383 protein-coding genes, 2 tRNA genes and 1 pseudogene (2 of these 386 cut by a window edge) are annotated in these 461373 nt (G+C 59.1%); 199 read left to right on the plus strand and 187 right to left on the minus strand.

Annotated features, from left to right (window positions below; translation table 11 throughout):
- Window positions 1-797, plus strand: the 3' end of a protein-coding gene (aceE, locus tag M9Q49_RS01120; protein ID WP_254506755.1) for a pyruvate dehydrogenase (acetyl-transferring), homodimeric type. The gene continues 1933 nt to the left of window position 1, outside the view; the window shows 797 of its 2730 coding nt (coding positions 1934-2730); its start codon lies off the left edge, out of view; its stop codon occupies window positions 795-797.
- Between the two features lie 150 nt (window positions 798-947).
- On the plus strand, window positions 948-2312 hold the full coding sequence (locus M9Q49_RS01125; protein ID WP_254506756.1) for a 2-oxo acid dehydrogenase subunit E2: 1365 nt from the start codon (window positions 948-950) through the stop codon (window positions 2310-2312).
- A gap of 3 nt (window positions 2313-2315) precedes the next feature.
- Here M9Q49_RS01125 and M9Q49_RS01130 read toward each other — a convergent pair whose 3' ends face one another.
- From M9Q49_RS01130 to M9Q49_RS01160, 7 genes are all read right to left on the minus strand, one after another.
- Complete coding sequence (locus tag M9Q49_RS01130; protein ID WP_254506757.1) at window positions 2316-2696, minus strand: CPBP family intramembrane glutamic endopeptidase; 381 nt, start codon at window positions 2694-2696, stop codon at window positions 2316-2318.
- Complete coding sequence (locus M9Q49_RS01135) at window positions 2675-2929, minus strand: hypothetical protein (protein WP_254506758.1); 255 nt, start codon at window positions 2927-2929, stop codon at window positions 2675-2677. Before M9Q49_RS01135 ends, M9Q49_RS01130 begins: the two co-directional genes overlap by 22 nt.
- A 57-nt stretch (window positions 2930-2986) precedes the next feature.
- Window positions 2987-3790: an RING finger protein gene (locus M9Q49_RS01140; protein WP_254506760.1), complete on the minus strand. Its 804-nt coding sequence runs from the start codon at window positions 3788-3790 to the stop codon at window positions 2987-2989.
- A gap of 1 nt (window position 3791) precedes the next feature.
- On the minus strand, window positions 3792-4601 hold the full coding sequence (locus tag M9Q49_RS35690) for an RING finger protein (RefSeq protein ID WP_254506761.1): 810 nt from the start codon (window positions 4599-4601) through the stop codon (window positions 3792-3794).
- Between the two features lie 92 nt (window positions 4602-4693).
- Window positions 4694-5563 (minus strand): RING finger protein, encoded by an 870-nt coding sequence (locus M9Q49_RS01150; RefSeq protein WP_254506763.1) that lies wholly within the window; start codon window positions 5561-5563, stop codon window positions 4694-4696.
- 90 nt (window positions 5564-5653) lie between these two features.
- Window positions 5654-6538, minus strand: a complete 885-nt coding sequence (locus tag M9Q49_RS01155; protein WP_254506764.1) for a DUF1559 family PulG-like putative transporter — start codon at window positions 6536-6538, stop codon at window positions 5654-5656.
- 3 nt (window positions 6539-6541) lie between these two features.
- Entirely contained in the window at window positions 6542-7411 is an 870-nt protein-coding gene (locus M9Q49_RS01160) for a DUF1559 family PulG-like putative transporter (protein ID WP_254506765.1), read from the minus strand.
- A gap of 114 nt (window positions 7412-7525) precedes the next feature.
- On the opposite strand from M9Q49_RS01160, the gene M9Q49_RS01165 reads away from it, so the two are divergent.
- Window positions 7526-8383, plus strand: coding sequence for an endonuclease/exonuclease/phosphatase family protein (locus tag M9Q49_RS01165; RefSeq protein WP_254506766.1), 858 nt, complete (start codon window positions 7526-7528; stop codon window positions 8381-8383).
- Window positions 8384-8637: 254 nt separating this feature from the next.
- Here M9Q49_RS01165 and M9Q49_RS01170 read toward each other — a convergent pair whose 3' ends face one another.
- The gene (locus tag M9Q49_RS01170) at window positions 8638-9234 is read right to left on the minus strand and encodes a thioredoxin family protein (protein ID WP_254506767.1); all 597 of its coding nucleotides are present in this window, start codon (window positions 9232-9234) and stop codon (window positions 8638-8640) included.
- Between the two features lie 266 nt (window positions 9235-9500).
- Between M9Q49_RS01170 and M9Q49_RS01175 the strand changes: the two genes are divergently transcribed.
- Window positions 9501-11450, plus strand: a complete 1950-nt coding sequence (locus M9Q49_RS01175) for an ArnT family glycosyltransferase (RefSeq protein WP_254506769.1) — start codon at window positions 9501-9503, stop codon at window positions 11448-11450.
- 29 nt (window positions 11451-11479) lie between these two features.
- Window positions 11480-11779 (plus strand): outer membrane protein assembly factor BamE, encoded by a 300-nt coding sequence (locus M9Q49_RS01180; protein ID WP_254506770.1) that lies wholly within the window; start codon window positions 11480-11482, stop codon window positions 11777-11779.
- A 36-nt stretch (window positions 11780-11815) separates the two neighbouring features.
- On the opposite strand, the gene M9Q49_RS01185 is transcribed toward M9Q49_RS01180, so the two are convergent.
- The gene (locus M9Q49_RS01185; RefSeq protein WP_254506772.1) at window positions 11816-12316 is read right to left on the minus strand and encodes a hypothetical protein; all 501 of its coding nucleotides are present in this window, start codon (window positions 12314-12316) and stop codon (window positions 11816-11818) included.
- A gap of 371 nt (window positions 12317-12687) precedes the next feature.
- Between M9Q49_RS01185 and M9Q49_RS01190 the strand changes: the two genes are divergently transcribed.
- Window positions 12688-13131, plus strand: coding sequence for a hypothetical protein (locus tag M9Q49_RS01190; protein ID WP_254506774.1), 444 nt, complete (start codon window positions 12688-12690; stop codon window positions 13129-13131).
- Between the two features lie 252 nt (window positions 13132-13383).
- Window positions 13384-13614, plus strand: coding sequence for a hypothetical protein (locus M9Q49_RS01195; RefSeq protein ID WP_254506775.1), 231 nt, complete (start codon window positions 13384-13386; stop codon window positions 13612-13614).
- Here M9Q49_RS01195 and dps read toward each other — a convergent pair.
- The 3 genes from dps to M9Q49_RS36280 all read right to left on the minus strand — a co-directional run bounded on the left by dps (window position 13611) and on the right by M9Q49_RS36280 (window position 15374).
- Complete coding sequence (gene dps / locus M9Q49_RS01200) at window positions 13611-14144, minus strand: DNA starvation/stationary phase protection protein Dps (protein WP_254506776.1); 534 nt, start codon at window positions 14142-14144, stop codon at window positions 13611-13613. The two genes, M9Q49_RS01195 and dps, sit on opposite strands and share 4 nt — an antisense overlap.
- Window positions 14145-14453: 309 nt before the next feature.
- Window positions 14454-14966 carry a PRC-barrel domain-containing protein gene (locus tag M9Q49_RS01205; protein ID WP_254506777.1) on the minus strand — a complete coding sequence of 171 codons (513 nt, stop codon included), beginning with the start codon at window positions 14964-14966 and terminating at the stop codon, window positions 14454-14456.
- 48 nt (window positions 14967-15014) lie between these two features.
- The gene (locus tag M9Q49_RS36280; RefSeq protein WP_449224113.1) at window positions 15015-15374 is read right to left on the minus strand and encodes a DUF1328 domain-containing protein; all 360 of its coding nucleotides are present in this window, start codon (window positions 15372-15374) and stop codon (window positions 15015-15017) included.
- 209 nt (window positions 15375-15583) lie between these two features.
- Here M9Q49_RS36280 and M9Q49_RS01215 point away from each other — a divergent pair, with 209 nt between their 5' ends.
- Window positions 15584-17044, plus strand: a complete 1461-nt coding sequence (locus tag M9Q49_RS01215) for a sigma-54-dependent transcriptional regulator (protein ID WP_254506778.1) — start codon at window positions 15584-15586, stop codon at window positions 17042-17044.
- Window positions 17045-17096: 52 nt separating this feature from the next.
- On the opposite strand, the gene M9Q49_RS01220 is transcribed toward M9Q49_RS01215, so the two are convergent.
- Window positions 17097-17339, minus strand: a complete 243-nt coding sequence (locus M9Q49_RS01220) for a DUF3309 domain-containing protein (RefSeq protein WP_315861194.1) — start codon at window positions 17337-17339, stop codon at window positions 17097-17099.
- 431 nt (window positions 17340-17770) lie between these two features.
- Here M9Q49_RS01220 and infB point away from each other — a divergent pair, with 431 nt between their 5' ends.
- The 7 genes from infB (at window position 17771) to M9Q49_RS01255 (ending at window position 24921) form a co-directional block, all read left to right on the plus strand.
- Window positions 17771-20848 carry a translation initiation factor IF-2 gene (gene infB, locus M9Q49_RS01225; RefSeq protein WP_254506779.1) on the plus strand — a complete coding sequence of 1026 codons (3078 nt, stop codon included), beginning with the start codon at window positions 17771-17773 and terminating at the stop codon, window positions 20846-20848.
- Window positions 20849-20927: 79 nt separating this feature from the next.
- Window positions 20928-21335 carry a 30S ribosome-binding factor RbfA gene (rbfA, locus tag M9Q49_RS01230; RefSeq protein WP_254506780.1) on the plus strand — a complete coding sequence of 136 codons (408 nt, stop codon included), beginning with the start codon at window positions 20928-20930 and terminating at the stop codon, window positions 21333-21335.
- Window positions 21336-21482: 147 nt separating this feature from the next.
- Entirely contained in the window at window positions 21483-22496 is a 1014-nt protein-coding gene (locus M9Q49_RS01235; RefSeq protein WP_254506781.1) for a hypothetical protein, read from the plus strand.
- Window positions 22497-22554: 58 nt separating this feature from the next.
- Window positions 22555-22917, plus strand: coding sequence for an STAS domain-containing protein (locus tag M9Q49_RS01240; protein ID WP_254506782.1), 363 nt, complete (start codon window positions 22555-22557; stop codon window positions 22915-22917).
- A gap of 200 nt (window positions 22918-23117) precedes the next feature.
- Window positions 23118-23483 carry an STAS domain-containing protein gene (locus tag M9Q49_RS01245; protein WP_254506784.1) on the plus strand — a complete coding sequence of 122 codons (366 nt, stop codon included), beginning with the start codon at window positions 23118-23120 and terminating at the stop codon, window positions 23481-23483.
- Between the two features lie 142 nt (window positions 23484-23625).
- Window positions 23626-24054: an ATP-binding protein gene (locus tag M9Q49_RS01250; RefSeq protein WP_254506786.1), complete on the plus strand. Its 429-nt coding sequence runs from the start codon at window positions 23626-23628 to the stop codon at window positions 24052-24054.
- 81 nt (window positions 24055-24135) lie between these two features.
- Window positions 24136-24921, plus strand: a complete 786-nt coding sequence (locus tag M9Q49_RS01255; protein WP_254506788.1) for a hypothetical protein — start codon at window positions 24136-24138, stop codon at window positions 24919-24921.
- A gap of 15 nt (window positions 24922-24936) precedes the next feature.
- On the opposite strand, the gene M9Q49_RS01260 is transcribed toward M9Q49_RS01255, so the two are convergent.
- From M9Q49_RS01260 to M9Q49_RS01280, 5 genes are all read right to left on the minus strand, one after another.
- Window positions 24937-29460, minus strand: a complete 4524-nt coding sequence (locus tag M9Q49_RS01260) for an SdrD B-like domain-containing protein (protein WP_254506789.1) — start codon at window positions 29458-29460, stop codon at window positions 24937-24939.
- A 99-nt stretch (window positions 29461-29559) separates the two neighbouring features.
- On the minus strand, window positions 29560-30663 hold the full coding sequence (locus M9Q49_RS01265) for a WD40 repeat domain-containing protein (RefSeq protein WP_254506790.1): 1104 nt from the start codon (window positions 30661-30663) through the stop codon (window positions 29560-29562).
- 247 nt (window positions 30664-30910) lie between these two features.
- Window positions 30911-31819 carry a squalene synthase HpnC gene (gene hpnC, locus M9Q49_RS01270; protein WP_254506791.1) on the minus strand — a complete coding sequence of 303 codons (909 nt, stop codon included), beginning with the start codon at window positions 31817-31819 and terminating at the stop codon, window positions 30911-30913.
- Complete coding sequence (locus tag M9Q49_RS01275; RefSeq protein ID WP_254506792.1) at window positions 31819-32205, minus strand: VOC family protein; 387 nt, start codon at window positions 32203-32205, stop codon at window positions 31819-31821. The genes hpnC and M9Q49_RS01275 overlap by 1 nt, the downstream gene beginning before the upstream one ends.
- Before the next feature lie 394 nt (window positions 32206-32599).
- Window positions 32600-33520, minus strand: a complete 921-nt coding sequence (locus M9Q49_RS01280) for a DMT family transporter (RefSeq protein WP_254506794.1) — start codon at window positions 33518-33520, stop codon at window positions 32600-32602.
- A gap of 162 nt (window positions 33521-33682) precedes the next feature.
- Between M9Q49_RS01280 and phnX the strand changes: the two genes are divergently transcribed.
- From phnX to hrpB, 5 genes are all read left to right on the plus strand, one after another.
- Complete coding sequence (gene phnX / locus M9Q49_RS01285) at window positions 33683-34495, plus strand: phosphonoacetaldehyde hydrolase (RefSeq protein ID WP_254506795.1); 813 nt, start codon at window positions 33683-33685, stop codon at window positions 34493-34495.
- Window positions 34496-34886: 391 nt separating this feature from the next.
- Entirely contained in the window at window positions 34887-35966 is a 1080-nt protein-coding gene (locus M9Q49_RS01290) for a Rieske 2Fe-2S domain-containing protein (protein WP_254506797.1), read from the plus strand.
- A gap of 9 nt (window positions 35967-35975) precedes the next feature.
- A complete protein-coding gene (locus tag M9Q49_RS01295; RefSeq protein ID WP_254506799.1) occupies window positions 35976-36872 on the plus strand; it encodes a hypothetical protein in 897 nt (298 codons plus the stop codon).
- Between the two features lie 232 nt (window positions 36873-37104).
- Window positions 37105-37965, plus strand: coding sequence for a hypothetical protein (locus M9Q49_RS01300; protein ID WP_254506800.1), 861 nt, complete (start codon window positions 37105-37107; stop codon window positions 37963-37965).
- 3 nt (window positions 37966-37968) lie between these two features.
- On the plus strand, window positions 37969-40509 hold the full coding sequence (hrpB, locus tag M9Q49_RS01305) for an ATP-dependent helicase HrpB (protein ID WP_254506801.1): 2541 nt from the start codon (window positions 37969-37971) through the stop codon (window positions 40507-40509).
- An 8-nt stretch (window positions 40510-40517) separates the two neighbouring features.
- Here the strand turns inward: hrpB and M9Q49_RS01310 are convergent, their stop codons facing one another.
- On the minus strand, window positions 40518-42617 hold the full coding sequence (locus tag M9Q49_RS01310; RefSeq protein WP_254506803.1) for a CotH kinase family protein: 2100 nt from the start codon (window positions 42615-42617) through the stop codon (window positions 40518-40520).
- A 58-nt stretch (window positions 42618-42675) separates the two neighbouring features.
- On the opposite strand from M9Q49_RS01310, the gene M9Q49_RS01315 reads away from it, so the two are divergent.
- From M9Q49_RS01315 to M9Q49_RS01345, 7 genes are all read left to right on the plus strand, one after another.
- The gene (locus tag M9Q49_RS01315) at window positions 42676-43161 is read left to right on the plus strand and encodes a GNAT family N-acetyltransferase (RefSeq protein ID WP_254506805.1); all 486 of its coding nucleotides are present in this window, start codon (window positions 42676-42678) and stop codon (window positions 43159-43161) included.
- A 201-nt stretch (window positions 43162-43362) separates the two neighbouring features.
- Window positions 43363-44223 carry a DUF1559 domain-containing protein gene (locus M9Q49_RS01320; protein WP_254506806.1) on the plus strand — a complete coding sequence of 287 codons (861 nt, stop codon included), beginning with the start codon at window positions 43363-43365 and terminating at the stop codon, window positions 44221-44223.
- A 3-nt stretch (window positions 44224-44226) separates the two neighbouring features.
- Complete coding sequence (locus M9Q49_RS01325) at window positions 44227-45258, plus strand: NAD(P)-dependent oxidoreductase (protein WP_254506808.1); 1032 nt, start codon at window positions 44227-44229, stop codon at window positions 45256-45258.
- Between the two features lie 125 nt (window positions 45259-45383).
- Window positions 45384-46061 carry a hypothetical protein gene (locus M9Q49_RS01330; RefSeq protein ID WP_254506810.1) on the plus strand — a complete coding sequence of 226 codons (678 nt, stop codon included), beginning with the start codon at window positions 45384-45386 and terminating at the stop codon, window positions 46059-46061.
- Window positions 46062-46244: 183 nt separating this feature from the next.
- The gene (locus tag M9Q49_RS01335; protein ID WP_254506812.1) at window positions 46245-46847 is read left to right on the plus strand and encodes a HupE/UreJ family protein; all 603 of its coding nucleotides are present in this window, start codon (window positions 46245-46247) and stop codon (window positions 46845-46847) included.
- 92 nt (window positions 46848-46939) lie between these two features.
- The gene (locus M9Q49_RS01340; protein WP_254506813.1) at window positions 46940-49981 is read left to right on the plus strand and encodes a PSD1 and planctomycete cytochrome C domain-containing protein; all 3042 of its coding nucleotides are present in this window, start codon (window positions 46940-46942) and stop codon (window positions 49979-49981) included.
- Between the two features lie 53 nt (window positions 49982-50034).
- Window positions 50035-51468, plus strand: a complete 1434-nt coding sequence (locus tag M9Q49_RS01345) for a DUF1501 domain-containing protein (RefSeq protein ID WP_254506814.1) — start codon at window positions 50035-50037, stop codon at window positions 51466-51468.
- Here the strand turns inward: M9Q49_RS01345 and M9Q49_RS01350 are convergent.
- A complete protein-coding gene (locus tag M9Q49_RS01350) occupies window positions 51458-52033 on the minus strand; it encodes a hypothetical protein (RefSeq protein WP_254506816.1) in 576 nt (191 codons plus the stop codon). The genes M9Q49_RS01345 and M9Q49_RS01350 overlap by 11 nt on opposite strands.
- Window positions 52034-52148: 115 nt before the next feature.
- Between M9Q49_RS01350 and M9Q49_RS01355 the strand changes: the two genes are divergently transcribed.
- From M9Q49_RS01355 to M9Q49_RS01380, 6 genes are read left to right on the plus strand one after another with little or no spacing between them, the layout of a single operon-like run.
- Complete coding sequence (locus tag M9Q49_RS01355; protein ID WP_254506817.1) at window positions 52149-53948, plus strand: redoxin family protein; 1800 nt, start codon at window positions 52149-52151, stop codon at window positions 53946-53948.
- The gene (locus tag M9Q49_RS01360) at window positions 53945-55033 is read left to right on the plus strand and encodes a DUF1559 domain-containing protein (RefSeq protein ID WP_254506819.1); all 1089 of its coding nucleotides are present in this window, start codon (window positions 53945-53947) and stop codon (window positions 55031-55033) included. The genes M9Q49_RS01355 and M9Q49_RS01360 overlap by 4 nt, the downstream gene beginning before the upstream one ends.
- A gap of 9 nt (window positions 55034-55042) precedes the next feature.
- Window positions 55043-56161 carry an RluA family pseudouridine synthase gene (locus M9Q49_RS01365; RefSeq protein WP_254506820.1) on the plus strand — a complete coding sequence of 373 codons (1119 nt, stop codon included), beginning with the start codon at window positions 55043-55045 and terminating at the stop codon, window positions 56159-56161.
- A 48-nt stretch (window positions 56162-56209) separates the two neighbouring features.
- Window positions 56210-56914 (plus strand): DUF433 domain-containing protein, encoded by a 705-nt coding sequence (locus tag M9Q49_RS01370; protein WP_254506822.1) that lies wholly within the window; start codon window positions 56210-56212, stop codon window positions 56912-56914.
- Window positions 56915-56968: 54 nt separating this feature from the next.
- The gene (locus tag M9Q49_RS01375; protein ID WP_254506823.1) at window positions 56969-57292 is read left to right on the plus strand and encodes an antibiotic biosynthesis monooxygenase family protein; all 324 of its coding nucleotides are present in this window, start codon (window positions 56969-56971) and stop codon (window positions 57290-57292) included.
- A 47-nt stretch (window positions 57293-57339) separates the two neighbouring features.
- A complete protein-coding gene (locus M9Q49_RS01380; RefSeq protein WP_254506825.1) occupies window positions 57340-58095 on the plus strand; it encodes a basic secretory protein-like protein in 756 nt (251 codons plus the stop codon).
- Between the two features lie 2 nt (window positions 58096-58097).
- Here the strand turns inward: M9Q49_RS01380 and M9Q49_RS01385 are convergent, their stop codons facing one another.
- The 6 genes from M9Q49_RS01385 to M9Q49_RS01410 all read right to left on the minus strand — a co-directional run bounded on the left by M9Q49_RS01385 (window position 58098) and on the right by M9Q49_RS01410 (window position 65570).
- A complete protein-coding gene (locus M9Q49_RS01385) occupies window positions 58098-58724 on the minus strand; it encodes an SGNH/GDSL hydrolase family protein (RefSeq protein ID WP_254506827.1) in 627 nt (208 codons plus the stop codon).
- A 75-nt stretch (window positions 58725-58799) separates the two neighbouring features.
- On the minus strand, window positions 58800-60560 hold the full coding sequence (locus M9Q49_RS01390; protein ID WP_254511887.1) for a protocadherin: 1761 nt from the start codon (window positions 60558-60560) through the stop codon (window positions 58800-58802).
- Window positions 60561-60726: 166 nt separating this feature from the next.
- Window positions 60727-61656: a YybH family protein gene (locus M9Q49_RS01395; RefSeq protein ID WP_254506828.1), complete on the minus strand. Its 930-nt coding sequence runs from the start codon at window positions 61654-61656 to the stop codon at window positions 60727-60729.
- Window positions 61657-61793: 137 nt separating this feature from the next.
- On the minus strand, window positions 61794-63398 hold the full coding sequence (locus M9Q49_RS01400; RefSeq protein WP_254506829.1) for an ATP-binding response regulator: 1605 nt from the start codon (window positions 63396-63398) through the stop codon (window positions 61794-61796).
- On the minus strand, window positions 63398-64906 hold the full coding sequence (locus M9Q49_RS01405) for an ATPase domain-containing protein (protein ID WP_254506830.1): 1509 nt from the start codon (window positions 64904-64906) through the stop codon (window positions 63398-63400). Before M9Q49_RS01405 ends, M9Q49_RS01400 begins: the two co-directional genes overlap by 1 nt.
- Window positions 64907-65108: 202 nt before the next feature.
- Window positions 65109-65570 (minus strand): hypothetical protein, encoded by a 462-nt coding sequence (locus tag M9Q49_RS01410; RefSeq protein ID WP_254506831.1) that lies wholly within the window; start codon window positions 65568-65570, stop codon window positions 65109-65111.
- A 132-nt stretch (window positions 65571-65702) separates the two neighbouring features.
- Between M9Q49_RS01410 and M9Q49_RS01415 the strand changes: the two genes are divergently transcribed.
- From M9Q49_RS01415 to M9Q49_RS01425, 3 genes are read left to right on the plus strand one after another with little or no spacing between them, the layout of a single operon-like run.
- A complete protein-coding gene (locus M9Q49_RS01415) occupies window positions 65703-66827 on the plus strand; it encodes a KpsF/GutQ family sugar-phosphate isomerase (RefSeq protein ID WP_254506833.1) in 1125 nt (374 codons plus the stop codon).
- Between the two features lie 51 nt (window positions 66828-66878).
- Window positions 66879-67403, plus strand: coding sequence for a KdsC family phosphatase (locus M9Q49_RS01420; RefSeq protein ID WP_254506834.1), 525 nt, complete (start codon window positions 66879-66881; stop codon window positions 67401-67403).
- A 21-nt stretch (window positions 67404-67424) separates the two neighbouring features.
- Entirely contained in the window at window positions 67425-70478 is a 3054-nt protein-coding gene (locus M9Q49_RS01425; protein ID WP_254506835.1) for a hypothetical protein, read from the plus strand.
- 440 nt (window positions 70479-70918) lie between these two features.
- On the opposite strand, the gene M9Q49_RS01430 is transcribed toward M9Q49_RS01425, so the two are convergent.
- From M9Q49_RS01430 to M9Q49_RS01465, 8 genes are all read right to left on the minus strand, one after another.
- Complete coding sequence (locus tag M9Q49_RS01430) at window positions 70919-71449, minus strand: hypothetical protein (RefSeq protein WP_254506836.1); 531 nt, start codon at window positions 71447-71449, stop codon at window positions 70919-70921.
- A 241-nt stretch (window positions 71450-71690) separates the two neighbouring features.
- Entirely contained in the window at window positions 71691-71852 is a 162-nt protein-coding gene (locus M9Q49_RS01435) for a hypothetical protein (protein ID WP_254506838.1), read from the minus strand.
- Between the two features lie 106 nt (window positions 71853-71958).
- Window positions 71959-72696, minus strand: a complete 738-nt coding sequence (locus M9Q49_RS01440) for a putative 2OG-Fe(II) oxygenase (protein ID WP_254506839.1) — start codon at window positions 72694-72696, stop codon at window positions 71959-71961.
- A 90-nt stretch (window positions 72697-72786) separates the two neighbouring features.
- A complete protein-coding gene (locus M9Q49_RS01445) occupies window positions 72787-73434 on the minus strand; it encodes a hypothetical protein (protein ID WP_254506841.1) in 648 nt (215 codons plus the stop codon).
- Between the two features lie 122 nt (window positions 73435-73556).
- Complete coding sequence (locus tag M9Q49_RS01450) at window positions 73557-74780, minus strand: TMEM43 family protein (RefSeq protein ID WP_254506843.1); 1224 nt, start codon at window positions 74778-74780, stop codon at window positions 73557-73559.
- A gap of 133 nt (window positions 74781-74913) precedes the next feature.
- A complete protein-coding gene (locus M9Q49_RS01455; protein WP_254506845.1) occupies window positions 74914-76134 on the minus strand; it encodes a TMEM43 family protein in 1221 nt (406 codons plus the stop codon).
- 2 nt (window positions 76135-76136) lie between these two features.
- Window positions 76137-77654, minus strand: a complete 1518-nt coding sequence (locus M9Q49_RS01460; RefSeq protein ID WP_254506846.1) for a sodium:proton antiporter — start codon at window positions 77652-77654, stop codon at window positions 76137-76139.
- Between the two features lie 573 nt (window positions 77655-78227).
- Complete coding sequence (locus tag M9Q49_RS01465; RefSeq protein ID WP_254506848.1) at window positions 78228-78881, minus strand: 3-keto-disaccharide hydrolase; 654 nt, start codon at window positions 78879-78881, stop codon at window positions 78228-78230.
- Between the two features lie 272 nt (window positions 78882-79153).
- Between M9Q49_RS01465 and M9Q49_RS01470 the strand changes: the two genes are divergently transcribed.
- Complete coding sequence (locus tag M9Q49_RS01470) at window positions 79154-81295, plus strand: hypothetical protein (RefSeq protein WP_254506850.1); 2142 nt, start codon at window positions 79154-79156, stop codon at window positions 81293-81295.
- A 187-nt stretch (window positions 81296-81482) separates the two neighbouring features.
- On the opposite strand, the gene M9Q49_RS01475 is transcribed toward M9Q49_RS01470, so the two are convergent.
- Complete coding sequence (locus M9Q49_RS01475) at window positions 81483-82070, minus strand: TetR/AcrR family transcriptional regulator (RefSeq protein WP_254506852.1); 588 nt, start codon at window positions 82068-82070, stop codon at window positions 81483-81485.
- 12 nt (window positions 82071-82082) lie between these two features.
- Entirely contained in the window at window positions 82083-82205 is a 123-nt protein-coding gene (locus M9Q49_RS35315; RefSeq protein WP_261365013.1) for a hypothetical protein, read from the minus strand.
- Window positions 82206-82305: 100 nt separating this feature from the next.
- On the opposite strand from M9Q49_RS35315, the gene M9Q49_RS01480 reads away from it, so the two are divergent.
- Window positions 82306-83064, plus strand: coding sequence for an isocitrate lyase/PEP mutase family protein (locus M9Q49_RS01480; RefSeq protein ID WP_254506854.1), 759 nt, complete (start codon window positions 82306-82308; stop codon window positions 83062-83064).
- A gap of 48 nt (window positions 83065-83112) precedes the next feature.
- Here M9Q49_RS01480 and M9Q49_RS01485 read toward each other — a convergent pair whose 3' ends face one another.
- Window positions 83113-83787, minus strand: coding sequence for an ATP-grasp domain-containing protein (locus tag M9Q49_RS01485; protein WP_254506856.1), 675 nt, complete (start codon window positions 83785-83787; stop codon window positions 83113-83115).
- Between the two features lie 473 nt (window positions 83788-84260).
- Here M9Q49_RS01485 and M9Q49_RS01490 point away from each other — a divergent pair, with 473 nt between their 5' ends.
- Window positions 84261-84893 carry an LITAF-like zinc ribbon domain-containing protein gene (locus M9Q49_RS01490; protein ID WP_254506858.1) on the plus strand — a complete coding sequence of 211 codons (633 nt, stop codon included), beginning with the start codon at window positions 84261-84263 and terminating at the stop codon, window positions 84891-84893.
- A 135-nt stretch (window positions 84894-85028) separates the two neighbouring features.
- Here the strand turns inward: M9Q49_RS01490 and mutL are convergent, their stop codons facing one another.
- Together mutL and M9Q49_RS01500 are read right to left on the minus strand one after the other, a co-directional pair.
- Window positions 85029-86990: a DNA mismatch repair endonuclease MutL gene (gene mutL, locus M9Q49_RS01495; protein ID WP_254506860.1), complete on the minus strand. Its 1962-nt coding sequence runs from the start codon at window positions 86988-86990 to the stop codon at window positions 85029-85031.
- 200 nt (window positions 86991-87190) lie between these two features.
- Window positions 87191-88654 (minus strand): sigma-54-dependent transcriptional regulator, encoded by a 1464-nt coding sequence (locus tag M9Q49_RS01500; RefSeq protein ID WP_254506862.1) that lies wholly within the window; start codon window positions 88652-88654, stop codon window positions 87191-87193.
- A gap of 162 nt (window positions 88655-88816) precedes the next feature.
- Here M9Q49_RS01500 and M9Q49_RS01505 point away from each other — a divergent pair, with 162 nt between their 5' ends.
- Together M9Q49_RS01505 and M9Q49_RS01510 are read left to right on the plus strand one after the other, a co-directional pair.
- Complete coding sequence (locus M9Q49_RS01505) at window positions 88817-90292, plus strand: caspase family protein (protein WP_254506864.1); 1476 nt, start codon at window positions 88817-88819, stop codon at window positions 90290-90292.
- A gap of 171 nt (window positions 90293-90463) precedes the next feature.
- Complete coding sequence (locus M9Q49_RS01510) at window positions 90464-91570, plus strand: hypothetical protein (protein ID WP_254506866.1); 1107 nt, start codon at window positions 90464-90466, stop codon at window positions 91568-91570.
- A gap of 6 nt (window positions 91571-91576) precedes the next feature.
- Here M9Q49_RS01510 and M9Q49_RS01515 read toward each other — a convergent pair whose 3' ends face one another.
- Entirely contained in the window at window positions 91577-92653 is a 1077-nt protein-coding gene (locus tag M9Q49_RS01515) for a mannose-1-phosphate guanylyltransferase (RefSeq protein ID WP_254506868.1), read from the minus strand.
- 163 nt (window positions 92654-92816) lie between these two features.
- Complete coding sequence (locus M9Q49_RS01520; RefSeq protein ID WP_254506870.1) at window positions 92817-94271, minus strand: UTP--glucose-1-phosphate uridylyltransferase; 1455 nt, start codon at window positions 94269-94271, stop codon at window positions 92817-92819.
- 209 nt (window positions 94272-94480) lie between these two features.
- Between M9Q49_RS01520 and M9Q49_RS01525 the strand changes: the two genes are divergently transcribed.
- From M9Q49_RS01525 to M9Q49_RS01535, 3 genes are all read left to right on the plus strand, one after another.
- Window positions 94481-95488, plus strand: coding sequence for a hypothetical protein (locus tag M9Q49_RS01525; protein ID WP_254506872.1), 1008 nt, complete (start codon window positions 94481-94483; stop codon window positions 95486-95488).
- Window positions 95489-95591: 103 nt separating this feature from the next.
- Complete coding sequence (locus M9Q49_RS01530; RefSeq protein WP_254506874.1) at window positions 95592-96290, plus strand: pirin family protein; 699 nt, start codon at window positions 95592-95594, stop codon at window positions 96288-96290.
- Window positions 96291-96630: 340 nt separating this feature from the next.
- The gene (locus tag M9Q49_RS01535; protein WP_254506876.1) at window positions 96631-97818 is read left to right on the plus strand and encodes a tetratricopeptide repeat protein; all 1188 of its coding nucleotides are present in this window, start codon (window positions 96631-96633) and stop codon (window positions 97816-97818) included.
- Window positions 97819-97828: 10 nt separating this feature from the next.
- Here M9Q49_RS01535 and M9Q49_RS01540 read toward each other — a convergent pair whose 3' ends face one another.
- Window positions 97829-99112 (minus strand): hypothetical protein, encoded by a 1284-nt coding sequence (locus M9Q49_RS01540; RefSeq protein WP_254506878.1) that lies wholly within the window; start codon window positions 99110-99112, stop codon window positions 97829-97831.
- Between the two features lie 257 nt (window positions 99113-99369).
- On the opposite strand from M9Q49_RS01540, the gene M9Q49_RS35695 reads away from it, so the two are divergent.
- The gene (locus M9Q49_RS35695) at window positions 99370-101031 is read left to right on the plus strand and encodes a serine/threonine protein kinase (RefSeq protein ID WP_254506880.1); all 1662 of its coding nucleotides are present in this window, start codon (window positions 99370-99372) and stop codon (window positions 101029-101031) included.
- Window positions 101032-101049: 18 nt separating this feature from the next.
- Window positions 101050-102096 carry a signal peptidase I gene (gene lepB, locus M9Q49_RS01550; protein ID WP_254506882.1) on the plus strand — a complete coding sequence of 349 codons (1047 nt, stop codon included), beginning with the start codon at window positions 101050-101052 and terminating at the stop codon, window positions 102094-102096.
- A 14-nt stretch (window positions 102097-102110) separates the two neighbouring features.
- On the opposite strand, the gene M9Q49_RS01555 is transcribed toward lepB, so the two are convergent.
- Window positions 102111-102464 (minus strand): VOC family protein, encoded by a 354-nt coding sequence (locus tag M9Q49_RS01555; protein WP_254506884.1) that lies wholly within the window; start codon window positions 102462-102464, stop codon window positions 102111-102113.
- Window positions 102465-102467: 3 nt separating this feature from the next.
- Window positions 102468-102902 (minus strand): secondary thiamine-phosphate synthase enzyme YjbQ, encoded by a 435-nt coding sequence (locus M9Q49_RS01560; RefSeq protein WP_254506886.1) that lies wholly within the window; start codon window positions 102900-102902, stop codon window positions 102468-102470.
- Window positions 102903-103043: 141 nt separating this feature from the next.
- Between M9Q49_RS01560 and M9Q49_RS01565 the strand changes: the two genes are divergently transcribed.
- Both M9Q49_RS01565 and M9Q49_RS01570 read left to right on the plus strand, forming a co-directional pair.
- Window positions 103044-106133 (plus strand): PVC-type heme-binding CxxCH protein, encoded by a 3090-nt coding sequence (locus M9Q49_RS01565; RefSeq protein ID WP_254506887.1) that lies wholly within the window; start codon window positions 103044-103046, stop codon window positions 106131-106133.
- Between the two features lie 229 nt (window positions 106134-106362).
- A complete protein-coding gene (locus M9Q49_RS01570) occupies window positions 106363-108042 on the plus strand; it encodes a hypothetical protein (protein WP_254506888.1) in 1680 nt (559 codons plus the stop codon).
- A 71-nt stretch (window positions 108043-108113) separates the two neighbouring features.
- Here M9Q49_RS01570 and M9Q49_RS01575 read toward each other — a convergent pair whose 3' ends face one another.
- Window positions 108114-109244: an AAA family ATPase gene (locus tag M9Q49_RS01575; RefSeq protein WP_254506889.1), complete on the minus strand. Its 1131-nt coding sequence runs from the start codon at window positions 109242-109244 to the stop codon at window positions 108114-108116.
- A 180-nt stretch (window positions 109245-109424) separates the two neighbouring features.
- Between M9Q49_RS01575 and M9Q49_RS01580 the strand changes: the two genes are divergently transcribed.
- From M9Q49_RS01580 to M9Q49_RS01590, 3 genes are all read left to right on the plus strand, one after another.
- Window positions 109425-110129 carry a 3-keto-disaccharide hydrolase gene (locus tag M9Q49_RS01580; RefSeq protein WP_254506890.1) on the plus strand — a complete coding sequence of 235 codons (705 nt, stop codon included), beginning with the start codon at window positions 109425-109427 and terminating at the stop codon, window positions 110127-110129.
- Window positions 110130-110326: 197 nt separating this feature from the next.
- On the plus strand, window positions 110327-111745 hold the full coding sequence (locus M9Q49_RS01585; RefSeq protein ID WP_254506891.1) for a YfaP family protein: 1419 nt from the start codon (window positions 110327-110329) through the stop codon (window positions 111743-111745).
- A 259-nt stretch (window positions 111746-112004) separates the two neighbouring features.
- A complete protein-coding gene (locus M9Q49_RS01590) occupies window positions 112005-112430 on the plus strand; it encodes a CBS domain-containing protein (protein WP_254506892.1) in 426 nt (141 codons plus the stop codon).
- An 18-nt stretch (window positions 112431-112448) separates the two neighbouring features.
- Here the strand turns inward: M9Q49_RS01590 and hemP are convergent, their stop codons facing one another.
- Window positions 112449-112637 carry a hemin uptake protein HemP gene (gene hemP / locus M9Q49_RS01595; protein ID WP_254506893.1) on the minus strand — a complete coding sequence of 63 codons (189 nt, stop codon included), beginning with the start codon at window positions 112635-112637 and terminating at the stop codon, window positions 112449-112451.
- Between the two features lie 91 nt (window positions 112638-112728).
- Between hemP and M9Q49_RS01600 the strand changes: the two genes are divergently transcribed.
- Window positions 112729-113553 carry an SDR family oxidoreductase gene (locus tag M9Q49_RS01600; RefSeq protein WP_254506894.1) on the plus strand — a complete coding sequence of 275 codons (825 nt, stop codon included), beginning with the start codon at window positions 112729-112731 and terminating at the stop codon, window positions 113551-113553.
- A gap of 19 nt (window positions 113554-113572) precedes the next feature.
- Here the strand turns inward: M9Q49_RS01600 and M9Q49_RS01605 are convergent, their stop codons facing one another.
- Entirely contained in the window at window positions 113573-114451 is an 879-nt protein-coding gene (locus tag M9Q49_RS01605; protein ID WP_254506895.1) for a serine/threonine protein kinase, read from the minus strand.
- Between the two features lie 171 nt (window positions 114452-114622).
- Here M9Q49_RS01605 and M9Q49_RS01610 point away from each other — a divergent pair, with 171 nt between their 5' ends.
- Together M9Q49_RS01610 and M9Q49_RS01615 are read left to right on the plus strand one after the other, a co-directional pair.
- Window positions 114623-115999, plus strand: coding sequence for a ComEC/Rec2 family competence protein (locus M9Q49_RS01610; protein WP_254506896.1), 1377 nt, complete (start codon window positions 114623-114625; stop codon window positions 115997-115999).
- A complete protein-coding gene (locus M9Q49_RS01615; protein ID WP_254506897.1) occupies window positions 115969-116118 on the plus strand; it encodes a hypothetical protein in 150 nt (49 codons plus the stop codon). The genes M9Q49_RS01610 and M9Q49_RS01615 overlap by 31 nt, the downstream gene beginning before the upstream one ends.
- A 110-nt stretch (window positions 116119-116228) precedes the next feature.
- Here M9Q49_RS01615 and M9Q49_RS01620 read toward each other — a convergent pair whose 3' ends face one another.
- The 3 genes from M9Q49_RS01620 to M9Q49_RS01630 all read right to left on the minus strand — a co-directional run bounded on the left by M9Q49_RS01620 (window position 116229) and on the right by M9Q49_RS01630 (window position 119765).
- Window positions 116229-116903 carry a hypothetical protein gene (locus M9Q49_RS01620; RefSeq protein WP_254506898.1) on the minus strand — a complete coding sequence of 225 codons (675 nt, stop codon included), beginning with the start codon at window positions 116901-116903 and terminating at the stop codon, window positions 116229-116231.
- Between the two features lie 70 nt (window positions 116904-116973).
- Window positions 116974-117306, minus strand: a complete 333-nt coding sequence (locus tag M9Q49_RS01625) for a hypothetical protein (protein WP_254506899.1) — start codon at window positions 117304-117306, stop codon at window positions 116974-116976.
- A gap of 731 nt (window positions 117307-118037) precedes the next feature.
- On the minus strand, window positions 118038-119765 hold the full coding sequence (locus M9Q49_RS01630) for a recombinase family protein (protein ID WP_254506900.1): 1728 nt from the start codon (window positions 119763-119765) through the stop codon (window positions 118038-118040).
- Window positions 119766-119822: 57 nt separating this feature from the next.
- Here M9Q49_RS01630 and M9Q49_RS01635 point away from each other — a divergent pair, with 57 nt between their 5' ends.
- The 10 genes from M9Q49_RS01635 to nadC all read left to right on the plus strand — a co-directional run bounded on the left by M9Q49_RS01635 (window position 119823) and on the right by nadC (window position 132608).
- A complete protein-coding gene (locus M9Q49_RS01635; protein WP_261365014.1) occupies window positions 119823-120611 on the plus strand; it encodes a ComEC/Rec2 family competence protein in 789 nt (262 codons plus the stop codon).
- A 158-nt stretch (window positions 120612-120769) separates the two neighbouring features.
- The gene (locus tag M9Q49_RS01640; protein ID WP_254506902.1) at window positions 120770-123679 is read left to right on the plus strand and encodes a serine/threonine-protein kinase; all 2910 of its coding nucleotides are present in this window, start codon (window positions 120770-120772) and stop codon (window positions 123677-123679) included.
- Between the two features lie 369 nt (window positions 123680-124048).
- The gene (locus M9Q49_RS01645; protein ID WP_254506903.1) at window positions 124049-124393 is read left to right on the plus strand and encodes a Flp family type IVb pilin; all 345 of its coding nucleotides are present in this window, start codon (window positions 124049-124051) and stop codon (window positions 124391-124393) included.
- Window positions 124394-124978: 585 nt separating this feature from the next.
- Window positions 124979-125323 (plus strand): Flp family type IVb pilin, encoded by a 345-nt coding sequence (locus M9Q49_RS01650; RefSeq protein ID WP_254506904.1) that lies wholly within the window; start codon window positions 124979-124981, stop codon window positions 125321-125323.
- A 623-nt stretch (window positions 125324-125946) separates the two neighbouring features.
- Window positions 125947-126282 carry a Flp family type IVb pilin gene (locus M9Q49_RS01655; protein ID WP_254506905.1) on the plus strand — a complete coding sequence of 112 codons (336 nt, stop codon included), beginning with the start codon at window positions 125947-125949 and terminating at the stop codon, window positions 126280-126282.
- Window positions 126283-126583: 301 nt separating this feature from the next.
- Window positions 126584-128761 (plus strand): DUF1549 domain-containing protein, encoded by a 2178-nt coding sequence (locus tag M9Q49_RS01660; RefSeq protein WP_254506906.1) that lies wholly within the window; start codon window positions 126584-126586, stop codon window positions 128759-128761.
- A gap of 94 nt (window positions 128762-128855) precedes the next feature.
- Window positions 128856-130172: a DUF1501 domain-containing protein gene (locus M9Q49_RS01665; RefSeq protein WP_254506907.1), complete on the plus strand. Its 1317-nt coding sequence runs from the start codon at window positions 128856-128858 to the stop codon at window positions 130170-130172.
- 10 nt (window positions 130173-130182) lie between these two features.
- Entirely contained in the window at window positions 130183-130464 is a 282-nt protein-coding gene (locus M9Q49_RS01670) for a hypothetical protein (RefSeq protein WP_254506908.1), read from the plus strand.
- Window positions 130465-130520: 56 nt separating this feature from the next.
- Window positions 130521-131531, plus strand: coding sequence for a porphobilinogen synthase (gene hemB, locus M9Q49_RS01675; protein ID WP_254506909.1), 1011 nt, complete (start codon window positions 130521-130523; stop codon window positions 131529-131531).
- A gap of 147 nt (window positions 131532-131678) precedes the next feature.
- Window positions 131679-132608 carry a carboxylating nicotinate-nucleotide diphosphorylase gene (gene nadC, locus M9Q49_RS01680; protein WP_254506910.1) on the plus strand — a complete coding sequence of 310 codons (930 nt, stop codon included), beginning with the start codon at window positions 131679-131681 and terminating at the stop codon, window positions 132606-132608.
- A 212-nt stretch (window positions 132609-132820) separates the two neighbouring features.
- Here the strand turns inward: nadC and M9Q49_RS01685 are convergent, their stop codons facing one another.
- Window positions 132821-133465 carry a sigma-70 family RNA polymerase sigma factor gene (locus tag M9Q49_RS01685; RefSeq protein WP_254506911.1) on the minus strand — a complete coding sequence of 215 codons (645 nt, stop codon included), beginning with the start codon at window positions 133463-133465 and terminating at the stop codon, window positions 132821-132823.
- A gap of 151 nt (window positions 133466-133616) precedes the next feature.
- On the opposite strand from M9Q49_RS01685, the gene M9Q49_RS01690 reads away from it, so the two are divergent.
- On the plus strand, window positions 133617-135959 hold the full coding sequence (locus M9Q49_RS01690) for a serine/threonine-protein kinase (RefSeq protein WP_254506912.1): 2343 nt from the start codon (window positions 133617-133619) through the stop codon (window positions 135957-135959).
- Window positions 135960-136207: 248 nt separating this feature from the next.
- Window positions 136208-136501 carry a hypothetical protein gene (locus M9Q49_RS01695; RefSeq protein ID WP_254506913.1) on the plus strand — a complete coding sequence of 98 codons (294 nt, stop codon included), beginning with the start codon at window positions 136208-136210 and terminating at the stop codon, window positions 136499-136501.
- Between the two features lie 122 nt (window positions 136502-136623).
- Here M9Q49_RS01695 and M9Q49_RS01700 read toward each other — a convergent pair whose 3' ends face one another.
- The 11 genes from M9Q49_RS01700 to M9Q49_RS01750 form a co-directional block, all read right to left on the minus strand.
- On the minus strand, window positions 136624-137049 hold the full coding sequence (locus M9Q49_RS01700; RefSeq protein WP_315861195.1) for an AIM24 family protein: 426 nt from the start codon (window positions 137047-137049) through the stop codon (window positions 136624-136626).
- 95 nt (window positions 137050-137144) lie between these two features.
- Entirely contained in the window at window positions 137145-141542 is a 4398-nt protein-coding gene (locus M9Q49_RS01705) for a DEAD/DEAH box helicase (RefSeq protein ID WP_254506915.1), read from the minus strand.
- Window positions 141543-141641: 99 nt separating this feature from the next.
- Entirely contained in the window at window positions 141642-144335 is a 2694-nt protein-coding gene (gene flgL, locus M9Q49_RS01710; protein ID WP_254506916.1) for a flagellar hook-associated protein FlgL, read from the minus strand.
- A gap of 115 nt (window positions 144336-144450) precedes the next feature.
- The gene (flgK, locus tag M9Q49_RS01715; protein WP_254506917.1) at window positions 144451-146148 is read right to left on the minus strand and encodes a flagellar hook-associated protein FlgK; all 1698 of its coding nucleotides are present in this window, start codon (window positions 146146-146148) and stop codon (window positions 144451-144453) included.
- A 77-nt stretch (window positions 146149-146225) separates the two neighbouring features.
- Window positions 146226-146795 carry a flagellar protein FlgN gene (locus tag M9Q49_RS01720; RefSeq protein ID WP_254506918.1) on the minus strand — a complete coding sequence of 190 codons (570 nt, stop codon included), beginning with the start codon at window positions 146793-146795 and terminating at the stop codon, window positions 146226-146228.
- A gap of 71 nt (window positions 146796-146866) precedes the next feature.
- Complete coding sequence (locus M9Q49_RS01725; RefSeq protein WP_254506919.1) at window positions 146867-147181, minus strand: rod-binding protein; 315 nt, start codon at window positions 147179-147181, stop codon at window positions 146867-146869.
- Between the two features lie 56 nt (window positions 147182-147237).
- Window positions 147238-148302 carry a flagellar basal body P-ring protein FlgI gene (locus tag M9Q49_RS01730; RefSeq protein ID WP_254506920.1) on the minus strand — a complete coding sequence of 355 codons (1065 nt, stop codon included), beginning with the start codon at window positions 148300-148302 and terminating at the stop codon, window positions 147238-147240.
- A 40-nt stretch (window positions 148303-148342) separates the two neighbouring features.
- Entirely contained in the window at window positions 148343-149158 is an 816-nt protein-coding gene (locus M9Q49_RS01735; RefSeq protein WP_254506921.1) for a flagellar basal body L-ring protein FlgH, read from the minus strand.
- Between the two features lie 15 nt (window positions 149159-149173).
- A complete protein-coding gene (gene flgA / locus M9Q49_RS01740; RefSeq protein ID WP_254506922.1) occupies window positions 149174-150271 on the minus strand; it encodes a flagellar basal body P-ring formation chaperone FlgA in 1098 nt (365 codons plus the stop codon).
- Between the two features lie 49 nt (window positions 150272-150320).
- Window positions 150321-151124: a flagellar basal-body rod protein FlgG gene (flgG, locus tag M9Q49_RS01745; protein WP_254506923.1), complete on the minus strand. Its 804-nt coding sequence runs from the start codon at window positions 151122-151124 to the stop codon at window positions 150321-150323.
- A 36-nt stretch (window positions 151125-151160) separates the two neighbouring features.
- The gene (locus M9Q49_RS01750) at window positions 151161-151916 is read right to left on the minus strand and encodes a flagellar hook-basal body protein (RefSeq protein WP_254506924.1); all 756 of its coding nucleotides are present in this window, start codon (window positions 151914-151916) and stop codon (window positions 151161-151163) included.
- 343 nt (window positions 151917-152259) lie between these two features.
- Here M9Q49_RS01750 and M9Q49_RS01755 point away from each other — a divergent pair, with 343 nt between their 5' ends.
- Window positions 152260-153075 (plus strand): TrmH family RNA methyltransferase, encoded by an 816-nt coding sequence (locus tag M9Q49_RS01755; protein ID WP_254506925.1) that lies wholly within the window; start codon window positions 152260-152262, stop codon window positions 153073-153075.
- Here the strand turns inward: M9Q49_RS01755 and M9Q49_RS01760 are convergent.
- The 3 genes from M9Q49_RS01760 to M9Q49_RS01770 form a co-directional block, all read right to left on the minus strand.
- Window positions 153072-154427, minus strand: coding sequence for a 3-deoxy-D-manno-octulosonic acid transferase (locus tag M9Q49_RS01760; RefSeq protein WP_254506926.1), 1356 nt, complete (start codon window positions 154425-154427; stop codon window positions 153072-153074). The genes M9Q49_RS01755 and M9Q49_RS01760 overlap by 4 nt on opposite strands.
- Window positions 154428-154629: 202 nt before the next feature.
- Window positions 154630-158307 (minus strand): preprotein translocase subunit SecA, encoded by a 3678-nt coding sequence (gene secA, locus M9Q49_RS01765; protein WP_254506927.1) that lies wholly within the window; start codon window positions 158305-158307, stop codon window positions 154630-154632.
- Window positions 158308-159118: 811 nt separating this feature from the next.
- The gene (locus tag M9Q49_RS01770) at window positions 159119-159646 is read right to left on the minus strand and encodes a hypothetical protein (RefSeq protein ID WP_254506928.1); all 528 of its coding nucleotides are present in this window, start codon (window positions 159644-159646) and stop codon (window positions 159119-159121) included.
- Between the two features lie 173 nt (window positions 159647-159819).
- Between M9Q49_RS01770 and M9Q49_RS01775 the strand changes: the two genes are divergently transcribed.
- The 4 genes from M9Q49_RS01775 to M9Q49_RS01790 all read left to right on the plus strand — a co-directional run bounded on the left by M9Q49_RS01775 (window position 159820) and on the right by M9Q49_RS01790 (window position 163827).
- Window positions 159820-161508: an FtsX-like permease family protein gene (locus M9Q49_RS01775; protein ID WP_254506929.1), complete on the plus strand. Its 1689-nt coding sequence runs from the start codon at window positions 159820-159822 to the stop codon at window positions 161506-161508.
- A gap of 134 nt (window positions 161509-161642) precedes the next feature.
- On the plus strand, window positions 161643-162401 hold the full coding sequence (locus tag M9Q49_RS01780; protein ID WP_254506930.1) for an ABC transporter ATP-binding protein: 759 nt from the start codon (window positions 161643-161645) through the stop codon (window positions 162399-162401).
- A gap of 197 nt (window positions 162402-162598) precedes the next feature.
- Window positions 162599-162808 carry a hypothetical protein gene (locus M9Q49_RS01785; RefSeq protein ID WP_254506931.1) on the plus strand — a complete coding sequence of 70 codons (210 nt, stop codon included), beginning with the start codon at window positions 162599-162601 and terminating at the stop codon, window positions 162806-162808.
- A 308-nt stretch (window positions 162809-163116) separates the two neighbouring features.
- Complete coding sequence (locus tag M9Q49_RS01790; RefSeq protein WP_254506932.1) at window positions 163117-163827, plus strand: hypothetical protein; 711 nt, start codon at window positions 163117-163119, stop codon at window positions 163825-163827.
- Between the two features lie 70 nt (window positions 163828-163897).
- On the opposite strand, the gene M9Q49_RS01795 is transcribed toward M9Q49_RS01790, so the two are convergent.
- The 3 genes from M9Q49_RS01795 to M9Q49_RS01805 all read right to left on the minus strand — a co-directional run bounded on the left by M9Q49_RS01795 (window position 163898) and on the right by M9Q49_RS01805 (window position 172768).
- The gene (locus M9Q49_RS01795) at window positions 163898-167113 is read right to left on the minus strand and encodes a c-type cytochrome domain-containing protein (protein WP_254506933.1); all 3216 of its coding nucleotides are present in this window, start codon (window positions 167111-167113) and stop codon (window positions 163898-163900) included.
- Window positions 167114-167206: 93 nt separating this feature from the next.
- Window positions 167207-170047: a COG1470 family protein gene (locus M9Q49_RS01800; protein ID WP_254506934.1), complete on the minus strand. Its 2841-nt coding sequence runs from the start codon at window positions 170045-170047 to the stop codon at window positions 167207-167209.
- Between the two features lie 216 nt (window positions 170048-170263).
- Window positions 170264-172768, minus strand: coding sequence for a DUF1549 domain-containing protein (locus tag M9Q49_RS01805; RefSeq protein ID WP_254506935.1), 2505 nt, complete (start codon window positions 172766-172768; stop codon window positions 170264-170266).
- A 248-nt stretch (window positions 172769-173016) separates the two neighbouring features.
- Here M9Q49_RS01805 and M9Q49_RS01810 point away from each other — a divergent pair, with 248 nt between their 5' ends.
- Window positions 173017-173277, plus strand: a complete 261-nt coding sequence (locus M9Q49_RS01810) for a hypothetical protein (RefSeq protein WP_254506936.1) — start codon at window positions 173017-173019, stop codon at window positions 173275-173277.
- Between the two features lie 10 nt (window positions 173278-173287).
- On the opposite strand, the gene M9Q49_RS01815 is transcribed toward M9Q49_RS01810, so the two are convergent.
- Entirely contained in the window at window positions 173288-174856 is a 1569-nt protein-coding gene (locus M9Q49_RS01815; RefSeq protein WP_254506937.1) for a hypothetical protein, read from the minus strand.
- Window positions 174857-175052: 196 nt separating this feature from the next.
- Here M9Q49_RS01815 and M9Q49_RS01820 point away from each other — a divergent pair, with 196 nt between their 5' ends.
- Both M9Q49_RS01820 and M9Q49_RS01825 read left to right on the plus strand, forming a co-directional pair.
- Window positions 175053-176099 carry a DUF362 domain-containing protein gene (locus M9Q49_RS01820; RefSeq protein ID WP_254506938.1) on the plus strand — a complete coding sequence of 349 codons (1047 nt, stop codon included), beginning with the start codon at window positions 175053-175055 and terminating at the stop codon, window positions 176097-176099.
- 126 nt (window positions 176100-176225) lie between these two features.
- Window positions 176226-177317 carry a WD40 repeat domain-containing protein gene (locus tag M9Q49_RS01825; protein WP_254506939.1) on the plus strand — a complete coding sequence of 364 codons (1092 nt, stop codon included), beginning with the start codon at window positions 176226-176228 and terminating at the stop codon, window positions 177315-177317.
- A 14-nt stretch (window positions 177318-177331) separates the two neighbouring features.
- On the opposite strand, the gene M9Q49_RS01830 is transcribed toward M9Q49_RS01825, so the two are convergent.
- The 4 genes from M9Q49_RS01830 to M9Q49_RS01845 form a co-directional block, all read right to left on the minus strand.
- Window positions 177332-179710, minus strand: a complete 2379-nt coding sequence (locus tag M9Q49_RS01830) for a hypothetical protein (protein WP_254506940.1) — start codon at window positions 179708-179710, stop codon at window positions 177332-177334.
- Window positions 179711-180153: 443 nt separating this feature from the next.
- Window positions 180154-181191 (minus strand): DUF3500 domain-containing protein, encoded by a 1038-nt coding sequence (locus M9Q49_RS01835; RefSeq protein ID WP_254506941.1) that lies wholly within the window; start codon window positions 181189-181191, stop codon window positions 180154-180156.
- Window positions 181192-181282: 91 nt separating this feature from the next.
- Window positions 181283-182035 carry a hypothetical protein gene (locus M9Q49_RS01840; protein WP_254506942.1) on the minus strand — a complete coding sequence of 251 codons (753 nt, stop codon included), beginning with the start codon at window positions 182033-182035 and terminating at the stop codon, window positions 181283-181285.
- 72 nt (window positions 182036-182107) lie between these two features.
- A complete protein-coding gene (locus M9Q49_RS01845; protein WP_254506943.1) occupies window positions 182108-182611 on the minus strand; it encodes a DinB family protein in 504 nt (167 codons plus the stop codon).
- 371 nt (window positions 182612-182982) lie between these two features.
- Here M9Q49_RS01845 and M9Q49_RS01850 point away from each other — a divergent pair, with 371 nt between their 5' ends.
- Window positions 182983-183780: an HpcH/HpaI aldolase family protein gene (locus M9Q49_RS01850; protein WP_254506944.1), complete on the plus strand. Its 798-nt coding sequence runs from the start codon at window positions 182983-182985 to the stop codon at window positions 183778-183780.
- 143 nt (window positions 183781-183923) lie between these two features.
- On the opposite strand, the gene M9Q49_RS01855 is transcribed toward M9Q49_RS01850, so the two are convergent.
- The 3 genes from M9Q49_RS01855 to M9Q49_RS01865 form a co-directional block, all read right to left on the minus strand.
- Window positions 183924-187832 (minus strand): hypothetical protein, encoded by a 3909-nt coding sequence (locus M9Q49_RS01855; protein ID WP_254506945.1) that lies wholly within the window; start codon window positions 187830-187832, stop codon window positions 183924-183926.
- Window positions 187833-188067: 235 nt separating this feature from the next.
- Window positions 188068-189276 carry a DUF1444 family protein gene (locus M9Q49_RS01860; RefSeq protein ID WP_254506946.1) on the minus strand — a complete coding sequence of 403 codons (1209 nt, stop codon included), beginning with the start codon at window positions 189274-189276 and terminating at the stop codon, window positions 188068-188070.
- A gap of 35 nt (window positions 189277-189311) precedes the next feature.
- Window positions 189312-189629: an FmdB family zinc ribbon protein gene (locus tag M9Q49_RS01865; RefSeq protein WP_254506947.1), complete on the minus strand. Its 318-nt coding sequence runs from the start codon at window positions 189627-189629 to the stop codon at window positions 189312-189314.
- A gap of 204 nt (window positions 189630-189833) precedes the next feature.
- Here M9Q49_RS01865 and M9Q49_RS01870 point away from each other — a divergent pair, with 204 nt between their 5' ends.
- A complete protein-coding gene (locus tag M9Q49_RS01870; protein WP_254506948.1) occupies window positions 189834-190871 on the plus strand; it encodes a M48 family metallopeptidase in 1038 nt (345 codons plus the stop codon).
- Between the two features lie 17 nt (window positions 190872-190888).
- Here M9Q49_RS01870 and M9Q49_RS01875 read toward each other — a convergent pair whose 3' ends face one another.
- Window positions 190889-191692, minus strand: coding sequence for a tetratricopeptide repeat protein (locus M9Q49_RS01875; RefSeq protein WP_254506949.1), 804 nt, complete (start codon window positions 191690-191692; stop codon window positions 190889-190891).
- A gap of 205 nt (window positions 191693-191897) precedes the next feature.
- On the opposite strand from M9Q49_RS01875, the gene M9Q49_RS01880 reads away from it, so the two are divergent.
- Complete coding sequence (locus M9Q49_RS01880; RefSeq protein WP_254506950.1) at window positions 191898-192923, plus strand: alpha/beta hydrolase family protein; 1026 nt, start codon at window positions 191898-191900, stop codon at window positions 192921-192923.
- A 74-nt stretch (window positions 192924-192997) separates the two neighbouring features.
- Here M9Q49_RS01880 and M9Q49_RS01885 read toward each other — a convergent pair whose 3' ends face one another.
- A complete protein-coding gene (locus M9Q49_RS01885) occupies window positions 192998-196792 on the minus strand; it encodes a GEVED domain-containing protein (RefSeq protein ID WP_254506951.1) in 3795 nt (1264 codons plus the stop codon).
- 345 nt (window positions 196793-197137) lie between these two features.
- Here M9Q49_RS01885 and M9Q49_RS01890 point away from each other — a divergent pair, with 345 nt between their 5' ends.
- The 7 genes and pseudogenes from M9Q49_RS01890 (at window position 197138) to M9Q49_RS01920 (ending at window position 204193) form a co-directional block, all read left to right on the plus strand.
- Window positions 197138-197458 (plus strand): hypothetical protein, encoded by a 321-nt coding sequence (locus tag M9Q49_RS01890; RefSeq protein WP_254506952.1) that lies wholly within the window; start codon window positions 197138-197140, stop codon window positions 197456-197458.
- 18 nt (window positions 197459-197476) lie between these two features.
- The gene (hisN, locus tag M9Q49_RS01895) at window positions 197477-198313 is read left to right on the plus strand and encodes a histidinol-phosphatase (protein WP_254506953.1); all 837 of its coding nucleotides are present in this window, start codon (window positions 197477-197479) and stop codon (window positions 198311-198313) included.
- Between the two features lie 592 nt (window positions 198314-198905).
- Window positions 198906-198979 (plus strand) — tRNA-Thr (locus M9Q49_RS01900).
- A gap of 41 nt (window positions 198980-199020) precedes the next feature.
- Window positions 199021-200346, plus strand: coding sequence for a DNA-directed RNA polymerase subunit alpha C-terminal domain-containing protein (locus M9Q49_RS01905; protein WP_254506954.1), 1326 nt, complete (start codon window positions 199021-199023; stop codon window positions 200344-200346).
- Between the two features lie 85 nt (window positions 200347-200431).
- Window positions 200432-202162 (plus strand): annotated as a pseudogene (locus M9Q49_RS01910) (hypothetical protein); the annotation flags it as partial.
- Between the two features lie 737 nt (window positions 202163-202899).
- The gene (locus M9Q49_RS01915) at window positions 202900-203430 is read left to right on the plus strand and encodes a DUF1963 domain-containing protein (protein WP_254506955.1); all 531 of its coding nucleotides are present in this window, start codon (window positions 202900-202902) and stop codon (window positions 203428-203430) included.
- 301 nt (window positions 203431-203731) lie between these two features.
- Complete coding sequence (locus tag M9Q49_RS01920; protein ID WP_254506956.1) at window positions 203732-204193, plus strand: thioredoxin family protein; 462 nt, start codon at window positions 203732-203734, stop codon at window positions 204191-204193.
- Between the two features lie 71 nt (window positions 204194-204264).
- On the opposite strand, the gene M9Q49_RS01925 is transcribed toward M9Q49_RS01920, so the two are convergent.
- Both M9Q49_RS01925 and M9Q49_RS01930 read right to left on the minus strand, forming a co-directional pair.
- Window positions 204265-207618 carry a PVC-type heme-binding CxxCH protein gene (locus M9Q49_RS01925; RefSeq protein WP_254506957.1) on the minus strand — a complete coding sequence of 1118 codons (3354 nt, stop codon included), beginning with the start codon at window positions 207616-207618 and terminating at the stop codon, window positions 204265-204267.
- Between the two features lie 109 nt (window positions 207619-207727).
- Window positions 207728-210478, minus strand: a complete 2751-nt coding sequence (locus tag M9Q49_RS01930) for a serine/threonine-protein kinase (RefSeq protein ID WP_254506958.1) — start codon at window positions 210476-210478, stop codon at window positions 207728-207730.
- A gap of 171 nt (window positions 210479-210649) precedes the next feature.
- Here M9Q49_RS01930 and M9Q49_RS01935 point away from each other — a divergent pair, with 171 nt between their 5' ends.
- From M9Q49_RS01935 to M9Q49_RS01970, 8 genes are all read left to right on the plus strand, one after another.
- Window positions 210650-211546, plus strand: a complete 897-nt coding sequence (locus M9Q49_RS01935) for a hypothetical protein (protein ID WP_254506959.1) — start codon at window positions 210650-210652, stop codon at window positions 211544-211546.
- 53 nt (window positions 211547-211599) lie between these two features.
- Window positions 211600-212385, plus strand: a complete 786-nt coding sequence (locus M9Q49_RS01940) for a YkgJ family cysteine cluster protein (RefSeq protein ID WP_254506960.1) — start codon at window positions 211600-211602, stop codon at window positions 212383-212385.
- Window positions 212386-212491: 106 nt separating this feature from the next.
- Window positions 212492-214195 (plus strand): ABC1 kinase family protein, encoded by a 1704-nt coding sequence (locus tag M9Q49_RS01945; protein WP_254506961.1) that lies wholly within the window; start codon window positions 212492-212494, stop codon window positions 214193-214195.
- A 108-nt stretch (window positions 214196-214303) separates the two neighbouring features.
- Window positions 214304-215542 (plus strand): alpha/beta hydrolase family protein, encoded by a 1239-nt coding sequence (locus tag M9Q49_RS01950; RefSeq protein ID WP_254506962.1) that lies wholly within the window; start codon window positions 214304-214306, stop codon window positions 215540-215542.
- Between the two features lie 211 nt (window positions 215543-215753).
- Window positions 215754-216671, plus strand: a complete 918-nt coding sequence (locus M9Q49_RS01955; RefSeq protein ID WP_254506963.1) for an amidohydrolase family protein — start codon at window positions 215754-215756, stop codon at window positions 216669-216671.
- A gap of 86 nt (window positions 216672-216757) precedes the next feature.
- Window positions 216758-218446 carry a hypothetical protein gene (locus M9Q49_RS01960; RefSeq protein ID WP_254506964.1) on the plus strand — a complete coding sequence of 563 codons (1689 nt, stop codon included), beginning with the start codon at window positions 216758-216760 and terminating at the stop codon, window positions 218444-218446.
- Window positions 218447-218448: 2 nt separating this feature from the next.
- Entirely contained in the window at window positions 218449-218859 is a 411-nt protein-coding gene (locus M9Q49_RS01965; protein WP_254506965.1) for an SUKH-4 family immunity protein, read from the plus strand.
- An 89-nt stretch (window positions 218860-218948) separates the two neighbouring features.
- Window positions 218949-219770: a DMT family transporter gene (locus tag M9Q49_RS01970; RefSeq protein WP_390844788.1), complete on the plus strand. Its 822-nt coding sequence runs from the start codon at window positions 218949-218951 to the stop codon at window positions 219768-219770.
- A 7-nt stretch (window positions 219771-219777) separates the two neighbouring features.
- Here M9Q49_RS01970 and M9Q49_RS01975 read toward each other — a convergent pair whose 3' ends face one another.
- The 3 genes from M9Q49_RS01975 to M9Q49_RS01985 all read right to left on the minus strand — a co-directional run bounded on the left by M9Q49_RS01975 (window position 219778) and on the right by M9Q49_RS01985 (window position 222109).
- On the minus strand, window positions 219778-220014 hold the full coding sequence (locus tag M9Q49_RS01975; RefSeq protein ID WP_254506967.1) for a hypothetical protein: 237 nt from the start codon (window positions 220012-220014) through the stop codon (window positions 219778-219780).
- 126 nt (window positions 220015-220140) lie between these two features.
- Complete coding sequence (gene proC, locus M9Q49_RS01980; protein WP_254506968.1) at window positions 220141-220944, minus strand: pyrroline-5-carboxylate reductase; 804 nt, start codon at window positions 220942-220944, stop codon at window positions 220141-220143.
- Window positions 220945-221029: 85 nt separating this feature from the next.
- The gene (locus tag M9Q49_RS01985) at window positions 221030-222109 is read right to left on the minus strand and encodes a threonine aldolase family protein (protein ID WP_254506969.1); all 1080 of its coding nucleotides are present in this window, start codon (window positions 222107-222109) and stop codon (window positions 221030-221032) included.
- 327 nt (window positions 222110-222436) lie between these two features.
- On the opposite strand from M9Q49_RS01985, the gene M9Q49_RS01990 reads away from it, so the two are divergent.
- The 12 genes from M9Q49_RS01990 (at window position 222437) to M9Q49_RS02045 (ending at window position 233860) form a co-directional block, all read left to right on the plus strand.
- On the plus strand, window positions 222437-222952 hold the full coding sequence (locus tag M9Q49_RS01990; RefSeq protein WP_254506970.1) for an RNA polymerase sigma factor: 516 nt from the start codon (window positions 222437-222439) through the stop codon (window positions 222950-222952).
- Window positions 222953-223126: 174 nt separating this feature from the next.
- On the plus strand, window positions 223127-225859 hold the full coding sequence (locus M9Q49_RS01995) for a VWA domain-containing protein (protein WP_254506971.1): 2733 nt from the start codon (window positions 223127-223129) through the stop codon (window positions 225857-225859).
- A gap of 90 nt (window positions 225860-225949) precedes the next feature.
- Window positions 225950-226249: a hypothetical protein gene (locus M9Q49_RS02000; RefSeq protein WP_254506972.1), complete on the plus strand. Its 300-nt coding sequence runs from the start codon at window positions 225950-225952 to the stop codon at window positions 226247-226249.
- Window positions 226250-226498: 249 nt separating this feature from the next.
- Window positions 226499-226837 (plus strand): P-II family nitrogen regulator, encoded by a 339-nt coding sequence (locus tag M9Q49_RS02005; RefSeq protein ID WP_254511807.1) that lies wholly within the window; start codon window positions 226499-226501, stop codon window positions 226835-226837.
- Window positions 226838-226888: 51 nt separating this feature from the next.
- On the plus strand, window positions 226889-227146 hold the full coding sequence (locus tag M9Q49_RS02010; protein ID WP_254506973.1) for a BON domain-containing protein: 258 nt from the start codon (window positions 226889-226891) through the stop codon (window positions 227144-227146).
- Between the two features lie 163 nt (window positions 227147-227309).
- On the plus strand, window positions 227310-227669 hold the full coding sequence (locus tag M9Q49_RS02015) for a hypothetical protein (protein ID WP_254506974.1): 360 nt from the start codon (window positions 227310-227312) through the stop codon (window positions 227667-227669).
- A gap of 55 nt (window positions 227670-227724) precedes the next feature.
- Complete coding sequence (locus M9Q49_RS02020) at window positions 227725-228102, plus strand: VOC family protein (protein ID WP_254506975.1); 378 nt, start codon at window positions 227725-227727, stop codon at window positions 228100-228102.
- 246 nt (window positions 228103-228348) lie between these two features.
- A complete protein-coding gene (locus M9Q49_RS02025; protein ID WP_254506976.1) occupies window positions 228349-228912 on the plus strand; it encodes a TPR end-of-group domain-containing protein in 564 nt (187 codons plus the stop codon).
- A gap of 348 nt (window positions 228913-229260) precedes the next feature.
- Entirely contained in the window at window positions 229261-230277 is a 1017-nt protein-coding gene (locus M9Q49_RS02030) for a DUF1559 domain-containing protein (protein WP_254506977.1), read from the plus strand.
- 76 nt (window positions 230278-230353) lie between these two features.
- The gene (locus M9Q49_RS02035; protein ID WP_254506978.1) at window positions 230354-230788 is read left to right on the plus strand and encodes a hypothetical protein; all 435 of its coding nucleotides are present in this window, start codon (window positions 230354-230356) and stop codon (window positions 230786-230788) included.
- 122 nt (window positions 230789-230910) lie between these two features.
- Window positions 230911-232749, plus strand: coding sequence for a sigma 54-interacting transcriptional regulator (locus M9Q49_RS02040; protein ID WP_254506979.1), 1839 nt, complete (start codon window positions 230911-230913; stop codon window positions 232747-232749).
- Window positions 232750-232801: 52 nt separating this feature from the next.
- The gene (locus tag M9Q49_RS02045) at window positions 232802-233860 is read left to right on the plus strand and encodes a YheT family hydrolase (RefSeq protein ID WP_254506980.1); all 1059 of its coding nucleotides are present in this window, start codon (window positions 232802-232804) and stop codon (window positions 233858-233860) included.
- On the opposite strand, the gene M9Q49_RS02050 is transcribed toward M9Q49_RS02045, so the two are convergent.
- Window positions 233857-235446 carry an N-acyl-D-amino-acid deacylase family protein gene (locus tag M9Q49_RS02050; protein ID WP_254506981.1) on the minus strand — a complete coding sequence of 530 codons (1590 nt, stop codon included), beginning with the start codon at window positions 235444-235446 and terminating at the stop codon, window positions 233857-233859. The two genes, M9Q49_RS02045 and M9Q49_RS02050, sit on opposite strands and share 4 nt — an antisense overlap.
- Before the next feature lie 83 nt (window positions 235447-235529).
- Here M9Q49_RS02050 and M9Q49_RS02055 point away from each other — a divergent pair, with 83 nt between their 5' ends.
- On the plus strand, window positions 235530-235754 hold the full coding sequence (locus tag M9Q49_RS02055; protein ID WP_254506982.1) for a glutaredoxin family protein: 225 nt from the start codon (window positions 235530-235532) through the stop codon (window positions 235752-235754).
- Window positions 235755-235780: 26 nt separating this feature from the next.
- A complete protein-coding gene (locus M9Q49_RS02060; RefSeq protein ID WP_254506983.1) occupies window positions 235781-236014 on the plus strand; it encodes a FeoB-associated Cys-rich membrane protein in 234 nt (77 codons plus the stop codon).
- A 3-nt stretch (window positions 236015-236017) separates the two neighbouring features.
- Here M9Q49_RS02060 and M9Q49_RS02065 read toward each other — a convergent pair whose 3' ends face one another.
- Window positions 236018-236980 carry a DUF1559 family PulG-like putative transporter gene (locus M9Q49_RS02065; protein WP_254506984.1) on the minus strand — a complete coding sequence of 321 codons (963 nt, stop codon included), beginning with the start codon at window positions 236978-236980 and terminating at the stop codon, window positions 236018-236020.
- A 170-nt stretch (window positions 236981-237150) separates the two neighbouring features.
- Here M9Q49_RS02065 and M9Q49_RS02070 point away from each other — a divergent pair, with 170 nt between their 5' ends.
- The 4 genes from M9Q49_RS02070 to M9Q49_RS02085 all read left to right on the plus strand — a co-directional run bounded on the left by M9Q49_RS02070 (window position 237151) and on the right by M9Q49_RS02085 (window position 242986).
- Window positions 237151-240204, plus strand: a complete 3054-nt coding sequence (locus M9Q49_RS02070; RefSeq protein WP_254506985.1) for a [protein-PII] uridylyltransferase family protein — start codon at window positions 237151-237153, stop codon at window positions 240202-240204.
- A 97-nt stretch (window positions 240205-240301) separates the two neighbouring features.
- Window positions 240302-241243, plus strand: a complete 942-nt coding sequence (ispH, locus tag M9Q49_RS02075; protein ID WP_254506986.1) for a 4-hydroxy-3-methylbut-2-enyl diphosphate reductase — start codon at window positions 240302-240304, stop codon at window positions 241241-241243.
- Window positions 241244-241254: 11 nt separating this feature from the next.
- Window positions 241255-241635 (plus strand): hypothetical protein, encoded by a 381-nt coding sequence (locus tag M9Q49_RS02080; protein WP_254506987.1) that lies wholly within the window; start codon window positions 241255-241257, stop codon window positions 241633-241635.
- Window positions 241636-241759: 124 nt separating this feature from the next.
- Window positions 241760-242986: a hypothetical protein gene (locus tag M9Q49_RS02085; RefSeq protein WP_254506988.1), complete on the plus strand. Its 1227-nt coding sequence runs from the start codon at window positions 241760-241762 to the stop codon at window positions 242984-242986.
- Window positions 242987-242998: 12 nt separating this feature from the next.
- Here M9Q49_RS02085 and M9Q49_RS02090 read toward each other — a convergent pair whose 3' ends face one another.
- Complete coding sequence (locus M9Q49_RS02090; protein ID WP_254506989.1) at window positions 242999-244450, minus strand: DUF1501 domain-containing protein; 1452 nt, start codon at window positions 244448-244450, stop codon at window positions 242999-243001.
- Window positions 244451-244710: 260 nt separating this feature from the next.
- Window positions 244711-245370 (minus strand): metal-dependent transcriptional regulator, encoded by a 660-nt coding sequence (locus tag M9Q49_RS02095; protein ID WP_254506990.1) that lies wholly within the window; start codon window positions 245368-245370, stop codon window positions 244711-244713.
- Between the two features lie 90 nt (window positions 245371-245460).
- Here M9Q49_RS02095 and M9Q49_RS02100 point away from each other — a divergent pair, with 90 nt between their 5' ends.
- From M9Q49_RS02100 to M9Q49_RS02115, 4 genes are all read left to right on the plus strand, one after another.
- The gene (locus tag M9Q49_RS02100; protein ID WP_254506991.1) at window positions 245461-246798 is read left to right on the plus strand and encodes a dihydroorotase; all 1338 of its coding nucleotides are present in this window, start codon (window positions 245461-245463) and stop codon (window positions 246796-246798) included.
- A 170-nt stretch (window positions 246799-246968) separates the two neighbouring features.
- Complete coding sequence (locus tag M9Q49_RS02105) at window positions 246969-248720, plus strand: hypothetical protein (RefSeq protein WP_254506992.1); 1752 nt, start codon at window positions 246969-246971, stop codon at window positions 248718-248720.
- 104 nt (window positions 248721-248824) lie between these two features.
- Window positions 248825-250177, plus strand: coding sequence for a DUF1800 domain-containing protein (locus tag M9Q49_RS02110; RefSeq protein ID WP_254506993.1), 1353 nt, complete (start codon window positions 248825-248827; stop codon window positions 250175-250177).
- Window positions 250178-250184: 7 nt separating this feature from the next.
- Complete coding sequence (locus M9Q49_RS02115) at window positions 250185-251438, plus strand: DUF1501 domain-containing protein (RefSeq protein WP_254506994.1); 1254 nt, start codon at window positions 250185-250187, stop codon at window positions 251436-251438.
- Window positions 251439-251519: 81 nt separating this feature from the next.
- On the opposite strand, the gene M9Q49_RS02120 is transcribed toward M9Q49_RS02115, so the two are convergent.
- Together M9Q49_RS02120 and M9Q49_RS02125 are read right to left on the minus strand one after the other, a co-directional pair.
- Window positions 251520-251912, minus strand: a complete 393-nt coding sequence (locus tag M9Q49_RS02120) for an endonuclease domain-containing protein (protein WP_261365015.1) — start codon at window positions 251910-251912, stop codon at window positions 251520-251522.
- A gap of 111 nt (window positions 251913-252023) precedes the next feature.
- Window positions 252024-252575 (minus strand): peroxiredoxin, encoded by a 552-nt coding sequence (locus tag M9Q49_RS02125; protein ID WP_254506996.1) that lies wholly within the window; start codon window positions 252573-252575, stop codon window positions 252024-252026.
- Between the two features lie 993 nt (window positions 252576-253568).
- Between M9Q49_RS02125 and M9Q49_RS02130 the strand changes: the two genes are divergently transcribed.
- Window positions 253569-255308 carry a BamA/OMP85 family outer membrane protein gene (locus M9Q49_RS02130; protein WP_254506997.1) on the plus strand — a complete coding sequence of 580 codons (1740 nt, stop codon included), beginning with the start codon at window positions 253569-253571 and terminating at the stop codon, window positions 255306-255308.
- Between the two features lie 95 nt (window positions 255309-255403).
- Window positions 255404-256954, plus strand: a complete 1551-nt coding sequence (locus tag M9Q49_RS02135) for a BamA/OMP85 family outer membrane protein (RefSeq protein ID WP_254506998.1) — start codon at window positions 255404-255406, stop codon at window positions 256952-256954.
- A gap of 18 nt (window positions 256955-256972) precedes the next feature.
- On the opposite strand, the gene M9Q49_RS02140 is transcribed toward M9Q49_RS02135, so the two are convergent.
- The 11 genes from M9Q49_RS02140 to M9Q49_RS02190 all read right to left on the minus strand — a co-directional run bounded on the left by M9Q49_RS02140 (window position 256973) and on the right by M9Q49_RS02190 (window position 266587).
- Entirely contained in the window at window positions 256973-257359 is a 387-nt protein-coding gene (locus tag M9Q49_RS02140; protein WP_254506999.1) for a hypothetical protein, read from the minus strand.
- The gene (locus M9Q49_RS02145; protein ID WP_254507000.1) at window positions 257356-258429 is read right to left on the minus strand and encodes a DUF1559 family PulG-like putative transporter; all 1074 of its coding nucleotides are present in this window, start codon (window positions 258427-258429) and stop codon (window positions 257356-257358) included. The genes M9Q49_RS02140 and M9Q49_RS02145 overlap by 4 nt, the downstream gene beginning before the upstream one ends.
- 15 nt (window positions 258430-258444) lie before the next feature.
- Entirely contained in the window at window positions 258445-258852 is a 408-nt protein-coding gene (locus M9Q49_RS02150) for a hypothetical protein (RefSeq protein WP_254507001.1), read from the minus strand.
- Window positions 258849-259373, minus strand: a complete 525-nt coding sequence (locus tag M9Q49_RS02155) for a hypothetical protein (protein WP_254507002.1) — start codon at window positions 259371-259373, stop codon at window positions 258849-258851. Before M9Q49_RS02155 ends, M9Q49_RS02150 begins: the two co-directional genes overlap by 4 nt.
- Window positions 259370-259807, minus strand: a complete 438-nt coding sequence (locus M9Q49_RS02160; protein WP_254507003.1) for a hypothetical protein — start codon at window positions 259805-259807, stop codon at window positions 259370-259372. Before M9Q49_RS02160 ends, M9Q49_RS02155 begins: the two co-directional genes overlap by 4 nt.
- A complete protein-coding gene (locus M9Q49_RS02165; protein ID WP_254507004.1) occupies window positions 259807-262209 on the minus strand; it encodes a type II secretion system F family protein in 2403 nt (800 codons plus the stop codon). The genes M9Q49_RS02160 and M9Q49_RS02165 overlap by 1 nt, the downstream gene beginning before the upstream one ends.
- Entirely contained in the window at window positions 262210-263274 is a 1065-nt protein-coding gene (locus M9Q49_RS02170) for a type II secretion system F family protein (RefSeq protein ID WP_254507005.1), read from the minus strand.
- 151 nt (window positions 263275-263425) lie between these two features.
- Complete coding sequence (locus M9Q49_RS02175; RefSeq protein ID WP_254507006.1) at window positions 263426-264445, minus strand: bifunctional heptose 7-phosphate kinase/heptose 1-phosphate adenyltransferase; 1020 nt, start codon at window positions 264443-264445, stop codon at window positions 263426-263428.
- 33 nt (window positions 264446-264478) lie between these two features.
- Window positions 264479-265312 carry an HAD family hydrolase gene (locus tag M9Q49_RS02180; protein WP_254507007.1) on the minus strand — a complete coding sequence of 278 codons (834 nt, stop codon included), beginning with the start codon at window positions 265310-265312 and terminating at the stop codon, window positions 264479-264481.
- 114 nt (window positions 265313-265426) lie between these two features.
- Window positions 265427-265879, minus strand: coding sequence for a hypothetical protein (locus tag M9Q49_RS02185; protein WP_254507008.1), 453 nt, complete (start codon window positions 265877-265879; stop codon window positions 265427-265429).
- A 300-nt stretch (window positions 265880-266179) separates the two neighbouring features.
- Complete coding sequence (locus M9Q49_RS02190) at window positions 266180-266587, minus strand: hypothetical protein (RefSeq protein ID WP_254507009.1); 408 nt, start codon at window positions 266585-266587, stop codon at window positions 266180-266182.
- Window positions 266588-266666: 79 nt separating this feature from the next.
- Between M9Q49_RS02190 and def the strand changes: the two genes are divergently transcribed.
- Entirely contained in the window at window positions 266667-267254 is a 588-nt protein-coding gene (gene def, locus M9Q49_RS02195) for a peptide deformylase (protein ID WP_254511808.1), read from the plus strand.
- A gap of 7 nt (window positions 267255-267261) precedes the next feature.
- Here the strand turns inward: def and M9Q49_RS02200 are convergent, their stop codons facing one another.
- From M9Q49_RS02200 to M9Q49_RS02215, 4 genes are all read right to left on the minus strand, one after another.
- The gene (locus M9Q49_RS02200) at window positions 267262-267435 is read right to left on the minus strand and encodes a hypothetical protein (RefSeq protein WP_254507010.1); all 174 of its coding nucleotides are present in this window, start codon (window positions 267433-267435) and stop codon (window positions 267262-267264) included.
- Window positions 267436-267494: 59 nt separating this feature from the next.
- A complete protein-coding gene (locus tag M9Q49_RS02205; RefSeq protein WP_254507011.1) occupies window positions 267495-268550 on the minus strand; it encodes a DUF1559 domain-containing protein in 1056 nt (351 codons plus the stop codon).
- Between the two features lie 196 nt (window positions 268551-268746).
- Window positions 268747-269412 carry a hypothetical protein gene (locus M9Q49_RS02210; protein ID WP_254507012.1) on the minus strand — a complete coding sequence of 222 codons (666 nt, stop codon included), beginning with the start codon at window positions 269410-269412 and terminating at the stop codon, window positions 268747-268749.
- 140 nt (window positions 269413-269552) lie between these two features.
- Window positions 269553-271187: an acyl-CoA carboxylase subunit beta gene (locus M9Q49_RS02215; RefSeq protein ID WP_254507013.1), complete on the minus strand. Its 1635-nt coding sequence runs from the start codon at window positions 271185-271187 to the stop codon at window positions 269553-269555.
- 287 nt (window positions 271188-271474) lie between these two features.
- On the opposite strand from M9Q49_RS02215, the gene M9Q49_RS02220 reads away from it, so the two are divergent.
- Complete coding sequence (locus M9Q49_RS02220; protein ID WP_254507014.1) at window positions 271475-272215, plus strand: hypothetical protein; 741 nt, start codon at window positions 271475-271477, stop codon at window positions 272213-272215.
- A gap of 84 nt (window positions 272216-272299) precedes the next feature.
- On the opposite strand, the gene M9Q49_RS02225 is transcribed toward M9Q49_RS02220, so the two are convergent.
- Complete coding sequence (locus M9Q49_RS02225) at window positions 272300-272695, minus strand: PTS sugar transporter subunit IIA (RefSeq protein WP_254507015.1); 396 nt, start codon at window positions 272693-272695, stop codon at window positions 272300-272302.
- A 133-nt stretch (window positions 272696-272828) separates the two neighbouring features.
- On the opposite strand from M9Q49_RS02225, the gene M9Q49_RS02230 reads away from it, so the two are divergent.
- On the plus strand, window positions 272829-273935 hold the full coding sequence (locus M9Q49_RS02230) for a Gfo/Idh/MocA family protein (protein WP_254507016.1): 1107 nt from the start codon (window positions 272829-272831) through the stop codon (window positions 273933-273935).
- A gap of 93 nt (window positions 273936-274028) precedes the next feature.
- Window positions 274029-274799, plus strand: coding sequence for a hypothetical protein (locus M9Q49_RS02235; protein ID WP_254507017.1), 771 nt, complete (start codon window positions 274029-274031; stop codon window positions 274797-274799).
- On the opposite strand, the gene M9Q49_RS02240 is transcribed toward M9Q49_RS02235, so the two are convergent.
- Window positions 274796-276430 carry a sulfatase family protein gene (locus M9Q49_RS02240; protein ID WP_254507018.1) on the minus strand — a complete coding sequence of 545 codons (1635 nt, stop codon included), beginning with the start codon at window positions 276428-276430 and terminating at the stop codon, window positions 274796-274798. The genes M9Q49_RS02235 and M9Q49_RS02240 overlap by 4 nt on opposite strands.
- 229 nt (window positions 276431-276659) lie before the next feature.
- On the opposite strand from M9Q49_RS02240, the gene lpxD reads away from it, so the two are divergent.
- The 4 genes from lpxD to M9Q49_RS02260 all read left to right on the plus strand — a co-directional run bounded on the left by lpxD (window position 276660) and on the right by M9Q49_RS02260 (window position 281595).
- Window positions 276660-277730, plus strand: a complete 1071-nt coding sequence (lpxD, locus tag M9Q49_RS02245) for a UDP-3-O-(3-hydroxymyristoyl)glucosamine N-acyltransferase (protein ID WP_254507019.1) — start codon at window positions 276660-276662, stop codon at window positions 277728-277730.
- Between the two features lie 91 nt (window positions 277731-277821).
- Entirely contained in the window at window positions 277822-278727 is a 906-nt protein-coding gene (locus M9Q49_RS02250) for an LpxI family protein (RefSeq protein ID WP_254507020.1), read from the plus strand.
- Complete coding sequence (locus M9Q49_RS02255; RefSeq protein WP_254507021.1) at window positions 278724-279872, plus strand: LptF/LptG family permease; 1149 nt, start codon at window positions 278724-278726, stop codon at window positions 279870-279872. The genes M9Q49_RS02250 and M9Q49_RS02255 overlap by 4 nt, the downstream gene beginning before the upstream one ends.
- Window positions 279873-279888: 16 nt before the next feature.
- Window positions 279889-281595, plus strand: a complete 1707-nt coding sequence (locus M9Q49_RS02260; RefSeq protein WP_254507022.1) for an AMP-binding protein — start codon at window positions 279889-279891, stop codon at window positions 281593-281595.
- Between the two features lie 11 nt (window positions 281596-281606).
- Here M9Q49_RS02260 and M9Q49_RS02265 read toward each other — a convergent pair whose 3' ends face one another.
- Window positions 281607-282023, minus strand: coding sequence for a hypothetical protein (locus M9Q49_RS02265; protein ID WP_254507023.1), 417 nt, complete (start codon window positions 282021-282023; stop codon window positions 281607-281609).
- Window positions 282024-282298: 275 nt separating this feature from the next.
- Between M9Q49_RS02265 and M9Q49_RS02270 the strand changes: the two genes are divergently transcribed.
- The 4 genes from M9Q49_RS02270 (at window position 282299) to M9Q49_RS02285 (ending at window position 289701) form a co-directional block, all read left to right on the plus strand.
- Window positions 282299-285640 (plus strand): MMPL family transporter, encoded by a 3342-nt coding sequence (locus tag M9Q49_RS02270; RefSeq protein ID WP_254507024.1) that lies wholly within the window; start codon window positions 282299-282301, stop codon window positions 285638-285640.
- A 32-nt stretch (window positions 285641-285672) separates the two neighbouring features.
- Window positions 285673-285876 (plus strand): hypothetical protein, encoded by a 204-nt coding sequence (locus M9Q49_RS02275; protein WP_254507025.1) that lies wholly within the window; start codon window positions 285673-285675, stop codon window positions 285874-285876.
- Window positions 285877-285965: 89 nt separating this feature from the next.
- Window positions 285966-287402 (plus strand): tRNA (N6-isopentenyl adenosine(37)-C2)-methylthiotransferase MiaB, encoded by a 1437-nt coding sequence (gene miaB / locus M9Q49_RS02280; protein ID WP_254507026.1) that lies wholly within the window; start codon window positions 285966-285968, stop codon window positions 287400-287402.
- 4 nt (window positions 287403-287406) lie between these two features.
- The gene (locus M9Q49_RS02285) at window positions 287407-289701 is read left to right on the plus strand and encodes a type ISP restriction/modification enzyme (protein ID WP_254507027.1); all 2295 of its coding nucleotides are present in this window, start codon (window positions 287407-287409) and stop codon (window positions 289699-289701) included.
- A gap of 51 nt (window positions 289702-289752) precedes the next feature.
- Here M9Q49_RS02285 and M9Q49_RS02290 read toward each other — a convergent pair whose 3' ends face one another.
- Window positions 289753-290472: an RluA family pseudouridine synthase gene (locus M9Q49_RS02290; RefSeq protein WP_254507028.1), complete on the minus strand. Its 720-nt coding sequence runs from the start codon at window positions 290470-290472 to the stop codon at window positions 289753-289755.
- A gap of 34 nt (window positions 290473-290506) precedes the next feature.
- Window positions 290507-291652: a hypothetical protein gene (locus M9Q49_RS02295; protein ID WP_254507029.1), complete on the minus strand. Its 1146-nt coding sequence runs from the start codon at window positions 291650-291652 to the stop codon at window positions 290507-290509.
- A gap of 122 nt (window positions 291653-291774) precedes the next feature.
- Between M9Q49_RS02295 and M9Q49_RS02300 the strand changes: the two genes are divergently transcribed.
- The gene (locus M9Q49_RS02300; RefSeq protein WP_254507030.1) at window positions 291775-292707 is read left to right on the plus strand and encodes a formylglycine-generating enzyme family protein; all 933 of its coding nucleotides are present in this window, start codon (window positions 291775-291777) and stop codon (window positions 292705-292707) included.
- A gap of 13 nt (window positions 292708-292720) precedes the next feature.
- On the opposite strand, the gene M9Q49_RS02305 is transcribed toward M9Q49_RS02300, so the two are convergent.
- From M9Q49_RS02305 to M9Q49_RS02330, 6 genes are all read right to left on the minus strand, one after another.
- Complete coding sequence (locus tag M9Q49_RS02305; protein ID WP_254507031.1) at window positions 292721-293212, minus strand: DUF2752 domain-containing protein; 492 nt, start codon at window positions 293210-293212, stop codon at window positions 292721-292723.
- A 71-nt stretch (window positions 293213-293283) separates the two neighbouring features.
- Complete coding sequence (gene tsf, locus M9Q49_RS02310) at window positions 293284-294117, minus strand: translation elongation factor Ts (protein ID WP_254507032.1); 834 nt, start codon at window positions 294115-294117, stop codon at window positions 293284-293286.
- Window positions 294118-294389: 272 nt separating this feature from the next.
- Window positions 294390-295166: a 30S ribosomal protein S2 gene (gene rpsB / locus M9Q49_RS02315; protein ID WP_254507033.1), complete on the minus strand. Its 777-nt coding sequence runs from the start codon at window positions 295164-295166 to the stop codon at window positions 294390-294392.
- Between the two features lie 231 nt (window positions 295167-295397).
- Window positions 295398-296372 (minus strand): hypothetical protein, encoded by a 975-nt coding sequence (locus M9Q49_RS02320; protein ID WP_254507034.1) that lies wholly within the window; start codon window positions 296370-296372, stop codon window positions 295398-295400.
- A 36-nt stretch (window positions 296373-296408) separates the two neighbouring features.
- Entirely contained in the window at window positions 296409-297896 is a 1488-nt protein-coding gene (locus M9Q49_RS02325) for a hypothetical protein (protein ID WP_254507035.1), read from the minus strand.
- A 1076-nt stretch (window positions 297897-298972) separates the two neighbouring features.
- A complete protein-coding gene (locus M9Q49_RS02330) occupies window positions 298973-299482 on the minus strand; it encodes a hypothetical protein (protein WP_254507036.1) in 510 nt (169 codons plus the stop codon).
- 213 nt (window positions 299483-299695) lie between these two features.
- Between M9Q49_RS02330 and M9Q49_RS02335 the strand changes: the two genes are divergently transcribed.
- From M9Q49_RS02335 to M9Q49_RS02350, 4 genes are all read left to right on the plus strand, one after another.
- Window positions 299696-301993, plus strand: coding sequence for an NfeD family protein (locus M9Q49_RS02335; protein ID WP_254507037.1), 2298 nt, complete (start codon window positions 299696-299698; stop codon window positions 301991-301993).
- A gap of 98 nt (window positions 301994-302091) precedes the next feature.
- A complete protein-coding gene (locus tag M9Q49_RS02340) occupies window positions 302092-303012 on the plus strand; it encodes a hypothetical protein (RefSeq protein WP_254507038.1) in 921 nt (306 codons plus the stop codon).
- Window positions 303009-303947, plus strand: a complete 939-nt coding sequence (locus M9Q49_RS02345; RefSeq protein ID WP_254507039.1) for a hypothetical protein — start codon at window positions 303009-303011, stop codon at window positions 303945-303947. The genes M9Q49_RS02340 and M9Q49_RS02345 overlap by 4 nt, the downstream gene beginning before the upstream one ends.
- A 40-nt stretch (window positions 303948-303987) precedes the next feature.
- Window positions 303988-304641: an NfeD family protein gene (locus M9Q49_RS02350; RefSeq protein WP_254507040.1), complete on the plus strand. Its 654-nt coding sequence runs from the start codon at window positions 303988-303990 to the stop codon at window positions 304639-304641.
- Window positions 304642-305053: 412 nt separating this feature from the next.
- Here the strand turns inward: M9Q49_RS02350 and panB are convergent, their stop codons facing one another.
- Window positions 305054-305851 (minus strand): 3-methyl-2-oxobutanoate hydroxymethyltransferase, encoded by a 798-nt coding sequence (gene panB / locus M9Q49_RS02355; protein WP_254507041.1) that lies wholly within the window; start codon window positions 305849-305851, stop codon window positions 305054-305056.
- Between the two features lie 150 nt (window positions 305852-306001).
- Between panB and M9Q49_RS02360 the strand changes: the two genes are divergently transcribed.
- Window positions 306002-306673, plus strand: a complete 672-nt coding sequence (locus M9Q49_RS02360) for an RluA family pseudouridine synthase (RefSeq protein ID WP_254507042.1) — start codon at window positions 306002-306004, stop codon at window positions 306671-306673.
- Between the two features lie 16 nt (window positions 306674-306689).
- On the opposite strand, the gene M9Q49_RS02365 is transcribed toward M9Q49_RS02360, so the two are convergent.
- Both M9Q49_RS02365 and M9Q49_RS02370 read right to left on the minus strand, forming a co-directional pair.
- Window positions 306690-306911, minus strand: a complete 222-nt coding sequence (locus M9Q49_RS02365; RefSeq protein ID WP_254507043.1) for a prepilin-type N-terminal cleavage/methylation domain-containing protein — start codon at window positions 306909-306911, stop codon at window positions 306690-306692.
- Between the two features lie 20 nt (window positions 306912-306931).
- On the minus strand, window positions 306932-308146 hold the full coding sequence (locus M9Q49_RS02370; RefSeq protein ID WP_254507044.1) for a trans-sulfuration enzyme family protein: 1215 nt from the start codon (window positions 308144-308146) through the stop codon (window positions 306932-306934).
- A 32-nt stretch (window positions 308147-308178) separates the two neighbouring features.
- Between M9Q49_RS02370 and M9Q49_RS35325 the strand changes: the two genes are divergently transcribed.
- The 5 genes from M9Q49_RS35325 (at window position 308179) to M9Q49_RS02390 (ending at window position 314789) form a co-directional block, all read left to right on the plus strand.
- The gene (locus M9Q49_RS35325; RefSeq protein ID WP_261365016.1) at window positions 308179-308307 is read left to right on the plus strand and encodes a hypothetical protein; all 129 of its coding nucleotides are present in this window, start codon (window positions 308179-308181) and stop codon (window positions 308305-308307) included.
- A 350-nt stretch (window positions 308308-308657) separates the two neighbouring features.
- Window positions 308658-310049 (plus strand): hypothetical protein, encoded by a 1392-nt coding sequence (locus tag M9Q49_RS02375; RefSeq protein ID WP_254507045.1) that lies wholly within the window; start codon window positions 308658-308660, stop codon window positions 310047-310049.
- Between the two features lie 4 nt (window positions 310050-310053).
- Window positions 310054-312495, plus strand: coding sequence for a PSD1 and planctomycete cytochrome C domain-containing protein (locus M9Q49_RS02380; protein ID WP_254507046.1), 2442 nt, complete (start codon window positions 310054-310056; stop codon window positions 312493-312495).
- A gap of 83 nt (window positions 312496-312578) precedes the next feature.
- Window positions 312579-314045, plus strand: a complete 1467-nt coding sequence (locus M9Q49_RS02385; protein ID WP_254507047.1) for a DUF1501 domain-containing protein — start codon at window positions 312579-312581, stop codon at window positions 314043-314045.
- A gap of 15 nt (window positions 314046-314060) precedes the next feature.
- Window positions 314061-314789, plus strand: coding sequence for a hypothetical protein (locus M9Q49_RS02390; RefSeq protein ID WP_254507048.1), 729 nt, complete (start codon window positions 314061-314063; stop codon window positions 314787-314789).
- Window positions 314790-314799: 10 nt separating this feature from the next.
- Here the strand turns inward: M9Q49_RS02390 and M9Q49_RS02395 are convergent, their stop codons facing one another.
- Window positions 314800-316497, minus strand: coding sequence for an MFS transporter (locus M9Q49_RS02395; RefSeq protein WP_254507049.1), 1698 nt, complete (start codon window positions 316495-316497; stop codon window positions 314800-314802).
- Window positions 316498-316766: 269 nt separating this feature from the next.
- On the opposite strand from M9Q49_RS02395, the gene M9Q49_RS02400 reads away from it, so the two are divergent.
- Both M9Q49_RS02400 and M9Q49_RS02405 read left to right on the plus strand, forming a co-directional pair.
- Complete coding sequence (locus tag M9Q49_RS02400; RefSeq protein WP_254507050.1) at window positions 316767-318434, plus strand: sensor histidine kinase; 1668 nt, start codon at window positions 316767-316769, stop codon at window positions 318432-318434.
- The gene (locus M9Q49_RS02405) at window positions 318382-319800 is read left to right on the plus strand and encodes a sigma-54-dependent transcriptional regulator (protein ID WP_254507051.1); all 1419 of its coding nucleotides are present in this window, start codon (window positions 318382-318384) and stop codon (window positions 319798-319800) included. Before M9Q49_RS02400 ends, M9Q49_RS02405 begins: the two co-directional genes overlap by 53 nt.
- Before the next feature lie 18 nt (window positions 319801-319818).
- Here the strand turns inward: M9Q49_RS02405 and M9Q49_RS02410 are convergent, their stop codons facing one another.
- Complete coding sequence (locus M9Q49_RS02410; protein ID WP_254507052.1) at window positions 319819-320211, minus strand: carboxypeptidase-like regulatory domain-containing protein; 393 nt, start codon at window positions 320209-320211, stop codon at window positions 319819-319821.
- 31 nt (window positions 320212-320242) lie between these two features.
- Window positions 320243-321181, minus strand: a complete 939-nt coding sequence (locus tag M9Q49_RS02415) for a DUF1559 family PulG-like putative transporter (RefSeq protein WP_254507053.1) — start codon at window positions 321179-321181, stop codon at window positions 320243-320245.
- Window positions 321182-321399: 218 nt separating this feature from the next.
- Here M9Q49_RS02415 and M9Q49_RS02420 point away from each other — a divergent pair, with 218 nt between their 5' ends.
- Together M9Q49_RS02420 and lpxK are read left to right on the plus strand one after the other, a co-directional pair.
- Window positions 321400-322152, plus strand: coding sequence for an FKBP-type peptidyl-prolyl cis-trans isomerase N-terminal domain-containing protein (locus tag M9Q49_RS02420; protein ID WP_254507054.1), 753 nt, complete (start codon window positions 321400-321402; stop codon window positions 322150-322152).
- Between the two features lie 2 nt (window positions 322153-322154).
- On the plus strand, window positions 322155-323222 hold the full coding sequence (gene lpxK, locus M9Q49_RS02425; protein ID WP_254507055.1) for a tetraacyldisaccharide 4'-kinase: 1068 nt from the start codon (window positions 322155-322157) through the stop codon (window positions 323220-323222).
- Here the strand turns inward: lpxK and M9Q49_RS02430 are convergent.
- The 4 genes from M9Q49_RS02430 to M9Q49_RS02445 form a co-directional block, all read right to left on the minus strand.
- Window positions 323188-323757 carry an HXXEE domain-containing protein gene (locus tag M9Q49_RS02430; RefSeq protein ID WP_254507056.1) on the minus strand — a complete coding sequence of 190 codons (570 nt, stop codon included), beginning with the start codon at window positions 323755-323757 and terminating at the stop codon, window positions 323188-323190. The two genes, lpxK and M9Q49_RS02430, sit on opposite strands and share 35 nt — an antisense overlap.
- Before the next feature lie 35 nt (window positions 323758-323792).
- Entirely contained in the window at window positions 323793-324068 is a 276-nt protein-coding gene (locus M9Q49_RS02435) for a BON domain-containing protein (RefSeq protein WP_254507057.1), read from the minus strand.
- 147 nt (window positions 324069-324215) lie between these two features.
- A complete protein-coding gene (gene cysC / locus M9Q49_RS02440) occupies window positions 324216-324890 on the minus strand; it encodes an adenylyl-sulfate kinase (protein ID WP_254507058.1) in 675 nt (224 codons plus the stop codon).
- A 44-nt stretch (window positions 324891-324934) separates the two neighbouring features.
- Window positions 324935-326002: an acyl-CoA dehydrogenase family protein gene (locus tag M9Q49_RS02445; protein ID WP_254507059.1), complete on the minus strand. Its 1068-nt coding sequence runs from the start codon at window positions 326000-326002 to the stop codon at window positions 324935-324937.
- Between the two features lie 62 nt (window positions 326003-326064).
- On the opposite strand from M9Q49_RS02445, the gene M9Q49_RS02450 reads away from it, so the two are divergent.
- Window positions 326065-327753, plus strand: a complete 1689-nt coding sequence (locus M9Q49_RS02450) for a M3 family oligoendopeptidase (protein ID WP_254507060.1) — start codon at window positions 326065-326067, stop codon at window positions 327751-327753.
- Window positions 327754-327756: 3 nt separating this feature from the next.
- Here M9Q49_RS02450 and M9Q49_RS02455 read toward each other — a convergent pair whose 3' ends face one another.
- From M9Q49_RS02455 to M9Q49_RS02470, 4 genes are all read right to left on the minus strand, one after another.
- Window positions 327757-328689 carry a dienelactone hydrolase family protein gene (locus M9Q49_RS02455; RefSeq protein ID WP_254507061.1) on the minus strand — a complete coding sequence of 311 codons (933 nt, stop codon included), beginning with the start codon at window positions 328687-328689 and terminating at the stop codon, window positions 327757-327759.
- A gap of 109 nt (window positions 328690-328798) precedes the next feature.
- Window positions 328799-330196, minus strand: a complete 1398-nt coding sequence (locus M9Q49_RS02460) for a twin-arginine translocation signal domain-containing protein (protein WP_254511810.1) — start codon at window positions 330194-330196, stop codon at window positions 328799-328801.
- A gap of 72 nt (window positions 330197-330268) precedes the next feature.
- Window positions 330269-330832 (minus strand): hypothetical protein, encoded by a 564-nt coding sequence (locus M9Q49_RS02465; RefSeq protein ID WP_254507062.1) that lies wholly within the window; start codon window positions 330830-330832, stop codon window positions 330269-330271.
- A gap of 95 nt (window positions 330833-330927) precedes the next feature.
- Window positions 330928-331659 (minus strand): hypothetical protein, encoded by a 732-nt coding sequence (locus M9Q49_RS02470; protein WP_254507063.1) that lies wholly within the window; start codon window positions 331657-331659, stop codon window positions 330928-330930.
- 249 nt (window positions 331660-331908) lie between these two features.
- Between M9Q49_RS02470 and M9Q49_RS02475 the strand changes: the two genes are divergently transcribed.
- The 5 genes from M9Q49_RS02475 (at window position 331909) to aroE (ending at window position 339102) form a co-directional block, all read left to right on the plus strand.
- Complete coding sequence (locus M9Q49_RS02475) at window positions 331909-335028, plus strand: PSD1 and planctomycete cytochrome C domain-containing protein (RefSeq protein ID WP_254507064.1); 3120 nt, start codon at window positions 331909-331911, stop codon at window positions 335026-335028.
- Between the two features lie 207 nt (window positions 335029-335235).
- On the plus strand, window positions 335236-335499 hold the full coding sequence (locus M9Q49_RS02480) for a DUF559 domain-containing protein (protein WP_254507065.1): 264 nt from the start codon (window positions 335236-335238) through the stop codon (window positions 335497-335499).
- 324 nt (window positions 335500-335823) lie between these two features.
- Window positions 335824-337296, plus strand: coding sequence for a DUF1501 domain-containing protein (locus M9Q49_RS02485; protein WP_254507066.1), 1473 nt, complete (start codon window positions 335824-335826; stop codon window positions 337294-337296).
- A 199-nt stretch (window positions 337297-337495) separates the two neighbouring features.
- Window positions 337496-338206: a pyridoxine 5'-phosphate synthase gene (locus M9Q49_RS02490; RefSeq protein ID WP_254507067.1), complete on the plus strand. Its 711-nt coding sequence runs from the start codon at window positions 337496-337498 to the stop codon at window positions 338204-338206.
- Window positions 338207-338241: 35 nt separating this feature from the next.
- Window positions 338242-339102: a shikimate dehydrogenase gene (aroE, locus tag M9Q49_RS02495; RefSeq protein WP_254507068.1), complete on the plus strand. Its 861-nt coding sequence runs from the start codon at window positions 338242-338244 to the stop codon at window positions 339100-339102.
- A gap of 24 nt (window positions 339103-339126) precedes the next feature.
- Here the strand turns inward: aroE and M9Q49_RS02500 are convergent, their stop codons facing one another.
- Window positions 339127-339660: a GNAT family N-acetyltransferase gene (locus M9Q49_RS02500; RefSeq protein WP_254507069.1), complete on the minus strand. Its 534-nt coding sequence runs from the start codon at window positions 339658-339660 to the stop codon at window positions 339127-339129.
- Window positions 339661-339671: 11 nt separating this feature from the next.
- On the opposite strand from M9Q49_RS02500, the gene M9Q49_RS02505 reads away from it, so the two are divergent.
- The 5 genes from M9Q49_RS02505 to M9Q49_RS02525 all read left to right on the plus strand — a co-directional run bounded on the left by M9Q49_RS02505 (window position 339672) and on the right by M9Q49_RS02525 (window position 344488).
- Window positions 339672-341195, plus strand: a complete 1524-nt coding sequence (locus tag M9Q49_RS02505; protein ID WP_254507070.1) for a pectate lyase — start codon at window positions 339672-339674, stop codon at window positions 341193-341195.
- 55 nt (window positions 341196-341250) lie between these two features.
- Window positions 341251-342465, plus strand: a complete 1215-nt coding sequence (locus M9Q49_RS02510; RefSeq protein WP_254507071.1) for a hypothetical protein — start codon at window positions 341251-341253, stop codon at window positions 342463-342465.
- Window positions 342466-342903: a RipA family octameric membrane protein gene (locus M9Q49_RS02515; protein WP_254507072.1), complete on the plus strand. Its 438-nt coding sequence runs from the start codon at window positions 342466-342468 to the stop codon at window positions 342901-342903.
- A 94-nt stretch (window positions 342904-342997) separates the two neighbouring features.
- Entirely contained in the window at window positions 342998-343489 is a 492-nt protein-coding gene (locus M9Q49_RS02520; protein ID WP_254507073.1) for a hypothetical protein, read from the plus strand.
- 192 nt (window positions 343490-343681) lie between these two features.
- Window positions 343682-344488 (plus strand): hypothetical protein, encoded by an 807-nt coding sequence (locus tag M9Q49_RS02525; protein ID WP_254507074.1) that lies wholly within the window; start codon window positions 343682-343684, stop codon window positions 344486-344488.
- A 31-nt stretch (window positions 344489-344519) separates the two neighbouring features.
- Here M9Q49_RS02525 and M9Q49_RS02530 read toward each other — a convergent pair whose 3' ends face one another.
- The 3 genes from M9Q49_RS02530 to M9Q49_RS02540 form a co-directional block, all read right to left on the minus strand.
- Window positions 344520-346655, minus strand: coding sequence for a prolyl oligopeptidase family serine peptidase (locus M9Q49_RS02530; RefSeq protein ID WP_254507075.1), 2136 nt, complete (start codon window positions 346653-346655; stop codon window positions 344520-344522).
- Window positions 346656-346726: 71 nt separating this feature from the next.
- Window positions 346727-347602 carry an SMP-30/gluconolactonase/LRE family protein gene (locus tag M9Q49_RS02535; RefSeq protein WP_254507076.1) on the minus strand — a complete coding sequence of 292 codons (876 nt, stop codon included), beginning with the start codon at window positions 347600-347602 and terminating at the stop codon, window positions 346727-346729.
- 12 nt (window positions 347603-347614) lie between these two features.
- Complete coding sequence (locus M9Q49_RS02540) at window positions 347615-349000, minus strand: CCA tRNA nucleotidyltransferase (protein ID WP_254507077.1); 1386 nt, start codon at window positions 348998-349000, stop codon at window positions 347615-347617.
- 22 nt (window positions 349001-349022) lie between these two features.
- On the opposite strand from M9Q49_RS02540, the gene M9Q49_RS02545 reads away from it, so the two are divergent.
- The 7 genes from M9Q49_RS02545 (at window position 349023) to scpB (ending at window position 357312) form a co-directional block, all read left to right on the plus strand.
- Window positions 349023-349358: a rhodanese-like domain-containing protein gene (locus tag M9Q49_RS02545; protein ID WP_254507078.1), complete on the plus strand. Its 336-nt coding sequence runs from the start codon at window positions 349023-349025 to the stop codon at window positions 349356-349358.
- Window positions 349359-349404: 46 nt separating this feature from the next.
- The gene (locus M9Q49_RS02550) at window positions 349405-349866 is read left to right on the plus strand and encodes a RidA family protein (RefSeq protein ID WP_254507079.1); all 462 of its coding nucleotides are present in this window, start codon (window positions 349405-349407) and stop codon (window positions 349864-349866) included.
- 102 nt (window positions 349867-349968) lie between these two features.
- Window positions 349969-351114, plus strand: a complete 1146-nt coding sequence (locus M9Q49_RS02555; protein ID WP_254507080.1) for an MraY family glycosyltransferase — start codon at window positions 349969-349971, stop codon at window positions 351112-351114.
- On the plus strand, window positions 351111-353504 hold the full coding sequence (locus M9Q49_RS02560) for an O-antigen ligase family protein (protein WP_254507081.1): 2394 nt from the start codon (window positions 351111-351113) through the stop codon (window positions 353502-353504). The genes M9Q49_RS02555 and M9Q49_RS02560 overlap by 4 nt, the downstream gene beginning before the upstream one ends.
- Before the next feature lie 17 nt (window positions 353505-353521).
- The gene (locus M9Q49_RS02565) at window positions 353522-354682 is read left to right on the plus strand and encodes a DUF1573 domain-containing protein (RefSeq protein WP_254507082.1); all 1161 of its coding nucleotides are present in this window, start codon (window positions 353522-353524) and stop codon (window positions 354680-354682) included.
- Between the two features lie 48 nt (window positions 354683-354730).
- Entirely contained in the window at window positions 354731-356404 is a 1674-nt protein-coding gene (locus M9Q49_RS02570; RefSeq protein ID WP_254507083.1) for a multiheme c-type cytochrome, read from the plus strand.
- The gene (gene scpB / locus M9Q49_RS02575; protein WP_254507084.1) at window positions 356404-357312 is read left to right on the plus strand and encodes an SMC-Scp complex subunit ScpB; all 909 of its coding nucleotides are present in this window, start codon (window positions 356404-356406) and stop codon (window positions 357310-357312) included. The genes M9Q49_RS02570 and scpB overlap by 1 nt, the downstream gene beginning before the upstream one ends.
- Window positions 357313-357322: 10 nt before the next feature.
- Here the strand turns inward: scpB and M9Q49_RS02580 are convergent, their stop codons facing one another.
- From M9Q49_RS02580 to infA, 6 genes are all read right to left on the minus strand, one after another.
- Window positions 357323-359251, minus strand: coding sequence for an AAA domain-containing protein (locus M9Q49_RS02580; RefSeq protein ID WP_254507085.1), 1929 nt, complete (start codon window positions 359249-359251; stop codon window positions 357323-357325).
- A gap of 12 nt (window positions 359252-359263) precedes the next feature.
- Window positions 359264-359485 carry a hypothetical protein gene (locus M9Q49_RS02585; RefSeq protein WP_254507086.1) on the minus strand — a complete coding sequence of 74 codons (222 nt, stop codon included), beginning with the start codon at window positions 359483-359485 and terminating at the stop codon, window positions 359264-359266.
- Window positions 359463-359996, minus strand: a complete 534-nt coding sequence (locus tag M9Q49_RS02590) for a type II toxin-antitoxin system VapC family toxin (protein WP_254507087.1) — start codon at window positions 359994-359996, stop codon at window positions 359463-359465. Before M9Q49_RS02590 ends, M9Q49_RS02585 begins: the two co-directional genes overlap by 23 nt.
- Window positions 359978-361270 (minus strand): outer membrane protein assembly factor BamB family protein, encoded by a 1293-nt coding sequence (locus tag M9Q49_RS02595; protein WP_254507088.1) that lies wholly within the window; start codon window positions 361268-361270, stop codon window positions 359978-359980. Before M9Q49_RS02595 ends, M9Q49_RS02590 begins: the two co-directional genes overlap by 19 nt.
- A gap of 128 nt (window positions 361271-361398) precedes the next feature.
- Window positions 361399-362025 carry a pyroglutamyl-peptidase I gene (locus tag M9Q49_RS02600; RefSeq protein ID WP_254507089.1) on the minus strand — a complete coding sequence of 209 codons (627 nt, stop codon included), beginning with the start codon at window positions 362023-362025 and terminating at the stop codon, window positions 361399-361401.
- A 128-nt stretch (window positions 362026-362153) separates the two neighbouring features.
- On the minus strand, window positions 362154-362375 hold the full coding sequence (gene infA / locus M9Q49_RS02605) for a translation initiation factor IF-1 (protein WP_254507090.1): 222 nt from the start codon (window positions 362373-362375) through the stop codon (window positions 362154-362156).
- Window positions 362376-362612: 237 nt separating this feature from the next.
- On the opposite strand from infA, the gene M9Q49_RS02610 reads away from it, so the two are divergent.
- The 6 genes from M9Q49_RS02610 to M9Q49_RS02635 all read left to right on the plus strand — a co-directional run bounded on the left by M9Q49_RS02610 (window position 362613) and on the right by M9Q49_RS02635 (window position 369102).
- Window positions 362613-363623 carry a hypothetical protein gene (locus M9Q49_RS02610; protein WP_254507091.1) on the plus strand — a complete coding sequence of 337 codons (1011 nt, stop codon included), beginning with the start codon at window positions 362613-362615 and terminating at the stop codon, window positions 363621-363623.
- Window positions 363624-363792: 169 nt separating this feature from the next.
- A complete protein-coding gene (locus M9Q49_RS02615; protein WP_254507092.1) occupies window positions 363793-366120 on the plus strand; it encodes a DUF1592 domain-containing protein in 2328 nt (775 codons plus the stop codon).
- 171 nt (window positions 366121-366291) lie between these two features.
- Window positions 366292-367569 (plus strand): DUF1501 domain-containing protein, encoded by a 1278-nt coding sequence (locus M9Q49_RS02620; RefSeq protein WP_254507093.1) that lies wholly within the window; start codon window positions 366292-366294, stop codon window positions 367567-367569.
- The gene (locus M9Q49_RS02625) at window positions 367566-368024 is read left to right on the plus strand and encodes a macro domain-containing protein (protein ID WP_254507094.1); all 459 of its coding nucleotides are present in this window, start codon (window positions 367566-367568) and stop codon (window positions 368022-368024) included. Before M9Q49_RS02620 ends, M9Q49_RS02625 begins: the two co-directional genes overlap by 4 nt.
- A 2-nt stretch (window positions 368025-368026) precedes the next feature.
- The gene (locus M9Q49_RS02630) at window positions 368027-368734 is read left to right on the plus strand and encodes an alpha/beta hydrolase (RefSeq protein WP_254507095.1); all 708 of its coding nucleotides are present in this window, start codon (window positions 368027-368029) and stop codon (window positions 368732-368734) included.
- A complete protein-coding gene (locus M9Q49_RS02635) occupies window positions 368725-369102 on the plus strand; it encodes a glyoxalase superfamily protein (RefSeq protein WP_254507096.1) in 378 nt (125 codons plus the stop codon). Before M9Q49_RS02630 ends, M9Q49_RS02635 begins: the two co-directional genes overlap by 10 nt.
- A gap of 47 nt (window positions 369103-369149) precedes the next feature.
- On the opposite strand, the gene M9Q49_RS02640 is transcribed toward M9Q49_RS02635, so the two are convergent.
- The 4 genes from M9Q49_RS02640 to M9Q49_RS02655 all read right to left on the minus strand — a co-directional run bounded on the left by M9Q49_RS02640 (window position 369150) and on the right by M9Q49_RS02655 (window position 373918).
- Window positions 369150-369998, minus strand: coding sequence for a sugar phosphate isomerase/epimerase family protein (locus M9Q49_RS02640; RefSeq protein WP_254507097.1), 849 nt, complete (start codon window positions 369996-369998; stop codon window positions 369150-369152).
- 137 nt (window positions 369999-370135) lie between these two features.
- A complete protein-coding gene (locus M9Q49_RS02645; RefSeq protein ID WP_254507098.1) occupies window positions 370136-371068 on the minus strand; it encodes an ABC transporter ATP-binding protein in 933 nt (310 codons plus the stop codon).
- Window positions 371065-373284, minus strand: coding sequence for a hypothetical protein (locus M9Q49_RS02650; protein WP_254507099.1), 2220 nt, complete (start codon window positions 373282-373284; stop codon window positions 371065-371067). The genes M9Q49_RS02645 and M9Q49_RS02650 overlap by 4 nt, the downstream gene beginning before the upstream one ends.
- A 103-nt stretch (window positions 373285-373387) precedes the next feature.
- On the minus strand, window positions 373388-373918 hold the full coding sequence (locus tag M9Q49_RS02655) for a hypothetical protein (protein ID WP_254507100.1): 531 nt from the start codon (window positions 373916-373918) through the stop codon (window positions 373388-373390).
- A gap of 105 nt (window positions 373919-374023) precedes the next feature.
- On the opposite strand from M9Q49_RS02655, the gene M9Q49_RS02660 reads away from it, so the two are divergent.
- The 6 genes from M9Q49_RS02660 (at window position 374024) to M9Q49_RS02685 (ending at window position 381227) form a co-directional block, all read left to right on the plus strand.
- Window positions 374024-375280, plus strand: a complete 1257-nt coding sequence (locus M9Q49_RS02660; RefSeq protein WP_254507101.1) for a polysaccharide pyruvyl transferase family protein — start codon at window positions 374024-374026, stop codon at window positions 375278-375280.
- 206 nt (window positions 375281-375486) lie between these two features.
- Window positions 375487-376482, plus strand: a complete 996-nt coding sequence (locus M9Q49_RS02665) for a hypothetical protein (protein ID WP_254507102.1) — start codon at window positions 375487-375489, stop codon at window positions 376480-376482.
- Window positions 376479-376712, plus strand: a complete 234-nt coding sequence (locus tag M9Q49_RS02670; RefSeq protein WP_254507103.1) for a hypothetical protein — start codon at window positions 376479-376481, stop codon at window positions 376710-376712. Before M9Q49_RS02665 ends, M9Q49_RS02670 begins: the two co-directional genes overlap by 4 nt.
- A 375-nt stretch (window positions 376713-377087) precedes the next feature.
- A complete protein-coding gene (asnB, locus tag M9Q49_RS02675; RefSeq protein ID WP_254507104.1) occupies window positions 377088-379046 on the plus strand; it encodes an asparagine synthase (glutamine-hydrolyzing) in 1959 nt (652 codons plus the stop codon).
- A gap of 379 nt (window positions 379047-379425) precedes the next feature.
- A complete protein-coding gene (gene glgC, locus M9Q49_RS02680) occupies window positions 379426-380715 on the plus strand; it encodes a glucose-1-phosphate adenylyltransferase (RefSeq protein WP_261365116.1) in 1290 nt (429 codons plus the stop codon).
- Window positions 380716-380720: 5 nt separating this feature from the next.
- Window positions 380721-381227: a DUF6368 family protein gene (locus M9Q49_RS02685; RefSeq protein ID WP_254507106.1), complete on the plus strand. Its 507-nt coding sequence runs from the start codon at window positions 380721-380723 to the stop codon at window positions 381225-381227.
- 121 nt (window positions 381228-381348) lie between these two features.
- Here M9Q49_RS02685 and M9Q49_RS02690 read toward each other — a convergent pair whose 3' ends face one another.
- Window positions 381349-382275: a hypothetical protein gene (locus M9Q49_RS02690; protein ID WP_254507107.1), complete on the minus strand. Its 927-nt coding sequence runs from the start codon at window positions 382273-382275 to the stop codon at window positions 381349-381351.
- A 251-nt stretch (window positions 382276-382526) separates the two neighbouring features.
- Here M9Q49_RS02690 and M9Q49_RS02695 point away from each other — a divergent pair, with 251 nt between their 5' ends.
- The 5 genes from M9Q49_RS02695 to M9Q49_RS02720 all read left to right on the plus strand — a co-directional run bounded on the left by M9Q49_RS02695 (window position 382527) and on the right by M9Q49_RS02720 (window position 389539).
- The gene (locus M9Q49_RS02695) at window positions 382527-384062 is read left to right on the plus strand and encodes a right-handed parallel beta-helix repeat-containing protein (protein ID WP_254507108.1); all 1536 of its coding nucleotides are present in this window, start codon (window positions 382527-382529) and stop codon (window positions 384060-384062) included.
- On the plus strand, window positions 384059-384427 hold the full coding sequence (locus M9Q49_RS02700) for a methylglyoxal synthase (protein WP_254507109.1): 369 nt from the start codon (window positions 384059-384061) through the stop codon (window positions 384425-384427). Before M9Q49_RS02695 ends, M9Q49_RS02700 begins: the two co-directional genes overlap by 4 nt.
- 60 nt (window positions 384428-384487) lie before the next feature.
- Window positions 384488-385492 (plus strand): J domain-containing protein, encoded by a 1005-nt coding sequence (locus M9Q49_RS35330; RefSeq protein WP_261365019.1) that lies wholly within the window; start codon window positions 384488-384490, stop codon window positions 385490-385492.
- A 12-nt stretch (window positions 385493-385504) separates the two neighbouring features.
- On the plus strand, window positions 385505-388255 hold the full coding sequence (locus tag M9Q49_RS02715) for a DUF1553 domain-containing protein (protein ID WP_254507110.1): 2751 nt from the start codon (window positions 385505-385507) through the stop codon (window positions 388253-388255).
- Window positions 388256-388405: 150 nt separating this feature from the next.
- Window positions 388406-389539 carry an AIR synthase related protein gene (locus M9Q49_RS02720; protein WP_254507111.1) on the plus strand — a complete coding sequence of 378 codons (1134 nt, stop codon included), beginning with the start codon at window positions 388406-388408 and terminating at the stop codon, window positions 389537-389539.
- An 11-nt stretch (window positions 389540-389550) separates the two neighbouring features.
- Here the strand turns inward: M9Q49_RS02720 and M9Q49_RS02725 are convergent, their stop codons facing one another.
- The 14 genes from M9Q49_RS02725 to M9Q49_RS02790 all read right to left on the minus strand — a co-directional run bounded on the left by M9Q49_RS02725 (window position 389551) and on the right by M9Q49_RS02790 (window position 405247).
- Window positions 389551-391983, minus strand: a complete 2433-nt coding sequence (locus M9Q49_RS02725; RefSeq protein ID WP_254507112.1) for a M48 family metallopeptidase — start codon at window positions 391981-391983, stop codon at window positions 389551-389553.
- A gap of 160 nt (window positions 391984-392143) precedes the next feature.
- Window positions 392144-392998, minus strand: coding sequence for a DUF6998 domain-containing protein (locus M9Q49_RS02730; RefSeq protein ID WP_254507113.1), 855 nt, complete (start codon window positions 392996-392998; stop codon window positions 392144-392146).
- Window positions 392922-394958 carry a hypothetical protein gene (locus M9Q49_RS02735; RefSeq protein ID WP_254507114.1) on the minus strand — a complete coding sequence of 679 codons (2037 nt, stop codon included), beginning with the start codon at window positions 394956-394958 and terminating at the stop codon, window positions 392922-392924. The genes M9Q49_RS02730 and M9Q49_RS02735 overlap by 77 nt, the downstream gene beginning before the upstream one ends.
- A 106-nt stretch (window positions 394959-395064) precedes the next feature.
- A complete protein-coding gene (locus M9Q49_RS02740; protein WP_254507115.1) occupies window positions 395065-396114 on the minus strand; it encodes a DNA ligase in 1050 nt (349 codons plus the stop codon).
- Between the two features lie 259 nt (window positions 396115-396373).
- Window positions 396374-396739, minus strand: a complete 366-nt coding sequence (locus M9Q49_RS02745) for a hypothetical protein (protein WP_254507116.1) — start codon at window positions 396737-396739, stop codon at window positions 396374-396376.
- Window positions 396740-396743: 4 nt separating this feature from the next.
- Window positions 396744-396968, minus strand: coding sequence for an RNA-binding S4 domain-containing protein (locus tag M9Q49_RS02750; protein WP_390843214.1), 225 nt, complete (start codon window positions 396966-396968; stop codon window positions 396744-396746).
- Window positions 396958-397134, minus strand: coding sequence for a hypothetical protein (locus M9Q49_RS02755; RefSeq protein ID WP_254507117.1), 177 nt, complete (start codon window positions 397132-397134; stop codon window positions 396958-396960). The genes M9Q49_RS02750 and M9Q49_RS02755 overlap by 11 nt, the downstream gene beginning before the upstream one ends.
- Before the next feature lie 7 nt (window positions 397135-397141).
- The gene (locus M9Q49_RS02760; RefSeq protein ID WP_254507118.1) at window positions 397142-399373 is read right to left on the minus strand and encodes a glycoside hydrolase family 5 protein; all 2232 of its coding nucleotides are present in this window, start codon (window positions 399371-399373) and stop codon (window positions 397142-397144) included.
- Window positions 399370-399753, minus strand: coding sequence for a hypothetical protein (locus tag M9Q49_RS02765; RefSeq protein ID WP_254507119.1), 384 nt, complete (start codon window positions 399751-399753; stop codon window positions 399370-399372). Before M9Q49_RS02765 ends, M9Q49_RS02760 begins: the two co-directional genes overlap by 4 nt.
- Window positions 399754-399885: 132 nt before the next feature.
- Window positions 399886-400494 (minus strand): hypothetical protein, encoded by a 609-nt coding sequence (locus M9Q49_RS02770; RefSeq protein WP_254507120.1) that lies wholly within the window; start codon window positions 400492-400494, stop codon window positions 399886-399888.
- A gap of 19 nt (window positions 400495-400513) precedes the next feature.
- On the minus strand, window positions 400514-401098 hold the full coding sequence (locus M9Q49_RS02775; protein ID WP_254507121.1) for a helix-turn-helix domain-containing protein: 585 nt from the start codon (window positions 401096-401098) through the stop codon (window positions 400514-400516).
- 271 nt (window positions 401099-401369) lie between these two features.
- Complete coding sequence (locus tag M9Q49_RS02780; protein ID WP_254507122.1) at window positions 401370-402659, minus strand: M20 metallopeptidase family protein; 1290 nt, start codon at window positions 402657-402659, stop codon at window positions 401370-401372.
- A gap of 427 nt (window positions 402660-403086) precedes the next feature.
- Complete coding sequence (locus tag M9Q49_RS02785; RefSeq protein ID WP_254507123.1) at window positions 403087-404394, minus strand: alkaline phosphatase D family protein; 1308 nt, start codon at window positions 404392-404394, stop codon at window positions 403087-403089.
- Between the two features lie 508 nt (window positions 404395-404902).
- The gene (locus M9Q49_RS02790; RefSeq protein ID WP_254507124.1) at window positions 404903-405247 is read right to left on the minus strand and encodes an amidohydrolase; all 345 of its coding nucleotides are present in this window, start codon (window positions 405245-405247) and stop codon (window positions 404903-404905) included.
- Between the two features lie 146 nt (window positions 405248-405393).
- Between M9Q49_RS02790 and M9Q49_RS02795 the strand changes: the two genes are divergently transcribed.
- Complete coding sequence (locus M9Q49_RS02795; protein ID WP_254507125.1) at window positions 405394-408876, plus strand: PVC-type heme-binding CxxCH protein; 3483 nt, start codon at window positions 405394-405396, stop codon at window positions 408874-408876.
- Between the two features lie 6 nt (window positions 408877-408882).
- Here the strand turns inward: M9Q49_RS02795 and M9Q49_RS02800 are convergent.
- Window positions 408883-408956: transfer RNA gene (locus M9Q49_RS02800), tRNA-Arg, on the minus strand.
- Window positions 408957-409152: 196 nt separating this feature from the next.
- Here M9Q49_RS02800 and M9Q49_RS02805 point away from each other — a divergent pair.
- The 4 genes from M9Q49_RS02805 (at window position 409153) to M9Q49_RS02820 (ending at window position 411884) form a co-directional block, all read left to right on the plus strand.
- A complete protein-coding gene (locus M9Q49_RS02805; RefSeq protein WP_254507126.1) occupies window positions 409153-410079 on the plus strand; it encodes an Lnb N-terminal periplasmic domain-containing protein in 927 nt (308 codons plus the stop codon).
- A 109-nt stretch (window positions 410080-410188) separates the two neighbouring features.
- A complete protein-coding gene (locus M9Q49_RS02810) occupies window positions 410189-410554 on the plus strand; it encodes a hypothetical protein (protein WP_254507127.1) in 366 nt (121 codons plus the stop codon).
- Between the two features lie 72 nt (window positions 410555-410626).
- Window positions 410627-411562: a histone deacetylase family protein gene (locus M9Q49_RS02815; RefSeq protein ID WP_254507128.1), complete on the plus strand. Its 936-nt coding sequence runs from the start codon at window positions 410627-410629 to the stop codon at window positions 411560-411562.
- A 7-nt stretch (window positions 411563-411569) separates the two neighbouring features.
- Window positions 411570-411884: a hypothetical protein gene (locus M9Q49_RS02820; RefSeq protein ID WP_254507129.1), complete on the plus strand. Its 315-nt coding sequence runs from the start codon at window positions 411570-411572 to the stop codon at window positions 411882-411884.
- A 5-nt stretch (window positions 411885-411889) separates the two neighbouring features.
- On the opposite strand, the gene M9Q49_RS02825 is transcribed toward M9Q49_RS02820, so the two are convergent.
- From M9Q49_RS02825 to M9Q49_RS02875, 11 genes are all read right to left on the minus strand, one after another.
- Window positions 411890-412141 (minus strand): hypothetical protein, encoded by a 252-nt coding sequence (locus M9Q49_RS02825; protein WP_254507130.1) that lies wholly within the window; start codon window positions 412139-412141, stop codon window positions 411890-411892.
- A gap of 517 nt (window positions 412142-412658) precedes the next feature.
- Complete coding sequence (locus M9Q49_RS02830) at window positions 412659-413717, minus strand: TIGR03000 domain-containing protein (protein WP_254507131.1); 1059 nt, start codon at window positions 413715-413717, stop codon at window positions 412659-412661.
- A gap of 186 nt (window positions 413718-413903) precedes the next feature.
- Window positions 413904-415058, minus strand: a complete 1155-nt coding sequence (locus M9Q49_RS02835; protein ID WP_254507132.1) for a hypothetical protein — start codon at window positions 415056-415058, stop codon at window positions 413904-413906.
- A gap of 10 nt (window positions 415059-415068) precedes the next feature.
- Window positions 415069-415548 (minus strand): glycine cleavage system protein H, encoded by a 480-nt coding sequence (locus M9Q49_RS02840; RefSeq protein WP_254507133.1) that lies wholly within the window; start codon window positions 415546-415548, stop codon window positions 415069-415071.
- Window positions 415545-416855 carry a coproporphyrinogen-III oxidase family protein gene (locus M9Q49_RS02845; RefSeq protein WP_254507134.1) on the minus strand — a complete coding sequence of 437 codons (1311 nt, stop codon included), beginning with the start codon at window positions 416853-416855 and terminating at the stop codon, window positions 415545-415547. The genes M9Q49_RS02840 and M9Q49_RS02845 overlap by 4 nt, the downstream gene beginning before the upstream one ends.
- Before the next feature lie 33 nt (window positions 416856-416888).
- The gene (locus M9Q49_RS02850; RefSeq protein ID WP_254507135.1) at window positions 416889-417491 is read right to left on the minus strand and encodes a Uma2 family endonuclease; all 603 of its coding nucleotides are present in this window, start codon (window positions 417489-417491) and stop codon (window positions 416889-416891) included.
- Window positions 417492-417500: 9 nt separating this feature from the next.
- Entirely contained in the window at window positions 417501-418682 is a 1182-nt protein-coding gene (locus M9Q49_RS02855) for an outer membrane protein assembly factor BamB family protein (protein WP_254507136.1), read from the minus strand.
- Window positions 418683-418757: 75 nt separating this feature from the next.
- Entirely contained in the window at window positions 418758-419906 is a 1149-nt protein-coding gene (locus M9Q49_RS02860) for an iron-containing alcohol dehydrogenase (protein ID WP_254507137.1), read from the minus strand.
- Window positions 419907-419957: 51 nt separating this feature from the next.
- Window positions 419958-421379 carry an aldehyde dehydrogenase family protein gene (locus M9Q49_RS02865; protein ID WP_254507138.1) on the minus strand — a complete coding sequence of 474 codons (1422 nt, stop codon included), beginning with the start codon at window positions 421377-421379 and terminating at the stop codon, window positions 419958-419960.
- A 102-nt stretch (window positions 421380-421481) separates the two neighbouring features.
- The gene (locus tag M9Q49_RS02870; protein ID WP_261365020.1) at window positions 421482-422252 is read right to left on the minus strand and encodes a DUF4058 family protein; all 771 of its coding nucleotides are present in this window, start codon (window positions 422250-422252) and stop codon (window positions 421482-421484) included.
- Window positions 422253-422439: 187 nt separating this feature from the next.
- The gene (locus tag M9Q49_RS02875; RefSeq protein WP_390844792.1) at window positions 422440-423540 is read right to left on the minus strand and encodes a hypothetical protein; all 1101 of its coding nucleotides are present in this window, start codon (window positions 423538-423540) and stop codon (window positions 422440-422442) included.
- A gap of 604 nt (window positions 423541-424144) precedes the next feature.
- Here M9Q49_RS02875 and M9Q49_RS02880 point away from each other — a divergent pair.
- Together M9Q49_RS02880 and M9Q49_RS02885 are read left to right on the plus strand one after the other, a co-directional pair.
- A complete protein-coding gene (locus M9Q49_RS02880) occupies window positions 424145-425302 on the plus strand; it encodes a trans-sulfuration enzyme family protein (RefSeq protein ID WP_254507141.1) in 1158 nt (385 codons plus the stop codon).
- 14 nt (window positions 425303-425316) lie between these two features.
- Complete coding sequence (locus tag M9Q49_RS02885; RefSeq protein WP_254507142.1) at window positions 425317-426750, plus strand: PQQ-binding-like beta-propeller repeat protein; 1434 nt, start codon at window positions 425317-425319, stop codon at window positions 426748-426750.
- A gap of 87 nt (window positions 426751-426837) precedes the next feature.
- On the opposite strand, the gene M9Q49_RS02890 is transcribed toward M9Q49_RS02885, so the two are convergent.
- On the minus strand, window positions 426838-427206 hold the full coding sequence (locus M9Q49_RS02890; RefSeq protein WP_254507143.1) for a hypothetical protein: 369 nt from the start codon (window positions 427204-427206) through the stop codon (window positions 426838-426840).
- Here M9Q49_RS02890 and M9Q49_RS02895 point away from each other — a divergent pair.
- Complete coding sequence (locus M9Q49_RS02895; protein WP_254507144.1) at window positions 427205-427876, plus strand: metallophosphoesterase; 672 nt, start codon at window positions 427205-427207, stop codon at window positions 427874-427876. The two genes, M9Q49_RS02890 and M9Q49_RS02895, sit on opposite strands and share 2 nt — an antisense overlap.
- 711 nt (window positions 427877-428587) lie before the next feature.
- Window positions 428588-429610 carry a hypothetical protein gene (locus tag M9Q49_RS02900; RefSeq protein ID WP_254507145.1) on the plus strand — a complete coding sequence of 341 codons (1023 nt, stop codon included), beginning with the start codon at window positions 428588-428590 and terminating at the stop codon, window positions 429608-429610.
- Window positions 429611-429867: 257 nt separating this feature from the next.
- On the opposite strand, the gene M9Q49_RS02905 is transcribed toward M9Q49_RS02900, so the two are convergent.
- Window positions 429868-431061 (minus strand): 6-phosphofructokinase, encoded by a 1194-nt coding sequence (locus M9Q49_RS02905; protein ID WP_254507146.1) that lies wholly within the window; start codon window positions 431059-431061, stop codon window positions 429868-429870.
- Between the two features lie 309 nt (window positions 431062-431370).
- Here M9Q49_RS02905 and ribD point away from each other — a divergent pair, with 309 nt between their 5' ends.
- The 3 genes from ribD to M9Q49_RS02920 are packed head-to-tail and all read left to right on the plus strand — an operon-like array spanning window position 431371 to window position 433446.
- On the plus strand, window positions 431371-432507 hold the full coding sequence (ribD, locus tag M9Q49_RS02910) for a bifunctional diaminohydroxyphosphoribosylaminopyrimidine deaminase/5-amino-6-(5-phosphoribosylamino)uracil reductase RibD (protein ID WP_254507147.1): 1137 nt from the start codon (window positions 431371-431373) through the stop codon (window positions 432505-432507).
- A 3-nt stretch (window positions 432508-432510) separates the two neighbouring features.
- Window positions 432511-433086, plus strand: coding sequence for a hypothetical protein (locus M9Q49_RS02915; RefSeq protein ID WP_254507148.1), 576 nt, complete (start codon window positions 432511-432513; stop codon window positions 433084-433086).
- A gap of 9 nt (window positions 433087-433095) precedes the next feature.
- Entirely contained in the window at window positions 433096-433446 is a 351-nt protein-coding gene (locus M9Q49_RS02920; protein WP_254507149.1) for a VOC family protein, read from the plus strand.
- 17 nt (window positions 433447-433463) lie between these two features.
- On the opposite strand, the gene alaS is transcribed toward M9Q49_RS02920, so the two are convergent.
- The 3 genes from alaS to M9Q49_RS02935 all read right to left on the minus strand — a co-directional run bounded on the left by alaS (window position 433464) and on the right by M9Q49_RS02935 (window position 439834).
- Entirely contained in the window at window positions 433464-436274 is a 2811-nt protein-coding gene (gene alaS, locus M9Q49_RS02925) for an alanine--tRNA ligase (RefSeq protein ID WP_254507150.1), read from the minus strand.
- A 203-nt stretch (window positions 436275-436477) separates the two neighbouring features.
- Window positions 436478-438541, minus strand: coding sequence for a CehA/McbA family metallohydrolase (locus M9Q49_RS02930; protein ID WP_254507151.1), 2064 nt, complete (start codon window positions 438539-438541; stop codon window positions 436478-436480).
- Window positions 438542-438640: 99 nt separating this feature from the next.
- Window positions 438641-439834: an amino acid aminotransferase gene (locus M9Q49_RS02935; RefSeq protein WP_254507152.1), complete on the minus strand. Its 1194-nt coding sequence runs from the start codon at window positions 439832-439834 to the stop codon at window positions 438641-438643.
- 251 nt (window positions 439835-440085) lie between these two features.
- Here M9Q49_RS02935 and M9Q49_RS02940 point away from each other — a divergent pair, with 251 nt between their 5' ends.
- Window positions 440086-441306, plus strand: a complete 1221-nt coding sequence (locus M9Q49_RS02940) for an inositol-3-phosphate synthase (RefSeq protein ID WP_254507153.1) — start codon at window positions 440086-440088, stop codon at window positions 441304-441306.
- A gap of 180 nt (window positions 441307-441486) precedes the next feature.
- Here the strand turns inward: M9Q49_RS02940 and holA are convergent, their stop codons facing one another.
- The 8 genes from holA to M9Q49_RS02980 all read right to left on the minus strand — a co-directional run bounded on the left by holA (window position 441487) and on the right by M9Q49_RS02980 (window position 447936).
- Window positions 441487-442587 (minus strand): DNA polymerase III subunit delta, encoded by a 1101-nt coding sequence (gene holA, locus M9Q49_RS02945; RefSeq protein WP_254507154.1) that lies wholly within the window; start codon window positions 442585-442587, stop codon window positions 441487-441489.
- A gap of 9 nt (window positions 442588-442596) precedes the next feature.
- Complete coding sequence (locus M9Q49_RS02950; RefSeq protein ID WP_254507155.1) at window positions 442597-443658, minus strand: hypothetical protein; 1062 nt, start codon at window positions 443656-443658, stop codon at window positions 442597-442599.
- A gap of 21 nt (window positions 443659-443679) precedes the next feature.
- Window positions 443680-444438, minus strand: coding sequence for an LssY C-terminal domain-containing protein (locus M9Q49_RS02955; protein ID WP_254507156.1), 759 nt, complete (start codon window positions 444436-444438; stop codon window positions 443680-443682).
- 225 nt (window positions 444439-444663) lie between these two features.
- Entirely contained in the window at window positions 444664-445974 is a 1311-nt protein-coding gene (locus M9Q49_RS02960; RefSeq protein WP_254507157.1) for a hypothetical protein, read from the minus strand.
- Between the two features lie 231 nt (window positions 445975-446205).
- Window positions 446206-446802 (minus strand): hypothetical protein, encoded by a 597-nt coding sequence (locus M9Q49_RS02965; RefSeq protein ID WP_254507158.1) that lies wholly within the window; start codon window positions 446800-446802, stop codon window positions 446206-446208.
- The gene (locus M9Q49_RS02970) at window positions 446768-446977 is read right to left on the minus strand and encodes a hypothetical protein (protein ID WP_254507159.1); all 210 of its coding nucleotides are present in this window, start codon (window positions 446975-446977) and stop codon (window positions 446768-446770) included. Before M9Q49_RS02970 ends, M9Q49_RS02965 begins: the two co-directional genes overlap by 35 nt.
- A gap of 59 nt (window positions 446978-447036) precedes the next feature.
- On the minus strand, window positions 447037-447234 hold the full coding sequence (locus M9Q49_RS02975) for a hypothetical protein (protein WP_254507160.1): 198 nt from the start codon (window positions 447232-447234) through the stop codon (window positions 447037-447039).
- 126 nt (window positions 447235-447360) lie between these two features.
- Window positions 447361-447936 (minus strand): sigma-70 family RNA polymerase sigma factor, encoded by a 576-nt coding sequence (locus tag M9Q49_RS02980; protein ID WP_254507161.1) that lies wholly within the window; start codon window positions 447934-447936, stop codon window positions 447361-447363.
- Window positions 447937-448356: 420 nt separating this feature from the next.
- Here M9Q49_RS02980 and cbiE point away from each other — a divergent pair, with 420 nt between their 5' ends.
- The 3 genes from cbiE to M9Q49_RS02995 all read left to right on the plus strand — a co-directional run bounded on the left by cbiE (window position 448357) and on the right by M9Q49_RS02995 (window position 451325).
- Complete coding sequence (cbiE, locus tag M9Q49_RS02985; protein ID WP_254507162.1) at window positions 448357-449619, plus strand: precorrin-6y C5,15-methyltransferase (decarboxylating) subunit CbiE; 1263 nt, start codon at window positions 448357-448359, stop codon at window positions 449617-449619.
- Between the two features lie 109 nt (window positions 449620-449728).
- On the plus strand, window positions 449729-450391 hold the full coding sequence (gene trmB / locus M9Q49_RS02990) for a tRNA (guanine(46)-N(7))-methyltransferase TrmB (protein ID WP_254507163.1): 663 nt from the start codon (window positions 449729-449731) through the stop codon (window positions 450389-450391).
- Window positions 450392-450455: 64 nt separating this feature from the next.
- Window positions 450456-451325, plus strand: coding sequence for a hypothetical protein (locus M9Q49_RS02995; RefSeq protein WP_254507164.1), 870 nt, complete (start codon window positions 450456-450458; stop codon window positions 451323-451325).
- Here M9Q49_RS02995 and M9Q49_RS03000 read toward each other — a convergent pair.
- Window positions 451297-454065, minus strand: a complete 2769-nt coding sequence (locus M9Q49_RS03000) for a hypothetical protein (RefSeq protein WP_254507165.1) — start codon at window positions 454063-454065, stop codon at window positions 451297-451299. The genes M9Q49_RS02995 and M9Q49_RS03000 overlap by 29 nt on opposite strands.
- A gap of 24 nt (window positions 454066-454089) precedes the next feature.
- On the opposite strand from M9Q49_RS03000, the gene M9Q49_RS03005 reads away from it, so the two are divergent.
- From M9Q49_RS03005 to M9Q49_RS03025, 5 genes are all read left to right on the plus strand, one after another.
- Complete coding sequence (locus M9Q49_RS03005) at window positions 454090-454893, plus strand: sugar phosphate isomerase/epimerase family protein (RefSeq protein WP_254507166.1); 804 nt, start codon at window positions 454090-454092, stop codon at window positions 454891-454893.
- 76 nt (window positions 454894-454969) lie between these two features.
- Window positions 454970-455263, plus strand: a complete 294-nt coding sequence (locus tag M9Q49_RS03010) for a hypothetical protein (RefSeq protein ID WP_254507167.1) — start codon at window positions 454970-454972, stop codon at window positions 455261-455263.
- A complete protein-coding gene (locus M9Q49_RS03015; protein WP_254507168.1) occupies window positions 455260-455721 on the plus strand; it encodes a hypothetical protein in 462 nt (153 codons plus the stop codon). The genes M9Q49_RS03010 and M9Q49_RS03015 overlap by 4 nt, the downstream gene beginning before the upstream one ends.
- 37 nt (window positions 455722-455758) lie before the next feature.
- The gene (locus M9Q49_RS03020) at window positions 455759-456325 is read left to right on the plus strand and encodes a DUF4256 domain-containing protein (RefSeq protein WP_254507169.1); all 567 of its coding nucleotides are present in this window, start codon (window positions 455759-455761) and stop codon (window positions 456323-456325) included.
- Between the two features lie 20 nt (window positions 456326-456345).
- A complete protein-coding gene (locus M9Q49_RS03025) occupies window positions 456346-456792 on the plus strand; it encodes an SRPBCC family protein (RefSeq protein ID WP_254507170.1) in 447 nt (148 codons plus the stop codon).
- A gap of 141 nt (window positions 456793-456933) precedes the next feature.
- On the opposite strand, the gene M9Q49_RS03030 is transcribed toward M9Q49_RS03025, so the two are convergent.
- The 3 genes from M9Q49_RS03030 to M9Q49_RS03040 all read right to left on the minus strand — a co-directional run.
- The gene (locus M9Q49_RS03030) at window positions 456934-458319 is read right to left on the minus strand and encodes a DUF1501 domain-containing protein (RefSeq protein WP_254507171.1); all 1386 of its coding nucleotides are present in this window, start codon (window positions 458317-458319) and stop codon (window positions 456934-456936) included.
- Window positions 458320-458489: 170 nt separating this feature from the next.
- Window positions 458490-460976: a DUF1553 domain-containing protein gene (locus M9Q49_RS03035; protein ID WP_254507172.1), complete on the minus strand. Its 2487-nt coding sequence runs from the start codon at window positions 460974-460976 to the stop codon at window positions 458490-458492.
- 273 nt (window positions 460977-461249) lie between these two features.
- A protein-coding gene (locus M9Q49_RS03040; RefSeq protein WP_254507173.1) for an alpha/beta hydrolase crosses the window boundary here: on the minus strand, window positions 461250-461373 show its final stretch. The gene runs 740 nt beyond the window's last position; only the last 124 of its 864 coding nucleotides appear in the window; its start codon lies off the right edge, out of view — the gene reads right to left on this strand; its stop codon occupies window positions 461250-461252.

A 461373-nucleotide genomic window follows, 5' to 3' on the forward strand; every position in this document is an offset into this window, starting at 1 on the left:
GCGGCACTGCGGGTCGCACGACGCTCAATGGCGAAGGCCTGCAGCATCAAGATGGTCACAGCTTGCTGAACGCGATCGCATTCCCGAACGTGCGGGCCTACGACCCGGCGTACAACTACGAGATCGCGGCGATCATTCTCGACGGCATGCGGCGGATGTATCAGGACGGCGAGACGGCCATCTATTACCTGATGGTCGGCAACGAGAACTACGCGCATCCGCCGATGCCGGAAGGTGTCGAAGACGGCATCATTCGCGGCATGTACAAGTTCAAGACCAAGGAAGTGCCGGGCGCCAAGCTTAAGGTGAACCTCTTCGGCGGTGGCGCTATCCTTCGTCATGTGCTGAAGGCGCAGGACCTCCTCGCCGAGAAGTACGGCATTAGCAGCAACGTGTGGAGCGTCACCAGCTACACGCAGTTGCGGCGCGATGCTCACTCCTGCGAGCATTGGAACATGCTGCATCCCGATCAGCCGCGGCGGACTTCGTATGTCGAAGAAGTTCTCGCGCCGGAAAAGGGAAGCCTGTTCGTCGCTGCGTCGGATTATGTCCGGGCAGTGCAAGAACAGATCGCCGCTTGGATTCCTGGCGATTACTACGCCCTCGGCACCGACGGCATGGGCCGCAGCGAAACCCGAGAAGCCCTGCGTCGGCACTTCGAGGTCGATGCCGAATGCGTCACCCTCGCCACGCTGTATCGCTTGGGCCTCCGCGGCGACCTCGACAAGAGCGTGGCGGCTCAAGCCATTAAGGACCTCGGGATCAACCCCGAGAAGATCGATCCGTACTTTGCGTAAGTAGGGATGAAGGGTTGAAGCGAGGAAGGGATGAAACTCCTCGCATTACTCCCTCGCCCCGGTACGCCGGGGAGAGGGTTGGGGTGAGGGGCCTGAGCCGCACCAAGACTTAGCTAATCAATCGAATCGAAGAATAGAAGCGAAACAATCATGGCCATCGAAGTCAAACTCCCCAATCTCGGCGAAGGTGTGGAATCGGGAGATATCGTTGACATCCTCGTCAGCGAGGGAGACACCATCGCCAAGGATCAGGCGATCATCGATATCGAAACCGGCAAAGCGACCATGCAAGTGCCGAGTGATTTCGCCGGCAAGGTCGTGAAGGTACACATCAAGAAGGGCCAAACCGTGAAGAACGGTGCGGTCCTGCTCACGCTCGAAGGCGCCGCCGCTGGTGCCTCAGCCGCGCCAGCCAAGCCGGCTCCTGCTGCTGAAGCGCCGAAGGCTGCTCCGGCGCCAGCCAAGCCAGCGCCGCAACCTGCCGCTCCGGCTCCCCAGCCAGCCGCGGCGAAACCAGCGCCCGTTGCTCCTGCTCCCGTGAAGGCCGTTCCAGCGCCGCAGCCGGTTGCTCAAGCGCCGGTCGCCACCATCGCTCCCGCCGAAGAAGCAGCTGAGTATGGCGATGTCGCCGCGGGGCCGGCTGTTCGTCGCTTTGCTCGCGAAGTGGGCGTCGATCTGTCGCGCGTCACCGGCAGTGGTCCGGGCGGTCGCATTTCGCGCGAAGATGTTCTCGCCGTGGTCCGCGCTCAAAGCCAAGGCGTGGGTGTGAACAGTAGCAAGACTGACGCCGGCTCGAGCGCTCGCGACAACTACGGGCCGATCCATGTCGAGAAGATGACCAAGATCCGCAAGGTCATCGCGGCCCAGATGCACAAGTCGTGGACGACTTGCCCGCGGGTTACCAATTTCGACGATGCCGACGTGACCGAGCTGGAAAAGATCCGCGTCAGCAGCAAGGACGACTACGCTCGCAAGGGAATCAAGCTCACGAGCCTGCCGTTCGTGGTGAAGGCCGTCGCCATGGCCCTCAAGTCGCATCCCACGATCAACGCTTCGATCGACGAAGATGGCGAGCACATCATCTTCAAGGACTACGTCAACGTCGGCATCGCGGTCGACACTGACCGGGGCCTGATGGTCCCCAGCCTGCGTCATCCCGACACCATGTCGATTCCCGATGTCGCGCGGGCCCTGGGAACAATCAGCGAGAACGTCCGCGACGGCAAGATTACGGCTGCCGACATGCAGGGGAGCACGTTCACCATCAGCAACCTCGGCGCGATCGGCGGTACTTACAGCACGCCGATCATCAACGTGCCGGAAGTAGCCATCCTGCTGGTTGGTCGGGCTCGCAAGATGCCGGTCGTCGTCAACGACGAAATCGTCATCCGCTTGATGATGCCGCTGAGCATTTCGTACGATCATCGCCTCGTCGACGGCGGCGCTGCGGCGCGGTTCCTCAACGACGTGATCGATTATCTGAAGAGCCCCAGCCGGTTGCTGCTCGCTCCGTAGCGTTTACGCTTCGCCATCGTGCAGCAAGTACGCCAGCGCGATGAAGTCGTACAGCGCGTGCGCGATGATCGCCGGCAGCAAACTGCCGCTGACGAGCATCAGCAGCCCAAAGTAAGCGCCGGCGAGTGTCGCCAGCGCGAAGTAAGTGTTGCTCAGATAGTGGCACAATCCGAACAAGACCGACGCGATCAATAAGCTGCCGACCAGTGCGAACGAGTTCGGCAGCAGCGCGGCCAGGCCCGCTTGAATCAAGCCGCGGAAGAGCACCTCTTCGCCAATTCCCGCCGCGAGCGCAACGATGAGGAGTTGCCACAGGGCGGCGCCTCGCAATAACTTCTGTAGCAGCTCACGGACCTGATCTTTCAGATCAGCGAGTGCCTCCATTGCTCGAAATCGACCAGCAGAATGGCCACGGCTGGTCCGGTGGCGGCAACTCCCCAAAGTACGTCGCGGCAGAGCGCGCTCGCGTCGTAATCGGTCCGCCACAGACCGTGCCACGGATCAAAACCTACCAGCCAACCAATGACCATCGCCACAGCAGCGAGTCCACCCTCGAGCACTAGCGCAAGGCTCACAAAGCGAGCCGGCGACGGATTGGCATCTTCAGCAGGGAGCACGTTGGACTCAGGCGTTCAAAAAGACGCGTGCTTTCGCGGAGCGAAAGCCGACAGTGGTTACTTGCGGAGCACGATACACCGCTTGTGGCCGCAGCCATAGACCGAGCACGAGCCGAAGTACTGCCAGCAATCGAGATGGTGCGGCGTTTTACATTTCTGGCACTGCACCACGTTTTCAGTAAGTGGATCGCCGCAGACCTGGCATTCTGTATCGTGCAAGGAAATCGTAGGCCGCACTTGCCCTTCGACGAACTCAATGCCGTCGCTCAGCGGTTTTTGAATGAGCCGGATCAGCTTGAAGCAACAGCGGGCAAATTCCGACAGCTGCAGCTCGCTGGTGAAGTGCTCGTGCTTGGTGACTCGCAGTGTGCCGCCACCTAACTGCAAGTGCAGATCGTGGTGGGGCTGCGTGCCGCAGCAGACCAGCGCCATGATCGCGTAACGAACGTCTTGACGCAGAAACTCGCGGATCTCGCGCTCGTTACTCCCTTGAATGATGAACGCCGCATCGAACTCCGGCACGCCGATCTCGATGTCCTGCATGCCGAAGTATTTGCCGATGTTCTGGGCAATTCCCTGCGGCCGCAGTTCCATCCGCAGCCGAATGTCGAACAGCGACATGGTGAGATGCGTGTAAACATCGTCGCCGTCGTTCGAATAGCTGAGAGTCGTGGGCGTGTCGCCCAGCTGAAACGTCACCTGCGGGAAATCCCAGGCCCCGCCGCGCTTGATGCGGCCCCGCCAGATTGAGGCAAAACGATTCAGGTCGCTGTTATGCGATGAATACGCGATGCCGGCGATGATCACCATGATCACGCCGATAGCGAACAGCACGACTGCAAATTCAACACCGCTCTCCATGCTATGCTCGCCTGGCTTCGGTGTAACGATGCTGCCCACAACCGTAGACCGCGCACGATTCGAAATAATTCCAGCAATCGAGATGGTGCGGCGTTTTGCAGCTCAAACAAAAGACGATCTTTCCCTCGAGCGGATGGCCACAGACCTGGCATTCGGTCTCTTGCACCCGCGGCAGCGGCGAAGACGAGACGAACTCGATCCCGGTGTTGCGCGAATAGGCGAGCGCTTCGAACACTTCGGAGAACAGGGTGATGAACTCGTTCAGCTCACCCACGCTCTGAAAACCACGATGCTTTGTCACCCGCAGCACGCCGCCGGAAATCGTCAGGTGCAGATCGTTTGAGACCAGCGTGGAAAAACGAGCGAGCTTCAGGATCGCCACTTGCGACTGCGGATTCAGATACTCGATGATCCGCTCCGGTTGATTGCCGTTGATGATGAAGGCATCGTCGAACTCGCGCGCGCCGATTTCCAGGTCATACATGCCCAGCAATTTCTTCAACTGCTGAATCACGTCCTGCACATACAGCTCAAGTCGCAGTTGCTTGTCGGGAAAATGAACCGACAAGTGTGTATTGCGGCTGTTTTTGCCGCGCTTCGAATAACTGAGCCGAGCATAGGCGTCGCCGATTTGCATCACGAGACCGTCGTAACCAAAGAAGCCGCCCAGCTCGACGTAGCCCTTCCAACGCTTGGCGACTTGCTCGAGCACGCCTTTATTGACGGCGCTCGAAATCGACGCGATGGCGACGAAGATGCCAATAATCACCAGGAAGGCGATGAAGCATAAAGGAAACGCATCACGGGCCACGGCAAGCTCCCAAATCTCCCTTCAGCAGCGAAAGGACGTTTTATGGTATTCGATTTTCGCCAGATGTTCTTTTGCGAAAACCGAAATCCCCCTTAACGCGGCTTGCTGGGCCGACCAGGCGGCAGTTCTTGCGATGGCTCGGGGGGCGCGTGATTTCCTGCCGTAGGAAAAGCCCGGCGGGGGAGCAGATAGATCGTCTCGCGACAGCCATACGTCGCGCAGCCGCCGGCATATTCCCAGCAATCACGATGGTGCGGCGTCTGACAGCGACGGCAGATGACAATCTCGGCCGACATTTCTTCGCCGCAGATCCGGCAGTTGGCGTGATCGATGATCTGCGGCTGATCACCGTTTACGAAGTCGATTCCCTCAGTCTTCGTCAGCTGCAGCTGATCGTACAGACCGAGCGTCGTTTCGACGAACTGCTCCAGATCATTGGCCCGCGACGATTCCCACACCTTACGCACCACCAGCCAGCCGGGATAAATCAGCACCAGCGTCTCGGCCGGTTCCGGCGAGCGGCTGATGCGCTCGAGTTGCACGCGCACGCCCGAGCTGAGGAGCAGGCGCGACTCTTCTCCTTCGTCGGCCCACACATTCCAGCGCAGGCGGAAATCGTCCCAATCGAATTCGAGTTCGTGCAGTCCGCGCAGATCGATGGCAATCTGCCGTCGTGAGACGCGCGGCACGAGGGCCATGTGCAGCGAAACGTCGGACCACTGCACGATCATCTCGAGGCACTTGCGACCCGACGTCCCCGGCAAGCTGTAAACCGACAGCCGCGAATAAGTCGTGCCGTAAGGAAGACGTAGCGAGGGATTGCTGAACCAACCGCCGCGACTCAGCACGCCGCCGAACCGCTGAGCGACCGCGGCCAGCGCGCTATTCCAGCGCTCGAATCGGGCCGCCGTTTGACTGAAGACGCCAAACAGTGCCAGCACGACGATAGCAGCAAACAGCATGAAAACGCCAACACATTCCATGCATCCATTGTTGGCGTCGGCGCGGAAACTTGCCAGTGCAGTAACCCGGCGAGTTCTGCGCCTTGCTGGCTAGGGAAGATTCACGATCTCACCGCCGCCTTTCGTGGTGATTGCCCTCATGTTCTGTTGAAAGTCTTGCAGCGCCATGAAGCGCACGCTGCCGTCGGCAAACAGAATTTGAACTTCGTTGGGCTCAGCCGTCGGCGGTGGCATGCCCAGGTCGACATTCCATTCGACGGGCTCCGCCCAGTTGGAGGGACCACGACTCGTGCCGACCATGATGATCGTGTTGCTCAAGCCGTCAGTCACACTCGAAAACTTGACTGCTTTGCTCCCTTCAAACATCGTGCCGACCCCCGTCACGAAGACATAATCGCTCCGTTGCAGCGAACCCGATTTGTTGTTGGGGTCTTGAAAGGTCTTGATGATCGTATCGGTGACGGCCAGATTCTCCGGCGCATCCCAAGCCTTCGATTTGTCGAATTGTTGAAAGAGCGCCGCTTGGTCCATGTAAGGCAACAGCAGCACGCGACCGCTGTAAAGTGGCTTGCCATCGGCATCGGTGACTACGGCCGGCGGAAAGCTGCCGTGCACATCGTGATAGTTGTGCAGCGCCAAGCCGAGTTGCTTCATATTATTCTGCGAAATCATTTGATCTCGTCTGCCTCCCATCTGCGACCGGCCAATAAAGAGAACAGAGGCCACGCCGCCACAGCAGAGGAGAATACAGCCCATCACGATCGCCAGAATGACGAGGAGCGTGGAGCCGCCGCCGGACTTGCTCCCGCCAGTCGGCGCGTACATTGGCGTCTGCATGGTCGCGGGCGCTGCAAAACTCGCTTTGGGAATGGTGATCTGCTGGCCGCAGCCGGCGCACGCGCCGCTCTGGCCCGCGAACTGATCGGCAACAACCGTCTGTTTGCCACAATGAGGACAGCGAAATTCGATCGTCATGGTTTAATATCCTAAGTCAGGCATACTTCGGTCGTCAGCTCGTTGCATCAGTTGTTGCAGCGCCATTTGCATTAAGTGCGTGCGAATCGCGCGCACGCTGCCATCGGCAAAGGCAGTGAGCACTACCTGCGGATGATTACCCGGCGGCAGCACGCCGCTGTCGGCATTCCAGTCGACGGGCTCTGCCCAATTCTGCGGGCCCGTCGCGGTTTGAATCACCATGATCGTGTTGCTCGTGCCATCGGTGATGCTGGCAAAGTTGGTTGTTTTGCTACCCTCAAAAATCGTCCCCGTTCCGGTCACGAAGACATAGTCGCTCCGAGGTGCAGCCGGTCCGCCCGGATGGGCCGGATCTTGAAACGTCTTGATGATGGTCGCGGTGATCGCTTGATTCTCAGGGCTGTCCCAAGCTTTGTTTTTGTCGAAGGCTTGGTACACCGCGTTTTGATCGAGGAACGGCAGCAGCAGGACTCGGCCGCTATATAGCGGTTGGCCATCGGTATCGGTGACGACGGCCGGCGGGAGGGAGTTATACGTATCGTGGTAGTTATGCAGCGCAAGAGCGATTTGCTTGAGGTTATTCAGCGACTTCGTTTGCTGTGCAGAAATACGAGACTGGGAAATCACAGGAAAAAACAACAGGCCGGCGCCACCGAGGCAAATCACACCGAGCACCGCAACCGTGGCGAGAATAACAAGCAGCGCTGCGGTTCCTGAACTGCTCTTGGTCGACGGTCCCGCCGGGTAGCTGCTCGCGGTGAGTGGAATGGTCACCGATTTTCCACAGGCTGAGCACGGACCGGTTTGCCCTGCGAATTGATCGGCAACGACGGTTTGCTTGCCGCAATGCGGGCAGGAAAAATTGATCGGCACGGTTCATTCCTTGCAGCAAAGCATCAGGTCTGGCGGTGGATTATAAAAGGTGCAACGCCACGTTGCACGCTCCACCCGCACCCTCCGCGATACGTCATGTCACGATTCTTACTTATGTTCGCCGCTCTCGCTTTGGCCGCTACTTCACCACTGGCTGCTCAGCCCGCCGCCGAGAACACATCGCTGCAGGTGATGACTTGGAACATTCGTTACGACAACGCCAATGACGGCGTCGATCGCTGGCGCAATCGCCGCGACTGGGTGGCGGAAATCATTCTGCGCGAGAAAGTGGATCTCGCCGGCTTTCAAGAGGTGCTGGCCGGGCAATTTCACGATCTGCAAGAACGGCTGCCGGAATTTGCTTCCTACGGCGCGGGCCGCAACGACGGCAAACAGCAGGGAGAAATGTCGCCGATCTTTTATCGTAAGGAACGCTTCGAACTCCTCGATAAAGGAACATTCTGGCTGTCGACGACTCCGGAAGAAATCGGCAGCAAAGGTTGGGATGCAGCGCTGCCGCGAATCGCCAGCTGGCTGAAGTTGCAGGACCGGCAAACCAAGGAATCGCTGACCGTGCTCAACACGCACTTCGATCATCAGGGAACGAAAGCCCGCCGTGCCAGCGCTGAGTTGATCGTCAAACAAGTCCGCGAAAAATTTGCGACGCTGCCGCTAATTTTCATCGGCGATCTCAACAGCTTGCCCGATTCGGCCGCTTATGAAACGCTCGCCGCGAAAGGGACCGATGATCTGCCGCTGCTGCGCGATGCCTACGTCGCGGCCAAGAGCAAAGAAGGTCCCGACTCGACTTGGAACGGTTTCAAGAAGATCGTGCCGGGAAGCCGAATCGATTATTTGTTTGCGACTCGGCAATGGGACATCGAAAAACTTAGCACGCTCACCGATCAGCGCGACGGCAGGTTCCCGTCGGATCACCTGCCGATTGTTTGTCGCCTGTCGTTGCGGAAGTGAATAGTGCGTTTTGTGTAGATCGAATTTTCAGCTGACTCCACCGAGCTTGCTCGGTGGTGAAACGATTCTGCACCAGCCACGCACTTTTTGTTTACGTTGCCCCCACCGAGCTTGCTCGGTGGAGCATGTGATTGCCGCCGCCGCGAAATCATCCGCTCTACCGACCGAGGTCGGCCGGGGCGAAAGGCGCACGCAAGCTACGCTCTAGTGCAAAGTCATTAGCTCCACCGAGCAAGCTCGGTGGGGACCGCATACTAACCAGATACGCCGGTAGAACTGAAATAGGCTGGTTCGCTGCCGGCCTTCCATTTGATGTTGCAGCCGATGCTCGGGATCTGCTTCTCTGGTGCGGGTTTACCGGCCAACAGTGCATCGAGCGCGGCGCGCAGGTCGCGACCGTCAGCAACATCGCCCGCCTTGGGACGCGAAGGATCGAGTTGGCCGCGGTAGTACAACTTTTGTTCTTTGTCGAAGAGGAAAAAGTCGGGCGTGCAAGCGGCGTGATATTCCTTGGCCACGTCTTGGTCTTCGTCGAACAAGTACGGAAACGGATAGCCCCGCTGCTCGGCTTCATGCACCATCTGCTCGGGCGAATCCTCCGGGTGTTTCGACGTATCGTTCGAATTGATGCCAACCACGGCGATGCCGCGCGGCATGTAATCCATGGCCAGGCGGGCAAGTTCTGGCGCAACGTGCTTCACGAAGGGGCAGTGATTGCACATGAAAATTACGAGCAAACCCGGCTGACCTTTAAAATCGGCGAGCGACACCGTCTGACCATCGACATTGATGAGCGAAAAATCCGGAGCCGGTGTGCCGAGCTCCCGCATCGTGCTAGCAGTTTTAACCATTGGTAAATCTCCTTGGTGTTGTTCGTATATGAATTACTCCCTCTCCTCGGTACTCCGGGGAGAGGGCCGGGGTGAGGGGCCAGATCTGCAAAGGCTGCAACCGCCTCGATCTCAGTCTGTTTTAGCAAATTCCCCAGCCCACCTGTTTCGGCTCCGTGCTAGCAACCCACCCGAGCGAATCAGCAGAAAGTTCACCTTCTTGATGTGAGCCCGTTTGCTTAATATCTGGCTCTGAAACCAAAATCTGCTCGATCAAGGAGGATCGATTGAAGGCCCCTTCGACTATCACCGCGCATTTGTTTCAGGTCGTCGCGCTGGCGGCGATCGTGATGCTAACCAATCTCGGCGGGCCGCGGCTGTGGGATGACGATGAACCGCGCAATAGCGGCTGCGCGCGCGAAATGTTCCTCCGCAACGACTGGATCGTGCCGACCTTCAATGCTGAGCTGCGCACGCACAAGCCGATTCTGCTGTATTGGTGCATGCTCGTTTCGTATCACATCGGCGGCGCGAATGAATTCACCGCGCGCCTCCCTTCGGCGCTCGCGGCGATCGGCACCGTGGTGCTGACCTATGCGATGGGCCGACGCTTGTTCAATCCGCGGGCTGGTTTCTGGGCTGCGACGGCGCTGGCTTGCAGCGTTTCGTTTGCAATGGTCAGCCGGGCCGCGACTCCCGACGGCGTGTTGATTTTCACGAGCACACTGGCCGTCGCGCTCTTCGTCTTCGGCACATTCGCGCGGCGAAAGTCCGTGACGGGCGATGTACTCGATGCCGATCAACCGGCGCCGCTGCAGCGGGCTGCTGGGCATTGGTTTCCGCAGCGACCGACGCTCGTGTTGATGATGTACGCCGCCATGGGCCTCGCCGTGTTGGCAAAGGGGCCCGTTGGTCTTGTGCTGCCGACGGCGGTGATCGGGATGTTCTTGCTCATTCAACGTTTGCCCGCGCTGCAGACCGATCTCGATTCGAATGATTCGTCGGGTGAGTTGCGGCAGATGGTGCTGCCCGCCTGGCTGCACAATGCAGCTCGGCCACTCAATCCGTTGCATTTTCTCGGCACCTGTTGGTACATGTGGCCGCTGGCGGCGATCGTTACGGTGGTGCTCATCGCCGGTCCCTGGTACGCAGCCGTCGGCGTGCAGACCGACGGCGAATGGCTGCGGGGCTTTTTCTTTGAACACAACGTTGAGCGGGCGCTGTCGGCGAAAGAAAATCATCACGGCTTCATCGGGTTCTATCCGGTGATGCTGATCGCGGGGTTCTTTCCGTTTTCAATTTTCGCGCTGCCGGTCATCATCGAAACGACGCGGCGATTGATGGGCAAAGACGCCTGGCAGCCTGGCTACTTGCTGGCTGTATGTTGGATCGGCGTGTACCTGTGTTTGTTCAGTGTGGCTCGCACGAAGCTGCTCAATTACATCCTGCCGTGCTTTCCAGCCGCGGCGCTGCTCGTCGGCGCGTTCCTCGATCGCTGGCTGGCGGGCAAGTTGTTGATCGCGCGCTGGTGGCCTGCCGTTTCATTCGCGGTGCTGATGCTCATCGGCGGGTTTCTCGCGGTGGGTGTGTATGCGGTGGCGAATGAATTTTTGCCAGGCGATGAATTTCTCGCGCTGATTGGACTGTTGCCTGCCGTGGCGGGCCTCATCGCGCTCGGGCGGCAGATGTTCAATTTCGATCGGCGCTGGACGGCTGGCATCATGGCGACCTGCTTCGCCGCGATGACCACGCTCATCTTCGCCGTCGGCGCGCAGCGGGTTGACGCTCATCGTGAAGATCAAAAAATCGTCAGCGCGATTCTGGCCCGCGAAGCCAACCCGAAGCTCGCGACGTTCCACATCTTGGAACCGAGTTGGGTTTATTACGGCAAGCAATCGATCACCGAGTTGCCCAAGCCTGAGAAGCGGATCAAAACGTCGAACGTGCCCGTGGTGATGGCCAAGATGTTCGATAACAAACAGGCCCTCACGTTCCTCAGCAAGGATCCGACTGCTTACTTGATCACCACGCGCACGCAGTACGAGAAACTGCAGCCGCATCTGCCCGCCGATCTGAAGATCATTACCGAACAGCCGCTGTTCGAATCACAATTCAAGATGGACCTGAGCAAACTCTTCAGCGGCAACTTCAAAAAGGCGCCGCAGCAACTCGTCGTCATCGGGCGAGAGAAGGCGAATGTGATTGCGAACACGCCGGCAGTGGAAACAAAGAGGTAGCGAGTCAAAAGATCGCGCGGAGAGAGGAAATGAAAATCTCACTGCGCTGGTTCTTGATTCTCATCGCCCTCACTGGGCCTGCGATTGCGGTTTTTCATTCGTGCAATCGCGGGACGATTACTGAACAGCAAGACCGGCAAATTCAGATTGGGATGAAGCAAGCCGAAGTGCTCGCGGCTTGCGGACCACCAGCAACAACTTGGAACCCCGGTCGTGGCGGTGTTGTGTGGGAATACCATCTGAGTAAATGGAGGCCCACTGCGTTTCTGAACCCCATTTGTGTTGAATTCAATGCCGAAGGCGTTGTTGTGAACACCTGGGTTCAGTGAGAGTATGCACGGAGAAAGAACTAATCCCGCGTGCCTCTATTCCACGTGCTCGAGTTCCTGACCAAAACGTTCGATCGCTTGTTCAGGATTGAGATTGAAGAGCGCCCGGCCGGTGGTGCTCCAGGCTTCGCCATCGAGATGAAAGATGGCCGTGGCTGCGCGGAGGTTACTGACGTTCGGGTTGTCTTCCATCCCGCCGCCGATAACGGCTTCGAAACTGATGGTCACGCCGACCAGAGCGCGGAGGCGGCCGGTGTTGCGATCGCGGGCGAAGGAGACTTCGTCATCGAAATCGCAATCGACCCACTGCAAGCCGCGCGGGCTGCCGCTTTGTCCGGCGAGCGTGAGGAAGTGCGCCTCGAGCCATTCGCGTCGCAAATGAAATTGCTTGCGCGCGTGCTCGAGGTTGACCTCAGGTTTGCGCTTCGGCTGCCAGGGCGAAATCCGGCTGCCAGCAAAGCGCCAGACGAGCAGTCCGACGACCACGATTGTGCCAGTAGCGATTACGCCCAGATCGAGCCAGAAATTTCCGAACATATCCCACGTGCCCCGTCGGCGTCGCACGCCGCAACCAACCCGCTCTCAAACCCGCGACCGCATTTTACAGCAACTCGGCAGTCGACGGCAAATTAATTGAGAGGAAGAGGAGAGGCGGGGCTGGGGACTAGGAACTGGGGGCTGGGGAAAAGACACGGAAACGTTTCCGCCTCGAGCTGGATCAGCACCATTCGGTTCTTCTTCGTTCTGCCTTCTGCCTTACCCAGTCCCTAGCCCCCGCTCCCCCATCAACTTTTCTGGATGGATTCCATTGACTTCGCCCATTTTCTCTCAGACAATGTGCGTCCTGTGCCGATAATACCGGTTGAATGAACTTTGCCTTCCAACTTCCCCCTCTGGAGTGCTCTCAAATGAAGTCTCGCATGTTGATTGGTTTGGGTCTCGCGTTCGTGGCCGTGGCTTCGCTGATCGCCGCTGAAGGTGTGAAGCTCGAAGGCGTGAAGTGCGTCGTGGCCGGCTCGAAGGCCGCCAGCGAAAAGAACGCCGTCGATTACAAGGGTGGCAAGGTTTACTTCTGCTGCCAGAACTGCCCGAAGGAATTTGAGAAGAATACCGCCAAATACGCCGCCAAGGCCAATGCTCAGCTGGTTGCCACCGGCCAAGCCAAGCAAGAGAAGTGCCCGCTGAGCGGCGGCCCGCTCGATGCGGCGACCAAGATCAGCGTCGATGGCGCTGACGTTTGCTTCTGCTGCGAAAAATGCCAGGGCAAGGCCAAGGAATCGAAGGATCAAGTTGAACTCCTGTTCAACGACAAGGCCTTTGAAAAGGCCGGCTTCAAGGTCAGCAGCAAGTAGTCTGAAGATTTGCCAGCACTGCTGGCGAGCCGAAAAATAACGAGAGGTCGCTTCGCAAGAGGCGACCTTTTTCGTCTCTGGACCGACCTGTTCCGTTCAGGTATGGTCCGGCGGATTCAATCAATCCGGCAGGCGGCGGAAACCGAAGCGAAGTGAATGCCCGTCAAGGATGACTGGCGCGTCCCCTGTTGCGAACCGTCGAATGCGACGCGAGCAACCATTCAGAACATCAGAGGCAAGGAGGCCTGTCCGATGCAACTCAATCTGTTTTCGTGGATTCGTGAAGGCGTGCGTCAGAGTGTGCTGCTGGGCGTTTCCGACGCCGTTGAAGCCCTTGGCGAACCGACCCACGATCCGCACTTCCACCAGAACCTCGGTAAGCTCATCGAGCAAGCGCCCGCCGAAGAACGCGCCCCGCTCGCCGATGGCAAGCGCAAGCGCCTGGGGCGCTCGCTGAAAGATTTTGACGGCGCGACGAGCTAGTCCTGCACGTGCGCTTCGACGAACCACAGGTATTGGTCGACTTTGCGGCTGATGCCGGTGAAGAGATCGGCCGTCCCTTTGTCTTCGAGTTCGTCGGCCTCATCAATGCCCTGTCGAACGAGCTTGCCGTAGGCGGCGAGCTCGTCGGCGAGGGAGTTGACGTGGGTCTTCCAATCGACGGCCTTCGTCGGGTGGTCGCCAATTTCACTCTTACCAAGGGCCGACACACTGCCGTCGGCCAAGCCGCCGAGGGCGGTTACTCGTTCGGCGATTTCGTCGACGAATTCTTCCGTCGCGGCGTGTACTTCGTCGAATAGCTTGTGCAGGGCGATGAAGTTCAGCCCCTTCACATTCCAGTGAGCTTGCTTGGCGTTCAGCCCCAGCTTGATGCTGTCTCGCAGCCGTTCGTTGAGGAGCGTGCAGAGCTTGGTGCGTTTGGCTTTGGGAATGTCGTTGCGGCTTTCGATCATCGACGTGTCTCCGTTGGCAGATTGTTTCGCCGGCGCAGCGGCGCGAGTTGCGGTGGCCATGATTTGATTCCTGGAAGGTGGGAACTAGGGGAGTGAGTGCGAGCTTATTGTAGCGCGCGCAAAGAAAAAGACGACCTCCCGCGAAATTGCTCTCGCTGGGAAACCGTCTTCTTCATTTTCAGTGAGGTTCGTAGCTGGAGTTGGGGCGGTTGCACCGTGGCGATGCTGTGTTCGAGAGGCCTGCGGGGGTCGGTCGGCGTCTCAATTCACTTACCCGAAGGTTTACCGCGCTTTCATGTGGAGTGACCTGGCCGCAACGGATACGAATTCACTGGTTGTGTTCGATCGACTGACTGGTAAAGCCACAGACTACTGACGCGGCAACGTGGTCGGTGTCTTGACTTCAGTTTGCCAGTACGCGTCGATCTTCTTGTTCATCTCCGGATCGGCGAAGTCGGGCCACTTGTCCGATGCAAAGCCGTTGGCATTGTCCAAGTATTCCTTGGTGACGTTCAGCTCGACGTAGTGCGAACTCGAGCCGGCGTCGTGCTTCACCTTCAGCGAGCGCCACGGCACGGCGAAGTACTTGTTGTTGAAGCCGAGGAAACCGCCGAACGAGATCGCGGCATAGCGGACGTGGCCACGTTCGTCGATCACCAGATCTTCGATCTTGCCGAGGTCCTGATTCTTCGAATTCTTGACACTCATCCCGACCAGCTTGCTGCTGCGGAAGGTGGCACCTGAGTAGTCGGCGGCGCCAACGACGCGGCCGGCGGGGGTATCAACCTTCACGCCACCTTCGTTCACATCGACGCGAACTTGGGCGGAGGCGGTGAGTGCCAGAGCCGGCACCAAAGCGACTGCAATCCATAAACTGCGCATTTCAAACTCCTAACGTTGAACGATGCATAGACAAAGTGTGCGATGTGGTTAGGCGATGGGTCGGCGTACGCCGCCAGTGATCGCACCAACCAAAAACAGCACGAGGAAGACGACGAAGAGAACCTTGCCAATCCAGGCGAGATCGCCTGCGATGCCAAAGAAACCAAATGCCGCGGCGACAAGCGCCAAAATCAAAAAGGTCAAAGCCCATTGCAACATGACAAGTCTCCTCTGTTCAAAAATGTGTTTCGCGAGCCGCTCGCGGTGTTGTTTTCGATCCGTCAGATGCAGTCCGTACAAAGCAAACAAGGTGCCAGAGGCGCAAAATGATTTGGCGATTAACCGCAAGTGAACCGGAGCCAACGGTTTGCGAATAAGAACGAAGTCCAGTAAAACAGAAGCAACCAAAAGCTGCCCATTTGGTTACCTCCGTTCTGTCCGCGCACCACTCCCAGTGGACGAAAAACTGCCAAGTGCTTGATTTTCTGCGAATCAAGCACGCCAATGATCTGTCAGGTTGGCGCATCGTTACACTGGCAAAGTTTTTGCAATACTGCTGCCCGAAACTCACTTGTCTGCCACTTTGAAGCCCTTTACCGGTCAGGAACCTGTCCGCCATGCCCAGTCTGCTTGTCATCGATGACGATCGCGCGGTTGTCCACTTCATCAAAGCCGCCTTTAAGAATGCGGAAATCGAAGTGCTCGCTGCAGCCACCGCCGATGAAGGCTTGAAGCTGCTCCGCTCCGGAAAACCGGACGCGGTTTTGCTCGATATTCTGCTGCCACAGACAACGGGCCTGAAACTGTTCGAGACGATCCGCGAGATCGACGCCAGCGTGCCGGTGATCTTCATTACCGCCTCGGGTGAGAGCGACACCGCCATCGAAGCCGTGAAGCTCGGCGCCTTCGACTTTCTGCTCAAGCCGCTCGACGTCGCCAAGGTGAAGCACCTGATCGACCAGGCCTTGGAAATTCGCCGGCTGACCTCGACCCCGGTCGAAGTGCCGGAAATGTCGACCGCCGCCAAGGGCGACCAGGCCCTGATTGGGCGCAGCCCGCAGATGCTCGAGGTCTATAAAGCCATCGGCCGCGTGGCCCCGCAAACCGTCACGGTGCTGATCCGCGGCGAAAGCGGCACGGGCAAGGAACTCATCGCCCGGGCCATTTACCAGCACAGCCTACGAAAAGGAAAGCCGTTCCTCGCGGTCAACTGCGCCGCTTTGCCCGATGCGCTGCTGGAGAGCGAACTTTTCGGCCATGAAAAGGGTTCGTTCACCGGCGCCGATCATCGCCGCATCGGCAAATTCGAACAATGCAACGGCGGCACCATTTTTCTCGACGAAGTGGGCGATATGGCGCCGCTGGTGCAGGCCAAACTGCTTCGTTTGCTGCAGGAACAGCGCTTTGAGCGCGTCGGCGGCAACGAGACGATTCAGACCGACGTGCGGATCATCACCGCGACCAACCGCAACCTGGAAGCGATGACCGAAGCGGGGACGTTTCGCCCCGACCTTTATTACCGCTTGAACGGTTTCGCCATTAAGTTGCCGCCGCTGCGTGATCGGGGCGACGACCTGTTGTTGCTGATCGAGTCGTTTTTGTTCCGCTTCTCGCGTGAACTCAACAAGCCGTTGCAGCGAGTCTCGCCCGATGCGTTGAAGATTCTCCTCGAACACAATTGGCCGGGTAATATCCGCGAGTTGCAGAGCGTCATTCGCAAAGCGCTGCTGAACCTCACGGGGCCGATTTTGGTTCCCGATTTTCTGCCGGAAGAAGTTCGCGAGCCGAGGCGCGACGAATCCGCTGCTGGTGGCGGCGATGTCGGTGAAGGCCGCGATCTCGGCCGCTTCCTCGATGGTCGCTTAGCGGCCAATTCGGAGGATATTTATGCCGAAGCGATCGACTTTATGAATCGCTATGTGGTAACTCGCGTGCTGAAGACGGCCGGCGGCAATCAGTCGCGTGCGGCCAAGATGCTGGGAATTACCCGCGGCAGCCTGCGTAGTAAAACGCAGACGATTGGCTTGAAGATCGACCAAGTGGTCTCACAAGATGAATCGGGCGACGAGGACGAATAAGACGTAGCCCATCGGCCGGAACAGCTCACCGTTCCGGCCTGAACTGCTGCGGTTATATCCTGCCTAGCAGTAGCAAGATCACGAGAATGACCAAAATCAGGCCAATGCCACCGCTTGGGCCGTATCCCCAATTGCGGCTGTGCGGCCATGCTGGCGCAGAGCCGAGCAGCATCATGATCACGAGGATCAACAGAATTAGTCCAAGAATCGACATGGTATCGCCCTCATCGTTTCGATCGTCAGAGATGTGAATCAGCGAAGCGGCGTTCGCAACTGGAGTGCCAGAGAAGCACATTGCATGCCAGAGCACATTCACGCAGCTTGAGAGCGAGCTTGGCCGATAACGAAATGGCAGTTGCGTGAACTCAGTGACTTGTGGATGGGTCGACTGTGATCCTCCTATGAATAATGCGAAAAAACCAGTTTTACCAACTGGTCAACCTGTGCGGATTCGGATACATTAACGGATCACTCCCAAATCTGCGGATAGCCCGAGGTGCGGCTTTAGGCTGGCGTCGTGTGCTGTTTTGCTGGCGGTGAAAGGGTATCTGTAACGGCCAATCACGGGCTATCGCTTGCAGTTCCCGTTTCATTGCTTGGACTTAGGCAGTCCCGCTGCGAGAGTGGCGAGGTTGTCGAGGAGATGCGTTCTATGATTTGACCTGCGGAACCGCCGACTTGGCGTGTACGAATGACACACGCGCCAATTGGCCTGAGGAGGGCAATGTGCCCACACGGATTTACGCCTTAGCTAAAGATTTGAAGCTGGACAGTAAAGAACTGGTGGATCTCTGTACCAAAGCAGGGATTCCTGGCAAAGGTTCGGCGCTGGCCAGTCTGGAAGACGACGAAGTTATCAAGCTCAAGGCCTATCTGGACGGCCCGTCGGCCAAACGAGCGGCCCCGGCCTCAGCAGCACCCGCAGTCAATGTGAAGGCGATGTTGTCGGCTCCTGTGGCTGCGACTGCCCTCACGCCGCCGCCGCCAACGCGGCCTGGCGTCAATCGCCCTCGCCCGGCTGCTCCAGCCGAGGCTCCCGATTTCTCGGATACTGCGGTCGCCGTTGCCGAGCCGCCCGTCGTGGTGGCCGAAGCCAAGCCGACAGCCCCTCCTGCGCCCGCTCCGGTTGCAAAAGCACCGGCCCCGGCCAAGACAAAGGCCGCCGAACCCGTGCCGGTGGAGGTTGCCGAACCGGTTGTCGTGCAGCCTGCTGCTCCGGCTCCCGTCGCGCATGTTCCGGCCGTTGAAGCTCCAGTCGTTCCTCCTGCCCCGGTTGCTCCCGTAGCTCCGGTCAGCAAGGCGCCTGCCGCTCCGGCTGCACCCGAAGTTCCGCCAGTTGTTCCTCCGGCGGCTCCGGCTCCGTCGCCGTCGAGTCCCCACGGCAAGACTTTTTCCACGCCCGCTCCTACGACTCCTTCGACTGCTCCCCACGCGCCCGTTCGTGGCGACTTGCTCGCACCGGGTCGGCGCACTGCCATTCGAGTGCTTGGTGGCGGCGGCAAAAAGAAAGAAGGAGCCGAAGGGGAAGGTTCCAAGCCTCTCGCCAAGCCCGGCGAAAAACGAGGTCCCGCGATTCGCGTGGCCTCCATGCCTGAGGTCAAGCAACCGGTGGCTCCGGTCAAGTCGGCGGAACCGGCGGCTCAAAAGCCGATCATGCGGATTCCGACCGAAGCCCTCAAGGGAAGCGACGCCAACAAGAAGGGTGCCGCTCCTCTCAAGGATGCCGCCAAGCGTGCTCACGATGAACGCACGAAGCGCGAACAACTAGATACCCGCGCTAAGGGCAGCGCCCTGCCGATGCCTGCCGATACGTCTGGTCCGGGCAAGGGTGGCAAGGGCAAGGGGAAGTTTGGCGAAGGCGAAGGTTTGGGCGATATCGCCGCCGTTCGTGCCAAGCGTCAACAAGACCGTTCGAAGGGGAAGGTGCGTGTCGGTGGCGATGACGATGATTCGCCACGCTTCCGCCGTACCCTGGTCCGCAACAAAAAGCATGGGCCAACTGCTCCTCGCAAGGAAAAGATCGAATTGGTCCTGCCCTGCACCGTTCGCGAGTTCTGCGAACAAACGGGCGTGGGCGCTGGTTCCGTGCTCAAGGTGCTCCTCAGCAACAAGATTCCCGCCAATATCAACGGCGTGATTCCGGAGCAGTTCGTCGAACTGCTCGCCGCCGAGTTGAATCTCGATATCACCGTCAAGCAGCCGCCAACTCCCGAAGAATTGCTCGAGCAAGAGTTTGCCACCGAGGACGATGCGGACAGCCTGCAACCGCGGCCGCCGATCGTCACCGTGCTTGGTCACGTCGACCATGGTAAGACGTCGCTGCTCGATCGGATCATTGGCATCAACGTGGTCTCGGGCGAAGCCGGTGGTATTACGCAGCACATTCGCGCGTATTCCATTCCTACGCCCGATGGTCGTCGCGTGGCCTTCGTCGATACGCCTGGTCACGAAGCATTCACCGAAATGCGTGCTCGTGGAGCCAACGTCACCGATATTGCGGTGCTCGTGGTAGCCGCCGACGACGGTGTCATGCCGCAAACCGAAGAAGCCATCAGCCACGTCAAGGCTGCCAATGTGCCAATCGTCGTGGCGATGAATAAGATTGATCTCCCTGGCGCCAATCCTGAGCGCGTGTTGCAACAGCTGGCTACGGCGGGCTTGTTGCCGAGCGAATGGGGTGGCGATGTCGAAGTCATTCGCACCAGCGCCATCACCGGCGAAGGTATCGATGACCTGCTGCAAACGCTGCTCGTCACGGCAGAACTGCACGAATACAAAGCCAATCCCACGCGCGCCGCGATGGGTATGTGCATGGAAGCCGAACAAGAACCAGGGCGCGGCGTAATTGCCAAGCTGATGGTGCAGAACGGCACGCTGCGTGACGGCGACGTCATTGTCTGCGGCGCCGCTCATGGCCGCGTCAAGGCGATGTACGACACCCTCAAGCCGCGCGAACAAGTCGAAGAAGCCGGCCCGAGTACGCCAGTGAACGTCACCGGTCTCGATATTGCTCCTGCCGCTGGCGACAAGTTCTATGTCCTCTCCGACATTGCTCAAGCTCGTGAATTGGCCGAACGGAGCGCTGCTTCGGCTCGCAAGTTCTCGCTGGGCGATGGCGCCACGGTGAAGATCACGTTCGAAGAGTTCTCGAAGCGGCTCGCCGAAGGTAAGTTGCACGACTCGGCCGATGTGGCCACGCTCAACCTCATTATTCGCGCCGACGTTCGCGGCTCGATCGAAGCCATTCTCAAGGAACTCGGCAAGTTCGAGCATCCTGAGGTGAAGATCAAGGTGCTGCAGGCTTCGGTAGGCGGCGTTACCGTCGCCGACGTCACCTTGGCTCACGCCTCCGATGCCGTCATCGTCGGTTTCAATGTCATTCCCGATGAAACGGCCCGCGTTCTGGCTGATGACCGTGGCGTGCAGATTCGCCGGTACGACATCATTTACAAGCTCACCGACGATATCAAGGCGATCCTCGAAGGGAAGCTCAAGCCCGAAGAACGCGTCGTCGAACTCGGTCGAGCACTCGTCAAGCAAGCCTTTTCGATCAGCCGCGTCGGCACGGTCGCTGGTTGCCAGGTCATTCAAGGGACCATCGAACGTGGTGCCCGCGTCCGCGTGAACCGCGAGAATCGGACCATTGGCGATTACGGCATCGACACGCTGAAGCGAGAAAAGGACGACGTCAAGGAAGTCAGCCGCGGCATGGAATGCGGTATCAAGTTGCAGAACTTCAACGACATCAAGGAAGGGGACGTCCTCGAAGCTTATCGCATCGAAGAAGTCGCCCGCACGTTGTAGTTATCCGCTTGTGTTTCGCGAAAAATGACACCGGCAAAGCGCTACGTCCGCGATGCCGGTGCACACTGAAGAACGTTCCATGACTTCTCGCCGATTACTCAAAGCCGCCGAAGCCTTTCGTAGCGTGGTCAGCATGGCCATTCTCACCGAAGTGCGCGATCCTCGTGTCAAACACGTCACCGTGATTGGTGTCGAGGTGGCGCCCGATATGAAATCGGCCAAGGTCCACGTCTCGATCATGGGGGACGAAAAGCAGCAGGGCCTGGCGCTGCGCGGCTTGCAGAACAGCGCTGGCTTTCTGCAGAGCGTGATCGCCGAAAAGGTCGATGCCCGCTACACGCCCAAATTGACCTTTGTCATGGACAAAGGGGTCAAGCACTCGCTGGAAGTCGCACGCATTCTCAAGGAAGTGCTGCCGTCCGACGAAACGGCAGAGGACATTTCCGCCGAACCGCCCCCTGTTGATGCAGCCGAGGAAGGTAACTGAATTCGCCAGAATTCAGACGTTCGCTCGGCATCCCTGAATTCTGGCGAATTCAGCTACAGCCCACCTAAATAATCTGCGTTTCCGCAGCAACCTGTACCCACAGTAACAACGAACCAACCACTTTTGATTGATATGGCTGAGGCAGGCATGACAGGTTCCAATCGCGCCGCGATTTTGAGCAAAGTCCACAAGGTTCTCAAGAAGTACTACAAGCCCACCGTGCCGCCAGCCGAGCGCGGCGTGCTGGAACATCTGCTCTACGCCTGCTGTCTCGAAAATGCCCGCGTCGAAGCAGCCGACGAAGCCTTTGCCAAACTGAAAGAACTCTTCTTCGATTGGAACGAGGTCCGTGTCACCACGACCACCGAGTTGGCCGAAGTGATGACCAGCATTCCCGATGCTTCGGCCGCGGCCACACGCATCAAGAAGTCGCTGCAGTCGGTCTTCGAAGCGAGCTACACGTTCGACCTCGACCCGCTGCAAAAGCAGAACCTCGGCAAAGCCGAAAAAGATCTCGAAAAGGTCACCGGTTCCTCGGCGTTTGTTCGCGCGTACGTCGTGCAGCATGCTCTTGGCGGCCATTCGATTCCGGTCAACAACGGCGCGATCGATGCCCTCTACGCCGTCGGCGTGATCAGCGACGGCGAAGCCGAAAAGGGGCTTGTCCCCGGTGCTGAGCGAGCCATTCCCAAGAACAAGGGAGTTGAGTTCGGCTCGCTGCTGCAGCAGTTCGGCGCCGACCTGGCCGCTTCGCCCGGTTCGAGCAAGCTCCGCGCGATCCTCGGCGAAATTGACAGCCACTACAAGGAAAAGCTCGAAAAGCGAATCGCCATCCGCGAAGCGTTCGCCAAGCTGCCGGTCGTGCGCGAGAAGAAGCCGTTCGAACTGCCTGTTCCCACTCCCAAGCCCAATCCCGCTGCCGAAGCCAAGGCCAAGGAAGCAGCTGCCAAAGCTGAGAAGGCCAAAGCCGCTGAAAAGGCCGGCGACAAAAGCAAGGATAAATCGTCTGCCAAACCTGCTGGCGGCAAAGCCGAAGCCCCCAAGCCGGTCAGCAAGGACAAGCCGAAAGACAAGCCCAGCGACAAGCCGAAGTCCGACGCGAGCAAGCCCGCCGGCAAGAAGCCGGAACCCAAAGGCCTCGCCAAGAAGAAGCCTCGCTAAGCGCGCGCGCTGAACATGGTCCGCACCGCGGTCCCTCCACCTGTCATCGAGAGCAGCCATGCCCGAATACAAACACCTGCAACTGTCGCCAGCTCAAGGCACGAGTGGCCCGGCCGTAGTAGTTCGCCTGATCGACAGCAAGCTCCTCAAGCCGGAGTTGATCTTCGCCTTGCGTGACGAGCTGCTCAGCGTCGTGGACGAGGGAAACAAGAAGCTGGTGCTCGACTTCGCTGCGGTCGAAAGCTTCTCCTCGGAAACGCTTAACTCGCTGCTGCTCTTGAGCGACAAGGTCACCAAGGCCGGCGGCCAACTGCGGCTGTGCAATATTCGGCCGCTCGTGCAGAGCGTCTTCGAGATCACGCGCTTGACGGCCAAGTTCACCATCAAGCCGACCGAAGCCGAAGCTCTGGCCGATCTGTAAGCTTCCGCTGCCAGCCCTTGCATTGCATTCACTCAGGGGCTGGAGTAATTTGACGCTTAGTTGCCGTGCCCAGGTGCTGGCAATCATTTTTGCAACCTTTTTCGGCCGTCTCATCCCGGCCTCTGTTTTTTGAACCATCGTCGCCCATCTGCCCCGTCCTCCTTCGTGGGGCGGCACTGGCGACCTGGGGAGCAGTCAGCATGGCGGTTTATCGGCGAATTGAGTTGGCAAGTTTCAGCGGCACCACCGGCGAAGTGACTCTGGTCCGCTTCGTCGATCGCAAGATCATCGACGCCACCAACATCCAAGAGCTCGGCGACGAGCTCTTCAGCCTCGTCGAAAAAGACGCCAAGAAGCTGCTGGTGCTCAACTTTGCCAACGTCGAATTTCTCTCGTCGGCCGCGCTCAACAAGCTGATCATCCTCGAGAAGAAGGTCAAAGCTCACAGCGGCAAAATGCGTCTGTGCAATCTGCGGCCGGAGATTTATGAAGTCTTCGCCATCACCCGCTTGAATCAATTGTTCGACATCAAGGGAACCGAAGGCGAAGCCTTGACCGGGTTGTAGTTTTTCACACTGCCGCCGAGCGCCGCTCCGGGCACCTGCTTTGCCGGTCGCGGTCGATCGCCCGGCAATCGTGGCGTTGCATTTGTCGTTCTGGGGCGGACGGGATGCCCGCCGTGCTTCTCTCCTCGCATACGGACGAGACATGCCACCGGACTGGAATTGGAAACTGGAGCGCAAGTTCCCCAGCGATGCAGCGCCGGGCCATGAGGCCATCGCCGCGCTCCTGACCGAACTGGAAAACGCTGGCTGGGCCACGCGCGACGTCTACGGCATTCATCTCGCCCTGGAAGAAGCCCTCGTCAACGCCATCCGCCACGGCAACAAGAGCGACCTGAACAAACAGGTCGGCTTGCGTTTCTATCTGAACGACGACCGCCTGCTGATGGAGATCGAAGACGAAGGCGCCGGCTTCGATCCCGCTAAGCTTCCCGACCCCACGGACGACGCCTTTCTCGATCGGCCCAACGGCCGCGGCGTGTTGCTGATCCGTACCTTCATGACCCGCGTCGAATACCTTGGCCGCGGCAACCTGTGCGTGATGGAAAAAACGAAGTCGCTGCCAGCCAAGTAATCGAGGCGTCTTTTTGCTTGGTGGGTCTGCCTTCGCTTGGGCTATGATGACGTGCAATCACCTGCACGGAGCAAGACTACGATGGGCTCGTTCACTCTACGCGCACTCTTCGCAATTCTCATTCTCACGGCGACCAACTCACTCTGGGCAGAAGAATCGTGGGGCGATCTCACGGCCTCCTTCGTCTTCGACGGCGAAACGCCGGAGCCACGGAAGTTGAAGATCGACAAAGACACTTATCTCTACAAAGATCCGATCTACGATCCCGCGTTGCTCGTCGATCGCGAGACAAAAGGGATTGCCAACGTGGTTGTCTGGCTCGTTGTCGCGCCCGAGGACAAGCCGCCGGCCATTCATGCCTCGTATGAGAAGCTTGCGAAGCAAGACGTCGAGGTCGATACGATCAAGGGATTAATCGAACCGCACGTAGCTCTCGTGTGGCTGCCGCAAACCTTGCTACTGAAGAACAGTGAACCGATCGGACATCACATTCGCTTGAACGGACTCGTGCCAACAGAAGTCAGTGCCCTGGTACCCGCACACGGCACGACAAAGCGGAAATTCACCAAGCAACAGAACGTTCCTTGGCCCATCGATTGTAGTATCCATCCTTGGGAAAGCGGCTACCTCGTCATCCGCGACAACCCCTACATGGCCGTCTCCGATGCGCAGGGAAAGCTGCGAATCAAGAATCTCCCCACCGGGAAGCACACGTTCGTCTTCTGGCACGAACAGGGCGGCTACTTGAAGGACATCAAGCGCGACGGCAAAGCCGAAGTGCTGAAACTCGGCCGACTGACGGTCGACGTCAAGTCGGGTGATAACGACCTGGGCGAGTTTTCGATCAAACCCGCCCGGCAGCCTTGAACCGCCTACCATCGCTTACTGCGGCGGCAATTCAAAACTCGTTTCGACCTGCACCGCGCCGTCGCGGTAGAGACCCGCTTCGTCGACGCCGTCGCCGTTGAAGTCGCCGACCACCGGCAGATCGTTAGCGCCACCCAGTTCAAAGACCAAGTCGGCGGCGTCGATCTCGCGGTTACCATTGACGTCGATGATCCACTTGCCGGCGCGGTAGATGCCGATCTCTTCGATGCCGTCGCCGTTGAAGTCGCCGACGACGGGCAGATCGCCCTTCTGACCAAAGACCGCGATCTTGTCGCGCTTCGACCATTTGCCGTCGCCATCCATATCGAAGTGCCAGCGGCCTTCGCGGAAGACGCCGATCGAGCGAATGCCGTCGCCGTTCCAGTCGCCGGCGATCGGAATATCGGTCGGCACACCGAACTGGAAGACGTGATCGATGAGATCGCCGCGCTCGTTGCCGTGCTGGGATAGTTGCAACAAGCGTTCGCCTTCGGTCGCTTCTTCCGGCCGCGGCGGCACGTTCTTCTGCCGCAGGTCTTTCGGAATGTTGTCCGGATCAGGCAAGCCTGGTTCGTGAGCCAGATGCCGTTGATCGAGCGGCCATTCGGGGCCAAAGATGCCAATGTCATCCTTGCCGTCGCCGTCCCAATCACCCACGACCGGCCGATCGGCGGGGCCGCCGAGTTGGGCCCACAGATCCCCTTCGTCCCATTGGCCGTTGCCGTTGAGATCGAGGAACCATTCACCCTTATAGAAGATGCCCATCTCGCTCTTGCCATCGCCGTTCCAGTCGCCCGTGACTGGAATCGCGCCAGCAATGCCGAAGGAAAATTGCGCCGACTGTGCGTCGTCGGCGCCGGTGTGAATCGTCCACACGCCTTGGCGCAGACGATCGGCTTTCCATTGCGTCATTTCGACGAAGGCCGCGGGGCGCATCGTCTTGGCGCTGGCAATGCGCGTGCTGCGTTGCGAGACGCGCGGCGTACCGGCATCGATCACGCTTAAGTGCCACGTCCAGCCCGCATCGCCGCCAGTGATGATCTCTTGCGCTTGCGGCGGCGGAATGAAGAGCAGAATTGGTGGCTCGATCGGCGGCGGCGGAATCAATTCCGGCGGTGGCGGCGGCGTGAGTGGTGGCCGCGGCGGCACCGGCGGAATGATCGTCGGCGTGATCACCACTTCGCTGAAGTTATTCAGCTGCGAGTGCTGACCGATGGCGAGCGGAATTTGTAGCAGCGTATCGAACTTGAAATCGACGCCTTGCGCGGCAAATCGTTCGATCACCAGCGGACTGATGAACGTACCGACATTCACGGCCAGGCCGGTCGTCGTTCCGGGCGTGTCCTTGCTGTCGAAGTAACCGTGCGGTTGAACTTCGATGACGGTGTAGTTGTTATTACCCATCAAACCGTCGAAGAGGTAGTAGCCGTTGGCGTCGGTTGTCACGCGATAAGCGCCACTGCCCCCCTTGAGCGTGTCGGCCAGATCGACGACTTCACCACTCAGTGTGTAGCGGAGTTCGAGCAACACACCGCCGATCGGTTTGTCATCGGGCGTCAGCACGCCGTCGCGAATGTCATATAGATTCGCCGGCGGTGTGGTGCCGCTGGTGGCGATCGGCGCACCGTCTTGAAAGACGTAACCCGAGAGGGCAGCCGGCGGCACTTCGGCGAAGTCGTAGTGCACACCCTTGTCGCCGCTCTCGAGCGTGATGTCGGTGATGTTATCATCCACCGAGTCATCGCCACCTTCCGAACCGGCATGCGTGCAGCCTTGGAAGTAGCCAACTGGCTGCGTTTCCTTCAGCGAATATTCGCCCGGCTTGAGACCAGTGAATTGGTAGTAGCCAGCCGAGTTCGTCGTCGTCTGCGCGACGAACGTGCCGAACTCGTCGTAGAGCGTGATCGTCACGCCGGCGATCGGCAGTTCACCGTCATCCCACGTGCAGTTCTTCGTCGAATCGACCCACACATAACCGCTGATCTCGGCGGGGAGCAACTCGCAGAAGTTGTAATCGAGACCGTTCTGGCCGTACGGAATGATGATGTTGCTCAACTCATCGCGAGCTTCATTGCCGCCGAAGTTGCCAGGCTCCTGACCGCCGTGAATGTACCCAGCCGGCTGCGTTTCGCGCACCGTGTAGGCCTTGCCGGGCGAGAGCATGTCGAAGCGGTAGTAACCGTTGGCATCGGTCACCGTGGTGCCGAGCACCGCGTTGTTTTCGTCGTAGAGCGTGATGGTCACGCCCGCGATCGGCTTTTCGCCCGGATCGAAGATGCAGTTGCGAATCGGGTCTTCGTGCACATAACCCGAAATGCTGACCGGCAGGATTTCGCAGAAGTTGTAATCGGTGGCATTCTGGCCCGAAGGAATGCTGATGTTGCTCAGTTCATCCTTCGATTCATTACCGCCGAGGTTACCCGGTTCCTGACCGCCGTGAATGTAGTTGCTCGGCTGGGTCTCGCGCACCATGTAAGTGCCGGGCGCGAGATTCTCGAACTTGTAGAAGCCATTGGCGTCGGTGACGGTCTGCGCGAGTTGCACGCCGTTGTTGTCGTAGAGCGTGATTGTTACGCCGGCGATCGGGTTTTCGCCCGGATCGAAGATGCAGTTGCGAATCGGATCTTCGTGCACATAACCTGACAAGGTGACGGTCTTGAGTTCGCCGAAGTTGTACTCGATGCCGCTGTCGCCAAAGTACAGCTGCACGCCGTTTTGCTTGTCGTTGGTCAGGGCGTTGCCGCGCGTCACGCCATCGACTGTTCCGGGCGTATCCTTACCGTCGGCCCAGCCGTTTGGCTGAGTTTCGACGATCATGTACGTGTCGGCTTTGAGGCCCGTGAATTTATAAAAACCGTTGACGTCGGTCACTGTCGTGGCGATCTGCGTGCCGTTGGCATCGAAGAGCACGATCGTGGTACCGGGGATCGGCTCTTCGCCCTGATCGCGTTGGCCGTCGTTATCACGATCGTGATAGACGTAACCCGAAACCATCGCGGGTTCTTTTTCGCAGAAGTCGTAGTTTATCCCCTGATCGCCGCCGCGGAGCGAAACATCGATCGTGTCGTTGGCGACCACGGCGCCCGTCAGCACGCCTTTGACCGTGCCGACGTGGTCACCGCCGTCGATCAAACCGGGCGGCGTGATTTCGACAATCGTGTACTCGCCCGGCCGCAGCCCGGTGAACTCATACTTGCCAGCCGCGTTCGTCACGGTCTGCTTGATGATGTTGCCTTGCTTGTCCTTGAGCAGAACCGTCGCGCCCTCGATCGGCCGCGTCGCCACGCCGGCTGCTTCGCAGTTGCCATACTTGTCGGTCAACCGCACCAAACCACTGATCGACGCCGGCAGCGTTTCGGCAAAGTTGTAATGCACGCCGTGCGTATCGCCGAGCGGCATCGCGATTTCGGTGAGCTGATCGGGATCGTTGTTCACCAGGCTGCCGGTGGTGGCGCCTTCGACCTGACCGACGATCGCGCCCACGCTGTAGTATTCGGTGGGCTGCGTTTCGCGCACCTGATACGTGGCCGGTTCGAGCTTTAGATCTTCGCCGAACTCGTAATCGCCGAGTGAATTCGTCTTCGTCGTCAAACCGGTGAAGACGTAGTTGTTGCCGACTTTCTTCCACAACGACAGCGTGACGTTGTTGATGCCGGTGTCGCCTGGATCTTGAATCAGGTCGGCGTCGTAATCGAGAAACACACGCCCCGCGATGGTGATCGGCTTGGGCAACTGCTGCAGCGGCAGCATCACACCGGTCGAGCGGTCGCGCTTGCCGAGGTAATCGTCCTGAGCCAAGCCGTTGGGATTTCCCTGCGAGATGAGCAGCGTCGAGCCTACGAACTGCGGATCGTACAAGTTGCGGAACTCACGCGTTCCTTCCACGTCATAGTAGTGATCGGCCTTGAACGTACCGGTGGCCATCGAGCCTTGGAACTCGACACCGGAAGCGATCGGATCGATCCCTTCGTTGATCAGTTCCATGTCGGTGATCGCCGGATCGTAATCCTGCACTTCGTCGACATCGATCGTGAACCGCAGTTTCTCGCCGGCGTTAAAGCCTTTGAAATTCAGCACCAGTTTCGTGCCGCCGTCCTCGACGGTCCAGGTCACTTCGTCGATGCCCGATTGCGAAACAATCTGCATGGGGAACGCCAAGTCAGCGCCCCAGCCACCTTTCACGGTGTCGAAAATCATATCGCCGACGCTGCGACCCTTCGGGCCGTGGTCGGTATCGATCACAACGCGCGTCAGTTCCGTTCCCGGAGCACCGCCTTCGAACATGATTTCGAAAGTATCGCCGTGCTGATCCGAACCGCCGTCCTCTTCGAGATAGGTGACACCGAGCTTGATGGGAGCGGCGTCCATCATCTGCCGCTCTTCCATCGTCTCGAACCGGCAGCGGCGCGAGGGCTCGTCGAAGCGCACGTTCTTGCCGCCACTTTTGCGGATCGGCTTTTCGCGATTTTGCGCAGCTTCCTGTAGATCAGCCGACCAGAGCGAGCGACGCCAGATCGAAAGCAGATTCCACAATCCCACAAGTCACCTCCCTGTAACTGTCGTTCGCTCTCTGTCCTCTTTGCCTCGCGGCTTGCAGTCGCAAGGCAAAGACGCGTCCTTTCACGGAGTGAAAGGCGACTACTTCAACGGCAACGTCTGCAAAGGCATCGTGCCAATGCGGGGCGTTGTCGGTTTCGGTCCACCAGCAATGTTTTCCGTGATCGTCCACAACCGCACGGTGGTGTCGTAACCCGCCGAAGCGAGCACGCTCCCCTGCGCGCCGAGGGCGGCCACGCTGCCGCTGTGTCCGGTCAGCAGACCAATCTCTTCCTGCTTCACCACGTCCCACAGTCGAACCTTGTTGTCACTTCCCGCCGCGGCCAGCTTGCCGGGGGCATAGAAGTACGCAGCCAAGACCTTCGCCGGGCGCTTGGGCAAATTCTTGCCAACTGCGCCGTCGCTGAGGGGTTGAATGTGAATTGTGCGATCTTCGCCGACCGAAGCCAGGAAGCTGCCGTCGGGAGAAAACTCGAGGGCTCGCACGCGCTGTTTGTGCGCGACAAATTCGCGGAGCAGTTTGCCATCAGCCGTGCTCAGCAGTCGCACACTCCCGCAACGGCCCGCGACGGCTAGCGAACGTTGGTCGGGAGAAAACGCGACGGTCCGCAGATCGTCGCAAGGACCGTCGGCCTTCCACAGCACTTCGCCATCGCTCACGCGATACAGTCGCACGGTCCGCTCAAAGCCAGCCACGGCCAATGTCGCGCCGTCGTCGCTAAACTTCGCCGCCGCGATCGCGTTCTCGTGGATGGCCAACTGCCGCGGCGTGATTTCGCCGGTCATCTCTGCCGTGATCGGCCAGAGGAAAATACGGCGGTCATTTCCCGCCGTGGCGAGCAACGTCCCATCGCGGTTGTAGTCGATCGTTCGGACCCAGTCGTCGTGCTTGATCAATCGCTGCACTTGGCTCCCATCGGCCAGACTGTAGATCCGCACAACGTGATCGTCACCCGCGGTCGCGATGACCTTGCCATCGCGATGAATCTCGAGGGCCGTGATGACCGGCGGCGTGAGCTCATCGGGATCGGCCTTCAGTTGAATGACCCGGGCGGGCCAATCGAGCACCGCCGTTTGCACGATGTCGTCTGCCAGCACGGGCGACGGCAGCGCGGAAAGACACCACGGAGCCGCCAGCGTCGCGGCGGCAGAAAGCAGGAATCGGCGGCGATGGATGGTTGTCATAGCGGGCTACTTGGCTCGGTGCGCAGGGACACGGGCGCGGGACTGCTGTTCGTTTTGTATCGGTTGCGGAAGCGTGTCCGTGCAACAGAAAGAATCGCGTCGGCAAGTCCGCGCGTTAAGCTTTGCGGCCTGGGGAAGAGATGCGGGGCCGAGAGCTGGGAACTGGGGGCTGGGGAAGCAGTCGATGGCTCAAAAGTATGGATCGATGGGTGCTGCTGAGTTTGAGTTTCTCAGCCCAGGTGATCCCCTAGCCCCGCCACCAAGCGCTCGCCAGCAACAGTAATTTTCTCAATTTGCTGACCACAGGCCGGCGGGACCAGACGTCATAGCGCTGCTGGCGAATGGCCCCCGCGATCGCCAAACCGCCGCCGATGAAGAGCCGCACGGGTAACCGCAGATCGCGGTGAACTTTTTTGAGCAGCGGTTCGCCAGCATGAAGCATTTGCTCGGCGCGCTCGACTTGGACCTTCAACAGCTGCCGAAAGGAATCAGGCGCCGGCTGCCGCGGCTTGAGCGCGGCGAATTGATAGCAGCGCTCGTCATCCCAGCCAAACGACTCTCGCTCGTCGCGAGGCAGATAGATCCGATGCTTCTCCAGATCTCGCCGCACATCCTGACAGAAATTGATGAGTTGAAGCCCCGTGCAGATCGAATCCGAGAACGCCTCGTTTTCTGCCGTCGCACTCGCTCCCAAGTGCAACACAATCCGCCCCACGGGATCAGCCGACTTGCGGCAGTAACCGCGCAGCTCTTCCCAATTGCCGTAGCGCTGCTGCTGCTGATCCTGCCGAAATGCGATCAGCAGATTGCGCAGCGGCTGCAACGGCAGTTGCTTCTGCCGGATCGTCTCTTGCAGCGCTACGAACACCGGATGCCGCGACTCGGGTTCATCGAGTTGCGTTTCCCACCAATCGAGCAGGCACAGCGCGTGCGCCGGCGAGTCGATTTCATCGGCCAGATCATCGGCCCAACGGCAATACGCGTACACATTGCACAAGTGCTGATGCAAGTGTCGCGGAAAGAGCCAGCTGACGACCGAAAAATTTTCGTAATGCGTCGTCGCCAGCCGTCGGCAATACGCTTCGGCATCGGCGAGCGACGGCCGCGACGCGTTGCCACTCGGCCCCCACTGCGCCAGTTTAGCGGCCAGATCCATTACTGATCCGTCTGCGAGTGAATCGCGATGCGATTCCCTTCGCAATCGAGAAAGACCGCGCGAAAACCATGCGGGCCGATCGACGTAACCGGCTCCAGCAACTTCCCGCCGTTCTTTTCTACTTCGGCCGCTGCCGCCCGAATCCTGCCAGTGGCGTTGAGATAAACGAGCACACCACCGGTCGAAGAAACCTGATTCTCATTCGGAACCAGGCAGCCGCCGTTGCCATCCTTGTGATCGAGTACGGCAAACGACATCCCGGGCAGTTCGACTTTGCTCACATCGTTCGCTAGCACGGCTTTATAAAAAGCAATCGAGCGGTCGAGGTCCTTCACGGGAATATCGACCCACACGATACGGTTGTTTTGGGAGTTGAAGTCACTCATCGGTTATTCCTTGGGAGCGCCAGGAATGTCCGCAGTGGACGCACATCTGGGCCCGCGGCGTTCTGGCGAGTCGTTGACACTGTGGACAAGTTACCAGAATGATGTCGTTGCCGTGCTCGCGAAGCAACCGGTCACGAATAGTGCGTCGGCAAACAGACGCATCTTGCGACACAAGGTCCGTCACGGCTGGCGATTTCAAGTTTTCCGCGACTTTTTCGAGCATGTGTCTCGTATTCGGTGAATTCGTGTTGTCGGATTTCAACTCGAGATTCAACACTCGCAATGTCGTGCGTTCAGTTTCTGTGAGAAGGTGCGCGTAGTTGTCTAGAACGTATCGCGTCAACGCGTCGTCATCTGCGGGATGAACTTCCATCATAAACCTTCTCTACGAATCTCATTCCGCCTTGCTCGGTTGGACTACGTGAGTCTTCGTATCCGCCGGCATCCGCTTGCCAATAAACACCACCGCAATCACCGCCAGCGAAAACAATACGGTCACCGGCTCCAATCTCTCGCCGAGCACGGGCACACAAAACAGCAGCGCCAAGAACGGCTGCACCAACTGCACCTGGCTGACGCGCACCGTGCCGCCAAGCGCCAGCCCGCGATACCAGGCGAAGAAACCAATCCACATTGAGAAGAGCGTGACGTAAGTGAACCCAATCCACGCGCTGTAATGCACCTCAGCCTGCGGCCAAGAGGCGATCGTCACCGGCAATGTCAGCGGCAAGCTGATGACGAGCACCCAGCAGATTACTTGCTCGGCGGAGATGAACCTCGCCACATTCGCGCCGCCAACGTAACCGATCGAGGCGCTCATCATGGCTAGAAACAGCAAGCCATCGGCGATCGTCAAGCCGCTGTGACTCATGAGCGCTGCATAGGCGATCACCAGCGCGCATCCAAGCACTGCACAAAACCAAAAGCTGAAGGCAGGCCGTTGGCGAAAATAAATCGCGCCGACAATCGCAGTTCCCAGTGGCAGCAAACCACTCACCACGGCAGCATGCATCGCATCGACCTGCCGCAGGGCCAAGCCGAGAAACAAAGGAAAGCCGACGACCGATCCCATGGCTGCCACCAGCAAACCGGGAACGTATTGCCGCTTGAGTCGCGGCGCGCCAGTGAGCCAGAGATAGATAATGCTCAGCAATCCCGAAAACGCTGCTCGTCCTGCCGTGACAAACAGCGGCGGCAACTGTGGCGCGCTGCCGGGACCGACTGCCAACCGCGTCATCGGCAGCGTCATCGCAAAAATGGCCACGCCGATTAGTCCCAACCACAAGCCGAGCGTTTCATCCGATTTTTTCGTCATAGAAGCAAATACCACCGAGAATACGTAAACCTTACGAAGATTCTTCGCAGGTGAGGAGTACTCTACTCGCGCGCAGGTTCATCGGATAAGTTGACTAAGTCCGCTACAGGCGAAAACGGCGGGCAATTCTTCGGGATATCCCCTCATCTCGGCCGAAACAAAATGTCCGGCAGTCTCAAAGTGCAGTTGGTCGTCTTCGACTGGTCGGGGACACTCGTCGATTACGGCTGTCTCGCGCCGGCCCGCGCGTTTCTCGAAGCCTTTGCCAAGTCGCGACTGATGCTGACGATTCAGCAGGTTCGTTGGTCGATGGGTTTGCACAACTACGAACACATCTTGTCGCTGCTGCAAATTCCGCAAGTCAGCGAACAATTTCAAATGGTGCACGGTCGGCCGTGGAACGATGCCGACGTGCTGAACATTTACGATGACCTCGGCCCGCTGCTGCTCGATGCCACGCGACAATACAGTCGACTCACGCCCGGTGCGCTCGAAGTCATCGCGCAGCTCCGCGAGCGCGGGCTGAAGATCGCGACCACGTCCGATTACGCCCGCAATGTCGCCGAGTGCGTCTACGACGCTGCGCGACTCGAAGGTTTCGAAGCCGATGCCAACGTCGCCGCCGACGACACGCCCAGCGCTCGCCCCGCGCCGTGGATGCTCTTTCGACTGATGACTGAACTCAACGTTTATCCGCCGGCGAGCGTCGTCAAAGTGGGCGACACGATGCCCGATATCGAAGAAGGAGTGAACGCCGGTTGCTGGAGCATCGGTTGCACGGCCACTGGCAGCGAGGTCGGCATCCCGCTTGCCGAATGGCAAACGCTACCCGATGTCGATCGCGCCGCCCACCTCGATCGTGCCAGTCGCAAACTCAACGGCGCGGGCGCTCACTTCGCCATTCCCACCTTGGCCGAACTGCCGCGCATCATCGATCGCATCAATCAACGCTTAGAAACCGGTGAGAAGCCCTAGCGCTGCGGTTGCGGAAAGTACTTGATTTGCGAAGTGGACAAACGTACAATAGCCTGCGGCCAGTGCTGCGCAAGTGCGAGCGTCGCACACTTACTATCGGCTGGGCGATTGTGGAGACGATTGTTAGCAACGGTAGTGCGGACTGTTGTGCGAGGAATGCTGAAAACAACGGCTTGTGAGCTGCGCGTAAGTTGCAAGTGATGAGCGAGACAGTAGTTTGGGTCAGGGAGTAGTTTGTAAGATAAGAAAAACACTCTCTGCCAAAGTGTTGTGTAGAAAATGCGGTGTTTGTTCGTAAGTGATGACTACTAAAGACAATAGGCAGGTTCAGAAAACTCGCACAAGTGTTGTATATTCGCAGGCAAAAGTTCTTTAAGGGCGGAGTAACTTCATGACGACACAACCGACCTGGCACCGCCTGGGAATCGCTGCAGAACTTCAAAAAACTCCGCTGCAACAAATTCGCATCGGTGAGCTCGTCATCGCGCTCTCGTTTCGCGACGGCCAATTCGGCGCGATCAGCGGCGTGTGTAACCACGTCGGCGGTCCGCTCGGTGAAGGAACGCTCAGCAAGGAGGACTATGTCGTCTGTCCGTGGCACAGCTGGCATTTTCATCGGCTGACCGGCCTCGCCCGGCCCGGCATTCCCTCGGCCGTTCCAGTTTACGAAACGAAGATCGAAAACGGCGATCTGTTTCTGAATCTCGCAGCCGTCACCGAGCGCAAACACGCGCCGCATCCGCATCATCCGCTCACGCGCGAAGTCAAACGCGAGCCGGGGCCGCTGCGGATAGTTGGGATCTCGACCACGGCGATGAATCAGGCTTTTCCTCGCTATTCCACCTCGCAAGATCTGCTGCAAGTCGCGCTCGCAGGGGCCGCTGAATCCGGCGCAGAGTCGAAATACATCGATCTCAACGCTCTGAATTTCAAACACTGCGAGGGGTACTATTCGAAAAGTGCCGGCGCTTGCACCTGGCCCTGCACCATTACGCAGATGGATGCCACCGATCAACTCGATCAGGTTTACGAAGCCATCGTTTTCTGGGCCGATGTGGTGTTGATCAGCACGTCGATTCGTTGGGGTGCGCCGAGCTCGCTCTATTTCAAAATGATCGAGCGAATGAACTGCATTCAAAATCAAATCACGATTGCCGATCGCGTGCTGATTCAAAACAAGGTGGCCGGCTTTGTGATTACCGGCGGCCAGGACAATATCCAAGCCGTGGCCGGTCAGATGATGATGTTCTTCGGCGAGCTTGGTTTTCACCTGCCGCAGTTTCCGTTCATCGCTCATAGTCGTGGCTGGTCGGCAGAGGACATGGAGAATAACATCGCGTATGTGAAAACCAACGACGATCTGCGGGCCGGCGCGGTAGCCCTCACCGAACGCTGCCTGCAACTTGCCGGCGGCCTGGTCGCATGCGAAGCGGCGGGCAGCATCGAACGGGGCGGCCGCAAAGCTCATTAGGCAACCATCATGCGAAACCTGCTGACGATTTTTTTCTGCGTTCTTACATCGGCTGCGTTCGCCGCGTCGCCAGAAATCACCGCGCCACCCGCCGAGCTGAAAGCGCCGGAGTTCTACAAAAAGTTCATTTCTGCCGACGGCTATCCGATTGTCGCTTCCGAAAAAGTAAACGACTACGCCCTTCGCGAAGCGGCGTTTCTCATCAACAAGATGCTCGCCAATCGGCCTGACGTGCGGAAGGCGATGATCGACAGTGGTTCGCGGCTGTGCATCATCGGCGCTGCCGAATTCACCACCGATCTGCCGGAGTTCTCCAAGCTGCGCGCACCGCGCGAGTTCGCCGAAATCGGCAACAAGAATTTCTGGGACGCTCGCGCTCGCGGCACCGGTGGCAGTCAGACGGATCCTTACTGCTCCTGCGGCGAAGAAAATCTGCTCGGCTATCCCGGCGATCCTTATTCGACCGAGAACATCCTCATTCACGAGTTCGCCCACAACATTCATTTGCGTGGCCTGGTGCGCGTCGATCCTTCCTTCGACAAGCGATTGATTGAATGTTACGACGCCGCGATGAAGGCCGGCCTGTGGAAGACTAAGTACGCCTCGGTGAATCATCACGAGTATTTTGCCGAGGGAGTGCAGTCGTGGTTCAGCAACAATCGTGAGAACGACCACGATCACAACCACGTCAACACGCGGACCGAGCTCGAGGAATATGATCCGGGCCTCGCCAAGCTGTGCAAGGAAGTCTTCGGCGACACGGAACTTGTCTACACTAAGCCGACGACGCGGTTGTCCGATCACATGGAAGGCTACGATGCCAAGGATGCGCCGAAATTCGTCTGGCCCGAGCGGCTAAAAAAAGCCAAGGAAGAAATTCATCGGCAGGCAACGAGTCGGAAGTAGCGAGCCATAAGCGCAACCGAAGGAGTCGCGATAATCCTTCGCTGGCGCTTCAGGCTTGTTCGCGGCTTCCGCGTGCCGGGAATCACCGCTAAACTGGCGACAACTGTTTCTCCCCCTCCGCTCGCGCAGTTTTTGGCTCGTGATTCGTTACCGCCCTTTTCAGAACTGGGACCCACCCGCGCTGGCGGAAATCTGGCGGGCGCAGCCACCGTTGCGGGGCCGAATGTCGCCAATGACTCCCCTGCTGTGGGAGAACATCGTCCTGGCCAAGCCGTACTTCGATCGCGCGGGGCTGATCGTGGCCTGCGAAGGAGCCCGGCCGATCGGTTTCGTCCACGCCGGCTTTGGCACCACCGACGACAACAGTGCACTTGACTTCACCAGCGGCACGATTTGCCAGCTCCTCACGCTGCCGCATCCGCAACAGCCGACGACCGCGCTCGAGTTGCTCTCGGCCGGCGAGGATTATCTTCGCAAACGCGGCGCGAAGACCATTCACGCCGGCTGTGCTTACCCGCTCAATCCGTTTTATCTCGGCCTGTATGGCAGCTGCGATGTGCCGGGCGTACTGGCCAGCGATCTTGCCGCTCGCGAACTTTTTTCGGCCGGAGGTTATGTCGAAGGACCGCAGCGATTGCTGCTGCATCGCACGATCAGCAATTTCAAACCGCCGATCACCGGGCAACTGCTGCAGGTGAAGCGAAAGTTTCAAGCGACGCACGTCGGCGAAGTCATGCCACAGAACTGGTGGGATAACTGCGTCTGGTCAAATGCCGTCTGGCAGCGATTTCATCTCGCCGCGCGGGAATCGGTCGAGCCGGTGATCTCGGCGACGTTCTGGGAGATTCAGCCGTTGTCGCAAGGTTGGGGTGTGCGGACCGTCGGCCTCGTGAGCATTGACGATACGCCCGAAGCCCGCGAAGCCGGCCTGACGACATTTCTGCTGAGCGAATCGCTAAGGATGCTCGCCGAGGATCACGTCGCTCAGTTCGAAGTGCAATGCGCTCCTGACGACACTTCGCTGCTGGCCATCTTGAAGCAGCTTGGATTGGCCGAATACGACCGCGGCGCACTTCTGGTGAAGCGGGCGTAGTTCATGACTCGCCAACTTCCTTCGCTGCCGATCGACGATTGCCTGGCCGAGCTGATCGACTCGCTGCGGAAGAACTCATGCGCGGTGCTGCAAGCGCCGCCTGGCGCTGGCAAGACCACGCGCGTGCCGCCAGCTCTATTGCAGCATGGCTTGGCCGGTGACGGCAAGATTCTGGTCCTGCAACCGCGCCGCGTGGCGGCCCGCGCAACGGCAGCACGCATCGCCGCCGAACAAGGTTGGCGACTCGGCGAGGAAGTTGGTTTTCAGGTTCGCTTCGAGTCGCGCATTGGCCCGCGAACGCGAATTGAACTGATCACCGAAGGAATCCTGCTGCAGCGTTTGCAGCGAGATCCATTTCTCGACGGCGTGAGCTTTGTCGTCTTCGATGAATTTCACGAGCGCTCGCTGACGAGCGATCTGTCGCTCGCCATGACTCGGCAAGTTCAGCAGGCCGTGCGAAACGATTTGAAACTGCTGGTGATGTCGGCCACGCTCGCCGCGGAACCGATTGCGACCTATCTTGATCGCTGTCCGATCGTGCGGAGCGAAGGGCGGATCTTTCCTGTCGATGTTCAATACGCGCCGACGCTCGATCGCCAGCCGTTGCCCGAGGCGGTACAAGGCGCGGTCACTCGGCTGAAAGACGATCGCGGCGACATTCTGGTCTTTTTGCCGGGGCTCGGCGAAATTCGTCAGGTTGCCAAGCGACTGCAATTCTGGGCCGAGGAACATGGGCTGCGGCTACTCGAACTCTACGGCGATTTGCCCGGCGCGCAGCAGGACGAAGTGCTCCAGCCGTCGAACCAGCGGAAGCTCATCCTCTCGACGAACGTCGCCGAAACATCGCTGACGATTCCCGGTGTAACGACCGTCATCGATAGCGGCCTGGCGCGAGTCGCGCGCTACGACGAAGCCACGGGGCTCGACAAACTAGAACTGGGACAGATCTCCAAGGCCTCGTCGAATCAGCGGGCGGGTCGCGCGGGACGAACGGGCCCCGGCACTTGCATTCGCCTTTGGCCCGAAGCAGCGCATCGCTTGCGACCCGAGTTCGACGAGCCGGAACTGAAACGCGTCGATCTGGCCGGCGCGGTGCTCACCATTTTCAACTGGATCGAACCCGATCTGGCCACGTTCCCGTGGTTCGAGCCGCCGTCGCCTCTCACGCTGCAGCGAGCGATTCATTTGCTGGAGCGAATCGAAGCCGTCACCGATGGCAGCATTACTCCACTCGGCAAAAAGCTCGCGGCGCTGCCGGTCCATCCGCGACTCGGCAGGCTGTTGTTGGCCGGCGCTGAATTAGGAATCGCCGAGCAAGCGGCAACCGCGGCGGCGCTGCTAAGCGAGCGAGATGTGTTTCTGCGGGCCAATTACCGGCCCGGTGAGCGTCGTACGCCGGCGCACCGCAGTCACAACGACCTGGCCGATCGGATTGCCGCGCTCGATGCTTTTGATGAACGAGGCACGGCCGATTCTGACGTCGGCACGATCAACCGCAGTGCTGCGAAGCAGGCTCTCAAAGCTCGCGAACAATTGCTGCGACACGTGGCCGGTGCAAATCGGCCGCTGCGAATGAGCGGCGACGAAGCGCTCGGCCGCGCACTGCTCGCAGCCTTTCCCGATCGCCTCGCGCGCCTGCGCGAGCCCGGCAGCCGTCGCGCGGTGCTGGTCGGTGGCCGCGGCGTGAAGCTGGCCGACCAATCGGCAGTCACGGGTGAAGAGCTATTTCTCGCCATCGACGTCGAAGCCAGCACGGGCGAAGCAACGGTCCGTCTCGCGGCCGGCGTGGAGAGGGATTGGCTACCGCGAGAACTGTTGAGCGACGAAACGGTGCTGACCTACGATGAAATGCAAGAGCGAGTCGTCAGTCAGCGAATGATCCGTTGGGATGATTTGATTCTTGACTCCCGCCAGGCGGCTTATCCGGCGGCTGAAAAAGTTGCCGCCGTTCTGGCCTTGGCTGCCGAAGCGAACTGGGAGAATGCGTATCCAGCCGACAACGAAAACCTGACCGACTTCGTCACGCGTGTCCGCTGTTTGCAAACCTGGATGCCGAATCTTGAGTTGCCGGTCGTCGACGATGCAGCACTCAAAAAGCTGCTCCCCGAGTTGTGCCTTGGCTGCAAATCGCTGGCCGATGTCCGCCGCGCGCCGTGGCTGCAAGTGATCAAGAATTTGTTCGATTGGCAACAGCTGCAGCAAGTCGATCGCGAAGCGCCGGAGCGCGTCGGCGTTCCCACCGGCAGTCAGATCACGCTGCAGTATCGCGTCGGTGAACCGCCGATTCTCGCGGTGCGCATCCAAGAAGTCTTCGGCCTCATGGAAACGCCGCGCATCGCCGGTGGCCGCGTTCCCGTGCTGATGCATCTGCTGGCGCCGAACATGCGAGTCGCACAGGTTACGGCTGATCTCAAGAGCTTCTGGGCCAATTCCTACGCGCTCGCGCGCAAAGATCTTCGCAATCGCTATCCCAAGCACTCCTGGCCCGAGAATCCTTACGAAGCCGAGCCGCAGAAACGGCCGACACGCAGGCCACCGTCTTAGCGACGGCTTTACTTCACGATCTCAATCGCCGGCTCGCTCCAATTTCCCGCGCGACCTTCGGCATCATGATAGCGAGCTCGCACGCGATAGGTCCCGCGCTGGGCGAAGAGTTTCTGCGAGAGGATCATGCGATCTTCAAGCCGCCGATCGTTGGCGCGCGATCGCCATAGATCAGTTAGCTCGTACAGATACGGATCACCCTTCGTCCAGCCTTCCACGCCGGGCGCAGCCACGCGGGCCACGCGCCATTCGAGCGCCGGCCTCTTTCCCTCGGGCCAGGTTCGCTTGTCAACCTCGAACGTCCGAAACTGCGAGTCGCTGTCGGTGCGTTTGACAACTGGCTTTGGTGGAATGTCTTTGTCCATCGCTTCGTAGGCCACGTAGCCCCAGCCGTAGCCCTGCGGATTGCCATCGTTGGGCGCGTAGTTCTTTACCGGTCGCGAGTCGGTGCAGAAGTCGAGCAGGTACTTCTCAAAACCCTTGATGTCGTTCGTCGCGAGTTTGCGTTCCCAACCGCCGCCGAAGTGATTTCCCTGAGCAGGATTTACGAAGTAACTTCCCTTTTGATTGAACTGCGGCCGCCAGTTCCAAGCCGCTTCGTCGAGTTGAGCCCAGTTGGTTTCGAAGCCGGCCGGTGAAATCACGCGGGCCAGTTCGCTGATGAGTTGCCCGATCTGGCCGCCGCTCGGCGAAGCATCGGCGACGAAGAGATCGAGAATTTCGCGAGCGCGGTTTTGATACTCGCGCTTGATACGCGGAACGTCGAGGCAACGAATCGCATCGATGTGCCCCGGCTGATGATGCCGCGGCACGAAGCACATATCGTTGTCCCACGGAATCGGACTCCACTGACCGTTGGGCGCACGGTAATAGCCGTGGTTGCCGTCGGGGCGAATGTCGACATTGCCGATCAAACGATTCAGCGCGTGAAAACTGTAGTACTTCGGCAGGTCGAGATTCGTCCGCCACCAATCCTCTTTCTGGCCGGGCTGCATGCCGCTGCGGAACGTATCCCATTCCTTCTGGCCGGCGCTCTTGTCATCGGGCAGATGTTTGATGCCGCTTTGAATGCTCACGATCAGGCCGTCAGGAAGGTTCTGCTGCTTGAGCAAATGTTGATCGAGATCGGTGACCGCCAGGTACAGCCCCCACAAGTCGCCGTCGTATTGATCTTTGGGATTGCTCTCGGTCGCGCTATCGATCACGCGAAAGTGAACCCAATGCGTCGAAGAGCTCGGCACGCCGGCCAACTGAAAGGCGCGAAAGGTCAGCGCCTCGTCGAGCCCGGCCACGCCGCGCAGCACCGGCAAGTAGGGTGTGCTTTGGCCCGGATTTAAATCGATATCGTTGCGCGACGGCAGCGCAGTGGGTAGATCCTTCCACTCCGCTCGCTGCGGCTCGGCTTTGGGAAATTTCAGCGCCCATTTGTTTTTGCCGCTAATGTAGGCACTCCCCTGGCCGCGGTTGCTGAACTCCATGTGGTCATAAACTTGGCCCTCGTAGACAAACGTTGCTGGGAACCGCTTCTTGTAAGCGCCGCCATCCCACTGACTGGTCGCAATGTCTTGGCCGCGGGCGATGAGGTGATAGGGCTTGATGGTGTTCAGGAATTCGCTCGTGAACTTTCGTTCGGGCGATTTGCCCGGCTCGCGCGAGCCGCTCCAAGCCGGCACGCCGTCGTAACAGAAGAAGGCGTAGTTTCCTTCCTCGCTTGGCAGCACGAGCTTTTCATCGTTGCTTTTCGTAACGACGACGCGGTAGCGATAGAGCCAGCGATGTTTGATTTGCTCAGCGGGGATTTGGAAGCCGAAAGAAGACGCCGTCGCAGATGGCAATGCGAGGCCACCCTTCATCGGCAACTCGACCCATTTCTTTTTGAAATCGGGATCGGTCTTGCGGATGTATTCACCAGGAGGGACGGCTTGCAGTTGCAGAACGGCGCTCTTGAACACGACGAAGGGAGCGTCAAAGCTGATCTGCACGCTCTCGCCACCTTTTGGCTGCTGGGGCCGATGAGTCGGCGGAGAATACGGTGGCGGTGTGCCCGCCGTTGCCGACGAAGCAAAAACCAAACCGGCGGAGATGGCGAGCACGAGGGAACGTATCATGAGCAGTCCGCACTGGGCGTTAGAAAACTTGGACGTCTGATTCTACCGAGTAATGCTGATGACAGCTGCCGCGATCCACATCCGTCCCTACCAGCCTACCGACTACGTGGCCATCAAGGAGCTGACCGTTACGGCCTTTGCTGGCGTGACGCTGGAGCAAAATGTCGAGCAAGCGCTCGGCGGTCCGCTGCACGGCCACGACTGGCAATGGCGGAAGGCCCGGCATGTGGATGAGGACGTCGCGACCAATGCGGCGGGGATTTTTGTGGCCGACGACGACGGCAAAGTAGTGGGTTACATCTCGACTGCCATCGATCGTGCTGCCGGCAAGGGCCGAATTCCCAATCTCGCCGTTGCTGCCGAGCTGCGTGGCCGGGGGCTCGGCCGACTGTTGATCGAACACGCGCTGGCCTACTTCCGCGCCGAGGGTTTGTCGTACGCCGTGATTGAAACGATGGCCCAGAATGCGATTGGCCAGCAGCTCTACACGTCTTGCGGCTTCGTTGAAGTCGCGCGGCAGGTCCATTTTGCCCAGCGGCTGTAAATCTGATCGTATCTTCCTGAAGCCGGCCGGATTACCTTTTCGCACGACAACGAAATTAACTTGACCGAGGATTTCGTCACTGTTAATTTCTTTAGCGAGCGAACCTCTCGGAACAGAGGAGGCATTCACGCCGCTCACCGCAGGGGAGTTGTCATGCCCGACTTCCGTATCCCACCTGTTCGTCCCACCCGGCGATCTCTCATGTCGCGCGTTCGTAAGGCCTTCACCTTGGTGGAGCTGCTGGTGGTGATTGCCATTATTGGCGTGCTTGTCGCATTGCTGTTGCCAGCGGTGCAGTTTGCCCGCGAATCGGCACGGCGGACCAAGTGCGAGAACAATCTGCGCCAGGTCGTGCTGGCATTGCACAACTTCGAAGGAACCTACGGCTATTTTCCGTCGGCGTATGTGGGGCCGAATACAGATCCTGGTTGGGGCTGGGGCACGGCGATTTTGCCGTATTGTGAGCAGAAGAATATTTATGATGCGGCGCAGATCGAAACCACCGTTTTTGGCGGCGGCGCGATTCCAGCATTGCCGACCGTGCAAACCGAAACCAAGCTCTCCCTTTATCGCTGCCCGTCTGATCCGTCGCCCGACAAGAATCCGATCCGCTTGTATCACGGCACCTCGAATTACCGCGCGGTGGCGGGGCCCATCGAAATGTATACCTTTTATGTCGACTACGATTACGGCGGCGTGCTCTATCAGAACAGTCGGACGCGCATGTCGACCATCACCGACGGCACTGCGAACACGCTGCTCATCGGCGAATGCATGTTCGATGAAAAAATTGGCAAGCGGGCCGCCATCTGGGCCGGCATGTCCGGCATGCGGCCACTCCCTGGCGATCCAGGGCCATCTCTCTGGGTCAGTGATGTGATGTGGTCGGTCGATAATCTCAGCGCCAATGTCAACGGCCCGGCGCCGCAAGCTTTCAGCAGTCGCCATCCCGGTGGAGCGTTCTTTGCCTATAGCGACGGCAGCGTCCGGTTCTTCTTCGAACATGGCGACAAAAACATTGTGATGTGGGCGGCTGGCCGCGACGACGGAAATCAGCAATAGCCCATGAGTCAGTTTCGGGTCGCGCTGACGGCAGATTTTTACGAGGCGGGACAGCTCCGCTATCGCGACATCGGCCTCGATCTGTTGCGGGACTCGCCGGCGCATGAGTTGATTTCGCTAGCCGCGCATCGCAGCCCAATCGAAGCGGATCAATTGGCCGGCGTGAATGGCGTCATCGTTCTCTCTCCACGCATCACCGCACACAGCCTTTCGGCCGCTCACGATCTGCTCGCTATCGGTCGGTTCGGTGTGGGGTTCGATAGCGTCGATGTCGCGGCGTGCACCGCAGCCGATGTGCTGCTCTATATCACCGTGGGCGCGGTCGATCATTCGGTGGCCGAAGCAACGGTTGGTTGGCTGCTGGCGATGACGCATCATGTGCGTACCAAGGACCAGCTAGTGCGCAGCGGCGAATGGGATGCGCGTAGCCGATACATGGGGAGCGAGCTGCGCGACCGCACGCTGGGGATCGTTGGTTTTGGCGGAATCGGCCGGGCCGTGCTGCAGATGCTGGGTGGGTTTCGCATGCAACCGCCGCTCGTCTTTGATCCGTTCGTTTCGGCCGAGGCGATTGCAGCCGTGGGCGGCAGGCAGGTTTCGCTGGAGGAACTGCTAGCAAAATCCGATTTCGTCTCGCTCCATTGTCCGCTGAACGATCAGACGCGAAACCTCATCGGCGCACGGGAACTGGCACTGCTCAAGCCGACGGCGTATCTGATCAACACGGCTCGCGGCGGCATCGTCAACGAAGATGCTCTGTTCGCCGCACTCCAGGAGAACCATTTGGCCGGCGCGGCGCTCGATTGCTTTGAGCAAGAGCCGCTGATGGGTCCAACTCGTTGGGCAGAGTTCGACAACGTGCTGCTGGCGCCGCATTCGATTGCCTGGACCAACGAGCTATTTCGCGACATCGGCCGGGCGGCCTGCCAGGGGATGCTCGATCTGGCCGGTGGCATACGGCCGCGCGGTATCGTCAATCCAGAAGTTCTCGAGCGGCCTGGGTTTCTCGCCAAGTGGCAGCGCCTACGGCAGTAATCCCCACAAAATTGCAATCTTGCTTCAAGAAATTGCTCTGGCAGCATTTGCCGCTTTCCGGCATCATCCCGCCCGAGATCACCGTTTCTTGCGGCCGGTCCGCTTTCATCTGCAAGGGATTGCCGATGCTTCCGTCTACGCCTGTCACTTCCCCATTTCGAACCACTCGCCGGCAACTGCTGCTGGGCGGCTTGGTCGCGCTCCTCGGTTCGCAATCGGGGTGTGGCGCTATGGCCCAAATGATGTATTGGGCCAGGGGAAACCCGGTCGACGCCAAATTTCCCGGCCTGAAAAAGAAGACTGTCGCCGTCGTTTGCTTCGACGGCAACCTGGCTGGCCAAGGCAGCGAAGCCGACATGATCGCCAAGCGCGTGACCACGATGCTCGACATGAACGTCGAGAAGATCAAGATCGTGTCGCAGCAAAAAGTGCTCGACTGGATGGATGGACAGACGGAAAACGTCAACGACTTCAAGGAAGTGGGCCGCGGCGTGAAAGCCGAAATGGTCGTCGGCATCGATATCGATAAATTTAGCACCCACGAAGGTCCTGGTTTGTTGCGCGGCCGTTCGCGCTATTCGGTCAAAGTTTTCGACATGACCGAAGGTGGCAAGCTGGTGTACTCGGTGCAAACCACCCCGGTCATCTTTCCCGAAATGGGACCGCGGGCTGTCACCGAAGGCGAAGAGATGTTCAAGATGCAATTCATCGATATCGTCGCCAAGAAGATCGCCAAGGACTTCTATCCCTACGACAAGATGGAAGACTTTGGCAACGACGCGGCCGACTTTGCCCGCCAGTAGCAGTTGATATCTCTTCGCTGTAGCGATTGTTGGCTGCGCCTTGTTCATCGCGGTGCTCAGCAGCGTGCGCTGGTACTAAGGGCCAAACGGCCGGATGTCCAGTTCGGCCCGCTGACGCATTCGCCAAAAAACGCTATCCTGGCGAGAACCAATCTCCATCCTTCCACTCGCTTTGAGGCGGATATGAAGTTTCGCATTGCTTTGTCGGTTCTGGCCCTGTGCGCGGTTTCGGCGGTTCCGGCTTGGGCTCATCCGCATCACGTTCACGCGCCAGGCGCCGAACATGGCCTGACTGCGGGTTTCTTTCATCCCCTCTTCGGTCTCGATCACTTGCTGGCGATGTTTGCCGTTGGCTTGCTGGCCGCACAACTCGGTGGGCGAGCGATTTGGGCGTTGCCAATGGCATTTCTCAGCTTGATGCTCGCCGGTGGTGCGGCAGGCATGGCGGGAATTGGTTTGCCGGCGATGGAAATCGGCATCGCCTTGTCGGTTGTCGTTCTCGGCGCTGCCCTGCTGATTGGTAGCAAATACCCGCTCGCCGCGGCCACGCTCGTTGTTGGCTGTTTTGGCATTATGCACGGACACGCCCACGGTACCGAATTGCCGGCGATGTCCTCGGCAGCGCTTTACAGCGTGGGCTTTTTGCTGGCGACGGCAGCGTTGCATCTCGCGGGAATCGCCGCGGGCCTGCTGCTCGTGCGCGGCGAACGCTCGGTCACGTTGCTGCGTGCCTCGGGTGCAGCGATTTCCGTCGTTGGTATCGTGCTGCTGATGCGTGCGATTTAGCTCGAGTTGCCGCCGAAACATTCGCGTCGGCTAGAGCCTTTCGCTTAGAATGGGGGTTCCCTCCTGCCCGCTGGCAACCGCCGAGGCCCCCGATGCGTTTTCCCGCCTTGCTGCTTTTGATCTTTGCGCTCCCGTGTCTGGTAGCAGCGCAAACGCCCGACGACGGGACGAAGTTCTTTGTCGAGAAGATCGAGCCGGTTCTCATCAAGCATTGCTACAGTTGCCATTCGCACGATGCGCTGAAGTCCAAAAAGCTGCAGGCCGGGCTGTTCCTCGATTCGGAAGCAGGCCTGCTGACGGGCGGCGAGAGTGGCCCCGCGATCGTCAAAGGCAAATCGGCCGAGAGCCTGCTGATCAAAGCCCTGAAGTTCGACGGTGTCGAAATGCCGCCGACGGGCAAGTTGCCCGCCGAAGTGATCGCCGATTTTGTGAAGTGGGTCGACATGGGCGCGCCCGATTTGCGCATCGGCGGCAACGTCGTGAAGACGCGGCGCGAGATCAGTCTCGACGAGGGAAAGAAATGGTGGTCGTTTCAGCCGCTGCAAACCGTCACTCCGCCGATCGCTCCCTTTGGCGCTGGTGCGACGACGGCCATCGATCAGTTCATTATTGTTGAACAAGCGAAGCAAGGACTCGCGCTGAGTTCGCCGGCTCGCAAGTCGACCCTGATTCGCCGCGCGTACTTCGATCTGATCGGTCTGCCGCCGACGCCCGAACAGATCGCTGCGTTCCAAAACGACAACTCGCCGCAAGCCTTTGAAAAAGTCATCGACGAGCTCCTCGCCCGGCCACAATACGGCGAGAAGTGGGCCCGCCATTGGCTCGACGTCGCCCGCTATGCGGAGAGCGGCGGCTATGAATTCGATGGCTTTCGCAACGGCGCGTTTCACTATCGCGACTGGGTGATTCGGGCCCTCAACGACGACGTGCCGTTCAACGAGTTCGTCCGTCTGCAACTCGCGGGCGACAAACTGCGGCCCGATGACTACGCAGCCGCGTCGGCCACCGGCTTTCTCGTGGCGGGACCTTATCCGGGACAGATCACGGCGAAAACGGTCGAGCGGATTCGTTACGACCAACTCGACGACATGCTGATGACCGTCGGTGGCTCGATGCTCGGCCTCACGCTCGGCTGCGTGCGTTGCCATGATCACAAATACGATCCGCTGCCGCAGCAGGACTACTACGCGCTCGCGGCTTCGCTGGCCAAGACGGTGCAAGGGACACGGCAACTCGATCCCGATCCTGCCGCCACGGAGAAAGCAGTCGCCGCTCATCGCGCAGCGGAAGAGCCGTTCGCTACAGCGTTGAAGAAATTCGCCGCAGAAGAACTGCCACAGAAGTTCGATGCCTGGCAGAAGGCAGAACTCGCGAAGCAGCCCGAGACGCCGCGCTGGCAAATCCTCGAGCCGATCGCGTGGGATGCGGAGCGGTCGTATTTAAAGAGCGTCGTTGGCGGCCTGCTCGCGCACGATGGCTTGATGGTGCCCGGCACCACCGTGCCGGCGCGCGGACGACGACAGGGAAAGGTGGCGAGCGAAGAGCAGTATGAGCTGACGTATCACACGCATCAGAAAACGATTCCAGCTCTGCGGCTCGATGCCTTCACCGACAAATCGTTACCGCAGAAGGGGCCCGGCCTGAATCCCGATGGCAGCTTTCAACTGGCTGAGTTGAAGATCACCGCGCGGCCGCTCGATGCGAATTCCAAAGAGTCACCCAAGGAACTGAAGCTGAAAGCCGTCTTCGCCGCCGGTGAGGACAAAGATCAGCCGATCGCGAATGCGGTTGATGGCAAGCCGAACACCGCGTGGATCGTGAAGACCACCGCGAAAAAAGACAACGCAGCCGTCTTCGAACTCGATCCACCGCTCGCTGGTTTTGCCGGCGGGACGGTGCTCGCTGTCGAACTGAAGTTCAAAGATCTAGGCATTGGCCGGCTGCGGTTGTCGCTTAGTACCGAAGCAAACCCCGCGACGTGGGCTGGCGATTTTGTGTCGCAGCACGTGGGTGAAATCCGAGCAATTCTCGCGGAAGGAAAGAACAAACTCCCCGACTCGCTCCGCGAAGCAATGGTCCGCTGGTTCGCGCCGTTCGAACCAGAATCGGCCAAGGTCCTCGCTGCATTAACGAAGCACATCGCTGCCGAACCACGGCCCAAGATGGCCGAGGTCTACACCACGGTTGGCGGCGGCCAGGATGTGTTTTTACTCCGTCGCGGCGAAGTCGACAACAAAAACGGGAAAGCCGAACCGGGGCAACTGCAGGTGCTCACGCGTGGCAAATCCGATTCGCCGCCGGCCAGCGATCCGCGCATCGCCCTCGGCGATTGGTTGACCGATGTCGAGCATGGCGCCGGGCCGCTCCTCGCTCGCGTGCAGGTCAATCGCCTCTGGCAACATCACTTCGGCCAGGGCTTGGTCGGCACGCCGAACGATTTCGGCGCTCAGGGTGAGCGGCCTTCGCATCCCGAGTTGCTCGAATGGCTCGCCAGCGAACTCGTGAAACAGAACTGGCAACTCAAGCCGCTCCACAAACTGATCATGCTCAGCGCCGTCTATCAACAAGGAAACGACTTCACGCCGGAGCAACAAAAGATCGATCCCGCCAATCGCTATCTCTGGCACGCTCAGCCGCGCCGACTCGATGCAGAGCTGATCCGCGATTCGCTCCTCGCTGTCGGCGGCAATCTCGACAGCACACTGTATGGCCCGAGCATCATGGATAACACGCAGCGGCGAAGCATCTACCTGCGCGTGAAACGGAGCGAGCTGATTCCGTTGATGACGATGTTCGATGCGCCCGAACCGACTCAAAGCGTCGGCGAACGCATCAGCACCACCGTGCCGACCCAATCGCTGGTCATGATGAATAGCCCATTCGTCCGCCAACAAGCCGAGAAACTCGCCCAGCGAATCAAACCGCAAATCGACATGTCACTCGCGGCAGGAATCGATCAGGCCTATCTCGTTTTGTTCGCTCGTAAACCAACAGAGCAGGAACGATCACGGCTGGTGGCTTTCATCGAACAACAGCAAGCGGCGCTCGGGACGGATGCGGCAGCGAAAGATAAAGCGATGGTAGAAGTTTGTCAGTTATTGCTGTGCCTAAATGAGTTTGTGTACGTGGACTAGTTTCTTTGCCTTCAATCTGCAATCTGCGATCTAAAATCTGCAATCGAATTGCCATGTTCAACCAACCTCTCCCTCACCGCCGCCAGTTTCTCCAAACCGCCGGCCTCGGCTTCGGTTCACTCGCGCTGGCGAACATGCTCCACAGCGAAGCCCGTGCTGATGCGACTCCTGTCGGGCCGTTGTCAACGAAGGAGCCACATTTTCCGCCGAAGGTGAAGTCGATCATTTGGTTGTTCATGACCGGTGCGCCGTCGCAGGTCGATACGTGGGACTACAAACCAGAGCTGCAAAAGCGCGACGGCCAGGAACTCGCTGGTTCGGATCCAAAGACCGGCTTCTTCACGACGAGCGGCAAATGCCTGAAATCCCCCTTTGATTGGAAGCAGTACGGCGAATCCGGCAGTTGGGTCTCGAGCATCTTTCCGCATCTGTCGCAGCACGTCGACAAGATGTGCTTTTTGCATTCGATGTACTTGCGGCAGAACAATCACGCGCCGGCGTCGATCGAGCTGATGTGCGGCACGAACCGGCCCGGCCTGCCCGCGCTCGGGGCCTGGATGACGTATGGCCTCGGTTCGCTCAATCAGGATTTGCCGTCGTATGTGGTGATGCACGACACGCGGCCGCGCGGCGACGATCAGATTTGGTCGGCTGGTTTTTTGCCGAAGACGTATCAAGCCCTCGCGCTCGACGCGCGGCGGAAGGAAGCGATCGACAATCTGCTGCGCGACAACAAGCACACCGACGAGCAGCAGCGGGCTCAGCTCGGACTGATGAAGCAACTGAATCAAGAGCACGCCGCGACGCGCCCGACACAGGCCGATCTGGCCGCGCGGATCAACTCGTATGAGCTGGCCTATCGCATGCAAATGGCGGCGCCGGAAGCGATGGACCTGAGCAAAGAAACAGCAATGACGCACGCGGCGTACGGCATGGACAAGCCGGAGTGTGCGACGTTCGCTCGGCAGTGCTTGCTCGCGCGGCGACTCGTCGAGCGCGGCGTGCGGTTCGTGCAGATCTTCGCCGGCAAAGGCGTAGGCGGTGATGGCAGCGTGAACGACGTGCCGTGGGACTGCCACACTGACGTCGAATCGAATCACAAGTCGTGCGCCATGCACACCGATCAACCGGCGGCCGCGCTCCTCGCCGACTTGGCCGCTCGAGGCTTGCTCGAATCGACGCTCGTTATCTGGGGCGGTGAGTTCGGCCGCACCAGCGATTCGCAAGGCAGCAAGGGCCGCGACCATAATCCCAACGGCTTCACCATCTGGATGGCCGGTGCCGGCGTGAAAGCTGGTCTGCACTACGGCGCGACGGATGAATTCGGCTACAAAGCGGTTGAAAAGAAAGTCCACGTCAACGACCTGCACGCGACGCTTTTGAAACTCCTCGGCCTCGAACACACGAAGTTGACGTATCGCTTCAACGGGCGGGATTTTCGGTTAACGGATGTCGCGGGCGAGGTGCTGACGGAGATTATCGCTTAGGCTGTTTACCCCGGGCAACGCTTTTTTGTGATTTGTTATCTACTGGCCTCGGCTCATGCCGTACAACCGGCCAGTCGCCCGCCTGGTCCTGCTTTTGCAGGTCAGCAACCATCGCTCTCACGTCAAAATTGTGCCGCTGAGCAAATGCCTCGCGGGCCTTGCGCACTTCTTGCAAAACTTCATCAGTCATTGCTGTTCTCCTCGCCGGGCAGTTCCTCGGGTGTGCAAATGAGTGGGGCTTCGTAGTAGCAATGTGCAGTGCGTCGGCGGCAGCTTTCGCAGGTAAGGGAGCCTCTCTGAGCAGTGATTCGGCCAAGTCTGCCATCTCATCGAGTTGCTCCAGCACAGGGATCCCCGCCAGTGCGGCAATATGTTCGGCGGCCGCCTGTGTGTCACCAGCCTGACACTCTTGAAGCACCAGTCGCGAAGTAAACAACTCAAAATGCTCGCGACGCGCCCACCATTCTCGGGTAATTTGCTGATGAGCAGCGCGAACGAGATCACGACTAGCCCAAGCAGTCAGATAACTGGGAATTGTGGTTTCAACGTAAACAGTTGGCTTCATAATTCGATCCTAGCCGGGCCTTGACCTTGCAGCAAATATGCCAGAATCGATCACGTCAGGAAACGGTGAAATCGTTTATACTGATGCCAAAGATCATCGCTTCGAGGAGCCGTACATGTCGTTATACCGTTTGCAGGCCTGCTTTCTGCTCCTCGCGCTGGTTTGCCAGACTGCTCTGGCCGAAGACCGTCCCAAAATCGGCAGCGAAGTCCCTAATCTCAAATTCAAAGACATTCGCTACCTGCAGCGGTCGCTCAGCGACTTCGGCGAGCCGAAGGCAGTGGTGCTCGTCTTCAGCAACACCACGTGCCCGCTCGTGCAGAAGTACTGGCCGAAGTTGAAGCGGCTTGACGCTGCCTATCGCGACAAGGGCGTGCAGTTCGTCAGCGTAAACGTAAGCGTGGATGACGAGATTGCCGAGATTGCGCAACGGGCGATCGACTTCGGCGTCGAGTTTCCGTTTGTGAAGGATGTCGACGGCTCGTGCGTCCGCGCGGTGGGTGTGGAACGAACGCCGGAGGTGGTGATCATTGATGCGGCGAAAAAGTTGCGCTATCGCGGCCGAATCGACGATCAGCAGCGCGTCGGCGGCGCTCGGCCCACGGCGAACAGCGACGATTTGACGGCCGCACTTGATGCGCTGTTGGCAGGCCAAGAGATCAAGCTGGCGGAAACAACCGTCGACGGCTGTTTGATCACGCTGCCGGAACCGGTAGAAGTAAAAACGAAGGTGACGTTTTTTCAAGATGTGTTGCCGATCATGCAGGAGAACTGCCAGGAGTGTCATCGCACCGGCGGTGGTGCGCCGTTCTCGCTGATGACGCGCGAGGAAGTGACATCGCATGCGAAGATGATTGCCGAAGTGGTCGCCGATCGTCGCATGCCGCCGTGGTACGCCAATCGGCAGCAACATTTTTTGAATGAACGCAAGCTGACGACGGCGGAGCGCGAGACGATTGTCGCGTGGACGAAGACGGGCTTTGCTGCCGGCGACGAAGCGAAAGCGCCGCCACCAGCGACCTTTGCCGATCCCGCTTGGGAAATCGGCGAGCCGGATATCATCACCACCGCGCTCGAAACGCACAAACTTCCCGCCGAGGGTTTTGTCGAATACAAGCACATCATTCTGCCATACGTTTTTCTGCAGGATACGTGGATCAGCGGCGCCGAGATCAAGCCCAGCAACTCGGCCGTCGTGCATCATTGCAACATGGCGTACGTGCCGCTGGGTGCAAAATTCAGCGATGAGAATTTCATTACGGGGCGCGTTCCAGGCGGCACCGCGTTCACGCTGGGCGAAGGGCTGGGCTTTAAGATTCCCGCCGGCTCGGTGATCGGTTTGCAGATTCACTACACGACCACCGGCAAGGAAGAGACCAACCGGATGCAGGTCGGCTTTCGCTTTCCGCGTTATGTGGTGCGACAAGAATTGAAGCACGTGCAAGTGACGACGCGCAAATTTGAAATACCGCCAGGCGCCGCGGCTCATCCAGTGCAATCGGTACGCACGCTGCCTGTCGACGCCACCGGCCTGGCTATGTTTTCGCACATGCATCTCCGTGGCAAGGACATGACCTTCAAAGCTCTCTTCCCGAATGGCGATGAAGAGACGCTGCTGAGCGTGCCGAACTATCATTTCGATTGGCAGCAGAACTTTCGCTGGCAACCGAACACGAAGAAGTTTCCTAAGGGAACGAAGATTGAAGTGACGGCCCACTTCGATAACTCGAAGTTCAATCCGTACAATCCCGACGCCACGCAAGCGGTTCGCTTCGGCCCGCAGACGGTGAATGAAATGATGTACGGGTTTTTCTTTTACACGGCGGATGGCGAGGATTTGAACCTGACCATCGATCCGAAAACGGGTGTGCCTGTGAAGCCCGCGACGCCGGCGAAAGATGCGGCCAGCGAATGAAGAAGCGGGGTTTTACGCTGGTGGAGTTGCTCGTCGTGATTGCGATCATCGGCGTGCTCGTTGCGTTGCTGTTGCCCGCCGTGCAAGCGGCCCGCGAAGCCGCCCGGCGAATGCAATGCGGCAACAATGTGAAGCAGATCGCGCTCGGCTTGCACAATTATCACGATACGTTTCTCGCGTTGCCGTACGGCGCGCGGGCGCGCTATGTAAACAACGTGCCGACGAATAATAGTGGCCAATTCGGGCCGAGCTTTTTCGTCGGCGTGCTGCCGTTTTGCGAGCAGAAGAACCTGTACGACAAGATCGCGCAGCTGGAACAAACCGGCCAAACGTTTTCCACCGTCAGTGCCGACGATACAACCATCGGCGGCGTGGTCGGCAACGCTCAGATCAATTGGATGCTCTGCCCCAGCAGTCCGCTGCCGAAAATGGAAACGCCGACGGGCGGCAGACCTCTCGTGGTCCCTTCGTACGTCGGCATTCAAGGGGCGACGAATGGTGGGACGCGCGGGACGGAAGTCGATTTCACCGAGGACCGCACTTCGCCGGGGCCGTGCAGCGGCACGCTCTCGCAGGGTGGTTTGCTGACGATCAACATCGCGGTGAAGCTGAGCGAAGCAACCGATGGCACGTCGAATTGTTTGATCGTCGGCGAAGAGTCGGATTTCTTTTACGACTCGACCGGCGCTCGCCTGCGTATCGACGGCAGCACCGCGAGCACCGCCACGACGAACGCTGGCGGTTGGTGGTTTCGCGGTTGCAATCCGCAGCAACCGATGTTTCCGGCTTCGCTCGGCAATCCAAATATCTACAACATTCGCACCGTTGGTTTTGCAAACACGGCTGCCAACAATAACAATGGCTGGCCCGGCGTGGGCTTCAACGGGCGAAACATGAACGTGACGGTTCCCGGCAATGGCATTGGCGCGTTCGGGCCGAACAATCCGCTGAATGCCGCGCATCCGGCTGGCGTGATGACGGGTTTTGCCGATGGGCATGTGCAGTTGCTAACGACGCAAACGCACTTCGTGATTGTGAAACGACTCTCCACCCGCGACGACGGCGCGGTCGTGTCGCTCGATTAGAATGGTTGCATGTCTCGGCCTAAGAATTACGTCAATCATCACGTGCAACCCGCTCAGCAAGGAAAAGCTCTCGCCGCCGTGCTGCGCGAATTCATGCCCGATAAATCGTGGAATCAGGTGAAAAAGCTGATCACCGCGCGGCAGATTCAGGTGAACGGCAACCTCTGCCTGGAAGAGGCTCGCAAGGTAAAATCCGGCGACGTCATTCAGGTCTGGCAGCATCCGCTGGCTCCGCCGGCCGATGAGCGGAGCGTGAAGATTCGCTTTGCCGATCAGCATCTGGTGATTATCGAAAAGCCGGCCGGCATCACCACGCTGCGGCATGCCGAAGAACGCAACTGGTCGGCCGATCGGAAACGCCGCCAGCCGACGCTCGATGAACTCGTGCCGCGAGCGCTGGCCAGGCACTTGGGGTGGAATCTGGATGAACAGCCGCGACCGAAAACGCCGCAGCGAGGCCGTCGCGAGCATCGGCATCAACAGCGCTCGGGCCCGCAGTTGCCACCGATCCGCGCGGTCCATCGGCTCGATCGCGATACGAGCGGCTTGATGGTCTTCGCGCGCACGCAGCAAGCCGAGACCGCACTGATTCGTCTCTTCAGCAAGCATCGTATCGAACGGGCTTATCTGGCCGTAGTCTATGGCCGGCCTGAAGCGGGAAAGATCGAGACGATGCTCGTGAGGGATCGCGGAGATGGGTTGCGCGGGAGTGTGATCGAGCGCGCTCGAGAGGACAGTGCAGTTGCAGATGTGCCCCTCTCCCCAGAGTACCGAGGAGAGGGAGAGGATCAAGAACAAGAAGCTCAACAGGCAATTACGCACATCAAGCCTCTCGAAGTTATCGGCGATTATTCGCTGATCGAATGCAAGCTCGAGACCGGCCGGACGCATCAGATTCGCATTCATCTTTCCGAACGCGGCCACATGCTCTGCGGCGAGAAGACCTACACCCATCCGCTTGGTGAAAAGCCTCAGCACGACACCAGCGGCGCGCCTCGGCAAGCACTGCACGCTGCCGTGCTCGGGTTCATTCATCCATCGACGGGAGAAACGTTGAGTTTCAAATCGACACTGCCGGCCGATTTGCAGCAATGGCTGCAGCGGTTGAAGCAACAACCTCGCCCTTAGCTGTCTCAGGAGTTTTGGGGCGCGAGAAAAGTGAAATAGAATACTTTCATGCCTTTACTCCATCGCATAGCTATCGATCCGGACGTCTGCGGCGGCAAGCCGAGCGTACTGCATTACTCTGTCGACGATTTGCTGCATCTGTTGAAGCTACGTACTCACGCCGAAGTCCTGTCCCATTACGAAGATCTCTGGGAAGAGGACCTGCTCGCCGTTGAACACTTCGCGCAAGCGATTCAGTACACGAGTTCGACCACGCTCGGCGAAATTGCTCAGCAGGCCGCTCCGTCTTATGAGCCAGAGTTCGTGAATGTGGTTCGGAGTCAAATTTGCCGTGATATCCAATCGAATGGGCCCCAGAATCCGCAACTGACCACGCCTTACTCTCAAAGTCGGATCAAATTGCCGCACTATCGCAAACGGCGAGCGGAACCGCTGGCACCAAGCACACCCGTGTTCGGTCAGTATCTAACGTTGAGCTGGCTCCACCACGATGGCGTGTATGTCCTGGCTGAGTACGTCGATCGCCAGGAGATGGCCGATGAAATCGTTAGCGGAGGTGGCATCACCAATGGATATGTTGCCTGGCTGGCTGCGTTCGAGAGTGGCGTGCTGCTGCCGTATCAGATTCGCTACACCAATCTGCAGGGTGAGCGAAAATTACTAGACAAGCGTCAGCCGGAACATGCTCCTGAAGATTGGGATTGGGTCACCGAGCCTTACCGCGATGTGGCAATCGAATGGTGTGCAGGTTAGTGGGCCAGCGAAATTACAACGCGACATTTGCAGGATGAGGAGTTTCACGAAACGATGTTCGCCGCGACACCACCTCCGCCGTACTACGCGGTGATTTTCACCTCTGAGTTGTCACCTTCGGCCAGCGGTTATGCGGAACTCGCCCAACGAATGCTGAAGCTCGCTGCGGAGCAGCCGGGCTTTCTGGGCGTCGAAAGCGTACGCGATGCGAGTGGCGTGGGGATCACGGTTTCATACTGGCGGTCGCTTCCTGATATCGCGGCCTGGAAGCGACACAGCGAGCATGCCGTGGCTCAGCAGCTCGGGCGGTCGCAGTTTTATTCCAATTACCGCTTGCGAATTGCGTTCATCGAAAGTGAGTCGCAGCGCATTTTGTAGGTACACTAAGAACTGGTTTTTCTCTCCCTCGATTCGAACGAACTCCCATGCCACACTCTCGTCGTCAGGCTCTTGCTGCGTTGCTCCTGAGCGTTCCTGCTCTCACCGTTCCTCTGCTCGCTCAAGAGGAGCCGAAGGCAGAACCCAAGCCGGAACTAAAAACAGAGACCAAGCCCGAATCGAAAACCGAGGATAAACCAGAACGGCCGCGCACGCCGCCGCCGTTGCGTTTGACCATCGAAGGGGACGTGAGCGGCGACATGGGAAAGGTCGCCGGCAACCTGACGACGCTCTTTTACGATTGCTATCCGAAGTTGCTCAAGCGATTTGAGAATGAAGAGAAGTTCGCCGCGCGGAGCATCAAGATCGAATTCAAAAAGGGAATCAAAGTTCCCGCGTACGCTCATCGCGACACGATCACGGTCAGCACCGAGTGGCTGGAAAAGCATCCGGAAGACATCGGCTTGCTGACGCACGAACTGACGCATCTCGTGCAAGCCTATCCCAATTCCGATCCCGGTTGGCTGACCGAAGGAATCGCCGATTACGCCCGGCACGTCTATGGTCCGCCACAACAGCGCTGGGCGATTCCTCGCAGGCTGCGGCCCGAACAGAGCTACAAAAACAGTTACGGCGTGACTGCGAAGTTCCTCGTCTGGGTCGACGAAAAATTTCCGGGCACGGTCGACAAGATTCACCGCCGCATGCAAGCCAATAAATTCGAGCTAGAAGACTTCACCGACTTCACCGGCAAAGACGTCGACACACTCTGGCGCGAGTGTGTGATGGAATTGAATAAGTAAAACTAGCCAATCACATGGCAGCCCGCTGTGGGCTCGAAGAGTGCGTCGAGAATGCCGCGGGCGATCTTGCCGCCCCCGGCGGCGGAGGGTTCGATGGGCGACAGGCTGGAGAAGTCGCTCGCTTCATTGCAGATCGTGCGGAGGTCGATGAGCGTCAGCTTTGCCGCAATCGCGGTGCGCGTAATGACGTCGTTGAACAAGCACAGCCCGGCGATCTCTGCTGGCGTGATTCCGGGAATCGCGTCGTAAACGGTGCAGATTGCGAGTCCCTTGCGCAGACCGCGTAGCTGTTTCACCAAGCCGCGGTATTCACTCTGAAACTCTTCGCGGGCCGCGGCCAAGGTTGTCATGGCATCGCGCACCGTGCTGGCCTCAACGGGGAAGAAGTTGCCGGCCGACCAGAGCGCGTTGTTGCCGCCGATGCTCAGCACCAAGTGCGTAGCAGTCTCCGGCAACTGTTCAAGTTGACGAGCGACATCGGCAACCTTCGCACCGTCGACCGCCAGCAGCGAGGCCTGCCAGTCTTTGGGTAGCAGCCGGCGCACGTGCTCGTTGACCGCTGGGCCGCCGGGCACGTAATAGGCGTTGTCGAAAATTGAGTCGCCGAGAAGAACGAGATGGCCGGGCATAATACACCTTGCGCGCGAATGGCTTGCTCAGTTTAGTGACAAGCCAGTCGCCTGGAGGTTCGCCCTGCGAATCACTTACCGCGAAACGCCAGCGTCGTCGCTCCCGCCCTTATTCATCCGCACCAGCAGCCATTGTTCGGTGCGGTCGGCGTCGAGATGCACGAGAACCGGCGACTGATCCTTGGTGAGGTTATACAGGCCGGTTTCCATAACGGCCGTTTTGTTGTCGCCGACTTGGAAGGCGACTCGCTGCGTTTGCTTGTCGATGCTGCCGTTGATGGCTTGGGTTTTGTTCGTCACCGTGTCGGTGTAGTTGCCGCGGACGACGCCCGCTTTGTTCACGGCGAGTTGAATCACCACGTCCGAGGTCGCGCTCGCATTCTTGCTGAGGGCAAAGACGCCCAGCGGCAGCCAATCGCCGTCGGCGGGAGCGTCGGCTTCGGCCCCTTGCGTGGCGAGCGTCGTGGCCTGGTTGTAGTAATCGGTCGATGTGCCGACCTGGTCGCCATTCACATACACGCTGTTGTCTTCGTAAGTCACGTTGTTGCCATAGTCGTAGTAGACCGGCTGCGCAGCATAGCCGAGCCAATCGCTGGCCATGGCCCAGTTGGCAGTGTTCCAGGCAGCGCCCGTCGCCCAGCCAGCCGCGAACCACGCACCGGGATGATTGCCGTACCAACCCGAGCCGTAGACGCCCCAGTGATTGAAGTTCGTCCGCACGCCAGCGGCCGTCACATATCGGCCGGAAGGAGAAACGCGAGCGAAGCCAGCGGCCACGCCATTCGGACCTGCGGCAAAACCGCGGGCCGCAGCGCCACCATTCGGACCCACCACCGCGCCGCCACCAGCGACTCGACCATTGGGACCAACCGCAATGCCTTGACCGGCCTTGCCGCCGTTGGGCCCTTCGACGCCGCGGCCTGCGACCACGCCGCCGTTCGGACCAACAGCTGCGCCGCGTCCAGCAGCACCGCCATTGGGACCAACGACTCCGCCACCCGCAGCCACACCGCCGTTCGGGCCGACCGCGATTCCTTGTCCTGCCTTGCCGCCATCAGCGCCTTCGACGCCACGGCCTGCCACGGTGCCGCCGTTCGCACCTTCGTAAGCGCCGCGGCCCGCAGTGTTACCACGCGGCCCCGTCACCGTGGTGTAGCTCCCTTCGCCGCCGCGCGGGCCATTCACCGTGCCGTGATTGACGTCGACGTTATCGAAGGCGTGATTTTGAGTTTGATTGAGCGAGTGCATTCCTTCATCGGAAGGCAGGCCGAGGAAGTTGTTCAGCTGTGAACGGCTCGGCTGATTGAAATTGCTCCGATTTTCAAAATTGCCGCCGCCAAAGTTATTGGTGCGATTCTCAAATCCACCCTGACCTAGCCCGGCGCCACCCAATCCGCGATCGTTCAAACCGCCGCCACCAAAGCGTTCCAGCCCACCTTGATTCAAACCGCCCAAGTCACGATTCAAACCACCGCCACCGCCGAAGTTTCCACCGCCAAAATTGCCGCCACCGATGTTCCCGCGGTCGAATCCACCGCCACCGAAATTCCCACCACCGCCAAAGTTTCCGCCGCCACCACCAATCGGATGACCGCCGCTGAAACCGCCACCGCCACCACCTAATCCACCCCCACCGCCGAAGCCGCCAGGACGTGCGCCTCCACCGATTCCGCCGCCTCCTCCACCAAAGCCACCACCGCCGCCGCCCATCCGAGCGCCGCCTCCTCCTCCACCAAAGCCGCCACCTCCACCACCCACGCCACGAGCGGCGCAGTAATGCGGAATCGAGGACACGGTAAACAGAGCAACGGCGGTGAAGAGAATGTGATGGCGCATAGGAGACTTCGTTTGGTTGAGATGACTTGTGGTGTGGAGCTCGATCGAGAAGAGCGAATTAGCTTCGTAGGCCGGACCATTGGTCCGGCCAGAACTGTCACTGCCATGGTTTGGCTGTTACCCGCTGCCGGACGAACCACTGGTTCGTCCTACCGGGCGACAATCGTTACTTCGTGCGCTTCAGCACGATTTCTTCCGTGTCGGGCAACTTGCGGCCGCCAACGGTGCGCGACAGCGATTGCCAGGCAAAGGCTTCTTCATCCAGCTTGACGAACGTGGTCACTGCCGTGGTCGGCGTGCCGTCGGCGAGAATCCCTTGCGACTCGATCTGCCAGCCGTTTTCACGCGCAGTCCATTTTCCCATAGTTTGGCCGCCATCGGAAGCAAATAGCCACGATTGCGGCGCGCTGGCGACTGGGTTCCAACCGATGATCTGCACGCCAGCGGCGGTCACCTGACCATCTTTGGTCACTTTGAACGACCGTTCGACAAAGCTCTTGTTGGCGATCCAGCGGCAGGTGACTTCCGTCTTCGCGCCGTGTTCTTCGGCCGACCAATTGCCGATCAGCCATTCGAAATCTTCCAAGTGGCGATAAGCCGATGGCGTCGGCACGTGCGTGTCGCGCACCGAGCTCATCAGCCACTGGCCATCGATCTTCACATGCACGACGGTGTACTTACTGATGGCCGGCGCACCGGCGGGGGCTGGGTCGAGAATGGCCCGGCCATCTTCGATGGCGGCTGAGTCACTCAGCAACTTCAGTGAATCGATCGCCAGTGTGATCTTGTGGCCGGGGTTCTCCGTAAAGAACCGGTCGTATTCTTTTTCAATAGCCTTCCGGCCCGTGAACGTGCTGCCGGTGTCATCAACGTACTCGCCCGACTCGGTCCAGAGCGCAGCAACCGCTTTGGCATCGGCTTTGTCGAACGCAGCAACGAACAGCTTTGACGATTGCCGAATCGATTGCAGTTCGGTCTGCGTATTGGCAGCCGCCGTCGGCTCGGCAGACTTCTTTTTGGCCTTGGTCTCTTGAGCGAACGCGCTCGAGCAGAAGAGTGCCAGGCAACAACTCAAAGACAAGAAACGAACGAGCATGAGGACCTCACTTGGCAGCGTGAAAACCGTGGTCCTTTCAGCATAGGTCGCAAAACAGGGCGCGGATATAGATGAGGGAGCAACGTCCCCTGTCTGGTCCATAGATGTCGATTTATCCATCAAACGTGGATAAACCACTACTTTCGCGAGGTCAGCGCTGCCACTGTCGCGACGAGTTCGGCCGGCTCGACGGGTTTTGAAAGGTGCGCCGAGAAACCAGCGCGCAACGAACGGGTGCGATCTTCGCTCCGGGCGAAAGCCGTCAAGGCGATGGCGGGAAGCTGATGCGAGGTCGCACGCAACATCCGGATTAGTTCACAGCCGTCGACCTCAGGCATGCCGATGTCGCTGATGAGCAGATCGGGATGAAAATTGTCACACAGTGTGATGGCTTCGGCGGCTGAGGTGCCGGTGCGAACATCGGCGCCGCACATCGTGAGGACACGGGCCAGCACACCGAGCGCGTCGCGCTCGTCGTCGACCGCGAGAATTTTTATGCCCTGCAGCGATTGGAACTCCGGCGCGCGAGTCTCATTGAATCGCGAAGGAGATCTTCGTTCGCGCGGTTGCATGGCGAGCAACGAAGAATTCACCGGCAACGAAACGACGAACGAGCTGCCCAAACCTTCGCCCTCGCTTTGGGCTTCAATCTGGCCGCCATGGAGTTCGATCAGTTGCTTGACGATCGCCAGACCGAGCCCCAAGCCGCCGACGCGGCGCGTGGTCGAGCCGTCGGCCTGGCGGAAACGATCAAAGACATACGGCAGGAACTCGGCCGAAATGCCTTGGCCTGAATCGCGGATGGCGATTTCCAAATGTGAATTGAGCCGACGCACAGTGATCCGGACCTCACCGTGCATCGGCGTAAATTTGATGGCGTTCGAAAGCAGATTCCAAATGACTTGTTGCAGCCGGCTGGGATCGCCCAGCACGGTTCCCACCTTGGCATCGAACTGCGTGTTGAGCCGAATCTCTTTCGCCGCGGCAGCAGGCCGCACGGTAGCGATGGCTGCTTCGATGAACATGTTGGGCTCGATGATTTGCACATCGAGCCGCATCTTGCCGCTGATGATCCGGCTCATGTCGAGCAGGTCTTCGATCAATTGGGTCTGTGCGCGAGCGTTGCGTTCGATACTGGCGACCGCTTCTTGACTTTCATTTTCATCCAGCAGACCACGGCCGAGGAGTTGCGACCAACCGAGAATGGCACTCAGCGGTGTCCGCAATTCGTGCGACAGCGTGGCAATGAACTCATCTTTCAGCCGACTGGTTCGTTCGGCTTCCTCGCGAGCCAGACGCTCCTTCTCTAGCAAGTCGCGATTTTGATATTGGCGATGGCGGGCCCACAGGGCTGTTTGGATCGCGGACAAGAACGTGCGCAGCAAGACAGGGCGTTCGACCAGCGTCACATGGCCGAGCAGCTTCAGTTGCTTGCTGATCGCGCCGTCGGTTGAATTGCGCACCAGCGCGATGATCGGCAACTCCGACCACGTCGGCTGATCGTGCAAAGCAGCGTACAGTGGACTCTGAAAGTTGCGTGTTAGGCTATCTTCGGTGATTACTAGTGCCCCAGCCCCGATCCTCAGTTCGTCGATCAGACTAGAGAGTGCCGCGCAGGCTAGTGCGGGAATGCCCGCCTGCGCGAGCAGCGAGACGGAAACCTCTCCATCTTTTTTGGTTGGCGCAAGAATCAGCACGCGCTTTTCTTCGGCCGTCAGCGACATCTGCGGGGCACTCGACATTAATTGCCTCGTGCTTTCGAATCTTCGATGGGCCGACGCTCGGGCACGCCCGTGAGCACGCCGCGAAAATCGGTCAGTGGTTCACCGACGTGCAATCCACGACTATCGATCGACATCTCGCGGATCGTATCTTCGTGATAGCCCGTCCGCTTTTTGACCACCGAAATGGCTTTGCGAACACGGCCCCTGTCTTCGAAGTAACGCATCATGATCACGCAATCGGCCAAGTAGGTAGCATCGACGGGCGAACGCATCGCCGGGCCGATCATCCCTTGTTGGGTTGTCACCAGGATAGTAGTCACGCCGCGATGACCGAAGTAGCTCGTCAGTTCATGCAACTGCACGGTGAGGAAGTTTTCGCCCGGCATCGAATGCATGTAGCCATTCAAGCTATCGAGCACGATCATCTTCACGCCGCGCTCTTCGACTTGCTCGCGCAACAGGTGCACGAGTTGGCCCGGCGAGAACTCGGCAGGATCGATTTGATGAACCGCGATTTGTCCATTATCGATGTATTTTTCGATCGATCGTCCCATGCCATGCATGCGGTCGACCAATGTGGCCACGCTTTCATCAAAGAGCGCGATCGCGACATTTTCGCCTCGTTCGCAGGCAGCCACGACGTACTGCATGGCGAGGCTCGATTTGCCGGAACCAGCCGGGCCGGTGATCAGCGTGCTCGTGCCCGACGTCAGTCCGCCGCCAAGCAAATCGTCGAGTGTCTGCAAACTGCTGGGAACCACGACGCGATTCATACGAATCGGATACTCGCCGGCGACTAATCGCGGAAAAACATCAATGCCGCCCTGGCGAATCACAAAGTCGTGAAAGCCGCCGCGAAAGGAAGAGCCGCGATACTTCGAAATATTCAACCGCCGCCTCTCCGAGCCGTACTCGGGCGTCAACTGCTCGAGCGTGATCACACCGTGCGCGATGGAATAAGGTTGCCGATCAGCGGCGTCGGCCGTGCGATCGTCGAGCAGCATGACCGTGCATTCTCGCCCCATGAAAAATCGCTTGAGCGCGAGAATCTGCCGCCGATAGCGAAGCGAATGTTGCGACAACAGCCGCAACTCCGAGAGCGAATCAATCACAACTCGCTTCGGCTTGAGCTTCTCCACGGCTGCCAGGATTTTTTCGGTGGCTTCACCCAGTTCCACTTCGGACGGATGAAACATGGTGATCTGATCGTCGGTCGAAAGCGCATCGCCACCGGGAATGATCTCGAGCAATTCAATGCCTTCGAGATTCCAGCCGTGACTGTCGGCAACCGCTTTCAGTTCTTGAATTGTTTCGGCGAGCGTCACATAAAGCGTCGTCTCGCCCTTGAGCACGCCTTGCATCAGAAACTGCAAGGCGATGGTGGTTTTTCCCGAACCCGGGTCACCATCGAGCAGGTACAACCGATTGGGCGTCAGACCGCCCGCCAAGACATCGTCGAGGCCGCGGATGCCGATCCGGGCTAAATTCTCCGCTTCGTTTTTGGGACTTTTGATCTTCGTTTCCATGGCAGTACTCGCTTCCTCAGCGTTATCGGTTCCTTGTTGTGTTGAATGGATGACTTGCTCGTGGCGAGCCCTCGGTGCAACTTGCGCGCCAAACGCAAAAACGCCATAAATTGCAGCCAATTAAGTATTTGGAGTGTTCAACGATCGACCGCTCTGGCTATCTGTTCGTCAGCGAGATTTTCAACCCCCGTGCCGCTATAGCTCACTTGCAGGCCATTCCCTTTTTCCGCATGTCATAGGGTTGAATTCCTGGCAGCGGTGAAGGCCGCAGTACGAGCGCGAGTAACGCACCGGCGACGGTTGCCAGCGGCACCGTGAGCAAGCTGAACCAGACGAGAAGCGGGCTGGGAATCTTCAGTAGCCAGTAGAGCGTGCTGCCCCAAATGAGCGCGCCGATCAGTGCGGGAAAAACCAAGCGGCCGCTGCGACAGATCAGACCTGCCACGAGCGCGCCGCCGAAAGAGCCGACCGTGTAAGCGGCGATCAACATCACAAAGGCGATCGTCGGCAACTTTGCGACGGCGGCTTGCATCACTTGGGGATCGGGCGACTGCAAGTCCTCGGGCAACTCGCCCAGCAGTGCGAAGCCACCCAACTCGATTCCGGCGATCAGCGCCATCGCCACGAACAGTCCGGCAAAAAATCCAGCGATGTTTGGCAGCATGATAGTTGGCTCACGATCGGATTGGATTTTTGCGTGCTAGCAGAGCGCCACTTCGCATTGTTCGATTCTGGCGACTTTCTTACAATTCCCCACGGACTCTTTCTATAAAACCAGCGGTCAAGGATGACGGCGATGAGTGCTTTACCGGCGGGCGGCCATGGATTGCTGTCGAGTCTGGAACAATTGCGCCAGGGTCGCGAAGTCATTCGCGCCGAAGCCAACACGTTGCAGGCGCTCGCCGAGCATTTGAATGACGATTTTTGCGCCGCCGTGCAATTGCTCCACTCCTGCCGCGGCAGCGTGCTGGTCGCGGGCATGGGCAAGGCCGGCCTGATCGGGCAGAAGATTGTTGCCACGCTCGCGTCGACCGGCACGCGGAGCCACTTCGTTCATCCCAGCGAAGCCATTCACGGTGACCTCGGCCGGATTCATCGCGACGATGTGCTGCTGGTCCTTTCGTATAGCGGTGAGACCGAAGAAGTCGTCCGCCTGTTGCCGACCGTGAAGCAACTCGGCGCGACCGTGATCGCCATCACCGGTCAGCCGACGAGCACGCTCGGAAAATTCGCGGCCGTCACGCTCGATCTCGGCGCCATTCGTGAAGCTTGCCCGCTCGGTCTCGCGCCGAGCGCGAGCACCACGGCGATGCTCGCGCTGGGCGATGCGCTCGCGCTTGTGCTCAGCCAGATGCGGCACTTCAGCGAGGAAGATTTCGCCCGCTTTCATCCTGGCGGCAGCCTCGGTCGAAAACTGGCCAAAGTCGAAGAAGCCATGCGGCCGCTCGAGCAGTGCCGCATCGCAAGTTCTGAACAAACCGTTCGCGAAGCGCTGCTGCTGCAAAGTCGCCCCGGCCGCCGAACCGGCGCGGTGATGATCGTCGATGAAACCGGTCATCTCGCCGGCATCTTCACCGACAGCGACCTGGCCAAGCTGCTGGAAGCTCGCCGCGAGTCGTGCATCGACGGCCCGCTCGCTGACGTCATGACCCAACGGCCCACTAGAGTCGAACTCGGCACGCGGTTGGTCGTGGCCTGCCAGCTGCTTGCCGATCGGAAGATCAGCGAACTGCCGGTGGTCAACGCACAGGGTCAACCCGTGGGTTTGATCGATATTACCGATGTATGGAATGTGCCGGTGGAGCACAGCGTGGAAGCAAACGAGCGCACGAAAATTCTCAAGCTCCACGCGCCCGGAGAATCGCCGTCGCCGAATTCGAAATCAAATGCCTCACGCAACATCGATACTTATTGGGACTAACCTCCCCAACCCCTAATCTCTAACCTCTAATCCCTTCCTCGCCGCCGCCCCATGAAACTTTCTGACCGCTGCCGACGTATCGAACTACTGCTCTCCGATGTCGACGGCGTGCTGACGGATGGCGGCATTACGTACGACAACCAGGGGATCGAGCACAAAAAGTTTCACATCCGCGACGGCCTGGGCATCAAGCTCTGGCAGCGAGCCGGTTTCAAGTTCGGCGTGCTTACCGCGCGGACGTCGCACATTGTGAAGCTGCGGGCCAGCGAGCTCGGCATCGAGATCGTGCGACAAGGCTTCGAACAAAAGTTGCCTGTGCTCCGCGAAGTGCTGAAACAGTTGAACCTCAAGCCCGAGCAATGTGCCTACATCGGCGATGACTTGACCGACCTGCCGTGCATTCGCAATGTCGGTCTGGGCGTCGCAGTAGCCGATGCTGCCGACGACGTGCAATCGGCGGCGGGCTTCATCACGCGGCTCGCCGGCGGCCAAGGGGCCGTGCGCGAGCTGGTCGAACTGTTGTTGAAAGCCAAGGGGCGTTGGGACGAAACGATTCACCCTTACTTAGCTGATTAACTCTGGCAGACTAACGGACTAATGATTCACCTGCGGCGTTGGATATTCGCGACCTGCGTTCTCATCGTGGCCTATGGCGGCTACGCGTGGGGCATCGCGCCAATGCTGGAACCGCCGCCGGTCGCACGCGGTGTGAACCAAGTCGTCACGCAAGACCCGCGTCCCACTCCGCCGCCCGATGACATTCTCACGCTCTTTCCCGAAGATGCCTGGGAACGCCAAGGGGCCAAGAAAATCGAAACCGAGCAGTTCACGCTGCTGCTCAAGGACTATCAGACCAACACCGACGGCCAGCTGGAAATCAAACCCGCGACGCTCATCTTCTTTGCGACTCCCGAGAAAGATGCGAACGGAAAACCCAAGAGCAAAGGCCGGCCGATTGTCCTCCGCGCGCCGCAAGGAGCGGTGCTGAAGTTCGATAAGCCGCTCGATTTCGCCCGCGCCGAGTTTGGCCGATTGGAAGGTGGCCGGCTGCCAGGCGAGCTCACCATTTTCAGTCCTCCCAGCAAGCCGGGCGCGAACGATGCGTTGCAGATCAACACGCGCAACTTGCAACTTGATCAGCAGCGGGCTTACACGCCACACGACGTCGACTTTCAGTATGGCGAGAGCTACGGCCGCGGCCGCGATCTGACGATCTTCCTCAAGCCGAGCGAAAAAGGTGGCGCCGATACGGCCTTCGGCGGCGTGAGCACGCTGCAGCTATCGCGCATCGAACGGATCCATCTCGACCTGCCCGGCGATTCGCTCGTGCCGAATATGTCTGCGCAACCAGCGGCTGGACCAACCAAGAAAAAAGCCCCGATCGAAATCACTTGTCGCGGCATGTTTGTCTTCGATTTCGATCAACACCTGGCCGCGTTCGACGATCAGGTCGAGATCACGCGGATTCTCGCCGGCGGTTTGCCCGACAAGTTGACCTGCAATCGTCTGCGGATCTACATGGGCGACGATGCTACGAAAAAAGCCATGAACGACAAACTCTCGGCCGCCGCAGCTGCGGGAGTCGAGGTTCCCAATGATCCGCTCCGCGGCGTGGCCGTTTCCAAGATCGTCGCCACCGGCAATCCGGTGATTCTCGAAGGACCGAGCACGGGCTTGTATGTGAAAGCGGCCCGCATGGAACTCATGCCGCCTCTGCGCCGCATCGCGCTCGAGAGTGGCCAGGGTTTGAAGCAAGTCACGCTCAAGCAAGGCCCGCACGTCTTCGATGCTGTGGAGCTGCAGTACGAAATGTCGCCGACCGGCGGCCTCGGCCGGTTGTGGGCCGCGGGACCGGGACACTTACAAACGATTCAACTCCTGAGTGGTCAGCCGCGCACGCTCGACGCCAAGTGGAACAAAGAACTCCGCATTCAACCGCAAGACGGCGCGCAGGTGGTCTCGCTCGTTTCGCAAGCGGCTGTCTCGTTGCAGGCTCTCGGCACGTTTGTCGCCGACGAGTTGCACTTCTGGCTGCAAGAGGTGCCCGCCGACAAAAACACGATGGTTCCCGCGCAGAACGACATGCTCGGCTCGACCGCTTACGGCGCTCAACCGGGCGCGACGGCGGGTCAGCCGAAAGTGCAGATCGTTCCCGATCGCTTGCTCGCGCTTCGCGGCGTGGAAGTGGAATCGCCCAAGTTGCACGCCAAGACCGAACGCCTCGAAGCCTGGTTCTTCAAACCCGATCCCGCGGCAGTCGCTGCTGCCGCAACCAAGCCGCAGCCTCTGCCGCTCAAGCCCGGCACTTCCATGGGGCCAAAGAACGAGCCGCAGGGACCGCCGCAGAAATTCGATGTCACCGGCCAACTCGTGCAGATGCGCGTCGCCAACGGCGAAGGAGTCAACGGCGTCGAAGATCTGACGATTCAAGGAAATGCGTCGATCGATGAAATTCAAACGACGATGCCCGGCGTGGCTCCCCTGAAACTGCGCGGCGAAGCCGTCGAACTCCGCGGCGGCACCACGCCCGACGCCATCGTGCATGTCGTCGGTCAACCGGCCAAGATCTCGGCCCGCGGACTGTCGCTGCAAGGCGATGCGATTCACTTGCACCGCGGCGAAAACCGCGTCTGGATCGACGGCCCCGGCGATGCCACGTTCCCCTTGCCGCAAAAAATTCCGCCGCCGGGCAGGCCCGTCGAGCCGCCGGAGTACATGCGCGTCACCTGGCAGCGGCGGATGAATTTCGACGGCCAAACCGTGCATCTGGAAGAAGACGTGCAGGCCCGCACGGCGACGCAACTGGTGCTGTGCGGAATGCTCGATGCCTCGATCACCGAACGGATCGATTTCTCACAGCCGCAAATCGGCAGCAAAGTCGGCCTGGCCGAAATGAAGCTCGATGGCGGCGTGTATCTCGAAAACAAAACGCTCGACCTCGCTGGGCAGCAGACTTCGTTCGACACGCTCGAAACGCCGAACCTCTACATCAATCAATTGACCGGCGCGATTCGCGCGATCGGCAAAGGCAAGCTCCTCACGCTCCGCAAAGGTGCGATCGCCGTTCCCGGCGCTCCCATGCCCGCCGCACCTGCCGCTGGCGGCGGCGCCGAGTTGCCGCTCACGCACCTGCTGGTTTCCTTCCAGCGCGGCATGGCCGGCGACATGAACAAGCGGACGGTGCAGTTCGAGCAGAACGTCGAAACCGTTTACACGCGCGTCGCCGATTGGCGCGATCGGCTGACCATCGAGATGATCGATCAGCGTGGCTTGCCCGCGCTGGGCGAGCAAGGCATTTTGATGACGAGCGACACGATGCAAGTCGCACAGGTCGTCCCTCCCGCCGGCGGCGAGCCGACTTACGAACTGATCTCCGAAGGAAACACGCGCGTCGACGGCAAAGAGTTCACCGCGCGGGCCCATCGCATTACCTATGCGTCGCTCAAGGACATGCTCGTCGTCAAAGGGGACGGCCGGGCCGATGCCGAACTGTGGTACGCCCAAAAGGGTTCGACCACCCACGCCTATCAGGCCGCACGTGAATTCCGTTATTGGCCGAAGACCGGCGCACTCGAAATTCAAGACGGCGGCCGCGGCGTGATCGAGCTGCAACAACTGGGCAACAAGCCGCGACCGAATCGGCAACGCTGATTGTCGCCGAATTCTCCCAGAGCGAAGGCTGACTTCTATTTGCCACCGCCGGAACTTCGCGGGGCTCGTTCCTAAGCGCGCTTCAGGTTGACCTCAGCCCATCGTTTTCGGAGAAAACGACGACAAACGACAAAGCGCGCTCGGACCAAAGTTGTCCGACCTCGGCGAATAATGAGAGACGTTGCTCTTTCTCAAGCTGGTGGATTTTTTTGCGCTTCGTTGGCGAACGCTGAGTTCCCTACTCGGAGCTGATCGTTGTGAGGTGATGCAATCTGTTGTGAACAACAACAGAAAGTAGTTGTAAAAAGCTGAGAAGTGTTGAGCGAATTTGTGTGGTGTTTTTTGTAAGGTTGGACGGCGAAACGGTTTGCGAGGATCAAGAAGTCGCCACAACTGTTGTGAACCAGCAGCGGTCAGCTGGGAATTCGCGGATTGTTGATTTATCGATAAAAATCGATCCATTGCAGTTTGATCCGCGCTGGATTCTCGGCGAGGTGCTTCGCGGCGATCGGCACTTGGAAGTAGCTGGTTTCTTTTTCGCCTTTGATAAACTTCGCCTCGCTGAAGAGTGGATCGCCGGCCTTCAATTCGCCGACTCGTTTGCCGCTGTGGTAGCTTGACCGCGCGGTATGATCGGCGGAACTGGCGACGGACCACTCGATGGCGGAGTTGCCGTGCGAAACCTTGAGCGACTCCAAGCCGCGGAGGTGCAACTTCAGCGTGATCTCTTTCGGCCAGGCTTCGCCCGAGCGCACCAGGTAGCAGGTATCGATGCCTCGCTCGCAGCGGATTTCGACGATGGCGTGTTTATCGTCGCCGGTGATCGCGACGGTGGTTCCTTCGCGGAACTCTTTAGCTTCAATTCCCGTTGCCTGCTGCGGCGGCTTTTCATCCGCGGCCTGGCTCACTTCTGCGCAAGTCATCAGTATTGTGCTAAGCAAGCCAATCAACAGCCAACCGTTGCGTGCCATCGCCAGTCCTCCTGCTTCCGGGCCCAGTAGATCATTTCAACCTACTGCCAGACTGCAGGGCCGCACAACGGGACGGCTGTATGGCGAGAGATTTTCGTCGGAAGAGTGCGCGTTCGGGCTCAGCGCGAGTTACGACTCTGATTGGTCGTAACTGGTCAGGGAAGGCGTCCGCGAGTATCACTTCTCAAGCGGACGCCGCATGGTGGCTGTTCAGCGATGCGGACTGCTGTTGCCAGCCGGACTACGAAGCCGGGACCAAAGCCTTGGCTTGCCAGGCGAACTTCTTCATCTTGTTGACGGCCTTGCGGCGGGCTTCTTTGCTCTTCAGCGTCTTCAATTTGCCGGCGTACTTCTGGCTGAGGGCAAGCTTGCGGGCGGCGGCGTTTTCAACGGACTTCGACATGGGAAACTCGCGAATCAGAACTGAGTTTTAACGGGCAAACCGAAATAGGAAGCCCCATAGTGTAACCGATGGGGTGGCCCCCTGGCGAGAGGAGCTGGGACGAACTTTAGGTCCGAAAGGTCCCGCGGGCGATATTCGAGGCCTGGTTGGCTTCTTCGGGGACGGCTGGTGGCGGGCCGGGGCTGATATTCCAGGCCAGCGTGATGCGGGGGCGTTGGCCGCGGTAGGGATGCACGAAGTGGACAAACTCGCTGGGAAACATCAGCAAGGTGCCCGTGCGGATATCGGGCAGCAGGCCGCGGGTGGGCCGCTCGGGGTGGGTCGAGCAGCAGTAGGGGATCCGTGGGTCGCTGAAATGGAACCGGCCGGCCAGCTTTTCCTTGGGATCGGCTTCGCCCGGGTCGAGGTAGTACACCAGACTGGCCTGCGAATCGTAATGGCAGTGCGGGTACGAATAATCGCCCGGATCCATCACGTTGGCCCATTGATCGGTCGTGTGGGCCGACGTCTGGTTATATGCCTTGCAGAAAAATAGCAGCGCGCGGCGAGTAAGGAGCCTGGCGGCCGGCAGATCCCAGATCCCGGGATCACGGATCTTTTTGCCGCCAAAACCGAGCATCCCCTGCGGTTGGCGGGCGGCTTGCTGGAGCAGGATGGCGGCAAACTCGGGATGAACCAGATTGCCATCGGCAAAGTTCACGCCAAAGATCCGGAGATCGTCGCGGGTGGTGACCGCCGTGCCGCGCGGCCAATGCACGGTGGTGCCCGCCGCAAAGGCGACGGGTTCGGCATCGACCCGCTCATCGTTGACGGCGGTCAGTTGGAGAGATTCAAAACGTGGCATGAAGACTCCTGGTTTTCATACCAGTGTAGTCACCACGCTCTGCATGGTGAATGTGGTGCGCAAGGATGAAACGCCAGGCAAGGATGGCAATTACTGCACCTTCGCCGTCGCGTCTTCCAGGATGTAGAGCGACCAGGTGTTGCCGTCGTCGCCAGTCTCGGGAACGATCTTCAGCTTCCCTTCGACGACCACGGTCGCGGTGGTGAAGTCGATGGCCTGGCCGGGCTTCATTTCGACCATGGCCAGGTGATCGGCTTGGCCGCCCGGGCCGTATTTGCATTCCTTGTTGCGGAGCAGGATGAACTTTTTGTTGGCCTTGGGCTTGTCGACATTGCCGTGCATCACACCGGTAATGCTGATGCGTTGACCCTCGAGATCCTTCACTTCGTCCTTCAGCATCCACGGCCGAAACGGAATATCGGCTTGCATGCCGAGGATGATATTGTCGAAGGTAATCTTGATCGGATCGCCTGGCTTCCGCGGCGTGCGGTCGGCCTTGGGCCGACGGTTGGCGTCGGGATTGGCGTCGCTGTTTTTCTTCGGCTCTTCCTTGGCTGCAGGCTTTTCCGGAACCGCTTGCGCGAGCACTTGGGCCGCGGGAGGAGCGACGCCGCCCACGCCAGCGCTGGAAGTTTCCGTCGCCAGCGGGCAGCCAGTTTGGGTCAGCAGCGCGGATCCAATCAAACTGGCAATCAAGACGCGCGATCCCTGCCGGATCAAATTGTTGTCATGAGTCATCGTGCGATCCTCATCCAAAACTGCAGCCCCGCGGCTTCCCTTTAAGGATTAGGAACCGCGCGGCTGGCTATCGACTCGTATTTGCGCAGGCATTCCGCCCTGAGTCAACATCACCAGCGCTGCTAGCTGACGATCTCGAGCCCACTGCTGTGCAGTTCCGGCTGTTTCTTTTTGCGGAGCATTCGCCAGCACAAGTAGGCCAGCAGGAACGCGCCGATGAGGACGGCGGTGGCAATCAGCGGTCGATAAAAGAGCCAAGCCACCGAAATGGCAACCGAGCCAACAACCAGCGTGCCAGCGATGGCGATCAGAAACACGCCGCCACTCACGAGGCTGCCCAGGCCAGGAATCCAGTCGGTGAGCGCGGTGAGCGGGCCCATCAGAAACAGGAAGCTGACGAAGATTACGCCCAGCCCAGCGCCGCGGAGCACCCAGGCCCAGAACGCGTTGTCCTTGCGGGCGAGCTCGAACATCTCTTTCGAGGTCAACTTCGCCGGCCGGATTTCGCTGATCGATACGCCCGCCTTGGTGCTGAACGGCTGAAAGCTCGATGCCGTTTGTTCGGCGACGATCGAGGTCGGGCCCGGTTTGACGACATACAACTTCACGCGCACATCGCCGACTTGGGGATGCTCTTCGCTGCCGTTGGCGGCTGCGTCGAACCCGCCGTTGCGCTCGCTGGCGGGCAACTGCGAGAACCATTTGTCGGCCGGCAAATACAACCCGCTGTTGGTTTGCACGGCAGCGTTGCGAATCTCTTCCGGCACAGCGGCAAATTCTTCCGGCGTGAGAGGCCGCGACTCTTCGTTGTCGATGCGGGCGACTTGCAAATCGTTGAGCGTGAACGCGCCGAAGGTCACCTTGTTGGCGACGAACTCCTGGCTTTGGATCGGCATCACGTTGGGATTGTCATAGCCGCTTTTATAAAAATTCCGGCTGCTCTGGATTTTGCTTCGCCAGCTTTTGTCGTACTTGTAAGTAGTCTTGCTGTCCTTCGTCCGCTTTTCTTCTTCCCATTGATACATCTCGACGACGCGCTTCAGCTTGATCGCCGGCGCGGTGAGGCCGATTTTTTCGTCACGCAGTTCGCCTTCGACGGCGGTCTCCCCCGTCACATACACCAGCTTGCCGACGTTGGCCGAGTCGATCTTGTCGGCGGCGACTTCGATGACTTGCTTCTCGCCTTCGTCGAGACTCTGCGCGGTATGCACCGTGCGGCCTTCGTTCCAAAAGAGAAAGCAGCTGCCGCCGAGCAGCAGGACCGGTGCAATCAGCATCCCCATGATCGCGCCGCCGATCCGCGAGCCGAAGGAACTGTTGTTGTTCACGGTGTACGAATCACTCATGCTCGCAGGCTCCAAGGTGGAGATTCAACCAAGATCACTTTTGAGGTATTCGCGAGTATATCGACGATCTTGCGGTTTGCCGTGTAGCGGCCGCTCAACATTGCCGGATGGCGCGAATCTGCCGCCAGTAGGTTCATGCTGTTCGCCGGCGGCTCACACTCCACACGATGCACAGCGTGCCGAACAGCAACACACCGGCAATCACGAACAAGGTGATCGCCAGCGCCGGCCGGTAGTACAACCAAGCCGCGCCGATCAGCGCCGCCGCAATCGCGAGTGTCAAACCGGCCCGGATATAAAACGCACCAGCTGCCACAATGGGTTGCAACCACGTGATCGACGCGGCATACATCGTGAGCGGCGCCATCGTCAGAAACACGCCGACATATATGATGGCGAGCGAGATCACGCGGAAGATCCACGTGCCGTTGGAACTCCAAGCCTTATCGCGCGAGAAGAGTTGCTCAGGTGACTCCCGGCCGCTAAGAAACTTGTCAATGAATCCGCCGGCCTTTGCTTCATAGGGGACGATCGTGTTGCCGACTTGTTTGCCGATGGCAGTCATTTCCTTCGGCAGGCTGGCGTAATACTTCACGCGGATGTCGCCGATCTGCGGATCGTTCAAGATCTGTTCGGTGAGCACTTCGGGCGGCCGATCGCTGAGCTCCAGTTTAGCTTTCGGCCCATCGGCAGCAGCGTAATTCGGCCGCAACAGGAGTTGATCTTCGCTGCGGTACGACTTCCCTCGAGTACCTGGCAGCGAGACGTTGGCTTGTTTTTCGGTGAGTGCGACCGGCGTGTTGGCCGAGAGCTTTCCCTTTTGCGCGCCGGTTAATTCAAACGCGCCGAGCGTAACTCGTTCAGCCTTCCATTCGTCGCCACTGAGTAGGATCGGCGGATTGCTGTGTCCCATCGGCTCTTTGAAGTCGGCCGATTTGATGGGATCGCTGCTCCAGACTTTGTTGTATTCATAGGTGATCGTCGGCGGCACGGCTTTGCCGTCGGGTTCGTTCGGATTTTCGCGGCGCTGCTCCGTTTCTTGCCACTGATAGACCTGCACGTCGCGCTTCAGGCGGATCGCGGGCAACGAAACCATCAGCTCGGGATCGCGGAGCGACTCGTCGGTCTTCACCTCGCCGACGACATGCACCAGCTTGCCTTCGTTCGCCGGATCGGCTTTATCGGCTGCAACCGAAACAACCGCACCAGCGCCTTCGGCCAGGCGAGCCTGCGTCTTCGCCTCGCCACCTTCATTCCAAAAGATGATCCACGCCGCGCCGGCGATGATGGCCGGGCCCAGTCCGAAGCGAAATAGGCCGCCGGAACTGGCGGCATTTCCTGAAGCGCTGCTCATGCTTATCCCCTGAAGAACACGAACGTCACGAGCACGAAAATCGGAATCAACACGCCGCAGCTGTACAGCATATAGCCGAAGAAGCTCGGCATCCGCACGTTGTTTTCCTCGGCAATCGCTTTCACCATAAAGTTCGGGCCGTTGCCGATGTAGGTGTTGGCGCCCATGAAGACCGCTCCGCAGGAAATCGCCTTGAGCAGGCGAACCGCGGTGGGACCTTGGGCGAGGAAGGTCTTCAGGTAGTCGCTCCCTTCAGCGGCAACACCGTTCAAGCCGCACGCGGTGGCAGCCATCGTCATGTAGGTTGGCGCGTTATCGAGAAAGCTCGACAGAGCGCCGCTGACCCAAAAGAACTGCCACGGCTCGCGCATGCCGAACTTCACGCCGAGAATTTCACGGCCACCCTCAGGCTGGCCCCAAGCATTCAGAATCAGCAAAGCCGGGGCCATCGTGATGAAGATGCCGATGAAGAGGACGGCCACTTCGATGATCGGCCCGAACGTGAATTTGTTCTGCGCGCGGTTTTCGTTCGCCGTCGTCAGATAAGCCGCGATCGCCAGGCCTGCCATAATGCCTTGCTGCATTCCCCATGGCCAAGGTTGGTTGCCCGGAAGCTTTACATTTCCCGAGCAATAGATCGTCGCCACGACGCCGAGCAGAAATAGAAAGTTCAAGCCGCCAGAAACGCCGATCGGCTCGTGCTTCATCACTTCTTCGAGCTGCGAACCAGGGCGTTCTTTTTCTTCCCGTGCGAAGACAATCTGATCCCAGACATTAAAAATGACGAGCAACAGCACGTTCACCAGCAACCATTGCTGCCAGAGGTTAACGATCGTCCATTCGAACGGCACGCCTTTGAGAAAACCCATGAACAGCGGCGGATCGCCCAGCGGCGTGAGCAAGCCGCCGCAGTTCGATACCACGAAAATAAAGAACACCACAATATGCGCCACGTTTTGCCGCGTCTTGTTTGCTCGCAGCAGCGGCCTGATGAGGAGCACCGACGCGCCGGTCGTGCCAATGAAACTGGCGACGATCGCCCCGAGACCCAGCAGCGCAGTATTCGCCAGCGGCGTGCCGTTGAGCGAACCTCGCACATAAATGCCGCCGCTGATCACATACAGCGCGGCCAGCAAGATCATGAACGAAATGTATTCCCTCAACTGCTCGACCAGCACATGCCCGCCCGCCCAGTGCATGGCAACCAAGTACGCCATCAACGGCGCCGACAGCCCCACCACGACATAGGCCTTATGGACATTGCTCTCCCACCAGTGCGCTGCATACAGCGGCAAAACAGCAATGCAGAGCAGCAGCAAAACGAACGGCAGCACCGTGATTAGCGGCAGCGTCGGCCCCATCTCGGCAATCTTTTGCTGCAACTCGGCGTGAGCGGCCCCGTCCTGGGCTGCGATTGGCTGCGACATCGCCAGTAAAAAAACAAACGCGAGCAGCGCGGACCAAAAAGCAGGCGACTTCATCATGGGAGCGTAGCCAAGTTGAAAAAACGAAACGCCCATCGTAGCCTCCGCACCAACCGACCAACAGGGTTTTTGCCACCTGCCTTTGCACCTGCGAATCGTCGGGCACTCTTCCCTTAGCTTTCCTTTGCGTCAGAATCTACAACACTTGTGCGGATGGATCGCATTCGCTGAAAGCGATTGCCCAGCCACCACTTACGCTCCAAATCGTCGATTTTTCACAATATTTTCACAACACCTGATGACGATGTTGTTGTTAAGTGTTGCGCACATCACGCTCGCCACAAGCCACTCGCCTGCAGCGACTTGCCGTCGCCCACTAACTCACAACCCTTATTTTTCCACCTTTTGCGGCCACAACAATTCGTTGTTGCTCCACAACTTCGCTTCCCATTACCACAACAACTGCCATGCTGAAGCCCTTCCTCAAGACTATGGGCTTGGCAGTGCAGGGTGGTTTCCGACAACCAAATTGTGAATGAGCAAAACACCAATCGCGCCAATGTGTGTTATACACTTGTCCACTAATTGGGCAAGTCTATTTTTCTCAGCAGATGCCAGAATACGCGCTATGCCAACTGCGACGCTTGAGGGGCTATTTTCCGTCGCCAACTACGGCAACCGTCGCACGCGGATCTCTTTGAAGTACCAAACGCTCTTCGCATCGTGGGCTTGCAGCGCGATGCCGTTGCCATCGGCGGCGAAGCGCCGGCCTGCCCGTTCCTTGGGGCGTTCAACATCGGCGGGCTCGGTGTAGTCGACCAGTTCCTTGCCGTTGACGGCGATGGTGATTCGCTTGTCGCGCACGACCACCTTCGTCGTGAACCACTCCGTTTCGTCCACTGGCGACTCGTCGCGATCGACGATGGCATACAGGCTGCCGGTCTTCCGCTTCTCTTTCGCCGAGCTATTGAGCTGCACTTCATATCCCTGGGCCAGGTGCAGCTGAGCATCGCGTGTGCTCATATCGGTATGCACAAAAATCCCGCCGTTCGAGTCCGGCTCGGCCCGCGCGACCACTTCGAGTTCAAAATTCTTAAACCGCTCGAGTTCTTTCTTCTCGGCATCGACCACAAACAGGTGCGCGCTCGTCTTGCCACTGGCCTGCACCCGCAACACACCATCGACCACCTTAAACGACTCCGGATCATTGTTGGCCCGCCACCCGGTCAAATCCTTGCCATTGAACAGGGCCCGCCACTCCTCGGCCCCGCACGGCAAGCCCATCGCGAGCAGCATGAAAAACGCCAGCATCAACTTCTGCATTGCAGTGTCTCCGAGAAATGAGTCGCCGGCTCTGGGGAGGTGCACGGCGTGTACTCACCCGTGTCTGTGTAAGCCATTTTCGCGCGCCGTGGGCGCCGCGCACGGCCGCATCCAGTTGATCCCTCACTACCCTGGCAAAGGCAAGCAGAACTCAACTCAAGGCTGCCACACGCGGCGCAGCGACGTTACCTCAGAAGGGCACGAGTTCTAGCTGCACTCCCTCAACTGCATCTCGCGAGAATAGCCGACGAAGACACGGGTGAGTACACGCCGTGCCACCCAAAGCTGTAATGGCGTACCATAATTGGGTTCCAGAACCCGTCGAGCGTAAACAGGATGTAACCGGCAATCCCTATCAGGAGCCAGGTATGCGCCAGTCTTCAGTCCTTGCGATGCTGATCTTTGTCTTTGCATGGCAACCATTTGTGCGAGGCGATGAAGAGGATGCGCGGCAAGCCAGCCTGCAAAGCATCCAGCATAAGTTTATGTCGCGCGAAGATGAAAGCGCGCTCCAAGAAGGCGAGAAACTATTGAAGCAAGGAGGCGATGTGAAGGCCCTCGTTGCTGATCTGAAGCGTCGCCAGGCAGCAGGGACGCTCGGAAAGAAGCCGACAAAGTCGCTCCCTAAGGGCTTTCAAACCTGGGAACTCGAGAAGCGAATCCAATACTTGATCGACAGCTTGGATGAAGTCGATGTGGTGCAGTTTTCTTTTCCGGGGCATGTGGAGTTGACGGAGGATTATCGCGTAGCCGAGTTGGTACGCATTGGTGATCCAGCCGTGGAGGCCCTGATCACGGTTCTGGAAAGGGATCAGCGCCTCACGCGGTCCATTCACTTCTGGCGGCCGTGGGTCTCGGGCACAGTGCTGAGCACACGCGAAGCCGCCGTGCACGCGCTGCAACGGATTCTGCAGATGAGGCTTTTCGAAACGCATTCCACTGGAGACAACTTTACCGCCCAAGGAGATGGCGCCAGTAGCCGCGTGGCTAAACGGTTGCGAGCCTATTGGCAGGAAAATGGGAAGCGAGCGATTGACGAGCGGATGATGCTGGTGCTGACCGACAAGAAAGCGTCCACCAGTTTACGCAGAGAAGCCGCGTATAATCTCGCTTACTTTGACTCTGGCTTAGAGTTCGGCTGGCGTTATCTAAATCCGTACGAAAAGGAACGCGAAGCGAAAAATCCCGTCCTGACCAAGTTTCGCGATCCGACAGTCGCTGAAGCAATCGTAGCGGCAATGGATGACGAAATTGCAGACAACGGCGACGCCGCAGAAGAGTACGTTGGCGACCTGCTCGTATTGAACGACCGCCGGATTGCCCCGCAATTAGCAGAGCGGGCCACGGCTGCGAAGTCGGCGCGGATGCGGCGGAACTGGGCGTTTACGGCACATCGATTGGGTGAGTCGGCGCCCCTGCGAGAATACGCGGCCGAATTTCGTCTCGGCAAGATCCCGCTTCCGCCAGATGAACCCAATCTCAATCCGCAGCCAGCAGTGCGGGAACTGGATACGATCGTGCACTTCCTGTCGCTCGCCGAAATCCCGGAGACAGAGGCGGCGCTCCAGTCGCTTTGTGACGTGAACCACCCGTACCACGCCCTGGTGAAGCGTGCGGTGATTGAGACCAGCCCTAGTATGTGGAGCGACTCTCCGCGCTGGTTCGAACGACCTTATTTTCTGTCAATCTTGCGCCAAGAGCTGAACAATGAACTGCTTACGGAAGGATCGTTCTCGATCAGCGGCGACGATTTGCACTGGAAAAAGAAAGGGAGTTCCAGCTCCGAACCTGTCCCCGTTTTTCTCCAAAAAGCAGGCTATCTCTACCATGCTCCCGAGCGTCACTTGGATTTGGCAGCCAAAAAATTGAATGAGCTAGTGCTCGGCTTGCCCCTCTGCCACCCCTTATTGAAAGACAACGATGCAAGGCTCGCTGGCATGAAAGAAGTCTTGGATAGATTCGCGGGGCGATATCGGCGGTTGAATAATCATGAGGCAAGAATTCTTGGTGCCCGTCGCGCGCGACCCTTCGCACCGAATATCAAACCCCTCGATCATGCAGCCTCTGCCGACGATGTGAAGCGCGGCCTCGCTCTGTTTGAGTTGGACGGGAAAGGGTCGACCATTAAAACGGAACTTCCGTTGTTCGGGGAATTCAAAGCGGAGTTTTTGGAAACCGAGTTGGGAGCCAAAGAATCTGAGTTCGGCGATCCGCTTCGCGTCCTCATCCTCCAAGCTGAAAAGAATGGGAAGGGCGAAGTGGTGTACGGCGTGATCCTGCCGCACGCAATTCGAGAGATCCCTGCCGCAAAGTTCTCGAGTGTGAAAACACTGGCCACCATCACCAAGGAAGAAGAACTAGAACGAGAAAAATGGCGATTGGAAAGGGAACGCTTGAAAGCCGAGGAGGAATAGTCGACGGCAATCTCGAGTTCGCCTCCTACGACAATTACCTCGAACTCAACTCAATGCTGCCGCGCGCGGCGCAGCGACGTTACCTCAGAAGGGCACGAGTTCCAACTGCACTCTCTCAACTGCATCTCGCGAGAATAGCCGACGACGACACGGGTGAGTACACGCCGTGCCACCCAAGCAGAAAGCTTTAGCTCTGCGACTGCGCTACGATCAACGCGTTTGAGGCGTGCTGCAGGAGCGAGCGCGTTTCGCCCGGTTCATACATGGGGGTGCTGACGAAGGCGCCGTTGAGGAGGACTGCCAATTGGCCAGCGACTTCGTTCGGCTCGGCGCAACCGAGTCGTTCGGCCAGCGCTTTCAAACGCCGGCGCAGTTCTCGTTTGTGCGCTTGCGCGACCAGGCGGGCGGGGTGATCGATCTGCGGAAACTCAGCCGCGATGTTGAGCTGAGGACAGCCGCGGTAATCCAACTTTTCGACGCGGTCGGCAATCCAATCGACGTGGGCCTGCAGTTCGCCGCGGGCGTCGTCTGGGTGCTGGGCCGCGACCGTGTCCCACGTCTTCCAAAACTCGCGATCCATGTGCTCGAGGAACGCGACCACCAAATCGTCCTTGGTCCGAAAGTGCCGATACAAACTCGTCTTGGCCACGCCCGCTTGCTGCACGACCAGATCGACACCGACGGCCCGGATGCCCTGCTGATAAAACAGTTCCGTCGCTGTGGCGAGGATTCGCTCGCGAACTTCATTGGTGGTAGGCGGATTGTCTTTCGGCATGGCTCGTCAATCTCAGGCTTTACGCAGCACGGATTTAGGGAGGACGAGGCTCACGCCGAGCCGCACCGGTGGATCGTTCGCCGCCCGGCAACCGCTGACTCGTGACCACGGCTCGGCGGGAGTCTCGTCTCCCATTGAGAGATTCTACCGCGCTGCCACTTGTCTGGATACAGACAAGTCTGTATCGTTAAAAACAGACAGGTCTGTATCGATCTTTAAGGCCGGAGGCTTTACGATGAATCAGCACGAAAAAGCAGCTCATTTCGCCACTCTGCACGCTCGCGGCAATCCCGTGATCCTCTTCAACGCCTGGGATGCCGGCTCGGCGAAAGCGGTCGCTGCGGCGGGTGCCCAAGCGATCGCCACGAGCAGTTGGGCGGTGGCTGAAGCTCAGGGCTATCGCGACGGTGAGTCGATTCCGTTCGCACTCTTGTCGCAGATTGTGGCCCGCATCACGGCGACGACCGAGCTGCCGGTCACGGTTGATTTCGAGGGAGGCTACAGCGACAACGACGAAACGCTGGCCGGCCATATTTCGCAGCTGCTCGAAATGGGGATCGTCGGCATCAACTTCGAAGACCGCGTGGTGCAAGGGAAGGGGCTGGTGTCGCTCGAGCGTCAGTCGCAACGCATCGCCGTCATCCGGGCAGCCGCCGACAAGCGAAACGTCCCCCTCTTCATCAACGCCCGCTCCGACGTCTTCTTCGGCGAGCAAGGCGAAGCCGGCGGCACGGTCGCCGCGGCCCTGCAGCGCGCCAAATCCTACGCCGCAGCCGGTGCCTCAGGACTATTCCTTCCCGGCTTGAAAACCGAATCGTCCATCGCCGAAATCTGCACCGCTGCGCCGTTGCCGATCAACATCCTCATGACCGATGCCACGCCGACGAGTACCACTCTCGCGAAGCTTGGCGTTGCACGCATCAGCTATGGAGCGTCGCCATACGTCCAGCAACTCGCTGCGTTGCAAACTGCGGCGCGTACGGTGTATGCGTGAGCGACACGCCGCGCCACCCAGCAGACGCAGTGTGTTCGCCCGAAGGGCTCACGATTCGCGTTCCTGAAACTCCGAAATCGCTTCTACCAAGCGTTGTACATCGGAGAGGTAAAAGCGGCTGCCGTTAAAGCAGTTGGCTTCGACGATTTTCCATTCACCTTGGCAGCGGCAAATGTCCAGAGCAAAGACGGGTGCTGGCGAGAAGCAGGCTACGGCATTTTCGACGATTTCAATGGCCTCTCTAGGCACATCGCGTGTAGCCGACGGGCGATACATGCTGCCGGTGATAACACGACCCTCAACCACAAACAGACGCCATTCCGCATCAATCTCACTGGGCCTTGCGACCACGACTTCGGTTCCAACAACTGGCCATCCACGCTGCTGCCAGTGTTGAAAAAGAGCCAGGGCCTGACCAAAAGTCTGCACGCCGCCAGTGAATTGCTTGAGATCATCGTTGGGTTTGAGAAAGAACAGTTCTGCCTCGGTATGAGCCTCCGCAATAAACTTTTCCCAAGTGGTGATGCGGGCGGCAGCATTCAACACACGATCGCCCCAACCCTCAACATAAGCGCGGTGGCAAAAGTGCGCTGGCTCGAAAAAAATGCGGCGCCGCCAAACAGGACTTTCCAGCGCTCGCAAGATTAGCGTCGTCCTGCCATGCAACACCAGTGGTCCGCTCACTGGCGGCATTGCCGGCAACTCCTTCGCTCCGGCGATCACGGCGATTTCGTAAAACGGATAACCACCCGTCGCGCAAGCCTGTCGCAACAACCCCGGCGACGGCGAATCATCGACGACATTGGTCTGCACGATCCAAGACGTCCGCATGTGCAATGTCTTTCTCGCTTCCGTCGCGACTGCTCGTCCCCGCAGCTTTGGGTGGCATGGCCAAGTTAGCCGCAACTCAACTCAAATTCACCTGCCCGCGCAGCTCAGCCTTACCTCAGAACGGCGCGCACACCACCAAACGTTGCACTTTACCCACGCCCGAAAATGTCGACCAGACATGGGTAGAACCCATGCCACCCCGCCAATTAACAACACCAGCTACGGAGGCCTTTATTTTGAGAGTGACTAAAGCAGCAGTGAGTAGTGGCCGACGTGACTTGCCAAAACTATGTGATTTGATGAGCGGCTTAGCGTATACTCTCAAGGCTTGAGCCGGAGTCGAGAAGTGTACGTCGAGAGTTTTCATGCCAACTATTGCCTGCCCCAACTGCTCGAAATCATTACAATCGGACAAATTAACTCATGGCAAGAAGGCAAAGTGCCCTTATTGCCAAGATATCTTCGTGGTGATGCTAACGCAGGAGGCCGGCCTGCCGTCATATCCATCCTCGATGCCGCCGCCATTACCTCCAGCACTGCCTGCTCCACCTCCCCCGCAGAGGCCGCAGGCCATTGAGACCTTTGCCTGCCCGCACTGCGCGACGCCGATTACTGGCGCCGGAATCGCGCCCGGCACGCTCGCACAATGCCCGAGTTGCCACGGGCAATTCACAATGCCGGGACAGGCCGGATTTTCCGCACAAGGATTTGCCGCGCAGAGCTATCCTGCACCGAGCTACGCAGCACAGGTTTTTCCGGAACAGAGTTATCCGGCTTCAGGTTTTCCCGCCCCTACCATGACATTGACGACGCGGGGGAAATTCTCGTGTCCGTTCTGTCACACGACCGTGCCGCCACGGGTTAACAAAAGAATCTCAACCGCAGGCTGGGTGGTATTCGTTGTTTTGCTGCTCTTCTGTCTTATCCTAGCGCCGATCGCACTATTTATTACAGAAGACTATCGATCGTGCAGTTCATGCGGCATTAAGCTCGGATAACGCCGGTGTGTTTAGCTAAAGCAAGTCCGCAACCTGCGAGCCAACCTTGTTTTCGCTCTGCCCGAAGCATGGCTTCAGGCTACGCGGATCCTGCTTTCCTCTCGCCTCGCGCACCCCGCACCTCGCCTCTCCGACTTACGTCCTCTTAAATCGCCGATCGAGTTCCTCGCGCGTAAAGACCAGCGCGGTCGGTCGGCCGTGCGGGCAGTGGTGGGTGTCGGCGTAGTGCTCGCGCTGTTCGAGGAGGGCGGTGATTTCTTCCGGGGCGAGGCGGTCGCCGGCTTTGATGGCCGCTTTGCAGGCGATCATGTTGAGGAGGTCGTTCAGCAGGTCGCGGCGGTCGGGGCTTTTGCCGCCGCTGACGATTTGGTCGACGACCTGGCGGAGCATTTCGGCAGGGCCCAGGTTGGCGAGCATCGCGGGATAGCTGCTGAGGAGGACCGTGTCGCCGCCGAAGGGTTCCACTTCCATGCCGAGCTGGGAGAGGATGGCTTTGTTTTCGAGGGCGGCGGCGACCTCGTTGGGAGGGAGCGTGACCGGCTCGGGAACGAGCAGCCGTTGGCATTCGAGCTTGCCGCTCATCACCTTGGCCCGGACTTGTTCGTACAAGATCCGCTCGTGCAGGGCGTGCTGATCGATGACACACATCCCCTCGTCGGTTTGGGTGACGAGGTAGCGATTGTGGATTTGAAAACCGAGATGGCTGATGCTGGGTGCAGCGACAAAGGCCGGCGCGGGGCGCTGTGGCGAGTGGCCCAACGGTTGCGGCAGCGTCGTTGGTTCGTTGCCGGCGGCGGGCCAACTCCGATCGAGGGCATTGAGCTGCAACTCGGGCGAAGTTCGTTCGTACTGCAGATCGAGCGAGCCTTGGGCTTCGTCGTCGAGCACGGCGGTGCTCGTGGTAGTCGGCTGCAGGTTCGCGGCGCTGGCATCGAGAGCGCCTTTGGCCCAGTCGACCAGTTCGCGGCGATGTTGATCGAGGGCCGCTGGATTGAGGCCGACCGCGAGGGCGTCTTGATCTTCGCTGCTGCCGCTGCGGACCTTGGCAGTGAGGTCGGTGGCGAGGAAGCGTTTGCGGATCGAGCCCAGGACGAGCGAGTAAATGCGGCCGCTGTCTTGAAAGCGGACCTCGAGTTTCGTTGGATGAACGTTCACATCGACGCTATCGGCCGGCATGTTCAGGCGGAGAAAGCCGATGGGGAACCGGCCATGCAGGAGCAGGCCGCGAAAGGATTCGCCGAGGGCGTGCTGCAGCGAACGATCGCGAATGTGCCGACCGTTGAGAAAGATGTACTGCATCCGGTTGTTCGACCGGCTGAACTGCGGATCGCAGACGAAGCCGTCGAGCTGCACCGCCCCATCGGTGCTGCTGACCGCGATCAAACCCCGTTCGAGATCTCGGCCACAGAGGGCGGCGATCCGCTCGCGCCAATCAGCCACCGGCGGCAAATCGAACAGCGTGCGGTCGTTGTGCCGCAGCGTGAAGTGAACCCGCTCGTGCGCGAGCGCGATGCGAGTGAAGGCTTCGCTGCAATGACCGATTTCGGTTTGCGAAGCCCGCATGAACTTGCGGCGGACCGGCGTATTGAAAAACAAATTGCGAATTTCCAGCATCGTGCCCGGCGCCGCGCCGCAGGGAGTCAGCGGCGAACTTTTGCCGCCGATGACTTCGAGCTCGTGCGCTTGCTCGCTGTCGTGCGGCCGACTGCGGAGGCGAAGATGACTGACCTCCGCAATCGAGGCCAACGCTTCACCACGGAAACCGAACGTGCCGACGCTGAACAGATCATCGGCGTCGTGAATCTTGCTCGTCGCATGACTGGCGAGAGCCAGCGGCATTTGTTCCGGCGACAGGCCGCAGCCGTTGTCGGTGACGCGAATCAGATCGAGGCCGCCTTGGCCCAGCGAGACATCGATCCGTGTGCTGCCGGCATCGAGGGCGTTTTCGAGAAGCTCTTTGACGACGCTGGCCGGTCGCTCGATGACTTCGCCCGCGGCGATCTTGTTGATGACGCTTTGGGGAAGTTGGCGGATGATGCGAGGGGAGGCAGGTCGCGGATCAGAGGTCGGGAGTCGAGTGTCGAATAGTTGCGTCATATGCTTCTTCCTGAAATCCGACTCCTGAATCTCGAATGCGAAGTAGCCGCGACTTCTGCCGCTTCGACCCCTCACCCCAACCCTCTCCCCGCAGCGGGGCGAGGGAGCATTACCAATGCAATTTCCTTCTGCCTCTACCCCAGCCCCCAGTTCCTAGCCCCCAGTTCCTAGCCCCCAGTTCCTAGCCCCCAGCCCCCGCCTCACTCTTCCGTCGCCAACTCCTGCTTGCCGCCGTCGTCGCCCGACTGGTATTTCTCTAGCTTGCGATAGAGCGTGCGGGCGCCGATATCGAGGATGCGGGCGGCTTCTTCGCGGTTGCCGCTGGTGAGGGTCAGCGTTTGCTCGATGGCCCAGCGTTCGATGTCGTCCATCGTTTTGCCGACCAGCTCGAGTGGGCCGCCACCGGCGATGTTCGCCGTGGCTGCCGGCGTGAACGATTCATCCATCAGCTCGGGTGGCAGGTCATCGACATCGAGAATGCCGTCCTGATCGAGCACGACCATCGCGTCGATGGCATTGCGGAGCTGACGGACGTTGCCGGGCCAGTCGTAGGCGTAGAGACGTTTGGTCGCAGCCGGCGAAACGCTTTTGATCGTCTTGTGATGGCGGCGAGCAAACTGCCGGCGGAAGTGATCGGTGAGCGGCACGATGTCTTCGCGGCGCTCGCGCAGTGGCGGCAAGTGGATCGTGACGACCTTGAGGCGGAAGTAAAGATCGTTGCGGAACGTGCCGGCTTTGATGGCATCTTCCAGGCTGCGATTGGTGGCGGAAACCATCCGCACGTTGACCTTGGTCGTCTTGTTATCGCCGACGCGCGTGATCAAACCATCTTCCAGCACGCGGAGCAATTTGATCTGCGTCGGCAACGGCATGTCGCCGATTTCATCGAGGAACAGGGTTCCGCCGTTGGCGTATTCGAATGCGCCCTGGCGATCGGCAACGGCGTCGGTGTAAGCACCTTTCACATGGCCGAAGAGTTCACTCTCGACCAGGTTCTCGGCCACGGCGGCGCAGTTGAGGGCGACGATCCGTTTCCCTTTGCGCGGGCTGTTTTGATGCAAGGCTTGGGCGATGACTTCCTTGCCCGTGCCGCTTTCGCCGGTGATCAGGACGCTGGCGTCGGTCGGGGCGATCCGCTTCAGGCGGTCGATGACCTGCTTCATCTTGTCGCTGGCGTAGATGATCCCCTCGAAGCCGAACTTTTCGTCGAGGCGGCCCTGCAGCTCGGTGTTCTGCTGCTTGAGGCGGACGGACTCGACGGCCTTCTCGACCACGGCTCGCAGTTTGTTCGGCGTGATCGGCTTTTCGAGAAAATTGAACGCGCCGTGCTGCATCGCTTCCACGGCCCGGCTGATGGTCGCATGGCCAGTGACCATGATGACCTGCGCGTCGGGCAAGGCTTGGCGGGCGCGGTTCAGAATTTCCATGCCGTCGACGTCGTTCATCATCAGGTCGGTGACGATGATGTCGAAATTATCGGTCTCGATCTTGCGCGCCCCTTCCTGGCCGGAAGTGGCGACGGTGCAGGGATGCCCAACCTTGGTCAGGCTCTCTTCCATCGTGTAGGCGAGGGCTTGATCGTTGTCGACAATCAGCACGCGCAGCGGCGGCCCAGCCGGCTCGGCGGCATCAGAAATTCGGTCGGGATTTTTCTCATCCTTCATCTGTTCGATGATAGCGAAAAGGGACCACGGTCGCGAGGAGGCAGAGTCGCCTTTCACTCCGTAAAAGGATGCGTCTTTCTGCTGTCGCTGCTTGTGGAACGTCGTTCGGCAATTTCACCGCCATAAGACGCGCCCTTTCGCGGAGCGAAAGGCGACTATGGTATGCTGAGCCGCGTGAATATCGCCATCCTCATCGCCGTTGAACAACACGCCGAACCGCAGTTCCCTGCGCGGCAATTTGCTGCTGCCGATGTGCGTGGAATGAGCGCAGTGCTCGTCGCGCTCGGTTATGTGGAGCTCGATCAGGTCGTGCTGATCGACGGCCAAGCCACGAAGACGATCATCGAATCGAAAATTCGCCGGACGATTCGTTCGCTGAGCGCGGAAGATACGCTGCTGGTTTATGTTGCGGCGCATGGTTTTGCCGAACGCGGAAAGAATTACCTGATCGGCCACGATACGCAAGCTGCCGACGCGACAGCCACGAGCATCGCGTGGTCGACGGTCCTCACGCAACTCCGCGATGCCGACTGCGAACGCGTGTTGCTCTTCGTCGATTCTTGCAGCCAGCGCGTGCGCGAAGCCTTGCCGGATTACGACTCGCTGAATCACGAAGAGTTCGAACAATTTGTCGAAGATGACACCCGGCGAGTTTGTTTTCTCTCATGCGGCCCGGATGAAACTTCCTGGACCGCGCTGAAGCTGCAGCACGGCGCGTGGGCGAGCCAGATTCTCGCGGCTTGCTCGGGAACCGCCAGCAGCGCGCTCGTGAATAAAGAACTGTTGACGGCAAGTTCGCTGCAGAAGTTTTTAGAAACTTCACTGCCGCGCGTGCTGCAGAAATCGTCAAGCGAAAAACGAACCCAAACGCCGATTTGTTTTGCGCCGTCGCAGGAGATTTTGCTGGCCGATCTGTCCGATGTCTTGGCCGAGCGAAAATCGGCAGGCAAGCCGCGGCCTGAAGATGTGTTGCAGGTCACGCTGCTGCGCGAGCAGGTCGAGAGCATCCGCAGTCTGGCCGGTTTCAAGAAGACCGACAAAGTGCCGACCGCGGTCAATAGCTACGCCAGGTCGCTCGTCGCCGATCTTGGCTCCGGGCCGATCGCTGCCGATGTGGAAGAGGTCCGCGAAGCCCTCCGCAAGCATTTTTCGTTCAAGCGAAAGGATCTCGACTCGGCAGCGCCGGGCGACGGCACGGGGAGCATTCTCACGCCGTACTTCGTTTACTCTGTCACCGTCACACTCAACCCAGCCAACCCTGCCGAGATCATCTGGCGGCGAACGATCAGCGACATTCGCGAGCCCGACCAGGTCCTGTCGCCAGCGTTTGAAAACGTCTTTCCGAAAACCTTCAGCACCGTCGAATTCCAACCGCCGCAGCCAATCGACCTCGCCACGTTCATCGACGAACTCGAAGACTCTGACGACGATCGCGTGAAACTCAACTACGATCCAGCCACCACCTGGTGCCGCCTGAGCATGCCGGGATTGATCGGCCAGGTGGAAGTCACGCAGAACCGCTTCGCACTGTTGCAACTCAGCCCCACTTCGCCCGGCAAGCTGCTGGAATCGTTTTTCAAGATCCAAGCGATGCTGGTGCAGGAGCTGGAGATTAAAGCGATTGGATTTGGGAAGTGAGACGCGACAGCAAGTAATGGATTTGAGCGTCACAGATCATCGGCGGTAACTGGCTGCTGTGTTTTTTTCTCAAATCTCGAAAAAATCTTCTCCTCGCGCGCAAAACCACTCACCGAACGGGCTCCAAACTCCTGGAAGCGACATTTCGCCGCTGTTTTTGGGAGAGTCGTCATGCCCGCCGTACGTCCGCGTGGTCCCTGGTTTCATCGATTCCTGGTCTGGTTCTTCACGATCGTCCTGGTCGTGTTGACCTATTGGACGCTCAGTTTTCTGCTCGATGACATCGGCGAATTTGCTCCGCCTGATTACCAGACCATTCGCCTGAAGCACGTGCCCGCCGAGGTGAACTTAGAGATCACCAATCTCACTTCGCGGCAGACCACGCTCGAGCGAAAGGCCCGGCGGCTGCGGGAGCAGCAATCGCTGCTGCGCGAAGGGACCGAAAATTATCAGCGGACAATGCGACAGATGGCCGAGCTCGAGTCGCTGCGGCTGCAGAAGGGAGAGAAGCCGACGGAGGAACAAACGGCTGCCGTGGCCCAGGCCGAGCAGCAGTTCTTGAAGAATCAACGCGAGTACCAGCAAAAGACCGAGGAACTCGCACTGCTGGCCGAGCAGGAGGAAGTGGTGCGAGTGGAGCTTGAGCCGGTACAGCGACGCCTGGCCGCGGCGGAAACCGCGGCCCAGAATGCGTATGCTGCCGCCTTCGAGATGTGGCAATGGCAAACGGCAGCCGTAAAGGTCGGCATGCTGGTGCCCCTGATGGTGATCGCGGGCTGGCTGTTCCGGCGGTTCCGCAACAGCGTTTATGCGCCGCTGGTCTACGCCTTCGGCATCGCTGTGGGTGGTAAAGTACTGGTCACGGTACACGCTTATTTTCCGGAGATTTATTTCAAGTACCTGATCATCGGCACTTCGCTCGCGCTCACCATTTGGCTGCTGGCGAAGTTGCTGCGGATGATCGCTCGGCCTCAAACGGCATGGCTGCTGAAGCAATATCGCGAAGCCTACGAATCGTTCCTCTGCCCGGTCTGCGATTTTCCGATTCGCCGCGGCCCGATGAAATTTTTGTCGTGGACGAAGAACACGATCAAGCGCCTGCCGCTGCCGAATATGACGGTGACGAACGAGCCGGAAACGGCGTACACCTGCCCGATGTGCGCGACGCAGTTGTACGAAGAATGTGGGCATTGCCACGGCATTCGCACGTCGCTGCTGCCGGCCTGTTCGCACTGCGGCGATACGCGGCCGGTGGGAGAATCGCCAGCCAATGCTTAAGTCGGGCTATAAAAACTCTCGCCAACCGCGCGTTTCGAGTTCCTTGACGACTTCGCGAATGGCTTCCTCTTCGCTCTTTTGCGCGACCAGGGTGGCATCGGGAGTGTGAACGACGACGCAGTCCTTCAAGCCGAGTGTGACGACGAGATGATCGTCACTGCCGCGGACGATGGTTCCCGTCGTACGAATGCCGACGTGCTTCGCCGCTTGTACGGTGTTGCCGCTGGCATCGACACCCGCCGTGCGCGAGATCGCTTGCCAACTGCCGACGTCATCCCAAGTAAACGGCGCTTTGACGACGGCGATGTTGGCGTAGTGTTCCATCACCGCGAAGTCGATGCTCTTGCCGCGGATCTCGCTGAACTCGCGATCGAAGACTTCGTTGAAATTCGGCTGCCCCCAAGCCGCGGCGATTTTTTGCAGATGCTCCATCATCGTCGGTTCGTACTTCGTCAGCGCATCGACGATCGTCTTTGCCTTCCACACAAAGATGCCGCTGTTCCACAGAAAATTGCCGGCTTGCACGTATTCTTCGGCGACACTCCGCGCCGGTTTCTCGCGAAAGCGCGTCGCTTTGAAAGCGCCGCTGTTACCGGCAATCGCCTGGCCGCATTCGATGTAACCGAATACTTCGGCAGGATAGGTCGGCTTGATGCCAAAGGTCACGATGCGAGTCGGATCGCTTTCGACGAGCGCGACCGCTTCTTGCAGCGCGCCGCGAAACGCTTCTGGCGGCGAGATTAAATGGTCGGCCGGCATGACGGCCATCGTGGCATCGGGATCGTTCAAACCAACGAGGAGTGCAGCCAAGCCGACGCAAGGCGCGGTGTCGCGCTTGCAAGGTTCGCCGAGGATGCGAGCGACGTCGAGTTGCGGCAATTGTGTCGCCATTGGTTCGACGAGACGGCGATTGGTGACGATGAGCAGTCGCTCGGCGGGAACGAGGCCCTCGAGGCGCGCGACGGTTTGCTGGATCATCGTCTGTCCGCCGACGAGATCGAGCAACTGCTTCGGACTCGCGGCCCGGCTGAGAGGCCAAAAACGGGTGCCGGCGCCGCCGGCCATAATCACTGCATGCAGCATGAGAAGTCTTTCTGTGCCTGATTGGGGACGGCGAGGCTCCCGCCGAGCCGCGCCGGTCGAAGGCAGCGCCAACGGCCAGTGCCTGCCACCGCGGCGGCTCGGCGGGAGCCTCGCCCTCCCAGTAACGGGGTTGCCCGCGCCCGGAGTTATCGTAGCGAATCTGTTACGATGCGGGTCCGTTGGGAGTGAAATACGTCGCTTGAGTAACGCTGGTTCCCGGTGGCAACTTCGCGGCGAGTTCATCCGCCGAGGTGGCGAACAGCGGATTAATCTCCACCGGCACGTCGTCCGCAATCTGCACACCAGCGGCCCGCAGCCAACGGCGATGGAGCGCCTGAATCGCTTGTTTGGCAAGGCGCGGATTGTCGGTCGCTTCGGCATCGGAGTTTTTCACCGGCGCGAAAGCGAGCGCCGGATCGGCTTCGACGACGAGGGCCCGCTCGGCGACTTGCAGCAGATCGAAAATGAAACGCTCGAAGCGAAACGCATTTGGCTTGTAGGCTTCGATTCGCTCACCGCGCTCGTTGAGGTGCGGCGTCTTTTTGTGAGCAATGTGAAACGGCAACGCATCGGCCTGGCTGGCGGCTCGTTCGAGCAACTCGCGGTCGAAGACATGCACGGCCAGGCTGCCGGCCCAGAATTTCAACGAACCATCCGGCAATGTTTCCTGAGCATTCGCTTCCGGCAGATCGCTGTATTCGATCATCTGCACTTTGTTGTCAGCCGATACGAGCACGCCGACACGTTCGGATGGCCGGCGTTTCTTCACAACCTGCGTGGTCAGCTCCGACCGCGAAAGCATGTGGCTGCCGAGCAGGAGCGGATCGCAGACTTGCAGCAGCGGATTATCGATTTGGCCGTAGAACAACAAGTCGATGCCGCGCTCGCGGCAATCGGCCAGGCAACCGCTCTTTTCAAACGCTCGTAGCATTCCGCCGTGGCCATCGGGCGCGAGAACGAGTTCTCCCTTCGACGCCAACAGAATTTTGTTCCAACCATCATCCACGGCGAACATCGACGACTGGCTGAAAAACTTCACGTCTTCCTTCGGCAGCCCGAAGTAATTGTGAGCAGTGAGAAACTCGCGAGTCTGCACATCAGTGGCCGAACTCGTCATCACATATAGCGGAATCGCCGTTTGATACTTCTTTCGCACCGCGAGGAGCGATTCGATCAGCACTTGAAAGAGCGGCCGCTGCGACAAGGGCCCGATCGGGAACATTCCCTTCGGCCCATCACAGCCGAGTCGCGTTCCCAAGCCACCGGCAACCAGGATCATGCCGACTTTGTGTTCACGCAGTAGTTGCTCACCGCGCTGCACGGCAGCTTCGGTCGAAAAATCAACGCCGCTGCCATCGAGTCGCAGCGCCGGCGGCGAACTGGCTCGCGCCGCGAGCGCCGCCCAGTGAGCGCGATGATCGGCGACTCTGCCGGGCTCGGTGGCGCCGAATTGTTTCTTCAACGCGGCAAACAATTCGAGATCGAGATTCTCGATCTGGGCCGCGAGTCGCTCGCGCTCGGCAGGCGTCAGTTCGTCCCAGTGTTGCAGCAGGTGCTGCTGACCGGCGGATTCCAATTTGCGTGAAAGTTGCTCGTGAGTTGCGTGCCGATCGACCATCATTGCCTCAAAAAAACCAGCCCTGGACCCAGGCGTATGCCAGCCAGCTAAGGAGCGGAAACAGCACGAAGATGGCCCCGTACGTGAAAATCGTCGTCCAAATGTGTCGCGGCCAGCGTGCCATGCTGCAAAACTCCGAACCTGCGTCGCAAATCTCTTGCCATAATAGAGAGTACTCGAAAAATGAGAAACCGGGTCAGGAGACAGCTATGTCGCTCCGCACGCTCTTCGGAATGTTTACGCTTCTGCTCGCGACAGCCATTGTCGTTACGCGATCTGCTCGCAGTGAGGAGGACAAACCGCAAATCGCGGAGCTCGAACTCACCGCGAACTCGAAGCTGATTTTCGCCGACGAAAAGGCAGGTCGTGAAATACTGACAGCCGACGACGATTTTTCGCGGCGGCTGAGTCGCTTCGATCTGCAATCGCGATTGAAATCCGATCGCGAAGTGACGCGCGACGATTGGCGCAAACAAATCGCCGAGCAAGTCACGGCTTGGCCGGCGGAAGAAAAGGAACGAATCAAAAAAGCGGTCGACTCGCTGCGGCCGAAGCTCGCTGCCTTTCGGTTGCCGTTGCCGAAAGCGGTGCTGCTGATCCGCACGACCGGTCAGGAAGAAGCGGAAGCGGCTTACACGCGGGCCAACGCAATCGCGCTCCCCGCCGCGAAGTTGCGGCATCCTCAGGGAGCGCTCGAAGCACTCCTAGCGCACGAACTCTTTCACGTGATGAGCCGTCACGACGCCACCGTGCGGGCCGCGCTTTACAAGATCGTCGGCTTTTCGCTCGGCGACGAAGTTCAACTGCCGAAGTCGCTCGATGATCGGCGCATCACCAACCCCGACGCGCCGAAAGTCGATTGCTACATCACGCTGAAGAACGACAATCAAGAAGTGACCGCCGTGCCGCTGCTCTACGCGACGCCCGAGCAGTACGTCGCCAAAACGGGCCGGCAGTTTTTCGATTACATCACGTTTCGCCTGCTCGTGGTCGACAAGGTGAACGGCAAATGGCAGCCGCGGATGAAAGATCAACAGCCTGTGGTGCTCGATCCGAAGAAGGTCGAGCATTTTTACGATCAGGTCGGGAAGAATACGACTTACATCTGGCATCCCGATGAGATTCTCGCCGACAACTTTGTGCACCTCGTCAACAAGCGGCAAAAGCTCGAGACGCCGCGAGTGACCGAAGCGATGGCAGAAGTGTTGAAACCGTAAAGTTGAAGAGCACGCACGTATTAAGTGGCTCTTGCTGTAAGAATACCGCCCCGCGCCGGTATATCCTCCGTCCAGTTTTCTTTGTTGTTTGGGAGGAAAGATCATGTTGCGAATTCGCCATGCTGCCGATCGGGGGCACTTCAATCACGGTTGGCTCGATACTTTTCACACGTTTTCGTTCAGCGAATATTACGATCCTGCCCACACGCAGTTTCGTTCGCTGCGGGTGATGAATGAGGATCGCGTTGCGGCTGGCCAGGGCTTTGGCATGCATGGCCATCGCGACATGGAGATCCTCACGTTTGTCCTCCGCGGTGCGCTGCAGCACAAAGACAGTCTGGGGAACGGCGAAGTTCTTCGGCCTGGCGAAGTGCAACAGATGACTGCCGGTTCGGGCATTCGGCATAGCGAGTTCAATCCGTCCGATTCGGAAGAGGTTCACCTGTATCAGGTGTGGCTGCTGCCGGAAAAGAACGGGCTGCCACCAGGCTATGCTCAGAAGAAGTTCGACGAGGCAGGGCGCGACAATCAGTGGCAAACCTCGGCGTCGCACGACGGCCGCGATGGTTCGCTCGTTATCCACCAGGATGCGACGATCTCGCGGGCTTCGCTGGCGACGGGCAAGTCACTTGATTACGCGCTCGATCCGCGCCGGCATGCCTGGCTGCAGATCCTGGCGGGCGATGTGACGGTCGCAGGTAATCACCTGCATGCAGGTGACGGCCTTGCGGTGAGCGACGAAGCGGCGCTGACGGTGCAAGCCGACAGCAATGCGGATCTGTTGCTGTTCGACATGGCGTGAGTCGAAGGGTTGCGTCGGTCGTAGGCCGGACGATTGGTCCGGCCTGGGGCTTTAGAACGACTCGCTAGTAATTGCCGATTGCAATTTGAATCGCCTTGGTACCCGATTCTTGGACGGACCAATGGTCCGATCTTACTAGTTGCGAGTTAGAACCCGCATTTTCGCTAGCAATGCAGGTGATTCACCCCGGCACGTTGCACAAAGTCGGAACGTTCGACTTTAGCGAATGAACTCGCCGCGACGATGACACGTATGGAACGCGCGGTCCGCTGCGCACTCTTCGTATCCGCAGCATTCCGACATGCTTGCACGCCGGAACGCACGCACAAGGAGGTGCCCCATGAAGGTTCATCTGATCAACGTTCATTCCCTGCGGTTTGCTGCCGTGGCGGTGCTGGCGTGTTCCTTGATGACCGGCTGCAAATCCCCTTGGGGTTGGTGGGGCAGCGGCAGCAGCAACTCGATGTACGGCAGCGCGACGCCGGACGTGAGCAAGCAAAAATACGACGGCTTGTCGCAAGACTTCTCGGGTGGCGGCGGCAGCGCTTATAAGGCGCCCGGCGCGGCCAGCGAGAACGCCGTGACTTCGACCTGGAAGAAATCAACGGCTGCCGTTGGCTCCGCCTTCGCCTGGCAGAGCAAAACGGAAAAGCCCGACGATCCCACGTCGCTCGATAGCAAACCAAAGACGATGGGCCCCGATGTCTTTATCGCGGCCGGTCGGATGTACGAAACTCAAGGCAAGTTCCCTGAAGCGCTCGGCCAGTACGAAAAGGCCCTCAAAGCCAAGCCGAACGATCTGGCTTCGCTGGTGAGCATCGCCCGCTTGCACGATCGCCAGGGAAATTTCCCGAAGGCCATCGAAGCCTATAACAAGGCCGCTGCGGCTCATCCGACCAGCGCGCTCGTGCAGAACGACATCGGCCTGTGCTACGCTCGCAACAAAGACAACAAGCAAGCGGCCACCGCGCTGCTGCACGCCTGCAATCTCGCGCCGAAGAATCCCAAGTATCGCAACAACCTGGCCACGATCCTGGTGGAAAACGGCCAAACCGAAGAAGCGTTGCGTCACCTGCAAGCTCTCAATTCGCCCGGCCGCGCGCACTACAACCTGGCCTTCATGTTGACCGCTCGCGGCAAGCAAGCCGAAGCGGCGCAGCAGCTGCAACTCGCGCTGCAAGCCGAACCTCAGCTGGGTGAAGCTCGCGAGCTCCTCGCACAAGTGACCGGCCAGCAACGGCAAATGCAGCAACCGCAATATCCACAGATGGCTGCCGTGCCGCAACACGGCCCGGTGTCGACGTTCCAAGCCAGCCCGCCGCAACGTACCAACGTGCCGCAGGGCAATGTGTTCCAACCGGTTTCGCAAACGTCGACGGGCCCGGTAGAAATCGTCTTTCCAACGGCACCAGCCAATGGTCAGCAGCCGGCCGCGCCACAAGTAACCATTCCGGCGAGCACAGAAGAGACGACCTTCAAGATCGGCGACGATGAATCGCCGCAGTTGCTGCCGCCCGTTCGCGAATAGTTGGCAGCACTTAGAAGAGTTGCGGACCGAATGTCGATCCGGTGCGGAAGTACGATTCTTCGAGAGTCATGCCCGGTTGCGGGTCGGTGATCCGCGCCGGCCCAAACACGGGACCATTCGATGTTGGCAGTTGCACGCTGACCACATCTTCGTCGATCGGGCCCAGAAAAACGGTGCCGTTGTCGTACACGCCTTGCGGCGCGAGATAATTCAGCCCGGGTAGATTGGCCAATCGATTGAGATCGCTCATGCCGATCCAAGCCCTGCCGCCGCCATACTTCACCGAAGACCAGGTGACTTCGACGCCGCGCCGGATCAACCGGTCGATTACTTGGCCCATGCCAGGCTTATAGCTGAGCGCCACTTCGACTCGCCCTTGGGCATCGACGCGCCGCCTGACCGAGTCGCCAGGCACTCGAAATTCCAACGCTTGACCCGGCTGCGCTTCGCCGCGATCGAGTAGCTCTTGGTAGTAATTCAGAATAGGCAAAACTTCGAGCACGCGCGTGGTCATCGCAGGATCGCTGCGCCAATCGGCGGGAATATTGTCGACATCTTGATCAGTGCCTAGATCAATTGTCAGTTTGCCCGCCACGGCCAATCGGCCGATCTCGAAGGAGTTTTTCGAGCGGTAGGGCACTTCGATGTAGCTGTCGTCACCAGCGCCCATCTGCACGTGGGCATCGCCGCTCACTTTGGCATAGGGCGAGACTTGGTCGTCGCCATCGCCGGTATCGATGAAGAGATCGCCGCGCACCGGAAGCGGCCGGAGGGGAATTTCTTGTATAGAAAAACCGACCGCCACAGATGATTCTTCGTTACCTAAGAGCACGATCTCGTCGTTGCCCCCACCGGTGCGGATCGACAGCCCAGCCTTCAGGCCTCCCTCGACCCTCACGACGTCGTCTCCATCACCGAGGTCGATGTCGATGGCCGTGTAATCGTCGAAGTAGTAAACCCTGTTATTATCGATGCCTGCCCTGACCTGCAGGGTTGTCGGCATCGCTCCTAGGGAGTTGATGAAATAATTCACGGAGCTACCGTAGATCGAAACCCAGTGATTCCCGGATCCGCCGCGAATGGTGATCACGCCGTTGATGTTCTCAACCGTGGCGTCTGCATAGGGGAACTGGACAGCGGCAGCGGTTGCCACGACCTCCTCTGCAGCGGCATCGACACGGCCCACGCGCTCGGGGCCGATGTCCTGAGGCAGCAGGCAATCGGCCAGAGTGGCCATCTGCTCGCGGCGTTCCAGTTGTTCTAAATGGCAACGAACAGTTTGCCGGGGTAACATCACGCGACTCGGGAGAAGAGGCTGCGAGGCGAAAATTTCACAGGAGCATCCGGACAGTATTGTAATCTTGCAGTGCGACGCCTCAAGCAATTTGAATGACGCCCTACCACGATTCAGCGAAAAATCACGCCGAAAAATCATTGACGAGTTAGTTCCTGAGGCGGGATTGCGGCAGCGCTGCCCGTAACCGCGCGTCATCGGGTATGATGAGTGGACCCCTTTACCACTCTGGTATTCGCATCCGTGAGTCCGAATCCGTGAGTTCCGCGGCCCAGCCCGATCCTCGCCTGGCCATTAGCCCCGCCGACGTCACACTCGACGCGCCGTCGGACCCTAGTTCCGTCAGCCAACTGGTTTGCCGCCTGCACCTGCGCGATGGCAATAGCACGGCCGTTCGCAGCGAAGTTTCGCACCTGCTCCGCTCGCGGCTGCGGTCGGCTTCGCTCATTATTTTTGCCGGGTTAGGACTCTTTTTGGTCTGGCACATTTTCTCGCTTGATCGGTTCGATCGGGCGATCTACGTGCTGAACTTTGCAGCGCACGTCGCCGCGACCTTCGTCATCGGAGGTATCGCTTATTTGCTCTGCTCGCACCGCGACTACTCGCTGTCGGAACTGCGCTGGATCGAGATCCTGACGTTCTTCGTGCCGGCGTGCTTCTTCATGACGTTGCATTACAGCAAGACGACGTACTTGATCGAGAGCTACGGCCAGCATCCCGATGTGGCGGCCGCCTGGCTGTTGCCGATCTATATCTACGCGCTATTCATTCCCAATACGTGGCAGCGAGCCACGGTGTTCATCGGCATCCTAGCAGCCATTCCTGTCGCCCTGATTCTGCTCAGCGCAGCGACTCATCCGCTGAGCGCCGAGCTTCTCGTCGAGCAGTGGGACGTGATCGTCACGACCGTGTTAGTGATGTTCATCGCCGCGACGAGTGCGATTTGGGGTGTGCATACGATCAACACGCTCCGCACCGAGGTCTACCAAGCCAAGCAACTGGGGCAGTATCAACTGAAACAACTGATCGGCAGCGGCGGCATGGGCGAGGTTTATCTCGCCGAGCATCAGCTGATGAAACGGCCGTGCGCAATCAAAGTCATTCGCCCCGAGAAGGCCGGCGATCCCAAAGTCCTCGCCCGGTTCGAGCGCGAAGTGCAAGCCACCGCGCGACTGTCGCACTGGAACACGGTCGACATCTTCGACTACGGCCGGGCCGACGACGGCACGTTTTATTATGTGATGGAATACCTACCCGGCATGAACTTAAGCGAGTTGGTGCGGAAGTACGGTCCGCTACCGGCTGGTCGCGCGATATACCTCGTGCGACAAGCCTGCGATGCGTTGCAGGAAGCGCATGATTTGGGGCTGGTACATCGCGATATCAAACCGGCGAACATCTTTGCCGCCTCGCGCGGCGGTGTGTGCGATGTAGTGAAGCTGCTCGACTTCGGCTTGGCCAAACCATTGACCGAGATCGACACGGCGCATCTCACAGCCGAAGGAACGATCACCGGTTCGCCGTTGTTCATGTCGCCGGAACAAGCGACCGGCGATGTCGAGCCCGATTCGCGCAGCGATGTCTACTCGCTGGGCGCGGTGCTGTTTTATCTCATCACCGGCAAGCCGCCGTTTGAAGACGACAAGCCCTTGAAGATCATGATCAAGCACGCGCACGATGCGCCGCCGCGGCCTACCGAGCTGCGGCCCGATCTCCCTGTCGATCTGGAAAATGTAGTACTGAAGTGCCTGGAAAAGGCCTCGCATCGTCGTTATCAATCGGCCACCGAGTTGGCCGAGGCGCTGGAACAGTGTCTCGACGCAGCGAACTGGACGCGCGAAAGCGCCCGCCACTGGTGGCAAGGAATCGGCCAGCCGTTTGATGTGCCCGAGTTGAATCCCCGGGCGATGGCAGGTTGATTTTTCTCTAAAGAGCACATGACTACTATTCTGCTCGTGATCGCGTTTCTGATCGCTTCCCATTTCATTCAGTGGGTGGCGTGGGGCATTTGCCTGGCTATCGGTTTGAAGTGGGCCCGCACGGCGGAGATCAGCGGCGCAAAGATCGCCCGCGTCACAGTCGTGACCCACGTTATCCAAAACACGATGCTCGCCGTGATGGGGCTGATGGCTTACTTCGGCGGGCAGTGGCCGCCGGCGCTCCTCGTGATTCCGGTCGCCACCATCGCCATCGCCATGCCCTTCGTCCCGATCTGGCTGGTCTATCGCACGTTTCAGCTGCCAGTCTGGCGCTCGATTCAAGCGCTCATTCCCACGCTGCTCGTGCTCGCCCTCGGCTATTCGATTGCGGCTGGCTTGATGAAACCGTTCTTGTGGGAAGGATACCCTGTCACTGACAACTCGATGGCGTCGACGCTACGCAGCAAGCATTGGCGCGGAACCTGCCCGGAGTGCGGCAAAGTCACGATCGGCACACCGGTCGATCCTGTCTTCGACGGCGTGGCTGGATCGGTTTCCCGGGCGCTCATGATTTGCGAGCACAACTTTCATACTTCCAGCCGAGAAACGAGTGCCCACACGCCGACCTATGGCCCCGACCATGTCGCGGTGGCGAAGTACAAAACGCCCCAGCGCTGGGATCTGATTGCCTATCGCTCGCCCTCCGATCCCGAGCAGGTGAATTTCAAACGCCTCATCGGATTGCCTGGCGAAACAATCGTGATCAAAGGTGGCGCGATCTGGGCCAATGACAAACAACTCACGCCACCGGACGAACTAAAGCACTTGGTCTATCTCGACCACGATCCCAATTGGCCGCACGACTTCTGGGGATCCGCAGATCGGCCCGCGGTCCTCGGCGCCGATGAGTTCTTCGTCCTCGGCGATTTCTCCAAAAATTCGCACGACTCGCGAATGTGGCACGAACAGCATGGCAAGCATCCCGCCTACGCCTTGCCGCGAGAAAACATCATCGGCGTCGCCGTGCTCATCTACTGGCCACCGCCGCGCTGGCGAGAGCTGTAAGACTCCTGCGCGAGTCACTCGCCACTTTGATACAACTCGACCGACCTGCCGTCAGGATCCTTTACCACAAGACGTCTTCCCCATTCTGTTTGCTTCGGCTGCTTCAACGGAACTGACTGAAGACGCTGCAAGCGTTCGCTGATGTCATCCAAATCGTCGACGACAAACCCTAAGCGAGTTGTGGCATCGGCTTCTCCTGAGGCGAGCGGATAGATTTCGAACACCGCGTCGCCAAGCTTCCCCGCGAAGTGCAGCGGGCCGTCGCCGTGCTTCTCCTCCACGAACTCGATGCCGAGGTTCTCGTAAAAATCTTTCAGTCGTTCGAGTTGTCTGGTCTTCAGCACCAGCAACGAAAGCATGACCGCCATCGGCTAATCCCCAATGATCTTCACCAGCACCCGCTTCGCCCGATCGCCGTCGAACTCGTAATAGAAAATGTGCTCCCACGGACCAAGGTGCAGCTTCCCTTTGGTAATCGCGACCACCACTTCCCGCCCCATGATCTGCCGCTTGTGATGCGCGTCGGCGTTGTCTTCGCCGGTCCGGTTATGCAGGTAGCCACCTTTGGCAGGATCGCCGCCCGCATTGAACGGCGCTAGCTGTTCCAGCCAACGCTCGTAGTCAGCATGCAACCCTTGTTCGTTGTCATTGATAAACACGCTGGCCGTGATGTGCATGGCGTTGATCAGCACCAGCCCTTCTTGCACGCCGCTTTCGTCGACGTAGCGTTCGATCTCGCGCTGCAGCGATACGATGCCGCGCCGGCCTGGCACGTTCATCCAGAGTTCTTTGGTGAATGCGAGCATTTGTCTTTCCTCGATCCGTGTTACGGGCAGGCCATATTCTACTGAATGCCCGCGCGCTCCTTCGTTGCCTGGCGCGATTCCGTAGGTGATAATCGCGACTCGGATTTTCGCTTGTGAAAACCACCTCTCCAGGATCTTGCGATGCGTTGGTTCGTTCTGGCTCTCTTTGTCGCTCTGCCGATGCCCCTGATCGCCGAGGACTTTATTCCGCGCCGGCAAGATAAGCTGCCCGGTCCCGCCGTCACGCCGGCCGAAGCCGCGAAGAAGATGACCGTGCCGGAGGGGTTTAGCGTTGAGGTTGTGGCGAGCGAGCCGGATATCGTGAATCCAGTCGGCATGGCCATCGATGAGCGCGGCCGGTTTTGGATTACCGAGAGCTTTGAATATCCTCGCCGCGAGCTGGGTCCGGGTCGCGATCGTGTGAAGGTGCTCGAAGACACCGATGGCGACGGCAAGTGCGACAAGTTCACCGTGTTCGCCGAGGGGCTGAACATTCCCAGCGGCATCGCGGTTGGACACGGCGGTGTGTGGGTCGCGAATGCGCCGGACATTCTCTTTCTGCAAGATACCGACGGCGACGGAAAAGCCGACAAGCAAGAAGTGATCGTCACCGGCTTTGGCCGCGACGATACGCACGAACTGCCGAACTCGCTGACCTGGGGCCCGGACGGTTATCTATACGGCCTTAACGGCGTGTTCAATTACTCGCACATCAAATATCCGAAGGGCTCGCCGCACTACGACGAGAAGCATCCCGGCTGGAAGTTCACCTGCGCGCTGTTTCGTATTCATCCCGTTACGAAAAAGTTCGACGTCTTCTGCGAGGGAACGAGCAACCCGTGGGGCGTGGCCTTCGACAACGACGGCAGTGCGTTCATCAGCGCGTGCGTGATCGATCACCTGTGGCATCTCACGCGCACCGGTTACTACAACCGCCAGGGCGGCCCATATCCGCCGTTCACTTGGAAGATCGAGAGCATCGTCAAGCACAAGCATCAAGCAGCCGCGTATTGCGGCATTCATTATTTCGACAGCGACAGCTACCCGGAGCAATACCGTGAAAAGCTCTACATGGGCAACATCCACGGCGGCTGCATCAACGTCGACAAGCTGAAACGGGACGGCAGCAGCTACTTCGCGACCGGCGAAAACGATTTCCTCACGGCCAACGACGTCTGGTTCATGCCCGTCGTGCAAAAGACGGGCCCCGATGGCTCGCTCTACATTCTCGATTGGTACGACCGGTATCACTGCTACCAGGATGCGAACCGCGACCCGAAAGGAATCGATCGACTTAACGGCCGGTTGTATCGCGTGCGGTACAAAGACACGCCACACAGCAAGCCGTTCGATCTGGCGAAGCTGAAAGACGCGGAGTTGATTGAACTGCTGTCGAAGAATAACGACTACATGCGTTCGACAGCGCAGCGATTGTTGACCGAGCGATTGGCGCAGCTGGAACCGACGGTTCGGCCGGCTGCGACGCCGAAGACGGACGACGTGCCGCTCATCAAGCCGGCCGCGGAGTTGCCGGAACTGCTCCTCAAGCTGCAGCAACTGGCGCTCAACGAAGAGGCTCCGCGAAAAGCTCGCATGCATGCGCTCTTTACGGCGCTCTCACTCAAAAACCAAGACAATGCGTTTCTGAATACGCTGCTCGGTCACAAAGATCCGGTTCTGCGCTCCTGGGCCGTTCGCACTGTTGGCAACTTCGATGCGAACGCCGACGTGTGGACCAAAACCCGCTCGCTGGCTACCGATGTCTCGGCAGACGTGCAGTTGCAGGTCGCGATCGCGGCCGGCACGAATGTGAACGAGAAGTCGATTGCCACGCTGCTGCAGGTGCTAGAAAACTGCGGCGATGACAAACTCATTCCGCAGATCGTGTGGCAGAATTTGCATCCGCTGCTCGAAAATCAAAACGTTTCGTTTGCCTTGGCTTATCAGCAGCCAAATGTGGCCTCGTCGAAGAACGTGACGGCACTTCTGCCGCGCATCATCGATCGAGTACTAGCCAGCAAAGAGCCCGGGCTGCAAGCGCTCCTGCCCAACCTGCTGGTCACGATTTTGGAAAAAGACACTCCCGGGAATGTCGCAGCTGCCAAAGCAACGCTGCAGATTTTCATTCAACGGATTCAGTCTCGTGAGATTCAGGGTGAGCAACTAGCAAACTTGCGCAAGGTACTCGAACCAAAACTGGAAGATGCCGTCTTGCGAACGAGCCATCGACTTCATTCGGAAGCAGTTGTTGTCGCTGCTTCCTGGGGAGATGAGTTCGCTCTCAAGCGGCTTTACGATCGGGCTCGTAACGATGCCGAGGACGAGGCCGGCCGAGAGCAAGCCGTCAACGTGCTGGCGGCCGCGGGCGACAAGCGGTTGTTGCAGCTTGCCAACGTTTCGCTGGAGGTTTCGCCGAAGGCTTCCGATCGAGTTCCCAGCGCCATTCTCGCCGGATTGGCCAAGCTTGATTCGGACGAGGTCGCCGCGACGGTGATCGACAAATATCCGAACTTGCGCGAGAGCGTACGTCCGCGCGCGATCGAACTGCTCACGCAGCGAGCCAGTTGGGGCAAGGAACTTCTCAAAGCAGTCGGCGACAAGAAGATTCCAGCGAACATGATCAACGTCAACCAGGCCCAGAAGCTCAATTCGCTCGGCGATAAAGATCTCGCCGCGCTCCTCGTGAAGAACTGGGGCACCGTCCGCACAGGTCGTGATCCAGGCCGCCAAAAAGTGATCGATGAAATGCGTACACTGCTCGAGAAGACGCCCGGTGATCCGGAACGCGGCCAACTGGTGTTCAACAAGGTCTGTGGCCAGTGTCACAAACTGCACGGCAACGGCCAGGAAGTCGGGCCGGATATCACCCTCAACGGCCGGTCGAATTTCGATCAACTCCTCTCCAATGTCTTTGATCCGAGCCTCGTCATCGGCGCTTCGTACCAAGCGCGAACGGTGCTGACGACGGACGGCCGCGTGATCACCGGTCTACTCGCCGAAGATACGCCGCAGCGGATCGTGCTGAAGGTGCAAGGTGGCAAGCTCGAGACCATCGCCCGCGGCGACATCGAAGAGCTAAAGGTGAGCGAGCTCTCGCTCATGCCGGAGCAACTCGAGAAGCAACTCAAGCCAGAAGAGCTGGCCGATTTGTTCTCGCTGATCACGCTCGACAAGCCCCATACCGATCCGGCCGCCAAGCGGATTCCGGGGGCTCCTTCGCCCAAGAAATAGGGCCGCAAACCGTGCCGGGCGGACTCTTTTCGGCGAGTTCGCACTGGTTTGCCAAGTTTTATTGACACTGCCGCGCGCCAGCGACTACCTTATGACTAGGGGCATGAGTGCGCGCAAGCAACGATTGTGGCAACTCTTCCGGCGGTCTCATCTGTTCGCCGGACAGACGTTGCATTGAGGACGCAATCACCTTTCTCTTGCGTGGCCTCGCTTTTTCAGGAACAGAATCATGCAGGTTTTTCCCAGGCTGTCGTTACACAGTGTGGCGCTCTTTGTCGCCGGACTTGCCGGCGCGTTTTGTTCGCTCTCTTTCCTCGCGATCGCGCAGCAGCCCGATGCCGCCGCGGGCAAGGCCCTAATCAAGTCAGCCGAGCGCGATAGCAATAACTTCTTGGTCTTGCCGCTCCCCAAACCGGGCATTGTTGACGGCAAGCAGGAAACTCCGAGTCAGTTTGAATTGCGGAAGCAAAGGTTTCGCAATGAAGTGATCAAAAACCTCCGCAACGAGTTGCCGCTCGGCCAGGCCGAGCAGCTAATGGTGGACAACTACTTCAACGGTTTTGAGTTTCGCATCTTCACGCAAACCAACCCGGAAGATCTCGAACTACTCCCCAAGCGGCGGTTCGAACTTTTCAAACTCTACATCCTTCAGGTGAAGAACGGCGAGAACCATCAACATCTGATTGACGTGACGTTGGCCATGATGCAGCAAATCGTGATGGACGAGTTCCATCCGATCGTGCGTTACAACGCGATGCTGATCATCGGTGAATTGAACGAACAAGAAGTGCTGCGCGTGGGAGCGACACCGCTGCCGCAAGAACCTTACGCAGCCGCGCTGCCGTTCATGCTGGAACGGATCGAAGATAAGAACACCCCCGACTCGATCCGCGTGGCCGCGCTGATTGGGCTCGTGCGTCATCTCGAATGGGAGCCCTTCCGCTCGCCGTCGAAGGCGATTCCGCCCGGCACGCGCACGGCCATGATCAACTCGCTGGTGAAGCTCGCCGAAATGAAAGATCCGCCCGGCAAACGCACAGCCGAAGGTCAGCAATGGCTTCGCCGCCGCGCGATCGAATGCCTGGGCCTGGCCGGCGCTGTGACCGCGACGCCGCAAATCATCACGCCGGTGGAAAAGATTCTCAAGGACCACAACGAGCCGTTGCAACTTCGCTGCATCGCCGCGAAAGCCCTCGGCACGATGAATATTCCGCAGGGACAAAACCTGGACGTTCCCGCTCTCACTCGCACCCTCGGCAACCTGGCCGCGGCCACCGTGAAGACCGAGTTCGAGCGCCTCGAAAACATCGATAAGAAAGCCGAAGAACACCACGCGATTTACGCCGGTGTGGCCGGCGCTCCTGGTGCTGCTCCTGGCATGCCACCCGGCATGCCCCCGGGAATGATGCGTCCGCCGGGTTTCGGTGGCGGTGAAGGCATGGGTGGTGCTGCTGGCGGTCTGGCCGGTCAGTTCGAAGACCCCAAGGAGTATCGCCTCGATCCAGTGCGCAAGCGGATCCGTTATCAGCTGTACTGCGTGCAGACCGCGCTCGGTTATCCGCTCGACAAGGCGACCGGTACGCCGTCGGCTAAACGCCGCGGCGCGCAACGAATTGCCGCCAATCCGGCTGACAAGAAAGCTGCCGAAGACGTCCTTACCGCGGTCAACAAGTTGGTCGAAGCTATCGAAAAGAACAAGACCGACCTGACCGATCTCAAGACGCAGCTGAAGAATGACGCCAAGGTGTTGGAAAGCGTCGTTGCCAAAGCCATGCCTGCCCCAGCTGCGGCCGAACCGGCTGCTGATCCTGCCAAACCAGGAGCACCTGCCAAGCCCGGCGCACCGGCCAAGCCAGCCGCCGGCGACGACGATCTGCTCGGCGGAGCAGCGGCCACGCCGAAGAAATAACCTCGCTCCCGCGAGTTCACACCGTTCAGCCTCTCCGGAACCCCGGTCAACTTTGACCGGGGTTTTCTTTTTTAGTCATCATCGTCGGCCTCGCGCCTGGTTTCGCCGTTCTCCAGTTTCAGGCGAATTGCTTTCAGGCCGGCGGCAGCGCTGATCTTTTCGACGAGCGGCTGTGAGTGCGTGCAGACCAGCACCTGAGAAGCGCGCGAGGCATCGACAATGAGCGTGGCTAATGCGGGAATCAAATCGGGATGCAGGCTTGCCTCCGGTTCATTCAGCGCGATGAGCGCCGGCGGCTGCGGACTAAGGAGCGCTGCTGCCAGGCAGAGAAATTTCAGCGTGCCATCGGAGAGTTCGCCAGCCAGAAGTGGTCGCGTGCAACCGGCTGTTTCCAAAGCGACACACAGTTCTGCCAAGCGCGGCGACTTCATGCCGAGTTCCACCGTTACGCTATCGAGGATCTCGAGCTTTCGCCCCGGAAACGCCAGTTCGACCGCGGCGTGCAATCGCTCAGCCTGGCCGCCGTGACCTTCTTGGATCGTTTGCAGTGTAGCCGCCAGATCGCTGCCGTCATGGCTCCGCACAGGATTTCGGACGCTTACTTGCGGACGGCGACAGGGGGCAGCATCGTCGGTGGGAAAGTGATGATAAAACCGCCAGCGGCGAACTTCGTCGCGCACCACAAACAACTCGGGGAAGGGCTCCGGCTCGCGCAATTGCGAGAGGATCGATTCGTTCTCGGTCAACTCGTACTGATAGTCGATGCGATCTCCGTTGACGTCGCGCAGCCAGGTTCGTCCATTCAGACGCTCGAGCAACGTTGATTTTGGAGTGGCCCGCGCGCCATGCCAGACCGTCTCGGCTTTGATGTGCGGATCGAAACCAAACCTCGTCGGCGGACCAGGCACCGGATAACCGATGGCGATCTCAAAGCCGACATCCTCCGTCCGAAAGCCCAAAGATAAGCGGGGAGACCTATCGCCGATTCGTGGGCCAGCCCACACGGCCGAGACCAGTCCTCCCTCGCGGCCGAGTGCGCGGGCAAAGCCACCCTCGGCCATCTGGGCGAGGAGCCGCAATGAACGATAGAGATTCGATTTGCCCGAGCCGTTCGGGCCGGTGACGACGTTGAGCGGCCCGAGCTTCAAAAAGAAGTTCCGCAGGGACCGGTAGCCGGCGATGCGTAACTCAGTGAGAGCCATGGCGAAGATTGCTGGAAGAAAACGTGGAACTAAAGGAACGGGCTCAAGCTACTTCCTGCGACTAGCAAGAGCTAGAGCCGGTTCGCATCGGCGCGCTCCGTCGTCTAGAATCAGCCAACGCACGGGCTTCGTCCTACCTCGTTTTTTCTCGCCTCGTTTTTCAGCTGGAGAATTCTCGCCATGAAAGTTTCGCTCATCATCGGTGCGGCGATTGCATCGCTGCTGCTCGTTTCGCTGACATCGTTTGCGCAAGAGACCAAGCCGCAGAACACGCCGCCGGAAGGTTTCACCGCACTCTTCAACGGCAAGGACCTGACGAACTGGCAGGGCCTGGTGAAGGACATCAAGCAGCGGAAGAAGATGACAACGGAAGAAATCGCCAAGGCTCAGGTCGAAGCCGACAAGATCGCGCACGCTCACTGGGCTGCGAAGGACGGCGTGCTGGAGTTCGATGGCAAGGGGCAGAGCCTGTGCACCGTGAAGGATTACAAAGACTTCGAACTTTATTGCGATTGGAAGATCAAGCCGAAGGGTGACAGCGGCATTTATCTCCGCGGCACGCCGCAGGTGCAGATCTGGGATCCCGCCGACGAAGCCCAGCTAAAAAACGGCGCCGATAAGGGCTCGGGCAGCTTGTGGAACAATCAGAAGAACGATCGCTTCCCCAAGGTGAAAGCCGACAACCCGATTGGCGAGTGGAACACGTTCCACATCAAGATGGTCGGCGACAAAGTAGTCATTCATCTCAATGGACAGTTGGTGACCGACACCGTCCTCGAGAACTACTGGGACCGTAGCATTCCCTGCTACGAGACCGGCCCGATCGAGCTGCAGAACCACGGTAACACGCTCTACTTCCGCAATATCTTCATCAAAGAGCTGTAGGAATTGCGGTTGGCGGTTCGAAGACTTACGGTGCATGCATCCCATCCATCTTTGCAGGTGGATGGGATTTTTCGGCATGTGGTTTGAACTGTTGGCGTTTTGTGGAGAAGACTCGTAGAATCAAGGGAGCCCACCTGCCGGAACAGACGTGGGCTCATTGCGTCTTTCTGGGCTAGAGAGACGACAGGAGGCGAGCGATGCTGAAACATGGCGATAACTCGTTGCCGGAGGTGGAACCACCGCCGATCGCCGCTCATTGGCTCGCCGACCTTGAGGATGTTGTGTTTGAGGATCTTGAGGTCGAGGCGCCGCCGATCGCTGAGTCGCCCGTGGAAGAGCCTCCGATCGCGGAGCCGCCGGTTGCTCAACCACCGCTCGTTGAGCTCGCTACAGCAGTCGATGATTTGCCGATTGAGGAGCCGCCGATCGCGGCCGATGTGATCTCGCTGGAACTGCCCGCTGCCGAGTTGCCAGTCACCGAGACTGCAGACTCTGAACAGGACGAAACTACGGCAGATGCTGAAGATGCCTCGTTGATCGACGAATCGCCTGCTGAAGGCGATGAGCCTTTGGACTTGCCCGAAATCCAGGCCGAAAACCGCAGGCTCTATTACGAAGACGTTCCAGAAACTTCCGAATCCTGGTTTCGTCGCCATATCAGTTTCGTTGGCAGCCTAGCCGTGCATCTCACCTTGATGCTCTGTCTGGCAGCTTACCTGCGGGACCATCTTCCCGCGAAGGCGCAGCCCAGCGACTTCGTATTTGCCGACGACTATGAGCAGCCGGTGCCGGTCGTCGAGATGGCTCCGCTGGTGAGCGATGCGTCGGCCTCTTCGGATTCGGAAGATCCCAGCGAAGCTGTTTCTGACGCGCTCGAGGTTGCCAACACGGCTGATCTGAATCCCACGCCAGAGGAAGCCGTCAGCGTCGAATTCACGCCCGACGTTTCCCTCGGCAGCCTGAACACTCCGCTGAATCTACCCAACGTGGTGCAGGGATTTGGATTGAGCGCGGATTCGAAAACGCAAATGCTCGCTCCCTTACGCGGCGCGGGCCCAACCGGCGCTGGTGGTGGCGGCGGTGGCAACGGCTTCGGGGCCGATTCCGGTTTGCTCCGACAATTCACGCAGCGACTCGACAAGGCCGGCGCCAAGAGTGGCGATGTGCAGATTTCGCTTATCTGGGACAATTACAACGACCTCGATCTGCATGTCTTCACTCCTCGCGGCGAGAACATCTTTTTCGGCCATCGGCGCTCGCGCTGCCGCGGCGAGCTCGACGTCGATATGAACGCGGGTGGCGCGATGACTCGCGAACCGGTCGAGAATATCTACTGGGGCAATGGAAAAGCGCCGCTCGGCAAGTACAAGGTCGCTGTGCACCATTTCCGCAATCACGGCGATCCCGATCCCACCAAGTATGAGTTGCGGGTGGTCGTCGATGGCGAGACCAAGGTGATTAAAGGCGAGACAAGCTCTGGCAATCCGCGGCTGATCGTGTACGAGTTCGAGCGCGGCGCTAACAAGAATCCGCCTACGCCCAGAGGACCGAGCCGCAATTCACCGGCCACGCCCGATGACTCGGCCATTCTGAGTTCGACCCTTTCGGCGCCTTAGCCAGCGTCTGCAAACGGCTAGGACATTCTGTCGTGCTGAAAAGCGTGCGCATTTCGGTCAAGGATTTTATTGCCACAAATGGTTGACCGTGGCTAGCAGCAGCTACTAGATTGACGCGCTGCAGGGTCATTCGCCGCGCGGCTTGCGGGGGCAAGCGACGAGAGTCGGCATCGAAGAGTCAGTGCGCGGCGAAGCAACCACTTATCTACGCGTGTTCACGCAGGGAGTCTCATCACAGCACTGAGTGAGGGCTACGGTTATGCTCGTCCGTGAAATTCTTGGTCAAAAAGGGCATGCGGTTTTTTCCTGTCATCCCGACGACACACTGGCCGATGTCGTCGCAAGTTTGATGCAGCGAAATTGTGGTTCACTCGTGGTGCTCGACGGCGATGAACTCGCCGGGATCATTACCGAGCGCGATATTCTGCGAAGCTGTGCCGAAACGCGCGGCCCGCTCGACTTTGTGCAAGTCAGCGAACGAATGACTTGCGACCCAATCACCGCCCGTCTCGACGACGAGGTCGAAGGGGTGATGGGCGTCATGACCGAACGCCGCATCCGCCATCTGCCGGTTATCGAAAACGGCCGGTTGTGCGGCATGATTTCAATCGGCGATGTGGTGAAGGCACAGCACAACGAGTTGTGCCAAGAGAACCACTATCTCAAGACATACATCCTGAGTTAGCGAAGTTTCGGCAGGTTCTCACTTCGTGAGAATCAGTTTTCCCGCCGCCGTGATTCGTAAGCGATAGCGCTGGTCGCCGTGTTGAATCCAGATTTCACGGCGGCCGGCGAAGAGTTCTTCGGCAGGGATAATCCGCACCGGCTCATTAGTCGTGGCGGCCGCGGCAGGAAGCTCTCGATCGTTATTAGGGGCAGGCGGGGTTTGCATTCGGCATGCCACGGCAATTCATGCGCCCGAAAACTGCCGTGGCTGCGGATTGGCAGCCAGCAGGCAAAAAAAGGCGATTCTGCCAGCAGCGTTGAAACCATCGGCTGCGAGTTATGTCGATTGCGCGAACATCGGCGTCGCTTACGTCGACGGCACTGGCGTCCGGTCAATTCTGGCCATGCTTGACCGTCCGATGGTCAGCGATCAAAACGGGGAGATGGCAAAAACCACTTCCCAATCGCGGCGAATTCTCCTCACCGGCGTTACCCGCGGCCTCGGTCGCGCGCTACTCACGAAATTTGCTGAGGCCGGACATATCGTGCTCGGTTGTGGACGATCAGAGCAGCTCGTCGCCCAATTGCGAAAAGACTTTCCCGCGCCGCACCACTTCACTGCGCTTGATGTTGCTAATGAAGCCGCCGTTGGTCGCTGGGCGACAGATTTACTGAGCCAAGGTGAGCCGCCCGACCTGCTGATCAATAACGCTGCCATCATCAACCCGAATGCGCCGCTGTGGGAAGTTTCGCCGGCAGACTTCGACGATATCATGCGCGTGAACGTCAATGGCGTGTTTTATGTGCTGCGGCACTTTGTGCCCGCCATGATTGAGCGCGGCCGCGGTGTGATCGTGAATCTTAGTTCCGGCTGGGGACGCTCGACCTCTCCCGATGTCGCTCCGTATTGCGCGACGAAGTATGCCATCGAAGGATTGACGCACGCGCTCGCTCAAGAGTTGCCGTCGGGGATGGCAGCGATTCCGCTCAACCCAGGCGTGATCAATACCGAACTACTGCAAAGCTGTTTTGCCGAACACGCTGGCAGTTATCCATCGCCAGAGCGGTGGTCAGAGCGAGCGGCGCCCTACATTCTCAATCTGTCGGCCCGCGATAATGGTCAGTCACGCAGCGTGCAATAGTTGCCTAAGGGCGGCGACGTCAGTTCGTATCCGAATTGACATTCTTCAGCGCTTTGACGACCGCTTCCGCCGTTTGCAGACGATTGTTGGGCTCCGCCGCAATGCACTGCATGATGACACGGGCGAGCGTCTTATTGAGGTTCGGCACGAGTTCCAAAATTTCCTGGGGCGGGCGGGCATCGTGTTGCAGCGCGCCTTTGCCTGTGGTGTCGCCCGAAGGCCAGGGGAATTCGTTGCTGCAGAGTTGATACGACGTCACGCCGAAGGAAAAAATGTCGACGCGCTGATCGGTCGGTTTGCGGCGGACGATCTCGGGCGCCATGTACAGCGGCGTGCCGGTGCGATTGCCGGGCAGAAAGTATTCTTTCTTCGCCGGCACCGTCAGACCAAAATCGATCAGCTTCAGCGAGTCGCACTCCGGGCTGACGATAAAGTTGCGTGGGCAAATATCGCGATGAATGAAACCAGCCCGGTGAACGGCATCGATCGATTCGGCCATCTCGCGAACCAGTTCATGATGATGCCCAGCCAGTTTGGGCTCGACCTGCTTGAGTAGCACGTTCATGCCCGTGCCGGGGACGAATTCCATCAGGATGTAATGCCTGCCGTCCTTGGCTACACCGAATTCAAACGTATCGACGATCCGCGGATGCTTCAGCTGCGCCGCGATGGCCCCTTCGCTGGGCTTGTTGAGCCCCTTGAATCGGGCTTCAAACGCAACCATCTTTTCCGTATCGAGAATTTTCAGCCCGATGATTTTGCCGGATCGATGATCGCGGGCCATGTGAAAGTTCGACATCGTGCCGTTGATCGCTTCGCGCAAGATCTCGAAGCGCTCGCCGATGTCGGTGCGTGAATCCGTGAACAGATCACGCAAAGAATTGAAAAAACTCGCCATAAGAAAAGAAGCAACCTGGCGCCTGAATCTCTCCTGTTTGTCCCTGCTCTCACTCTAGGCTGACCGAGCCGCCGCAACAAGCCGTTGCCACCCTTCCCCGATTTCTTTTGGCAAGGCGGCTGCCGTTTAGGTAAAAAGTTGTTGATACTTTTTCCGCTGGTTTGCCTGCCCATGCCAACCGAACTTGCCGCGTTTCAGTCTGCCTCAGCCCGGGCCGATACTACGCGCCAATCGTTGTATCAGCCTTGCGTGCTGTTGCTCGCTGCCGTCGCGGCAGGCATGGTTTGCGATCGCTACTTTCCACTCGGGCCGCGGTTGTGGTTCTGCTGTTCGCTGGCCACGGCTGCGCTGTGGTGCCTGGCTTGGTGGAAACGCCGCGAACTGATCGCCGCCGGACTGCTGCTGTCGGCTGCCTTTCTAGCCGGTGGCGCGTGGCATCATGATCAATGGCGACTGGTGCGCGACGACGAAGTGGGGCTACGCATCACCGAGGAAATCCGTCCGCTCGTCTGCGAAGCCGTCGCACTCACCTCGCCGCGCTGGTCTCCCGCGCCGCCGTTGTCGCCGCTCCGGACGATTCCGAAAGGTGACGAAACGGAACTCCTTGTCGAGTTGCGGAGCATTCGAGACGGAGGCACCTGGCGCTCGGCTAGTGGCTACGCCCAGCTCGACGTCGAAGGCCATCTGCTGAATGTGCGGGCCGGCGATCGAATCCGTTTGATGGTCCTCGCCAGCCAACCGATGAAACCGCTCAACCCGGGCGAGTTCGATTACAACGCCCACGAGCGGAGCCGGCGTGTCTTCTGCCGCATGCGCGGATTATTTCCCGAGAGTGTCAGCCTGGTTGAGCGCGGCTCGTGGTGGTCGTGGCGACTTTGGCTGTCGCGGCTGCGCGAAGCGGGCAACAGTACGCTTCGTGAGCACATCCATCCTCGCCGCTCGACGCTGGCGGCGGCCATTCTCATCGGTGCGCGAGAGCAGCTTGATCCGGAGCGAAATGAAGGGTTCCTAGTTACTGGAACGATCCATGTCCTGTCCATCTCTGGGCTTCATGTCGGCATCCTCGCGTATGGTTTTTGGACTCTGTTTCGCACCGGCTTGTTTCCCCGCCGGCCAATGTTATGGGCCGCAATTGGGTTGACGATTTTGTATTGCCTGCTGACCGACTCGCAACCGCCGATCGTGCGCGCGACGATCCTGATCGTGGCCGTCTGTATTTCGCTTTTCTGGGGACGTCCCGCGCTCGGCATGAATACGCTGGCGTTCGCGGGACTGGTGGTGCTGGTGCTGACACCGGCTGCGCTCTTTCAAGCGGGACCGCAACTCTCGTTTCTCTCCGTAGCCGCGATGATTCTCTTCGCTCCCTGGCTCACGAAGCGCGTCGAATACGATCCGCTCGATTTGCTCATCGCTCGCTCGCGTCCTTGGTACCAGCGCGCGGTCGCCGCTGTTGTTGGCGAATTCTATCGCGTGTGGCTGTCAATCTGCATGGAGAGCGTCATAATCGCAGCCTTGCTGTGGCTCTGGAACGTGAGGCCGAACAGCTGACCGTGGCCGCTGCCGTGATCGAAGACTTTCCCTTTGCCCGTCGGTTCGCCGAACCGCTCATTGATCCTGAAACGGTCAATGCGGCGGCAGAATATTTTCGCTTGTCGCCGGTCGCTTGAATTGATGCAGAGCCTACGAGGGCTGCTGCTCCCTTGCCGTGCAAGGAAGCAGCAGCCGCAATCGTCACTGATGATGTGAGCGCTGCTTGTCCCTTTGCGACTCGATGACCTCAAACTGATGTTGATCCTGAAACGGAAATTGAAGCGGCTGCGTGTTGGACTCGATGGGCCAACTGGGTCATTGTCCCAGTTGTGGACATCGCAGCGGCTGCTGGCTTTGTGGCTGTTGGTTCTGCTTCGACACTTGCCGCACAGGCCAAGATCGCCTGACCATGAACGACCGAAGTACAAGCCGCCGAGAGAGTCGCAGCGCCGGTTATGGCGGCGGCAGCAACCTTTCCTCTGATCGCTTCCACACTGCACGAAGCGCTGACCACGATTGCAGATGAAGCAGCCTTCACATTAAGTGAATTAGCCGTCAATGAAGCGACTGCCGTGAGCGATGCCGCTCCCTTGGCGGTCACCGTTGCTTTTGCGGTAGTCGTCGCAGTTACCGTCAGCGAAGCAACACCGAATTTCCCTTGCGATCCTGCGGCGGTTAAGGCCGCTGATGCGGTGAGGGCTGACGAACCTTTGCCCGACAAGTGAGCTGCACTTGAGACTGTGGCACTTGTCGTAAGCGAAATTGCTCCCTTAGAGGTCTCCAAGTCTTGTTCCCGCACAACGAAGTAATCGCTGTTCAGGATATAGACGTGGAACTTGGTGGCATCCTCGCTCACCGCTGCACCCTTGTACTGCCCGTCGTCGCTATCCTGCAACGACTTCCAATTGATGTCTTTCGACATAACACAACTCCTATAACTAGGAACACAAAATCGAAAGCGACAGCAACGTGCCGACGCATCAAACCCACAGTTACTCGCCGTCGCCCTCGACGTACTCAACGCCCAACAGGGTTTCTTCGCCGAGTTCGTCGATCATTTCTTGTACGGTGCTGAGTCCGTCTTCCAGACGTTCCATCAAGTGCTGGAGAGTGTCCTGCCGCCAACCGTTGCGGCTAGGACAGTCTTTCTGCCAGCCGATCAGCGTGTCAGCGACAGCGGCGATTTCCGAGCCGCAGCGGTCGGCGATTTCGTCCGCCACTGAGTGAACTCTTGTCGCAGGAGCGACCTTCGCCACCGGCTTGCTAGCCTTTGTCTTGCGAGTCTTCTTACCAGTCATCACCGCAACCGATTGAGCCTTACCCATAACCACAACCCTCCCTCGAATGCCTCGTGCGACTCGGCCCAACCACTTGGTTGAGAACACCGATTCGCACCATTTCCACGCCCGTCGTTCGGTCGGGCGTGGCGTGGCGCTAACGCCCGTCGCTGTTTCTCTAAAACCGCCTGAACGGGGGAAAGTGGGCGAGTTTTCGTCTCTCACACGCCACGCACGTAGACACCCGTCGCCAACGCCCGAAAACCACTCGTTGGGTGGGGTTGCTGTAAGGTTTGGCGGAAAAATGTCACCCAAAATTTTGGGTTAGAGGGGTCAGATTGACCCCTTGCCCCAGCGCATGAAGAAACCCTCGCCGACCTCTCGGCGAGGGTTTTAATTACGACATCTTGTATGGCTGATCGAACCCAAAATTTTGGGTTACTCGCTGCCCTGCTTCGCCCGTTCGGCTTCTCGCTGTGCCTATTCTCGGCGCTCGGCTGATTCAGAGGCGCAGCCACAAAGCCAACCAGCAAACAACCGCCGCAACCGCAAATTGGAATCATGCCGAGCAGAGACAGCGCCAACACGACGCCGAGAGTCGCACCAAAGCCTTTGCCCACTGAATTGTCAGTCATCGTTCTGCCTCCCTTTCGAGTTTGAAAAATCGAAACGGGAAACAGCTTGGCGGGAGAGGGAGAAGAAGTCTGGTGGCAGCGCAAAAGAAAACCCGCTCGGATCGCTCCGAGCGGGTTGAGGAAACCCAAAATTTTGGGTTTTGGTTAGCGGGGTTTCCTCGGCAATCGAAGCGTTCGTGTAGATTCGCCCTTGTTCAAGCCTGCGGCCTTTAAGGCGTGTTCCGGCGGATCGCCGACTACAATCACCCGGTAACCGCCGCCTCGGAAGTTGACGCCGAGGATCGCTGCCTTGTCTTTGCCTTTACCGTACAGGAAGCAAATGATTTCTCTGACGAGTTCCGAAATCAGCATCCGCAGTTTGCTCCGAAGTTGATACCTCGTTGAATCGTCGGCCTGTGCAAGGAGGTCGATAATCTCGTGGGTGTCAGCAAGGCTTCGCTGTGCAGGCGCAACATTACTTTGCCGCCTCGCCGCCTCTGCCTCGGCTTCGGCGGCTTTCCTTTGCGATTCAAGCCTAACCATCATCTTTGCGAGAATGCCGGTGTCGCCGTCCGAGTCCAGCATGGCGGATTCAAGGTCAAAGAGCTTTTTCTCGCACTGCGCCAACTTCGCTTCTGCTGCGATCATCGTGTCGTGAGCGGTGCATGTTTCGCCTTGCAAATCGGCCGCTTTGATTTCCCGCATGTGCTTGAGAAACGCCTGCTCTACTCGGTCGTAGTTGATGCAGCCCGTCTCTTTGCCATCAAAGCGGCGCTCAATCAGATACTTGAACCGATGCATCTCGCCGCTTGTCGATTTGCGGCTTTTGTCCATGACGATCATCGGATTGCCACGATGCCGAATCAATGTGCGGAATAAACTCGTGACACAATTCTGCCTGCTCGCTGGGGTTCGCTTTAGCCGCTTAACCCGTGGAACAGTGTCTTTCGGGCGATTAGTGTTTCGTCCAATCTGATTGTGGCAGTCACGCCGCTTCAATTCTGCCTGCACCCGATAGAAGGACTCATCGCTGATTACTCGGGGGTAATAGGTCAGCAGCGGTTCGCCCTCAGGCTTCCGTCCGCCGTCTTCATCAACAACGTGTGGTTGATATTCTCCGATTACCGCACGGCTTGTGAGAATCGTCTGAATCATTGGCTGCGACCACGCAGGCGAATGTCCTTTCCGCCTCTGGAAGGTTGGTGTTTTCAATCGGTTGAGTTCAACCGCAATCTTTGTTTGGGAAAGTCCGCTTAGCGATAACTCGAAAACACGCTTCACAACTTCCGAACGCTCGGCATTGATTAGCCACCGCTGTCTATCCTCGGAAGGCTCTAGCCAGAATGGGCCTATGCCTGCAATTCGCTTCTCGGTCGCTTTCTTCCTGCGGCTTACCCATGAGTGCTTGAGCATCTCAGACTTGCGGGCGCTTTCCGCATGCGCTCGATAGAACTCCATCGCCATAAGCATTTTTTCCATCGGGCTTGCGTTCGGATGCACGATGGTTTCACGGAAGGCAATCGAAACGCCCTCCTTCAAGATCGCATTCACGAGCGGCAGCGCTTCATCGAATGACAGGCGAGAAAATCGGTCAAAGTTTTCACAGAGGAGCCAACTGCCTTTCGGAATCCTTCCCTTCTTGCACGCTTCGATGAAGACGCCCAACTTGCCTTTCGTGGCATTCTTGCCACGAAAGGCGCTGACTCCCATATCTCGTAAATCGAGCGAGTCGTCTAACTCGATGTTGTATCGCTCGCACAGGCGGTCTCGTCGATCATTCTGCCTCGCAAGTGAGTCACCTAAAATTTGGTCAGGCGTACTCCAGCGAATGTATTCGTAGCCTCTAATCTTGGGCGTGGACTCGGCGGCGGAACTAGCAGAAATTTTGCGCATAAATAGGAACTCCTACAGGGTGAGGGGCTAGCCTAGCGAAAGCGCATCCGAAATCTGATGCCAGAATTTCCGCTCGGCCCTGTAGGGCTTTCCGATTCCACTAGAGTTTTAATTGAATTTCCCGATGGGCAGAACATGCTCTACGACGCTGGCAAGCTCGGTTCGCCGACAGGAGCGGCCAGGCCGATCTCAGCAGTGCTCTGGTCACGCGGCATCACACGGATCGATGCGCTGATGATCTCGCATGCCGACTCGGATCACTTCAACGCGATCCCCGAATTGCTGCAGAAGTACACGGTGAGCAAGATTTTTGTCTCGCCGTTCATGCTCGAAGAACTCGATCAGCCCGCCGTGAAGGTGCTGAAAACCGCGATCGATAAGTGGGACGTGAAGGTCGATACGCTCTCGGCGAGCGACAAGTTGCACGTTGGCGACGTATCGATGGAGATTCTTCACCCACCACCGCTCGGCGTGATCGGCAGTGATAACGCCAATAGTCTCGTGCTGCTCATTGAATATCAAGGACGCAAAGTGCTGCTCCCCGGCGATCTGGAATCGCCCGGTCTTGAAGATGTTCTCGCTGAGTTGCCGATCGACACTGATTTGCTAATGGCTCCGCATCATGGCTCGACACGCTCGAATCCACGCGGCTTTGGTAATTGGTGTCGTCCGGAGCACGTCGTTCTTTCGGGCAGTCACGATGTCGAAGAAATTCCCGCCATCGACTCGGTGAAGCAAGCCTACGGCCAGATCGGCAGCCAGGTTTATCACACCGCCGAAACCGGCTGCATTCGGTTCAACATCACAGCAGCTGGCGTGAAGGTGGAAACGTTTCGGCAACCGTAGGTGAGTCAAGCGGCCGGTTCTACGGGCTGTGCCGATTGTGACGGTTATCTCTCCCCAGCACGACATCTCTTACGCACGCTGGAAAAACCTACATTTGCGAATCATTTCGCGTTGTACTAACGGCCGTTACCGCCTTTTCGGGTGCGACCAGGTGTTTCATGTCTGCTGCCGCTGATCGCAATTTGCTGTTTGGCATTCTGGCTCTCCAGCTCGATTTCATTACGCGCGAGCAGTTGATTGCGGGAATGCAGAACTGGGTGCTGCATAAAGAACAACCGTTGGCCGATTTGCTCGCGACTGCCGGCGCGCTCTCGGTGCAGGATCGCACGACACTCGAAGCCGTGGTCGAACGCCACTTGGAAAAGCACGGCAACTGCCCACAACAGAGCCTGGCCGCGGTGAATTGCGATGGCACGGTCAAGCAAGAGTTGACGCTCTTCTCAGATCCGCATATTGATGCCAGCCTGCCGCATATCGGAACGGCGAAACCAGTGGCGAGCGACCGCTTTGCCACGATTGCGCCGGCCCAAGCGAACGAAGCTCGTTTTCAAATCCTGCGACCCCATGCCGAAGGTGGTCTCGGCAAGGTCTTCGTCGCGCGTGATGGTGAACTCAATCGCGAGGTGGCGCTGAAGGAAATCCAGCCGCACTACGCCAACGATCAATACGCCCGCGCGCGATTCACTGTTGAAGCCGAAATCACCGGTCGGCTGGAGCATCCGGGGATTGTTCCGGTGTATGGTCTCGGAACGTATGCCGACGGCCGACCTTATTACGCGATGCGTTTCATCCGTGGCGAGAGCCTGAAGGAAGCCATTGCCCGCTATCACGAACCGCAGTCTGGCAAGACGCCTCGCAGCGAACGCGCTGTCGAGCTACGGCAGTTGCTCGGGCGGTTCATCGACGTGTGCCAGGCCGTCCAATATGCCCATGACCGTGGCGTGCTTCATCGCGATCTAAAGCCCGCGAACGTGATGCTTGGCAAGTATGGCGAAACGCTGGTGGTCGACTGGGGCCTGGCCAAGGCCGAGGGGAAAAACATCGAGCCGTGCGAATGGCATGGCGAGTCGCAGCTCGTGCCGGCTTCGGGGAGCGAAGTCGAACCGACGCAAATGGGAACGATGGTTGGCACGCTGCAGTACATGAGCCCGGAGCAAGCGATTGGCCGTATGGATCTGCTTGGGCCAGCGACAGATGTCTTTGCTCTCGGCGCGACGCTCTATCATCTGCTCACCGGTCAGGCGCCTTATCAAGGGACGCAGCGCGACGAAGTGATTGCAGCCGTCCGTGAGGCAACCTTTCCCTTGCCGCGGCAAATCAACAAGCAAGTCCCGCCGCCGCTCGAATCGATCTGCTTGAAAGCCCTCGAAGCCGACCCCACGCGGCGGTACGCCTCGGCCGGCGATCTGATGAAAGATATCGAGCGCTGGATGGCCGAAGAATCGGTCGACGCGCACCATGAATCGTTTTGGGAACGCCTGGATCGTTGGAAGCGAAAGCGCCCGAATGTTGTGGCCGGCATTCGCGCCGCTTTGATCATTGCCATTCTCGGCTCGTGCTTCGGCGCGCTGGTGATGCAAGGAATGAACGATCGATTGGCCACGGCCAACGCTGATCTCGAAGAAGCTTGCCGCCGTGCGTACGAAGGAATGAAAGAGGCCAACCTCGAGCGCGAGCGGAGCCACAGCACGACTCACTTCTTTGCCGCGACCCTCGGCAAACTGCAAGCGGGCGAAGATGGCAGGCAGATTCCGGCCGGTACGCTACTCGCGCGAGCGGCCGAACAGGCCGATGTCGAATTTCACACCGATCCCGTGTTAAAGGGGCGTGTGCTGGAAATGCTCACCACCGCGCTGCAAGGACTCGGCCTCGCCGATACGACCGTGGCCCTTCACGAGCGTGAATTGCTGGAAACTAAAAAGCATTGTCAGGCCCACGATCCGCGGATTCGCGATTGTGTGAACGATCTGGCCAATGCATATCTCGCGGCGGGCCGCGACTCGGATGCCATCGCGATCTTGGAGAAACACTGCGAAACGCCACCGGCCCCCAAGTCGCGCGAGCAACTCGCTACTCCCGTTAAATACTCTGCCGACAAGGCAGCCGCTCAACCAGGCGGCCAGCATCTGGCGGCATTGCACGCAGAAATCGAACGGCATGATTCGCATCCCGAAGAACTGTTGCTCGATCTCAGCGATCCATTGACCACGCTCGACCGCCATGCCCAAACACATCTCGCCAAGGGGCAATGGGACCAGGCGTTGCCGTTGAAAGAAGCCGCCCTGAGGATGTGTACGACGCAATCGACGCGCACCAGTTCGGCCACTTGCGCTCGCCTGGATGAACTCGCTCGGCTTTGCATTCATGCCGGTCGCGCCTCGCGGGCTGTTGAACTAGCCGATGAAGAAGTGCAGATTCTATCGGCAAAAAAGAAAGCCAATCCAATTGTGGTCTGTCAGGCAAAACTGACGGACGCAAACGCTTATTGCGCTGCCGGTCGCGCGGCGGAAGCGATCGCGCTGCTGGAAGCGATCATTCCCACGCTCGAAGCCCGCAAGAGTGAGTGTGGACTTGCGTTGCTCGAGAGCCGCGACGCCCTGGCGACGGCCTTTCGCAGTGTCGGCCGGCTAACTGAGGCCCGTACGCTGGCGACACAGGTTTATCACAATGCTTCGCAGCAACTGGGCGGCGACCATGAACTCACGCTCGCGGCCGCCTATCACCTGACCGTCGTCCAAGTCCTCTGCGGCGATCTAGAAGCGGCAACGCTGCTTGGCGAACAAACGCGCGACCGCCAAACCCGCAAATTCGGTGCAGACCATCCAGACGTCCTCGCGACGCAACTCTGGCTGGGGGCGGCCAAGACTAAGGCCGGAGAGTATCACGCTGCCGAAGCTTTGCTGCTGCAAACGCATGACATGATCGAAACGTCTTCGCTGGGTGCGAAGTGGCAATGCGAGGCCGACTGCCTGCGATTTCTGACAGAGCTCTACAAGGCCTGGGAACAGCCCGCCGTGGCCCGCCAGTGGCGAGCCAAACTCTACGCTTGGCAACAAGAGAATCCGTAATCGCGCCTCGCGCCGAATGACGCGAGTTCGACAGCCAGGCAGACGTTGCCATTTGGCATCAAACCGTCGCCACGGCAACAAGCTGCTGTCGCAAATGGGCAACACTGTCCGTTAAATCGGAATTGCGTAGAAACTCATTCGCTAGTTTTTTGCTTGTACTGCTGGCCTTTTTGCGAATCTCGCGAATAGGGATGCGGTTTTCTCCCGACACTTTGTCAGATTGGCACGGACTTCGCGATAGGGTCCCGCTGTACCAGAAGTCAGCGGAGACGGTGTGCCCCGCCCCCGCTGGGCTCGTTGATGGTTCAACGAGCCAACACGGAAATACTGTTAGATATTTGTTTTCACTTTCGATTCGAGGAGATTGGAATGAAGAAGGTTCTTGCTCGCGTTTGGTCGGAACAAGATGGCGTTCTGTCGTTTGAATGGGTGCTGCTCGTGACTCTGCTCACGTTCGGCGTGGTTTCGGGCATCGCCGCGGCTCGCGACGCCATCATCGACGAACTGGGCGACGTCGCTCAGGCGATGCTGGCTCTCGATCAGTCGTACACGGTCGACTTCCCGCTGTTGATCCAAGTGCATACCACCACCACCAGCTCGGCCAGCGACACTTTGTTCACCGACGCTTTGATTTACAGCGATTGCACTCGCGGTGCGACTGTGCAAGGCATCAACGGCAACGGTGCTGGCGGTTCGACCGACGACAATTCGTAGTCGCTGGTTCCATCTGTCGGCCTGACCCGGGTCTTATCACTACCAGGTCAGCGTCTGATTTGCTTCGTCGAGGTCTGCTGGTCGCCCTGGCCAGCAGGCCTCGCGTGCATTCTTGAGCCCGCAATCACGAACTGATCCTGACAAGCGGGTAGTGAACGGTCGTAACGACTGCTCTGTAATCGCAAAACAACTCAGTACGTCACTTATAAACAATTGACATAGGTTTCTTATTTCTTAACGCCTAACTGTTCATTCCGACTTGCGCAATAGCCAGACGCATGTTTCAGGAGCTGAATGTTCTGTTTCAGTGTTTCAGCGGTGGGTAGAGCGTCGGCGGTAACCTTTCTGATTCTCGTTTTGCTATTGAATTTGCTATCTATAGACGGCTTCGATACTTAGCACATCTTAAAATACTTTTCTGCCGTAGGCAGCGACGCTTGGCACGGCCTGTGCATTTATCGCATGTCAACCAGTTGGCGAAATCGGATGTGCCCCCGCTTCCGCCAGGTCCGCCGAAGGATGGCGAGCCATCATGGAAAAACGTGTATTGAGAATACATCCCCTATCTGTTCGAGGAGTTTTGGAATGAAGAAAGTTTTGTCTCGTATGTGGAAGGAACAGGACGGCGTCCTGTCCTTCGAATGGGTGCTGCTCGTGACTTTGCTCACCTTCGGCGTGGTTTCTGGTATCGCGGCCGCCCGCGACGCCATCATCGATGAACTGGGCGACGTCGCTCAGGCGATGCAGGCTATCGATCAGTCGTATACGGTCGACTTCCCGCTGCTGGTGCAGGTGCATGCTTCCACCACCAGCTCGGCTAGCGACACTTCGTTCACTGATGCTTTGATCTATACCGACTGCACTCGCGCCGTCAATCCGCAAGGCATCAACGGCAACGGCGTTGGCGGTTCGCTCGATGAAGACTCCTAATCGCCACCTTCATCTACAGGCCTGACTTGGGTCTTTTCATCACCAGGTCAATTCCTGATTTGCTTCGTCGAGGTCTGCTGGTCGCCCTGGCCAGCAGACCTCGCGTGCTTTCTTGAGCCTCAATCGAGCGCGCTGCGACTTCCAGGCCTGTCGGCTGTAACCGTTGTGACGGCGATGCCGCAAGTTGCAATTAAACTAATAAGTCGCGTAGAGTTTTTTGTTGTTTTATTGTTGCGCCATAATTGATTTTATTGTTATCAATAAAACGATATTAACAGTTGTAGCGTAAATCTCTATTTGCGCCATATTTGGGCTGATGTTTAAAGGCGTGCATTTTCTGTTTCAGAGATGAAAGTAGTAGGCCGAGCGGGCGGCAAGCAGCAGCCCGCTCGATTTCGTTCCGACAACTGCTATCTCTCGACGGCATATCCACTTAGCTCTTTAGCAATACTCATTCTTGGCAATTGGCCAAAAGTTCGGCACGGCTTCTGCTTAGGAATCACACCAACCAGTTGGCGAAATCGGATGTGCCCCGCTTCCGCCAGGTCCGCCGAAGGATGGCGAGCCATCATGGAAAACGTGTATTTAGAATTGCATCCCCCTATCTGTTCGAGGAGTTCGGAATGAAGAAAGTTTTGTCTCGCATGTGGAAGGAGGAGGACGGCGTCCTCTCCTTCGAATGGGTGCTGTTGGTGACACTGCTCACCTTCGGCGTGGTCTCCGGTGTCGCGGCCGCTCGCGACGCCATCATCGACGAACTGGGCGACGTTGCTCAGGCGATGCTGGCTCTCGATCAGTCGTTCACGATTGACTTCCCGCTGCTGATCCAGGTGCACGCTGCCACCACCAGCTCGGCCAGTGACTCGTCGTTCACCGACGCTCTGACCTACACAGACTGCACCCGTCCGACTAGTCCGACCGGTCAATCGCCGCAGAACGTTGCGGACACCGATTCCTAATCGGTTGGCCAGACTAGCCCTCTGCCGGGCAACCTTGCGTTGCCCGGTGGTAGCTACATAAATCACCGAAGCCCGGGCGTCATGAAGATGCACGGGCTTCGGTGGTTTCTTGGGAGGGAGAAGTTCTGAGTTTTGAGTTCTGGGTTCTGAGACAAGAAGAGACGGCGTTGTCCTGTCTCAGAACTCAAAACTCCGCCCCGATTTGATTGACCTCGACTCATTTTTCCGCGTAAACTCAGAGATCCCCATCTGCCAGCCGTGCTCTCTCCCTCGCCAGCCGATTTTTTCGGAGACGATTGTCGTGAATCGACTTCTCTCGTACTGCTGTTTGGTTCTTCTATTCGGTTTGCCCACGATTAGCTGGGCTGCCGAAGGGGTTGCCATCGACCCCGCCAAAATTCCCGGCAAAGTCCTCGATGACGGCCAGGCCAAGTTCGTCGGCACCTGGACCGCCTCGGTGAACACGAAGCCTTTCGTCGGCGAAGGCTATATGTACAGCCCAGCCGTGGCTGGCAATACGGCGACGTACTCATGGGATATGGACGCCGCGGCCACGCGACACGTGCTGTTTTCCTACGCGCCGGGCGTCAACCGCACGACGGCTGCCAAGCTTGCCATCCGCAGCGGCGACACCGACAAGGAATACACGGTCAATCAGCAGCGTGTCCCCGAAGGGGCCTGGAGCTTTCATTACCTGGGCGAGTTTGCCTTTGAGGAAGGGCCGGCTCAGCTGGTTGTCTCTGCGAACGACGTCAAGAAGGGCGTCATCATTGTCGACGCCATCGCCATTTTGACGGACGAAGAATGGACCAAGCTGAAAGCAGAAGCCGAAAAGAATCAGCCGCCGAAATTCCTCGCCGCATTGCCCGTTGATCCTCAGAAGCCCGATCCCAAGAAGCCCGTCAAACCGGCGACACCGAAAAAGGAAACTCCCAAGGAAGTCGCCGAGAAGGCTCCCGACTTTCAGCGGCAACCATCGGCCAAGCCGGCGAACAAACTGACCACGGCTGCCCTTGATGCCGCCATGGAAAAATACGTCGGCGGAATCAGCAATGCGCCGCAAACCACCGATGAAGCTTTTCTTCGCCGCCTGTCGCTCGATCTCATCGGGCGCCAGCCAACGACGGAAGAAATGACTGCGTTCCTTAAGGACGACGCTGCTGACAAACGAGCGAACGTCATCGACCGCCTGTTGGCTTCGCCCGAATTCGGCGTGAACTGGGCCGATTACTTTAGCGACGTGATCAGCTACCGCACGCCGCAGCCCGAGCTGACATTCCTTAACTACCGCCCCTTCAAAGCCTGGCTGGCCGAAGAGTTCAATAAGAACACCGGCTGGGACGAAGTCACTTACAAGATCATCACCGCCAGCGGCACCGTCGGCGAAAACCCAGCAGCGACCTACGTTGGTTTCCATCAAGGTGACAAGTCGCGGCTGGCGTCGGAGACGACCCGCGTCTTCCTCAGCACGCAGATTCAGTGCGCCGAGTGCCACGATCACAAGTTCATCGACATGCCGCAGGAGACGTTTCATCACGTCGCCGCGTTCTTCGTCCGCGTGCAGACCAAGTTGCCTTGGAACGACAGCAATCTGATCGTCGTCTCGAGCAAGACGGCCGGCGAGCACAAGATGCCGGAGACCAACAAGGAAATGCAGCCGGCTGCGTTCTCGTCGAAGATGCTCGACCCGGGCGTGAGCGACATCGTTCGCCGCACCGAACTGGCCCGTTGGGTCGTCGGCGCCGAGAACCCGTGGTTTGCCAAGGCGATCACCAATCGTGTGTGGGCCCGCCTGATGGGCCGTGGTTTTTGCGAACCGGTCGATGAGATCGGCGACCTCGCCGACAGTGTGTTGCCGGAAGTGCATGTCGCGCTGGCCGAGAACTTCGTCGCCACGCAGTTCGACGTGAAGGACATCTTCCGCGTCATCGCCAACAGCAAGTCGTATCAACGGCCGATCCGCGATCCATCGCCCGCTGAAAAAGAAAAGCCGTTCGCGGTCATTCCCGCCGGCCGGCTTCGCGGCGACGAGGTATTTGCCTCGCTGAAGGCCGGCATTGAGTTGCCAAACTTCACGCCGCCACCAGCGCCCGTTGGCGAAGGGGTTCGCTTCCCACCGCCGCCCAAGAGCACGCAGGACCTCGTGAACGAAGCCTTTGGTTTCGATCCGTCATCCGAGGCCCACAACGTTGCCCGCACCATGCAGCAGGCGATGTTCCTGATGAACAACGACCAGATTCAAAAGCAAATCGACGCCTCGCCCGGCAGCGGCACCGTGCTGGCTCGCATCGTCTCCGAAGAAACCGACGACGCGAAAGCAATCGGTCGGCTATATCAAGCCGTCCTCGCTCGCAAACCAAACGACAAGGAAATCGAAATCGGCCGCAAGCACCTGGCGAAGGTCGGCGAACGAAAGACGGCTTACGAAGATCTGCTTTGGAGCATGATTAACTCGGCGGAGTTTCTCTCAAGAAGGTAGCCCGACGCGTCAGCGAGAGAGAAGCGGAGTAGAAGCCTCCACCCGCGTCAGCCCCTCACCCTCTTAAAACAAGAAATCCGAATAGGAAATTCCCATGCTCCGCTCATTCGCCAATATCCAAACCGACCGTCACGGCATCACCTCTCGCCGAGGATTTCTCGGTCAAATGGCCGCCGGAATCGGCGCGGGAGCAATGACTCTCTCTTGGCGCGACATGCTCCTCGCCAAGGCCAAGGAGATTCAAAAGAACGGCAAGAGCATGATCTTGCTTTGGATGGATGGCGGGCCGAGTCAGTTCGAGACATTTAACCCCAAGATCGGATCGGCGAATCAAGGGCCAGCCACGGCGATTAAGACGAAGCTGCCTGGCGTCGAGTTTGCCGAGTACTGGCCGAAGACTGCCGAGGTGATGGATAAGATCGCCCTGATCCGGAGTATGCAGAGCACCGAGCGCGATCACTTCCGCGCGATCAAGCTCGTCCGCACCGGGTATCCGATCAAGCCGACGATCAACTATCCGACCTGGGGCTCGGTCGTGGCCCGCGATCGTTACAACCCCGATTTCGATTTGCCTGCCTTCGTCCGCATCGGCAAGCCGCGAATCAAGACTCGCGACGTCAACAGCGGCGTTCTCGGGCCGCGGTATGAATCGTTCAAGATCGACGAAGCCGGCACGCTCCCCGAAGATGTTCTGCCCCGCGTTTCGCCCGAGGTCCTTGCGCGCCGGCTCTCGCTGGCCTCGGAACTCGATCAGCAATTTGCCGCGGCAGGTTCGGCAAAGGCCGCGCTCGAACAACAAGAGATCTACAAGCGGACGAGTCGTTTCGTGCTCAGCCCGCTCTTGAAATCGTTCAAGCTCGACAATGAACCTGAAAAACTGCGTGATGCCTATGGCCGGAATTATTTTGGCCAGGCCTGCTTACTTGCGCGGCGGTTGGTCGAGACCGGCGTGAGCTTTATTGAGGTGATCAACGGCGGTAGCTTTGGCGATCAAGGTTGGGACACGCACAAGCGGGGCTTCAAAGAGAACCCACTCCTCGCCGGCGAAACGGATTCGGCCTACGCGACGCTGCTCAATGATCTCGCCGATCGCGGCATGCTCGAGAAGACGGTCGTCGTTTGGATGGGCGAGTTCTGCCGCACGCCGAAGTTCGACGCCGACGGCGGCCGCGACCATTACAGCGATGGCTGGCTGTGCGGCTTCAGCGGCGGCGGTGTGAAGACGGGCCAAGTGATTGGCGCCACCGACAAGGACGGCGTGAAAGTGAGCGACCGGCCGGTCGGCGTGCAGGATTTGTTCGTGACCTTCTGCCATCTGCTGGGAATGAATCCGCACGACGAATACATCACCGACCAGCAGCAACCGCTAAAACTGGTTGAAGGCGGTAAGCTGATAACCGAGTTGTTTTAGGATCGGGCCATTGATCGATCGGACTTTGCTCCAGGTTTTGGGAAAGTACCTCGCCTTCTTCGCGGCCACACTCTTCGTTGTCACCCTGGCCTATCTTTGCATTGGTTGGTTTACGATTCCCACGACCGATCGCTTGCGTGCTCCGGTCCTGACCTATTACGCCATGCTGACAGCGGTGGCTTCTTTCCTGCTGTTGTCCGGGCTGGCTCTCCGCTTTCGCCGCCCCTTGCTGGGAATCGGTTTTATTCTGGTTTCGATTGCTGTTTTCGCCTGGGGAATGCCGGATCGATAATTGCGAGCCGATTGAACCGCTGGTGAGACCGCGATCTCGCAGCTACAGTGAATTGCATGCTGCATTCACCCTCCGAATCGGGTTTTCCCAACACGCGTCTCCGCCGTCTGCGTTACCACGCCGGCCTGCGGGCGCTTGTGCGCGAAACTACTCTCTCGCCGGCCAATCTCATTCTGCCGCTGTTTGTTCGGCCCGGCAAAAACATCCGCCAGCCGATCGCTTCGATGCCGGGGCAGTTTCAGCTGTCGCTCGATCAACTTGCCATCGAAGCCAAAGAGGCTCAGTCGCTCGGGATCGCCGGCGTGATTCTCTTCGGAATTCCGGCTGAGAAAGATGTTGCCGGCAGCGACTCGTATTGCGACACGGGCATCGTGCAACAAGCAGTGAAGGTAGTGAAAGAGGCCGCGCCGGGCCTGCTCGTTGTTACCGACGTTTGTTTTTGCGAGTACACGAGTCATGGCCACTGCGGCGTGCTCGAAGAGCGCAACGGCGTGCAAGATGTTGCCAACGATCCCACGCTCGAGATGCTTGGCAAGCAAGCGGTCAGCCATGCTCGCGCCGGCGCCGATCTAGTTGCTCCGAGCGGCATGATGGACGGCATGGTCGGCGCCATTCGCTACGCCCTCGATCACGCTGGCTTCACGCATCTGCCGCTGATGAGTTACGCAGCGAAGTACTCTTCGGCGTTCTACGGGCCATTTCGCGATGCCGCCGAAAGCGCGCCGCAGTTCGGCGATCGGCGAACTTATCAAATGGATCCCGCCGCCGCCGCGGGCCAGGCCTTGCGTGAGGTCGAGCTCGATCTCCGCGAAGGGGCCGACCTGATCATGGTCAAACCGGCGCTGGCTTATCTCGATATTATTCGCGACGTTCGGGAAAACTTTCCCGGCGTGCCGCTCGCCGCGTACAACGTCTCGGGCGAATACAGCCTGGTGAAAGCCGCCGCTGCCAACGGTTGGGTTGATGAACGGACGCTCGCGCTCGAAATGCTCACTGCCATCCGCCGTGCTGGCGCGAGCATCATTCTCACCTACTGGGCGAAAGACGTTGCTCGTTGGCTGCAGTAACAATCGCCTCCCCACAGTCGCCTTTCACTCCGTGAAAGGACGCGTCTTTTGCACGAAAGTCACACACAAACGAACTCTACACCGCGTCCACGTTCGAAGACGCGTTCTTTCGCGGGAGCGAAAGGCGACTGACCGACAGAGGAACCAATGCCTAAGGAATATCGTCAACAAATCTGGGACGCCGATGTCGAGCACGACTGCCGGCAGATCGTCCGCCTCGCCATTCTCGAAGATCTCGAACGAGGTCACGACTGGACGACCGTCTCGCTCGCCGCCGAAGAAGCTACCGCGGCCGCGGATCTCGTCGCTCGCAAACCGGGCGTGATCGCCGGCATCGAAGCGGCCCGCATCGCGCTCGAAGAAATGGAAATTAGCGCGGCCTGGGAACCCCAAATCGCCGACGGCACGCGAGTCGAGCGCGGCACGCTCGTCGCCAAGCTGCGTGGTTCTGCCCGCGGCTTGCTGACTGCCGAGCGCACGCTGCTGAATCTCATCGGCCGCATGTCCGGTATCGCGACGCTCACGTCGCAGTACGTCACTGCCATCGCTGGCACAGGCGCGAAGATCTATGACACTCGCAAGACGACGCCCGGTTGGCGACGACTCGAAAAGTATTCGGTCCGCTGCGGCGGCGGTCAGAACCACCGCATGGGTTTGTACGATGGCGTGCTGATCAAGGACAACCATCTCGCTCTCGGTCAGCAAGGGCCGCAAGCTGCGCGCTATTCACCCGCAGAAGCGGTGCTGAAAGCCAAAGCGTTTTTGAAAGAGCACGGCGCTGGCCAGGAGCGCTTCACCGAAATGATGGTGGAAGTCGAAGTCGATTCGCTCGAACAACTGCGGCAAGTCTTGCCCGCCGCGCCCGACATTGTGCTGCTCGACAACATGCCGCCCGACGTTCTCCGCCAGGCCGTGGCCATCCGCGCGGAGCTTGCTCCTGCGGTTCAGCTCGAAGCCTCCGGCGGAATTACGCTCGAGTCGATCCGCAGCGTGGCCGAAACTGGTGTCGAACGGATCAGCAGCGGCGCTCTCACCCACTCCGCGATTGTGCTCGATGTGGCCCTTGATTGGGCCTAGAGTCGAAGTGGATAGCACCGATTGCTTCAGCAATCGGTGTCGCGCAGCGACCAGAGGCATTGCGTTGGAGCCGATCGTTTGCGAGATGGCGACCTTGGAGTCGATTTCAAGGGCCGCATGCCGCTGTGGGGTCACGTGTGATCGATTTGCCTCTTGCCGCTGCGCGGACTCGATTGCTGAAGCAATCGAGCCTATCGAAACTCCCCCAGCCCCTATTTGAGATCCTTCGGCGCAATCTCTTCCCCCAGCAACTGCTGCAACTTCTTCAGCGATCGAGTCAGCATCACGCGGATGGCAGCATCCGTCTTGCCGAGTTTTTCGGCGATTTCTTTCGATGGCATGTCGAACTGGTAGCGCAGGCGAAGAGCTTCGCGCTGATCATCAGGCAGAGCGTGCAGCGCGCTTTCGAGTCGCTGTTCGCGCACTTGCCGGGAGAACGCAGCGCTTGGCGAAGTGATGCTCGCCGCGAGCATTTGGGCCAAGTTCGGCGCGCTCGTATCGGCGCCACCGGCAGCCAGCGGCACTTCGCGGCCGGCGTCTCGTTTTTGAGCATCGAAGTAACGGCGATGCAGATCGACAATCCGCCGTTCGGCGATCTGGCACAGCCAAGAGAACGGGTCACGATCGCCCAGTTCGACGCCCGGCAGCGCTCGTACGGCTTCGGCCGACGCCTCTTGAAACACATCGTCGGGCTCGACCTTCCGTCGCAGGGCCTGCCCCAGTTGGCGTTCAATAAAAGCCATCAGCGGAGCGCGCCGTTGCTGCAAAAAATCGGCCAGGGCGGTCGTATCGCGTTTGCGAATGCGCGCGAGGATCGCCTCGAGTTGCGGATCGGCGGGTTCGTCGGAATTTGTCATAAGCGGATTGTCCAGTGGCCGGAGAGGATCACCGCCCCAGCGATTCACCGATAGTGTAACATCATGTGTAGGGACTCACTATGGAGAGGTTTCCCTTGCTGTTGGGCCCTTCGCACCTGGTTTATCGCCGGGAATACCTTTTCGCTCGACCATGGAACTGACGATCAATGCCGGCACCGAGGCCTGGGGAGAAATCGAGCAGTGGGTTACGCGCTTCCTCGCTGCTTGGGAAGCGTCCCCGTGTCCGCCGCTACGTGATTATCTCCCCGCTCAGCCGGCCAACCTCCGCAAGCTGGCTCTCGTCGAGCTGATCAAAGCCGATCTAGAGCAGCGGTCGCAGGTCAAGGATTTCAAAGCGCTCGAAGATTATGCGAGCGAATATCCCGAGGTCTACGAAGAAGATTCGCAGCTCCCTCTCGAACTGATCTGCGAGGAGTTTCACGTTCGCCGAGCAGCCGGCCAATCGGTGTCGCTCGACAAGTATTGCACGCGGTTTCCGAAATCGGCAGCAGCACTGAAGCGAGTCATCGGCGACGACAATACGATGACCACATCGACCAAGATGTGTCAGACGCAGATGTTCAACTCGCTCCATCCGGGGCAACGGCTCGATGATTTTGAACTGCTGTTTGAACTCGGTCGCGGCGCATTCGGCAGGGTGTATCTCGCGCGGCAGATTTCGATGCAGCGACAAGTGGCTCTCAAGATTTCTGCCGATAAAGGGAACGAGCCGCAGACGCTGGCCCAGCTCGATCACCCCTGCATCGTGCGTGTCTTTGATCAACGGCAGGTCGCTGCTCAGCGGTTGCGTTTGCTGTACATGGAGTTCGCCCCGAGCGGCACGCTGCAGGAAGTGGTGAAGCTCGTTCAGCAAAATCCGGCGTCCGCGCGCTCGGGACAAATTCTCGTTCTCGCTGCGACGCAGGCGATGATGAAAGCCGGCGTGCCGCCGCTATCGATCGCCGGTTGGCCGAAGGAAATTGCTGCGGCTCCGTGGAGCCAAGTGGTATGCCGGATCGGCGCCAAGTTGGCCGAGGCGCTCGACTATGCGCATGGTCGTGGCATTTTGCATCGCGACATCAAACCCGCCAACGTGCTGATCGGCGCCGACGGCTGGCCGAAGCTCGCTGATTTCAACATTAGCTTTTGCAGCAAGATCGAAGGGGCGTCGCCGGCCGCGTATTTCGGCGGCAGCCTCGCCTACATGTCGCCCGAGCAGCTCGAGGCCTGCAGCCCGCAGCATCAACGCTTGCCCGAATCGCTCGATGCCCGCAGCGATCTGTTTTCGCTCGGAGTGTTGCTGTGGGAACTCTACTTCGGCGAACGACCCTTCGACGACGGCTCGCTCGATAGCGAATGGAACACCAAGCTGCAGGAAATGATCAGCCGCCGCTACGACGAAAAACCGTACCGCAGCGTGGCCGCCAGTGACGGCGTGGGTCAGCGGCTCGAAAAAGTGTTGCGGCGATTGCTGTCGTCAAACCCCGCCGATCGCCAGGCCAACGGAATCGAACTCGCGCGTGAGTTGCGGCTGTGTCTCATTCCTGGCGCGACGACATTTCTCGAGCGCGCTCAGCACGGTTGGCGCGGGTTGACGCTGAAGTTTCCGCTGTTGTCGCTGATCCCCATCAACATGCCGGCGCTCGTCGTTTGGGGAGCAATCAACTACCTGTACAACCAAGATGAGTTGATTCACCAATTTCACCGGGGCTTGCCGGACTATGATGCCGCCCAGCAAGCACTGGCCAAGGTGTTTGAAAACACTGCGATGGTGGTGAATTCAATTTTTTATCCGCTCGGCGTGATCCTCGTTCTACTTTACATGATGCCGGTCAGCCGGGCGATTCGGCAATATCGAGAGTCGCGCGGCAAGATGGATCCGGAAGTGGTCAATGTCGCCCGGCGTCGCGTGCTGTGGTGGGGTTCGTGCCTGTGCTGGGTGGCAGGCTTCGAGTGGGTGATCGCCGGCATTATTTTTCCGACGTCGATCCACATGTTTCTGCCGGCTGAATTTGGGCCGGTTCCCGCGCGGTTCTATATCCACTTCATCACCTCGCAAACGATGTGCGGATTTCTGTCGCTCGCCTTGCCGTGGTTGGCAACAACGGCAGTCGTTTTGAAAGCGCACTATCCAGCGTTGCTCGGCGCCGGCACGCCCGACGAGTGGGAACAACAGCAGCTTGGTCGATTGCGCCGGCAATCAGCGCGTTTCACCTTCTTGAGCATCGGCTTTGTGCTCGTGGTACTAGGAATTTTGTATTTCATCCCGGAAACAAAGGGAGTCGAGCATCTCAATCCGATCTCGCAGCAGATGGAGTCGTACTGGTACGACAACATCTTCTGGACACCGCTGGCGATTGTTTCGGCGGCCATCACCTGCGGCTGCGCCTATTTCCTCTACCAACAGATCCAAGACGACCTGAAGGTGCTCCTCGCCGTGATCCGCGCCTCCGATCCTTCGGTGACCGTCAGCACGACGGTCGACTCGATTTGAAACGAGTCATGGCCTGCCGCTCCACCGTCAAATTAGCCCTTCCGCTCCCACCGCACCCTTCACCAATGCGGAAGTGCAAACCTGCGAATTTCGGCAAATGATTCGCCCTTGAACAATCCGATTCTTTGACCTAACATTCAAAGTAGCGGGGTTGCGCCTCTCCTAAAGGAGGGCAATGGTTCGCCACCACTCCTGGCAGGCAGGGACGGCCAGTGGTTTTGTGCTGGATTGGATTGAGGATTGGTTCGATGTACAAACCCGGTGATCGTGTTGTTTATTACGCTACCAAACACAGCAGCCACCCCACTCCGCGTGCGGAAGAACTAGAGCCGGAGCTTTATGGCGAGGGCTATCGTTACGCCGTTCGCAAGTACTGGGTTGTCGCCGACGTTCGCCAGGACGGCACGCTGACCCTCAAGACCCGCCGCGGCAAAGAACGCGTTCTTAGCTCGAGCGACAACCGCCTCCGTCCCGCCAGCTGGTGGGAACGCTGGTTCCTCGCGGGCCGTTTTCCGAGCGGTCAAGAGCTGGTTGCCGGTTAGTCTCGTTGATCGCAGATCGTAGGCCGGAACAAGCGGCACTCCGCGCAGTTCCAGCAAGACCTGCAGCGCGTCTCTCCGCCGGAATTGCGCTAAATACCGGCCTACTCGCCTGAGCCGAAGCACTAGGCCTTCCCACGTGGTATCGCCGCGCGAACGCTGTCGATCAGGTTCTGATAAATATTCGGCACCGGCGCAATGAGCACCGTGCCGGTTCCCTCGAATGTGCTCAGCAAGCCTTCGCCCGAAGTGACGCTTCCCATCAGCGACCGCGAAGCCCGCTGCACTTCAAACTTCAGTCCCGACGTGCGGGCCAGGGCAAACTTGCCATCGACCGACAGTTTCTCGCCGTTCAGTTCCAAGCGTTCGACATAGCCTGGCGCTTGCATCACGACCTTGCCGGTTCCTTTCACGAGCGTTTGAAACCAACCTTCGCCGCCGAAGATCGCCGTGAGGGCTTTGTTTCGCCACACGCCGATCTCGATGCTCATGTCGCTGCAAACGTACGAGCCCTGTTCGAGAATCCACTCCTCGTTCTTCAGATCGAGAATGTGATACTCGCCAAAACTTCAAACGTGGCCATGGTGAACTTTCCAAGGTGAAAGGAGAAATGCTCCCCAGGTATTCGCTCGTGAGCGCCGCATATTCACTTCGCCAGCGCAGCGATCTTTGCATCCTGTACTTTGTGGCCTAATTGCAGGCTGCGGCGCATCGTGAGTTGTTGCAAGGCTGGGACTTCGATGAAGAACTCGATTCGGCCAGAGATCTTGGCGGCAACGCAGCGGCCTCGCTGCAGAATCAGACAGTTCTTGTGCATCGCTGGGACCTTGGGGCCCGCCGTGATGTGGCCGCAGAGATTCAGCGGGTCAACCGCACTGATCAGCGACCACTGCTCGTCGTCGGGTGCATCGCGCAGCTCGCGCAATCGCGTGACGGCTGACTCGAGTGCGTATTGCTCACCAATGCCGGCGATGAATCGCCCGCCGCGGATTTCGCCGCGAAGTTCCAACCGCCGGAGCACGCGTACGAGTTCCCACCACGCCGGCGCGCTCACTTCGCGCGTCAGCAGATCGCGAAACACCACGCCATAGCGGGCTAGCAGCAGCCGGCACCACTTTTCGAGTCGCGCTTCTCGTTCGACGTTTTCCACGACCGCTGGAAATTGTGACCAGCGGCCTGTCGCTCCTGGACGGACCGGAATCGTCATGCCGCGCGTGCGTGCTCGCATGAATGCAGACGTTTTTCGCTTGGCGGCCTCGCTCTTGCCGACAATCGCCCGCACCGCGCCAAACGTATCCGCCGAAACGAAACCCGCGGCGGCACATTCTCTTAAGGCGTCGTCGAGCTCTGTCGGCAGCAAGCCGGTGAGCGCTTTCAGATCATTTTGAAACAGCGCGCCGCGATTTCGCAGGGCAGCGAGCACATCGCGAGCCTTGCTGCCGAGGTGGCCTTCATTCGGCGCGCGGTCGGGTGGCAACAGCCAGGCGAGATCCTCGCGCAGGGCCAGCGAAATGGGCATCACGCGGGTCATGCCGCTGATCGCGCCCTCGTCCTCGCTCCGCCGCGGCGGTTGAAAGCGGCCCCAGCAAAGTTCTCCGCATAAAAACAGATGATCGAGGCCGCTCGGATCCCAATCGCTCACGCGGGCCGAAAGAACCTTGTCTTCCCAAATGCCCGCCGCGAGTTCAAAGCCCTGCAACTGCGTGACCGCCTGCCGGATGCCCGCTTCACCTTGTCGCTGAGAGTCCGGCGTCAGCCCATGCAACCGCGTCAGATAGTCGACAAACACTTCGGCAGCGACTGGCTGAATCCGCCGCCGCAAACCATCGAGCGTGAGGCGATGAATCCGCGCGAGGAGCCGACGATCGCACCACTCGAGCGTGGCAGGATCTTTCGAACTGAAGGCAAGTTCGCTGAACCGGCCGCGCATCACCGAACCTTGACCTTCGATGGCTTCGAGGCAAGGGAACACTTGCGATGGTTCAAAGTGCAACTTCTCCGCGAGCGCTGTTGAAGTGATTGGGCCGCTGCACGCGATGCGCCCGCGAACGACTTCCACTCGGCCGTCGCTTCCTTCCACGGTGACATCGAGCGCTGTGGGCAATTGCGGCGTGGGCGAAACCGTCGCCGTGGGATACGCAGCGCGAATCAGCGGCCAGCGTTCTGTCGCAAACCAAAATTTACTGCCATCGGCCCAGCTGCCGACGCAAGCACGACCGGCTGCCGATAGCTGCTTGAGCCACGATTGCCACGGCCCGACTTCGTCCTCGCGCAGCACGACCATGTTCAGCAGAATGTCGTGCACTTCATCCGGATCACGGGCAAACGGCCAAGCTTCTTCGGTGACTTGCGTAATGGCCGTTGGATCGAGCTTCGCCAGATCACGCATCTGCTCGATGGCCAGGCCTCGGCGAGTCGTCACGGCTCGAGTGCGGCGCTCTTCGAGCGGCGCGTCGTCCAAAAACGCGTAAGGCCGAGCATTGAGCAGCTGGTGAGCAAACGGCGAGGGCTCGCGAGTGTCGACCGGCGTGAACTTGATCGTCCCGGCCTTCACTTCCTTCAGCGCGTCGATCCACCGCGGCAGGTCCATGGCTTCGTGCAGGCAGTCGTACATCGTCTGGCGGACGAGCGGATGGTCGGGCATCTCGATGTCGCCGTGGTGATTCTCGAGACAACCGACCGTTTCCGGAAATGTCGCCGCGAGGAGATCTTCGGCGCGAAACTTTTGCAGGAACGGCGGCACTCGTTTGCCGCCGGAGTTGCGGAGCACGGCGAGGGCTCGCGTCGCATTCCACCGCCACCGAATGCCGAACATCGGCACGGCAAACACGGCTTGCTCGAGCAGCTCCTGAGCATTCCCCGCGTGCAACATGCCGAACAGACTCTCGATGGCAAAGCTGTGCTGCGGCCCGATCGAGAGGAGCACGCCGTTGTCGTCGGCTGCGGCTTGCAGTTCGAAATCGAAACTGCGGCAGAACCGCTTCCGCATGGCGAGGCCCCAGGCGCGGTTGATTCGTGCACCGAGCGGCGCGTGAATGATCAGCTGCATGCCGCCCGATTCGTCGAAGAAGCGTTCGAAGACCACCTCATTGCACGTCGGTACCACACCGAGCGCGGCTCGCTGCGCGGCGACGTAACGAATCCCTTGTTCCGCAGCCCACGCACAAGCGCCACACTGATCCATCAGCCAGGTCATGAGATCGCGATTTTGCGGCGCGACGAGTTTGCCAGGCCCGGCGACGCCTTCTTCATCGGGCTCCCATGCTTCTTCGACCAGATTGCTCGCAAGTTCACGCCGCAGGTGCGACAACTCTTGCGAGAGCTCGACCGTTCGGCCTGGCGCTTCGCCGAACCAGAAGGGAATATTCGGCGGCGCTCCGTGAGCGTCGGCGACGATCACTTCGTCGCGGGTGATATCGACAATTCGCCAGCTGGTGTTGCCGAGGAGAAAGATGTTGCCGACCGTGCTGTCGATGGCAAAGTCTTCGTCGACCGTGCCGACTTGCTTGCGCTCCCCTTCGACGATGACCTTGTATTCGCCCAGTTCGGGAATTGCGCCGCCGCAAGTGATTGCGGCGATGCGGGCATGACGCCGCGCTTTCAGTTTGCCGTTGATCTGATCGCGATGCAGATACGCGCCGGCTTTGCTCCCCGGCTTCAGGCCATCGGAAAGCATCTTGATGATGGCATCGAATTCGGCCCGCGGCAGATTGCGATACGGCCAAGCGCCGCGGCAGAGATTGAAGAGCGGCTCCTCTTCCCATTCGTCGCAAGCAACCGTCGCGACAATCTGCTGCGCGAGAATATCGAGTGGCTGCTGCGGGATTTCGATTTGATCGAGCTGACCAGTGCGAACCGCGCGGACGAGAGCGAGCGATTCGAGCAATTCGTCGCGCGTGAGCGGAAACAATCGCCCCTTGGGAGTCGCGCCGATAGAGTGACCCGACCGGCCGACGCGTTGCAGGAAGGTGGCGATGCTTCGCGGCGAACCGAGTTGGCATACAAGATCGATATAGCCGATGTCGATGCCCATTTCGAGCGACGCCGTGGCAACGATCGCTTTCAGCTCCCCGGCTTTGAGTTTTTGTTCGGCATCGAGACGGAGTTCCTTCGCCAGGCTGCCGTGATGACTGGCGATCGCTTCTTCGCCGAGGAGTTGCGTCAAGCTGTGCGCGACGCGTTCGGCCATGCGGCGCGTATTGACGAAAATGAGCGTGCTGCGATGCGACTGTACGAGCTGCACGAGGCGATCGTAGACTTCACCCCATTGTTCGCCAGAACAAACGGCTTGCAGTTCACTCGGCGGAACTTCGAGCGCGAGATCGAGATTCCGCACGTGCCCGCCGTCGATAATGACGGGAGTATTCGCCGGTTGGCTACCTACCGCATGGCCGCCGACGAGGAACTGACCGATTTGATCGAGCGGCTTTTGTGTGGCCGATAGGCCGATGCGTGTCGGCGGTACTTCGCAGATGGCAGTGAGTCGTTCGAGCGACAGCGACAGATGCGAGCCGCGCTTGTCGCGAGCCAGGGCATGAATTTCGTCGACGATGACGGTGCTCACCGTGCGCAGCAAATCGCGACTCTTGGGCGAAGTGAGCAATAAGTAGAGCGACTCTGGCGTGGTCACCAGAATGTGCGGTGGTGTGCGGAGCATCGCTTGACGCTGAGCAGCGGGCGTATCGCCGGTTCGCACTGCCACCCGCACCGGCCACGGGCCGAGCCCCTGCGCAATGGCGAGCTCTTGGATCTCCGCCAGCGGCACTTGCAGGTTGCGCTGAATGTCGTTGCTGAGCGCTTTCAACGGCGAGATATAAACGACATCGATCCCCTCCGGCAGGTCGCCAGCCAACCAACGGCGGAAGAGGCGATCGAGACAAACCAGAAACGCCGCGAGCGTTTTGCCCGAGCCGGTCGGCGCAGCGATCAGCGTGTGCGTGCCCGCTGCGATGTGCGGCCAACCGTTCGCCTGCGGCGGTGTCGGTGTGCCGAAGCGGTCGCCAAACCAGCGTTCGACGAGGGGATGAAAATGATATCCAGCCATGGATCGACCCCGCCAGCAATCGATTCGAACAACTGTCCAATTGTCGACGATCTGGTCGAGTTCAGCCAGGGGCCATTTGTAGATTCGGCCCAGCGACGACTACAGATAATTGAGCAGCGATAGCTGAAATGCCTGCGCTGTGAGCTGCAGCGAGGCCTGCAAACTGGCCTGCCGAGCCGCAAGCGAAGAAACGGCAGAAGTGAAATCGGTTTCGATTTCACCAGACACAGCTGCCTTCAGCTCGACGTCTTCGTCTTCGAGGCGGGCGTTCAAGGTATCGAGTCCTTGCGAACGCGCGCCAAGCTCGGAACGGGCGAAGAGGATACGATCCATGTCGTCGTCGAGCAGATTCATCGCACGCTCGAGCTTATTGACGTCGTTGTTCTTCAGGGCGTCTTGAATTCGCAACAGCGAGTTGAACACGCTGGAGACTTCCGAAGGATTTACGTCACGGCCCGTGAGAGTTGTTTGTCCGCCCACTCCCACCGTTGCCGGCGCCGAGCTTGTCGCACCGAGAGCAACGAAGCCCAGTTGATAAGCCACGTTGCTGTTCGGCGCCGCGAGCACATGCAGCGAATCACTCCCCGCAGTCGCATCGTAAAGTTCGATGCCGTTGCCGTTGGTGGCCAATCGCGCGGTCACCACATTGCCGGGCAACTGATTGGAAGGGTGGTTGTTGATTAGGTTGATCACGTCCTGCACGGTGTGTGCGCTGGCGACATCAATGTCGAGCGCCGTGCCGTCGTTGCGGACGATCGTGAAATCGGTGCCGTCGCCGTTCTCTACGCCCAAGCCGTGATTCAAATCGGCCAGCTGCGTGGTACCGGTCAATGAGCGAACACCAAATTGTGCCGCCGTGTTGCCGCCGTTTTCGCCGATGGAAAAATCGTAGCCGGCCACGCGCGAACGAATCACAATGCCGTCGCCCGTCGCGTTGATTTCAGCAAGCACGCCAGCATCAGAACCGTTGAGGGTATTCAGCACATCCTGAATTGTCTGTGCCCCGGCAAAGGAAATATTGTGCGTGGCGTTGCCGTTGATGATCTGCAGACCCGAGGTCAGATCGGGCTCGATGCCGCTGCCACCGCTGGTGGTGGCTTGTGAATTGAGATTGATCGCGCCGCTGCCCGCAGCGCCGGCCCCGCTGGAGTCTTGCGCTTCGAGCGAAGTCGCAAACATCGCGTTGATCGTGGCGTTCCCCTGCAGCGCGGTGAGGACTTGCTTGGCCGTCGTCGCGTCGCGCTGCACGTGCACGAAGATGGTGTTCGCGTTGCCACCGGTATTCCCAGTATTGCCCGTCACTAGGCCCGCATCGCCGATCGGAATTGTGCTGGTTGGGTTGTAAGCGCCGTCGGTGGCGTTCGATGTATCGTGCGCAGCCGTAAAGGTTCCTTCGCCATTGATGGCGGCGATCACGTTCTGGATTTCCGTGCCGCCGGCGGTATCGATGCCGATGGTCAGCGTCTTGGTGCTCGAGTTGTAACTGGCCGTTGCTGCCGATCCTAGCGCGCCGGCGTCGACCACTTCGATGCGCACGTTATTCAGCGATGTACCCGCCGATGCGCCGGTCAAAACCAGATTATTACCAAAGCCGTTGAACGAAAGGCCCGCTTGGGCGGGAGTGGCGGTGGCGGAATACGTTGCGTATTCCTGGCCGGCCAAGATTCCGGGCGTGGCGTCGACGAACGAATCGTCAACATATTGTACCGTGACGCCGTTGCCGGCCGTGCCGCGCTGACGGGCTTCGATGACGATGTCGTTGTTCTGCCCCGGCGACTCCAGCACGGTCCGGCCCCGCGTGCCGAACAAATCGGCCAGGCTCGTAGTTTGCCGCAGCTTGGGGTTGATGTCGTTGCCAACGAGTGGAGAAGTACCGACGCCCAGCGTGTTGAAAATTCCCAGTTCGGCCGCTGTGGTGCCACCACCTACTTCGCGCACGCTCAGGTTGCCGCCGCCAGCATCATCCAGATCCAGCACCAAGCCATTATTCGACACGCGGGCGGTCACGGTTCGCCCGGCTGGCGGATTGGCGTTGATCAAATCGGCAACGTCACCCAGCGTTTCTGCCTTCGAGAGATCGATGATCCGCGTCGTGTTGCCGTCGGAGACCGCGATGCTCCCTTTCGTGATTCCCGCGCCGCCGTGCAAATCCGACAGCAGCGTACTGCGGGTCGCGGTTGGATTCAGATCGACCGTCCCCTGCACCGCGGACGAATAGCCGCCGAAAATCTGGCTGCCGGGCAAGTTGGTGTTGAATAGCAAATCGACATCGGAGTAGCTCTGCAACGACGCTTCATTGCCGTTGTACGAGATCTGACTGCCGTTCTGCACGAATGGTTTTTCAGTGGTGCGGGCTCCAGCGAACAAGTACCGCCCGCGAAAAACCTGGTTGCCAACATTGGCCAATTGCTCGATCGCGCGCGAGACTTCTTCAATCGCGGCTTGGCGTTGTTCATCGCTGCTCACGGTATCGGTTACACCGAGTACGGTCGAGCGAATTGAATTGAGCGTATTGCTCACACCCTGAACCGCGGTATCAGTCGCCGAGAGATAAGACTGGCTGGTGCTGAGATTGGTGCGAGCTTGCTTCTTTTGTTCGAGCAACCGCTGCAAACTAATCGCCCGCTGGGCGGCGGGAGCGTCTTCGCTAGGAACGCCAATGCGCCGCCCGGTGGCGATCTGCTGCTGCAACTGCAAGATCGAAACCTGATCGGACTGCAATTGCGAAAGGAGCCGTTGCTGAACCAGCAGGCTGCTCACGCGGTTGGTCGGAATGGGATAGATGGCGGGCATGGGTCGATCTTAGAAAGCCCGGAGCGTAAGCGAGGGAGTACGGCAATTGAGCTGTTTCCAGTTGCGGGCTGGAAGATCAGCGAATGTACTCGTGCGCGACGTTCTAGGGTTTTACTTATAAATTCATTAGCACATCGAGCATTTGGTTGATCGTGGTAATCACTTTGGCGGACGCTTGAAAGGCTCGCTGATAGCCGATCATACGAATCGCTTCTTCATCGATATTTACACCTTGGATGGCGAGCAGCTGACTATCGAGCGTACTGTGAAACGTCTCAAAACCATCGGCGACACTCTTCGTTACTGCGGCGCCTTGCGTCACTTCGCCGATCATTTTGTCGTATTGCACGCTGAGCTTCGATCCACCGAGGCCGGGAATCGGCGTATCGAGCAGATTGGCCAGCTTCACGGCGGTCGCGGTGTCTTCGCCAATGCCGCCGGCACTCGCTGCGAACTTGGCCGGGTCGCTCGAGATCAACTGATTGACGCCAATGCTCGAAGAGCCGGTGCCGCTGAAGAACGTATTCACGCCCAGCGCAGCCAACACGCCGCTGGTGTCGTTGGCAAAGCCGAAGGTCACGAGTGACGAATCGCCGTTGATCTGCAACTTACGATTGGGTGTCACTACGGCCGAGATACCGTCGATGTTGTTCAGCGCCGTGGCCAGGTCGTCGAGCGACATGTCCTTATCGAGGCCGTTCAGATCGACTTTGATTTGCGTGGTGGTTGTCAGGCCGGTCTGCTGGTTTCGTACCTGCACGTCGAACGAACCATTCACCGGTGTGAAGGTCAGGCCGGCGTGGTCCAAGGCAGCGGTGGTGCTATCGACGGCAAATTCGCCCGTCACGTTGCTCAGGCCCACCAACCCTTGGCCGCTCGCGTGCAGCTTGTTGAACTCGTACATCAAGTTCTTAGTAAAGGTATCGAGCTGCGTGAGAAAGCCCGAGAGAATCGTATCGCGCGAGGCAATCAGTCCGGCGACTTTGCCGCTGGTGGTCGAGATCGGTGAATCGGTCGCGGCCAGACGGATTTCTTTGGCGTTGAGATCCCCCTGCGGATTAGTGACCGTTTTGACTTCGCGATAAGTCCCCTGAAACACCAGGTAATCGCCACCGGAGAAAACCGAGACATCACCGGTTTCCTGCTCGACAGCTTGAATATCGATGAGCCCGGCCAGATCGCTGAGGGCAGCCGAGCGTTGATCGCGGAGCCCCACGGCATCGCTGGCAATGGTGTTGCCACCTTCGGCGATGGAGATTTGCAGATTGAGATTCGCAACTTTGCTTAGCAGTCCATTGATCTGATCGGCCGACGCGCCGATTTGATCGTTCACGTCGCTGCGAATTTGCCGGACGCGCTTATCGAGTCGACTAATGTCTTCGGTCAGCGTTTTGCCTTGCAGCACGGCGAGATTGCGCACGCTCGCGCTATCGGGCTGATTGAGAATGTCGTTGACGCTGTTGAAGAAATTACTGAGCGACGTGCTCAGGTCGGTGTCGCTCAATTCGCCGATCAGCGATTCGAGCTGCACGTAAGTGTTGTCTTGCGCTTGGCTGTTGGCCAGGTCGCTCGAAGCATTGCGGACTCGCTCTTCGAGAAAGCGATCGGTTTGCTGCACCACAGCCGAAGCCGTGACACCGAGACCCAAGAGCAGGCCGCCGTAGCGCTGCGTCGGTCCGGGCGTGAGGACCAGTTTCTGGCGGATGTACCCAGGCGTGTTGGCATTGGATACGTTGTTGCTCGTCACCTGCAGCCCGAGTTGGGCTGCAATGAGCGCGTTGTTCGCGATCTGCATCGAGCTGAAAAGTGTCATGCCAAAATCTTCGCAGCGAGTACGCCGAGCCTTGTTGTTGCAGCGAGTGCGCTAAGTTGTTTTCTTTCGTCGTCGAATTATGCGTCGTGGTCGACCAGTCCACCGCGGGCGTGCAGCCCTCCTTCTCCTACTCCATACGTCGGCTGTAAACGGCCTCCGGTAGCGATAATCTCTAGCAATTGCGACACATGCAGCAGCGAACGCTGGGCCACAACCCAATTTGTCAGGCTTTGGGTTTGCAACAGACGCATGCGACTCGCTGTAGTCGCCAGTTCCTTGCGCAGCTTCTCGCCGCTCGAGCCCTTCGTGGCGGGCACGGTGCGGTTCGCTAGCGACGTCATGCTGTCCCCTGGCAGCCCTTCGCGCTGGGCGGCAGCGAGCAATTCTTCGCGCCGAGCGTGGCAAACCTGCAGACGTTCGAGCAGAGATTGTTCGCGTGTTTGCAATTCGCCCATGCCGGAGACATCGACGCTCGCCAGGCGGGCCCGCTTTTCGGCGAGCACTTCAAATAGCTCTTCCTGTGTGCCGCTGAGCTCGGCGAGCAACTGCGTGATCGCTTGTTCCCAATCGATCTTGGCCGGTGGATTCACTGCCGGCACGACAACCGAAGTTGAAGCAGAGGCGGAAGTGGCAAGAGTGGTCGTCATAGGAATCGATTTATCGAGAGAGAGTTATTGTGCTGAGTTGAGGGGGAGCCCCTCGGGCGATCTTCAATCAATTACGAGCGTTGCAGCATGAACATGTCGTACATGGGCCCGGCGAAGGACTCGGCCGAAGCATCGGTCAGCTTCTCTGACAGGATCTGATCGAGCTGCCCTTGGAAAACTTCTTCGGCGCGACCGCCGTGAAAGTAGGCCGGCTTTTCGACCGTCTTCCGCATCGAAGCCAGAGTTTGACCGAACATCGTTTGTCCCACAAAGTCGGTGAAGGCCTTCTTCGTCTCGCCGGGCGAGTGCTTGGCTTGCGACTTCAACGGCGCGCCCGCGGCAGGATCGCGTGTGGGCATCGTCAGGTTGGCGGCGTTGATTTGCATGATGGAAGACTTCGGTTGAGCGGAGCGTTGATTGAGCGAGCGAGGAGCGACGGCGACTATTCGATGATTAGTTCGCCATACAGGGCCCGTTTGTGCTTCAGCATCTTGACGATGTCGATCACGTCTTCGGCGGGAACCTTGAGCGTATTGAGAGCGTCGACCAGAGCGGCCAGCTTCGGCTTTTGCGTATCAGCCGAAGGATTCACTTCGACAAATTGATTCACTTGTTCGCCGCCGACTTGAATCAGGCGATTCTTGTGCATGACGGCAACCGGCCCGATTTCGACGTCAGCTCCGACGATGACGGCGAGCTTCCGTTCGTTGATGATCACGGTCGTATCGGTCTGCGGCCGACCGACGCGAGTTTCCATGAGCACCGAGGCGAACAACGCCGGGTTGTCGGCATAGGTCGGAGGAATGGTGACTTGCACACGCACCTGATCGATGGCTCGGGCAACACCCTCGTTGCTGCTGCCGAGCGAGAAATCGCGTTCGCGATTGATGTTTTGTTCGACCAGGTTAGTCATTTGGAACGTGGCGTGATCCTTGTTCATCACCAGCAACAGCTTGCCGTCCTTGACGAACTCGTTCTGGAACTTCTTTTCGACCTGGCAACCGCCCGAAATCGTGCCGGTTTGCGAGCGGACGATGTCGTCGATCGAGATCTGACCCTTGGCCAGACCATACACGGTCGAGTCACCCGGTACGGGACCATGGAGTTCGGTAAGCATCAGGTAGCCACCTTCGAGGCTCTTGGCGCTCATCGCGCTGACTTTGCAGTCGAGCAAGTCGCCTTGCTGAGCGCCGCCGGCGGGAACCGTGACGGTGAGAAAAACCATCGCGACGTTCTTCACGCCCTTCAGTTCGTCCAGCATCGTTTGACCCTTGGGGTCGTTGCCGATGCGATGACCCATCAGTTCCATGTAGCGAGCGAGGGCCCGCATGGTGGTCTTCGAGTCGCCATCGCCGGTCCCTTTCAAACCCACCACCAGGCCCATGCCGTGCAGCGTGTTCTCTTCCTGACCCTTGATGCGGCAGACATCGCTGAGCTTGATCTCGGCGCGGGCGGTGCTGGCGAAGAGGCCCAGCAGGCAAGCGGTGGTGAGAAGGATGTTTTTCATGATGAAGCCAAGGTCAAAAAGGCGGCGAATAAAACTGCGTTTAAAACGGGCTGAAGACATCGAGCAGGCGAGTGACCCAGCCGCGTTTGTAAGCATCGCGGACGTGGCCGATTTCCTGCTTGCCGATGTGCAGATCGGCGACATCTTCGCCCAGCACCAGGTTGCCGGGGCCGATGTTTTCACGAGCCACAATGCCGCTCAGCGAGCGAACCCACTGTTCATCGTTGCTGTTGATCTTCCAGTGAGCTTCGAGCACCACGTTGCCATTCGGCAGGATGTCGGCGACGGTGGCAGTGATGTTGAACTTGATCGATTCGGTCGTATCGAGCTCACCGGTCGCCCGGTACAACTGCGTGTGAGTGCCGCGAATCCGCTGATCGCCATCGGCTTGCGGATCGGGCTTCACATTGCGAAGACCATTGAGCAACACCCAGTCATTGAGCAGTGCATCCCACTGCGAAGCCTTGCGGCGTTGAATCTGGCCATCCGATGACAGCTTCGAACCAAGGTCGACGCGGATCTTAATGAGATCCCCTTTGCGAACTTCCTTCGGCGGCGGGATCGGTGTTTCGTACCAGCTGCTTCCCAGCATCGGGGCGCCTGGCTGACGTTGGTTCATCGATGCCGATTGCATGGCTTTGCGAGCAGCATAGAGGCTCGAGCTCGGGCCATCGATCACTTCGGGCTGCTGCGGTTGCGGGAAGGGATTCGACTGCTGTTGTTGCGGCTGCGGAAAGGGATTCGATTGTTGCTGCTGTGGTTGGGGAAAAGGATTCGGCTGTTGGGCAGCAATCGTCGCAGCCATGGTGAACACCACGACGAGCGGCAGGCAGGAATGGCGAATCGAATGTTTCATGGCTTGATTCCTGCGTTAGCGGCGATTGAGGGGCGACGTGGCAGAAGCAGCTTGCACTTGCGACCGGCTGGTTTGCATGGCGTAGACTTCGCCACGACGCAGGCCGGTGACGCGGACCGACATTTTGCGGCGATCGACAAACTCGACTTGAATCGTGTCGCCGTCGCTGCCGTCGGTGAGGGCTTTACCCGGTTCGCTGATCTGCAGGCCAGCGGCGATCGAGAAGACTTGGATTTCTTCGCCACGCTTCACCAGGCGGACCGTGCGAATCATGTCGCTGGTCACCAGTTGGCCGGCGTTGAGCGTGCGGGCTGTTTCGCGACCAACAACCTGTTGCGGATCGATCATGATGGCTACGCCCCGTTGCAGCGAAACGGTTTGCAATTGCAAGTCGCTCTCGGCGATCGAGTTGCCTCGTTCGATGGTGCGAATGACGGTCACCGCGCGGGCCGTGCCGGAAACTTCGGCTTCGACGGGCAAGCGAATTGGAGCCGCTTCATTGCCGACGAGCAGCATGAACTGTTGGCGGCCCAGCCACGGCGACACACCGCCTTCGACCCGCACAATCGGTTGATCGGCGAGGGCTTGCACCACGCGGGGCGACATGGCCACTTCGGCTTGCCACTCGGCGGGAATTTCCGAAACGCCTTGCAGATGAGCGACAATCGCCTGACCAACACGGCCTTCGGCAGTCGCAGCAACTTCCGTTGCCTTGGACTTCTTCGGCGAGACCGGCACGATTTGAATGGCAACCACTTCTTGAATCGGCTTCTGGGCGACGGTCGCCGTGCCGATGCGAATCTGCGTGACTTCCGAGCCGCTGAAGCGATGTTCGCGAAGCGACACGCCGCTCAGTTGCAGCAGCTGTTGCACTTCTTGTCGCTTGAGCAACTTCGGCACATCCGGCGAAGGAGCCGGAACCAATGCAATCCCTTCGAGCAACCGAGCTTCGGTGGCATCGCTCGTAGTGACTTCGGCAACATCCCCAAGGCGCACAATGCCACGAGCCACGACCGCTTCGCTGCGGAATTGAATGTCCGCCGCATCGGCAGCCGCCTGGCTGGCGAGCAGCAGCAGCGTGTAAAGGCAAGTTTGGGAAATGTGACGTTTCATGGTTCGTTTCAGTGTTCGAAGACGTGTTCTTTCGCAGAGCGAAACAACATTAGCGACGCAGGTTCGAGATGAGTTGCAGAATCTGGTCACCGGCTTGAATGGCCTGGCTGTTGAGTTCGAACGACCGTTGCGTCGTGATCAGATCGATCAGTTCCGACACCGGTTCGACGTTCGAGGCTTCCAAGAATCCCTGACGCAACACGCCGAGGCCTTGCAGACCAGGCGTGCTCGGCAGAGCTTGTCCCGAAGAATCGGTGATCGAGTACAGATTTTCGCCCAGCTTGAGCAAACCTTCCGGGTTCGGGAACGAAGCGAGTTCGAGCTGACCTTGCTGGGCGAGTTGTTGTTGACCGGCTTGCTGAGCCAGCACGCGACCATCGGCGGTGATCGAGACAGCCGTGGTATCAACTGGCAAAGTGATGTTCGGCACGAGCAAGCGGCCGGTCGCGGCGCTGCCGATGACCAGCTGATTGTTGGCGTTGATCGAGAAGTTGCCGGCCCGCGTGTAAACCGATTGGCCGGTGAACGGGTCCTGCACTTGGAAGAAGCCTTGGCCTTCGATGGCGACATCGAGTGGGCTGCCGGTGTCTTGAAAGGCGCCCTGAGCAAACTTAGTTTGAATGCTCTGGATCTTCGTACCGAGACCCACCGATGTGCCGGTCGCGGTCGGGTTCTGCTGCGAGTCTTGGGCACCGGGAAACTTGTAGTGGCGATAGAACAAGTCTTCGGTGTTGGCCCGGCCCTTCTTGAAGCCGGTCGTGTTCACGTTCGCCAAGTTATTGGCGATGACGTCGAGCTTGGTTTGCATCGCCTCCATGCCCGTGGCGGCGGTGTATAAGGTTTGCACGCTCATGTTGTCGTCCCTGACAAGTCGAGTGAATGTTGTTCGTTAGACTTTGAGCATTCGCGAAATAAGCGAAGCCGTGATCTGATCGTGAGTCTGCATCAAGCGGATGTTCGTTTCGTAGGCTCGCGAAGCGGTGATGAGCTCGGTCATCTCTTGCAGCGAGTTCACACCCGAAACTTCCGTAAAGCCGCTACGCACGCGGCGATCTTCGGGCTGAACGGGATCCCAGCGATCGGTCGTGTTTTGAAAGTAGTTCTGGCCGACCTTTTGCAAATCGGCGACGTTCTGCGGCCGACGCAAACCGATCTCGCGAACATCGCCGGCCTGGCGAATGCGGCCGCCACTGAGCAGTTCCCAGGGCAGGCGAGCGTCGAGTTGAATCGTCGCGCCATCGCTGCTGAGAACCGGATCGCCATCGGCGGTTTGCAGTTGGCCTTCGTGATTGGTTTGGAAGTTGCCGGCCCGGGTGAGCAGCTGCTGATCGCCGCGCTGAACCATGAAGAACAGCTGCGGCATCTCGATGGCCATGTCCGTCGGCACGCCGGTCGGCTTGAACGTTCCCAGGCGAAACTCCGTCGCCGTCGAAGCCAGTTCTACACCGCCACCGATATCGTTGCGGCCGCGCGAGCCACGCATTTCCATGCCCCGCTCAATCGCTTCGCTGTCGCGCGATTCGAGCAGAGCCAGCTCACGCTTGAACCCGACCGTATCCACGTTGGCCAGATTGTTGCTGATGATCTCAACCTTCTGGCTGAGAGCATTGGCTCCGGCGGCGGCGGTATAGAGTCCGTAGAACATGCTGAAGAGCGACCGACAAGTGTTTGGAAAAGACCGCAGCGACCAAAGTGCTCGCCACGGCAGTTGGCCCTCTAAGGCAAGCTCCATGCCAGATGCGGCAGAATGCATTTCGCGAGCTGTTGCTAGCGGAACTAAAATGAAACGCCGCAGAACTTTGCGCGAGCTCTTTGCAATACAATTACGACCTTCCAATCAACTCGCTAGCAATCGGCAAAGCGCAGAATGTGCCGATGTGCAAAGGCGAAACTTGCCGAATCCGAAGTAGCTGAATTCGCCAGAATTCAGATGTTCGCTCACTCGAAGCTCTCTGAATTCTGGCGGATTCAGCTACAGCAACTTTTCCATGCTCCCACCCATCTCCAGCCTGCAAAACCCCCGCATCAAGCAAGCCATCAAGCTGCGCGACCGCCACGGCCGCGACGATCAACGGCGAATCATCCTTGATGGACGGCGAGAAATCGAACGGGCTCTCGCTGCCGGCGTGCAGTTGACGGAACTCTTCATCGAAGCGGATGTGCTGTCGCCGGAGGATGAAAAGAAACTCGTCCGCAACGCGAGAAACTGCGGCGCTGACGTGCTGGATGTTTCTGCGCTGGTGATGCAGAAGCTCGCCTTTGGAGAACGTCACGAAGGGATCGTCGCGACCGCCAAGGTTCCCGATTCAAGCCTTACTGCTTTCGCCGCGGTACTGGCAAAGCGATCAACTCCGCCGCTGATAGCAATCGTCGAAGGCTTGGAAAAACCCGGCAATCTCGGCGCGATCCTGCGCACCGCCGATGCTGCAGGAGTGAGTGGGCTGATCGTCTGCGCCGGGCGGACCGATCTCTATAACCCCAACGCCATTCGCGCCAGCCTCGGCGCAATCTTCACCGTGCCTGTTGCTGCCGCCAATCGTGCTGAGACGTTGAACTTCGTGAAGCAGCAGCAGCTGAAAGTTTTCGCGGCCCGCGTCGACGGCGCTGTCGACTATGCTGCCGTCGATTACCGAGTTCCGTGCGCCATCGTCCTCGGTAGCGAAGCCGAAGGATTGACGCGCGAGTGGCACACCAGCGATGTGCAAGCCATCCGCCTGCCGATGCAAGGCAAGGTTGATAGCCTCAACGTCAGCGTTACGGCTGGTGTGATCTTCTACGAAGCGCTGCGGCAACGAGGAAACTAACCCGCTTGCCGTCGCGGCTGTTTCCGCTGTTGCTTCACGGCAGCTGGAGTGGGAATCGTTCGCGTCAGGGAACTAGCAGCGAGTCCCTGAAGGAACACCATCGTCCGATCGGCAGCCCCTTGTTGGGCAACAACGAGCTCCTGAGCTCGCTTGCCGAGGTCATAAGCAAACTGCGGTTCGCTCAGACAGCGTTCCACAAAGGCTTGCAGTTCCGCCCCGTTCTTCACGACGTGGGCTGCGTTGCTGTGCAGCAGAAGTTGCACCACGTCTTTGAAATTCCAAGTGTTCGGCCCAAAGCAAACTGCGCTGCCATACGCAGCCGGTTCGATCATGTTCTGGCCGCCGCGACGACTAAGGCTGCCGCCGACATAGGCGATAGTCGAAGTTCCCCACCAGGCGCCGAGCTCACCAACGACGTCGATCAACAGGACACGGGCGGCAGGATTGTGGTTCGCCGTTTCGAGGCGAGAGCGACGCTCCCACGGCAGGCCGCTGCGATCGAGCAGCTTGGCAACTTCATCAAAGCGCTCGGGATGCCGCGGCGTGATGAGGAGCCGCAAATTGGGATGGTGCGGCGACAACTGCTGAAATGTCTCGATGGCGAGTTGCTCTTCGGGCGCTTGTGTGCTGCCGACGAGCAGCACAACGTCGCTCTTCTCAATGCCGGCGAGAGTAGCGAGTCGCTTCGTCGTTCCGTTATTGCGGTCCGTTTGCGCACCGTCGAATTTGATCGAGCCGGTGACATGCACCCGCTTCTCATTCGCGCCGAGGGCAATGAACCGCTGGGCGTATTCGGGGTTCTGCACGAGGACCAGGTCGAGCGACTCGAGCGTGCTGCGAATCCAGCGGGCGATGCGACTGTAGCCCTGAAAACTCTTTGAGCTCAGTCGGCCGTTGATCACGGCGACCTGAGCGCCATTCTGATGCGCGGCAGCGATCCAATTCGGCCACAGCTCAAGCTCGGCCATCACCAGCAGCGTCGGCTTGATGATGGTCATCGCGGTGGCCGTCGACCAAGTGAAATCGAGCGGGGCATAGAAGACCGTCCGCGGCGCATAGCGTTTTTGCGCGAGGGCGAAACCCGTTTGCGTCGTCGTGCTGATGACAATTTCCCAATCGGGATGAGCCTGCTCCCAGCGCGCGATGAGCGGCTGCAGCAAATTCACTTCGCCGACGCTGACCGCATGCAGCCAGAGACAGGGAACCTTGCGGTTGCGACGACGAGGAACATCGCCCCAGAACTTTTGCCGCCAACCATCGCGATATTTGCCGTGGCGAAGTCGGCTGTAAAGAAGATACGGCGAGGCTGCGAGGATCAGCAGCAGGTAGACGATGTTGAGTAGGTATGGCATGCGCGAATCCTTTCGCGGCGATGTTTTGTTTTGTCCCCTCTCCTCGGTACTCCGGGGAGAGGGTTAGGGTGAGGGGCCGAATTGCAAAGGGAGCATTCTCTCCGCCTCGGCCCCTCACCCCGGCCCTCTCCCCGTGAGTACACGAGGAGAGGGAGTGGATCTGTTTAGTAGGGTTACGTTTTAAGTACGCGGAGCCGACGCCCTACACGGTGGCTCCGCCGCCCATGCGCATGTGGCAGTTCTTGTACTTCTTGCCGCTGCCGCAAGGACACGGATCGTTGCGACCGACGCGTGCGCCGCGGTTACGGATCGGCTCCGGCTTGTTGTCGCCCTGACCACCTTGGCTGGTTTGCTGCATCGATTCGTTGAGCGAGTCATCGGCGCCGGTCACCGAGTCGTGACGCGAAACCATTTGATCTTCGGGAAATGTGCTGCGGACGAAATCTTCGTTCAGCTGTTCCACCTTGAAGACGAGTTCCGTCACGCGGTCGTCGAGCGAGACCCACATCTGCTCGAACATCTTCATGCCTTCGCGCTTGTACTCGACCTTCGGATCGACCTGGGCATAACCCATCAGGCCGACCGAGCTGCGGAGGCGATCCATCATCAAGAGATGGTCCTTCCACATCGTGTCGACAACTTGCAGCAGCACCGAGCGTTCCATCCGGCGAATTTCCAGACGGTAACGATCTTCGACATCGATCAGCAGCTTGTGTTCGAGTTCTTCGGCATCCATGTCGCCGAGTTCTTCGGCAGTCAGCTTCGAGCGGAGCTCGGTTTGTGCCCACTGCGCGAGCTTCTCGACCTTGCCGCTGGCGTCGCCGTTGTTCGAGTTGAAAATCTCGGCAACGCGAGTGCGAACTTCTTGCGTGGCCTTCTCGGCTTGTTGCTGAACGCGTTGGCTCATCGGCAACATGAACTGCAGCATTTCGGGCTGCGTCTTGTTACGCAGATCTTCGATATCGATCGGCGTCGAAAAGCGTTCGCTGGCCCAGCGGACCAGTTGTTCGCGATCGAGCGCGCCGCGTTCGCCACCGCCGGCAGAGTAAATGCCCGCCATGATCGGATACTCTGCTTCCTTGCGGTCGTAGAGCGCGATGGCCTGGTCGGTGACGTACTTCTTGACCGCGTTGGTGTCGAGATTTTTGATCTCGTCGTAGTTCAGATCGAGGCCAAACTTGCTGCGAGCCCAAGCGATGACCGTGCGATAACCAAAGTCGTCTTCGAGGAACGGCTTCCCTTCGGAGAGATCGACCTTCTTGATTTCCTGATGCGAATGTTCGATCAGGTGCTCAGCAATGTGATCGCGGCCGACCTTCTTCAGGTGCTTGTCGTTGAAGTTTAGGCCCCAACGAGTGTTCGCCATCTTGGCCATGGCTTCCCAATTCCATTCTTCCTCGTCGGTTCCCTCCGGCAGATTTTCATCGAGGCCGTCTTGAATGTGCGTCTCGGCGGCGCGGCAGGCTTCCTTGATTGCGAAGTCTTCGGCAGCGCTGTAATCCGAACCGAGGAAATCGCGAGCTTCGAATTGAGCGGCCAGGCGGGTACCGGCGAAAGCGGCGAAGACGCTCGGGCCGTAATCACGCTTGAGGAACGTCTCGACGTTTTGGTTCACCTGCTTGCGAACCATTTCCAAGATCAGGTTGCGGCAATTCTCGCCATCGAGAATGTTCTGGCGGAAGCGGTAGATCCGCTTCCGTTGCTCGTCCATCACTTCGTCGTAGTCGAGCAGGTTTTTGCGGGTTTCGAAGTTCCGCTCTTCCATCTTCTTCTGCACAGCCGAGATGCGGCGGCTGACCATCGGATGTTCGATCCGTTCGCCTTCCTTCATCCCCAACCAATCGAGCACTTGCGTAACCCAAGCGCCGGCGAAGATCCGCATCAAGTCGTCTTCGAGCGAGAGGAAGAAGCGGCTGCTGCCGGGATCGCCTTGACGACCGCAACGGCCGCGAAGCTGAAGATCGATACGGCGGGCTTCGTGGCGTTCGGTGCCCACGACATACAAGCCGCCGAGTTCCTTGACTTTCACGCCCTCGGCCTTCATCTGTTCGCGTTCATCGATCTCACGGACGAGCGCATCCCACTCGGCATGCGGCACATCGAGACGCGTGGCGTAGCGATCTTGCAGCTGAGCCCAAGCCATCGTTTCGGGATTGCCGCCGAGAATGATGTCGGTACCGCGGCCGGCCATGTTGGTGGCGATGGTCACCGCGCCCATGCGGCCGGCCTGCGCGACGATGTCGGCTTCGCGCTTGTGATGCTTAGCGTTGAGCACTTCGTGCTTCACGCCGCGCTTCTCGAGCATCGCGGCGATTCGTTCGCTCTTCTCGATCGAGACCGTGCCGATCAGCACGGGGCGGCCGCGATATTCCAGGTGATCGATCTTCGAACGTTCGATCGTTTCGGTCTCGCGCGTTTCCTTCGGCTGATATTGAACGTTGTCGTCGGTTTCCTTGAGGATCAAACCGACCAGCTCTTCGCCGCTCTTGAGCACGACGGTGTCGTACTTGTGAACCCGTTCGATATCGTCAGCGACGGCGATGAACTTTTCCTTCTCGGTGCGATAGATCGCATCGGGGAACTCGATCCGCTGCAGACCGCGGTTCGTGGGAATCGCGATGACGTCGAGCTTGTAGATCTTCCAGAATTCGCCCGCTTCGGTCATGGCCGTACCGGTCATGCCGCAGAGCTTGTTGTAGAGCTTGAAGAAGTTCTGCAGCGTGATGGTGGCCAGCGTCTGCGTTTCTTCCTTGATCTTTACCCCTTCTTTGGCTTCGACGGCTTGATGCAAACCATCGCTCCATTGACGGCCATCCATCAAGCGGCCGGTGAATTCATCGACGATGATGACCTTGCCGTCCTTCACCACGTAACGCACGTCGCGCTGATACAGGTAGTTGGCCTTCAGCGCGTTGTCCATCAAGTGGGGCCATTCCATGTTCCCCGCGGTGTAGAAACTCTCGACGCCGGCGAGCCGTTCGGCTTCACGCACGCCGTCGTCGGTCAAGTTGACCGTGTGGTCCTTCTCGTTGACCGTGAAGTGCGTTTCCTTCTTCAGCTGCAGCGCGATGCGATTGGCTTCGGCATACTTGGCCACGTTGTCGAAAGCCGGACCGCTGATGATGAGCGGCGTACGAGCTTCGTCGACGAGAATGTTGTCGACTTCGTCGATGATGGCGAAGTTCAATCGGCCCTGCGATTGCTGCAGCGATTTTGGATAGCGATCGTCACCGCGCGAGGCGGGACGCATGTTGTCGCGCAGATAGTCGAAGCCGAATTCGTTGTTCGTGCCGTAGGTGATGTCGCAGTCATAGGCTTTCTGCCGATCGTCGACATCCATATCACTTTGAATGGCACCGACCGTCAGACCCAGGCCCATGTACAGCGGGGCCATCCATTCCATATCGCGGCGGGCGAGGTAATCGTTCACCGTGATGACGTGCACGCCCTTACCTTCGATGGCGTTGAGGTAGGCGGGCAATGTGGCGACCAGCGTCTTACCTTCACCGGTCACCATTTCGCCGATGGCGCCGCTGTGCAGCACCATGCCACCGATCATTTGCACGTCGTAATGACGCAGACCGAGGAACCGCCGGCCACCTTCGCGGCACACGGCAAATGCTTCGACCAGAATGTCGTCGAGCGACTCGCCGGCCTTGAGGCGCGCGCGGAACTTGCTCGTTTGTTCCTTGAGCTCGGCATCGCTCAAAGCTTGATACCGCGGCTCGAGCTCGTTGATCGACTCCACCTTGCCGGCCATCTTGCGAACGAGGCGGGCGTTTGATGTGCCGAACAGGGACGTCACCCCGCGCTCGAACCCCGAGAGCAGGCCGCCAAAAAACTGGCCAAACGATTCCCAAGTACGCTCAAGTAAGTCCATACATCACATCAGTTGTGCGAGTTATTGCTGCGAGCACGCAGAGTAGTGACTGCGTGCGTTGCTGCGCTCGGTTAAAACGAACACAGCTAGCGCAGGGTGACATCCTGCCAGCCCTGGCGATACTTTCAGACGGTAGTGCAAACGCTTTGCCCAAGTGCGGTTCCGGTCATTCAGATTGGCGCAACTTGCACAGCCCCAAAAGTTTATTGAGAGGGGCGAATTTGGTCAATTGCGGTTCGGCTGCCGGAATGGCAGGGCTCGCACCCCTACCGCTTTTAGCAATTCGTGGCGGGCCAGCAGATCTTTGCTGGCGAACTAATCCGCACCTGCCTTGTGGACGATTGCCAGCCGACGTCTAACAACATCCATCAGGACAAGTCGATTTGTACAACAGTTGTTCGAGCTTTTTGGATCGGCCGTAAGTCTGTTCGGTATAATTGGTTGAGACAGAAAACGAGCGTTTCGAGCCCTGTTTTTCACAACACTTAGGCGGGTAAATACAACACTTTCGCCGCTAGTCCACAACGGTTTGCTCCCAGCTTTCGCCCGCAACCGGGCCGTGGGCGTTGTCGTGCCGCCGGCGCCTTGCCAAAAAGTGAACCGCCTCAGCGGTCAAAGATGAATTGCCAAAGATCGAGAACTTACCGCAACCATTGAACACCGAGCGCTGGACATCTTAGGTCTGACGCATTCCGGCAAAAAAGAATTGCCCACGCCACCGCGACCATCTGGGCTTACCCCAGTGGAGCGATCACTGGCGAGCTACAACGTGATCGCCCCGCCGGCACAAGGCCGAGCGGTCGCGAGCCTCTCACCAAATCGCGTACGTATCCACCGCCGTTTGCAACTTCCCGGTCCACACCGCGTTTTTCGTGGCTTGCTCGTCGGGGTTGATTTGATAGACAGCCCGCAGCTTTACCTGCGTCGGCGATTTGCCAGGTGTGGCCGCAACGGCGTTTTCCCAAACGGTTTTGTCGAGCAGATCGACGCTCAGTACATAGGTGTCGCCGGGCTTCAGTTCGAGCCAATCGGGAAAGTTCTTCGACCACTCGCGAGGCTTTTTGCTGATTTTCGTCACGCTGCCATCGTCGCCGACGAGCTCAAACGACAGGTTGCGATAGCCCCACGAATATTTGTCGGTCCATAGTCGCAGCGGCGCATCGGAGACATTCTTCACCAGCACATGCATGGGGCCGGACGTATTCAGCGAGCGGTGGTTGTGGTGAATCGGAATCGCAATCTTCAGCTCCAGCAACGGATTGGCTTCCGGTTTTTCCTCTTCGGCGAAAGCGGGAAGTGATAGCGTGCAAAGACAAACACAGGCTAGGAGTTTTTGCATGGGATCGACCAGAATAAGTGATAGCGTGGCTCACGCCCATTAAGACGACGCCCGCCAAGCTTTCGTTTTGCTCACGCGGTTCCACTTCAAACTGCTATTGGCCATTCCGACCCCCACGGATGACAATGCCCGGTTAGTTGGAAGCTAGGATTCACTTCGCCAAAGGATTGGCCATGTACAAGCTGCTGCTCGCGTGGCGGTATTTGCGAACGCGGTATATCGCGCTCGCCTCCATTATCAGCGTCACGCTCGGCGTGGGCACCCTCATTGTCGTCAACAGCGTGATGGCGGGCTTTGCCAACGAGATGCACATCCGTCTGCACAGCATCCTGGCCGATATCGTCTTCGAAGCCCACGGCATGGATGGCTTCAACGATCCGCAGTGGCACGTCGAAGAGATTCGCAAAATCGTCGGCGCCGATCTAAAGGGAATCACCTACGCGGTGCATGTGCCCGCGATGGTCAATGTGCCGGTGCGTGGCCAGTGGATCACGCGGCAAGTCAGCCTGGTCGGCGTCGATGAAGCGACCTACGCCGACGTCAGCGACTTCCGCGAATACCTCGTTCATCCCGAGAATCGGCAGAAGCTCAGCTTTCGTCTGCACGAATCCGACTACGACAAGGACGGCAAGCGCGGCATGCCGCCATCCGGCTGGAACTATCGTCGCCTGAAGGCGCAGTACGAACGCGAAATGGCCATGGAGCAGGAACAACTCCGCCGTTCGCAAGAAGTTCCGCGGGCCATTCAGCCGCAAGACCTCAAGCCCAAAGATTCGCAGCAGCTGCAACCGGGACAACTCCCCACACTCAAGCCACCGATGATGCCGGAAGAGAAGAGCGCGGAAAATTTGCCGCCGGAAACGGCCACTGCACAAGCAGACCCGGTCGCACCAACCACCGCTCCGCAAACCACCGTTGCTCCGCCGCCGGATCCGTTTGCTTCGCAAGCTTCGACGCATCCCGCCGATGCTTTTGATCCCGCCAAGGAACAATTCACCGGCGTGATTCTGGGCATCGCCATCGGCAGCGTGCGGCAGCGCGATGTCAAGGGGAACGTTGTCGACTATTACATGTGCCGCCCCGGCGATGATGTGCGGATAACGTTTCCCTCGGCAGGTCAGCCGCCGAAGGCGATGAGCGATATGTTCACCGTCGTCGACTTTTACGAAAGCAAGATGAGCGAGTACGACAGCAGCTTCGCCTTCATGCCGATCAAGCGTCTGCAAGAAATGCGCGGCATGATCGATCCGGCCACCGGCCGCGAAGCCGTCACCACGATTCAAATGCGACTGAAGCCCGGCGCCGATCTGAACGCGATTCGCGATCGACTGCGTGAGCGCTTCCCCGCCGAAGCCTTTCCCTATCGCATTCAAACCTGGAAGGACATGCAAGGCCCGCTCCTGGCCGCCGTGCAGATGGAAACAACGCTCCTTAACTTGCTGTTGTTCCTCATCATCGCGGTCGCCGGCTTCGGCATTCTCGCGACGTTCTTCATGATCGTCGTCGAAAAGACCAAGGACATCGGCATCCTCAAAGCCCTCGGCGCACCGAGCCGCGGCGTGATGAGCATCTTCATCAGTTACGGTTTTTCGCTCGGCCTGGTCGGCGCGACGGTCGGCATGATCGGCGGCGTGTTGTTTGTGATCTACATCAACCACATCGCCAAGCTGATCGAATACATCACCGGCCACGAGGTCTTCGATCCGACGATTTACTACTTCTCCAAAATCCCCACGATCCTGCAAACGCAAACCATCATCGGCGTGATGTTCGGCGCTGTGGCGATCGCGGTGTTGGCGAGCGTCCTTCCTGCGCTCCGCGCTGCGAGGCTGCATCCGGTGCAGGCGCTGCGCTACGAGTGACGGGGTGTGGGAGATGGGGAGTATCGGAGATGGGGTGAATATTTGTATTCACTCCCTCTCCTCGGTACTCCGGGGAGAGGGATGGGGTGAGGGGCTAAAGCTAAGTCGACTAACCATTGCAAAGTGATATGAATATGAGCACCGCAACTGAACCCAAATCGCGCAATAAACCCGCGGTAAAACCACCCGCCACCGCGAAAACCGCCGTGCTGGCGGCGCGCAACGTCAAAAAAAGCTACTTCAAAGCCAAGCTCGAAGTCCCCGTGCTGCGAGGCGTCGACTTCGCCGTACAGCCCGGCGAGTTCGTCGCCATCATCGGCCAAAGCGGCAGCGGCAAAAGCACACTGCTCCACCTGCTCGGCACGCTCGACGCGCCGACCAGCGGCGAGATCTTCTTTGACGGCAACCGCATCGACAACCTGCCGACGGCGGGCCGCGACGTGCTGCGGAACAAACACTTCGGCATGATCTTTCAGTTCTATCACCTGCTGCCCGAGCTCTCGATGCTCGAAAACGTCCTCACGCCGCTGATGATCGCCGACGGCGTGTGGCGATACCTGCTCAACCGCGGCAAGTACATGCAGCGGGCCAAAGAACTGCTCGACCTCGTCGGCTTGTCGCACCGTCTGTCGCACAAACCCAAGGAACTCTCCGGCGGCGAAATGCAACGGACCGCGATCGCCCGCGCCCTGATGGTCCAACCGCGCGTCCTCCTCGCCGATGAACCGACCGGCAACCTCGACCAACAAACCGGTCAGGAAATCATGAACCTGCTGAAGAAGCTCAACCAAGAGCAAGGCCTCTCGATCGTGATGGTCACCCACGACCAGGCCATCGCGCGGCAGGCGCATCGCATCGTGCGTTTGGTCGAAGGGCGAGTGGAGAAGGAGTGACGGTGGTGGGGTGATGGGGCGGTGGAGTGATAGGGCGAGGAGCTGGTGGGGAGTCGTTTTGTCTTTTACTCCCTCGCCTCGGTACTCCGGGGAGAGGGCTGGGGTGAGGGGCCGAGCCGCGAAAAGACGCAGCCATCTTTTGAGTCCCCGCACCCAACAAGGTACAATGCACCTAGGCCAGTCAAAGGAGGCCTCTGATGAACCGCATTGTCATCCAAAAAGACGTCGCTGAACAAATCCGTCAAGCAGACGGTCAAATCGAATTAGTCGATGACCAAGGCCATCGCGTTGGAGTTGTGCGTCGCCCGCCCACTCAGCAAGAGATTCAGTTCGCCAAGAGTCGCGTCGGTAGCCAATCGCCAAAGTTCACCATGGCTGAGCTAATTGCCAAGATCGAAGCTCTGTAGGTCGAGACGCCGTGAACTACGAAGTCAAATTCTCACTGGAAGCTGTTGAGGATGTCCTCCGCATTACGATGACGAGCCAGCCGTCATCAGCGCTTCCACGCAACTGCAAGAGCAGCTGAAGGATAGCCCAGCTGAGGCGGGTGAGCACTTGAGCGAGGGGCCTGTACTACATCGATTGCGAACCTCTGCGGGCGTTCTACACGATTGACGACGAAGATCGCGAGGTTGGAATCGTGAACGTGAAGTCGCTGTAGCCAAATCCAGTTGCACTTTCTCCCTCGCTGCCCGTATGCTGAACCCCAGCGGGCATGGGGCGCTCGCTGCTGGAGACTAACGACATGCTGTCGTTCTTTGTATTGTGCCTGGCCGCGCTGGGCGCTGAGGATTCGGGATCTCGCCATCAAGCAGTTCCTCCGACAACACAGGCTGCGACAACGCAAGCCGCGGCGGAAGTTCGCCGGCCGTTCCACGAGATTCAAAACGAGCTGAGCGATCTGCTCAAGCGTGAGGCGCTGACCAAAGATGCCGCCGAGCGCTCGGAACTCGTTCGCCGCATGTGCGTGCTGCATGGCGAGATCTTGCACGATCCCCGCCACGAATATGCCGAAGCGATGAAGGGTTATCGCACGCAAGTTTGGGCGCGACTCAAGCGGATTCAAACCGATCTGAAGAACAAGATCGCCCGCGATCGCAAAACAAAGGCCCCGGACATCGGCACCGATCCCGCAATTCTCGCCGCGAGCGACAGCCTAGCCGCGAGCCTGAGTCTCCTCGATTCCTCGCTCAACGGGCCAAGTGCTTTGCTGGCCCGCGGCGGTCGCGCTGGCCCGGCCGACTATGGCCCGGAACTTGTCGATCTGATCGAACGCACGATCAATCCCGATTTTTGGGATACCAACGGCGGGCCGGGAACAATCGTTTATTTCGCGCCGCTCCGCTGCCTGGTGATCACCGCGACGGGTGAAATGCATCAGAACGTCGGCGGGCTGGTTGGCGGCTTGCGAGCCGCGGGACCGTAAGATTTCTCGGCTTTGTCGCCACGCGGAGCGCACTCCGCGTGGTGATTCTACTCGTGTTGCGAATCGATCCCTACTTCGCGGCCGTCTTGTCCCCTTCGGGCTTCGGCGCTTCGAAGGTCGCATAGACCTGGCCGTTTTCGCTCCAGACGCGAAGCGTGCTGTCGGCCCCACCGGCAATGATCGTCTTGCCATCGGCACTCGCGGCTGACGAGTACATGTAATCGGCCGAGCCGGGGAAGTCGCGAACATTGCCGCCGTTGGCAGCGTTGATGAGCTTCACCTTGGCGTCGCCGCTGCTGGCGATGACGTTGTCAGTCTCGCCCACGAAGCTCAGGTTTGTCACTTCCTTGCTGAACTGATTTTGCACGGTGCGAGCCTGATCGCCGGTGCGGGTGTCCCAAACCTTGATAACGTTGTCGGCGCCGCTGCTCGCCATCAGGCGACCATCGGCCCGCCACGAAACGCCCAGCACGTGATGGGTGTGACCTTCGAACGAGCGGACGAACTTGCCATCGGCCACGTTGAAGAGCTTCACGAATCGATCGGCGCCGCAGCTGGCGATTTGCTTGCCATCGGGGCTGAAGTCGATCGAGAAAACCGTGTCGCTGTGGGGTTCCTTGAGAGCGAGCACCAGGTTGCCGTTTGAGACATCCCAGAATTTGATCTCGCCGCTTCGCGATGGTTCGCCGCCGCCGGTGGCGAGCACTTTGCCATCGGGGCTGAAGTCGAGGGCGGTCACGCGATCGACGAGCTTGTCGGCCATGTCAGCCGAGCCGATCGTTCGTTCTAGTTTCCATTCGCTGGCGATGTCCCAAGCCTGCGCGGTGTTGGCAGCCGCGGTCGCGATGAGTCGCGAGTTGCTGGCAAAGGCCACGCCGGCCAGCGGAGCACCACCGCCGAAGACTTCGACGGCTGCGCCGGTTTCGGCCGAGTAAGTGTGAATGGCCTGGTCGTCGCCGACGACGGCAAAGATCGCGCCATCGGTCGAGAATGCGGCTCCCTTGCCAGGCTTTTCGCTATCGGTGACGGCCTTGTTGGCGACGACGAGATCGGCGTCGTTTTTCTTGGCGGCTTCTTCGCGATCCTTCACGGCTTGTTCGAAACCGGGCACGGCTTCGGTGGCCTTCTTCACGGCTTCGTCGGCCCGTTCGACCGAGCGCTGGGCCGCTTTGAAGGTGCGGTCGGCGGCGCTTCGTTCGTCGATGGCCTTGGTGTAGACCGGCATGACCTGCTTCACTTTTTGATCGGCTTTGGTGAATTCCGCCATCGCGTCGGTGGCTGCTTTATCGGTGTTTTTCTTCGCTTCGTCGGCAGCCTTCTTAGCTGCTTCGGCATCGTCGCGAACTTTCGTGGCAGCGACTTTGCCTTCGGCGGCTGCTTTGCTCTTCGCTTCGGCAGCGGTGAAGGCTGCATCAGCGGCAGCGAGGGCCTTCTTCAGATCTTCGTTGGCGGCGTCTTTGTCCGAAGCTTCCTTGGCCTTGGCTTGGGCGTCCTTGGCTTTGGTCATTTCGTCGGTGGCGTCCTTGTCGGCTTTGCTGGCCGCGTCGCGATCGGCCATGGCCTTCTTCAGAGCTTCGTCGGCTTTGACGACTGCTTCATCGGCGGGCTTCTTAGCTTCGTCGGCCTTGGTTTTCTTTTCGGTGGCTTCGGCGAGCGTCTTGTCGGCGTCTTCCTTGTCCTTGGTCGGCGCCTTGGCAGCTTCTTCCTTTTTCTTGAAATCATCTTCAGCCGTTTTCACGGCTTCCTTCGATTTCTTTTGATTCTCTTCTTCAGCCGTCTTACGCTTCGTGGCTTCAGTGAGATCGGCTTTGGCGAGCTCGACATGCTTCTTAGCGAGCGCGACCGCGCGAGTCACTTCGGCAGCCTTCAGCGAAGCGCGGAGATCACCTTTCACTTCGGCGATTTGCTTGTTGTCTTCGCCGTTCCAGAGGCGCGAGGTGTTGTTGGCACTGACCGAGACAAACCGCTTGCCATCGGGACGAACCGCGATGCCGTCGATCGGCGCGCCGTGGGCCATCGTTTTGCCGGCCTTGCCAGTGGCGACATCCCAGGTCTTGAGATTGCCGTCCTTGCTGCCGGAGAGAAGCGTTTCGCCCTTGCCGATGGCGGCGAGAGCGGTGATCGGGCCGCCGCTGCCGGTCAGTTCGAAGAGAGGTTTCGGCGCTTCGGCCGGTTGAGCGTCGACGAGAGCGTAGAGGCGGATGATGTTGTCGCCGCCGCCCGTGGCGACCGTCTTGCCATCGGCGACGATGGCGACGGCGTTGACGGGCGCGGGCGTTTCGATCTTGGCGAGTTCTTTCTGGTCGGCGATGTTCCAGACGCGGAAGGTTTTGTCTTGTGAGCCGGAGACGAGCTTCGTGGCATCGGCATTGAAAGCCACGCCGGTCGCAGGACCACCGTGACCTTCGAGAGTCTTCGCGACTTTGCCGGTGGCGACTTCGAAGATGCGGATCTTGCCGTTCTCTTCGCCGATCGCAGCCCACTTGCCGTCGGCCGACGTGGCCAGCGAACGGGCTGCTGTTTCGAGACCGGCCAGGTCGAGAGCCTTGGTCGGCTGCGGCTTACGCCACAGCTTCACCGTGCGGAAACCACCGCTGGCGAGGAGCGTGTTATCGGGCGAGAACTTCAGCGATTGAATGAGATCCAGATCGGCGACGCCGGCGTTCTTGTAGAGACCTTTTTCGAGCAAGCTGGGATCCGTTAGCCGGCCGAGTTCGCGCTTGCTGGGAATGTGATAGAGGAAAATCTGATTGGCCCGGGCGACCGCGGCATACTGACCGTCGCTGGTCAGAGCGACTGCGTAGATCGGATTCACACCAGCCGGCAGCGGCTGCCAAACGATGTTGGCCGAAGCCGCTTTCACTTCTCCCTTGGCACCCTCATCGATCCACTTCTTGATCAAGCCGAGCTCTTGCGGTGTGAGAGGCTTGGCCTTCACGTCGTTGTCGGGCGGCGGCATGACGGGTTCTTTTTGCCGCGCGGCGAGCTTGATCAGCAGGCTCTCGGCACCTTTGCCGGCGACGACGGCGGGGCCTTCGCTGCCGCCCTTGAGAATGGTCTGCGGCGTTTCGAGCGTCAGGTCGCTTTGAGCTTCCGTCGCACTGTGGCAGGCCAGGCAATTGCGGCGGAAGATCGGCAGGATTTCCTTTTCGAAATCGATCGGGCCTTCATGCTTCACCTCGGCGATTTCGATCGGCTTGAGGGCGACCTTGGGCTTGGCCTGGCCGAGTGCGAGCGCCGGAGTCAGGCCGAGAGCGAGGAAGAAGAAATTGCGAGCAACGTTCATGATTCACCGAAGAGGTGGGTAGTAGGCGGGCGTTTTCGATTCGTAGGACGGACCATTGGTCCGTCCCACTGGACTCGGACTTTTTAGCAGGACTTACTTAGCAACAGCTTCAACCTTGATCACAACTGGGATCGAAGTTTCGACATTCATATTGTTGAACTTCCCCTTGGCCCGGATCGTGCCGGTGTGTTCGCCAGGAGTGGCGTTCTTGTCGGCAGTGACTTCGAGCTTGGCTTCGCCGTCTTCCTTTTTGAGCGTGACCTTCTCGACCTTCAGGCCGCTGACGCCGGCTGGCGCTTCGAAAGAGAAGTCGACAGCATCGGCAAAGCCGTAGAGGCGTTCGACCTTCACGCTGATCGGGGCCTTTTCACCTTGCTTGACATTGGCTGGATCGGCGCCAGAGAGCTTGTAGGGAGCCGCGTCGATCTTAAGTTTGATCGGCGTGCTGACGAGAGCGAAGGTGACGTCCTTCGGCGCGTTGGCCTTCTTGGCGTCGTCCAATCGTTTGTCGATGGCCTTCTTCAGGTCGTCGGCTTGCTTGACTTTGTCTTGGCCGGCTTTGAGTTCCGCTTCGGCTTTCGTCTTGGCTTCTTCGGCGGCCTTCTTCGCGTTGTCGTCGGTTCCCTTGGCAGCTTCGGCGGCGGCTTTCACGGCGGCATCGCGAGCGGCGGTCAAGGTTTTGACCTGTTCGCCGAGTTGCTTGGCCATTTCTTCCATCTGCTTCTTCTCTTCGGCGGCGCGAGTTTCGGCTTCCGGATTGCGGATGTACTTCCGCTTCGTCTCGCCCTTCATATAGAAGGTGTAGATACCGGGCTTGGTGTTCTGCTGATTGACTTGCAGCTCGAACTTGCCATCCTTCGCATCGGCGGCGACATTGACTTCCTTGGGCTTGAGCTCGGTCGGCAAGCCGACGGCGGTGAGCTTGATGGCTTCTTTGAAATCGCCGCGACGAACGACGCTGAGCGGAATCTCGACGTTGCCGCCGAGAGCCGTTTCGTAAACCTTGTCTTCGCCGATCGAGACGAAGGCCGGCTCGGTTTCCTTGTCGCCGACGCTCAGCTGAAACGAGCGCGAGAGGCGGAACTCAGGCAGGGCTTGCTGGCGGTTGGCCGAGCCCCAGACCATGCTGGCGTAACGTGATTCGCGGGCGGCGTCTTTGTCACCGATTTTTGCTTTGCCGACGATCTTCACGCTGCCAGTCCAAGGGGCCGCGTCTTCCTTGGCGACGAAAATCAGGCTGGCGGAATTCACTTCGCCGCCGATCGTTGCGCCGCGGCAAGAGATGCCATCGGGTAAACCTTCGGCTGTGATCGTAATATCGCCCTTGAAATCATCGACACGATTGACCGTAACGCTCATCAACACGCTACCGCCGCGACGAAGCGTGATACCAGTCAGCGGCGAGCCCTGGTTGTTGTCGTTGTTCCCGGCCTTTGGTTGCGAGCTGACCGAGAGGAGTTGAAAATCGGGCGCGAGCGGACGAATGGCCAGGCGATAGACATAGCTGGGATCCTTCCGGCCGTCGCCAAACTGATCGCGAATCATCACGCGGTAAGTGCCATCGTCGGGCGCGGTGAAGCGATACGAAGGATCGTCGGTCGAGGTGTCGTAGTCGGTGCCGATCTTGTTGTTGCGGTCTTGCGGGTCGTCAACCTGAGCGATGTCGCTCATCGTCTCTTCACCCTTGTCGTTCTTGGTGACCTTCATGATGGCGAAGTAAGGATCGCTGCCGAGACCGAGCTGATGCGAGATCGCTTCGATCATCAACACTTGTCCTTTCTTGGCGTCGAACTGCAGCCAATCGGTATCACGGGCCGGATAAAACTGGCCGACGTATTCGCAAGGAATCGTCACGACCTGAGCTTTGGCTGGTTCGTTGTTTGGTTCCACTTCGGCGATGACCGGCGCCTTGGCGAAATAGATGATCGCCGGGTTGCTCTTATCGAGGCTGTATTCAAAGCCGGTCTGCCAGGCCTGCCGCGGTTTGGCCGCGCGAGCCAAAGGCAATTGCGAGAGGGCCGCTTCGTCGCCAGGCACGGCGATGTTGACTTGCAACTTTTGCAGTGGTGACGCACCCATCGTCAGGCCGTCGACATTCTGACCGCCGGGCAAATTGCGGCCGTAGATCGTGAACGGGCCGTTCGTGCCGGGAACGGCCGACGGCGGGAAAATGAAATCGATGTAAGCGGTCGACTTGGCGCTGAGGCGATAGAAGTGATCGTTGCTGCCGCCGTAAATCGCGTCGAACAAGCGGACGGTGTAATCGCCATCGGCGGGCGCGGTGAAATCGAGAACACAGTCTTCGCCCACCGTATCACGCACGCGCGACAACTCGCGGCCATTGGCAGCGAGGACGGCAATGGTGGGATCAAGCTTCGAATCGATCCGCTGGGCCATGCAATCGAGAATGATTCGCTCGCCCTTCTTCAGCGAGACCTTGAAGTAATCGAACTGCCCCGCTTCGATCCGACCGTTCACCACGGTGCCGGCGGGGAGCGCGACGGCTTTTTCGGGGCTGTTGTTACCGGCGGCGTCGGTCACTTCTTCTTGATTGCTAACCACGAACGAGCGCGGATTGGAAATGCCAAAGCGGCTGACCACGCGGGCTTCGTAGATTCCCGGCGGCACGTCGCCGGCGATGTTCACGGTGAACAGGTTCGCCATCGGCCGGGGAGTTTTTTCGAGCTCCGTGGCCGTCGACATCTTCGGTTGCGCGGTAACGCCCGGGTGATTGAAGACGAGCTTGTCAGCATCATCCAGATCGGTGCCGGCGACCGTCACCTCAACCGTCGTGCCAACCTTACCGCCGGGCGGAAAGACGCTGGTCAGCTGGGCCGTGGGAAGCTGCGCCCAAGCCAATGCCGGCAGGAGCAAGCAACTCAAAAAAGTTGCCGTGCGCGCAACAACAAGCGATTTCGAAACGTCGTGCTTCACGGGAGCCACTCCCTGGGGTCAAAAAGGAGAGGGAAGGATTTAGGGAAGGGGCGAGGCGGGAACGAAAGGCAGCGGGAATGCCTCTCGTTTAGTTTGCTTGATCGGCGGGTGGGAATCAAGGAAAGAGGTGCGGGATGGGGGATGCGAGGTGCGGGAAAGGCAATTTCATTCCCTCATCCCGCCTCTCTCATCCCGCATCCCTGCCGCAACGCGGCATTAGTGGTTGAACAAGAACTCTTTGGTATTCACGAGCGCCCACACGATGTCTTCGTAGGCACGCTTTTGATCCGCTTCGTTCTTTTGAATATGCGACAAAGCCACGGTCAGTTCTTCCGGCAACGGCGGACGGCCGAAGGCCAGGATGTAGAGTTCGCGAACTTTCACATCGTTCGGGCGAGCCTTGTCATTGGCGAGCACGGCAGCTTTGCCGCTCCCCGAGGTCAGCTTGCCTTGAATTTCACCCGAGTTGAGCAGGTGGAGGCTTTGCGCGAGGTTGGCTTCGCTTGAGCGTTCGCATTCGCAAGCGCTGCTCGATTCCGGCCGGCCGAAGACCGTCAGGAAGTACGAGTTGAAACCGTTGTCGGGCAGCTGCACCGCGCGAGTCCCTGCCGGCACGCCGCCGAACGACGATTGATTGCCAGTCACCTGGTCGATCGAGTCGAGCAGCACTTCGGCGTTCAAACGCTTGGGATAGTAGCGCGAGAAGTTCTGCTTGTCGTCCTGATTCCATTCGTTCGGCTCAGCCGACAGCTGATAGGTCGTCGAACTGACAATCGTCCGGCAGAGCGCCTTCAGGTCGAAACCACTATCGGTAAAGTTCTTGGCGAGGGCTTCGAGGAGTTCCGGATTGCTGGCCGGGTTCGTCACCCGCATGTCATCTTCCGGATCAACCAAGCCGCGGCCGAAGAAGTGCTTCCAATAACGATTGACCAGCGACTTGCTGAAGAACGGGTTGTCCTTTTGGCTCAACCAGTCGGCCAGGAAGTGCCGTGGGTCTTGGTCGGCAGTCAGTTCGAGCGTCTTGTCACCGAGGCCGGTCGGCTTCACGGCCTGGCCGGTCTTGGGATTGGTCGCTTGGGCCATGCCGCGGCGATGGAAGATCCGTTCTTCGTTTTGAACCATCCCCTTCTTGCGACCGACTTGCGAGAAGAACGCCGCAAAGCCGTAGTAGTCCTGTTGGCTCCACTTCTCGAAAGGATGGTGATGGCAACGGGCACATTGAATGCGGAGGCCGAGGAACAGCTGGGCTGTGTCTTCGACCTGAGCCGACGAATCTTTCACTTCGCGATACCAGCCCACCGGCGGATTCCTGCCGGCTTCGCCTGAAGCCGTGAGGACCTCGCGGACGAACTGATCGTAGGGCTTGTTCTCGTTCAGGCTGGTGCGAATCCAATCGTGGAAGGCGAACGTCGCGGGCTTTTCGACATCCATCCGCCGCTTGTTGCGGAGAATGGCGCCCCACTTATTCGCGAAGTAATCAGCGTAGTCGGTGCTGTCGAGCAAGCGATTGACGAGGTTGTCGCGCTTGTTCGGATCTTGATCGATGAGGAACTGCTCGACTTCTTCAATCGTTGGCAGACGACCGGTGAGATCGACCGTCACGCGGCGGAGGAACGTAGAATCGTCGCAAACCTTGCTCGAGGGCAAGCCGAGGGCTTTCAGTTTCTTTTGCACCGCTTCATCGATGAAGTTGCGCCCCTTCGGCAAGTCAGTCACTGGCACACCCAGCGGCACCGTGGCGCGAAATACGCCGACGTGGCCTTGATAACGGGCCATCACCGCGACGCTGCCGGTCAACTGGCCGGTGGTCACGAGACCGGTGACGCTGACTTCGCCCATTTCGGTGTCGTTCGAGTCGAACTGCGTCGTGCGCGTGACGTCTTCGGTCGCGCCATTGCTGTAGTGAGCGATGACGACAATCTGTTGCGTGCTTTCGCGTTCCATCAAGCGTTCGGCAGGTTGCACTTCGATGTGGGTGACGTGCGGATCGGTTTCCTTGCCGTAAGGCATCCCTTGTTCGATCCAACGCTTCATCACGCGATAGGCCGGGGCATCGAACTCAATACGTTGACCACCGCCGTGCGGCAGACGAGCGGTCGCCTTCAGCAGCAACAAGCTTTGATCGGGCGAAGCCGGAAAGAGCCGACGGCCACGACCTTCTTTCACGAGGTATTCAAAGTCTTCCTTGGGCTCGAAGCCGAGCAGCGAAAGGCGGAAGCCGTTCTGGCCGCCACTCTTGCCGTGGCAACCACCGCCGTTGCAGCTGTACTTGGTGAAGACCGGTGTAATCTGATTGGCAAAGTTGATCGGCAGGTCGCTGACGAGGTTCGTCACCTTGAATTTGAGAAGCGATTCGATCCCCGGGCCAGCCGTGATCTTGATCGTCGCTTCTCCTTCAGAGACCGGGGAAACATAGCCCGTCGCATCGACCACGATGATGCCCTGCGGGGCTGCTTCATAGGTTGCCTTGCCCGACAAATCGCGGGTTTGTCCTGAAGAATAGACGCCGGTCACGATGATCTGCTGCGCGGCATCGCGACCAGATAGCTGAACCACGCCATCCTGCAGCCGGCCGGTTTCGACCTGAACCGAGGTCAGTTTACCGGGGTCGCCCAGGCCGGGAGCTTTGGGTTTGGCGGGAGCGTCGGCGGCCATCAGCAAACTGAGTGGCGCGAGCAGTGTGGCCAACAAGAAAGCCACGGTGGCGGGTGCTCTAGACATGTCCGTCTTCCTTACAAGATCGACGTCCGAACGGGCGGGAGGAATGCCATAGCCAGGCATTGGTGGGACCTACAACGCGATTATCTCACCTTAGAAAACGAAATGCAAGCAAACGTCAAACTTCGTTGATGGATTTCGCACGAAGTGGACCGAACCAATTTTCGCCGGGCCGCGTATTGACACTTGTACACTCATGCGTACACTTGCCAATGTTCACTTGTTCAGCAATGACACGGAGGGTGAAACCCATGGTTACTCTGGCAAATCGTAACGACGAATTGGCTCGGGCTAGCTACCTGGAATTGACTGGCTCGCGCGAGCCGCAAGCGATCGGTCTGCTGATGCAGCAGGTGCTGGCGCGGTATGCGTTGCCAGCCGTTCAAGCAGGCCATATTTCGCTCGAAGCCGACGAACGGCATTACGACGACTCCGAAGACATGCACACGTTGGCGGCGACGGCGAAGAAAACTTCGATTCGCGCCCATGAAAGCGTGCGCATGGCTGGCTGAGTCACGCTGATTAGCTCACACCAAGCAGCTCGCAGGCTTGTTGGTATCCCGGCGCTGCATAGCCATATTCGCTGGCAGTGACGCGAGCGAGGGCGATCATTTGTCGCCAACGGAAAGCAGGTCGCGTGGCGGCATATTCTTCGTTCGCCGTGCGGTAGAACTTTTCGGCATGCAGCGCGCCATCTTCGCTGATGGCAAAACGAAGCAGCAGCTCCTTGAGCGGAGTGACCGCGTGCTGTTGTTCGCCGTATTTGTGGACGATCGCACAAGCGCGGGCCTGATCCTTGCCGCGAATCGCTTCGTCGGCGGCAGTGAGTAAATTTTCTGCCGAGGTTTCGGTGACGCCGGCCAATTGCTCAGTGTAGGGAAACGGCGTTTTTGTGTTGTAGGCCGTTTGTCCCGCGGTGTGAAATGCGCCGACGATGAGGGCCGCGGCCGCGTTCTTGGCGGCGCTCGCTCGCGCGATATTCCGCCAGGCGTTGGCCGAGTCGGAGGCATGCACGCCCACCGAATCGCCATGCACGGTGCCGGCCGGCTTGCCCGCCGAGGCGTGTTCGGGTTTGCGACCCGGATCGTGCAGCACCAGTTGATTCGCCGCCAGCGAGATCGCTTCGCCGACGACCTCCGGATCGATTCCTTCGGCGAGCGCCGTGGCTGCTGCTTCAGCCGCTTGCTGTCGACTGCCGGCGTAGATGGCTTGCACCAGTTTTTCGAACGCCGCATCGTCGAGCGGTTTCTTGCCGAGCGAAGTGTCCAGTAGTTTGTGCTCTTCCAGCAACTTTGGCAGCAGCGTGCGAATATCGGAGCGTGGGCGATTGCGACTGGCGAGATATTCTTCCGATTGCACGCAATATCGAACGCTCTGCCGTAGCAGCGTGTGAGCATGTTCCTGTCCCGCGAGCGACAGCATCGACCAGGCCCGCCAGGCGAGCACAACGCGATGGACATCGACCTCTTCCATCACCGCCCATTGCAGATGCTGAAAGGCTTCGCCCGTTGTGCCGGTGGCGATGGCAGCGAACACGGCTTCGGCGTCGGGATAGCTGACCTGATGAATGGCATCGCGGAGTTGCTGGTCGGGATTGTTTGTCGGCTTTGCGACGACGACCGTTTGCAACGTGTCGCTCGTCGCATGGCTGGTCGCTTGAATGCGACTGGCGTTGCGGAAGACGACTTTCAAAACGGGCAGTGCGCGCTTCTCGACTGGCGACTCGAGCGCCATTTGATAAGCAGGGCCGAGCGCCATGAAGGTGTGATAGCCCGTGTAGTCGTTACCGCCGAAGGCCCGCGCATTGGCAAAGGCCGCCGCGCAGGTCAGCGTTTTCAAATCGGTTCCGGCTTTCAGTTTGTCCACGAGTGTTGGCAGTAGTTTTTCTGGCTCGGTCGCTTGCATCAGGTCGACGAGCGGTTCGAGTTCGCCGAACGTGACGCGGTTCTTCACATCCTCATTGGCCCATGCAGGCGACAAACCGAGGTCACCGGCGAGCGTGCCTCCCAAACTGGCGGCAAGCATGCCGCGGCCCACATCGGCAAGAAACTCACGGCGGCTGTTGCGAGCACGCAGGTTCGGCGATTGCATGGCGAATCTCCGGGGAGAAAGAGTTGCCTGGCTGTTCTGCTGGGACTCGCGCGCATTATAGCGCTCGCCGCTCAGCGACTACAAATCAATTCGCTAGCGTGCGACCGCTGCAAACCTCCATATACATAGCTGGCTAACTTCGCTAACTTCCCCAGCAGCGCTGTTGCCGCGGAGCCCTTGCCGGGGAAGCACACTCATGAACCAACCCGATCAGCCCTTTTCGCCCGTGCCGATGCGGCAGTTGCCGAATGTCAGCCGGCGCACATTGATCGTGGGTGGCGGTCTCGCGGCGGCGGGAATCGTGCTGAGCTATCAGCTGCGCGAAATGCTCAAGGGCCGCGGCAGCGTTTTTGTCGCGAAGAATCAGCGCTATGATGGTCCGCTCGAGCAGACCATTCGTGATGGCTTTGTGGCCTGCGGCCTCGATCCGCTGCAAATCAAAGGAAAGCGGATTCTACTCAAGCCGAACCTGGTCGAGCCTTCGCGCGATTGCCCGCACATGACGACGCACCCAGCCATGGTGCTCGCGGCGGCCGAAGTCTTTCGCAGCTGGGGCGGCATCGTCAATGTTGGCGAAGGGCCCGGCCATGTGCGCGATACCGAAATGGCGCTCGTCGAATCGGGCGTGGCCGACGCGCTCGATTCGCTGAAGTTGCCCTTCAGCGATCTCAACTACGAAGAAGTCGTCTGGACGCCCAATCGCGGCAAGGCCAGCAAGCTCGAGGGCTTCTTCTTTCCGCGGAGCGTGGCCGAAGCCGATCTGGTGGTTTCGCTGCCGAAGCTGAAAACGCATCACTGGGTGGGCGTGACGCTGGCGATGAAGAATCTTTACGGCACGATCCCCGGCATCAAATACGGCTGGCCGAAAAACGTACTTCATCACAACGGCATTCCCGAGACGGTCTTCGATATCAACGCCTCGCTGCCGAAGACCATCGCCCTGGTCGACGGCATCGACTGCATGGAAGGTGACGGCCCCATCATGGGGACGAAGAAGCAGATGGGGCTCGTAGTCATCGGCACGAACCCGACGGCCGTCGATGCCACGATCTGCCGAATTATGGATGTGAATCCGGCGCAAGTGCCATATCTCCGCCTCGCAGCCGATCGACTGGGGCCATTGAGCAGTCAGCGGATCGATCAGCGCGGCGAAGATTGGAAGGGGCTGGTCTCGCCATTTCAGGTGCTCGACAAGCCACATCTGCGAGCGCTCGTGCGTCATCGCGGCTTGCTCGTGACTTAGCGCAAAGACTCCCGAACCGTTGCTGGCTGGGTTATCCTAGTTGTGGGTTCGGCCAAAGTCGCCTTTCGCCACACCGTTCGAAGACGCGTGCTTTCGCGGGAGCGAAAGCCGACAGTCGAGGCTCTCATGATCCGCAGCAATTCCTTCATCATCGCGCTTGTCGTGACATTCAGTTGTGCGGCTCTCCATGCCGCGCCGTTCGTTCCCGCGCGCGATCCCAATGTCGTGGCCATCGCGCCCAGCGGCAATGTGGTGGCCACGGGTTGCTCAGGAATGTCCGACGGCAGCTTTCCGCCGCGACCTCATCCCGACGTGCGGAAGTGCGCGGTGGTCGCCATTTGGGATGTCGCCACTGGCAAGCGGCTCGCACGGATGGAGACCTTCGGCGATTTCACGCAGCTGGCGTTTTCGCCCGATGGCACGTTGCTCGCGGCCGCGCGACTATTTGCCACGGCGGACGGCGTGCCGATGAATGAAGTTCGCATTTGGGATGCGACGACGGGGCGCGTGGTGAAAGTGCTCGATCGCTGCCATGCGTTTTGTTTTGCTCCGGCTGGCAACCGACTGGCCGTGGTCAGCCGCAGCAAGTGCGTTGTCTACGACAAAACCGATTGGTCGAAGGAGCATCTCATTCCACCGCTGGGCGGCTGTGTGAGCGTGAGCTTTTTGAATGACGGCAGTGCGCTCCTCGGCGTGGTCCGCGAAACCAAGGCCGAGCAGCCCGATCAATATTTCATTCGCAAGTGCGATCTTGAAACCGGCAAGCAGTTGCAGCAATCACAGCCGCTGGCGAATGCTTTTTATCGACTCGCGCTCGCTCCCGACAATGCCTCGCTGGCCACCGGTCACGATGGGGGCAATGTGCTGGTGTGGGATCTCGCCACGCTCGCACCGCAACTGCGGCTGCAGACCAGCATCAAGGGCTGGGCTCATCCCTTCTTTTCACCCGATGGCAAGTATCTCGCCGGCGGCTGCCAGGACAACGGCGACGTGGTGCTGTGGGATCTCAACACTACGAAAGAAGCCGGCCGGTTCTCGTTCGACAAATGGAACGCCCGCACGTTTTACACGCGGACCGCCGAAGAAACCTTCCGCCCGGAAAAAGATCCGCAGCGGTTCGTGTTTCATCCCGACAGCAGCGCCTACCTCGTCGGCGGCTCGGGTGGCGTGCTGCGATTGATCGATGGTGGTCGGGAACTGAAGCGCTTCGGCGATTAAGACGGCCGCAGCGTCTATTCCTTGAAGTCGTACTTGTCGGTCATCACCAGCGGCAAGTCGCTGATTTCAAACAACCCTTCTTGCGCTGCTTCGGTGAAGAACTGCTTGGCTTTTTCCTGATTCTCGGGCGTGTCGGCCTTTGAGGTGGCGAGCCAGGCGCCCTTGATGACTTTCGTCACGCGATCGGTCGGCGGCAGACGCACGTCGACCAGCGCCATGGCCAAACCATCGGGCAAGCTGCTGGGGGTGTAGGTCTTGTTCGTTGCGTTGAGGCGAATGGTGAGCATTTGCGGAGTCTTCGCAACGACGATCACGCGCGTGCTCGCGCCGAGCGTCAATTCGGCGCCGGTGGTGAAGGCATCGTCGGCAAACAGGGCTTTGATTTCCTTGTCGAACTGCTTGACGTATTCATTCATCAGGTTCAATCGCTCAAACTTGGTGAACGGATCTTGCCCCTTGGCGAGCGGCTTGGCTGCGGCGAGTTGCGCGTCGGCTTCGGAGAAGTTACGATCCTTCAGCGCCTGGCGGGCCTTGGTGAGGGCGAACGTTAGCGCCTTGGCATCACCGGCCGACATCTTCTCCATCGGCGGCTCGGCCGGTTTCATCGGCATCGGAGTCATCATCTCCGGCTTCGGATCGGCGTTCTTATCTGGTGGCTTGAACTCGATCTCCGGTTTTGGTTTTGGCTCCATTACCTCGGGCTTCATTTCCGGCCGAGGGTCGGTGGGCATGACTTCCGGCTTCGGCATGGGCGGCGTGACCATCGGGTTGAGGTCGATAGGCTTCGGCACCTCCACCGGCAACTTGGGCTTTGCTGGTTCTGGCGGCTTGGGCGGTGTGGGGGTCAGCTTGGGCTTGGTATCGGTCGGCGGAGTCGGTTGAACGACGGGAGTCTGGTTCTGCGCGAGCTCGTCTGGGTCTTGCTTGGAATTGGCCAGGGCGAAAATCAGGCCGCCGACCACGAGCAAGGCAGCGCCGGCGCAGATGATGATCAGCGTCGGATCTTTTTTCTTGGGAGCCGATTCGTACCGCACGGGCGAGACCGACGCACCGCTCATCGGCGCCATCGACAACGCGTTTCCTAGTGGAGCATCGAAAGCCGAGTTGCCGGGAGCCGCAGCTTTGCCGCGCGGGATGTCGCCCACCGGTTGGCCGGCAGCAAAACCCATGATGCGCGGCTGCTTCTCTTCGCCGGACATCGCTAAGGGAGACATCGGCGACATTGGGCCGAGAGGAGCCATCGGATCGGCGCCGGGCATCGGCATGGGGGCCATTGGATTCATTCCCATTCCCGCATTGGGATCGCCGTAGCCTGCGTGAGCCGTCGGGGCATAGCTGGGTTGGGGCGATGAACCAAGGCCGAGCGCATCGAGTGGCGATGGTTTGCGCTTGGCAGGACCAAACAGTGCATCAAGCCCTTCCGCGGCTGGCGGCGGAGGTGGCGGCGCCGAAGGCATGCCATACGAAGGCTGCGGATATTGCGGCGCCCCATAAGGCATCGGTTGCGGCTGACCATACGGCTGTGGATAGCCAGGTTGCTGCGGATAGCCGGGAACTCCGCCGTATTGCTGCGGGGCGTAACCGGGCTGAGCATAGCCGGGTTGCGGCTGGCCATATTGTGGTTGCTGGGGGTAGGCCGGCTGAGGCTGCGGATAGCCGGGCTGCTGATAACCCGGCTGCGGTTGATAACCGTACATGGGCTGCGCCAGCGGCGCGGCTTGTTGCGGGTAAGCCGGCTGCGCCATCATGGGCTGCGCGGGCATGGGCTGTGCAACGATTGGTTGCGCGGCCATCGGTTGCGCGGGCTGTGTAGGCCAGGCTGCTGCGGGACTTGCTTCCGGAGCAGACGGCGCAATTGGCGTGGGCGCAGCGAGCGAGGCTTGGATCGGCGCAGGTTCTGGCGTGCGAACTTTTTCGGGTGCGCGTGTCGGCTCGGAGCGAGTTGGTTCGGGAACTGGTGCTGCCGGCGGAGCTTCTTTTTTCGGCGTCGACTTTCCGCCGTTCGGACCCATGCCGGGTGGAAAGCGAGGATCCCAAGCAGCCGTTGCGCCCGACGCTGCGGATGATGCGGGAGCAATCGGAGCAGCTTCGGCCTTCGGAGCGCTACCAGAAGCGCCGGCCGTCTCGCGCAGATCGGTGTCGTATTCCTGCTTCCGCTCGGGATCGAGCAAGCGGCCCTTCGCCAGCAGCAGTTCATCGAGCAGCTTCGACCAGGCCTTGGCGTTCGGCCCCGGGCGGAAACCACGGACGCGGCTCATCGCCTTATCGGCAGCCACCGTAATTCGCCCCGCGTCGGCCTCAAAGTTCGGCAGCCCCAGCACTTGGTAATGGTTGGGATCGGCCAGATCGGCGGGCAAACCCAGCCATTCGACGTATGGATTGAAATCAGACATTAGCACTCTTTCACAGCCTCGGCCGCAGCAGCAACGAGCAGGGCAGGTTCCGCGGACACAACTCTCCCACCATCTACGGTAAACCTCAGCCCTCGCCGCTGCAATGCTTTAAACCCCGCAGCTGCGCCGGTGAGGCGTCCTATCAAAGGGAAACGCGTAGAAGCGGCGAAGTACTCTGGCCCCAGTGATTTGCCGTAGCCAAATCACAAGGCCCCCACCAAAAGACGTAGTCTCCGACTCGCGTCGATACGACATCCCCTTGATTTGACGTCAGTCACAGCCGTTTGGATCCCGAAAAACCCATGCGGTTACCGCGAATGCGTCGCATAACTGCGCTAGACCGATTTCGGCTGCGTTTTCGCACGCGCGCAAGAAAATCCCGGGGCACTCTCAGGGAGCGCACCGGGAAAGGGATTCAAAATCAGCGTAGCGTCGTGAGAAAGTTACTTCACTGGAATCGCAAAATCGCCTCGCAGGTCACGCCACAAGCAGTGAATGTGGTTGGCAGGGTTGCCGGCGGCGTCGGGCTGCGTGTTGACGAATTCGATCAGGAAAGTCTCGCCCTGAATGCGGTAGTAGTGACCGATGCCCGGCTTGTCGGCACCGGCCCAAGCGAATTTCACCTTTTCAAAGCCGTTCTTTTCGATTTCGGCCAGGCGTTCCTTGGCGACATCATCGGGAACGTTCTTAGCATAGGTGTCGATGAGCGAGGTGAGCGTTTTCTTCTGGGAGTCATTGAGTTTGCTCGCTGCGATGCCGACGGCGGCATCGGTCGGGGGCTGTGGCTTGCCGGCATTGCGAACTTCTTCGAGCGCCTTTTCGGCGATGACGGCTTCCTTCTTTTGATCGGCCGACAGCGAGGCGAGCAGTTCGAAGGCGAGATCTTCTTCAGGAGCCAGCACGCGCAGGCCCTTGGCGAAGCCGGCCAGGTGTTCTTCCTTCATGGTCGCCGGGTTCGTGCCGAACATGATCGGCGACGACGAGATGACTCGGCCCTTTTCGACGACCCAGTTCATCGAGGTGTGGTGACCTTCGATGCTTAGCCCCCACTTGCTGTCATCGCTGGGGGTGCCGAAGACGGTGAAGTAGTAGCGCTGCGGATCGCGGATATTGCCGCCGACCTTGCTCTTTTCCAGCTCGGCGAGCACGTTTTCGAGCGACATGATCTTCGTCGCCTTGGCATAGCCGGTTTGGCTCAGCGCGCTTTGCAGCAGTGCGAGGGCGGCTTTCTTTTGCGGCTCGGTCATTTCCTTGACCTGCAGCCCCTTGCGCGAAGCCTTGGGAATGAAGTGCCAGTCGAGACGCTCGGGGGCGTCGTAGCTCATCAGGACTTTGGTTTTTTGTTCCGGCGTGAGTGTTTCGAGCCACTTTTCAGCCGAGACAATCATTTCGCCGCCCGTACCAGTGACGCGCAACAGCGCACCCCAGGCAACGGCGGAAACAGCAACAAGCAGAGCAACAGCAAGGACCAGACGTTTCATGGCGGGAGGATCTCCAGGAGGGTGATGGAGACAATATACTCGGCCGCGAGGCGCAGTTCAAAGAGGCCACGCGCTGTAGCTGAATTCGCCACTAATGCGAATGGCCATGCGGGTCGCGATCGTGATGCTTTTGATCGACGTGCACGTGCAAACCGGGTTTGGCTTTAAAGAACTCGTCCCAGGCCGCGTCGCTGAACTTGCCGCCGTCGATGTAGAGCGATTCCAAGTGCGGAAAATGCGTACCGATGGTTCGCAGCGATTCATCCCGCAGCGGCAGATCGATGAAATGCAACCAGCGAATCGTTTCGAGCTCCGAGATGTGCTTCACTCCGTCATCGGTCACGCGCGGACTGCCGAAGCGGAGCGACTCGAGTTGCTTTGTCTGGGCAATCGCTGACAGCCCATCGTTCGTCAGATCGGCTTGCGGCAAATTGATTCGTTTCAGCGACGGAATCGCGCAGAGCGCGCGAAAGCCTTCGTCATCGATCCGCGCGCCGCGAATGCGCACGTGTTCTAGCTTCGGCAACTTCGCCAGCGGCGCGAGGCCCGCCGAAGTCATTGTTCCTTTATCGAGCAGCAGTTCGCGCAGCGAGTCCAAGCCGGCGAGTTGTTGCAACTCTTCATCACCGATCGGTTGCTTGGTGATTTCGATTTGATCCGACTTGCCATTCTTTACGGCGGCGAGTTGCGCTTCCCAGGAGAGTTCTGGCGCCGATTGCTGCGCAGCCTTCGGCGGTGACTCTGAACGCGTCGCAACATAGACGCAGGCCGCAATCGCCACGAGGCCGGCCATCACGAAAGGTGCGACTGCGGCTAGGCTGGGTTGGGAGGGATGCTTGGACATAACCTTCGAGTCGCAATTTCAGCGAGTAGTGCAAAAGCCGGTGCACCCCTGCCACAGGGGCAGGGGCGGTTGTTACCGCACTGGCGATTTGCCCAGCAACCGCCGCAACAGGCCGATTTGCCCGGCGTGCAGCAGTTCGTGATGCGAGGCCAGGAGGAGGGAGCCGAAATTGGTTGGATAGCCGGCGTAAGGAAAATCGCACGGCGCATCGAGCGTCGCCGCGGTGAATGTCGGCAGTTCGGTCAGGGCTTGCTGATGCACGGCATCGAAGGTTTTGCGGATCTCTTCGATCGGTGGATTCTTTGCCGGGTCAGGCTCGGGAGTCGAACCACGGCTGAACTGCTTGCGGAAGCTCGACGACATCAGCTGCAAATCTTCAGGTGTGCGGCCGCGCTGGCGAAACAGGCACAGGCCATATTCGGCCATCGCAATGTGCCCCATCTGCCAAGCGAGATGGGTCGACACTCCGCCGGGCATGGCAAACCAATCGCCCTCGCCGACATCGGCGAGCAGCGACAACGTATAGCCGCGGGCAAATTCCAATTGCTTGAGCACGATCTCGATTCGCGTATCCATTTTACAGCCGATCCTTTGAAATCGTGGTTGATTAATACCGCATTGGTTGTTGGGGCATGGGTTGGCGCTGCTGCGACGAAAATGCCGGGATTTGTCCCGACATCATCAAGTAGGCGGTGGTCCACATGGTGAAAACTAACGGAGCCGCGAACAAAAGCCCGATACACAACGCCAGCAAACCCAGATCATCACACCCGCGCCAATTTCTGAGAATCCAGGTGTGCAAAGTCGCTGACTGGGTGTTCGCATGATAATCACTTTTCTTACGCACCCGTAGTTGGATTCGCCAAGTTGACCGCCGCCGTCCCATCAACAACCGCATCCGTCAGCGATATGATGTGGACTTCCCTCCACCCATCAGAGAGCACGTCATGCGCAAGAACACGGTTAAGGAAAAGCTGCATCGGGGCGAAGTGAGCTACGGAACTTGGCTGTCGCTCGGCGATTTGTACGCGACCCGCGTGCTCGCGCGGATGGGCTTCGATTGGCTCACGCTCGATATCGAGCACTCGGCCATCGATTGGTCGCAAGCCGCGATGATCTTTGCCGCTGTGGCCGATGCCGGCTGCGTGCCGCTGGCCCGCGTTCCGGAGGGAAATCACCATTTGATCAAGCGCGTACTCGATGCCGGCGCGTGGGGCATTGTCGTGCCGATGGTTGACACTGTTGAGCAAGCAAAGGCTGCCATCGCAGCCGCTTATTATCCGCCGGTCGGTAATCGGAGCGTGGGTGGCGGCATGCACTCGATGAACTTCGGTGCCACGGCTGGCGATTATTATGCCCAAGCCAACGACAACATCCTGGTCGTGCTCCAAACCGAGAGCCCGACCGGCGTGAAGAACGCTGAAGCGATTTACAGCCTGCCGGGCGTCGATGCCATTTTCATCGGCCCGAATGATCTCCGCTTTCAAATGCGGGCCAAGGACGGGACCTTTCCCACGGCAGAAGAACACGAAGCGGCCATTCAGGAAGTGATCCGCGTCGGCAAAAAGGTGAAGTGCGCCACCGGCATTCACGCGATGGATCCCGACAGCGCGCTGCAGCGAGCTCAGCAAGGAATGCAATTTCTCGCCGTCGGCAGCGACCTGCGGATGATGACCCTCAAAGCCGAGGAAACCATCACCAAGCTGCATCCGAATCAAGGGAAGAAAGATTTGGCGCGCTATTAAGCGTCGCATCAAAATGTGCGTTGCGGATCGTCCCATCAGCCGCCAGGCGCTAGCCTCCGGCTTCAAGCATCTGTGAGTGAAGAAGCCGGGGGCTAGCGCCCGGCGGCTGATTTCGAAACGCCACGCGGAGCGTGGCGACTACACTACTTTCCACCCGAGCTCTTGCGGAACTGCTCGAACTGTTCGCGGTACTTGCTCGGCGCTTGGGTCCGACCGCCGGCATCGCGGAGGTCGCGTTGCTTATCGGTGGTCGATTCGCTGCGGCGGCGATTCTTGGGATCACGCATGCCGAGCGAACGGAGGGCTTCGTCGAGCTCGCGGGCCTTGGCCGGATCGGCTTCGGCATCCTTCTTTAGCTGATTCCAGCGGCGGGCAAATTCCTGCAACTCCTGCGGCGTGAGGCCGGTCCGCTTGGCGAGTTCCGGATCGGGGTTGTGTTCCTGGTCGCGGAGCGACTGCAGCACGAGATCGGTCACACGCTTGGTGTAATTCAAGTTGGCTTCGTCGGCGACGTCGTCGCTCTTGTTTGTGATTCCCTGGCCGCTCCGATCGCCGCCGCTGCCATCGCCGGTCGGCTTGCCAGCCGGTCCCGCGCGATCGCCACCGCCACTGCTGCCGCCGGGTTCGCCCTTTCCTTTTTCGCCCGGCTTCTTGCTCGACTCGCCACCTTTACCGGTTTCGTTTCCTTTTTCGCCGGGCTTCGTGCTCGATCCTTCGCCTGGATTCTTGCCGCCGGATTGACCGGTCTTGCCGGCCGCTTCGGGACCCTTGCCCGCTTTGTTGCCGGTTTCGCCTTTGCCTTGTTCGTTGGCCTTGCCGGCCCCTTCCTCGCCGGGGGTGCTGCCGCCGGCTGAGTCGTTGCCAGGAGCACCGCCGCTGGTGCCGGCTCCTTGTTTGCCTTGGCCTTTTTGATCGCCCGATGAACCGCCCTTGGTGTTTGAGTTATTGGGCTTCTGACCGGGAGCACTGGCTTCGTTAGTTTTGGAATTGCCTTCGTTACTGCCAGACGATTCCTTCGGCTTGCCTTGCTTCTGATCGTTCTGCTGAGCCGAACCAGTTGGATCCTTCGACTGCTCACCACCGTTCCCTGGGTTACTGTTTTGAGCTGCGCCGGGATTCTTCTGCTCGCCCGACTTGGGCATGGGCTGCTGCGGTTCGCCTTCGTTGCGCGGTGGGCCTTGCGGCGAACCACCTTCGTTCGGCTTGGGATTCTGTTGGTTCTGCGCGCCACCGTTTTGCGGATTGGCTTCGGGCTTGCCTTGCTCGGGCTTCGCTTGATTGCCTTGCCCCATCGGATTCATCGGCTGACCAGTCCCTTGATTCGGTTCGCCGTTCGCGCCGGGCATCGGTTGGCCATTCGGCTGACCCGGTTGTTGCTGCGACGAGCCAGCAGGCTGGCCGTTCGGCGGAGCCTTTTGCTCTTGGCTGTTTGGACCCTGGTTGTCGCCGTTCTCCTTGGCTTGGTGATCCTTCACCATCTTCTCGAGCTCTTTGAGCTGCTGCTCGGTCGGTCCTTGATCGGGTGAGTTCTGACCGGTCCCCGAGCCGTTGTTTTGATCGCCCGGTTTGCCGCTCTGACTATCGGGCTTGAGTTGATTGGGCTGTGGGTTCGGCGCTTGCTGGCCGCCGCTGCCGTTCTTCTTCTCTTGGTCGTGCTGCTTTTTCAATTCTTCGAGAAACTTTTCGAACTTATCGCCGTCGTGCTGCGGCTTGCCCGATTGCCCGCTGTTGTTGCCGGGACGAACGTTCGAGTTACCGCCAAATTCACCTTCGGAATTGTTCTGATTGTTCTCTTGGCCGTTGTTGCTCTGGTCACCGCCGGCGTTGTTGCCACCGGGCTGGCTCTGACCGCCAGCCTGATTTGGTCCGCCCGGTTGGTTCTGGCCACTGTTTTCGCCGCCGTTGTTTTGCTGCGCGCCGCCCATCGGCGATTGGTCGTTCGGCTGCCGATTGTTGTTCGGCTGGCCGCCGCCACTGCCAGGCTGCGCGTTGTTGCCCGAACCATCGCTCGACGAATTTCCTTTGCCTTCTCCGCTGCCGCCCTTTTGCTGCTGACTGCTGTTGTTGTTCGGCGGCTGTTTGTCGTCAGGTTTTTTTGGTTGGGGCTTGTTCGGCTGCGGTTGTTGATCGTTGCCGTTGGGTTGCTGATTTTTATTACCGCCGTTCTGTTCCTGCTGGGCGGGGTTCTCACCTGGCATCGGCGGCGGATTATTTTCGCCCGGCATTGGCTTGGATTGATCATTTGACCGCTGATCGTTGGGCTGTTGTGGATTCGCCTTATTTTCGTTCGGTTTGGGTTGCTGTGGATTCTCGCCCGGCTTGGGTTGATCGGGATTGTTCTGCGGCGCGTTGTTAGGATTCTGCTTGTCAGGGTTCTGCGCGTCGTTCGGATTCTGTTTCCGTGACGGAATGATGTTGATCGTGTATTCCGGAGTTTGCGCTCGGCCCGGCTGTGGCTGACCAGAGACAGGGTCGCGTCGATTGTCGATGGCGACGGCTTGATAAGTGACAACCGTGCCGGCCTTGAGGTTGTAGTCGGCGGGGATGAATTCAAACTTGCCGCTGGCCTGCGATTGCGGCGCACCGACCGGCAGCAGCGACTTGCGGAAGAGTTCGCCCGCATGCGACTTTGCCGCAATGTGCAAATCGAAGAGAGCAAAATCGGGGTCCACGCCGCGGGCTTCGATCGTCAGCCGGCCGTCTTCGGGCAGATCGAGCTTCTGCAATCGCGGCTGGAGAATCTCAACTTCCGGCGGCAGATCGGCGACGACTTCCAGCTTGTGCAGCACGGGCTGCTCACTGATTTCGCCTTGCTCGTTGGCGAAGCGGACTTGATAACTCTCACGCCAGGGAGTGGTGCGATCGGCTTTTAATTGCAGCGTGAAACCGCCGCTGGCGGTGTCGCCGTTGGCTTGCAGCGGAACGGTTTCGCTCGCGCGGCCGGGCTTGGGATCGAACTCAAGATAAGCCGACTTGATCGGTTGATTGGCCCGCGCGTGAATCGTGACGCGAGTCCCTTCGAGCGCTTTGATTTCACCACTGGGCTGCGACTGCGGGGCCTTCAGCGTGTAGGCGGGAAAATTCAGATCGGCCTTCTCCACGGCAATCGTCGGAGCCTGGCGAACTCGAATTTCGTAGATCGACGAAATCGCATCGCCGGCCTCGACTCGATACTGCACGCCTTGTTGCAAACCACTGCGGCCCATCGGCTGCGGGCTATCCGCCGCCGGCAACTTGCCGACGTAGTGATTGCCGCCGCTGGTGTTCTTCATCACGACGACGCGTTCCGACACTTGGCCGTCAGCCGTCGAATAAATCAGTCGCACCGCATCGGCGCCGCGAGCACCTTGCACGTCGGCAGTCACCTCAACCGTCGAGCCGAGATAGACCGAAGCATGGCCCGGTTGCACTTCGCGAATCAACACGCGCGAAGGCCGAGCGAGATCGGCCCAGGGAGCAACGACGCGGGCCGCGGTTTGAAACGGATCCTTCGGCGAGGCGATCTTGTAGAGCGCGACCACGGCCATCACTCCGCAGAGGATGTAGCCGATGCGAATCAGCGGAGCACGGTCGATGGTCGTTTCGACTTCCACACCGCTGATATCACTGGCGGCTTGCACCTGAATGGCGTGCATCACGGAGTCTTTGACCCCGGCGTGATCATCCTTGAGCAGAATGAAATTCAGCAGGCTGTTCTTCAGCGACGGCGTGGCTTCTTCGATGGCGCGGGCCGAGTAAGCAGGATTCACCGCGCGAATCATCAACGGCAAGATCCGGGTGATCACAAACCAACCGCTGCCACCCATAAACGTCAAGCAGAGCATCCAACGGCCGAACCAACCGAGCGACAGAATCCAGTGATCGATGAAGGCGGCGACGAGAAAGAAAACGAGGGTGCCGACGAGCAGCGTGAGGAGTTGGCTGCCGGCTTCGACCCAGCGCACGAACTGGCCGGCGCGACGGAGCTGCGACTGAATCACCCGGTCGGATTCGCCGATGGGAGGTGGAGTCGGATTCGCCAGCACCGGTGGTTTTACGAAGCCAGTTGCCATTGCCGTTCTTCCGCTGCGTTGTCGCCCCTGCCGGCCTCGGAGCGCTAAGCGCAGACCGCAGGCCATGCCTAGTAGTATAGACGGTGAATACGATGCGGGCGATTTATCCGGCCCGCCGATTTTCGAGAAACCGGCGACAAAATCGGCTTTTTTCGCCGAAAATGACGGCTGGTTCGGCGAGTTCACGGGATTGCCAAAAAACGATTTCCGAGAAATCGGCGACTATGGGTTGCGGTTATCCCTTGCCTAGCAAACTCAGCTCGTGCTCGCCCGGAAATTTCTCCACGCGCCAGCGCGGTGGATAGGCTTCTTCCTCGTGCATCAGCTCCCCGACGATTTGTTGCACGCGTTCCCACGGCGCGCGGGCGAGGAGTTCTGGCGATTGGGCATCGCCCCCCATGAAGAAGACTTCCTCGGCAACCGGCAGTAGCAGGCGAAGGCCGCGCTGCCAGACGCAGTAACTGGTCATTCGGCCTGAGGGGTTTTCTTGCATCGCGTTGAATGCTGGGACCACGAGATCCTGGTTGCGGGAAGCATGCAACTGATCGAGCAGTTCTTTTTGACCGGCATATTCCACGCTGTGGCTGCGCAGCAGGAGTTCGTGCAGCCGTTTGTAAGCAGGCGAGTCGGTCTCCGGCAGCCACGATTGCCATTCATCATCGGTGAGCTTGACCAGTGCACCCGAGATCGGCTTCGGTTTTTGAAAAGCTTCGGCGGCCAGGTTGGCGAGCAGTTGCAGTCCCTCGGCGTCGTCGTGGCCGGTGATCAACACCGTGTCGGCATTGGGGACCATCGCCACGGGCTGGCCGCGGACGGGAAACGTGCGAATGACATCGGTCAGCAACATGCGCGAGGCATCGTAGTTGTCGCCGGTCGCCGTGACGAAGACGCGGTCGTCGAGCGAAGCCACGGCAAAGTTGTTCATCGCGGCCAGATTGTGGCGAGCGGCTTCGATTGCTTCGTAAAACGAAACATTCCAGGTATCGAGTTCCTCCTGACCGATTGAACGCATCGTGTGGGGCAGGTCATAAACGAGCGACAGGGCCAGATGATCGCCGACGAGTTGCTGCGGAATATCGTACTGCGGCGTGCCGCGGAGCTCGGCTTGCAGGCGGACCGACTCGAGCGTGTATCGTGAGCGCACGATCGGCAACAAGTCGGGCTGCACGTCGTCAAAATCGGCGGGAATCTCAAAGCCGCGCGTGGCGAGCGAACCTTTGATGAACTGCTGCAGCACGGTGGCCCGCTTTTTGCGCGGCGCTTCGCAATACTCACGATAGATGTGGGCCAGGTTCACAAACCCGCCCTCCTGACGATGCAGATAAAACTGCTCGGCGTCGTAGGTGAGTTGCCCTTCGATCTTGGCCTTGGCGATTTCGGCCAGCACGAGCTGCGCGAACGCATCTTTGCCCGGCGGTCCGAAGAAATAATCCAGCCAGCCCACGCGGTGCTCCTTCCAGGTTGCTCACTGCGGGCTGTTTACAAATCGCCGGGCGAAATCGGCGCATCGCGCGAGATGACATCCGGCCCTTTGCCGGCCGTCTTCTCGTACGTTCCATCACCCGACTTCACATATTTGGTGAAACCCAGGCGGTCGAGCTTCTTGTCATCCTTCACCGATTTTCCCATCGCCGAATCGGACCACTTGCCGCCGATGGCCGGGGCCTGAAAGACACGCCGAATCGGCTGACCGGTCTCGGGGTGTTTCTTCAGCGGCTCTTCGGCCATGCTTTGAAAAATCTCGAACTGCTCGCCCGAGTCGTCGTCAGTGATGACTTCGTAAACGTAAATGGGCATGGGGAACTGGGAGACTTAGGATTTTGGGATGAGGGTTTCAACTCTCATTATATCCGCTGGCGGCTGTTGAAAAGCTCAGATTGCGCCAGCAGTGCTGGCGCAGCAGCGGTTGCTCTTCCGCAAAACTGAACTTCTGCGATCATCCCGGCCGAAATTGATCTATCTAGTCGTGCCGGAAGGATACTGGCCCAGGATGATACGGCGATGAAGTTGCAGATTGGTTCACTGCTGTTGCTTGGATGCATGTCGCTCAGTTGCGTGGTGCTCGCTGGCTGCCAGAGTGCGCCGGTGACTGGTCGCAAGCAAATGCTGCTCATGCCCGAATCGCAGGAAGTGAGCATGGGGCTGACCGCGTTTAACGACGTGGCGGCCAAAGAGACGCCGTCGCAGAACGCGCAGTACAACGAACTGGTGCAGCGCGTCGGTCAACGGATCGCTGCCGTCGCCGGCAAGCCCGACTATCAATGGGAATTCAAAGTCATCGCCTCCCAAGAGCAGAACGCCTTCTGTCTCCCTGGCGGCAAGGTGGCTGTCTATGAAGGGATCATTCCGATCTGCGCCACCGAGGCCGGACTGGCCGTGGTGATGTCGCACGAAATCGGTCACGCAATTGCCCGCCACGGCGGCGAACGGATGAGCCAGAACATGGCCGTCGATGGCGCTAAGCAAGCCGTGTCGTGGGTCATGCAAAACCAGGAGCAGACTCGCAAAGACATCGTGATGCAGGCTTACGGCTTGGGTTCGCAGTACGGCGTGCTCTTGCCATACAGCCGCGCTCACGAATCGGAAGCCGATCACATCGGTTTGATGATGATGGCCCGCGCGGGTTACGACCCGCGCGAAGCGCCCCGCTTCTGGCAACGCTTCGGCTCGCTCAAGCAGGGTGAAAAGACAATGGAGTTCATGTCGACACATCCGAGCGACGCCCGCCGCGCTGCCGACCTGGCCACGCTCGTGCCCGAAGCCATGAAGCTGTACGAAAAAGCCCCAGAGATGTTCGCCCTCGGCGCCAACATCGACCCCGCGCCGCCGACGCCAGTCGCCGTCGCCAGCAAACCGGCCGACACAACAACGGCCGCGACACAACCCGCCACCACGCCGCCCGGCGAAGCTCCGGCAAGCACGCCCACGCCGGCTGCTGCCGCAGCGACGGTTGGTCCCGCGCCTGCCGCCGCAGCATCGCCGTTCAGCAATTGGAAACTGCCGATGATGCCCTCGATCTTCCCGAAGGCAGGGCAGTAATCCATTGTCGCCGCACGCTACTTCCGTCCGCGGATCATGAGCAGGATGGTGGCCGTGAGTTGGGCGATGATCAGCGCGAAGACGTTGTACTTGATCCACTGCACGCGCAAGTCATCCGGCCAGTTAGCGGCCAGCGCGCCTGCGATCAGCGGCGCGATCGTTGCCAGAACCGCAACGTTCACAGCAATCATCAGCCACCGCGGCCAACCCGGCACGCAGCGATAGATGGCCGAGGCAGGCAAGGCGGCGAACTGCAAAAAGCAGCACGCGACGATTCCCAGGCCATTGCGCGTGATGGCAAACCAGAGGAGCAGCGGCACGGGCGCAACCAGGCTCCAGAGGAGCAAGTTTGCGCCGCGGCGTTGATCGTCGTCGAGCGATTTTTCGCCGACCGGATCGATCCGCAGCAACAGATCGAACAGCGGCGACGCCAGCCCCAACAGGATGCAAGATAAGAAGAGCCCGAGTGACAGTGGCGCGAGGGCGGGGGCCCAGGTGGGGTTTTCGCCAACGATCACTTTCAGCAATCGCAACAGCAGAAACGCAATCAGCATGATGGCGGTTTGCACCGCGGGCGAAAGACGGGCCAGCCAGAAGGTCGTGGTGAGCAACCGCCGATAGAGCGGACTGCGGGCCTTGAGCGCTTCGACAATTCCCGAACGGGCCCGAGCATAATCGGGCCGCAGTCGCAGCGCCCGGCGAAAGTGCTGCACGGCCTGCTGCGGCTCGCCGAGTTCCAAGGCGCGCCACCCCAGATTGGTCAGGGCGACGGCAGATTCCGTCGCCGGAGGACGCCTGGTGAGCGGTTCCACTGAAGTCATGCCGGCGCTTGCTTTCTGGGGTAGCCGCAATCGCACTACAAAGGCAACACAAGTTCAACTGAAGCACCGAGTTTGGCCGGCGCGGAACTGAGTGTCAAGGAATGCGCTGGGGAGTATTCATCATATTGGATATTGGCGAAACCCTGTTCGTACTTCGCCGGGTAGAATATTCACCAATCTCAAGGCTTTCTGGAATGGCGTGTCTATGAAGAGTTCGACTAGTCTCACGCTCGGCCTGTTGATCTGCCTCATCGTTGGCTTGACCACAACCAGGGCAGCCGACCCCGTGCTGGCTAACTATGTCCCTGCCGACGGCGAAAATCATGTCGGCTTTCGTAAGACATCGATCAGTTATGAGGCAGCCGATAAGTCGCAGCGCACCCGTTCAGTACTGATCTGGTATCCCACCAGCACTGTCGCGGCGCAACACAACTATCGCGGCCAGATCGGTTTTGTCGCCGCGGACAGTCCGGTCAGCGACGGAGTGCATCCGGTAATCTTGTTTTCGCACGGCTTCCTGGGCATGCCCGATCAATCGATCTTTCTCACCGAAGGGCTCGCGCGTCGCGGCTACATTGTCGCTGCCATCGGCCACGCCGATGGCTTGCTGGCCAAACGCGAGAAGCCGATCCCCGCGCCGAATTTTGGTGATGCCAAGAGTTGGACAGAAGACAAGTTCCGCGACCGCCGCGAAGATGTAGTCGCGCTGCTCGATTACTTGCAGAAGGAAAGTCAGCAAGCCGGTTCGGCCTGGAACCAGCACGTCGACAAAACGGCCATCGGTATCGCGGGTCATTCACTGGGTGGTTACACCGCGCTTGGTTTGATTGGCGGTTGGGAGAAAGCGAAGGACAAGCGAATCAAAGCCGCGCTCGCCCTTTCGCCGTTTGCCGCCCCTTATCTCACGCAAGGCAACCTGGCCGATGTGAGAACGCCCGTGATGTTTCAGGGCGGCACACTCGACTGGGGCATCACGCCGTTGGTCCCCGGTGTTTATCAGAAACTTACCGGCCCGAAGTACAACCTGGTCCTCAAGAACGAAACGCACTTCGGCTGGACCAATCTGATCGCGCTCGGCAAAACGACGACCGATGCCGTGAGCAGTGGCAACGCCCAACTCATGCTCGATTACAGCGTTGCCTTCTTCGATCGCCATGTCCGCGGTCAGCCGAACGAAAAGCTGCTCGACGAGAAGAATGCCAAGCTCAGCAGCTATGAGTTTGCGAAATAAACCAACCGCGGCTGCGCTGCGGCTTCGCCTCTCCTCGCTGGACCGAGGAGAGGCTGTTTGGCGAGATGCGTTCCTTAGAACGTTTCATCACCTGGCGGAGTGAAGTCGACCAGGATGTCGGTGCCGAGGACGAGGCTGAAGTCATCGTCGCCAGCGCCGCCGCCGAGCGTGTCGATGTCGGTTCCTTGCGTGATCGCACCGAGGCCGGTACGGTTCGAGCCGCTGCCGCCCCAAGTGCTCAGCAAGGCGATAAGAGCCGTGTCGTTGGCATCGTTCACCGTGCTGCTCAGTTCGTTCGAAACCGAGCCGGCAACGAGCAGATCATTGCCATCGCTGCCGCTGAGATTGTCAGCGCCAGCGCCGCCGAAGATCACGTCGTTGCCGCTGTCGCCATACAGGGCGTCGGCGTTGCCGCCGCCACTGATCAGGTCATTGCCAGCGCCGCCACCGATCACATCGTTGCCGTTGCCGCCGTACAGGCGATCGTCGCCGTCGTTTCCTTGCAGCGTGTCGTTGCCTTCACCGCCATAGGCGTAGTCATTTCCGCCGCCGGCGCTGATCAGGTCGTCGCCGCCGCCACCGTAGAAGATGTCGTTGCCACCCAGGCCGCTGAGCGTGTCGTTGCCGCCGACCACTAGGTCCTGCTCACCGACGTTATCGCCCCAGATGATGTTGTCGCCAATCGAGCCGTTGATGCGGTCGTTCCCCGCTCCACCAACCAGCAGGTCGTTCCCCGCAGCGCCGCTGATATAGTCGTCGCCACCCTGACCGAGAATTTCGACAGGCAACGTCATGTTCGAGGCATTGATCGTGTCGTTGCCGTCGCCCGCATGGACAATCACCTTGCCCGTCGGCTGCAACGGCGGCGTGACCATCGAACCGATCCGCACGCGCACGTCGTTCGCACCAGGACCGCGCGATAGCGTGATTGGATCCGAGCCGTTGGTAGCGAGTGCATAAACGTCGCCGAGGTTAATGTTTGGAATGTTCGGCACGCCGCTGATATCGATATCTTCGATGCACAGCCACGACACCGGCGCCCGGCCGCTGACCGCCAGCGAGCCATTCGCGGTTGCGCTCACCACCAACGGCGGCGCGATCGAGGCGAGATTGAGATTGAGTACGTCGCCGATCGTCGGCGACACCGGGCTGCCAGCCGAGACATTCACCGCGGTGTTTTCATCGGGAGCAACCGTGATGCTGTCGGAAACATCGGCAGCCGTTTGGAACGTGAAGATATTGACGGTTCCAATCGAACCAGCCGTGAAGGCCACGCTGTTCAGCTTGTTGGTGCTAAAAGTGCCGCCAGCCCCCACGCCGTTGAAGTTCACCGTGTCGGCGCCGTCGGTCGTGGTGAGGTTGATCGTCCCCACCGTTCCGGCGATGCTGTTGCCCGTGCCGCCGCCAATGTCGAACAGGTTGAGCACGCCAACACCAGCGCCGCCTGGCACGCTGAGCGCGCCACCGCTGATGCTGAACTCACGCAACGTGACACCCATCAGAGCGCCAGTCGTCGAGACATTGCCTTGAATGATCGATACGCCGGTTCCGGCGCCATCGATGGTCAAGCTGCGCGGAATCGTGACGTTCTCAACCACGGTGCCGGCATTGGCGATGATCGTGCCGCCGGCTTGCAGCACCGCGATGGCGGGCGTGTAAGCGGGAAACGCATCGAAGCCCACCGAAGTGGCCGGGCCAGCGCCATCGGGATCAACGCCATAGGTCGTGTAGGTCGGATCGACGTACACGCCCGTCCGCGCCGGATTGAGCGTGACTGCATAATCTTCGACTTCGCCATCGAGGGCGAGGCCCGTCGAACCAGTGCCACTCACCGAGGTCAAACGGAAGCGAGCATAGGTCGTCGTTGCAGCACCCACGGCAGCCGCAGCGGGAACCGGCACATTGATGCTGTTCGCGCCGGTAATGACGGCTTGGTTGATGACAACTTGTTCGCCCGCATCGCCGAAGTCGCCGTCGTGATTCCAGTCGATCCAAGCATTGAGGAAGCCCGAACCGCCGGTCACATTCGCCACAATCGTCGTCGTGCCATTGGCCACGATCGGCGAAATCGTCACGCCGTCTTCATCAGCGCCATCGCCGATCGCGCCAACGCTTGGCGCGCCGTCGGTTTCCCCGTCGACGGTCGCGCCCAAGCGCAGCGCAGTAGAAACAGCATGCCGCGGCCCATTGCTGGCCAGCAGCGTTCCATAGGAATCGGGAGCATCGCCAAAGTCAGGCTGGCTGGCGAGCGACAGTTGAATGTTATCGATGAACGTGGTTTCATCGCCGGGCTGATCGGCCGAATCGAACGTCATGACGTACGAATCCTTAGTCGCGACGAACGTAGTCGACTTGGCGACCCAGGCCTGATTCGTGCCGCCGGCATTCGACCAGGTTTCGGTGTAGATCGGCGAGCCGTCGAGCAGCACCGAGTAGGTATCGGAGGTGTTCGCATCCGTCGTGCGCCGCGCTGCCATGAAGTTCAGCGAATAGGTGTTACCTGGCACGAAGCCAGAAACCGTTTGGCTGAAGCTGGCCGCATGTTGCAGGATGGCGAATTGCTGGCCATCGAAGGCAGCGATCGCGCCATTTTGGAAGGCGCTCACATTGCGCGAGATGCCGCCGCCGACCGAGAAGGTCCACGGCGAACCGCTGAGCGTTCCCGTGCCCGTGCCATTGGCTTGCTTGAAGGCGTTGCCAGGATTGACCGGAGTTTCGAAGCTGCCGTCATACAGCGTGGCCGTCGTCGCATTCGGTACGGCGCGAATCACGATGCGGTCGAGCAGCACAGTGTTGTCGCCTGTCGAGTCGCCGGCTTGCAGCGGATCGTTGTTGCCCAGTTCCAGCAACATCGTTGCAGACGTCGCCACGAACGGCTTGCTGACCACGCGAATAAACTGTTGTGGGGTCGAACGCAGGTCATGCTCGGCAACCACAATTTGTCCACCGACGCGAGCATACGGGCGAGCAATCACAGCGCCGCTGCCGCGTTCGGCTTCGTAGTAATCCAGCACATAGGTCTGACCAACGGCGAACCCGCTGACATTCTGGCTGATATTCACGCTGGCCGTGCCGGTGAAGTTTTGCAGCAGCGCAGTGGCAGTGCCGTCGAGCGGAGTCTTGCCGTTGAGAAACACCCCGTTGTTGTCGTTCGACGGTGTGATGCCCGTTCGGGCGAGATTCGACGAGTTCCAGCCAGTGATCGGGCCGTAGCCAGGATATGGATTGTCCGACCGATCTTCCGGCGGCGACTCGAACGAGAAGTTCGCAACCGGCACGACTTCATTGATTTGAATATTGTCGATCAGCAACGTGTTGTCGCCGGTGGTGCTGCCGGCCTGCAGCAGATCATCGTTGCCGATCACGATCGGCATGGTGGTGCTGGTCGCCACGAAGGTCGTCTTCAATGTCACGAAGTTGGCGACGCGAGTTTGGTCGAACTCGGGGATCGCGATATTGCCATTGACTCGCACGTACGGCCGAGCGATGACGGCGCCCGAACCACGCTCATTGATTTGCAGTGTCAGCTCGTAGGTTCGGCCGACATCGAAGCCGCTCACATTTTGCGAGATCGAATTGCCGCCACCTTGAATAAAGGCGACGCGCGAGCCAGCGGGCGCTGCCAGGCCATTCAGGAACGGCGCGCTATTATCGGCAGCCGGATTAATGCCATGCCCCGAGCCATTCAGCGTCCAACCCGCAATCGTTCCTTGGTACCCCGGAAAGCCGGCCGGAATCGGCGGCAGTTCGAAGCTGGGATTGGCCACCAACGGCGCCATCAGGTCACGCGTTTCAAGACCTTCCAAAAACATCTGACGATTCTTGCGAGCTTGCATTCGCGTGGCGGCGCGGCGGGCGGACTTGGTCATGGATGGTTTCTCACTAGAGGCATTTAGGGATTGCAACCCGCTGCCGTGCGGGCCGGCGCATGCGTCATCGCTGCGACCAAATCCAATGCTAGAAGCGGCCCATTCGATTCCGCGCTCGCTTTCCAACTCCCCCGACTGGATTGAACAAAATGCCAAGAGAATTTTGTGCCGTTCAGCCGCTGAATCAGATCGTTTCGCGACGATGCTGCAGCGCAAAAAATTGTTCAGCCCGCTGAATGCTCGTTCAGCCAGCCGAACAGATTGGCCTTGCTGGCGCTGAAATATTCGGGTATTTACCGCAGCCGTTGACCGAATTATGGGATCACGTTGCGCGCAGGGTGACACATGCACCGCAGAAACTGGTTAGCACAATTTTTCGGCGCAATTGCCGCCGTCGGCTGCGTCGTTGGGGTGGCCGAGACGCACGCGCAAGAGCAACAGCAGATCACGCTGCACGACCGACTGCGGGCTGGCTTGAAATGCCGCCGGCCTGAAGAGTTTGAGTTCGTAGCGCACGTTGCCGAACTCGTCGAAAACAATACGCTTAGCCCCGAACTGGTCCTCAGCACCTATCGCTGGGCCGTGAAGCAACGCCCTAATTTTCCGTTTTTCTACTTTCAATATGCGCTCAAGCAACGCGCCGCCGCCCTGGGCGTGGATCTGTAATCGCGGTACGCTGGCGGCATGAGTAATTCAGCTAATTCGCCGTCCGACACACCGTCTGCAGATGAACTTGCCGATAAGCTCGCCGCCGCCGTTACCTGGGCGCGCGAAGCCGGCCAACTCACGCTCGGCTACTTTCAGCAAGCCAATTACGAAGTCGAGCGCAAAGGCGATTCGTCGCCGGTCACCATCGCCGACCGCAGCGCCGAGATTCTGATTCGCGACCGCATCGGCAAGTACTTCCCGAATGACGGCATCATCGGCGAAGAGTTCGGCACGACCGAAGGAACCACCGGCTGGCGATGGATTCTCGATCCGATCGACGGCACGAAGTCGTTCATCAGCGGTGTGCCCATGTATGGCACGATGATTGGCCTCGAACGCGCAGGCCGCAGTTGGGTCGGTGTCGTTTATATCCCTGGTCTCGACGAAGGTGTGTACGCGGCCCACGGCGGCGGTTGCTTTCATTTCCGCGGCAACAGCCAGCCGACGCAGGTCCATGTCTCGAAGCGGGCCAAGCTCGACACCGGTTGCTTCGTTACTTCGCAGGTCGACACTTTCCGCAAACGGAACGCCTGGGAAGCCTTTGAAAAACTGCAAGCCGCGTCGTACATCACCCGCACCTGGGGCGATTGCTACGGCTATCTGCTTGTTGCCACTGGCCGAGCCGAAATCATGGTCGATCCCATGCTGAATGTCTGGGACGCCGCTGCCGTGCAGCCCATCATCGAAGAAGCCGGCGGCACGTTCACCGACTGGCAAGGCAATCCCACCATCACCGCCGGCGAAGCCATCGCCACCAACGGCCTGGTGCTCGAAGAAGTGCTCGCCATCACACGCCCGATGCCGCGTCTCTAGGCGTTCGAACGTTTTGGGTGAATAGTTCGCCTTCTCGTCAAAGTGCCGAAATCGAGGCCGAGCGGCTTACGTTTGTGGAAGGTAATGTGATTCGCGAGATTTGGGGATCGCGTCGTTGAGAAGACGGTCGCCGAATACGCCCGGCGCTGTTCGCCCAAATCGGAACTTCGCGGGGCTCGTTCCTTGGCGCGCGGTGATTTGACCTCTATTCATCTTTCGCAGAGCGAAAGATGACAATGGGGCTGATCGTTGCTGGATAGTGCAGGCCACTCCACCCGAATTAGCGGGCAATAAGGTGCAATATTCCGGCCGCAATATATTGCTTGTTTTATTTTTTAAGTCGTTTCTAGAAAACGGCTTGCGCTGCGAACGGCAGTTTTGATTGCCTGTTATATTCCGGGGGTATGGCAGAGGGGGTACTTCTGTGTGCTCGCACAGCTGCAGTGCCGAGTGATCCTGGCTGCCATGTTTGCGGAATGGCAGCCCCGCAACCCCGAACCTACCCTTGACGATCGGTGTCCGGCTGTTTAGCTTTAAATGTTTCCTCAGTCGGCACTTTGCGCGCCGACCTGCTCCGGAAAAAGAAATCAAAGCCAGCGTAGCTTCAATTGGCAGAGCACCGCATTCGTAATGCGGGGGTTGCGGGTTCGACTCCCGCCGCTGGCCCTTTCGTTTAGCAGTCAGTTTTGGTGTGAGGGCCCGGGCAGATGTCGACAGTGGTCGCCGTAGATTTTCGCGAGATTGTCCTTTCCAACAGCTCGTTTGGCCCGCGCGAAATCGCGCAGATTCAGCAAGCGATTGCTGAAGACTACTCGCAGTACAATGTCCTGCGCGATGCAGTCGCCGAACTCGAGAGCCGTGAAGAACGGACCCCCGCTTCGAAGGTTCGCCTTGGAGCCTGCTACTTCCTGCTCGGCCGTTATCGCTTGGCCGTCGAAACGCTGAGCAACGCCGATGGTGGCGCTGCCGCCTACTTCTATCTCGGCAAGAGCCAGTTCGCCCTCGGCAACTATGCCGACGCGATCAAGGCTTATGACAAAGCCAAGACCGCCGGTTACAACACCGACGACTGTGCGCTGGCTTCGGCTGAAGCCTATCGCTATCAAAAGAATCCGCAGAAGGCCCTCGATACACTCGACCATCTGTCGGGTGCTGTCGAACAGACCGCCGAATATCTGTATCAGCGTGGTGCGACGGTTTCGGCCATGTGCGGAAACCCGGTCGAAGTCTGCCGCTTGTTCGAACGAGCTGTCGAAGCCGACGGCCGTCACCCTGGTGCACTGTTCGGTCTGGCTGCCGAAAACGATCGCCGCGGCAACGACGAAACGGCCCTCGGTTTGTATCAGCGGGCTGTCTCGGTTTTCCCGCCGAGCATGGGCGCTCTGCTGAACCTCGGCATTCTGTATGAAGACCGGGCTCAGTACGATCGCGCTCAAATGTGCTACCAGCGCGTGCTCGACGCGTATCCCGATCATCAGCGGGCCCGGTTGTATTTGAAGGATGCTTCGGCTTCGGGCAACGTGATGCTCGACGAAGAAGCCCAACGCCGCCAGGACCGTTTGGCCGCCATACTGAATGTGCCGGTCACCGATTTCGAACTGTCGGTCCGCAGCCGCAACTGCCTGCAAAAGATGGGCATCCGCACGCTGGGCGATCTCACTCGCACCTCGGAAGCGGAATTGCTCGCCAGCAAGAACTTCGGCGAAACCTCGCTCGTCGAGATTCGCGACATGCTGCACAGCAAGGGTCTCGAACTCGGCCAATTTGCCGCCGAGAAGGCCGCTCCCGAGCCGGCCATGGACACTTCGAACATGTCCCCCGACGAAGCCGCTCTGCTCGAACGGCCGATCTCGGAACTCAACCTGTCGGTGCGTGCCCGCAAGTGCATGGCCCGCCTTGGTCTGACCTTGATCGCCGAACTCGTCCGCAAGACGGCCGACGATCTGCTGGAATGCAAGAACTTCGGCGTGACCAGCTTGAACGAAGTCCGTGAAAAGCTGACGGCGATGAACCTCAAGCTCCGCGGAGACTAGTCCTTTTTCGCCCGCGATTTAGTTAAAACACGGAGGACGGATCATTCGATCCGTCCTCTTTTTTTGCTAGCCGCGGATTCCTGCCATGCAACCTGCGACGCTCTTGCCGAACGAACAGTCTGCTTGTTCGTTGCTCGTGTGTTCCGACGATCGGCCCCTCGCTCGCGGCGTGAGTGTGCGGCGCGGTTTGCTCGCTGAAGGTCGGCTGACGTCGGTGCACATCGGCCGCATCCAGCAGGAGCTGCGCGAGGTGCCCAAAGGCTTGCTGCGGCTAGCGCCCGACAATCCATTTCTCACTGCCGAGCAGATCGGCAAACTCGATCCGCGCGGCATCGTGCTGGCAGAGACGCGGCTGGGGCCCGACGATGTGCTGATCAGCGTAGTGAGAGTGCATCACGACACGCAGGCCGTGCCAGGGCTGCAGGCCGTGGCCGATGAATCGGTTCGCACACCGGCGAGTTGGAGCGGCGCTGTCGTCGCCAGTGTCGAGCACCGCACACGCAAGCAGCTCGGCCGCGGCGCTCCGCCCGGAGTGCTGGAGCTTGTCGAAGTGCAGTTGCGACTCGAGCAGCCCCTTGCCGGTGGCGACCGGCTGTTTGTGCGTGACGCGAATGCGGGCGAGCAGCTGCTCGGAATCGTCGCTGAGTTTCTTCCTGACGAGCAGATGCCCCGCGACGGTGAGCGAGTCGCCGACCTGGTGATTTCGTCGCAGCAGATGCCACACCTTGGACCGGGCATCCAGGAGTTGAATGTCGGCAAGGACAACGACGTCGCGGCGTTTCAGACATTCGCTTCGGCAGGTTCTGAACGTTCGTTGATTTCCCGGCAACCGTTTGCCGATCGGGAGGCTGACGGAATCAAAACTCCTCATCCGCGGCAGCCGGCGGTGCTCACGGTTGGTCACATTGGCTGGTTGCGCGAGCGCGGCTTGAATGCTCTCGCCGCGGAATTTGTTGCCACGAAGTCCGACGATCTCAACGTTCAGCTTGCGCAGCGCAAGCCGAATTTCGAACTAGCCGCGCTCCCCGCACCGTCGACGCCGGCATCTCTCTATGTGCTGGCCAGTGAGCTGTGGGCGCTGGGGTTCGTCCCCGAGTTTTCGAGCGGAGAGCCTACGTCGCTGACGATACGCCCCGCGTCGCGCGCGGAACTGCTGGCCCGTTCGTCGGGCGAAATCAACAAGCCAGAGACGATCCATTATCGGAGCCTAAAGCCCGAGCGCCATGGCATTATGTGCCCGCTGGTTTACGGCGAAGATTGGGAGCTTCATCGCTTTGCTCATTTCGAGCTGGGCTGCGGCGTGATTCCGTATTGGTGGCGCATCGGCAAGCCGTCGCTGCTGGAAGAACTGCTGCAGATCAAAGCCCGGCAACTCGAAAAGCTTGTCGATTACCAACTCCACATTCGGAAAACGGCCGACGGGTATGAATGGCGAGAGTTCAAGGACCAGGAATCGATCAGCGAGGATTGGTTGACGGGTGCGCCAGCCGTTGTCGAATTGCTGAGCGCGATTCCACCCGAGCGTTTGCCCGCCGGTTTGCGCGGCCAGCCGCAAAACATCGTGCAGGATGTAGTTCTGCTGCCGCCAGTTTGGACCAGGCCGCTGGTGCAACTCGACGATGGGAACTTTGCGACCTCGGATCTGAACGACCATTACCGCCGCATCGTCAATCGCGCAAATCGGTTACGCAAGCTCGTCGACCTCAAAGCGCCACCAGTCATCATTCGCAACGAACGGCGAGAATTGCAGGAAGGAATCGACGCGCTGCAGGCCAATCAGATGTTGCCGCGCAGAAGGGCGATCATGGGAGACGGCAACCGGCCGTTGGTCGACGTCGCCACCATGTGCGTTGGCAGTCTGCTGATGGACTCGAAGAAAGTCGATTGGAGCGGCCAGGCTCGCGGCGTGATTGATTCGTCGCTGAGTGATGAATCGGTCGAGGTCCCTCAATCGATTTTCACAGCGCTCGGCTTGCGAGCTGATGAGCCGGTACTGCTGACCACTGCAGCCGGGCCTGCCTTCTATGCTGCGCGACCCCACGCCGGTGAAGGGCACGTCATTCGCTTGTCGCCGCTGGCTTGGGAGAGACTCGCCGCTCGCGCGACGGATGATGGGCTGATCCAAGTTCATCGCCCCTTGAGGGCAGCGGCGCGCCAGGAAGCATCGCAGCTAAATCTCGCCGAACCCAAGAAGACCTTCGCCATCGATCCGTTGTTCCAAGTTGCGGATGCCGCCGCCGGTCTGGCTGAACTCGCACGCGCCGCGATCCAGCAACGAACCATCGCTTTCGATAGTGCTGCGGGAGTGCTGCTGGCCGGCGTTGGGCCAGTCGAATTCTTGGTGGAATCGCTAGCCGGGCCGCCGCCGAAACCGCCGACGCAGGCAGTTCCCATTCCGCCACCGCGGGACGTGCGCGAAGTGACTCCTGAAGCGATCGATCAGGCGATTCAATCGCTCCGGCGACCGGTCTGGTTGATCAAAACTACGGAGACGAACGAAAATCTACCTCCGCAGGCCGGCGCATTGGTGGGCGACCCTGTTTGCCGCCCGACATGCCTTGGCCTACGAATGGTGACGAGCCGTTGCAGTTCCTGGCGCAATTGCCGCTCGATTGCCTCGGGAGCTTTCCGCCTGGTTCGCTTCTCACCCTCTTTCGCACCGATCGGTTGGCCTCCGAAGGGCGCGACAACGGCAGCCATTGTGTATTCATCTTGCGGGGCGACAACCTTGCCGAGCGCGAACCTCCTGCGCCCGATATGGACTTTGCACAGTCGGCAATCGTGCTCGAAGAAAGTAGCGAGATTCCCGATTGGCCAATTGTGGTCGAGGCTTTGAAATACGAATTCGAGAAGACCGACGTCAAGCCATTCCAAAAATTCCGACGCGAAGAATTCCCCAAGTACGCTACGGCGCCCAACGTGAGCCGACTCGGCGGCTGGCCCGGCTGGACTCAGTCTCCCGAAGCCGAAGACCCGTTGATCGCGCAGATTTCCTTCAGCGATTATCCGCCTGGCGATGGCGGTTGTTTATATGTTTGCCAGAATGGAACGGGCGGGCTCGATATGTATTTGCAATACGATTAATAGCCGTTTCGCCCTATCTTCAGACTGCTCGTGCTAGCGGTACTTATCGACAGGTTTTCCTAGCCTGTTTGGCAACGGCTGAAATTTGTAACTCGCTCGCTAGTGCCGCGTTTTCTGCAATCGATTGCAGCTGCCTTGCGCGAAGATGCGCAATCTACGCAAAGGGTAATGACAAGCCGGCAAAATTTACCTATGCTGCCCCCGCAATTTATTCTTCCTGAACAAACGCCAGTCGTCATGTGATCATTCAGTGTGGTCTTTCGGGCATGGATTTGTTCATCGCTAAACAAGGAATGCAACAATGAGTGGGCTAGCGATGGGTTTGGTTCTGCAGGCGGCACTTCTGGTCGGCGGGGCTGACAGCTACGAAGTCGCCATGAAGAAGGCTCAGGAAAACGGCCAGCCGCTGGTGGTGCTCGTCGGCGCCGATTGGTGCCCTGGCTGCGTGACGATGAAGAACAGCACGATGCCGGCCATGGCGAAGGCTGGTCAGCTGAAGAACGCTCAGTACGTCACTGTTAATTACGATCAAAACCCCGCTCTCGCCCGCCAGCTGATGCGCGGCAACTCGATTCCTCAGCTGATCGTCTTCAGCAAGAATGAGAAGGGCTGGCACCGCGAACAGATCACCGGCGCGACCAGCTCCGGTGCTGTGGCTGGTCTCATCAAGAAGGCCGCGGAAGTGGCCGTCGCCGAACCGGCTGCGAAGGCCGAAACCAAGGTTGCCGCCGATGCCTCGCTCGATAAGAGCTCGGGCAACTAACCGCCCGGGAACAGCTGCTCGTGTCGCTGGTCGCAAAGTGCGATCAGCGCTCAGCCAAAGCCGTGACGATCTCACTTGAGCGTCGATAAATATTCCACCACGTCGCGAATCTCACGCAGCGTCAGCACCTTATCCATCGGCGGCATGGCCGAAGTCGGCTGTGAGCGCTCCTCAACATCGGCCGCCTTGAGCTTCAGCGTGGATCCTTGCGGCGTCAGAAGTTCGATCACGCCATCCTTCTCAAATTTGATCTGCCCAGCGACACTCGTGCCGTCATTCATCTGAAGGGTCACGCTGCCATAGCCCGGCGCGATCTGCAAATTCGGCAAGATCAGCGAAGCGAGCAAGTGTGGCCGTTCGGCTGTGGCTGACAGACGCGTGAGATTCGGCCCGGCATCGCCGCCCGTTTCGCCGACGCGATGACAGCGGCTGCACTGGGCCTGACGATGGCCGGTGAATACCAGTCGGCCACGTTCGGCGTCGCCACCCGCCAGCGCGATGCGGAATGGTGAGAGGGCATCCCCTTCGGCCAGCCTCTTTTCGAATGGTTCGAGCAATTGCTTGAACTCTGCCGAGTCGCGCGAGCGGGCCGCTTCGAGCACGTCGAGTTGCAGTTCGGCCGGCACGGTGCCACGTGCGAGTCGGCCGGTCCATTGCAGCAGCAGATCATCGGCGGCGGCATTCTTCACCTGCGCGAGCGAAGCCAGCGCTTGCTGCTTGTCGCCCAGCGTCGGAGAGTTGCTTAAGACTTGCGTGATCGCCTCGGTCGCTTGCTCAGGGTAATGTGCCGCGAGCAGACGAATGGCAGCCGTTCGCAGCAGCGGGTTTTTATCTCCGAAAGCGGCGGTCAGCAGTTCGCGGGTCTGCGCGTTCTTGCGGGCCGCGAGGAGTTCGAGGGCGGCGATACGCAGCGGCGGTTCGCGCGAATCGCGAGCCCAGGCGAGAAACGTTTCGTCGTCGACTTTCACTTCCAGCTTGGCGATGACATTGGTTGCGAGCACCTGCAGCTCGGCATTGCTGCTCGCCAGAATCGTCACCAGCGGCAAGCTTGTCTCTGCTCGGGCCTCGGTCGGATTGCGGGGAGCCAGAGGTCGCCAACTGCCCGTCACGCGATCGCGTTGCGAAGGTGTTGTCCAGTCAGAAAGGGCCAGCAGCGCTTCGCGCCGAACGGCGAGTGAGAATTTTTCATGCGCCGCGATCCTGGCAACGGCTGCGGCGTTGCTGGATCCACCAGCGCGGAAGTGTGCGTGAATGACGCGCCGCAGGAGTGCCTCGGGAATTTCTTCCTTGCTCGACAGCAGTGGTTCGGTGAGCGCCGCCAACGGCCGCAATGCGGCTTCGTTCATTGGCAAGTCATTCACAGCGCGGGCCGCCTCGGTGACAACTTGCAAATCGCTGTCAGCGAGAAACCTCGCAACGTCGACGTCGTTCCATCGTCGCAACACGAGCACGGCTGCCAGACGCACTGCGGCATCTTTGTCTTGCTCGAGCGCGAGGATCGCTTTCTTGTCGGCCGCTTCGCCGAGGGCGTAGACGCAGGCATGACGCAGGAATTTGTCATTCGTTTTGCGGAGAAGTGCGACGAGCTGCGGTTGCGCATCAGCTTTGATCCTGCCGAGGGCGATGATCGCATGCAGTAGCGTGCGAGGATTTTCGAGCGCAGCAGATTCGCGCTCGACGAGTTGCAAGAGTTCTTTCCCTGCGGCTTTGTGCTTCACATCGCCGAGCGTCCGCGCCGCCTGGGTGCGAACTTCCGGATGATCGTCGCTTAGCAATTTCATCACCGGCACGAGCGCCGAAGAATCCTTGCGGCCGATCATTCCCAGGGCCCAAATCGCATGCAGTCGCGCGAGGAGCGAATCGTGCTTCGCGGCAATCACGGGAAGCTCGGGAGTCAGACTCAGTTCTCGATTGGCGAGTTCAAACTGAGCTCGCTGCCGAACTCGCATGTCGACGTGGGCGAGCAATTTTAGAAGTTCATCGCTGCTCCGTTGCTGGAAACCGGCAGCGAATAGGTCTTTGACTGCCTTCACTTCGGCAGAGGCGACCCGTTCGGGATCGAAGGCAGTGTAAACGCGCCCGCCGCGGGTTTTGCCGCTCCAATCGAGTCCCACGAAGTCCGACAGATAAAGCTTGCCGTCGTAGCCGAAGTCGCAATCGGTGATCGACAGTGGCTTGAGGAAGTCTTCGTACTTCTCGATTTCGAACGCGGCTCCTTTCGGTTTCAACTTGATCGATTCGATGCCGCCATTGCCGGTGTAGTTGCAATGAAAGAACCGGCCGCGCAGGTTATTGCCGGGGGTACCCGGGTCATCGCTCCAGCCCACCGCGCCGCAATAAGCAAAGCCGCTCGGCCCTGCGCCGAGCTTGCCGATGGGCGGCAAGACCCAGGCCGGCTTGATCTTTTCCGTTTGTGGATCGCCGTCGAGATGCCAGATTCGTTCGGCGTGCCACGGGCCGGTTTCGTACGGCTGAGGCATGGTTTGATACGCCATGTTCCAACCACTGTCGGCTCCTTCGAGCACATACACTAGGCGAGCGTGGTCACCCTTGTCGCAGTTGTTGTCGTCGGCAAACAAGTTGCCGAACTCATCGAAGGCCAGCTCTTGCGGATTGCGCAAGCCGATGTGCACAACTTCCAACTCACTGCCGTCGGCGTTGCAACGAAAAACGGCACCTCGCCGCGGCTGAGCCAGTGTCGTGCCTTCCTTTGTCTGCACATGAAAACCGCGATCGCCGACGCTGAAATACAACTTGCCATCCGGCCCCCACACGAGGCCGTGCAAGTCGTGTCCGAGAAACGCCGCGTTCACGCCAAAGCCATGCAACAGCCCTTCGCGCTTCTCGGCGACGCCATCGCCATCTTCATCGCGGAGCTTCCAGAGTTTGGGAATGCAGGTGAGATAAATGTCGCCGTCGCGGGCGATCACGCCAGCCGCGAGACCATCGAGCGGGCCGTTAAAACCCGTCGCAAAAACTGTCGAAACATCAGCCCGACCGTCGCCGTCGCGATCTTCGAGGCGCCGTACCTGGTCGGTATAACGGCTGAACCACTCCATGCCGCCGTCGAACTTGTTTTCGAACTTGCGAAACATGGCGAGACGATCGTCGGTAGTCTTCAATTGCAGATCGTCATCGAGCAAAAACGGCCGCGAGCGATTTTCCTCGGTGCCGCGATTGAAACGAAACTCTTCCGCGACGTAGACACGATTCTTTTCATCAAGACAGAGCGCCACCGGGCTCGCCAGTTGCGGCTCGGCGGCGAAGAGCTCGACTTTGATTCCCTTCGGCACTCGCAATGTGCTGATCTTGGCTACCGCATCGCGCGAGCCATCGGGCAACGGCGGATCGACCTGTCCCTCGCCGGCGATGAGAGATGCAGCAAGAAACAGAAACGCAACGAGAGCAGCGGGAGAGAACTTCATCCGAGGGAGCTCGCAAACAGGCCAAAAGCATCGGCTGGAAATCGGCTCACATACTCCCTGCTGCGAGACGGATTGTCAAACACGGCCTGCCGATTGTGCAGCGACGCGTTCAATGTTCTCTCGTAGTCTCCATTTTTCGCGTTGGCTCCGGGGCATGTTCGTGACCCATGTCCTCGGGAGTAATAATCACGGCAGGCGGCGTCTGCCGTGGTTTCGACGGCAACGAACTCAGGAAGTAAACTGCGCCGATGCCGCAAAGCAGCCCGAGCGGCAAGAGCAGGACGACCGCAACGGCGCTCAGCACCGCGGCGACGTTGGAAGTCTGCCGGTTGTTCGTCGCTCGAAACGGCGGCGGTCCTTTCGCCAGCATTTCTTTTTGGGGCGGGTCTGAATGCAGTCCTCGATTGGCTGCTTCCCACGCGAGTCGTACCAACCAAAGATCGATGAGAATGATCGGTGGCAGGCACATCAAGGTCATCAGCAGCAACGGCCCTATCAGCGTGATCATGCCGGGCCCCGTCGCCAGAAAACGAAAGGCTGCGATGAAGAGTACAAACGCCACACCGAGCAGCAGCACATCGAGCAGCAATAGAGGAAAGAGCATCGCATCGAAGAGCGCCAGCGGCATGCCGTAGAGTTTGCCTGCCGAGCGGCGGATGTTGCCGATCGCGAGCACGCCGAGCAGCGTGGTGGCAAACGGCGCGATCAGGCCCGGCAAGCCGACACAGGCAATGGGTAGCATGATCCATTTCACCAGAACCGGCCCCTGCGCCATCGGTCCATGCTCCATGGCAGAGACATGCTCCATGGCAGAGACATGCTCCATGGCAGGGGCGTGATCCATCGGCTGTTTGAAACCAAACCAGCTGACAATCATCAGCCCAAACGGCAACAGCACGAGCGGAATGAGAATCGCTCCCCACACCGCGGCTTGCGATATGCGTGGTTCCGTTGATTCACCAGCCCGCGGCAGCAGTGGTTGAACCGACCGAACTGTCGGCTGTTCGTATTCGGCCAGGCCGCGCACCGCAGCTCGCCAGGCGAGTCGCACCAGCCAGGCATCGAGCGCGAGTACCAGCGGCAACACAATTAGTCCGGTCAGCAGCAGCGCCGCCATGTTATTGGCATCGGTTGATCGCGAGATCTGTAGTCCGACGGTGACCAACGCCGCGAACAGTCCGTAACCAACAACCAATAACAGCAGATCGAGAATGAGCAGCGGGAACGCGAGGGCATCGAACAACGCCAGCGGCATGCCAAAGAGCTTCCCTTTAGCCGCGCGGATTTGTCCGATCGCCACAATGCCGAGGATAGTGGTCACCAGCGGCGAAAAGAGGCCGACGATGCCCGGAATAACCAACAGCAGCGCCATCAGGCGTAGTCCTACAGGCGGCCTGCCGTCCTCGCCACTTTGCACCGTGATCGTACTGCCGACCAGCATCAGCACGGTGATGAGAAACAGCGGCGCAAAGATCGCTCCCCAGAGGGCTGCCGGCGAAAGCCGCGGCCCGTCATCGCTCTGATTCGCCGGGCGATTTGCTTCGTGCAGTTGTTCCAATCCCGCGCGATACTTCCACCAACCAAACGCGGTTCCGGCGAGCAGGGCGACAAAGATCACCATGATCGTACTGAAGATCGTCTGCACATTGCGGCCGAACTTCCAGGCTTGGCCGATGCGGATCAAATCAGTATCGGGGCCATCGATCATCGTGGCCACGGGCGGCCCGAAGTACAGCACAAACCAAAGTGTAAAGAGCGACAGCGCGAAGCAGTGGATCAGATTCCAGGTCGATCCTAAGTAAGGATCTTTCTCGTCCTCAGGCGTTTCCACGCTCGCGGGCGTCATCGGCAGCGGAGCTGGCTTCGCTACGGCAGCAGGTGAATGCATCACAGCGTCGACACCCGACTTCATCTCGCTCACCTGCTGATAGCGCTCGGCAGGTTCGTTCTCAAGCGCACGCAACACCACATCGTCGAGGCGGGCATCGACACTCGCCTTCTTCGACGGCGGTGCAAAGCGGCCGATCGGCAGTTCGCCGGTGAGGAGCTCATAAAAGACCACGCCGAGCGAAAAGATATCGGCGCGATGATCGACTTCTTTCGTGCCGAGCATTTGCTCCGGCGCCATGTAGCGGAGCGTGCCCATTACTTGCTGCGTGCCGGTCAGCGAGCCCTCGACACTGTGCACACCGAGCAACTTGGCCAGTCCAAAGTCGGCGATTTTCACGCGGCCGCGCGTATCGATGAGGATGTTTTCCGGCTTGATGTCGCGATGCACGACACCCACATCGTGAGCGTACTGCAACGCCTCGCAAATTTGCGGCACGATGGCGAGGGCCTCGGCGGGATTCATCTTGCCGGCTTGAATGGCCTGCCGCAGATTCACGCCATCGACGTATTCCATCACGAAGTAACACAAGCCGTCGGACTGACCAAAGTCGTGCACCGCGACGATGTGCGGATGACTGAGGAGTGCCAGCGCGCGGGCTTCGCGAGAAAAGCGTTCCGTGAAAGCCGCGTTCTGCTGCGGCGTGTGCCCGGGGCCAATTTCGAACGGGAGAATCTTGAGTGCGACGAGTCGCTCGAGGCCACGTTGCCGAGCCTTATAAACGGCCCCCATGCCACCCTGGCCGATCAGCTCCAGGATTTCGTACTGCGGAATCCTCGGTTGCAATTCAGCGACCGTCGGCGGCACGAAATGGCCACTCCCCGAAGTCGTCCGTGTCGCTCCCATCGAACCGCTGGCGAGCGGCGGCTGACTTTCCATCGCCGCCCGCAGCAGGCAGCGCGGGCATTCCCCCTGCGGCGCATCGGGCGGCAGCGGCGATCCACAGTCGAGGCAATAAATGACATCGGACATGGCGTGTAAATCCTGAGAGAGGTGAGGCTACCACGCTCTACAGCAGTTTCTCCACTTGGTTACCGATCTGGCGAAGATTTTTTGCGAATTCTGTGATTTGGCCCTTCGCCGCCCTACAATGCGGCCAAATCTCACAGAGTTCCACCTCTCCCACCTTCCCGGAGCCCGCCGATGTCACTGCGTTCGCTGCAGTTCTGTTTTCTCTCGCTGCTCATCACATCTGCGGCTTGGTCGCAAGAAGCGAAACCAGCCGCCGCCCCTGCGACCGGCGCAATCACGACCGGCCAGAAGGTCTTTTCGATGGGGCACAGCTTTCATTACTTCATGCCGCCGATTTTGGCCGACATCGCCAAGGCTGCCGAGATCAAAGATCATAAGCAAGTCGGCATGTCGGCCATCGGCGGCTCGCGGATCATTCAACACTGGGACGTGAAGGACGACAAATTCAAAGCCAAGGAAACGCTGAAGGCCGGCGGCGCCGATGTTTTCACCATGGCGCCGATTTATTTGCCCGATGATGGCATCGAGAACTTTGTGGCTCTCGCTTTCGAGGGCAATCCGAACGTGCGGATCACCATTCAAGAATTCTGGCTGCCGTACGATGCCTACACGCCGCCGGTTCACAAGAGCCCCGGCCCGGTCGATCACAACGCGCAGAAAATTCCCGAGCTGCGCGAGAAACATAATCAGTATTTCGCCGCTATGGATGAACACGTGCAACTGCTGCGCAAAAAGCACGGCAAGGAGACGATCTTCGTCGCGCCGGTCGGCCAAGCCGTGCTCGCGCTGCGGGAACAAATCGTCGATGGCAAAGTCGCCGGGCTCAGCAAGCAGAGCGACCTGTTCACCGATGACATCGGCCACGCCACGCCGCCGTTGCAAGCGCTCGTGGCGTATGTCCATTACTCGGTCACTTATCGTAAGAGCCCCGTCGGTCTGCCGGTTCCTGCGGTGCTGGGCGCTGGCAAAAACGAAAAGTATTCGCCGGAACTCGTAAAGCAGTTGCAAGAGATCGCCTGGCAAGCGGCGACCACGCATCCGCTGAGCGGCGTGAAAGAAAGTAAATGAATCGCACCGGCCACCACCGAGTAAGCTCGGTGGGTCTCGTGGAAAGAGTTTCAATGACAGACAACACTAGCTCCGCCATCGAAACCGCCAACATCCATTTGGAGGTCGATGGCCGAGAACATTTGCTGCCGATCCAATTTCGCCTCGGCGAACAACCGATCGCCGGGCTCTTGTCGTTTGCTCAGCAGCTGACCAACGAACTCACGACCCTCTCGATTCAAAAGGTCGAAAGCGAAGGTAAGAAAATCAGCTGCCAGATGGGCTGCGGCGCCTGCTGCCGCCAGCTCGTCGCCATTTCGCTGGTCGAAGCCCAAGATCTGGCCCGCGTCGTCCGCGAAATGCCTCCCGAACGGCAAGCCGTCATTCGCGAACGTTTTGCTCGCGGCATCGCCAAGCTCGAAGCCGCCGGCTTGCTCGATGCTCAAGAGAAAAAAGGGAATCGCGACTTGATCGATACCGAACCCGGCAGCACGGAGTCGTCGATCCCCCGCATCGCGAAGAACTATTTCAACCAAGGTGTCGCCTGTCCGTTTCTCGAAAACGAAAGTTGCGGCATCTATCCCGACCGTCCCCTCGTCTGCCGCGAATACCACGTCACCTCACCGGCTGATCGCTGCGCCAAGATCTATCAAATCGGCGTCGACCCCGTCCCTGTCAGCCGCCACATCGGCGAACACCTGGCTCGCACTGCCCACGCGGTGTCCGGCTTGCCGAAGCAAATGATCCCACTGCTGATGTCGCTGGAATGGGACCAAGCAAATCCGAACGCGGCGCGGGAAAAGCATGACGGCGTTGAACTGGTGCGAGCGCTGGTGCAAGAAATAGGGACTGGGGGCTAAGAACTGGGATCTGGGGAAAAGGCGGAGGGGAAGTACAATAAAAATCTGGGTGAATCGAATTGCATTCCCCAGCCCCAAGCTCCTAGCCCCCAGTCCCCTCCGCCCCATGCGCATCACCTCCATCCCGCAGATGTTTCGCAATGTGCGCCGCGGGACGGAGATTGTTTCGGTTCTCAGCAAGTACGGCCTCGCCGATTGGCTGAGCGGCACGAATATCGATTTTGCCAAAGATCAGCTGCGACATCGTGATGGCGAAATTCTCGCGCGGCTCACACGCGAAGCTCGCATCCGATTGACGCTCACCGAGCTCGGACCGACGTTCATCAAGCTCGGCCAACTGCTGAGCACTCGGCCCGATCTGGTCGGCAAGGATCTGGCCACCGAATTGCAACAACTGCAATCGTCGACGCCCGCTGATTCGCCGGAACAGGTGCGACAGACGGTCGAAGCCGAACTCGGTCAGCCGATCGAGCAGCTCTTCGCCGAGTTCGATCTCACACCAATCGCCTCGGCGTCGATCGGCCAGGTGCATCAAGCGCGACTGCTCACCGGCGAACGGGTCGTCGTGAAAGTGCAGCACGCGGGGATCGAACAAAAGGTCAACGAAGATCTCGAGGTCCTCGCTGGCATGGCGCAGCTTTCGGAGAACCTCAGCGAGTTCAAGCCGTATCGGCCGATCGCGAATCTCGCCGAGATGGGCCGTACTTTGCGGCGCGAACTTGACTTCGGCCGTGAAGAGCGGAACTTGCTGCAGTTCGCTTCGCTCTTTGGCGACGACGAAACCGTTTGCATTCCGCGGCCGTTCACCGATCTCTGCACGCAGCGTGTGCTGACGATGACGATGGTCGACGGCTTGCCGATGAGTCACACGGCCGCCGTCGATGCAGCCGGCATCGATCGCGAGCAAGTGGCTCGCCGCGGCGCCGAACTTTATCTGCAGATGATTTTCACGCACGGCTTTTATCACGCCGATCCGCATCCGGGAAACATTCTGCTGCTGCCGGGCAACGTCATCGCGCTCATCGACTTCGGCATGGTCGGCCGCATCGACGAACGGCTGCGCGAAGACATCGAAGAGATGCTGCTGGCCATCGTCAACCACGATGTGCCGATGCTCACGCGGCTGATCAAACGGATCGGCGCGATTCCGCCCAACCTCGATGAAGCGGGCCTCGCCAACGACGTCGCCGATTTCGTCGGTCACTACTCGACGCAGGCCCTCGATCAGTTCGATCTCAGCGGCTCGCTGACCGACATGGTCGAAATCATTCGCCGCTATCAAATCACGCTGCCGACGCAAGTCGCGATGCTCATCAAAGTGCTGGTCACGCTTGAAGGAACCACGCGGCTCCTCTCGGCCAAATTCAGCCTGATGGAACTCATTCAGCCGATGCATCGCCAGATGGTTTTGCGCCGCCTCTCACCGGCCCGCGCGGCGAAAAAACTGCGCCGGCTGTTCGTCGAGCTCGAGCATCTCAGCGAAGTGCTGCCGCAGCGGGTGATGCAAATCCTCGAGCAAGTGCAGAGCGGCAAGTTCGATGTCCATCTCGATCATCGCGGCCTGGGCCCGAGCGTAAACCGCCTCGTTCTCGGTATGTTAGCGAGCGCACTCTTCATGGGGAGCAGCTTGATGCTCGCCCATCAGGTGCCGCCGCACGTGATGCACATTCCTTATCTAACCGAGTTCCTCGGCCTCGAGAAAATCTCGCTGCTCGGCCTCAGCGGATGCACGCTTAGTTTGCTTGTCGGCCTGCGTCTGCTGCGGGCCATCGGCAAGAGCGGGCATCTGGATCAGAAGGTTTCCAAGTAGATCTCGTCGCGCCAATGCTGATTGCAAACCCGCCACGCGCCGTTGATAATCCGGCGCGTGGTCTTTTGCTTTCTTGATTGTGCGTTTTCGTCGGCAGGAAATTCTGACATGCTCTTCACTCTCCGTTGCGGCGTGATTCTCTCGTTGTTGGTGGGCGGCCTGACCTGCGCTGCCGAACCGGCGAAGTTGCCCGCCACCACGCCGTGGAAACTTGAGGAACTCAACAAACCGCCGAAGCACGAGTGGCTCAACAAGGACGAGCCGGTGCATTCGCTCTTCTACGAAGGAGAGAAATACAACGGCCAGCCGACGCAGGTCTTTGCTTACTATGCCTCGCCGCGGACGCTCGGCATTGCGATGCAAAACGTCAAGCATCCTGCCGTGGTGCTCGTGCACGGCGGTGGCGGCACGGCGTTTCGTGAATGGGCCGAGGTATGGGCTCGCAAGGGTTACGTGGCGATTGCCATGGACCTCGCCGGCCATCGGCCGCTGGAAGGGAAGAACGCCCACGATCAGAAGAACCGCACGCGTCTCGAGAACGGCGGGCCGAACCAGGGCGACGACGAAAAGTTCGGCAGCATTCTAAAAGAGCCTGGCGAACAATGGCCCTACCACGCGGTGGCCGCAGTCATTCGTGCCCACTCGCTGATCCGCAGTTTCGAAGAAGTCGATGCCGACCGCACGGCAGTCACTGGCATTAGTTGGGGCGGTTACCTCACCTGCATCGTGGCCGGCGTCGATTCGCGCTTCAAAGCCGCCGTGCCCGTTTACGGCTGCGGACATCTGCAAGAGAACAGTGCGTGGACCGATCGCCTCAACAAGATGCCCGCCGACCAACGCGACCGCTGGACGCAGCTGTGGGACCCCAAACAATACCTGCCGTCGGTCAGCATGCCGATCCTCTTCGTCAACGGCACGAACGACTTTGCCTATCCGCTCGATAGCTACATGAAAAGCTTCGACGATGTCCGCGGCGACAAGCAACTCTGCGTGACCGTCAACATGCCGCACGGCCATCCGCCGGGCTGGAAGCCGGAAGAGATCGCCCTCTTTGTGCAGCAGTGTTTGCAGAAAGAAGACATCCTGACGAAGCCCGGAGAACCTAAGTTGTCCGACAAGGAGATAACATGCACTTGCACGGGCGGCTTGAAAAAGCTGATCGAAGCCAAGCTGCACTACACGACCGACACGGGCCCGATCAACAAGCGGAGTTGGAAGAGCGTCGACGCGAAGATCAACGAGCGCACCATCACGGCAGTCGCGCCGCCTGGCGATGCGACGGTATGGTTCTTGACGGTGACGGATGAGTTGGGAGCGACGGTGAGTACGCGAGTGATGATTAAGTGAGGCGGTAGGGTGATGAGGAGATAGGGTACGAGGGTGATGGGGTGTGGGAGTGAAGTTGTTCAAAGATTGTCGCGCTGTTGTAAAACACCCCGCATGAGGGATGGAAGTGTTGTGAGGATTTGTAGTCAGTAATCAGCAAGTCATTTGCAGGATTTGGTTTGCGAGTTTTGAAAAACCACAACAACTGTTGTGAAGGTGTGAAGCCAAAAACATGATGCCAGCAACCAATCGTCGATGCTTCCTCCGGGCCGCAGCCACGCTGGCGAGCGCGAGCCTATTATCGTCGACTTCGCACGCTGCCTTCCTCAAACCACCCGTCATCGACACTCACGTTCATTGCTTCGCCGGAATCAAGGACGAACGCTTCCCCTATCACGCGAACGGTCCGTATCAACCCGCCGAAGCCGCGACGCCGGAAAAGTTGCTCGCCGATATGGATCGGGCTGGCGTTGAAGGCGCGGTGATCGTTCATCCGGAACCGTATCAGGATGATCATCGCTATCTGGAGCACTGCCTCACCGTCGGCGGCAAACGTTTCAAGGGAACTGCCCTCGTCTTTGCCGATCAGCCGAAGTCGGTCGCGCAGTTGCCGGATCTTGCGAAGCGATTGCCGATCGTGGCCGTGCGAATTCATGCGTACAACCCCGAACGGTTGCCGCCGTGGGACAAGCCTTCGTTAAAATCGCTGTGGAAGCAGGCCGCTGATCTCGGTCTCGCCGTGCAACTCCATTTGGAACCACGTTACGCTCCGCGATTCACACCACTTATCAAAGAGTTCAAAGATACGACGGTCATCATCGATCACCTCGGCAGACCATTGCAGGGAACGGCTGAGGATCATGCGCATGTGGTGAAATGGGCGACGCTGCCGAACACCGTGATGAAGCTCAGTTCGTTTCCTGGGCCGCAGGAAGAGGGCAAAGAAAAACTAAAACCGGTCGTGAAGCAACTCGTCGCTGAGTTTGGCGCCGATCGGTTGATCTGTGGCGGTGGAATTTACGAACCACTGAGCAAGGATGGTGTGGCGCCGATTTTCAACCACATCGGCGAGTACTTGGGGCCACTGGACATTGGGGATTTAAACAAGATTTACGGCTTAAACGCCCACCGGTTGTTTAAATTCGCCTGATGGCCGGTTTGCGCTACAATGTGGGGAAGGTATTTCGACTGCATTCCTCCAGATCCTAGCTCCCAGCCCCTAGCCCCCAAAATCCCATGCGACCCGGCGGCATCATCCACACCTATCAGAAGTTCGACCCGGTCAGCTTTCCAAGCCCGACGCAACCGCCGCCGGATTTGGTCAGCCCGGCGTTCGAACACATGCTGATGTACGGCAATATGCGCCGGCTGACTGATGAGGAACTCGCGCGGGCGATTCGTCTCGATCCCAGCCAGATCGCCGGGCTCGGCCCGAGTCTCGATGCGCTGATGGCCATGCTGCTCGAGCGGAAGCGAAAGATTCTCGCCCAGTACGAAACCGATACGGTGCAGAAAACGGCGAGCAAGGATTTTCATAAAGCGAGCGCCAAGACGCAGCCGCCTGATGCATTGCGCAAATCATTCAAGCGCGCCGTCGATAGCGAACAGCTGCATGAACTCGAAATCCTCTGGTATGCAGCCGGCGACGAGCGAAGCAAGTTTGCCCATCAGTTGGTGCAGCTGATCGATGTCCTCGGCAAGAAATACCAGGTTGACGAGCTTGCCGCCAAGTATGACTTCACCGGCCAGACGGCGATGAGCGTCGAAGAAGCGCTGGCGGTGAAAGACGAACTCGAAAAGATCGACAAGCTGCTGAAGCAGCTCGAAGATGCGAAGGCCAACGCGCAGATCGCGATCATCGACATGGATCTGCTGGAGCAGTTCACCGAGCCGGGCGACATCGAGAAGCTCGGCGAGCTGCAGAACATGGTCGAAAACATGGTCCGCGAAATGGCCGAGCGACAAGGCCTGGAAAAAGACGGCAGCGGCTTTCGCTTGACACCGCAAGCTTATCGGCTGTTTCAAGGCCGGCTGCTGGAACGGATCTTCAGCAACCTGCTCGATTCGAAAACAGGCCGCCATCCCAATCCGGTGCTCGGCGAAGGAGCCGTCGAACTGCAAACAACCAAGCCCTATGAGTTTGGCGACTCGCTCACGCAAATGGACATTCCGCAGTCGTTCGTCAACGCGCTGCTTCGCACCGGCGGCGAACTGCCGATTCGGTTGAAGCAGGATGACATCGTCATTCATAAAACGCGGAACACGCCGAAGTGTGCGACGGTCGTCATCATGGATATGAGCGGCTCGATGCGGCACGACGGGCAGTACATCAACGTCAAACGAATGGGCCTCGCGCTCGAAGGGCTGATTCGCAAAGAGTACCCCGGCGACTTTTTGCAGTTCGTCGAGATGGCCACGTTTGCTCGTCTGGTGCCGCCGGGCAAAGTCGTCGAGCTAATGCCCAAGCCGGTCACGCTCTTCGATCCGGTGGTGCGACTCCGAGTCGACATGTCGAAAGACAACGTCGCCGAAAGTCGCATCCCGCCCCACTTCACCAATATTCAGCGCTCGCTGGCGATGTCGCGGCAGTTCCTCAGCACGCAGGACACGCCGAACCGACAGATCATTCTCATCACCGATGGCTTGCCAACCGCGCATTACAGCGGCGATTGGTTGTATCTGCTTTATCCGCCGGATCCACGCACCGAAGAAGCGACGCTGCGCGAAGGGATGCTCTGCGCTCGCGAAGGGATCACAATCAACCTCTTCCTACTGCCGAGTTGGTCGCAATCGGAAGAAGATATTCGGTTTGCTTATCGATTGGCAGAGAGTACGAAGGGGCGCGTCTTTTTCACGGCGGGGAATGATCTCGATCGCTATGTGGTGTGGGATTATGTGAAGCGGAAACGCGAGATCATCGCCTAGCCATGAGTGCCGATGCTTTCAAATCCGAGGTTGCTGCCAAATTGCCGGCGCAGTACGAGCCGTTGCTACTCACTTTTTACGGCCTCGAGTCGCAGGTGAATCGTGGAATGTTGGTGATCGGTGATGACTACGGCACTGAACTTTGTCTCGATCTAAGCAGTGGAAACATTCAATCGATCGATCCCAACAGCGAGCACCCCACACGCTTCATGAACTCCAGCATTGCACAGCTGGCACAATTCATCGCGACTCACGATCGGCTTGTAAGTAAACTGACAGTGGATGCAGATACCGATTTAAGTTCGCAACTCGAACTACTGCGATCAAGCTTGCTGGCGACCGATCAAGTAGCGCTCGCGCGTCCCGAGAATTGGTGGTCGACAGTTCTCGAACAACTTGAATACGAAATTTAGTTCGCTGTGAATCCATCAACCATTGCTGAAACTCACCGCTCGCGCGAGATCATCGCGTGAAGGATTCGCCGCTCCTGCCCTACGCCTGGATGTTGGCCAGTGCATCTTCATTTTCCGTGATGGCTGTATGCACTCACGCGCTCGAGAACTCGTGCCCGTGGCAAGTGATTGCCATCTTTCGCGCGGGCTTGGCCATGCTGTTTGCGGCGATGCTGACCTATCAGGCCGGCGCGCGGTTCGTGCTCTTTCGGCCGAAGACGCTGTGGATGCGAAGCATCGCCGGGAGCATCAGTCTGCTCTGCGGCTTTTATGCGATGACGCATCACAGTCTGTCGGAAGTGCTCGTGCTGACGAACATGTATCCGCTGTGGGTTGCCGTCCTCAGCTGGCCCTTGCTCGGCGAACTTCCGTCGGCGGAAGTTTGGATCGCGATCCTGTTGTCGATCACCGGTATGTGCTTGATGCAACCGCCGCTGGAGTTCGAAGCCCGCCTGGCCTTCGGCGCGGCGCTGCTCAGTTCATTCACGAGCGGCATCGCTTTGATTGGCTTGCACAAGCTGAAGCAACTCGACGCGCGAGCGATTGTCACGCACTTTTCCGGCGTGGCTTTTCTGCTCAGCATTGCGGCCTGGTTTGTATTTCCGCAGACGCGAACGACGACGGTTTCGGTTGGCACCGGTCTGCTGTTGCTTGGTGTTGGCGCCGCGGCCACCGCGGGTCAGCTGTTTCTGACGAAAGCGTTCACGACTGGCAATGCGGCTCGCGTGGCTGTCGTTGGTCTATCGCAGGTGGCGATCGTGATGCTGCTGGAAATTTTGATTTGGGGCCGAACATTCAACGGTCAAACGTTGGTTGGCATGGCGCTGGTCGTGGCGCCGACGGCTTGGATGATGCTGCGTCGTGCTCAGTGACGGCAGATCAGTGATGACCATGAGCGGCCGGCGCTGGCGCATGGGCAGCGGGTTCCGCATGCGGCGCGTGAGGATCAGTCGGGGCCGCGTGCGGATCGGCGGAAGCGTCCTTTTTCCAGAAGCAGAGTGCCTGCCATCCCTTGGCTGGACCTTGGCCCATGTGAACGGCCAAGCCGAAGCCGAGCGCGAGATTACCGATGCTCACGGAGAGGATCAGCGACATCAGCAGTAAGAATGAAAGCATCGGCAGGCCCCTGAAAATTTCAGCCAGCGCGCCGCGACATAGAGTTGTCTGCAGCGCGATCGCTTCCCAAGTTTAGGCCACGGCCAGCGCACGGTTATGACGGATCTGCGGGCTGCGCCGCGCAGACTATTTGCCGAGTTCCTGCGAACGCTTCGTCGCTGAGTCAACGGCGGCAATCAGAGCGCCACGCAGGCCGCGATCTTCGAGCGTAGCGAGGCCGGCGATCGTCGTGCCGCCGGGACTGGCGACGGCATCTTTCAGAACGCCCGGATGTTCACCGCGGGTGAGAACCATCTGAGCCGCGCCGAGAACCGTTTGCGCGGCGAGCGAAGTGGCAAGCGCGCGGGGCAGGCCCGCCTTCACGCCGCCGTCACTGAGCGCTTCGATAATGAGATACACATACGCCGGACCGGAGCCGGAAAGGCCTGTGACGGCATCGAGCAGCTTTTCATCCACCAGATGAGCAATGCCCACGGCGGAGAGAAGTTTCTTCACCAGTTCGCCATCGGCAGCCGTCGCGCCGGAAGCGAGCGCGAACGCACTCGCGCCTTGGCCCACGAGGCAGGGCGTGTTCGGCATAACGCGAACGACGCGTTCGGTCTTGAGACCAGCGCAGAGTTTTTCCAGCGAGATGCCGGCCGCGATTGAGATGACGAGTTTATTCGCGAGCTTGCCGGCGAGGTCTTTATAGACGGCGGGCATGACTTGCGGCTTGACCGCGAGGATCACGACATCGCTGGCCGCGGCGACCTCGGCATTACTGGCGACTTTCAGCCCCGGCAGGTCCTTTGCGAGTTTGTCGGTGGCCGCAGGGTAAGCGTCGGAGGCGGAGATTTTTGCCGCGGGAAGGATGTTCGCTCGGACGAAGCCTTGGGCGAGAGCGGTGGCCATTTGGCCGGCGCCGATGAAACCGATTTTGAGATCCGACATGAGTACTACGTGAGATGGAGATGTTGAGTGAGTACCCGCTTCACCCTTCGGCTCACGCCTCGGGCTACCTGCGACGCTGCACGTCTTAATAAGCGGGTTCGAGTTCTTTGGCCGCGGTGTTGCCTTTGGCGAGTTCGCCGGCGACGCGCTCGATGATCTTGCCGGCTTCGCGGCATTGAGCTTCGGTGACGTCGAGATGAGTCACCAAGCGGACCTGCGTCTTGCTGATGGCGAGGGCCAGGACGTTTTGCAGTTTCAGTTCAGCTTGGAATTGCGCAGCCGAGCCGAGCTTGGGATCGACCTTGAAGATGACGATGTTGGTATCGACATCTTCCGGTGAGAGAGCGAGCCCTTCGGTCTGGCGAATCGCCGCAGCGAGGATCTGAGCGTTGGCATGATCTTGAACCAGTCGGCCACGATGATGTTCGAGGCCGTAGAGCGCACCAGCGGCAATGATGCCGCACTGACGCATGGCGCCGCCGAAGAGTTTGCGATGACGACGAGCTTCGGCAATCATTTCCTTCGGCCCAGCCAACGCGGAACCGACAGGAGCACCGAGGCCCTTGCTGAAGCAAACGCTGACGGTGTCGAAATGCTTCGACCATTGCTCGGCGGGAATGCCGGTCGCGGCTACGGCGTTGAAAAGGCGCGCGCCGTCGAGATGCGTCCGCAAACCGTTTTCGTGCGCCCAGGTGCAGATGTCTTCGACGTGATCGTAGGGCTGAACTTTGCCGGCGCCGCGATTGTGCGTGTTCTCGAGGCAGACCAGGCGAGTACGAACCATGTGATCGTTGCCGGGCCGGATCAAGTCGCGAAGCTGATCGACATGCAGCACGCCGCCGAGCCCTTCCACGGTTCGTGTGGCCACGCCGCCGAGCTGGGCGAAGGCCGCTTGTTCGTAGTTGTAGATATGGCAGCCGACTTCACAGATGAACTCATCGCCCGCTTTGCAATGAATCCGCACGCCCACCTGGTTCGTCATAGTCCCGGAGGGCATGAAGATGGCAGCTTCCTTGCCCAGCAGTTCGGCGGTCAGCCGTTCCAGCTTGTTGCAGGTGGGATCGACGTCGATCACGTCGTCGCCGACCTCGCAATTGGCGATAAACGCCCGCATGGCCGCGGTGGGTTTGGTAACGGTATCGCTGCGGAGGTCGATGGGGGCCATGGAAGGGGCTGGGGGCTAGGAACTAGGGGCTGGGGAAAATGCACGAACATCAAAGTCAACACAATCTTAAACTCCCCAGTCCCAAGCCCCCAGTCCCCAGCCCCAATCGGACCGCTTCAATTCCCTTGTAACACTCGGTAAGTCGGCACGTTAATCTTTCAGCGGAGAGTGGCTGACCGGTTGATCGGCAGCTGGATTCGCCAGAAGTCAGTCGTCCGCGGGGCCTGGCTTCTGGCGACTTCAGCTGAGGCGATACAAATCAAACGGATTGGCCCATTGCCAGCAGGAATCACAGCAATGCAAGCAGACGCGCGGCGGGCTTGGGTGATGTCAACTCTGGACCAGCATGAGTCGGAGTTGGTGCGTTATGCGCAACGTTTTGTGGGCGATTTGCATGCCGCCCGCGACGTGGTGCAACACGCCTTTCTTCGGCTGTGCGATCAGGACCCGAAGGAATTGCGGGGACGCGAAGCCGCCTGGCTGTATCGCGTATGCCGTAATCGGGCCCTCGATTGGTTGCGGCAGTCCGGTCGGCTGCAGTCGTTCGACGAAAGCGATGAACTGCAACTGACGGGCGAGCAATCGAGTTCGCCGGAGTCCGATCCAGCCGTGCTCGCCGAGCGGGGAGAATTGAGCGACGTGCTCCGGTCGCTGGTCGACCGCTTGCCGTTGCTGTACCGCGAGCCGTTGCAGCTCTGGTCGCAAGGTTGGTCGTATCGCGAGATTGCCGAAGTGGTGGAGCGCACCGAAGGCAACGTTCGCGTGCTCGTCCACCGGGCGGTCAAAGCACTGCGCGAGCATCCGCAAGTTTCGAGCTGGCAAGCCGCGGGAGTGAGGGGATAGTTTTTATTTTCTCACTCCCTCGCCCCTGTACCCAGGGGAGAGGGTTGGGGGTGAGGGGCCTGACTTGCAAATTGAGTCTCCTCGCACTTCTGCCTCGCTAACGCGTCGGGCTACCTGAATCCTCGCTTCGCTTCGGACTTAAAAATCAATTTCCCTTTTTAGGGTTCCATAAAAATGAAGACCAACCAGCACAACTCAGGCGAACCAGCCGATCCATTTGCCAATCAACTGAAGCAAGCTATTGCCGGCAACAATCTACCGCCAGCCGATCCGGCGCTGCGCGAAGCACTCCTCAAGAAGCTGAACCAACCGGCGGGTGAACCAACGCTGACCGTCGCTGCGGCGAATCGTCGGCGGACGTTCTTCCAACGGGCCGGGATGGTTTTGGCGTCGACGGCGGCGCTGGCGCTTGTCGCTTTCCTGTGGCAACGGCCTCATTCGGCGATGTCGCTATTGAGCTGGCGTGACGAAGCACCGCCGCGGGCTGTGAAGCGGGCTAACTCGGCCTTGGATGACGATTTTCACTCGTTCGGTGTTGGACTTAAACCAGCGGGACCGGCGGCAGATTTAGACTACCGAGAGAAGAATGCCGGAGTCGCGCAAGGCGAGCCTGCGGTCCAACGGTCCAAAAAGGAACCGGTGCCGAGCAAGCCTACGGGCCAAGTGAAGGGCGGAGCGCGTCCCGGCATGGGGCGAGGCCGTGGCTCCGGTGATCGCCCCGAAGCAGAGGTTAGCGAATCTGATTTCAATTCGGCTGGGATCACGTTTGGCTATGAGGTTAACAGAGGCCCGGAAGCGCAACCGGCTCCAACTACGGCGCCTGGCAATCCTGTGGAATCAGCTCCAGCTCGCCCCTACACAGTGACTCGTGGCCAGCGCGACTATTTTGAAAGTGCTGGTGGAAATCCCGCGGCAAACGAACCTAAACCCGCAGGCGGACCTGCCAGCGCTTGGATCGGTGGTGAGGCAAAAAATCCGGTCACTTATTCCATGCCGGCCCCGCCGAGCGCGATTCCCCTGCCAGCCCAACCCGCGGGGCCCGGCAAGCCTGGCAACCAGACTACGCATACGGCAAGCAAGGTAGAAGGATTGACGCCGCGGATCCTCGTGGACGATGAGTCCTCGAAGCTGCCAACCAGCGGCACGCCTTTTGGGCCAGCGAACAAGGAACTACGTCAATTTGCGGATGAGCTGGCCCACGCCGACTCGGAGAAGCTCGCCGAGCAACTGACGCAAAAGGATTCAGGCGTCAAGCAACGTCAGGAAGAGATTCGCCAGAAGTTCAGCAAGGTCGTCACGCTGGCCGACGATTTGAAGCGCGAGCGGGCTCGTGGCGATTTGAACGAAGTGGCTGAACGCAAGAAGCTTGCTGATCTCGATGTCGCGATTCGCGACGTGCAAGACACGGAACGCAAGTACAAAGCCATTCTGCCGCAAATTGGCGGTGAGCAATATGCTCCGATCGTTGAGAACGAGTTCCGTTCGCCGAGCGCCGAAGGGCACGCGCAGTCGACGTTCTCGATCGATGTCGACACGGCTTCGTATGCCAACACCCGCCGCTTTTTGAACAACGGTTCGTTGCCGCCGCCGGATGCGGTCCGCATCGAAGAGTTGGTGAATTACTTCAAGTACAAGTATCCGCAGCCGAAGGGTGACGATCCTTTCTCCGTCAACATGGAGATGGCCGATTGCCCGTGGCATCCGGGGCACAAGCTGTTGCGGGTTGGTCTGCAAGGGAAAGAAATTCACCGTGCCGAACGGCCGGCGAGCAACATCGTGTTCCTCATCGATACCTCGGGCTCGATGACCGATGCCAATAAGCTGCCGCTGCTGAAGCAAGCCTTCACTATGCTCACTTCCGAGCTCGGCGAGAACGACAAGGTGACGATCGTCACTTACGCCGGCAACGCCGGCTTGAAGCTCGAGCCAACGCGCGGCGATCAGAAGGATAAGATCATCGCGGCCATCGACAGCCTGCAATCGGGCGGTTCGACGCACGGCAGTGCCGGCATCACGCTGGCCTATGAACAAGCGGCTGCCCAGTTCATCAAGGGCGGCACCAACAAGGTCATCCTCGCCACTGACGGTGACCTGAATGTCGGCATCACCGACGATGCAGCCCTGGTCGATTTGATCACGAAGAAAAAGGAATCGGGCGTCTTCCTCACCGTCCTTGGCGTCGGCACGGGCAATCTCAAGGATGCCAAGATGGAACGCCTCGCCGACAACGGCAACGGTGTGTATGCCTATCTCGACAGTGTTCGCGAAGCCCGCAAGGTGCTTGTTGAAGAGATGTCGGGGAGCCTGGTGACGATTGCCAAGGACGTGAAAATCCAGATCGTGTTTAATCCGGTCCAGATTCAGTCATATCGTTTGCTCGGTTATGAAAACCGCGTGATGGCCAACAAGGATTTCGACAACGACAAGAAGGATGCTGGTGAAATTGGTGCCGGCCACAGCGTAACCGCCTTCTACGAAGTCGTGCTCGCTGACGGTGCGAAGAAACAGCAGGCCGATGCAGATGAGTCGAAGGAAGAGGCCGAGGATCTGATCTATCAGCGACCGAAAGTAGAGAAGCCCAAACTGGAACTTACGGACGCTGCGAACAATGGCGAGTTGCTCACCGTCAAGTTGCGGTACAAGCAGCCCGAATCCGACACGAGCAAACTGCTGAAATTCCCCCTCAAGGACAAGGGGGGCAACTTCAACAGTGCCTCGGCCGATTTCCAATTCGCTTCGTCAGTCGTCGCCTTCGGCCTGGCTCTGCGAAACAGCGAGTATCGCGGCAGCGCGAATCTCTCTGCCGTTTCGGAAATCGCCACGGCTGCCATCGGCGAAGACGCCGGCGGCCATCGGGCCGAGTTCCTCGATCTCGTCCGGCGGGCGAAATCGCTGCGAGGTGAGTAAGCGAGCCGGTTGACGATGGATTAAAATGAGGGCCCGGCAGCGATGGTTGCCGGGTCTTTGTTTTTTCTTGCTTACCACCTTCGGCAGGCCATGGAAGAAAATCCCTACGAATCGCCAGCCGAAATTGAGCTGCCCCCCGAGCACACAGCAGCGCCCCCACAGCAGCCACTGGCGGCGCGGATCAAGCGCGTGACGCAAGTGATCACGCTGACGTTTGCGGTCATCTTCTTCCTGATCCGGGCTGGCGTGATTCCGCCGCAACAGGTCATCGTTTTGCAGATTCTCTTCGGCGGCTCGATGCTCGGGCTCGTCGTGATTATGGCCTGCAACTATTTCGTCAAGCCGAAGCTATTTCAGCGGCCGACACCGCGACGGCTGCGGGTGAAGTAGCCCTGCCGCGCTGCTGAGCACTCTTTTGGCAACGGTTGCCCGGATTTGAGCAGATGTGCTGGCTAAGGTGCTGGCGAAGCTACGTCATAATTTTCATTCCTGCTTGCTGTCATTGAAGTTAGGTGCGGTTCTCCGCCGCAGGCCCTTGCGGTTGGCATTCCGATTGCTAGAACATGGGTCCGCGGTAGGCGGCCGGCGAATGTTTTCCCGGCAGATCACTTTCTTGCTTCGGGAGCTTTCGGTATGGCCATGGTTAAGATTGAGGCGATTGTTCGGCACCACCGGTTGGATGAAATCAAGAACGCCCTGGTGGCGGCAGGTTTTCACGGCCTGACGGTCACGGAAGTGCGCGGTTTCGGCCGACAAAAAGGTCAGAAAGAAACGTATCGCGGTGCCGAATATAAGATCGACTTCATTCCCAAGTTGAAGATCGAGCTGGTCGTTCCCACCGAGTCGAGCGAAAAAGCCATCAGCTCGATCATCAAGACTGCTCAAACCGGCCAGATCGGCGACGGCAAGATTTTTGTTTCGGAAATCAAGGAAGCCATCCGCATTCGCACCGGCGAAACCGGCGGCACGGCTCTTTAATATTCAGACCTCTAGCCCCTAGTTTTGCTTTCCGTAAGGATGCACCCCGTCATGGTTTCGACGTGCTCTGATTCCGTTCTGTCGACTGCCTCTTGCGATGCTGATCAGAGGCTGCAGACGCGGATTGTTACTCAGCTTTCGCAAAGCCATCACCAGGCTCTGCGTAAGTTGGCCGTCGAAGTTCGCGAGGGGCTCGTCACGCTCCGCGGCAATGTCCGCTGGTTCTACGAAAAGCAGGTCGCCATCCAGCACTGCCAGGCCGAAGGGGCCCGGCAGTTGATCGATGCGGTCGAAGTCGCTGCGGGTTAGACGCTAAGCACTGAGCCGCCGCGCGATTGCCGGCGGTTTTCCTGGCGGACGCACTTTCTTTTCGTGCGTCCGACCGATACTCTGCAACGCAGATGCTGTTGCATTGCAAGTCACGCCAGAGACTTGAACTTCTTCACCGTCCATCTCTGGTGGTCCTGCGCGCATGATCTCTCACAAGCAACTGGCCGCGGCTTGCGGCATCTTTGGCCTCGCCGTCATCGCTGGCGGCGTGATCCGCATTCTGATGGATGCCAATGGTCAGAACGGTCTCTACTTCGGCCTGGCCATGGGCAGCATCGCCCTGATGGCTGCCACCTTCGCCTTCATCGGGCAAATCTGGCCGGCGAGGATTGTCGCTGCGCTGGCGATCTTCGTGGTGGTTCTTTGGTTCGGCTACGACATGTACCGCGACCTGAAGAACAACTTCCGCATTGGTGAAGCCGAGATTCGAAAGTCGGTGGTCATTGCGCTTGGTGTTGCCCTGGCTGTGATCTTGGCGTTGCCGGTGAAGAAGGCAAATTAGACTCGGTAGCCGGACTGCCCTTTTCGCCAGCCGCTGGCCCAAGCACAATGCCAGCATGAAAATCATCGAACTCAATCACGTGGCGCTGCATGTCGCCGATCTGGAAAAGAGCTGCGCGTTCTATCGGGACGTGCTGCAGCTGCCGCCGATGGAGCGGCCGGCGTTTACTTTTCCCGGGGCTTGGTTTCGCTTGGGCGAGCGGCAGGAATTGCATTTGATCGGCGGGCGGCAGATTCAGCCACAGTCGCAGCGGCGGGGGAATCACTGGGCAATTCAGGTCGACGATCTCGATGCCTGGGAAGCCCACCTGACGAAGGCCGATTATCCGTTTTTTCCGCGCGTTCGACGGCCGGATGGGGCAGGCCAGGTCTTTTTGGTCGATCCCGATGGGCATTTTATCGAACTTTGTACCCCTCCTGGCGTGATTCCATAATTGGAAGAGAATGGCATGGCAGAGGACGACGGTAAGGTTTACGCTGCCGTCCTTAGTCTGCTTGATTTTTGGATTTTTTGAGATTCCTGCGAGAATTACCGGCCACAAAATTTGGGTTTTCCAAAGCGCCGGTTAGAATTGAGTAGTAGAGCGTTTTTTCCAATCGAACCTGCCGGTTATCACCGGCGTCCAGTCCAGGATTACCTGCACGAGGATCGCCCGGTTCAGTGGCTGAGAAGAATCGCCATGTCCGATCCCAATCGCATCCGACGCCAACAAATCCTTCGGGAAGCCGAAGGCTATTTGGATCTCATCACCGTCTTTGGTGGACGTTGGCCTTGTCGCCCCGATGTGCGCGATCAGGTTGCCAACCGAGTGCTGGCAACGCTCGATCGCATCGATAATCCGGGCGGCCTGCGGGGACACATTCTGTTCCTCCGCGGTCAGGCCCTGCGAACCATGGAACGCTACGCCGACGCGATCAAACCGCTCCGCGACGCAGCCGACCTCGAGCAGGGCAATTTCCATATCCGCTTGGCCCTCGGCTGGTGCTACAAGCGCGTCCGCCGTCTCGACCTCGCCATTCAAGCCTTGGAAGAAGCTCTCGAAGCCGACGCCGAGCAACCGATTCTGCACTACAACCTGGCTTGCTACTGGAGCCTGGCTGGCAACGCAAAAATCGCCTGCTCTTATCTATCGCAGGCCTTCGAATTGCAGCCCGACTACCGCGACCTAGTCGGCAGCGAACGGGACTTCGATCCGATTCGCAAGCACCCTTATTTTCAATCACTGACCAGCGTGATTGTCTAAGTTCTGCTTCGACTTTCATAACCCGTGGCGTCAGCCAGGGTTTCGGCAAGGGAAGGTATATCCCTCGCACTATGTGGACGCTCGATTGGCTCGTCTTCTTGTCTCAGAACTCAAAACTCAGAACCCAAAACTACTCCTCCAGCGTTCAGACAAAATCCCCGCAAAATCGACACGAAGATTGATCGTCTGTTCGCGTTCGTTTATAGTCCCTGCAATCTTGTCGCAGTTCTTTTCGATTACTTTTAGCCCCGGTCTGGTGCGGGACTCTCCACTTCCCCCTGCCGGAAGCGGTCATTCGTGAACGAAGTGACGGTACTGGCGCGAGCTCTGATTTTCAGGGGACATGCAATGCAACGGGTGCGAATCAAGCGGGCGTTTACGCTTGTGGAATTGCTGGTCGTAATTGCCATCATTGGCGTCTTGGTGGCGTTACTGCTTCCCGCCGTGCAAGCGGCGCGTGAAGCCGCGCGGCGAACCAGTTGCGCAAACAACATGCGGCAGATGGGGCTCGGGCTGCACAACCATCACGATACGTATTTGGTCTTTCCGCCGGGCGGAACGTACTACGGCAACTGCTGCACGCCGTCGACATACACCAACTGGGCGCTGGAACTGCTGCCGTTCGTCGAACAGCTGAATCTCTACACCAAGTACCGCCAGAACGAAGAGAATATTTCGACCAACAACATTACCGAAGTCGGCCAGAAGCGAGTGAAGGCCTACGAATGCGCATCGGACACGATGCTGGGTAAGTTGGAAGCACCCGATAGCGGCCCGAACCCTGCCGGGCAAAAGTGGATGCACTCCAGCTACCGCGCGGTGAGCGGCAAGCTCAACATGCAAGTCGGCCACGGCGCCTGGGATAGTTATGAGCCTGGTCTCTGGCCCGGCGGCGTGATGGATCATCAGTACAAGTCGTTCCTGCATTCGATCGGCGTCTCTTACAACGGCGCACCAGCCGGCACGACCAGCGCCGCGATGGGTGGTCCAGAACGAATGTCGAACTGCACCGACGGCACGAGCAATACGCTGATGGTCGGCGAATACACCACGCGCACCTTGACCGACCGCGGTACGTTCTGGGCTTACACTTACGCGTCCTACAACCAATCGTCGGTCGGCCCCGAAAGTCGCTTGTATGGAATGCCGTTCGGGCGGAGTTCGACAGACAAGGAAGGCTGCTGGGGCACTCCCGGTCAGTATGCCGAGCAACCCTGCAAACGGGCCTTCAACAGCGAACATACTCGCGGCAGCAACTGGACGCTCGGCGACGCTTCGGTGAAATTCGTCAGCGTCAATGTCGACATCAACCTGCTACAAAACATGGCCACGATGGCGGGCGGCGAAGCCCAGGTCCTGCCGTAGTTTTCACTCCCTCGCCTCGGTACTCCGGGGAGCGGAGTCGGAGTGAGGGGCTGAGCAGCAACAAGAGTTAACCACCATGAATCGTCTCGTCCTGTTCGTTCTCGTTGCTTTGATCACCGGCTGCGGCGGCCCCAAGTTTGTGCCGGTCTCCGGCATCATCAAGCTCAACGGCGAACCCTACGGCAAAGCGGTCATCACCTTTCAGCCGATCAGCACCGAGAGCGATCCCAATCCCGGCCGAGGCTCGAGCGCCTTGACCGATGCTAATGGCCGCTATTCGCTCGAAAGCGGTACGAACAAAGGCGCAATCATCGGCAAGCATCGCGTGCGCATTCAAACGGCTGGCGGCAATGTCGTAGGCCAGGATCCGACGCAGGTCGCCGAAGATGGCGCGCCTGCCGTGCGCAATGTCGATCCGATTCCACCCGAGTGGAATTCGAACAGCGCGAAAGAATTCGAAGTGCCACTCGCCGGCACCGACAAAGCCGACTTCGACATTGTCACGAAGTAGTCGGCGATTCGTTCGCCCTCGCTAACGCTACGGCCTCGCTGTTACTATATTGACTACAGTGGCTGGCGGTCTGCCGTCAGGCCGACTTTTCTTCCCGTAGTGGCATTGAGTGGCGGGTTTTTGTGGTTGGGAATTCCTATCTATTGATGATTACCGGCGCGCGGGCCGGTGCGCACATGGTGCTGACGCCCGATCGTCCCACGCGCATTGGTCGCGGGCTCGATTGCGACGTGGTCCTCTCCGATCCGCTGGCCTCGCGGGTCCACGCGATCATTGAACACGTCGAAGGCCTGTGGTGGATTCGCGACCTCACGAGCCGCAACGGCACTTACCTCAACGGTCAAAAGATCGACGAAGCCCGCCTGGCCCCCGACTGTCGCGTAAAAATCGGCACCACGGAATTCATCTACTGCGAGCAGCTTGATCCGCACAGCAGTTCGGCCCGGCAGGAGCACACTCAAACGGTCGTGCGCGATCGCGTCGTCACCGAAGTCATCCCCAACGATCTCGGCTTTTCGCTGCTGCAAGACAACGAGCGCAATCAAGACTTCCTCACGCTGCATCAGCTCAGCGTGCGATTGCTTGGCTGCAGCGATCCCGATGAAGTCATCCAAGTCTCGCTCGATCTGCTGTTGCACCGTACGCAAGCCTCAGTCGTCGGTTTCTTGTGGGTCAGCGACGACGGTCAACTCAAACCAAAGCTGGTGATTCCCGAAGATGCAGCCGGCAAAGTGCGACTGAGCGACAGTCTCACCGAAATGGTCTGCCGCCAGGGGAAAGCGGTTTGGATCGACAATCAGCCGTCGAGCGCCAGCACCGAAAGCCTGAAGAACTACGCCGATGCTCTGTGCATTCCGCTGGTGCATGACAAGAAGACGCTCGGCGCGATTCACATCTATCTCGATCAAGGCCGGTTCCGGCAGAGCGATTTTGAAGTGTCGCTGCTGCTGGCGAATATCCTCACCGTCGCTTTGGTTCGATCACGTCAGGAAGCGGTGCTCCGCGCCGACAATCGCCGGTTGAGCGACAAAGCCGCGATCTTCGATGAGTTGCTGGGCGACAGCAAACCGATGCTCGAGTTGAAGTCGCGCATCAGCCGCATCGCGCGTGCGACCGGCTGCGTGCTTGTTCGCGGCGAAAGTGGTGCTGGCAAGGAACTGGTCGCGCGGGCCATTCATCGAGCTAGCACTCGGTCTGATCGGCCGATGCTCAGCGTCAACTGCGCTGCCATTCCGCGCGACCTGATGGAGAGCCAACTCTTCGGCCATAAGAAGGGCTCGTTCACTGGCGCTGAGAGCGATCACGTCGGTTGGTTTCAGCAAGCTCACACCGGCACTCTATTTCTCGATGAGGTCGGCGAGCTGACGCTTGAGGGCCAAGCCAAACTGCTGCGCATTCTCGAAGGTCATCCCTTCTTGCCCGTCGGCTCGACCAAAGAGGTCAATGTCGACGTGCGAGTGATAGCAGCTACCAATCGCGACCTGCGCGAATTTGTGCGCGATCATAAATTTCGCGAAGACCTTTATTACCGCCTGAGTGTCTTCGAACTTTACATACCGCCGCTCCGCGATCGCGGTGCTGACATCGACATGCTAGCGGAATTCTTTCTCAATCACTTCCGCAAGCAACATGGTCGGCCCAATTTGTTGATAGCACCCGACACGCGCGAACGCTTGCTCAGCTATCAGTGGCCTGGCAATGTGCGGCAGCTGCGCAATGTGCTCGACTCTGCCGTGGTAATGTGCGAAGGAAATACGATCCTTCCCGACGATCTCGGATTGCGGGATGTTGGTGGCGGCAAAGAACTTGAGTCATTACGCCTTGATTTCTGGGAACGAAAGCTGATACAAGAGGCGCTGAATCGGACGGATGGCAATGTTCCTGAAGCGGCGAAACTTTTGGGATTAGGGCGAGCTACGTTGTACCGGAAAATCGAGGAATATGGGATAGTTCGCCGATAAGGTTATTACCGCCCGATCTTCCTGCCTCTCGTTGACCACGGAAAAGTTGAAAATGGATGTTCACTTTCCTTCCTTCCGACCCCATCCTTGGGTTCGCGGTGGACATTTACAGACGATCCTCGGCTGCTATTTCTTTCATCAGACGATTACGTACACCGCGACTCAGCATCGCGTGACGCTCGATGATGGTGACGCAATCGTCGTGCACGACGATCGTCCGCAGAAATGGCAACCGAATGATCCCGTCGCCTTGCTCGTGCATGGCCTCGGTGGTTCGCATCAATCGGGTTACATGCAGCGCTGCGCAAAGAAACTCAACGCGCACGGCGTGCGCGTGTTTCGCATGGACCTTCGCGGCTGCGGCGCCGGCATCGGTCTGGCCCGACAACTCTGCCATGCGGGACGCAGCGACGATGTCGCGGCGGTACTCAACGACATCAACGTTCGCTGCCTGAATTCGCCGACGGCGGTCATCGGGTTTTCGATGGGGGCCAACATGGTCCTCAAGCTGGCGGGCGAATGGGCAGATCAAGCTCCGGACAATGTGGTGGGCGTGATGGCGGTCGCGCCCCCGGTCGATCTCGGCGTCACCTGCCTGAATGTGCAAAAAGTGCTGCGCGGCATGTACGATCGCTCTTTCGTAACCGGACTGCGCCGCTACATTGCCAACCGCGAACGCAACACGCCCGACTGCACACCCGTACCACTTCCCGCAAGTCTCCGCGGCATTCGTGATTTCGACGCGTGTGTCACGGCGCCGCTGTCGGGCTTTGCCGATGCGGATGATTACTACTCGCAAGCGAGCTCGGGGCCGTATCTTCGCAAAATTCGCATTCCTACGCTGATTGTCGCGGCCAAAGATGACCCGATCGTGCCGATCGACTGTTTGCAGCAATCGCAGATCTCGGACGCGGTGAAACTGATTATCGCCGACGGCGGTGGGCACTTGGGATACGTCGCTGCTCGCAGCAAAGATCCTGACTGTCGTTGGCTTGATTGGCGCGTCGTCGATTGGACGCTGGCCCACATGCCTGGACCGCTGGTCGCCGCCAACTGGCGGTTGACGCGGCCGAATTTGAACACGCTGCCGGGTGTGCAACACTCGGTTTAGGGCTGATAGCGCAGGAATTTTCCGGGCGCGCTGCCGTTGAATTCAATCGGTGCAGCGTTTTTCACAATCACCTGGCCGTTCACCAGTACGTGTTCGATGCCGGCGCAGATTTGCTGCGGCTGCTCGTACGTCGCGTGATCGGCGACGGTCACTGCATCGAAGACCACCAAGTCTGCCCAAGCTCCTTCTCGAATTACGCCGCGATCGCGCAAGCCAAAACGCGCAGCCGGCACGCCGCTGAGCTTCTGCACGGCAGATTCAAGCGAGAAAAGTCGCTGCTCGCGAACGCAACTCCCCAGCAGTCTCCCCGTCGAACCATACACGCGCGGATGCACGACGCTATTTTTTACAGCGTGTACGCTGCTGCTGTCGGGAAACCAAATACCGTCGCTTCCCATCATGTACAGATCGTGCGCGAGAAGCGGCTGAACCAGTGAATCGTCGCCGGCGTTGATGACCAGCAGCATGGCCAGGTTTTCTTCGATCAGCAAGTGATAGAGGGCTTCTTCGGCGGGTCGATTCATTTCGGCGATGTAGTCGGAAAGCAACTTGCCGTGATGAATCGAGTTGTTGCCGCTGCTGGTCCACGCGATGTGAAACTTGTCGAGCGACACGCCGAGATTCGCCAGACCGACGCGAAAGCGCGCGAGCAATTCATCGCGCCCCATGTTTGCCACGACCTGCAGCGGCCCCTCGCGCCAGGCTTCGTACGGCAGCAGGTAATTGAGCATCGTGCTGCTGCGCTGGTAGGGATAGACGTCGAATGACAAATCGACTTCTCGGCGAGCTCGCTCGAGAAACTCCAGCACCTGATCGACTTCCTGCGGCGTGGTTCCCTTGAGGTGCGAAATGTGAACCTTCACGCCGGCCCGCTTGCCGATCTCCACCGCTTCGTCGAGAGCAACAAACAAGCCGGCTTTGTAGCGAATGTGCGTGACGTATAAACCGTCGAACCGCGCGATCGCCCGGCAAGCATCGACCAACTCGTCCGTCGTCGCCGCGCATTGCGTCAGGTAATCGAGCCCCGTCGACAGCCCCACGCCGCCTTGCTCCATTCCCATTTCAATCTCACGGCGAATGTTTCGCCGTTGGTAATCATCGAGAGGCCGATGACCAAAGCCGGCGTGCAGCGTCCGGCAGTTGGCGTAGGGGACGTGCGTCGCTACGTTTTGCGCCGTGTGTCCGTCCAGCAGCGCGCAATATTCGCCGATGCTCTCCCAGTCGCGATATTCCTGCAGCCGCAAACCATTCAGGGCTCGCAGATAAAAAATCCACTGCCGCCAGGTGTGGCGATCGACCGGCGCATAAGAAATGCCGTCGGCCATCAACACTTCGGTGGTGAAGCCTTGGCTGGTCTTCGGCCAGAAATTTGTCTGCGAGAGGAGCCAGCCGTCGCTGTGATTGTGAACGTCAACAAAGCCCGGCGCGACAATCCGCCCCGTCGCATCGATTCGCGCCGCCGCGGCAACGCTCGACAATTCGCCAACGGCAGCAATTCGCCCATCCAGCAATCCGACGTCGCCGCGGATGCGCGGCGCTCCGGTGCCATCGATGATTTCGCCGCCATGAATGATCGTGTCGAACAACGTAAATCTCCGCTAGTTTCGCTCGGCCCTGCTCCGGGCACTTCGGCTGCCTATAATAACGGTGCTGGAGGAGCATTTTCACCATGACCGAACATCAAGTCACGATTTACACCCGGGCCGGTTGCCATCTGTGCGACGACGCGCGGGAACTGCTCGAGCGCTACGGCTTGTCGCCTGAGCTCGTCGATATCGACGCCGATCCCGCCCTGCGCGAGCGCTACACCACCTGCGTGCCGGTGGTCCTCATCGACGGCAAGGAACGATTCCGCGGCAAAGTGAACGAAGTGCTGCTGCGGCGGCTGCTCTAAGCGGGCCCACGGAATAGAATAAGAACATGCTTTCGTCGTTGCTGATTCAAAACCTGATTGTCGGTGCCATCGTGCTCGTCGCGACCGTGCTGCTGTTGATTCGCGCCAGCAAATATCTGCGCCCCGCGAAGAGCAACGCTGGCTGCGCGTCGGGTTGTGGCGGCTGCGCCAGTCAGACAAAGATGCAGACGAATCTGCCGGCAAATCTATCGAGCCAGCCTAAGTTGCTTCAACTGGGCCAGACTTCTCGGCGCGAGTAACGCTTAGGGCCAGTTGGTCAGGGCTACGCCATCGATCGGGTTACACGCCGCGGCCCAAACGGCGGAATCGATGCTCGACGAAATCGTTTTTACACTGCCGTCGCTCATGCACACGCCAATGCCACCAGGATGAGGCGTTTGGGGCAGGATCGGGTCGCAGTTGTTGTACCAGTGGGGCGATTGCTGGAACTTGGCACAGGCCGGATAAGCCGCGCCCGACGTGAGCACCACCGGATCCTTGGCCACGTTGCCGATGCAAAAGATTGGCTGCCAGGTTTGATTGGAATCGCTCCATAGGTTGCCATTGGTCGCCGCGCCGTTCGGATCGCCACCATTGCCGCACGTGCCATAACGCTCGGTAAAGACCACCGTGTTCGACAGCCCATCGGTCAGCTCGGAACTCTTGGCGACCCCTTCGCGGCAATCGGCATTCGTCGATCCATCGGGATTGCCGACGACGTAATAGTTGCCCGCATAGTTGCCGATGGCCCAGCCATTCGCGCCGCCGTGCGTGGTCGCTCCCATGCCGCGCGGCGAACTCGTTTCGCTCGGACATTGATGAGCCTTCAACGGCGTTTGATACACCAGCTTGCCGCCGACACTGGTGCCGACGTTGAGCATTGACGCTTCGTACAGCGGCCGTTGTTCGATATACGGCAGCAGCCAATTGAAGAGCGTAAATCCGACGGCGGGCTTGAATTTGTCCTGCACCGTATGCACAGCGCCACTCGCGCTCGAAATCAGCGCCGGATACTGCTGGTAAGAATCCTCGAAGTTATGCAACGACAAGCCGTGCTGCTTGATGTTGTTCTGGCACTGCGACCGCCGAGCTGCTTCGCGAGCCGCCTGCACCGCGGGCAGAAGGAGCGCGACCAGCACACCGATGATCGCAATCACCACCAACAATTCGACCAGCGTAAACGCCGGGCTGCGAGAGTGCCGCCGCGGCTGTACGAACGAAAACATGACAGACTCTCCCACAGACAAGAGAAATAGGAAGGAGAGGACGCTGTAAGATAATCTCGCCGCCACGGCCGTGGCAAGAGAAACTCGCGTTTCGTCGGCTGAAGTGAAGAGCTGAATTCCGGCCGTGCCTGACGGCTACACTTGCCACCATCTCGCACTAAAATGCGAGGATGGAAATTCGTACTTTGGTTTCGCTCCTCGATCAATCCAGTGACGTGGCGGAAACGCTCCAGGCCTGGCGGGTGAGCGATCCGGCCGCGGCCAGGCACGCGCTGCTCGACCTCGCCGATGGGGGCGTGCCGCTCGATCTGCTCGCCACACTCTGCTCACAGCTCGATACTCTGCTGCCGGAAACGCCCGATCCGCTCACCGTGCTCGAGGGAGTGCGGCAGTTCATTCTGGCTTCGCGCAGCCCGCTGTCGTTTGCAGCGCTCGTCGAGCGCGATGCCACCACGCTGCCGATGCTGGTGCGAGTCCTCGCTTGGGGCGGCGTTTGGCGGGAAACGATTCTCCGCGATCCGGAAGCATTCGATCTATTGCGCTTGACCGAAGGCCAGCCGGTGGAACGAGCGACACTCGTCGCCGACGTTACCGCCGAAGCGACACACCTGCTCGACGAACGCTCGCAGATCTCGGCACTCCGCCGTATCAAACGTCGCGAGCAACTGCGCATCTTTTACGGCGAACGAGTCGGCAAACACAAGCCTGAGCTCGTCTGGCAGCAACTCACCTACCTGGCCGAAGCTCTCTTGGCCGGTGGACTCGCAGCTGCGCAGCAAAAATTGCAAGCGAGCAAAACGGCGACCGGTTCGCCGCGACGCGTCGTGCCGCTGGGGGCGGTTTCGCTCCTCGCGTTCGGTCGCTGCGGCGCGGGAGAACAAGATTACGGCGAGCGATTGCAACTGCTCCTTCTGCACGAAACGCTCCCCGCCGACGATGCTCAGCGCCGCGCAGCTGCTGATCAATACGAACGCCTCGCTCGGCAGCTCTTTCGGTTGCTCACGGAAAACACCGATCTGGGGATCGCCTACAAAGTCGAGCTGCAGTCGATTCCCAATCGCGAGACATCCCCGACAGTGATTGCCGCCAATGAAGCGGCAGCTCTCTTCGACGAATTCGGCCGAACCTGGCATCGGCAGAGTTTTACGCAGGCGCGCTGCGTCGCCGGCGATCGGCCATTGGCAGATTCGTTTCTGCAACAACTTCAACCGTGGGTCTTTCGCCGCCTGCTGTCGCGCGCCGATGAAGCAGGGCTGCGAGCACTCAAGCGGCGAATCGTTCGCCGGGCCGAATTGGCCGCGGCTTCGGCAGAGAAGCACGATATTGAAATCGGCCCCGGCGGTTTGTTTGACTTCGAACAAACCATTCAGTTTCTGCGCCTGCTCAGCGGCGGCGATCAGCCGCGCGTGCGACTTCCCGGCACGCTCGACGCCATCGCGGGTCTCGAGCAAGAAGGCTCGATCAGCGTACAAGAGCGCACGGCGCTCGAGGATGCCTACCTCGCTCTGCGCAAAGAATTGCATGCAGCGCAAACTTCGGCCAGCGACAGTGCCGCTGCGCGGAGCACGGGGCCATCTCCCGTGACTTACGAACTGCTTCGCGGTTTGCTGCAGGCGGCGTTTCCCGACGAAACCGATCCGCCGCCGGAAGTCGATTTGCTCCAGGCGCCGCATCCCACGGCAGCCGAGGCAGCGCAAATTCTCTCGCCCTATCGATTTCAGGACTGTGCGACGGCACTGCGGCATCTCAACGATCTGGCCAGCGAACGCACGGCCTTTTTGTCGACGCGGCGATGTCGTTATTACCTGTCGTCGATCATCGGCCGATTGCTTACTGCCATCGCCGCTACGCCGCAGCCCGATGTGACGCTGGCCAACCTCAGCCGCGTGAGCGATTCGCTCGGCTGCAAAGGCGTGCTGTGGGAATTGTTCCATTCGCATCAGCCGTCGCTCGAGCTTTACGTGCGCGTGTGCGGCTGCAGTCCCTATCTGTCGGACCTGATGATCACGAATCCAGGCATGCTCGATGAGCTGCTCGATTCGCTGCAATTGCGCCGACACCCGGAACTCGCCGAGCTGCAGCGGACTTGGCAGGAACTGCAGCGCGGAGGCGGACCAGCGTTGCCGAAGTTGCTCGCGCTCAAGGCTTCGCGCCATTTGCAGATCGGCGTGCGCGATGTGCTGCAGCGCGAACCGATCGAAGCCACGCATCGCGCTTTGAGTGATGTTGCCGAAGTTGCGCTCGCTGTCGTCGCCCGGCAGGAGTTCGATCGCCTGGTCGAAAAGCACGGCAGGCCGATGATCGAAGAAGGCCCGTTCGCGGGAGAGCAGTGCGGCTTTGTGATTCTCGGCCTCGGCAAACTCGGCGGACAAGAGCCGAACTATCACAGCGATCTGCAAATCGCCTTTGTCTATGAAGCCGAAGGCTCCACACAAGGCGTCGAACGAGCGAAACGCGTGCAGCCGACGACGAACGGCCATTTCTTTACGCAACTCGCCCAGCGCGTGTTGAAAGAAGTTTCGCAGTCCACCCCGCAAGGACGATTGCATCCGCTCGAAGCGGGCCTGCGACCGCTGGGGACGGCTGGGCCGCTGGCAAATTCGCTCGCCGATCTGGCCGCTCACTTTCAGTCGGGCGAAGCGCCGCTCGCTCACTGGCTATCGCTCCTCAAGGCCCGCGCGATCTTCGGCCCCGCGCCGTCGCAAGCCACCGCGATGAATGCGGTCCGGCAATGGCTCACCGCACGACCTTGGCAGCAAGCCGACGCCCGGCAGCTGTATCACGATCGCCTGCAACTCGATCAAGGCGCGGCGGCGTTCAATGTGAAGCGCGGCGTCGGCGGCACGCTCGATATCGAAACGGTCGTGCAACGTTTGCAACTGGAACACGCCCATCGGCATCCTCGCATTCTCGTACCAGGAACGCTCGCCGCGATCCAAGCCTTGGAAGAAGCCGGCATATTCTCGCAGACCGAAGCCGCTCGCTGGTCGGAATCGTATCGCCTGCTGCGACGCATCGAAGGTGGAATTCGGCTGCTGAATACGCGCGACCGGCACGTGTTGCCGGGCGATGGTGTTGATCTGCAGCGACTCGCGCTGCTGCTCGATTATCCTTCGCCAGACGACCTCCTGACCGCGTGCAAGCAAACGATGACCAGCAACCGCGAGCGTTTCCACGCCGCCTTTGCCGATGCCCTGCAGTGGCTCGAAGAACAGAATCAGTGATCGCTAGCCGTCCGTTTGCGGTTATGAAACCGGCAGCGAGTTGTTACGATAAAAGCTGACTCAACCCCAGTTCCTAGCCCCCAGCCCCCGTTCCCCCATGCGAATCATCCTGGCTGCTCCCCGCGGTTTTTGTGCGGGGGTGAATATGGCGATCGAAAGCCTCGACCTGGCGATTCAGGCCTTCGGCACGCCAATCTACGTCTATCATGAGATCGTCCACAATAAATACGTGGTCGAAACCTTTCGCGATAAAGGGGCCATCTTCGTCGACCACCTGGAAGAAGTTCCTCCCGGCGCGACGTTGCTCTTTTCCGCGCACGGCGTCTCGCCCGCCATTCGCAATCTGGCCAAGGAGCGGAAGCTGCGGGCCATCGATGCCACCTGCCCGCTGGTCACCAAGGTCCACCTCGAAGCCATCCGCTTCGCTCGCGACGGCTACACAATTTTCCTCATCGGCCATGAGGGGCACGACGAAGTGATCGGCACGATGGGCGAAGCTCCCGCGGCGATCCAGCTCGTCGAGACCGAAGAAGACATCGCCGCGCTCAGCTATCCGCCCGATGCCAAGCTGGCCTTCCTCACGCAAACGACTCTCTCCGTCGACGATGCCAATCGCATCATTCGCTGCTTGAAGGAACGATTCCCTCAAATCATCGGCCCGCCGAAAGAAGACATCTGCTACGCCACCACCAATCGTCAAGAAGCGGTTCGCACGCTCGCCGTTGAAGCCGATCTGGTGCTTGTGCTCGGCAGCCAGAACAGCTCGAACAGCCAACGCCTCCGCGAGCTCGCCACCGAGCACGGCGTGCAAGCGTATTTGATCGATGGCCAGGCCGATGTCGATGACAAATGGTTCGAAGGGGTCGAGACCGTCGTGATGACCGCCGGCGCGAGCGCGCCGGAATCGGTTGTGCAGGAATGTGTCGAATATCTCCGCGAGCATTTTCACGCAACGGTCGAGGTCCGCACGCTGCGGCTCGAAGATATTCACTTTCCGCTGCCGCGCGAGTTGCGCGGGCTGCAGATCAGCCAGAGCTAAGGAAGCGGGAGATGGGAAGCGGTTTGTTTCGTGGCCTGACGGCTGCGCTCTGTGTTTCCCTGCCGGCGGTAATTTGCTGGGGGCTCCTCAGTATCGCTGGATCGCCAACTCACGAGCAGGAATCGGCGGTCCGCACTCCTAACCCGGCCAAGTTTGTCGATCCCGATCCGGTCAGCAACGGCCTGATGTGTATGAACCCGCGCCTGGTTTGGCCGGCGCAACTCTGGAAACCGATTTTCGTGGTCGGCTGCGTCGCTTGGACGCTTGCCGCGCTATTCTTCCGCGGCAGATGGGCCCGCATAAATTGGCTCGCGGGCAGCAGCCTATTCTTCGGCCTCGCCCTCGCCTGGCCATGGCTTCTCGGCTTACTTACACCACTCATCTTTCCCTAACCCCCAGTTCCCAGCCACCAATCCCCGCCCGCGGCGCCGTTTTGTAAAAACTTCCCTTTTCACTCAAGCCCAGCGGCTGCTACAACCCCGACCCTTCTCAACTCACTCGGTCGAGGGTCGAAACATGCCAGGTCTGGCTCTGCGCGTTCGCATATTCACGCTGGTAGTTGTCTGTCTGCTCCTCGCCACGGCAGCTTCGGCAGCGCCCCCTTGGGCTCAGTTGATTCCCTTCCGCAGCGGCGGCGGCGCGCCGGTGCGCACCGCTTCGGCGACGATCACGCGCGATGCCGATTTCAGCCTGACCGAACAGCACGGTCCCTGGATGATCATGTGCGCTACGTTCGTCGACAAGTTTGAAGCCGACGGCCAAACCACGACTGGCGAAGCGCAAGCCGAAGCGCTCGTTCGTGAACTCCGTTCGAAGCATCGCCTGCAAGCTTACATCTTTCGTCAGCGTTTTGATTTCACCCAGAAGGAAGCGGGCCTCGGCCTGAATCGTTTTGGTGGCGACAAGAAAATGAAAGCCCTGCGGCCGCGCGAGTTCGACGAAATCGCCGTCATGGTCGGCGACTTCCAAACAGTCAACGATCCAGCGCTCGAGAACACTCTCAAGGCGATCAAGAAGCTGCAACCGAAATGCATGACCAAGGACCCCACGCAGGCCGACTCCAAGCCGACCCAGCACTTCGCCACCTGGTTCAGCGAACAATATCGCACGCTCTCGCACAAGAATGATCCGAAGTACCAGCAGCGCGGCCCACTCGGCCGGGCCTTCGTCACGAAGAACCCGCTGCTGCCCGACGAACTGTTCGTCGCCAAGGGACTCGATCCGCTGGTGATCGACATGAACAAGAACCTGCCGAACAGCCTGCTGCGGAATCAAAAGAAGTACACCGTGAAAGTCGCCACCTTCCGCGGCGTCGACACGATGAAGCCCAAAGAATTCGACAAGCTCACCAGCGAAAGCAAACACGGCTCGAAGATCGACGAAGCCGCTGAAAAAGCCAACAAGCTGTGCGCCGCGCTCCGCAAGCAAGGTGTCGAAGCCTACGAGTTTCACGACATTTCGGAAAGCATCGTCACGATCGGTTCGTTCGACTCGGTCGGTGAAGAGCGGGCCGACGGCAAGACGGAAATCAATCGCGCTGTGCTCGCCATCATGGAAAAATACAAAGCCGAGCTCATCAACGCCGCCCAACTCGGCGGCCAACAAGGGATGATGCTGAAGTCGATCCCCGGCTGCAAGTACAACAACAAGGACATCAACTTCGATGCCCAACCGGTGCCCGTCGAAGTTCCTCGCCAATCGCTGGCCGCGAATTACAATTCGACCAACAGCCCACTGCGATAGTTTTCGGTGGACTCACGCGAGCAGATCAAAAACAACTCGACCATGCACGTCGGTCAAACGACGATCGATGCCGTTGTGATACCAGGTCAGCCGCGTGTGATCGATGCCGAGTAGATGGAGCACCGTGGCGTGCAGATCGTACACGGTCATTGGGTCGCTGGTTGGTTGATAGCCGACCTCGTCACTCTCGCCGTACGAGAAGCCGCGCTTCACGCCGCCGCCGCACAGCCAGCCGGTGAAGCACAGGTTGTGATGATCACGCCCCTTGCCGTTTTCGCCCTGCGTGAACGGCGTGCGGCCGAACTCGCTCGTCCAAAACACGAGCGTGTCGTCGAGCAAGCCACGGCGCTTTAGATCCTTCAGCAAACCGGCGACCGGTTTGTCGAGCAGCACTCCCTGCGTGTCGTGATTCTGCTTCAGATCTTCGTGCGCATCCCAGTTGATCCGCGGCGAACCGAGCGCGCCGCCGTTGTAAAGTTGCACGAACCGCACGCCCCGCTCGATCAATCGCCGCGCGAGCAAACAGTTCCGACCAAAACCCGCAGTGAGAGGTTGATCGATCCCGTAGAGCGCTTGCGTCTCGCGCGTTTCCTGCTCAATCCCCACCGTCTCCGGAATGCTCACCTGCATCTGCGCAGCGAGTTCGTACGATCGCAGTCGCGCCGTGAGCGCCGAATCGAGCGGATACTCCTCTGCCATTCGGCGGTTCATTTGTTCGAGCGCTTTCAGCGCTGCCGTGCGTGCTTCCGGCGAAACATCCTTCGGCGTTTGCAAGTTGGCAACCGGCTCCGTCTTCGCCGTGTCAAACGCAACTCCCTGATGCAGCGCCGGCAAAAAACCATTCCCCCAGTTGCTCGCGCCGCCATTCACAATGCCGCGTGGATCGGGCAGCACCACGAACGCCGGCAGCGACTGGCTGTCGGTCCCCAAGCCATAGCTGAGCCAGGCACCGAGGCTCGGATAGCCGTTGAGCGTGAAACCCGTGTTCATCTGAAAGCAGGCCGGCGTGTGCGAGCTACTCTTGGCCACCAGACTGCGAACAATCGTTAGATCATCGACGCACTCGGCAATATTCGGCAGCAAACTGCTGACCCAGGTGCCGGTCTCGCCATACTGCTTGAATGAGTAAAAACTCTTCCGCAGTTTGCCGATCTGCCCAAAAAACGGCTCGATCTTCCCCTTGCCGACGAGCGGCTGATTGTCGAGCTTCTCCAGCTCCGGCTTGTAATCAAACGTATCGACTTGGCTCACCCCGCCGGGCGAAAAAATATGAATGCACCGCTTCGCCCGCGGCGGATGATGCAAACCGGTGACGCTCCGTTTCTTTTGGCCTGACGTCTCCTCACCGAACCCATCGCCGGTCAGCAGCGCTGCCATCGCCATCGCGCCGAGACCACTCGCAGAATGGGCAAGCCAATCGCGGCGGGAAGATATGCTCGGTGTTTGAACTGGAGAAATTTGCATGGATTCCAGTTTACTTCATCCGCAACGGTCGCTTCAAATTGGACCCATCGTCGTCTTTCGCTCCGCGAAAGATAATGGAGGTTAAATCAAGCTGCGTCAAACGGGCTCCGCAATGTTCCGGCTTTGGCTAGCCGATGTCGAAAGCTCTATCGCAGCAAATAGGTGCACTCGCGGAATGCCGAAAGTCGCGAAGCTCTTTCGGCGGCGCATGGTTAGTCTGCCTCGATTTAACTTTCGCGGAGCGAAAGTCGACAATGGGGTTACTCGCGGCTGACGAGTACTTGCTGCGCCAGCGGCATGCTGAGCGAAGCCTTTGCTTCGGCAACTTCTAGCGACACGACGCCCGCTTCGCGCCGACTGTTCGTCACTCGACCCTGCACGCCGATTCTCAAGCCGGTTTCGGCCAGGTAGCGGAGGAACTCCGGCGTTTGATCGAGCACCCGTTCGATGCGAAAACCATCGCCGACTGCGAGTTCCGAAAGCCGAACGGTCTGCGCTGCCGGGAGCGTGCCGTCGGCTTTGGGAATGGGATCGCCATGCGGATCGCAGGCAGGGTATTGGAGAAAAGCGTCGATCCGATCGATCAGCAGATCGCTGACCGCGTGTTCCATGTTCTCGGCTTCGTCGTGAACTTCGTCCCAGGTGAGTTCCAGCGTCTTGGCCAAAAACAGTTCGATCAATCGATGCCGCCGCAACACGCGCAGCGCGAGCGCGCGACCAGCGGGCGTCAATTCCGCGCCGCCGTATTTCACATAAGTGGCTAGGCCCGATTCACTCAGCGTCTTCAGCATGCTGGTCACACTGCTGGGCGAAACCTTCAGCAATTCAGCAATCTGGCCGGTGCTTACCGGGCGATTGTCCTGCAGCGAACTGATTTGAAAGATCGCTTTGACATAATTTTCGATCGTCAGACTGGCCAAGAGATTCGCTCCGCGAGTGATGAGAACTTCGATTGTAACCAACCCACCCGTCGCTGACACCGTGACCATTCATTCGCTAAATTCAGGCATATGAAAACTCTCATTCGCCATGCTCAAGTTGTCCTGCCCCACGAAACCGCTAGCGTTTCGGTCCTCGTCGAAAACGGCAAGATCGCCGCCATCGATGCCGCCGCGCACACCACCGCCGATGAAATCGTCGACGCTCGCGGCTTGCATTTGATTCCGGGTGTGATCGACGATCAGGTTCACTTTCGCGAGCCGGGACTCACGCACAAAGAAGATCTCTACACGGCTTCGCGAGCCTGTGCGAAAGGAGGCGTGACGACCTTCCTGGAGATGCCGAACACCAATCCGACGACGACCTCGGTCGCCGCGCTGCACGACAAGCTGGCCCTCGCGGCCAGCAAGTGCCTGGTGAACTACGGCTTTTACATCGGCGCGACAACGACGAACGTCGCCGAACTCGCGCACGCGCATCGGACCCCCGGCATCAAGATTTTTATCGGCAGCAGCACCGGCAACATGCTGGTCGATGAGCAAGCCGCACTGGAAGCGATCTTTGCCGAAACGACGCTTCCCATCTGCGCTCACTGCGAAGACGAAACGACCGTCCGCGAGAACAGTGCCAAGTTTGCCGGCACGACGAACGTTGCCGACCATTCCAAGATCCGCGATCACCGCGCTGCCGTCATCGCGACCAAGCGAGCCATCGATCTGGCTCATCGGCACAACCATCGCTTTCACGTGCTGCATGTTTCGACTGCCGACGAAGTGCCGTTGCTCGCCGATCATCGCAAGCTGATCACGGCCGAGGCTTGTCCGCATCATCTCCTCTTCAGCATCGACGACTACGCCCGCCTCGGCACGCTCGTGCAGATGAATCCTTCGCTCAAAACCAAAGACGACTGCCGCGGATTGTGGCAAGGTTTGCAGGATGGCTTGATTCAAGTCATCGCCACCGATCACGCGCCGCATACGCTCGAGGAAAAACAAAAGCCTTACTCGCCCGACCACGGCGGCAGCCCGTCGGGACTGCCTGCCGTCGAGAACTCACTCGCCCTGATGCTGAACGAAGTGAACCAAGGCCGCTGCACCTTGCAGCAAGTGGTTCACTGGATGTGCGATGCCCCGGCCCGGGTGTGGGACATTGTCGACAAAGGTCGGATCGCCGTTGGTTACGATGCCGACCTGGTACTCGTCGATTTGCAGAAGACGGCCGAGGTTCGCAACGAGACGCAAGAGACGAAATCGCGCTGGACTCCCTGGCATGGCGTGACCCTCACCGGTTGGCCGGTGCGGACGTGGGTCATGGGCCAGGAAGTTTTTCGCGACGGGCAGATTCACGCCAATATCCGCGGCAGCGAAGCCCGTTTCGATCACGCCCGCGGCGGTTATTGGTCGACGTAAGTTCGCGTGGCGAAGGGCAACAGCCCAAGAATTTTATCGGTGTTAATGCTAATTCTCGGGAGCGGAGCTAACTTCGCGCCGCTCCCTGGAGACTTTTTTTGAAACTGCCGCCCCGCGCGATTGGTACAATTGGCGACTCTCGATCCGCTCCCTCACGCGAGTGCCAGGCCATGACCGCTCCGCTGCGAGTTCGCCTCGTCGGTTGTTTCCTTCTCGGATCTCTGTTGCTGAGCGTGCCATCGTTCGCCGCGGAGAAGACCGCCCGCGACCTGCTGCCAGCCACGGTCATCGGTTACGCCGAGTTGCCGCAGCCTGGCAAGTTGATCGATCTGTTTGTCGATCACCCGCTGTCGAAACAGTTGCAAGCCTTGCCCGAATATCAGCAGGCCATGCAACGACCCGAATATCAAAAAGGACTGGAAGCTCTCGCCGCCATCGAAAAGGGGCTCGGTGAAAAGCTCCGTCCCGCGGCTGGCAAACTGACCAGCGGCGGCGCGTACTTTGGTTTCGATCTCGCCAGTCAGGGTGTCGTGCTGCTAATCAAATCGAGCGATGCTGCGCTGGCCGACAAGGCACTCGACACCAGCTTGGAACTCGCCCGCGCTGCCGCCAAGGAACAAGGAAACGGCGATCCAGTAAAGAGCGGTGAGTTTCGCGGCATCAAGACGCAGCAAATTGGCGATCTACGCCTGGCCGTGAGAGACGGCTGGATGATCGCGGCGAACAAATCGCTGACGCTGTCGTTCGTCCTCAACAACTTGCTCGATGAGAAGCCAGAATCGCTCGCCGGAGAAATGCAGTTTCAAACGGCCTACGCCAAACGTTCGCCCACGGCCTGCCTCTGGTCGTACATCGATCTCCGTCTGCTCCGCAGCACCGGCATTTTGAAAACGCTCGCTTCGCAAAAGAGTGACAACCCCGCCGGCGAACTTTTGGCCGGCGGCATTGTTACTGCTTTGCCCGATGCACCGTACGTCACAGCAACGCTCGAAGCCGATCAGCAGCGGTTCGCCCTGTCGCTGGCCATGCCCTGCGATACGGCCGCCGCCGCGAAGAAAAAGGAGTTCTACTTCGGAGTCGCAGGCCAAGGTCAATCGCCGCCACTGCTCGAACCCAAGCACACGCTCTTCACGCTCAGCACCTACCGCGACTTCGGTTCACTGTGGAAGAACGCACCCGACCTCTTCAACGACGAAATCAACGCCAAGTTTGTCGAAGCCGAGGGTGGTTTGAAAACGCTCTTCGCCGGCCGCGATTTTCGCGATGAGATTCTCGGCAATTTGCTCCCCGGAATGCAGATTGTCGCCGTCCGCCAGCAGTACAAAGCGGGCGATGTGATTCCCGCCATCAAGTTGCCAGCGATCGCGCTAGTCATGCAAATGAAGAACCCCGAGACCTCGCGGATTTTCAAAGTCACCTTTCAGAGCTTCATCGGCTTCATCAATATCGCCGGCGGTCAGAACGGCATCGATCCGCTCGATCTGAACAGCGAAAAAATCGGCAATGCTCTGGTTGTTTCTGCCGAGTATCTGCCCCCTGAGGATGAGAAGACCAAACTAGCCGCACCGCCGCAGTTCAATGCTTCTCCCACGGCCGCCTTCGTCGGCGACAAATTCATTCTCAGCAGCGCTAAGCCCCTCGCGATCGAATTGCTCGATCTCGTACCAAATGCGCCAGCCACGCCGACAGGCACGAACACGGCGATCAAAATCGACGGCCAAGTGGTGCAAGCCGCCCTCGACGACAACCGTGAATCGCTGATCACGCAAAACATGCTGGAGCGCGGTCACGATCGCGACGCCGCCGAAAAGCAAGTCACCGGCCTGCTCGCCGCCGGCAAACAAATCGCCGGCACGACGCTCAAACTAATGCAAAACGCCGGTGAACTGCGCCTCGATTGGGAAATCAAGTTGAGTAAGTAATTCTTACTTCCTCGCCTCGGTACTCCGCGTAAAAACCTGGGGAGAGCGTTGGGGTGAGGGGCCGTTCGGCGAGTTCTTTCTGCGCATGTAAAAGAGTCGATCTTATGAATCTCTCACCCACCGAAGCCTGGCTCCCCTACGAACCCTCGCCAGCCCAACCCTTCGACCGCCGCGCCGCCGCTCATCTCTTCCGCCGCGCCGGTTTCGCCGCCACCTTCGCCGAACTCAACCAAGCCGTCGAACGTGGTCCGCAAGCCACTACGCAGCGTCTCCTCGCGGGTGAACGCGGCAGCGAACCCTTCGCCGACAGTATGCAGCGATTCGCCACGTCCGTCCTCGGCCGCGACAGCACCGAAGCCCTCGCTTCGTGGTGGCTGTATCGCATGCGGCACACACCGGCGCCCCTCCTCGAAAAAACAACCCTCTTCTGGCACGGCCATTTCGCGACGTCTGCCGCCAAGGTCAACGTAGCCAAGTTGATGCTGCGGCAGAATGATTTGCTTCGCGCGAACTGCTTCGGCGATTTTCAGGCATTGGTGAAAGCGATCGGCCGCGATCCGGCCATGCTGCTCTACCTCGATTCATCGACCAACCGCAAAAACCATCCCAACGAAAACTTTGCCCGCGAGGTGCTGGAACTCTTCACGCTCGGCCCGGGTAATTACACCGAGCGCGACATTCAGCAGCTGGCCCGTTGCTACACCGGCTGGGAGATTCAGCACGAGGAATTCAAGTTCAACTCGTACCAGCACGACACCGCGAGCAAAACGATCTTCGGCCGGAGCGGCGATTTCGACGGCGACAGCGCGCTGCCGATTGTCTTCGATCAGCCCGCTGCGGCGACTTTCACGGTAACCAAGCTGGTCCGCTACTTCGTCGCCGATGAAGCTTATCTGTCGCCTGAATGGATCGCGCCACTTGCGCAGCAGTTTCGCGCTTCGCAATTTCAAGTCAAGCCGCTGCTTGAGACGATTCTCTCGAGTCGGTTGTTCTATTCGCCGGAAGTGCGCGGCGCGAAAGTTCGTTCGCCGGTCGAACTGACGATTGGATTCTTGCGCAGCTTCGATGCCGGCGCCAATCTGCAAAATTTGGTGAGCGGCCTGCGCGGCCTTGGTCAGCTGCCGCTGTTTCCACCGAACGTGAAGGGTTGGAATGGTGGCCGGCAGTGGATCAATGCGTCGACGATCGTGGCCCGCGCGAACCTGATGAAGAAGCTGATTCAGGAAGCGAGTGGCCGATTCGGCGGCACATCGCTGGTCGAATGGCTGAAGCAACATGGCATGGAACGCGGTAAGGATGCCGTCGCCGGGCTCACTGATTTGCTGCTGCCTGTCGCGTCCCCCGCCGATGTGCAGGAAAAACTAGCGGCCGCTTTCGATACGACCAAAGACCGTGAGAACGCTGTGCAGAATGCGCTGCATATGTTCTGCACGTTGCCGGAATACCAATTGAGCTGAGGACGTTATGCAAAACTACACGCGTCGCCGTTTTCTCGCCGATGTTTCGGCTTCGGCTGCGACTGCCGGGATGATCTCGCTCGCCGGCAGCACGCCGTTGTTCCTCACCGAATCGGCGGCCGCTGCCGCCGAGCAAAAAGGGGATAACATCCTCGTTGTCGTGCAACTCAGCGGCGGCAACGATGGCTTGAACACGGTCATTCCGTACAAGCACGAGCTCTACAAAAAGGCTCGGCCGAGCCTGGGGCAAGATGCCGCGACGGTCATCAAGCTGAAGGACGATCTGGGCCTGCACACCGCACTGAAGGGCTTCGGCAAGTTGTGGGAAGCTGGCCAACTTGCGATCGTGCAGGGCGTCGGTTATCCCAACCCGAATCGTTCGCACTTTGAGTCGATGGATATCTGGCACACGGCGAACTTGAAGATCGGCGATCGAACGAGCGGTTGGTTGGGGCGGACGTTCGATCGTCTCAAGCTCGATCGGCCGCAACTTGAAAACGCAGAGTCTTCACCGGCGCTGCATCTCGGCGGAGAAGAACAACCCCTCGCGCTGGCCGCCCGCGACGTGCCAACGCCGTCGATCACTTCGCTTGATCAGTTCAAGCTCGATACCGGGAGAAGCGAACCTCGTCGGCAAGCTATCGAAACGGCAGCAGCAGCGGCGCGACCGGCTGAGAACGATCTGCTGAAGTTTGTCGCCACACGTTCGACGGCGGCGCTCAAGCTGTCGCATCATTTGGAGCAGGCCGCAAAGGAATACTCGACGAACGTCAAATATCCGGAGACACAACTCGCTGGCAAGCTGAAGCAAGTCGCGCAGCTCATCGATGCTGGCCTCGGTAATCGCGTTTACTATGTCACACTCGATGGCTTCGATACGCACAGCGAGCAAGCCGCCGCTCACCAGGGCTTGTTGCAGCAATTGGGCGACGCTCTGTTTTCATTCACCGAGGATTTGAAAGCTCACGGCCATGCGGAGCGCGTGGCATCGCTCGTCTTCAGCGAGTTCGGCCGGCGCGTGCAAGAGAACAGCAGTCGCGGTACCGATCATGGCGCGGCAGCGCCGGCCTTTGTCATCGGCAGCAAAGTAAAAGCCGGTTTGATCGGCGTGCATCCGAAACTGGATGACCTCGACGACGGCGATTTGAAATTCCACACCGACTTCCGCAGTGTGTATTCGTCGCTACTGACCAACTGGCTAAAGTGGCCGACGCAACCGGGAATTGCCGATGCCGTGCGAAGCGTGGAACTATTCTCGTAACGCTACCACGGTTCGAAGCAATCGTTTTCGTACTTGAACTCCCTCGCCCCGGTACTCCGGGGAGAGGGTCGGGGTGAGGGGCTAGATCTGCGTTTCACTCCGGCCACCCAATCCGACCAACTCTATACACTTCTGCCAAATCAATTCCGCCACTCCCTCCGCGTTTTCATTCACATCGTGATTCGTGTAGCGAATCACGGCAAATCCCCGTTCGACAAACCAAGCCTGGCGCGCTGCATCGGCTTCTTCTTTTCCTTGATGAGACTTGCCATCTAACTCGACTACCAGACCAGCATCCGGACAAAAGAAGTCCGCGATGTAGTTTCCGAGTGGATGCTGCCGGCGGAATTTGAACCCGCCTAATTTGCGATCACGCAGCAAATGCCAGATAGCAGCTTCTGCGTCATTGGGAGCTTGACGCATTTCGCGAGCGCGCTCGTTGAAGAGTGCCCCGTTACGAGGGCGGTGGCGCATGGTGTGCGTTCCGGAGAATATTCCAATTGAGAAGTTACTCGCGGCTCGGCCCCTCACCCCAACCCTCTCCCCGTGAGTACACGGGGAGAGAGGGAGAAGGAATTGTCTGCGTTACGACTTCTTCGCACCCACGCCCAGTTCCTTCAACTTTGCGGCGACATCGGCGCCGTGCGATTCGGTCTTCACGCCCTTGTCGACGTACAGCACCTTGCCGCCTTCGCCGATGTAGAACGTGACGCGGTTGGCGGCGTTGCCTTTGTCATTCAAAATGCCGAACGCCTTCGAGACCTTGGTGTCCGGATCGCTAAGGATTGGATAATCGAGCGACAGGGATTCGGCGAACGCTTTATTCCCCTTTTCACCTTCGATCGGATCGGTGCTGGCAGTGAAGTAGGCCACGTCGAGGCCCTTCAGCGACGCGCTGTTTTCTTTCATGCTTTTGCACTCTTTGGTGCAACCGCCCGTAAAGGCCCGAGGAAACCAGGCGACGACCACGGCTTTGTTGGTCTTCAGCAGTTCGGCGAGTTTATAGGTTTTGCCGTCGCTCCCCTTGAGTTCGAAGTCGGGGGCAGTGTCGCCAACCTTGAGAGGTTCGGCGGCAAACAGCGAGCCGCAGCCCAACGCGACGACCGTGGCGAGAGCGAGAGATAGAAGCGATTTCATGAACAATCTCCGGTAGGAAAGGTGGGAAGAAAAACATGACCGCAGGTGCTTGGGAAAGCTAACGCGGTGTTGGCAGCGGGCTGAGGACCAACCTACCGCAGCGATATCCCACATTCAAGTTAAGGGCCGATCGAGCAGTCGCTAGCAAATTTGAACCGCCGACGGGTCCCTCCGCCGCTGACCGAGGCGATCCTCGCCCTCCCACAATCAGCGCCAGCGTGAATGGCTCCTCCCAGAGTAACCGTTCACGCTGGCAATGCATGCATCGTGAGCGCTCGGCAGGCAGCATCCTTTCCTGCTCCCCTCGCCCCGCTTCGGGGAGAGGGGCTGGGGGTGAGGGGTGAACCGAAGCGAGAGTGTGCTAATGAGCACGCACTATGGATTGCCGAACAGTTCGCCAGAAAATTGAGTCAAACTCGCGCATTATCCCCTCACCCTCGACCCCTCTCCCCGAAACGGGGCGAGGGGAGAGAGAAAAGGCCGCTGACGGCGTCGCTGGCGTGAATGGTTACTTTCAGATTTATGGCGGACCAAAGTTGTCCGCGCTGATGTGTCTTTATGGGGCCGGGCGGTAGGTCCACAGTCGCGGACGGACGTGGAAGTGAAACGAGCAGGCATTGTCTGGACCTGTTCAAACTCAGCTGCGACCGCTCCGTTGGATGGTGATAAAGTGTGATATTCGAGACCCGATATCGCAGTCATTTTTTGTCCTTAAGTCTTACCTAGAAACAACTTATAGATGAAATCGAGTTTTGCATCACCTGTTATATTCTGGGGGTATGAAAGGGGGGGCAGTTGTTCCAGAATTGTTGGCTGGCGTGAATGGTTCACGGCGACCGGCGGGCAAAAGCTCCCTTGCCACTCACAGCACCTTTCAGTACAGATACGCCCCCTTGAATCCGCCCGGGCGGCGGTGCGCTGCTGCGCGCCACTTGCTGGCGGAAAAAGAGGGATGCTGTAGTTGCTATCAACCGTTCTGGGGCCAGATTTATCATGCCGATCAAGCGAACCTTCGCCGCAACTATCTGGTGTGGAATGCTGCTGGTCGCGAATGCCGCGCTGGGGCAAGGCGCCGGGCCGCCGCCGAACTATCAGAACAGCGGTGGCAACTACGCCCCCAATGGCGCGCCGAACACGGTGCCCACGGGCTATCCCGCTTATCCGAACATGCGGCCGCCGGCGCTGCGCGACGATCAGCAAAACATGCCGCCGAATGCCAATCCGCACGACATCAATCGCGCGCTCAATCCCAACGGCCCGCCGCCGGACGGCAAGCCGCAGGAAAATCCGCAGCTGGTTGTCGACGTGCAGATTCTGGGCATCGAAAAGTCGCGTGAGCACACGGTGCAGAAGTATCTGCATACTCGCCGCGACAAAGAGTTCGATCCGGAAATGGTGCAAGGCGACGTTCGCCGGCTCGTCAGTTCGGGGCAGTTTCGCGACGTGCGCACGTACACCCGGCCGGCCGCCAACGGCATCATTGTGATCTATGAAATCTTCGAACGGCCGCGCATCAAATACATCAAGCACATCGGCAATCGCGATGCCGGCGAAAAGAAGCTCGCCAAGGAACACGCCCTGAAAGTCGGCGATCCGCTCAACGCTTATAACGCCGAAGAGGGCCGCCGCAAGATCGAGGAGTGGTATCACAAGAACGGCCATCCCAAGGCCCAGGTGTCGATCATGGAAGGAGACAAGCCGAACGACAAAGGGCTGGTCTATTACATCAACGAAGGAAACCTGGAACGGATCGAAACAGTCTCGTTCCGCGGCAACACCGTGGCCAGTGATCAGCGGTTGAAGACGCAAATCGAATCGAAGCCCGGTTGGTTCTACTATTTCTTCGGCGGCAAGGTGGATCGGGCGAAGCTCGATTCGGATGTCGAGAAGCTGACTGCTTATTACCGCCGGCTCGGTTACTTTCGCGCTCGCGTCGCCCGCGAGTTGGATATGGATGAAAGCGGCAAATGGGTCACGCTAACGTTTGTCATCGACGAAGGCCCACGCTATGTCGTTCGCAGCGTGAAGATCGAAGGGGTCGCGAATTTTCCAGAAGCACCGCTGCTCGGTTTCATGGATATCAAGGCCGGTGAGTATTTCCATCAGGACAAGATGAACAAGGACATTACCACGCTGACCGATTTGTACGGCAGCAAGGGCTTTGTCTTTGCCGACGTGCAAGCCGATCCGCGGTTCCTCGAGGAGCCGGGCCAGATCGATCTGGTGTATCGCGTCAAGGAAGGCGAAGTCTTTCACATTGGCGATATCAACGTGCACGTCGGCGGCGAATATCCCCACACCCGCGATGCAGTGGTGCTGGTGCGTTCTGGTTTGATGCCCGGTGACCTGGCCGACATGCGGAAGATTCGTGACTGGGAACGTCGGTTGAAGTCGTCACAGTTGTTCGAAACCAATCCGCAACAAGGCGACGCGCCGCGGGTGGCCCTCGGCACGCCGTCGGTCGGCAATGCAGCCAATATTGCCAAGGGCAAAGGAAGCAACGGACCAACCATCCGCGGCCAATCGCCCGACTATGGCCCGCCTCATCGCGCACCCTATGTGCCGCAACCACTCAACCAGCCGCTGTATCAAACCGGCCGGTATGACGCGCCCGCTCAGCCGCAAATTCCGCAGCAGCCCGCTTATACACCGCCGCTGCAATTTAATCCCCCAACATCGGATTTTCCCGCTTCGCCACTTCCTCAAAATCGCGTTGATTTTTGGGGAAACTAGCGCTGACGAAACTTTGACAATCCCGTAAAGTCCGCGCCACTTATCGATAGTCGACTGCTGCGACTAACGCAGGCCTGCTCAGGAACCACCCGCTGATGACCCGCAAGCTGCAATGCCGAACGCTCTGGACCCAAGTGGCCCAGTTCCGCGTATTTCCGGCCATGGCGCTCGCGTGTGGAACGCTGCTCATTCTCTTATTCAGCGTTGATTCAGCTCGCGGTCAGTATTACCCGCCGCAAGGTCCGCCGACGAATTACGGCGCCAATCCTTACTTGCAACAACAGCCTGCCGCTCAGCCAGGTTACGCGCCGCAACCGGGCTATGCACCACAGCCGGCATACAATGGCCAACCGAACTACGGCCAACCCGTGTCGGCGCCAGGCGGATTCAATTCGCCGAATCCTTATCTGCAAGCTGGTCCGGGTGGACCAACAACCGCCTATCAACCCGCGCTGCCACCGCCGCCAGGAATGCCGCCATCGGGCTCGCCGATGATCAATCCCAACGGCTCGCCGTTTAATCCTCCTTCGCCGCTCGATAGTGCGCCGCAGTACTTGCAGCCCGAACCCAACACCACGCCCCTCGATGTCTATGTCGAAGAGACCCGCACGGGCCGCTTCATGTTCGGCGTGGCGGTGAATAGCGATGCAGGCGTGACGGGGCAGATCACGATCGACGAACGCAACTTCGACATCATGCGTCCCGCCACCACTTGGGACGACTTCATGAACGGCACGGCCTGGCGCGGAGCTGGCCAAGGCTTTCGCATCGAAGCTCAGCCTGGTAACCAAGTACAGCGGTACATGGTCAGCTTCACCGATCCGTACTTCCTCTATACGAACATCAGCTTCAGCGCGAGTGCGTTCTACTTCGACCGTGGTTACTACGACTGGTCGGAATCGCGTTACGGTGGCCGCCTCGCTTGGGGTTATCGTCTGACGCCCGACCTCTCGGTGACCACCGCACTACGAGCCGAAAACATCAACCTCTTCAATCCTCGCGTGCTCACCGTGCCGGAGCTGAACTCCGCACTCGGTAAGACGGATCTCTTCAGCGGCAAACTGACGCTGACGCACGATACTCGCGACTTGCCTTTCATGCCGACCGAAGGTCACATGATTGAAATGTCGTACGAGCAGGCCTTTGGCGATTACGACTTTCCGCGCGGCGGCATCGATTACTACCAGTACTTCCTGCTGAACCAACGCCCCGACGGTTCGGGCCGTCACACTCTGGCCTTCAGCAGCCGACTCGGTGTCACCGGTTCGCAAACGCCGATTTTCGAAAACTACTTCGCGGGTGGTTTCTCGACGATCCGCGGTTACTCGTTCCGCGGTGCCTCGCCTATCGAAAATGGTGTGCGCGTCGGTGGTGAGTTGAGCTGGCTCAACTCGGTTGAATACTTCTTCCCGCTCACAGCCGACGACATGGTCAAGGGAACCGTCTTCTGCGACTTTGGTACGGTCGAGCGAGACATCGCCATCCGTGGCGAAAACTTCCGCGTCGCGCCGGGCTTCGGCCTTCGCATTAATGTGCCGGCCCTCGGCCCCGCGCCGCTGGCTCTCGACTTTGCATTCCCGATTCACTCAGCGACGGGTGACGACCGGCAAATGTTCAGCTTCTTCTTTGGCTTGTCTCGCCAATAGTCAGCTGAGGCGGCCGGCTTAGCTATTTGCTGCCGGCCGAATCAACCACGCCACGATCAGCAAAATCGCCGAGCCGATGAAGACGGCGGGCGCGACGATGCCGATGCTATGGGTGCCGACCGCGAGCAGCAGCGCGGCGAGCGGGCCCAGAATCGCGCCCACGGCCAGGCCAGACAACATTCCCGCCACGCGGTTGAAGTGAAATACGCCGACTGCGATGCCGATCATGCTGCCCACGAAGGCGCTGACGATCGTAGTAACCGCCAGCTCGAACGCATCTTCGTACCAATCGAAACGACTCGCCCGCAGTAGCGGCCCGATCGCTCCCGCCACAATCGCGGCGCACGTCAGGATCAGAAACAGCAGGGCGAGTGGATAAGTGCGATTGCTGGAAGGAGCGTTCATGGCTGTTGCGCCAGTTGGCCATCTCGGCGGTTAATCAGAGCTTGCAACATGGGCAAAGTAAGAGTGCTCGACAAAAAGCGGACGCTGCCATCGCCGAACGCGGCGTTCATTCCTTGGGGATGGGTGCTGCCGAACCCGCCGACGTATTTCGGGTCGTTGAGCGGCAGCGGTTTGGGTGGCGGTGGCTTCACGCGTTTCTGCGGCTGCCAGTGCGGATCATAAGGGCCGCCCGGGGCTGGCGAAGGCGGAACTGGCACGCCATTGGGATCGGGCACCGCTGCTTCCGGAGCATCGTCGGGCGGCAGGGCCGCTTCAGGAAAGTCAGCCTCCTCCACTACCGGCGTGATGCGCTCGAACGGCGTGGGCGTTGTTTCGGAGGTAACCTCTGCCGGATTCGGATAGCCAAAGTTGCCAGGTCGCGGCAGGCCGTCGTGATAGTTCAGGTAATTCATCATCACGCCGCCGTTGCGCAGTGTCGCCCGCGTCCCCGACAGCCAGCCGAGATCAAACGAATCGGTGATTTTCTCGCCGAGGAACAAAGTCGCCGAAGCGCCGTCGGCCAAGTCGTCGAACGTGAGTTTGCTGTTCAAGTAAAACACGCCGTTGTTGGTTTCGCTGATCGGTTGCTCCTGATCGTGGTGGGCGGCAGCGAAATCGCTGTAGACAGCGCCATGACGCGGGCTCGACGGGCAACGAACGAGGTTCGGCCCGTTCTCTCGCGCGACCGTGTTCTTAGCGTCGTACACACTCACCGCTTGGTCGATCTGCTTGTACAGGTTTTGCTGCTCTCGATAGGGAAGGACGTGAGCGATCCAGGTGAGATGATTGTCGTTCGGCAAATTTACGACCGGCGACTTCGCGGCAAGCGTGCCCGGTGGATAAACGAGCTGCGCTTGCTCGTACTGATGAATGCCGATGGCGAGTTGCGACAGGTGACTCGCGCAAGTCGCTCGCCGGGCCGCTTCACGAGCGGCTTGCACGGCAGGAAGGATGATCGAGACCATCAAGCCGATGATGGCAATGACGACGAGCAGCTCAACCAGCGTGAAACCGCGACGACGAGAGGACATGGCAAAACTCCAAAGTTAATCACGCGGACGCAAGTTGATTTGCCGCTCGCTAACAACCTGAGCGCGGCGCGTGGGATGATCGGGAAATAGCGAAGTGACGGTGACGCTGAATTGATTCTCTGGGGAACCGGGTGTCACAGCGATGACGACGCGCGCTGAGGTCGTTCCCGCAGCGTTCTTCAGCGTCGGCTGCCAGGTTTCGCCCTGGTACTTTCGATCGCCGTTCAATTTTGCCGCCGCGCGATCGAGGGCCGATTCGGCGAGCGCTTGCGCTTGCAGTTTGTTCAACAGACTTCGTGTTTCACGTTCTTGCACCAACAGTCGTTGCAAAAACACGCTCAAAGTCACGAGCACGATGCCGAAGACCGCGATGACGGCGAGCATCACGAAGCCGCGACGGCGCTGGCGGCGAAAGTGAGTCATGGCTGCTCCTCCGCGGATTTCTTATCGCCGGAAATTCCACCGCCAATGAGCGTTTCGCAGTGATAAGGTTGTTGCCGGGCCTCAAGTTTTTGTTCGCTCGGCGGCAGGTACAGATCGAGCACGAGTAGTGTGCGACGGTCTGCCGGCTGCGAACTGAAACGCACGTCCATACCAGGTCGCAGAAAAAATACTTCGCGCTGCCGCAGGCGATCTGCCTGCCAGCGTTCACGCACCAAGCCTTCAGCCGTGGCCGAATAAGTCCAGCGAATGCCTTGATCCGTGTTCAGCTCGCACTCCGTCGGCGATTTGACAGTCACACGCGCGGCTGCATGCGCGTCGGCCCGCAGGATGCCGTCGAGTCGGGCGAACTCGGCTCGCTGACGACTCCGTAGATGGGCCTGCCGTTGTGTTTGCAGTGTTGCCGAGAGAAACATCCCCAGCAACGCCATCAGCACGGTGACGATTCCCATCACGGCCATCAGCTCGACCAGCGAATATGCGCGGCGGAAGCTTTTTCTCATGGCTGCTCCTCCACGGGAGCAGGGCGATGTTTCCAAGCACTCAGTTCGATCGGCTGCACGCGATTGCCAGCCGGATCGCGCCACTCGACCCACACGCGAATCTGCCGCGAGGCGTCGTCGTCCAGCGCGACTACTTCGCTGTGCATCGTCGCCGTCTTCAGCAACAGCAGCACATCTTCCGGAGCGGCCTCGTCGGTGACCACGCGAACTGCGAGTTGCTCCCAAGTTTGGGCCTGCAGCACGTCCAGCCGATTGGCCACAGCCCGCAGCGCCGCCTGGCGGGCATCGGTCGCTCGTTCTTGCCGCGCGATCAGGTGCAGCAACTGAGCCACCACGAGCGCGCAGGCCACGAACATGGCTGACGCGATGGTCATTTCCAAAATCGTGAAGGCGCTGCGATGCGCAGCGGCGCGATGTGCGGGGCGTCGCTTCACTAGGAAAGTCCTTGAATGAGGGCGATCAGTGGCAGCATAAGACTGACGACGACGAAAGCCACAAACGTGCCGAATATCAGCAGCAGAATCGGATGCAAGATTTGATGCAACAGCGTGAGCCGATAAGTCATCCGGCGCATCAGCGAGTCTCCCATTTCGTCGAGCGCCCAAGGCAAATTGTCGGCGCGGGCGGCCGCTTGCAACACCGCGACCTCGGCGGGGCCGAGTAACCATTGTCGCTGCATGGCCGGTAGCCAATTGCCACCCTGTTCCACATCAAGCGCGACCTGACTTAGTCGGCGGCGGACACTGCCGCGGGGATAAACGTTTGCCAGCAGGGTGAGGGCCTGCGGCAACGGCACGCGCTGTTCGAGCAGCAGCGACAAACTGCGCAACACGAGACTCGCGTCATACCGCCAGAAGAAGTACCGCAATCCTTTGAACAGATCCATGACGCGCGCAACATCAGCGACATTGGCATAACGGCGACGCGCCTGCGAGCCGAACACCACAGGAAAGTCATAACAGCCGGTGTAAAAAATCGTCGCCAGCGCACTGACGCCCAGCATGGCCAGCAACAGCGGCAGGAGCAACAGAAAGCCACCTCCCTTAATCCAATCGGCCATCTCAAACAGAAGCAGAGTGGGCGCCGGCAAACGCAGACCGAACTCATCGAACATCCGGCGAAACACCAATACAAAGCCGAACATGGAATAGGCGCTGACCAAGAGCATCGTCAGCACCAGGCCGCAAAAATAGAGGAGGCGATTGACGATGACCCGGAAGGCAGCATCCGAATCGCTGACCCAGTTGAGTTGCGTCCGCAAGGCCAGGCCGCGGGCCACCAATACATCGCTCAAGTTCACGGCCAGTCGTTGAGCGGTATTCAGTCGCAGTCGCGCGCCGCGGGCAGCCGCCGAAAGAGTCACGCCAGCTTCCAATTGCGTTGCCAAGCGGTACGCGCGAGCGCCCGTATCGCCCACATTTTCAGCGGCAAATGCCAAGGCTGACTCGGGGAGCGGGATTCCTTTGTCGGCCGCGAACGCCAGGGAATTGATCAGGGCTTGATGCTCGCCGAGGCGATAGCGATCGACAAGCATCATCAGGGCCAGACCGCACAACGGCAGGAAAAGGAGGCTCAGCCACGAGAGCCCACTGATGATGATGCCGACGAGCCCGAGCAGAATCGTCAGCCAGGCCGCGGTCGTGAGAATGATGCGGGCCAGGTTCGAACGAATGACACGTTTGCGATGCAAGATTTGCAGCGAGACGAGGATTGCCAGGCCGGGAACGATCAAGATCGACCACGATGTCGCTCGCGCGCCTTCCATCAGTTCGCGCAGTGCTGGCATGGAGCTGGGAGATGGTGTGCCCCAGGAAGTCATCAGGTCAGTAAAGACTCGCAACGGGACGATGCAAGCTGCGGCCATGGCGGCGTACAACCCGCCAGCCAGCAAGTAGATCACCGTCGGCGCGAGCAGCATGATGAGCGACGCCTGCGCCTGGAGCCGGGCATCGAGCATCTCTGCCGCCACACGACAAGTCGCGGGCAGAGTGTCAGTCCGTTCGCCCACGCGAATCAGCGGTAAGGTCGATTCTGGCAATCCCGGAACGGCCTCGGCTGCCCGCGTGAGCGTTGATCCTTGCTCGACGCGCTGGGCCAGCACATCGGCATGCCGAGCGAGCGCTGCATCGGCAATTCCGCAGCCGGTAAGTCGCAAGGCCTCCGGCAGAGCGATTTGCCGCTCCAGCATGATCGCCAGTGCTCGATAGAATTCGCTGCTGCCGCTCCAGTGCCACAAGGGTCCAAAGATCGGCGTCACCGACATCCATTGAGACCACCCTCTGCGCCCGCCAATGACGCGGACAAGCAGCAGCAAGATGGCGGCGCCGCCGAGCAGCAGCAGTGAGAGAGACGCTGCTTTCCGGGCAATTTCATATGTCGCCAGGAAGGCTTGCGAAGTCTGCCATCCCATATCTTCGACAACTTGGCGCAGAACCGGCCCGACGTGAAATGCCAGAAAGAGGAATAGCAGGTACGTACCCGCGAGCGTCACCAACGGATAGGTGAGCGACTGAACTACGTTTCGCCAATGCGCGCCGGCTTGCTGCCGCGCGAGAAGCCATTCGGTAATCGCACTGCTCGGATCGCCCGTGGCGAGCGACGCCTTCAAGAGTCCCGACAGCGACGCGGGCAACGGCGAATTTTTGGTGAGGATCTGCGGCAGCGGTTCGCCGGTTTGGATGCGCTGAGCAACAGCGCGGAGCGACTTCGCCAGACGTCGATCGGGTGTGCTATCGGCGGCGGCGAGCAGCGCTTCGGCCAATGGCAGGCTGGACTGCGTCCCTTGCACAAGCAGTTGCGCGAGTTCGGTCGTCGAGTTGGCAGTGGTTTCAGCCACTCAAACCTCCACCATCTTGCGCATGATGACGAGCCAGGGCCCCAGCGTGATCAACAGATGAAACAGGGCCAGGCTGCCACCGATCGCCAGGGTGAAAATTGACGGAACCCAGGTGGCGAGCCATAGGCCGCGACGACGAACTTCGGCGTGGTAGTTGGCGGCGAGTTGCCGCAGGTTAGTGCTGAGGTGCTGACCGCTCGGAGCATCGAGCAGCAGGCAAGCTACCAACGGCGGGAATGGTTGCGGAGGCCTTGCCATTTGACCGCGCTCGAGTTGATTTGCGAATTCGAGCGTGGCGCGAGCCAGCGGCTGCGATGTCAGCGTACCGCCCGCTAGGCGCAGAGCTTCGGTCAGCGGCAAGCCATGCTCGAGCAAGATCGCCAGTTGATCGCACAGGACTGCCGATTGTCCTGCGCGGCGCATCAGTCCCAGGCCACGAACCACACCGAGCGTTGGCAAGTCGAGCAGCGACCATTCACCCAGTCCTCGAGACGAACGACGCCACGACCAGACAATGAGCGCGAGAAAGGCTGCCGGCACGAGCCATTCCCAGAGCCATTGCGTCTGCCGCAGAGAACGGAGCACGGCTTGCGGAAGAGAGACATCGATGTCCCAATCCGCAGCGACCATCAGGTATACGCCGGCAAGCTTGTTAAGCCAGAAGAGAAAAAGGATCCAGGTCACGCAGACAACGAGCAGCGGATTGATCGCGGCGAGCAGCATTTGCCGCCGCAGTTCGCCGGTCTTGCGAGCTAACTGCATCATCCCCTGCAGAATGCCCGGCAGATTGCCGGCGCGAAGACCAGCCTCGACAAGTGCTTGATAGCCGGGCGGAAACTGCGTACCCGAACGAGCGACAACTTGATCGAGCGACATGCCCGCGGCCAGTTCACTCCCCATTTCGCGCGATACACGGCCGAGCCGACCCGGCAACTCATGGCCAAGCGCGCTCAGCCCTTGGTCGAGCGGCATGCCGGTACGGGCGAGCGCAGCAATCTCATCGCTGAGCGCGATCAATTGCTCGAGCGACAAAGTTTGCCGCGGTGATAGATTCGCCGTCGCCATCGAGTGATGTTTGCCGAGTAGAAGAGGGAGATGAGCGGCCCTCAGTGTAAACGGCGGCGGGGCGGAAGGGAGCTAGGAGTTAGGAACTTGGAGCTCCGGAAAATCCAGATGCATTTCCCAATCGATTCCCAGATCTCAGCTCACGCATCGCTCATTGAATGGAACGCCAACGATCGCGAATTTGCGCCGGCGTGGCTGTACCTGTCGTTCCCAATTGCTGGATCGTGATCGAGGCAATCAGGTTGCCGAACTCGGCGGCTTCGACCGGCGAAGCGCCCGTGAGCAGCGCGGTGACGATGCCGCTGGTCGCGGAATCGCCGGCGCCGCAGATATCGATCGGACCGGTCACTTGCGGCGCGGGGACAATCGTCGATTTACCATCGACGGTTGCCACCAGCGTGCCGAGTTCGCCGATGGTACAGAAGACGGGCTGCTTGGTCTTGGCGGCAAACTGTGCCGCGGCGGTATGAAACGCTGAGAGGTCGGCAGCCGGATCGATTCCAACCGCGCCGGCGATTTCGGCTCGGTTTCCCTTCAGCACGCCGAAGGAAAAATCGCGCAGCCGTTGTCGGCTGTCGCTGTAGATCAGTTTTTGGGGATTCCGTTTTGATAGCTCATGCAAGAAGTCGCGTACACGATCGGTCACCACGCCGCAGCCGAGCTCGTTCACCTGATCGAGCACAATCAGGCCATCGCTCGATTGCCAAGTGTGCTCGATTCGCTGACAGAGCAAGTCCTGTACGTTGTCCGACAGCGGCGCGCGAGTCCGCACGTCGAACCGATTCAGCTCCTGCACTTTGTCGCCGACGGGTTGCATCGGCTTGGTGTAGGTCGGCGTGAGACGCTGCGGATCGCAAATGATGTTCTGTGGATCAACCGGCAGGCGGCGCACTTCGCGCAGAAGATCAAAGCCATGGCCGTCGTCGCCGATCACCGTGGTCGGCAACATCAGGCCGACGCCCAGCGCAGACAGATTGTTCATCACCGTGCCGAGCGCGCCGGGAAAGTTGCGAATGCGGGTGACTTGATGCGCGACGAGGCCCGTTTCGATCGAAGTCTCGCCGACCGGCTGCAGTTCCAAGTAGCGATCGAGAAACAAGTCGCCGACGAGGCCGATGGTGAGTCGGGGCAGGGCACTGAGAATGGAATCGAGGCGGGCGGCGGAGAGCAACGGAGGGTCCTTCCTGTTTTATCCAAGCAGACATCAAACCATATCGGCAAAACCCAGCCGCTGAAACAGTTCCTGCCAGCAGCGATAGTCGCCGATGATGATGTCTGCGCCGGCGCGGATCAAGTGCTCACGCTTCAGCGGATCAACGCCCGTCCCTGTGACCTCGTTGCTAGCGAGGCCAATCGCCAGGCCGCCGAGCTGCTTGATGGCCAGAATCTCGGTGGGGCCGTCGCCGATGGCAATGATGCTGCGGGCCGAATAGCCTTGCTTCACCAGCTGCTGCATGACGGCGAGCTTCGAGAACTTGGGATCCTGATCTACAGGACAATGCACGCGGGGCTCGAAGTAGGTGTGAAAGTCGAGCACCTGCAGCTCGTTCTTCACATCTTTCAGCTCGGTGCCGGAGGCGAGCACCAGATGAATCTTTCGCAGCTGCAACTCGTCCAGCATCCGCCGCGTGCCAGCAACGGCCATCATGTCGGGCGAGGCATGGCCGCGAGTCACCGCGCGGATGCGGGCATTGGTTTGCAGCATCAGGCTGTCTTGATACTGCTGAAAGTAGACATCCGCGGCTTGCGGCATGTGCCCACGCTGACGAATCTCCGCGGCGAGGCGTTGCATCTGAACCATCGTCGGCTGGCCAGTCAACTCGATGACGAACTGCTCGACGAGTTTCTTCAGACTGTTCTGCGGCTCGCCAGTATCGAGACGCGATAGATGATCGACCATCATCGGCACCATGATGCCCTGCCAGTTGCGGCGCAGGAGCGACAGCGTGCCATCGAAATCAAAGACCACCGCGCGATAGCCCGACTTGGGAATGTCGGCGCGGAGCAATTCCAAGTCGGGACTGGGGCGACGAACCATGGGAGCAGTTCTGAGTTCTGAGTTTTGGAGTTCTGAGACAGGAATCAATGATAACCTCCTGTCTCAGAACTCAAAACTCAGAACTTCTTCCCAACTGCGACTTCCAACTCGGAACTACCCGAGCGGCGAATCGACCACTCCCACAAACCGCCCGCCGTTGTCGTACCAGCCGTGACGGCTGAAGCGACACCAGGTCAATTCCATGACGAGGCCGATCCATTTGCCGTCCTTGAGTGGAAACGACGCCACGACTCGCGACCACTCCAGTGGTTGCGCGAAGTAGAAATCGGCCCCGTGGTTCGACAGATGCTTGCCGACGACCACAAAGGTGTCGCCGAGCAACGGTCGGCCGTCGCGGTCGAGGGGCGTCATGTGGATTGGATACGGATAGGGATGCCGTGTCTCGGTTCGCCGCTCGACATGCCTTTCGGCCTGCGCGCTGACGAGCGCATGTTGCACTTGCTGCGCGATCAAATCCTTGGGCCGTTCGCACAAGGCCCGCGGTTGGTCCGACTCGGGCGTGAGAGCGGGCAAGAGCGCAGCGCAGTCCAGCGTCGACGTGGTCATCCAGCCTCCGGAACCAAACGAGATGAGAGAAGAGGCGCCGGCAGGAGCCGGCGAGCGCAGTCAGCCGAGACGAGATATGCAGAGAACAAAAATACCAGCCCTATCCCATCGGATCGCAACCGAAAAAGGCTCGGCCGCGGCGAAAGTCGGGCTTGGTGAAAGCCCCTGTTTTTCGCAGTGCAACGTGCGAACTACAGGAGCGTAACTATTATCTAGGTCGCAAAGTGGGAGCTGTCAAAAAGAGGCTGAGATTTCCTTGATTTGCCGATCAGAGAGCACCGACGGCAGCGAACCAACCACTTATTCCGGCGAATCTGCCTCATCCAGCCATCGGCCAGAACGTACCGAGGCAGCGGGGTCAGCCGGCAGGGATTTCGGCCACAACAGTCTCTGCAAGGCGCCACCCAGCCACGCGGCAATGATCACCGGCAACCCAAAGAAAATGACATGAAACACAATGACGACCTCGGTCGGACCGAGGCCGGAGGGATCTTTTTCCATTCGATACGCATTCACCGCCGCAATGACAAACGCCACGCCGAGGCCCAAGTAAAAACCGGGCCGAATGATAAACGAAGTCAGGAAAGCGCCGGCCATGGGCAGCACCAGAAATCGCCACCCGCTAGTCCACGAGGCGAACGCGACGCACAGCGTGGTCATCACGATCAGAATCGCGACGAGCGATATTTGTGGGCGATTGGTTTCCATTCGCCCCAATCCTAGCCTCTGCAGTTGCTGGATTCTCCTTTATAATCATTACTTTCCCCTGTCTGTCTGATTGCAGGAGTTGTTCGTGCAGATTATCGCCTGGCCGCATTCGACCCTTCGCCACCAGTCGAAGCCCATCCGCCGCGTCGATGCGGAGTTGAAGCAGATGGTGCGGGAGATGTTCGACCTGATGTACGCCGCCAAGGGAATCGGCCTGGCCGCGAACCAGGTCAATCTGCCGCTGCGGCTGTTTGTCATGAACCTGGAGTCGGATCCGGCGAAGAAGGAACTCGAGCAGGTCTTCATCAACCCCGTCATCAGCGGGCCCAAGGGATCGGCCGAAGCCGAGGAGGGCTGCCTCAGCCTGCCTGGTTTGTATGGACCCGTTGTGCGGCCCAAGCAGGTGCGGATCACGGCCTATGGTCTCGACGGCCGAGAGATCGATATGATCGCGACGGAGTTGCTCGGCCGCTGCGTGCAGCACGAAGTCGATCATCTCGACGGCATGATGTTCATCGACCGCATGAGCGCCGGCGCCAAAGCCGATATCGCCGATGAACTGTATGACTTCGAAACCGTCTTCAACAGCCAGCGCTCGACCGGCGGCATTCCGAACGATACGGTGCTCGCCGAAGAGCGGAAGAAATGGGAACTGAAGTATTGCTAAACGGCAACTACTTCACCTTCCGTCCCCATTCATCCACGCGCTGTTGATGCTGCTCTTCGATTTGCTTTTTGTCATCGGCTGTGAACACCGTTTTGGCGGGAGTGTCACTGCCGCCGCAGCCGATTAGTTGCGCTAGCAAGGCGGCGGCGATCAGATACTTCAACGAGCGGGCGTCAAACATGGCGAATTCGATTTCGAAAATAGGTCGGCGATGATCTGAACGTGGCACGAACGGAAACGCTACGGCAGTTGGCCAAGTTCACCGCCTGCCATGGTGCCGCTCGCGGTCCATACGTCGGCGTCGACCGATTCGGTGACGAAGCGAACGCTGCCATCCGCGAGACAGGCACTCGCGCCGCCGGGGTGATAGCTGCTCGCCGGCGTGACCAGTTCCCACCATTCGGTGTTGGGGCGGAAGCACGGTTTGTTGGGCGTGAGCAGCGTATTGAATCCGTTCCGCCAGATCGAACCTTCGCGCCACGGATAGCCGCGCCAGTTCCAACCGCCGAGCGTCGGCGCCGTTTTGTAATCGATAGCCAGGAATGCGGCGCGAGCGTCAGCCGCTGTCGTTTGACTTTGCGAACCGGCTTCGTAGCAATCGCGCCGTGGATCGCGGCGGCTCGGATCGGCGCCAATGCCGTTGCAAACCTCGGCGTAGAGCAGCGTGTTGCTCGTGCCGTCGGTAATGTCGCGTAGTTTGCTCGCGTCGACCGGCTTTACGGAGCCATAGGGCGTGAAATTCGTGCCATACGGCCCATCCCAGGAGTTCTTCAACTTCACCCAACTGCCGTAGTTGGTGTGATAGTTCGTAAAGCCATACACGAGCCCTTTGAACTCATTCATTTCCGAAGGACATTTGAAAATCTTCGGCCGGATCGTCGAGCCGTACTCGTGGTCTAGCACGCCGCTTCCCGTGCCGGAGTCGGCGCTAGCGCCGTGTGCGAATGACGAATCCATCCGGTCAGAAATGTTCTTTTGCTCAAGAGTCGGCAGCAGGTAAGCATGCGGTGAAGGGCCAAACAGCGCTGCCGTTTTCGAGCCATCGGGCAACTTGCCGAATGTCGATTCGAAGTTGTGGGTGGCCAGGCCCAGTTGCTTCAAATGATTGATGCATTGCATCCGCCGGGCCGATTCGCGAGCGGCTTGCACGGCAGGCAGCAGCAGCGCGACGAGCACGCCAATAATGGCGATGACGACGAGTAACTCGACCAGGGTAAAACCACGAACCAGAGTGGTTCGAGACAGCTTCGCGGTGCGAAGATTGGCGACACGGCCGCCGGCATTCCACAGAAACATTGCGAGAGCCTCTCCCAAACTCAGCATGCCGACTCTCGCCCGGGTCGTGGTGCTGATCACAGTGCGCTCGATTATTTCGCTGAGCGCGAGCTAGGAGAGGACACTTCTTACGTTAAGAATCGCCGCCAATTCTCGCAATCCGTTTCGTGGCGAAATTGTGAGCCTAAGGGGAATTATTTTCCCGCGACTTGCCTCTTCAAGGTGGGAAATGTAGTGGTTCTTTCGGCAGCAGCTCGTCCAGACGCACGCGCACATCGCTTCGGGCGCTGGGTAACAATTGCAAAAACGATTCGGGCAATGGCGGCAGTTGCACGCGCTTCATCACCTGATTTAAACGGACCAGCAACCGCTGATCGTCCTTGTAGTCGTAGAGAAATCGCTCGTTGTGAAACCGCGGAATCAGCGGCGCGAGGATCTCGGTCTGCCGCGTCGCCAGGCCGTTCACATATTGCTGCACGATGACTGGATCGAGCGCCGCAAGGGCTTCGTAGTACTTTGGTAGCAGTGACGGATCATCCACATCGAGACAGGCATCCATCAGCAGTTCGACCAAGATGTGGCCGACAAAACTGGGACGAAAGCCATCATCGGGCGCGAGCAGATCCCGAATTCGCAGCGTAAACTGCAAACTCAAATCAACAAACGCCGGCTGCGTATGAAACCAGCCGTCATCGGCGTGATGCTGCATCACGCCGCGGGCGAATGAGGCCAGCTGCGGATTCTCGTCGTTTATATGCGGTTGCGCGGTCTTCGAGCGGAGTCGCATCCGCCGATCGATCACACCGAGCCAATCGGGGGCTGCTGTCCCTGCCATGTGGTAGGGATCATGCGTAAAGAACCTGCCGTGGGCGAGATAGTTCATTGATTGTCGCCTTTCGCTCCGCGAAAGAGTGCGTCTTTTGGCCGGCGCGGCAGATGAAAGGTTGGTTCGAGCAAAGGTTACCTCAAGAAGACGCGCCCTTTCACGGAGTGAAAGGCGACGGTGCGGAGCGAAAGTCGACTCTAGACCTGAAACACACCGAGCCGATACGGCTCTTCAACGGCCTGCCGCGTGACGATCTCCAGCGATTGAATCAGCGTGTTGCGAGTTTCCGCTGGCTCGATGATCGCATCGACCCACAGCCGCGCGGCCGCGTAACGGACATCGGTTTGCCGTTCGTAATCGCCGGCTACTTGTTCGCGGAGTTGCGCGAGTTCGTCAGCGTCGGCAGTGTGCCCTTGCTTCTTCATGCTGGCGACCATCACGTCGAGCAGCGTGTTTGTCGCTTGCTGGGCGCCCATCACCGCGCAGCGGGCGTGCGGCCAGGCGAAGATGAACCGCGGGTCAAAGGCTTTGCCGCAGAGAGCGTAGTTCCCGGCGCCAAACGAGCCGCCGGTGATGAGCGTGAGTTTCGGCACGCGACTGTTGCTAACGGCGGAGACGAGTTTTGCCCCGGCTTTGATAATGCCATCGCGTTCGCTATCGCGGCCCACCATGAATCCGTTGACGTCCTGCAAAAATAGCAGCGGAATTTGATCCTGATTGCAGCTCATCACAAACCGCGCGGCTTTGTCAGCTGAGTCGACATACACCACGCCGCCGAACTGAAACTCGCCGCGGGCGGTTTTGATCCGATGCAATTGATTGGCCACAATGCCGACGGGAAAACCGCCGATCCGTGCGGTGCCGCAAACCAGCGTTTGGCCGTAATCGGCTTTGTATTCTTCGAACGACCCCGCATCGACGAACGCGGCGAGCAGATCGCGCACGTCGGTGCTGCCCTTCCGCTCGCCGCGGGCGAAAGCTTCCAGCGCAGCAACGGCAGACGAAGGTTGACGCGCTTCGCTGCGCGAAAAGGGGGGCGGCGGAACTGCGGGATCGGCCGGCAACAAGCCAACTAGTCCGCGCAGCCGTTCGAGGCAACTCGCTTCATCCTTCTCTCGATAATCGATCGTACCGCTGACGGCAGCATGCATCAGCGCGCCGCCGAGATCTTCGCTCGAGACTTCCTGCCCGATCGCACTCTTCACCAGTGCAGGACCGGCGAGATACAGGCCGGAGCCTTCCGTCATCAACAGTTTGTCGCAGAGCACCGGCAGGTAACCGCCACCAGCGACGCAGTTGCCGAGGATGGCAGCGTATTGCGAAATGCCCGCGGCCGAGATCACCGCGTTGTTGCGAAAGATCCGACCGAAGTCATCTTCATCCGGAAAGACATCTTCCTGCAGAGGCAGAAAGACACCCGCCGAGTCGACGAGATAAACGAGCGGCAGCCGATTGAGAAAAGCGATCTTCTGCGCGCGAAGAACCTTCTTGGCCGTCATCGGAAAGAACGCGCCGGCTTTTACCGTGGCATCGTTGGCGATGACCATGTGTCGGCGTCCCTTGATCAAACCCACGCCGCACACCACACCAGCAGCCGGAGCGCCGCCCCAGTCCCGATACATTTCGAACGCGGCCCACAAACCAATCTCCAGCCACGGCGAGCCCGCATCGAGCAATTGCGCGATGCGCTCTCGGGCGGTGCCGCGTCCCTTTGCATGTTGTCGTTCAATTGCTGCAGTACCACCGCCGACGAGCAGTTGTTGCATTTGCTCGGCGAACGAAGTTTCCGCCGCTGCATCTGCGCTGGCGTCCTTAGATTTCGCTTTCGTCATCGGATTTACCGCCTGTTGTTCATCTCATTTGGTTGATTCGAGAGCGCGCGTTCACATTGCTCGCGCGCCAGTCACTCATTGGTGCCGATCCAGGCCCGCCGAAACATTAAAAGTCTGCATTCCGGGGCCTTTCTGCATCATTTCTAACTCTCGTCATGATCGCGACTTACGACACAACCCGAAACGCTGTCGAGCACGAATGGCACGCACCTTGCGAATACCTGAATTGTCGCAAACAAACAGACTCGAAGTGATTTCGAGCCAACATTTTACACGGGGATATAGTCATGAAACGCTTCTGGCAAATTTCGCTTGCTACGCTTTTGAGTCTCGGTTCGTACTGCACCGCCAACGCTCAACTTTCGACGCCACCTGGCCCGCCTTCGCCGGGTAACTGTGACACGATCGTTGGCTCGGCCGGTGGTTACTACGGCAACTACGGCTGGCATGCGTCGACAGAAGCCGAAGGCTACTACACTGGTCAGGCTCGCTTGCTACAAGGGGCCGGCGACTACAACAAGAACACCGCCGCCGCGATGGTGCTGCGTGAACAAGCCCGTGGCATGTACCAAGACAACTATCGCGATGGCTTGAAGACCTACTTCGACCTGAAGCGGATCAATGCAGACTACCGCGCCGAAACGGCGCCGGCTCCGCTGACAAAGGAAAAGCTTGACGAATGGAACAAGCAAGATCAGCCGTCGCGGTTGACCAAACGCGAATACAACTCCGATAGTGGTCAGGTTCGTTGGCCGTCGGTGTTGATGACTCCGGCCTTTGACAATTATCGGGCCCAGGTCGAAGAGCTGTTCGCTCGCCGCACCGCGAACGAATACGGTTTGACATCTGACTTCTATCGCTCTGTTCAGCGCGACACTACGGCGATGCAAACTATCCTGAAGGCTCACCTGAAGAGTGAAGACCGGTTCTTCACCGATGGCGAATATATGGCCGCCAAGAACTTCCTCGCCAGCTTGGCTCATGAAGCTCGGTTGGCTCCGGACCTCGACGGTCTGGTCGCTAACTAGCACGTAGTAAAATAATTGCGACGCGGGAAACAAGTTAAGCCCGCTGGGAGGGCATGGCGAACCAAGAAGGTTATAGCCATGCCCTCATTCTTTTTGCGCCTCGATCCTTCCGAGCAATTGGCGCATCTCTTCGCCCGTCTCGCAGCAGCGAAGCTGTTCGCAGAACTCATCGCTTCGCAGTTGCCGATGGAGCTCAGGAATGAACTTGCGAACGGCAGGTTCAGGGTGCTCTTGCTTCATCGTGAGAAAAATCAGAAAGATGTCGGCAAGTTCACCGTCGACACAGTCAAACGGCACCGCGGGCCGAAACATAAATGCGCCGATGATCTTGCGTTCCAGCGAAGCATGCTTGGTGTGCGGCATGGCAATCCCTTTGCCAATGCCTGTCGAGCCGAGTGACTCGCGCTGCATCACCGCCGTAGTGAGAGAAGGGATGTTCGCCGCCGGAATGCAGCCGTGAATCGCCAGTCGCAACAGCATCTACTCGATAAGCTGCGGCTTGGTGAAGAGTTGGCAACCTTCGATGATGTCGCAGCAGGAGATAAGGTCGGTGGGCGACATGGGAGCCTCGGGAGTTCTTCAGGTTGCCACGGGCAGACATTATCATACGCCCATGACTGAACTCCTTCCGCTGGATTACCTCCCCAAACTTCCCAAGCACCGCGATGCGCCGATCGGTTGCATTGGCAGCGGCTTTATCATGGCCGATTGCCATTTGGTGGCTTATCGAAAGTCGGGATTCAATCCCGTGGCGATCGCGTCTCGGACTCCGGCGCACGCGCAGCGCGTGGCCGAGCGGCATTCATTGGCAGCGTATGACACCTATCAAGAGATGCTCGCCAGCGGCAAAGTCGAGGTGGTCGATGTCGCGGTGCCGCCCGATACGCAGATCGATGTGATTCGCAACGTCTGCAAATTCAAAAAGCAAGTGCGCGGCATCCTCGCGCAAAAGCCGCTCGGCGGTAACCTAGCCGAGGCCCGCGAGATCGTGCAGATCTGCAAGCGAGCCGGCATCACGCTCGCCGTGAATCAGAACATGCGTTACGACCAGTCGATCCGTGGGCTGAAGAGTCTGCTCGATCGCGGCGCGCTCGGCGAACCTGTTTTGGCGACCATCGACATGCGGGCTATTCCGCACTGGATGCCTTGGCAGCAACGGCAAGGCTGGGTCACGTTGCGGATCATGTCGATCCATCATCTCGATACCTTCCGCCTTCTCTTCGGCGATCCCGTGCGCGTCTTTTGCAGCACGCGACCCGACCCGCGGACGGCGAAAAAGTTTGCGCATACCGACGGCATTTGTCTCTACATTCTCGAATACGCCAATGGCCTGCGGGCGATGGGTTGCGATGATGTATGGACGGGGCCCGCTCTCGAAGGAGCCGAGAAAGATATTTCGATTCGCTGGCGCGTCGAGGGAACGCAAGGCCTGGCCCGAGGCACAATCGGCTGGCCTGACTATCCGCATCCGACACCGAGCACTCTCGATTACACGACCACCCAACAGCCCGGTTATTGGCTGCAACCGCGTTGGAAAGAGGTTTGGTTCCCCGATGCCTTCGCCGGGACGATGGCGCAGCTACTCTGCGCGTTGGAAGATAAAGCCGAGCCAGAAATCAGTGGCGCGGATAATCTGAAAACGATGGCGCTCGTCGATGCTTGTTATTTATCTGCCGCCGAACATCGAGCAGTGACGCTGAAGGAAGTAATGAAGCGCTAGCTGACGATATCGGATGGATTGCTCTTGACCGAATTGCTTTGATTGCTATTGTTCGCCGGACTTTTCCTCAAGTTCCCATTCGAGGCGAACGCGATGTACTTTCGGGCGGCCACGCTGACGTGCGCGGTGCTGCTGGTTGGATGCCAAAACGCATCAAACCAGCTCAGCCTGTATGCGCCGTTCGGGCCGCAGAGTGTTCCCGCTCCAAGTTTGACGCGGGCCAACTCCACTCCGTACTACACGCCCGGCGATCTGAAGAGTGCGCCGCCAGCGGGTAATCCAGCAACGGCTTCGCAGCCGGATAAGAAAGAGCTCTCACACTACGATCCGTATCGTGGCGTGCTGGTGCCCGGCAATTTCACGCCAGCGCCCGTGCTGGCGCGATCGAGCGATGCCTGGAGCAGCAACAATCTGGCCGCGAGTTCACCTCCACGAGAACGCGCGAGCACCGAAGAACCAATTCGGATCGTGGAAAACAGCAGCGCGGCGCCGAGCAGCATCGCGGCGAGTCCGTCGAGTTCTCGCAGCGGTGCGGTGAAATTCAACGCTACTCCGCTCAGTGGCGCGGTTCGCTCTAGCGCAAGCTTGGCAGCAACGCCCCAGCCGACGACGTTCAATGCAGTGGAAGTTGCCCGTCTGCCGAAACCGCCGGTCATTCAGAGCACGCCGGTGAACCTGCCGACGAGCAAACCGCCCGGTTTGCTCCCGACACCGTCGCTCACACCGCCACCGAAGCCTGGCACGCCGGGGCGAGTGAGCCTGTGGAATGATCCTGGCGACGGCAGCCGAGTGATGCCAGCCAGCCATGTCGAAATTGCCACGCCAGTCGCCGCCGGCGATGGAACTTGGAAGGCCAAAAATTAGTCGGCGGCCTTTTTCTTTCCGCCTGCTGGCGGCTCGTTCACGGGCCCAGACATCGGCGGTGTTTCAAAAAACTTCCCATCGTCGACGAGTCGCGGATCGCCTGTTTCTTTGAGCTCCTTCAGCAGCCGTTCTTCGAGTTGCGCCCGCGTTTTGGCGTATTTTTCGTCTGCGGCGACATTCTTCATCTGATCGGGATCACTCTTCAGATCGTACAGTTCTTCGCGAGGCCGTTTGCCGTACACGGCCGTGAAATGATCCTTCCACTGCGGATCGTTTCGTACGCCCACAAGCCAGGCTTTCGTCGGCCCGGCGTCTTCATCGGGAATCGTGGCCCGCGTGTTGTTCGCAATTTCATCGGCCGTGGGAACATTGTCGCCATCGAGGCGATAGTGGTCGCCGAGCGGAAAGCGTTCGGGATGAAAGTTGATGATGTACAGGAAGTCGTTCGTGCGAATCGCCCGTTGCGGATAGGGCATGAAATCGGCGCGAGCATTCTCCACATGGCGTTCGCGGCCAACGAAGACGGCATCGCGGGTAGGATCGACCTGGCCGGATTTTTCCGACTTCAGAATGTTCACCAGGCTCCGGCCGGTCATGTTTTTCGGCACAGCGACTTCACCCAGTTCGAGAAACGTCGGCGCGAGATCGGGAAGAGTGACGAGATCATCGACCACGCGGCCCGACTTCGCGCCGCCCCAGCGAATGGCCAGCGAAACGCCCACGCCGAAGTCGTACAGGTTGCATTTGCCATGCGGAAAGCCGGGCGCGCCGTGGTCGCCACTCATCACGATCAGTGTGTTGTCGAGTTCGCCGATGGCTTCGAGTTTTTTGAGAATCACGCCGACCTGGGCGTCGAAGGCTTGCGCTTCGCCGAAGTAATCGGTGAGGTCTTCGCGCACAATCGGCACATCGGGCAGAAACTTCGGCAGCTTTCCTTTCAGCGAATCGGGCTCAATGCCCCACAACTTTTTGCCGGAGCCCTGCACCCATTTGCGATGGACGTTGGTCGGGCCATACCAGTAGCAGAACGGCTGATCCTTGCCGCGGGCGGCGAGAAACGCCTCGAAATTGCCGAGCGTTTCCTTATACAGCGTCTCCTTCGCGGCTTCGACGCTGGTGCCATTGGCGACCATCTTCGTGACGTTCTCGCTGAATTGATTCACACGGTTGCCGGCCTTTTCATACGCGTATTTGCCGTTGCCGTAGGGCGCGTCGTTGGGGACGCCGGGGCTCCAAACTTTGTACGTTTCGCCGATGTGATAGCCGGCGTCCTTCAGCAGCAGTGGAAACACCGGCTGTGTCCCCTCCCACACCGCGCCGCGCAAAATCGCGCCGCGTCCGGTACGCCAGAAGTGTTGTCCCGAGAGGAGTGCGCTGCGGCAGGGAGTGCAACTGGGGGACGAGACAAACGCCCGGCGAAACAACACGCCTTCGCGCGCGAGCCGATCAAAATTCGGCGTCTTGATCGCATCGTTGATCGTGCCCGGCCCATCGAGCTGAGCGTAGGCGCTCGTAAAGCGTCCCCAGTCGTCGGCGAAGAGAAACAGAATGTTGGGGCGTTTGGTTTCAGCCGCTGCCGCGCTGCCAACCAAACAAAGAACGAGCAACAACAGGGCTAAACACCGTTTCATGGTTCTACTCACTACTTTCTCATCTCTACTTTCCTTCCTCCCGAATGAGTAGGAGAGTCGAGAGGAGTGAGTAGAAAGTAGATGAGAGCGCGATTCAAGCTGTTGCTAGCTGCAGGAATGAAATCGATCTTGTCGTCGAATTACAAAAGCGACTACATTGCACGCCGCTCGGGTGACTTCACGGATGTGTCAGTCGCGATCACGAATCTTCGAGGGGGAACGGATTCCAATGAACCTCACACTCTCCGCCATTGCGGCCTTAGTTCAGGGTGAATTGCACGGCGACGGCTCGCAGGCAATGACTGGCGCTGCCACACTCGCCACGGCTAAACCGGGGGAAATTACCCTCGCGGATAATGTAAAGCTGGCCCGCCAGTTGGCCGCGAGTGCCGCCTCGGCGGTCATCGTGCCGCGGGGTTTCGCTCCCGAAGGCCGTCCCTTCATTGTGGTTGACAACGTTCACGCGGCCTTTGCCAAAGTGGTGCAGCAGTTCCGCCCACAGCGGCCAAAGCGGGCTGTCGGCGTGAGCCCATCGGCTTCAATCTCGGCATCGGCCCAACTTTCGGCTGGCGTGGAGATTCATCCGCTGGCCTTCATTGGCGACGACGTCGAAATTGGCGAAGGGGCCGTGATTCACTCCGGCGTGCGCATTCTCGAAGGTTGCAAGATCGGCGCGGGAACGACAATTTTCCCCAACGCGGTTTTGTACGACAACACAATCATCGGCCAGCGCTGCTTGATTCACGCCGGCGCGGTGCTCGGCAGCTACGGCTTTGGCTACAGCTCGAGCACCGGGAAGCATGTTCTCTGCTCGCAACTCGGTTGGGTCGAAATCGGCAACGACGTTGAAATCGGCAGCTGCACGACGATCGACCGCGGCACGTATGGCCCGACGACCATTGGCGACGGCACGAAGCTCGACAATCAGGTGCAAATCGCGCACAACTGCCGCGTGGGTCAGCACAACATCATCTGCTCGCAAACAGGCATGGCTGGTAGCAGCTCGACGGGCGATTACGTGGTCATCGCCGGCCAAGCTGGTCTGCGCGATCACGTGCATATCGGCGATCACAGTGTGATCGGCGCCAAGAGCGGCGTGATGGGTGATGTCGAGCCGAAGTCGCGCGTGGTGGGCATTCCCGCGACGGAAGAGCGGTTTCAATACAGCTGCGTCGTTGCCGTGCATAAGTTGCCGGATCTGCGGCATCAGATCGTCAAGATGCAGAAGCAACTCGATGCGCTGCAAGCTCAGGCTTTGGCGAGCACGCAGGCTTGCGGTGATTCGCGCGAAGCCGCGTAACGCCTGCTTACATGGTGACTCCACGCGCCGTCCGGCCCCTCACCCCAACCCTCTCCCCGGAGTACCGAAGAGAGGGAGTGAGTCTTTCTCAATGAATACCTCCACCCCTTCGGCTGTTGGCTTGATCGCTGGATGGGGACGCTATCCGTTTGTCATCGCACAGGCGCTCAAAGCGCAAGGGACCGCGGTGCATTGCATCGCTGTGGCGGGGCATGCCGATCCAGAACTAGCAGCGCTGTGCGACACGCACACCGAAATGGGAGTGGCACGCATTGGTTGCGGCATTCGTCATTTCAAGCGTCTGGGCGTCACGCGAGCGACGATGGCCGGGAAGATTTTCAAGCACAAGGTGCTCTACAGTCGCTTTGGTTGGCTGTCGCTTGTTCCCGATCTGCGGACCGTGTGGGCTTTCATTCCCATGTATTTGTTCCGCAAGCGCGACCGCAAGGACGACACGCTGCTGACGGTCATCGTCGACGAATTTGCCAAGGATGGAATTCACATGGCTCCTGCTACCGACTTCGCTCCCGAACTGCTGGTTCCCGCTGGCATTCTTACTCGCCGCCAGCCGACGGCTAGCGAGCTTGAGGATATTGCCTTTGGCTGGCAGATTGCCAAGGATCTCGGCCGGCATGACGTGGGACAAAGCGTTGCCGTCAAAGGCCAAGCCGTGATCGCCATCGAAGCCATCGAAGGAACCGACGAATGCATCCGCCGCGCGGGCACGCTCTGTCGACAAGGTGGTTTTGCATTGGTGAAGGTCGCCAAGCCGCAGCAAGACATGCGTTTCGATGTGCCGACGATTGGCGTGGGAACGATTGAAACGCTCGCCGCTGCCCGAGCAAAGCTGCTCGCCATCGAAGCCGACAAAACGATCGTGCTCGATCGCGACGAAGTTGTCCGTCTCGCGAACAAACATGGCATCGCCCTGATTGCCACAAGCGACGCCCAGATCGCCGGCGGCGCTTGGCAACGTCAGCGAGGACACGCTGCATGATTCCTCTGCTCCTCGATCGCTACATCCTCGGTCTCTATGCCAAGGCTCTGTTTCTGTCGCTCATGGTCCTCGGCGGCATGTATGTCGTTATTGACTTTGTCAGCAACAGCGAAGAGTTGATCGGCTATTCGAACGGCTCTTTCTCGGCCTTTTTCGCGTTGATTCTCGAATACTACGGCCCGCGCGTGCTCTGGGTTTTTGATCGCACGGCCGGAATGATTGCGCTCGCGGCGGCGCTGTTTGCCGTGACGTGGATGATGCGCACGCAAGAGCTGACTGCCATTCTCGCGGCCGGCGTGCCGCCGTCACGCGTCATCCGGCCGATCTTGATGGCGACGCTGATCGTCGCCGGCACGGGCGTGGCGAATCGCGAACTCTGGCTACCGCATTTTCGTTCGCAACTGGCCCGCAACGCCCAAGACTGGTACGGCGAAAAAGCCAAAAACTGCACACCGATTTTCGATCCCCGCAGCGATGTGCTCCTGTCGGGCAAGCGCGCCATCGGCAAGGATCGGCGGATCGAAGAGCCGCTGTTTCGCTTGCTCTCGAAGGAACTCAACTCCACCTGGGGCCGACAGATTGTGGCGGCCTCGGCCTGGTATCTGCCTTTCGATCAAGGCCGTCCGGCTGGCTATTTATTAACCGGTGTCAAACAACCGACCAATCTCGCCAAGCTCGCCTCGCTGATCATCGATGGCGAAGCAATACTGCTCAGCCCTAGCGACACGCCCTGGCTCAAGCCGGACGAATGTTTTGTCGTCAGCGTCGTCAGCTTCGAGCAGTTTTCGCTCGGCAGCGGTTGGCGGCAGAACCTGTCGACGCAGGAACTGGTGAGCGGACTGAAAAATAAATCGCTGCAGTCGGGTGCCGATATCCTGGTGACGATGCACGGCCGGCTCGTCCAGCCGTTGCTCGATTTGACGCTCGTTTTTCTTGGATTGCCGCTGGTACTCTCGCGCGGCAACCGTAATATTTTCGTAGCAGGGGCGATCTGCCTGGTATTGATGGCTACGTTTTTTGTCGTGTCGCTGGTTTGCCAGGGGCTCGGCAACAATTATCTCCTGGAACCAACGTTTGCCGCGTGGTTACCAGTGCTGATCTTCGCCCCTATCGCGTATACATTGGCGCGACCGTTGTGGGATTGAGCGAAGAGGAACGGCGATGGCGGAAGAGTTAGAAAAAGCCTGGGTCGATGGTTTAACAATCGGCCAGGTGCTGCGAGAGACTGCGCGGAAGTTTCCGAACAACGATGCGCTCGTTTTTCCGAATTCAGCCGGTCAGGCTGGAAGCCTAACCTACGGCCAGCGCTGGACATGGCAGCAATTCGATGCCGAAGTCGATCGCGTCGCGCGGGCCCTGATCGCCCTCGGCATTCAAGATGGCGAGCACCTGGCGCTGTGGGCCACCAACGTGCCGCAGTGGGTGCTGTTGCAATTTGCCACGGCTCGCATCGGCGTCGTGCTGGTGAATATCAACCCGGCGTATCGGCCGTTTGAGCTCGAGTATGTGCTGAAGCAAAGCGATGCTGTCGCGCTAATGCTCGTCGAGAAGTTCAAAACGTCCGACTACTTCGCTATGCTCGCCGAAATTTTGCCGGAGCTTGGCGCTAGCGGCGAGGGCAAAATTCAGAGCGATAAATTTCCGCAGCTGCGCCATGTTGTGGCGCTGTGCGATGCGCCGCCGCAGTCGATGCTCAGTTGGCCCGACCTGCTGAAGCTGGCCGACCGTGTGACCGACGAGCAGTTCCGCCAGCGCGAACAAACGGCTGCCGATCACGGCAAGGCGATCAATATTCAGTACACGTCGGGAACGACCGGTTTTCCCAAAGCGGCGATGCTCAGCCATCGCAATTTGCTGCTGAATGCATATTACGTCGGCGCTTGTCAGAAGCTGACAGCCGTTGATCGACTCTGCATTCCGGTCCCGTTTTATCACTGCTTCGGCTGCGTTCTCGGTACGCTCGCGTGCGCGGTGCATGGCTCGGCGATGATCATTCCTGCTGAGTATTTTCAAGCGCAAGCCACGCTCGACGCCATGGAAAAAGAACGGGCGACATCGGTTTACGGCGTGCCGACGATGTTCATCGCGCAGCTGCAATGCGTCACGCTGCCGGGGCGCAATTTGAAGTCGCTCCGCACCGGCATCATGTCGGGCGCTCCTTGTCCGATTGAAGTGATGAAAGAAGTCAATGAAAAGTTCGGCATGCGCGAATTGACCATCGCCTACGGACAAACCGAGGCCTCGCCAGTCATCACGCAAACGCCCTGCGATGCGCCGATTGAACTGCGCGTTGAAACCGTCGGCGAACCGCTCCCCGGCTGGGAAGTGAAAATCGTTTCGCCTGAGTCCGGCGAGTCGCTCCCCGACAACACACAGGGCGAACTCTGCTGCCGCGGCCATGGCGTGATGATCGGCTATTACAACAATCCCGAAGCAACCGCCGCCGCCATCGATCAAGACGGCTGGCTCCACACCGGCGACCTCGCGGTGCGGTTGCCCAACGGTTACTACAAAATCACCGGCCGCTTGAAAGATCTGGTGATCCGCGGCGGCGAAAACATTTATCCGCGCGAGATCGAAGAGTTTCTTTTCACCCACCCCGCCGTCGAACAGGCCGCCGTCGTCGGCGTGCCCGATCCCAAGTACGGCGAGGAGCTTTGCGCTTGGATCAAACTCCGCGCCGGTCAAACGACCACCGTCGACGACATCCGCCAATACTGCAAACAAAAACTAGCGCACTATAAAACGCCGAAGTACGTGAAGTTCGTCGAGGCCTTCCCGCAGACCGTCACCGGCAAGATACAGAAGTTCAAAATTCGAGAGCTGATGAAAGAAGAGCTTGGTCTGCAGGATCAGAAAACGGCTTAGCGATATCTATGTCAGCGATTTATTTTTTCGATCGCTGCCGTGGCCGCTGCTGAGCCCTTTTTCTTTTCCTTCATCTCAAAGTGTCCGGTGTAGCGCGAGCCGCCGAATTTGGCAGTGAACGTGCCTGCATCCTCATCGATCGCGCCGGTCCAAGTGTAGTCAGCAAAATCGATGACGGCCGTTCCCTTCAGCGACTCAGGCTTGCCGGAGAATTTCACGGTGTAATCGAAGGGCACGCCCTGCCACACGCCGTAAAACCGTCCCTGCCACCGCTCGTCGCCCAGGTCCTTGATTACTGCCGTCATGATTCCGTCGAGCTTGCGATTCGTGGTTTTCCAGGGGCCTTCGAAGACGCGATCTTGTCCACTCGCAGCGTTGAAGCTGCCGAACAAAACGACGGCCAGCAGAAAATAGCGATAACAGCACATGGCTTCTCTCCGTGGATGCGGCATTGAAAAAATCCCCCGGCGAGCCAAAGCGTTCGCAAGAAGCATGCCCGCTAGCACCTGCAGAAGTTCTGCCTAGACCGAGACGCTAGCAACCACTTCTGTAATGCGGTTCGGGGTAGGCGGAAAACGGCCAAAGAGGATAAACTAGGTGGCTGCTCGCATGGACTTGCGATCACACGAACTTCCCACTTCATACACGCCCAAATCATCATGGCTGCCGATCCCCAACCGGTCAGTCTGTGTCAGGAAGCTGCATGACCGCGGAACGGAATCCGCATGAGGAGACTTCACTCCTCTCGCGCCCGCTGGAACTGTTGACCACGGCCTCGCTCCGCGCGCCGGCCTGGGTGCTGGGCATGGCGGTCGCGGTCGCGCTGATTGCGATCTTGATCACGATCAACGGCCTCGAGTTCAAAACGAGTCGGCTTGATCTGCTGAATGCAAAGAGCGCCTACAACCAGCGCTGGCTGGCCTATCTTGATGAGTTCGGCGACAAAGACGACGCGGTCATCGTCGTCCATTCTGCCGATGCAAATGTGCTGCGCGGCGTAATTGATGATCTGGGTGCGCAGCTGCGCGCTCGCAACAAATTGTTTCTCTCCGTCTTCGATCGCACCGATCTATCGACGCTGCGCCCGAAGGCTTTGCACTACCTGAGCGATGAGCAGGTCGATCAGGTTTACCAACAGACCGTGCAAGCGCAGATGATGATTCCGCGCGACGCTAAGCAAGCCGATCCGGGTTTGCAGCTCGCGCGGTTGAACGACACATTGGAGAAAGTGCGGGCCGCCTCGCCCGAGGCACATCAGCAGTGGCAACAGCATTATGCGCAGGTTGCTGGCGGCTTGCTCGCCACGCTCAATCCGCAATCGATTCCCCGGCAAACGCCAGCCGATTTCAGTTTGCTGAAGGAGAAGTTCGGCAATCAATACTTGCTGAACGAGCAAGGGCACCTTGGTTTTGTACTCTGCAAAATGAAGATCGATCCCACGGAGATGGCCCGCGGCAAGCAAGCCATCACCACGCTGCGGCAGATCATCGATACGACGCGCCGTCGTCATCCGCAAACGTGGATCGGCCTGACCGGCATGCCGGTGATCGAATACGACGAAATGCAATCGAGCCAGACCGACACGCTCTGGACCGGTTTCCTCAGCATGGCCTTTGTCGCCATTCTGTTCGTCGCTGGTTACGGCGGCATTCGCCATGCGATCATGGCCTGCATCGTGTTGCAGTTCGGCATGGCGTGGTCGTTTGGTTTCATCACGCTGGCGATCGGACATCTCAACATTCTGAGTTCCGCTTTCGGCGTGGTGGTGATCGGCCAAGGAATCGACTTCAGCATTCACTACGTCTCCAGTTATCTCAAAGAACGCCGCTCGGGCCACCGCTGTGCCGAGGCGCTCATCATCACCGCCCGAGATGTCGGGCCAGGTGTTTTCACCGGCGCTATTTCGACCGCCGCGGCGTTCTTCGCTGCCGGCTTTACCGAATTCACCGGCATCGCCGAACTCGGCATCATCGGCGGTGCGGGAATCATGCTCTGCGTCGTCGCGACCGCCGTCGTGCTGCCGCCGCTGATCTATTTGTTCGATCAAGGCCGCGACATGCTGCCCGTGCCGGAGATTCTGCCGGCCAGTCGCTTGATCGGGCCGCTCACTCGCCATCCCGCGCTTACCATCGCCAGCACTTGCGTCATCACGCTGGTTCTCACCGGCGGTTTTGCTTGGATGCGCTACGATCACAACTTGCTCAACCTGCAGCCAGCCAATCTAGAAAGCTCTGCCATCGAGCGCGAGCTGTTCAGCCGACTCGACGACAGCGTGTGGTTTGGCGTGTCGATGTGCGACACCAAAGAAGAGCTGCTGGAACGCAAAGCCGCCTTTGAAAAACTGCCGCAAGTGGCGAAGACTGAGGAGATCGCCTCGCTGCTGCCGAAGACCAGCGCTCGCAAACAAGCACAAATCGCCGAGATCCACAGCCGCTTGGCAGATCTGCCGCAGCGCCCGTTGAGCGTGGCGATCGATCCTCGCCGCTTGAAACGCGAAGTAGGCCGCGCACGACAACTTCTGGAGCGCGATGCCACCTACGAAACACCCTTGCAACAACAGTTCGCCGCCATCGCTCAGATGACGCAGTATCAGAGCGACGAACAACTCGCGGCGGGAATGTCGATGGCGTCGGCGATGCTGGCCACGCACGCGATCGGTCCGCTGCGCGAACTGCGCGAGTTCACCGATCCCGCACCACCTGCCATCGAAGACCTGCCCACACCGCTGACCGACCGTTTCCTGGGCCAGCACGGCAAGTACCTGATCAAGGTCTATGCTAAAGGCAACATCTGGGACCTCGACAAGCTGGGCGATTTTGTGCGCGGCGTCGAGTCGATCGATGCGCGGATCACCGGCCATCCGATCCAAACGTTCTACGCCTCGCAGCACATGCAGATGAGTTACATCTGGTCGGGCGGCTACGCGATCATCGCGGTCTTCCTGCTCATCTACATCGACTTCCGTAACCTCCGCCACACCCTCGTCTCGATGCTGCCGCTCTGCCTGGGCTTCATTCAAATGTGCGGCCTGGTCGGCTGGCTCGGCATCCCGTTCAACCCCGCCAACATGATCGGCCTGCCGTTGATCATGGGCATCGGCGTCGACGAAGGGGCACACCTCGTTCACGAAATGCGTCGCCAGCGAGGCCGATTCAAACTCGAAGATGCCACCGCCGTTGCTGTCACGCTCACGTCGGTCACCACCATGGCCGGCTTCGGCACGCTCATCCTTTCTCGCCATCAAGGGCTGCGGAGCATGGGCCAGTTGCTCACGCTCGGCGTCGGCCTGTGCCTCGCCTGCACGGTGCTGTTCCTCCCCGCGCTGCTGACGGTTCTCACTCGCAATCGTCCGGAAGTGGATGAAAACGAAAACGAGGATGAATCGTTTGCCGTGCGAATCGATGAGGAAGAGGCCATCGCCGACGAAGTGTCGACGACAATCGAACAGGAAACCGTCAGCATCGCGCCCGCGGATGAGTTCTACGAACCGACCATCGCTGCCGCGGCGCGACCTGCTCTGCAGCCGACCATCGAATTGCCAGCGATCCAGGCCGCAGTGGAACCAGCAGAAGCCAAACTTGCGGAACCCGTGAGACCGGCGTTCGCGCCGCTGACGTTTACTCCGCCGACCTTCACGCCGCCGCCTGCATTCACTCCACCACCCGCTGCGTTCACGCCGCAGCCGATCGTGGTGCAGGCTCCGCCGCCTCCGCCAGCGTTCGAGGTTTCGTACTACCGCCTGGTCGAAACGCCGCCGGCGCCGCCTGTTGCACCCGCCAGCGACGACACGCTCTCGCTCGAGACGCTGCATCGCGAACTGCTCGCCCGTCGGCAGGCCGAGCCCGAAGCGGTCATCGCCGAGCCGACCATTCGGCTGGATGCACCCGATGACCAATTCTCGCCGCTCCAATTCGGCCCGGTGACGATGAACGTTCCTCGCCGTCGCAGCCTGCCGCGGCGAATTACCGAGAGCGAAATCCAGGCCCTGGAAGCCCAGCCAACGGCCGACAGCCCTGTGGAATCGGAACCCGATCAAGTAAACTGAGTGAACGTCTCGGGGCCAGGAGGGCCGCCATCATGCCGAACATGCAACCCTGGGATTGGGTCTTGCTGGTGATTGGCGCGTACATCGCCGTCTCCGGATTGCTCCGGCTGATGCGCAACCGCCGCGACCAGGTGTTGGCCGAACTAACCGCCCAAGCCGCTGCCGAACAAGCACGCCAACGATTGGCTGCCCAACTCGAAAAGCAGCGGGCGAAGCAAAAGAAAAAAGCCGCGTAGGAGAGGGCTAGGGACTGGGAACTAGGGGCTGGGGAAGTCAGCAAATCCTCCCGCCCTAGTCCCCAGTTCCTAGTTCCCAGCCCCCAACCATGAAAAAACTCTACATCGAAACCGTCGGCTGCCAGATGAACGTGCTGGACAGCGAAATGGTCGTGGCCAGCTTGCGGCGGCGCGGCTTCGAGCTGAGTCGTGATCTCGAATCGGCCGACGTACTGCTGTTCAACACCTGCAGCGTCCGCGAACAAGCCGAGAACAAAACCTACAGCGCGCTCGGTCGCCTCCGTTCGTTCAAATCGAAGAACCCCGACAAGATTATCGGCGTGATGGGCTGCATGGCGCAGAAGGATCAGAAGCTGGTCTTCGATCGCGCGCCGTTTGTCGATCTCGTCGTCGGTCCCGGTCAACTCGCAAAAATCCCTGAGCTCATCGACGAAATCTCGGCTGGCAACGGCAAGCAGCTCGCCGTTGGTCTCGGTCGCACGGCGGGCTCGGTCGATGAAATCCGCCGCAGCCATGAGACGTTCGATCCGCTCCGCGACCCCGCGATGCGCCCCACGCCGTTTCAAGCTTACCTGCGGATCCAGATCGGCTGCGATAAGTTTTGCACCTACTGCGTCGTTCCGAACACGCGCGGCCCCGAGCAAGGCCGACCGCCGCAGCAGATCATCGAAGAAGCGAAATTGCTCGCCGAGCAAGGCTGTCTCGAGATCATCCTGCTGGGCCAAACCGTCAACAGCTACAAATTCCGCGACGGCGGCAAGACGACGCGACTGAGCGACTTGCTTCATCAGCTGCACGAGATCGACGGGCTCAAGCGATTGAAATTCGTCACCAACTATCCCAAGGATATGACCGACGACTTGCTGCAAGCCGTGCGCGATCTGCCGAAATGCTCGCCCTATTTGCACGTTCCCGCGCAGAGCGGCAGCAACCCGATGCTGAAGAAGATGAAGCGCGGCTACACGATCGAAGAGTATCGCGAGATGTTCGGCCGCATTCAGGCGACTCTGCCCGATGCTGCCGTGACGAGCGATTTCATCGTCGGCTTTAGCGGCGAGACGGACGAAGATTTTCAGCTGACCTATGAACTGGTCAAGGAATGCCGGTTCAAGAACAGTTTCATCTTTAAGTACAGCGAACGCCCCGGGACAAAAGCGGTCGATCTTTATCCTGACGATGTGCCGCACGATGTGAAGCAGTGGCGGAACAACGAACTGCTCGAACTGCAGAACAAAATCAGCGAAGAGCTAAACCACAAGCTGCTCGGCCAGCGCGTGGAGGTCCTCGTCGAAGGCCCCAGCGAACATGCCAAGAAAGAGCACGGCGACGCGGTGCTCGAGCAAAGCGGCCCTGTGCAACTCGTCGGCCGTACGCCTTGCGACCGCATCGTGGTGTTCGAAGGCAACACGCGACTTACCGGCCAAATCGTGCCGTTGATGATCTATGAAATCGCGCCGCACACGCTCTTTGGCGCGGTGGCGACGACGCACGTCAGTTCGTCGCCGTTGACGATGTTGGGCGCTTAGCGTCATGCCGCGCGGTTCGCGACGACGCGGACAGTCCTTCGCCGATTCGCTGCTCCAGCTGCGCGCGGAAGTGAATCGGCGGTTCGGCGAAGAGAACGAAATTCTCAACAGTGCGATCGCTTGCGCACTACCGGCGATCCACGCCACGCGCTGGGACGAGGTCGGCGCTTGGTTGCTGCAGAGTAATGAAGAGTTCACCTGCGAAGCGGTACGCCGCCTGCAATCGGCAGCACCCGATTGCCGCGCCGCCGCAGCGCAAGTCCGCGAGCACGCCGGCGCTGGCGACGACTCGCTGTTGTGGAGTTGCTACGAACTGCTGCTTAACTCCGGCGACAGGCGAACGAGCGGTACCTACTACACACCTCCCACCGTCGCACACTACCTGATCGCTCAAGCCGAGCGGCGCTTGCGAGAATCGCGTACAAGCTTCGCGAGCACGGCCAGCGGTTCCATTCTGGAGCCCGCCTGCGGCAGCGGCATTTTTTTTGCGACCCTGCTCGAACATCTGCAGGGTAGGGGACAACTGAATCAATCAGCTGCTCAACAATTGCTGCCGCGATTGATTGGCATCGACCTATCTGCCGTTGCGATTTTCCTCACGCGGCTGCGCATCGCGCTCACTCTGCAATCGGCGGGCATCGCGCTTGCCGCTGATCTGCCGCAACCGCGACTTGTTACCGGCAATGCCCTCGCGGGTCCCGACGCGATTCCTGAACTGCGTCAACCCATCGGCGTCGTTCTCGGCAATCCGCCGTTCTCGTACCTGTCGCAAAACGAACTGCCATGGATTCAGTCACTCGTGCGCGGCGACAAGTCGCACGCCGGTTACTTCGCCATCGACGGCGCAGCGCTCGGCGAAAAGAAAACCTGGCTGCACGACGACTACGTGAAGTTTTTGCGTCTCGCGCAGTGGTGCATCGAGCAAAATGGTCGCGGCGTGGTGTCGCTTGTGACGAATCATGGCTGGCTCGACAATGCCACGTTTCGGATCGCGCGGCAGCAATTGCTGCGGACGTTTTCACGCATCGACGTCGTCGATTTGCACGGCAATGCGAAGCGGCACGAAGCCAACCAAGCCGCTGAACGCGATGAAAATGTCTTTGGCATCGCGCAAGGCATTGCGCTGGTCACGCTGACGAAAACGGGTGGCGATAGCCGTTCGCAGGTTTCGCGCGCGGATCTGTGGGGCTCGAGCAAAACGAAACTGGAGCAGTTGGCGCTGGCGATTGCGGATGAGCCGCTGCCGAATCAATCGATCGTACCAATCGCTCCGTGGTTTACCTTTGCCGAACAACCAGCGGAGTTGCCCGCTGAGTATCGCGCTGCTCCGCTGCTGACCGAACTCATGCCGGTTAACTCGACGGTGCCGGTGACGGCCCGCGATTATTTTGTCGTCGCGGCCACCCGGGAGGAATTGCAGCAACGGACTGCTGAGTTCTGCGATTCCAAAATCAGCGACGATGAAATTCGTAGCAAGTACTTTCAGCGGACTCGCTCGAATCGTTACGAGCCCGGTGATACCCGCGGTTGGAAACTTCCCGCCGTGCGGCGGCTGTTGATGAGCGAAGCCGATCCGGCGAGTTGCATTCGCCGTTGTTTGTATCGGCCGTTCGTGTGGCGATATGTTTTGTGGCATCCCGCGCTCATCGATTGGCCTCGCGCAGAGTTCACTCGGCATTTCGACGGTGGGAATCTGGCTCTGATCGCTCGGCGGCAATCGATTGCAGGTCGCGAGGCGAACTTTTTTTGGATCACGGATTGCCTGCCGCTGGATGGCGTGATTCGGAGTGATAATCGCGGGAGTGAATCGTTCTTTCCGCTCTGGCTAAAGGAAGCGAGTGCTCGTCGCGCAAATTTTACGAGGGAGTTGCTGGCGGAACACGATCCGACCGAGCTACTCGCTTATTGCCACTCGCTCTTTCATGCACCGAGCTATCGCACACGTTACACGAACGGCCTCGCAATGGAGTTTCCTCGCGTGCTGTTGCCGCGCGAGCCAGTGTTGTTTGCTCTGCTCGCGCGAATAGGTCAGGAGTTGATCGCTCTTCATTTAACTGATCCGCAGGGAGACCCCACGCGGAGCGTGAGGACTACACTGCAGGGCGATCAGCCGGCGATCGAGGATTTTTATGTGGGGACGTACAACGTCTGCAGGAAGTGGTTGCAGATGCAGGGGGACAGCCGCGAGTCGGCGGCGTTTGGGCGGTTGCAAGGGTTGATCGGAAAGACGATCGAGTTGCAGCAGGAGATTGAGGACGCAATCGCAAACGCTGGTGGTTTTCCGCATGCGTTTCGGTAGCGGTCAACTTATTGTCCGCTCGCACGAACCTAGGGGTTCGTGCTACGCGACCTACATCACGCCATAGTCTTGCCAGAGTGGCGGCAGGGGCGCGGTGATGTGGATCGGCTCGCGAGTCATTGGGTGCTTCAGCTGGATGCTGTGAGCGTGGAGCGAGATGAGGCGGGCTCGTTCGTCGTCGTGCCACGGGCCGAAGGAAACCGGGCTGCCGTAGAGAGTGTCGCCGAGCAGAGGCATGCCGCGCGAGGAACATTGCACGCGGATCTGATGCGTGCGGCCTGTTTCGAGTTCGATCTCGATCAGCGTCCCCTGCGGATGCGACTGCACAGTGCGGTAATGCAGAATCGCGATTTTGCCGGCGGGATTTTTTTCGTCTACGACCACGGTCCGCGGCTCGCCGTCGATCTTCTGCAGGAAGTCGGTCCACGTTCCTTCGGCTGCGGCTGGAGCGGCAGGCACCAGCGCCCAGTACGTCTTGCGCACCGTCCGCCCTTCGAACTGCTCCGAGATCTTGCGCGCAGCGCGCACGTGGCGGGCGAAGACGATGCAGCCGCTCACAGGCCGATCGAGTCGGTGCGGCACGCCGAGATAGATCTCGCCGGTCTTGCCTTCGCGCTGCTTGATGAAGCGTTTGACGCGCAGCTCAAGACTGTCGATGCCGAGGGGCGCTTGCGTGAGCAGCCCCGCCGGCTTGTTGACGATGAGGCAGGGGCCTTCATCGTAAAGAATGTCGAAGCCGGGCTCTCCAGCCGCACTTGCAGAATCACTCAACTCGCAGCACTCCCTCGCGAACGTGTCGGACTACCTACTTCGGATCGATCTTCAATTTCACCCGATACTCGCCCGGGAACTGGTAGCCGTCGCCGGCGTAGTCGCCCTGCATGCCGATGGCGAGTTGGATGACGCCCGACGATTTGGCGACCATGGTCGACGTTTTACCGACCTTGAAGATCTGTCCCTTCTCGCCGATGCGGGCGACCAGGGCACCGCCGGCGATTTGATTCGGCACATACCAGCCGTAGTTCGGCGCGCCATCTGGGCCGCTGCTCGCGTTGCTACCCCAAGGCGACATCACGATGCTGCCCTCGGCTTTGAAGGTGATGCGGTCGCCGGCTTGCACGCGGATGCCCGTGCTCTTGAAGCTGCGCTGGGCCAGGTTTTCGCCGGCCACGGTCAGGCTCTTGCGGAACGACTCCTTCATGCTCACTTCGCGTTCGGCGCGACGGACATCGGCCAGCTTGACGGTCAGGTCGCCGTACTTGGCCGCCACTTTGAACTCACTGGGCGAAACCTTGCCAACCACGGTGAAGTCGGACGTAACCACGGTGTCGAGGCGGATCCAAGGCTGTTCGACGGAGTGATCTTCGTCGTCGGCCCGTTCTTCGGCGGCTTCTTCCATTTCCTTCAAAATCTCACCCACGTGCCGTTTAATTTCGGCGTTGTCGTCGGCGACAAACTTTTCCAGCTCGCGTTGGATCTTCACGCCGAGCGCGGCGAGTTCTTTGTGGGCGGCTTCGCGCGTCTTGTAATCGTCACTGCCGAGGCTCTTGATCTTCGCAACGATCTGGGCCGAGAGTTCGGGGAAGCTATCGAGGCCGGGCGAGAAACTGCGGATCTTGTCGACCGGCACGACGAGCTTGCCGAACTGCGTGTCGACGGTTATCTCGGCGATCGACAGATCGCCGGTGAGCACGCTGCCGTCGAAGAGGTGGAGCTTGAGGTAGCGCGGCCCGTGCGAAACGGTGGCGACTCGCGGCACGTCGACAGTGGGCTCTTCCTTCTCGGGCTTCTTCCCTTTTTCCGGCTTGGCTGGTTCGCCGGGGATAGCGGCTTGGATCTTTTCGATGATGGCTTCTTCCTGAGCGTGCAAAGAACCGACGAGGCACAAGGCAAACAAAGCCAGGCCCGCCAGTTTGACGCCGAGGGAGCGGCATGAAGTTGCGGTCAACATGGTGTACATTCCTGAGGAAGATGAGAAGGTTTTATTGTGGTTCACGGCAGGGCGGAATTCCAGTAACCAAACTGCGGTTTCGCAGCCTCCGACAACTCAGCCATTTGATGACGAGCCAACCGATGAGAAGGTTTCTGCTGACGGCGATTTTCGCGGCAATTTGCGGAATTCAGGGCTCGCTTGCCAACTCGCAGCAACCGAGCGCCAAGCCGGAAATCGTGGAAAACACGCTCGGCATGAAGCTGGTGAAGATTCCCGCCGGCGAGTTTCAGATGGGTTCGCCTGCCAGCGAAGAGGGGCACACTGAGATCGAAACGCAGCGGAAGGTCCGCATCACCAAGCCGTTTCTGCTCGGGCAGCACGAAGTGACCGTTGGGCAGTTTCGCAAGTTCGTCGAAGCGACCGGCTACAAGACGACCCTCGAAAAAGAGATGAAACCGGGCTTTGGTTTTGAACCTGCGCTCGATGCGATTGAGATCCTGCCGAAATTCAACTGGCAGAACACGGGCTTCGGCACGGATGAGCATCCCGTGGTGAATCTCAGCTGGGATGATGCGATGGCGTTTTGCAAATGGTTGAGCGAAAAAGAAAAGGTCACGTACACATTGCCGACCGAAGCCCAGTGGGAATATGCCTGCCGTGCGGAGACGACCACGCGCTACTCCTGCGGTGAAACCGAAGGCTCGCTGAAGGGTTTTGCGAACATTTGCGACGCGTCGTTCCTAAGCAAATATAAAAACGCCACCTGGAGCATTGAGTGGGACGATGGTCATGCGTTCTCGGCGCCGGTGGGCAGCCTCAAGCCGAACCCCTGGGGCCTGCATGATATGCATGGCAATGCGTGGGAATGGTGCAGCGATTGGTATGCAGCCGATTACTACAAAGATTCGCCGGCAGATGATCCGCCGGGGCCGAAGACCGGCGACGTACACATCGTTCGCGGCGGTGCATTCACGAATCGCAACCGCTTTGTGCGCTCGGCTGATCGGAACGCACTGAAGCCCGGTTATCGTTACAACTTCACCGGGTTTCGCGTAGTGCGAGTGATTCCGTAGCGTTCGCGGGCGTCTACAGCAGCACTCGCCACAGCCATTGCGCGATCGTGACGGTGAGCAACAGGCCCGCGAAGCCGACCAGCCACGCGAGATCAATTTTGCCCGGCCACCAGCGACCGAGTGCAGCCGAGGCGATCATCCAAGGGCCCGCGGCGAGCGAGTAAAGGGCGAGCAACATGCCGCCGCTATTGGCGTGTGCTGATTGCAGGACGTGGCCGTGCATCAGATGCGACCAGGAAGTGGTCATGCCGCAGGCAGGGCAACGGATGCCAAAGAGGGTAATCGATGAGCAGGGCGGCAGGCCCAATTGCTGATGTGTGCCGAGGCCGTTGGGACTCGGATGCAAGCTAGCCGCGATCACGAGCAGGGTGATCAAGGTCAACCCGGTGAAGAAGAGCAGCCCACGCTGCCAGAGAACGATTCGGCCATTGTCATGGCCGGCGAATGGCGATTCGCCGGTGAATTTCGGCGGCTGCACAGAGATTGGAGGCTCGGCGGTATTCATTTCGCTGCCTGCAGATGTGCCAAAGCCATTCGCTCCCGCCGCAGAGGCGGGAGCGTTTTGATTGGCAGCGTTTACTCGCGGCCCAGTTCCCAGTGGACGAAGTTCTTGATCTTCATCTTGGCATCGTCGGCGAACTTAGCGACGGTCAGGCTCGGTTCCTTCACGAACGGTTGTTCGAGCAGGGCCTTCTCGGCGTAGAAGTTACGCAGCCGGCCTTCGACCATCTTGTCGACGATGTTGGCAGGCTTGCCTTCCTTGAGGGCGGCTTCCTTGAGGATTTCGCGTTCTTTGTCGACCAGCTTCTGATCGATGTCTTCTTTCTTCAGGGCCAGAGGACGCATGGCAGCGACGTGCATGGCGACATCCTTGGCCGCTTCGTCGGTACCGCCCTCAACCTGCAACAGCACGCCCGAAACGGTGCCGCTGTTGTGGCTGTAAGCGCCCGTGCCGCCTTCGAACTTGAGCATGCGGCCGACGTTGAAGACTTCGCGGATCCGGTTGAACATGTCGTCCTTCACATCGCGGAGCTTCTTGCCGGGCTTGCTCGGGCAAGGTTGATCGAGCAGCTCATCGGCGGTCTTGGCGCCGGGGCCGGTCGCGAGTTGCTGGGCCATGTCATTGGCGAGTTGGATGAATTCGGGGCTGCCGGCGACTGGAGCGCTTTCGCACTTCAGCTCGACGACTGCGCCGGCTTCTTTACCCACGCCATGGTAAGTGCCGAAACGGCCGAAGGCGGTTTCGCGATCGCTGCGGATGGCGTTGATCTTGATGCCGTTCTGCCGCAGCGTTTCCTTGGCCTTTTCCTTGTCGCCGCCCGATTCGGTGAGGGCTTTTTTACAATCCATCATGGGAAGGCCGGTTTCGTCGCGCAATTCGCGGACCAGCGAGGCGGTGATTTCTGCCATGGGTATTCTCCAGAAACGTCGATGAGGTGTTTTGTATTGGTTCCCTCGCCTCTGTACTCAGGGGAGAGGGTTAGGGTGAGGGGCAGGAAGCGAGGAAGCACCCTGATATTTAGTTTAGACAATCTTTGGAGGGGAGAGGTTCGTGATCGCCGAGTCTTAACAACTTCGGCCCCTCCCCAGGCCCTCTCCCCGAAACGGGGCGAGGGAGCTTAATGAATTGCGTTCACTCTCAATCTCGCGAAACGCAAGCGATTAATGCGCTAGCGGGTAACCTAGGCATTCCCATCTTTAGCAGCGGCAGCGGCGGCTGCTTCGTTTTGCTGCTGACGGGGCGACGAATCCTTGTCCTTGCCCTTCGCAGCGGCGGCAGCTTGCGAGCCGATGAGGATGGCTTCGGCCAAGTGACGCATGATGAGCTCGACGCTGCGGATACCGTCGTCGTTGCCAGGAATCGGCAAATCGACCACGTCTGGATCGCAATCGGTATCGATCAGCGAGACGGTGGTGATACCCAGCGAGCGGGCTTCCTTGATGCAGTTCTTTTCCTTGTTCGGGTCGACGACCACGAGGCATTCCGGCATGCGGTTGAGCGTGCGGATACCGTTCAGGTTGCGATACATCTTGCGATATTCGCGGGCCAGCGACGATTGCATCTTCTTGCTGTAGGTGGCCAGTTCTTCGCCAGCGCGGATCTTTTCGACCTGCTCGAGGCGAGTAAGACGGCTGCGAACCGTGCGGAAATTGGTGAGGCAGCCACCGAGCCAGCGTTCGCTGACGAACGGCATGTGGCAGCGGAGCGATTCGCGTTCCACGGCGGGACCGGCTTGACGCTTGGTGCCGACGAAGAGAATCAGCGAGCCTTGAGCGGCAACTTGGGCCAGGTACTTCTTGGCCCGCAACAAACCGCGGATCGTTTGGCGGATGTCGATAATGTGAATGCCATTCTTCTTGGCATAGATATAGTCGCCCATCTTGGGGTTCCACCGGCTAGCCCGGTGACCAAAATGCACGCCTGCTTCGATCAATTCCTGAACCAGAGTATCACTCACAAACCTGCTCCTTATTGCTGCCGTGGGACATGGCCGATGGCCACAGGCGCTGCGTACCGCAACAAAAATGCTGCGAATTGCAGTTTGCCTTCGCCCTGCACTCAAGATCTAAGTCTTGAATAGCAAACAGCTTGGGAAAAACACTTGCCACCCTCACCATGAGGACGGCTTAAAACGAATCGCCCATCTTATCAGGACTAGAAATCGGGTCAAGATCAAGCGAATGGCGGACTAGCCAGCCAGTTGTTCCCGCAACCACCGCCGGAGTTCGGTCCGGGGTGCGATATCGCGCAGCAGCCACGTATCGGTGTGGTTCGGAAACGGCAGGGCCTGGAAGGTGAATTTGCCAAGAGGCTGCGAGTTGGCCGGCTGCGAGTCCTTTAGAAATTGTTCGGTCGCGGCAATCGTTCCTTCGTGCGAAATCCATTGCGCTCGGCCGTTGAGGCGGGCGAGGCGTTCGCGGGCGGAGGCCGCATCGCTGTCGTCATAGGGCCAGCGGCGGACGCCGTCGTAATGGCTGTGGACGATGAAGCACTTCCAGAGTTTGGCGATCTTGTCGTTCCGTAAGCCGATGTAGTTGCAGGCAATCGCGCCGCGGGAAAAACCGGCGAGTACCAACCGCTGTGCATCGCCGCCATATTCGTGGCAGATGAGTTCAACTGCGGCCAGGCAGTAGTCGACGGTCGCTTGCGGATCGCCCCACCATTGCCGTTGGTTCTCTTTTTTCGCGGCGTTCACGAAGGGGAGCGTCAGGCAAATAAAGTCTTCGCCGCCGGAAACGCCGTAGGCCAGATTGCAGTCTTCGACGAGGCCGCTGTTGGTATCGCCGAGGTTATTTGAGTACGGGCCGTTGCCCGGATACTCGACGATCACCGGCCAGCTGCGATCCTTCGACCAGTTCTTCGGCAGATAAAGAGCGTGGTAGATGCCCGTGTCGCGCTGCGTGGGCAACTGCTGTTTCACCCGCAGACCGGGCGCGGGGGTGGCTTCTTTCATCGCCGGCGCGATCAGATCGGGCTTGATCGCCTTGAGGTCGATCGGCTGGGCCTGCTTCGGCTGATCGCGGCTGGGTTCTTGAGCGATCAGTGAAACAACGACGGAGGAGAAGAGCGCGAGCGTAAGGAGCCCGAGAACTGCCACTGCGATTCGAAGCGCGAAGCGGTTGAACTGAATCCGACGAGCGGCGGCGTTGTTGGCGCTGGGCATCCTAGCACACTGCAATTCTGCGAGTCACTCGCTCGCTTAACGCAACACATTGCCGCCGGAATCGGCAGCGAGCTCGCGATGCGTTGTTGGATCATTCATACGGGCCCCGCTTTGAGCCACGGCGCCGTCGGCTTGGGGATTCCAAGGTTGATCGACGGGGCGCGACCACTCGAGCAGGACGCGGCGATTCAGCGGCGCCGCGGCAGCCGTTCCGTTTTCGGCCGTACCCGGTAGGTTAGCCGATCCAACAGCGCTCTGCACCGGTACCAGGTCGGATTGTGACGGGCTATTAATCGGAGCCGCCAGCGGAGCCTCAGCAACGGCAGGGCGTTGCGACACATCACGCTGCTTCGCATACCAGCCTTCCGAATAAGGACGGGCTAGGTTGTTGGTCGGACGAGCTTCGACTTGGCTGCCGGTGGCAAACTCAGGCCGCGGCGGCGAAACGGCTTCGAGGTTCTGCATGTGTGACGGCTTCCGCATGGCCGGCGTGTGGGCATTCGTGGCTACATAGGCATGGGCCGGATTGCGTGGCGTCTGCGGATTTACGTGCTGAACCGGCGGTTGTTGTTGCTGATTGTATTGCTGCGGCTGAACGGCCACGGGCGAGGCAACCACCGAAGGCGTCGGTTGGCCTTGAGCGATTTGGTTCATCTGCTGAGCGTTCTGCTGCGACGCCGGTTGGGCATTGGCAGCGATCATCCGGTCGTTGCGATTGTTGACGCTATCGGCCGGTTGCAGCCGGGGACTGCCGATGCGGACCCATTCCAGCCAGGTGACTTGCAGATCCGAGAGATCCTTAAAGCCGTAATACTTCCGCGTGGCGGCGGGCCAGTTTTCGCTTTGCATACCGTCGCCGACGAACTGCACAAACTTCCGCTGGCCACCCTGCATGATCAGGTAACGAGTCAGCGAATAGCCTTGGGCATACAGCGGCAACATTTCCGGCGGATATTCCCGCATGGCGAACATCTTGTTGAACGGGATGCCCTTGTCGGTCATCAAAAATTCGATGAGGAAACCGTCTTGCTTCCGCTTTTCGACATCATGTTCGACGGTAGTGCAAGCTCCTTCATCGGCCCAGCGGGGCAACGGCCGACCGAAGTGCGTGGCAAAGATGGTGTGCGTGATTTCGTGCGGCAACACCGAGTCGAGCACGCGCTCCTTCGAGCCTTGCACCGACATCGACCAACCGAAGGGAGTCCCTTGCCGGCTGAAGCTGAACTGCGTCACGCCGCCGGCGCCCAAGCCGGGGTTGACCTGAGCTTCGATCGGGCAGGGCTGTTGCCAGGGTTGCAGTTCGGCGCCCAGCCATTCGATGGCGAGGTCGCGGCGGAAGGTTTCAGCCGCTTCGCAGATCTCGACTGCGAGAGCCTTGCTGGCCGCAGTCACGATGAAGTTTTGCGAGCGAGCGCTGGCTGCCGAGGCCACGGCGGGCAACAGGACGAGCGAAAGAATCGCCAGGACGTTGGCGACGCTGCGTTGGATCGAGACGAGGGTGAGCTTGAGGGGGCGAGCTTCCATGCTCTTGGATCCTTCCAAGGTTGTGACATCACCGGGGCGAAGTCGAGTGCGGGCGACTCCATCCATTCGGTGCTGCCTGGTCGGAGGTTGCCGCATCGTGCGACAACCCAGGTTGAGCCTCGTGGTTACTAAGCAACCGCGGGGCCAGTTCCTTCAGCAAAATTACGCGAACTTACCAGGCTGTGAGCTAAAGACTTGCGAGAGAACGCTTTCCTGCATTTTCGTCGCGAGTTTCAACCCTTCGCTGGCAGGCGAGTCCTTGTAAGATTTTCAAAACTTACCCTGGAAAACGGTCAAATGGAAAGAGGAAAACTCGGAAACTTGAGTCGAGTTTGCCGCATTCCCAGAAAAGATGCACTGCAGTGATAGCAGTTTGACCAGAGACCGGCAGCGAACGGAGCGGTGATTTGAATCGAAATCGCATGCTCTTCGTCACCGTAGCAGTCTTGAATTCGCGCGATGGAATATATAACAGGTTATCAAGTTTCTTGCGAATCCTGAAATATCTTGTATGCCAACGACTTGCGGCAAAATCAGGAGTTGAAACCGGGGCGGGTTTATAACCTTTTTATAACCACCGCATATGATTCGCATGCGAATCAATTGTTTCCGCGGCAGTGTTCCATTCGACATCGGTCGGCTGCACTCAGCGCGCACCGGTCGCGCAGCGACGACTGTCATTTTCAAAAACATCAACCTAAGTGAGAAAGAGCAGTCGTCAATTAAATGCGATGTGGTGGCAACTTAGGTCAGAAAATGTCGTGACGCTGTTATCGGCCTTTTCTCTCTCCCCTCGCCCCGTTTCGGGGAGAGGGGTCGGGGGTGAGGGGATAATGCGCGAGTTTGACTCAATTTTCTGGCGAACTGGTCGGCAATCCATAGTGCGTGCTCATTAGCAGACTCTCGCTTCGGTTCACCCCTCACCCCCAGCCCCTCTCCCCGAAGCGGGGCGAGGGGAGCAGGACAGGATGCTGCCTGCCGAGCGCTCACGCTGGCGCTGATTTCGGGAGGGCGAGGCGCCTCACCATCCCGTCGCTGGCGTGAATGGTAGCGGCGACTAGAGAACAAGCGAATGCTCACTTCACCGCCGTCCCTTCAATCCGATAGACCGACAGCGTGTTACCGTTCTCACCTTTAACCGGTGCGACGCGGAAGATGCCTTCCACGGTGATTTCGTCGGTCGTGAAGTCTGTTCGCAGTTTGCCTTGCAGTTCCACTTCGATGGCATGATGGGCTTGGCCGCCGGGGCCGAAGGGGCATTCTTTTTCTCGCATCAGGTGGAACTGGCGGATGTTGCTCCGCTGAAAGACCGCGCCGTTCATCCAGCCTTTGATGCGGACGGGCTTTCCTTCGAGCACTTTGATCGACGTCGTCAGCATCCACGGCTGAAAGACCGAATCGGGCTCCATGCCGATGTCGAGGCGTTCCCACTTGAGATCTTCCGTGACGGGAGGCGACGGCGGGGCGACGATCGGCGTAGTGTCGACTGGTTTTACGGGCGCGGTCGGGCTGACTGGCGGCGTTGGTGCGCAGCCAGCGAGCAGCGTTGCTGCCAATAGCATCAGTACTCGCCCTGAACCATTCATTTTGCGCCTCGTTCTCCTATCTTAGTCCGCCATTCGTGGGAGGAGCCATTGGTCGGCCCGGCGATTGCATCGCCGCCTTCGCCAATTCTGCCAGCAAGCGAGCGAATACACGATTGCCGACCGCAACGGCTGACCGCGTGGGGCCGGCAGCCTATAATCAAGCTAACCGAATGGTCGGTCGCATTCGCCAGACCCACGGTGGTGCGAGGAGTTATGCCACAGATCGCTCAACTGAATCGGCCGGCTGTCTCTCGCTGGACTCTCTGGAGCCTGGCGTTGGTCGCGGTCTACGCGCTCGTGTCGGTGATGTCGCCGGCAGCGATTGCTTTCGATCACCCGGCGATTCCGCCGCTCCCTCCGAAGAAAAAGGCCAAAGACGAACGGCCTGCTGACCCCAACGTCGACAAAGCTGTCGCGAAGGCAAAAGGGGAGCCCAAGGAACAGGCGAAAGAAGAGAAGGCCGCGACCGTTGTCGTCATTCAAGTGCCGCTGCCGTTGACCGGCAATGTCGATCAGCTGGTGCAGGGGCAGATTTCTCGCGCGGTCAAACGCCTCCCTGCCGATGCCAAGCGACCGACGCTGATTTTGGAATTTCGCCCCGAAGCCGAATCGGCCGGCGAAGGGAGCGACTTCAGCCGAGCCCATTCGCTGGCACGCTACCTGGTCGGCGAGGATCTCGCCACGGTCAAAACAGTCGCGTACTTGCCCCATTCGGTGAAGGGGCACGCCGTGCTGCCGGTGCTCGCCTGCGAGCAGATTGTGATGTCGAAAGATGCGGAGCTCGGCGCCGCGGGAGTCGATGAAAAGCTGCTCGACGAAACGATGCGCGGCGCTTACCGCGAGTTTGCCACGCGCCGGCTGACCATTCCGCCAGCCGTCGCTCTCGGCATGCTCGACGACGATCTCGAAATCACTCGCGTCACCACGCCGGACGGCGTGCGATACGAAACGGCAGAAGGTGTGGCGAAGCTGCGGGCCGATGGGCTCGCCAATCGCGAAGATACGCTCTTCCGCGGCGGTGAAAAACACTTTCTCGACGGCAACCGGATGCGGCAGTACGGTTTCGCCACGCACTTAGCCGAAGACAAGCCGAGCCTGGCCGCGGCGCTCAATGTTTCGCCAGCTTCGCTTCGCGCGCCGCTCGTTCCCGACCAAGGTTGGAAGCCGATCCGCGTTGAGATCGACGGCCCGGTGAATCAACAAAAGGTGAACTGGATTCGCCGCGTTGTAAACGATCATCGCAAGCAGGGAGATTTCAATCTGCTCTGCATCGAGATCAATAGCGCCGGCGGCAATGTCAACGAAAGCGTCCGACTCGCGCAAGCCATTGCCGACTTCGGCAAGGATATTCGAACCGTCGGCATTATTCGTCGCGAAGCCCGCGCCGACGCCGGCATCATCGCCTGGGCTTGCGACGACTTAGTGATGTGGGAAAACGCCCGCATTGGCGGCCAGGGCGATGCGCGAAACATTCGTGATCGCGACCGCGAAAACCTCCGCGGTCCACTTGAGCAAATCGCCATGCTGCGTCAACGCACTTGGTCGCTGCCGCTCGCGCTTGTCGATTCGAATACGCAACTCTGGCCCTATCAGCGTGCCGGCTCGAACGACTTTCTGTACTTGTCCACCGACGAATGGAGCAACTTGCCCGAGAAAGAAGATTGGCTGCGCGGCGCCAACATGCTGCCGACGGCTGACGGGTTCGATGCCAAAACCGCTCACGAAATCGGCCTGGCCACCCATGTGATCAACAGCGAAGAAGAACTCAAAAGCCTCTATCATCTCGACGGCGAGATCAAAAGGGTCCGCTCGAATTGGGCTCTGCAAGCCATCGAATGGCTCGCCGATCCGCGTCTGTCAGCGATGTTGCTGTTTGTGGCGATGTTTGCCCTGATGATCGAATTTTCTTCACCCGGCGTCGGCGTGCCGGGGTTTGTCGCGCTCCTCTGCTTCGTCCTCTTCTTCTGGTCGCAATTTTTGCACGGTACGGCGACAGGTTTAGAAATCTGCCTGTTCGTCGTCGGCATCATTTGCGTGCTGATCGAAATCTTCGTTGCGCCGGGAACGATGGTGTTCGGCCTGGGCGGCGGCTTGATGATTGTGTCGTCGATCATTCTCGCCAGTCAGACGTTTGTGTTGCCGACGAACACTTATCAGCTGCAGCAGATGCCGGTTTCGCTGACGGTGTTTATTGTTGGTTTGACCGGCGCGTTTGTCGCCGTTGGTTTGGTGCGCCGCTATTTGCCCGAAACGCCGTACTTCAACAAAATGATTCTGCAACCGCCAGGGGGCGAAGAACTCGAGCATCGGCAAGTGCGCGAACAGCTAGTGCAATGGGCCCATCTCTCCGGCAAGCGCGGTGTGACCACCACCGCCCTCTTCCCTTCCGGCAAGGCTCTCTTCGGCGATGAAATGGTTGGCGTGGTCAGCGCGGGCGAAATGATCGAAAAAGGGGCCAGCGTGGTGGTCGTCGAAGTCCTCGGCAGCCGCGTGCTGGTGCGTGAAGTTTAAGCCGCCTGTCCGTTAAAAATGTTGTCAGGCCAAGGCAACTCTCATTAGAATTACGTCGCGCCTTGAGTTCGCCTGCACCTTCTGTCAGCAGAATACTTATGAAACTGTGCCTTTACGCGCTTGCCGTGTGGCTGGCGTCGGTTGCCACACTTCCTGCGCTCGAAGTGGAAGTGAAGAATCTTTCGGCGGCGCTTTATAGCGAGATCGCCACGCTGCACGAGTGGACCCACGAATCGCCCGCAGGGGTGATGGTGGTCTACCAACCCCCGAAAGGAAAGCTCCTCTGCGGCGTGAGCTATCAACTGTCGATTACCTGGGGCAAGGACAACCAATACGAGGTTCCCAGGAAGGAAATCGGAATTGAACGCGCCATTGGAATCGGCACGCTAGATGAGTTTGGCGGCTTGAAGATTCAAAAAATACAAGATTGGGATATGACGGGGCTGCGGATTTATAACACACAAGAATTCAAGACGACGATCTATTGCAGGCATCCGCTCTACTTGCTGGAGCCCGGCACGAAAGAGATCGATTTCAAACTTGCGGGCAAATCGCACAAGCTGAAGCTCGATAAGCCGCCGCAACCGTTCGATCCAACGAGCAGTTGCAAAATCGAAGTGCTGCAGACCGAACGTCATGCTTCAGTGCCGCTGAAAGTACACGAGTATCCCGATCAACTCGTCAAGCTAAGTTCTACGCTGACCAATCCAGGTGGCAGCGTCTTAGCGGTGCAAGTGCGCGCTCAAGTGCAGACCGTGGGTTACGACGCCTTCGTCAAAAATAATAGCGGCCTGGAAATCAATCGCTTCTTTCTCTCGTTCGCCAAAGGAGGCCGAGCGATCTGCCTGGGCAACACCGATAAGCAAGGAATCTTTGACGTTTCGGGGCCTAAATTTACGGCGAAGAATGAACCGCAAACCACCACGCTCTACTTCGCCGTGCCGGCGAACGTCACGGCGTTTGAGCTGAACTATATGGGACATCCCGTCGGAAAATGCACCGCAGAGGTACAACCATGAACAAGCTGACTCTGTATATCATCTGCACGCTGCTCGCCATCGGTGGTCGCTTGTCGGCGGCCGAGGTCGCGCTGAAGGACTCGCAGTGCGCCACCTACTCTGAAATTCCCATGTTCGCTCCGGTGCGCGGCGGCAGTCGTTTCATCAAGCAGTCGTATACCGCGCCGGCTGGCAAGGTGCTTTGCGAACTCTCGTTGCTTTACACCATTCGCTGGGACGCCAAGACCGAATCTGTGGAGCTCAACAGCAAACAGTTGAGCGCAAAAGCCAACCAGGGAACTACCAAGCCGATAGGCAAACGCGAAACCATCGTCGGGTTTCTCCTGAATGATTACGAAGACACCTCGCCGCTCCTGTCGGCATATCGCAGTTACGATTGGAAAGAAAAACCAATAACGCAGCATCGGGTACATCGTTTGTTTCTGGTCGACGCCGATGCCAAGGAACTGGAAGCGAAGGTTGGCAAGGAAACGGTGAAGGTCGCGATTCCGCCTGCGGCTCGGTACGAACCCTGGCAGAACGTGAAAGTGAAATTTGTCAGCGCCAAACCGCTCGACGCGTTAACCAAAGGGGACAACTTTGGGAATACCGAAGAACAAATCAAATTCGTCAACCGTGATGGCGCGATCCTGGCCGTGAAACTGGAATTGCAGCGAGCCAAGCCACGGAAGGAATTCGACGCCAGTCCCGATCCTTACGACTATCTCGAGGTCGATCAATTCTGCCTGCTATTCGGCCGGGGCGGTCTGGCTGCTTGTCTCGGCAAAGAGTCGTCGGGGGGGCTCGATTACGACCACTCGTTTCGATTCGAGGCAGAAGGATTGCAACAAGAGTCACAGACCGTGACCCTGTGCTTTCCGATTCCGATCACGCTGACGCAGTTCGACGTCGCGCTGTTCAATCAGGTCGTCGCCAAGGGAAAGGTCAGCCGTTAGTGTGCCATTGGCCGGCGGTGATCTTTGCTAAAATACTCGCATGGACTATTTCACCTGGGCTTTGATTCTGCTGGTCTTTGGGCTGGTTTGCCTCGTGCTGGAGTTTTTCGTTCCCTCGAGCGGCATGCTGGGAGCGCTCTGCGCGCTGTCGCTGATCGCCGCGATCGTGCTCGGGTTTATGAGCGGCACGACGACGGGTGCTGCGATGTTGCTGGGAGTGCTGATCAGCGTGCCGGCGTTTTTGTTTGCCGCCATTCAGCTATGGCCCAGCACTTCGCTCGGCAAGATGATTCTGAATGAACCACCCAGCCATGCCGACGAACTGTTGCCGGAAACGCCCAGTTATCGCGGCCTGCGCGATCTCGTCGGCAAGCGCGGCACCGCCAAGAGCCTGATGTTGCCGGGGGGCATCGTGCAGATTGAAGGCAAGAACTACGACGCCATCAGCGAAGGGACGCCCATCGAACCCGGTCAACGTGTTCTCGTTGTGCAGATCAGCACGCAACGACTCGTCGTGCGTGGCGAAGACGGAGATCTTGAGCAGCCTGCGATCCAACATGGAACGGTAAAGCAGGAAGAGATGCAGCGCGACAGTCGCGTTTCTTACAACTCGCACGTTGCGAACCCGATACCGCTCGAAGCGCCGCCGCCGGCGGACATCGCCGATCCATTTGCGGAAGAAGAAGCCCGGTAATCAGTCTGAAACTGCTTGTTCCAGCCAAAATTCGATTTGCGACAAGCTTTCTTACTCGCCAGCGAATATTACGGAAACAATTCGTGGTCAGAGGAAAGTAAATGCACTTCAACGATTTCCCGCCGCTCCTTGTGCTTGCCATCTTATTGTGGAGCGGCCTGGGCGTGATCGGGTGGCTGAATTTGCTGTCGAAGAACTCCCACAAACCTGCTCGAGCGATTGGCATGGGGTGTTTCTCGATCCCTCATGCAATCATCTTTGGGCCATTCTTTTTGTTCATTTCGCTGGCCGCGGAGTCGATGCAAATATGCCCCTTTTGTCAGTCTGAAATACCTGCCGCTGCGACGGTGTGCGGCAAATGCACTCGCGATTTGCCGCCGAAGAAGCATGAGTTGTAACGAGCAGGGATTGATTACCGGAACTGCTGTTCCGGTCCCGGGAACTTGCCGCTGCGGACTTCGGTTTTATAGTTCTCGACGGCTGACGAAATGACCGTCGACAGATCGGCGTATTGCTTGACGAACTTCGGCACGAAGCCGTTCGTCAGGCCAAGCAGATCGTGCAGCACCAGCACCTGGCCGTCGCAACCCGCGCCGGCCCCGATGCCGATCGTGGGAATCGTCAGTTCCTTGGTAATGCGAGTCGCCAACTCGGCGGGAATGCATTCGAGGACAATGCCAAACGCGCCGGCATTTTGCGCCGCGAGCGAATCAGCGAGCAGCTTTTCGGCATCGCGCTGCACTTTGTAGCCGCCCATCTGATGGACATTTTGCGGCCGCAGCCCAATATGAGCCATCACAGGAATGCCAGCCGAAACCAGTCCGGCAATGACTGGAGCCTGGTCGGCGCCCCCCTCAAGTTTGACGGCCTGCACACGGGCTTCCTTCAGCAATTGCCCGGCGAGCTCGATGACGCGATGCACGCCGAGATGATTCGTGGGAAACGGCAGATCGACGATGACCAGCGCGTGTTGCACAGCCCGGCCGACCATTTCGGCGTGGTATTTGATCTGCTCGAACGTCACCGGCAGCGTCGTCTCGTGCCCCTGCACGACCATGGCCATGCTGTCGCCAATGAGGACGGCTTCGATCCCTGCCGCGTCGACGAGCGCCGCCGTGGGATAGTCGTACGCAGTCAGCATGGAGATTTTTTCTCCCGCTTGCTTGAGGGCCACGAGCTGCGGAACGGTGATGCGAGACGGACGTTTCATGGAGAGTGATCGCGGGCTGTGGAGTTGCCTTTGCTCTATTGTAGCTGAGGAGGGATGCGAGGTGCGGGGTGAGGGATGCGGCGAATGCGAATGCTTAACTCGCATTTCCCGCACCTCGCATCCCGCATCCCGCCTCCCTATGATTGACGCATGCAACTCCCCATCCTCTACGAAGACAACCACCTGCTCGTCGTCAACAAGCCCGCCGGCATCGCCACGATGGGTGTGACCGACGACGAAGAAAGCGTCGCCAAGCTGGCCAAAGAGTACCTCAAAGAGAAGTACCAAAAGCCCGGCAACGTCTACCTGGGAGTCGTCAGTCGCATCGATCGGCTCGTCAGCGGCGTGTTGGTCTTCGCCCGCACAAGTAAAGCCGCGGCGCGGTTGTCAGAGCAATTCCGCGAGCGCGAAACGGCCAAAATCTATTGGGCAGTCGTCGAGAAGTTACCACGAGGCGGGACGCAAGAATTAGTACATTGGATGCTGAAGGATGAACGCCATCAGCGAATGGTGGTCACAGCACCGCGCGCAACGGGCGCACAGGAAGCACGCCTGATTTATCGGCCGTTGCAAAAGGTGAAACGCGGCGAGCTATTGGAAGTGGAACTGCTCACTGGCCGAAAGCATCAGATCCGTTTGCAGCTTTCCACCGTCGGTTCACCAATCCTCGGCGATCGCAAATATGGCAGCGAGCAGTGGTTTGACCACGGTATTGCACTGCACTCGCGACAGTTGACGATTGCGCACCCGACGAAGCAAGAGTCGCTGACGTTCGTCGCGCCGTTGCCGGCTGCGTGGAGCAAGTTGGGGATTAATCAATAGCGGCACACGCAGCCCTTCATTTCCCTCGCCGAGATGCGATATCAGCCAAGAGATTGAGTGCGAAAAATAAGACAAACAAGACGCCGAATGGGCCAAAGAGGCCGCCCAACCATATCCAAAGGCTGAGCGGACTTACAACGAAGTGCCAGAACGTGCAAAAGATGGCGCCGACGATCAAGGCGAGGATTGCGAGTGCGATCAGCAATTCCAAAAATACAAATCCTCGACGAATTCTCATGGCTGTTCTCGATATGAAAACTACCCCTCGAGCGCCTGCCGCAGATCTTCGATCAGATCCGCCGTGTCTTCCAAACCACAGGCCAGGCGGATCATGTTGTCGTGAATGCCGAAGCGGGCACGGTCTTCGGGTTTGTATTCGAAATAGCTCATCACCATCGGCTGTTCGATGAGCGACTCGACGCCGCCGAGGCTCGGCGCGATGCGAGCGATCTTCGCGCCGTCAACGACCTTCGCTGTCGCCTTCCAATCGGCGTCTTTCACTAGGAACGTGATCAGCCCGCCAAAGCCGCGCATTTGCTGCTTGGCCACTGAGTAGTACGGATGCGTTTCCAGGCCGGGGAAATAAACCTTGCTGACGCGAGGATGATTGGCGAGGAACTCAGCCACGGCCTGGCCGTTCGCATTGTGGCGGGCCATGCGAAGTTCGAACGTCTTCAGGCCGCGCTCGAGCAGATAAATATTGTGCGGCGAGTTGATCGCCCCCATGATGCCGCGGAGCTTGCGAACTGCTTCAAGTTGCTCCTTCGAGCCGGTGATCACGCCGGCCAGCAGATCGTTGTGACCGCCGAGATATTTCGTCGCGCTGTGCAGCACATAGTCGATGCCGTAGCTCAAAGGCCGGCAGTTGTAAGGCGTGGCCAGCGTCGCATCGATGAGCGTCTCGACACCGTGCTTTTTGCCGAGGGCGCCGAACCGTTCCATGTCGACGACCGACAAGTGCGGATTCGTCGGCGATTCGCTGATCAGCATTTTCGTCTTCGGCGTGATGGCAGCGGCCATCGCCTCGTAATCGCCGGTCTTCACTTGCTTTGTCGTGACGCCGAAGCGGCTCATGTGCTTTGTGCAGAACTCGCGGCTGCGGTGATAACACTCGTCGAAGAAAATCACTTCGTCGCCGGCGCTGAGCTTGGCCATCAGCAAGCCGACAAACGCGGCCATGCCGCTGGCAAACAGCACGGCATCTTCACCGGCGTCGAGCGCGGCGAGCTTGCGCTCGACCACGCGTTCGCCCGGGTTGCCGTAACGGCCATACTCTTCGCGCGGCTGCTTCTCTTGAATGAAGTCGATCACCGCTTGCGTGCTGCTGAAGGTGTACGTCGCCGAGCAGACGATCGGATCGGTCAGCGAGTGAGCGATTTTTTGCCGATCTTCACCGGCGTGAATCGACAGCGTGCTGAAACCGGGTTCCGTGGGCTTTGAGGACGGCGGCGACTTGCCATTCGATGCAGACATGCGAGCTCTCACCAGACAAAAAGGAAGGTGGAATGAGCGAACGCGGGCAGAATGCCATCGCAGAAGCCGCCGACCAAAACCAGTCAGGCGTTTACTCCCAGACGCGCTCAACCGCCGAAGCAGCAGCAGGAAAAGAGATGCGTCTGGAGGTGGCTGTTTAGCAGATGAAGGCTGCAAGCGGCCGCAAATCCCTGGGCTGGTTTCAATCTTACCTTCGGAGGTGCGGATTCACAAGCGCTAACGCGGGGGAGGGATGCGGGATGCGAGGCGGGAGGCGAGAGGCGAGAGGCGGGAGAAAGAGAGAAAGGCAGACATTTGAAAAGGTATTCGCTCGCATCTCGCTTCTTCTCTCGTCTCTCCTCCCGCATCCCGCATCCCGCATCCCGAACCTCCCTTCCCGCTCCCCTCCCTTTTGTCGCTTTCCGTAATCGGCACTGCTAGACTAAACCCGTCTTCGCCGCGGTATGCCGCAGTGGAGCTCCCGCCTCTCTATCCAGCCTGGAGGATTTCGATGTCCCACCTTGCTCGTTGCTGGTCCGTTGGTTGTTGTGCATTGGCATTGATGTTTCTTGCCGCTCCTGCCTGGTCGCAGGAAGATGCTCCGAAGGCGAAAAAACAAGCGGAAGCAAAGAAAGCCGCGCCCAAAGTTGAGCTCGAATACCCGCCGAAGCTGCCCGGCGGCGAAACGATGGTCACCGACACCTCGCCCGATTTTTTGATAGCGACGAAAGAATTGCCGGCCGGAGTGAAGATCGCGAAGACGCCGCCAACGGTCGATTTCATGTTCTTTCCCGAACAGACCTACCGCGGCAATCCGTGGTCGAACTGGGGTGAAAGCGTCGTTGCGAACGGCAAGTATTACTGCGCCATCGGCGACCATCTCGCGCCGCAAGGTTGTGCGTACGTTTTTGAATACGATCCGGAAACCAAAAAGATCCGGACGATTCTCAATTCCAAAAAGCTGCTGAACATGCCCGAGGGGCATTACGCGCCGGGCAAGTTCCACAGCCGGCTCGGTGTTGGCAAGGACGGCTGGCTGTATTGCACCACGCACCGCGGGTCGACGACGATCACGACCGACGAGTATCACTATAAAGGCGACTGGATCGTCCGCACTAATCCCGCCACGGCCGAGCAGCAAATCGTGCAAGCCGCGCCGGTGCCGAAGCACTGCCTGCCGTGCGCTCATCTCGATCCCGATCGGCTGATACTGTACGGCGGCTCAGCCACGGGGAGCAACAAAGACACCAGCGGCATTCAGTTCTGGGCCTACGATCTGGCCAATCACAAGATGATCTACTCCGGCCCCGATGGTCCGGCCCGCGCGATGATGGTTTCAAAATCGACCGGCAAAGTCTATTACGTTCCCGGCAACGGCAACTCGCCGCTGATGCGGTTCGATCCGGCGACCGGCAAAGCACCAGAAAAGATCGAAGGCGAAATCGGCATTCGCACTTCGACGGACGAAACGAAGGACGGCAAGATCTACACAGCGCAAGGCAATGCGAGCGGCACCGAGCTGTATGAGTTCGACGTGAAGACCGAGAAGGTCAAAGAGCTCGGCCAACTCGCGATCGGTGGTGAACGCTATGTTGCCGCCCTCTCCGCCGATGCCACTGGAAAATACCTCTATTATTCGCCTGGTGCACACGGTGGTGGTTACCGCGATGGCTCACCACTGCTGCAATACAACACGAAGACCGGCGAGCGCAAGGTGATCGCCTTCCTCCATCCGTTCTACGAAAAGAAGTACGGCTGTGCGGTGCAAGGGACTTACGCTGTGTCCGTCACTCCTGATGGCAGCCAGGTTTTCATTTGCTGGAACGCTTCGCGAGTTAGTGGGAAAGTGTGGGACTGCTGTGCCCTGACGGCGATCCATATTCCAGCGAGTGAACGGGAGTGAGGAAATGCGGAACGTAGAACGCAGAATGCAGAATGTCGCTTGCGTTTCACGATTCTGCGCCACGGTTGCGCTCTGCCTCTACTTTGTGAACAGCCTCCGAGCGGACGACCAAGAAGGCAATCGCTTCTTCGAATCCAAAATCCGCCCGATCCTCGTCAAGCATTGCTACGAATGCCACGGCCCGGACCTGCAGGAAAACAAACTGCGGGTCGATTCGCTCGAGGGGATCAATCGCGGCGGAAAAGCCGGTGCGCTCATCATCGCCGGCAAACCAGAGAAGAGCCTACTGATCGCTGCGGTTGGCTATCAGGTTCCCGATCTGCAAATGCCGCCAGACAAAAAGCTCGGCGAGCGCGAAATTGCCGATCTGACAGCCTGGGTGAAAATGGGTGCGCCGCACCCTGATCGCCAAGCCGGTGGGCCAGCCGTCGTCGAGAAGTTTGATCTCGCCGAGGGAAAAAAGTTCTGGTCGTTTCAACCGATCGTCGATCATCCAACTCCGGCGGTGAAAGATGTCGCCTGGGCCAAAAATGGCGTTGATTCGTTTGTTCTTGCGCAACTGGAAGCGAAAGACATTCGTCCTGCTGCGGCTGTTGATAAGTTGACGCTGCTTCGACGTGCGACGTTTGATCTCACGGGATTACCGCCGACACCTGCCGAGATTGCAACCTTTCTCCAAGATGAATCTCCGACCGCGTTCGCTGCCGTAGTTGATCGCTTACTCGATTCGCCGCATTACGGCGAACGCTGGGGACGGCATTGGCTCGATGTGGCGCGGTACGCCGATTCGAACGGTGTCGATGAAAACGTCGCGCACGGCAATGCCTGGCGGTATCGTGATTATGTTGTGCGTTCGCTCAATGCCGACAAGCCCTACGATCAATTTCTCGTCGAGCAACTCGCCGGCGATCTGTTGCCACCGACCGATGACACGGCAATGCGCAACGACCGGCTCATCGCGACGGGCTTTCTTTCGCTCGGCCCGAAGGTGCTCGCCGAGGTCGATAAGACCAAGATGGAAATGGACATCCTCGACGAGCAACTCGACACGGTCGGTCGCTCGATCCTCGGCTTGACGTTTGGCTGTGCTCGTTGCCACGATCACAAGTTCGATCCGATCCGCGCGGAAGATTACTACGCGATGGTAGGCATCTTCAAAAGCACGCGGACGATGGAGACTTTCACCACGATTGCCAAGTGGTGGGAAAATCCGCTGGCCCCCGCCGCCGAAGTGCAACGCAAAGTGGCTCTCGACAAGCTCGTCGCCGAACAAAAAGCGGCCCTCGATGCATTGCTGAAAAAATCGAAGGATGAGCTGGCAGCCAAACTAAAGCCAGCCGAACTGCCCAAAGATTTTGAAACGCAGCTCAGTCCTGAAGTGCAGACCGAACTGAAAGTACGTCGCGAAGAACTTGCGCGACTCACGGCCAGCGTGCCAGTCATTCCCACGGCGATGGGCGTGAGCGACGGGAAAGTCACCGACGTGCCGGTGCACATCCGCGGCAGTCATCTAGCACTCGGCGAAGTCGCCCAGCGCGGCTTTCCGGTCGTGCTTGTTTCCACCGAACAACCCAAGCTTCCCGCCGATCGCAGCGGTCGCTTGGAACTGGCGAATTGGCTCGTGCGCCGCGATCATCCCCTCACTGCGCGAGTCATGGTCAACCGCATCTGGCGCTGGCACTTCGGCCAGGGCCTGGTGAGCACAACGGACAACTTCGGCAAGCTTGGCGAACGGCCGAGTCATCCCGAATTGCTCGATTGGCTCGCCGCGCGGTTTATGGATAGCGGCTGGTCACTGAAGAAAATGCATCGGCTGATCATGCTCTCGCAGACGTATCAGCAGAGTAGCGCGTTCGACGCGAAAGGTTTCGCCGCCGATCCTGAGAACCGCCTCTACTGGCGGATGCCGCTGCGGCGACTCGAAGCCGAGGAAATTCGCGACGCGCTCCTCACAAGCAGTGGCCTGCTCGATCGCACGCCCGGCACCTCGCTGCTGCACGTCGGCAACCGCGAGTTCCTCTTCGACCACACTTCGAAGGACGGCACGAAATACGACAGCAAGAAACGCTCACTCTACCTGCCAGTGATTCGCAACAACCTCTACGACGTTTTTCAGCTCTTCGACGCAACCGATGCCACCGTGCTCGATGGCAACCGCGCGACGACCGTTGTCGCGCCGCAAGCACTGTTCATGCTCAATAGCGATTTGGTGCTGGCCGCGAGCAAGGGACTCGCGGAAAGTGTGATTGCCGAAACGGCGTCGCCTTCAACTCGCGTCGAACAGTTGTATCTGCGAACATTCGGCCGCTCGCCAAACGCGACGGAAGTCGAGCGAGCGATGGCCTATGTCGAGAAGCAGCGAACGGCTGGAAAGAGCGAAGCCGAAGCGTGGTCCTCGTTCGGTCACGTGTTGTTTTCGGCGAATGAGTTTATTTATTTGAAGTAAGCGTTTGCGTTAGCAAACGTGAGCTCCCTCGCCCCGCTTCGGGGAGAGGGCTGGGGTGAGGGGTCGAAGCGGGAAAGACGCTCATGAATAGCCAGATCCAAACCACTCCAACCCCTCACCCTAACCCTCTCCCCGAAGCGGGGCGAGGGAACTCACACGGCTCACGCCGTGCTCTGCTAAAGAGTGCAGGCGCCGGTTTCGGTTATCTCGCTCTTCAGGCCCTCCTCGGCGCAGAACAAAAAGTCACCGCAGCCAATCCTCTCGCGCCGAAAGTTCCGCATCACCAACCGCGCGCCAAGCGAATCATTTTCGTCTTCATGAAAGGCGGCCCGTCGCAGGTCGACACCTTCGATTACAAACCGAAACTTCAAGAGATGGACGGCAAGGAATTGCCGTTCGCCAAACCACGGGTGCAGTTCGCGCCGACGGGAAACCTGCTGAAGTCGCCGTGGAAGTTTCAGAAGCACGGCCAGAGCGGCATCGAGGTGAGTGAGCTCTTTCCGCATGTGGCGAAGCACGTTGACGATCTGTGCATCATCAATTCGCTGCATGGCTCGAACGCAGCTCATGGCGGCGCGCTGTTGAAGATCCACACCGGCAGCGATTCGTTCAGCAGGCCGAGCCTTGGTTCGTGGGTGAACTATGGCCTCGGCACCGAGAATCAAGATCTGCCGGGCTTCATCACAATCTGTCCTACCCTGGCCCATGGCGGCGTGAAAAATTGGAGTTCATCGTTCTTGCCTGCGACGTACGCCGGCACGCCGATCGGCAATGCGAGCATTCCAGTCACGCAGGCTCGCGTGCGGTACCTCACCAACGAAAAAATGAATCGCACGCAGCAACGACAAGAGCTCGACCTGCTCGCGGAAATGAATCGCGAGCATTTGCAGACGACCGGCCCTGAGCAGGCGCTCGAGAGTCGTATCGATTCCTTCGAACTCGCTTTCCGTATGCAGCAGGTTTTTCCCGAGGTCGAAAGTCTCGCCGATGAATCGGCTGCCACGCTCGCGGCTTATGGCGTGAACGAACCGATGACGGAGAACTTCGGCCGGCAGTGTTTGCTGGCCCGGCGGTTCGTCGAACGGGGCGTAAGGTTCGTGCAGGTGACGCACAGCGACAGCATGGTGCAGTGGGATCAGCATGGCGATCTCGTCAAAGGTCATACGAAGAACGCCAAGGAAGTCGATCAGCCGATTGCCGCGCTCCTGGCCGATCTCAAGCAGCGCGGCTTGCTCGAAGACACGCTGGTCCTCTGGGGCGGCGAGTTCGGTCGCACGCCAACCGCGCAAGGAAAGGACGGACGCGATCACAATCCCGAGGGCTTCACGATGTGGCTCGCTGGCGGTGGTGTGCGCGGCGGCATGAAGTACGGCGCGACGGATGAGTTCGGTTACTACGCAGCCGAGAACAAAGTGCACGTGCACGATCTGCACGCGACGCTGTTACACTTGCTCGGCCTCGATCACGAACGGCTGACCTATCGTTATGCTGGTCGCGATTTTCGGCTGACCGACGTCGCCGGCAAAGTCGTCCGCGGCATTCTGGCGTAACGCATAAGGAAAGTGATGCGACTCTCGGCAAACGGTTACACTGCCAGCGGTAGCTTGGTTCTTTTCTGGCCTGAGCAACTGCCGGCGGATTTTAACGAGCGCTGGCATGACGAGCCACATGAACTCTGCGAACAGCTGCAAGCCGAGAAGAGGCTTCTGTTGATCAGTCTCGATCCTTGCGGAGCGGAGTTGTATCCGTGGGATCTCGATGGTGACTACACGTTGGGGCTGTTCATCGACGAGAGTATTCCCGCCGAACTCGAGCAGTTGTGCACGCTGGAGTGGAAGTGCGAGGATCTAAATGTCGCCGGACCAACTTGGTTCGGCGGCATCGAGTATTTATCGCGCGACATCGAATCACTCGCAATACTCTCGCGGCGAAAGGCGAACGAAGTAGTTATTCCCGCTGGCAACTATTCCGCCGAGCTATTTTCCGCTCAGTATGCCGATCACATTTACGAAGATTGGCTGTGCGAACAAGCCGGCGAGAGTGCGCAGCGCTGGTGGTGGCTGCAAACCTGGTTTGCGTCACTGGGAATCGTCGCGCTGCTGATCTTCGTCGGTTGTTTGTTCTTCGGCACGCGGCAGAGTGTGTGGATCAGCAGCAGTGTTGCTGCGGCTCTAGTCAGCACCGGCTGGTTGATGACGCGCACGGCCGGTTATCAAGCGATTCAGCGCGCACGGCAGAGTTACGCAGGCGAGCATCCGCACTTTGTGCTGCGGCTGAAAGTACTTCAGCACTAAGCCGAATTTCCTAGTCTGGCAGCGGCTGGCCTTTGGTCTCTGGGGCAAACCAGATGATGACCATGCCCACCAGATAGACGAGACAGATTGCCGAGCAGGCGAGCGGAAAGCCGGCCGGAATCGTCAGGCCGCCGAGCACCACGGGCTCGTGGAAGATCTTCAGCAGGCTGCCCATCTGCAGCACACCGATCGCCGCGAGGATGCGGCCGAAGTTGAAGCTGAATCCTTGCCCCGTCGCGCGCACGCTCGTGCCGAACAACTCGGGCAAGTACAGCGGCAGCCAGCCGTAGAAGGAAGCGCTCATGGCGCCGACGATAAAAGTCCAGAAGAGAAGCACCGGCCCATAGTGGTCGTTCAGCAGATACAGCGCCCAGGCCGTGACCATCGACAGCAGGCAAAGCAGGAAATACGCCGGGCGACGGCCAATCCAATCGCCAACAGCGGCTGCGGCGAGGGTGCCGACGATCGCACCGACCGATAGCCAAATGAGTGTCCATTCGCGAGCCGCGGGCCGAACCAATTTTGTGGCGGCTTCTTTCTGGCCAGCGGCGATGAGTTCGTTCTGGGCCTGCTTGAACTCGGCATCGTTGAGCTTGTCGACCCAACTCGGCGCCGATTGCGTGGCACCCCAGGTGCCCAGCAGAGCCACGCCGCTGAGGCAAGCGCCGAGCAACATGCGCGACAACGTGCCGCGCCAGGCGGGAACTTGTCCCCCGGCGCTAGCTTGTCGCTGAAAGTAACGAATGACCGGATAAGTGTAACCGACCAAAGCAATCGACAAGCCGACCAGCGTACCGGCGACGCGCAGCGGCCAACTGTGGCGGAATAAATCGGTTTCAGCCCCCGGCCAGCGTGTGGCGTCGGCAGCCCACAGATAAACGATGAGCGCGGGGCCAGACAGGCCGATGAGCACGGCCAGCAGATCCTGCGAAGCCCAATGGTTGGTGGTTCCCTTTTTCTGCTCGTGCTCCCATTTTTCCGATTCGGGCACAAACACACGAATCAAAAACGTCAGCACGGCTGGCAGCGTGCCGCTAATCATCATCAGTCGCCAGCCTTTGTGAGCGATAAGCCAATCGGCCGTCGCATTGGGAACGCCGATGCTGTGCATCAAGTTATCCAGCGTGCTCAGCGTCTGCAGCATCACCAGCCCCAGCGCGCCGACCAGCAAGTAGCCAAAATTCGCCGCCGCGCCGATCAAACCAGCCATGAATGCTCGCGACTTGTTCGGCCAGACTTCCATCACCAGCGCCACGCCGAGCGACCATTCACCACCCATGCCGAGCGCCGCGATGAAACGCAACACGCCCACCTGCCAGGCTTCGGCAGCAAACCCGCCGAGCCCCGTGAAGAGTGCGTACGTGAGCACACTGAGGGTCATCGCTCGCACGCGACCAATGCGGTCGCCCAGCCAACCGAAGACAACACCGCCGGTCGCAGCGCCGACCAGAAACGAGGCCACGATCACCGTGTACCACAGACCGACCAGGCCCTCGTCTTGAGTCTTCAGCAGGTCCTGAATCGCCCCGCGTCCTACCAGGCTGAAGATCCCCATCTCGGCCCCATCGAACATCCAGCCGAGCAGCGCCGCCGCGAGGGCCATGATTCGGCCGCGCGAGTTATCCGCCGGTTCGTGCAGCGATTTGGCAGCCTGCTTTTGCGTTTTGGCGGGATTCATGTCGCTAGCGCGGGATTCGACTTTGGCCATGGAGCACAACCTTCCGGGAGGGGAGAAGTGAGCGATTGTAGTTCACGGGGCGCGGCTACTGCGATTGCGGAGTAGCTGAATTCGCCAGAATTCAGACCGCTGGGCTCAACTCGCCAGTTCTGAATTCTGGCGAATTCAGCTACAGGGAACGCCAGCACTGCCAGCAGCGAGGAGCGATCTTCCGTCCACATCGACATTGTCATTTTTACAATGGGCGCGTTAGACTCCGCGGGCCGGTATTTCACCAAGCACGAACAAGGAGGTTCGTCTTGTCCAAATTTGCGCTCGATTGGCGCTGGTCCATCCAAACCAAACTGCTTCTCTGCGTCGGATTGTTGCTGACAATCGTCGTAGTGCTCGCGGTGAGTGGTTTTCAAGGAGCTTATTCGTATCGCACGCTCGTGCGCACGATGAGCGTCCGCGCCAATGAATTGCCGGTCGCCAGCGAGCTCTCGAAGGGCCTGGGCGACATGCGCGTCACGCTCAGCCGAGCCCGCTCCGTCGGCCAGCTTGTGCTAGGACCTGGTCCGGACGAAGGCTTTGACGTGGCCATGCTGCGCCACGAATTCCGCGGCGAATATATGGCCGTGCAAGAAGCGCTGCGCAGTTATCGCAAGCAACTGGCCACCGACGTGGAAGGCAATGATCGCCTCGGCGACCGGAGCAAAGAGCGAGAGATCCTGCAAACGCTCGAGCAAAAGTTGGCTCAGCTCGCTTTGGCCAAAGACGACACTACGTGGATTATCGACACTGTGCGGATCAATTCGATCGGTACCGCAGTCGATGAAATGTACGACCTGGCCGGCAAACTTCCGGCCGAGTTGCATCAGCGGATGCGGCAGTTCGGCGGCAGCGTGCGCGATGATTATCGGGCCTGGATCATCACTTCCTGGGTCACGCTGATCCTCGCCATCGGCATGCTCTTTGCGCTGCTGGCGATGTTTTTTGTGTGGGTGGTCGCGCCGCTGCAAGTATTGCTCGCTGGTTCGCGACGAATCGCCCAGCAAGACGATTTCGATCATCGGATCTATCTGAAGACGCACGATGAGTTCACCGAGCTCGCCAGCGCGCTGAACGATATGACGGCCCGTTTTCAAGAGATTCGCCACGATCTCGATGAACAGGTTCGGCAGCGAACTCGCGAAGTGGTTCGCAGCGAACAGATGGCCAGCGTCGGTTTTCTCGCGGCCGGCGTCGCGCACGAAATCAACAATCCGCTGGCTGCCATCGCGATGGCGGCCGAATCGCTCGAGTCGCGCGTACATGACATCATCGAAGCCGATGCGAACAAGCCGAGCGATGAACAGAACAGCGAAGTCGCCATTCTCAGTAAGTATCTGCTCCGCATTCAGGACGAAGCGTTCCGTTGCAAAGGGATCACCGATCAGCTGCTCGATTTTTCGCGCCGCGGCCCCGCCGAAAAGCACGACACCGAGCTCGGCGAATTGACCGAGGGTGTGATCGACATGGTACGGCACCTGGGCAAATACAAACAGAAACACATCGAGTTCGTTCGCAAAACGCCGATCCATTCGCGCGTGAACGGCCAGGAGATCAAGCAGGTGCTGCTGAATTTGATCACCAACGGCCTCGATAGCCTCGATGAAGGTGGCACTGTGCGCATCGAGCTGGGCCGCAGCGGCAATCAGGCCGAACTGCTGGTCACCGACAACGGCTGTGGCATGTCGCCCGATGTTCTCAAGCATTTATTCGAACCATTTTTTACGCGTCGCCGCGATGGCCAGGGCACGGGCCTTGGTTTGTCGATCACGTATCGAATCGTGAGCGAGCACGGCGGCGCGATCGAACCTGCCAGTGACGGTCCGGGGAAGGGCTCGCGGATGCGAGTGCTCCTCCCATTAGCGATAGAGAGTAAGAGCAACCATGAAAGAGTCGAACAAAACGGATTCGGGCAAAAACGATTCGCGGCCGCATAGCAGGTTAAAAATCCTGTTCGCGGACGACGAACTGTCGTTGCAAGAATTGATGAGCATCGAGCTGCCTCGCATGGGGCACGAAGTGACGGTCTGCCCCGACGGTCCAACGGCGGTCGCTGCGCTGGAACTGAACACCTACGATTGCATCATCGTCGACCTCGACATGCCGGGTATGAGCGGCATTCAAGTCATCGGCAAATGCAAAGAGCTGTCGCCGGACACCGACGCGGTTGTGCTCACCGGCAAAGCCACGTTTGAAACGGCCCGCGATGCGCTCCGCTACGGCGCGTTCGATTATTTGACCAAGCCGTGCAAACTGATCGACCTGAAGACGCTGCTGCTGCGCGTCGCGACCAAGCGGGAATGGGTCAACAAGTGCAAGGCGCTCAAGCATCAGCTCGAACGCGTGCAAGGGAAGACCGAGCTCGTCGGCGATAGCCCGTCGATGGCCCGCGTGAAAAAGCTGATCGAAAAAGTCGCGCCGACCTCCAGCACCGTGCTGATCCTCGGCGAAACAGGCACCGGCAAGGAACTCGTCGCCCGCGCGGTGCATCAGCACAGTCTGCGGGCTGATGCGCCGTTCGTAGCCGTGAACTGCGGCGCTTTGCCCGAAGCATTGATCGAAAGCGAACTCTTCGGCCATCGCAAAGGCGCATTCACCGGCGCCGATGAGCATCGCACGGGGCTGTTTGAAGTGGCGCACGGCGGGACAATTTTTCTCGACGAAATCGGCGAATTGCCCAAGTCGATGCAAGCCAAGTTGCTGCGTGTTCTCGAAAGCGGCGAAATCCGCCGCGTCGGCGACAACACAGCGTTTGAGGTCGATGTGCGCGTCGTCTGCGCGACGCACCGGCAGTTGCCCGACATGGTGGAGTCCGGCGACTTTCGCGAAGACTTGATGTACCGCATCAACACGTTCGAAGTTCACATCCCACCGCTGCGCGAACGAATCGACGACGTGCCGGAGATTGCCGCGCACCTTTTCCGCCGCTTTCGACCGACGTTGAAGGCCGGCGATGAGTTATTCACGCCCGAAGCGGTCGAACTGCTGCAAAAGAACGGCTGGCCGGGCAATGTCCGCGAGCTAGCCAACGTGATCGAGCACGCGACGATCTTGTGCGATCATCCGCCGATCTCGGTCGAGCATTTGCCGCAGCGGTTCAATGCCTCGCGCAAAAACGGCGGACCAACGCCGAAGCTGCGAGTTGTTTCGCCCATCTCGCTTCGCGAAATGGAAAACCAGGCCATCCTCGATGCGCTTGATCGGCATCAAGGAAACAAGCCGGCGGCCGCAGAAGAGCTCGGCATTAGCTTGAAGACGCTCTACAACAAGCTGAGCGCGACCCAGCAGGAGAAGGCCGCGTAAGCGAGACGCTCGACGTGGCTATTCGGGCTTCGATAGCTCGATGTTGATCGGGCTTTTGCCGTCGATCTGGCGCACGAGGGGCGTGTGCTCTTTGTCGAATTTGCCTTGCAGCTTATCGACCTGGGGATACGGGTCCCACTGGCGAACCACAACTTTGTACTTGCCCGGTGTTACGCCGCCGGGCAACGAGAACTTCCCCGCGGCATCGACCTGCGCGCCGTAGGGTTGTGCGTTTGGAGTGTTCTCGACTGGGATGAATTCCAGCGAGACCTGTCCGACGCCGATTTCACGCTTGGCGACTTCCAGCGGTTTGCCATTCAGCAGCAAGGTTCCCTCGCAGGCAACCATCACGGGGCCGGACGAACCGCAACCTGCGAAAACAAACAAAAGCAACAGTGGCAGATAGCGCATGAGGTGGAAACGATTTCGGGGAGAGAGATTACTAATTAACAGGTTCGCCATCGGCGCGGCGGCCTAGATTGCGAAAGATGGTGGCGTCGACCGAATAGGGCAACAAGCGAACCGAGCCGTCCACCAGCGCGATATTGATTCCGCCCGGATGCGACGAGCCGAAGCGGGGATCACCGTTATCGGAAACATGCCGGAAGTCGGGAAGTGGAACGCGATCGGCCTGACGCATGACATCGTGATCCCAGCCGCTGCTGTAACCCTCGTTGTCATTGCCTTGAAATTGCTTGAGGAGTTGCACATTCATTCGCTTCTCGCTGAAGACTATCGTCGAGCTAGTGCCATCGGTGATGTCGGCCAGCCGCCGCGGATACAACTGCGTGATCGCCCCCACGCCGTATTGATCATCGCCGCTGCCCGTTTCTAGCGAAGCCGCAGCGTAGTCATTTTTGGCGTGCGGAGTCGAACGTCCTGCGTTACCCGAGGTCTCGTCCGGCAAATAGTTGTACCAATCAGTCGTCGACAACACTTCTGGTGGCCGACGCGAAGGGCAAAAGTACAGCTTGATTGGCGCTCCGATGGCTTGGACAGATTTTTCCAGGTCCGCACTTTGGCCATTCCCTTCCCACAAGGCTTGCTGCTCAATGTAAGGGAGCAACTGAAAGCCCCAGCCGCCATGCTGTTTCGGGGCGACTGCCGGAATGCCCTGGAGGTAGGTCATGTGATAATCCCAGGCCAAGCCACCAGCCGACGGCAGGATCCTGTGCGTGCTCTCATGGTTTTGCACCCCCAGCGCCATTTGCTTGAGGTGATTCACACATTGCGTGCGGCGCGCCGACTCGCGGGCCGCCTGCACTGCGGGCAAGAGCAGCGCCACGAGCACGCCGATGATGGCAATTACCACGAGCAGTTCCACGAGCGTAAACGCTCGCCGGCCCGTGCTGTTCGGACCAGATTGGGGAAGAAATGTCATGGGAGAGTATGAGTACTTCCAGGGGGATTGAAATGGCGTAAATAGCGTACCATGCGGACTCCGGAAAAAACAGATTTGTTCTCACCCCTTTTTGCGGCTTGCGGGTTCGGTGACTTGCGGCGGTAGGTCGCCGCCAATCTCAGGCCCGGAGGCTTGTGGTATCATCCTGTTTGCGGAATTGATTGGTTTATTGTTTGTTTGCTGCAGGATTCCTCGCGATGTGTAAGCGTTTTTTACTGGCTGCCTTTCTTCCTATGCTTTGCGTTTCGTTCGCCGGAGCCCAGGTAACTCCTCCCGCCGTTCGGCCTCCAGCTCCAGCGGGAAATGCTCCTGCTGCCGCTCCGCCCGCGGCTGGCCTGGGCACACTCGAACAGCAGGCCAGTTATGCGATCGGCCTCGATTTCGCCAAGCGTCTGAAATCGGATGATGCCCCGATCGATCTCGACGCCATCTGCCGTGGCATTCGCGCCGGCTTGTCGGGCACCAAGCCAGAGCTGACCGACGAACAAATGAGCGCCGTGATGCAGAAATTCATCACCGCCCTGCAAGCCAAGCGGGCCGAGGCCGATAAACGCGCGATGGAAGTGGCCAAAAAAGAAGGTGCTGCGTTCCTGGCCGAAAATGCCAAGAAACCCGGCGTAAAGCAAACGGCTTCGGGGCTGCAATACAAAGTACTGAAGGCCGGCACCGGCGCAACGCCCAAGGCGACCGACGTGGTCAAAGTGCATTACACCGGCAAGCTGTTGAATGGTGAGACGTTCGACAGCAGCCTCAAGCGCGGTTTACCGTCAGAGTTCCCGGCGAATCGAGTCATCCCTGGTTGGGTCGAAGCGCTGCAACTGATGAAGGTTGGCGATAAATGGGAGCTCTACATCCCCAGCGACCTGGCCTACGGCGATGACGGCAATGAGCGCATTCCGCCGGCCAGCTTGCTGAAGTTTGAAGTGGAACTGCTGGACATTGTGAAATAGCGATGGCGCTGGTTTCGGCCGAAACGTTTCGCGACATCGTCAGTGGTCGGCGGCGGGGATTTCTACCCGCCGCCCTGCGCAGTTTGCTGGCGACGGCTGAACCAATTTACGGCGCGGTTGTTGCGCGAAAGAATCGCCGCTACGACAACGGCGGCCTGCCGATCACACGCGTTGATGCTCCGGTCATCAGTGTGGGCAATCTTACGGTCGGCGGTACCGGCAAAACGCCGTTGGTCATCTGGCTGGCAAAATGGTTCTGCCAGCGCGGCGTGAAAGTCACGCTTATCAGTCGCGGCTATGGCCAGAAGCAAGGGCCAAACGACGAAGCCCGCGAAATTGCCGCCAATCTGCCTGACGTGCCGCAATTGCAAAATCCCGATCGAGTCGCCGCAGCTCGCCAGGCGATTCGCGAACATCAGACCCAAGTATTGTTGCTCGACGATGCATTTCAGCATCGGCGGATTGCGCGCGATCTCGATATCGTGCTGATCGACGCACTCGAACCCTTCGGCTATGGCCGTTTGCTGCCGCGCGGTTTGTTGCGCGAGCCCATTGCGAATCTCGCTCGTGCGCACGTCGTCGCGCTGTCTCGGGCCGATGCGGTCTCTGCGGAACGGCGCGAAGAACTGCGGGCAGTCGTTGCGAAGTATGCGCCGCAAGCGATTTGGCTGGAGCTGGCCCATCAGCCTGTGGCGCTCCTCGATCACGCCGGCCACAGCGAACCACTCGCCAAATGGCAGGGGCAACGGCTCGCAGCCTTCGCCGGCATCGGCAATCCGGCCGGCTTTGAACACACGCTCCGGCAATGCGGTTTGCAAATCGCCGCTTTCCGCGCGCTGGCCGATCATCAGGCCTATTCGCCGGCGATCATCGCGTCTCTGGAAATCTGGCTGCGTGCCGAGAACGCGGCTGCTGCCGTTTGCACGCACAAGGATCTAGTGAAGATTCCTCAAGCCACGCTGGGCAATGTACCGTTGCTTGCGCTGCAGATTGCTCTCGCGGTTACGCGCGGCGAAGATGAGCTGAACTCGCTTCTTACGAAGCTGATTCACCGCGCCGCAAACGGCTGAGCCGGGCGGCGATGTAAGCAATGATGATCGCGTGCAAACCGATGGCGACGCCCAGCGCAACCGCATGATCGAGCAGCGTGGCTTGTTTATTCAGTTCCACGACGCACCAACCACCCAGCGGCACGAAGAGTACGGCAGCCGTGAACAAACCAGGATTGTATTCTCGTCGCGCGATCGCAGCGCCGAAGTGAACCAACGCATTGAAGAGAGTCAGATAGGCAGCGAGCATGCCCGCGGCTGGCAACCAGATCCAGGCGAGATAGAGGGCGAGCAGATCGACGCACCACACGCCCAGTGAGTTGATCCAGAAAGTTGCAGCCGGCGTGAGAGCTTCACGGCCGCCGCCGATGGTGCGGTTGAAATACAACCGAAAGTGGTCGCCGCGATGTTCTTCCCATTGGTGCAGCATGTAAGCAGGAAGCTGCACAAACACCAGCACAAGTCCCAGACTCGCATGCCAGGCCCAGAGCGGTAGCACGGCGAGCAAAAACACCGCCGTCGTGACGGCAGCGGCAGGCCACTGCCAATCTTCCACGAGGCATTGCCACAGACCGGTTCGCGGCGAGGAAATTAGCGAGATTCCACTACGTAGTCGAGCTTCGGCGTGTAGACGACCTGCAGCGCGTTGACGACTTCGATTCCTTCGGCGGCAGCCTTCACCAACTCTTGAGCGAGCTGCTTGTGATAGTAGGAATCGACGCGTCCTCGCATGACGATCGACTCGCCATCGCGATCGAGCTGCAACCGGCGGAGTACATAGATGCTGCTGCGCGAAAGCGCGGCGCGGGCCAAGGTTAAGTCATCTTCCGTGGCGGCAGGCTGTCGCCCGAGTGCGTTCGTAAGCATTTCATCTCCTCCTTGGCCACGCGTCCTGATGCGAGGCACGATCCAATTTCCGGCCGCGCTCCGCCTGGTGCGCGTATAACCGACTTCCCGTTGCCATTCACTGTAGGGGGGCTCAATAAGGTGTCAAGCAACATGGATATGTTTTCATCAAAACTTCCCACTTTTTCGCAAATACGCCACTACTTCTGCTGCTAGCACATCAGGCGTTTTCTCGGCGGAAAATAGGTGCAAATCGGGGTTAAGGGGGGCTTCGTAAGGATCGCTGATACCAGTGAAATTCGGCAGCTCGCCAGCGCGGGCTTTCTTGTATAAACCTTTAGGATCGCGAGCTTCGCAAACTTCCAGCGGAGCATCCACAAACACTTCGATGAAGTCGCCATGCTCGCCACGCGATTCAACGAGCTTTCGCACCGCATCGCGATCTTGCCGGTAGGGACTGACAAACGCTGTGAGCGTAATCAAACCAGCGGCTGTGAAAAGTTCTGTCACCGCGCCGATGCGGCGAATATTTTCCTGGCGATCTTCAGGGCTAAACGTCAAGCCAAAGCGTTTGGAAAATCCCTCGCCGTAAGCAGTCAGCATTTGTGGCGCCGCATTCAAGCCATGCCGGACGTTGTCGCCATCGAGCAGAAAGCTGTGGACGCCCCGCTGATGCAACTGGCGGTCGACTTCGTTGGCCACGGTGCTTTTGCCGCAACCCGACAATCCAGTGAACCACACGACGCAACCACGATGGCCGTTGAGCTTCTCACGCTCGGCTCGGCTGACACTGTGCGGATGCCAGACTACAACGGTCGGATCCTTTTTTTCTGCTTCGCTCACTTCCTTCTCCAGCTGCAAACTTCGAACTACGAACTTGTAATTTTTTACTGAATCCCCGCGAACTCGCACAGGTTGGCATTCAGTACCGCGGGTGGACAACTCCAGACGAGAAAGAACAAGGCTTCGCGACACCAGCGACCGGCCGGATGACCCGCGACAAAGCCTGCCCCTTTGGCAGCGACGAGCGCGGCCTGCGTCGTGCGCAGCGCGAGACTGTTTGCCCGGCTGCGCGCATCTTCGGCAGCGCAAGGTTGATTCCCTTCTGCCAGCGCGAGCAGATCGCCCACAAGCTCCTTCAATTCTTTCCGCATCGCGGCTGCTGGTTCACGAAAAACGTCGCGCTGCTGCGCTTGCTCGTCGACATAATCGAGTGCCGCGGTAGCAAGCCCGGCGGCGAGCGTCGACGTCTGCAGCCCTCCCGTTTTCGCACCTAGGCCTTGCTTCATCACGTTTTCGATCGGCCCGCCGAGGAGCCAGTCGCGGCTGACTTCGACCTGATCGCACTGGACGGGCCCCGTGCGACTAGCAGTCAAACTAACGAGTTCCGGCGCGGGCGGTACTCGCACACCGGGCAAATTCGTCGGCAATGCAACGAGAATCTGTCGGCCGTCTTCAAACGTGGCGCCAAGGACAACCGCCTGCGCATGTTCAGCGCCGGTTACCCAAGGCGAGTAACCATTCAATTCAAACCCACTCGACGTTTCGTGCGCCTGCAGCACGGGCTGAACGTGTTGCCGGCTCGTCGTTAAATGCGAAATGCCGACGGTGGCGAAGATTTCACCACTCAGCAGCGGCGGCAACAGTTTTTCAATCGCTCGTTGATTGCCGCTCGCAGCAATCCGCGTGCAAGCACCCACTCGCTGCGTCAGGATGAACGCGGTCGTCAGGCACGCGGCGCTTAACTTCAAATAACCGCGCAGCAGATCGGATTCGCTCCACGCCTGACCGCCGACCGCGGTCGGCAGGAACCACTCGTGCACACCGGCCGCGGCGCAGAGTTGCAGTTGCCGCGCGGGCCAAGCGTTTGGCTGATCGAGCTCACTGGCCAGTTCGCGCAGCTGCGCGCACAGTTGATCGAGCGCGGGATCGGTGGGAGTCACAATGCGGGGCATCACAGCCATTGTAGCAACTGTATAATTGCCGGGCTGCTGAACCCATCGCAAGAGAGTTAGACATGCCCGTTACCATCGATCAAATCTTCGTTGAAACCCCGCAATACGCCGAAGTCGCCCGCGAGTACGCCGATCTCGAACGTTCGTTCGCCGCGGCCCGCGATGCGGCCCAGTGCGGCGAAGTCGTTCACCAGTGGGACCAAATTCGCCGCCGGCTCGAAACCTGGGGCGCCCTCGTTTCGCTCCGCTTCAATCAAGACACCGGCAATGAACAGTTCAAAAAGGAACGCGAATACTGCGACGAACTGCAGCCGCGGCTGACCGATCTCGACGTTCGTATTAAACGGCTGTTGCTGGCGAGTCCCTATCGCGCAGAATTGGCGAAGAAATTCGGCGAGCAGGTCTTTGCCCTCTGGTCGGCCGACGTCATGTCGTTTGAACCGGCGATCCAAGATCATTTGGTGAAGGAAGCCAAGCTGCAGGCTGAGTACAGCGAAGTGATGGCCGCCGCCAAGATTCCCTTCCGCGGCGAACAGCTCAATCACAGCGCGATTGTGAAGTATCGCGAGGATCCCGATCGCGACACACGCCACGCCGCCGAACTCGCCCGCTGGCAATGGTTCGCCACGAACCGCCCGCAGCTTGATCGCATCTTCGGCGATCTCGTGAAGCTGCGACACGAAATGGCCCGCACGCTGAAGTTCAACAACTTCGTTGAGCTTGGCTATCAGAGGATGAAACGTGTCGACTACAACGAAGCCGACGTCGCTCGCTTTCGCGAGGAAGTCCGTCAGCACGTCGTGCCGCTGGCGATCGAGCTGCGAAAGAAGCAGGGCAAAGATCTCGGCGTCGATAAGCTGATGTTTTGGGACGACGCTATTCACGACCGCCAGGGAAATCCCGCGCCGCAAGGTGATCACGACTGGATGGTCGAGCGCGCGCACGAAATGTTCGCTGCGATGGATCCCGAACTAGACAACTTTTTTCACCTGATGACCGACGCTCGGCTGACGGACCTGAAGAATCGCGAAGGGAAAAGCCCGGGCGGTTTTTGCACGTCGTTTCCCTCGTACGGCTTGCCGTTTATTTTCGCGAACTTCAACGGCACGAAGCATGACGTGGAAGTTTTCACGCACGAAGTGGGACACGCCTACCAAGGCTATCTCAGTCGCAATCAACCGCTCATCGACTATCTCTGGCCGACGTACGAATCGTGCGAGATCCACTCGATGGGTCTTGAGTTCCTCACCTGGCCGCACATGGACAAATTTTTTGGCGCTAGCAACGGCGGCGGCGATCGCTTTCGCCGCATTCACCTGACGCAGGGCTTGCTGTTCCTGCCGTACGGCGTAGCCGTCGATCATTTTCAGCACTTGGTCTACGCCAAGCCCGACGCGACTCCCGCCGAACGCCACGCGATGTGGCAAGAAGTGGAACGCCTTTATCTGCCGTGGCGCGACTACGGCGATCTGCCGCACGTCAGCGACGGCGGATTCTGGCAGTTCCAACGGCACATTTATTTGCATCCGTTCTATTACATCGACTACACGCTGGCCCAGACGTGCGCCTTGCAACTTTGGGTGCGCTCGCAACAAGACGCCGCACAGACGATGAAGGACTACAACGCCCTCTGCCGCCGCGGCGGCGAGGCGCCGTTCCAAGCCCTGTCCCGCGGCGCGGGTTTGATCAGCCCCTTCGATGCGGGTTGCTTGCGCGATGTGGTGGCACAGGCGCGGAAGTCGTTGGGGTGACAACTACCCCAAGTGCTGCGCGAAAAACGCTTTCACCTTCTCCCACATCGCCGGACTTAGAACGTGACCGGTGTTGGGTTCGATGAATGAGGAAAAGTTCTTCTCGGCATGCGCGGCTTGGTACGCCTTTTCGATGCGGCCGATTCCTTCGCGGGCTTCTTCGATCGGCGTACCGCCGTCTTGATCGCCCAGATTGAGATGCAGCGCGCGCGGTGCGATTAGCGCGGCAATATCGGGGGTGTCGCCGAATTGATTGAGGCCGGGGATGAAGTTCGGAAAACAGTGCAGGATTTGCGTGCGATGAATGCCGGCGTAGGTCGGCAGGCAGCAGTTGCCGACGAGTGCTTTCAGGCGCGGCTCCCACGGGCCGACCAGCCAGGTGTGCGTCGAACCCATCGAATGGCCATAGCAACCGAGTTTGTTCGCGTCGACTTCAGGCCGGGAGGCAATTAGATCGACCGCGCGGCGCATATCGAGAATATGTTTCCAAGCCAGGCATTTGCCGTCAACGACATATTTCAAGAACAGGAACCGCTCCAGTGCGCCTCCTTTGTTCTTGTAGCCCTTTTCACGTTCGCCAAACCCGAGTGCATCGGGGCAAACAACAACATAGCCTTCCTTGGCGAGTGCCAGTCCCGTGTGATGCATCGGCAAACCCGCGAGACCGGCGGGTTCGGACGCACCAAAATGCCATGCGCCGTTGTGCTGATGCCACAGGCAGATGCCCGGCGCTGGTTTGTCCTTGGTGGCTGAATCCGGCACCAGCAGCCAAGCCGAGACGATCTCGCCCGGTTCAGTCTGATACGAAATTTTGATGCGACGAACACTCTCTACCTGTTCGCTCGACAACTCCTTGGCTTGCAGCGGCGGCGGTTCCGGCCAAGGACCACCGAGGCAAGCGAGAAGACGATCTTTGAAATCGGCAGTGGGTTTCATTTTCAATTCAAACGTAGGGTGGGTCGAGTGTACTCACGAGGCCCACCAGGAATTGCAATTGGAGTCAAACTTGGTGGGCCTCGTGAGTACACTCGACCCACCCTGCGAACTACAGCATCAGCTCGCTCATGCCCTTCGGCAAATCAAAACAAACGGTCAGGTTCTCGGCGGATTGATGCGATGTCCCCGACTTGAGTGCACTCCGCTCGGCAACCGCTTTCAATTCCGTCAACTGCTCTTTGTGTTTCAGCTTCACCGCTCCCGTGGCTGGCGACTTCGCGGCAATCTCGATCGTGAAATTCGGCGTACTAAACGGCGCCTGTAATTTCACGCGATCACCGGCCAACTCAATCTTCGTCAACTCCTTCGCTGCCCAGTACCGACTGATCTCGCTCAGTTTCATCCAGATCAGTTCATTCTTGCTGTACTTCGCATCGAGTCGCGCGACGATCTCTTTCAAAATATTGAAGCCGATCTTTTCGCCGTTGAAATAAATGCCGGGCCAATGGCAGACCATGATGGCGGGCTCGCCGCGGTCGATCACTTCGGGCAAACGGCCACCCGTGCCATCGGCAGAGATGCACTGATTGGCGTTCCCCGGCGTGAGACCATCCCAGCCACCGAACCAATCGCCAGTGCAACCAATGATCGACACCACGCACTTCGGATCGTTGCTCTCCAAACCCGCGGCATACTCCACGCGTGGCGCCACGCTGCGGTCACCCTTGTCGTACAAATGCCGAAAGTAATGCGGAATCTCGGCTTGAAAGACATCGCGGCAGGCCTGCAGTGTCGCCTGCGACAGATTCGGCAGCACCTTGTTGCCAAAGCCGCCCGGCGTGGTGATTCCTTCGCAGGACAAACCGGCGTTCTTCAAGATCTTCAGCGCATAGGCCATGTAGTTCGCGACTTCATCAACGCTCTTGCCCGCCGAGAAGCCCCAGTTCTCCATAAAGTTTTCGTTGCGTTGTTCATAAGGCCTGCCGGTCTCGGTATTGATGGCCCAGGTGTGCGTGATCATCTCCGGATGAATATCCCAATCAGGCACCATCAAATCGCGCACGAGTTTCAAACTATCCTGCAGTTCTTTTTTGCTCCAGCCGGGCATCTCGCGATCGATCCAGCCCACCGTCGCCGGATACGGCACGATGCTGTATTTCCCTTTCACGCCATGCTCGTGGCACCACTCGCCAAACTCGCGCACAAACGAATCGGGAATTCCCCGCGGCAACTTCCGCCAATCCTGCAGATACTTGTCTGGAAAAACTTCGGCGAACTGCGGAATGCAAAAATGGGCGAGGTTCACCAGACAAGTCGAGTCATCAATGATGAAACTCATCGGCACCCGACCTTGTGGATTGAGGACGGTGATTCCTTCCGGACGATCAGGCCTTTGTCCAGGAATCTGCGCCGCAACTTCATCAAGTGCAACGCCGCCGAGCGCGCCGGCAGCGAGAGCAGCGGTGGAACCTTGCAGGAATGTTCGACGAGTAAGCGATTGCATCATGGGTTGCACAAGCGATTCTCCGAGAGAGTTGCGGATCGCAGGCAGTGTAATCCGTGCCTTGCGGCTGCGTCACTATTCAGTCGGAGAAAGCGACTTGGAAGCCTTGAACTTCGGTCGCTGCTTTTGAAACGGCTTGAGAACTGCGACAAGTTCCTTGTAGGACTCGTCACCCAAGACAACGTAGGCAGAGCTGATCGGTCCATAGAGGCGGGCTTCGTGGCAGCCGAAACAAATCAGGACCTGATAGACGGTCTGGTTCTGTGTGAACTCCACGCACCAATCCGGATGAAACCCGCCGCATGCTGCCGGCGTATCGAAACGAGCAAAGTGTTTCGGATCACTCCAGACTTCCCGAAGTTGCTTTGTCACTTTATTGTCGACGTCGATCCGACCGTCGTAGAACGGAAACCCATGTATCTTGACGGTCTTCTTGTCTTTCAACTCTTGCTCTAAGGACTCTGTCTCGTACAGTTGATGCGGCAATCCTTCGAGCAGCTTCACCGCCGTCATTTTGCTGATGGCTGTCGTCAGCGACTGGATTTTCTTCTCGTATTGCGCGGCAGTATCCGTACTAAACTCGGAATCCGGATGGGCCGGCGGCATCGGCGTCAGCATGCAGACCAGAAAAGCGATCAATAGCCACTTCATCGCGTCTTCCTCAATTGAGTTGCGAACCGCCGCCCAGCAGTGTAGCCGCGCTGCGAAACACTTACACGATTCCGCGTTGAAAATTACCAGTCGCGCTGTTCCAGAACTTCTTCGAACTTATTCTGCATACCGCAAGCGTGGCAAATTGCTTCTAGCTCGAGGCAAATGGCTTCGCGTTCTTCGGTTTCAATGAAGTGGTTGTTGTGGGAATCGAGGTGGTTGAAAGCCTCGATGCAATCCCGTAGCACTTCGAGGCGATCCTGCTTTTTCGACCTCGCTCCAAGTTCGGTCAATCGGCGCACCGCGTTTGCCATCAATGCGCGCGAGAGCTTCGTGAGTCTCCGTCCCGGCAGTCTCTTCCAACTGGAGAAAAACTCGTGGTTAGCCAAGTCGTCTAATGTGACTTTTTTTAAATAGGCTTGGCGAGTGGAATCAGCTTTCTGGCGCTCGCGTTCTTCGGCCACTTCTTCGGCAGCGTCCTCTTTCAGCACGGCTGCATGATCGTGATCCAAACGCCATTGCATCCAGGGTTGTCCTGTGATGTAGTCCCAGTGAGCGTAGGTATTGCACAAGAGTTTTATTTCACTGGCGGAAGGTGGAATCACTCCGATCAGTTGAAGACTCGCGGGAGGCTTGCCGTGCACCCAGCTCATGCTGGGTCGACCGTTCATTCGGTGATGCGTGAGGAGCAAGATTTCGCGCAAGGTCGGATCATCAATCGCGGGCGGTTTTTTACCAACCCACTTCGAATTGGCCACCAGTACTATGCTGCCGCCGAAGCGCTTCGATTCCTTGCTGCTCGCGTCTTGCAGCACTCGGCAAACAGTGTGCAGCCCTTTGCCGATGGGATAGTAGTACGTTGACCCCGCAGGAGGAAGATTTGATTTGCGTTTCTTCTTCGTTGGTTTCTTCTTCGCCATGGCGGCAGCGTAATTGCCTCCGCGTTCGTCGACAAGTTGCTGAGGCAAACATTGGTCGTTGAGCGGTTTTCAGTTATGCTTGAAGGCGCCCCTGGGCTCATATTTTGAAGCCTCCCGCCTTTACCGCTGCTGGTTGTTCTTGAGATGAAACTGCCAACTGTTGGAATTGCTCTCGCCCTGCTATTGACTGCTCTCGTGGCTGCGCGCGGACAGCAGAAGATCGATTACAACCGCCAGATCAAGCCAATTCTTTCGGACCGCTGCTATCGCTGCCACGGTCCGGATGCCGGTGAGCGCAAAGGCGGTTTTCGCCTCGATCAGCGCGACTCGGCGGTCGGTGCGGCGGAATCAGGGGGCAAGCCGATTGTTCCGGGAAAGCCAGAGGAAAGTGAACTGCTGAAGCGGATCCATGAGACCGATGCCGAACTCGTGATGCCGCCGCCGAGCCTCAATAAGAAACTGTCTGCCGACGAAAAGAAGTTGCTCCGCGACTGGATTGCGGCGGGTGCTGACTTTCAACAACATTGGGCCTTCGTGACGCCCAAAAAACCTGCGTTGCCAGTTGTGAAAGACGCGAGCGCTGTTCGCAACCCGATCGATTTGTTCCTGCAGGCGAAACGCGAACAGCTTGGCATGACATCGACGCAATTCGCGCCGAAAGATGTGCTCCTCCGCCGGCTGTCGTTCGATCTAATCGGTCTGCCGCCGACGATTGCCGAGGTCGATGCGTTTCTCGCCAACCGCAGCCCCGATGCTTATGAGCAGCAAGTCGATCGGCTGCTGTCATCGCCTTACTATGGTGAGCGACTTGCCGTCGATTGGCTCGATGCGAGCCGCTTTGCCGATACGCACGGCTTTCATATCGACAGCGGCCGCGACATGACGCGGTGGCGCGAGTACGTGATCGAGTCGTTCAATCAAAACGTGCCGTATAACCAGTTCACGCTCGAGCAACTCGCCGGCGATCTGCTGCCGAGCACCGGCGATGAAACGCGCGACCTGCGACAAAAAATTGCCAGCGGCTTCAATCGCAACCACATGATCAACTTCGAAGGTGGGGCGATTCCGCAGGAGTATCTCACCGCGTACATCATCGACCGCGTGAACACGACCAGCACCGTTTATCTCGGCCTGACGGTCGGCTGCTCGCAATGTCACGACCACAAGTACGATCCAATCACGCAGAAGGATTTTTATCAGCTGTATGCGTTCTTCAACGCGGTACCGGAGAGCGGCCTTGATGGTTCCAAGGGCAACGCCGCGCCGTTTTTAAAGACGCCTACGAAATTGCAACAAGCCGAGACCGCGCGGATCACGGCGCGGATGCAGGCGATTCAGCAGCAGTTGGCTAGCGAGTTGCCCGCTGCCGATGCGGAGCAAGTGAAGTGGGAAAAGACCGCGGCCAGCGCCGATAATATTGTGAAATGGGATTTCGCTGACCGGGTGGAAGCGAAGAGCCGCGGCGGTGCAAACTTTAAAACGTTGGAAGACAAATCGCTCCTGACGAGCGGACCAAGTGCGGCGACGGAACTGCTCGAGTTCACCTGGTACGCCAGTTCGCCGCTAGTCACTGCCGTTCGCGTCGATGCGTTGGCCGATCCGAGTTTTCCAGCGAAGGGGCCGGGGCGTTCGCAGAATGGCAACTTTGTCCTCACCGGCGTGAAGATCGAAGCCGCCGATGGGAGCGGCGAGTTTGCAACGAAAAAAATCCGCCGCGCATCGGCTGATTTCGAGCAGGATACTTTTCCAATTGCCAATGCCATCGACAGCAAAGCAGGCTCCGGCTGGGCGATTTTTCCGCAGGTCGGCAAAGATCACTTTGCCATTTTTGAATTGGCCGAGCCGATCAAGTCATCAGAAGGGCCGCGCCTGAAAGTAACGCTGCAATTCGATTCGCAATTTGCCCAGCACCAGATGGGCCGCGTGCGAATTTCTTCGACCGAGGCCGAGAAGCCAATCGGCGCCGAAGCGATGCCGGCGAAGATTGCCACGCTGTTGCCCAAGGCGCGCGATGCCCGCAGCGCTGCCGAACAACAAGAGTTGACGACGTACTTCCGGCAGAATGTTTCGGCCTCGCTGCGTCCACTGCGTGATGAACTTGCGGCGCTGAAGTCGCAGCAAACGCAAATCGAAACATCGATTCCGACCACGATGGTGATGCAGGAAGCTCAGCCGCGGCCGACCTATTTGCTGATGCGCGGCCAATACGATAAGCCGGATAAAAATCAGGAGTTGAAGGCCAACGTGCCGGGCTTTCTCTCGCCACTCCCGGCAGATTCGCCGCAGAATCGGCTCGGCCTGGCGAAGTGGTTGATCGATCCGCAGCATCCGTTGATGTCGCGCGTGACGGTCAATCGCTACTGGCAGATGATCTTCGGCACTGGTTTGGTGAAGACCGCGGACGATTTTGGTTCGCAAGGCGAACAGCCGAGCCATCCCGAACTGCTAGATTATCTCGCGACCGATTTCGTCGGCGCCTCATCCTCCGGCGAGACTCGCTGGGATGTGAAACGCCTCGTGCGCGATCTGGTGACTTCGGCTGCTTATTTGCAATCCTCTTCTGCAGCATCTGAGTCGCGCGGTCGCGATCCAGAAAATCGTTTCCTCTCGCGCGGGCCGCGCTTCCGCTTGCAAGCCGAGTTCATTCGCGACCAGGCCCTGTTCGCTGGCGGTCTGCTCGATCGCCGCATCGGCGGCCAAAGTGTTTCGCCCTACCAGCCGGCGGGCTTGTGGGAAGAACTGATGAGCCGCAGCGACAACGACAAATGGACCGCGCAGAAGTACAAGCAAAGCCACGGCGTGGATTTGTATCGCCGGACGATGTACACGTTCTGGAAGCGCACTTGTCCGCCCGCGAGTCTCGCGACGTTCGACGCGCCCGATCGCGAAGTTTGCACCGTGAAGCGCTCGCGGACGAACACGCCGTTGCAAGCGCTGGTGACGCTGAATGATCCGACGTATGTCGAGGCCTCACGGCAATTCGCTGAGCGAATCCTGCGGAGCGGTAAGACGGTTGACGAACGAATTGACTACTTGTTCCGCACTGTGATGACTCGACCGCCGACGGCTGCGGAGATTGCGGTCATCAAGAACCTTTACACCCGGCAACTTGTCCACTTTCAGCAGAACCCCGCTGCAGCGGCGAAGTTGCTGAAAGTGGGAGAAGTATCGTTGGACGAATCGTTGAACGCAGACGAGCTCGCGGCGTGGACCATGACGGCGTCGGCGGTACTGAATACGGATGAAGCGCTGACGAAGGGGTGATGTGGAATTGATTGAATTGTTCCCCTCGCCCCGTCTCGGGGAGAGGGGTTAGGGGTGAGGGGTAGTGCTGCAAAAAGAGTCCCCAATCAGAATCATCGAGTCACCTTCACTCCAAAGATGATGAATAACTCCACTTCCACCCCTCACCCCCAGCCCCTCTCCCCGAAGCGGGGCGAGGGGAGCCAGACAAAAGAGATCGTGACCGAAATGAAATTCAAACGCACCGCCGCTCGCGCGCCAGAAGCGATTCAATTCGCTCGCGATCAGCGCGCGACGGGCAATGAGTTTGTGCAGACCGTTTGGGTGTGGATCCGCAATCGGCAGATTTACCGCCAGAAGTTTCGCCGTGAATATCCAGTGCCTCCCTACACGGCTGACTTTTGCGGCGTCGAATTGAATTTAGTTCTTGAGTTGGATGGCGCTAGCCATGTCACGGAGTCTGGCCGGGAGCACGATCGGATTCGGGACTAAGCTTTCGCGAAGCAAGGTTATCAAGTGCTGCGGATTGCCGGGTACGATGTATTGCGGGAACCAGAAAAGGTTTTCGCCCGGATTGAAGAACAAGTACGAGAGAGAATGAAGGAGTTGGGGTTGAGCTGAGCGATTGCTCTCATACTCCCCTCGCCCCGCCTCGGGGAGAGGGGTCGGGGGTGAGGGGTAGCAATGCGGTAAGACCCGATGATCAATTTGCCTCGACCGAATCATGATCACTCCAAAGATGACGAATCACTGAGCCACCCCCCAGCCCCTCTCTCCCCGAGGTGGGGCGAGGGGAGCTAGAAAAACACAACTCCCATGCAATACATCCCTTCCAATCCGCTGCTCGCCCGTCGTCAGTTTCTCGGTGGAGCTGCTGCCGGTCTCGGCGCTACGGCGCTCGCTGGTTTGCTGAATCCGCAGCTCTTCGGCGCTCCTGGCAAGATTCCCGACAAAGGCAAGCCGCGACTGGGGGCTCTCGCGGCGACGCACTTTGCTCCCAAGGCCAAGCGGATCATTTATCTCGTGATGTCGGGCGGGCCGAGCCACATTGATCTGTTCGATTACAAGCCGCAGCTGAAGCAGCATCAGGGCGAGGAGCTGCCGGCGTCGATCCGCATGGGTCAGCGAATCACTGGCATGACATCGGGGCAGAAGTCATTTCCTTGTGCGTCATCCCTTTTCAAGTTCGAACAGCATGGCAAAAGCGGCACTTGGATGAGCGAGTTGCTGCCGCACATCGGCGGAGTCGTCGATGATATCGCCGTCGTGAAGTCGCTCCACACCGAAGCCATCAATCACGATCCGGCCATCACGTTTGTGCAAACCGGTTCGCAGCAGCCCGGCCGGCCGAGTCTCGGCGCTTGGCTCAGTTACGGTCTCGGAGCCGAGACAGAAAATCTGCCGTCGTTCGTCGTGATGATCTCGCAAGGGAGTGGCAACAAAACAGATCAACCGATTTTCTCGCGGCTATGGGGACCTGGCTTCTTGCCGTCGGAACATCAGGGCGTTCGTTTTCGCAGCGGCGACGATCCGGTGCTCTATCTTTCGAATCCTCCCGGAGTCGATGCGACTGCGCGCCGTGAGATGCTTGACGGCGTGGGGCAACTCAATCAATTGGCGAGCAACGCGATTCAAGATCCGGAGATTCAGACTCGAATCGCGCAGTACGAGATGGCGTATCGCATGCAGTCGTCGGTGCCGGAACTGACCGATCTGTCGAGCGAGAGCAAAGAGACGCTCGAGATGTATGGAGTGGATGACAAGAACGAAGACGGCGGATTCGCTCGCAACTGCCTGCTCGCTCGCCGGATGGCCGAGCGCGGCGTGCGGTTCATTCAGCTGATGCACCGCGGCTGGGACCAGCACAGTTCGCTGCCGGGTCAGATCAAGGGGCAATGCAAAGACGTCGATCGACCGAGCGCGGCGCTCGTCAAGGATCTGAAAGATCGCGGCTTGCTCGACGACACGCTGGTCATCTGGGGCGGTGAATTTGGCCGCACGGTTTACAGTCAAGGAACCCTCACGGCGACAAACTACGGCCGCGATCACCACGGTCGTTGCTACAGCATGTGGCTGGCCGGCGGCGGCATTAAAGGAGGCATCTCCTACGGCGAGACTGATGATTACTGCTACAACATCGTGAAGGACGGCGTGCACGTACACGACCTCAATGCCACCGTGCTCCATTGCCTGGGCCTCGATCACACGCGGCTGACCTACCGTTTTCAAGGCCGAGATTTTCGGCTGACGGATGTGGAAGGGACTGTGGTGAAGGGGCTGTTGTCGTAAACTTAAATCCTCGCGCAGCGCAGCGACGTATTTCTCCCTCGCCCCAGTACTCAGGGGAGAGGGCCGGGGTGAGGGGTAGTGCTGCAATAGTCGCATCCATTGAGGTTCCGCCCCTCACCCTAACCCTCTCCCCGGAGTACCGAGGAGAGGGGATGTTTTTTATCTTCCCATTCAATTCCTACCTGGAGACCAACCCGGAATGCCCGAGCTTGGAGTGAACATCGATCACGTCGCGACCATTCGTCAGGCGCGCAAGACCTATGAACCCGATCCTGTCGCCGCGGCGGTTCTAGCCGAGCTAGCCGGGGCCGATGTGATTACGGTCCATCTGCGCGAGGATCGGCGGCACATTCAGGATCGCGATGTGCGCGTGCTGCGCGAGACGGTGCAGGTCAAGCTCAACCTCGAGTTGTCGGTCACGCCCGAGATCGTCGACATTGCTTGCCAGGTCAAGCCGCAGCAAGCGACCGTCGTGCCGGAGAAGCGTGAAGAAGTGACCACCGAGGGTGGCCTCGATGTGGTCGGCAATTTTGACGCAGTGCGGCGAACGGTGGAGCAGTTGCAAGCGGCAGGTATTTTCGTCAGCCTGTTTCTCGATCCCGATCCGCGGCAAATCGAAGCCGGCAAAAAACTCGGCTGCGAAGCCGTGGAGTTGCACACGGGACAGTATGCACTCACCAGCGGCTTGGCCCGCGAGAAAGAGTTGGCTGCTCTCGTCGCGGCCGGCAAGCAGATTCGCGAGCTGGGGATGCTGTTGCACGCAGGGCATGGTTTGAATTATCAAAGCGTGATTCCCGTCGCGCGAATTCCGGAAATGCGCGAGCTGAACATCGGCCACAGCATTGTTTCGCGGGCGGTGCTCGTTGGGCTCGAACGGGCCGTGCGAGAAATGAAGGAATTGGTTCGCTAGTTCGTGTTTGTTCGTTTTGAAGTAGAAAGTCGCCAGTGTCGAACTCTCCCCAACCCGCCTTGCAAGAAATTGTCTGCTGCATGGGTCAGCCGGTGGCCGGCAACCCAACGCAGTTCATGATGGAGCGAGCCTTCGCCGCGGCGGGGCTCGACGACTGGCGATATCTCACGCTCGAAGTTCCCGCCACGAATCTGACGAACGCCATCCTCGGTTTGCGAGCGATGGGTTTTTGCGGCGCGAACTTTACCATCCCGCACAAGGTTGCGGCCATTCCGCTGCTCGACGGCTTGAGCCCCGCTGCCGAACTGATGGGCGCGGTCAACTGCGTGAAGCGCGACGGCGATAAGTTGCTTGGCGAAAATACCGACGGCAAAGGCTTTGTGGAATCGCTCCGGACAGTGCTCGACCCAGCCGGCAAAAAATTTGTCGTGCTCGGCGCTGGTGGTGCTGCGCGTGCGATCGCCGTGGAGTTGGGTTTGAGTGGCGCCGCGGACATCACGATCGTCAATCGTTCGGAAACTCGTGGCCAGGAACTCGTCACCCTGCTAACCGACCGCGTGAAGATCAGCAGCCACCTCGTGCAATGGAAGGGCGACTATGAAGTTCCCGCCGATTGCGATGTGCTGATCAATGCGACGTCGATCGGCCTCGGTGATGCACAAGCCCGTGTCGCCGTGGATGGGAATTCGCTCCGCAAAGAACTCGTCGTCGCCGACGTCATTTTCAATCCGCCGCGGACACGCCTGATTCGCGATGCCGAGCAGCGCGGCTGCCGCACGCTCGATGGTCTCGGCATGCTCGTCAACCAAGCCGTCATCGGCTTTAAGATCTGGACCGGCGTCGATGCCGATGCGAATGTGATGCGCGAGGCGCTCGAAGAGTTTTTGAATATCTAAAGTGATTGCAGATGGCAGATTGATTTAAGCAATGCCGAACGGCGGGACGTATTTCACTTGGCCTCGGACGTCTTTCAGAGCGCCTGGCAACAGTTCGAGCGCCATCCAGTGCGGGCCCGGAAACGGCGAGATCAGCGATTCTGCGAGTTGCGCTGAAAAGCCGAAGCGCGGATAGTAATGTTCGTGACCAAGGACGACGACGATCGATTCGCCGCGGTCCTTCAGTTGCAGCAGTCCGGTGCGCATGAGTTGCGAACCAATGCCGCTTCGTTGTCTGTCGGGCGAAACCGCGATGGGGGCGAGCGCGACGGCATTCCAGGTTTGATCGACGCCTTCGATCAGCAGTCGCGTGAAAAGGAGGTGACCAGCAATCTCCTTTCCGCGCACTGCAACTAGCGAGAGCAGATTGAATCCGCCGTCGCGCAGCGAGCGAACGAGCAGCATTTCTTCGTCCTGGCCAAACGCGGCGCGAACCAGGGCGTCGATGGCGGCGCTATCGCCGGGCTGTTCGGCGCGGATATCATAAGCGGCCGGAGTTGCTCGCTGGCTTGCAGTCATGAGGTGCTTCCATGAAACGGGCGATATTTTTGACCATGGCGGTTCTGGTTTGTGTTGTGCGAGCAGCAATCGCGCAGCAAAATCCGACACCTGCCGAAGTCGAGCAGACACTGGTGAAAGTCGTCAGGTTCGCGCACGAAAAAGTCGCGCGAAACGGCGGCTATGTTTATTTGACCAGTTCCGATCTTACTCTGCGTGAAGCCGAGGGAATCCCCGGGCCTGATACGGTGTGGGTTCAGCCGCCCGGCACACCGGCCGTCGGCGCCGCGCTGCTGCGGGCTTATCAGGCCACCGGCAACGAGGAGATCCGCCAGGCCGCGTATGCCTCGGCGCTCTGCCTCACGCGCGGGCAGTTGCATTCCGGCGGCTGGTATTACCAGATTCATTTTGATGCCGACGAGCGGGCCAAGTGGTCGTATCGCCGCGATCTCGCTGGCAAGGCAATTCCAGATCCCACGCCGCTAGCCACACGTCAGTCGACCGGCGGTTGGGCCGATTGGAAACAGCGGAAGGTGAAAGGAAATCAGACGACCTACGACGACGATGTAACTCAGTCGGCGATTCGCTTGCTTGTCGAATGGGACGGCGAATTGCAATTTAAGGACGCCGAGATTCACGATGCGGCGATCTACAGCCTGCAGTCGCTCATCGGCGCGCAGTATCTCAGCGGCGGGTGGTCGAGTTCCTGGGATCGCTTTCCGGAAAAATCGCCGAGCTTGAAGCTGTATCCGATCAAGCAGGCTTCGTTTCCTGAGTCGGTCTCGCAAACCTGGCCGAAAGATTTCACCGGTTGTTATGTGCTCAACGATAGCCAGATGTCGAATTGCATCGACACGCTGCTGCTCGCCTGGCGGACGTACAAAGATGAAAAGTATCTGGCCGCGGCGAAAAAGGCTGGCGACTTTTTGATTCTCGCACAGTTGCCTGAACCGCAGGCGAGTTGGGCCCAGCAGTACGATGCGCAGATGCAGCCTTGCTGGTGCCGAGCATTCGAACCGCCAGCCGTGACCGGTGGCGAATCGCAGAAGATCGTCTTGTCGCTCATCGCGATCTACGAAGCGACACAGGACAAAAAATATCTCGCGCCGATTCCGGCAGCTCTCGCCTGGTTCAAGCGATCGGAACTCCCTGGCGGGAAGCTGGCGCGGTTTTATGAAGTGAAGACCAATCGGCCGATCTATTTCGAACGCGGCCCCGGCGGCAAGGGGCATGTCTGGACCTACAGCGACCAGAATATCGCCGATGGCTATGGTTATATCGTCAGCTCGAATCTCGAATCACTCGAGAAGAAATATCAGGACGCTCTCGCCGGCAAGTCGCTCGTAAAAAGGCCTGGCGGTAGCGGGCCATCGGCAACTCGTGTGCAGGAAATCATCGCCGCGCTCGACGACCGCGGCGCGTGGCTCGAAAAGGGAACGATCCGCGATGCCGCTGGGAAAAAGGTTGATCCAGCGGGCGGAATTATCAAGAGCGAGACGTTTATCAAGAACTTGGACGTGCTGACCGCCTTTGTGCGGTCGGCAAAGAGCAAGTAAATTGCTGAGTTCGCTACTGCATGCACGATACTGTACGCTCGCAATTGAAACTCACATGGCCATCGATACTCCCGCAAAACTTGCCATCCTCGGCGCTGGGCCGATTGGACTCGAAGCAGCTCTCTACGCCCGCTTTCTGGGCTACGACGTCGTTATTTTTGAACAAGGCCGCGTGTGCGAACACGTGCAGCGATTGGCGCACGCCGGTTTGCTCTCGCCGTTTGCAGAGAACTCTTCGCCGCTCGGCTTGGGGGCACTCACTGCGCAAGACGAGAACTATCAGCCGCCGGAAGCAACCACGCTGCTGACGGGCCGGCAATGGCTTGAGCGTTATTTGCAGCCGCTGGCCGATTCGGATTTGCTGAGCGATCACCTGTTCACGAACACGCGCGTGCTGGGCGTTGGCAAGGAGCAAGTGCGGAAGACGGATCTGGAAGCGGATCTGCCCGAGGGTGATGAGCGGGGCGATTGGGCATTTCGAATTCTGGTGCGCGATGTTTCGGCTGGCGGCGAGGGGAATGAGCGAATCGAAATGGTCGATGGCGTGCTCGATTGCACGGGCGTCGCCTCGCAGCCGAACTTTGCCGGCCATGGCGGCTTGCCGGCGATCGGCGAACTCGGGCTGCGCGACAAAATTGTTTATCACTTGCCTGACGTGCTCGAAGCCGACCGTGGTCTGTTTGAGGATCGGCACACACTGTTGATCGGCGAGGGCTGCGATGCAGCGGCGGCCGTGGTGCTGCTCGACGAATTGCAGCAGCAATCGCCGGGCACGCGGTTCACTTGGATCACGAGTCACGAGCACGAACCGAGCGGGCCGATCGATCTGGCGAAGAGCAGCAGTTCGCCGGCGCGGCAGCGGCAGGCCGAAGAGGCCAATCGCATCGCTCGCGAATCGCAGGCGTGGAAATGGGGAACGCACCTCGAGGGAATTCGCCTCGAGCCGAACGGCAAGTTCAGCGTGACGCTCTCTGGGCAGATCGCTGGCGAGCAGTCATTCGATCGCGTTTTGGCGCTCGTCGGTTATCGCGGCGAGACAGCGCTCTTCAGCGAATTGCAGATTGCCGTGGATCCGATTCACGGCGGCAATGATTCAAAAAGCATCAGCCGCGGCGAAGCAAATTATTACGTGCTCGGCAGCAAGACGGCGGGCCGAAACGCGGAGCAGTTTTCATTCGCGGATGGCATCGCGCAGATTCGGCAGGTCTTTGCGATCATCGGCGATCGTGAATCGCTCGATCTGTATGCTCAGCGGACGGAGCTGAAGTAAATGACCGAGCCACCGCCGCCCGTGCCGTCGTCGCCGGATGAGATCAACCGCATCTGGCAACACGGCATGCACGAGGAGCGGCTGTTTCACGACCGCCTCAACTATTTCTCGGCGATGCAGATCGGGCTGCTCGGCGTGTTTGCGATTTTGTTCAACAAGGAACCGGCTCTCGGCGTCTTCGTGCCGCTGACGGTGATCGCACTCCTCTTCACGCTGTTATGGTTGTGGGTGCAAGTGCGACACTGGCGGTATTGCGTGCATGTGAACGAGCAGATCAAGCGCTGCGTGCCGGAGTATGGCCGAACGGTGCAGGCGTTTGCAGCACCGGGGCGCAAGGACGGCTTGTCGATCTCCCGGCCGCTGGCGATCGCCGTGCCGTTGCTGTTCTTTGTGACTTGGATTGCCCTGTTTGCCGGGGTTTGGCTGCGGGCCAAGTGAGTTCTTGATGCGTGGCCAAGAAGTAGCGATAAATCGCGAATAACCAGCAAACAGTCAACCGTTGGCTGGAGATCGACACAAGCGGAGATTTCTGGTGGAAACCTTACTTACGCTGATGGGTATCGCCTTTATCGCTTTGGTGCTGGCGGGCGTAGCGTTGGTGATTTTCAACCTGGGTCGAATGCTCGAAGACGGTGCCTCGGCGAAGGATTCGGGTATCACCTTCACCGGCAGCAGCTCCTCGGCGGGAGACGATTTGTTCCAGCAGAATGTGCTGCACAGCGGCATTTCATTTCCCTCGGACAGCACTTCGCCGAGCGATCCGCATCACATGCACGATCCGCATCATCATTACGGCCATAGCTCCTATCCCGATTCGGGGAGCAGCTTCCATCATCACGACACGAACTCGAGTTCCAGCTTCGAGAGTTCAAGTCATGGCAGCCACAGTCACGACAGTCACAGCCACGGCAGCAGCTTTGATAGTGGCAGCTCGAGTTTCGACTCCGGCAGTTCGAGCTTCGACAGCGGCTCGAGTTTCGACAGCGGCTCGAGTTTCGACAGTGGCAGTCATGGTCATCATTAGTCGCTGCGATATTTTCAATGCTCCAAAACCGTAAGCACGCGGGCTGACAATCCGCACAGCCGTTACGAGCTGCACTTTGGCGGGGCCGCAACGACGCATTCCTTCGGGGGAGCGGCGTCGTTTTTCAGCATCAGGCATCACACGACCTATAGTTCAGGGAGCCGACATTACGTCAGCATTCCAGGTGACACGATGCATTCATCCTCCGAACAACGCAGTGCGTTTCGCATTCAGATGCCCGATGGGCAGAAGCATGCGTCGCTGCGCGTCGAGGGCCGATCTGTCGATGTGCATCTGGTCGATGCCTCGGCGACGGGAGTGGCGGTTGCCTGTCCGCTGTCGGTCACGCTCGACATCGACGATCGCGCTGAGTTGCACACGGCAGCCGGCGGAGGTTTGATTCGCATCGTTCGTAAGGAAATCTTCTCCGACGGTGTGCTGCTAGGCGCCGAACGGATCGGTGATCTGTCGGAAGCCGAAGGTTTTCTGGCGCAACTCGGCGAGTTGGCCATGTGGCCGCTGCGCACCTTCCAAACCGGCCACGTGGTGGCCAAGATTGGCGTGGTCTCGGCCGTGGTCGCCATTGGCGGCGTGGCCGCGGCGTTCTGCTTTGGCTGGGAGTGGATGGCGAAGACATCGCGGCCCATCACCGTGGAAGTGCCCGTAGCAACAACGCAGCCTGCGACCGCAGAGATTCAAAATGTGCTGAAGCAGGTCGAAGTGCTGCTGCCAGCGACTCCGCCAGTTTCGGAAAGCGATCAGCGAGCGCGGCGGATTCTCGAACAACAGAAACAACTACTCACGCCGGAAACGATCCGCCGCTTGCGATTGACTCCTTCGCAAGAGAGCCAGATTCAACGCTCATTGGATGCCGCCAAAGCGGCCGCCGATGCACCCAGCCAAGATTCTTGGGAAGCGATCCGCCGCAGCGAAACTCAGATCCTGAAGGTCCTCACGCCGACGCAAATCAAGATCTGGCGTCAGCAGAGCGGCACCTAAGTTTGTCCGTTGTCGCGCTGCGACAACGCTGCTACTTCTTCGGCTGAAAATCTTTGTCGCCGAATTGCCATAGTAGAAAACTCCACACGTCGGCGAGTTCGGCCTGGCGTTGATCGCGCGTCGAACCGATGCCGTGCCCCGCGTGATAATCGACGCGAAACAGAACCGGTTTGCCGCTGCCGGTCGCTGCCTGTAGACGAGCGGTGGTCTTGGCCGAAATCCACGGTTCCACGCGCGGGTCATTCGCGCCGTGCGTCAGGAGCACGGCGGGATATTTCACGCCGTCGCGAATCTGATGCAGCGTGCTCATGGCGAGTAATCCACGGAACTCATCTTCCTTGGTCGTGGTGCCGAACTCGGGAACATTTGGCGGGCCGTTGAGCGTCGTTTCGAAACGGAGCATATCGGTGCAGCCCACGCTGATACGTGCCGCGGCAAACAGATCAGGCTGATCGGTAATCGCGCGGCCGATGAGAATGCCTCCCGCGCTGCCGCCTTCGCCAGCGAGCTTGGATGGGGATGTGTATTTCTTGGCGACGAGATACTCTGCGCAGGCAATGAAGTCTTTCCAAGTGTTCGGCTTGGTTAGCTTTCGCCCCGCGTGATGCCATTCCTTGCCAAAAGCTCCACCGCCGCGGATGTGCGCAATGGCCAGCACACCGCCGCGCTCGAGCCAGGCGAGATTGGTCGGCCGGTAGTTCATCGAGGCGGTAAAGCCATACGCGCCGTAGCCCGAAATGAAGGCCGGGTTCGAGCCATCGAGCTTGATATCGCGGCGATGCAAGATCGACAGCGGCACCTTCACGCCGTCGTGGCTTGGCACCATCACTTCGGTCGAAGTGAGCCAATCGGGAGCGTCGAATTTGCCGGCTGGCAGCAACTTCGTATCGACGAGATTCTTCGTGGTCGGTTCATAGAGGTAAAGATTGCCGGCCCGAGTCCACGATCGCGTGCCGATGAGCACGTTGGTCATATCAGGCCGAGCTGCTACCACATTGGCAGCGGGTTCGTCGGGGAGCAGATCAAAATGCTCCGCGGGCCCCGCGAAGCCACGCAGATTCTTGGTGAACGGCAGTCGCAAAATCTTGTTCGGCACGCCGGCGAGCACTCCGACATAGAGCGCATCTTGCGCCACGGCCAGCGAATCGACCACTTGCTCGCCGGCCGGCACGATGACATCGGCGGTTGCAAACTTCGGCTCCGTCAACAAGGTCCGCACGACCTTGAACCGCGGCGCCTCGCTCGCCGTGAGCAAATAAATCTCATCTCCGTGAACCGCGTACTCCGTCACTTGATCGCGACGGTCGCAAACTTTCGTCCAGCGCACATCCTTCGTGCCGAGCGTCTTCTGCTCGGTGGCATACAACGTGAGATCGGTCTCGTCGCCATGCTTGATCTGTCCGATGGCCCAGCGCGAACCAATCGGCAGAATGACGGCAGGAAAATCCATCTCCTGCATTTCCGGTGAACCGGTGGCGCCCTGCGCGAAGATCAATTTGTCTTCGCCCGTCTTCGTACCGATCTCGTGCAGCCAAGCCTGCGTAAACTTGTAGCCTTCGGTCGCGGGCGCATCGGTGGGAACATCACGCCGGCGACTGTATACAAACCCCTTGCCGTCGGGCAACCAATCGGGCCGGGCGTATTCGGCTTCGAGGCGATCGATGCTCTCGGGGAGATCGCTGTTCGTCGGCCGATCGAAAATTTTCAGGGTCGTTTGCTCAGAGCCCGAGGCGGCAAAGCCGTACAAAATCTGCTGGCCATCGGGCGACACGCGATAAAAGCTGAGGGCAAAGTGCCCGCCACCTGCCGGCTTCGTGAATTTCTCCGGATCGATCAGCTTCGCTTCACCGCTGCTGCCGTTGACATACAGCTTCGTCACATTTTCGCTGGCCAGTTGCTTGAAATAAAACAACTCGCCAGCGGGAAGAAGCGTGATGTCGCCAATCGTAAATGGCTTACCAGCATCGAGCACTTTGATTCGTTCCAGCAACTTCGCCCGGCCCGGCAAAGTCGACAGCGTCTGCGATGCGTAATCAGCTTGTCCCTTCACCCAGGCCTGCACTTCTGGATTCTTGAAATCCTCCATGTAGCGATAGTGGTCGGTCACTTGCGTGCCGAAGTGCGTATCGACAACCGGTTTGACGGGGGCAACAGGAGGTTCGGCCATGAGTGCAGAAGTGAAAAGGACAAGCAGCAAAGATAGAAAGCGATTCGACATGAGTATGTTTTCTGAAAAGATTATCGATTTTGTTGCCATTCGAGGCCGGGCTTGTCGACGCGAAATTGAACGAGTCGCCGATGTTCGACTTCCGTGACATAGACCGTCCGGCCGTCAGAACCGCCGAAGCACAGGTTGCTCGGCTGTTTGCCGAGGACGTCGATCTCTTTAAGTACCTCACCTTGCGGCGAAAGTTTCACGACCGTCCCTTTGCCATAGCGAGTGATGTAGAGATTGCCATCGACATCGACGCGCATGCCATCGAAGCCGTGGTCTTCGAATTGCTTCACAAGCTTTCGTTCGCCGAGCGTGCCGTCGTCTCGAATCGGAAAGGCCCACACGCCCCGCTGCGCGCTTTCGTTGACGTACAGCGTCTTGCCGTCAGGACTCACATCGATTCCGTTTGTCGTGCCGAGGTCTTGAGCGAGACGTTTGATTTCACCCTTCGTCGAAATCCGCCACAGTTGGCCAGTTCCTTTGTCCCAGGCAGGATCGCTGGCGAAGAGCGTGCCATCGGCGGCGCGGGCCAGATCGTTTGGTTGATTCAAACCATCATCGTGGGCGAGCACCGTGATCTTCTTCGTCGCCGGATCGATCTGCAGCACGTTGTGGCCGACGTAATCGGCAACGTACATCTGGCCCGCTTTATCAAAACGAATGCCGTTGCCGATGCTCTTACCTTCGAGCCGCACGAAGATCTCACCTTTGCCGTCGGGCGTGACACGGCCGATCGTTCCTTGCTCGGCAAAGTTCACCGCAAAGATGTTTCCCTGGGCATCGCATGCCGGTCCTTCGATGCCGGCGGTGAATTCGTTCGGCTTGGTCAGCGGCGTGGCGACGAAGAGTTTATCGGTGGGATCGGCGGAGAGTAGAGCAAGCAGCAGGAGCAGATGCATGGTGATTCTCTCTTAAGATGGAACTGCAGCAAGCTTGCTCGCCATTTGCAGCGCTTCTTCGGGCGTGTTGATCAGGCTTTCGAGTTGGGCGTCGCGAACCTGGTCGAGGATGATGCGGAACTGCGGACCGGGGGGCAAGCCGAGAAGTTTTAAATCCTCGCCGTTGATGAGCGGCAACGGATTCATCAGCGCCGCAGGCAAATCGAGCATCCGATTACAGAGATCGAGTTCCATCGGATTGGGATCAAGGACGCTGGAAACGGCTGCGGCAAAATCGAGAATCGACTCGACGCCGGGCGTTGCCAATAGCCGCTGCAATTTCGGCCAGGTGAATTCGCTCGCGCGGCGCAGCAACGGTTCCTCGCGCAACAGCCGTTGCACTTGGGTCAGCTCTTCGACAGAGAGTTTCAAGCGACGGCAGACGAGATCGACGAGCTGCGCAAGCGCGTCGGGCGTTTCTGCCAGCGGCCGCAGCAATAAAGCGAGTCCCTGCGGAAACGTTGGCGCTTGGAGTCGCTCGAGCATCGTCAGCGTTTGTTGCCAGGCCTGCGTGTGTACGCCGCGCGCTTCGGGGAGGATGATTTCGAGGAGTTGCGCTTGGCTGAGGAGTTCCACGGCGAGGCGGCGACGCTCGAGCGTGAGCATTTTCCGCAATTCTTCGGCGATTCGCTCGGCACTGACGATCACCAGTTCGTTCGATTGCTCTTGCACGGCAGCGAGAGTCTTGTTTTCAATCGTAAAGCCGAACTTCGCGGCGAAGCGAACCGCACGGAGCATCCGCAGCTTGTCTTCGGTGATGCGATCGCGGGGCACACCGATGGCGCGGATCACGCCGGCTTGCAGATCATCCTGGCCGCCGACGTAGTCGATCACCTGCTCCACCACGGGATCGTAAAACAGTCCGTTGATGGTGAAGTCGCGCCGCTGGGCATCTTCCTTGGCATCGCTGAAGGTCACGCTATCGGGATGTCGGCCGTCGCTGTAACCTGCGTCGCGGCGGAACGTCGCTACTTCGATTTGCCCGGCTGGTTTGGGACCGAGCACGGTAATCACGCCAAACGCCGCGCCGATTGGCAGCGAACGGCGATGGCCGAAGACATCGCGCACTTGCTCGGGCCGGGCACTCGTGGCGACGTCATAGTCCTTCGGCATGATGCCGAGCAACTGATCGCGCACGCAGCCGCCGGCCCAGAGGGCTTGATGGCCGGCATCGCGCAATTTGCGCACGACCTCGACAGCGAATTCACGGGCGGCGGTGGGATCGACAGCGGGCAAGGCAATCCTCGGCAATTCCAGCGTGATGAGCCGTGGGAAGGGAGTTTCGGCGGGCGAGGGCTTCGTTAGAATGACATGCTCGTTGTTACCTGACAACACGTGACAGCGTTCTTCAGAAGACAAATCCCAACCAGCAAAGTTCGCGATGTCTGCTACGTTACCGATCGAAATCGATGTCACCTCCGTCAAAGAACTCCTCGATGCCGGCAGCGACTTTCTGCTGCTCGATTGCCGTCAGCCGGGCGAATATCAAACGGCGAACATCGCCGGCGCGACGCTGATTCCGATGCGCGAGATTCCCAGCAAGCTCGCCGAACTGGGCACGCAGGACAAGCACATCGTCGTGCATTGCCACCACGGTGGCCGGAGCTTGCAGGTGACTCACTTCTTGCGAAATCAGGGCTTTGCCAACGTGCAGAATATGTCGGGCGGTATCGACGCGTGGTCACAGATTATCGATCCGACGGTCCCGCGATACTAAACCGTTAGGCCAACACCAATACAAAACCTTTTCTCAGGAAACAATCATGAGCGCTGAAGCCAAACTCGTTGAACTCAAGCTGGAACTTCCCCCCGCGCCGAAGGCGATGGGCGTTTACAAGCCGATCGTCATCCTCGGCAACACGGCATATGTCTCGGGGCACGGCCCGCTGAAGAGCGATGGCTCACTACTCGTCGGCCGCGTCGGCTCCGAGGTCGATCAGGCCGCGGGTTACACGGCTGCGCGGCAGACGGGCCTCGCCATTCTCGCTACGTTGCGGGCGAATCTCGGTAGCCTCGATCGCGTGAAGCGGGTGGTGAAGACGTTGGGCATGGTCAACTGCACGGCTGACTTCGACAAGCATCCGGCCGTCATCAACGGCTGCAGCGAACTGTGGCGCGACATCTGGGGCGCCGATCACGGCGTGGGTGCTCGCAGCGCCGTGGGAATGGGTTCGTTGCCAGGAAATATTACGGTGGAGATCGAAGCGATCTTTGAATTAGCATAGGAGGAAGCGTTCAATCTGTAGCTGAATTCGCCAGAATTCAGTTGCCTCCATCAGAACGGATTCTGCGTCTGAATTCTGGCGAATTCAGCTACTTGAGAACTCATGCCTTTTCGCCAAATCTGCGTCCTCGTTCTCGGCAGCGTCTTGCCGGGGCTCATTGTTGCGCTGTTGGCGACGTATCTCATGCGCTGGCTCAGTCCGCGCATCGGGTTGATCGATCAGCCGAATGCTCAAAGGAAAGTCCACACTTCGCCGGTGCCGCTCGGCGGCGGTGTGGGCATTTGGTTGGGAGTGATCGGGACGTTTGCTGTCGCGCAACTCGCGCTGTGGTTCGTCATGTCGAACGGCGAGCTAGATAAGTATGTGCCGGATTTTGCCCGGCCGCATTTGAACGGCATGCTGTTGCAATCGCTGAAACTCTGGGTGCTGCTCGCGGCTGGAACCGCGCTGATGTTCCTCGGCTTGGCCGATGATCGCTACGGGCTGTCGTGGCAGTTGCGAATGGGAACGCAGTTTGGTGTGGCCGCGATTTGTGTTTTTTTCATTCCAAGTCTGCAACTGACTGCGTTCATCAATCAGCCGTGGCTGACGGGATTGCTATCCGTTGTGTGGATTGTCGCGCTCATTAACTCGTTCAACATGCTCGACAACATGGACGGGCTTTCGGCGGGGATCGCGGCGATTGCGGCCAGCTTTTTAGCAACCATTATGCTCACCGGGCCTAATCCTGAAGGGAAAAGCCCACAGCTATTCGTGGCCGGTTTTCTGCTGGTGCTGGTTGGTTCGCTGCTCGGTTTTTTGTTCCACAATCGCCCGCCGGCGAAGATTTTTATGGGAGACGCCGGCAGTTACTTTGTCGGTTTCAACATTGCGGTGGCCACGTTGCTGGCCAGTTACACGGGCTATCGGGGCGAGACTCGGCATGCGATTTTGGCCCCGCTGTGTGTGATGGCCGTGCCGTTGTACGACCTGGTGACGGTCATTTTCATCCGGCTACGAACGGGCCGAAGTATTTTTTCAGCCGACAAGAACCATTTCTCGCATCGCCTCGTAGAGCTAGGGTTAAGCCGGCCGCAGGCGGTGCTGACGGTCTATTTGACGACGGCTACGTGCTGCCTGGCCGGCCTGCTGCTTCATCAAGTGAAAGGGCTGTTCGGAGCGGTTATCTTGATGTTGATTGTAGGCTGCATCCTCTCCTTGATTGCCATTCTGGAAACCACCGCCAGGCGAAAGATCAACCAGCCATGAAACGCCGTCGGGGTCAACACGCCGAAGAAAATCATCCCACCGCCGAATCCGCCGCCGCGGCCGAGCGACTCGATGCGATCTTCATGTCGTATCTGCGGCCGGCGATTCTGGCCATTGCGACTGCGCTGCTCGTCTCCACGCCGCTGATCGCCAGCGAGTCGGTCATTTCGGAAGGAGCCTTTGCCACCTGGCACGTCATGTGGCTGGCCGTAGCGGTGATCTCGCTCGTCGGCTCGGCGTTCTTCACCAGCAACGCGCAGCGCTGGAGCTGGGCCGATCTGCTGGTGATCTTGCTCGTCGGCTGGCATGTGGTGAGCGCGGCGATGTGCGATGGCAACATGCGGAACGCCTGGAATGCGACCTGGCAGTGGGGCGCGTACGGCGCGATCGCGATCATCTTCCGTCAGCAGTTGACCTCGGCGCTCGAAACGCGTGCGCTGGTCGTCGTGCTACTCGCGCTGGCCGTGGGAGTTTCATTGCATGCGTATTACGACTACGGCGTGCTCAAGCCGCAGTTGCGAGCGCAATTTGAAAAGGATCCGGAGAAGTTCTATAAGCAGATGGGAGCCGATCCGGGTTCGCCGACGCGGGCGCATCTCGAAAACCGCATCAAGAGCGTCGAGCCCACGGCAGAGTTTGCACTGACGAACTCGCTGGCTGGTTATCTGCTGCCGTGGTTGATTTTGCCGCTCGGCATTGCGTTCTGGACGGTGCAGAAGGAAACCAATTGGAAAGTGATTGGCACTTTTCTAGGAATCGCGCTCCTCATCTTTGGGGTGCTGTTGCTGACGAAGAGCCGCACGGCGGTTCTCGCTGCGGCGGGCGGCTGCGTGCTGCTCCTCTTATATGGTCGTCGTTCAGGCTGGCGACTCGATTGGCGTTGGCCCGCGGGAATTGCAGCGGCAGCGGTGGTGCTCGGACTGATCGCCGTGGCAGCGAAGGGACTCGATGCCGAGGTCCTCAGCGAATCGCCGAAGTCGTTGCTGTACCGCATCGAGTATTGGCGAGGCACGGCGGGCATGATTGCCGATGCACCGCTGTTCGGCGTCGGACCGGGCAATTTCAAAGAGCGTTATGTCAATCACAAGCTTCCCGAAGCCAGCGAAAGCATCACCGACCCGCACAATTTTTTGCTGGAGATCTGGAGCACGGCCGGCACGCCAGCGCTGCTCTTGCTCATCGGCCTGATGGTCGTCACGGCCTGGCAAGTGAGCCGACGTTCTGCCGTGGTTAGCGGCGAACTCGCTCTTCCCACTGGATCGGACGGCAAGATCTCAGCCGCCGAAGAATTGAAGATCGGCCACTTTGCGATTTACGCGGGCTCGGTGCTGGGGCTGTTGCTTGCCGGCATTCTGGGGTTCGTGGTCATGGATCCGCTGGAAACCACGCGCAGCGGAGTGCTCGAATCAAGCCCCGAGGCAGCTCTGGGCATTCCTCTCATTTGGTTGAGCGCGTTCGTTTCGTTCATCGTTTGTTTCGTCGGCTTGCAGGAGTGGGTCAATCGGGGCGAACTGCCGCGTGCCGCCGTGGTGATTGCTCTGATCGCCCTCCTGGTGAATCTGCTCGCCGCCGGCGCTGCGATCTTTCCGGGAGTGACGAGCGCGGCGTGGCTCCTGTGGGCGATCGCGCTGCAGCGCGATGAACCGACGGAAAAAACTCTCGCCGCCGAGCCGGCAACAGCATGGAAGCCCGAGTGGACGAAGTACCTCTCCGTCGCGGCGGGCATGTTGTTTGTGGCCGCACTGATTGGTTGCTACTACACCGAATATCAGCCGGTCCTCCAAGGACAAATGAAGATCCTGGAAGCCATTTCGGCCCGCGATCAGCAGCACGTGTCCGAGGCCGCCACGCGGCTCGACGAGGCGATCGCTGCCGATCCGTGGTCGCCGATGTCGCGGCGGTTGCTTGCCGATTTTCGCTTGCGGCAGTGGCTCGGCCAACCCAGGCCGAAGGCTTGGGGGCCGTTTATCGATGCGATGGAGCTGTACGAAAAATCGTCGCCCCACCATTTCTCGCAGCATGAAGAACGAGGCCAATGGCTCCTCCTGGCCGGGCGAAAAATCAAAGACCCCGAGAAGTTGAAGCTCGCCGCCGAAGCCTATCAGAAGGCGATCGACTGTTATCCCAACTCGTCCATGTTGCACGCGCAACTGGCTTCGATCCTGGCTGAAATCGGCGACAAAGATCACGCTCGCAGCGAAGCCGATGAAGCTGCCCGGCTCGATGCCCTTTGCCCGCACAGCGAACTAAAGTTAGAAAAGAGAGTGTTGTTCGATCCGCCACCGTCACCGCATCAAACGACGGATGGCAAATTGCCAAGTGCGGCTACCGTCGTCGCTGAATTACGTGGGAAGACTCCTGTTCCCCAGCCCCCAGTTCCCAGCTCCTAGCCCCCAGTTCCTCCCCCATGAAAACTTTCGCTCTTATCGCGCTGTCACTCATCGTGGGAATCGGCATCGGCCTGGCCGCCACCCGGCGGGAGTTTGCTCACGATCAATTACCAACAGCAACTGAGCGCAAGGAAGTGACGGATAACAACGGCGCGAAGTTGGTCATCGAAGGCGGCACGGCTTACAACTTCAAAGAAATGGATCGTCACGCCGAAGGCGAACATGAGTTCATCTTTCGCAACGAGGGAACCACGCCCATTGGTTTGAAAAAAGGGCAGACGACGTGCAAGTGCACGATGAGCGAAATGAAAGACGGTGATCTGCAGCCCGGTGAATCGGTGCCGATCAAACTGACGTGGACTGCCAAGACGGGCGAAGCCGATTTTTCGCAATCGGCCGAAATCATCACGACAAACTACCCTGCCATGCCCGTCGTGCGGTTGCATGTCTACGGAAAGATCATCGATGCCCTGCGCACCGATCGCGGCGGCAATCTATCGCTCGGTACGATTTCGACCAGCGAACCGATTGTCGGTCGTTTCAAGGTCCATGCGTTCCGCGGCGATGAGCCACTGCAAATCGTCAAGCATGAGTTTTTGACCGCCGAGCACGCCGATGCTTACTCGGCTACTTTTCGTCCACTCACACCAGAAGAAGTAGCCGCCGAACCAAACGCCAAATCGGGCGTCGAAGCGACTGTTCACATCAAGTCGGGCTTGCCCCTCGGCAGTCTCAGCCAGGCGCTTCGCTTGAGCACCAACCTTCCCAACACGGCGCCGCTGACTGTTGCCATCGAGGGACGGATTGTCGGCGACATCATGCTGGTCGGGCCCGGTGTGGTCAGCGATCAGAACATGATTCGCCTGGGCGACACACAGTCCTCCGTCGGCAAGAAGGCGCAGTTCCATGTGCTGGTCAAAGGTCCGCATCGCGCCGAAACGACACTCAAGCTAGCCGATGTCGCTCCGGCGGGGGAACTGCAAGCAGTGCTAGGAGAAGCTTTGACGGATAATCCGCAAGTAACGCGCTACCCTTTGACGATCACAGTTCCGGTCGGCGCCAAGCCGGTCGTCAATCAGGGAACCGTGCCAGGCGAAGCTGGCATCGTGCGGTTGACCACAACGCATCCGCAGATTCCCGAGTTTGTTATCATCGTGCGGTACGCGGTCAGAGAATAAGCAGCCGTCGGCTGCCAGCAACGGAGTTCGCTAGCAAGGACGTCATGCATGCAAGCCAGCCAACCGTTGATCCGCCGCGTTCTTCTCATCAGCATCTTCACGTTGCTCGGCAGTGTGCTATGGCTTGGTTGTCAAAAGCCGGCGCCGCCTCCACCTGCTCCACAACCCGCGCCGCCCGTCGCGCCTGTTCCGCCGACGCTGGTTCCTCCAGAACCCAAGCCGCCGGAACCAGCCAAACCGATCGAGCAACCGGCTGAACCGCCCAAAGAAGTGCCCACGCCCAAGGATCCATCGGCTGAAACGCCGAAATCAACGGCCACGCCGAAGTTGCCGCTGTTCGAAGGCTGGCCCACTCCCAAGCTCGTGCTCTTCGTCACCGGCCAGCAACAGGGATACATCGAGCCCTGCGGTTGCACTGGCCTGGCCAATCAAAAAGGTGGCCTCGCCCGCAGGCAAACCTTGCTGAGCGAACTGCGCGACAAAAAGAAATGGCCCGTCGTTGCCGTCGACGTCGGCAGCCAAAGCAAACGCTTTGGCCGGCAGTCGGAAATCAAATTTCAACGCACCGCCGATGCGCTGCGTTCGATGGGTTACCAAGCCGTCGCTCTCGGCGCCGATGATTTGCGGCTGACTGGCGGCGAGTTGCTCTCGGCGACGAACCCCGATCCCGACAAGCCGAGCATGTTCGTCAGCGCCAACGTCGCCGTCATCGGCCGCGAACTGCAACCGACCTTTAAAGTAGTGACGGCTGGCGGCAAGAAGATCGGCATCACCAGCGTCCTTGGCGATACGTTCGAACAGAAGCTCGCCGGCGACGATGTTGTTCACGAACCGGCCGCGGCTGCGCTGGAAAAAGTCAGCGCGGAACTGAAGGCCCAGAATTGCGATCTCTACGTCTTGCTCTGCCACGCCACGCTCGACGAAAGTCGCAAGCTTGCCGCCGGGGCACCGCTCTTTGATCTCGTCATCTCTTCGGGCGGAGTCGGCGAACCGACGCTCGAGCTCGAAGAGATTCCCGGCTCGAAAGCGCTGATGGCCCAGGTCGGCACCAAGGGGATGTATACCGGCGTGATCGGTTTGTTCGATGGCGACGCGAAGAATCGTTTTCGTTATCAACGCGTGCCGCTCGACGATCGCTGGAAAGATTCTCCCGAAATGCTGCAGCTGCTCGCCGATTACCAAGATCAGCTGAAGAACTTCGGCTTTGCTGAATTGGGTTTGAAACCGCAACCGCATCCCACCGGCCGGCAGTTTGTTGGCAGCGCAAAGTGCGGCGAGTGTCACACGAAAGCCTTCGAGGTGTGGGAGACATCGGCCCATGCTCATGCGACCGAGTCGCTCGTCAAGCCGCCGAACGAACGTGCTCACATCGCCCGGCATTTCGATCCGGAATGTCTCAGCTGTCACGTCACCGGTTGGGAACCGCAGAAACATTGGCCGTTTGCTTCGGGCTATCAATCGCTCGAAAAGACGCCGCACCTCAAAGGCCAAGGCTGTGAAAACTGCCACGGTCCCGGTTCCGCGCACGTCGCTGCCGAAAGCGGCGCCGAGCAACTGATGGAAGCGGAAATGAAGAAACGCCGCGACGACATGAAGCTGCCGCTCGCTGCCGCGGAAAAGAAGTGCATGGAGTGCCACGATCTCGACAACAGCCCCGACTTTCATGTGAAGGGGGCGTTCGAGAAGTACTGGAAGCAGATCATGCACAAAGGGCACTATTGATGCCCCGCAAAGCTTCTGAACCAAAAGCCACTCCGAAAAAAGCGACGTCGAAGTCGCGCAAGGAAGATTCGCCGAAAGAAGAATCTCGCAAGGAACAGCAGCTGCGGCCGCCGCGAATTCTGGCGATCGAGGAGACCGATCCGAGCGAAGTCGCCGAGTCACTAGGACTCGAGCAATTCGCGGATCCCGACGACGCCGGGCTGTCGCTCGAAGAACTCGGCCAGGCCTATGCCGCGCTGATGACGCAAGGGACCGATCCCTACGAAGCAACCGCGCCGCCGCCAGAACCAACCGCTGGTGCGGTTGAAGGCGAGGCCGCGCCTGCCGCCGCCACGGATGACGAACCGCTGGAAGTGATCGCCGGCGATGACGAACGCTCGGCCGAAGTCACGCCGCAGACGATTCTCGAAGCGATGCTCTTCGTCGGCCATCCGCTGGGCGAACCACTCACCAGTCAGCAGATCGCCAGCTTGATGCGCGGCGTGCGAGCAGCTGAAATCGACGAGCTGGTGCAAGAGCTCAACGAAGGTTACGAGCGCGATGGCTCGGTGTATCACATCACTTCCGCCGGCGCGGGCTATCGTTTGCAACTGCGCGCCGAGTGGGGGCCGATCCGTGATCGCTTCTACGGCCGAGTGAAAGAAGCTCGCCTGTCGCAATCATCGGTCGATGTGCTGGCCATCGTGGCCTATCAGCAACCGATCAGCGCCGATGAAGTAGAACGCCTCCGCGGCAAACCGAGCGGCGCCGTACTGTCGCAACTCGTCCGCCGCGATCTCCTCGGCTTGAATCGCCCAGAACCAAAAGCCGCGCCCCTCTATCACACTACCGCGCGGTTCCTTGATCTCTTCGGCCTGGATGATCTGGATGAACTGCCGCAAAGCCTCGAAGGCGAGAAGGGCTTGTAGTCGAGCGCGATTACTCCATCTCTTCCCACACCGTGTGATACGCGCCGATCTGTTCGAAATATTCAAGCAGCCGGCCATAGAACGGATGGCCGCCGATGGTGGCGCTGTCGCCGATGACAATCAGCTTGCGTCGTGCGCGGGTGAGAGCGACATTCATCCGGCGCACATCGCCGAGAAAGCCTATTTCGCCGGTACTATTGGAGCGGACGAGCGAAATGATCACCGCTTCTTGCTCGCGCCCTTGAAAGCCGTCGACCGTGTCGACTTCGCAACCGTCAGTATCGTCCGCAGCCGCCAGCTTTTCACGCAGCAATCTCACTTGAGCTGCATAGGGAGAGATCACGGCGATTTGCGCGGGCGCCAAGCCTGCTGCGATGAGCGCGGCGACTTTGCGTACGACGAGCGCGGCTTCCTCGGGATTGCGGCGACTTTCGCCATCGGGCTCGAGCTCTTCGCTGTAACTTGCGCCCGCCGTATCGATGAAGTCGACCGGCATTTCGGTGAGGGGCGAACGCTCGATGTCCGGCAAATCGCAGAGCAGATGCGCGGCGACATCGTCCGGCGCGGTCAGTTCACCCGCATAAAACTCTGCCGAAGAGAAATTCGCGATGGCAGAGTGCATGCGATACTGCACCGTCAATCGCCGCGAGATGAGCGGCTGACCATAGCGCTTGATGAGTCGCTCTTGCAGGCTCAGGCCAAAGCCTTCCTTCGTCGCTTCGGTCGAAACGACGGTCGGCGGCAGCTGGCAGTGATCGCCGGCGAGGATCAGACGCTGCGAGCGGAGCAGCGGAATCCAGCAAGCGGGTTCGGTCGATTGGCAGGCTTCGTCGATGACGGCGAGGTCGAACTGTCGCGGCCCGATCACTTCGTGATCAATGCCGGTGAGAGTGACGCAGAGGACCTGTGCGCCGTCGAGCAACTCGGTCACGACTTGATCTTCGATCCGCCGCGCATCGGCGATGAGCTCCTTGGCTTCTTGCCGCATCTCGTATTTCATACCCGGCGGCGGCTTAGCTCGTTTGAAACGGCTGGCTTGATCGCGCAACTGACGAGCTTCTTTCAGCAAGCGGCGGGCGACTTTCAGATCGGGATGATTTTCGACGAGCAAGTCGAGCGTATGCTCGCGCAGTTCCGGCAGCACGCGGGCTGGATGACCAAGGCGGACTGCCTTTACACCCAACCGCAGCAGGCGTTCGAGCAAGTTGTCGACGGCCAGGTTGCTGGGTGCGGTGGCGAGCACTTTGTCGCCGCGGAGAACCGCTTGATGGATGAGTTCAGCAACCGTGGTGGTCTTGCCGGTTCCCGGCGGACCGTGGATCACGGCGAAGTCTTTGGTGGAGAGTGCGAACTCAATCGCTTCGCGCTGCGAAGGATTCAGCAGCAGAGCATTGCCTGGATCGATGAGTGGGACCGTCTTGCCAAACTCCGGAGGCCGAGCGCCGAGCAACGTTTGTTGCAAGTCGAACAGACGTCCCTTTTCGCTGTTCTGCGCTTTGGTCAGAGCGGACCGCTGGCGATCGCGAGCCACTTCATCGGTGGCGAGATCGATCCGCCAGGTGGGCCGTTCCGATTCGGTCTCGGGCGAGAAGGCGAGGGCCACTTCAATCGTCTGCCGATCGCGACGACTGACTAGGCCCCGCAGCGATTGGCCATCGTCGACCTTTTCCTCGGTCAGCAGAATCGGCGAGCCGGTGTTGAGTCGCGTCCAGGGCAACTGCAGCGACAGATCGCGTTTGCCGAGCGTCACCAGCGCTCGGCCACCGAGGCCCGTAGTTTCATCGCGGATTGTCAAACCGACCAGGCTCGCGCCGGTTCGCTCCGCTTCGGCGGGCGACATTCGTTGCAACCGCGCGCGAGCAATGGCAGCTTCGGCGGTTGCTTCCTGCTGTAGACAGCGGAGCAGTTTCGAAAAGTGTTCGTCAACGAATTTGGGCATGCGCGCGGCTGCTTACCGCGCAGCTGGCGTAGAAGGTGTTTCGGGAGCGACAGGATCGAAAGGCGGAGGAGTCTTGCGATTGATTTTACGCGGCGTGATGTTGGCAACGGGATGATCGGAGCTCTTTCCCTCGTCGGCCAGGGAACGCAAAAGTTCTGCCAAATCACCGCCGTGCTCAGCCAACAACTGCTCACGTACCGCGTGGAGTTCCTCAAGGATTGGATTCGTCGACATTTTCAGGATCTCCCAAGAATTGCGCTGGGGTGCAGATCAGGAGGCCTGACAATCCCAACTCCGCGAGCAATCGGTACAGGCGTGGCAGCATCGTCGCGTTAGCAATGTGTCGACAATTCTGCGTCAGTAAGTATTGTACTCCGCCAAGTGCCGCAGTGGCCACATGCACTGCGTCGACTTGTGCTTTAGGCGGCAGAAGCGAACGAGTCATCAATTCTTTGACAATCTCATTTACTTCGAGATTGTCCGGAAGTAACGGCACATCGGCGAGCAAATCGAGCCGTGCTTTCGCAGCTACAGAGTCTCCGCGCCCGGCTTCTTTCAGAACCAGACGCGAAGTTACGACTTGATACTTCGGCCGCTGCTCCTGCATCCAGCGCCGCGCCTGATCTTGCAATACCGCGATCTCAGGAACTTTGCTGGGCCAGGCAGTCGCATGGCTGATAACCGAAGTCTCGATGTAGACCGTGTCCATCGCTAAATCGTAGTCCGCTACTTCGTCCCCAAGCAATACAACCACTCCTGCCGTTTGCCGCCTTCGCGTGTTGCCGTGCGATGAAAGATCTGGCCGCCGACGACGGCGGGGCTGGCGAACGATTCGCCGCCGAGTTGGTTTTCGGCGACGATCTCCAGCTTGTCGGGATTCGGCTTGAAGACGTAGTGCATGCCGAGCTCATTCGCCCAGTAGATGTGTCCGCCGGCGAGCACCGGCGATGAACTGACCGGCCCTTTCAAGCGTTGCTTCCACATCTCTTCGCCGTCGCTGCCGCGCCAGCAGAAGAGAACTCCCTGACCGGTGAGAGCATACAGATAGCCGCCCGTCGCGAGCATCGACTGCTCGTAGCACTTTTGATTGTTCTTCCACAACACTTCGCCGCTGCCATCGGCCCGCACGGCGAGCGTCTCGGATTTGGGATAGCCGCCGCTGGCAAAGACAATGTCTCCTTCCCATACCAGCGTGCCGCAGGTGGCGGCTGCAGTGCCGGGGGCCTTCCACAACGGCTTGCCGGTGGCGGGATCGTACGAGCAGACTTCATCGGCGCCGCTGATCAGCAGTTGATCTTTGCCCGCGACATGCCCGACAACTGGTGAGGAAAAGCTGATGTTCCTTTTGCGCGGCGTGCGCCACACTTCATTGCCGGTCGCGCGATCGAAGGCTCCGATAAACGCCGAACCGTTCCACTCGGCGGCGACAATCACCGTGCCGCGATAAATGACCGGCGACGGCGCGTAGCCATATTCGTACGGCTTGCCGTCGAAGTCGCCGAGAAACTTCCGCCACTGCTCGTGTCCCTGCAGATCGAGAGCGATCAACTCGATTTTGTCGTGATGATAGTACACGACGAACAGCCGTTCGCCGTCGCTCACGATCGTCGGCGTGGCTTCGGTGTTCTTGGCGTGGTTCCGCGCAGGAAAGCCGCCGCGGCTGATTTCTTTCAAACCGACTTGCTTGCCGGTCGCGCGATCAAAGGCAGCGATCGAATGTACCTGCTCCTTTTCATCTGCCGTCGAAAGATAGATGCGATCCTTGACGATCGTCGGCGACGAATGACCGCGGCCCGGCACTGGGACTTTCCAAACGACATTGGTGCTGTCGCCGAACTTGATCGGCGCGCCGCCAGCCGCAATGCCGTTCCGCTGTGGCCCGCGCCACCAGGGCCAATCGGTCGTAGCCGAGAGTTTGGGAAAATCGGCGATTCCCTTTTCTTGAGCAATCGCTGCAGGAGCCAGCAACCCGGCGAGTAAGATGGCCTGCAGAAAAGAAAGAGAAAGAGCACGCGGCATGAAGCACCTGGTCGGTCTAGCGTTAGCGATCGAATCGATCATAGCTAAACGGCTCGAAGCGGCACAACCTTTCAGCGGTTGCGGATTTCAGCGCGGAGAGTCGTCGGATCAATGCGCCACTGCGTTGATCAGGCAATCGCTTCGGCTTGCTCGAGTTCGCTCAAGATCAGTCGCAGCGCTTCCACACAGCTGGACGTGGGGAGGCTGGCCGCATCGCCGCGCTCGTGTAGCACTTGCTCGGGGCTGTGCGGGAGATGGACAAACGCCGATTGCGTTTTCAGCTTTTGTTCGGCGGCGATGTGCTGCGCGAGATAGTAAATGCCGTTACACAGATAAGTGCCGGCGTGATACGACACCTGCACGGGAATATTGGCTGCGCGGATCTTCGCGGCCCAGGCCGCCAGTGGCAACGTGGTGCGATAGGCCGTTGGCCCGTCCGGCACGAGAGGCCGAAAATCCGTGGGGGATTGACCCGCTTCGCCAGCAACGTTGATGGCGAGGGCTTCGAGATGGATGTGCGAAGACCCCGGCGCCTGGCCGAGATGAATTGAGTAGTCGTAATTCGCCGACAGGTCTTCCAGCAGTTTGCCGCGAGTCTTGGCAAAATCGACGGGATAGCGGCGCGTGACGACGCGCGGCGACGTTGGCAACTCGCGCGTCAGCGCCACCAATGCTTCCCAGCTGGCATTGGTCGGCCAGCGGTCATACGGCTCAAAGGCAGTGATGAGCACGGTCTTGGGCGCGACGGCAGTCATGGGCAGTAGGTTGCTGCGGTTGCGCAGCGCTCGCAGGACGCGAAATGAATTACCAGACTATAGCTTGGATCCGAGCCGATTGCGGCGGATCGCCAGTGGAGATTCGCGTCCTTTGCCTGATCCCCGCTTTACCGTTCCCGGTAGACAATCCGACCCTTTTCGAGGTCGTACGGGCTAAGTTCAACGTTCACTTTGTCGCCAGGGACGATACGGATGAAATTCTTGCGCATCCGGCCTGCCACGTGGGCCAGCACTTCGCCACCGGTCTCAAGCTGCACGCGAAACCGCGTGTTTGCCAGCGCTTGCGTCACCACGCCGGGGACGATCAGCGCTTCTTCTTTTTCCGCCATTCACACTCTCCAAGAAAATCCAGCCAGGCGGCCTGACCGGGTATTCCCGATAATAAACTAGGTCCGCAATCACTGGCTGATAATCTGTTAGTATTACGGCAGAAATCACTTGCGTCCAGTCAGTTGGAGAGAATTCGCTTACCCGCGGCTGCCAGCAGCGGTACTTTTCTCCTTCTAAATTCGCGATTTTCCGCCCTGTTTTTCGCCCGGCGCTGGCAGCGTCGCATACGAAGTTGCATGCCCCGTCACGTTGTTGTCCGCGCCGCGAACCGCCTTCATTTCGGATTGTTCGCGCTCGCTGCCCAAAACACTGCGCAGCCCGCTGCCCAAAACGCTGCGCCGGTGGGAGCGAATGAGGAGCGAAGTTACGGCGGCGTGGGAGTGATGGTCGATTCGCCGCTGAGCCTGACTTTGAATATCAGGCCGCGTGAAGTGGTACGTAAAACGGACTCCCCGCTCGCGGAACGGATTCAGGTCTTCGCTCGCCGTTGGTCGGATTTTTATTCGCGGCCGATCGACGATGCGGAGATCTTTCTCACCAATCACGCGCCCGACCACATTGGCTTGGGAACAGGCACGCAATTGGGTTTATCGATAGCCGCCGGGCTCGCGGCTTTTTTTGATCTGCCGGTGCCGCCGATCGAAGAGTTAGTTCGCAGCGTTGGTCGCGGCACTCGTTCTGCCGTCGGCGCGTATGGTTTTTCAATGGGCGGTTTGATTGTCGATCGCGGCAAGTTGCCCGGCGAGTTCCTCGCGCCGCTCGATTGCCGTTTGGAGATGCCCGCTGACTGGCGATTCCTGCTCGTTCGTCCGCTGCAAGGAACAGGCTTGGCCGGCGAATGCGAACAGGTTGCCATGGACCAGGCCGCTCGCAATCTGGCCCCGCTCACGGAAAAGCTCGTCACCGAAGCCCGCGAGCATTTGGTTCCCGCTGCCGCGACGGGCCAGTTCGCCGACTTCGCGGCCAGCCTCGGCCGCTACTGCGAAACGGCTGGGCAGTTTTATGCCGATGTGCAAGGCGGACCATTCAACGGCCCGGTTGTCACCGCGCTCGCCGAGAGGATTCGCTCGTTGGGATACAACGGACTCGGTCAAAGCTCCTGGGGACCGACGCTGTTTGTCGCCTGCGAGAACGAATCAGCCGCTCAGTTGCTAGCGACTAAACTCCGCGGCAGCGAATCAACCGCTCCGATCGATTTCGCCATCGCCCGCATCTGCAATTCGCCGGCCAGCATCACCGTTCAATAGCCGCCACCGCCCTCGCGGCGGTCGTTCACCGGCTTCTGCACGTTCGGCAGTTCCGCGTCAGCGCCGAAAAATCCGTGAACATTCCGCCGCCGTTTGCTAGACTCAAACCTTCACGCCTAGCACCGTCGCCACTCACCACAGCGGCGAACCATTCCCACCAGGTTGGCGCATGATTTCTCACTCTTTCCTCCGTGCTGCTTCGTTGTTGTTATTCTTCGCGCTGATAACTTTTGCGCAGGCCGAAGAGCCGAAGAATTACGACGGTTGCACAGCCACCGTCGATCGGTATTTTCTTGACGAAGTATGGGCAAAGGTCGGTTCGCAAAAGTGTCTGACCTGCCACAAAGAAGGTGGCGACGCCGAAGAGAGCAAGCTGCTGCTGCTCGATCCGCAGCGAGCCGTCGGCACGGCGCAAGATGCCGCTCACCGGCACAACCAGGCCGCTTTCGCCCGCATCGCGAAGATGAAAGAAGGGAAGGACTATCGCATTCTGCAAAAGATCGTCGGCGGTCTCGACCACGGCGGTGAAGTGGTCCTCCCCGCCGATTCCACCGGCTACAAGATTGTCGCCGAATTCGTCAAACGAACGAACGACCCGCATGCCGGTTCTTCAAGCAAACCGAGCGTGGAACTTGTCGAAGAGAAGAACGCGCCGCCGTTCTTCGCCGGCGTGGCGATGCTCGACGATCGCCGGCTGTTGCGGCGAGCCACGCTCTCGCTCGCTGGTCGCTTGCCAACGACAGCCGAAGTGGAACGGGTGCAGAAAGAAGGTCTGCAAGCCGTTCCTGCGATTCTCGACGAAGTGCTGAAAGAAGATGCCTTTTACACTCGGCTGCGCGAGGGTTTCAACGATATCTTTCTGACGGTTGGTTACGACGACGGCGCCGAATCGGCGTTGGCCTACGATCACTTCAGCAAGACTCGCAACTGGACGCAGAACCACGATCTGAGCCACATCGAGAACGAGAAAGAGCGCACGCAGGCCCGCTACAAAATCTCCGATCAATATCGCGAAGCTTTGCTCCGCGAACCGATGAAGCTGGTCGAGCACATCGTTCGCAACGACCGTCCGTTCAGCGAGATCATCACGGCCGACTACATCATGATCTCGCCGTTCACCGCCCGCGGTTACGGCATTTACGATGAGCTGAAAGACAAGTTCAAAGATCCCGACGATCCGTTCGAGTTCATACCGGTCCGCCTCAAAGCCCTCGTCGGTCGAGAGAAGAGCCAGAATCAGGAATCGGCCACCGGCTTTTATCCGCACGCTGGCATCCTCAGTACCTTTCAATATCTCCGCCGTTATCCGACGACTGAAACCAATCGCAATCGCCTGCGGGCGCGAATGTACTTTCAACATTTCCTCGGCATCGACGCGCTCGAACTTGCGGCTCGAGTTTCTGATGCAGCCGCGGTGACGGCGAAGTTCGAAACGCCTACGACACAAGCGGCCGAGTGCGTGGTTTGCCACAAAACAATCGATCCGATCGCCAGCCTCTTTCAGGATTACTACCACTTCGAAGGCGTGTACGGCCGGCGAAAAGGAGGCTGGTACAAAGACATGTTCCAAGCGGGCTTTGAGGGAGAAGAGATGCCCGCCGAAGAGCGTTGGCGGTCGCTCCCCTGGTTGGGCGAGCGCACGGTGAAGGATCCGCGGTTCGCGGTCGCGATGGTCGAGCATGTCTATTACATTCTCACCGGCCGCAAAGTGCTGCTGCCGCCCAAGGATCTCGACGATCCGCTCTTCACGGCCAAACGGCGGGCTTATCAAGAGCAACGCAAACTGATTGAGAACACCGCGCAGAAGTTTGCTGGCAACAACTTCAATCTCAAGGGCGCATTCAAGGATCTGGTGGTTTCGGACTTCTATCGAGCGGATGGTTTAGCAACTTCCATCGGCGATCCCGCCCGCCGCGCCGAGCTCGATGACATCGGCCTGGTGCATTTGCTCACGCCGGAGCAAGTCGAACGCAAAACCGGCGCGATCTTCGGTCAACCCTGGGGCCGCCTGCGCGAACAGATGGCCATGCTCTACGGCGGCATCGATTCGAAAGAAGTTACTGAACGGGCCGCCGATCCGAGCGGCGCGATGGGCGCGATTCAACGCATCCTGTCCAACGACATTGCTTGCCGGCAGGTGCTGAAGGATTTTGCTCGTCCGGCGAGCGAGCGTTTGCTCTTTCCGCATATCGAAGCGACCGTGTTGCCCGGCGAAAGCGACGACGGAGACAAACAAATCCGCCAGGCCCTCGTGGAATTGCACGAACGAATCCTCGGCCAATACCTCGCCGTCGACTCGGCCGAGATCGATCGATCGTTCAAGCTATTCGCCGGTGTCGTGGGCGATGCGAAGGATCGCAAGGGAGTCGAAAAAGTCGAAGCCTATCACTGCCGCACTCACGTCCCCGATGCGCCGAAGGATCCGGAATACACAATCCGCGCTTGGCGCAGCGTGGTGACCTATTTGCTGCGTCGACAGGAATTTTTGTACGAGTGATTCCATTGTCGTCGTTCGCTCCGCGAACGATGTATCGAGGTTGAACGGCGATTGGCACCGAAACGAGCCCCGCGAGTTTCGGATTTTGGCGAGAAGTGGTAGCACTAGAAATGGCCCGCGTTAGTCGTTCGCGGAGCGAACGACGACAATGAGTCCAACGAAAGACCAACCATGCGACGAGATTTTTTGAAGCTCTGCGGCCTCGCCGGACTAGGCCTCGCGCTGCCGTATCAACATCCCGACGCTCGCGCTGCCGAAGCAGACCAAGGCTACGCCGGCCCGTATTACATCGTGTTCAACGCCTCGGGCGGTTGGGATACGACGTACCTGATGGATCCCAAGGGGATCAACGAGATCAATCGCCTCTACAAAGAGGGCGACATTCTCACCAAGGGAAATCACAAGTACGCGCCGACGGCTGCTCACAAAAACGGTGGCCTGAGCAACGAGGATTTCTACGAAAAGTTCGGCGACGAACTGATGGTCTTCAACGGCCTCGATTACTCGGTGAACAACCATTCGCCGGGCGCTCGCTACATGGCCACCGGCAAGCTCGACAGCATGGCATATCCCACGTTCGCTGCGCTCGTCGCCGGTTGCCAGGGACCGACGTGCCCGCTCGCGTTTCTCACGTTCGGCAACTATTCGAACACCGGCAACGTCGTCGCTATGTCGCGCGTGCCGTATTTGCCGTCGCTGCAAAAGATCGCGCTGGCCGATGCGATCGAAGGGAATGCCCGCTCGCCGTATCACGATCAGTTCGCGCTCGATCGCATTGAGCAGGCCCTCGCCGAGCAGAACGAAATCGATGCTGCGCAGGCCCGTTTGCCGCGTGTCGAACGCGCGCAGAGCATGCTCTATGCCGCGCAGGTCAATTCCAAGGCGCTGCAGCGCGTGACGCAGTACGTCCCCGACAAAGTGCCGAAGGAACGCCTCTCGCAGCAAGCCGAGATCGCCCTGTCGTCGTTCAAGGCGGGTGTCTGCGTATCGGCCAATCTCTCGATCGGCCAGTTCGACAGCCATGCCAACAACGACCCCGATCAAATGAAACTGCTGCCGGAGTTTCTCGAAGGGATCGCCTACGTGCTGCGGCGGGCCGAAGAGCTGAAGATTCGCGAGCAACTCGTCGTGATCGTGCAAAGCGAAATGGGCCGCACGCCCAGCTACAACAAGGGAAACGGCAAGGACCACTGGTCGATCGGCTCGATCATGTTCCTCGGCAAGGGGATCAAGGGGAACCGCGTCCTCGGCGCGACCGACGAGAAGCAGTTCGGTGTGAACATCGACGCCAAGTCGCTCGCCCTTGATAAAGACAACGGCATCCGCATTCGCCCCGAGCACATTCACACCGCCCTGCGCGAGTTCGCCGGCATCGCTGAGCATCCATTCGCGAAGAAGTTTCCGCTGGGTGTGGTGGAGAAGGAACGGCTGCAAGGATTTTGGGGATGAAGACCGTAACTGGCGACTTGCTCGCGCTGGCGATGGCAGGAAAGTTCGATGCCATCGTGCATGGCTGTAATTGTCAGTGCACGATGGGCAAGGGAATCGCGCTCGCCATCAAGACGCAGTTCCCAGAGGCGTATCAAGCCGATCTGAAAACCGCCAAAGGTGACAAGGACAAGTTGGGCACGATTTCGACGGCATTGATCGAGCGGCCCGGAGCAAAATTCACCGTCGTAAATGCCTACACCCAGCTGAATTGGCGAGGCCGCGGTGTGTTGGCCGATTACGACGCGATTCGCGCAGCATTCCGGCAGATCAAGGCAACATTTGCCAGGCAACGAATCGGCTATCCGAAAATTGGCGCCGGCCTGGCGGGTGGTGACTGGGATGTAATTGTCGCAATCATTGATGAGGAACTCGCGGGCGAAGATCACACCGTGGTGGAGTTCAAGCCGGCCTGACCATGAACAACTTCGGCTTGAGCGAACAGCGGATCTTCAATTCACAATTCGACCGCCGAGTCTGGCTGGCGGAGACACCCGCAGATACGGCGTTGATCTTTCTCGATGCCGAACTCTATCTGCAGCGCGTGCACGCTATCGAAGTGCTGCAGCAACTGCTTAGCGATCAAAAAATTCCGCCAGTCTCAGCAGCGTTTGTCTCGAATCACAGCGCTGCCTCCCGGCATGCGGATTATGTTTGCAGCGACGCTTATGCAACCTTCATTGCCAAAGATGTGGTCGGTTGGCTGAAGCAGCAACAACCGGCGCTGCGCGAGTTCCTCATCATCGGCTTGAGCCTCAGCGGTCTCGCCGCGGCGCATATTGCTTCGCGGTACCAAGGCACTTTTCGGGCGGCGATTTGCCAGTCGCCGTCGTTCTGGTGGGAGCAGGGCCGTTTTGCTGCAGAGTTACCTGTCGCTAAGACCTCGCAACAATACTGGATTTGCGTCGGCAGTCGCGAAACGGACAGCGGCGTATCGCATCCACCCTCGGGACTTCGGCAGGATTGGACACAGATTGCCGGTTGCGATTTTGTGTGCGCGGCGATGCGTGAGAAGGGCTACGATTTGGAATACCGCACGTATGATGGCGGTCATGATCCCGTCTGCTGGCGGGAGGATTTGCAGCAGGCGCTGCCCTGGTTATGGAAAGGCAACGCGTGTCCCTAACCGTTACACAAACCGTTCCCATCCTCCGCATCTTCGACATCGCGAAGGCCCGAGAGTTTTATCTGGACTTTCTCGGCTTCACGGTCGACTGGGAGCATCGCTTCGACGGCGTGTCGCCGATCTACATGCAGATTTCGCGAGCGGGCCTCACGCTGCATCTATCGGAGCATCACGGCGATTGCTGCCCTGGCTCGACGGTCTTCGTGCGCGTGACCGGACTCGAGGAATATCACCGCGAGATCATGGCCAAGGGCTATGGCTACCTGCGGCCGGGGATTGAGAAAACCTTTTACGGATCGATGTGCCTGGAGCTCATCGATCCGTTTGGGAATCGGCTGCGGTTGGATGAAGCGCTGCCGAAAGTGTAGTCATCACGCTCCGCGTGGTGCGCGCCACACGGAGTGTGGCGACGAAACTATCCGAGAATTTTCTTCTTCAGCCCGGCGAGCAGTTCCAGCGCACCGCCGATTTCGGCTTTTTGACGAACCGGATCCTGCGGGATTTCGCGCTCGATGGTCAACGGGCCGGTGTAGCCGATTTCTTGCAGCGTGCGGAGGTAGTTCTCCATGCCGACGTCGCCCTGGCCGAGGGCGACTTCCTGGCCCCATTCCTGGCCGGGGTTCTTCGCCCATTTGCCGTCCTTGCAGTGGACGCTGCGGACGTACTTGCCGACCTTGCGGAGCGCGGCGATCGGTTCGCCGTTGCCGTAAAGGATCATGTTGGCGGGATCGAAGTTGATGAACAGGTTGTCGCGCTGTACATCGCCGATGAACTGCAGCAGGCCGTCGGCTGACTCTTGTCCGGTCTCGAGATTCAACTGCTGATTGTTTTTGGCGATGTAATCGCAGACCTCGCGAGTGATGGCGATGATTTCCGCGTACAGCGGATCGTTTTTGTCGTGCGGCACGAAGCCAATGTGCATGCCGATGGTCTGGCAGCCGAGCAACTTAGCGAAATCGGCGATCTCTTTGGTTTCCTTGGTGCGCGCGACCCGCGTTTCCGGCGGCACGAGGCCGACCGTGCGCGAGACAGTCGGAATATCGGCGTAGCTTTCACCTTCAAAGCCGCAGAAGACGCACGTCAGCGTGATGTTGTACTCGGCGAGCTTCTTCAGAAAGGCATCGGCGGCGGCTTGCGTGCGGGTCGCTTCATGCGGCGCGTGAATCTGAATCGTTGGCACGCCCAAATCGCGCGCCACTTCCAATTTCACGCCGAGGCCAGCGTCGACGCTGGTGAAAACACCGAGAGGCCAGGGGGATGACATGGTGGGTTTCCTTGCTTTTGATTTGGAAAGTTCTTGGTGGGTTAATTGCAGATTGCAGATGTCAGATTGCAGATTAGGAGAAGAGAGAATTTCAAATTGCATTTTTCAATTTGCAATCTGCCATCCTCAATCTGCAATCAAGTCCTCACGCCCAGCCCCTTGGTTAGCAGCATGAATGCCGACTCCAAGTTCACCTCTTCCTCGCGGAAGAGTTTTATAGGATAGCCGCTGTGGACCAGCAATGTGGAGAGTTCGGTATAGTCCTTCACCCCTTCATTCAGGGTGACGACGAGTCGCGCGGGCTCTTGGTCGACGCTCGCGACGAGTGGATGTTTGCTCAGCAGATTGGCCGCCGTGGGCAGATCGCCGATGAGCTCGACGTGCAGCACGATGCGCGGGCGGACGCGTTGAATCGCCTCTTCGACCGTGCCGCTGAAACCCATCACGCCGCGGTCGATGATGCCGACCTTGTTACACATGTCGGCCAACTCGGGCAGAATGTGGCTGCTGACCATGATCGTTTTGCCCTGCTGGCCGAGGCGGCGGAGGACGGCTCGCATCTCGATGCGGGCTCGCGGATCAAGACCGCTCAGCGGCTCATCGAGCAGCAAAACTTGCGGTTCGTGCAGCAGCACGCGGGCCAGGCCGAGGCGCTGCGTTTGGCCGCGCGAGAGGGTGTTGGCGTAGGCATCGCGCTTGAAATCGAGATCGACCAGGTCGAGCTTGTCGTTGCAAACGCGGCGGCGCTCGGAACCAGAAATGCGATACGCGGCAGCGAAAAATTCGAGGTACTCGATCACCTTCATGTCGTCATACACGCCGAAGAAATCGGGCATGTAACCGACCAGGCGGCGAATCTCTTCCGGCTTGTTGAGGACCGAGTGGCCGCAGACATACGCTTCGCCCGACGACGGCTGGAGGAGCGTCGAGAGGATTTTCATCGTCGTCGTTTTGCCGGCGCCGTTGGGGCCGATAAAGCCGAATAGATCGCCGGCTTGCAGGTCCAGGTTGATGTCCTGAATCGCATACGCTTCGTCGTATTTTTTCGTCAGGGCGACGGTTTTGATCATGGCTGAGTTGCCGGAGCGGAATTGGAATTAGGCTGGGCGGCGGCGTCGCGCGGTTGCACGGGCAGAACAAAGCGATACCAGATCCACTGTTGCTGCTGCAGTTCACCGGCGGGCACGTCTTGCAGTTGCAGCGCTGCGGCTGGCACTTCGGCCCGACCGATGAGAATCGCCCGACTCAGCCGCAGGTGTTCGCTCAGATCGAGCTGCGGCTGATAGCGATGACTCATGCCGGTGTAGGTCGGGCCCTTCACGGCGTTGTGCAGCATCAGCATTTGCATGATCCGCGGCAGATCGGTGTCGTCCGATTTCCAGGGCGTCGATAGGTCTTTGGTATCGACGACGGTCCGCCGCGTGAGGCGCGATTCGAGATTGAGCGGTATGAGCGAGCTCGCTTTGATCTCTTGCTTTGGCTCCAGTTCGTCGATGCGATACAACCACTCGCCGCTGGTGACGTGGCATTCGGTGAGCTTCACCGGCAGCGGATTGACGATCGTTCCTTCGAGATGGCCGTACTGATTTGTCTCCAGTCGCGGCAGATCTTTGGCGATGTCGGTCTGGCTCCACCAACGGCCGGCGAGCGCTTTGGAACTGGCCGTGCGAATGGGCAAAGAATCGATAAGGGCCGTTTTTCCCGGCGGCGAAATTAAGTACGGATTCGTTGTATCGAGCGCGACCTGCGGCGAGGCGAGTCCCCCCAAACCACTGCCGGGAAGTCCCTGCCAATCAGCGACGCCGTCGATTTCCTTCCACGATTTATTCCGCTCGGCGACTTGCAACGACATTTGCCAGGTGCGGCCCTGCGGCGAATACAAGTGCGACCAGAGCGTGCCGCGGACGATGCCTTGTGCGGCGTCGATGTCCACCAGTTCGACCTGATTCACGCGCGTCGCAGTGCCGTGCGCGAGTTGACTCAGATACCAAGTTCCCGCGGCTACGCCGAGGCAAATGGCGGGGAACGTGAACCAGGTCACGGTCCGCGGCAGATTGAAATGTTGCAGGAAGAAAAAATCGACCGGGCCGATCAGCAGCAACAGCGCCACGGCCACCATCGCCACTGCGGTAAAGCTGACCACCGTCACGCCGGGAAAATGATCGAGCACGGCTCGCAACTGACCCGTCAGATCGTCGTAACCCAGGTGCGTGATCGAGCGGTTGCGTGCCGCCGCGAGGTTTTCCGGTTTGGGACTGCCGACTTGCAACAGCGGCATGAGAAACTTGGTGTGCCCCTTCCATTCGAGGAGCGTGGGATGGTCGAGCGCAATCGCGACGAATGTGACTTCGCCAAAACCGTAGGCCTGGCGATAAGCAAGGGGCGGGTTGCCGCCTCCTTGTTGCACTTCGACGCGGCCGGTGAGTTCCGCGAGCTTCACCACCTGCGGTCGCCGTTCAGCCGCTGTGATATTCGGAAACTCGGCTTCACCGGCTTCTTTCAATTGACCGGTCGCGCGCAACGGATCGAGCCCCGCGAATTTGCCGGGAATGAGTTTCGCCCACGGCAGATCGGGCTGCAGCAATTCGGGTGCGCGTTCGCCGATCGAGATCAACAGCTTGCCGCCGAGGCGAACCCACTGATGCAATGTTTCGAGTTGCTGCGCGCTGAGCTCTTCAAAAATGCTCTTCTCGCCGACGAAGAGGACGACGCGCTCGACTCCTTCATATCCCCACACGCGATCGGGCAATTCGCGAACATTCTCCACAGCACCGACAACGTAAGCGACCTCAAGGGGCCGTTTGACGAGACCGGCGGCCACGGCCACACCCGGCGCGGGGCCGATGGTGACGAGCAGCTCGCGCGTCGAGCGCTGCGGCTGCGGAACGTCGAGCCGAGTTGACCACTGCGGCGTTCCCTCGGTCGTCATCAGTTGCAGCTGCCACAGCGATCGCTCCGGCCCGGCTTTGCCGTACAGCCGCACGGTCTTCTTTTCGCCCGGCCCGAGTTCCAGCTGCTCGTCGAGCTCGGCGGGAAAAATCACCGGCACGCCGTCGCCGTCTTCGGTCAGCAAACTCAGTCGGCCACTCGCGCCGGCTGATCCGGCTTTGACTTCGACCAAAATCTGCGTCCAGTAACCGGCTTTGTAGACACCGCCAAAACCGACCGTGGCCGATTCGACCTGCAGCGGTTCTTGAGCCCCCGCTGGTTCCATTGCGAGGACTGCCGCGCAGCACCCCACCCACAGCATCAGCCAACGGCGGAAGTCGTACGCAACTGGGGGCATGCAGCCGAGGTAACAAGAGGAAAGTCGAAGGCCAAACGCGCAGATCGCAAGCCTTCCAGAATACCTCGCGACATCGACGCCGAGAATGGGCTGGCGAATTCAGCTACGAATGAGTCGCTGCAAACCGTTGCTTCACCGTATCGCGGCTCAGCACGATGATGGTGAAGACCCCCAAAGCCGTGCCGAACGGCGCGTGCATGAGCAGCAGACAGCCGTTGATAAAGCAAAATAGATGACAGCGGCCTGTGATCAAAAACCAGCCCGTGAGAAACAGGCAAACGATCTGCACCAAAAAGATCGCCAGCACAATCAAGCCGATGACGAACACAAAACCGCCGAACGCCGCCATGCCGGCGCTCGCTTCGGCGCTATCTTGAACGGCAGCGCCCCCGACAAAGGCCAGGCCAATGCCGAAGTAGACAAACGGCACGCAGGCGCCAAGCGACGCCAGGCCAGCCAGCACAAAATACAAAATGCCGAGCAGCTGCAGCTGTTCGCCGTCCTGACGCCATTGTTCGGCGATCATCTCGCGTGGGTCACGCGGCGGATAATAGGGCTGACCGCCGGTCGTCGGATACGACTCCGGATACTGCCCCGGTTTCGGCTCGGGTTTGAACTCTGGCTGATACGACATGCGCGCACTTTCTCCACCGGCCTATTCGCTGCGGCGAGTCGGGTCTTGGCGTGGTATCGTAATTCTACGAGAAAAACCGTTCCTCTCTATCGGCAACCGAAAACCATGCAACGCCGCGACTTTCTCCTCTCTACCGCCGCTACTTTGGCCGCGGCACAATCGTCACAGCTGTTCGCCCAGGACAAGGAAATCCCAGAAAAAGACAAGCCGAAGAAGCAGCCGCAGATCGTGCTGCGGTCTTCCTGGCAAACCGTGAACATCGGCGACATCGGCCACACGCCGGGCGTCCTCACGCTGCTGGAAAAATACTTTCCCGAAGCCGAAGTCCGCCTCTGGCCCAGCAGCATTGCCGATGGTGTGGAAGCGCTGCTGCTGAAGCGTTTTCCCACGCTCACGTTTGTCAAAACTCCCGCCGATGTGAAGCGCTGCTTCGACGAGTGCGACTTTTTGTTGCATGGCAGCGGCGCGTCGTTCGTCGCCCAAAAAGATGTTGCTCGCTGGCACACCGAAACCAAGAAGCCGTTCGGCATCTTCGGCATCACGCACAGCCCGGTCGTTAGCGACCAGGGAAAAGAACTACTGAACGCGGCGAAGTTTATTTACTTTCGCGACACCGTCTCGCTGGCCGCGGTGAAGAAAGCGGGCGTGACCGCGCCAGTGATGGAGTTCGGCCCCGATGGCGCGTTTGCCGTCGATCTGCGCAACGAAGCCGCAGCCGATAAGTTCCTCAAGGAGCACGAACTCGAGCGCGGCAAATTCATGTGCTGCATTCCACGCCTCCGCTGGACGCCGTATTGGCTGATCAAAAAGGATCGAGCCTTCGACGACAAGAAACACGCTCGCAATGAGGAGATGAAGGAGCACGACCACGCCGCTCTTCGCGATGCGATTACGACGCTCGTCCGCGAGACCGATATGAAGGTCCTCCTGTGCCCCGAAGACATGACTCACATGGCCGTCGGCAAGGAAATGATTTTCGACAAGCTGCCCGCCGAGGTGCAGAATCGCGTCGTTTGGCGCGAAAACTATTGGCTGACCGACGAAGCCCTCAGCACCTATCTGCGCAGCGCCGGCCTCTTCGGCAACGAGATGCACAGCCCCATCATGTGCATCGGCAACGGGGTGCCGGCCATCGTCTGCCGCTTCGACGAGCAAACCAGCAAAGGCCTGATGTGGCGCGACATCGGCCTCGGCGACTGGCTGTTCAACCACGACGAAGACGAAGCCCACAAAGGCCTCTCGGCCGCGGTTCTCGAGATCGCAAAGAACCCCGCCGCGGCCAAAGCGAAAGCTGAGAAAGCCGGGGCGCTGGTGAAAGAGAAACAGCGGGCGATGGTGGAGACGCTGAAGAAAGTCTTCTAGTCGAATTGTTCTTACTCCCCTCGCCCCGCCGCGGGGCGAGGGGTCGGGGGTGAGGGGTTGATGCGAGTTTGAAGTTAACTCCGTGTCAGAGTCGATTGGCAAACTGTAGATACGCTCGATGGCCGACTCGCTCTGCGGTTCACCCCTCACCCCCAGCCCCTCTCCCCGCGGCGGGGCGAGGGGAGCAAATGCAGTAGAGTGCCTGGATGAAACCAAATGATCCAACGAGCTATCGAACGGCGCTAGCGGCGATTGCGGTTGTTCTCGGCTTTGCCGCGCTCAACTTTGCGGCGCGGGATCTGTTTGGCCATCACATCCACGGCTCGGTGCGATTTTTTGTGGATTTCGGCGGGGCCAGTTTGTCGTGGCTTAGCCTTTTCCAACCGTCCATTTTGGGACTACCATTCGCCGGATTGTGGTGGGGAGTTCTGGCAGCGCAGATCTTTTGCGTGGCGCTGTACGTGGCTTGTAGCTGCCAAAGTCCTGGACCGAGGTTGCTCTGCGGTTGGCTGGCTGGCCTGGCGCTGTTTGGCGGTTGGCTCGCGGGGGTGATTCGGGAAGACACACTGCATTCACTTCCCGAAGAGCTATACTTCGCGAGGTTATCGCTCCGAATCTATGTCTTTGCCTTCATCGTCGTCCTGTGCACGATGACGTTTACGTTGTGGCTGTTAGCGACTCGTCTGAACTTGCGATTGCAGCGTCAAACGGCTGAGCAAGCCGCCGACGAAACCATTCGCGTGCGGTGGTCGATCCTCGACTTGTTGTGGTTTACGACCATCATCGGCGCCACCGTCGCAATCTGTCGCAACTTGCCGGTAACTTTTGATTCGCGCGATCGAATAGGAATTTCCTCGCACGATCAAGTTGTCCGCGCGGTGTTTGCGGTGATCGTGGCCTTTGTGGGATTGAACGTCGTGCTGCACCTTTTCATGCCAGCCAACTCGCGCCATACCACGCGGCGGCCGAGGAGTTTTGTCTGGTTGCTCGCGCTGCAGCTTCCCCTTTTCGGGCTCAGCCTGCTGATGCCCACCTGGGAAGATACGATGCTGATTGTGGCGCTGATTTTCGCTTTTAATTCGTTCGTTGCCACGATGACGCTGTTACTAATGTTGCTCCATGCGCTCGGGTGGCAGCTTACGCTCCAGCGCACGATTTGGCCTCTCCGTCGCGGCCTTCAAAAGGTAGAACCGCTCGCATGACGAATACCAATTTGGACGACCGTGTGGCTCAACTCGAAAAAATCGTCGCGACGCAGAGCGAGATGATTCTCAAGCTCGTGGAGATGGTGAATCACCTCGGAACGGAGTCGGCGGCGTTGGGCGAACGGCTTGAAAGGGTGCAGGTGGCAACGGGGGCGCAGCTGGAGAAGGTGGCCGGGATGCTGCAGCGTCTGGCGGGAGAATTTGGCGGCGAGGCGGAGGCGAATTGAATCGGTAGCCCTTGATTGCATGTGTTCAATTGTATATTATATGATTTGCAAAGCTGTGATCGCGACACCAACTTTCGAAAAGTTCTTCGAGAGGTGGTGCTAGGTCATTTCTTGGCGTGGTTGGCCGGTGGGGTGGTTGAAATCGTTGTCACTTGATTGGCAAGTCGTACGCTGGTTGTTATTAAGTGCTCAGCAGGCCGTTATAAAAGGGTTATAAAAGGTTATAGAGAGAGTGAGGTTATTTGTCGCAACTCGTAGATGACAAAGAGGATGCGATGAATTGAAAATGTGATAACCTGTTATATTTGGATCCCCTGAAGGCCGGGGAAATCGAAGTTCATGCGTGGAGTTCGTTGAGAGAATTGAAGGCAGCTGATGTGCGGCATTGCGGGAGGGATTTGGACTCGGCCGGAGCTCGCTATCGAGCCGGACACTCTTGCGCGCATGACAACGGCGATCCGCCATCGTGGGCCTGATGATCAGGGGCTGTATCAAGAGAGCTATCGCTTGCGCCCGCCGTACGAAGCCCAGCCAGGGATCGCGCTCGGGCATCGGCGGTTGTCGATCATCGACGTGGCGTGCGGGCATCAGCCGCTGGCGAATGAGAATGACACTGTCTGGACGGTGTTCAACGGTGAGATTTATAACTTCGCCGATCTGCGGCGGCGGCTCGAAGGGTCGGGGCATCGCTTTCGGACGAACAGCGACACCGAGACGATCGTCCATCTGTATGAGGACGAAGGGCCGGCCTGCTTCGAGCACATGGCGGGGATGTTTTCGATCGCCATTTGGGACAGCGTGCGGCGGCGTCTCGTTCTCGGTCGCGATCGACTCGGGAAGAAGCCGCTCGTCTATCGCGCGGAGCCCGGCCGGCTGATCTTTGCCAGTGAATTGAAGAGTCTGTTGCAAGTGCCCGGCGTGCCGCGCGACATCGATCACTCGGCCATCGATGAGTATCTGACCTATCAATACGTGCCGCATCCGAACACAATTTTCAAGGGCTTTAAAAAACTGACGCCGGGGCACTTTCTCGTCTGGCAGGATGATGAAGTCACGATCAAGCCGTACTGGCAGCCTGATTTTTCCTGCGAGCAGCTGACGACCGAGCGGCAAGCCGTCGAGCGCGTGCGCGAGCTCTTAACCGATGCGGTGAAGACTCGGCTGCAGAGCGAAGTGCCGCTCGGGGCGTTTCTTTCCGGCGGTGTCGATTCGTCGCTGATCGTCGCGCTGATGCAACAGCAGAGCAGCACGCCGGTGAAAACCTTCACCATCGGTTTTCCGGAGAAGGAATACGACGAGTCGGCCTATGCCGAACGCGTGGCGAAGCATTTGGGGACGGAGCATCAAACGCTGCGGGTCGATCCCGATGCGGTGAAGATCCTGCCGAAGCTCGCGTTTCATTACGACGAGCCGTTTGCCGATAGCAGCGCGGTGCCGACCTGGTATGTGTCGCAACTGACGCGCGAGCATGTAACCGTGGCGCTGAGTGGCGATGGCGGCGATGAACTCTTTGCGGGCTACTCGCGTTATCGCGCCGTTTCGCTTGGCGGTTGGTTCGATCGCTGGCCCATGTTCCGCAGTTTGTTTGGCGCGGGGCTGTGGCAGTTGCTGCCTGCATCAGGCCGGCAGAAATCGAAGGTGCGGCAGTTCAAGCGGTTCTCGAGCAGTTTGAATTTGCCCGCCGAGCGCCGTTATCTCGATTGGATTTCGATTTTCAACGAAGGCCGCCGCGGCGAACTTTATAACGAGGATTTTGTCTCTCACTTGCCGAACTGCGATCCGGCCGGCTTCCTGCTGAGTGCCTGGAAACGGACGAAAGGCCGCGATCCGATTTCGGCTGCTTCGCTGACCGATCTCGTGACATATTTGCCCTGCGACTTGATGACGAAAGTTGACATCGCCTCGATGGCGCATGGGCTCGAAGTGCGCGCGCCGTTTTTGGATCATCGACTGGTGGAATTCGCCGCGACGTTGCCGGTGAAGTTCAAATATCGGAAGCGGCGCGGCAAATATCTGCTGCAAAAAGCGTTCGGCCATTTGCTGCCGCGTGAAGTCTGGCAACGGCCGAAGATGGGCTTCGGTGTGCCTCTCGATCATTGGTTTCGGAACGAACTGAATCCGCTGTTGCGCGAAAGCTTGCTCGACGGCCAATGTGTGCAGCGGTGGTTCCGCCGCGAGGCTGTCGAGGAATTAATCAAGGCGCACGAAGCGCGGACGTTCGACCACAGTGCGCGGTTATGGGCGCTGCTGATGCTGGAGTTGTGGCTGAAGGAATGGGGGCAGGGAGCGCCGCGGGAGAGTGATGCCGTGCCGCAGTCTGTAGCGATGAAGTGAAATTTTGAATGTCGGAGTTTCTCTGCTACTCATTTTGATTTGCTTTTTTAGCCACCAGCTTTAGCTGGTGGTGCCTGATAGCGCGACGTTTCGGCTTTAGCCATTCTGCTGCCGTTTTTAAGAAATGGCTAAAGCCGGGGCATTTTCATTCGGCCACCACCAGCTAAAGCTGGTGGCTAAGAAATTCAGAAACAGGTAACAGGAGCAAGCAAGTGATTCGAATGGGCACGACTTCGGACAAGAGTGTCGGGCTTTCTGGGCGCTGCGAGACCTCTTCAGGTGGCAGGCAATTCCGACTAGAATCGACTTCTCTCCCGGGTAATCCCGCCAACGATCCAGGGTAATCCCGCCAACGAATCGGCATTCCGTTTGCAACTCCCTGCGTGCCAGCAACTGCAGCACTCAGGCGAAGGACCAGGACATGAAAAATATTCTCACCGTCATTCTTGCTGGCGGTAAGGGAACGCGTCTCGAACCACTCACCCGCGATCGGGCCAAGCCAGCCGTGCCGTTTGGCGGGCTGTATCGGATCATCGATTTCACGCTGTCGAATTGCATCAACAGCCACTTCCGCAAGGTGCTGCTCCTCACGCAATACAAGGCGATGAGTCTCGACCGGCACATCAACCTCGGTTGGCGTCACTATTTCAATCGCGAGATGGGCGAGTTCATCGATGTCGTGCCGCCGCAGCAGCGGATCGACGAGCAGTGGTACCAAGGGACTGCCGATGCCGTGTATCAAAATATCTATGTGCTCGAAAAAGAACGGCCTGAGTATGTGGTGATCCTCGCTGGCGATCACATTTACAAGATGAACTACGAGTCGATGGTGCGCTACCATCAGGAAATGAAAGCCGATCTGACGGTGGGCGTGCTGCGCGTCTCGCCGCAGGAAGGGACGCAGTTCGGCATTGTGCAGGTCGATACCGAAAACAAGATCATGGGCTTTCAGGAAAAGCCCGCCAATCCGCAGACGATCCCCGGCGACGACAAGCATTGCCTGGGCTCGATGGGCATTTACGTGTTCACGGCGCGGTTTCTGTTCGAGCAATTGTGCCGCGATGCGACCAAGGCCGGCAGCCGCCACGACTTCGGCCGCGACATCATTCCGTCGATCATCGACACGCACAAAGTCTACGCGTTTCCGTTCCGCGACGAGAACCGCAAGAGCGATGCCTATTGGCGCGATGTCGGTACGCTCGATGCCTACTACGAAGCCAACATGGATTTGATCTCGGTCGATCCGCTGCTAAACCTGTACGACGACACCTGGCCGATCCGGACTTTCCAGGCAAACATCCCGCCGCCGAAGTTCGTCTTCGGCAGCCGCGGCGAGCTCGATCGCTGCGGCCGGGCTGTCGATAGCACGGTCTGCCAAGGGACGATCATCTCGGGTGGTCTCGTCGAACGCTCGATCGTCGGCCCACTGTGCCGGGTGAACAGCTATTCGCACGTCGAAGACAGCATTCTCTTTGAAGGCGTCGACATCGGCCGTCATTCACGCGTGAAACGCTGCATCATCGACAAGGGCGTGAAGGTTCCCGCCGGCGTCGAAATCGGCTACGACCTCGACCTCGACCGCCGCCGCGGCTTCACCGTGAGCGAAGGTGGCGTCGTGGTGATTGCGAAGGACGATGGGCTGGAGCACATGCTGCAACAAGGGCGGTAGCTCAGATGGCTGGTCCTGCCGCCGCCGTCTTGGTCAACTTTGCTGGCCAGCGCTATGTGCCGAATTGGCGCGAGATCCTCGGGCGGTTTGCCAGCAGTTGGCACGAGCCGAATCTTTGCTATGTAAGTGACACGCAGCGGTTCGGCGGTGTCTATCTGGGCGAAGCTCGGCCGTTCGTTGGAAGCGTTGAGGAACTTGGGGAGTATGGTGATCCCGAGGCCCAACGAGAAGCCATTGCTGCCGTGAGCGGGCGTGCCTTTACTCATTCCATCGTGATCGCTGCGATGCGCAAGGATGCAGTTGATCACAGGATCCTATGCGAGCTTTGCATCGCAATTGCTGAAAGTCATGAGGGCTTGGTGGACCTTGGCCCTCTCACCGCACCCTTCGACGAACTGGGTTTGCAGCAGTGCATTTGGCAGGATGTTGACGCCGAATATACCACCGTTTTAGGAACAGTGGCCGCCGCTCGTCGTTGGCTTGCTCACGATAGCTTTTACATGGTGAAGTAGATTCGCTAATCGCATCAGCAGTCAACGAAAAAAGACCGATGAGCTGCAGCTCACCGGTCTTCTGTGTTTTGCGAGGCAGGTTTTTCAATCTGCGATCTGCAATCCAAAGTCTGCAATCAGCTTACTTGCAAGGAACGCAACCGCCGTTCGGATAGACCTGGTAGGTCACTTCCTTCGGCGTGAGGACGCATTTGGCAACGCGGACTTCCTTTTGCACGGTTTCAGCGACCATTTCGGTGTAGCTGACTTCCTTCTGTTCGGCAACGCGTTCGCAGTACCGTTCGGTGAAGGTCTTTTCGACTTGCTGAGCTTCGCAAACCGTGTAGTTGACTTCGCGGCTCTTCGTTTCCTTGACCAGTTCTTGCACCTTGAAGGTCTTGGTCTGGGTCACGGGCTTGTAGATGGTTTCGTTGTAGCTGTAGGGAACGTCAACGACTTCGGTCTTGCAGACCTGGACTTGGACGTCTTGCTTCACCACGTTCGGAACCCAAACCTGGCAAGTGCGGCAGCAACCACAGCAATCGGTATAAGTGCGGCATTCATAGGCGCCCATGTCGCGGCAAACGGTGCGGGTCTCGGTGACGACGACCGGCTTGCAAACGCGGCGAGTGCCTTCGCGGGTGACGGTTTCGGCCACGTTGACGGTGACGTCGCGGGTGACTTCCTTCCAGGTCGGCGTGCAGACGACGTAGTTTTCGGTGCGCGTCTTGGGAACGTTCACGTACTGCGTGACCATCCGCTTGACGTCGCGAGTCTTGGCCACGTCGCGATAGACGGTGACCGTACGGGTCTTGGTGACAGGCTTGTAAACCGTCACAGGAACCGTCATCGTTTCATAAACGGTTTCGGGAACCATGATCGTCTTGGTGACGGTCACAGGTTCCGGCGCCGGAGCCGGCGCGGCACATTCGGCAGCGGCGTACACGGGCACTGCGCAGGTATCGCAGCACCGGTGACGGCGGCCAGCTTCGGCGGTGTCTGCAACCAGCAGATTACCGGCCAGCATGCCAGCGGCCCACAGCAGGGCCAATCCTCGTGAATAACTCATTTCCTCAATCCCTCCACGCATTGCTTCTTAGCCAGGCCGACAAGGTGACTCCTTATCCGAAGAAGCCCGACCACCAACTTCATGCTTGCGATCAACAGCCCGTCCCTGCAGTAGCAGTCCGACTTTGCGGGTTACGCAGCCGAGGTAATATAACTACGACTAGGTGGAATGCGAAGCTTGTGGCGGAAATTTGTGCGAAATTAACCCTCCAGCCTAGAATTTTCTCCGTTCCTTCAGGTAGGTGAACTGTGATGACCAGAATTTCGCGTTGGCTCGTCCAGGTGTCGCTGATTGGGCTCGGTTTGGGGCTATTCGTGACCTGCGTTTGGCTGCTGAATGTCAGTTCTGGGTCGCTTGTCGCGCAGACAGTCAAGGAAGAAGGGGCGAAAAAAGAACCCACGCCGTCGAAGCCGCGCGGCCTGGCCGGCGACGGCGTGACCGACGATGCGCCGGGGCTGCAGAAGGCCATCGATGCCTCGGCGGGCGCGATCGTGTTGCCGACGGGGACTTACCTGCTGAAAAAGACCGTCGTCATCGATCTCGCCAAGGTGGGCTTCACGTCGATCGATGGCCGGGGCACCGCGACCTTGAAGATGGTTGGCGAAGGGCCGGCGCTGCGAATCGTCGGCACCCACGGCGGCACGGCCGATCCCAATTCGGTGAAGCCCGGCGTGTGGCAAAAGGAACGCGCGCCGCTGGTACGCGATCTCGAGATCATCGGCAGTTCGGCCACCGATGAAAAGAACAACGCCGACGGCATCGAAGCCGATGGCATCGAAGCCGATGGCACGATGCAGTTGACGCTGCGTGGTCTGGTGATGCGGCACTTGAGGCATGCGGTTCACCTGGTCAATCGCAATCGCAACGTGCTGATCGAGGGTTGTCACATTTACGAGAACCGCGGCATTGGCGTTTTCTACGACCACGTCAATTTGCATCAGTCGAATATCAACGGCTGTCACATCAGCTATTGCCGGCAAGGTGGCGTGGTGAATCGCGGCGGCGATGTCCGGAATATTCACATCAGCGGCTGCGACATCGAAGCCAACATGGGCGATACGGCCGATTCCCCCGCGGCGGCCAACATTTTCCTCGATTGCACCGGCGGTAGCGTCGCCGAAGTGGCCATCGTCGGTTGCACAATTCAGCACGGTTCGAAATGCCCAGACGGTGCGAATATTCGCGTTTGGGGCGAAGGCGTTGTCGAGCGGAAAGGAGAACGGCTGAAGTTTCAATGCGGCCATATCACGATTGCCGACAATGTTCTGTCTGATGTGCAAACCAACATCGAGTTGAAGCAAGCCCGCGGGGTGACGATCACCGGGAATACGCTCTGGCAGGGCTACAAGCACAACCTGGTTTGCGAAAATTGCACGCAGCTGGTGATCGGCAGCAACCTGATGGAGCGAAATCCGCTGTATGGTTACACGAGTGAAGCCAACAACACGGCAGTGATCAAAAATTGCTCCGATTCGACGATCAGCGGCCTGCAACTGCATCACCCGATGGGTGGTGAGCCGGGATTACTCGTCGAGAAGTGCCAACGTTTGAATATTACCGGCTGTACTTTTCTTGATTGCCGGCCGGCGGCGGTCGAGTTGCGCGATGTTAGCGACAGCCGACTCTCCGACTGTTTGATTCAAGACGATTTGAAACCTGCGGCTGAATCGGCGGCAGTCATCATCCGCGGAGGCCGCGGCAATATGGTGGTCGACAATCGCGTGCCCGGAGGTATCGTTGTCGACGACAAAAATGCTCATCACATGGAAGGCAACTATCAAAAATGATCGCCCTCATCGCTCACGATCAACTCAAACCCACGCTGCTGGAATTTGTCCGGCAGCATCGCGACGTTTTTGCCGCGCATCGGCTGGTCGCCACCGGCAGCACTGGCCGGCTGATTGCCGATGAGTTGCAACTCGATATCGAACGCGTGGCCCACGGCCCCGCTGGTGGCGACTTGATCATTGGTGGCCGAGTCGCCGAGGGAAAAGTGATCGCCGTCTTTTTCTTCCGCGATCCACTCACCGCCCAGCCGCACGAGCCCGACGTTTCGGCATTGATGCGGGTCTGCGATGTTCACAGCGTGCCGCTAGCCACGAACTCCGCAACGGGGCTCGCCGTTGTAGAATGGCTAAAGCGAAAAAGCTAACCGTCTGCCAATCTGCAATCTGACCTCTGAAATCTGCAATCCAAGCAATCTGCGATCCAAATGAGCAAGGACTTTTACAAAACGCTCGGTGTGAGCAAAGGCGCATCTGCCGAGGAAATTCAGAAGGCCTATCGCAATCTCGCGCGCAAGTATCATCCCGACCTGAATCCGGACGACAAAACGGCCAAGCAAAAGTTTCAGGACGTGCAGCAAGCCTACGAAACGCTGAACGATCCGAAAAAGAAACAGATGTACGACCAGTTCGGCAGCGATTACGACCAGATGGGTGGCGGCGCGCCCGGCGGCGGTTTTCCCGGTGGCAATCCGTTTGGTGGCGGTGGCGGCGGACAAGTGCCGCCCGGCTTCGAACATATGTTCGGCGGCGGGGGCGGTGGTGCTGCCGGCGGCATCTCGCTCGAAGATCTCATGCGTCAGTTCGGCATGGGCGGCGGAGGCGGCGGTGGTGGTTTTGAAGGTGGCGGTGGCGGCCGCAAACGCGGTCGAAAGCAACAACCGACGCCCGGCCAGGATGTTCAACACGAATTGGAAATTCCCTTTCGCACTTCGGTCGTCGGCGGCAAAGTCAGCCTGACGATGAATCGCCCGGGCGGCAATCGCGAGACAATCGACGTTTCGATTCCCGCCGGCATCGAGTCGGGTAAAACGATTCGCTACCGCGGTCTCGGTGAGGATTCGCCCAACGGCGGTCCGAAGGGTGATCTGCTCATCACGGTTCGCGTCGGCGAGCACGAATCTTTCACGCGGCAAGGTCTCGACCTGACCGTGAAGGTGCCGGTGACCATCGCCGAAGCTTGCCTCGGCGGCAAAGTGGAAGTGCCGTCGCCGCACGGCACACTGACCCTGACGATTCCCGCCGGCACGTCGAGCGGCAAAAAGATCCGCGCGAAGGGACAAGGCATTCACGCCAAAGATGGTACGCAGGGCGACCTGTACGCCGAACTGATGATCGTCGTGCCGAAGAAACTGAGCAGCAAGGAAACCGAACTCGTCAAGGAACTTGGCGAACTAAGCGCCGAAACGCCGCGCGAAAATCTGCATTTCTAAAAGGCTGTGCGCATGCACGTGAGAATCGCGACGCTCGCCATCCTGCTCTTTGCTGCCGCGACCGTGCAGGCAGCAGAGGTCGACTTTGCTCGCGATATCGCGCCGCTCCTCGAGCAGCGCTGCCTGCGTTGTCATAACGACGAAACTCGCAAAGCCGGTCTGTCGCTCGTCTCGCGCGAGGTTGCCATCAAAGGTGGCGAAAGTGGCGCGGCGCTCGAGCCGGGCAAACCGGCGGGGAGTCTGTTGATCGATATGATCGCTGGCGATAAACCGCTCATGCCGGCGCAAGGCGAAAAGCTGACGGCGGAACAGGTGAAGCTCTTTGAAGCCTGGATCGCCGCCGGCGCGCGTTGGCCCGCTGAGCGCAAACTCGTCGAACGAGCACCATTGCGAGCCAATTGGTGGTCTCTGCAACCGATCGCACGGCCCGCGCTACCAGCCGTAAAGAATGTCGATTGGCCAAAGAATCCAATCGATCATTTCATTCTCGCCGCGCTCGAGCAGAAAGGCCTGCAGCCTTCGCCCCCTGCCGATCGCCGCGTGCTGCTTCGTCGCTTGTCGCTCGACACTTGGGGGCTGCCACCGTCGCTGGTCGAAGTTAAGAACTTCGCTGCCGATCCCAACCCGCTCGCTTATGAACAACTCGTCGACGAGCGATTGACCTCGCTCCTCTTCGGCCAGCGTTATGCTCACCATTGGCTCGATGTGGTCCGTTTCGCCGAGTCGCATGGCTTTGAAATGAACAACGAACGGCCGAATGCCTGGCCGTATCGCGATTACGTAATCGCAGCTTTTCAGCACGACAAGCCCTACGATCAATTCCTCCGCGAACAGCTCGCCGGCGATGTGGTCGGCAGCGAAATCGCCACCGGCTTTCTCGTCGCCGGCGCCTGGGATCAGGTTCGCAGTCCCGATCCCGTTTTGAGTGCCAATCAGCGAGCCGACGAACTGCACGACATTGTGAGTGCGACGAGTGCGACTTTTCTCGGACTGACCGTCGGTTGTGCTCGTTGCCACGATCACAAGTTCGATCCCGTGCCGCAGACCGATTACTACGCGCTGAAGGCCATCTTCGAAGGCGTGCAGCACGGCGAACGAGATCTCGCGGCGACGACTTCGCCGGAACGCATGCAGCAACTCGCCAAGCTGCAAGCCGAGCGGAATGAACTCGACAAGCAACTCCTCGCGCTCGAGCCGCTCGCTCTGCCCGAGCAAAACGCGCCGCGGCGAAAAGTGGTCGTGGCGACGACGAACTACGATCGCATCGCGCCGATTGAGGCTCAGTTCGTGCGATTCACCGCGCTCGCCTCGAACTCCGCCGAACCGTGTCTTGATGAGCTCGAGGTTCTCTCCGCCGATGATGGCCGCAACGTCGCACTCGCCAAAAACGGTACGACTGCGACGGCATCGGGAACGTACGCAGGCAACCCGAAGCATCAACTTGCGCACATCAACGACGGCAAGTTCGGCAACGACTTCAGTTGGATTTCGAACGAAGCGGGCCGCGGCTGGGTGGAGTTGAAGTTGGCAAAGCCGGAGCGAATCAGTGGTTTCCGCTGGGGCCGCGATCAGCTGCCGCAGCCGAAGTATGCGGATCGGGTCGCAACGGAATACAAGATCGAAACGTCCCTCGACGGTGAGTCGTGGAAGATGGCGGCGAGCAGTTCCGATCGGGCGACAAAAGACAAGCCGCAGGTTGCCGCTGATTTGCCGGAGCTCGCCGCGTTTCTCGCGCGACGCCAGGCGATCGAAAAAGAGATGACATCGGCAGCCGTCACGACCAAGGCCTACGCGGGCCGCATGCAGATGCCCGGCGCGACGCTGCGGTTCCATCGCGGCGATCCACTGCAACCGCGCGAAGCCATCGCGCCGCGGGCCCTCTCGGCGATCAACATTCCGTTTGAACTCTCAGCCAGCGCTACCGAGCCGCAGCGACGACTCGCGCTGGCCAATTGGCTAGTCGACAAGCAACAGCCGCTCACGGCCCGCGTGATCGTCAATCGACTCTGGCAATGGCACTTCGGCGAAGGCCTGGTCGATACGCCGAGCGACTTCGGCGTGAATGGCACGCGGCCGACGCATCCGGAGTTGCTCGATTGGCTCGCTGCCGAGCTGATCGACAGCGGCTGGAGTTTGCGGCACATCCATCGCCTGATTCTCACCTCGGCCACTTATCAGCAAGCGAGCGCTGCTCGCGAGGACGGTCTCGCCGTCGATGCCGGTTCGCGATTTCTCTGGCGGTTCCCGCCGCGCCGTCTCGAAGCCGAAGCGCTGCGCGACACGATGCTGCAGACCAGCGGCGTACTCGATCTCTCGGCTGGCGGACCGGGCTTTAGTCCGTTCGAGCCGAATGCGAACTACGTGCGGGTCTACACGCCGAAGCAGAAGTTTTCGGCGACCGATTTTCGGCGGATGATCTACATGACGAAGGTGCGGATGCAGGTCGATCCGACGTTCGGGGCGTTCGATTGTCCCGACGGCGGACAAGTAGCGCCGAAGCGGAGTCGTAGCACGACGCCATTGCAGGCGCTCAATCTGTTGAATAGCCAGTTGCTGCTGACGCAGGTCGAGATGTTTGCGGCGCGCCTGTCGCGAGAGTCTGGTGATCCTGCGGTGCAAGTGAAACTGGGTTTTGCGATTGCGTTTCAGCGGACGCCAGACTTGGCAGAATTGAATGCATGTGTCGAGGCAATCAAATCAGAAGGGTTGCCGGTTTTTTGCCGGGCGCTGCTGAATAGCAATGAGTTTGTTTTCTTGGAGTAAGAGCGCGGGAAGTCGCTCGCCGCTTCGGCCCCTCACCCCGGCCCTCTCCCCGGAGTACCGAGGAGAGGGAGTTCCAACGGGCTCCGCTCCCTCTAACCTCTGGTCCCTGGCCCCTAACCTCTTCCCCGCTTCCTCGCTAAAATCAGCGGCATGAAGCCTCTCGATTATCATTCATCCGGTGTGAATTACGACGTTCTGGACGAGTTCAAGCGTCACTGTCAGCGGTCGGCTGCCACGACGACGGGCTTGCTGGCGAAGCATGGCGTGACCGAGCCGGCGGGTATCCGCGGCGAGAGCGCCTATCTGCTCGAAACGCCCGACGAGTACATCGCCCACGTCGAAGAGGGCCTCGGCACGAAGAATCTCGTGGCCGATGCGCTCCTCAAGCTCACAGGCGAATGTCATTACCACGCGATCGGCGTCGATACGGTGGCCTCGATCGTCAACGATCTAATCACGGTCGGTGCGCTCCCTCTGTCGATCGCCATGCACGCTGCCGTCGGCAATGCGAGCTGGTTTGAAAACACCAACCGCGCCCGCGACCTGGCCGAAGGGTTTGCCGAAGGCTGCCGTCAGAGCGGCGCGGTGTGGGGCGGCGGCGAAACGCCCGCGCTGAAGAATCTGGTATGTGACGACACGATCGTCCTCGCCGGTTCCACGCTCGGCCGGATCAAGCCGAAAGAATTGCGGATTGCTGGGCAACTGCAGGCCGGCGATGCCATGGTCTTTCTCGCCAGCAGCGGCATTCATGCGAATGGGCTCACGCTCTGCCGCGATCTCGCTTCGCGTTTGCCGCAAGGTTATCTCACGCCGGTAACGGAGTCGCAGAACTTCGCTCAAGCCTTACTCGCGCCGACGCGGATCTATGTGCCGTTCATCGAGGCCTGCCAGGAAGCGGGCATCCAGCTGAAGTATGCCGTGAATCTCACGGGCCATGGTTGGCGCAAGTTGATGCGTCTCGACGAGCCGTGGATCTATCGCTGCAAGCGTTTGACTGGCGAGGGAATTCCGCCGCTGCCGATTTTTGATTTCATCGCGCAGCACGCGGGCCTCGACGCCAAGGGGATGTACGGCACGTTTAACATGGGCCTTGGCTTTGCGGTGTATGTTTCGCCAGTCGACGCCATGCATTGCGTCGGCATCGCTCGCCAGGTCGGTTTGCCCGCTTGGATTGGCGGCGTGATTGAACAAGGAACCGATGCCGCCGGTAAGCCGCGCCGCGCGGTCGAGATTGAGCAACTCGGAATCGCCTTTGAAGGTGATTCGCTCCAGATCCGTGCTTAAGGCCGGCAACTTTACGCCGGTGCTCCTTCGAGCGGCGGCAATTTAAACACCGCTTCAACCGTTTCAGCCAGCGTGCACAAGCGGCCGAGGAGCTTGGTGTTGAGCTCCAGCAGCTTGGGTCCGAGAGAATCGGCTGCTTCGTAAATTTGGCCGAGCTCGTCGCTGGGCGGAATGGTGCGCATCAGGAATTGGCTGACGGTCATCTGGCCTTCGGCGTGATCGAACGGGTAATTGACGTTGCTGAACTGCGCGCGGAGCTCGAGCAACTGCCGATGCATGCGGTTCGAATAATCGATGATCTCGCGGATCAGCGCGTCGTTGCGACGGTTCCCTTCGACGTGATGCCAGAGAACGGACATGACCGCGTTGGTATTTCGCAGCTCAAACAGCGAGCTGTGAAAATTGGCGATCTGATTGGCGAGCTCGGCGAGACGTTTCCCTTCGGCGAATAGTTCGGCAGCATTCGGCACGCGGGCGGCGATGGCGGGATTTTGCAGCAGGAAGAGATTGGCGCGCAGCCGTTTGCCGGCTGCTTCTTCGAACGGCTGGAGTTGATTGCCGATCTTGCCGGTGAGGAAAGTCACCTGCTGCCGGGCTTGCAGCATGCTCGCATCGCCGCCGAATTTGCGGAGCGATTCGATCTGAATGCGGACGTTGCACGACTGCAGCGACTTGGCCTGCAGGATTTCGACCAGACGATCGTCGGCGGCGTCGAGTTGTTTGATCGCTTCGCGGCAGGCGGGCGCCAGTTGCTGCATGGTGTTGCGCGCGGCGACCAACTCTTCCTTCCAATAATTTCCCGAAGCTTGCTGCGCTTCGTACAGCGAAGGGAAGCGGATTGCGCGGAGCGGCGTGAAGGCGCCGGCGAAGAAACGATCGCGGGCTTCCGAGCGAACCTGCTCTTTCTCGCTGCGGGCCAGCAAGCCGTCGGTGGCGTGCATGGCGGTCGATTGAAAGTCTGGGCCGAAGATGCTGCGATAGAGATCCTCGGTCACACCGCGGGAGATGGCATCGAAGTGGCCAAAAATCGCCGTTGCCGGCAAGTTGCTGAAGAACACGCCCGGCGCTTGCTCGGCTTGCGCCGAAGCGATGCGATCTTGATCGGGCGGATGCGAATCGAACAGCGAGCCCTTTTCTTTGGCGATGATTTCTTCCACGGCTTGTTTGGCTTCGGGCGGGAGCTGTTTCAGATTGGCCATCAGCAGCCGCGGCAAGTTATCGGCCAAGCGGCCTTCGCGCGAGTAAGTGTTCAGATCGGCCTGCGCGCCCTGCCAGGCAAACTGCAGCAGTCGCAATTGTCGGCAAGTCGCGCCAAAGGTTTCACTGCCGGCCAGCCGCGCTTCGTAGCGATCGGCATCGAATTCCATCTGCCGCAGCATATAACCGGCGACGAGATGCCCCGAGTACATCAGGCACCACAGAATCCGCCGCGACAGCCAAATGCCCGCCATCGCCAGATACAGAATCCAGCTGATGCGCAGGTCGAGCGACGGTGCGGCTTCCTGCAGCCATTCGTCCCAGGCGTCGCGCTCGAAGACGACGCGCGTGAACCAGCCGTTGATCGAACGCACGACATACGTCAGCCGCATGCCAAACCCCTGGCTGAAATGGCCGAACTCGTGCGCGAGCACACCGGCGAATTGCTGCAGCGACAAACCGGCCGCCAGCGGCATGCCGATGCGCAGCACCATGTCGTCGCCGAGCAGGCTCAGCCAGCCGTTGCGAAAACTGGCCGAGGCGTTGATATCGCAATCGACGTCGATCCGCCGCGGCCGCGGCGAGCCGACGAGCTCGCAGATCTTCTCGACAAATTCGAACAGTAGCGGATCGCTCTGCTGCGTCACACTGCGAGTTCGTCCCTGCCGGCCGGGCCAGGCAAAGAACGGCTTGAACATGAAGGCCACAATGATGGCGCCGATAATCGCCGGCGCTATGTAAATGGCAAAGACAATCATCGCGCCACGGCCCCGCACGCCGTGCAACATCACGTGATTGTTCGACAAGTGCCACAGCACGCCGCCACCCACGGCAAAGATCACGAGCAAATAAACCAGCGGCAACAGCACCATAAATGAAGCCGTGAGAAACATCCCCAGCTTGTAGTTGTGCGCCGTCGGCACCGGCGGAAACGAGCCGCGAAAACCGTTCATCACCGCAGCGCGCAGCGCAGGACCTTGCAAGGCATCGTTCGCTGCAGCAGCAGGTGCGGCCGGCGCGACAGCGGATTGATGTTTGGTGACGGTGGTCACGGGGACAGACCGCACCGCAGTATGTGCGCCAGCCGTCGCCACCGAGTGACCGATCGCTTTCTGTGCAGCCGCATCGATCTGAGCCGGAACCGTGAGAACCGTTTTGCAATTCGGACACAAGCCTTGCTTGCCCGCCATCTGATCGCCCACGACCAACTGATGGCTGCAGTCCTCACAAATGACAGTAATCGGCACGCGACAGTCCTCGGGCAAATCAATAAGATCTCGCTCGCTAATCGAGCGGATTAACTATCATTTCCGTTAGGTGGGTCTTTCAAGGCCGAAAGAATTTTCACGCAGATTAAACGAACGGAATTTTCTTTAATGCCGTAGAAGAATCGCAGCGAACGAGTTTCTAGCTTTGTTCCCCTGGCGGAATTGCCGTGAGCTCTTGCACGGACTTCACAATCTGGCTGCCGAGCGAGCGCGTGTTATGTGGATTTCCATTCGCATTCAGAAGACCGATGTTCAACGAACTCGCGATTTCACGAAGGATCGGTTTGGCGGGATGCTGCGGAATCTCTCCTCGCAAAACTTCGATCGTTCCACTCTCTAGTTCTTTGACGACGTAGCCGTTGATTTCTACCTGTTTGATCGCCGGAATTACGCTCTCTGGCTTTGTTCGTTTGACAAGTTTTCGGTAAGGAAGCGCGAGCTTATTTCCGTCGCCTCCCATCAGTTTGCGGACTTCATTGACCGACCCATCCACCAAAACTTCAACCTGCATCTCTTCCGTGTTGATCCTCAGCACTACGATGCGATCAACTTGATCGAGTGAATTTGGATTAAATGTGGCGTGACCGTCATAGCCAGTCTGAGCGGTGGTTTTCACCGAGATTCGCTCACCTCCGCCGCTCACCACGTCATAGCCACGCTGATTTACTTCCGTGGCCATTTGCCCGTTCGTGAGCATAGCGACATAAAGTTCGCCGATTCGACCGCATAGATGACGCAGCTCCGTTGGTGGCACGCCCCAATTGAGTTCTCGCTCCAGCCAAGCCAGCGCTTCGCCCAGGGATTGAATCAGCTGCATTTGGGTCAATGCCATCGGTAACTCACTAGGAGTTTCAAGCGCGAAAGGACGTTCGCGGCCAAGATAAATCCGCAGGAATTTCCTTAACAACTGCCAGCGCTTATTCCTCGGCAGGGATCGGCATCTTCCAGCGCTGGATTGGGCCGTAGTCTTCGGCAGTGAAGAGCGTTTTCCCATCAGCGGTCAGGCGAGCACTAGTGATGCGGGTGGTGTGACCATCGATCGATCCCAGCAACTTGCCATTGTTGCGCTGGAAGATGTCGAGGCGATAACTCTCGCGGATTGTCTTGCCGTCCTCGGGAGGATCTTCGGTCCGGAATCCGCCGACGACCAGCACCTTTTCGTTAAACGCTTCGATCCGTAGCTGCGACCGCGGAGAGCTTTCGACTCTCTCCGTCCACTCATCTTTCGGGGCGTTCCATTCAACGATCACCTGCTTGCGGGTCTTGAAACTGCTGGAAGTTGCCAGCAACGTAGCTTCTCCCACAAAGCCGACAGGCTTGGTTCCGTTGTAGGGAGTCGCCCGCCAAGCACCGCTGAGCTTGTGCACTTCCTTGCCGGTTTCGACGTCGTAAATCCAAACCTTGAGATTTTCGTTCACCATCAGCAATTTGCTATCTGGCGAAAAGTAGAGCTTGGGGTGCTGGGCATCGGGCTCGATCACCGCGAGTTGCTTGACCGTCGCTGTATCCCACAGTCGGATCGTTACCTTGCCGGACAAGATTGTGCCATGCTGCGTTGCGCAGATTTTGCCATTCGGGCTCAGGGCCGAGTAGGGCAGCGAATCAAAGCGCTGAATCAGCACCGGCTCGCCGACCTTGGCCCAGTCGAAGATTAAGGCGCCGAAGCGCATGTTGTGGTCCATTTCCATCAGCAGACGATCGCCGGCGGCGCTGGCTTGAATGTCGGTTGGTGCTGTCGGCAACGGAGCAATGCCACTGTCGCGATCGTGCGGCGGCTCGGCTCTCCAAAACCGAGTCGTGCCAGCCACCGCGAACGGGATCGTTACCAGCCGTCGATCTTTGTCTGCCAGTGCAAATCGGTTGACGTAATAAGACGAGGGCCAGAAGAAACTCTCGGGCTTGTCGGCCACAGGAGGAGCGTCGGCATAGGCGACAAAGGCTTTGTAGCGATGCTCGTCGCCCCAATGCCGCATTTCGGGACCTTTCCATTTCAGTTGCTTGGCCAAACGCTTCACATCGCTATGTCGCAAAGCTTTCCAAGCCACAATCGCCTGAAAATCGACCAGCTGCGGCGCACGCGGAAACTGCTTGGCGAGGATCAACGCCCCTTTTTCAACTTTCTCGCCATCCAACTTTCCTTCGTACAGCAATTCGTGGTCGTAACAATTGACCCGTTCGGCGATTCGCGCATAAGCAACGTAGCCGTCGTCACCGGCGAGCGACTCCTGCAGTTCTTCCGCCAGCTTGGCAATGTCGTCGGGTTCTCCATGCCAGCGCGTCAGAAAAAACTCAGCAGCGGTTTGATAAACGGGATAGTACTTGGGGTCGATTTTGCTGGCGGTTCTGACCCAACCCATCACATCGTCGCGTTTTGCCGTTCCCAAGCCCTTGCCGATTTCAATCAGGATTCGGTACAGCTCTGGATCCGCGGGTTTCAGCTTCTCAGCGGCTTTGGCGTGTACGGCTGCTTCTTGTAAGCGTTCAATAAATTTGCGGCCACCTCCCTCCGTAACCTGGCCAGCAAAACCTTGGCCGCGCGCATCCCAGCCCAGCATCACCAAAAACCGGGCCAGAAGGATGAGAGGTGTTGGATCTTCGGGCTTTTCGTCGCTCCATTTCTTGAGTAGGGCGATGCGATCGTTGATCGGATAGACGCCTTGAAACGCGGTGTTCATTGCGCGTTCATAGACCTCGAAGAGTTCGATCTGACCGGTGGCAAAATGCTTCCTGGTTTTGCGCACCTCGGCAAACTGCTGCGACAACTCGTCGAACGAAGCGGTGCGACTGACCGTGGGCTGCTCGAGCCGCAGCAATGGCTCAACGGCTGGCTCGGCTTCTTTCGCTTCCGTAGCCGCTTGCTGCCAACCAAAGGTGACGCCCGGAGCAGCGAGCAAACCGACCACGCACGCGAGTCCGAGCGCCAAATCTCGGCGCCATTTCCAGCAGCTAAGCATCACAACTCCACAATGAGACGAACAAAGACAATCAACGAAGGATCTGTCAGCCTAGTCGCGGTCGGCGGCGATGGCAAACATCAACAGCAGGGCGTGAGTCGCACTTCTAACGCGACTTTTTCTTGCCGCTCGTCGGTGCATCGGTGCGCTCGCGGACGAACGATGTAAACCGCGGCACGCCGGCGTCGGTTAGTTCCTGATAGCGGAACGTGATCGTGCTGCCGATGGCGGGCGGCGCCGCCCGCTGGGCATCGGAGAACCCCGTGCCGACAGCGAACTGCGTGCCGTTGGGGAGCTCGACCAGGAGCGCGCCGAGCCTGCCTTTGTGGCGTCCCTCGCCGTCCTGGTGGCCGGTGACGACGGCGTCGGCGTCGTGAAATGTTTTGATCTTCAGCAGCGTCGACGAACGGCCAAACTCGTATTTCGAATCGGGCTGTCGCAGCATCAGCCCTTCGCCGCCGAGAGCTTCGACGCGGGCCAGCTCTTTTCGCAAGCCGTCGGTGCTGTCGCAAATCGTCTGCTCGAGAATTCGCAGCTGCGAGTTCGCTTTTGCGAGGCCGCTTTGGTTCATCGCTTTCAACCGCTGCTCGAAGTTGCCCGGCTCCAGCGGCGAATCGAAGACAACATACAACACTTTTTTCCAATGCTCGCTCTGATCCTGCCGGCGGACGATGCTCACCGTTTGCTGGAATGCTTTGCGATCGATCCACAGTTCGCCGTCGAGCGGTGTCTTCGGCAGGCCCGCCGTGAACCAACTCGGGGCGAGATATTTATTCCCTTGTCGCGAGAGAAAAACCTCGCCGGTCCAATACGCTCGCACGCCGTCGAGCTTTTCGCTCATGTACCAACCGGTCAGGTCGCGCTCGTTGTCCCACGTTTCGGCGAGCAAAATCTTCGGCGCTGCCGATTCACCCTCAGACGTTTCGACCTTGCGGACGTTCACTGGCGAAACGCCGTCAGCAGCGAGGCGGTTGTTCTCGTGCTCGTCGCCCAGATACTTGCGGAGATGTTTGCACGTCCGCTTCTCGATCGCGGTCGATTGATTGCGCCACGCCGGGCAACTGCACGAATACACGCCACCCGTGTTCTTCAGCACATACGGCTTCGAGCCCGAGCCCTGCATCTCCGCGGTTTGACCATCGAGCAATTCCGCCATCGTTGGTTTCTCCAGAAAGGATTGAAACTAGGAGTTCTCGCAAGCACTTTCCAGTGCAGCCACAATATCGGCTGGCACTTCCCAACGCACACGCCAATCGGGAATGGCAGCCTCAAGCCATTCCAGCAAACGTTCCTTATCCTGAGGACGGCCACAGTCGGCCACCTCTTGTAGCCGCAACAATTGGTTGCGGTAGTTTAACTGCAAAGCCGAAACGTATTCCGTGAAACTAGCGGCGACTGGCTGAAGCTGATCGAAATCAACCGCTGCCGTGCGGCGGCACGTCGTAGAACAAGTGCGTCAGATAGGGATGGCCAGCGAAATTTATGCAAGTTGCCGGCGCGCCATGTTGCCGAGCAAATCGCGTCAGGCCGGCAATGGTCGTGGGCGAGTTGGGAGCGGGCTCGGCTCCCGGTTCCCAAACCATATGAAACGCCAGCGGCTCGGCTCGCTTCCGGTTGGGCCGCAACTGGAGATCGTAGAACAGTAAATTTCCGGCAGCGGCCTGCAAAAACGAAACGAACTCTTCCGGCAACGGCGCTGCGACGAGAGCCTGAATCTCGGCCAGATCGCGCAGACGTTCCGCCGCTGTTTGAATCACCAGATGCTGATAACGGGTGATCACGCCGCTATTCCACAAAGAGTTTTTTACCGTGCACTTCCACCTTATCGCCCGGGCTCAGTTTTTTCCGCCGTCGCGTCTCTACCACGCCGTTGAGTTTTACTTCGCCGGCTTGGATCATCAGCTTGGCCTGGCCGCCCGTATCGGCGACGCCGCGTTGCTTCAAAAAATGATCGAGTCGCAGCGGCTCGGCTTCGTCTGGCGATTCATCAACAGGTTCATCAGCCGTCACGGGCAGGTTCCTCGGGTTTGGCGACATAACCCGCGCAGCGGATGACGGGCTGCGGCGGGTACTTGGGATATTGCGATTCGGTTTGCGACAGGCGGCAGAGATAAAACGTCGAGCCGCGGCCGCTGACGACGAGCTGACAATGGCAACAGTTGTGGCAGAGACTCATGAGTCGATTAGCGGTTCTTCTTCCAGGTGAATTCCTTGCCCGCCAACGCATCCTTGACGAACTGCCCCCAGAAGGGCGTCGGCTTGTAGTCCCACCCTTGAATCATGACCGGCGTCGCTTTGGGATGAAACGAAAATGCCGTCCAGTGCAGCTTGTGCTTTTGAATCAAGCCGAGCATATCGGGGACCCAGGTGTAAGGATCCTCCTGAGCGTCGGCGGGGATGAAACTCATCTTGTTGATGTCGGCGCCGACTTCGCCGATGAAGATCGGATGCTTGTCGGCGATCAGCAGCACCTTGTTCGCCCAGTCGCGCTTCCAAGGATAAATGTGCGTGGAATAAACAACGCCATTCCCGCCGCGATCGTTCACCTCAAAACCCTTGGCGATGCCCGATAAGTCGTAAGCCCAGTCGAGGCCGCCGACGATGACGATGTTCTTCGCGCCGGCGTCGCGCACCGTGTCGATCAGCTTTTGCATGCCGACCGATTCAAAGCCGTTTTTCTTCTTCGCCTTTTCTTCGGGCGTAAGAAAATTGTCTTCATCGGCTGCCTTCTTTTCTTCGGCGACAAATCCACCATCGCGCCACACTTCCCACGTCGTACCGTGCGGTTCGTTGAACAGATCAAAGATCACGGCGGGATGCTCGCGATATTTCGTCGCCGCGTCCTTCCAGAATTCCACGTGCGCTGCCGTCGGTGCGCGAAAGCGATGGAGATCGAGGGCCACATACTTGCCGCGGTTGGCGACCAGCGTGATGACCTGATCGACTAGCGCGCGATACTCGGCGCCGCCATCCTTTTGACCGGCAGCCCGGCCGAACCAGTATTCCTCCTTGACCGGCAGGCGAATGCAGTTCGCTTTCCATTCGTCCGTCGCGACGAGTGTCGATTTGAGAACCTTCTCGCCCTTGATCGAGAACTCGAGGCTGACGACGTTCATCCCTTGCAGCCAGACGGGCTCGTTCTTGGAATTCAAAATCTGATTGCCCTGCACGTGCAGCGGCAACGGCCATTTCTCGCGCTGCGGCGACTCGGGATCGACGCGAGCGCGACGCTCTTCTTCCTCGGCAGCTTTGGCGGCCGCGAGAAGCGGCGCGGCATCGACCGGTTTCAGCACGAACGAGTCGAGGTCGTACGTGCCGCGTTCGACTTGAAACAAGGCCGGCATGAATTCGAGCGTGAGCGCACTAGCCGGGACGAGGAACTCGGTTTTCTTTTCCACCCAACCGTTGGTATTGCTGCGGGTGTACGGCGGCGAAGGCTTGGCCGACATTTTGTGCCCGGCTTCATCTTTGAATTCCAGCATGATGCGGGCATCGAACCACGGCTCCTTGCCGGGCTTGAGATCGGCGATTCGCTGCCGCCAGGTGAGTTGCAGCGCTTCGACGTTGGCCGGAATATCGATGGTGCGATAGAGCATCACCATCTCGCCCGGCTTGGGCGACTTCAGGCGCACGAAGAAGTTATCGTTTTCGTTTTCATAACTGCCGCCGTCTTTCGGCTTGCCCCACTGTTCTGGCCAACCGGTTTTCTTCGGATCGCGTTCAAAATCGCCGTTGGCAAGTAGGTTGCCTTCTTTCTCGAGCAACGTGGCTGCCTTGGCGCGCTTCGCCGCGGCGTCTTTCTCTTGTTTGGCCTTCGCGGCAGCGGCGGTTGCTTTCGCGGCTTCGATCAGCGGCGCGGGATCGGTCGGCGTGAGGGTCACGTCGTCGAGATCGAGCGTGCCGGCTTCGACTTGCAGTAGCGAAGGCATGAACTCCAGCGTCGTTGCTCCCTCGGGAATGAGAAAGCTGATAGTGCGCTCGGTCCAAGCCGAATCCTTGCGGAGGTACGGCGCTGCCGGAGCGCCGGCCATTTTGTTGCCCTCTTTGTCTTTGAACTCGGCGAGGATGCGAGCATCGAACCACGGCTGTTTGCCCGGCTTGAGATTGCTCGTCCGCATCTTGAAGGCGAGTGTCAGTGCGCGCACCTCGGCGGGAATCTTCACCGCGTGATAAAGCATCACGGTCTCGCCCGGCTTGGACGATGTGAGGCGGAGAAAATGATTCTCGCCCTCGGTGACACACTTCACGTCCTCTTTCGCACGTGGCCAACCATCGGGCCAGCCGTCGGCGTCGCGATCGGTTTCGAAGTCGCCGTTGCTGATCAGCGATTTCGGTGGTTCTTGCGCAGCGAGACCAGTCGCCAGCGCGGTGAAGAGGAAGAGCGAAAGGAACGCGAGTGTGAGGTTTGATTTCATCGGGGAGAAGAGGGCTTTTGATTTTTTTCTTCGGGCAACGAGCGATCGACAAACGGCGCGCTCGACAGCGCGCCGCGGAAGAACGCCAGCGTCGTGGCAAACAAGACCGAGCTGAGAAGGACGGAAAGGGCCAGGCAGACTGGAAAGTAATCCTGCATCAGCACGAGTGCTGGCGGGCGGACGCTCTTCGGGGTGCGACGAATGACCGGACCAGGCCCTTCGGAAAGCTTCTTGGCATCGGTTCGCCAAGCGTCCCATTGGCTTTGTGCGGCTTGATCGCCATAGACGGCAATCGCCTGCCGTCGCGCAAAGACCAAGCCGCCGATCACGGCGGCCAACATGGTGACAAACAACAGCAGATCGAGAATGCGAAACTTCATCCTCTCAGTTTATCTCAAAGTTAAGGGAGGGCGAGGCTCTGTCACGCGACACAAAGTTTTGCCGCGTTAATAGCGACATAAAGTTTTGCCGATCTAGCTAGCTTTCATGTTCACTTGTCTACGCCAGTGTTTTCATTTGCGACGCTGCGCCGGCCCTGGCACTTGGAGAGTGCGCACGGCGTGTGGAGTCCAGTCGGAGGCGTATATCGCTCGCAGTTGGTTGCCTGGTTCATCGGTCACCAGCCATTCCAAGCGATCGGGGTCGAAGCTCAGGTACACGTCGCGGCCGGCGTGTCGGGCGCCGATAAACAGCTTGCGGTGATACGGCCCGATCTTGCCCGACTGATCGACACGACGGGGCACGCAATAGGTGCTGAGATGCTCAAGCACGCGGTCCCAGTTCCAGTGACGTCGTTCCCAACCTGCCGTGTAGGTGCGCCCCGAATGCTTCAGCTCGGGGAACGCCACGACTCGCGGCTGCTTGTGAATTGCGGGATAAACTTCGCGTTGCAAGCGATCTTCATGCCGCAGTCGCGATTGAAACTGACGCACAGTTCGGCACTGCCGCGGTTCCGCCCAAGTATTCACCAGGCTCTGACTTCGTTCGATCACGCCGTTCTCCTGCGGTCGGCGCGGCGTGTTCCAGTGCATCTCAATACCCAAGCCGATGAGCCATAGCGCGAGCGCGGTGGGGAGATCGCTCCACGAACCCCACGGTGCGCCGTTGTCGACACGCATCACGTGCGGCCTTCCATATTCGCTAAAAACCTGCCGCAAACAGGCCTGCACGCGAACCACGGGAACCTGCGTGAAGTGACCGAGGGGAAAAAACAAACGACATTAGCACCGCGCCGCTGCACTCATCGGCCACGCGCAACCACGACACCGGCGCGCCGCTGGCCAGTCGCTTCTGCTCCGCAGCATCAATCTGCCAAACGTGGTGCGGCTGCTCTGCTCGCGTCACGCGCGTGCCCTGGCGACGACCACTCGGCGCAGGCCGCGTGGTCCGCAACCAGCGCTGCAATGTGCGCGTGCTGGGAAGTTGAGCCGCAACAAACCACCGCGTTAATTCAATTCGCAAACGCTCAGCGCCCCAGCGCCGATGCTGCTCACGCAATCGCAATGTTCGCCGCCGCACCACTTCCGCATCCTGCGAACGCTCTCTGCCGCACGCCTGATAATTGGCCGCCAACGCAGCCTCGCCCCGCGCCCGCAACCGCTGCAAAAAGCTCCTCACCGTCCGCTCGCACAACTCCAACTCCTGGGCGATGAGCGCCACCGACTGCCCATTCTTAGATCGTCGCCAAATCGCCCGCCGAACCGCCAAAGCCAAAGCACGAGGCATGATCGAATCTCCGCAGCAACGAATTCACCAGACGCCCGAGACGAACTCATGCTACCGAATCCCACAACCCGGCAAAACTTTATGTCGCGATTAACGGCAAAACTTTATGTCGCGATTAACGGCAAAACTATGTGTCGCGATTAACGGCATAACTTTATGTCGCGTGACAGGCTCCCGCCGAGCCGTAGCGGTTGAAGGCAGTCGTCGCCGGCCGTTGCAGATCTACCTCGGCGGCTCGGCAGGAGCCTCGCCGTCCCGAGTGGCCGCGCCTCTACTTCAGCAGTTCCGTCACTGCTGAGGTCATCGTACTGACGGCGGTCACGATTGATTCATCGGCATCGGGATAAAATAGTGGCGAGTGGAGCGATGGCGGCTCCTGACCGAGCTCTTTGTAGCGAGTGAGTCGTTTGGCGTTCACGACGCCGAGGCGGTACATCAAAATTGGCACGCCGGCCCGGCCGTATTCGCTGAAGTCTTCGCCACCCATCGACGGCTCGCCGGGCTCGACGTTATTTTCGCCGAGCAACTCGCGGAAATTCTGATTCAGCCGCACGGCGAGCTTCTCATCGTTGAAGGTTGCTGGTGTGCCATCCGAAAAAGCGATGACCGGCTCCGGCGCGCCGGCCGCCACGGCTACCCCCTTGGCTTTGCGTTCGATGGCCGATTTGAGTTGCGCGCGCACCTTGTCGCTGTAGCTCCGCACGGTCAATTGCAGATGACACGTGTCGCCGATGATGTTGTGCTTCGTGCCGCCATGAATCGAGCCGACGGTGATCACGGCGGGCTCGGTCGGCTTGATTTCGCGACTGACGATCGTCTGTAGCGCGACGATCAATTCCGCCGCTTGCACAATGGGATCGATGGTCGTGTGCGGCATGGCGCCGTGGCCGCCGCGGCCGCGCACGGTGATGTCAACACTATCGACGTTGGCCAAAATGTAACCGCCCCGAATGCCGATTCGGCCGGTGGCGAGGCCTGAATCGCAATGGAGCGCAACGGCGTAATCGGGCTTAGTGAATCGCTCGAACAGTTTGTCATCGAGCATCTTCCGCGCGCCAGATCCCCGTTCCTCGGCAGGCTGACCGAGGAGCATCAGCGTTCCCTTCCACTGATCTTTGTGGGCGGCGAAGTAACGGGCCGTCGCAATCAGATTGGTCATGTGAATATCGTGACCGCAGGCGTGCATCACCCCCACGTCGTTGCCGGTGTCGTTCTTCACCGTCACTTGCGAGGCGTACGCCAGGCCGGTCGCCTCCTTCACCGGCAGCGCGTCGAGATCGGTCCGGACCATGATCGTCTTGCCGGCGCCGTTCTTCAGCAGGCCCACCACGCCATAACCGCCGATGTTTTCGGTCACTTCGCAGCCGGCGTCTTTCAAATGCTTCGCGACCGTCGCAGCCGTTGCCTTTTCATGAAACGAGAGCTCCGGGTTGCGGTGAAAATGCTGATAGATGCTGCGGAGCTCGTCCAGGTTCTTTTCTGCCCAGACCGTGCCGGGAGATTTGTCCTTTTCTTTGGGCTGAGCGTTGGCGGTCGCAGAAAAATGCCCGAAAAACAGCATGGAACACGTTGCAGCCAACGTGGTTAGGGTGACGAACGGGGGGCATTGTGCAAACCAGCGACTGTTCATAAAATTTGCCCAGTTCATAATTTGTCATTGTTCATACGGCAGGTAGTCGCGCTCATCTTTGCGACTACCTGCCAGTTTTTTTTTGCACGGTCCGGTTCGGCCCGAGTGCGGTAAGCACATGCAAGCCCACGTACGATAAAGCGTCGGCAGGGGGATGGCAATCAAAACATCCGCGGAGACTTCGCGGTCTGATTGCTCTCTCGACATTCTCTCTCGTTAGCCACCAGCTTTAGCTGGTGGGCGAGATCCGCAGAGTGCCGGGCTTTAGCCGTGAATTCTTCTGCCAATAGAATGGCTAAAGCCGGAAGCGTCTTTGTTTGCTTTCCCTCAGCTAAAGCTGAGGGCTAAGAAGACACCCTCACTCCCCACGTGTGCCTTTCGGCGTGACGTCGCTGAGCGACACTACCGTATCGGCAAAGAGCGACTTCCCCTCGGTATCTAAAAACCTCGCAGTAAGCGTCGGCGGTTGAACCGTGGAGTCTGCCGTCAGTTCCAGGAAGGTGTTCGGCTGTTCCTTCGATTCCAGCAGGAAGGGATGCGGCACGTTGAGGGCCGGGATGACCTTGTCGTGGATTGGCGACGAGATGAAATCCCACAGCGGATAGCCGGCGAACTTGGGTGGGTAACGCAGTAACCGAGTCACGTGAATGTCGCCGCCGATCAGCATCACGCCGCTGATCCGTTGCTCCTTGATGAACGTGAAAAGTGCCGCCCGCTCGGCGTTATACGTTTCCCAGTCGTCCTTCTCTTTGTTCTGTTTGTCCTCCCAAATCACGCCGTTCATCAGCAACTTGAAGGGCGCGGTGCTGGCCCGCAGCTGCGCGGTGAGCCATTCCCATTGGCCCTTGCCGAGCAATGTTTTCTGCGTGGGATCGGCGAACGACGGGCCGGTGTAGGACCACCAGCGGGCGTCGATCAAAAACATCTCGACCGGACCCCAGCGAAACGAAGTGTAGATCCCTTCCTTGCCGTCGCCGAACTCCGTTTGCGCGCGATACTCGGTGAAGACTTGCCGGCTGTTCTCTTTTCCCTTGAGCGTGCCATCGGCGTCGTTCTTGCCGAAGTCGTGATCGTCCCACGTCGACCAGAACGGCCGCGTGGAGAGGAGCGATTGATACTCCGGCACCGAGGCGAATGCGCGATGTCGACTGCGCTGCTTGGCGATGTCGGTAGAGTCGATGTAAGGAGTGTCTCCGCCGAGAACGACGACGTCGGGATTTTCGGCGAGCATCCGCGTCCACACTGCGCGACTTCCTTCGTCTTCGCGGGCGCAGGAACCGAAGGCTAGTTTTACTTTTGCTGGCGCTTCGGGTGCGGGAGCGGTCGTAAACGAACAAGGCCGGCCACCCGCCGTTTCGGCCAGGTAGCGCGTGCCAGTCTCTAAGCCACTGATGAACCAGTGAATCGTGTTGTCGTTTTCGGCCTTGGCTTCGGCGGTGATTTCTCGCACTGTTTCTTTGCCATCTGCCGTGCGCAGCTTGAGAACGTGTCGTCCCGGTTTGGCAAAGCGGGCCCAGAGGATGGTCGACGTCGTGTCGGTATGCCCCACCAGCGGCCCGATGACTTCCGCCGCGGCGGCTCCTTCGGCGGCCCGGCAAGCAGCATCGGCCAAGGGAATGGCAGCGCCAGCGGCGAGAAATGTACGGCGAGAGAGAGCGTTGTTCATCGGTGGGCTCGAGCGAAGTGAGTTCTAGGCGAGGCCCTCAGATTAGCTGACTGGGCGAATGGTGTGCGATTCGACTGATGAAAAATTGATGAAGCAGATTGACGTAGATAGTAAATTTATGTACACTAATTAGTTGCGAATGGGTTGAGCAGCGGCGCGCGTTCCTGGGGCGTAAGCGGAGTCGCGAGCCGATCTCAGCAGTCGAGTCGAGCGCAGTAGAAGTGGTGGTGAGCGATTCCGAATCGTTGTGGAAACTGTTGTGCGAAAACAACGCCCGAAATTAAGGGTTATGGATTGGAGAAGTGCGGCAAGTGGTTGGCCGGTCGCAGGTTCAGGAAGAAGAGAAATGCCTAAGAGTTCACTAGCGGTTTGTGGCGAAGTGTTGTGAAACAACAGTGGTAAAACGCACTGTTTTGTACGTAAGTGGTGAAATAGTCGGTGATTAAGAAGGCTTCAATTTCCGCGCAAAAGCGTTGTATGTTCGGACGCGAAGGAAAGTGAAGGGGAATTAAGCCGGCGTTAGGAGGCGGGCGATTTCGGCAACGGCGGCTTGCAGAGAGTGGACAGCCATTTGAAAGTTGGTGTGCTGCGAGATCTCGGGCTGGATGGTCGCGAACGACTCGGTCGCGCGGCGGAGCTTGGCGAGCTTTTTGGTCGCCATCCGCAGATACTCGGCAGCATTCCCCTCCTTCAGCGGCCCACCGAGGGCGAGCATGTAGTCGTAGAGTTCGCGGTGGACTTCGGCCAGTTCGTCGTCCTCGGCGGCTTCGTCGCTATGCTTGAGAAAAGCGCGGACCATCCAGACATGCGCTAGTTGCGTGTCGATGGTCTGCATAAGATGTTCGGGAGTCATGAGAATTGTTGATTGCAGATTTTGGATTGCAGATCGGGTTAGTGTAATCTGTTTTTCCTGTAGCTGAATTCGCCAGAATTCAGTGGCACTGAGTTGATTGCAGATCGACTGAATTCTGGCGAATTCAGCTACTTTGAAATCCTTCCATGAAACACCTCTCCCTCCTGTTTGTTGCCCTCCTCCTCGTCGGCGTTTCGCGCGCTGCGTTCGCTGCCGATCCCTTTGCCGAAGGGGTGCGGACCACGCCTTGGTTGTCGCCTGCCGACGAGCAAAAAGCGTTCAAGCTGCCGCCCGGTTTCGAAATCAATCTGGTCGCTGCCGAGCCCGATATTCAAAAGCCGCTGAACATGCAGTTCGACGAGCAGGGCCGCATCTGGCTGACGTGCACGGTCGAATATCCCTACGCCGCGCCCAGCGATCGGCCGGCGAAGGACAGCATTCGTGTGCTGGAAGACACCGACGGCGATGGCCGGTTCGAGAAGATGACCATCTTCGCCGAGGGGCTGAATATTCCGATGGGCATCTATCCGTGGAAGGGTGGCTGCATCGCGTTCAACATTCCGGACATCGTGCATTTCGAAGATACCGATGGCGATCTGAAGTGCGACAAACGGACGAAGCTCTACGGGCCGTTCGACACGACGCGCGATACGCACGGCATGTGCAACGCGTTCCGCCGCGGCTTCGATGGCTGGGTCTATGCCTGCCACGGCTTCAACAACAACAGCAAGGTGAAGGGGGCCGACGGCAACGAAGTGGTGATGAACAGCGGCAACACGTTCCGCTTCAAGCTCGATGGTTCGCGCATCGAAAATTACACCTTCGGCCAGGTGAATCCCTTCGGCATGTGCCTCGACGAGCGGTTCAACATTTTCACCGCCGATTGCCACAGCAAACCCGTTTATCAACTGCTGCTGCATGGGCAGTATCCAGGCTTCGGCCGCAAGGACGACGGCCTCGGTTTCGTGCCGCCGATGATGGAGCATTTGCACGGCAGCACGGCGATCGCCGGCGTGTGCATTTACAGCGGCGATAATTTTCCGGAGAAATATCGCGGCCTGTTCTATAGCGGCAACGTGATGACGAGTCGCATCAACTGCAACGCCGCCGAGTACCACGGCAGCACGATCAAAGCCAAGGAACAGCCCGATTTTCTCAGCACCGAAGATCCGTGGTTCCGCCCGGTCGACATTCACATCGGCCCCGATGGCGGCATGTACATTCTCGATTTCTACAACCGCATCATCGGCCACTACGAAGTGCCGCTGCCCCATCCGGGCCGCGATCGCACGAGCGGCCGCATCTGGCGCGTGACTTACAAAGGTGATGATGCTGCGACCAAACCAGTGAAGATGCCGAAGTCGCTGAAGGGGCTGTCGACTGCCGAGCTGTTGAAAGAGCTCGATAATTCGAACCTGCAGCGCCGCCTGCAAGTGCAACACTATGTGACCGATGTTGTGGGAGCGCCCGCCGCGACCGAAGTGCAAGACTACTTTGCCAAGGTCGGTGAAAAGTCGCCCGGCTATGTACATGGCATGTGGATGGTCGAAGCCCTGCTCAAAGACAAAGCCAACCTGGGCTCGCCGGAAGGGGAGCTCGCTTGGATTCACCATGCGAAAGCTCTCGCCAATCGGGCCACCGCCGATGTCTTCACCGACATCAAGGTTGTCACCGATGCCAAGTCTCCCCCCTTCGCTCGTCGGGCGAGCGCCGACGCGATTGCCATGCATCCGGAGAATGTTCCCGTCGCGGCGCTGCTCGCCGCGCTGCGTGAAGTTCCCGGCGATGACAATCATCTCTCGTATGCGATTCGTCAGGCGCTCAAGAGTCGGCTGCAAGTAGCCAAGTCGCCGGCCGAAGTGCTCGACTGGAAACTGACTGCTGCCCAAATCAACGATCTCGCCCCGATTTGCCTCGCGGTGAATAACGGCGCCGCGGGAACGCTCCTTCTTTCGCAAATCGAGTCGGGCAGTGTCAATCGCGAGCAGATGGCAACCTACATGCAACATGTCGCCAAGAATGCTGCTGGCGATATTGTGGCCCGCGTCGCGCCCATCGCGCAGAAGCAATTGGGTAACGACCTGCCGATGCAAGCGCAGATGATCAGCGCGATCTTTGCGGGCCTGGCCACGCGCGGCGAAGAGCCGAAGCGGGAGCTATTCGACTGGGCCAATGAGGTCGCTATTCAACTGCTTTCGCCGCCAGCAACAGAGGTCTTTTCCTGGCAAGCCGCTGCCGTCGAAGGTGCGCCGCCGTCGCAACAGCCGTGGGTGATTGTCGAGCGGAAGAGCTCGGATAGCGAAGCGAAGCACAAGTTCTACGATAGCTTGGCCCGCGGCGAAACGCTGACCGGCAGCTATCGCAGCTCGGCCTTCGATCTGCCGGAAAAGTTGTCGTTCTGGTGCGCCGGCCATCATGGTGTGCCAGGGGCGAAGGGGAACGATCTGAATAAAATTCTGCTGCGCGACGCGGATACGAAAGAAGTCCTCGCCGAATCGCGGCCGCCGCGTAACGACATCGCGCAGAAGACCGAATGGGATCTGAAGAAGTTCGCCGGCAAGCGGGGCTACATCGAGCTCATCGATGGCGACACCGGCACCGGTTACGCCTGGTTCGCTGTCGGCCGCTTCTCGCTCGCAGCCCTCAATCCCCTGCCGCAAATTGCCAATCAAGCGGCCGGCGCCGAACTCGTCGCGCGATTTAAGCTCACCGGCCTTCGTCCACGCCTGGGCGAATTGCTCGGCAGTGAAAAGACCGATCCTGCCGTTCGCGCCGCAGCCGGTCAGGCCTTTGTCGCGCTCGAAACCGCGGCGCCGAACCGAGCGATTGCGACGGCCCTCGGCAGCACCGAGTTGATCGGCGTCGATCGCGGCCAGTTGCTCAATTCGCTAACGTCCGGCGACGAAAAACAAGTTGCCACCGCACTGCAAACGGTGCTGAAGGCCAGCTCGCTCCGGCTGCAAACATTGATCGCCGAAACGCTGACGAGCGATGCCGGCGGCGTGGAAGTTCTGTTTGCACTCGTCAAAGCGGGGCAAGCTTCGCCGCGGCTGCTGATGCTGCCGGCGATCAATACGCGGCTGCAAACTTTGAAAACACCGAACTGGAAAGAGCAAGTTGCCGAGCTGACTGCCGGTTTGCCGACCGATGCCGAAGCGCGCGACAAATTGATCGCCGAGCGCAAACTGGCCCTCGAAAAGAACATGGCCAGCGGAGTGCGCGGCGGAGAGCTCTTCACCAAGCACTGCGCGGCCTGCCATCAAATCGCCGGCAAGGGAAATGTCGTCGGCCCGCAACTCGACGGCATCGGCCTGCGCGGCCGCGATCGTTTGCTCGAGGACATTCTCGATCCCAACCGCAACGTCGATGTCGCCTTCCGCACGACCACGCTGCAACTCGCCGACGGCCGCGTCCTCAGCGGCTTGTTCCGCCGCGAAGAAGGTGCGTTGCTAGTGCTCGTCGATCCGCAAGGCAAGGAATTCACCGTTCCCAAAGCCGACGTCGAAGAGAAAAAGCAAACCCAACTATCTCTAATGCCAGCGAACGTCGGCGAAACAATCACGCCCACCGATTTCGCGGACCTGGCAACCTACTTGCTGGAACAAAAAACAGCGAAGAAGGCGGAGTAACCGAAGCACCCCCAGCAGGATTCGAACCTGCGACCTGCCGCTTAGAAGGCGGCTGCTCTATCCAGCTGAGCTATAGGGGCGGAAATCGCCGAATGCTGTCGCTGCAAATGACTGCATTCGGCTGCTCGCATTATTCCGGCGATTGATCGACACGTAAAGCGGCGGGAAAGTTCGCTTTCTAGCCGCTGGCGTCTGCTGCTTCAGCCGTTTGCCCTTGTGCGGAGTGGCGGTTTGGGCTAATTCGGCCGCTGTGTATCAGGGTCATGGTGGAAAAGTATGCCTCCGCGCAGCATTCAGCTTGGGCGAGCCAGGACTTCCGCGCTGCGGAAGCATGGCCGTGCTGCGCTTTTGCTGTGCGCCGTCGCGATTTTTTGCGCTACCGCCTGCGGTTGTCGCAGCGGTGCGCCGAACGAGCAGGCGTGGCAGATGCTGTTGCCGGAGATGAATACTCCCTCGAATGACCGGAACTGGATCGTCGAGCACAAGGTGCTGGCTCGCGCCGAGATGAAGGGTGAGCAAATCACCTTGCACAACGTCCGCAATGCCGAGTTCTTTACCTATCGCGATTGCCTGGTCGATTATTACGACAAGACGTTCGCGATCGGCGACGTGCAGAATGTCGACTTCCTGGTTGTCCCCTTCAACGAGCAACGGGCTCTCGCGCACACATTTCTCAGCTTCGGCTTGGCCGATGGTGATCGAGTGGGCGTGTCGGTCGAGGTGCGACTTGAGAAGGGAGAAGAGTACAACCCAATTCCGGGAGCGCTGGGGCAATTTGAGTTGATGTACGTCGTCGCCAGTGAGCAGGATCTGATTCGCGTCCGGGTCGAGCAGCGGAAGTGCGATGTCTATGCGTACCGCGGCAGCGCCACGCCGCAGCAATGCCAGCAACTGCTGATCGACATTCTCCGCCGCGTGAACAAGCTGAACGATACGCCCGAGCTCTACGACTCGATCACGAATAACTGCACGACCAATATCGTGCAGCACATCAATCATCTGGCCCCCGGCAAAATTCCGCAGGACTATCGCGTGCTGTTGCCGGGCTTTAGCGACCAGTTGGCTTACGACCTGAAGCTGATCGATACCAGCCTGCCATTCGAAGAAACCAAACGCCGTGCGCGCGTGAACGACATGGTCCTCAAGTATCGCAACGATCCGAATTTCTCGGCCCGCATTCGAGGCGAACGCGTCGTGCGATAGTTTTCTTTATTTCCGTTGCAGATCAAGCGGCGAAATGTGATCGCTGCATGCTTTGCTACCAGATAGAATGTGTTGTCGAGCTTCGTCGCGCTGCTACGGAGAATAACACATGGCACTCGTGTACGACGGCATGTCCTGCATGTTGTGTGGCAAGCCGATCGACGATTTTTCAGACAGTAGCACTTTCTTTGCGACGACGCGCGTGGGTGGAATGCCAGCGCACCTGGCCTATGACGACTGTGCCGCTCATCAATGCTGCGTCGATGGCTGGCCGCTCAAAGAAGCGTTTGTGCGCGAGTACAACTCGAAATTTCGCAGTCCACAGTTGGCGATCGACAGCAACGGCCACGTTTACCATCACCGAGACTGGACCGAATTTTACTTTTGGGTGTCGCTACCTCTGATGCTCGTGCTCGCGCCAATCTTCTTGTCGATCAGTTGGACTTACGAAAAACTGCGACCACTCCCAAAGTGAAACGCCTGAGTATTCGCTAGGCTGATATCTTCATCGGTTCTGCCTTCTACTTTCTTCCTTCTGCATTTCCCCATGACTCTTCTCTACCACAGCCCGCTGTTTCAAACGCACAAGACCGGCGCTCATCCAGAGAAGCCCGAACGGCTGGCCACCATCGACCGCCATTTGAAAATGGTGGGCATGTACGACCGTGTGAAAGCGGCTGAGTGGAAACCGGCGACGGCCGAGCAAGTGCAGCGGATTCACACGAAGGAGTACGTCGCTGAACTCGAAAAATATGCGAAGACCGGCGGCGGCCGCATCGAAGCCGATACCGTGATGAGCGAGGAGAGCTTCACCGTTGCTCAGCAGGCAGCCGGCGCGGTGTGTGCAGCCGTGGGGGCGGTGCTGAAGAAGGAAGACATGAATGCGATGTGCCTCGTGCGGCCGCCGGGGCATCATGCGCTCGAAAAAAGTGCGATGGGCTTTTGCCTGCTGAACAACGTTGCCATTGCGGCGAAGTGCGCGATCGCCGAGCATCAGCTCGATCGCGTGCTGATCGTCGATTGGGACGTCCATCACGGCAACGGCACGCAGGATGTGTTTTACACCGACGAGCAAGTCTCGTTCTTCTCGATGCACCGCTGGCCGTTCTATCCCGGCACCGGCGACAAGGACGAAACCGGCAGCGGCCGCGGCTTGGGCTTCACCAAGAACGTGCCGATGGCCTTTGGCACGCCGCGCGAAAATATTCTCGCCGCGTTTCAGAAAGAACTCGAAGCTTTCGCTACGAAGACTAAGCCGCAACTTGTGATCATCAGCGCCGGCTTCGACGCCCACATCCGCGACCCGATTGGTTCGCTAGAACTCGAGACCGAGGACTTCCGCACCCTCACCAAAATCGTGCAAGGCGTGGCCGATGCCCACTCCGACGGCAGAATCGTCAGCGCGCTCGAGGGTGGTTACCATCCGCAGCGCTTGGCGGAGTCGGTTGAAGTGCATCTCGATGAGTTGCTGAAGAAGAAATGAGATCTGAATGACACCGACGAGCCTGCTCTCGGCCAAAGCTCGGGCTTTGCTCGAGCGCCGCAATATCACTCCTGGTATTGCCTATTACTGGCGAACGCAATGGCGTCGGCAACTGCTATTCGTCGTGATCTATTTGGCAATGGTCAGCGTGCTCTACGCAGCGCATTGGCATCTGGCCGCGACGCTCATGCTCGGCTTCGTGATCGGCCGCACGGTGCGCGATATTCGCTGGTATCAAACGTTGGCGCGCGAATGGCCCAGCAATGAGGAAATGCTCGACTGGCAGAAGATCGAGCGTCTCGCGGCGGAGGATCCGAGTTAAGCAACCTAAGCCGCCGTCGGCACACGGCGATAGGCGATCAACCGGGCAACTTCACCTTGGCGGCGAAGGCGGTCGAGGCAGATTTGCGCGAGTTGCTGATCGCCAAAGCTGGCCACCAGTTTCCACTGCGGCTGGCCTTCGCTGGTGAGGGCCTGCACGCGAAAGTGCGGGGCCATGCTGCCGGGATAACTCACTTCCAGTAAGGGAGCGGTAGTTAATGCAGCAATGCCGGAGTTCGGCGAAAATAAGGCGGGCATCCGTTCCACTCAATCGAAAAAGAGAACAACCTGCGAACTAAACTCACGCGATCCAGCTCGCAGCCGAACCGCCTTCTTTGCTCATGCTGCCAGCTCAGTGGAACGCAAATCCATTGTGTAATAAGTGAGGATCGGCCAGTGGGTGCCGTTCGGATGAGTGATTCTGTGCGGAATTTGCTGACTAGATAGCCCGACGCGTGAGCGGAAGGGGGGAGTGTGTATGAGCCAACCATCGGCAACGTGCGACAGCACCGAATTCCCGCGGCAACGAAGTAGGCGACGGGAAATCGATTTGCATCCAAATCTGAATCAGCTCTCTCCCGCCTTCTTTGGTGTTGCCACACGATGGTGAACCTGGAGATTACTCGCGACTCGCCTTCCGCTTACGCGTCGGACTACCTGGGTAGATAGTCCGACGACGCATGCCAACTCTGCCGGCAAACGAAAAAAGCCCTTGGATGAAATTCATCCAAGGGCCCTCATTTTCAAACTTTGAACCAGCAACTGCGTACTCGAACTAGCGAGCCGAGGCAACCTTATCGACGGCGAAGAAGGTGACTTCCTTCGTTTCGCCAGCGGCCAGATCGATGACCTTTTCTTCGGTCACGAGCTTGCCATCGCGTTCCATTTCAACGCGAACCTTGTAGCCGCTCCAGCCCTTGCCGGTCGACAGGCCCGTCGTCTTGAAGACGCGGATTTCGCCAGCGGCGGTGGTGGCGTTGCCGGCCAGATAAACCTTGGCTTCGGCAGGCACGCGAACCGTCAGCGAGGTCTCAACCGACTTGGCGGCTTCGAAATCGAAGGCCAGCGAGTTGGTGGCGCCAGCGCGGAGGTCGATCGTCTTGGTTTGTTCCAGAGTCTGGCCATCGCGAACGATTTCGGCCCGCACTTCATAGGCGTAGCTCATGCCGCCAGCCAGGTCACGCGACACGTACTGGCGAACTTCGCCGGTGCTGGTCGTGGCCGTGCCATTGACGAAGATCTTGGCATCGGTCGGCACGCTGACGGTCAACAGGCCTTCGCCACTGCGGAGGCTGGTCATCGGAGCACCGGCAGGAGCTGCAGGTTGAGCCGGAACGACGGGAGCGCCTTCTTGAACTTCAACCGGAGCGTAGTACACGCCGCCACCCGAAGAACCACCGCTCGAACCACCCGAGCTGGACGAACCGCCCGAGCTACCGCCCGACGAGCCACCCGAAGAACCCCAGCTACCGCTCGAACCGCCCGACGAACCACCGCTGCTGCCGTGGTGACGACGCCAGTGGTGACCGCTCGAGCCACCCGAGCTGCCGGACGAACCGCCCGAGCTGCTCGAACCACCCGACGACGAGCTCCAGCTGCCGCTCGAACTGCCCGAAGAACCACCCGAGCTGCCCCAGCTACCGCTGCTGCCGCCCGACGAACCCCAGCTACCGCTCGAACCGCCCGAGCTGCTCGAACCACCCGACGACGAGCTGCCACCACTGCTGTGGTGCCAACGCCAACCGGCAAACGCTTCGTTCGCCTGGCCAACAACCGCAACACCAGCGGCAGCGGCGACCGCAACGAAGCGCAAGGCCTTCAGAGACTTCAACATAACAACCTCGTACTGCAGGAACAAAAGTGTGTGAAACGCGACGTATTCCGAGGAACTTCACCCCGGAGGATAGTCAAGCGTAGCACGCAATTCAAGCAGCTTGGGGTATTTTTAACGGAAGGGTAATTTGGGTCAGGTGGTGATGATTGGGCGGGTTTGGAAAGCAGATGGTGGGGATTGTGCCGATTATTCGGGCGGGTTTGGCATCGCTCGGTTGCCGCTAGCATGTTGCCAGAGCGAGTTGAGAACGGCTGGAACCGCCGCGACGCCAGCCGGCAATAAGGGGGCAAACAGCAAGCCCCAGTAGAAGTTGATGGGCATGCCGACGACGCTGAAGGCGGCAAAATAACTGGCCGCCGTGAAACCCTGCAGCAGCAGTCGCTCGTCTCGGCTGCTGGTGAGACCGAGCAGAGAGAGGAGTAAATAGAGGAAGAGGACTGGCCCGGGGGCGGCGAACAGGAACGCATTGAGTCGCGTGCATAAGAGCACAAAATCGAGGCCGCCGAACTTCAGCCATTGCGTCAGCCCGCCGCCTGCTCCGTTCAGATCGTCTGCCGTCAGCTGAGCCGCAACTTGCCGACTGTGCCAGAAGAGGAAGGCGAAGAACAATGCGATGCCGGCGGACCAACCTGCGGCTTCTTTCCAGCGTCGATGATACGTAGCGAAAACAGCGGCCCAGAAACAATACGGCAGGGCCAGTTCACGAAATAACAACGCGGCAATTCCGGCGCTGATCGCCACGATCCGCCAAGCCGGCTCCTTCCTCGCGATGGTGCCGATCGAAACCAGCATCAAGACCGCGGCCCAGAGTTCCTGCGTGTAAAACGCCAAGCCATCAACCGACCACTTCACCACGCCAATCAGCAGGAACGCCGAGAAGACCGCCGCGGCCAGGCCCTGCGCGGTTTGCTCGGCTTGGAAATGCAGCGTCAGCCCCGCCGCCGCGAGCAGCACCAGCAAACCTTGAATCGCCCAAGGCCCAGGCAACAGCGCGAAGAACCAGGCATATGTCGGCAACCGCCAGTTGAACGTGCTCCGTACAGGAAAGCCGTGCTTGAGTAACTGCGGCTTGACGGTGACGTAGTAATTCTCACCGCGCGCGACGGCGGCGGTGACATCGCGATAGAGTTGCAGATCGGGAGCAACCGGATCGCTGGCAACTTCCGTGGCGGTGTCCGTTTTGACCGGTTGCGTCTCCGGAGCGACATCGCGGGCCGGCAACTTCCCTTTGTTCCACGAGAGGACGCAGCCCACGAGCGCGATAAGCAAGAGAGCAGCGAGAAACACCCTCGCTTGAGCAGGCGACAAATCAGAGCAGCGGTTGGGCATCATGCCGGACATCGCGTAAGCCTTACTCGTTCATCTGCCCCTTGATCGTCCGCTGCGTCACTTCCCACACGGCGGCCAGATGCTGCAAATACTCGGGCGGCGTGAGGAGCGGACTTTTATCAACGGCCGCGGGTTGCATCTCAAACAGCCAACCATTGCCGTACTTGTCGACATTGATCGCCGAGGGATCGGACAGCAACTCGCCGTTGAACTGCAGCAACTCGCCAGCGATGGGTGAGTATAAGCTGCTCTCGGCTTTTTTGCTTTCGATGTTGCCGATCTCCTGCTTTTCCCGCAGCGGCACACCGGCATCGATTGTCCAATCGAGAAAGTAAACGTCCTGCAGCAAACGAACCGCGTAAGCGGAGAAGCCGAAGCGCAGCACTGCATTTGTGCCAGAATCGCCACGTCGCTCGGCCCACATGTGGTTCTTCGCGTAAAGGCGGTCCGTGGGAAACTCCGCGACGAACTTCCCCATCTCAAACGTCAGCGGCTCGCTCAAGTGTAGCGAACCCCTTGATGCTGCGACTCGAAGAACGCCGGCAACAACGCATCGGCATGGAGCAAGCCATCGCGCGTGAGCGTGACACGATCGTTGTCGAACGTCAGCATGCCTTCGGCGACATGTTGCTGCCAAGCATCGCGAAATTCTTCGAGCACGTCGACGCCGTACTTGTTGCGGAAATAGTTGACGTCGAGGTAACCCTTCTTCAGCAGCAGAATCAATTCGCGAATGAGCAACTGATGCTTCGTCGGCCGCAGCGCGCGGAATAACGGCAGCTTGTTGTCCTCGAGCAATGTTTTCGTGTAATCGCCCCACTCGGTTTTGTTTTGATAATGCACGCCCGCCACGTGCCCAAAGCTGGCCACGCCGGTGGCGAGCAGATCGGAGCCCTTCCACAAGTTATCGCGGTAGCTGAAGTTGACCTTTTGCGGATCTTTGACGAGCGTGTAAGCGCTCGAAATGTGATAGCCAACGGCCTGCAGTTCGTCGTACGCGTAGTTCAGCCAGGCCCGCTTTGTCGGCCAATCGGCGACTGGCGTCTCGATTTGATTGCCGAGAATATCCTTTGAGTAAACCGTGTTAAACGGCAACTCCATTTGATAAATCGTCACGCTGTCGGGCGACAGCTCGATCGTCTTCTTGATGCAGTCGCGCCAGTTGTCCCAACTCTCGCCGACCATGCCGCTGATCAGGTCGATGTTAACGTTCGCAAACTGCGCGGCTTGAATCCAACTCCAGGCTTTGTAAACTTCGGCTGAAAGATGCGCTCGGCCGTTCTCCTCCAGCACCGCATCGCTGAAGTTTTCCACGCCCAGGCTCAGTCGCGTTACACCCAGTTCCTTCAGCGTATGAACCTTCGGCTCCGAAAGCGTGCCAGGTTCACATTCAAACGTCACTTCTTCGGCGTGACTCCAGTTCACGTGCTTCCGCAACCGATCGACGAGCGACGTCAACTGCTTGGCACTCAAGAACGACGGCGTGCCGCCACCGAAATAGACGAAGCGAAACGGCCGGCCGCCCATGACGGGCAACTGGCTGACCAGTTCGATCTCTTTCGACAACGCCGAGACGTAATACTCGACATCGTGCGCGTTCTTGTCGGTGTAAACGCGGAAGTAGCAAAACTTGCAGCGTTTGCGACAGAACGGAATGTGCAGATACAGCCCCAGCGGCGTGGCGGTTTGGGGCGGCGAATGGAGCGCAGCTTCCACCTCCGGCAACGCCGCCGTGGTCCACTGCGAGAACGGCGGATAGTTGGAGATGAAGTAACTGCCAACTTCGGTTTTGATAGTTTCGATAGTCACGGGATCTGGGTGAAGTACGTGCGGTGAACTTACTTATACAGGGAGATTTGGCAGGTATTTGAAGAACTCCCGAATGGAGACATTCCATTCGGGAAGAGATTCCGGCAGGAATTGTTTCAAATTGAGTTGATCTTGGAGGTTCAACGTCTGCGGCGAGCGGTTACGGGCATTCAGATAGACGCAGTAATCTTCGAAGTCGACGACGACCACAGCAAGTACATCAGCACCCAGATACTCAGCAACCTTAGTAAGTGTTGCACCGGGGCGATCCGTAGGGCTCAGAACTTCGAACACTATCTCTGGTGAAACAGGCCAATAGCCGAGCGGAGGTTGGTCTTTCGGCAAGCGTACATAGCTACCGAAAGCTGCGTCGGCGCCACGGACTGTATCGGGATTTCGCTTCGTGATAATCCCGCTATCGTTGACGGTCCCATGTCCGACGTCGTACTGGTCGATGTATTTCGTCAGAATTGCGCCGATTGCCAAACACACTTTACCATGTGCCCATTGCGTTGGCGGCATGTCGACAAGCCTTCCACGAACTAGTTCTGATACGCGCCCATCAGTGGCAATCGTCAGCAATTCTGCTGCGGTGATTAGCTTGTCAGTCGGTGGTGGAAGTGATGAAATCGACATGGCAATACCTCAGCTTTTACTTCCATAGCAATACACATTCCCGCGATCGCTCGCGATCACGATCTTGCCATCTGCAACTGCGGCCGAGCCGACGAAGCCGCCGGTGGCTTGCTTTTGCCAGATCTCGCGGCCGTCTTTGCGATCGAGGCAATACAGCCGGCCATCGGCGGCGCCTACGATCACGCGGTCGCCGGCGATCACCGGTGAACTGTCGATCCGCTGCTTGGTGGTGAAATCCCAAACCTTGTTACCGTTGGCGGGATCGAGGGCCAGCACTTTGCGCGAACGGCTGCCGATGATCATCAAGCCGTCCATCACGGCGGGGGAGCTGCGATAGGGTTGGCCGTCGCCGGCGTTGTTTTCTTGCCAGGCGATTTTGGCGTTCTTCCAGTCGACGCTGAAAATCGTGCCACCCTCGGTGCCGAAAAATACGTGATCGCCGAGAACCGCTGGAGTTACGCCCGTCGGACCGTCGATCGGCACATTCGTTTCGGCGGCGCCCTTCTTCAAATCGATGATGTGCAGTTTACTATCGCAGCCGGCGACGAAGCAGCGATCGCCGACAACCGTCGGCGTGCAACGGATCTGATCGTCGATTGCAAATTTCCAAACGAGCTTTCCCGTTTGGGCATCGAGGCAATACAAGTGACGATCCTGCGAACCGAAGAGGACTTTGTCTTGCCAGAAGTTCGCGCTCGAGTCGACTTCGGCTTCGGCTGTGAACTTCCACTTCTCTTTGCCGGTCGCGGCATCGATGCAGTGACACACGCCGTCGATATCGCCGAGATAAATCAGTCCGTCGCGCACGGCGGGTGCAGCCATAAAGCCGCTATCGATCTTCCAGTGCCACTTTTCTTTGCCGTCGCTGAGATTGAGCGCGAAGAGCTTGCCGTCGAGATCGCCGATATAAACCACACCGTCGACGATCACCGGCGTTCCTTCGAAGGCGCCGTCCTTGACCGTCATCTTCCAGAGTTCGTCGACCTTGTCGGGAACTTTCGACGGCGACAAACCAGTGGCGAGCACATCGCCCCGAAACAGCGGCCAGTTTTTCTCGGACGCTTTGGGGAGCGCGACTGGATCGGCGGCGAAGAGTTTTGCGTTGGCGAGCAACGGCGATGCGAGCAGCGATGTTGCAGCCAGCGTGCGAAGGGCCTCGCGGCGCGACAGCTGATTCTCGGCAGAGCGCATGACCACACCTCGCCAGATCCAAAATGAGAAAACAAAAACCGTCGCGGCAACTCGAGCGACAACCTTCGAATTATATCAGAAGGCCTGCTGATAAAGCGTCAAAAGTTCGGCGGCCCCCACCTTTCGCGGGTTAAACGTGCCGGTCCACTGCGTGGCGGCTTCTTCGGCGAGTTGCGGCAATTTGTCGTACGAGACTCGCAATTCTTCTAGCTTCGTCTTCAGCCCCGCTTTAAGCGTGAGTGCGGCGACAAAGTGCGCGAGTTCATCAACGGTCTTCGGCACCGGGCCGGCGCCATTTGCGGGCATCGTGCTGAGAAGGTCGAGATACCAAGGCTCGACTTCCACGCTGTTGAAGCGAATCACATGCGGCAACATCAGGCCAACGGCTTGGCCATGGGGAATATCAAAATGCGTCGTCAACGGATTGGCCAGCGCGTGGGCGGCGCCGAGCATGCTGTTTTCGATCGCCAGGCCGGCGAAACTCGCGCCGAGAAGCATTGCGCCGCGGGCTTCGACATCGGTCGGGTGATCGATCACCTTGGCGAAGTGCCCCGCCAGTAGCCGCCACGCTTCGCGACTGAAAGCCAGCGAAGCCGCATTTCGCTTCGTACAAACGAATGTTTCGAGTGCATGCGAAATTGCATCGATGCCGGTCAGCGAAGTGACTCGCGGCGGCTGCGTCACTGTTAGCTTTGGATCGAGAATCGCCACACGGCAAGCGGCCTTCTTATCGCCGCAGGCCATCTTCACGTGCGTCTGAGCATCGCTGATGAGCGCGAACGACTGCGTCTCGCTGCCAGTCCCGGCCGTCGTCGGTATGGCAATCATTGGCAGCATCGGCTTCAGTGCTTTGCCGACGCCCCAGTAGTCCTTCATCTCACCGCCGTTGGTGAGCAGGAAGTTAATCCCCTTCGCACAGTCCATCGCGCTACCACCGCCGAGACCGACGATCAGCTGAATGTCGTGCCGCCGCGCGAGCTTCACACCGGCATCGACGTCGTCGGTGTTGGGATTTTCATGCACGCCGCCGAAGAGTTGCACTTCGATGCCAGCTCGCACGAGCGAAGCAATGCCCCGCGCCGTGTGCCCGGCGGCGATCACGCCGGGATCGCTGACGATGAGTGCTCGCCGGCCACCGATCTCCGATGCCAATTCTCCCAACGCATCGATCTTGTCCGGACCAAACACAATCCGAGTGCGCGGTTGAAAATCGAAAGCGGTCATCAGGTGGGCATTTCAATGGGGTGGGATCAGTCGCAGCCGTTTCTCTATAACCTAAACTCCCGCTACCTGATACGCCCGCGAGCGATACAAGAAGTCGATGATGCTTCCTTCGTGCGGCTGCAACCAGTTGAGCCGCGTCGTCGGGATCGGCCCGATGTTGAGACGGTCGATGTAGGTTGCGTCGCTCAGCTGATTAATCAGCTTTTCGTTCTTGGTGATCGCCGTGCAGACCAGCGTGTAGCCCATCTTCTTCAGCAGTTGATCTTCCGGGCATTTCACGACAGTCGCGAAGGGGAACATGTATTCCTTCTTCACAATGCCCGTATCGGGCGAGTTGCTGTGCGCAATGACGGGCCGCAAGTAGGAACAAAGCTCGCGCTCGACAAGCCGCTCGCCGTAGAACGACGTCATGTCCTTCACGCCGCTTTCCTTCAGGTCCTGTTCGATCACATTCCACACGCTTTTGCCTTGGCCAGGAACGGTGAATGCTGCGAGCTTCGAATTCGGACTGTCCGGCGGCAGGACTTCGATCGGACCCAGCTTCTCGGCGAGGGCCTTGGCGATTTCTTCCGTATGGCGCGAGGCCCACACGCCGCTCGCGTTGATGCAGCCGCGGCCGCTGTTAGTGGCGATGCTCTCGGCCATCAGGTCGATGTGCTGTTCCCAGTTATCGACTTCGTCGTCGCCGAGAATGATCTTCGAGAAACCAGGTCCGTGCGCTTGCACGCGCGGGTTGCCTTTGTATTTCTCGACCGTTTGCGCGCTGCCGAAAATCATAGAGCGATCGAGGGCTTCGAGGAGCGCGCCGCCCGCATCGTGACCACCGGGATACAAACCGAAAACTTCCTTCGGAATGCCGGCCTGCGTGAAGGCCGAAACGATGCGATAGGCCGTCCACGGTTCTTGCGAACCGGGCTTCAGGGCGAGACCAACTTGCAGCGGAATAACCGGCAGCCAGAGCGTGTGTACACCCGGCGAGTTCGACGGCAGAACCGCGCCGAGAACCGGTGCCTGGCATTGATAGCTCACGATCACGCCGCGATGCTCCAGGCCCCAGCCCTTCGTCAGAATGTTCAGATCGAGACCGCGCGTCAGGCAGTCCATGATCTTGTCCATGTTCCGCAGCACGAAGCTGTTCTTCGGAATATTGGCCCGGCAGAGAACTTCCGGCAGACCGGTCGTCGACGACTGCTGCTTCACGAAATCTTCGGGCGATTGCTGGCCGTCGCCCATCGGCAGCGTGGCCGTCTCATATAGATCGGCAGCGACCTTCAGCTTGGCAATCAAATCGCTGATCGGAAACTGCCGCAGAATGTCGCGGCACTTCCAAGCCTTCGTCATATCGCGTTTGACGATGCCGCCATTGGCTTGGCTGACCTTGGCAATCGGCTCGCCAGTGTAGAAGTGCTTGATTTCGTCGACTTCGAGCGACTCGTAGGGTTCGCCCCAACGGAGCACGGGAATATTGAGCATGAGAATTCGGGTGGCTAGGGGCTGGGATCTAGGGGCTAGGGCGATGTGGCAGGAAGTGGGACGGACGTTTGTACTACAGCCGGCCACGGGATTTCTTACAGGCTATTTCATTGTGAGCTGCCTAGCCCATTCGGCATCAGCAGGTGAAAGTGGTGGGACGGCAGGTTCGCTGTAGTTAATGTCAATTTCGTACATCCCCTGCTGAAACGCCCAATCGAGGCAAGACTTCAAGTCTAGTTGAAGATCCGACTCGGTCGGCGTTAGGGGAACGGGAATCCTGGGAAACGGGTCGCGCACCGTAAATGGCCAAAATCCCGCCGCCGGCATTTCATTCGCGCGACATACCATCGCATAGTAATCGAATCGTTCAGGCGATACTTCGCCTAGGGGTAATCGCAGGCCTCCGCGTAACAAGTCGATCTCTACGAGATTCACACCGGCTGTGAGGTAGTCAATGCGCTTTGTCAAATAGGCTTCGCGATCCGGCCCTGGCTCTTTGTTCGAAGGGCTTAGCATTTCGATGACGGTGACCAACCGGCGAGTGCGTACGTCCCTGATCTTCAAGTACTTATTCCCCTCACGACGCGTCGCCGGGATGACGATCATTGCCGGAGCAGAAGTAATGGCTGGTGAAGGATTAGCGGGTACATCCTCTTCGTGCTGAACGATGAAGCCGTCCGGCCGCACCACACGAGTCCGCGTTCCCGCATCGGGCTCGTGAATCCAGACATACTTGTCGGCCGATGCGACAAAGCCGCGCGGCATCTGTGCGTTCAATGCGCCGCGCATGGCAATGATCAGCGTCAAATGCACATCCGACCAGAGGTTTGGTTCCTCCAGATAGGGATCCATGCCTGGAAATGGACTGGGCATTTTAAACGATCTCGTAACGAACACTGATCATGGCCGCCGCGTCTCGTACGTCGCCCCTCACCCCAACGGAGTGGAAGGGGTTAAGAGGTTAGGGGCTAGAGATTAGGGCGGCGGGAAATACTCGGAGGCAACTTAGGATTTTAAACCACTACCCTAATCTCTAACCTCTTCATCCCTTCATCCCTGCTTAGTACACACCCACCGTCGTCGAACTGGCAATCCCGCGCCACGGCTTCACGCCGCTCACGCCGTCCCACGGATAGGCGGCGTAGGGCTTTTCGCGTTCGCCTTCGTCGCGTTCCATGAAGCCGGGGACGAAGAATTCCTTCGTCAGCGTCGTCAACTTCACGCGGCCCGATTCGCCGTAGCCCACCGGTTGATTGTAATCAGCGAACTCGACCACCTCGACCACAGCCCGCGGTTGCGGCGCGTAGTAGGCAATCTTGTAGCCTTCGGCCTTCGTCACCGGCTTGCTGCAGGCGAGCCCCATGAGCGTGTTGCCGTAGGTGGGAGTCATATAAATGCCGCTCTCTTCCGGTGGGCCGCCGAAATATTCTTCGACGCAGAACCGCGTGAACTGCGGCGTGAATTCGGTGCCACCGCTGAAGATGCCGGTGATGCCGGTGTCAGCGAAGGTCTTCCCCTTCTTCTCGAGCGCCTGGCACAAAGCTTCGAGCAGCTTCGGCGTCGTGAACATGCACTTCACGTCGTGGCCCGCTTCGAGCACGGTCAACGCCTGGTCGATGCAGTGTTCCTTATAAGCCTCGAGGTGTTCCATCCACCCCTTCTTGATCAGCTTCACGACCCAGCGCGGATCGAGATCGACGCAGAAGCAAATGCCGCCGCGATGCTGACACAAATGTTCGACGGCGAGACGCAGCCGCCGCGGACCGCTCGGGCCGAGCATCAACCAATTCGCGCCCTTGGGAAAATATTTGTCCGGCAGCGTGTCGCTGAAGTTTTCGTAGTCGGTCCAGTGATCGGTCACCACCATGCGGCTCTTCGGAATGCCCGTCGTGCCGCCCGTTTCAAAGACATACACGGGCTTGCCGGCCAAACCCTTCGGCACCCAGCGGGTGATCGGCCCGCCGCGGAGCCATTCGTCTTGGAATTCGGGAAACTTCTTGATGTCGTCGTAGCACTTCACTTCCTTGAGCGGATCAAATTTCAACTCGCTCTTCTTTTCCAGCCAGAACGGCGAGCCGGTCGACTCGTGAAAGTGCCACTGCACCGTTTCCACGGCCTGGGCATCGAGCTTATCCTTCGCGGCCTTCACGCGGGTCTCCATCTCCGCGTCACTGATCACTTCCGGTTTCATGCCGGTTCCTCTGAGAGCTGTAGGTGGGTGGGAGGCAAGCCAATGCCAAATCAGGGCGGCCGTTGCCGAACTTTTTAAAATAGCCCAGTCGCGAATCGGCCACAACGGGCATCGTTATTCGGCGAATCGTCAGAATGTTGTGTGGGCCCAGTATTTCGGCCTCCTCTCGTGAATTCCGCCCCGGTCGATCAGGCGTGTTATAATCCTACGAATGCAACCAAGTCGGTTAGTTTCCGGGGCCAACCATGGACGACCATCGCGAATCTAAAAATGTCGCATCCTCAGCGACTGATTCCACGCCCGTTCAAATAGTCAGCAAGGATGACGCCAACGCCGCGATCGCTTGGTACCTAAGCGAAGAGTTTGAAGAACGACTAGGGCACTGCTTCGAAGAGGGAAAACGTAAGGCCCTGGATGCGCGCGACGCATTCCTGAGATCCCGCGAGGCCTCTTCCACGAACGAGCCAAATTCGTGAACAAGCCCCGACCTCGGCTGTGGCTCTTAATCCCCGATCTGACGCGCGCCCTGCAATCATCCCACCTCTCCTGAACTTGCAACCTGCCATCGAGAACCATGACCAATCCCAACCAACATTTTCGCACCCGGGCCATCCACGTCGGACAAGATCGCGATCCGCAGACCGGCGCCGTGGTGCCGCCCATTCACGTCGCCTCAACTTTCGTGCAGCCTGGCGCTGGCGTGTGGGGGCAGTTCGATTACTCTCGCAGCGGCAACCCCACGCGTTCGGCGTTCGAAGCCACCATCGCCAATCTCGAAGGCGGCGTCGGCGGACTGGCCTTTGCCAGCGGCATGGCCGCGACGCACTGCGCCACGATGCTCCTCGACAGCGGCGATCATCTGCTGGCCGGCGGCGATATCTACGGCGGCACGTTTCGGCTGCTGCATAAGGTGATCAATCACAGCGGCGTGTCGGTGTCGCTCGCGCCGAGCACCGATCTTGCCAAGTTCGAACAAGCCATCAAGCCGAATACGAAGCTGATCTGGATCGAATCGCCTGGCAATCCGCTGATGTCGATCACCGATATTGCCGCCATCGCTGAGATCGCGCACAAACACGGCGCGCTGCTCGGCGTCGACAATACATTTGCCACGCCGGTCCTCACGCGACCCCTCGAACTCGGCGCCGATATCGTGATGCACTCGGCCACCAAGTACATTGGCGGCCACAGCGATTTGCTCGGCGGTGCGCTCGTCGTGCGCGACAAGGCACTCCGCGACCGACTCTACTTCTTCCAAAATGCCACCGGTGGCGTGATGGGCCCGTTCGAATCGTTTCTCGCCAGTCGCGGCCTGAAGACGCTCGAGCTGCGCGTGCGCGAACAATCAAAGACCGCGCTGAAGCTCGCCGAATGGCTGCTGCAAGATCCTCGCATCAAGCGCGTGCTGTATCCGGGGCTGCCCGGCCATCCTGGTCACTCGATTGCCGCGAAGCAAATGGACGGCGCGTTCGGAGCCATGCTCACGTTCGAAACGAAGGGCGATTTTCAGCAGACCAAGCGTGTCTGCGAACAGACGAAGCTCTTTCAGTTGGCCGTCAGCCTCGGCGCGGTAGAATCGCTCATCGAACAACCGGCGTCGATGTCGCACGCCAGTTACGATGCAGCCGCCCGGGCCGAGCATGGCATTAGCGATGGCTTGATCCGCCTGTCGGTCGGCTTGGAAGCGTTCGAGGATTTGCGCGACGATCTGAATCAGGCGCTGCAGGTGTAAGTGGAGAAAGAACGATGTTCGCCCGCCAACAGCTGCCACTCGTCGCGCTGATTTCGTTTTTGCTTTCAGCCGTCGCCAGTGCGCAGTCGCCACCTGCCGAAGCACAACTAAAAGATCTCGGCACGCGTAAAACCGGCGTCGATTGGCCGATCTTCCTCGGCCCCACGCAGGACAGCAAATCGTCCGAGACCGGCATCATCACCAAGTGGTCGGCGAACAAGCCGCGCATCGTCTGGCAAGCCAATCTCGGCACGGGCTACGGCGCACCGACCATCAGCAAGGGCCGGCTCTTTCAATTCGAGCGGATCGGCGATTCGGCTCGCGTTTATTCGCTGAATGCTGAGACGGGCAAGGAACTGTGGAAGTACGAATACCCGACCGATTACTCCGACTACTTCGGCTACAACAATGGTCCCCGCTGCTCGCCAGCGATCGACGGCAATCGTGTGTATGCCTACGGCGCCGAAGGGATGCTCACCTGCCTCACCGCCGACGCGGGGAAGCTGATCTGGCAGGTCGATACCAAAAAAGATTTCGGCGTGGTGCAGAATTTCTTCGGTGTCGGCAGCACGCCGGTGATCGAAGGCGACTTGCTGATTGTGATGGTCGGCGGCAGTCCTGCCGATTCGCAATCGCTGGGCGCGGGAAATCTAGATCGCGTCGAGGGTGACGGCAGCGGCATTGTGGCGTTCGATAAATTTACCGGCAAGGTGAAATACAAACTCACCGATGAACTCGCCAGTTATGCATCGCTGAAACTCGCCACGATCAACGGCCGGCGGTGGTGTTTTTCATTCAGCCGCGGCGGGCTGGTCGGTTTCGAACCAAAGACCGGCAAGCTCGATTTCGAATATCCCTGGCGGGCGAAGATTCTCGAAAGCGTGAACGCCGCCATGCCGGTCGTCGTCGGCGATCAGGTTTTCATCAGCGAAACTTACGGCCCGGGCAGTTCACTGCTGAAGGTCGCGCCCGGCACGAGCGAAATTGTTTGGAAAGATGACGACCGCCGCCGGCAGAAAGCGATGATGACCCACTGGAACACGCCCGTTCATCACGATGGCTACCTCTACGGCAGCAGCGGCCGACACACTGAGAACGCCGAACTCCGTTGCATCGACTGGAAAACCGGCAAAGTGAAATGGAGCGAACCGGGCCTCACACGCAGTTCACTCCTATATGCCGACGGCCATTTCATCTGCCAGGCTGAGTACGGCCAGCTGATTGTCTTCAAAGCCAACCCGGAAAAGTATGACCCGGTCAGTGTCGTGGAACTCACGCCGCCGCAGGCAGCCGGCCCGGCCTTTGGTCCCGCGCCGAAAGCGCCAGCCGCAGGCAAGGTGCTCTTAAAATATCCCTGCTGGGCCGCGCCGATTCTGTCGCATGGCTTGCTCTACGTGCGCGGCGATGATCGGTTGATTTGTTTGGAATTGATTCCTGAGAAGTCGTAGCAACGAGCTGAATGAATGGCGGGCAATTTCACTTCTGGGGGCAGCTACTTTTATGTTTCGAACAGTCGATTTTGCGGGCTGATCGAACTAGCCATCGAAGTCGGCGATCACATTGCGTTGCCTCCACAGAAAACCTACGTCGAGCGGCTCCGAGAGTTTCACGGCGGGATCTGGCCGGGCATTGGATTGAATCTTGAGGAACAATTCTCCGAACTCGGCGAGCGAAAGTTCTGGAGCACGGTTTTCGCTACGCTTGCCTGGGACTATTTCGACCGCAGCCGAGGCGATCAGAGTCAGCGCGGCTGGCAAGTGGCGATGATCGCGCAATGTTACACTTTGAGCTGCATGCTGACTCAATTGGTTAATCAAGTCGAGCATCCTTGGGAGCCGAACCCACAGCCAGTTGACGATCGTCCCGGTCCATTTCGCTTCAAAAGCCTTCCCTAGTTCATTCATGCCCGCGCGCACTCTCGCCATCGGCGATATTCACGGCTGTCATGTCGCATTCCAGACGCTGCTTGCGCTCGTCAAACCCACGGCCGAAGACACGCTGATCATTCTCGGCGATGTTGTCGATCGCGGGCTCGATACCAAAGCGTGCATCGAAGAAATCTTGCGACTGCAGGACGAGTGCCTGGTCATTTCGATCATGGGCAATCACGAAGAGATGATGCGCGACTCGATTCAAAAGAGCTTCATGATGGAGATGTGGCTGCAGTTCGGCGGCGATGCCGTGCTGCAATCGTACGGTGGCGGCATCGACAAAATTCCGCCCGCGCATTTGAAGTGGCTGTCGCACCTCAGGCCGTTCTATGAAACGCCGAAGGAAATTTTCGTGCATGCGAAGCTCGACCCCTGGCTGCCGCTGGGGCAGCAAGGAGACTACGACCTGCGCTGGAAAAAACTCGAGGGCAATGAGCCAGCACACATGTCCGGCAAACGGAGTGTCTGCGGCCACACGCCGCAGAAAGATGGCTATCCACTGAGCTTCGACGGTTGGGTCTGCCTCGACACCAACTGCTGCCGCGGAGGCTGGCTCACCTGCCTCGACGTGACCACCGACCACGTCTGGCAAACCAACGAAGCCGCCCAATTCCGCGAATTCGAACTCGCCGACTACGCCTAATTGTCGTCGAATACTCCGTATTCGATGGGTTGACGTTAAACAGCCGCGCGCCGAGGAACGAACTCCGCGAAATTCCGGCTTCGGCGAGTGGGCGTGGAGTTCTGAGATTGAAGCGCGAGTGCATCGCGGCGGATCACAAGCCGCTGCGAAATCAACTCGCCGAACTTGCTGGAATTTCGCTGGCGCTGATTCCAGCGAGCCTCGGCTTTCGACCGCCACCACCGAATACGGAGTATTCGGCGACATAGTCTTCTTCTTACTCCCTCGCCTCGGTACTCCGGGGAGAGGGCTGGGGTGAGGGGCTGGAAGCTTGGCTCGCCTCTATTTGGCAGATATTTTTTCCGAGTGTCTCAGGAGATGCATCGTTAGTTGGTTCTCAATGACGTCGTATTTATTGATCTATTTAGTTGACAACCGTCCACTATGTCGCGAAAATTCAGGTCATCTCATCAGCCGCCGGGCGCTAGCCCCGGCTTCTTCTGCGAGTGAAGGTAAGAGCCGGGGCCAGCGCCCGGCGGCTGATGGGACTGTGTTGAGATTAGGTCGATAACGCTGCTAACCCTCACCCCGGCCCTCACTCCCAGCCCTCTCCCCGAGGCGGGGCGAGGGAGCGAAGCGTGCTGCGCACGTGCTTTGTGCCGTGCGGCGTTTTGGTGATGTGTGATTGCATGTTGGCTTTCGTTTTCACTTCCTTTTTCGAGGAGTCATCTCATGCCTGCCAAGTCGAAAAATCCGTTGCGGTCGATTGAGATGCGCGTGTCGCAGCGCGATCGGCAGATTTATCAAGCTGTGGTCATCGAGCAGCGGTTGCAGTCGGCGGTGGCGGCCGAGCATGGCATCAAGCAGCCGCGCGTCAGTGCGATCGTGAGGCGCGTGCGGAAGTGGCGGGCGCTCCCGGCGCCGCCGGGCATGGAGCAGTTTTCGCGCGAGGAGCAGTTGCGGGTGGCGGCCCGCGATCATCGCGATCGGCTCGCGTTTTGGCACCAGCAAGCCGTGGTCGCGTGGCAGTCGTCGAAGCAGACGAAGCACAAAGTGAAGGTGCGAAAGGTGAAGGGCGAGGAGGTCGAGGAGCGGACGGTGGAGGTGCGCGACGGCAATGATCGGCTGTTCAAGGTTGGGTTGCTCGCCGCGGACAAGATCGTGCAATTCGAGGGCTTTGATCTGCGGGGCAACGTCGATGTGTCGAGCAAAGGGCGCGTGCCGGAGCCGCCGAAGATGGTCGACGAAGAGCTTTACCGCGGCGTGAAACGGAAGGTGATGAGCGGCGACTTCGACACGCCCGGTGATGAAGGCGTGCCCGGCATGTGGCAGCAAGAAGCCGAGAAACGGAATGCCGAAGTGATCGCGGCGCAGGCGGAAGTGACCGAAGAATTGCCGGTGAGCGCGCCGCTGCTCGCATGCGTGACGGCAGTGGTGGAAGAGGACAGCTCGAATCAGAAGTCGGCAGCCGTCGAGGACTCAAAGCTGAAGAGTTCCTCCGCAGAGTGCAATAAAGTGTTATGCAAGAACGAAGGAAAAACGTCGCAAGACAATCAGCAACCAGCGGTTACATCGAAAACAAAAACAGATCACCTGTTATATAACGCTCCGCCGGCCGAGGGGAATCGCCAGCGGCCACCGGCAGTGGTCAGCGCGCTGGTTCGGGGTTATTGCGTGCCTGTGCAGCATGTACCGGACGACGAACCGCCTGGCACCGGCGAATTCCGCTGGGGGAATCGGCCTCGTGGATCGTGATTGTGTTCATTGTCGTCGAATACTCCGTATTCGACGGTGGCGGTCGCAGGCAGTGGCTCGCTGGAATAAGCGTCAGCGAAATTCCAGCAAGTTCGGCGAGGGGAGTCTCGCGGTTGTGTTCCGACTCGGTAGGGCTCCGCTTCCAACTCCACTCGCCAAAGCCGGAATTTCGCGGAGCTCATTCCTGGGAATGTTGCGCGTTCACCTCGAGCCATCGATCACGGAGTGATCGACGACGATTTAATACGGAGGCAATGTTAATGCGTTGGCACGCTTGGCTTGGGCAAGCCCATCATCGAAGTGCTGCACGGTTCGCAGCTGCCGTTGCCTTCTTCTGGTTTGTACGACCAGGGGGCGGCCTTGTTGTCGTCGCCGAAGCAAACGCCCAGTGCGCGGGCGGCCTGCACGGCCGAGCAGTTGGGATTGACCGACGAGAGCTTGATGGCGTCGAGCAGCGAGCAGTTGCCCATGTCTGGTGGCCAGTAGGTGACCATCTGACCGAACTTGCGCTCGATGATCAGCCGAACGGCGTGTGCGCCATACTGCGTGGCGAGCACGCGATCGAACGTGGTCGGCGAGCCGCCGCGTTGCAAGTGACCGAGGACCACCGTGCGGGTTTCCTTGCCGAGCCGCTTTTCGATTTCGCAACCCACAATGTTGCCGATGCCGCCGAGGCGGACTTGTTTTTGCTCGCCGCGACGTTCTTGCGTGACCAGCGCTCCAGTCGGCAACTCGGCCCCTTCGGCGACCACGACCAGCGTGAACTTTTTGCCCCGCTGTTCGCGATTGATGATGGCCTGGCAAACGCTATCGAACGACCACGGAATTTCCGGGATCAAAATCACATCGCCGCCACCAGCCACACCCGCATACAGCGCGATCCAACCGGCGTGCCGGCCCATCACTTCGAGCACCATCACGCGTTCGTGACTGGCCGCGGTCGTGTGCAAGCGATCGAGAGCGTCGGTTGCGCAAAACACCGCGCTGAAGAAACCGAACGTAAACGCCGTGCTCGACAGATCGTTATCGATTGTCTTCGGCACACCGACGACGGGAATCCCTTGCTCGTGAAACTGCTGCGCGACGGCCAGCGAACCATCGCCGCCGATGCAGATCAAGCCGCTGATGTTCAGCTGCTCCATCGTTGTCTTCACGCCGGCCACGAGTTCCGGATCGAGCTCGAGGCGATCGTTCACACCCACGGTCGCGGCAAAGCGACCTTTGTTCGTCGAGCCGAGAATCGTGCCACCCTGGCCCAGGATGCCCGTCGTGTTCTTGGCGTTGAGCGGGATATAGCTGACCGGATCGACCAGCCCTTCGTAGCCTTTCAAAAAGCCGATCACTTCGTAACCATGCGTGCCGGCGCTCTTCACCACGCCGCGGATCACGGCATTCAAACCGGGGCAATCGCCGCCAGCCGTCAACACACCGATACGTTTGGTCTCAGCCATTTTTTTGCACTCTCCTGGTCGCAGCTTTGTTTGCAGCGACTACGCAGTCCTGCGGGTGGGATGGTAACTATTTTAGCGATTGCGCAGTCATTGCGTACTCGCAACAACGTTACAGCGTTCGCTTCATTCGCGGGGAAAATCAAGGCGGGCTGCCGAAGTGTAGCTCACGCCCCGAGGCCTGAACCTGAAACCGTGGCTGCCTTGCGAAAGTGTTCGGAAACGCCGAACATGGGAGAGGTTTTCCCAGTTTCGCCGCAGCCATCGCGGTTGACAAGGGTCTTCTTTCTGAATTTCTCGCAAGTCAGCCAATTGACCACTCAGCCCCCAGACCGCCGATTCATGCAGCAAGCGCTGGAGCTTGCCCGCCGCGGCCAAGGTTTTGTCGAGCCTAATCCGATGGTCGGCTGCGTCATCGTTCGCGGCGATGAAGTGGTCGGCGATGAAGTGGTCGGCGAAGGGTTTCACGAAGCCTTCGGGGAGCCACACGCCGAGGTTCACGCGCTCGAAGATGCACGCGGCAAAACGGCGGGGAGCACGCTCTACGTCACGCTCGAACCTTGCTGCCATCAGGGCAAAACGCCGCCTTGCTCAAAAGCCGTAATCGCGGCTGGGGTCAAGCGCGTGGTCGCTGCCATGCGCGATCCATTTCCGAAAGTTGCCGGCGGTGGCTTTGCGGAACTGAAAGACGCCGGCATCGAAGTGGTTCATGGTGTACTGCAGTCAGAAGCCGAAGCCCTGAACGCGCCGTATCTGAAGCTGATCCGCACAGGCAGGCCATGGGTCATCGCCAAATGGGCCATGACGCTCGACGGCAAGATTGCGACGAGCAGTGGTCAAAGCAAATGGATCTCCGGGCCGGAGTCGCGCGAGATTGTGCAAGAGTTGCGGTCGCGCATGGACGCGATCGTCGTCGGTCGGCGCACGGCGGAGCTCGATGATCCGCTACTCACCGCGCGCTCGTCCAGCGGAGCAAAGCCAGCGCGGATTGCCGCGCGCGTGATCATCGATTCGGGAGCAAGCCTTTCGCTCGAGAGCCAACTGGTTCGCACTGCGCGAGAATGGCCGTTGATCGTTGCGGCAAGCACTGCAGCCGATCCGCAGCGAGTGAAAAACCTAACTGCTGCCGGCGCTGAGGTCATCTCTTTGCCCGGCGCATCGTCCAGCGAGCGTCTTACGGAACTCCTCGACGAGTTGGGCCGTCGTCGAATGACGAACATTCTTGTCGAAGGCGGCGGCCAACTGCTTGGCAGTCTGTTCGACGCTGGCCAGGTCGACGAAGCCCATTGCTTCATCGCGCCGAAGTTCTTCGGCGGCAGCGGGGCGACTTCGCCGCTCGCTGGGCAAGGAATTGCCGAACCCGAACGAGCTTGGAAGTTCGAGCACTTCACCCGCCGCACCGTGGGTGACGACATCTATGTCTCTGGTCGTTTGCAAAAGCCTCGCTGATTTATGCGTTGGCTCTATCCGCACATTCCGCTCGCTCACTTGCCCGCCATGGCGAAAGTCGCTGCGGCTGGAGCGCTGCTGGCTGCTGTCTACGGTGCGGTGCACGATCAAGTGAGTTACACGATCTCGCCCGAGTACTTCACCAAAATGAAGTTCGACCAATTTGCCTGGGCCAACCTGGGCCTGCCGCCGCGCTGGTACGCGTCCGAGATCGGCGTGCTCGCCACATGGTGGGTCGGCCTGATCGCCGGCTGGCTCCTCGCGCGGGCGGGAATGGTGGAACTGCCGCCGCGAGAGCGCTGGCCGCGAACGTGGCGAGCCTTCGGCATCGTCGCCGTCGTCACGCTCCTCGGCAGCGTTCTCGGTTATGGATATGGCTCGCTGATCGCCACGCGCGATCTTTCCGCCTGGAGCCGTTGGCAACGCATCTTACAACTGGAAGATTTACCGGCCTTCGTCACCGTCGCGTGGCTGCACAACGGCGGTTACTTGGGTGCCCTCGGCGGTCTAATACTGGCCGTCATTTACGTTCGCCGCGGTAAGTCTTCAACGCCCATGAATGTCCACACCGCAAACTAAGTACAGCATATGAGCGTCAAACGGATCGTCCCCAACGTCACGTCAGCAAAGATGGACGAGAGCCAGAAGTTCTATGGCGAACTTCTGGGCCTGCAGCTCGCGATGGATATGGGCTGGGTTGCGACCTTCGTTTCACCCAGCAATCCCACAGCCCAGCTTACTCTGCTGCAGGCTTCGCCAGTGCCGAGCCCGCAGATCTCGATCGAAGTGGAAGACGTCGATGTCGTGCACGCCCAAGCCTTGGAGCTGGGCGTGTCGATTGTCTATCCACTGACGACCGAACCTTGGGGCGTGCGAAGATTTTTCGTTAGTGACCCGAATGGCGTGGTCGTCAATATATTGAGCCACGCCAAGGTTTAGACAGATTTTTCTGAGGCTCAAGCCTTGAGCATCAGCTTCGCTACTTCCATGGCCTTCAAGAGCGCATCCGGAAGTTTCTCAGGCTGTTTGCCGCCCGCTTGGGCCAAGTCGGGCTTGCCGCCGCCGCCGCCACCGACAACGGGGGCAACGTCGCGGACCCAATTGCCAGCCGAGACGCCCTTCGTGACGAGGTCCTTCGAAACGCCGGCGACGAGGACGACTTTGCCTTCGCCTTCTGCCGTCGCGAGGAAGACCGCGCTTGGGCTAACCTTCTGGCGGATCTGGTCGATCAGCTGTCGCATCAGGTTGCTGCTCGCGCCGGGAGCTTCGGCGACGATGACCGTCGCACCCCCGACTTGGGCAGCCGTGCTGAGCAGCGTTTCGGCTGACAGCGAACCGGCTTCGCTTTGCTTGGAAATCTGTTGCTTCAGATCGACCACTTCGGCGATGAGCGACTCCACGCGGGCCGGAGCGTCGAACAACGCGACGTTCAGCAGCCGAGCGGTTTCACGCAGCAGCGACTTCTTTTCCGCCGTCGTCGGTTCCGGGCCTTTACCCGTCGGAATGGTTTCGGTGTTGGCCGGGGCCTTGCTGCCGCTGCTGAGTTGCTTGCGGAGGTCGCGTACCTTTTGCACCAGGTTCTTCACGCAAATACCGATGTCGCGAGTCGTGCATTCGAGGCACTTGGCGATCGCTTGCAGCGAGCTTTCGGTCTGCTGTTCGTGGGCCTTTGCTTTTTCACCGGTGAGCGCGGTGATGCGACGCACGCCGGCAGCGACGCCTTCTTCGGCGAGAATTTCGAACGCGCCGACGTCCTTGGTGTTGTCGAGATGCGTGCCGCCACACAGTTCGCGGCTGAATTCGCCCATGCTCACCATGCGGGCCGGATCGGGATACTTTTCGCCGAAGAGCATCATCGCGCCCGCCGTGCGAGCTTCGCTCAGCGGCACGAACTTCGCTTCGATCTTCTCCGCCGCAGCGACCTTTTCGGCAACGTCTTTTTCAATGGCTTGCAGTTTTTCGGAGCTGACCGGTTCGGGATTGCCGAAGTCGAATCGGAGCCAATCCTCCTCGACCTTCGAACCCATCTGATGTGCATCCTTGCCGAGGGCTCGCTGCAACGCATAGTGCATGATGTGCGTCGCCGAGTGAGCGCGGCGAATGCCCTGACGTCGGCCTGTGTGAACTTTCGCGGTTACCTTCGCGCCGGCCTTCATCGTCCCTTCGGTTAGATGGCCGTAGTGCAGCAGCAGGTCGCCGTCCTTTTGCGTATCGGTCACAGTGAACTTGAAACCAGGGCCAACGATCTCGCCCTTGTCGCCAACTTGGCCGCCCGATTCGCCGTAGAACGGGCTGCGGTCGAGCACGACACAAACGGCCGCTTCGGTGCCAGCTTCGGTGAATTCGTCGCAGAGGAGATTGTGCGAAACGATGCCCTTGATTTCGGCGGTCGCATCGGTGCCGTCGTAAGCGAGGAACTCGGTGCTCTTCAGCGACTTCTTCAGCGCGCCGATCGGGTTGTTCACTTCCATGCCGGTGTCGGCCGAGATCTTGCCCGACTTTTCGCCATGCACTTCCATCGAGTGCTTGAAGCCGGGCCAATCGAACGTGTAGTTCAACTCAGCGGCCATGTTCTCGACGAGCTCGGGCGGAATGCCGTACGTCTGATACATGTCGAAGGCATCTTCGCCCGGCACGATGACCTTGCCGGACTTTTGCATATCGCCGAAGGTCTTGTCGATCCGCGCGAGACCGGCATCAAGCGTGCCGAGAAACGCCGACTCTTCACCCTTCATCGCCTTGGCGACGCGGTCGGTCGTCGTGGCGATTTCCGGATAAGGCCGCTTCATCATCTCGGCGACTTTCTCGACGAGCTGATACATGAAGGGCTCGCGCAGACCCAGTTGATGACCGTCGAGAATCGCGCGGCGCATCAAGCGGCGGATAACGTAGTTCTGCTTGTTCGGGCCGGGGAGCACGTTTTCGTGAATCGCAAAGGTACAAGCGCGAACGTGATCGGCAATGCGGCGGAGCCGACGGCCAGAATCCGATTTCGGATCGTACTTCACGCCGACCACTTCACCAGCCGCTTCGACCAGCGGCCGGATCGTATCGATGTGGTAGTTGGTATCGACGCCTTGCAGCACGCTGGCGATCCGCTCGAGGCCCATGCCCGTGTCGATGTTCTTGCTCGGCAGCGGCCGGAGATTGTTCGGCGGATTGCCGACGCGGTTGAACTGCGTGAACACGAGGTTCCAGATTTCGACGCTCTTGGTCGCACCAGGCGCATGGTAGTAAATTTCGCTGCACGGCCCACACACGCCGTCGGGGCCTTGGCTCGGAGCGCTCGCCGGCCAGAAGTTGTCGTCCTCGCCCATCCGCTCGATTCGCGTCACGGGCAGGCCGATTTCGTTGTGCCAGATGTTGGCCGCTTCGTCGTCATCGAGATAAACAGTGACGGTCAGGCGGTCCTTCTCGATGCCGAGCCATTTCTTGTCGGTGAGAAATTCCCAGGCCCAGTGAATGGCTTCTTTCTTGAAGTAATCGCCGAAGCTGAAGTTGCCCAGCATCTCGAAGAACGTGTGGTGATAGGCGGTCCGGCCGACGTTATCGATGTCGCCGGTGCGGAGGCACTTCTGGCAGGTGGTTGCCCGGGTGAACTCGAGCTTCACGCGGCCCAGGAAGTGATCCTTGAAGGGATTCATGCCGGCCGGCGTGAAGAGAACCGAGGGATCCCACCGCGGCACGAGCACATCGCTGGCCTGTTGGGTGTGTCCCTTGCTAACGAAGAATTCGAGGTACTTGTCGCGCAGTTCGTCAGTCTTCATGGCCCAATCCGTTGGCGGAATCCGCCGGTCCGTAACACCTGGGGAAATTGTTCGTAAGACCGCTCATGGTAGCGGATTCGGTCAAATTGGGGTAGGCGATTCGGCGTAGACCGCCGCCGACAATGAGAAGGAGGCGGCCAGGCCGGTGATGGTTCGTCCCATTGTCGCCCGATTTCGCCAAAATCGGTGAATGGCGGTAAACCTTACTGCCGGGCTCGCGCCAGTTCCTGTTCCCGAAAGGCTTGCCAGGCCGCCCGCATTCCCGCCGAGACAGTGGCATTGGGCCGATCGAAGTTGTCGGGCAGCGGATGCGATTGCAGATACAAATGCATCGCCTGCGCCGCGACCGCGTTGTCGAACGGTTTCAACGAACTCGCGAGTTGCTCCCAATCGGCTCCCGCTTTCTTCGCCAGTGGCTCCGCATAGCCACGCGGCGTCGTGCGCAGGCCGTCACCGTCGCCATCGATCCAAATCGGCCCGGTCACGCCGAGCGACATGCCGGCGAACTCCGGCGACGTCGGTTGATACGGCTTGGCCATGGCCCAATAGGGGGCAGTCACTTCGTCACCGAGCGCGACGGCGACCAGATGAACGTCGTGTTTGAGACGCCGGGTTGTCCAGGTTGCTTCCCATTGCACGCCGGGATTCTTCGCACGATCGGCCGGCGGCGTGATTTTCTCTTCGCGGAATAACTCGCCGTTCATGTACAGCTGGACCTTCCGCGCCGTCGTCCAGTGCGGACCAAGCACGCGCAGTTGCAACTTTACTTGCGCATTGGTTCCGGTCGCGAGATCTCCCGGCTGGAACTTGTCATCCACTTTCATTTCGACCAGCAAGCCGTAGCTGACGGCAACTCGTCCGGCAAGAAAGCTTTTGATCGCGGTAGCTGCATCCAGTTTGCCGACGTCCTGATCGTCGCAGCGAATGTACGTTCTGCCCTGGCCGACGATGTAGCGCGACACATCGTGCGAATCGCTGCTGCCGACCGGCGTGATTTTGTAGCCGCGATTGATGGTCGCCAGCCAATCGTGCAATAACCGCAGCGGTTCGTTCTGGGTCGCGCCGCTGTTGATGATTTCCATCGCATTCGGAAACATCGGCCAGCCGTGAAAGTTTTCGCCAATCGTGGCGTTGAATAAGTCGGGACCGAAGGGCCGCACGTTGTTGTGAATGTCGCGGGCGTGATTGAGGATGCACACCTGCACGCCGGGCGTGTCGAAAATCTCGTTCTTCAACTCAGCCCAATCCTTCAGCTGATGATTCGGCACTCGCGCGCCGGCCTCAACCGGAAAAAGATTGAAGTGCCCGACCTGCGTGGTCACTTCGTTCCCCATGACAGGAGTGAAGTATTTTCCCAGCTTTAATCGCTCCACATCAGGCCGATAGTCGATGTGCTTGTTGTGATCGGCGGCGATCGGCAACTCGATTCCTTCGCCGGCCAGCGTGATCAACCGTTCGTCGAGCGTGGCATCGCCATGGCCTGAGTGCGTGAACGTATGGATGTGCGTGTCGCACGCGACCAGTCCGGGCGTGGAAACTTCGCGGCGGATCTGCAGCGAACTCTCATGCCTTTCGCCGACAGCCAGATTCACTTCCGTCTTGGCGACGGAGTACTCAAACCCGCGGCTCGCATAGATCGTGTATTTTCCCGCCGGAACGCTGAAGGTCGCGTGGCCATCGGCGGTGTAAATAACTCCGGGCCGAGCGGCGATCGTTGCTGATGAGACTGCCGAGGTCGCTTGCAGCGCACCGTCTTGATTGACGATGGTAATCCGCGCAGGAATCGGCTGTTTGGTCGCTTCATCGACCACCGCAATCCGGCAAGCCGCCTCGGCGAGCGATTCCTTCACGGGCCGCGGTTCGATCAGCAGTTCGCCCACGCGAATATCATCTGCGACCGGCTTAGCGTTCGCCTTTGCCTCGATCAGCAGCGTGTTCTGGCCCTCAATTAGCGCCTGCGCTGGGATCGGCAGGTACCACACGATATCGGCTTCATCGCGAATCAGTTCGCCGAGCGGTTTTTTATTGAGAAGCACTCGCCAGGCTTGTTTCACATCCTGCTGCCGAATGCGCAGCGTGTGCTCTTTGGCGTTTGGTTTGGAATCGAACTGTATTTCCAAACGAGAGCCTTCCGCTTGCTCCGGAAAGCTAGTCCACTCGCGACTCGGCTCATTGCGCAGATGCGTGAGCTTGGGGTGAGGAAGCCCCTCACCGCTCGCTGAATTGCAGAGCAGAAAAACAGCCGCGATCCACAGCCAACGATGCATGCCGCGGCCCTCGATATTTGCAGAAAAGCGCCGCTGTATTCCAACTGCGCGACCCGACGAGTCGCGCAGTCAGCAATCAAGTTGACAATCGATCGCAGATTACAAAACCGCCGTAATCGCCGCGCACAGCTTCGGCATGTTCTCTTCCGTCATACCGGCCACATTGATGCGGCCGCCGTTGCCGACGACGTAGACGGCGTGCTTGGTTTTCAGTTCGTCGACCTGCATGTTGGTCAGGCCGGAGTAGCTGAACATCCCCTTTTGGCTGATGAGGAAGGAGAAATCCTTTTCGGGCTTCAGCTTCTTCATGGTGTCGACAAAGAGGTGCCGCATTTTGTTAATGCGGTTGCGCATCGCGGCGAGTTCGCCTTCCCATTGCTTGCGGAGGGCAGCGTCGTTGAGCACGCCGGCGACGAGTGCGCCGCCGTGGGTCGGCGGGTTCGAGTAGTTGCAGCGAATGCTGATGCGGACCTGGCTGAGGGCTCGCTGAGCCGCTTCGGCGGTGTTGGTGACGAGCGTCAGTGCGCCGACGCGTTCGCCGTAGAGGCCGAAGTTTTTCGAGAACGAACTGCAGACCAGCACATCGACGCCGGTCGCGGCGATTTCGCGCAGACCAACGGCGTCTTCTTCCAAGCCATCGCCAAAGCCCTGGTAGGCGAAGTCGACGATCGGCAGCAGCTTTTTGTCCTTGATAACGGCGGCGATTTTCTTCCACTGTTCCGGCGTCGGATCGATGCCGGTCGGATTGTGGCAGCAGGCATGCAACAGCACGATGTCGCCGGCCGGCAGTTTTTCGAGCGAGGCAATCATGCCGTCGAAATCGAGGCCTTTGCCGGTGCTGTCGAGATAGGTATAGACGTCGGTCAGCTGACCAGCCGCTTGGAAAATGGCTTGGTGATTGGCCCAGGTCGGCTTGCTCACCCAAACCTTCGCAGCGGCAAAGTGCTTGCGGAGCAAATCGGCAGCGACGCGGAGCGAACCCGTGCCGCCCGGCGTTTGCGCGGTGACGGCCCGCTTGTCTTTGAGAATGGGATGGCCGGCGCCGAAGAGCATCTCTTGCACTTGCTGACCGTAGTCGGCGAGCCCTTCGATGGCGAGGTAGCCCTTGCTCTTCTCTTTTTCCAGCAGGCGACGCTCGGCTTCCTTGATCGAGGCCAAGACGGGAGTATTGCCTTGCTCGTCTTTATAGACACCAACGCTGAGGTTGATCTTGTTCGGGTTCGGGTCGTTCTTGAAGGCTTCCCCCAAACCGAGGATGGCGTCGGGAGGAGCGAGCGGTAGGAGGTCGAACATAGCGGCGTGGTTGTTCGCGATACGAACGTGTTAGGGGAGGAATTGCAGCAAAGCCACGCAGCCCGCCGCACTGCAGCGGCTAGACACACGGGGCAAAGACAATTATTCTAGCCGCTTGCCAATAGGTCGGTAGACCTGATGCCAGACTCAGTATTCCCGCCAATTTGTGGTGCATTCGGCGATAGCCCGGCTGCTCCCGGCAAAAACCTGCTTCCTCTCCCTCCCCGCATCTCTTTTCCTTGACGGTGTGCATGGCCCGGCGAAAAATCGGTTTGTGGATTATTGGCGCTAAGGGAGGTGTCGCCTCGACAGTCACGGTGGGCTTGATCGCACTGAAAAAGGGGCTGGCGCCGAACCACGGCCTGGTCACGCAGTTGCCGCAGTTCGCCAACATCGATCTGGCCGGCTTTAGCGACTTCACGATCGGCGGCCACGAGATCCGCGACGTGAATCTGTATGACGAAGCGCTGCAGCTCGTGCGCGTGAGCAAGGCGCTCGATGCCGAACTCGTTGCCAAGTGCAAAACCGAGCTCGACAAGATCGATAAGAACATCAAGCCCGGCACGCTGTGGAACGTCGGCAGCAAGATCGAAGAGATCTCGGGCGATGAGTCGCGCAAATTCAAAAACAAAGAAACGCCGCGGGCTGCTATCGATCGGCTCCAGAGCGATCTGAAGGAATTCCAGTCGAAGCACGATCTCGATCAGGTTGTGGTCGTGAATCTAGCTTCGACCGAACCACCAGTCGACGAAGCCGCGCTGCCAGCCAAGTGGAAGGATCTATCGAAGACCCTCGCGAAGAAAACGTGCGCCCTGCCGGCGAGCTCGCTGTATGCGATTGCCGCGCTCGAGCTCGGTCTGCCGTTCGTCAACTTCACGCCGTCGCTCGGTTCGGCTGCTCCTGCCATTCAGGAACTAGCCATCGAAAAAGAGACCTGCCACATGGGTCACGACGGCAAAACCGGCGAAACGCTGATGAAGAGCGTTCTCGCGCCGATGTTTGCCCTCCGCAACCTCCCCGTGATGAGCTGGGTCGGCCACAACATCTTCGGCAATCTCGATGGCAAGGTGCTCGACGATCCTGCCAACAAGAAAACCAAGGTCCGCAGCAAGGACCGCCTGCTGCATCAAATCCTCGGTTATTCGCCGCAAACGCTCGTCAGCATCGAATACATCGAAAGTCTCGGCGACTGGAAAACGGCCTGGGATCACATCCACTTCCAAGGATTCCTCGGCTTGCCGATGGTGCTCACCTTCCAGTGGCAAGGTGCCGATTCGCTGCTCGCGGCGCCACTGGTCATCGACCTCGTTCGCTTGACCGAACGCGCCCACCGCAACGGCGACCGCGGTTTGCTCACGTTCCTCGCCAGCTTCTTCAAGAGCCCGATCGGCGTAGCCAACCACAACTTCGTCGAGCAATTCCAAATGCTGCAAGCCTGGGCCGAGAAGGTCGAAAAGATGCAACGCCTGTAGTTCATTCTTGCTCCCTCGCCCCGGTACTCCGGGGAGAGGGTTGGAGTGAGGGGCGAACTTGCAGATGCCTCTGCGTTACTGTCGCTAGTCTCCCCTCGCCAAAGTGCCGACAATCGCGGCGCTCTTTCGGCGGCCCGCGGCTAGTTTAAGTCCATTCATCGACCGCAGAGCGTTCGACGACTAGGGGCTCTTCGGTTTCGCCTTGGCCAATCGCAAGAAGAGCCGCTCGACGGCCCACCGTGCACGCCGTTCGTTGGAGTGCGTCCCTTTTAGCGATAGATCGAGCTCCAGCAGCCAGCGATAAAGTTGGCCGGCGCGTTGGCTGCCGATTTGTTTGAGGCGGCCTTCGGCTTTGGCGAGGGTGCCGACGGGCCAGTCTTTGAAACCGGCTTGCAGGAGGACTTCGCGGAGCGAAGGGTTCACGCCGCTTCGCTGTTTCATTTCGCGAAAGATGCGGGTCGCGAGCGCGAAGCGGCGCAGGCCCCAGGCCAGCGAACCGGTGATGGCCAGCGGATGTTCGCCGGCTTGCAGGACGTGCTCGAGTTGCACGAGGGCGTCGGCCGCGTTGCCGTCGGCGACGGCGTCGCCGAGGTCCCACATCGATTTGGCTTTCCAGCCGCCGACGATCTCCTGCACCATTTCGGGCGTGACTTTTTGCCCCTTGGTGACGAAGAGCGAAAGTTTGGCCAGATCTTGCGCGAGCACGCCGAAAACCGGGCCGGTGAGATCGAGCAGCAGTTTGGCGGCATCGCTGCTGAGTTGCATGTCGTGATGCGTTTTAGCCCAGTCGCTCAGCCAGCGGGCGATGACGGCTTCGTCGACGACTTTGTTTTTGCCGACGGTTTTCTGCGGCGGCCGGCAGTCAACAACAGTTGCCGTGCCTTCGGCAGACATTTTCGCCAGACGCGTGTTGCCAGGGAACTCGCTCACCTCGAGCACCAACACGCCGTGCGATTTGGCCCGGCTGACGAAGTCTTCGAGCTTCTGCCGAAACGCCGAGACAAACGAATCGGCCTCGCGCAGTTCGACGAGTCGTGCTCCACCACCGCCGAACAGCGAAGCCGTGGCGAGCTCATCCATTACGTCGCGCCACTCGGGCGTGCGTTCACTGCCATCGTGCTGCGACACCGGCGTGTCGGCATCTCCCTTGGTCATGATGCCACGAATGTGTTCGCGGGCGAGCTGCCGCAGAAACGGCTCATCGCCAAACAGCACGCACAAACCTGCCGTCGGCGCAACGCTGCTCTTGAGAAAATCGAAGACGTGGACGGTCTCTGCCATGCCGCCAGTTTAGCGTGGATCTTTCGCCGAGGGGGCGGGCTGTGGCTTGACGAATTTGCCGCTGGGCGGCGGTGGACCCAGACGCATCAATTCCCAATAGAGTCGCAGGGCGACCAGATCGAACAATACCGCACCGATCGCCAGTTGCACAAAGCTGAAGCTGGATAGGGCCAGTTTCAAGTCGGGAAAATAAGCGCTCATCAGCGTGGCGGCGATTAAAAAGCTGGTGAGCGCTGCTCCACTGCAACTCGTGAGCACGGTCACTACCGAGAGGAAATCGAATCGCAATACAGGGCCTCGCAACGAGAGAGCCCAACTGCGAAATAGCATGACAGCGACGAGCAGGCACACAACCGCGCTACCCAAGAAGCCCGCCAATTCCCAATTCGCGGGGATTACTTGCTTCGGCAAGTTGGCGGCCCGGGCGATTGTCACGTGAATCAAAATGCAGAAACAGATCAGGCTCACGAACACGAATAGCAGAGCGCACAGCAGCGAGACACTGCGATCGGAAGTCGCCGCCGGCGCTGTCACGCGTACTTGGCGGGGCGCTGGAATCTCTCGCAGCAGTTGCATGGCGTAGGCGGAGTCGGCTACCGCCACATGGATCGCATATCGCCCAGGTTGGCGCTGCAGCGTGGGCAACAGGCCGGCCCGCTTTAGCCGCGAGAACGCAATCTCGGCTTGAACCAGCTTTTTGTAAGTTCCCACGAGCATGGGCGAATTGGGCTTCAAACCGGCGGTCAGTGGTCCTGCCGGGGCCAGTTCCTCGCCGAGGCCTTTGACATTTCGCAGCCCTTTCAGAATCTCCGCTCTGGTCCGCGGTTCCTTACCGGTGAATTCCGCGACGGGTTCGACGACGACGAGCGGGGCCGATTCGCGGCCGCGCTCGTTATCGACGTCATCTTTTGAACCAGGCCAAGATGTTTGGCCATACATGGCGAGGAGAAAAGCATAGAGCTTCACGCGCAACCGATCAGACCACGCCGGCGATTCGGCAGCGAGACACGCCTGCTCGGCCTCGGCCAGCCGTTGCTGCCACTGAGTGAGAAGTTCTTGGCGTGTGGTCATGCGATCCCCCGTGGGGCGATTCTACTCCTTTTTAGGAGCAGACGAAATCGTGATTGTTCCCACGCCCAGCCGACCGTCGGTTTTCCATTCGTCGCCGCCGCCGTTGCGACCGGTGCGCTTCGGCTGAAAATCGTCGACATATTCAACCGTCAGATCGCCGGTTTCCTTCAGTGTCTCCAAAACATGATCGCGCTCGGCGTCGACGTCGCCCGAAATGTGATGCGTGATCTGACCGGTGGTCTTGCTCAGTCCGACCTGCTTGTCATACGAAGCCGAGCCAAACCACAGCGGCCGGCCTTGGTCGTCGGACTGTTTCGCTTTCCAAAAACGGACGTGGTGTCGTTGGCTGGGATTGCCGCCGACCGGTTGCTCGAAGGCGAGATCTTGCTTGCGGCCGAAGAGATACAAACTGCTGACCGGCGCGGTGTCGTACGGCCGCTTGAGGACCGTATCGTCGGCGATCCGCACATCGGCCTTCAGGCTGAGCTTGTCCGCGGCGAACCATTTCGCGGCATGCATGATTTGTTTGACGTCGTCTTCGCTGCCGATCAGCGCCACGTTGAGCGGATCGCCAGGAATGTCGCTGTGGGTTTCGGTGATCGTCGGCGCTGCATCGAGCGCGGGATGCCGATGCGCGTACGAGACCCAAATCATGGGCGCCACGACATACGCGCCGAGCACATACACGCCGATCAAACTCAGGAAAACTAGCAGCGCCAGTTGCCAGGTTGGGCGGGGAGATTTGGGCGGAGCATGTTCGGAAGTCTTCGAATCGTTCATCGGCAGGTTCCAGCAAAAACGCTGATCAGAACGTTATAGATTAACATCCCGAGCAACGGCTGGGACGGACGAACTGGTTCGTCGAGCCGCAGTGCATGCTTCGGCTCTTCGTCTCTAACCTCTTCTCTCTAAGACCACAAACAGCGACGGGGCGACGATAAACGTCAGCCCCGTGAGTACTTCAATGATCGCGGCTGCGATCAGCAAGGTAATTGCCAAATCAGGCTACTGCGGTTGCTGCAATCGCACCAAGATCCAGCGTTCCGTCTTGCCGTTTTTGTGCAGCAGCGCGGGAGCTTCACCTTGCGAGAGATTGCCGAGGCCGGCTTCCATGACGTTGGTCGTGTTGCCGCCGACGGTCCACGAGATGCGTTGCGTATTTTTGTCGACGCCGCCGTGGATCGGATACGAGCGGTCGCTCACTTCGTCGGTGTAGTTGCCACGGACGACGCCCGTCTGATTTACCGCGAGTTGCAGAATCAACTGCGGATGCTGTTGATCGTTCTTCACCATCGCAAACACGCCGAGCGGCAGCCACTTGTCGTTCGGTCCAACCGCCGCGGCAGTTCCCGCAGCGGCCAGGTCCGAGGCTTGCTGGCTGAAATCTTCAGCAGTGCCCGCCGATTGGCCGTCGATCATGATGTTGCCATTCACATAGTTCACGTTGTTGCCGTAGTCATACGACACCGGTCGGTTCGTGTAATTGCAATGCGTGGCAATTGCGCCCCAAGCGGCAGGTGTCCAAGCCGAACCGGCGGCCCAAGCCGCAGGCGCCCAGGCATCGACATGCGTCGTGTGCCAGGCCGGGCTGTACATATCGGGCCGGTCAAATGAGTTCCGCACGGCAGCGTAGCCAGCGGCAGCGCCGTATTGCGGTTGATTGCGATTGGCGTAAGTAGCACCGGCTACGGCGCCTTCGGCACCACTGTACTGAGGCTGATTGCGATTCGCCGCGGCAGCGCCGGCAGCAGCGCCTTCAGCGCCGCTGTACTGCGGTTGATTGCGATTGGCAGCAGCGGCACCGGCAGCGGCTCCTTGAGCGCCACTGTAGTTGGGTTGATTGCGATTCGCTGCGGCGGCGCCAGCAGCAGCCCCTTCGGCCCCACTAGCGTTCGGTTGATTGCGATTGGCGGCCGTGGCGCCCGCGGCAGCACCTTCAGCGCCCGAGGGCTTCGAATTCTTATTGTTGTACTCTTCCGCGCCGGCGGCTTTGTGACCGTTGTTCGACTGCTGTTTGCTCTCGCCCCAGGCACCGCCTGGCGGTTTGCTCGACCCAGGTCGGGCGGCGGGATTATTCCCTTCGGGCTTGTTGCCCTCAGGGCGACCTTCCGATCGGCCGCTCGTGTTGCCCGGGCCCGATCGGCCTGGTTCTGAACGACTTGGTTCTGAACGACCTGGCTCAGAGCGCTCACCGCCGGCTCCACCGGGTCGTTCGCCACCACCACCACCGGGCTTGCCGCGTGCCTGACCGAATGCGCTGGTAACGGTGAGTCCGAGAATCATCGCAAAGGCGATTCCGATCCATTGTCGTGTCATGGTATCTGTCCTGGTTATGCCAATTGTGCCGCGTGAGAATTGTCTGTTTACAAGCAGATCAACCGTAGCACCAAAAACGTGGTTACGACGGAACAAGTTCCTTCTGTCGGGGCAGAAAGTTTCAACTGGCGAAGAGCTGCGCTGCCATGCGCAAAAGTTCCTGAGAGAGTAGAGCCCGCATGTTACTGCTGCGAACGCGGCGTTGCCATCTACGGTGCAAAAATAGCAGGGCTATTCTTGCGAATTTTCCACAACGGCTAACGCTTCATTCCACGACGTACGCAGTTGCAGTTTATCTACCCAGCCAGCGATGTAGTCGCGGTCAATTTCCGCCCCGGAGATTTTGAGTATTCCGGCAATGTCTCGAATGTGCTTGGGAGAGCCGCCAAGTTTGTGGTATTGCAGCTTGCCGAGAATGATGTCTTCAGGCGATCCGAGCCAAGCGAAAGCCGCCTCGCCGATCTCTCTCCGGCATCTGCGTGCAAGTAGCGAATGATGAATATCGTCATCAGAGGAGAGGATGATGTCAGCTTTGTAGCCCGCAGCCGGATCGATAATGTTGAATTGAAACTTTTTTGCAATCGCCGAGTGAATGGCGGGCTCGCTCAAATAGAAATCAGGCGCCGAAAAGGCCGCGACAAGAGGAGTAACGTGCTCGCGCTTCAGTTCAACGACGAAATCAACGTCGTTTGTCATTCGAGGTTCGCCATATGCGATCGAAGCGACTGACCCCACAATGGCATAGCGAATTTTCCAGTAGTCGAAAAACTCCGCCAATTCGAAGAGGAGACGATCAGGTGTCATGCAACATACGCCGGGCGACTTCATGGCAAACTTCTTCCTCGGTCCAAGCAGGATTGGCGGAGGCCAATTGTCGACGAAGGGTATTCCGTACGAATTGCCACATGCCAAAAGCAATCTGGAGTCGCTGGGCCGGCGTTTTCTGGCGCAGCACCTCGGCCATTTCGTCGTCAACAACTTCTGCCAGGTGAGGAGCGGTCATTACAAACCTTTGCGGCCATGAAACTGCGTGAGCAATCGCACTTCGCCGCGGCGAGCATCTTACGGCGCTGCTGGAACTTCTGGTCCTTTACCGCCGCCGGGGCGTACGGCCTCTTCGCGCGTTAGCACGTAGATGACCATAGCAATCAGCATCAACACCACGCCCCAGAATCGCCAATCGCGATGCGGCTTCCAGCCGGCCGCTGGCGGGTGATGTTCATGATCATGGGAACCGGGATGATTGTGTTTCTGATTCATGGCTGCAGTCTCAAAAGGCGAATTTTCGAGAATGCATTCTAAAGTAGAAATGCGGTGCTCGCAGGCGGGCGCATCGTTTTGCAAGCGCGCCGAAAATATGCGTTACCGCAATCTCGCTCGAGACTATTAGCTCGCAGCCGAATCGACGCCGAAGCGGCGCAGCTTTGCCCGGGCTCGATAGAGAGTTGGCCCGATGCTGTTGCTGGGAATGCCGAGGGTCGTGCCGATCTCTTCGTAGGTTTTGCCTTCGAGATGATACAGCTTGACGATCTTGGCTTCCTCGCCGCCGAGTTCGACCATCAGGCGTTCGACTTCTTCGCGATTGCTGAGACGATCTTCAACCGGCGGATGCTGATCGGCGACTTCTTCGGCTTCGTGCGAATCGGTCGGCGCGTTCAACTTGCGGCGGAGCATTTCGCGAACGACCACGCGGCGAGCCACGACAGTTAGGTAAGTCGCCAGGCTGCTTTGCCCCTTGAAGCGGCGGAGCACACCGTAGTCGTCGTTGACGAACGTCAGGAACACGTCCGACGTCAGGTCTTCGAGATCCTGAGATGTGATGGCCAGACCGCGGGAATCGGCAGTGTGGTTCACGACGTGAACCACGAGCCCCAAAAAGCGATCAACGAACGATTCCCACGCCCGGGGCTGATGCTCCAGACAGAGCTGCAGCAGATAGCGATCTTCGTCAGTAAGGGGCACGGGGTCGTTCCTGCGGAGGCCGTTGCGACGCGCAATGTCAAATCCGGTTGGGCGTGCGCGCGAGTACGTTAAAGGAGCTCCGAGCTTCCTGAGAAGTGGGTCGTGACTTCACCGGCAGGCGGAATGCGTTTCATTTTAAGTCGCGCCCCCACCAGCGGCAAGGGAAACCTTGTTGCCAAAATTCAACATTGCCAGGATTCGCCAGCTTGAAACGTCAGAAAAACTACCTCCTGACCGGCCTGGGTAGACTTTAAGGGCGGCGAAGTCGCGATTCTGCCAGCACTTAGGCCAATCGCAATGAGCCCAGAGAGTGGTACAATCGGGCCAAGCGTAGGATGGACCATTGGTCCGTCCCTTTCGACGTCGATACTGGACGGACAGCGGTCCATCCTACGAATCTCCACGCAAAGACTAATCCGCATGGACAAAGTTCAGATCATTGGCATCGGCGACGATGGTGTCGAAGGGCTCACCGCGGCTGCCCGGCAACGGCTGGCCGAAGCGGGGCTGATTCTCGGCGCTCGGCAATCCCTGGCCGCTGTCGCCAATCACCCGGCTCCCAAACAAGACATCGGCGGCGATCTGGAACAGATCGTTCGGCGGATCGAAGCCGCCAAGGGCGTTTCGGTCGTGATCCTGGCCAGCGGCGATCCCATGTTCTATGGCACCGCGCGATTTCTGTGTGACCGCCTCGGCAAGGAACGCTTCGAAGTCACGCCGCACGTCAGCAGCATGCAGCTTGCCTTTGCCCGCGTGAAGGAAAGTTGGGACGATGCTTATCTGACCAGCCTCGCCACGCAACCGCTCGATCTTGTGGCGGAAAAAGCTCGCACGGCGACGAAGGTTGGTCTATTTACTACCGACGAATCGCCGCCGAAGGCCGTCGCGCAGGCGCTGCTCGATCGGGGCATCGATTACTTTACCGTTTACGTTTGCGAGAATCTCGGCTCGCCCGATGAGTGCGTCACGCAAGGCGATCTCGAAGAAGTCGTTCAACAGCAGTTCAGCCCGCTCAATGTGATGATCCTCGTCCGCAAGCCGGGCGTTCCTGATCGGCCGGCGAGCATGAAGGGCCGTCGACTCTTCGGCAATCCTGACGAAGCGTTTCTGCAATCACAGCCGAAGCGTGGCCTGCTCACGCCGGCGGAAGTTCGCTCGATCGCGCTCGCCGAACTCGACATCGGCCGCAGCAGCATTGTGTGGGACGTCGGTGCAGGTAGCGGTAGCGTCTCGATCGAAGCAGCCCAAATCGCCGCGGCCGGCTCGGTGTATGCCATCGAAATGGATCCCGAAGACTACGCGCTGATCGCCGCGAATGCCGAACGCTTCGGTGTGACGAATCTCATTCCCGTTCTCGGCCAAGCGCCCGATGCGTGGAAAGGGCTGCCCGATCCCGATGCGATCTTCGTCGGCGGCAGCGGCCGGCATGTGCGTGGCCTCGTCGAACAAGCGTTCGAAAAACTGAAACCCGGTGGCCGCCTGGTCGCCAATGTCGGCAGCATCGAAAACTTGGCTGACGTGCGGAAAGTGTTGGCCAAAGCGGCCGGCGATACCAAGGTGCTGATGATCAACATCGCCCGCGGCAACGATCAGCTCGATCGGCTGCGGTTCGAATCGCTAAATCCGACGTTCTTGATCGTCGCCGTTCGTGAAGGTGGCCGCCGAGCCACCGATAAGAATTAACACTGTAGCTTCAATCTCGCCGAAAGTAGCTGAATTCGCCAGAATTCGGTTTCAGCGCCACCCCCACGATCTGAATTCTGGCGAATTCAGCTACTGCCGTTTTGATTTGATGACACAACCTGACGATGATTTTGGCGTTCCCATTCCCGGCCGTATCTTGCCGCAAGAAGCTTGGGCGCGCACGGCCATTAAAAAGCTCCCTCCGCCGCCACTCGATTGGAAAACCGTTTTTGGTCGCGAAGCTCCAGTGGTGCTCGATCTGGGCTGCGGCAACGGCCGGTTTTTGATTGCCGATGCGCTGAAGCGGGCGCTGACGCACAATCATCTGGGCATCGACATCTTGCCGATGGTGATTCGTTACGCCACGAAGCGTTGCAATCAGCGTGGCCTACAACACACTCGCCTTGCCGTGATCGGCGCGTATGAACTCCTCGAGGAGTACGTCCCCGCCGCTAGCGTGGCCGAGATTCATCTCTATCATCCGCAGCCTTATGAAAAGCGCGGCCACATCGACGATCGCCTGATCACGCTGGAGTTTCTCAGCCTGGTCCGCAGGTCGCTCATTCCCGGCGGCCTGTTTGTGGTGCAAACCGATAATAAGAACTACTGGCGCGACATCCGCAACTTTGCCCCGCAACTGTTCGACTTCACCGAACTCGAAGGCCCATGGCCCGATGCCCCGCAGGGCCGCACGCGGCGCGAGATCTACGCCCGGCAGCACGGCTTGAAGATCTACAAAGGTCAGGGGACGCCGAAACTGCTATTGGGTTAAGGCGCCAATTCGCCGAAAATCAGCTGCTGTCGATCTGCAATTTGACCTCTGCAATCTGCAATCCATGAGCTGGCTGCAACCCATTCTCGATCAACTGGCGAAATCGCCGGTCTGCGGCTATTTGCCGAACCAGACCGCAGCGACCGAACCGAGTGTGATCGCAGCGCTCGCATTGTCAGCCCATGGAATGCCCGATGCAGCCGCGCCGGTCCTCGCTTATCTGGCTGCCGCGCAGCAAACCGACGGCAGCGTCGGCGTGCGTGAGAAAGAGGCGACGCCCGGTTGGCCGACAAGTCTCGCCGTCATCGCCTGGCAACATTTCGCTGCAGAGAAGCACAAGTCGCGCATCGACAAGGCTCTCAACTGGATCAACACGCACCACGGCGAAACCATCCCCCGCAGTCCCGAAATGGGGCACAACACCATGCTCGACGGCTGGCCCTGGGCCGACGGGACGCACAGTTGGCTTGAGCCGACGGCCTTTCACTTGCTCGCCTATCGCGCCGTGAATCAGCTGCAGCATCCGCGCGCGGTCGAAGCGATCAAACTTCTCATCGACCGCCAGCTACCCACCGGCGGTTGCAACTACGGCAACACCATCGTCCTCGGCCAGGCTCTGCGTCCCCACGTGCAACCGACGGGCATCGCGATGCTCGCCCTTGCCGGCGAAACCGATCCCAGCGGCCGATTAGAAAAATCGCTCACTTGGCTGAAGTGGTCACTCAGCATGCGCTCGACAGCGACCTCGCTCGCGTGGGCATTACACGGCCTACGCGCTCACAACCGAGAAGTGCCACAAGCGGATGAACTCCTCGCCGCCGCAGCAAAACGCGTGACCGACCACGATCAATCGCCGCACAAGTTCGCGCTACTCGCCCTCGCTGCGGCGGGCGACAAGTCACCGTTTATCGCTCAACAACCACCGTCGAATTGAGCACCCGCGTGCCGCCGATTTCTTCCGCTCGCAGCCACAGAGTTTCGCCGACCAGCGATTCGCCCTGCGTCAGGATGAACGTCAGCGTGTGGCGGCCAGCTGGCAGGTGCAGCAGTTGTTTGGTTTCTCGCCGTCGGCCGGGTGGGAAGAGCAAGCAGTTGAAGCTAATCGGCTTGCCGGTGAGATTCGTCAGGTGCTGTTCGACGATCAGCAGGCCATCTTCGCGCAGACGCGTGCGCATCTCGACGGTCACGTCATCGAGGCCGAGCTTGAGCGTGCGATAGACGCTGAACTTGTAATTGCGATCGGCCGTGATATCGAAATCGATCCGCACTCGTTGCGGGCCGCTCGCGGCGTCGGGTTGCAGCGAAACCGACCAGCTGGGGTCCGCGTTTTGACCCTCGGCCAGGCGGAACTGCAACGGTTGTGGTGCGATCGTCCAAGCCTTCGGGCCGACAAGCGTCGCGGTGCCGCTGACGCCTTGCGGGAAAGCATTTTCGAGATGCAATGTCACGGGCTGTTGCCGGCCGAAGACACTTTCGAGATGCGTCGTTTCAAAACGAGCTCGAATTTGCCAGCGGGTCAACCCTTCATCGAGACCGAGCAGGAACGTCGGCTCGGGGCCGACTTCGATCGTCGTCTCAGGGCGTTCATCGCCTTGGTCGCTCGTAAGTTTCGTGACCGGTTTGCGCTCGCGCCCCCACAGGTCGAGCTGGCGAATGCCTTCACCGAGGAACAGATTTTCGGTGCCGGGCGTATCGCGCCACACCACCATCACGGCCTGCCCTTCGCGGGCGAAGACGTGATTCACGCTGCCGCCAGGAAGGGGCAAGCTGCCGAGATACTGCGTGCCGCCGAGCAGCGTCGCCGTCGTGCGCCATGGCACATAAAGTTCTCCCGGCGAACCATCGGCATTGAGCAAGCCGACTTCATCACTGAAAGGTTGCGGAACGAAAACGACGGCGTTCCCCTGTTGCCGCGTGGCGAGCATGCGCTGCACGAGATCGAGCACGCGGCTCGACGTCGCATATTGCGAACGCGGCAACGGTGTGAGGACCACCCACGGCCTAGCCACGGCCGGCGCAGTGGTCACATCGGTCGGCTTCGGCGCCGCTTGCAAATAGGCAGCGAGTTCCGGCGCGGTCAATTCTGGATCGGTCGAGTACGACAAGAACTCCCAAGGCGTGGTGCCGCTGGTTGTCGGAGCTTCGCGCAGCCACCGCCAGCCAAATCCGAGGTGCACTTGCTGGCCGAAGCGTTCGAAATGTTTTTTGATGCCGGCCATTCGCTGTTCGAGCTGCGGAAAATCGACGTAGCTCGTGTCGCGATCGTCGCCCAGTTGCCACCAGCGAACCTTGAGCGACAGCCGCGTCATCACCGGATCGACAGCGGCTTGCCACAGCTGAGGCTCTTGAAAGACAGACGCCGAGGGCAAGCGGCCTTTGTCGCGAAAGGTATCACGCAGGGGCTGCGGCGGCTGATCGAGCACACCGACCAACTCGATGCCGTGAATGCTCAACCGCTCGGCGAACCACGCCAGGCGATCGGCTTGCTCTTGCTCTTTTTCGCTGAACCACACGGGATACTTCGCCCAGCCGATGCCCGACTGGCTGAGCAACGTCGCCAGCGGATTGAGGGGCAGCGGATCTTCGCCGCCGGGCAATGACCAACCAAATTCTCCGCCACCCGCCCGGGGCAACGGCTTGAGAAACGCGAGCGAAATCATCCGCTGCAGCACCGTCGAAGTAGGCGCTGCTTCGGCATCGGCCTTCTCATCCGCAGTTGCGGATTGGCCCATCTGCTGCATCGAAACTCGCACGCGGTAAAAACCAAAATCCGGAATTGGCGGTTTCCAGCGAGCATTGCCGGTAATGCCGGCTTGCGGCGCCGCGCCGTGTTCATCAGCTTCGGCGGCTTGTTCTTTCGCTTTGCCGCGCCGCGGCTTTTCGTCGAGCGAAAGCGAGAGCAACTGCGTGGCGAGAACCTTATCGGTTTGATCGAGCAGGTCGAACCGCAACTCGGGCCGAGCGCCGACGAGGCCGGAAACTTCGCACACTACTTCGGCGGCAGCGAGTGAATCGTAGATCGGCAAATCGCCACTCACCCGCAAGGCGATCCGCGGCAAGCGCTGCAGCCGCAGGCCGGTCCATTGCACCGTGCCGGTGAGGTCTTCTTTGTCTTCGTGCGGCGCGATCGAAAGCGTCACGCGGGCATGCGTTGCGGCATCGCTTTTCGGCAGCAGCGGCCCGATCCGCAACGTTTGCCAGTTGGCGGCTTCGGTCACGCGCGCCGAATCATACGACTCGAGCGATTTTCCTTGTTCATCAAAAAACGTCAGCGTAAGAAAAGCCTGATCATGTTTCAGCCCCTTGGTGCGCACGCGCCCCTCGAGCAGAAAGCTGCCGCGAGCGCCGAGCGAATAGAGCGGAGTAACCACGCCGGCGCTACCGCCGCTCAGATCCATCTGCAAGTAACGTTCGGCCCCGACGTTGTGTTTCGTCAATTCCGGCTGAATGCCGATCTTGAGAAACGCCGGAAACTCCCGGCCGCGGCGGCGGGTCCAGCCGTCGGGCCAGCCGTCGTAATTGCGATCGGTGGCTTGCTTGAAATCGCAGCGCATCACCTCGACGGCGTGCGGCAACTGGTCGTCCATCGGCGCGCCGCCGCGCTCACGCATGGGCAACGCGTCATCCCCGGTCACGGCAATCAGCGATAGAATGAGCGGAGTGATCAGGTTCATTGGTTTTATTAACGACGAAAATCTATGCTGCAAATCAAGGTCGCCATTGAACTGGCTAGTCTGAAGGCGCGCGGCGGTAGCCCTCAGCTTTCCTTTGCTCAAGCCTTGCACACGGCGGCGCGCCTGGGGGCAGAAGCCGTCGAAATTGACGGCCGCAACGAGGTTTCCGTAGCCGACCTAAGCCGTACAGGTGTGCGGCAGGTGCGGAAAATGCTGGAAGATCTGAATTTGCGGGTATCGGCCCTCAGCTTTCGCACCCGCCGCGGTTACGCCGACGTGAACGAACTCGACCGCCGGATCGACGCCACCAAACGGGCCCTGCAGCTCGCCTACGAACTCGGCACGAACGTCGTCGTCAATCACATCGGCCGAATTCCGACCGAGGAAGATGCAAATGGACTCTCGACGCTACGGACCGCGCTCGCCGACATCGGCCGCGAAGGCCATCGCGTCGGCGCGCTCCTCGCCGCCGAAACGGGAACTGAAAGCGGCGCCGATCTGCTGAAGCTCATCGACTCCTTGCCGCCCGGTTCGCTCGGCGTCGATTTCAACCCGGCCAACTTGATCACGCACGGTTTTGATCCGCGCGAAGCGGCGCAAAAACTTGGTGCGCACGTGCTGCACGTCCACGCCACCGACGGCACGCGCGACGTCGCCGCCGGCCGCGGCATCGAAGTCCCCCTGGGCCGCGGCAGCGCCGAGTTCCCCGAAATCCTGGGTGCCCTCGAGGAACATCAGTACCGCGGCTACCTCACTATCCGCCGCACGGAGTCGAGCAATCCGCTGGAAGAGATCGCCGCGGCAGTGAAGTATTTGCGGGCACTGTGAACAACGATCATTCCTGGTTTGGTGCCAATTGAATTAGAATTGGAATAAGCAATTTCTTACATCACGGAAAGAAACGATGAGCACTGCATCTGTCATCGAGCAAGCTGGCGAACACAGCGACGACGCTGAACGCCGCGCCTTTCGGGCGTTCGGCGAAGTAATCCGCATTACCACTGAACTTTTCGGTGAAGTCCACGTCAAGGAATCATTTGACCCCGAATTTGCGGAAGAGAAATACGTCGTGTTTGTAGTACGGGCTCCAGGCACCAGTAAGGAACTGATGGCATTGGAGCGGCAGTGGATCGAGCAGGTCCGGCAAGTCGCAAGAAACTGGGAGTCATTTCGCCTCTCGCTGCGGCCACTAGCATGAAGCCAAATGACTTCCTTGTGCTCGCTACAAAGCTGCATCGCGAATCAGTAACACCACCTGCGACTGCGACCAAGCTGCCTGATCCGGCGACGATGCGAACCAGTGTTTCGCGGGCATACTACGCAGCGTTCTTGACGGCGCGGGTAATTATGGAAACAGAATGGCGGCAGCCTGAGTTTGTTGGCGGCAACGAACATCGACTTCTGCAGCAATGCCTGCTGAATAGCAATGTTCCAGAGGCTTATACGATCGGCAAGTTACTCGAAAACCTTCACGACAGCAGGAAAAGTGCAGACTACGACCTGAATGATGTCGACATGGACACCGCGCCGAATGCCGCATTCTGCATTGAACGAGCAACCGATATTATCGAATTACTGAAGCAGTGTTCCACAGGGGTGTTGAGTGCACAGATTCGGGCCGGCATCACTCAGTACCGACGTATGCGACAGGTCTGAATCTTTGCCTATCAATCAAGAAGTCAACACAAGCACCATGAAAGCCACCAAAAAGAAACTTGCCGCCGCTCAACAAGTGGAACTCTTTCGCGTTCTGCAGGAACGCTTTGAGGAGAACATGGCCCGCCATAAAGGGCTGAAGTGGGAGAAGGTTCTCGAGCGACTCGAAGCCAATCCCGACAAGTTGTGGTCGCTGCAGGAAATGGAGCGGACCGGCGGCGAGCCTGATGTGGTGGGACTCGATAAGAAGACCGGCGAGTACATTTTCTTTGACTGCTCGGAGGAAACTCCCGCCGATCGGCGCAGTCTGTGTTACGACCGCGCGGCGCTCGATTCGCGCAAAGAACACAAGCCCGTCAGTAGCGTGCTCGAAGTCGCGGCGGAGATGGGGATCGAGCTGCTGACCGAAGAACAGTATCGCGAGTTGCAAACGCTGGGCGAGTACGATCTGAAAACGTCGAGCTGGATCGTCACGCCGGCCGCGATTCGCAAGTTGGGTGGCGCTCTCTTTGGCGATCGCCGTTATGATCACGTTTTCATCTATCACAACGGCGCGCAGTCGTACTATGCGGCGCGGGCTTTTCGCGGCTGCCTCAAAGTTTAGAGCTACTTCAGGAGTAAATCATGTCTACCGGAACTGTTCGTTTTCAGCGCGTGTTGCGTTGCTCGCCCGAGAAGGTCTATCGCGCGTTTCTCGATGGTGATGCGATGGCCAAGTGGTTGCCGCCGCATGGCTTCACGGGCAAGGTCCATTCGATCGATGTCCGCGTCGGCGGCTCCTACAAAATGTCGTTCACCAATTTCAGCAGTGGCGGCAGTCACTCGTTTGGTGGTGAGTATCTCGAGCTCGTGCCGAACGAAAAGATCCGCCATACCGACCGGTTCGATGATCCGAATCTGCCGGGGCAGATGGAAACGACCATCACGCTGAAGAAAGTCAGCGTTGGCACGGAAGTGAACATCGTGCAGGAAGGAATTCCCGCCGTGATTCCTACGGAGGCTTGCTGCCTCGGTTGGCAGGAATCGTTGCAGTTGCTCGCTCTGCTGGTGGAACCCGAGATTCCGGGTTAACCGTAGGCGAGTCACTCTGTGACTCGCAACAGCGCCTTTGGCGCTCCTCGCATAGAAACTAAACGGGGCCAGCTGACAAATTAGATGCTGTCCGCCGCTAGCCAAACACGTGTTGCGAGTCACGGAGTGACTCGCCTACGGTTAGGCCAAAATCTTTTTCGCAATGTTGCCATGCACATCGGTCAGGCGGAAGTCGCGGCCGCTGTAGCGGTAGGTCAGTCGTTCATGATCGAGGCCGAGCAGATGCAGCACGGTCGCATGCAGGTCGTGGATGTGCATTTTGTCTTCGACCGCCTTGATGCCGTGCTCATCCGTGGCGCCGTAACGCAGGCCACCTTTCACGCCGCCGCCGGCCATGAACATGCTAAAGCCGGTTGCGTTGTGATCGCGGCCATCTTCGTTCTGTGCATGCGGGGTCCGGCCGAATTCGCCGCCCCAAATCACCAGCGTGTCTTTCAGCATGCTCCGCTGCTTCAGGTCGTTTAGCAGGGCGGCGATCGGCCGATCGATCGAGGTGCAGTTCTGCGTGAGCTTGGTCCGCAGTTGCTGATGCTGATCCCAGCCACCCATGCCGACCTCAATGAACCGCACGCCGCTTTCGGCGAACCGACGGGCCAGCAAACATTGCCGGCCGAAGTTATCGGTAGCTTTGTCGCCAATGCCGTACGACTCGAGCGTCGCCGGCGACTCATCGGCAAAGTCCATCACCTTCGGCACGGCGGCCTGCATGCGGAAAGCGAGCTCGTACGATTCGATGATTCCTTCGAGTTCCGGATTCACCTTATCGACCTGCAGACGATCTTGATTCAGCTTCTGCAACAGATCGAGCTGCTGCCGCTGCTGCGGCGTGGTGAGTTGCGTGTTGCGAATGTTGGCCACGCTGGCCTTGGCGAGTTGCACTCCTTCGCCGCCGATCTTGGTGCCCTGAAAAGCGGCGGGCAGGAACGAACTGCCGTAGTTCTGCGCGCCGCCGATGCGACTGATGGGATTGATCGTGATGAAGCCCGGCAGTTCCTGATTCTCGGAACCGAGGCCGTACAGCACCCACGAGCCGAGCGACGGGCGGACGAATTGAAAATTGCCGGTGTGCATCTGCACGGCGGCTTGCGGATGATTTGGCAAGTCGCAATGCAAGCTATTTAGCAGGCACAGATCATCGGCGTGCTTGCTGAGGTTCGGAAACAGCTCCGAAATCGGCAAGCCGCTGTTGCCGCTCTGCGGAAACTTCCAGGGCGACTTGAGGAGCTTGCGATTTCCCTTGCCATTCGCCTGGCCGGGGCTCTTGCCGTCGTCTTTGATCAGTTGCGGCTTGTAGTCGAACGTATCGACATGCGACGGCGCACCTTGCATGAACATGAAGATCACACGCTTGGCCTTCGGTGCGAAATGCGGTGGCCGCGGCGCGAGAGGATTCGTCGACGCGTCGGGATTGGCTTTTGCCTGTTGAGCGCAGAGTCCGGCGAGCGCGAGCAGGCCGAAACCGCAGGAAGTGCTTTGCAGGAGTTGGCGGCGTGAGATGGGATGCATGACTTTTCCTCGGCGAATGAGGCGTTGTTTATTCTGGTTCCCTCTCCTCGGTAACTCCGGGGAGAGGGTTAGGGTGAGGGGCTGTGCTGCAGATCGAGTCTAATCCGCTGCGAGCCCCTCACCCCGGCCCTCTCCCCGTGAGTACACGAGGAGAGGGAGTGAAGACGCGATCAATACACATACCTAAACTCCGCCGACGCATACAGCGTGTGGCAGAGCGTGGACCAGGCGGCTTGCCGGCCGTTGGCGGTTTCGAATTTCTTCAAGTACTGCTGCACTTCGTTGATCTGACTGGCGGTGGCAGGACGGCCGAGGAACAGCCGGAAGGCGTAGTCGATCCGCTGCGCATCATCCTTGTGACGAGCGTCGCCGAGGATCTTCTTCGCAGCCGCTTCGGCCTGATCGTGCACGACCGGGCTATTCATCATGTAGAGCGCTTGGATGGCAACCGTCGTCACATCGCGCTGGCCGGTGACGAGTTCTGGATCGGCCATGTCGAAGACGTTGAGGAACTCTGGCACGTAGCCGCGGGCCATCGGCAGGTAACAGCTGCGGTGTTTGTTTTCCTTCAGCAGCGATTCCCCTTTCACCTGGCGGCCGAGTTCGCCATCGAGTTTCATCACGGGTGAACCGACGGGGCGCTCGAGGTTGAGTTGCCCGGAGGTGGCGAGCACAGTGTCGCGAATGGCTTCGGCTTCGAGACGACGGCGGCTCATGCGCCAGACGTATTTGTTATCGGGATCGCTGCTGTAGTTGGCGTCGTTGTGAGCGCTCGACATTTGATACGTGCGGCTGAGAACGATCTCGCGGATTAGCTGCTTGGTCGACCATTTCTGGTCAATGAACCGCAGGGCCAGATGATCGAGCAATTCGGGATGCGTCGGCATGTCGCCCATCGCGCCGAAGTTATCGACAGTATCGACCAGACCGCGGCCGAAGAGGTGAAACCACACGCGATTGACCATCACGCGGGCAGTGAGCGGATTGCTTTTGTGCGTCAACCAGTTGGCCATTTGCAAACGGCCGCTCTGGGATTTGTCGACTTGCGGCGAGCCAGGGAACTGCAGCACACGGACAAAGCCGCGATCGACTTCATCGCCGAGGTCGTTCACCTCACCGCGGATGTTGATTTTGCAATCCATCAGCTTCGCAGATTCGCGCACGCCCATCGCCGATTCGCCGGGCGGGGCCATCTTCTTTTCGAGCGCATCGCGCTCATCCATCAGCTGGGCCAGGCGGCGTTCTTCCTGACGGAATGGATTGGCGTTTTCGGCCTTCTTCCGCTTGGCGTTTTCTTTGGCTGGCTTGTTGGGGTTTTTCGGATTCCCCAAGATCGGCGCGGGGCTCAGATCAGCTGAGCGTTTGGCGTGGACGAGGTCGAGTTTCGCTTGATTGATTTCACGTTCGATCCGCGCGAGCTCACGGCGGTCTTGCTCAGAGCCGGCTGATTTCGAAGTATCGACGAGCGATACGTATTCCCCTTCGTAGCCGGTTTTGTTGTTGCCGCGTTTCACACCCGAGAAAACATCGGTGCTGCGAAAGATGCCGGCGAGGGCGTAATAGTCTTGCTGTTGAATCGGATCGAACTTGTGATCGTGGCACCGAGCACAGGCGACCGAGATGCCCATGACCGCGCGGGTCACGACGTCGATCTGTTCGTCAGCGACGTCCATCGCGAACTGCTCGGAGTTCTTTTCGTTCAAGCTCCGTGGGCTGAGGGCGAGAAAGCCGGTGGCCGTGATGTGTTCGTTTTTCTCGGCAGCGCCGCGCGATGGCAGCAAGTCGCCGGCGATCTGCTCGCGAATGAATTGATCGTAGGGTTTGTCCTTGGCGAAGGCGTCGTAGACATAGTCGCGATACCGCCAGGCATAGTTGTACGGAATGTTTCGCTCTTTGCCGCTCGATTCGCCAAAGCGGGCGACGTCGAGCCAGTGGCGGCCCCAGCGTTCGCCAAATTGCGGCGAGGCGAGGAGCTGATCGACGAGCTTTTCGGTAGCCTTCGGCGCAGGATCGAGGACGAAGGCATCGATCTGCTCAGGCGTCGGCGGCAGACCGATGAGATCGAAATACAACCGGCGAATGAGCGTTGGCTTGTCAGCATCGGCGACCGGTGTGAGCTTATGTTTTTCCAAACCGGCGAGGACATAGCGATCAAGATCGGCGCGAGCCCACGTGGTGTTCGTAGTGGCCGGCGGCGGCGAGTTCTTCACCGGCTGCAGCGACCAGAATTTGCGGGCATCGACTAGGCTGATTTTCTTACCGACCGTGGAGGTATTGCTCTCGCGCGGATCGGGGGCGCCAAACGTGACCCACTTCACAAAGTCGCCGACGATCTCGTCCGACAGCTTTTGCTTCGGCGGCATCTCCAAGCCGTCCTGGTGTTTCAGGGCTTGGATGAGCGGGCTCTGGTCGGGCTTGCCGATGACGATCGACGGGCCCATGTCGCCACCCTTGCGGATGCCGGCGCGGGTATCGAGCCGCAGGTTCCCTTTCACTTCCTTGGCGCTCGCCGAATGGCATTGGTAGCAATTGGCGATCAGAACCGGGCGGATCTTCTTCTCAAAAAAGTCGAGTGCCGCCGGCGTGATGTTCTCGGCCCCGTTCGCGAGCCGCAAGCCGCCAGCCAAGACGAACAAGAGTGGCAACAGGCGCTTCATGGGAACCTCGAAGGGCGGTTAGTTGGGTCAATCAATAAGATGCGCAGCGGTGGGCGGTTATTGGCCTTCGTTAAGTGGGCCTAGCGCGTGCCTCATCCCATCTGCTCAGAAATCGACGCTTCAGCGTAGCAAAATCAGCGCCGCACGCGGAAACGGCGCACTTAACAGCGTTAGACTATCCGCCCGTGACGGTTGACGGTTTTCGCGAAATTACGTCAACGTAATATGACTCCCGCCGGTAAATGCCACGGGCCCCATCTCCCCATCGCCGAATCACTCCACCCGCCACAGCCACTCCAGCGATTCCGGCAGAATCGCGCCGCCGTGTTTGCCGTTGTGGCCGCCGTCGCCGCCGACGAATTTGTGGTCGTACTTTTTGTACTTCAGCGCCGATTCC

This window comes from Anatilimnocola floriformis, from assembly GCF_024256385.1.
Taxonomy (GTDB): Bacteria; Planctomycetota; Planctomycetia; order Pirellulales; family Pirellulaceae; genus Anatilimnocola; species Anatilimnocola floriformis.

What these genes read in the sequence shown, in the direction of transcription:
- M9Q49_RS01125 (WP_254506756.1), top strand. Translation starts at nt 948, where the DNA reads ATGGCCATCGAAGTCAAACTCCCCAATCTCGGCGAAGGTGTGGAATCG.
- M9Q49_RS01130 (WP_254506757.1), bottom strand. Translation starts at nt 2,696, where the DNA reads ATGGAGGCACTCGCTGATCTGAAAGATCAGGTCCGTGAGCTGCTACAG.
- M9Q49_RS01140 (WP_254506760.1), bottom strand. Translation starts at nt 3,790, where the DNA reads ATGGAGAGCGGTGTTGAATTTGCAGTCGTGCTGTTCGCTATCGGCGTG.
- M9Q49_RS01150 (WP_254506763.1), bottom strand. Translation starts at nt 5,563, where the DNA reads ATGCTGTTTGCTGCTATCGTCGTGCTGGCACTGTTTGGCGTCTTCAGT.
- M9Q49_RS01155 (WP_254506764.1), bottom strand. Translation starts at nt 6,538, where the DNA reads ATGACGATCGAATTTCGCTGTCCTCATTGTGGCAAACAGACGGTTGTT.
- M9Q49_RS01165 (WP_254506766.1), top strand. Translation starts at nt 7,526, where the DNA reads ATGTTCGCCGCTCTCGCTTTGGCCGCTACTTCACCACTGGCTGCTCAG.
- M9Q49_RS01170 (WP_254506767.1), bottom strand. Translation starts at nt 9,234, where the DNA reads ATGGTTAAAACTGCTAGCACGATGCGGGAGCTCGGCACACCGGCTCCG.
- M9Q49_RS01180 (WP_254506770.1), top strand. Translation starts at nt 11,480, where the DNA reads ATGAAAATCTCACTGCGCTGGTTCTTGATTCTCATCGCCCTCACTGGG.
- M9Q49_RS01185 (WP_254506772.1), bottom strand. Translation starts at nt 12,316, where the DNA reads ATGTTCGGAAATTTCTGGCTCGATCTGGGCGTAATCGCTACTGGCACA.
- M9Q49_RS01190 (WP_254506774.1), top strand. Translation starts at nt 12,688, where the DNA reads ATGAAGTCTCGCATGTTGATTGGTTTGGGTCTCGCGTTCGTGGCCGTG.
- M9Q49_RS01195 (WP_254506775.1), top strand. Translation starts at nt 13,384, where the DNA reads ATGCAACTCAATCTGTTTTCGTGGATTCGTGAAGGCGTGCGTCAGAGT.
- dps (WP_254506776.1), bottom strand. Translation starts at nt 14,144, where the DNA reads ATGGCCACCGCAACTCGCGCCGCTGCGCCGGCGAAACAATCTGCCAAC.
- M9Q49_RS01205 (WP_254506777.1), bottom strand. Translation starts at nt 14,966, where the DNA reads ATGCGCAGTTTATGGATTGCAGTCGCTTTGGTGCCGGCTCTGGCACTC.
- M9Q49_RS01215 (WP_254506778.1), top strand. Translation starts at nt 15,584, where the DNA reads ATGCCCAGTCTGCTTGTCATCGATGACGATCGCGCGGTTGTCCACTTC.
- M9Q49_RS01220 (WP_315861194.1), bottom strand. Translation starts at nt 17,339, where the DNA reads ATGTGCTTCTCTGGCACTCCAGTTGCGAACGCCGCTTCGCTGATTCAC.
- rbfA (WP_254506780.1), top strand. Translation starts at nt 20,928, where the DNA reads ATGACTTCTCGCCGATTACTCAAAGCCGCCGAAGCCTTTCGTAGCGTG.
- M9Q49_RS01235 (WP_254506781.1), top strand. Translation starts at nt 21,483, where the DNA reads ATGACAGGTTCCAATCGCGCCGCGATTTTGAGCAAAGTCCACAAGGTT.
- M9Q49_RS01240 (WP_254506782.1), top strand. Translation starts at nt 22,555, where the DNA reads ATGCCCGAATACAAACACCTGCAACTGTCGCCAGCTCAAGGCACGAGT.
- M9Q49_RS01245 (WP_254506784.1), top strand. Translation starts at nt 23,118, where the DNA reads ATGGCGGTTTATCGGCGAATTGAGTTGGCAAGTTTCAGCGGCACCACC.
- M9Q49_RS01250 (WP_254506786.1), top strand. Translation starts at nt 23,626, where the DNA reads ATGCCACCGGACTGGAATTGGAAACTGGAGCGCAAGTTCCCCAGCGAT.
- M9Q49_RS01255 (WP_254506788.1), top strand. Translation starts at nt 24,136, where the DNA reads ATGGGCTCGTTCACTCTACGCGCACTCTTCGCAATTCTCATTCTCACG.
- M9Q49_RS01265 (WP_254506790.1), bottom strand. Translation starts at nt 30,663, where the DNA reads ATGACAACCATCCATCGCCGCCGATTCCTGCTTTCTGCCGCCGCGACG.
- hpnC (WP_254506791.1), bottom strand. Translation starts at nt 31,819, where the DNA reads ATGGATCTGGCCGCTAAACTGGCGCAGTGGGGGCCGAGTGGCAACGCG.
- M9Q49_RS01275 (WP_254506792.1), bottom strand. Translation starts at nt 32,205, where the DNA reads ATGAGTGACTTCAACTCCCAAAACAACCGTATCGTGTGGGTCGATATT.
- M9Q49_RS01280 (WP_254506794.1), bottom strand. Translation starts at nt 33,520, where the DNA reads ATGACGAAAAAATCGGATGAAACGCTCGGCTTGTGGTTGGGACTAATC.
- phnX (WP_254506795.1), top strand. Translation starts at nt 33,683, where the DNA reads ATGTCCGGCAGTCTCAAAGTGCAGTTGGTCGTCTTCGACTGGTCGGGG.
- M9Q49_RS01290 (WP_254506797.1), top strand. Translation starts at nt 34,887, where the DNA reads ATGACGACACAACCGACCTGGCACCGCCTGGGAATCGCTGCAGAACTT.
- M9Q49_RS01295 (WP_254506799.1), top strand. Translation starts at nt 35,976, where the DNA reads ATGCGAAACCTGCTGACGATTTTTTTCTGCGTTCTTACATCGGCTGCG.
- M9Q49_RS01300 (WP_254506800.1), top strand. Translation starts at nt 37,105, where the DNA reads ATGACTCCCCTGCTGTGGGAGAACATCGTCCTGGCCAAGCCGTACTTC.
- hrpB (WP_254506801.1), top strand. Translation starts at nt 37,969, where the DNA reads ATGACTCGCCAACTTCCTTCGCTGCCGATCGACGATTGCCTGGCCGAG.
- M9Q49_RS01310 (WP_254506803.1), bottom strand. Translation starts at nt 42,617, where the DNA reads ATGATACGTTCCCTCGTGCTCGCCATCTCCGCCGGTTTGGTTTTTGCT.
- M9Q49_RS01315 (WP_254506805.1), top strand. Translation starts at nt 42,676, where the DNA reads ATGACAGCTGCCGCGATCCACATCCGTCCCTACCAGCCTACCGACTAC.
- M9Q49_RS01320 (WP_254506806.1), top strand. Translation starts at nt 43,363, where the DNA reads ATGTCGCGCGTTCGTAAGGCCTTCACCTTGGTGGAGCTGCTGGTGGTG.
- M9Q49_RS01325 (WP_254506808.1), top strand. Translation starts at nt 44,227, where the DNA reads ATGAGTCAGTTTCGGGTCGCGCTGACGGCAGATTTTTACGAGGCGGGA.
- M9Q49_RS01330 (WP_254506810.1), top strand. Translation starts at nt 45,384, where the DNA reads ATGCTTCCGTCTACGCCTGTCACTTCCCCATTTCGAACCACTCGCCGG.
- M9Q49_RS01335 (WP_254506812.1), top strand. Translation starts at nt 46,245, where the DNA reads ATGAAGTTTCGCATTGCTTTGTCGGTTCTGGCCCTGTGCGCGGTTTCG.
- M9Q49_RS01340 (WP_254506813.1), top strand. Translation starts at nt 46,940, where the DNA reads ATGCGTTTTCCCGCCTTGCTGCTTTTGATCTTTGCGCTCCCGTGTCTG.
- M9Q49_RS01345 (WP_254506814.1), top strand. Translation starts at nt 50,035, where the DNA reads ATGTTCAACCAACCTCTCCCTCACCGCCGCCAGTTTCTCCAAACCGCC.
- M9Q49_RS01350 (WP_254506816.1), bottom strand. Translation starts at nt 52,033, where the DNA reads ATGAAGCCAACTGTTTACGTTGAAACCACAATTCCCAGTTATCTGACT.
- M9Q49_RS01355 (WP_254506817.1), top strand. Translation starts at nt 52,149, where the DNA reads ATGTCGTTATACCGTTTGCAGGCCTGCTTTCTGCTCCTCGCGCTGGTT.
- M9Q49_RS01360 (WP_254506819.1), top strand. Translation starts at nt 53,945, where the DNA reads ATGAAGAAGCGGGGTTTTACGCTGGTGGAGTTGCTCGTCGTGATTGCG.
- M9Q49_RS01365 (WP_254506820.1), top strand. Translation starts at nt 55,043, where the DNA reads ATGTCTCGGCCTAAGAATTACGTCAATCATCACGTGCAACCCGCTCAG.
- M9Q49_RS01370 (WP_254506822.1), top strand. Translation starts at nt 56,210, where the DNA reads ATGCCTTTACTCCATCGCATAGCTATCGATCCGGACGTCTGCGGCGGC.
- M9Q49_RS01375 (WP_254506823.1), top strand. Translation starts at nt 56,969, where the DNA reads ATGTTCGCCGCGACACCACCTCCGCCGTACTACGCGGTGATTTTCACC.
- M9Q49_RS01380 (WP_254506825.1), top strand. Translation starts at nt 57,340, where the DNA reads ATGCCACACTCTCGTCGTCAGGCTCTTGCTGCGTTGCTCCTGAGCGTT.
- M9Q49_RS01385 (WP_254506827.1), bottom strand. Translation starts at nt 58,724, where the DNA reads ATGCCCGGCCATCTCGTTCTTCTCGGCGACTCAATTTTCGACAACGCC.
- M9Q49_RS01390 (WP_254511887.1), bottom strand. Translation starts at nt 60,560, where the DNA reads ATGCGCCATCACATTCTCTTCACCGCCGTTGCTCTGTTTACCGTGTCC.
- M9Q49_RS01395 (WP_254506828.1), bottom strand. Translation starts at nt 61,656, where the DNA reads ATGCTCGTTCGTTTCTTGTCTTTGAGTTGTTGCCTGGCACTCTTCTGC.
- M9Q49_RS01400 (WP_254506829.1), bottom strand. Translation starts at nt 63,398, where the DNA reads ATGTCGAGTGCCCCGCAGATGTCGCTGACGGCCGAAGAAAAGCGCGTG.
- M9Q49_RS01405 (WP_254506830.1), bottom strand. Translation starts at nt 64,906, where the DNA reads ATGGAAACGAAGATCAAAAGTCCCAAAAACGAAGCGGAGAATTTAGCC.
- M9Q49_RS01410 (WP_254506831.1), bottom strand. Translation starts at nt 65,570, where the DNA reads ATGCTGCCAAACATCGCTGGATTTTTTGCCGGACTGTTCGTGGCGATG.
- M9Q49_RS01415 (WP_254506833.1), top strand. Translation starts at nt 65,703, where the DNA reads ATGAGTGCTTTACCGGCGGGCGGCCATGGATTGCTGTCGAGTCTGGAA.
- M9Q49_RS01420 (WP_254506834.1), top strand. Translation starts at nt 66,879, where the DNA reads ATGAAACTTTCTGACCGCTGCCGACGTATCGAACTACTGCTCTCCGAT.
- M9Q49_RS01425 (WP_254506835.1), top strand. Translation starts at nt 67,425, where the DNA reads ATGATTCACCTGCGGCGTTGGATATTCGCGACCTGCGTTCTCATCGTG.
- M9Q49_RS01430 (WP_254506836.1), bottom strand. Translation starts at nt 71,449, where the DNA reads ATGGCACGCAACGGTTGGCTGTTGATTGGCTTGCTTAGCACAATACTG.
- M9Q49_RS01435 (WP_254506838.1), bottom strand. Translation starts at nt 71,852, where the DNA reads ATGTCGAAGTCCGTTGAAAACGCCGCCGCCCGCAAGCTTGCCCTCAGC.
- M9Q49_RS01440 (WP_254506839.1), bottom strand. Translation starts at nt 72,696, where the DNA reads ATGCCACGTTTTGAATCTCTCCAACTGACCGCCGTCAACGATGAGCGG.
- M9Q49_RS01445 (WP_254506841.1), bottom strand. Translation starts at nt 73,434, where the DNA reads ATGACTCATGACAACAATTTGATCCGGCAGGGATCGCGCGTCTTGATT.
- M9Q49_RS01450 (WP_254506843.1), bottom strand. Translation starts at nt 74,780, where the DNA reads ATGAGTGATTCGTACACCGTGAACAACAACAGTTCCTTCGGCTCGCGG.
- M9Q49_RS01455 (WP_254506845.1), bottom strand. Translation starts at nt 76,134, where the DNA reads ATGAGCAGCGCTTCAGGAAATGCCGCCAGTTCCGGCGGCCTATTTCGC.
- M9Q49_RS01460 (WP_254506846.1), bottom strand. Translation starts at nt 77,654, where the DNA reads ATGGGCGTTTCGTTTTTTCAACTTGGCTACGCTCCCATGATGAAGTCG.
- M9Q49_RS01465 (WP_254506848.1), bottom strand. Translation starts at nt 78,881, where the DNA reads ATGCAGAAGTTGATGCTGGCGTTTTTCATGCTGCTCGCGATGGGCTTG.
- M9Q49_RS01475 (WP_254506852.1), bottom strand. Translation starts at nt 82,070, where the DNA reads ATGCCGAAAGACAATCCGCCTACCACCAATGAAGTTCGCGAGCGAATC.
- M9Q49_RS35315 (WP_261365013.1), bottom strand. Translation starts at nt 82,205, where the DNA reads ATGGGAGACGAGACTCCCGCCGAGCCGTGGTCACGAGTCAGCGGTTGC.
- M9Q49_RS01480 (WP_254506854.1), top strand. Translation starts at nt 82,306, where the DNA reads ATGAATCAGCACGAAAAAGCAGCTCATTTCGCCACTCTGCACGCTCGC.
- M9Q49_RS01490 (WP_254506858.1), top strand. Translation starts at nt 84,261, where the DNA reads ATGCCAACTATTGCCTGCCCCAACTGCTCGAAATCATTACAATCGGAC.
- mutL (WP_254506860.1), bottom strand. Translation starts at nt 86,990, where the DNA reads ATGACGCAACTATTCGACACTCGACTCCCGACCTCTGATCCGCGACCT.
- M9Q49_RS01500 (WP_254506862.1), bottom strand. Translation starts at nt 88,654, where the DNA reads ATGAAGGATGAGAAAAATCCCGACCGAATTTCTGATGCCGCCGAGCCG.
- M9Q49_RS01505 (WP_254506864.1), top strand. Translation starts at nt 88,817, where the DNA reads ATGCTGAGCCGCGTGAATATCGCCATCCTCATCGCCGTTGAACAACAC.
- M9Q49_RS01510 (WP_254506866.1), top strand. Translation starts at nt 90,464, where the DNA reads ATGCCCGCCGTACGTCCGCGTGGTCCCTGGTTTCATCGATTCCTGGTC.
- M9Q49_RS01515 (WP_254506868.1), bottom strand. Translation starts at nt 92,653, where the DNA reads ATGCTGCATGCAGTGATTATGGCCGGCGGCGCCGGCACCCGTTTTTGG.
- M9Q49_RS01520 (WP_254506870.1), bottom strand. Translation starts at nt 94,271, where the DNA reads ATGGTCGATCGGCACGCAACTCACGAGCAACTTTCACGCAAATTGGAA.
- M9Q49_RS01525 (WP_254506872.1), top strand. Translation starts at nt 94,481, where the DNA reads ATGTCGCTCCGCACGCTCTTCGGAATGTTTACGCTTCTGCTCGCGACA.
- M9Q49_RS01530 (WP_254506874.1), top strand. Translation starts at nt 95,592, where the DNA reads ATGTTGCGAATTCGCCATGCTGCCGATCGGGGGCACTTCAATCACGGT.
- M9Q49_RS01535 (WP_254506876.1), top strand. Translation starts at nt 96,631, where the DNA reads ATGAAGGTTCATCTGATCAACGTTCATTCCCTGCGGTTTGCTGCCGTG.
- M9Q49_RS01540 (WP_254506878.1), bottom strand. Translation starts at nt 99,112, where the DNA reads ATGTTACCCCGGCAAACTGTTCGTTGCCATTTAGAACAACTGGAACGC.
- lepB (WP_254506882.1), top strand. Translation starts at nt 101,050, where the DNA reads ATGACTACTATTCTGCTCGTGATCGCGTTTCTGATCGCTTCCCATTTC.
- M9Q49_RS01555 (WP_254506884.1), bottom strand. Translation starts at nt 102,464, where the DNA reads ATGGCGGTCATGCTTTCGTTGCTGGTGCTGAAGACCAGACAACTCGAA.
- M9Q49_RS01560 (WP_254506886.1), bottom strand. Translation starts at nt 102,902, where the DNA reads ATGCTCGCATTCACCAAAGAACTCTGGATGAACGTGCCAGGCCGGCGC.
- M9Q49_RS01565 (WP_254506887.1), top strand. Translation starts at nt 103,044, where the DNA reads ATGCGTTGGTTCGTTCTGGCTCTCTTTGTCGCTCTGCCGATGCCCCTG.
- M9Q49_RS01570 (WP_254506888.1), top strand. Translation starts at nt 106,363, where the DNA reads ATGCAGGTTTTTCCCAGGCTGTCGTTACACAGTGTGGCGCTCTTTGTC.
- M9Q49_RS01575 (WP_254506889.1), bottom strand. Translation starts at nt 109,244, where the DNA reads ATGGCTCTCACTGAGTTACGCATCGCCGGCTACCGGTCCCTGCGGAAC.
- M9Q49_RS01580 (WP_254506890.1), top strand. Translation starts at nt 109,425, where the DNA reads ATGAAAGTTTCGCTCATCATCGGTGCGGCGATTGCATCGCTGCTGCTC.
- M9Q49_RS01585 (WP_254506891.1), top strand. Translation starts at nt 110,327, where the DNA reads ATGCTGAAACATGGCGATAACTCGTTGCCGGAGGTGGAACCACCGCCG.
- M9Q49_RS01590 (WP_254506892.1), top strand. Translation starts at nt 112,005, where the DNA reads ATGCTCGTCCGTGAAATTCTTGGTCAAAAAGGGCATGCGGTTTTTTCC.
- hemP (WP_254506893.1), bottom strand. Translation starts at nt 112,637, where the DNA reads ATGCAAACCCCGCCTGCCCCTAATAACGATCGAGAGCTTCCTGCCGCG.
- M9Q49_RS01605 (WP_254506895.1), bottom strand. Translation starts at nt 114,451, where the DNA reads ATGGCGAGTTTTTTCAATTCTTTGCGTGATCTGTTCACGGATTCACGC.
- M9Q49_RS01610 (WP_254506896.1), top strand. Translation starts at nt 114,623, where the DNA reads ATGCCAACCGAACTTGCCGCGTTTCAGTCTGCCTCAGCCCGGGCCGAT.
- M9Q49_RS01620 (WP_254506898.1), bottom strand. Translation starts at nt 116,903, where the DNA reads ATGTCGAAAGACATCAATTGGAAGTCGTTGCAGGATAGCGACGACGGG.
- M9Q49_RS01625 (WP_254506899.1), bottom strand. Translation starts at nt 117,306, where the DNA reads ATGGGTAAGGCTCAATCGGTTGCGGTGATGACTGGTAAGAAGACTCGC.
- M9Q49_RS01630 (WP_254506900.1), bottom strand. Translation starts at nt 119,765, where the DNA reads ATGCGCAAAATTTCTGCTAGTTCCGCCGCCGAGTCCACGCCCAAGATT.
- M9Q49_RS01635 (WP_261365014.1), top strand. Translation starts at nt 119,823, where the DNA reads ATGCCAGAATTTCCGCTCGGCCCTGTAGGGCTTTCCGATTCCACTAGA.
- M9Q49_RS01640 (WP_254506902.1), top strand. Translation starts at nt 120,770, where the DNA reads ATGTCTGCTGCCGCTGATCGCAATTTGCTGTTTGGCATTCTGGCTCTC.
- M9Q49_RS01645 (WP_254506903.1), top strand. Translation starts at nt 124,049, where the DNA reads ATGAAGAAGGTTCTTGCTCGCGTTTGGTCGGAACAAGATGGCGTTCTG.
- M9Q49_RS01650 (WP_254506904.1), top strand. Translation starts at nt 124,979, where the DNA reads ATGAAGAAAGTTTTGTCTCGTATGTGGAAGGAACAGGACGGCGTCCTG.
- M9Q49_RS01655 (WP_254506905.1), top strand. Translation starts at nt 125,947, where the DNA reads ATGAAGAAAGTTTTGTCTCGCATGTGGAAGGAGGAGGACGGCGTCCTC.
- M9Q49_RS01665 (WP_254506907.1), top strand. Translation starts at nt 128,856, where the DNA reads ATGCTCCGCTCATTCGCCAATATCCAAACCGACCGTCACGGCATCACC.
- hemB (WP_254506909.1), top strand. Translation starts at nt 130,521, where the DNA reads ATGCTGCATTCACCCTCCGAATCGGGTTTTCCCAACACGCGTCTCCGC.
- nadC (WP_254506910.1), top strand. Translation starts at nt 131,679, where the DNA reads ATGCCTAAGGAATATCGTCAACAAATCTGGGACGCCGATGTCGAGCAC.
- M9Q49_RS01685 (WP_254506911.1), bottom strand. Translation starts at nt 133,465, where the DNA reads ATGACAAATTCCGACGAACCCGCCGATCCGCAACTCGAGGCGATCCTC.
- M9Q49_RS01690 (WP_254506912.1), top strand. Translation starts at nt 133,617, where the DNA reads ATGGAACTGACGATCAATGCCGGCACCGAGGCCTGGGGAGAAATCGAG.
- M9Q49_RS01695 (WP_254506913.1), top strand. Translation starts at nt 136,208, where the DNA reads ATGTACAAACCCGGTGATCGTGTTGTTTATTACGCTACCAAACACAGC.
- M9Q49_RS01705 (WP_254506915.1), bottom strand. Translation starts at nt 141,542, where the DNA reads ATGGCTGGATATCATTTTCATCCCCTCGTCGAACGCTGGTTTGGCGAC.
- flgL (WP_254506916.1), bottom strand. Translation starts at nt 144,335, where the DNA reads ATGCCCGCCATCTATCCCATTCCGACCAACCGCGTGAGCAGCCTGCTG.
- flgK (WP_254506917.1), bottom strand. Translation starts at nt 146,148, where the DNA reads ATGACACTTTTCAGCTCGATGCAGATCGCGAACAACGCGCTCATTGCA.
- M9Q49_RS01720 (WP_254506918.1), bottom strand. Translation starts at nt 146,795, where the DNA reads ATGACGACCACTCTTGCCACTTCCGCCTCTGCTTCAACTTCGGTTGTC.
- M9Q49_RS01725 (WP_254506919.1), bottom strand. Translation starts at nt 147,181, where the DNA reads ATGCAAATCAACGCCGCCAACCTGACGATGCCCACACGCGATCCTGCC.
- M9Q49_RS01730 (WP_254506920.1), bottom strand. Translation starts at nt 148,302, where the DNA reads ATGAAAAACATCCTTCTCACCACCGCTTGCCTGCTGGGCCTCTTCGCC.
- M9Q49_RS01735 (WP_254506921.1), bottom strand. Translation starts at nt 149,158, where the DNA reads ATGAAACATTCGATTCGCCATTCCTGCCTGCCGCTCGTCGTGGTGTTC.
- flgA (WP_254506922.1), bottom strand. Translation starts at nt 150,271, where the DNA reads ATGAAACGTCACATTTCCCAAACTTGCCTTTACACGCTGCTGCTGCTC.
- flgG (WP_254506923.1), bottom strand. Translation starts at nt 151,124, where the DNA reads ATGAGCGTGCAAACCTTATACACCGCCGCCACGGGCATGGAGGCGATG.
- M9Q49_RS01750 (WP_254506924.1), bottom strand. Translation starts at nt 151,916, where the DNA reads ATGTTCTACGGACTCTATACCGCCGCCGCCGGAGCCAATGCTCTCAGC.
- M9Q49_RS01755 (WP_254506925.1), top strand. Translation starts at nt 152,260, where the DNA reads ATGCTCCCACCCATCTCCAGCCTGCAAAACCCCCGCATCAAGCAAGCC.
- M9Q49_RS01760 (WP_254506926.1), bottom strand. Translation starts at nt 154,427, where the DNA reads ATGCCATACCTACTCAACATCGTCTACCTGCTGCTGATCCTCGCAGCC.
- secA (WP_254506927.1), bottom strand. Translation starts at nt 158,307, where the DNA reads ATGGACTTACTTGAGCGTACTTGGGAATCGTTTGGCCAGTTTTTTGGC.
- M9Q49_RS01770 (WP_254506928.1), bottom strand. Translation starts at nt 159,646, where the DNA reads ATGCAAAAACTCCTAGCCTGTGTTTGTCTTTGCACGCTATCACTTCCC.
- M9Q49_RS01775 (WP_254506929.1), top strand. Translation starts at nt 159,820, where the DNA reads ATGTACAAGCTGCTGCTCGCGTGGCGGTATTTGCGAACGCGGTATATC.
- M9Q49_RS01780 (WP_254506930.1), top strand. Translation starts at nt 161,643, where the DNA reads ATGAGCACCGCAACTGAACCCAAATCGCGCAATAAACCCGCGGTAAAA.
- M9Q49_RS01785 (WP_254506931.1), top strand. Translation starts at nt 162,599, where the DNA reads ATGAACCGCATTGTCATCCAAAAAGACGTCGCTGAACAAATCCGTCAA.
- M9Q49_RS01790 (WP_254506932.1), top strand. Translation starts at nt 163,117, where the DNA reads ATGGGGCGCTCGCTGCTGGAGACTAACGACATGCTGTCGTTCTTTGTA.
- M9Q49_RS01795 (WP_254506933.1), bottom strand. Translation starts at nt 167,113, where the DNA reads ATGAACGTTGCTCGCAATTTCTTCTTCCTCGCTCTCGGCCTGACTCCG.
- M9Q49_RS01805 (WP_254506935.1), bottom strand. Translation starts at nt 172,768, where the DNA reads ATGTCTAGAGCACCCGCCACCGTGGCTTTCTTGTTGGCCACACTGCTC.
- M9Q49_RS01810 (WP_254506936.1), top strand. Translation starts at nt 173,017, where the DNA reads ATGGTTACTCTGGCAAATCGTAACGACGAATTGGCTCGGGCTAGCTAC.
- M9Q49_RS01815 (WP_254506937.1), bottom strand. Translation starts at nt 174,856, where the DNA reads ATGCAATCGCCGAACCTGCGTGCTCGCAACAGCCGCCGTGAGTTTCTT.
- M9Q49_RS01820 (WP_254506938.1), top strand. Translation starts at nt 175,053, where the DNA reads ATGAACCAACCCGATCAGCCCTTTTCGCCCGTGCCGATGCGGCAGTTG.
- M9Q49_RS01825 (WP_254506939.1), top strand. Translation starts at nt 176,226, where the DNA reads ATGATCCGCAGCAATTCCTTCATCATCGCGCTTGTCGTGACATTCAGT.
- M9Q49_RS01830 (WP_254506940.1), bottom strand. Translation starts at nt 179,710, where the DNA reads ATGTCTGATTTCAATCCATACGTCGAATGGCTGGGTTTGCCCGCCGAT.
- M9Q49_RS01835 (WP_254506941.1), bottom strand. Translation starts at nt 181,191, where the DNA reads ATGAAACGTCTGGTCCTTGCTGTTGCTCTGCTTGTTGCTGTTTCCGCC.
- M9Q49_RS01840 (WP_254506942.1), bottom strand. Translation starts at nt 182,035, where the DNA reads ATGTCCAAGCATCCCTCCCAACCCAGCCTAGCCGCAGTCGCACCTTTC.
- M9Q49_RS01845 (WP_254506943.1), bottom strand. Translation starts at nt 182,611, where the DNA reads ATGGATACGCGAATCGAGATCGTGCTCAAGCAATTGGAATTTGCCCGC.
- M9Q49_RS01850 (WP_254506944.1), top strand. Translation starts at nt 182,983, where the DNA reads ATGCGCAAGAACACGGTTAAGGAAAAGCTGCATCGGGGCGAAGTGAGC.
- M9Q49_RS01855 (WP_254506945.1), bottom strand. Translation starts at nt 187,832, where the DNA reads ATGGCAACTGGCTTCGTAAAACCACCGGTGCTGGCGAATCCGACTCCA.
- M9Q49_RS01865 (WP_254506947.1), bottom strand. Translation starts at nt 189,629, where the DNA reads ATGCCCATTTACGTTTACGAAGTCATCACTGACGACGACTCGGGCGAG.
- M9Q49_RS01870 (WP_254506948.1), top strand. Translation starts at nt 189,834, where the DNA reads ATGAAGTTGCAGATTGGTTCACTGCTGTTGCTTGGATGCATGTCGCTC.
- M9Q49_RS01875 (WP_254506949.1), bottom strand. Translation starts at nt 191,692, where the DNA reads ATGACTTCAGTGGAACCGCTCACCAGGCGTCCTCCGGCGACGGAATCT.
- M9Q49_RS01880 (WP_254506950.1), top strand. Translation starts at nt 191,898, where the DNA reads ATGAAGAGTTCGACTAGTCTCACGCTCGGCCTGTTGATCTGCCTCATC.
- M9Q49_RS01885 (WP_254506951.1), bottom strand. Translation starts at nt 196,792, where the DNA reads ATGACCAAGTCCGCCCGCCGCGCCGCCACGCGAATGCAAGCTCGCAAG.
- M9Q49_RS01890 (WP_254506952.1), top strand. Translation starts at nt 197,138, where the DNA reads ATGCACCGCAGAAACTGGTTAGCACAATTTTTCGGCGCAATTGCCGCC.
- hisN (WP_254506953.1), top strand. Translation starts at nt 197,477, where the DNA reads ATGAGTAATTCAGCTAATTCGCCGTCCGACACACCGTCTGCAGATGAA.
- M9Q49_RS01905 (WP_254506954.1), top strand. Translation starts at nt 199,021, where the DNA reads ATGTCGACAGTGGTCGCCGTAGATTTTCGCGAGATTGTCCTTTCCAAC.
- M9Q49_RS01915 (WP_254506955.1), top strand. Translation starts at nt 202,900, where the DNA reads ATGCCTTGGCCTACGAATGGTGACGAGCCGTTGCAGTTCCTGGCGCAA.
- M9Q49_RS01920 (WP_254506956.1), top strand. Translation starts at nt 203,732, where the DNA reads ATGAGTGGGCTAGCGATGGGTTTGGTTCTGCAGGCGGCACTTCTGGTC.
- M9Q49_RS01925 (WP_254506957.1), bottom strand. Translation starts at nt 207,618, where the DNA reads ATGAAGTTCTCTCCCGCTGCTCTCGTTGCGTTTCTGTTTCTTGCTGCA.
- M9Q49_RS01930 (WP_254506958.1), bottom strand. Translation starts at nt 210,478, where the DNA reads ATGTCCGATGTCATTTATTGCCTCGACTGTGGATCGCCGCTGCCGCCC.
- M9Q49_RS01935 (WP_254506959.1), top strand. Translation starts at nt 210,650, where the DNA reads ATGTCACTGCGTTCGCTGCAGTTCTGTTTTCTCTCGCTGCTCATCACA.
- M9Q49_RS01940 (WP_254506960.1), top strand. Translation starts at nt 211,600, where the DNA reads ATGACAGACAACACTAGCTCCGCCATCGAAACCGCCAACATCCATTTG.
- M9Q49_RS01945 (WP_254506961.1), top strand. Translation starts at nt 212,492, where the DNA reads ATGCGCATCACCTCCATCCCGCAGATGTTTCGCAATGTGCGCCGCGGG.
- M9Q49_RS01950 (WP_254506962.1), top strand. Translation starts at nt 214,304, where the DNA reads ATGCTCTTCACTCTCCGTTGCGGCGTGATTCTCTCGTTGTTGGTGGGC.
- M9Q49_RS01955 (WP_254506963.1), top strand. Translation starts at nt 215,754, where the DNA reads ATGATGCCAGCAACCAATCGTCGATGCTTCCTCCGGGCCGCAGCCACG.
- M9Q49_RS01960 (WP_254506964.1), top strand. Translation starts at nt 216,758, where the DNA reads ATGCGACCCGGCGGCATCATCCACACCTATCAGAAGTTCGACCCGGTC.
- M9Q49_RS01965 (WP_254506965.1), top strand. Translation starts at nt 218,449, where the DNA reads ATGAGTGCCGATGCTTTCAAATCCGAGGTTGCTGCCAAATTGCCGGCG.
- M9Q49_RS01970 (WP_390844788.1), top strand. Translation starts at nt 218,949, where the DNA reads ATGTTGGCCAGTGCATCTTCATTTTCCGTGATGGCTGTATGCACTCAC.
- M9Q49_RS01975 (WP_254506967.1), bottom strand. Translation starts at nt 220,014, where the DNA reads ATGCTTTCATTCTTACTGCTGATGTCGCTGATCCTCTCCGTGAGCATC.
- proC (WP_254506968.1), bottom strand. Translation starts at nt 220,944, where the DNA reads ATGTCGGATCTCAAAATCGGTTTCATCGGCGCCGGCCAAATGGCCACC.
- M9Q49_RS01985 (WP_254506969.1), bottom strand. Translation starts at nt 222,109, where the DNA reads ATGGCCCCCATCGACCTCCGCAGCGATACCGTTACCAAACCCACCGCG.
- M9Q49_RS01990 (WP_254506970.1), top strand. Translation starts at nt 222,437, where the DNA reads ATGTCAACTCTGGACCAGCATGAGTCGGAGTTGGTGCGTTATGCGCAA.
- M9Q49_RS01995 (WP_254506971.1), top strand. Translation starts at nt 223,127, where the DNA reads ATGAAGACCAACCAGCACAACTCAGGCGAACCAGCCGATCCATTTGCC.
- M9Q49_RS02000 (WP_254506972.1), top strand. Translation starts at nt 225,950, where the DNA reads ATGGAAGAAAATCCCTACGAATCGCCAGCCGAAATTGAGCTGCCCCCC.
- M9Q49_RS02005 (WP_254511807.1), top strand. Translation starts at nt 226,499, where the DNA reads ATGGTTAAGATTGAGGCGATTGTTCGGCACCACCGGTTGGATGAAATC.
- M9Q49_RS02010 (WP_254506973.1), top strand. Translation starts at nt 226,889, where the DNA reads ATGGTTTCGACGTGCTCTGATTCCGTTCTGTCGACTGCCTCTTGCGAT.
- M9Q49_RS02015 (WP_254506974.1), top strand. Translation starts at nt 227,310, where the DNA reads ATGATCTCTCACAAGCAACTGGCCGCGGCTTGCGGCATCTTTGGCCTC.
- M9Q49_RS02020 (WP_254506975.1), top strand. Translation starts at nt 227,725, where the DNA reads ATGAAAATCATCGAACTCAATCACGTGGCGCTGCATGTCGCCGATCTG.
- M9Q49_RS02025 (WP_254506976.1), top strand. Translation starts at nt 228,349, where the DNA reads ATGTCCGATCCCAATCGCATCCGACGCCAACAAATCCTTCGGGAAGCC.
- M9Q49_RS02030 (WP_254506977.1), top strand. Translation starts at nt 229,261, where the DNA reads ATGCAACGGGTGCGAATCAAGCGGGCGTTTACGCTTGTGGAATTGCTG.
- M9Q49_RS02035 (WP_254506978.1), top strand. Translation starts at nt 230,354, where the DNA reads ATGAATCGTCTCGTCCTGTTCGTTCTCGTTGCTTTGATCACCGGCTGC.
- M9Q49_RS02045 (WP_254506980.1), top strand. Translation starts at nt 232,802, where the DNA reads ATGGATGTTCACTTTCCTTCCTTCCGACCCCATCCTTGGGTTCGCGGT.
- M9Q49_RS02055 (WP_254506982.1), top strand. Translation starts at nt 235,530, where the DNA reads ATGACCGAACATCAAGTCACGATTTACACCCGGGCCGGTTGCCATCTG.
- M9Q49_RS02060 (WP_254506983.1), top strand. Translation starts at nt 235,781, where the DNA reads ATGCTTTCGTCGTTGCTGATTCAAAACCTGATTGTCGGTGCCATCGTG.
- M9Q49_RS02065 (WP_254506984.1), bottom strand. Translation starts at nt 236,980, where the DNA reads ATGTTTTCGTTCGTACAGCCGCGGCGGCACTCTCGCAGCCCGGCGTTT.
- M9Q49_RS02070 (WP_254506985.1), top strand. Translation starts at nt 237,151, where the DNA reads ATGGAAATTCGTACTTTGGTTTCGCTCCTCGATCAATCCAGTGACGTG.
- ispH (WP_254506986.1), top strand. Translation starts at nt 240,302, where the DNA reads ATGCGAATCATCCTGGCTGCTCCCCGCGGTTTTTGTGCGGGGGTGAAT.
- M9Q49_RS02080 (WP_254506987.1), top strand. Translation starts at nt 241,255, where the DNA reads ATGGGAAGCGGTTTGTTTCGTGGCCTGACGGCTGCGCTCTGTGTTTCC.
- M9Q49_RS02085 (WP_254506988.1), top strand. Translation starts at nt 241,760, where the DNA reads ATGCCAGGTCTGGCTCTGCGCGTTCGCATATTCACGCTGGTAGTTGTC.
- M9Q49_RS02090 (WP_254506989.1), bottom strand. Translation starts at nt 244,450, where the DNA reads ATGCAAATTTCTCCAGTTCAAACACCGAGCATATCTTCCCGCCGCGAT.
- M9Q49_RS02100 (WP_254506991.1), top strand. Translation starts at nt 245,461, where the DNA reads ATGAAAACTCTCATTCGCCATGCTCAAGTTGTCCTGCCCCACGAAACC.
- M9Q49_RS02105 (WP_254506992.1), top strand. Translation starts at nt 246,969, where the DNA reads ATGACCGCTCCGCTGCGAGTTCGCCTCGTCGGTTGTTTCCTTCTCGGA.
- M9Q49_RS02110 (WP_254506993.1), top strand. Translation starts at nt 248,825, where the DNA reads ATGAATCTCTCACCCACCGAAGCCTGGCTCCCCTACGAACCCTCGCCA.
- M9Q49_RS02115 (WP_254506994.1), top strand. Translation starts at nt 250,185, where the DNA reads ATGCAAAACTACACGCGTCGCCGTTTTCTCGCCGATGTTTCGGCTTCG.
- M9Q49_RS02120 (WP_261365015.1), bottom strand. Translation starts at nt 251,912, where the DNA reads ATGCGCCACCGCCCTCGTAACGGGGCACTCTTCAACGAGCGCGCTCGC.
- M9Q49_RS02125 (WP_254506996.1), bottom strand. Translation starts at nt 252,575, where the DNA reads ATGAAATCGCTTCTATCTCTCGCTCTCGCCACGGTCGTCGCGTTGGGC.
- M9Q49_RS02130 (WP_254506997.1), top strand. Translation starts at nt 253,569, where the DNA reads ATGCCGATCAAGCGAACCTTCGCCGCAACTATCTGGTGTGGAATGCTG.
- M9Q49_RS02135 (WP_254506998.1), top strand. Translation starts at nt 255,404, where the DNA reads ATGACCCGCAAGCTGCAATGCCGAACGCTCTGGACCCAAGTGGCCCAG.
- M9Q49_RS02140 (WP_254506999.1), bottom strand. Translation starts at nt 257,359, where the DNA reads ATGAACGCTCCTTCCAGCAATCGCACTTATCCACTCGCCCTGCTGTTT.
- M9Q49_RS02145 (WP_254507000.1), bottom strand. Translation starts at nt 258,429, where the DNA reads ATGTCCTCTCGTCGTCGCGGTTTCACGCTGGTTGAGCTGCTCGTCGTC.
- M9Q49_RS02150 (WP_254507001.1), bottom strand. Translation starts at nt 258,852, where the DNA reads ATGACTCACTTTCGCCGCCAGCGCCGTCGCGGCTTCGTGATGCTCGCC.
- M9Q49_RS02155 (WP_254507002.1), bottom strand. Translation starts at nt 259,373, where the DNA reads ATGAGAAAAAGCTTCCGCCGCGCATATTCGCTGGTCGAGCTGATGGCC.
- M9Q49_RS02170 (WP_254507005.1), bottom strand. Translation starts at nt 263,274, where the DNA reads ATGGCGACGGCGAATCTATCACCGCGGCAAACTTTGTCGCTCGAGCAA.
- M9Q49_RS02180 (WP_254507007.1), bottom strand. Translation starts at nt 265,312, where the DNA reads ATGGTTCGTCGCCCCAGTCCCGACTTGGAATTGCTCCGCGCCGACATT.
- M9Q49_RS02185 (WP_254507008.1), bottom strand. Translation starts at nt 265,879, where the DNA reads ATGACCACGTCGACGCTGGACTGCGCTGCGCTCTTGCCCGCTCTCACG.
- M9Q49_RS02190 (WP_254507009.1), bottom strand. Translation starts at nt 266,587, where the DNA reads ATGGAAACCAATCGCCCACAAATATCGCTCGTCGCGATTCTGATCGTG.
- M9Q49_RS02200 (WP_254507010.1), bottom strand. Translation starts at nt 267,435, where the DNA reads ATGTTTGACGCCCGCTCGTTGAAGTATCTGATCGCCGCCGCCTTGCTA.
- M9Q49_RS02205 (WP_254507011.1), bottom strand. Translation starts at nt 268,550, where the DNA reads ATGTTTCTGTGGAATGCCGGCGGCCGTGTCGCCAATCTTCGCACCGCG.
- M9Q49_RS02210 (WP_254507012.1), bottom strand. Translation starts at nt 269,412, where the DNA reads ATGAACTATCTCGCCCACGGCAGGTTCTTTACGCATGATCCCTACCAC.
- M9Q49_RS02215 (WP_254507013.1), bottom strand. Translation starts at nt 271,187, where the DNA reads ATGACGAAAGCGAAATCTAAGGACGCCAGCGCAGATGCAGCGGCGGAA.
- M9Q49_RS02220 (WP_254507014.1), top strand. Translation starts at nt 271,475, where the DNA reads ATGAAACGCTTCTGGCAAATTTCGCTTGCTACGCTTTTGAGTCTCGGT.
- M9Q49_RS02225 (WP_254507015.1), bottom strand. Translation starts at nt 272,695, where the DNA reads ATGCTGTTGCGACTGGCGATTCACGGCTGCATTCCGGCGGCGAACATC.
- M9Q49_RS02230 (WP_254507016.1), top strand. Translation starts at nt 272,829, where the DNA reads ATGACTGAACTCCTTCCGCTGGATTACCTCCCCAAACTTCCCAAGCAC.
- M9Q49_RS02235 (WP_254507017.1), top strand. Translation starts at nt 274,029, where the DNA reads ATGTACTTTCGGGCGGCCACGCTGACGTGCGCGGTGCTGCTGGTTGGA.
- M9Q49_RS02240 (WP_254507018.1), bottom strand. Translation starts at nt 276,430, where the DNA reads ATGAAACGGTGTTTAGCCCTGTTGTTGCTCGTTCTTTGTTTGGTTGGC.
- lpxD (WP_254507019.1), top strand. Translation starts at nt 276,660, where the DNA reads ATGAACCTCACACTCTCCGCCATTGCGGCCTTAGTTCAGGGTGAATTG.
- M9Q49_RS02250 (WP_254507020.1), top strand. Translation starts at nt 277,822, where the DNA reads ATGAATACCTCCACCCCTTCGGCTGTTGGCTTGATCGCTGGATGGGGA.
- M9Q49_RS02255 (WP_254507021.1), top strand. Translation starts at nt 278,724, where the DNA reads ATGATTCCTCTGCTCCTCGATCGCTACATCCTCGGTCTCTATGCCAAG.
- M9Q49_RS02260 (WP_254507022.1), top strand. Translation starts at nt 279,889, where the DNA reads ATGGCGGAAGAGTTAGAAAAAGCCTGGGTCGATGGTTTAACAATCGGC.
- M9Q49_RS02265 (WP_254507023.1), bottom strand. Translation starts at nt 282,023, where the DNA reads ATGTGCTGTTATCGCTATTTTCTGCTGGCCGTCGTTTTGTTCGGCAGC.
- M9Q49_RS02270 (WP_254507024.1), top strand. Translation starts at nt 282,299, where the DNA reads ATGACCGCGGAACGGAATCCGCATGAGGAGACTTCACTCCTCTCGCGC.
- M9Q49_RS02275 (WP_254507025.1), top strand. Translation starts at nt 285,673, where the DNA reads ATGCCGAACATGCAACCCTGGGATTGGGTCTTGCTGGTGATTGGCGCG.
- miaB (WP_254507026.1), top strand. Translation starts at nt 285,966, where the DNA reads ATGAAAAAACTCTACATCGAAACCGTCGGCTGCCAGATGAACGTGCTG.
- M9Q49_RS02285 (WP_254507027.1), top strand. Translation starts at nt 287,407, where the DNA reads ATGCCGCGCGGTTCGCGACGACGCGGACAGTCCTTCGCCGATTCGCTG.
- M9Q49_RS02295 (WP_254507029.1), bottom strand. Translation starts at nt 291,652, where the DNA reads ATGTTGACCGCAACTTCATGCCGCTCCCTCGGCGTCAAACTGGCGGGC.
- M9Q49_RS02300 (WP_254507030.1), top strand. Translation starts at nt 291,775, where the DNA reads ATGAGAAGGTTTCTGCTGACGGCGATTTTCGCGGCAATTTGCGGAATT.
- M9Q49_RS02305 (WP_254507031.1), bottom strand. Translation starts at nt 293,212, where the DNA reads ATGAATACCGCCGAGCCTCCAATCTCTGTGCAGCCGCCGAAATTCACC.
- tsf (WP_254507032.1), bottom strand. Translation starts at nt 294,117, where the DNA reads ATGGCAGAAATCACCGCCTCGCTGGTCCGCGAATTGCGCGACGAAACC.
- M9Q49_RS02320 (WP_254507034.1), bottom strand. Translation starts at nt 296,372, where the DNA reads ATGCCCAGCGCCAACAACGCCGCCGCTCGTCGGATTCAGTTCAACCGC.
- M9Q49_RS02325 (WP_254507035.1), bottom strand. Translation starts at nt 297,896, where the DNA reads ATGGAAGCTCGCCCCCTCAAGCTCACCCTCGTCTCGATCCAACGCAGC.
- M9Q49_RS02330 (WP_254507036.1), bottom strand. Translation starts at nt 299,482, where the DNA reads ATGAATGGTTCAGGGCGAGTACTGATGCTATTGGCAGCAACGCTGCTC.
- M9Q49_RS02335 (WP_254507037.1), top strand. Translation starts at nt 299,696, where the DNA reads ATGCCACAGATCGCTCAACTGAATCGGCCGGCTGTCTCTCGCTGGACT.
- M9Q49_RS02340 (WP_254507038.1), top strand. Translation starts at nt 302,092, where the DNA reads ATGAAACTGTGCCTTTACGCGCTTGCCGTGTGGCTGGCGTCGGTTGCC.
- M9Q49_RS02345 (WP_254507039.1), top strand. Translation starts at nt 303,009, where the DNA reads ATGAACAAGCTGACTCTGTATATCATCTGCACGCTGCTCGCCATCGGT.
- M9Q49_RS02350 (WP_254507040.1), top strand. Translation starts at nt 303,988, where the DNA reads ATGGACTATTTCACCTGGGCTTTGATTCTGCTGGTCTTTGGGCTGGTT.
- panB (WP_254507041.1), bottom strand. Translation starts at nt 305,851, where the DNA reads ATGAAACGTCCGTCTCGCATCACCGTTCCGCAGCTCGTGGCCCTCAAG.
- M9Q49_RS02360 (WP_254507042.1), top strand. Translation starts at nt 306,002, where the DNA reads ATGCAACTCCCCATCCTCTACGAAGACAACCACCTGCTCGTCGTCAAC.
- M9Q49_RS02365 (WP_254507043.1), bottom strand. Translation starts at nt 306,911, where the DNA reads ATGAGAATTCGTCGAGGATTTGTATTTTTGGAATTGCTGATCGCACTC.
- M9Q49_RS02370 (WP_254507044.1), bottom strand. Translation starts at nt 308,146, where the DNA reads ATGTCTGCATCGAATGGCAAGTCGCCGCCGTCCTCAAAGCCCACGGAA.
- M9Q49_RS35325 (WP_261365016.1), top strand. Translation starts at nt 308,179, where the DNA reads ATGAGCGAACGCGGGCAGAATGCCATCGCAGAAGCCGCCGACCAAAAC.
- M9Q49_RS02375 (WP_254507045.1), top strand. Translation starts at nt 308,658, where the DNA reads ATGTCCCACCTTGCTCGTTGCTGGTCCGTTGGTTGTTGTGCATTGGCA.
- M9Q49_RS02380 (WP_254507046.1), top strand. Translation starts at nt 310,054, where the DNA reads ATGCGGAACGTAGAACGCAGAATGCAGAATGTCGCTTGCGTTTCACGA.
- M9Q49_RS02385 (WP_254507047.1), top strand. Translation starts at nt 312,579, where the DNA reads ATGAATAGCCAGATCCAAACCACTCCAACCCCTCACCCTAACCCTCTC.
- M9Q49_RS02390 (WP_254507048.1), top strand. Translation starts at nt 314,061, where the DNA reads ATGCGACTCTCGGCAAACGGTTACACTGCCAGCGGTAGCTTGGTTCTT.
- M9Q49_RS02395 (WP_254507049.1), bottom strand. Translation starts at nt 316,497, where the DNA reads ATGGCCAAAGTCGAATCCCGCGCTAGCGACATGAATCCCGCCAAAACG.
- M9Q49_RS02405 (WP_254507051.1), top strand. Translation starts at nt 318,382, where the DNA reads ATGAAAGAGTCGAACAAAACGGATTCGGGCAAAAACGATTCGCGGCCG.
- M9Q49_RS02410 (WP_254507052.1), bottom strand. Translation starts at nt 320,211, where the DNA reads ATGCGCTATCTGCCACTGTTGCTTTTGTTTGTTTTCGCAGGTTGCGGT.
- M9Q49_RS02415 (WP_254507053.1), bottom strand. Translation starts at nt 321,181, where the DNA reads ATGACATTTCTTCCCCAATCTGGTCCGAACAGCACGGGCCGGCGAGCG.
- M9Q49_RS02420 (WP_254507054.1), top strand. Translation starts at nt 321,400, where the DNA reads ATGTGTAAGCGTTTTTTACTGGCTGCCTTTCTTCCTATGCTTTGCGTT.
- lpxK (WP_254507055.1), top strand. Translation starts at nt 322,155, where the DNA reads ATGGCGCTGGTTTCGGCCGAAACGTTTCGCGACATCGTCAGTGGTCGG.
- M9Q49_RS02435 (WP_254507057.1), bottom strand. Translation starts at nt 324,068, where the DNA reads ATGCTTACGAACGCACTCGGGCGACAGCCTGCCGCCACGGAAGATGAC.
- M9Q49_RS02445 (WP_254507059.1), bottom strand. Translation starts at nt 326,002, where the DNA reads ATGCCCCGCATTGTGACTCCCACCGATCCCGCGCTCGATCAACTGTGC.
- M9Q49_RS02450 (WP_254507060.1), top strand. Translation starts at nt 326,065, where the DNA reads ATGCCCGTTACCATCGATCAAATCTTCGTTGAAACCCCGCAATACGCC.
- M9Q49_RS02455 (WP_254507061.1), bottom strand. Translation starts at nt 328,689, where the DNA reads ATGAAACCCACTGCCGATTTCAAAGATCGTCTTCTCGCTTGCCTCGGT.
- M9Q49_RS02460 (WP_254511810.1), bottom strand. Translation starts at nt 330,196, where the DNA reads ATGATGCAATCGCTTACTCGTCGAACATTCCTGCAAGGTTCCACCGCT.
- M9Q49_RS02475 (WP_254507064.1), top strand. Translation starts at nt 331,909, where the DNA reads ATGAAACTGCCAACTGTTGGAATTGCTCTCGCCCTGCTATTGACTGCT.
- M9Q49_RS02480 (WP_254507065.1), top strand. Translation starts at nt 335,236, where the DNA reads ATGAAATTCAAACGCACCGCCGCTCGCGCGCCAGAAGCGATTCAATTC.
- M9Q49_RS02485 (WP_254507066.1), top strand. Translation starts at nt 335,824, where the DNA reads ATGCAATACATCCCTTCCAATCCGCTGCTCGCCCGTCGTCAGTTTCTC.
- M9Q49_RS02490 (WP_254507067.1), top strand. Translation starts at nt 337,496, where the DNA reads ATGCCCGAGCTTGGAGTGAACATCGATCACGTCGCGACCATTCGTCAG.
- M9Q49_RS02500 (WP_254507069.1), bottom strand. Translation starts at nt 339,660, where the DNA reads ATGACTGCAAGCCAGCGAGCAACTCCGGCCGCTTATGATATCCGCGCC.
- M9Q49_RS02505 (WP_254507070.1), top strand. Translation starts at nt 339,672, where the DNA reads ATGAAACGGGCGATATTTTTGACCATGGCGGTTCTGGTTTGTGTTGTG.
- M9Q49_RS02510 (WP_254507071.1), top strand. Translation starts at nt 341,251, where the DNA reads ATGGCCATCGATACTCCCGCAAAACTTGCCATCCTCGGCGCTGGGCCG.
- M9Q49_RS02515 (WP_254507072.1), top strand. Translation starts at nt 342,466, where the DNA reads ATGACCGAGCCACCGCCGCCCGTGCCGTCGTCGCCGGATGAGATCAAC.
- M9Q49_RS02525 (WP_254507074.1), top strand. Translation starts at nt 343,682, where the DNA reads ATGCATTCATCCTCCGAACAACGCAGTGCGTTTCGCATTCAGATGCCC.
- M9Q49_RS02530 (WP_254507075.1), bottom strand. Translation starts at nt 346,655, where the DNA reads ATGGCCGAACCTCCTGTTGCCCCCGTCAAACCGGTTGTCGATACGCAC.
- M9Q49_RS02535 (WP_254507076.1), bottom strand. Translation starts at nt 347,602, where the DNA reads ATGCATCTGCTCCTGCTGCTTGCTCTACTCTCCGCCGATCCCACCGAT.
- M9Q49_RS02545 (WP_254507078.1), top strand. Translation starts at nt 349,023, where the DNA reads ATGTCTGCTACGTTACCGATCGAAATCGATGTCACCTCCGTCAAAGAA.
- M9Q49_RS02550 (WP_254507079.1), top strand. Translation starts at nt 349,405, where the DNA reads ATGAGCGCTGAAGCCAAACTCGTTGAACTCAAGCTGGAACTTCCCCCC.
- M9Q49_RS02555 (WP_254507080.1), top strand. Translation starts at nt 349,969, where the DNA reads ATGCCTTTTCGCCAAATCTGCGTCCTCGTTCTCGGCAGCGTCTTGCCG.
- M9Q49_RS02560 (WP_254507081.1), top strand. Translation starts at nt 351,111, where the DNA reads ATGAAACGCCGTCGGGGTCAACACGCCGAAGAAAATCATCCCACCGCC.
- M9Q49_RS02565 (WP_254507082.1), top strand. Translation starts at nt 353,522, where the DNA reads ATGAAAACTTTCGCTCTTATCGCGCTGTCACTCATCGTGGGAATCGGC.
- M9Q49_RS02570 (WP_254507083.1), top strand. Translation starts at nt 354,731, where the DNA reads ATGCAAGCCAGCCAACCGTTGATCCGCCGCGTTCTTCTCATCAGCATC.
- scpB (WP_254507084.1), top strand. Translation starts at nt 356,404, where the DNA reads ATGCCCCGCAAAGCTTCTGAACCAAAAGCCACTCCGAAAAAAGCGACG.
- M9Q49_RS02580 (WP_254507085.1), bottom strand. Translation starts at nt 359,251, where the DNA reads ATGCCCAAATTCGTTGACGAACACTTTTCGAAACTGCTCCGCTGTCTA.
- M9Q49_RS02585 (WP_254507086.1), bottom strand. Translation starts at nt 359,485, where the DNA reads ATGTCGACGAATCCAATCCTTGAGGAACTCCACGCGGTACGTGAGCAG.
- M9Q49_RS02595 (WP_254507088.1), bottom strand. Translation starts at nt 361,270, where the DNA reads ATGCCGCGTGCTCTTTCTCTTTCTTTTCTGCAGGCCATCTTACTCGCC.
- M9Q49_RS02600 (WP_254507089.1), bottom strand. Translation starts at nt 362,025, where the DNA reads ATGACTGCCGTCGCGCCCAAGACCGTGCTCATCACTGCCTTTGAGCCG.
- infA (WP_254507090.1), bottom strand. Translation starts at nt 362,375, where the DNA reads ATGGCGGAAAAAGAAGAAGCGCTGATCGTCCCCGGCGTGGTGACGCAA.
- M9Q49_RS02610 (WP_254507091.1), top strand. Translation starts at nt 362,613, where the DNA reads ATGCCCCGTCACGTTGTTGTCCGCGCCGCGAACCGCCTTCATTTCGGA.
- M9Q49_RS02615 (WP_254507092.1), top strand. Translation starts at nt 363,793, where the DNA reads ATGATTTCTCACTCTTTCCTCCGTGCTGCTTCGTTGTTGTTATTCTTC.
- M9Q49_RS02620 (WP_254507093.1), top strand. Translation starts at nt 366,292, where the DNA reads ATGCGACGAGATTTTTTGAAGCTCTGCGGCCTCGCCGGACTAGGCCTC.
- M9Q49_RS02625 (WP_254507094.1), top strand. Translation starts at nt 367,566, where the DNA reads ATGAAGACCGTAACTGGCGACTTGCTCGCGCTGGCGATGGCAGGAAAG.
- M9Q49_RS02630 (WP_254507095.1), top strand. Translation starts at nt 368,027, where the DNA reads ATGAACAACTTCGGCTTGAGCGAACAGCGGATCTTCAATTCACAATTC.
- M9Q49_RS02640 (WP_254507097.1), bottom strand. Translation starts at nt 369,998, where the DNA reads ATGTCATCCCCCTGGCCTCTCGGTGTTTTCACCAGCGTCGACGCTGGC.
- M9Q49_RS02645 (WP_254507098.1), bottom strand. Translation starts at nt 371,068, where the DNA reads ATGATCAAAACCGTCGCCCTGACGAAAAAATACGACGAAGCGTATGCG.
- M9Q49_RS02650 (WP_254507099.1), bottom strand. Translation starts at nt 373,284, where the DNA reads ATGCCCCCAGTTGCGTACGACTTCCGCCGTTGGCTGATGCTGTGGGTG.
- M9Q49_RS02655 (WP_254507100.1), bottom strand. Translation starts at nt 373,918, where the DNA reads ATGTCGTATCAGCCAGAGTTCAAACCCGAGCCGAAACCGGGGCAGTAT.
- M9Q49_RS02660 (WP_254507101.1), top strand. Translation starts at nt 374,024, where the DNA reads ATGCAACGCCGCGACTTTCTCCTCTCTACCGCCGCTACTTTGGCCGCG.
- M9Q49_RS02665 (WP_254507102.1), top strand. Translation starts at nt 375,487, where the DNA reads ATGAAACCAAATGATCCAACGAGCTATCGAACGGCGCTAGCGGCGATT.
- M9Q49_RS02670 (WP_254507103.1), top strand. Translation starts at nt 376,479, where the DNA reads ATGACGAATACCAATTTGGACGACCGTGTGGCTCAACTCGAAAAAATC.
- asnB (WP_254507104.1), top strand. Translation starts at nt 377,088, where the DNA reads ATGTGCGGCATTGCGGGAGGGATTTGGACTCGGCCGGAGCTCGCTATC.
- M9Q49_RS02685 (WP_254507106.1), top strand. Translation starts at nt 380,721, where the DNA reads ATGGCTGGTCCTGCCGCCGCCGTCTTGGTCAACTTTGCTGGCCAGCGC.
- M9Q49_RS02690 (WP_254507107.1), bottom strand. Translation starts at nt 382,275, where the DNA reads ATGAGTTATTCACGAGGATTGGCCCTGCTGTGGGCCGCTGGCATGCTG.
- M9Q49_RS02695 (WP_254507108.1), top strand. Translation starts at nt 382,527, where the DNA reads ATGACCAGAATTTCGCGTTGGCTCGTCCAGGTGTCGCTGATTGGGCTC.
- M9Q49_RS02700 (WP_254507109.1), top strand. Translation starts at nt 384,059, where the DNA reads ATGATCGCCCTCATCGCTCACGATCAACTCAAACCCACGCTGCTGGAA.
- M9Q49_RS35330 (WP_261365019.1), top strand. Translation starts at nt 384,488, where the DNA reads ATGAGCAAGGACTTTTACAAAACGCTCGGTGTGAGCAAAGGCGCATCT.
- M9Q49_RS02715 (WP_254507110.1), top strand. Translation starts at nt 385,505, where the DNA reads ATGCACGTGAGAATCGCGACGCTCGCCATCCTGCTCTTTGCTGCCGCG.
- M9Q49_RS02720 (WP_254507111.1), top strand. Translation starts at nt 388,406, where the DNA reads ATGAAGCCTCTCGATTATCATTCATCCGGTGTGAATTACGACGTTCTG.
- M9Q49_RS02730 (WP_254507113.1), bottom strand. Translation starts at nt 392,998, where the DNA reads ATGGGAAAACGCTCTTCACTGCCGAAGACTACGGCCCAATCCAGCGCT.
- M9Q49_RS02735 (WP_254507114.1), bottom strand. Translation starts at nt 394,958, where the DNA reads ATGCTTAGCTGCTGGAAATGGCGCCGAGATTTGGCGCTCGGACTCGCG.
- M9Q49_RS02740 (WP_254507115.1), bottom strand. Translation starts at nt 396,114, where the DNA reads ATGGCGGAATTGCTCGATGGTCAAACCGCGGAGATGCAGGGCTCGGGC.
- M9Q49_RS02755 (WP_254507117.1), bottom strand. Translation starts at nt 397,134, where the DNA reads ATGAGTCTCTGCCACAACTGTTGCCATTGTCAGCTCGTCGTCAGCGGC.
- M9Q49_RS02760 (WP_254507118.1), bottom strand. Translation starts at nt 399,373, where the DNA reads ATGAAATCAAACCTCACACTCGCGTTCCTTTCGCTCTTCCTCTTCACC.
- M9Q49_RS02765 (WP_254507119.1), bottom strand. Translation starts at nt 399,753, where the DNA reads ATGAAGTTTCGCATTCTCGATCTGCTGTTGTTTGTCACCATGTTGGCC.
- M9Q49_RS02775 (WP_254507121.1), bottom strand. Translation starts at nt 401,098, where the DNA reads ATGCCTCGTGCTTTGGCTTTGGCGGTTCGGCGGGCGATTTGGCGACGA.
- M9Q49_RS02780 (WP_254507122.1), bottom strand. Translation starts at nt 402,659, where the DNA reads ATGCTGTTTTTCGGGCATTTTTCTGCGACCGCCAACGCTCAGCCCAAA.
- M9Q49_RS02785 (WP_254507123.1), bottom strand. Translation starts at nt 404,394, where the DNA reads ATGAACAACGCTCTCTCTCGCCGTACATTTCTCGCCGCTGGCGCTGCC.
- M9Q49_RS02790 (WP_254507124.1), bottom strand. Translation starts at nt 405,247, where the DNA reads ATGACTCCCGAACATCTTATGCAGACCATCGACACGCAACTAGCGCAT.
- M9Q49_RS02795 (WP_254507125.1), top strand. Translation starts at nt 405,394, where the DNA reads ATGAAACACCTCTCCCTCCTGTTTGTTGCCCTCCTCCTCGTCGGCGTT.
- M9Q49_RS02805 (WP_254507126.1), top strand. Translation starts at nt 409,153, where the DNA reads ATGCCTCCGCGCAGCATTCAGCTTGGGCGAGCCAGGACTTCCGCGCTG.
- M9Q49_RS02810 (WP_254507127.1), top strand. Translation starts at nt 410,189, where the DNA reads ATGGCACTCGTGTACGACGGCATGTCCTGCATGTTGTGTGGCAAGCCG.
- M9Q49_RS02815 (WP_254507128.1), top strand. Translation starts at nt 410,627, where the DNA reads ATGACTCTTCTCTACCACAGCCCGCTGTTTCAAACGCACAAGACCGGC.
- M9Q49_RS02820 (WP_254507129.1), top strand. Translation starts at nt 411,570, where the DNA reads ATGACACCGACGAGCCTGCTCTCGGCCAAAGCTCGGGCTTTGCTCGAG.
- M9Q49_RS02825 (WP_254507130.1), bottom strand. Translation starts at nt 412,141, where the DNA reads ATGCCCGCCTTATTTTCGCCGAACTCCGGCATTGCTGCATTAACTACC.
- M9Q49_RS02830 (WP_254507131.1), bottom strand. Translation starts at nt 413,717, where the DNA reads ATGTTGAAGTCTCTGAAGGCCTTGCGCTTCGTTGCGGTCGCCGCTGCC.
- M9Q49_RS02835 (WP_254507132.1), bottom strand. Translation starts at nt 415,058, where the DNA reads ATGTCCGGCATGATGCCCAACCGCTGCTCTGATTTGTCGCCTGCTCAA.
- M9Q49_RS02850 (WP_254507135.1), bottom strand. Translation starts at nt 417,491, where the DNA reads ATGTCGATTTCATCACTTCCACCACCGACTGACAAGCTAATCACCGCA.
- M9Q49_RS02855 (WP_254507136.1), bottom strand. Translation starts at nt 418,682, where the DNA reads ATGCGCTCTGCCGAGAATCAGCTGTCGCGCCGCGAGGCCCTTCGCACG.
- M9Q49_RS02860 (WP_254507137.1), bottom strand. Translation starts at nt 419,906, where the DNA reads ATGACCGCTTTCGATTTTCAACCGCGCACTCGGATTGTGTTTGGTCCG.
- M9Q49_RS02865 (WP_254507138.1), bottom strand. Translation starts at nt 421,379, where the DNA reads ATGCTCAATATTCCCGTGCTCCGTTGGGGCGAACCCTACGAGTCGCTC.
- M9Q49_RS02870 (WP_261365020.1), bottom strand. Translation starts at nt 422,252, where the DNA reads ATGCCCAGTCCATTTCCAGGCATGGATCCCTATCTGGAGGAACCAAAC.
- M9Q49_RS02875 (WP_390844792.1), bottom strand. Translation starts at nt 423,540, where the DNA reads ATGGAGACCCGCGTGAAGGCCGCGAAGGATAAGCTCGATGCCCAGGCC.
- M9Q49_RS02880 (WP_254507141.1), top strand. Translation starts at nt 424,145, where the DNA reads ATGACCAATCCCAACCAACATTTTCGCACCCGGGCCATCCACGTCGGA.
- M9Q49_RS02885 (WP_254507142.1), top strand. Translation starts at nt 425,317, where the DNA reads ATGTTCGCCCGCCAACAGCTGCCACTCGTCGCGCTGATTTCGTTTTTG.
- M9Q49_RS02895 (WP_254507144.1), top strand. Translation starts at nt 427,205, where the DNA reads ATGCCCGCGCGCACTCTCGCCATCGGCGATATTCACGGCTGTCATGTC.
- M9Q49_RS02890 (WP_254507143.1), bottom strand. Translation starts at nt 427,206, where the DNA reads ATGAATGAACTAGGGAAGGCTTTTGAAGCGAAATGGACCGGGACGATC.
- M9Q49_RS02900 (WP_254507145.1), top strand. Translation starts at nt 428,588, where the DNA reads ATGCCTGCCAAGTCGAAAAATCCGTTGCGGTCGATTGAGATGCGCGTG.
- M9Q49_RS02905 (WP_254507146.1), bottom strand. Translation starts at nt 431,061, where the DNA reads ATGGCTGAGACCAAACGTATCGGTGTGTTGACGGCTGGCGGCGATTGC.
- M9Q49_RS02915 (WP_254507148.1), top strand. Translation starts at nt 432,511, where the DNA reads ATGCGTTGGCTCTATCCGCACATTCCGCTCGCTCACTTGCCCGCCATG.
- M9Q49_RS02920 (WP_254507149.1), top strand. Translation starts at nt 433,096, where the DNA reads ATGAGCGTCAAACGGATCGTCCCCAACGTCACGTCAGCAAAGATGGAC.
- alaS (WP_254507150.1), bottom strand. Translation starts at nt 436,274, where the DNA reads ATGAAGACTGACGAACTGCGCGACAAGTACCTCGAATTCTTCGTTAGC.
- M9Q49_RS02930 (WP_254507151.1), bottom strand. Translation starts at nt 438,541, where the DNA reads ATGCATCGTTGGCTGTGGATCGCGGCTGTTTTTCTGCTCTGCAATTCA.
- M9Q49_RS02935 (WP_254507152.1), bottom strand. Translation starts at nt 439,834, where the DNA reads ATGTTCGACCTCCTACCGCTCGCTCCTCCCGACGCCATCCTCGGTTTG.
- M9Q49_RS02940 (WP_254507153.1), top strand. Translation starts at nt 440,086, where the DNA reads ATGGCCCGGCGAAAAATCGGTTTGTGGATTATTGGCGCTAAGGGAGGT.
- holA (WP_254507154.1), bottom strand. Translation starts at nt 442,587, where the DNA reads ATGGCAGAGACCGTCCACGTCTTCGATTTTCTCAAGAGCAGCGTTGCG.
- M9Q49_RS02950 (WP_254507155.1), bottom strand. Translation starts at nt 443,658, where the DNA reads ATGACCACACGCCAAGAACTTCTCACTCAGTGGCAGCAACGGCTGGCC.
- M9Q49_RS02955 (WP_254507156.1), bottom strand. Translation starts at nt 444,438, where the DNA reads ATGAACGATTCGAAGACTTCCGAACATGCTCCGCCCAAATCTCCCCGC.
- M9Q49_RS02960 (WP_254507157.1), bottom strand. Translation starts at nt 445,974, where the DNA reads ATGACACGACAATGGATCGGAATCGCCTTTGCGATGATTCTCGGACTC.
- M9Q49_RS02965 (WP_254507158.1), bottom strand. Translation starts at nt 446,802, where the DNA reads ATGAAGTCGCCCGGCGTATGTTGCATGACACCTGATCGTCTCCTCTTC.
- M9Q49_RS02970 (WP_254507159.1), bottom strand. Translation starts at nt 446,977, where the DNA reads ATGACCGCTCCTCACCTGGCAGAAGTTGTTGACGACGAAATGGCCGAG.
- M9Q49_RS02975 (WP_254507160.1), bottom strand. Translation starts at nt 447,234, where the DNA reads ATGAATCAGAAACACAATCATCCCGGTTCCCATGATCATGAACATCAC.
- cbiE (WP_254507162.1), top strand. Translation starts at nt 448,357, where the DNA reads ATGGACAAAGTTCAGATCATTGGCATCGGCGACGATGGTGTCGAAGGG.
- trmB (WP_254507163.1), top strand. Translation starts at nt 449,729, where the DNA reads ATGACACAACCTGACGATGATTTTGGCGTTCCCATTCCCGGCCGTATC.
- M9Q49_RS02995 (WP_254507164.1), top strand. Translation starts at nt 450,456, where the DNA reads ATGAGCTGGCTGCAACCCATTCTCGATCAACTGGCGAAATCGCCGGTC.
- M9Q49_RS03000 (WP_254507165.1), bottom strand. Translation starts at nt 454,065, where the DNA reads ATGAACCTGATCACTCCGCTCATTCTATCGCTGATTGCCGTGACCGGG.
- M9Q49_RS03005 (WP_254507166.1), top strand. Translation starts at nt 454,090, where the DNA reads ATGCTGCAAATCAAGGTCGCCATTGAACTGGCTAGTCTGAAGGCGCGC.
- M9Q49_RS03010 (WP_254507167.1), top strand. Translation starts at nt 454,970, where the DNA reads ATGAGCACTGCATCTGTCATCGAGCAAGCTGGCGAACACAGCGACGAC.
- M9Q49_RS03015 (WP_254507168.1), top strand. Translation starts at nt 455,260, where the DNA reads ATGAAGCCAAATGACTTCCTTGTGCTCGCTACAAAGCTGCATCGCGAA.
- M9Q49_RS03020 (WP_254507169.1), top strand. Translation starts at nt 455,759, where the DNA reads ATGAAAGCCACCAAAAAGAAACTTGCCGCCGCTCAACAAGTGGAACTC.
- M9Q49_RS03025 (WP_254507170.1), top strand. Translation starts at nt 456,346, where the DNA reads ATGTCTACCGGAACTGTTCGTTTTCAGCGCGTGTTGCGTTGCTCGCCC.
- M9Q49_RS03030 (WP_254507171.1), bottom strand. Translation starts at nt 458,319, where the DNA reads ATGCATCCCATCTCACGCCGCCAACTCCTGCAAAGCACTTCCTGCGGT.
- M9Q49_RS03035 (WP_254507172.1), bottom strand. Translation starts at nt 460,976, where the DNA reads ATGAAGCGCCTGTTGCCACTCTTGTTCGTCTTGGCTGGCGGCTTGCGG.